This window comes from Sediminihaliea albiluteola (assembly GCF_014077625.1).
Lineage (GTDB): Bacteria > Pseudomonadota > Gammaproteobacteria > Pseudomonadales > Halieaceae > Sediminihaliea > Sediminihaliea albiluteola.
This window is the reverse complement of record NZ_JACFXU010000014.1, coordinates 346,030-807,402: the sequence shown is the minus strand read 5'-3', so window position 1 is coordinate 807,402 and position 461,373 is coordinate 346,030. Positions and strand designations below refer to the sequence as shown.

Here is a 461,373-nt window from a genome sequence, read left to right as displayed (position 1 = left end):
CCGGAAGGAATGTCCCCACGCAGTGCCACCAGGCGCTTCACGCCGAGGGCCTGGTAGCGGTCGAGCAGCTCGGTGATGGCAGCCTCATCGTCGCCGCCAAAGCTCAGGTGAGGGGCGACATCGGCGCCCAGTTCGCGCAGCCCTGCGACAGTGCCAAAGGTGTTGTCCCGGGTGGAGCCGCCAGCGCCATAGGTGACGGAGAAGAAGTCCGGCTCTAATTCGAGCAGTGCCGGAGAGGTCTTTTCAAGCAGCTTGGATTTGCCTTCCGCTGTTTTAGGGGGGAAGTACTCAAAGCTGATTCTCGGTTTTTGCTTAGCCATTGTTTTGACTCTATATGTCTTGTACTAAATATTGGTTGAATGCCTGCTATTGCCACTTTGCTCTAAGAGCGAGCCTCGATATCAATATCTTGCACGCGCCTAAAATCACCAGCGGCAGCCGGATACTAAGAGCCCGAATCGAGCTCGCAGCTTGGCTAGCTCAAGCTGCTAGTGCAGACAGAGCTTGAGCTTCTATAATCTGGAGTGCCTGTTGCCCAGCAGGCTAAAACGCTAGCTGGGAAATCTTGGCTTAATACTTGTAGCTGTCCGGCTTAAACGGCCCTTCAACATCGACGTTGATGTACTCGGCCTGCTCCTTAGTGAGGCGAGTGATCACGCCGCCAAATCCGCGAACCATGTGGGCTGCGACTTCTTCGTCCAGCTTCTTGGGTAGTACTTCCACAGTCAGAGCAGCTTGCTTCAGCTCTGGCTCAAGGTCGGCGAACTTGCGCTCAAAGAGATAAATCTGGGCCAGCACCTGATTGGAGAAGGAGCCATCCATAATCCGACTGGGGTGACCTGTCGCGTTGCCGAGGTTAACCAAGCGACCTTCCGATAGCAGGATCAGGTGATCGTTAGTAGCGCGGTCACGGTAGACCTTGTGTACCTGAGGTTTCACTTCCACCCACTCCCAGCTGCGGCGCATAAAGGCAGTGTCGATTTCATTGTCGAAGTGACCGATGTTGCTCACTACAGCACCATTTTTCAGGGCTGCTAGCATATGCTCGTCACAGACATTGTAGTTACCTGTGGTAGTCACTAGCAGGTCGATCGTGCCGAGCAGTTCAGTATTGATGGAGGCGGCAGTGCCGTCGTTAATGCCATCTTTGTAGGGCGATACCACTTCATAGCCATCCATACAGGCCTGCATGGCACAGATTGGGTCGATCTCGGTGACGCGCACAATCATGCCTTCCTGACGCAGCGACTGGGCGGAACCTTTACCCACGTCACCGTAGCCGATAACCAGCGCTTTTTTACCCGCAAGTAGATGGTCAGTGCCGCGCTTAATAGCGTCGTTCAAGCTGTGACGACAGCCGTATTTGTTGTCGTTTTTAGACTTGGTAATGGAGTCGTTAACGTTCACCGCTGGGACTTTCAGAGTGCCTTTTTTCAGCATTTCCTGAAGGCGCAGTACACCGGTGGTGGTCTCTTCGGTGATGCCGTGAATCTTGTCCAGCACTTCAGGGTATTTGTCGTGCAGCATAGCAGTGAGGTCGCCGCCGTCATCAAGCACCATGTTGGCGTCCCAGGGCTTGCCATCTTTGAGGATGGTTTGCTCAATGCACCACTCATACTCTTCTTCAGTTTCGCCTTTCCAAGCAAACACGGGTACCCCAGCAGCTGCGATGGCGGCTGCAGCGTGGTCCTGGGTGGAGAAGATGTTGCAGGAGGACCAGCGCACTTCAGCGCCCAGTTCCAGCAGAGTTTCGATCAGCACACCGGTCTGGATGGTCATGTGGATACAGCCCAGAATTTTGGCGCCGGCTAGTGGCTTGCTGTCACGGTACTTTTCGCGCATAGCCATCAGGGCTGGCATTTCGCCTTCGGCGATATCGAGTTCTAGGCGGCCCCAGTCGGCCAAACTGATGTCGGCGACTTTGTAATCTTGTTTGCTGTCGAGTTGTTGTGCTGTGCTCATAATTTGCTTTCCTCTTGGGCTTGCAGCCCATAGTCAGTGTTTGTGCTTTTGGCAGCTCAGTTAATGTGAGGCCGCAGGTTTATAAATTTGTGACCCTTTAGTTTGGGTCGCGTATTGTTTGTGTTGTGCACTTCGTTATCTGGCCGGGTCTCATGGTCAGCTGTGCCCTCCTAGGACACGCCGTAAATACATCCTTGTAGGCTCGGGGGCAGCATCCATGCTGCCCACGGTCCTGGACGGCGCAGCTGACCCTGATCCCCTCTGTGCCGAATTTAGCTGCAGAGCTTTTCCCTGGGTTTTGGTTGTGAAGTATTCGTGACTATCAACAACTCAAAGGTCAGGGCTGCTGTTCCCGTGAGGGGCGCAGGGACTGTGTGAGACATGGACGTCGAACACAAGCCCCCATGGATGGGTTCACGGCGTGTCCCGGAGTCCCTCACGGGGATGGCGGCCCGCTGCCACGAAGCTAGAAGTGCTTTTTATAAAGCCGCCTTCAAAGCTTCGGCTTTGTCAGTTCTTTCCCAGCTAAAGTCTGCATCTTCCCGCCCAAAGTGGCCGTAGGCTGCTGTTTTGCGATAAATCGGGCGCTTCAGGTCGAGCATCTCGATCAGGCCTTTGGGGCGCAGATCAAAGTGTTCGCGTACCAGCAGCGCAATGGCCTCGTCCGAGAGCTTGCCAGTGCCAAAAGTGTTGATCGAAATCGAGGTCGGCTCGGCTACGCCGATCGCGTAGGACACCTGAATTTCGCAGCGTGAGGCCAGTCTGGCGGCGACAATATTCTTAGCGACATAGCGGCCCGCGTAAGCTGCTGAACGGTCGACTTTCGAGGGGTCTTTGCCAGAGAAGGCGCCGCCACCGTGACGGGCCATGCCGCCGTAGGTATCGACAATAATCTTGCGGCCGGTCAAGCCGCAGTCGCCCACAGGGCCGCCGATCACAAACTTGCCAGTAGGGTTAATGTGGTACTTAGTATCAGCGTGCAGCCACTGGGCTGGCAGAGTGTCCCTGATCAGTTGTTCCATCACCGCGGCGTGAATATCTTTTTGGCTGATATTTTCATCGTGCTGAGTGGACAGTACCACCGCGTCGATAGCCACAGGCTTGCCGTTTTCATAGCGCAGGGTGACCTGACTTTTAGCGTCGGGACGCAGCCAGGGCAGAGCGCCACTCTTGCGTAGCTGAGCCTGCTTTTCTACTAAGCGGTGGGCGTAGTAGATGGGGGCGGGCATCAGTACTTCGGTTTCGTCAGTGGCGTAGCCAAACATCAGGCCTTGGTCGCCGGCGCCTTGTTCTTTGTTGTCACCCTCGTCCACGCCTTGGGCAATCTCGGGGGATTGCTTGCCAATGGCGTTCAGCACCGCACAGGAGGCGCCGTCGAAGCCAACTTTTGAAGAGTTGTAGCCAATGTCCAGCACTACCTCGCGCACTACGTCTTCGAGGTCGACATAGGTGTCGGTGGTGACTTCGCCGGCAATGACAACCATGCCGGTTTTGACCAGAGTTTCTACGGCGACGCGGGCGTTGGCGTCGTCCTTAAGAATTTCATCCAAAATGGCATCGGAAATTTGGTCAGCCATTTTGTCTGGGTGGCCTTCGGACACCGATTCTGAGGTAAAAATTGCATATTCGCTCATGCTTTGTTCCTTCGCTGTTAAATCAGAGGTGACCGAAGAGGCGCACCTGAATCTGGAAACCGTTGCGTTGTGCCAGAAAAACACTGGCGATGTCGGACAGGCCTGCCGCCTGAGCCCACTGGGTTAAGTCTTCCGGCTCAAAGCCGAGCCATAGGTCGCCGCAATTTTCTCGCGCCCAAGCCTGATCGTGACGGCACAAATCAGTCACTAAGACCACGCCATCAGGGGCGAGGTGCACTGCGGCGTCTTGCAGGATTTGCTTTGGGTTGGGCGTGTGGTGCAGCACCATATTGATGACCACGCAGTCCACTTCAATGTCGGCGAGTTGTTCGCTACTGCTGTCTCCGTGAATGAAGTGGATATTCTTTAGGCCAGCTTGAGCAGCGTTGGCTTGGGCTGTGGCCAACATCGCGGCGGCGTTATCCACGGCGATAACGCGTTCGAAACTAGGGCTTAGTTCGCGTAAAAAAGCGCCGTCGCCGGGGCCGATTTCGAGCGCGCTGCGCCGCTGCTTTAGGGGGGCATCGCGCAGCACTTGAGCCACTGTGTCAGCGTATTGCTTGTAGCTGGCAATAAGATCTTGTTGCTCGCGGAACTTGTGGGCGTTGAGGTGGAAAAAGTTGCGTGAGTTTTCCTCTCGCTGCCGCTGCAGCTCGCTGAGCTTGTCCTGTAATTGTTCTGGCAGATCGATCTGATCCACGCTGTGGAAAACTTGCTGCTGCAAAGCTTCCAGTTCAGGTCGCTGCCCCAGTTCGCTGCGGCGATAAAAAATGGAGTTGCCTTCGCGCCGAGTGGCCACCAGTCCGGCATTGGCCAGTACTTTAAGGTGGTGGCTGAGAGCTGGTTGGCGTAGCTCAAATAGCGAGCACAACTCAGAGACGCCAAACGAGTCATTGCGCAGCACACGCAATACCTGCAGGCGCAATGGGTCAGCGCTGGCTTTACACAGCGCGGCCAGAGCGTCGAATAGCTGCTCTTCGGGTGCTTGGGAAATGGCTTCTGGGGCTAACATGGCGCGGGAGTTTAACAGGCTATGAATCTATATCAAAGTTTTTTGATATAGATTTTCTGCCCTTGATCAGTGGACTTTTGGCAGAGCTCGACAAGCTTTAGGGGGCCTTGGAGAGGAATTACTAAGCACTTAGTGCCGATTTACCCTAAATAATGCCCAATTATTTGCCGTTATCCTCCGCATACGAGAAAATGGCGCCCCATTTTGATTCGGCCCCAAGCCCCCACCATCTGGAGAGTCCCATGTCTTCCCGCACAGACCTAGCCAATGCCATTCGCGCCCTTAGTATGGACGCTGTACAGCGCGCCAATAGTGGACACCCCGGTGCGCCCATGGGTATGGCGGATATCGCCGAAGTACTGTGGAATGACTTTTTGCAGCACAACCCGAACAACCCCGAGTGGCCTAACCGAGACCGCTTTGTGCTGTCCAATGGTCACGGCTCTATGTTGATCTACTCTCTGCTCCATTTAAGTGGTTACGATCTGCCAATGGAGCAGCTGAAGAATTTCCGTCAGATGCACAGTGCCACGCCTGGCCACCCAGAATATGGCTATGCTCCCGGTGTTGAAACGACCACCGGCCCACTGGGTCAGGGCATCACCAATGCGGTAGGCATGGCGCTGGCAGAGAAAGTATTGGCAGCTCAATTTAACCGTCCGGGCCACGAGGTTGTGGACCATTACAGTTATGTCTTCCTCGGTGATGGCTGCTTGATGGAAGGTATCTCGCACGAGGCCTGTTCGCTGGCGGGCACTCTGGGCTTGGGCAAGTTGATCGCCTTCTACGACGATAATGGCATTTCGATTGACGGCCAGGTTGAGGGTTGGTTTACCGACGACACGCCGAAGCGTTTTGAATCTTATGGCTGGCAGGTTATCCCAGCCGTGGATGGTCACGACCCAGAGGCTATTCGAGCGGCGGTCGAAGCCGCCCGTGCTGAGACTGGCAAGCCGACACTGATTTGCTGCAAGACCGTGATTGGTAAAGGCTCGCCTAATAAAGCAGGTAGCGAGTCCTGCCACGGTGCGCCACTGGGTGCTGATGAGATTGCTGCCACTCGCGCAGCGATTGGCTGGCAGCACGAGCCTTTTGTCATTCCAGATGAGATCTATCAGGGCTGGGACGCCAAAGCCGCTGGCGCTGAGCGCGAGCAAGCTTGGGAAGCGAGTATGTCTGCCTATGCTGAGGCACACCCTGAGCTAGCGGCTGAACTGCGCCGCCGTTTGGCTGGTGAATTGCCCGCGGACTTTAGTGCCCAAGCCGATGCTTACATCGCTCGCTGTCAGGCTGAAGGCGAGACAATTGCCTCGCGCAAGGCCTCCCAAAATACCTTGAATGCTTTTGGCCCACTGCTGCCTGAGCTGCTTGGCGGTTCGGCGGATTTGGCGGGCTCTAACTTGACCTTGTGGGAAGGATGCCAAGCGGTAACAGCCGATGACGCCAGTGGTAACTATGTCTATTACGGGGTGCGTGAGTTTGGCATGTCGGCAATCATGAACGGCGTGGCCTTGCATGGTGGCTTAGTACCCTATGGCGCGACCTTCTTAATGTTTATGGAATACGCCCGCAATGCGGTGCGTATGGCAGCGCTGATGAAGCAGCGCAGCTTATTTGTTTACACCCATGACTCCATCGGCCTCGGTGAAGACGGACCGACCCACCAGCCGGTAGAGCAGCTCAATGCGCTGCGTGTGACTCCGAACCTGAATACCTGGCGTCCCTGCGATACTGTGGAATCTGCGGTGTCTTGGAAGCATGCTATCGAGCGTAAGGACGGCCCCAGTGCCTTGATCTTCTCGCGCCAGTCTCTGCCCCACCAGCAGCGCAATGAGCAGCAAGTGGCGGCGATCAGCCGCGGCGCTTATATATTGCGCGACACGCCGGCTCAGCCCGATGCTATTTTGATTGCTACTGGTTCAGAGGTGGGACTAGCTATGGCTGCCGCCGAGCAGCTGGCCGAAAAAGGTAAAGCGGTGCGCGTAGTCTCCATGCCTTGCGCAGAAGTCTTCTGCGCTCAAGATGCTAGCTATCGTGAGTCGGTATTGCCCTCTGACGTGCTGGCGCGAGTGGCCGTGGAAGCGAGCCACATGGACTACTGGTATAAGTTTGTCGGGCTGGATGGGCGCGTGGTCGGCATGAGCACCTTCGGCGAGTCAGCCCCGGCCGCTGATCTCATGCAGCACTTTGGTTTTACCGTTGACAATGTCGTGGCCGCGGTAGAAGAGGTGGTGTTCGAGGCCTGATTGGTGTTGCGCCTAGCAATCAATGGTTATGGCCGTATTGGGCGCTGCGTGTTGCGGGCGCTCTATGAGAGTCCTTTGCGCGAGCAACTGCAGGTGGTGGCGATCAATGAGATCGCCGATGCGCGCACCGTGCTCCACCTGTCTAAATACGATTCGACCCACGGCCGTTTCCCCTTGCCATTAGAGGGCAGCGATAGTGAGTTGCGAGTCGATGGTGATGCCATAACTTTACTGCGTCATCCCGCTATAGAAGATACGCCTTGGGCGGAGCTGGACGTCGATATGGTGCTGGAGTGTACTGGCGCCTTCACTGACCGCTTAACCGCGCAGCAGCATCTGAGCAGTGGGGCCAAACGGGTGTTGTTTTCACAGCCGGCGCAGCCGGATGTAGATGCCACAGTGATCTTTGGTATCAATCACCACTTGCTGCGGGCAGAGCACCAGCTTGTCTCTAACGCGTCCTGCACGACCAATGGCATAGTGCCAGTGATTAAGGCCTTAGATGATGCCTTAGGTATTGAAAGTGGCACCATTACGACTATTCATTCAGCGATGAATGACCAGCCGGTGCTAGATGCTTATCACAATACGGATTTACGTAAGACCCGCGCCGCTGCACAGTCTATTATTCCTGTGGATACAGCTTTGGCACTCGGTGTTGAACGTATTTTGCCGGAGTTGGCGGGGCGCTTCACAGCCCAAGCATTGCGGGTGCCGACCCTGAACGTATCGGCTATGGACCTCACTGTGCTAGTGCGACAAGACAGCGACGAGGAAAGTGTTAATGCGGCGCTGCGAGAGGCCGCCGCGACACGCTTTAATGGCGTACTTGGTTTTACCACAGAGCCACTTGCCTCTTGCGATTTCAACCATGATCCCCGCTCTAGCATCATTGATGCTAACCAGACGCGGGTCAGCGGCAAACGCCTGGTGAAAGTGCTGACCTGGTTTGATAATGAGTGGGCCTATGCCAACCGCATGCTGGATGTGGCAGCCTACTGGGGTCAATTGCAGTAGTACCTTAGTGATTACAGGAAACCTGAAAATGAGTCTACAAGTTACACTGATGAGCGACCTGGACCTGTCCGGCAAGCGCGTTTTGATTCGAGAAGATCTCAACGTACCCATTAAAGACGGCAAAGTGAGCAGCGATGCCCGGATTCGTGCGGCCCTGCCTACTATTCAGCAGGCCGTGGCTGGCGGCGCTAAAGTGTTGCTGATGTCACACTTGGGGCGCCCTACGGAAGGTCAGTTTGAGCAGAGTTTCTCACTGGCACCGGTGGCGGAGCACTTGTCGGATTTGCTGGGCCAGCCAGTACAGTTAGTGAGTGAATGGCGCAAGGGGGTCGATTTAGAAGCTGGCGAAGTGGCCCTGCTGGAAAACGTACGTTTTAACCCCGGTGAAAAAAAGGACGATGAAACGCTGTCGCGGGCCTATGCCGCACTCTGCGATATCTTTGTCATGGATGCCTTTGGCACCGCTCATCGCGCTCAGGCTTCAACCCACGGTGTGGCTAAGTTTGCGCCACAGGTCTGCGCTGGCCCGCTATTGGCGGGCGAATTGCAAGCGCTGGAGCAGGCACTAAAAAACCCGGCGCGGCCGATGGTGGCAATTGTCGGTGGTTCCAAGGTGTCCACGAAACTGACCGTGCTAGAGTCTTTAGCTGATAAGGTTGATCAATTAATTGTGGGTGGTGGTATTGCCAATACTTTCTTGGCAGCCAGTGGCAAAGCCGTGGGCAAATCTCTCTGTGAACACGACTTGATCCCCGCCGCCAAAAAGCTGATGGCAAAGACCGAAATTCCTTTGCCTACAGATGTTGTGACGGGCTTGGAGTTTTCTGAGACGGCCGAGGCGGAATTAAAGAGTGCTGATGATGTACAGCCAGAGGATATGATTTTTGATATCGGCCCAGACTCATCAGCGGCGATTGCTGCCGTCTTAAAATCAGCGGGAACTATTTTATGGAATGGCCCGGTGGGTGTATTTGAATTTGAGCAGTTTGCCGAGGGGACAGCAGCTCTGTCCCAGGCGATTGCCGATAGTGCTGCATTTTCCTTGGCAGGGGGTGGCGATACTTTGGCGGCGATTGACAAATTTGCTATCGCCGATAAGGTTTCTTACATCTCCACTGGCGGCGGTGCTTTCCTAGAGTATGTGGAAGGCAAAACTTTGCCAGCGGTTGCCGTGTTGGAACAGCGGGCACGCGAAGGCTGAAGCTCCTAAACATTTTATTTAAGAGGTATTAAACATGGCACTCATTAGCTTGCGGCAATTGCTGGATCACGCGGCCGAGGTTGGCTACGGCATACCAGCATTTAACGTCAATAACCTAGAGCAGACCCGCGCCATTATGGAAGCGGCCGATGCGACCAACTCCCCCGTTATCATGCAGGCCAGTGCTGGGGCGCGTAAGTACGCTGGTGCACCTTTTTTGCGCCACCTCATTTTGGCGGCGATTGAAGAGTTTCCCCATATTCCGGTGGTGATGCACCAGGATCACGGCGTATCTCCCGCGGTCTGCCAGCGCTCTATCCAACTGGGTTTTAGTTCAGTCATGATGGACGGCTCCCTGGGTACCGATGGCAAGACGCCAATGGATTATGACTACAACGTAGCAGTGACCCGCCAGACCGTTGAAATGGCCCATGCTTGCGGTGTTTCGGTGGAAGGCGAACTGGGCTGCCTGGGCTCGCTAGAAACTGGCCAAGCCGGCGAGGAAGACGGCATTGGTGCTGAGGGCACGCTCACTGCGGAACAGATGTTAACCGACCCAGAAGAAGCAGCTGCCTTTGTTGCGGCCACTGAAGTCGACGCCTTAGCTATCGCCTGCGGAACGAGCCATGGCGCTTATAAGTTCTCGCGTCCACCCACGGGTGATATTTTGGATATAGACCGCATCAAGGCTATCCATGCCCGTATTCCTAACACCCACTTGGTGATGCACGGCTCTTCCTCAGTGCCACAGGAATGGTTGGCAATTATCAATGAATTTGGCGGCGATATACCCGAGACCTATGGTGTCCCAGTCGAGCAGATTCAAGAGGGCATTCGCCACGGGGTGCGCAAGGTGAATATCGATACCGATTTGCGCCTGGCATCTACCGGTGCTATCCGTCGTTTCTTGGCTCAAAACCCGAGTGAGTTCGATCCGCGTAAATACCTTGCGGAGAGCACTAAGGCGATGAAAGAAATCTGTATCGATCGCTTTGTGGCATTTGGCTGCTCTGGCAATGCCAGCAAAATCAAAGTGCGCTCATTGAGCGAAATGCAGGAAGCCTACGAAAACGGAAGCCTAAAGCCCAAGTTCAGTTAGGCTGTACCGAGCTGTTTCTAGGATAGTTCGGGTTCTTAGCTCGGAGGTCGGCAACGGCCTCCTTTAGTGACAGCGCTCGACGAGGAGGCCTTCTGACTCCACAAGCTTTACAGCAACTGCGGCAGAGTTTGCCGCCCTTTGCCACTGCCTTTGACGGCGCTAAGCCGAGCTCTTACTTGGCAGATTATCAGAGCTTCTATGGCCTAGACGCTAGCCGCCGCGATGGGGTGAGTTACCGTATCGGTAGCGTAGATAGTGGACCTTTTAAGCTGGCGGTGCAGCGTTGGTCGCAAGCAGGCGCCAGCCATAATCTACTATTAGTACACGGCTATTTTGACCACGTCGGTTTGTTTGGCAAATTAGTCGACTACGGTCTATCGCGTCATTGTAATGTGCTGGCCTTTGACCTCCCTGGTCACGGGCTGTCCAGTGGCGCAGTGGCAGAGATTGATAGCTTCGATCAGTACAGCGATAGTATCGCTGCTGTGCTTGCGGCAGCAGATTGGCCTGCACTGCCTTGTTGGGTTATGGCGCAGAGTACCGGTGCGGCGGCGCTGATCAATTATGCCCGCCACTATCCTTGGCCTTTCAGAGATACTGTATTGCTGGCGCCCTTGATCCGCCCACAGGGCTGGCGGCAGGTGCAAGTGATGTACCGCTTGTCGCGAGCTTTTGTAAGCAGTGTACCGCGACGCTTTTCACGCAATTCTTCGGATCAGGACTTTCTCGATTTTATCCAGCAGGACCCACTGCAGTCGCGTCGTATACCGCTCTGTTGGATCGGCGCTCTAGGCCAGTGGTTAGCAGAGCTGGAATACAGTGATTTGAGGGTGGGGCCAGCTTTGGTAGTACAGGGTGACGCCGACGGCACCGTGGACTGGCGCTATAACATGCAGCGCATCAGCAGTTTATTCCCTAGCTGTCGCATTGAGTTAATTCCTGGAGCTGGGCATCATCTAGCCAATGAAGCCCAGCCTTTGCGTGAGCGCTATTACCGGGCAGTGGATCGCTATATGGGCTTTAATAGCAGGCCTTAACTTAGTGTTCTATATGTAAAAAGTCCGCCACACCATCGAAGAACATCTGCACTGCAATAATCACCAGAATCATCCCCATCAGGCGCTCCATCGCGATCAGACCGCGATTACCTAGGGCGCGCAATAACAGTGGTGAAGCCATCAGCAGAACCGCTGAAACAGCCCAGGCTGCGATGAGTGCTAGAGACCAATCCAGCATGCGGTTTGGATCGGTGTTTACCATCAGCATGGCGATAGCGAGGGAGGAGGGGCCCGCTACCATGGGGATTGCCAAAGGCACGATAAAGGGCTCGCCCTCTGGCGTGTCACCCATTAAGCCGTAGGGTGAGGGGAAGATCATACGCACAGCGATTAAAAATAGAATAATCGCACCGGCTATACTGATTGATTCCTGCTGCAAGCCCAGTACATCCAGCATGCTGGAGCCGAAGAATAAAAAGATCAGCAGGACCACTAAGGCGATCAGCAGTTCGCGAAAGATAACCCACTGCCTGCGCTTGGGGCTGACATCTTTGAGTACCGCTAGGAAAACCGGCACGTTGCCAATAGGGTCCATGACCAGCACGAGTGTGACAAACGCAGAGATCGTGTCCATTGCTCCTCCTGAGCCTTGTGAGGCCTCCGCTGAGGGCGACCAGCTGTGTATGGTGTCAATGTAATAAGCCGCGCAGCATCAAGTGCTAAGCTCTTAGTTAGGCCATGCCTTAAAGCGCAAGCGAGGCTCGAATGATACAGCGATGCTATAGCCTCGTGATACTCTGTTGTTTGGCAGTATTTTTACTAGGTGCTTGCTCGATGCAGCCACCCAAGGAGCGCAGTGCGCGCTACCAGCCTGCTGAGTTGTTGAACGCTAATAAAAATTTGGCCGCGATTCTCGAAGAGGGCTTAGCGCTAAATTACGATAACTTTAAGACCCTTAAGGCTCAACAAGCTTTCTATACTCGAGTAGGCAACAGCAGGTCTTTTACTAATCTCTTTTGTAGCGCTGGCCCAGGAGGCGGGTGTCAAAGCTCGCTATCAGCATAAGCTGTAGCTTCTAGCATGGCTCTAAGATAGTGCCCGCTGCGCCACTTAAGCGCACTGTGGAATCTTAGCTCCTGCTAAGCTCAAAATCAGAGCGATTTGAATCTAGGCTAGCTAATGTTTTAGCCACCTGAGGGGCCGGGGCCGTGGGTGCTAGTTCGCTGAATAGATTCAATGGCTTCTCTGCTGCTGCGTGCTTCTTGCTCCCATTCTTCGTTGGTCTTACAGATTTTAGAGCGCAGTCTGGTACCTGTTCTGGTAATGGTTTTGCAGCGCTTATCTGACTCTGCTGCAGCCACTGTCTCTGCTTCTGCCTTGCTGGCAGGAGCGCTGCTAGTACAAGCAGATAGAGCGCAGACTAAAGTCGCGAGGATGATTGGGCCTGATAATTTCATCGGCTGTTCCTTTTGGTCGACCGAGCGGTCGGGTGTGGATAGCTTAAGTGCTGTGGCGTTAAGCAGCCATAGTGGACTGTCTTAGACGAAACAGACAGTGATAAAAAACCCGGCATAAGCCGGGTTTAGACACTTCGCTTGCTATGAGTCCTCGCCGTGGCGAGGACTCAGATAGCCTTAGAAGGTCAGCGTAGCACCGATGTACATGTAGCGACCGAGAGCGTCGTACATGCCAGGGAAGGTGTTACCGTTACCATTGTTGGATGGACCAGCGCCATCACCGACAATTGGTGGCTCTTTGTCGAGGACGTTGTTGAAGCCCAAACGGACGGAGGCATTGTCCATGACGTTCCAGATAGCGGAAATATCGAGATAGTCGTAGCTATCGATATCGACGTTACCGTTCATGTCATCACTGCCGCCAATATGACGCCACATCAAGCTGGCAGTCACGTCCCAAGGAGTCAACCAAGTAGCGCGCAGGTTGTTGCGGAAGTCCGGAGTTGGATAGCCGCAAGATGAACCCCACATGCCGTGACAATCAACGGTTGGAGCACCAGCAAACTCTTGCTGATCCCACTTGGTGACCAGAGACATGGTGTTGTTGAAGGACAGGGTGCCCATATCGCCTAGCTGCACTGCGTAGTCGACCACAACGTCCCAACCTTCAACTTCTTCACGTGCCAGGTTGTCTAGCAGTGCTACTACGTGACCGCTAGTGTTGACATCGGAACCAAGCCACAGGTCGCCCAGTGGGCCACGCTTAACTTTCGCACACTGTGCGGCGTTACCGGCCAGACACTCGTCCAGAATAAATTCTGGGTTGGGAGTGGCAATGCCCTGCTTGATTTCGATGTTGTACCAGTCAACGCTCACGCTCAGGTCAGCGATGTCAGCTGGCGACCAAACAAAGCCTACTGAGTAGGTGTCTGACTCTTCCGGCTCTAGAGCAGTGTTACCACCCTGTAGGAAGTTGTACTGACCTGCGAAGGAGTCAACAAAGTTGTTGTACTGATCTGCCGGCAGACCTGAGAGCTGACACTGGGCCGGAGTGGCTGTTGGAGCATCGCCATCGGGGCTAGTGGTGCAGGGGTCCTGAGTCATGTCGAACAGGTTGAAGCCTTGGGGTAGGAACAGTTCGCGAATATTCGCTGCTCGTACCGCACGCTGGTAACTAGCGCGGAACTTGATATCGCTGTTGACTGCCCAGCCAGCACGCACACCGTAGGTATCGGTGGTTACACCAGTGGAGTAGTCAGAGTAGCGATAGCCTAGGTCCATAGTGAGTTCTTCAGCCATGGCAGCCCCTTCAACCAAGGGAATGCTCATTTCGGTGAAGAATTCCTGCACATCGAAGCTACCATTAACTGGGTTGGTAGCACCGCCTTGGCCAGCACCCAAACCGAGGCGGAAGCCTTCGTCAGGATTGAAGTTCAGGCTCTCTTTGCGGTACTCGGCACCGACAACTAGCTCAACACCGCTTTCGGCGGTAGGCATTTTGATGCCGTAATCACCCAAGCTACCAGCCAAATAACCAGAGAAGACTTTCTGGTCGGTGGTGCCGCGAGCGTACAGAGGCAGTTCCATATAGTCTACGGAGCCCTGATCAACAGCGCCTGTTTGCCAGACGTTCCAAGGCAGACAGTTGGGGTCAGAGCCGTCAATGACTGACTGACAGACAATGCTGGATTCACCGGTATCGGGGTCGATAACCTCTACCGCGTCTAGGGCGTTTTTGATCTTGTCATTGGAGAAGTCGTTGTTGTAGGTGTTCTCCATCGATACTTCGGAGTACAGGCCGTAGACATCGTAACGCCAAGTGTCGTTGATGTCGCCGCGCAGACCGAATACGCCACGGAAGGTAGTGTGACGGATGTCTTGGTTACGTGGGCCACCTTCAACGTTGCGGCGCAGCAGTGTAATAGGTGCTGTGCCATCTTCGTTCAGGTCTGCAGCATTGCCAAATAAGATGTTGCGCTGCTGGCTAGACAAGTAAGGGTTGTTTGGGTTCAGGTTAAAGGCCACACCGAAGGCACCAGAGGGCGCAATTTGAGCATTGGTTTGGTTGTCCATGAAGCTCAATTCGGTGTAAGTCTCAACGTGCTCGTTGATTTGGTAGCGGCCAAATACACCACCGGTGTAGCGCTCGTCAGGGCGCTGATAGTGGTTCAGTGGGCCGTAGTTGAATACTTTGTTGCCCGGTACGAATTGGTTACCGTCAACGTAAAACACGCCCGGATTAGTCAGGAAAGTACCTTCGGCGCTAGTACCTGAACCACCGCAGCTATCGATGTTAACGCCAAGGGCACAGGCAGAGTAATCGCGCGCAGCCTGGGTCACCGGGTCAATTTCACGGTAGCCAGCGTAAGCTGTGACGTTACCGCGACCATTGTCGAAGTTGCCACCCATGATCAGCGACCAGTTTTGGATGTCGCCGTCAGTTTTGCTGCCATCTGGGTAGGGGAAGCCTGAATCTTTGATGATGCCTTGGATTCTGCTGTTGTCGTTGTCGTGATTGTATTGGCTGAACTGGTAGTCCAACTCAACGCCTTCGAAGTCTTGCTTCATCATGAAGTTGACAACACCGGCTACCGCGTCAGAACCGTAAGTCGCAGAGGCACCGCCAGTCAGTACTTCGACGCGCTCGATCAGGCCAGCAGGAATTTGGTTGATGTCGGCACCTTGACCGCCAGCAATCGGTGAGCCTGCGGGCAGACGACGACCGTTAACCAGTACCAGTGTACGTGCGTCACCTAGGTTGCGCAGGTTCAGGGTAGCGGTACCGGTAGCGCCGTTAGCGCTGCTGGAGTTCTGGTTGGAGTAGACTTGGGGGAGGTTCTTCATCAAGTCTTCAACGCGGGTGGTACCTTGGAATTTGATTTCTTCGGCATCTACCTGAGTAACCGGGCTAGCGGAAACTAGGTTGGCTCTCTGGATACGAGAACCGGTTACGACGACTTCTTCTACCAGAAGCTCGTCCTGGGCGCTGGCCACAGACGGCAACATTGCCGCTGCACTCATGCCCAAGGCAGCAGAGACTGCCATGGTGAGTCTATTTTTCCTTAACATATCAATACCCCTGTATTTTATGTGAAGCATGTTCTTTCCTGCGGCCTCTGCCACGGGATAGATACATTAAACGAATTTTAGTGGAATTCCCGCAAGGTTCCCGTAAATTTTGTGACATATTCACGGATATGCTCGGGAACTTGCCAAATTACCATTATTTTATCCCTTAGAAAGTGCCTGCAAGCTTATGACGGCGCAGTGATTATTATTTTTTTCGGCTTACGCCAACGGTTTTGCCTGTCGCCACATGAGTGAGCTCGTAAAATCCGAAGAGGTTCTTTTTGATCAGTACTCTGCGGTTTTCACCGCTATAGAAGAAGCGGCCACTGAGGCGTTGCTGCCAAACCTGGCCGTTGTCTAGGGTAAATACTGTTTTGCCGCGCCAGCCTTTGAATGCACCTTTAACCTGGGCCTCAATGCGGATTTTGTCTTCCGCTTGGCGCAGTTCTGCGCTGCTACTGCGCAGGTGCTGAGCATCCTTTACGGTGTAGCTGATTAGCCACTGGTTGAGCGCTTGGCGCTCGCTGGGGCTGAGCTTATCTAGACCGGCGGCGCGATACTCCGCGTCACTCATTAGATTCTCAATGCCTGGGAAGTCTTTTTCTTTTGCCTGTAGCAGACTGCTTGGCAGTAGTAATACTGTCAGTGTGAGGAAGGGTAAAAGTGTGCGGCGCATAGTGCTCTCCGTAATCAGTGCGTGGCTGATTGTATGCTGATCTGTGCCGGCACTAAAAGTGCTGGCACAGAGAGGAGGGCAAGTATTGCCGCGTTAGCTTGTGGCTGCGCAGCCTTTGGCTTGGCAGCCAAGCATATTAAAAGAGTACGCGGGTGCGGATAGTGCCATCCACCGCGGCCAGCTTTTCCAGAGCCAGGTCAGAATATCCGGCATCGAGGTCGATCACCACATAGCCCACCTGTTCGTTAGTCTGCAAGAATTGAGCAGATACGTTGATGTGGTTCTCTGAAAAAATGGTGTTAATAGCACTCATCACGCCGGGTACGTTGTGGTGAATATGCAGTAAGCGGTGACTCTTGCCGTGCTCCGGCAAGGCTACTTCGGGCATATTTACCGCCGATATTGTGGTACCGGTGTCGCTGTAGCGAGCCAGCTTTTCAGCCACTTCCATGCCGATATTTTCCTGTGCTTCGACTGTGCTGCCGCCAATATGTGGCGTCAAAATCGTATTGTCGAATTCTCGCAGGGGCGATACGAACTCATCGTCGTTAGAGCGCGGCTCAACGGGGAATACGTCGATAGCGGCGCCGGCCAGCCTGCCCTCGCGAAGACTCTCTGCCAGAGCGTCAATGTCGACCACAGTGCCGCGTGAGGCGTTGATTAGAATAGCCCCGTTTGGCATCTGAGCGATTTGTTCTGCGCCGATCATATTTTGGGTGGCCTTGGTTTCAGGAACGTGCAGGCTCACTACGTCAGACTGTGCCAGTAGTTGGTTCAAGCTCGGCACTTGGCGTGCGTTGCCCAAGGGCAGTTTGTTGACGACGTCGTAGAACTGCACCTGCATACCAAGGCTTTCAGCGATCACGCCCAGCTGCATACCGATATTACCATAGCCGATAATGCCCAGTTTTTTACCCCGGATTTCAAAGGAGTTAGCGGCAGATTTGCGCCATTGTCCCCGGTGGGCTGCGGCGTTTTTCTCCGCTACGCCGCGCAGTAGCAGAATCGCTTCGGCGATAACCAGTTCAGCAACGCTGCGGGTATTGCTAAAGGGAGCGTTAAAAACCGCGATACCGCGCTTGGTCGCAGCAGCGAGGTCGACCTGATTGGTGCCGATGCAAAAGCAGCCTACGGCGACCAGTTTCTTAGCGGCTTCAAACACTTCTTCAGTGAGCTGGCTGCGTGAGCGAATGCCGACAAAATGAGCGCTGGCAATGGCGCTTTTCAGCTCTTCTGGGGGCAGCGCTTTTTGGTGTAGCTCAACGTTTTCATAGCCCGACTGGCGCAGGGTTTCTACCGCTGAGGGGTGAACTCCTTCAAGGAGCAAAAATTTGATCTTACTTTTTTCCAGCGACTCTCGCGCCATAGGGCTTGGCTCCGTGTTGTTCGTGGATATATCGGGGGTTCCCGGGGGCGCATATGTTATCATATGCCGCCCAAAATTCAGTGCCGCTAGTGGCCTGTCGTGAAAAATACCCGAGGACTTTTTGTGAGTGAGTTGGCAGTGAGTGAGTTGAGCCCGGAATTAGTGGCCTCATTAGAGGCAATTGTTGGTAAAGACCGCGTGCTCAGCGACGCTGATTCAAAGGCTCACTACGGCGGTGATTGGACCCGCGTCTACAGGCCGGCACCCTGTGCTGTAGTGCTTCCAGGGAGCATCGAGCAAGTGCAGGAAGTGGTTCGATTAGCCGCGCGGGAAAACCTAGCAGTGGTGCCCTCAGGTGGCCGCACCGGGCTCAGTGCGGGTGCTGTGGCTTATCGGGGCGAGCTAGTGATTGCGCTGGACCGTTTGAACAGCATAAGCGATTTCAACCCGGTTGAGCGCAGTGTGCGCTGCGGTGCAGGGGTAATTACTGAGCAGCTGCAAAACTTCGCCCAGGAGCAGGGTTTATTTTATCCAGTGGATTTTGCTTCTGCGGGCTCCAGCCAGATTGGCGGCAACATCTCAACCAATGCTGGTGGCATCAAGGTGATTCGCCACGGCATGACGCGCGACTGGGTGGCTGGCTTGAAGCTAGTGACTGGCACTGGCGAATTGCTAGATCTCAACCGCGGTTTGATGAAGAACAACGCCGGTTACGACCTGCGCCAGTTGGTGATTGGGGCGGAGGGTACTTTGGGTATTGTGGTTGAGGCCACCATGCGGCTAGCTCGGCCACCACAAGATCCGGTGGTGTTGGTCTTGGGCACCCCAGATATGGCCTCTGTGATGGAGGTGTTGGAGGTCTATCAAAAGCGTATGGACCTGCAGGCTTTTGAGTTTTTCTCTGAGCTGGCCCTGCAAAAAGTGGTGGAGCACCAGGGCCTACAGCGTCCCTTTGAAAGTCCGACTGAGTTTTATGCGCTATTGGAGTTTGAGCAGCGCAGTGAGGCCGATATGGAGCTGGCCATGGAGCTGTTTGAGCACTGCGTTGAGCAAGGCTGGGTAATTGATGGCGTGATCAGCCAGAGTGTCGCTCAAGCAGAGTCACTGTGGCGCTTGCGGGAGGATATTTCCGAAACCATCGCGCGCTGGACCCCTTACAAAAACGATATATCGACCACTGTGTCGAAAGTCCCAGCTTTTTTGGCTGAGGTTGAGTCAGTGGTTAACGGAGCCTATCCAGATTTTGAGATTGTCTGGTTTGGTCACATTGGCGATGGCAATGTGCACTTAAATGTCTTGAAGCCCGATGCCTTGCCTAAAGCTGAATTCCAGCAGCGTTGTGGAGAAGTTAGCCGCTGGGTCTTTGAAATTGTCCAGCGCTACGGCGGCAGCGTGTCAGCAGAGCATGGCGTGGGCCTACTGAAAAAAGACTATCTACACTACAGCCGCTCTGCCCTAGAAGTCGATCTGATGCGGCAGATCAAGCGGGCTTTTGATCCAGCCGGGATTATGAACCCCGGTAAGATTTTTGATCTATAGTCACGGCTTTACGCTGAGCTCTTACTCAGCGTAAAGCGTCTCTACCCCTGAGGCCGTGCCTAGCAGTAGTACATCTGCCGGCCGATGGGCAAACAGTCCATTGGTGACAACCCCGGTAATACCGTTAATTTTTTCTTCGGTGGCAAAGGGCTGTGGAATGGAAAAGTTGTGCACGTCCAAAATGATATTGCCGTTATCAGTTAGCACACCTTCTCGGTAAACCGGGTCACCGCCTAGCTTAACCAGCTCCCGCGCCACATGGCTGCGGGCCATGGGGATCACTTCTACCGGCAGTGGAAAGCCGCCCAAAGTATGGACCAGCTTGCTGTCATCAGCGATGCAGATAAAGGTTTTGGCCACTGCCGCCACAATTTTTTCCCGAGTCAGTGCTGCGCCGCCGCCTTTGATAAGTTGCAGAGCGCGGTTGGCTTCGTCGGCACCGTCGATGTAGAAATCCACTTGATCAACAAGGTTCAGGTCATAGACCGGAATGCCATGGGCGCGCAGTCGCTCGGCCGATGCTTCGGAGCTGGCGACGGTGGCCTTGATCAGGCCCTTGATGGGGGCCAGTGCATCAATAAATAGGTTAGCGGTGGAGCCGGTGCCAATGCCCAAAACGGTATCGGATTCCAATTTTGGTTTGATGAAAGCCAGTGCGGCATCTGCCACAGCCTGTTTCAGTTCATCTTGGGTCATTGTGTACTCCTGAGGCATGTAAGTGGGGGCGTGCTGGGCGGCTATTATAGGAAAGCCCTCGAAGGTAAGCACGAAAAATACCGATATAGCTACTGTGGGGCTGAAAATAATGCACAGCTCCATTACCATGCGAACTCATTTTTCCACAGGTGCCAGCGATCAGATGCCGCAGACTTATATCAAACGAATCCTCGACGCGCGCGTATACGATGTTGCCCGTGAGTCCCCTCTGCAGGAAGCGGCGCTGTTGACGGCGCGCTTGGCCAATACGGTCTGGCTAAAGCGCGAAGATCTGCAGCCGGTTTTCTCTTTCAAGCTACGCGGTGCCTATAACAAAATGCAGCGCCTGAGTCAGGCGCAGCGCGACGCCGGAGTGGTGGCTGCCTCGGCGGGTAATCACGCTCAGGGCTTGGCGATGGCGGCGCAGCGCTTGAATGTAAAAGCGGTGATTGTGATGCCTCGCACCACTCCCCAAATTAAGGTTGATGCTGTGCGCAATTGGGGCGCTCGGGTGGTGCTGCACGGAGATTCTTTTGAGGAAGCGGCGACCAAGGCGCAGTCTTTTGTGGATGATAAGGGGATGGTCTATGTGCACCCCTTTGATGATCCAGATGTGATTGCCGGACAGGGTACCGTCGCCATGGAAATTGTGCGCCAGCGCCAAGAGCCCCTAGATGCGATCTTTGTGCCGGTGGGTGGAGGCGGTCTGTTGGCCGGTGTTGCAGCTTATATAAGGTATGTTTGGCCCCAGACTAAGATTATCGGTGTAGAGCCTGAAGATGCCGCCTGCCTTAAGTTGGCCTTAGAGCGCGGTCGCCGAGTCACGCTGCCAGAGGTCGGTCTCTTTGCTGAGGGCTGTGCGGTGGCGCAGATTGGCAAAGAGCCTTTCAGGATAATCCGTGACACCGTGGATGAGGTTATTACTGCTAATACCGATGAAATGTGTGCCGCGATTAAAGATATTTTCGAGGACACCCGCAGTATCGCTGAGCCGGCGGGTGCCTTAGCGCTGGCAGGCATGAAGAAATACGTCGCGCGGGACGGCCTAAAGGGGCAGCATTTGTTGGCCATTGTGAGTGGCGCCAATACTAACTTCGATCGGCTGCGCTACATTTCTGAGCGCACCGAAATCGGTGAAAAGCGCGAAGCAGTGATCAGTGTGAGAATTCCCGAAGAACCCGGTAGCTTCCGTCGCTTCTGCAGCGCTTTGGGGCGGCGCAATATCACCGAGTTTAACTACCGTTTCTCGGACCCTCAGCAAGCACTAGTGTTTGTCGGGCTCAGTGTCACCCCAGGTGGTGATGATCTAGAAAAGCTACTGGCTGAGTTGCGTGAGGGAGGCTATGAGTGTGAAGACCTCAGTGACAACGAAATGGCCAAGCTGCATGTGCGCTATATGGTCGGTGGCCGGGCTCCGGCTGAGGTAGATAACGAAGCCGTGTATCGAGTTGAGTTTCCAGAGCGCCCTGGGGCCCTGTTAAAGTTTCTCTCTAGTTTGGGACAGAAGTGGAATATCTCCATGTTCCACTATCGCAACCATGGCTCTGCTTACGGCCGTATCCTGGTTGGGGTGCAGGTAGCGCGGGGTGAGCGCGCTCAGTTTCGGGCGGTGCTTGACGGGGTCGGCTATCCCTATCGGGAAGAGACTGACAACGTGGCTTACAAGCTCTATTTGGGCAAACAATGAGCAATATTTTGAGGTAGACGATCGGGCCTCAGAGGTCAAATCCGCAAGCCCTGCTTAAAAAAATAAAAAATATCCCGTAAAGCTACTGTTTATGCGGCTTTCAGGGTTTTCATTTGCTGGGGGCTGCGTTAAACTCGCGCTCAGTTTGTGAAATATTGCCAAGTTTATTGCGCGTAGATTCAAGAATTGTGAGGCAAATCACGCACTTGGATCGAGTTCTTAAAATAAAAATTATGCGCTGACGAATGTTTGTAGGAAACGCCCCGGCCTAAGGCTCCATAGCAGAGAGTCAAGGTGGATATTATTTAAGACGAGAGTGACCAAGCGTGAAACGTAAACCAGATTTTTTGCTAGTGCTCATGGCGGTGTTTGGCTTTGGTGTGCTGCTGACACTCATGTTGCCGATGGCGGCAAACAATACCGTTGCTGCCCCTGCCTCTGAATTGCAGGCTGGCATTATTAGCCAAGACTAGTTCTGCCTGTTGCGGCAGCGGTGTAGCTCGCTGTCAGTGAGGACGTAGTCCAAGGGAATATCCCAAGCCTCAGAGGGTAGTCCCTCATGTTCTTGTATCGAATGAGCTAGCCCCACCAGCAAAGTTGAGGGAGGGGCCTCTGCCAGTAAGCGATCGTAATAACCACCTCCCATGCCTAGGCGATGCCCGCGTCGATCCCAGCTCACCAGGGGTAAAAACACCAGATCTAAGTCATCACAGGCCAGGCTAGGCTCGCTGAGCGGCGGCTCGGCTATACCGTAGCGATTGCGACTCAGGCTGAGCCCTTCTGCCCATAGGGCAAAACTCATCAAACCTTGTGCCCCGATTCGAGGGAGATAGAGCTGTCGTTTGCTCAAGCGGCAGAGTTGTACAATGGGCGCGGTATCAAGCTCACCATCAGCGGGCAAATACACTGCGATGTGGCGCCGTTGGGGCCAGCCGGGGAGTTGTTCGATGTGTTGGAGAACGCCTTCGGCGGCCGCCGCTTGCTGCGCAGGACTCAGGGCTCGGCGCTGCTGGCGAAAATGTTGGCGAAGTTGTGTTTTGAGCTTGGCGGGGCTAGTCATAAATCTAAATAGGTGGATTCCCAGTGTACCGCTAGCAAAGTTGCCCTTGAACCCGATGGTTCAAGGTGGTGGCGCCTGACTGCTTCAGGCTTTCCGGATTGTACCGGACATGCACAACAGCAGAAGTTGGCAGCCCCCGGTAGTACAATTATCGGCTCGAGGACGTTATGCCTGGCAAATACACCAGGAATCCGAGTCCATTATAACGTAGACAGAGCAGAAGGTCGCGGGTCGATATTGAAGCTTGCAGAAACTAGCCGATTTCCAGTTGGCGCAGGTGCTGTAAAGCGTCCTCAATTTTCTGACTTAAGTGCTCGACATTGTCTGCCGCACTACCGCCAAGTTCGCCGGCCTTAAGTTGCTCTGTAGCGCGCAGTAGCTCATAGCTAATATTGAGTGCTGCCATGACAGCGATGCGCTCAATGCCTATCACTTTTCCGCTGTCGCGAATGGCGCGCATTTTTTGGTCTAGGTAGCGCGCCGACAAAATTAGCTCAGCCTGCTGATCTTCTGGGCTGGCTACTTGGTAGTCTTTGTCTAGAATGCGCACCGATACTGTGTGGGGTTTGCTCACTTGCTTACTCCATGGCGCGCAGGCGATCGATCATGGCTTCGACCTTGTTGCGGGCCAGTTCATTTTTGTCGATCAGTTCCTGTCGCTCACGTTGCCAGCGGGAACTTTCCGCCTTGAGCATCTGGTTTTCTTGATTCAATTGGCTGCACAGAGCAATCAGCTGGTCGATTTTGCTCTCCAGTGCCTTGAGCGGGTTGTCGGCCATAGCGTTATACTAGCGGTGTCTGGTGGGCTCACTATAGGCTCCTGCTGCACTGAGGTCAACGAGACAAAATACAGAGATATCAATAGCCTGCCCCGTATTTTCCAGTATGTGCTGGAGCTTTTCGGTAGGGGCGCAAAGCCTGGGAATCCGCAATATGTTTGAAGACAACCACGCCGCAGGTGGCGTGTTCGATTTTGATGAAATCGCTGACCACCTGATCGAGCAGGGCGAAGATGTATCGCCCTCTGAATTACACGGCTGCTTGACTGGCCTAATTTGTGCCGGAGCTACCGGCGAAGCCGCTGCGGGTTTGGCTGGAGTAAACCAGGCACTGAAGCTTGATTTACACGGTGAGCTGGCCGATCTCATGCTGCGGCTTTACGATGTGACGCAGGCAGCTCTGCAAGATGATGAGTTTGAGTTTCACCCGCTCCTGCCCGATGACGACATAGAGCTGACTTTGCGCGTGGACGCTCTGGCCTTATGGTGCAGAGGCTTTATGTCGGGTTTTGCCCGAGTGACTGCGAGCGCAGGGCGCGGCAGCCAAGGTTTGCCGGGCGACAGTGCAGAAATCCTCAAGGATATTGCGATGATGATTGAGGCTGGAGTAGACGAGGATCTCTCAGAAGATGAGTCCGAAGCTAACTTTATGGAGATAGTGGAATACCTGCGTTTTGCCACGCTGAATGTCTTTATGGATACTCAGGGGCAATTGGAGAGCGGTGAGCTTACACCGCCCTCGGTCCACTGAGCCGTACCGCGACTTTTTATGCCAACAGCGACAGAGTGACATTATTAATGACTATAGGAAAAGCCGAATACGCTCGGCGCCGCAAGCGCCTGATGGCCTTGATGGAGCCCAACAGCATTGCCATTATTCCCTCGGCCAAGGAGCAGGTGCGCAGCCGCGATACCGAATACCCTTTTCGACAAGACAGCGATTTTTATTACTTGTCGGGCTTTGTTGAGCCGCAGTCCGTATTGGTGCTGATTCCTGAGCGAGAGCACGGGGAGTTTGTGATGTTCTGCCGTGAGCGCGAGCCACAGCAGGAGTTGTGGAATGGTCGCCGCTACGGCCCCCAGGGGGTTTGTGAGCACTTTGCTGCGGACGATGCTTTTCCCATCGGTGATATCGATGACATTTTGCCGGGCTTAATCGAGGGCCGCGAGCGGGTCTATTACTCAATGGGCCGCAGCGCCAGTTTTGACCAGCAAGTGATGACTTGGGTTAATCATATTCGGGCCCGGGCATCGACCGGCGCGGTGCCCCCAGGGGAGCTCACAGATCTAGATCATATGCTGCACGACTTGCGCTTGATCAAGAGTGCAGCTGAGCTGCGTGTGATGCGTGAGGCAGCCGAAATCACCGCCCGCGCCCATTGCCGCGCAATGCAGTTTTGCCAGCCGGGGGTGTTTGAGTACCAGCTCGAAGCAGAGATTTTGCATGAGTTTGCCATGGCTGGCGCACGCCACCCAGCCTATACCACTATCGTCGGTGGCGGGGCTAATGGCTGCATCCTGCACTACGTCGAAAACACAGCAAAACTACGGCGCGACGATCTGGTTTTGATTGATGCTGGCTGTGAGTTGGAAGGTTACGCTGCCGATGTCACACGGACTTTCCCGGTCAGTGGCAAATTCAATGACCATCAGCGGGCACTCTATGAGGTGGTCTTGGCGGCCCAAGAGGCGGCTTTTGCTGCCATTCGTCCCGGCAATCACTGGAACCAATCGCATGATGCGACGGTGCAGGTCATCACCGAGGGCTTAGTTGAGCTGGGTTTGTTGCAGGGCGATGTGCAGACCCTCATTGAGGAGGGTGCTTACCGAGATTTTTATATGCATCGCGCCGGTCACTGGCTTGGTTTAGATGTGCACGATGTCGGCGGTTACCGAGTGGATGAAGCCTGGCGGGTCCTGGAGCCGGGTATGGTGATGACTGTAGAGCCTGGTATTTATGTGGCGCCGGACAATACCTCGGTAGCCGAGCACTGGCGCGGTATCGGTATACGCATAGAAGACAACGTGGTGGTGACGAGTACTGGCTGCGAGATAACAACTAGCGCTGTACCTCGTACGGTCGCTGATATCGAGGCGTTGATGTCGGCGTGAGGCAGAGTTGATGGAACAGCGCGATATCGTTATTGCCGGCGGCGGTATGGTCGGCGTTAGTCTGGCTTTGCAGTTAGCTGAGCGCTTGCCTGCGGGCCTGCAGATTACTCTGGTGGAGGGCTTTGCCTTGCCGGGCCCAGGTTCAGCAGCACAGTACCACCCATCATTTGATGCGCGCTCGACCGCACTGAGCTATTCCTCGCAAAAAATTTATCAGGCCATGGGGGTTTGGGACGAGCTCGAACACTGGCTCTGTCCAATTGAAAGAATTCATGTCTCCAGTCGCGGCCGCTTTGGTAGCACTGTGATGCAGGCGAGTGATTACGGCTGGCCTTCTTTGGGCCATGTGGTGGAGAACGCCTGGCTGGGCAATGCCTTATTACAGGCCTTGCATCGACAGGGCCGTGTGGAACTCATCAGCCCAGCTAGGGTGACTGACTTAAAGCCTCTGGCCCAGGGTGTGGAGCTACAGCTTGAAGGTGCTGAGCATGAGTGCTTCACAGCGCAGTTGCTAGTTGTGGCTGACGGTGCTGATTCGAGTCTGCGTGAATCTTTGGGTGTGGCGGTAGATAGCAAGTCTTACGGTCAGAGCGCTGTGGTGTGCAATGTCGCTTTTGCTGAGTCGCATCAAAATTGTGCCTTTGAGCGCTTTACTGCCGATGGCCCCTTGGCGCTTTTGCCCTTGCTATCGGCACGGCAGGGGGAGCATCGCAGCACACTGATCTGGAGCTTGCCACCAGAGCGCGCCGAGCACTTAGCAGCTTGTGATGAAGAGGAGTTTCTCAGTGCTTTGCAAACTACCTTTGGCTATCGCCTAGGTCGCATGCGACAGGTAGGCAAGCGGCACTGTTACCCCTTGGTATTGCTGCAGTCCTGTGAGCAACTGCGCCAGGGAGTGGTGGTCATGGGTAATGCTGCTCACACACTGCACCCAGTGGCCGGGCAGGGTTTTAACCTGGCCTTGCGTGACGTAGCGCAACTGGCTGAGGCGCTGGCCTCTGCGCCGGATAAAGCGCCCCTTGGCGCTTTGAGCGTGCTACAGGCTTATCAGCAGCGACAACAGCAGGATCAGTGGTTGACCATTGGCGCTAGTGATGCGCTGCCAGAGTTGTTTATGCGCAGTGATCCGGTGTTCGGTTTACTGCGTGATTTAGCGCTATCTGGACTCGATGTGCTATCACCGCTTAAGCGAGAATTTGTCCGTTACGCCGCCGGTTTGGCGGCTTTGGGAGGTAGCCGCCTTGAGCGCTAATACAGGGGCTTATGACCTAGCTATCGTGGGCGCCGGCATGGCCGGCTCGGCACTCGCGGCTGCGCTGCGGGGGCAGGGCTTGTCTATTGCCTTGATTGAGGCGCGGCCGGTGACCTTGCCAAGCCTGCCGGAACTGGCCGATTTAGGCAGCTTCGATTCTCGCGTCAGTGCTTTGAATATGCAGTCGATTGCTCTGCTCCAACAGCTTGGTGCCTGGTCTGCGATCAGCGACTACCGGGCCTGTGCTTACCCGCGGATGCATGTTTGGGATGCCGAAGGTACAGGGGCCATTGCCTTTGATGCGGCGGAAGTGGACTGCGAAGCCTTAGGTTATATCGTGGAGAACCGAGTGGTTGTTCACGGCCTACTGCAGCAGGTTTTACCGGCCCCAGATATTAAAATACTCGCGCCGCACAGCTTGCAGTCTATTACTACCCACTCCGAAGGTGTCAGCCTGACGCTGGAAGGGCATCCCGAGGTACAGGCGCGTCTATTGGTAGCTGCCGATGGAGCACTGTCGAGTGTGCGGAGTATGCTGGACTTTAAAACCCGAGAGTGGGATTACGGCCATCACGCCATTGTGGCGACAGTAGCCACCAGTCAAGACCATGAGAATACCGCCTGGCAGCGTTTTCTGCCCACCGGTCCACTGGCCTTTCTGCCCCTATCTAGTCCGCCAGGTCAGCATTTTTGCTCTGTTGTGTGGTCGCTCCAGGATGATCTAGTCGAAGATGTATTAGCTTTGGATGACGAAGCCTTCTGCGCTGAGCTGGGCCGAGCTTTTGAACAGCGCTTAGGCCCAGTGCTGGGCTGTTCGGCGCGTTTTGCCTTCCCACTGCGCCAGCGACACGCAGTGGACTATGTCCGCCCCGGCGTCGCCTTGGTGGGTGATGCCGCCCACACCATTCATCCCCTTGCCGGACAGGGGATTAATATGGGCTTTCAGGATGTGGCAGTTATGGCAGCTGAGATTATCGAGGCTCGGCGCCGGGGCTTGAGCCCAGGTAGCATAGAGGTGCTCAGGCGCTATCAGCGCCAGCGCAAAGGGGAAAATCTGCTGATGATGGGCGCTATGGACGGTTTTAAGTTCTTATTTGAGCAGGACGCACTGCCGCTGCGCTGGTTGCGCAATGTGGGCATGAAGGGCGTGGCGTCCAGTGGCCCACTGAAGCGAGAAATCATGCGCCGAGCTATGGGGTTGGGCAGCTAGTAGCGCTTCAGGGCGCTTTGGTTTTGGCGGGGTGGCAGGTAGAATAAGCGCCGCGATACACGGCGGCCATCGTGCCGACCCAAGCTATTGACCAATGGCAATACTCAAGGAGCCACCATGAGTCAGACCCCTGTAGAATTAAAGTACGCTGCCAGCCACGAGTGGGCGCGGCTCGAAGAAGACGGCACAGTGACCGTTGGTATTACCGATCACGCTCAGGAAGCACTGGGTGATGTAGTCTTTGTGGAGCTGCCAGAGGAAGGCGACAACTTGGCTGCAGGCGATGAAGCAGGTGTAGTGGAGTCGGTGAAGGCCGCTTCAGATATCTACGCGCCAATTGCCGGCGAAGTGATCGCAGTGAATACACTACTGGAAGACGAGCCAGAGACCGTCAATAGCGACCCATACAATGATGGCTGGTTCTATAAAATACAGCCCGATGATGTCAGTGAGCTCGACAATTTGCTCAATGCCAGCGATTATGAGCAGCAATGCGCTGACGACAGCTAAGCCTATTCCGGGTACCGTTGGTGCTCGGAAATCCTATGCCAAAACCCCGAGAACTCTACCTGCGCCGCGGCGCCGAGCGCCGTTTGTGTGCTGGTCATCTGTGGGTCTATTCCAATGAGGTGGACTCTGCGCGCAGTGCCCTGACTGACTTTGCAGTCGGCGATTGGGTTTTAGTGCGCGGTAGTAATGGGCAGCTGCTGGGCAGTGCCTACATGGAGCCACACAATCTCATTTGCGCCCGTGTGTTTGCAGCGGGTCGCGAGGCTAGCTTGGAGGAGTTACTGCCGGGGGCGCTTAGCACGGCACTGGCCGGACGCGAGCTGGCATTTGAGCTACCTTTCTATCGCCTAGTTTACGGTGGCAGCGACAACCTGCCCGGCCTAGTGGTCGATCGTTTTGGCGACTATCTAGTAGTGCAACTCAACAATGCCGGTATTGAGCGCTACGAATCTCAGATCATTTCAGCCTTGGTGGATTTACTGCAGCCAGCGGGTATTTTATTGCGCGCGGACAGCCGCAAGCGCCGTGAGCAGGGCTTGGAAAGCCGGGTTGAGGTGGTTTTTGGCGAGGTGCCAGAGCAAGTTGAGCTACAAGAAAACGGTGTGGTCTTTCAGGCGCCGGTACTAAGTGGCCAAAAAACTGGCTGGTTTTACGATCACCGCATGGCCCGAGCTCGGCTTGCGCCCTATGTGGCTGGCCGCAGCGTGCTAGATGTTTATAGCTACATCGGTGGCTGGGGCGTACAGGCTGCAGCTTTTGGTGCCAGCTCGGTATGCTGCCTAGACAGCTCGGCGCTGGCACTCGATGGCGTAAAGGCCAATGCTCGCCTGAATAATTTGTCGCAAGTCAGTACTTTGCAGGGTAGTGCCGCAGAATCGATGGAGGCGCTGGCCGCGCAAGGCCAGCACTTCGAGCTAGTCATTCTCGATCCCCCAGCCTTTATTCAGCGGCGCAAAGATATCAAGAAAGGCATTAAGGCTTACCGCCGTATTAATGAACTCGGGCTGAAGCTATTGGCCCCAGGTGGTGTACTAGTGTCGGCCTCATGTTCAATGCATCTAACGCGGACTGATTTAATCGCGGCGGTGCAATCTGCTGCGGTGCGAGTTGGAAAAGACCTGCGTCTAATCGAGCAGGGCGCGCAGGGCCCGGATCATCCGATCCATCCAGCAATCCCTGAAACAGAATACCTTAAGGCTTTATTTTTTAGGGCGCTTTGACCGTTGCTACTGTTCGCAGTGGCTGTGCTACGGGCTTTTAGGTGGCGACTGCAAGCGGCAGGGCCACTACGCGACTGCCGCCACTGAATCAGCTTGACCTGTTTCTATAGGGAGTCTTTGGATACTTTGGGGCGCCAGCGAGTGGCAGGATCACTCCGCGCCCCGTCGCAAGTATGTCCTTGTAGGCTCGGGCTCGACGTCCTGTCTCGCACGGTCGCTGCGCGGCCCTGCCACCCGCCGTCTTCAATTCACACTCCGAGTGATCTTGAGGCTTTGTTTTTACATTCCTTTGCCCAATTAAGCCGCCGTATTTGGACATTAAGGTGTGGACGACGGTTTAGGCTGAAGGACCGTTGAGCGCATGGATGCGCGAACCGAGCCCCCATGGATGGGTTCACGGCGTGTCCGTAAGCCTATTCCGTTGGCCGCGCCGCCACCGAATGAGCTTAATCTATGTCCATTGGGCTTCTTGCAGAGGTTGGGGCGCCAACGGGAGGCAGGATCACTCCGTGACCCGCCGCAAGTACATCCATATAGGCTCGGGCTCGACATCCTTGTCTCGCACGGTCGCTGCGTGGCCCAGCCACCCGCTGTCTTCAATTCACACTCCGAGTGATCTTTAAACTTTGTTTTTCCTTGCCCAATAAGGCGGCGGACTTAAATGAGAAGGTGTGGACGACGGCTTAGGCTGAAGGACCGTTGAGCGCATGGATGCGCGAACCGAGCCCCCATGGATGGGTTTACGGCGTGTCCGTAAGCCTATTCCGTTGGCCGCACCGCCACCGAATGAGTTTAATCCGTTTGCATTGGGTTTCTTGCAGAGATTGTGGCGCCAGCAAGTGGCAGGATCACTCCGCGACACGCCGCCACTGAACCGGCTTGCTATGGGGTTTCTTGGCTGGATTGTGGCCCAAATAGACTAGCGGAGCGAAATAACCGGCCAGCCAGCAGCTTCGGCGTGTGCTCGCAAAGTGTCATCTGGATCCACGGCTACAGGGTTATCTACTTGCTCAAGTAGTGGTAGATCATTGTGTGAGTCAGAGTAAAACCAAGAATCTGTTAGTGATTCATTTTCCTGCTCAAGCCAAGCCTGCAGACGAGTGACCTTGCCTTCGCCAAAAGATGGGATGCCAGCGGGTTCACCGGTGTAATAGCCATCTACTTGCTCTGCTTCACAGGCTAGCAGCTCGTCGATACCCAGTGCCTTGGCGATAGGGCGGGTGATGAATTCATTGGTGGCTGTGATAATCAGTAGGCGGTGGCCCTGCTCGCGGTGGTGGCGAATCAGTGCTTCGGCAGCGGGTAGAAAAATCGGCTCGATCACTTCAGCCATGAAATCGCGGTGCCACTGGGCCAGGCGCTCCGGTGGTTGATTTGCTAAGGGGGCTAGAGCAAAGCGCAGATAGGCTTCGATATCCAGCTGTCCGCGTTGATAATCGAGGTAAAACTGCTCGTTTTGACGGCCAAATTCATCGCTGTCGACTAGGCCGCGTTCACATAAAAAACAGCCCCAGAGGTGGTCGCTATCGCCGCCGATGAGGGTGTTATCCAAATCAAAAATTGCCAGTGTCACAGAGAGCCTCCAAATCAAGCGGGCCAGCATAGCTGGACTGGGCTCGCTAGTAAATTTTTCAGCTGAGGCAAAGTGTGGAACAATAGCCAGCTCTAATAAGGTTGGGTAGTGGCTCTCGAGTGATTGATTCTGACGGCTTTCGGCCAAATGTAGGCATCATGCTCGCTAACAGCGAAGGTCGGCTGTTGTGGGCCCGTCGTGTCGGCGGTAGAGATGCTTGGCAATTCCCACAGGGTGGCATCAACCCTGGGGAGACCCCTGAGCAGGCCCTTTATCGGGAGCTGCGGGAAGAGGTTGGCCTAGAGCCCGATGCCGTAGAGCTACTGGGCTCGACGCGTGGCTGGCTGCGCTATCGTCTGCCCAAGCGCTTTGTGCGTCGCGGTCAGAAGCCACTGTGTATCGGCCAGAAGCAGAAATGGTACTTGCTGCGGATGTTGGCCGACGATACCGCAGTGCGCTTTGATCTCAATGACAAACCCGAATTTGATCGCTGGCAGTGGGTCAGTTACTGGTACCCACTGAATCAGGTGGTGCCGTTTAAGCGTGAAGTCTATCGGCGTGCCATGAAAGAAATGGCTCAGGTTCTAGGGCGTCGTATCACGCAGTCATCAGGCCCTTGACTCAGATGCTGGACATATTGCGGCAGATCGTCCAGGAGGTGCATAGCGCCGAGGGCCTTGATCAAGCGCTGCAAATTATCGTCCGGCGGGTGCGGGATGCTGTTGGCACCGAGGCCTGCAGCGTATATATGCGCGAAGCTGACAGCGACCGCTTTGTGTTTCGCGCCACAGAGGGGCTCAATTCTGAGCAAGTGGGCCTCGCTCGCCTTGAGCCGGGTGAAGGCCTAGTGGGGCTGGTGGCAGCCCGCGAAGAACCTATCAATCTTGAACACGCTGAATCGCATCCCAACTATCGTTACCTGAAAGACGTCGGTGAAGAGAATTACCACGCCTTTCTTGGTGTGCCGATTATTCATCAGCGCGAGGTGCTCGGCGTGTTGGTGGTCCAGCAAACGGACCGGCGGCGCTATGACGAGAGTGATGAAGCCTTCCTGATTACTATGTCGGCCCAGTTGGCGGGGGTGATTGCCCATGCTCAAGCCACGGGGGCAGTTGATGGTGAGTCACAGGGGGGTGAAGAGGCCGCTCCCGCTAAGATCATCGGTATTCCCGGTGCGCCAGGGGTGGCCATTGGTACCGCTGTGGTGGTGTCGCCTGGGGCTGATTTATTTGCCGTGCCGCGCAAACAAGTGACGGATCGCCGCGCAGAGCTAGAGGCCTTCCGTGAGGCATTGGCTGCTGTTCAAAATGATATTCGCGCAGTTTCTGACAACCTGCGCGGTGAGATGAACACTGAGGACCACGCCTTATTCGATGTCTATCTCGGCATTTTGGATGATTCCACTATAGGCAAAGAAGTCGCCGCGCTGATCAAGGATGGCCAGTGGGCTCAGGGTGCTTTAAGCCAGGTGATGATTAAGCATATTCGGCATTTCGAGCGGATGGAGCACAGCTACCTGCGCGAGCGTGCGGTGGATGTGAAAGACCTCGGTACCCGAGTACTGGCCTACTTACAGGCGGATGCCGCCAGCCGTGAGCAGAGCTATCCTGATAAAGCCATCCTAGTCGGAGAAGAGCTCAGCGCCTCATCGCTAGGGGAAATTCCCAGAGAAAAATTGGCCGGCCTGATTTCAGTGCGCGGCTCAGGTAACTCCCACGTGGCTATCTTGGCTCGGGCCATGGGTATACCCACAGTGATGGGGGCAGTGGACTTGCCCTATACCCGCTTGCAGGATCGTGAGCTGATAGTTGATGGCTATCATGGTTCGGTGCACCTCAATCCTCAGCCCGAGTTGCGGCGCCGCTTTCAGGCTATGCTCGATCAAGATCTAGCGCAGAGTAAGGATTTAGAGCTGCTGCGTGATAAGCCCTGCGAAACGCTGGATGGCTACCGTTTGCCGCTGTGGGTGAACACCGGTTTGATGATCGATGTCTCCCGTTCACTGGAGCAGGGCGCAGAAGGTGTTGGCCTGTATCGCACAGAGGTGCCTTTTTTACTACGCGATCGCTTTCCCAGCGAAGAGGAGCAGCGCCAGATTTACCGCGAACAGTTGCTGGCTTTTGCGCCCCGCCCTGTAACGATGCGCACTTTGGATATTGGCGGTGATAAAGCCCTGCCTTATTTTCCCATTGAAGAGGATAACCCCTTCCTTGGTTGGCGCGGCATTCGGGTGACATTGGATCACCCAGAAATCTTTGGCGCACAGCTGCGGGCGATGCTCAAAGCCAATGCTGGGCTGGGCAACTTGCGTATTATGCTGCCGATGATTAGCAGCGTACCGGAGTTAGATGAGGCCCTTGCTCTTATCTACCGTTGTCACGCTGAGCTTGTTGAGGAAGGTCTGGAGGGTGAACTGCCCCCTATCGGAGTCATGGTTGAAGTGCCTTCGGCGGTGTATCAGGCTCGAGCGATGGCACAGCGGGTGGATTTCTTGTCGGTTGGCAGCAACGATCTAACCCAGTACCTGCTGGCGGTGGATCGTAATAATTCTCGCGTAGCCGATTTGTATCACTCGTTTCATCCCGCCGTGTTGCAGGCGCTTTCCGCGGTGGTTGCGGCGGGGCGTTTGGAGGGCAAAAGTGTTGGTATCTGTGGCGAGCTGGCAGGGGACCCGCGCGGTGCGGTGTTGCTGCTAGCTATGGGTTACAACGTGCTATCAATGAACGCCACCAGCTTACCTAAAGTCAAACAGGCGCTGCGCAGCATCAGCTATAGCGACGCCTGCGTAGTACTTGATGAAGTGATGCAGATGGAAGATGCCAATCAGATTGTGCTGCAAGTCGAGCGACTGCTGGGCTCCCGCGGCCAGGAGCAGTTTGTGCATGTACCTCTAGCTTAGGGCTGCGCTAGTTCACGCTAGCTGCAAATCCTGCTGGACCACGCCCTGCTTATTGCCTTGGCTGTCGTAAGTGCGCTCACGCCAGCTGAGCTGCCCATCGGCCTGCCATATCAGGGTGGTACTGGATACAGTGCCATAGACTTCGGTGCTAATGAACTGGGCTGATAGGGCTGCATCCATTGTTTCCTGCAGTCCTAAAAGTTCAAGTTCTGCAGGATCTGCACTGCCCTTGTCGTGTACTGTATCGAGTAAACTCTGGTGGTCAATGGGCCCCGATAAGAGCTCAGCTATTCGCGCTTTACCCTTGATCACTTTGGGCCAAGGACTGTTTAGTTTTGCGTTGGACAGACCGTAGATGCCGGGTTCGAGCTTGATTGCTGGGGCTTTATCGGCGTTGCTGTAATACCAGAGTGCGTCGCGATCACCGAGTAATAGGTTAAAGCCGGCATAGTCGCTGTCTTGGCTTTCTAGTTCAGCGAGCAGCTCACTGGCTTGGCGCTCGCTGGTGAGCCACTTTAAGGGCAGCTCGCCTCGAGAGCGCGGCGCGCTCAAGCTGCGGGCGGGATCGCGGAAGTTGGTTACGGCGGCAAAGCGCCCGCTTTGGGTGAGGCCCATCCAAGTGCCGCCCGCCTCTAAGTCACGGCCTGCCAGCAGCGCCGGATGCTCTTTCCAATAGCTCGCTGGAGCCGTGGGGCGCGCGTAAAATTCATCGCGGTTAGCTGCCAGTAGCAGTGGATAATCGGGGTGGACACGGTAAGCGAAAATCATCAGGCACATGGAGGGCTCCTTTAGGACGGCATCGTGACAGGGCTTGAGGCAATTGTGAATCCTGCGCCGCTGTTTGATAATGGAGCGCTATATTTGCAGGCAGTCACAGTGGCTGCTCTGCCCCGCATTGACCAATCCACCCTGACGGCGAGACTTATGCTGCCCTATCCAGAGATAGATCCTGTTGCTTTTTCCATTGGGCCCGCCAGCGTGCACTGGTACGGCTTGGCCTATCTAACTGGGCTGGCTTTTGCCTGGTGGCTGGCCATACGCCGCAGTGCTCGAGCTGACTCGCCGGTGCGCCGCGAACAAGTGGATGACCTGATTTTTTACGGCGCCCTCGGTGTGGTGTTCGGTGGCCGCTTCGGTTATGCCATATTTTACGGCGGCCAACAGCTGGCTGAAGACCCCAGTTGGATACTGCGCGTGTGGCAGGGAGGGATGTCTTTTCACGGCGGCCTGCTCGGTGTCTTGCTGGCGATGTTTATTTACGCCCGGCGCCAGCAGATACCTTTTGGGGCTTTGATGGATTTTGTCGCGCCACTGGTGCCCGTGGGCTTGGGGCTTGGCCGTTTGGGCAACTTTATTGGTCAAGAGCTGTGGGGCCGCGCGACTGATGTCCCTTGGGCGATGGTGTTCCCTAAGGATCCTTTAGCTTTGGCCCGCCACCCCTCGCAGCTCTACCAGTTTGCCCTAGAGGGTATACTACTGTTTGGGCTGCTTTACTGGTTTTCCTCGAAGCCGCGCCCGATGTGGGCGGTGTCGGGAATGTTTTCACTAGGCTATGGTTGTCTGCGTTTCGTGGCTGAGTTCTTTCGCGAGCCAGATGCGCATCTGGGCTTTCAGGCATTTGGTTGGCTCACCCGAGGGCAGCTCTTGTGTGTGCCGATGATTGCCCTGGGCCTCTACCTGCTGTGGTACGCCTATCGCCAGGCCACTTATAGCCCATCTTCTAAGGACGCTAAATCATGAGACAGTATCTAGATTTACTGCAGGACATACTCGACCACGGTCAGCGCAAGGAAGACCGCACAGGCACCGGTACTTACTCGGTATTTGCTCGGCAGTTTCGCCATGATCTGGCCGATGGCTTTCCCCTACTGACCACTAAAAAATTGCACTTTAAAAGTATCGCCAACGAACTCATTTGGTTTTTAAGCGGCGATACCAATACCGCTTGGCTGAAAGAAAATGGGGTGTCGATTTGGGATGAGTGGGCCACCGAAAGTGGTGACCTCGGCCCGATTTACGGTGCCCAGTGGACCGCTTGGCCAACTCGTGATGGCGGCAGCATTAACCAGATAGATTATGTGGTGAACTGCTTGCGCACCAACCCCGACAGTCGCCGAATTCTGTTTCACGGCTGGAACGTGGAGTATTTGCCAGACGAGTCTATGAGCCCACAGGATAACGTGCGCGCTGGGCGCATGGCGCTACCACCTTGTCATTTGTTATATCAGTTTTACGTGGCTGCCGGCCGCTTGTCAGCGCAGTTATTAATTCGCTCCAGTGATTCTTTTTTAGGTTTGCCTTACAACACTGCCAGCTTGGCCTTGCTGACCACTATGCTGGCCCAGCAATGTGACCTGGAGCCGGGTGAGATTATTATCACCACTGGCGACTCACATATTTATAGCAATCACCTAGAGCAGGTGCGCACTCAGCTGCAGCGTGCCCCCCGCGCTCTGCCCAAGCTGGAACTGCTGCGCCATCCCGATAGCATCTATGACTACCGTTTTGAGGATTTTGCTATTCACGGTTATCAGCCTCATCCACATATCGCGGCACCGGTAGCCGTATGATTCAGGGGGCAAATGTTTCACCGGACAAGCCGCTGGTATCGGTAATTTTTGCTGCGGCAGAAAACGGAGTCATTGGTCGCGATAATGCACTCCCTTGGCACCTGCCTGAGGATCTGCGGTATTTCAAGGCGGTCACGCTGGGTAAGCCGGTGGTAATGGGGCGCAAGACTTATCAGTCCATCGGGCGTCCGCTGCCAGGTAGGGCCAATATTGTGATCTCCCGCGATCCGCAGTTTCACGCAGAGGGGCTGATAGTGGTGGACTGTCTAGAGGCGGCCTTATCGCGCGCCCGTGACCTTGCAGGCGGCGATGGAGTGTCCGAAGTGATGGTGATTGGTGGCGCGCAGATTTACGCTGCGGTGCTGCCAGAGGCCGATCGGCTTTATGTGACAGAAGTCCATGCGGCAGTTGACGGCGATGCTTATATTCCCGCCATTGATTGGCAGCAATGGCAGGAAATCGAGCGCGTACGTCATCCGGCATCGGGCGATAACCCCTATGATTATAGTTTTGTTCAGTACAGGCGTTACAATGCAGACAGTATTTGATAGGGCTGGAGTTCTTTAGTTAAAGTGTTACTTTGTGTGCCTGAGCTGCTGAACATGTGTAACCTATGTACACAACAGCTCTAATGTCACAAAGAGGTTTGACGCTTTCATTGAAAAGCCCTAGTCGTTGGGTGTAAATTCCACCCCTCAGTTTACCGACCCTCGCTTTTCCATTATAAAGAAGTAACGGGTTACTTTTATTCAGCTCAGAATCACTCTGTTGGAAATAGGAAGCACAATTCCCATGACTAAGCATCGATTGAAGAATGTATTGATCGCTGCGCTGGTTTCCTCAGGCGCCTTGATCGGCACTGCGGCCACCGTGCAAGCCAGTACACTGGACTCCATCCTCGAGGTGGGCGAAGCCAAAAACAAGGCCGCGCGTCAATCCCAGGTCAAGATAGATCGTCTGGCCGACGAGACACGCGATCTGCTTAACGACTATAAAACAGTCAACAAGCAGATTGACGGACTCAAGGTATACAACGAGCGCCTGCAGAAGCAGATCAACAACCAGTTGGCTCGCATCGAAGACATCGACGAGTCGATCGAGCAAGTCACGGTTATCCAGCGTCAGATGACACCGCTGGTTATCCGGATGATCGATGGTCTGGAAAAGTTTGTTGAGCTTGATGTGCCGTTCCACATGGAAGAGCGCAGCAAGCGTATTGCTTTCCTTCGTGCCAACGTGGATCGTTCGGATCTGAGCGTGGCCGAGAAGTTCCGCCAAGTACTAGAAGCTTACAAAATCGAAAACGAATACGGCCGCAAGCTGGATGCCTATAAAGGCAGCGTTGAAATCGATGGCGTAGAGCGCGATGTCAACTTCTTCCGCGTAGGCCGTGTGGCCCTGTTGTATCAAACAACTGATAGTGAAGTTTCTGGTGCCTGGGACCAAAACAGCCGTTCATGGGTGTCTTTGGATCGCGGTGAGTACCGCAACGCAATTATGAAAGGCCTGCGTATCGCGCGCAAAGAGGCCTCAATTGATCTGATGAACCTGCCCGTAGCATCGCCGGAGGCTAAATAATGAGCATTAAGTTTGTACAAGCCGCAGCGTTTGCCCTCTGTGGCGCGTTGGCCTTTTCTGGCGGCTCAGCCGTCGCTCAGGAGGCTAAGTCACTAGACGAGTTGCTGCGTTTCGTTAAGCAGGGACAGGTCACTGAGGCCAAAGAAAACCGCGCCCGTGAACAGCGTTTCGCGCAAGCCAAATCCGAGCAAGCCAGCTTGGTGAAGAAGGCGGAAGCCGAGCGCGCACGCCAAGAGCAGCTGTCTTCTGAGCTGGAAGCTAAGTTCGAAGAAAACGAACTGGCCGTGATGGATAAGCAGAAAGTACTCAAAGAGCGTCTGGGTACACTGGCTGAACTCTTTGGTCACCTGACTTCAACTTCTGGTGACTTGGCTACTAACTTGGAGTCTTCTCTGGTTAGTGCGCAGTACCCCAATCGCGAGGGCTTTTTGAGCGAGCTGATCAGCAAGATGAGCGGCAGCGACAAATTGCCTAGCGTCGAAGAGATCGAGCGCGTTTGGTATGAGCTGCAGCGCGAAATGATTGAGTCCGGCAAGATCGTGACCTTCACCGCTGAAGTAGCTAAGCCTAACGGCGACAAGGTTGAGCAGAAAGTGACTCGTGTCGGTACCTTTAACGTGGTATCTGAAGACGGTAAATACCTGCAGTACGTTGCCAGTAAAGGCACTTTGGAAGAGTTGGCACGTCAGCCCTCTGGTCCATACCAGGGCTGGGCGAAGAGCCTAGTAGCATCTACTGGCGGCGAAGGCTTTCAGAAGTTTGGTGTTGACCCCACCGGTCCAACAGGCGGCTCCTTCTTGGCGGCATTGATTAACAGCCCCAACCTGGAAGAGCGCTGGCATCAAGGTGGTTACATCGGTTATGCCATTACCGCAGTCGGTGTGTTTGCCTTCCTGCTGGCTATCTGGCGCTTGATCGTGCTGATGGGCGTGAGTGCGAAAGTGAACTCGCAGCTGAAGAGCAGCAAAGCCAACACCAATAACCCACTGGGTCGTGTGCTGAAAGTTCACGAAGACAACCCGAACATGAACACCGAGACTCTGGAGCTGAAACTCTCCGAGCAGGTGATGAAAGAGACACCGAAGCTGGAAAGTGGCCTCACCCTGCTGAAGATCATCTCTGCGGTAGCACCGCTGATGGGTCTGCTGGGTACGGTGACCGGTATGATCATTACCTTCCAGGCTATCACTATCTTTGGTGCAGGTGACCCCAAAGCGATGGCGGGTGGTATCTCCGGTGCTCTGGTAACAACGGTTCTGGGTCTGCTAGTAGCGATTCCGACAGTTCTTCTGCACACCATCGTGAATGGTCGCGCACAGCGCATCATCCACATGCTGAACGAGCAGAGCACTGGCATCATCGCTGAGCACACCGAGGGTAACCAGGGGAAATAATATGTACTGGTTCGATAGTGCTTACGAGGCTGTTTCCCGCTTTATGGACATGGGCGGGAACGTACTCTGGCTGATCGCCATCCTGCTGTTTTTTATGTGGGCGCTGATTTTCGAACGAGTCTGGTACTTCAAGACTGGCTGGAGGTCTGACGCGGCCAAAGCCATTTCAACTTGGGAGGGTCGCTCAGAACGTAAGTCCTGGGCCGCCCACCAGATTCGCGAAAAACTGATTTCGCAGTCGCGGATGCAGATCAACCAGTATCTGCCGATCATTAAAACCATGGTGGCGCTGTGCCCCTTGCTAGGTTTGTTGGGTACAGTGACCGGGATGATCGAAGTGTTTAACATTATGGCGGTCACCGGTGGTGGTGATGCCAAATCGATGGCTGGCGGTGTATCGCGAGCTACGATCCCCACCATGGCGGGCATGGTTGCCGCCCTGTCGGGAGTATTTGCCAACACTTACGTCACTCGGGTTGCACAGCGTGAAAGCGCTTACCTAGAAGACAACCTGACCACCGATCACTAAGAGAGCGAATGTAATGCGCAGGAATAATCAAGCAGCTGCGGAAGATGAAGCCCAGATCGACTTGACGCCCATGCTGGACGTCGTATTCATCATGCTGATCTTCTTCATCGTAACGGCCTCCTTTATTAAAGAAGCGGGTGTTGAGGTCAACCGGCCTGAGGCTTCAACCTCTAACCCGAAAGATAACGTCAACATCCTGGTGGCCATCACTGCGACCAATGAAATCTGGATGGATCAGCGTCGCATCGACGTCCGCGCAGTGCGCGCGAACATCGAGCGTTTGCACGCTGAGAACCCCAAAGGTGCCGTGGTGATACAGGCTGATAACGAATCCAATACCAAGACCGTCACCCAAGTTCTGGATGCCGCGCGTGAGGCGGGTGTCTATGATGTGTCTCTGGCAACCGATGATAAGTAGTCTATTATGAGTCGCAATATAGTCAGACTGTTACTCGGTGCACTACTCGCCATTCCGGTGGCGGGCGGTCTGTTCTTTATCATGCAATATCTGATCGCAAGTGCGGATCCGAAAATTGATGATACGAAACAGCGCAAACTGGCTGACATCCATATGCCGGAACGCGAGATTGAGAGCCAAGTAAAAGAGCCTAAGCCGGATAAAGTAGACGACCCAGAAGAGCCGCCGCCGGATCTCGATACTCCGGACATCGAGATGGACATGAACACTGAGGTGGTTAATACCGCACCGCAGCAGCAAGTGTCACTGGAGATTAACGCGACCGGTATGTCGACCGGTGATGGTGAATACCTACCGATCGTTAAGGTTGCGCCGATCTACCCACGTCGAGCACAGACTCGCGGCATTACTGGATACTGCATTGTGGAATACACAGTGACCACGTCTGGTGCGATCCGCGATCCTCAACCGGTGGATTGTCAGCCTTCTGGTGTGTTTGAGCGTGCCTCGGTTAAAGCCGCAGAGAAGTTCAAGTACAAGCCTCGAGTGATCGATGGTGAGCCTACCGAAGTAGCGGGTGTACAGAACAAATTCACCTACGAGTTGGAACAGTAGAACGGTTGATGTGTTATGACAATGACTAAGCCCCAAACCTGGCTCCGCTCCGTCTTGCTGGCGGTGCCAGTAGTCGCAGCTCAGGTTGCCGTTTCCCAGCTTCAGGCTGAGATGGGTTTTACACCGCTGTCTGCCGCGGTGGCCCAAGAAAGACAAGCAGATACACGTGAGACCCGTAAAACACCCGCATTGCGGAATAAGGTCTACGAAAAGCTGGCGGAAGCTCAGGCTGCTGCAGAAGAAAAGAACCTGACGGCCTCTGCCCGCATTCTCGATGGCATGCTAGCGGGTCGTCGCGATAATGAATTGAACAGCTATGAGTTGGCTAACGTTTACAACTTGTATGCCTTCATTCACTACAGCAATGAAAACTACGACAAGGCCCTGCAGGCCTATGAAAATGTCGTTAAGCAGCCAGACATTCCCTTGGCGATGGAAATTAATACCCGCTACACCATTGCGCAGCTGTACTTTGTGCAGGAGCGTTGGCAGAAAGGTATTGATGCGCTGAATGCTTGGTTCAGAATGACTGATTCACCCAGTGAGAATGCTTATGTATTGCTCGCACAGGGTTACTATCAGCTCAAAGACTATGACAAAGCGCTTAACAGTGTCGAAAAAGCGATTTCAATGTATCGCGAAAAAGGCAAGGTGCCCAAGGAGCAGTGGCTGAACTTGGCGCGCTTCCTCTACTTCGACAAAAATGATGTGAATCGCGCCGTAGCGGTACTGGAAGAGTTGTTGCAGCACTACCCGAAGAAGCAGTACTGGGTACAGCTCTCCCATATGTATGGCGAGCAGAAGAAAGAAGGCCAGCAATTAGCTGCAATGGAAACTGCCTACGTTCAAGATATGTTGGACAAGGGCACCGAGCAGGTGACAATGGCCTACCTCTATCTCAACGCTGAGGTGCCTTACAAGGCAGCCAAAGTGATGGATAAAGGCTTAAAGGCTAAAGCCATTGAGGATACTTCTAAGAACCAAGAGATCCTCGGCAACGCCTATCGCCAAGCCCAGGAAATTGAAAAAGCGATTCCAGCAATGGAGCGCGCCGCGGCAAAATCCAGTGAAGGTGAACTATACGCCCGTTTGGGCAACATTTACCTCGATGGTGAGCAGTACAAGAAAGCCATTGATGCGATCAACAAAGGCTTGCAGCGCGGTGGTGTTAAGCGCGCCGATACGGCTCGCCTAGTACTTGGCATGGCTTATTTTAATGATAAGCAATACGCTAAAGCCCGCCAGGCTTTCCAGGCTGCGGGTCGCGACAAGCGCTCTGAGCAATTTGCTCAGCAGTGGATCAAGTACATGGATTCAGAGCTAGATCGTCAGCGCAAGCTGGAGGAAGGCTAATAGAGAGCGCTTAATACTCTCGTAAAACAAAAAAGGAGCACTAGGTGCTCCTTTTTTTATGTCTGTCGCTCACGCCAGTGGTCGCGGCCACAGTGGAGCCGGATTAAACCGGTACGACGTCTTCGGCCTGGGGGCCTTTTTGTCCATCGGTGACTTTAAATTCAACTTTCTGGCCATCGGCAAGGGTTTTGAAGCCTTCGCCTTTGATTGCACTGAAGTGAACAAACACATCTGGCCCGTTTTCGCGTTCGATGAAGCCAAATCCTTTTGTTTCGTTAAACCACTTTACGGTACCGGTTTCTGTAGACATAAATGTTACCTGTATAGCTTTGGCGTACCCATGGGGTGCCAGTTAAATTAATCATTATTTATGTGCTGCGCAGTGAAGAACCATTGGTAGCTTCTACTGCACGCATAAACACGCTGAATACTCAGCTCTTTGAGTCTATCACCGCTTTTGCCAATAAGGATGGGGTGGCTAGTATTTATTTTGGGAATAATACGTCTTTTTGCAGCACTTAAGGTCGGATTCATCTCAATGCTTAGGCTTTTACAGCGAAACTAAGCTTTAACGGGAGCAATAGTGCGAATTTTACTGGTAGAAGATGATCAGCAGCTGGGTGAGTCCTTAGAGGCCGCCTTGCGCTTGGAAGGCTATGCGGTGGATTGGCTTGACTCGGGTGAAGCGGTGCGGGCTGCGCTAGGCGCCACCCCCTATGATCTATTGCTCTTGGATCTGGGCTTGCCCGGTGTGCCTGGCATGCAAGTGCTGCGGCAACTTCGTGCCGATAAGCACAGCTTGCCAGTTATGATACTGACTGCGCGGCGCACTCTAGGTGATAAGGTCGATGGCTTAGATGCCGGCGCGGATGACTATCTGACCAAGCCATTTGAAATGGATGAGCTATTTGCCCGTTTGCGCTCTCTGTTAAGGCGAGAAGGGAGTCACAAAAGTAAGGAGCTCGAGGCGGCGGGCATCGTCTTAGATCCAGTGCTTCGCACAGTCAGTTTTGGCGGCGAAGCACTGAGCTTGACCGCCCGTGAGTTTGCCATTCTTGAGATTCTCATGCGCAATGCGGGCCGCTTTGTTTCACGGGCGCGCCTCGAAGAAGGTATCTACAGCTGGGGAGAAGAAGTGGGCTCCAATACGATCGAGGTTTATGTGTCCCGGCTGCGTAAATATTTTGGCAGTGATTGCATTGAGACCATGCGCGGCGTGGGCTACAGGATGTTGCGGTGAGCAGGTCGCTAAAGCGGCGTCTGTTGTGGATATTACTGGCGCTGATCCTGTTCTCTTGGCTGGGTTCGGCTGTAGTCACCGGCTTTTATACCAGTCGGGTACTCTTAGCTCAGGTTGATCGCCAATTGGGGCAGTACGCGGATTTAGTCAATTACATTACACAGGTTTTTGAACGCCAGCTCGATCAAGGCTTACAGGTAGGCGAACCTTGGCTAAAAGCAGATATCTTGCAGGATATAGATCGTCCGATGGTGGTCGATAACACCTATGGCAGCGTGGTGTCTCCAGCACTCAATATATGGCTGGATGATAAACTGCTGGCCGTTCTTAAAGACTCCCCTCGTTTTGATCGACCCTTAGAGCCGGGTTTTTCCTTTCGTCAAGATAGCCTAGAACACTCTCATTGGCGCCTTCTCACCCGCTACGATAAGGCTAGCGGCTTGTGGACTGTAGTGGGTATTGATTTGTATCAGGCTCGCTGGTCTCTGCTAGAGAGTCTGGCCAGGGTGCTGTTTCCCTTACTCGTGATACTACCGCTGACCTTGGTTGTACTTTACTTCGGGGTGGAGCGTGGTTTACAGCCCTTAAAGTCTTTAGCTAAACAAATTGGCCAGCGCAATCCGCAGCTGCTTGACCCGATTGTAAGCGATGCAGTGCCCTCAGAGCTCGAGCCGGTAGTAGCAGCCCTCAATGATTTGCTGCAGCGCCTTGCCTTGGCTTTGGAGTCGGAGCAGCGCTTCACGGCCAATGCCGCACACGAGTTAAACACGCCTTTAGCAGCAATCAAGGCAGAGGTGCAGCTTTGCCAGCGCTTACTAACTGAGCCCGATGCCCGCGCCATGTTGGAGCGTATTGCTTCCCGGGTCGACCGAGCTCAGCACAGCGTCGAGCAATTGTTAACCCTAGCCAGAGTAGACCCAGACTCTCAATTAGATTTGGCCCCTCTGGCGATGCACAAGCTGTTGCTTGATGTGGTGGCCGAAACCGCGCATTTAGCAGCGGATCGTGGGCTGGATGTGCAGGTAGACAAGATCCAGCCAGTGCAGATCTTAGGTAGTGAGGAGGCGCTGTCGATCTTGCTGCGTAACTTGCTGGTCAATGCCTTTCGCTATGCGGCAGATGGATCAAAGGTGGATATTTGCCTCAGTAAACGGGCCCAAGAGGTGATTCTGACGGTAGCCAATGACTGTGAGCCCTTAGCTGCGGAAGAGTTTAACAAGCTCACTCAGCGCTTTTATCGGGTGCCCGGCAGTCGTGGTTTGGGAGCGGGTTTGGGGCTGTCAATTGTAACGCGGATCGCAGATCGTCACGCTGCTAGCTTCTATCTTGCTCCACTGCAGAATGGTCGGGGCTTTATCGCGACAGTGGCGTTTGCCGCGGCTTAGGGGAGCATTGGTGCATGTGCCGCGCCGATTAAACCCGGGTATTCTGCGGTAATAGCGTAGATTGCGGTATCGAGTAATTGAGCTTGCATAGCGCCCTTGGCTGCAAAGCGAGCACGGAAGGGGCTTTGCTGCAGGAATGGCAGTATTTTTGGCACAATGCCTCCCGCTAAGTAGAGCCCGTCATAACTGCCCGTGGCCAAAACAAAGTCGCCACAGATAGAGCCCAGTAAAGCGCAGAAGGTGTTCAGGCTTGCCTGACACAGCGGATCCGATGCGGCCATAGCTCGCTGGGAAATCTCTATGGCTGAATCTGCCTCAATGGTCTGCCCTCTAAGCTGGGCTAGCGTGTGATAGAGGCGCTCTAAGCCGGGTCCCGAAAGCAGTAGCTCAGCATATATATTGTCGTGCTTGGTTAAGAGCAGCTTGAATAGCTCGAGTTCTTCTTCATTGGCGGGAGACAGGGCCATGTGACCCGGCTCGCCAGCACAGGCTAGATGCTCGCCGCCTTGGCTCCTCAATATAGCGCCGCCTAAGCCAGTGCCGGGGCCGATAACGGCAAGCTGTAAGCTCTCCCCCTGGGCTGGGCCCTGTCCTGGCTGCAATACCAAGCGTTCACTGTGGCTAAGATGCGGAAGGGCGTAGGCGTTGCTTTGAAAGTCGTTAATCCAGCGGACATGCTGAAAGCCAAAGCTTTGAGTCAGCTCGCGGCATGAGAAGGACCAGTCCATATTGGTCATGCTGATACGGTCGCCACCGGGTGGCGCTGCAATAGCAAAACAGGCGCTATCTGGCGGCGTCTCATCGAGCTGGCTTAGCCACTTAGAGATTAAGTCTTCAAAGTGGCTGAAATCACGGTTGTGATAGCGCGCGACGTGACGCAGGGACTGATCCGAAGGCTCGAATAGCGCCAGACGGGTGTTAGTGCCTCCGACATCCGCCACCAGGCGCCGCCGGAGGCTGTGAGCGCGCTCAGACAACCGGAAGAATTTTAAGAATGTTAGTGGCGCCAGGACTGCCCATGACCACGCCGTGGGTTAGCAAGATGGAGTCACCGGACTGTAAGAAACCTTCAGCCTGTAAAAATTCAATCGCACAGACTTCGATGTCGTCTTGATCGTAGGCGTCGGCATCAAAATAAAGCGGAATTACGCCGCGACAAAGGCAGAGTTTTTGCAGCGTAGCGCTTTGATTGCTGAGGGCAAAAATCGGCAGGCCAGAACTCAGTCGAGACATCAATAAGGGCGTGGTGCCCGACTCAGTGAGACAGGCGATACCGCGCACATTTGAGTAGTGGTTTGCGGCATAAATTGCCGACATAGCGATGGCTTCTTGAGCAGAGGAAAATTGCTTATCAAGACGGTAGCGGGAAGTGCGGGCTACGGGGTGACGCTCCGCGCCAAGCGCCGCTTCTGACATGGCCTTGACCACTTCCTCGGGGAATTTGCCCACCGCGGTTTCGGCCGACAGCATCACTGCATCCGTGCCGTCGAGTACCGCGTTGGCTACATCAAAGACCTCTGCCCGTGTCGGCATCGGACTGTTGATCATCGACTCCATCATCTGGGTGGCGGTGATTACCACGCGATCCCGTTTGCGAGCCCGTGAAATCAAGTCTTTTTGTATGCCGATCAATTGGGCGTCGCCCACTTCTACACCTAGGTCACCCCGGGCCACCATGATGCCAAAGCTCGCCTCAATGATGCTGTCTAAGGTATCTTGATCGGCGACCACTTCGGCGCGCTCAATTTTGGCAATAATGGCGGGTGAGAGTTGGTGCTGTAACAATAAGTCGCGGGTCTGAAAGATATCTGCAGCACTGGATACAAAAGACACTGCGACAAAGTCCGGCTGTACTTGGGACAGGCTATCGATATCGGCAATATCTTTGCTGGTTAAGGCCGGTGCGGCCAGGCCACCGCCCAAGCGGTTGATGCCCTTGCGAGAGCTGAGCTTGCCGCCCACTACCACGGTGCATTCCACCACGCCCTCGCGAACCTCATCGACCGTTAGGCGCAGGCGGCCATCGTCCAGCAGCAGAGTGTCGCCGCTGCTGACGCTGTCACAGAGTTCGGGGTAATCGAGGCCGACAGCCCGAGCATTCCCTTCACCTTCACCAAGGGATAGGTCAAGACTGAAGCGGTCGCCTTGCTGGAGTTCGACATACTCTTCGCGAAAGCTGCTGATACGTATTTTGGGGCCTTGCAGGTCAGCCAAAATGCCGACGTAGCGATCAGCGGCTGCGGCTTGCTTGCGAATGCGTCGCGCAACCTCGGCGTGATGTTCGGCTGAGCCGTGGCTGAAGTTGAGACGAAAAACATTGACGCCGGCAGAGATCAATTTCGCCAGCATAGGCTCCGACTCGCTGCCGGGGCCGATGGTCGCCACAATCTTAGTGCGACGATTTACCTTGAGAGTCACTCGTAGGTCCTTTTAATAGCATGTGGAAAGAGCGGGTGCCACAACGAGCAGCTGCCTTGTTGTCGGTGGCTAATAAGTGTTTTTTACTGCAAAGATAATGCCCTTTTGCGGATCAGACTGCCAGTGCTGCGAATGCTTGACCATGTATTTGTGAAGGCAGGAGCGGCTTTTAAGCTCCCGTGCTTTGCTGGTCAATATAGTGTCTAGCGCTATCGGGGAAGTCAGTAAATATACCGTCTACCCCGAGGGTATCAATAAATAGCGCCAGCAGTTCATTGTAGTCCTCGATGCCCGGCGGCAACTGGTCACTGCGAAAAGTATAGGGGTGGACCAGGAGCTGTTCGGCATGGGCCTGCTCAACTAAGTTACTCAGTATTGGCTGGCCATTGGCATCCTTACCCAGATAAATCTGCATCAGCCAGGGGCCGATGCCGGCAGCATAGCTGGCGATCTCGCGCAGACCAGCTGGACTGCGCAGCCAGTCGTAATCCACAGCGCTGTCTTCGCCCCAAGAGCTATCGGCGATTAACTGGATCAGCGGCAACTCACACTTTAAGTCGCGCTGTAAGTAACGCAGGCTTTGATCGTCGAAGCACTGTAGAAAAACTTGCTCAGGACGCTCAGCGTAGCCCTGCTCTGCGAGCACTGAAAGTACTATTGCAGCGATATCATGCCCGGCCTGCCGATGAAATCGTGGCGCTTTGAGTTCCACATACAGGCCTGTGCGGCGAGCTCTGCTGCGATCGAGACCGGCGATCAGTTCGATCTCTTCAGCCAGCGTAGGAACGCCCATGCTGCCCTCACCCAAAGGGAAGCGCCCGGGGAAAACAGCGAGCTCTCGACCCTCGGCATCCAGCTGAGTGCGCTCGTGGACCCGCAAGCTGCGTATTTCCTGCAGAGTAAAATCTATCGCGTAGTAGCGGCCATCACGGCGTGCGCGCTCGGGAAAGTGGCGCGCCACATCTGTGGTGCTGTCGAGATGGATGTCGTGTAGCACCACCGGGATCCCATCGCGGCTAAGTACGACATCCTGCTCGATAAAGTCCGCTCCCATACCATGGGCCAGGGCTTTGGCAGCCAGCGTGTGCTCTGGCAGATAGCCACTGGCACCGCGGTGGGCGATAACCAATGATGAGTGTTTTCTACGGCTCATCTTGTTGGGGCGTAGCAAATCCTTGGCCCGGATAGCTACTTCTTAATTTGCATGCTGATTGTTTTCTCGGTCGCTTTGCCATAGGGCGGCAGCATGCCACCAAGCTTGGCGATATTGGCGTTGGCCTGATGGTAGATGGATTTGGCATGGCTGAAGGTTTTGAAGCCTTGATGACCGTGATAGGAGCCCATGCCACTGGGGCCGACACCGCCGAAGGGCAGCTCTTCCTGCATGACGTGCATCAGTACGTCGTTGATGCAAACACCGCCCGAAGTCGTGCGCTTGAGCACCGCTTCTTGTTCGCCTTGGTCTTCGCCGAAGTAGTAGGCTCCCAAGGGGCGAGGATTAGCATTGATATAACTAATGGTCTCTTCGAAGTCTCGGTAAGTGCGAATGGGCAGCAGCGGGCCGAAAATCTCTTCCTGCATGACTTTTAGATCATCTGAGGGTTCAGGTATCAGTGTCGGAGGGATTTTGTGGGTGCCGCTTTGCTGGCTGAAATCTTCATTGGCAGGGTTGATCACAATTGCTTTGATTCCGCGTTCTTCCACTTCAGTTAAATAGCCTTGCAGGCGTTCATAGTGGCGCGCATTGACGATAGAGGTGTACTGCTCATTGTCCAGTAGGCTTGGGTACATGTCGCTCACCACCTTTTGCGTAAGCTCTATTACCTCATGCAGTTTTTCTTCTGGCACCATTAGGTAGTCTGGTGCGAGGCAAATTTGGCCGGCGTTGAGGGTCTTGCCCAGCATGATACGAGTGAGTGACTTTTCTAAGTCGGCACTGCGAGAAATTATCACCGGCGACTTGCCGCCCAGTTCAAGAGTAAGCGGAACCAGATTGCGCGAGGCGGCGGCCATAATATGACGTGCCACTGAGGTAGCGCCGGTAAATAGTAGGTGGTCAAAGGCTAGGCCCGAGAAAGCCTGACCGACTTCGGGGCCGCCAGTAAATACTGCAACTTCTTTTTCGTCCCAAGCTTCTTTGGCCATCATAGCCATGACTTCAGAGGTCGCGGGGGTAAACTCAGAAGGCTTGATCATCGCCCGGTTACCGGCGGCAAGAATACCGGCAAGAGGGCCGAAGGTTAGGTTAACTGGGAAGTTCCACGGCGAAATAACACCGACCACTCCCAGTGGCTGGTATTCGATGCGCGAGCGTCCGCCCAAGAGGTTTAAAGGGAACATGGTCGGGCGACGCTCCCCTTTCATCCATTTGCGCAGGTGCTTTTTAGCGTGCTTCATCGGCGTGATGGAGCCGGCCACATCAGTGATTAGACTGACCTGCCTAGGGCGGCAACTGAAGTCACTGTTGAGCGCTTCGACCACCTGGTCTTGATACTTGATCAGCACATCGATGCCGCGGTTTAAGCGGTCGATACGCTGTTCTGCTGTGACAATGCCTTCGGCGAGATAGTCTGCCCGTTGGGCATCCAGTGTGGCGTTCATTTGAAGCTCAATGTCTGAGTGTTCGCTGATCGTCTCGGGTGCGTTCATTATGGCTTTCTCCTCGCTGAGCCCCCGGATAGGAGGCAGATCGCTAATCATTCCAGTATAGTCCGCTGCAACAAGCAAATTAAGCCTATGGAACAGTTATTTGTGGCCAATCAGATTACCAGTGGAAAGTTAATAAGCGCTATTTTTATGCTGCTAATGATGTCGTTGGCAGGCACTTCTGCGTCTTTGGCCAATGAGGCCGCGCCGGATTCCGCGGCTCAGCGGCCCAATATTTTGCTGATCATGGCAGATGACCTGGGTGTAGAAACACTGGGCACTTACGGTGGCGAGTCCTATCAAACCCCAGCCTTAGATGACCTGGCCGCTCAGGGCATGCGCTTTGAACAGGGTCACGCCACACCGCTATGCAGCCCCTCGCGGGTTATGCTACTGACCGGTAAGGACGGCTGGCGCAACTACAGTCATTTTGGCTATTTAGACCCGGCCCAGCCGACCTTTGCTCAAGCGCTGGCAGCGGTTGGCTATCGCACTTTTGCAGCGGGCAAGTGGCAGTTGGTGAGCAACAAGTATCAAGATTTAGAGGGCATGACACCTGCGGCGGCAGGCTTTCAAGATTATGCACTGTGGCAGATAGCGGCCAGAGAAGGCGAGACTGACCGCTACTGGGGGCCGACCATTACCGGACCCCAGGGCCCAGTCCCTCACCGGGAAAGCGAGTATGGTCCCGAGTTATTCTCTGCGGCGCTGGCCAAGTTTATTCGCGAGAGTGCCGCGTCAGGGCAGCCTTTTTTGGCCTACTATCCAATGGTTTTGCCGCACCGACCCTTTAGCGGCACGCCGGGGCAGCGCGATGGTGATCGCCAGCAGCGCTTTAGCGCGATGATAGAAGCAATGGACAGCATTGTCGGACAGTTGCGCGAAGTGCTGGAAGAGAGCGGGGTGGCTGATAACACCCTACTGCTGTTCGTCGGCGACAACGGCACAGATCGTAAAATCACCTCGCGTCGTAATGGTCAGGAGCTGCGAGGAGGCAAGGCGCTAACCTTACAGTCCTCGACCCATGTACCTTTTATCGCCTGGTGGCCGGGGACAATTGCGCCGGGCTCATCCCGTGATGAGCTGGTGTACTTGGCTGACATATTGCCTACGCTGCTTGAGCTTGGCGGAGCAGCCTTGCCCGCCGATATCGATGGCCGCTCGCTGCTGCCGCTGCTGCGCAATGAAGGCAGCGATGAATGGCGGGATAGTTTGTTTATGCACTACGACCCCCGCTGGAGTGACAATGAGCCGGCGCGCTATGTATTTGACGCCCAATGGAAGCTCTATGAGGATGGGCGCTTTTTTAATCTGCAACAGGACCCACTAGAGCAGACCCCCCTTGCGCTAGCTGAGCTCGACGCTAATGGCGCAGCGGCACAAAAGCGCTTGCAGCAGCACTTAGAGCTCGCCGGAGGCAGTTTAAGTGGGGTCCTGTCGCCGCAATCGGAGTATCGCAGGGAGCGGGACCTGCGGCGCAGTTTGATTGCAATTAGCGTGTTATTGGTACTGGGCTTCTGGTATTTTATGCGCCGCTCTCGTCGAGCTTAATCGGATAGCTTGTTAAGCACTGGGCTTGGCAAGACTTTTAACAAGTGCTAAAAGAATTTCATGACTAAGCTTACCCTACAAGCTGATACGCGCACGCCGTCGCCACCCTTTGGTTACTCCCGCGAGTGCCACTATGGGCGCGAGCAACAGATTCATATTGTGGCCGAGTTTCATGCCAACAAAATCCGCCCCAGCCGCATTGCCTATCGTGTGGGTATCGACATTGCTTTTATTGAGGCTCTGATTGCCGGTGAGATTGAGGTTGAGCGTTTCCCGCGCTTGGTCGCTCACTATCGTCGCAAGCGCTATACCACTCGCATGACTCAGGCAAACCGTCGCAGCGGGGTGGCGCGCTACGAGTTACAGCAGCGTATTGAGCAGGAGTTTCAAAGCGAGGTGGAGCTCTAAGGGTGGTATCGCTTTAGTCTTTTCGGGTGATTTTTTCTACCCGCTCAGCCAGCCTTTTAGCTTGTAGTTCCAATACTTCAATGCTCTTTTCTAGTGCCTCGCGTTGCTCATCGCCTGCGGTTTTGAGCTGTGCTTTGTGGTCTTTAACAGCCTGTTGCGCCGCTTCTAACTGCTGCTTGAGCTCCTCAACGCTGGCGGCTTGCTCAGCTTTGTCGAAAATTTTCTCTTCTGGGGCAGTGTCCTGAGTTGCCTTGCTTTGCGGACTTGTCATCACCGGTTGCTCTGGGATAACTGGGCGCTCTGGGTCTAAGGCACGCTGGTTCATAAAGGCCGGTGAAACGATTTCTATGCCGTGGCCATGGAGCTGCTCTAAGACTTTTTTGCGCAGATTAGAGCGCGCGCTCAAGGGGTGTTTCATTTCCGGCAGAAAGCCGCAGATTCGGTACAGCACAGCATGGTCGAGCAGCTCTTGTACCAGCACATAGGGCTCAGTTAAGGCGGCTTCTGTCCCGGCTTGTATGAGCAGCTCTTGCACTCTGGTGTAGGCCACGTCGTAGCCGATGGATACCTCAGCTGAGATGATGGTGCCGTCGCGGTGCATTACCGTTACAGGGTTGTTGACTAGCAGCATGTTCGGCAGCGTGGTGATGTCGCGCCACTCGGTTTGAATTTGGGTGTGGATTAAGGAGCGCTTGGTGACGCGGCCGAACTCCTTATTAACCTGCACATAGTCACCAGGCCTAAAAGGCTGCGTGGCATGCAGCATGATGCCGGCCATCGCATTGGCCACAAAGGTAGTGGATGACAGTGCGATAACAGCAGTTAGCACAAGACCTAGGAGGCTCAGTATTTGTCCCTGGGTTTCGGAGTTGAGCGGCAGCGCGACCACGCCAGCCAAAACCGCCAGAGACACGGTGACCCAGTTCAGCAGTTGATACAGGGCCCCGGCGGTGCCTTGCTGGCTGCGCCGGGCGAGACGGTTAGCGGCCAATAGGATAAGGCTTGTGACTACCACTAAGATAAGAAAAGGCCCAAATTTACTGAGCAGTTCCAGTATCGGCTCCATAGACACAAGCTCCTGAGGCATAAGGTTTAAAAGGGCAGCTTAGCCACTCTTGGCTTTGAGCGCACCCCTGCTTGCCGCGTTTTGCAGCTTTCTCCTGTGGCGTTAAGCAGCTCTATGGTCTGATCGAGGGCATTATTAATATTCTCGACCCAGAACTTGTCGGTGGTGATGGCGGCACTGTAACCCGAATTTTAATGAGCCTCTTGCCAGAGCGGCCATTGATGATTTCCTCGCCCGAATTTAGCTACTGTTGGCCCCCGGTCATTTTAAGTCGCCGAAGTTTAGGTCATTAGCTGCTTTGCTATTGCTGGCTGAGATGTGAAAATGCGCGCCCCATGGGCGCAACTTTCTTGCACAGGGAAGGTCACAGCTTACTGTGCCTGTGCGAAACAGGCTGCAGCTACTAGCAATCAGGAGATCAAAAATGATGCGTTATGACAGTCCTAGTAAAGGTTTGTTACAGCTCTGGCGCCCTCTAGCCTTGGGGCTGTCGATGTTACTGCTTGCTGCTTGTGGACAAGACTCAGCGAGTAATTCAGGCCAGGAGGCTGCGATGACCGATACCATTGAGGGACAGGTTCTGTACCGCGAGCGGATAGCGCTAGCCCCCTCGGCTGAGATTGAAGTGGAATTACAAGATATCTCTCAGCCTGACGCCCCCGCTTCGACTCTGGTGACGCTCACCTTGCCTAACTCATCTGGCCCGCCTTACCCCTTTAGCATGAGCTATAACACAGCGGATATTGAAGCCGGTAAGCGCTATGCAATGCGCGCAAGCATTATTGTTGAAGGGCGAACAATTTTTACCAGCACTGACTACATAGATCCCTTTGCCGAGCAGCCCCTTGAGATCATGGTTTATCAGGTGCCCGAAGCTCCGGAGCAAGCTGGTGCTGCGCAGTCGCCCCTAGATGGCAGCTATTGGCACTTAGTGAGTTTAGCTGGGCAGCCCGCAGGGAAGGGAGAGGGCGGTAAAGCACTCGACCTGCGCTTCACTGCCGCCAGTGCTGAGTCAGAGGCAAGGGTCAGTGGCTTCTCGGGCTGTAATCGCCTAAGCGGCGGCTTCAGCAGTGAGGGCGGCGATGAGCACAGCGGCTCTCTGAGCTTCACCCCCTTAGCCAGCACCATGATGGCCTGTGCTGAAGGGAGTGAGATTGAGAGAAGCTATTTAGCTATGCTCGCCAAGGTCGACAGCTTCCGCTTGAACAATGGCAACTTGAGTCTGCTATCTGAGGGTGAAGAGCTAGCCACCTTCAAGCCGGCTGAGTAGTTCCAAGACCGATGTACAACTTGCCCCCTGCCATGCAGAGCTCGTCGCGCCTAGTAAAGATACTAGTGCTGCTAGCTCTGCTGTGCACGGCGGCTCAGCCAGCCCTAGAGGCTGGACACATTCACCAGATAGAAGAGAGCACTGCGGCTTGTTTGCTCTGCAAAACCCCGGTAGCTCTGCCCCTCGTGAGCATCGTGTCGGGCTTTGCACTGCTAGTGTTTGTAGGCACGGTGCTTCTAGGGCAGCGCCCTGCGGAGCTCAGCTTTCGCTGTCTTTCTCGCCAAACGCGGGGGCCTCCCGCCGACTCCTGAGATCAGTTTTTTCACTCATCACAGGAGTAAATAATGCAACGTATGATAGCGATCACACTGGCGCTTGCCGGTGTGCGGGCATTTGCTGAGCAATTGCCCATGGAGCACGTATTGGTTTCCGTGCCCCTGCACAAACAGACAGCCGAAACGGCTTTGCCCGTCACCGTCTTGAGTGGTGATGCGCTCAGTCGAGCGGCAGCGGCCACCATCGGTGACACTTTAAATAACGCCCCGGGCTTAGCTAACGCCTCTTTTGGCCCCGCAGTCGGGCAGCCAGTGATTCGTGGTCAGCAGGGGCCTCGGGTCACTGTATTACAAAATGGCACGAGCAGCGCTGACGCTTCTAGCTTAAGTGCTGACCATGCGGTGTCTGTAGAAGCTTTGTTAGCCGATAGTATCGAGGTGCTGCGTGGCCCCTCTACGCTGCTCTATGGTGGAGGTGCTATTGGCGGAGTGGTCAATGTGATAGATAACCGTATTCCGACTAAAGCCTTGGCCGGCCCAGAAGGGGGGCTAGAGTATCGCCACAACGCCGCCTCGGATATGGACACCCTGGTGGGCAGGTTGGAGGCGGGTAGCGGCAACTTTGCTTTTCACCTAGATGGTCTTAGCCGCGATTGGAACGACCTGCGGATCCCGGGCTATGCCACAAAAGAGCATGATGAGCATGGCGAAGCACACGATCACGGATCGGAAGAGCAGGCTGCTAAAGGATATATAGATAACAGTGATGGCCGTACTCGCAGTGTTACCGCTGGCGGCAGCTATCATTTTGATCGGGGCTTTGTGGGCCTATCCCTTAATCGCTTGGAGAATAATTACGGCATTCCCGCAGGTGCCCACGAGCATGCGCTCGAGGAGGAGCACGCTGCGGAGCATTCGCTGCACAGTGAGCATTCAGCGGGCGGTGTTCGCATCGATTTAGAGCAGACCCGCTATGACGCGGCGCTCCACTTACACGACCCCTTGCCGGGCTTGGAGGTGGCGCGAACCTTTCTGAGCTACACCGACTACCAACACCGTGAACTGGAGCCTTCCGGCGAGTTGGGCACCCGCTACAATAGTGACAGTTGGGAGGGACGGCTTGAGCTGCTGCATAAGCCTATAGCCAGCCTGCACGGCGTCTTGGGCTTGCAAGCCAGTGCCCGGGAGTTCAGTGCACTGGGTGAGGAGGCCTTTGTACCTGTCACTGACAGCCGCGGCTTTGGGGTTTTTCTGCTCGAGGATTATCACCGCGGCGACTGGACATTTGAAGGTGGCTTGCGACTTGATCGCGATGAGCGCAAGCCCGACTCGGTGACAGCGCCGGATCGTAGCTTTAGTTCTTTCAGTGTCTCTGCCTCGGGTATTTGGGAGTTCAGCGATGCCTGGCACTTAGGCTTGGCTTTGTCCCGCGCCGAACGGGCGCCGGCGATCGAGGAGCTGTACTCTAACGTGGAGGCAGTTGGGCTTGCAGACTATGTGGCTCACGCAGCCACCAATGCTATTGAGCTTGGTAACCCCGACCTTGATACCGAAGTGTCTTACAACGCCGACCTGTCTTTGCGCTGGGACGTGGCTGCGCACTTTGTCAAAGCGACGCTGTTTTACAACGACTTTAGCGATTACATCAGTCTTGAAAATACCGGACTCGAATATCACAGCATGCCTGTGCTCAGTTACCAGCAGGCCGATGCCAGCTTCAAGGGTTTGGAATTAGAATCCGAGTTTAGCTTGGCTGTTGTGGCCGGCGGTACAGTGCTGTTGAGTCTGTTTGGCGATGTGATTCGCGGTGAGTTAGATAGCGGCGCAGATGTGCCGCGTTTGCCACCGAGGCGCCTTGGTGGGCGCTTGTCGTGGCAGGGTGAGGCTTTGGAATTGTGGGCTCGCGGCGTCGATGTGGCAGAGCAAAAGCGAGCTGGCTTTAATGAGGCTGACACTGCTGCTTATAGACGCTGGGATCTCGGTGCCGACTACCGCCTCGCCGTCGCCGCTGGTGAACTGACGCTGTTTGTTACGCTACAGAATCTCCAAGATGAAGAAATTCGCTTGAGCACTTCATTTTTGCGGGATGTGGCGCCTGAGGCAGGACGCAGTATTGAGGCGGGGCTGCGCTATCGTTTTTAAGCTTGCCAAGCATAGAGTAGAACCGGCTTATCGCTCGAGGCGAGTTGAATCTCGCTTTCATAACGCAAGCCGAGTTTTTCTAGCAGTTTAATGGAGGGCGCGTTAGTTGGGGCGACAATAGCGACAAGTCGCGTCAGCCCCAACTCACTAGTGGCGTAATCATAAACGCCTTGTGCTGCTTCGAGTGCTAGGCCCTGGCCTCTAGCGGCGGGCAGCAAGCCGTAGCCGATGTCGACATCCTTGAGTTCCGCTCGTTTAAATAAGCCGCACACACCGATGCTTTCTCTGGTACTGCGCTTGCGCAGTATATACATGCCAAAACCCAGCTCACGATAGCTGCGCAGGGGGCCATCCGCTATGTACTGCCGCGCCTGCTCTAGGCTGCGGATACCGCGGTCAGCCACGTTGGCAACAAAATCGGGGTCGTTGAGCATGCTTAAAATAAAATCTGCATCAGCGAGGGTCAGGCTCTCAATGAGCAGGCGCGGGGTTTTGATTCCAGGCATGACGGGTTTCTCTGAGCTTTTCGGCATGGTACCTCAACACTGCTCTGGATAGGCAAGCCTGAGTGTTACAAGCCTGAGGGGCGGTGAATTTCAGGCGCTGTGCTGCTACAGTGCATAGATCATTTTTTTGACAGGCAGGGCCATGACACAGCGTTTGATAGTCGGTATCAGTGGCGCCTCAGGCATTATTTATGGGGTGCGTGCCCTGCAGCTTCTGCGCAGCAGTGGGGTCGAAACTCATCTCGTCATAACGCCCTCGGCACAACTTACCCTGCACCACGAGATGGACATGAGCCTAGACGAGCTGAAGGGGCTGGCCACAGAGGTGCATGCTTATAAAAATATTGGCGCTTCAATTGCCAGTGGCTCTTTTAACACCGGAGGCATGCTGATTGCGCCCTGCTCGGTGCGCAGCATGTCAGAAGTGGCAACGGGCGTTACCTCCTCGCTGCTGACCCGCGCAGCGGACGTGGTGCTGAAGGAGCGCCGCCGGCTAGTAATGATGCTGCGTGAAACCCCCCTTCATAGCGGTCACCTGCGCAGCATGACCCAGTTGTCAGAAATGGGGGCAGTGATTGCGCCGCCAGTGCCTGCTTTTTACACTCGCCCAAAAAGTATCGATGACATGGTCACCCAGAGTGTCGGCCGAGTGCTGGATTTGTTTGGGCTAAACCTGCCTGAAGTGGAGCGCTGGCAGGGTGCATAAGTTGTATTCTAGCTCCCGCCCACAGGGGGTCTGAAGCCCTATGCCAGTGTTGTTTGGTGTTGTATTACTAGACCTTATTGGCTTTGGCATTGTCATTCCGATTCTGCCTTTTCTGTCGCCGCAGCTCGGTGCAAGCAAGATCGATATCGCCCTGATTATTGTGGTGTATGCCGTGGGCTCGGGTTTGTGCGGCAGCTTTTGGGGCCGGCTATCGGATCGCATTGGCCGCAAGCGCGTGATTATGATCTGTCTCGCTGGAGCCGCTTTGTCTTACGTCATGCTCGGCCTATCGACAGAGTTGTGGATGGTTTATGTTGCCCGGGCCTTTGCCGGGGTTATGGCGGGCAATATCGGTGTTGCTACTGCCATGATGGCCGATATTACTCGGCCAGAAAATCGCGCCCGGGGTATGGGTATTATCGGTGCAGCCTTTGGCTTAGGTTTTATGCTGGGCCCTTTTCTCGGTGGGGTGCTGGCGGGCGATAGTGGTGACTTTATGTTGCCCTGTATCGTCGCTGGCCTTATGTCGCTATTGGCTATTTTGGCCGCGGCATTATTCTTGCCTGAGTCACTCAGTGCTGAGCATCGAGCGAGAAATCGTGCGTACTATCAAAGTGGCAAGCAGAGCTCGACTTGGCGTTTCTTGCGGGACAGTGGCCAGCGTCTGCTAATACTGCAATATACCTTGCACAACAGTGTCTCCAGCTCGTTTATGTACTTGGTGCCGCTGTGGCTGGGAGATGTCTTAGGCTGGACAGCTAAGGACGTAGGCCTAGTATTCGGCGTTCAGGGCGGCATTATGGTGGTTCTGCAAGCTGGTGTGCTGGGGCCTGTGAACCGCTGGCTAGGTGAGTGGCGCTTTCTGCGCATCATGCTGTTAATTTTCTGGAGTGGCGTTTTACTTGCGGTATTTGCCGGTTCTAAGACGACAATTTTAACTGCGGTATTTATTGCGATGTCAGGCATGACTTTGTGTATGCCCTTGCTGAACAGCATCACTTCGCAGCGCACAGAGCCAAAGTTTCGAGGCCGTATTATGGGGGCAAGTAGCGCTGCTTCATCTTGGGGGCGCGTCTTTGGACCACTGTTGGCAGGGGCTAACTTAGCGCTCTTTGGATACGCTGGCGCCTGGCTTGCTTGTTTAGTGGTGCTATCGGCCTACCTTTTTTGGGCGTTCTGGGAGGGCCCCAAAGGCGGTATCTTCACCGCCACTGGGACTGAGCCCAAGGCCTCAGTTACTACGACGGGAGAACGCTAAGTGCGCATTATTTATTTGGCTTTATTAGTGAGTATCGGGCTGCTTTTACCCTTGTCGTTGGCAGCGCAAGTTGAACCACCGGCGGCCGATACAGGTGAGTTGGCAAGTTTGTCCCTACAGCATGATGCTGAGGCAGACGAGCGGATTAAAAGCCGTATAGAGAGTATTTTCGCAGAGATAAGCAGCCTAGAGGCGATTCAAGTAGAGGTCAAAGAGGGGGTGGTGACCCTAAGTGGTGAGGCTGCCAACGAAGCCGATGCAGAGAAAGCGCAGCGCTTATCGGGCCGCCTTGAGGGGGTGGTCGAGGTGGAAGATGACATCACCCGGACGCTTGATTTGCGTCAGAACGTGGCACCATTGATCACTAGCTTTACGCAACATTTAGCTACCTTTATTAAGGCCTTGCCCTTGTTGTTGGTGGCGCTGTTGCTGGTAGTGGCTTTTAGTGTTGCCGGCGCTTATTTAAGTCGGCGTAAAACACTGCTGAATAAAATTACCCCCAACGCATTTTTGTCTGAGCTCTTGGCACAGGCTTTTCGTGTGCTGGGCTTTTTACTCGGTCTCATTGCCGCGCTCAATTTGCTCGGTGCCGGCAAGGTGGTGGCAACTCTGCTTGGTGGTGCGGGGGTAGTTGGTCTGGCGATTGGTTTTGCGGTGCGCGATACCATTGAAAACTATATTGCCAGTATCATGCTTAGCTTGCGTCAGCCATTTCGCGCTAAGGATCACGTGGTGATCAATGATCACGAAGGTATTGTGGTGCGATTGACCTCGCGGGCCACTATTTTGATGACACTCGATGGCAACCACTTGCGGATTCCCAATGCCAATGTGTTTAAGGGCATTATCTTAAATTACAGCACTAACCCCGAGCGCAAATTTAGCTTTGAACTAGGGGTCGATGCAGCAGATGATCCGGTCGCGGCAATGCAAACTGGGCTCAAGGCAATAAGCGCCCTGGACTTTGTGTTAGCAGAACCAGCGCCAGGAGCGGTGATTGCTACCGTAGGAGACTCCAATATCGTACTCCGTTTCAGTGCTTGGGTAGATCAGCGTGATACTAATTTTGGTAAAGCCCGTAGTTTAGCTATCCGAGCGGTCATGCAGGTCTTGGAGCGACGGGGCTTTACTCTGCCAGAGCCCATTTACCGGCTGCGTTTTGACTCGAATATAGATGAGCAAATACAGGAGCGCGTGAGCAAGCCAGATCTGCGGCAGCAAGAAGATACTGAGGTGGCTAGCACTAGCTTGCCGACAGAGTTAGCAGAGGTGGCAGAAGCCGCCTTGGATGTTTCCCCAGATACCCACCTCAGTGAAAAGGTGGACCAAGAGTTAATGCGCAAGGGTGAAGACGACTTACTCGATGACGGACGCCCAAGCGAATGAATACTAAGTTGTGGGTGTTAAGCCTGGTTTAATACGACGCGGCAGTGAGCGCTTGTATTGGGCAGTTATCGTCTGCTCATGGAGCACAGAGTTGTAAGATGCATGGCGACAGTCGAAGTAGCCGACTGCTTGCTTTCAGTTAAAGCGTAGTGAGGAAGTATTTATGGCAACAGAACTATTTGATCTCACAGGCAAAATCGCGCTGATTAGCGGCGCCAGTCGCGGTATTGGCGAAGCGGTCGCAATGTTGCTGGCTGAGCAGGGGGCACATGTAATTGTCTCGAGTCGCAAGCTTGAAGATTGCCGTCGCGTGGCCGAGGCTATTGAAGAGGCCGGAGGTAGCGCCGAAGCTGTTGCCTGTCATGTAGGCAATATGGAGGATATCGCGGCAGTCTTTGCTCATATTCGCCAGCAACACGGTCGACTTGATATCTGTGTGAACAATGCTGCGGCCAATCCTTATTTCGGCCATATTCTCGACACTGATTTAGCCGCTTTCAATAAGACCGTAGAAGTGAATATTCGCGGTTACTTTTTTATGTCGGTGGAGGCCGGCAAGTTGATGCGGGATAGCGGTGGTGGTGCGATCGTTAATACTGCCTCGGTCAATGCGCTGCAGCCTGGTCCTATGCAGGGCATTTACTCCATCACCAAAGCCGCTGTAGTCAACATGACTAAAGCTTTTGCTAAGGAGTGTGCGAGCTTGGGTATTCGCTGCAATGCTTTGCTACCGGGGTTAACTAAAACGAAGTTTGCCGGTGCCCTATTCGACAACCAAGAGATTTACCAAGCGGTGACTGAGCGTATTCCGATGCAGCGCCACGCGGAAGCGCGGGAAATGGCTGGCACAGTGCTATATTTGGTCTCTGATGCCAGCAGCTACACTAATGGCGAATGCATCGTGGTCGATGGCGGCATGACTCTCTAAAAGAGCTGAGCAGGCTGTGCTGCAGCGGCATATTATTCTGCCGCTGCCTCGGCGCTGACGGTGTCGAGGGCCTCGCGCAAGTAGCTAAAACCGCCTTCTTTGATGTAAACCTCGCAGTAGTCATCACTGATTGGGTTAAGCAAACCTCCGGCTGGAATACGCAGCCAGCTGTGCGTGCCGTAGTGGCCGTTTTCATCTGAGAAACTACCCTTTATTACCAGCACTTCTGCGCCTTGTGGGAAGTTGATCTGGCCCATCTCATCGGGAGAGTCCCAAGCTTCAAGGCGCATAAAATCGGTGTAGGGATCTTGAGCGTAAAGTTTTTGCCACTGCACACTGCGGCGCACAGATGATTGCCAAGCCTGGTCTCTGGTCTGAATGGCGACACGCTCGCGGTCGTGTCCGGGAAACTGCCGGAGTTTCACAAATAGGGTGCAGCCCGTTTCAGACCAAGGGGCGTGGCAAAAGCCTTCGGGGTTGAGCAGATAGCTGCCCGCAGGCCAGTCGCCCTGCTCATCAGAGAATACGCCCTCGAGCACTAAAATTTCTTCGCCTTCCGGGTGGTCGTGCTTGTGGAAGCGGGCGCCTGGCTCGTAGCGCACAATGGATGTTACTTGGCCGGACTCGCCTGGCCCCACCTGATGTAGGCGCTTGCGCCACACTTTGTTAGCGGGGCTGGGGCTCCAAGACATGGCCTGCGTATCCACTACTACGCGTTTACTCAAATCACCATGAATGGCTTGATATTTGTTGTTCATATAAAAATAAACCTGTTCATTTAGAGGTGTCACTGTAACAGTTGTTGTTACTTGCTTGGACTCCTATTGTCTGGGCTCGTTCCAGTCGGGCAATAGCTAGAGGCTACTGCAGTGGCCGAAAGAAGCAACTTTTTGCCCGCAAGACTATTGTCGCCAGAATACTTTGCGGTATGCTCCAAGCATGATCAAGAGAGTATTTGTAAGCCACCAAATGCCCGGCGCTCGAATCCATGAGTTAGCTGAGCTTTGCGATTTGAATGTGTGGATGGGGCCGGGCTTGTTGCCAGCGGAAACTCTGCGCGAAGAGCTGAGCACTTGTCATGGACTACTGTGCATGCTGACAGATCGCCTAGACAAGTCACTGATCGCTGGTATGGCTAAGCTGGAGTTTGTCTCGAGTATGTCTGTTGGCTTCGATCATATCGACGTGCAGGCGCTTAGCGAGCGGGGAATCCCTTTAGGTAATACACCTGGAGTATTGGTGGAAACCACTGCCGATGCAGCATTTTCGCTCCTGCTCGCAGCAGCGCGCAGGATTAGTGAGGCCGACCGTTTTGTGCGGGAGGGGCACTGGCGCAGTGAGAATGCCTGGTCACCAGAGTTCTTTACTGGCAAAGATGTCAGCGGTGCCACGCTAGGTATTATCGGCTTGGGTGCGATAGGCCAAGCCGTGGCCCGGCGCGCAGCAGGTTTTGGCATGAAGGTGCTAGCTTGGTCGCGCCGCGAAAAAAATATTGCTGGAGTTGAACAGGTGGGCCTGGATGAGTTGCTGTTACGCAGTGACTTTGTCAGCGTGCATACTGCGCTAACTGAGGCCACTCGGAACCTGTTAAATGCCGATCGTATTGCAACCATGAAGCCTGGGGCGGTTCTGGTTAATACCGCGCGCGGTGGCATTGTTGATGAGCTGGCGCTCTCTGAAGCACTGCGCAGTGGCGCTCTTTATGCTGCCGGTATCGATGTCTTCGAGCAGGAGCCTGTGCCGGCCGACAACCCCTTGCTGACCTTACCCAACGTTGTGCTGGCACCCCACATTGCTAGCGCAACTACTCTGACTCGAGCGCGGATGGCTGATTTGGCCGTGGACAATTTAATTGCAGCTCTCAAGGGCGAGCTGATGCCGAACTGCGTTAATCCGGAAGTGTATTAGCGCCGAGCTCGCCAGTGCCGGCGCTGCTCTGATCAGTTAGCGCGCCTCAGGCAGAGAGCTCAGGCCATGGTGAATGGCTGGGCGCAGGGTCTTGGCCAGCGCTTCGCCTTCAGTGTTGTGGACCCGCTCTAGAATCTTCGTAACAGTGACCCGCCAGATCAGCTCGCGTTGCTTGATGTCATGAAACTGTAAAGCGATATTACTTGTTTCCTTCACTCCGCCCAGTGCGATAGCGTTATCAATCTGAGCCTGGTCCATATTGCGATTGGGGATCACACCAGGGTGGTGAGAGATATTACTAGCCTCACGGCTGGTCTCTCCCATGCGTAAACCCGTGGCGTAAATATAGTCGATAGTAAATTCTGCCCGCGCTGGGTCAAGTACATAGCCTTTGGCACTGAGTTCCTCGTTTACCGCTTGACGCAGTAGTGGGTCGACACGGTACAGCGGGTCAGTGGACTTGCTTTGGTTAGTTAGCGGCTCATTGCGCCATGTGTAGTAATGGTAGTTGGCGGCCTCAAAAGCTCGAGTGTCATCGGGATGAGTTTCAACGCCACTGCAGGCGGCAAGTATCATTAGCAGCGTTGTGCTAGCTAGGGCTTTAATCAAGGACATAGTGAGTCTCATTATTGGTCGCGGTGCTGAGTGGCAAATCTTAACAGTCGGCCAGCGTATCAGCTAGCAATGCCACTAGGCGCGCTAAACGCTGGGCAGGCGGGCATTATTTGCGCACAGAATGACGGTAGGCTCGTGGTGAGAGTCCCATGACCTTGCGAAATAGTCGAGAGAAATACAGCGGGTCATCGTAGCCGATGGTGGCGGCAATAGATTTGACACTGAGCTCCGAACTGTCGAGCAATTGGCAGGCATATTCTATTTTCATATGGAGGAAATGTTTGATCGGCGAATAGCCGGTCAGCGCGCGATAGCGTTTGGAGAAGTGGTACTTGGACAGGTGGGCGACAGCCGCCAAGTCATCCAGCTCTAAGCTGTGGTGGATGTTTTCTTGCATATAAGCGCGCAGAGTCTCTAGGTCCAGTCCCGCGGGCTGGGCTGCCTGCTCATGTTTGGCGGCCAGGGCAAATTGGGTGAATAAGTGGCGCAGCTGATTGGCGGCATTAATAAAGGCGCTGCTGGAATAGCCGGTCTGTCCTACTGATAACAAACTGTGAAAATTCATCGCCAGAGTCGGTGCCAAGCCGACATGAAGTACTGGCTTTTTTTCAGCATAGCCCAGATATTCGCTAAAAATACGAGAGCTCACGCCCTGGAAGTGAACCCAGTAGATAGTCCAGGGTTGGCTTGTGGCCGCGTTGTAGCTGTGCGCTAATCCTTGCGGCAGTAACACCAGATCCCCAGCGCCAACTGAATAAGAGGCCTCGCCCAGTCGCAAGCGGCCAAATCCGTCAACGCAGTACATTAGTAAATTGTCATCGTGCCGCGCGCGGCGCATGCGGTGGCTGTGAGCCCGAGGATAGTAGCCCATTGCCGTCGGATAGCAGTCTCGGGTTAAGGGGTGGCGGTGTAGCTGCTGGAGCAGGAAAGCGGGGGTCAAAAAACGCATCCCCTGAGGTGGTAGCGGCCACTGTGATGGTGTGCTCATTCGAATGAATATCCCTAATTAACCCCAAATAGGGCAGTATAGGCAGCAATATAGTCCATGAAGATCGCAACTTCGTCAATGTGCGCTGTTCTGAAGGAGTGCTACTGTTGCTAGTAACTTAATTTAATAACACGACAATTTCGCAGGTAAATCCCATGGCACTTCAGGTCCCCCTGTTCATCAACGGTGAATTCGTTCAAAGCGGCAGCAGCAACAAGTTGCCGGTAATTAATCCGGCCAACCAGCAACTCTTGGCTGAAGTACCACTAGCGACCCAGGATGAGGTGGATGCCGCAGTGGCCAGTGCTAAACAGGCTTTCGCCACTTGGCGCAATGTGCCGGTCTCTGAGCGTGCCCGTCTGATGATGCGCTATTGCGCCTTACTCAAGGAGCATCACGATGAACTAGCTGAAATTCTCTCTCAAGATACTGGTAAAACTTTCGAGGATGCCAAGGGGGATGTGTGGCGCGGTATCGAAGTGGTGGAGCAGGCATCTAATGTCGGTTCTAATCTAATGGGGGAGACCCTAGAGAATGTGGCCAGTGGCATCGATAGCTACAGTTACAGCCAGCCCCTTGGGGTCTGCGTGGGCATTACTCCTTTTAATTTTCCGGCGATGATTCCGCTGTGGATGTACCCCTTAGCTATCGCCTGCGGCAATACCTTTGTGCTCAAGCCCTCCGAGCAAGACCCTTTAACGCCGCTGCGATTGGTCGAGCTCTTTGTTGAAGCCGGAGCCCCCAAGGGCGTATTGAATATGGTGCATGGTGGTGCTGATCAGGTGAACCAGCTCTTACAGCACCCGGATACCCAGGCGATCTCATTCGTCGGCTCCTCTAAGGTAGGTGATCATATTTACCGTGCCGGGACCGATGCGGGTAAACGTGTCCAGTGCATGATGGGCGCCAAAAACCACATGGTGATCATGCCCGATGCTGATAAAAACGCTACGCTTAATGCTTTGGTTGGTGCATCAGTTGGCGCTGCCGGCCAGCGCTGTATGGCTATCTCAGTAGCGGTGTTTGTCGGCGATTCTAAGCTCTGGCTTGAAGAGCTTAAGGAGCGAATGAGTCAGGCGCGACCCGGAGCATGGGATGATGCCGGCGCTAGTTATGGCCCGATTATTTCTAAGCCTGCCTATGACAAGGTGTTGCGCTTAATCGCTCAGGGCAAAGCCGAGGGCGCCAGCTGTCTGCTTGATGGCAGTGACTACCAAGTACCGGCTTTGCCGGATGGCAACTGGGTGGGCCCGACATTGTTTAGCGATGTCAGCACCGATATGGCAATCTACCAGGAAGAGATTTTTGGCCCTGTATTGTGCTGTATCAATGTCGACACCCTCGATGAGGCCATCGCTCTAGTCAATGACTGCCCCTATGGAAATGGCACCTCAATTTTCACAGCTTCCGGTGGCGCTGCGCGCAAATACCAGCACGAAATCCAGGTCGGCCAAGTGGGTATTAACATCCCCATTCCAGTGCCCCTGCCATTTTTCTCTTTTACGGGCTGGCGCGCTTCATTCCGTGGTGACCTACATGCCTATGGTAAGCAAGCTGTGCGCTTTTACACAGAAACTAAAACGATTACAGCCAAGTGGACCCATACCGAAAGTAGTACTAAGCAGCCTAATATGAGTATTAATTTGCGCTAGCTGAGTATGGGATGCTTATTAGTTATTAGCTCAGCTGTAGTGAGCGAAGGATAAAGGGAGTAAGTATTTTTGGACTTTTCTCTGAGTGAAGACCAGCAGGCCTTTGTAGATAGTGCCCGTGCATTTAGCGAGAAGATGCTCGCTCCCAATGCGGCCCTATGGGATGCCGAGGGTATTTTCCCTAAGGAGGTGCTGGCCCAAGCGGGTGATTTGGGTTTTATGGGCATGTATAGCCCTGAGCGGGCCGGCGGTTTGGGCATGGGCCGTCTGGATGCGAGCTTGATTGTCGAAGAGCTGGCCAAAGGCTGTACCACGACCGCTGCTTTTATCACTATCCATAATATGGCCACGAGCATGATCGGCAATTATGCTCAGCAGGCTTTGATAGATGCTTGGTGCCCCGAACTGGTGGCGGGTAATAAATTGGCATCTTACTGTCTCACAGAGCCTGCTGCGGGCTCCGACGCCGCCGCTTTGCAAACCAGCGCGACTAAAGATGGCAGTGATTACCTGGTGAATGGCAGTAAGGTATTTATTTCCGGTGCCGGAGAGACCGACGCCTTAGTGGTGATGCTGCGCACTGGGGAGGCGGGCCCCAAGGGCATTACGGCTCTACTGATACCGGCAGATGCCGAGGGCATTAGCTACGGTAAGAAAGAACAAAAAATGGGCTGGAATGCACAGCCCACACGTACCATCAGTTTTGATAATGTCCGGGTGCCCCAGGCAAACCGCTTAGGTGAAGAGGGGCAGGGTTTTGCCATTGCTATGAAGGGCTTGGATGGCGGTCGCATTAATATCGCAACTTGCAGTATAGGCACTGCCCAGCAGGCATTAGAAGAAGCCACGGCTTATGTGCAGGAGCGGCAGCAGTTTGGTGAGCCGATTGCAGACTTTCAAGCGACCCGTTTTAAGCTGGCCGATATGCTCACCGAATTAGTGGCGGCGCGGCAGATGGTGCGCTTGGCGGCTTACAAGCTCGATAGCGATGATAGCCAAGCTACGGTTTATTGTGCCATGGCCAAGCGCTTTGCAACGGATGTCGGCTTTGCTGTTTGCAACGAGGCGCTACAGCTCTTTGGCGGTTATGGCTATATCCGTGAATACCCGATGGAACGACATTTTCGCGATACTCGCGTACACCAAATTCTAGAGGGCACTAATGAGATTATGCGCGTCATTATCGCGCGTAGATTATTAATGGAAGGCGCACTGGAGGTCATTAAATGAGCCTGAGTACATCCGATAAAATTAAAGTGGAGTTGCGTGACCATACGGCAGTGGTGACGATCGATAACCCCGCTGCCAATACTTGGGATACTGAAAGCTTAGCGGCGCTAAAGGCACTCGTAGAAAAACTCAACACCGAGGACCAAATTTATGCCGTGGTGTTGACTGGTGCGGGAGAAAAGTTTTTCTCTGCCGGTGCTGATCTCAAGTTATTTGCCGATGGCGATCCGAAAACTGCGGCTGAGATGGCAGATTATTTCGGCGAGGCATTTGAAGCTTTAGCGGATTTTCGTGGCGTATCGATTGCAGCAATCAATGGCTTTGCCATGGGAGGAGGTCTAGAGGTTGCCTTAGCCTGCGACATTCGTATTGCTGAGGCAGGTGCGCAGATGGCCTTGCCAGAAGCCAAAGTGGGTTTGTTGCCCTGTGCCGGAGGCACTCAGCGCTTGTCTTGGTTGGTCGGTGAAGGTTGGGCCAAGCGGATGATTCTCTGTGGTGAGCGTATTGCAGCTGAGCAGGCTGAGCGCATTGGCTTGGTAGAAGAAGTCGTGCCTAAGGGGGAGGCCTTAGATAGGGCCCTCGCTCTAGCCGAACAGGTCGGACAACAGAGCCCCTCGTCGATCGGTCGCTGCAAGCGTTTGATTCATTCGGCCCGTAATAAAGTGATGGCCGATGGCTTGGCGGCTGAGAGGGAGCTCTTTGTAGAGTTATTCTCAACTGAAGATCAGCGTGAAGGTGTCAATGCTTTCTTGGAGAAGCGCAGCCCTCAATGGAAAAACCGTTAGGAGCCGGCATGACTAATCCTACAGTGCAATTTGATGAGTTAGTTGCTGCTAGCGGCCGCATTGGTCGCGTGACCTTGAACGCTCCCGCTACTCTGAACTCCCTTACGCTGCAGATGGTAGACCTGTTACAGGCCAAGCTCGACCAGTGGCGCCATGACGACGATATTGCGGCAATTTTTATTGATGCTGCGGGCGATAAGGCCTTTTGTGCCGGTGGTGATGTGCAGGCGCTGTATCGCTCGGCCGTAGAGAATCCGGGTGGTCCCTGTGACTACGCAGAAAATTTCTTCGCCCGTGAATATCGCATGAACTACAGCTTACACACTTATGAAAAGCCGATCCTGTGTTGGGGGCACGGCATTGTGATGGGCGGTGGTTTAGGCGTGATGGCGGGCTGCGCTCATCGCGTGGTGACAGAGACTACGCGGATCGCTATGCCGGAGGTGACAATTGCGCTATTTCCAGATGTCGGTGGCAGCTGGTTTTTGAATCGCATGCCGGGTAAGGCGGGCCTGTTTCTGGCTTTGACTGGCGCCTCTATCAATGCTGCTGATGCGCTCTACACTGGCTTGGCGGATCGCTTTATTAGCAGTGAGCACAAGGCAGCGGTGCTTGATAGCTTACAGCAACAAGCTTGGACAATGAGTGCTGCAGATAACCACGGCATGATGCACCACTGCTTGCGCCCCTTTGCCGAACGCAGTCTGAGCACTCTGCCGGCGGGCCAGGTGGAACCTCATATGGCCACCATCAACCGCCTTTGTGACGGCGATGATGTGCATCAGGTGATTGATAATATAGTGGCACAGCAAACGGAGGATCCGTGGCTGTCCCGGGCGCGGGACGGTCTTGCCCACGGTTCTAAGCTGGCGGCCTTATGGATACACCGGCAGCTCTGGGAGACTCGCCACGCCTCGCTAAAAGAGGTGTTTCAGTCAGAGCTCCAGTTGGCCACTAATATTGTGCGCTTTCCCGAGTTTGCCGAGGGCGTGCGAGCCTTGTTGATTGATAAAGACCGTCAGCCAGCCTGGCAATTTAACAGTTCAAGGGAAGTGCAGGGAGCGCTACTCGATGCCTTTTTTCATGCGCCTTGGGAGCAAAACCCGCTGGCCAATTTATAAGGTCTTTTATTGAATAAAAACAAAGCAGGGACGGAGACATGGCAACAGTAGCATTTATTGGTCTAGGTAATATGGGCGGCCCTATGGCTAGCAACTTGCTGCGGGCCGGGCATAAGGTGATCGTGTTTGACCTCGTGGCAGCGGCTTGTGAGGCTTTGGCGCAAGCTGGTGCAGAGGTCGCTGAATCCGCGCTACAAGCTGCAAGTGCCGTAGATTATGTGATCAGTATGTTGCCGGCGGGTAAGCACGTGGCGGGCCTCTACTTGGGCGAGCAAGGCTTACTGCAACACTTGTCTAAGGGCAGCACGGTTTTAGATTGCAGCACTATCGATGCCGCGACAGCTCGAGAAGTTGGGGCGGCAGCTGCAGCCTTGGGCATTGGTTTTATGGATGCGCCAGTGTCTGGCGGTGTGGCGGCGGCAGCTGCCGGTACCCTTGCTTTTATGTGTGGGGGTGAGGCTGAGGTCTTTCCAAAAGCTCAAGCGATTCTGGCCGATATGGGAAAAAATATATTCCATGCCGGCTCTGCTGGTGCCGGCCAGGTGGCTAAAGCTTGCAACAATATGCTGCTGGCAATTCATATGTTGGGCACTTGTGAGGCATTAGAAATGGGCTCTCGCAATGGTTTAGACCCCAAAGTTTTATCTGAAATTATGCAGGCTAGTTCGGGCCGCAACTGGTCACTAGAACTCTACAACCCCTATCCAGGGGTGATGGAAACGGCCCCTGCGAGTAACAATTACAAGCCTGGCTTTATGGTCGACCTGATGGTTAAGGATCTCGGTTTGGCACAGGAAGTTGCCGAGCAGGGAAAGTTTAATAACCGCTTAGGTAAGCTTGCGGAGGAATTATTTCGCGAGCACCAGGCCGCCGGCAATGGGCAGCTGGACTTCTCCAGTATCTTACAAAAGCTTAAGGCTTAAGTGCTCGCGGATGGTTCATGCTTTGTCAGCAGCTAGCTGCATCAGACGTTGGTACTGCAGCGCCCCTATACGGAAGTAGGGGCGGTAGCGGCTATCGTGAATATAGAATTTTCGGCCCTGCTGGAACAGCTTTAGCGTGCTGAGCTTTCCGTCCTGAGCCACTTGCATGATGCGCTTGGGCTGGCCAGATTCTGCTAGGCTGCGCTGTGTAGCCTCAGTGGCTATAGCGCTAATACTCAGCTCGCCGAGCGCGCTCAAAATGGTGCTTAACAGCGCGGGCTCTACTGTTCTATTGTCACGCTCAGTCCACAGGTCATGGGCTCCACGCCGAATACTCCAGCCATCTATGCTAACTGCAGTCACATCGCTATAGCGCAGCAGCTGCAGATCTAGCCAAGCCTCTGCAGTCGCGGGAACATCGTGATGATTGTAGCTCAGGCGGTAGATCGAATCGCTGATATCGTTGCGGGCGTAGACTTTGCGAAAAGCAGGGGAGCGACCTAAATACACAGTACCTAGTAGTTCATCTTGCCCGACAAAGCTCAGACGCTGGTGATACTGATAGGAGGCCACCCAGAAACGCTGTCGTGCAGCGCTACTGTCGGCCACTGGAAAACCATGGCGATGATTACTCAGTGTGTCGATTAGCTGCTCGACGCGTTTTTGATTAGCGGGTAGGTCCTGCAGGGCTGGTAGCAACCATCGACCGCGGCGTTTTTGCAGTCGAAGACTCATGCCCATTTGATCTTCGATTTCGATCTGATCTAGATGCTTAAGTTTATCTGCAGCTAGAAGTGCTTCGCTCTTTACGCTCTCGCCTGATTCTAAGAACTGCAGTATGCCGAGCAGGAGACACTGCGCTATCAGTAGAAATACTAAACTGGCAATGGTTCGCTTCATAGTGCTAGAAGCCTTCGGTAGCGCCGCATGCGCCAGCGTTTGAGCAGCCATTGTGCCAAGGCCAGCAGCAGAAAATAAAGCGCGGCAAAGCCGTAATTAATATATTCGATCAGCGCCTGAGCGCGTTCGTCGATTGCCGGCAAGCTGCGATTAAAGTATGCGCGCGGGCGGATCTGCAGTAGCGAATCATCCTGTAGTGACCAGCTGATACTATTGCGAATTAATTCCAGCGCCGTGTGGTGGCTGCTGTTGGTCGCTGCTTTGCGAGCATTGAGCAGGTGGTCGCTGAGAAAATCATTGGAGGCAAAGAGGATGATTCTAGCCGACTGGGGCGAGTATTCGATCGGCGGCGCTAAGTCTGCGAAGGCTTGGCCATCACTATCTTTGGCGCCAGTCGCTGGCAGCGGGTGCTGAGCAAACCAAGAGCGAAAACGGCCTTGCAGAGCAAGGCCCAGAATTTCAGCTTGCCGTTTTACTTGACTGTCTAATGCAGCCTTGCGCTGCTGCGCCAAATGGGGGGCAATATCCTCATCGGCATTCGACAGCCAAGACTCCTCAGAGCTCTGCAATAAGATGCTTAGTTCTTGCTGCTGCGTTGGACGGGCTTCAATAGGCGAGGCCCAAGCCATGGTGACTTCGGCCAAATCGGCGGTGATTGGGTGTTCCGGATTGAGCTGCGGTGGCCGTACATCGATGAAGTAGGGGTAGTCGATTAGCTCCACATCGCGGAACTCGTGGCCGCCAATTTGACGAATGATCGTTGTTGGCAGCGCTGAACTTTGGGAGTCCATCACCAGACTATTACTAATCTGCAAACCGTGGTGGGCTAGCCACTCTTGTAATCCGCTCGGCCAAGTTTTCAGGCGCAGATCCACAGCTGACTGGTCGCTGCTATAGGGTGATGTGGCCAAGATCACAGTGCCACCGCGCATCAAAAACTGATCGATGGCATAGAGTGCTCGGGAGTCGAGTTGCTGCGGGGCAATCACCGCCAGAATGTCGGCCTGTGGGTCTACGCTGCCGTCACTGAGATCTTCTCTGCGCAGGCTATAGTCCTGGGCAATACTTCGCTCTAAGTGATGAAAGCTTGGTGTGGCGCTGTGTTGTTGTGCCGCTCGTTCGTGATCGTGAGGTAAGGCCAAGGCCACGCTGCGGGTAAGGCTATTGGCAAAGCGCCGTAAGCCAGCTTCGAGGGTGGCGCGGAATTCGTCGGGGTCGAAACTGCCAGTGGGTAGCTGCACGACCTGCTGCTCATCTTCAAGTGTTAGATAAAAGTACAGTTCGGCGCCATTGCCAATAGCTGTCACAAGGGGCTGTATATCCAACTCTTGCTGTAGGCGCTGGGCAGTGGCTCCGCCATCCGCGCCGGGGTCAACTAAGCGAACGCTGAACTTGCCCTCGGATTGCTTTACTAAGGTATCAAGCTGAGCGGTGATAGCTTGCTGGTAGTTTTGTAGTAGCGGTGGCAGTTGTGCCTGATCGGATAGGTAGGCTACCAGCTCGACCGCTTGATCGATGTCGGCGAATAGATCGCCACCTAGCTGATGGTGGTAGAGCGCGTCTCGAATAGCGCGGCTCAGTTGGTATTCTGGTTTGCGCAGCTGCAGTTCTGTCAGCGCAGAGCTAGTGCTGCGCACTTCAATCAAATCACTAATCTTCAGCACTTCGTGCTCGCTGCCGTAGCTTAGTAGGATGTGGAAATAATCGTTCATCCAAGATGATTGCTGCCCTCCATAAGACTGCGGTGACGCGGAGTGCAGTCCCAGTTCATCAATGGCTTGCTGCTCGAGGCTTTGTTGTTTGTCAGGCTCGATAAACTCAAGCTGCAGCTTACCTTTACTATGCGCCGCATATTCCTGCAGTAGGTCCTTGAGCTGTGGCACAAGGGGCGCTAGTTGAGGGTGGGGCTGGCTACTAAAGTAAGCCCGCAGCAATAGCCTTTGATCTAGGCTATCGAGGAGTTGTTGAGTGGTCGGCGACAGGGAGTAAAGCTGCCCTTGGCTGAGGTCAAAACGCAGTTCTGGTAAGCGCGCGAGCCAGACATTAGCTAGCAGCAGGTTGACGATTAACAAGCTAGTCATGCTGCGCCAGTAGCGGTGTCGGTTGCTGCGAGCTTTGGACCAGCGCCCCCGCTCTAAGACGTAGACATTCAAGGATAGAAAAATACCGCAGAGGCAGAGGTAGTAATATAAGTCGCGCAGATCTACCACGCCGCGGCTAAAGCTTTCAAAGCGTGAGGCAGTGCTGAAGGCTTGCAGCCAAGCGGCTGTGTCGCTATCAAACAAAGCGCCTAGTAGCGGGTGGCCCAGTAAATAGAGCAGCGCACAAAGAGCAGTCGATCCAATAAAGCTCAGCACAGCTCTATTAGTGCAGGATGAAACAAACAAGCCGATACAAAGGTAGGCGCTGCCCATTAGTAGTGCAGCAAAATAAGCTGTGGCCACAGGCCCCCAGTCGAGCTCGGCAATGAGGCTAAGCGTTATTGCTGGGGGGAGTGTCGATAATAAGGCCAGAACAAGCAGTTTTAGGCAGGCGCGGAACTTGCCAAAAACAAAGCGGCTGATACCCACCGGTTGAGTCAGCAGATATTCTACTGTGCCGCGCTCGCGCTCATCGCTCCACATCGACATGCTTAAGGCTGAACATAAGAATATCAGCAGCAAGGGCAGCCATTGAAACAGTGGTCTTAAATCCGCGATATTTCTGGCGAAGAAGGACTCCAGCGAAAAGACGATAAACAGCGCTGAGGCAGAGAAGCTAGTCAATAGCAGCCACACTAGAGGCGAGGCAAGCAGCAGTCGGCTTTCCTTTTGCGCGACTCGTCGGGCGACGGCATGGCTCATCTGCTTATGGCTCCATGGGTCGCTTCATGGAACACGCTTTCAAGGTCTCGCTGTTGCGGCTGTAAAGTGCAGAGCGACGCCCCGCTGTGCGCCACGCATTTAGCAATCGCTGCCGATGCGACATCGGGCTTGACCTTATCCCTCAAGCGCAGTGTATAGCTATTATCATCTGCTAGGCCTTCAACACTGGCAACTTCCTGCAGAGCGGCGAGTGCTTGATGGAGTGACTCTGAGCTCTGCAGCACGCGCAGTTGCAAAGTGTTGCTGCTACGCAAATCGGCCAGCGAAGCATCTAGGGCCAAGCGACCTTGGTGAAGAATCAGTACTCGGTCACACAGCGCGTCTACTTCTGCCATGATATGGCTTGATAGCACCACAGTAGCACGGCGTGCCAGGCGTTTGATCAGTGCCCGCATATTCTGGCTTTGCTCTGGATCGAGGCCGCGAGTTGGCTCATCGAGAATGAGCAGGCGAGGGCTGCCTAGAATAGCTTGGGCCACGCCGAGCCGCTGGCGCAGGCAGGTTGATAGTCGGTGGATGGGCCACAGCATCTGCTCGCTAATATCAGTAGCTAGCATCACTTCACGCAAGGCCCGCGAGCGCTCCTGGCGGGCGATGCCTTTGCAGGCAGCGCTAAAGTCGAGATAATCCGCCACTATCATCTCTGGGTAGAGCGGCAAGGCCTCCGGTAGGTAGCCCAGCATTTTCTGTACTGCTCTGCAGCCCTGAGCGTAATTGTTGCCCGCCACTACAAGGCTGCCTGCAGAGGGCTCTAGATAGCCACTCAGCATTTTCATCAGCGTGCTTTTGCCCGCGCCATTGTGTCCGAGCAGACCGACGATGGTATTTTGCTCGATCTGGAATGTCACCCCATCTACAGCGCTTAGCTTGCCGTAATGTCGGGTGAGAGATTGCGCGTCAATCATCAATGCCTAGTCTCCGCGCCACTCCTCACGCATGGTGACGAACTCTTCCGCTGCCGTCGGATGGATACCAATAGTGGTATCGAATAGGGCCTTGGTGGCACCAGCGCGCAGAGCAATGGCAATACCTTGAATGATCTCACCGGCGTCGGGACCCAGCATGTGAACGCCTACTACGCGATCGCTTTGATCATCGACAATGAGCTTCATAAAAGTCTTTTCTTGGCGGCCGCTCAGGGTGTGTTTCATAGGGCGGAAGTTGGCCTTGTAGAGTCGCAACTTACCGAAGCGTTGGCGGGCTTCTTCTTCACTAAAGCCGACGGTGCCAATATTGGGCTGGCTAAATACAGCAGTAGGGATAAAGTCGTAGTCTACTTGCTGATCTAATTGGCCAAATTGGCGCCGCGCAAAAGACATGCCCTCGGCTAGGGCCACCGGCGTCAGTTCCATACCGCCGGTGACGTCGCCCAATGCAAAGATGCTGGGCTCAGTGCTGCGAAAGTGCTCGTCTACGACAATCTGCTCATTATCGTTCAGTTCTATGTTGACGTTTTCCAGACCCAGATCCTGCAGGTGTGCTTTGCGACCGGTGGCATAGAGTACGCAGTCAGCTTCGAGTGTGCTGCCATCATTGAGGCTTAGCTTGAGACCTTCAGAATCTTTAGTGATGCGCTCGACGTTGATATTAAAGCGCAGATCGATGCCAGAAGCGGCGAACTCTTGTGCTGCATGATGGCGAATGTCTTGGTCGAAACCGCGCAGGAACAGTGGGCCACGGTATAGCTGGGTAACCTGTGAGCCGAGGCCGTTAAAAATGCCGGCAAATTCCACGGCAATATAACCGCCGCCGACCACTACCAAGCGCTTGGGAAAGTGCTCGAGATCAAAAATTTCGTTGGAAGTGATGGCGTGTTCGCTCCCGGGGAACTCTGGCACATAGGGCCAACCGCCGGTAGCGATCAATATCTTCTCGGCGCTGAATTGCTGCTCGCCAACAGCTACGGTATGGGCGTCGACAATTCGAGCCCTGCCTTGAAGTACCGTTGCATCAACCCCTTCTAACAGTCGTTCGTAAATCGCGTTGAGACGGCTGATTTCAGTTTTTTTGTTGTCGCGCAGAGTGCTCCAGTCAAAATCAGGGATCTCGCTGTCCCAGCCAAAGCCGCGAGCATCTTCAAATGATTTGCTGAACTCCGAGGCGTATACATAGAGCTTTTTGGGCACACAGCCCACGTTGACGCAGGTGCCACCCATGTAGCGGTCTTCGGCAATGGCTACGCGCGCGCCCATGCCTGCAGCCATTCGCGCTGCGCGCACGCCGCCAGAACCTGCGCCAATGACAAAGAGATCGTAGTCTTTGCTTGCGTCTTGGGTCGTGCTGGTCATTTCAATTCTCCGTCTGGCTAATGGTGGCTGAGTTTAACAGTGTTGTGGCAGCGGGGCATGGGTATCATGGAGAGCATAAAATCAAGGGAGTAAAACTATGCTGCGTAAAATGATCTTGCTGCTCGTGGTAGGGCTGCTGCCGCTAGGCTATTTCTTATTGTTGCGTCCGGTACTGGAAATCGCAACTGGCTATACCGCCAAGCAATACTGTTCTGGCCTGCAAATCTCGGCAATGCCACAAGAGTTTATATGGCAGTACGATATAGCGCCGCGTATGGCAGCACTCGGTCCCTTGCGCAGATGGCTTAAAGCGGGTGTTGAGATTGCCCCCAATAGTGTGAGTAGTCGTCTCCTGGGGGTGCAGAGCAAAGCTGTCTACCGCCCCGCTTTAGGCTGCACCTTAAACATCGCTGAAGCAGAACACACAGCAGCAGGCTTGGAGCTTGCCCCGCATAGCCCTGCGCCGGCCCCTGCCTTGCTAGTAGAGCCCGCTTCGAGTGCCTTAGAGCAAGTCTTGGCGCAAGCTTTTGCTGAGCCAGCTGAAGGTGGTCGCAATACTCTAGCAGTGCTGGTAGCTCAGCGCGGTCAGCTACTTGCCGAGCGCTATCGCGCACCAGTCACTGCGGCCACCCCGTTACAGGGTTGGTCGATGAATAAGAGCTTATTGGCCACTTGGGTGGGCATGCAGCATGATCGTGGGCACTTGAGTTTAGAGACGCCAGTGGCGCCAGTGCTAGCGCAGCAGGGCGGTGAGCATTTAGCCTCGAACTTGGCAGCGGAGTTGAATCTTGGGCACTTGTTGCACATGGAGAGCGGCCTGGATTTTCAAGAAAGTTACCGTCCAGGTGATGATGCCACCCAGATGCTGTATCGCAGTCGCGCTGCCTGGGCCGTAGCGCCAGCGAAGGGGCAAGCAGCGGCACCCGGCGAGCTATTCAATTACTCCAGTGGCGATAGCAATGTGGCGGCTCTGCTGTGGCAGCAGTCACTCGGGGAGCGGCCCTATCAGGATTGGCTGCGAGAAGAGTTTCAGCAAGTCCTAGGTTTAGCTGTGCTGGTGGCAGAGCCGGATGCATCTGCTGTGGAAGTGGCCTCATCCTATACCTATATGCTCGCCCGTGACTGGCTGCGCGTGGGGCAGTTGTGGCTGGATGCATGGCATGGTCGCAGCGATTTGCTCAGCCAGGATTGGCAGCGATCGGCAGTGCAGCCGCGCAGGGCCTCTAGTGATGGCAGCTACGGTCGGAGCTTTTGGCTAAATACCCAGGGCGTCACCTTCCCCAACTTGCCAGCGACTGTGTTTTACGCCTCAGGTAATGCCGGGCAAGCTTTGGTGGTAATGCCGGAACAAGAGATCGTGGTTCTGCGCCTTGGTTTGAGTGCATCGGCTGCAGATACGGGCTTGAGTCAGTTGCTGGAAGGCGTAGTCGAGGCCTTGGGCAACTCAGCTGCTTCCCCGGCGCCGCGCTGAGTTGTTTTATCGGGTGAAATAGTTGGGCTGATTGAGTCTTTTGATCCGCAGTGACTTTGGTTAAGGTGGCGCCACTTTAAAGTTGAGCTGCCCGCCATTTCAGGCAGGCCGATCTCAGACCAGAAAAACCCACTAAGGAACTCACTATGCTAGGTAAAGCATCCCGGCTCGGACAAGTGTTCGCGGCCTCTTTGTTAGCGTGTCATGTGGCTGTGGCGAATGCCGAGAACAGCGCTACTGCGCCTGATGAAATCGTTTTAAAGAATGGCTCGCGCTTGATCGGAACGGTCACGGGTAGCCGTGATGGCGTGGTGACGATGGAGACTGAATTTGCTGGTACTTTGAGCATTGCACAGGATCAGATCGATCAGATGCGTACCAATGAAGTCTTTGTACTGAAGCTGGAAGACGGCACCGTAGTAGAAGACCAGCCCATAGTCGTGCAGGACAACGAACTGCTGTTGCCAGCGAGTGTCAATGGCGATGGCGCCTACTCCCTGACGCAGTTGCAGCTAGTTAACCCCGAGCCCTGGGAGCTAGGACAAGGTTATAAATGGAGTGGGTTGGTCAGTGCCGCACTGACTTTACAGGATGGTAATACCGATAGCGAAGAGTTTGATTACCGTTTGGAGAGTGTCTGGCGTAGTCTGCGGGATCGCTACACACTGAAACTTCAAGGTGAAATTGATGAAGCCAATGACGTTAAAAGTGCTGAGAACTGGAAGGCACTAGCCAAGTACGATTACTTTATAGACGGCCCATGGTACTGGGGTATGAATGCCGGTGCAGAGCAAGATAAGTTTGCCGATCTCGATCTGCGCTACTACATCGGTCCCTATATGGGTCGCCAATTTTATGAGGCGCCTGAACTGACGGTGTCGGCGGAAGGCGGTTTGGTCTATGTGAATGAGGACTTTGTTGTTGCCGACGACAAGGAATACCCCGGTGCTAATTGGACCGTGCATGCCAGCAGCAATTACCTCGGCGGTGATTCACGCTTGTACTTGGATCACCACGGTATCCTGAACTTAGACGATGCCCAGGATCTGATCCTTAACACCACTTTGGGTTTAGCTTTTCCCTTAATGTTTAATGTCGAAGCTGCCGCTGAGCTGCTAGTTGAATACGACAGCGGCGCTCCCTCTGCAGTGGATAAAGTGGATCAGACCTACCGCTTCCGCATCGGTTACAGCTGGTAAACTCAGCTGTTTTGCTAGCGGCTTAATCTGAGCCGCTAGCGTGCGCGGCGCACACTCGCAGCGAGCGTTTCAAGTAGAGGGTGGGTGTCGCTCAATGACAGGCAGGCATCGGTGATGCTCTGGCCATAGTTCAGGGCATCCCGCGGCGCCATCGCTTGACTGCCACCGACGAGGTGACTTTCTAACATAACTCCGCGCAAGGCAGTTTGCCCCTGATCTATTTGGTCGCAGAGATTGGCCACAACTTGCGCCTGCTGTTCCGGCTTTTTGCCGCTGTTGCCGTGACTGCAATCGACTATCAGAGATGCGGTTAAGCCCTGTTCGGCTAGCGCTTGGGCGGCACTTTGCACAGCTTGTGGATGATAGTTTGGGCCGCTGTCTTTACCGCCGCGTAATATCAGATAGCAGTGAGGGTTGCCGCTGGATTGCAGCACCGCGGGGGTGCCCTCCTTGGTCAGTGAGGGGAACCAGTGGCTATGGCTGGCGCTGCGGATAGCGTCAATGGCGACATCCACTTGACCATTGGTGGCGTTTTTGAAGCCGACGGGCATCGATAGTCCTGAGGCCAGCTCGCGGTGAATTTGACTTTCAACCGTGCGCGCACCAATGGCACCAAAGCTCACCAAGTCGGCGTAGTACTGACCAAAGGTGTTGTCTAGAAATTCGCTGGCTGCGGGTAAGCCAAGCTCGGCGACATCGAGTAGAACTTTGCGTGCCAGATGAAGCCCGCGATTAATACGAAAGCTGTTGTCTAGCTCGGGGTCGTTGATTAAGCCCTTCCAGCCAATCACTGTGCGGGGCTTTTCAAAATACACTCGCAGTACGGGATAGATTGCATCCTGCAGCGGCTCGCAGAGGGCCTTGAGTTGCCGGGCATAGTCGAGCAGAGCGTCTGGGTCGTGAACTGAGCAGGGTCCGACAATCACCAGCAGGCGCGGGTCATCGCCGGCTAGAATCGCCTCGATGTTGCGGCGAGCTGTGGCAATATCTTCGGCCTGAGTATCAGCCAAGGGCAGCTCCTCTTGCAGGATCCAAGGCGTGATCAGGGGTTGGGCTCGGCTGATTCGAAGATCATCGGTGCGTTGGCTCATGCCGCTGTCCTAGTGGAGATAAAGGTCGGGCATTGTCGCGCAGCGGCAAACAGCAGGCAAGCGAGCATCCTTGGCTTAAGTGCTGACAGATTTGCGCTGCCTGAGTGCGGCCTGGATCTCTCTGACCTTAGCCTCACTCATAGAAATTCGACAGGCTAAGGCGAGCGCGATCAGCAGTGGTGGAATTACGCCCAGCCCCAGTGCATAAACTAGTCCATCGAGTGTTTCCTGAGGTACAGAGCCGGGGCGCATGTCGACATTTAAACCGATTATATCCAATGCGATACCACCATACAGAGGGCCTACTACGGTAGCGGCTTTGTTAGTGAAATTGATCATTGAGAAAAAACCAGCCTCTTGGCGCAGCCCCTGATCCAGCTCATGTTCATCAGTAATATCTGCTACCAATGACTGGGTGTTAATACCGCGCAGTAAAAAGCAGTACATAAAAATCATCATAAAAATGAAATTTAGGATGAAGGCTAAGCTGCTGCTTTCATTGTCGGGCAGTAGACCGGCCAGCTTTGGCGGATACAGCCACAGGCAATCAACTATCATGCCGATCAGTGCAAATTGCATCAGGCGGTGCTTGGGGAAAGCTTGACTCAGGGGCTTGAGTGTCAGCAGGACTAATACAATACCCAATATGCTTGGCAGCGACAAAATAATGGAAATTTCTTGGGCGGAAAACTCCCAGAAGTAAGTCCAAGCCAACATGTTGAGGCTGGCGATCGCGCCATAGGATGACATGGCAGCAAATTCATAAACAATCACCAACCTAAAGCTGCGGTTGCGCAGCGTGCACATAAGGTCGTTTTTTAAGCCTACTAGGCTGCTACTGTCTTTGCGGGGTACCGGGGCCTCTCGGGATGAGTGGATATGCTGCCTCGTGCCAGCACTGCTAATGGTGGCGGCGACCCAAACTACCGCGCATGACAGAGCTCCATAAAGAGGATAATTAGCGGCGACGAAGCGACCATCAACACCCTCGTTAGCGGGAAAGATAAGCAGTAGTGCTGTGGCCGGCAGCAATACAGAAAATAAAAACACAAAAGCCATGCGCGCTCCCAGCACCTGGCTGCGGTCGTGATAGTCGCTAGTGATTTCTGCTGATAGGGCGAGATGGGGGATGGAAAAGGTGGTGACAAAGGTTCGCAGCCAAAGTGACCAGAACAGTAACCAAGTAGCCAGCGCAGTACTGTTTTCAAGCACTGCTTGGGGGGGGCTGAACAGGCCGATAAAGCCCAAGCCCAAGGGCACAATACTTAGCACCATGAAGGGGTGGCGACGCCCCCAGCGGCTGCGCAAGCGGTCTGATAGCAAGCCAACAAGCGGATCAGAAATACCGTCCCACACTAGGCTTAGCGCGATCACCAAGCCGGTGACGGTGCCGGAAAGACCCAGCACTTGCGTATAAAACAACAGCACAAACATGGTGTAAGCGGCTTCTTTGGCAGCGTAAACCGCGCCGCCGCTGCCGTACATTAGACGGGTCTTAGTACTGATCATAATGGCCCACTTCTCTGTTATTGTTATGCCTCCGAGCAGCTGCTCAGTCGAACCTATTATGCACATATAGTCCAGCGAGGTGGTGATTCAGCTAGGATTCAGACTGGGTGTTATTATGGTTTGCTGAGTTGGTAGGATAGAGACTATAAGAAATGAAGGAGCGCGGCATGCGATGGCATAGCTTATTACTAGGGCTGCCCCTAGGGCTGATGTGGCTGTTATCAAGCCCTGTCTGGGCTGGGGTGGATATCGCACGGGGAGAGTCTCTGTATGCAACTTGTGCTACCTGTCACGGAGCCTCTGCAGAGGGGCAGCAGGCCCTGTCGGCACCTCGGCTCAATCATTTGCGAGAGGTTTATATTGTCGCTCAGCTGGAAAAGTTTCGGGCCGGCATTCGCGGGGGCGAAGGCGCTAGTGTAAGCGCTAAGCAGATGGCGCCGATGGCGACCGTATTGCCAGACGAACAGGCCCTGTTAGATGTAGCAGCGTATATTGTTAGCCTCAGCAGCCCGGTATCGCCAGTCACAGTGGCAGGCGATGAGCGTTTGGGTGCAGATTATTACAACCAGTTTTGCGGGGCCTGCCACGGTGCTAAAGCCGCGGGTAATGTAGCGCTGAATTCCCCAGTGTTGGCGGGTTCTGACGATTGGTATCTGGTGGCTCAACTGGCCGCCTTTAGGTCCGGCGAGCGCGGTGCTCATGCCAAGGACAGAACGGGTCGTCAGATGCGGGCAATGGCTATGGTGTTGCCATCTGAGCAGGCCTTGTCCGATGTCACGGCATTCATTCGCTCTCTGGCAGATGGAGCGGATTAATGAGCGTGTTGCGCGGCCTGTTGAGGCTAGGCCTTGCTTTGGCCCTATCCATGGGGCAAGGGGCAGTGGCTGAAGAGGAGTTTCAACTGAGTGCAGACTGTCCGCCGGGCTTTGAGTTGCTCGCAGGGCAATGCAAGTTGCGCAGCCTATACCAGCGTTATGCCTCTTTGCAGGATGCCGGTGTGGGCGGTTTAAAGACGGGCCTGCCCACTTACCGCGATGGTTTTAGTCCCGAGCAAATTGATCTTGGTCGCTACCTGTTTTTTGATCCGATTCTGTCGGCTGATGGAAGTTTGTCTTGTGCCAGTTGCCACCAGCCAGATAAAGGTTTTGCCGATGGCCTAGGGCGCAGTATCGGTCACCGCGGGCAGTTGATGAACCGCTCGGCGCCCTCCTTGTGGAATGTTGCTTTTCTGGACAGTTTTTTCTGGGATGCTCGGGCTAAGACGCTAGAGGAGCAGATGGAAGGGCCGCTTTATAGTGATATTGAGATGGCCAATAATCCACAGCAGATGCTGGCTAGTTTGAATGGCATCGATAACTACCGCCGCTTATTTGCTGTAGCTTATCCGCAGCTCTACGATGCAGAGCAGGGTATCACTCTCGATCAGGTGTATCGGGCTATCGCAGCTTTTGAATCCTCATTAATATCTCTCAATAGCCGTTACGATCACTACGCCCATGGTTATGCTGATGCATTGAGTGCAGAGGAAAAAGAGGGGCTCAATATCTTTCGTTCTTTTGTGGCGCGTTGTGCCGAGTGTCACACGCCGCCTCTGTTCACCAACCAGCAGATAGCGGTCTTAGGTACCCCTGAGCCCGAGGGTATGCCCTTTGATCCCGGGGCGAGTGAAACACTGGGTGAGCCGACGCTGCGGGGCGGCTTTAAGATTCCTTCGCTGCGCAATATTGAACTCACAGCGCCCTATATGCACTCGGGACGCTTTGCCAGCTTGCGGGAAGCAGCAGAGTTTTATACTAAGGGTCGCGGTCACGCCGTGCCTGAAGGTGAGGAGTTGAAAGTCCACTGGCATATCTGGGAGCCGCAATTGAGTGATACAGAGCTCGACCGCTTGGTGGATTTTATGAAGACCCTTACTGACCAACAGTTTAAACCTCGAGAGCCCGAGCGACTACCTTCCGGCTTGCCTCTCGTACATCGAAGTCCAGCTCGCGGAGGCGAGCTAGCAAGTGGAGAGCATAACAATGAATAAACTGCTAGTGATCATTGCTGCCCTAGTATTAGCCGGCGGTGGCTTTTACTTGGGACAGTCGCAAAAAGCCGAGCCCACCATTATTAAAATTGACTCTGAACCCAAGGCCGCTTTTAGTTCTCCTGGAACTGAAGAAATAGCCGCCGCTGGAGCCACTGATTCCTCTCGCTTGCGCTCGCTTAGAACGCCCACTAGCGGCGAGCTGATAGTGGTTAAAAATGGTGAGTCTATTCAGGATGCTGTGGTCAAAGCACAGCCTGGTGCGGTCATTAAAGTCATGCCCGGCATCTACAAAGAAACGGTCTACATCGACAAGGACAATATTACTTTGTCCGGAGTGATTGAAGAGGGTGAGTACCCGATACTAGAGGGCGAGGGGCTTCGCAACGACGCGATTCTTTACTCTGGCAACGGGGTGACCATCGAAAACTTCTACATAACCCATTACAAAGGTAATGGAGTGATGGGGCAGGCCGGTAACAACTTTATTATCCGCAATAATATCGTGGTTGATACCGGGGTCTACGGTATTTTCCCGCAGCTGGGTAAAAACGGCATTGTGTCGCACAATATTCTTTCTGGCATTGAAGATGCGGCGATCTATGTGGGTATGTCAGATAACGTGGACGTGGTTCACAACGAGGTCTTTGCCAGTGTCGCGGGTATCGAAATTGAGAATAGCCGCAAGTCGCTGGTTGAAAATAACTACGTTCACAACAACACTGGCGGGATCCTAGCTTTCATCACCCCGGGCTTGCCGATCAAAACCTGTAGTGATGTGTTGATTCGCAATAACTTTGTAGTCAATAACAACCATGAAAACTTCGCTATACCAGGCTCGCTAGTGTCCAATATTCCAGAGGGTACCGGTGTACTGGTAATGGCCTGTGATGACGTAGTAATTGAAGGCAATATTATTTCAGGCAATGACTCGATGGGTATTACTCTCACCGATTTCTCTATGGCCTCCAATGCCGCTACAGATCCAGACTCTGATCCGAGCCCTAATCGGGCGAAAATACTCAATAACATTATGTATGACAACGGCAATAAGCCGGCGCCGATCGTCCGGGCACTTTTAGCCACAATGATGAAAACCCGCGGGCCCGATATCATCGATACGGTGGGCATGGATGATGGATGTATTCTCAACCCAGAGCGATTCCGTACGATTGGTTTAGGGGACTACGGTGAATGTGAGTTTGATACCACAATGAATGTGGCGAGCTACACTTTGCCTGAGCCGGTGCCAGCTCGTGATAAAGAGCACATGGAGACGGGTAAGCTGGTTTACTACGGTGTGTGTGCCGGTTGTCACGCTTACAGCTCTCGTTTGATTGGCCCGCCAACGCAGATTATTCAGGCCCTTTATATGGATAATCCTGAGGGTATTGCTGCCTATGCCACAGAGCCGGTGAAAAAGCGTGATGACTATCCGGATATGCCGCCTCAGTCGCACCTTGATGAGGAGAGCCTGATGGCCGCGGCAGAGTTCATGCTAGGTCTTGAAAAGTAAGTTAAAGCCTAGGCACCGACTGCCAATCAGTCGGTGCCTTAATTCACTTTCTCGATCATTTGGCTAAGAGTTTACTTGTCTGCTGCCGGCCTCACCCGAATTAATGCGCCCTGTTCACTGTCAGTTAACAAGTACAAGTAGCCATCAGGGGCACTGTATACATCTCTGATCCGTGCTTTTAACTCCGAAAATAAGGCCTGCTCTGCGGTGACTAGGCCATCTTTAATTTTAAGCTGACGCACCTCTTTGTTCACTAATGCACCAATGAAGAGGTCACCCTGCCATTGTGGAAAACGATGGCCCTTATACCAGGCCATGCCAGATGGCGCGATGCTGGGAACCCAATAGTGCAGTGGAGCTTGCATGCCTGGCAGCGATTTAAAAGGCGAAACATAGGCGCCGTTGTAGTCTACGCCGTATGTCACAGCGGGCCAGCCATAGTTGGCGCCAGCTTGTAAAAGGTTGAGCTCATCGCCTCCCTTTGGTCCGTGTTCATGTAAGTAGATATCTCCGCTGTCGGCGTCTAGTGCCAATCCCTGGGCATTGCGATGACCATAGCTGAAAATGCGAGGGCGGGCAGAGTCGACAAAGGGGTTATCACTAGGCACGCTACCATCGTCATTGATGCGCAATACTTTGCCCAATTCGCTGTCGAGATTTTGTGCTTGCTCGCGATAGTCGAAACCATCACCCGTAGTGACTAAGAGCGTAGTGTCTGGCAAAAATAATAGCCGCGCTGCATAGTGTTGGGGGGTATCTTTTGGGTCTTTCACCACCAGAATCTGCTCAACATTCTCTAGACCAGAGGCGCTCAATTGGCCGCGAATTACCGCTGTAGCATTCTCTTTTGCGTTGCCCTTGGCGTAAGACAAGTACACTGTGCGGTTGTGCTCGAACTGCGGGTGCAGTGCCAGATCAAATAAGCCGCCTTGTCCAGCGACATAGGGCTCAGGTATGCCCTGCAGTGCTCGGCTAGAACTGCCGTCGGCTGGAATATGTAGCACTCTGCCGCCGCGCTCGCTGACCAAAAAGCTGTGATCGGGAAGTTGTACGACAGACCAGGGGTGCTGCAAATCATTGCGCAGTGTTTCAAGCTGATATTCCGTTGCCCAGCTGAGTGGGCAGAATAGACAGAGAGCGAGTACAGTTGCTCTGAGTGGGCCAAGCTTAATGAGTGCTGTTTTGGGTCTAAACTTAGACATGGCTTTCCCCGCGATGAGTATGGGGTCATTATAGGCATAGCTGCACAAGGGAGTGTAATGATGTTGCGAGTATTGAAAGCCTTTTTCCCAGCGGTACTGGCTACTTATGTCGTCGCCAGCATACTGGCAACCTGGTCAGTGATGGCTAGCTTGCGAGAGATGGGCGTTGCGGTGGATACCTTGACCCAATTGCAGGCCACCTGGCATGACATCTTGGGTATGAGTTCCAGTTATTTGTTGTTGATTGTGCTGGCCTTGATGCTGGCTTTTCCAGTGGCCAGTTTTCTGTATCGCTATATTGGCAGGGCCCGGCTGTTACTCTTTGTCGCGGCGGGTGTTGCTGCTTTATTGTGTTTGCACTGGCTACTTGGGCTCAGCTTTAAAATTACTCTCTTAGCTGCTGCCCGTGAGCCGGTCGGTTTGTTAGGGCAATGCCTAGCGGGTGCTTTGGGCGGTTGGCTTTATCATTTGCTCAGCCGTAATAAACGCTCAGCCCAGAGCAGTTTTTGATGAGTTTGATTACTGCTCTGTGTTTCGAGTGGCTGGCGCTTGCCCTGAGGGACTATGATCGCTAGCTATTAACACTTTGATTTCTTATATCGACAAGGGGAGTCATAAACTATGTTCAAGCTTGTTCAGCAAGCCTCAAAGAGCAGCCAGCTAGTGGCCAAGGCTAAGTTCAGCAAAGGGTTTGGCAAATGAGCGCTGCACTACGTGAAGATCGCCGCAAACTAGCGGTGTTAATCGATGCCGATAATGTCAGCCCCAAACTCTGTGAAGCATTGATCCAAGAAATCGCTAATTATGGCGTAGCCAGCGTGAAGCGCGCATATGGCGATTGGACCACACCTCAACTAAGCTCATGGAAAGATATTTTGCATGAGTATGCAATTGGCCCGATGCAGCAGTTCAGCTACACCACGGGTAAAAACTCGACTGACTCGTCGATGATTATCGATGCCATGGACCTACTTTATACCGATAAGTTTGACGGTTTCTGTCTGGTGACTAGTGATTCAGACTTTACCAAGCTGGCAACTCGGATTCGTGAATTTGGCTTGGTGGTTTATGGTTTTGGAGAGAAAAAAACACCGACTTCACTGCAAGCGGCATGCGATAAATTTGTCTTCCTCGAAGCCCTAGATGTGCCGCAAGATGAAGCTAAAAAAGGTGACAGTAAAACTAGCTCTCCCCGAAGTAAAAAGTTCACGAAGCAGAAGCTTAACCAAGATGCGAAGCTGATCAATATGCTACGCGGCGCAGTAGACGCCACCAGCGATGAGGCTGGCTGGGCCAATATTTCTTTTGTGGGGCAGCATATCGCGAACCAGAGCTCCTTCGATTCGCGAAATTACGGCTACCGCAAGCTCAGTGAGTTGATTGAGGTCACTGAGTTGTTTGATACTGACAAGCGCAATGTCCGAGATGACGGCTCTTACACCCTGTATATTCGAGACAAGCGTTTTAAAAACTAATTTCGGGCCAGAGTGCTCACACAGTAGAGGTATTGAGAATGATTGGATATGTAACCATTGGCGTCAAGGATATGGACAGAGCGAAGGCTTTTTATACTGAGCTACTGGCCGATCTTGGCGCAACGCTGCTGATCGATATGGATCGCATAGCTTTTATCGGCAAAGATATGGCTTCACCTATGCTGGCAGTATGCCGGCCTTTTAACGAGGGCGATCCCGCACCGGGTAATGGCAACATGGTGGCCATAGACCCGGGTAGTAAGGAGAAGGTAGATCAGCTCTACAATAAGGCCATAGAGCTGGGAGCTAGCTGTGAGGGTAAGCCTGGTCAGCGTATTCCCGATATGTTTTATGGCGCTTATATTCGAGACCTCGATGGCAACAAGCTGGCTTTTTACCAACTCGCCTGATAGCAGCAAATAATCCCGTGGCAGCTCTGAGAAAGTGTAGCGGCTTGGCCGGAGAATAAGGCGCACGCGCTAAAGAAAACTGACTTATACTCGAATAGGAAGGCTTTGGTGTCAGCACGGGCTGCTGGACGCTCCGGCTTGAATAATAATGACTTTAATTACTAGGGATTTTTACTATGTTCGACGAATTTAAAAAGTTTGCGATGCGAGGCAATGTTGTCGATATGGCAGTCGGCATTATCATTGGTGGTGCTTTTGGCACTATTGTCAAAAGCTTGGTTTCAGATGTCATCATGCCGCCTATAGGCTTGCTGCTCGGTGGCGTGGATTTTTCCGATTTGTTCATCACGCTTAAAGAGGGTGCAACAGCGGGTCCATACACCACTTTGGCTATGGCGCAGGAAGCTGGGGCCGTCACGATCAGCTACGGCTTATTTGTTAACGCAGTGATTAGCTTTTTGATTGTGGCTTTTGCGGTCTTTTTATTGATCCGAGGTATTAACCGTCTGCAGGCAAAAGAGGAAGAGCCAGCGGCTGAGCCTACCACAAAAGACTGCCCTTACTGCTTGAGCTCTATCGCTATCAAGGCAACACGCTGTCCTAACTGCACCTCCGAAATTAGTACTAGCTAAGTTTTTCTTAAGTCAGCTCAGCCGCTATTTGGCTGCTGAGCTGACAGATTTTGTGCTATGGCTTAAGAGAGCTCAACGCTGACAGGGCAATGGTCTGAGCCATAAATATCATTCCAAATCTCGGCTTTCTTTAGCCGCTCCTCGACGAGCTTTTCGCTGCCTAAGAAGTAATCAATCCGCCAACCGACGTTCTTGCCACGGGCTCCAGCGCGGTAGCTCCACCAGCTATATTTAATCGTGTCAGGGTGAAGGTGGCGGAAAGTGTCTACAAAGCCAGCATCAATAAGTCGGTCCAGGCCATCAATTTCTTTCTGCGTGTAGCCAGCACTTTTGTTGTAGTTTGGCTTGGGGCGAGCTAGGTCGATATCTTTGTGCGCGACGTTGAGGTCGCCGCAGATTAGCACCGCTTTGTTTTTCTCAAGCGTTTTAACAAACTCGAGAAAAGCTTGGTCCCAGGTTTCGCGGTAGGGCAGTCGCAGCAGTTCGCTGCCAGAGTTTGGTGTGTAGACGGTGACCAGATAAAAGTCCTCATACTCCGCGGTCAGCACGCGCCCCTCTTGGTCGTGAAGCTCTATGCCAATATCAGGGCGGACAGTGATTGGCTCCTCTCGCGACAAAATAGCCACGCCGGAGTAGCCCTTCCTGACCGCCGAGTTAGTATAGATGTGGTAGCCCTCTAAGGGTTCTAGTGCGGCGGCCACTTGATCATCTTGAGCTTTGGTTTCTTGTAGGCAGAGTACGTCGACTTGCATGCTTTCTAGTGACTCGAAAAAATCCTTTTTAATAGCAGCCCGCAGGCCGTTGACGTTCCAAGAGGCGATTTTCATAGTACGAGAATTCCGCTGTGAATATGTTGGGGCGGCTAATTCTAACGCAAATACCTCAAGGCGGCCCGCGCCGCCAGTCAGTACAACAACTCAGGCCACGGCGGCCTCCTCTAGCGAATGGGCTAGCTGGAAACGATTCAATTGCTAGACTGCCGGATTGGCCCCGCTAGTTGCATCAATGGCCATAACGATAACTTGGCAGTGCTCTGCCTATTATTGCTTAGCCCTCTGCTACAGGCAGCGGATAAGCGCGATATATTAATTATCATCGACAATTTAGTGAATCACATGCAGTAAATACTGCGTGTCCAACAGCGCGGAGCCGTGCCATACGCTGCGCATAGGTCTTAGTGGTAAAAGGAGAAAAAGCGTGGAGAAAGAAGCAATCTTTATTGATGACCTGGCGAAGCCGCAGCTCAATGAGGTACAGCGCGGGGCGCTGGAGTGGGCTTCGACTCAGACTGTGGAGCTGTGCCCAGATAGTATTCAGCGCGAAGCAGAGCAAAAAACTGGACTGAGTAACTGGGGCGACCCCGGCTTTCGCCAGCGCCTAGAGCTATTGTGTGATGAGTGGGATAGCGACAGCGGCCTAAGCAACTTGGGCCGTATATCACTGCGCAATAAATTATTGCAGCATTCCACCAGTCGTCTGTTGATCCACGAGCAGTGGCGCTTGCATCCAGAAATCCTCGATATTCAAATTGAGCGCCCCATCATCGTGGCTGGCTTACCACGCTCAGGTACCACACATTTGCTGAATTTGATGGCTGCGGACCGCCGCTTGCGCTCTCTACCGCTGTGGGAGTCCTATGAGCCGGTGCCGCTGCCAGGCGAAGTGGCTACTGGCGATGCCAATGATCCGCGCTTCCAGCGCTGTCAGCAGGCCTGGGAAGGCATGCAGCAAATGACACCACATCTTGCTGCGATGCATCCGATGAACCCTGAGCATATTCATGAGGAATTAGAGCTGATGGGGCCAAATATGGGCTCCTACAATTACGAGTGGCTCAGTCATTCGCCGCGCTGGCGTGATCATTATTATGCAGAAGACCAAACCTACCAGTACGAGTACATGCGCGATGTGCTGAAGCTGTTGGTTTGGCAGCAAAGAGACAGTGAACGCGCGCGTCGCTGGGTACTAAAGTGTCCGCAGCACCTAGAGCAGCTGCCAGTCCTGATGCGGGTTTTTCCCGATGCGACCGTGGCGATCACCCACCGCGATCCAGTGGCGGTTATTCAATCGGCAGTGACGATGCAGGCTTATGGTCAGCGTTTGAACCGCAAGGAAGTATTGATGGAGCAGCTATTGGAGTACTGGGTGGAGCGGGTTGAGCATCTCTTGCAAGCCTGTGTGCGCGATCGCGCCTGCGTGCCGGAAGCGCAGAGCATCGATGTGCCCTTCCAAAAACTGATTAAAGATGACGTGCACTGGGTTAAGCGGATTTACGATAAAGCTGAGCTGTCTAGCACTCCCGCGGCCTTGGCTGAACTACAGGATTTCTCCCGAGCTCACAGTGAAAGCTATGGCAAAGTGAAATACGACCTCGAAGGCCAGTTTGGTGTTTCACCCGAGGCTTTGCGAGAGCGTTTTGGCTTTTATTTCGAGGCTTTCCCCGAGGTGTTTTCGCCGGCTTAAGCCGGCGCTGTGCTACTCAATCTTTACAAACTACGGTGCCGAACATTTCGCGAGCCTCTTCGAGTTTGTCAAAGATTGGGTAGCTCGGGTCGATGGCCCAGAGCACAGTGAGAGTGTTCAGGATGCCCACTATCATGGAAGCCAGAATTTCGGCGGAAAAGGTGTCGTGGACATCACCGGCTTCTTGGCCCGCTTTGATTAGCATAGTGAAGCTTTGAATGGCTTGGGTGCTAATTTCGCGCTGTTCTTCTGGATTGTTAGTAAAGCGAGCTGGCGCTGCCAAGATAAGCTGGCGATCAATAGCTTCATAACTCGAATAGTTCTGTTCGATATAGTCGACCATCGCTTGCAAGCGCTCGCGAGTGGTCGGATAGCGTTCTATTAGTGCTTTTAGTAGAGGGGTGGATTGGCTGTATAAGCGCGATACACCGAGCCCCCCTAGTAGGGCGTGTTTGTTGGGAAAATAACTATAAAAAGTGCGGCGGGCTACATCCGCCTCTTTGCAAATTAAGGCTATGCTGGTGTCATCAATGCCATGCTTTTTAAACAACAGGTAAGCGGCGTTTTCAATCCGCGCACGAGTTTCCAGCTTGCGCTTTTCTCGTCGGTCTAGGGTTGTTGCGGTTTCATTCATAATGCTCTTACCTAGTTTGTTTGGTAGTTCACTTTCGCTGCATGAAATTTTCATAAGACGGTTGCATTAGTTCAGCCATTAAACTAATTTGTATACATATGTGCAAGTTTGCGCATTTGATAAGCTTAGCAATATTACATTAAGAGAGTGTGCTGTCATGTCTGAACGTTTGATTGTGGTGTCCTCGGATTGCCATGCAGGCCTACGAATTGCCGATTATAAACCATACGTGGAAACGAAGTACCACGAGATCATGGATCAATCTGTGCCGTTGCAGATGGAAATGACGGAGAAAGCCGAAGAAAGCTTTCTGATGAAAGAGATCAATGATGAGTGGCGAGCGCCTATTGAGCAGGAGCTAAAAGGTGCTTGGGACTACAAGGAGCGTCTTAAAATGCTATCTAACGATGGCATTGCTGCTGAAGTCATTTTTCCCGACGGCATTACCGAAATGAATACACCGCCCTTTGGTGCTGGCCTTGGCTTGTCGCCACGGGCTGCTGTACCTGAGTTGCAGTGGGCTGGTGCAATGGCCCACAACCGCTGGTTAGCTGAGTTTTGTGCCAATGATTTGAGCCGTCACATCGGTGTCGCCTCTATTCCTTTGTTGTGGGATGTGCAGCAGGCGGTCGATGCGGTGCGCTGGTGTGTTGATAATGGCCTCAGCTCCGTGATGATTCCCACTATGTGGGATGAGCACGCGCCCTATCACGACCGCAAGTACGATCCTTTCTGGGAGGTTTGTGAAGACCTAGGAGTGATCATCCACTTCCACTCAGGCCCTGCGCCTCAGCCGGAGTACTTTGGTACCAACTGGCCGATGGAAGATCGCTCTGATGATCTACCTGGGGCAATGGGTGTTTATGTATCGGAAGTGATGTGGTGGTTGTATCGCCCACTGACATTTATGATCTGGGGCGGTGTTTTTGAGCGCTACCCAAAACTTAAGGTTGTTATGACCGAAGGTGGTACGGCATTTATGCTGCCGCCATGGCTGCGTTTGCTGGATCACAACTACACTGATATTCAGTTCTCCGCCAAGCTCGGGGACTTCCGCAGTCACCTCTCCATGGCGCCGACAGAGTACTTCGCCCGCAACATTGCCATAGGCGCCTCCTGTGTGCCGAGACAGGATATCGAGCTGCACTCAGTGCTTGGTGAAGATAAGTTGATGTGGGGCAGTGACTACCCTCACCCTGAGGGCACTTGGCCCAATACCGCGCAGTACTTTAAAGACACCTTCTCAGGTCTGTCCGAGACCGTTGGTCGCAAGATATTGGGTGAGAATGCTGTCGAGTGGTATGGGCTGGATCGCGCAAGGCTGCAAGAAGTGGCGGACGAGATTGGTCCCGATCTGTCCATTTTCAAGTGATAAAAACCCTGTCACTGGACTAAGAGGCATAGCGATATGACGCAGATTGTTGAAGCCTGCGAAATGAAAACTAACACCACGCCGGATTTTCCGATGGGTTGGTATTCGGTATCTCGTAGTCACGAGTTATTGGTTGGGGAGGTCAAGCGCGTATACGCCTTCGACCGTGAGTTGGCGCTGTATCGCACTCGCTCTGGAGTGGCGGTGCTACAAGACGCCTTCTGTCCACATCTCGGCGCCCACTTGGGCGTCGAGGGTCGGGTGGTGGGGGAGTCGCTACGCTGCCCTTTTCATGGCTGGCGCTTTGATACCAGCGGCAAATGCGTAGAAATTCCCTACTGCTCCGAAATCCCCGATCGCGCACAAATCCGTATGTGGCCGACTCAGGAGAAAAACGGCGAGATTTATATCTGGTTTCATCCTGAGAACAGCGCAGCTCAGTATGACTTACCCGACTTGCTGGAGTTAGAGAACGAGCAGTGGACTGCGCCGCGCTATGCGGAGTTTGAAGTGCCGGCACACATTCAGGATATCGCTGAAAACTCCTGTGACCCGGTACATTTCAAATATGTTCACAAAACGCCTGACACGCCACCATCAACGGTGACGATTGATGACGATGGTCGCATTTTGCACCTGCGCTCCGACGCTAGCCAAAGTCCCCATCCACACCAATTGCACGCCACGGTTTTTCAGCCTGGCTTAGCATTGGTGCGGACCAGCTACGCGCCCGAGGCCGAAATGGTGGTATACAACAGTGCGCTACCGATCGACAGGAACACCACTTTGTTGCGTTGGACTTTATGCGTGCGGCGCGAGATTGAGGATATCGTTGGCGATGATGTGATGAACGGCATCATTGAGGGGATTAAGCAGGATTATCCAATCTGGGCTAACAAAGTGCACAAGCAGCGCCCAGTTTTCTGTCGAGAAGATAAAACACTGGTGATGTTCCGCAAGTGGGTACGCCAATTTTATATAGAAGCTAAAGAACAAGTATAAGGGAGAACAGTCAATGCAGGATTTTACAGATAAGGTTGCCGTTATCACGGGTGGTGCTAGCGGTGTGGGACGCTCACTGGCCTTTGCACTGGGTCGCCGCGGCGCCCAAATAGTGATTGGTGATGTCGATAGCGCTGCGATGGAGCAAGTCAGTGCGGACTTGGAAGCTGAGGGGATTCGCGCAGTGGTGGCCCACTGTGATGTGACTCAGCTGGAAAGTCTTAACAGCTTAGCGGATGAGGCTGAGAAGGCCTTTGGCGCGATTCATTTGATGTTCGCCAATGCTGGCATTGGCGCTGGAGAGTCCGGCGCGATGTGGGATTACTCAGACAAAGATTGGCAGTGGTGTTTGAATGTTAACTTGTGGGGCGTGATCAACTCGATTAAAGCCTTTATGCCGCGTCTCGTCGCTCTGGATGAGCCGACCCATTTTGTGATCACAGGCTCAGGTAACGGCGCTTTATTAGTCTATCCAGATCAGCCGATTTATACCGCGACTAAGGCAGCCGTTCACACGATTACGGAAAACCTCCATTACCAAGTTCAGGCTGGTAACTTAAAGGTTAAGGTCAGTGCGCTATTCCCAGGGCCACACATTGTTGATACCGGTCTCTTTAACTCTGGGCGAGTACGGCCGGAGGCCCTGCAAAAAGACAGCAAAGGAAACGAGTCAGGTATTAACTCGGTCGATGACATGAAGCGTATGGCTGCGGAATATGGCATAGAATTGCAGACTACCCACCCGGATGAAGTGGCGGAAATGGCAGTTGAGGGCTTGATGCAAGATGCTTTTTGGCTGCTGAAGACCACAGCGGAAACCGATGCCAAGATTCGCGCGCGCACCGAGATGATTATGAATCGTACAACGCCAGTGCCTGATCAGGTCGGCGGCTAATAGGCTGCCGACTAATGAGCGGTGATGGCCCACAATATAGTGCGAAATCAATGATAAAAAATAGAGGTTAATCGCATGAGCAAAGAATCGACTAGTCCACAGGGCAATACCGGTGACATCGTCAATTGGCCGATGTTAAAAATTGTCTACCGTACGGACCCAGAAAAAATTGCTGAGCTATTACCGCCGGGTATTGAGCCTGGTGCGCAGCCCAATGTGAATTTGACGATTTATAACTTCCCGGTGCCTGATGAGCCAGAATATGGCATCGTGACAACGGTGGATGCTGATTATCAGGGCATTGCCGGTGAGTACACCCTTGGTTACGGTATCGACCAAGAGTCGGCTATTTTTATCAGTCAAGAAACTAACGGCCAGCCTAAGTATCCTTGCAGGACGCACTTTTATCGCATGGGTTCCCAGGTTAGTGCTCGCTGTACGCACCAAGGCTATACCTTTGTAGAATTCCAAGGGGAGTCTAGTGGCGTCAACCTGCCAAAAGACGATTGGGAGCAACACGAGTGGTGGATCAAAGTCTCTCGTGCCGTGGGTGTTATGCCAGACCCTAGCGCGGGCTACGATTTTCCGCCCCATGTGGTACACGTGCGCAGTAAATACGGCACCGCTTGGCGTGAAGAAGTGAAAGGTGAGTTGTTGCTGCGGGATAGCCCTTGGGATCCACTGGCTAGTCGCTTGCCGATCCGTGAGCAGTTATCGGCGCATCTGTGGTGGCCGATCTTCCTCGACCGCGAAATTAAGTTAGCGGGCAAGTTAGACCCAGACGCCTTTATGCCCTTTGCCGATACTATTTCAGGCTCTCGCTGGCCGGGCTTTAACGGCGGTCCGAAGCGCTAATTAGCTACTTTAACTGCTGCCTTAGTTGGGCTTACAGGACAGGCGATGGCTTGTCCTGCATTGAGCTGGGCTGCATAGCTTATGTGGCCTAGCACGCAATTATGTAGCTTTCTGATTGAAGCTCTGCGCCTACTGAGTAATGATGCAGCTTAATACTCTAACAAGCGGAGCAGGTAGCGCTATGGCGTCTATGACTCCTTATTTACTGTCTTTGCTATTAGTGATAGCGCTAGTCATCGCCGGAGCTTGTTTTATGGCTTGGCACTTGTTTGATCGGCCAAGGCATGCCCTGTTTTGGTCTTTATCCTTTGCTCTGTCTGGCTTTTATTATGGAATGGCCCTCTTTCAGGGTCTATTTTCCTCAGAGGCTTGGTTTTGGTTGAGCTCTCACCTACTGGCTTTTCTTGCGGTGTTCTTCGCCGCATGGGGGCATCGCGCTCGCCTGGGGTTGCCCATTCATAAATCCCTGATGCTGATCGCGTTACTGCTAATGTGCTCAGTATCGCTCATCATTAACTTTTTCTATCCCGAGCCCGGACTGCGTGAAGCGCTGGCCCCAGCTTGTGCGTTGTTTGTCATTATGCATGTATCGTTGATACTGTTAGTGCATGTACAAGGCCCACGTTTAGCGCAGTATGTCGCGGGTGCTATTCATTTTTTATTCGTGCTGAGCCAAGGACTAATCGTCGTGCTGGCATTGAACTTGGGGCGAGCTTTATCATTGGAGGCGATGTACGAGCTTTATGCACTAGTAAGTTATGGCTTAGTGCCTGCCTTGTATATTGCTATGGGCATTTCAATCATCTTTCTGCTGGCCACGGATCTTGCCCAGCGGCTAAATATCATGGCACTACAAGACCACTTAACGGGCTTGCATAACCGCCGAGGCTATTTAGCGGTGACTGAGGCACTGTTAAAACACTGTCAGCAGCAAGAAAAATCTATGGCTGTTGTGCTGGCAGACATCGATCACTTTAAGCAAATCAATGATCGCTATGGTCATTACGTCGGAGACCTCGCGCTACAATACTTTACTCAAATTTTTCGTGAGTGCACCCGTGAACGTGATGCCCTCGGTCGAATCGGCGGTGAAGAAGTTGCAGTTACAATGGCGAATATGGACAGTGCAGGTGCCGCTTCAGTAGTCGCCAGAATTCGCCAGAAACTCAAAGAAAAACCGATGCACTACGACGGTGGTAAGCTGACAATTAGTGCCAGTTTTGGGGTTGCTCAGTTGCAAGAAGACGATAGCGTTGCCACGCTAATAAATCGTGCTGATATGGCGATGTATGAAGCCAAAGCCGCTGGACGAGATGCAGTGATTGTCTCCGAAGGGAGTGAGCTGATGGATATGGATATGCTAAGCAAAGCTTGATTTGAGCCAGCTTAGAAGCGCTTGTTGTAATATTATTATAAGTCATATAACTAGGAGTAAGTGAATGTCGTCTTTTGTCCGGAAGCTAAAACACAAATTATATATTGGCCTGATGAAGGTCATTGTCATCTTGGCGCCCGGGGCCAATTATATGGCCTTCACCGGAAAAGGTAGCTCACAGCAGTTATGTCGCCATATTGCCCGGATCGGATTGCGCAAGGTGTTGGTAGTGACCGATAAACCGCTACGCGACCTCGGCCTAGTTGATCAGGCGGTCGCGGGGCTAGTCGAGGCCGGTCTGGATCTTGAGTTTTTTGATGGGGTGCAGCCTGACCCCACCTACGACCAGGTCGCGGCTGGTCTCAAGGTTCTCAAGGCCCATGGCAGTGAAGCTATTTTGGCAGTGGGCGGCGGCTCATCTATTGATGCGGCAAAAATTATTGCGGCTCGAGCGACCAGCGATGAAGACCCAAAAAACTGGGTCGGGATGGGCAAGGTGCGCCACGATGCGCTGCCACTTTTTGCCATTCCAACCACTTCCGGCACCGGCTCAGAGGCGACTATGGGAGCGGTGATTTCCGATAGCATTAGCCACGAAAAAGGCATTATTTCCGGCGCCAGTTTGGGGCCGACCGCCGTTGCTCTGGATCCAGAGCTCTTAGCAGGTTTGCCCAAGCCGATCACTGCCGCTACTGGCATGGATGCGTTGACCCACGGTATTGAAGCCTATATTAGTGTATGGAATCGGGGTACTAGTCTGGAGCACTCACAGGCTGCAATTAAATTGATTTTTGAGCACCTGCAGCGGGCCTGCGAAGATGGTTCGGACTTGGAGGCTAGAGAAGCTATGTCAATAGCCGCCTACTATGCCGGTATTGCTATTAACCAGGTTAACGTCGGTAATGTGCACGCCATCGCCCACCAGTTGGGTGGTAAGTATGGTATTCCCCACGGTCTGGCAAACTCCCTAGTGCTGCCCCAGGTACTGGAATTTTGTATTGAAGAAGCCCAGCCACGGCTGGCTGAGCTGGCCCTCTTAGTTGGAGCGGGTCAGGCCGGAGAGAGTGAAGCGCAGCTGGCTCGAAGCTTTATCCAAGCGGTCCGCGATTTGCGTCAGGCAGTTGGTTTGCCTGAAACTTCAGACAAAGTTAAGGCAGAAGATTACGACTACCTCTGCGATTTGGCTATGAAGGAGTGTGAAGGCTACGCCGTTCCGCGACTCTTAGAGCGCGATAGCACCATGAAGATACTGGCCAGTATTACGGAGTAATCATCCGGCGCGGCGGCTGTCCCAGAGAGCTCAGCCGCAGCGCCTTAGTCATAGAGCTATGATTTGAATACCGTGGCGCCTTGCTCTGCGGCGCTCACAGCATCGCGCATAAAAGCAAATAGCTCTCGGCCACTGCCGTAATCGCTGTGATGCTCTGGCCTAGTGGCAGGGATTCGCAGATGCCACTCATCGGCGGGTACCAGGGCATCTAGCGTGCCGCTGCGGGCATCTAAGCGAATCATGTCACCGTCGCGAACCTTGCTAATTGCGCCGCCACCAAGGGCCTCTGGACTGAGGTGAATAGCGGCGGGCACTTTACCCGAAGCGCCAGACATGCGGCCATCAGTCACTAGTGCAACTTTGAAGCCTCTGTCCTGCAAAATGCCGAGATAGGGTGTCAGCTTGTGCAATTCTGGCATGCCGTTTGCCTTGGGGCCCTGGAAGCGCACAACAACGACGACATCGCGGTCGAGTTCGCCGGCTTCAAAAGCAAGTCGCAGCGCATCCTGTTCGGTAAAAATGCGGGCCGGAGCTTCTACGCTGCAGTGTTTATCGGCCACCGCCGATACTTTGATCACGGCCCTGCCAAGGTTGCCCTGTAGCAAGCGCAGGCCACCTTCTTGCGCAAATGCATCATCGGCGGGGCGCAGTACAGAAGTATCGGCGCTGTCACGCAGCCCCTCGACATAGGACAAGCGGCCCTCTGATAGCCGAGCTTCCTGAGTATAGTGCCGCAGCCCCTGCCCCCAAACCGTTGTGACATCTTCGTGCAGCAGTCCCTGATCCAGCAAAGTGCGAATCACAAAGGCGCTGCCGCCTGCGGCATGGAAGTGATTCACGTCGGCATTGCCATTGGGATAGACCCGCGCCACTAAGGGCGTTAGCGCTGAGAGCTCACTGAAGTCCTGCCAGTCGATAATGATGCCGGCGGCTCTGGCTACGGCTATCCAGTGAATGGCGTGGTTAGTCGAGCCGCCGGTTGCCAGCAGGGCGACGATGGCATTGACAATGGATTTCTCATCGACCACTGAGGCCATCGGCGTGTAGTGAGCGCCTAGGGCGGTGATTTTGCAGACCCGCTCTGTGGCGGCGGTAGTTAAGGCCTCGCGTAAAGGCGTGCCGGGATTTTCAAAAGCTGCCCCGGGGATGTGTAAGCCCATTGCCTCTAGCAGCATCTGGTTGCTGTTGGCGGTGCCGTAAAAAGTACAAGTGCCGGGGCCATGGTAGGCCTGGGATTCTGCTTCGAGCAGGGCCTGGCGGCTAATTTTACCTTCGGCGAATTGCTGCCGTATGGCCGACTTTTCTGAGTTATCCAAGCCCGAAGTCATCGGCCCTGCGGGTACGAAAATCACCGGCAGGTGGCCGAAGCTCAGCGCGCCGATTAATAGGCCGGGCACAATTTTATCGCAGACACCGAGACACAGAACGCCATCGAACATGTTGTGCGATAGGGCTATTGCGGTGGCGCCGGCAATGATATCGCGGCTGAATAAACTTAGTTCCATCCCAGCAGTGCCCTGAGTGACACCATCGCACATCGCCGGCACGCCGCCGGCGAACTGAGCAGTACAGCCGACGCCGTGAGCAGCGCGTTTTATCAGGTCGGGGAAATTGGCCAGCGGCTGATGAGCTGAGAGCATATCGTTGTAGGCTGACACTATGCCGATGTTGGCGGCTTCACTGAGCTTTAAGCGCTGCTTATCCTCGGTATTACAGGCGGCAAAGCCATGCGCTAAGTTGCTACAGGACAGGCTGCCGCGCAGGGGGCCATTGCGGCGCATCTCATCGATGCGTTTTAGATAGCTCGCTCTGGCACCACTACTGCGTTCGCGGATGTTTTGGGTAATTGCTTGCAGTTTGGGATTAATCATTGGGAGCCCACCAAATACTGACAGGGGTTTGGCGCTGCTGTAGTACAGCAGCGATTGGGTAGTTTTTGCTAATCGCTTCTTCGAGCACAGCTTTTTTTTCTGTGCCAGTGATGTGAATGATAATTTGTTGGCTGGCTAAAACCGCGCTCAAGCTTAGTGTCATCCTAGCGTGGGGAGCTTTAGGTGGCTGAGTCGCTGCGACAAGTTCGCTTCGATTGGGGTCTAGCAGCTGCGCTAGATTTTCTGCACCAGGGAACCACGAAGCACAGTGGCCATCACTGCCCATGCCCAGTACTACCGCAGTAAAGGGGCGCGCTATCTGAGCGATGCGGGAAGCAGCTTCCTCGACCCCCTCAGCGGCCTGAGCATGGGCTGTTTTTAAGCCAATAAAGTGCGCATCGCTAGCCGCGTTTTGAAGCAAATTAGAGCGCAGCATGGCCTCATTTGAATCTGCATGTTCCCGGGGCACCCAGCGCTCATCGACCAGTGTTAAGCTGACTCGCTGCCACGGCAGTGCTTGCTGAGACAGCAAGTGAAACATGCCTTTGGGGGTGCCGCCGCCGGATAGGGCTAGGCAGGCCGCATCGCGCCGCTCGAGATCTCGACGCAGCTCTTGAGCAAGCTGGGTTGCCAGTGCTTGATCCAGCTCAGCTGTATCAGAGAATTTTTGCCAGCTGAAATCTGTCGCTAATTTATTCATACCAGCTCCTGTTATCGCGTGCGGTCAGTGCTGTGGCAGCGCTGGGCCCCATAGTGCCGGAGTTATATGGGGTGATTGGCATTGCCGTTTCTTCCCAGGCCGCAATAATGCTGTCAATCCAGCGCCAAGCAGTTTCAACTTCATCGCGGCGCATAAACAGCGTTTGATCGCCATTGATGGCGTCCAGTAGCAAGCGCTCATAGGCATCATAGCTTTGGCTCTCGCTGTTGGGGTCGTCGGTCAGGTGCAGTTCTACCGGCTGCAGGCGCAGGCTGCGAGTTAGGCCGGGTTTTTTGTTGAGCGTGTGTAAGCTGATGGTTTCGTCGGGCTGTAGGCGAATAACCAGCTTGTTAGTCAGCTCATTGGGGTCGTTGGCAAATAGTGAAAAGGGCTGTTTTTTGAATTCCAGCACAATTTCTGAGTAGCGACGGCTCAGGCGTTTGCCGGTGCGCAAGTAAAATGGCACACCGGCCCAGCGCCAGTTATTGATCGTGGCCTTGAGTGCTACAAAGGTCTCGGTCGCCTTGGCATCTTTATACTCAGCCTCTTCCAGAAAGCCCTTTACTGCTTGGCCACCAACTGCGCCGGCGTCATAGCGACCGCGAACTGTCCGAGCTTTGACGTTGCTGGCATCGATGGTCTCGAGGCAGCGCAGCACTTTCATTTTTTCATCGCGGATATCGGCTGGGTTGAGACTGGCCGGTGGCTCCATCGCAACGATAGACAGCACCTGCAGCAGGTGGTTTTGCACCATATCACGCAGTGCGCCAGTTTGGGCATAGTAGCTCCCGCGGCCTTCAACACCGATGTCCTCGGCTACCGTGATTTGAACATTGTCGATGAAGCTGTTTTTCCACACCGGGTGCAACAGTGGATTACCAAAGCGCACGGCGAATAGGTTTTGTACGGTCTCCTTGCCCAGATAATGATCGATCCGGAAAGTCGAGTCCTCGTTAAATACTGCGGCGACTTGTTCGTTGATACTGCGGCAGGATGCCAGATCGTGGCCCAGTGGTTTTTCTAGTACTACACGGCTGCTCTTGCTCACGGCAGCAGCGCGCTGCAGATGCTGGCAAATACTGCCATAGAGAGAGGGCAGGGTGGCTAGATAAAACAGCCGCACGGGGGCTTGAGCTTGATCTAGCAGCGCTTTTAGCTGCTGATAGTCTGTTTCATTACTGGCTTCGAGCTTTACATAGTAGAGGCAGTCCTGAAAGCCTTGCCAAATGGACTCGTCCCACTGGCTCGGGTCTAAGACCTGTCTGAGGCTTGTTTTTGCTGCCTCACGAAAGGCATCAGAACTCATTTCGCTGCGGCCGGTGGCGATGATACGTTGCAGCTGCGCCGCTAGACCATGGCGATGGAGCTGATAAAGTGCGGGCAGTAGTTTGCGGGTGGAGAGATCCCCGGTGCCGCCAAAAATAACCAAGTCGACCATTTGATTCATATATCTCAGTCCTCAACAGGGCCAGCTTACAATGAGTCAGCCAACAGCCCTGAATAGAGCAATAGTCAGCTCATAAAGACAGCTTTTATTGTAGTCTTTTATGCTGCGGCCTTTGCTAGAGCACAGCTGCGCTGCACCGGCTCTATGACAAGGCATGCACTAAGGGACTGTAGCAGAAAAGTGAGCTCAACAGTGGATGCAGCTGGCCCGCTTAGCGGCGCTAAGAGCCTAGAGTTTCTAGCTTAGTCAACGAAGGCGGCGCTATCCGGTAGTCGTAGATACCAATTGACACCCTGTTCGTCCTGGCTAGATGTGACTTGACGGCGACCCTTCAGACAATTGAGGTGAGCTAGCGTTTCACCTGTGGCTAAGCCAAGGTTGTGACCTTCTAGTTTGCGGGTAAACAGTGCGGGGAAGCAGTCCACTGCCCGGCGCGGCTGATCAAGAAATTTATAGAGTGCTGCGAGATCGTGTTGGTGTGACTCAATAATCTGTGTCAGCCGAGTGTGCAGGCCATAAAATGGCGCTTCGTGGGCCGGCAGTACTAGGAGGTCATCGGGTAGAATAGCGCGAATACGGGTGCAGGAGCTCAGCCACTCACTCAGTGGATCGCCGTGTGGCTCGGTGGGAAATACACTGACATTGGGGGTTATTTTAGGCAAGACCTGGTCGCCAGAGATCAATATTTTCAGTGCTGGGCAGTACAGGCAAGCATGTTCGGGTGAGTGGCCACTGCCGACGATAACCTGCCAGTAGCGATTGCCGATGGTCAGAGTTTCGCGGTCCACAATGCGTCGAAAGCTACTTGGCAGCGGCGATATCGCTTTGCCAAAGCTGCCAAATTTCTCACGGTAGTTCTGCAGCTGCTCCTCGGTGTAGCCAGCGGCATGATAAAAGTTTATCGCCACCTCTGGCACATCCTGCCCGGTATCGCTGACCATAGCGCGACACATGAGAAACTCTTCGCGGGTCATCCACAGCTCACAGCCAAAGCGCTCTACTAACCAGCCAGCTAAACCGACGTGATCGGGGTGCATGTGGGTACAGATTACGCGGGTGATCGGCTTGCCCTGCATAAAGCCGCTAAACAGCTGTTCCCAGATGCGGCGACTGTCATCCATTGCCAGGCAAGTGTCGACCACGGTCCAGCCATCGCCATCTTCTAACAACCAGATATTGATATGATCCAGCGACATGGGCATAGGGAAGCGCGCCCAGTATACCCCCGGTGCAACTTCTTCTGGCTGGCCCGGTTTTGGGTCCACTGAGCGCGTCCAGGGGTAGGTGAGGCCACGGAAAATTTCAGGGTTGTCGCTGAGCATGTAGGCAGTCCGCTATTTGCTAAGGGGGCTTATGGTCTGTGTTGGGTGGCGTAAAGTCCAGCCGCAAGGGCTGCTAGCTCAGCTAACCCCCCGTTCACTATCTTGCCAGTATTGAGCGCGCAGAGCTTTTTTGTCGGGTTTTCCCACTGGGGTCAGAGGAATAGAGGCTAGGTAATCGACTGACTTTGGCGCCTGTACTGAGCCTTTGGCATCTTTGACCAGCTGCTGCAGTTCACTGGTGAGGGTCGTAGTGGCTTCATGTCCAGGGCGCAGCACGACAAGCGCCTTAACAGCTTCACCCCAGCGTTCATCGGGCACGCCGATTACAGCGACTTGACTGACCGCATCATGAGTAGAGAGCACGTCTTCCACTTCCCGGGGGAAGACATTAAAGCCTCCAGTGACGATCATATCTTTGGTGCGATCGACAATATAGAGAAAGCCGTCTTTATCCAAGCGGCCTACGTCACCAGTATGTAACCAGTCGCCGGCAAAGGCTTCGGCGGTTTGTTCCGGCATATCTTTGTAGCCAGACATTAGCATGGGACCGCGCACGCAGATTTCACCCGCTTCACCGGCGGCTACTTCCTTGCCCTCTTCGTCTAGCAGAGCTACGTGCAGCCAAGGGGAGGGGCGGCCACAGGCGGCCAGACGCTCAGGCTTATTGGGGTCATGCTCCTTGCGGCGCATATTGGCAATGACCATAGGTGCTTCCGACTGGCCAAAAAATTGATAGAAAATTTGCCCCCATTTTGCCAGCCCTTCTAGCAGGCGAGTGGGGTTCATTGGCGATGCGCCATAAAAGATTGTTTCCATGCTCGACATATCAGCACTGTCTGCGCGCGGCGAGTCCAGTAGGAAGTAGAGCATGACCGGCACTAGCATCGTGGTGGTGATGCGATGCTGCTCGACCATGTCATAAAATTCATCGGGGCTGAAACTCTGCATCACATAGAAGGCGCCGCCTTTTTGTAAGACCGGGATCAAGAAGGCAGCTGCGGCATGGGAGAGTGGCGTTGTGATGAGTACCCGTAAATCTTCGGGAAATTCCCACTCCATCATTTGGATCTGGGTCATATAAGCGGTGGCGCGATAGCTACACATAACCCCCTTAGGTTTGCCGGTAGTGCCACCGGTAAAGTTGATCGACGATATATCGAGGGGATCGATAGGGGGTGCAACGAGAGCTTTCGGGCTGAATTTGGCCGCTAGCGCTAAGTAGTCTTCACCGACATCTGATGGCCCAAAGGATAGCAGCGTGAGTCCAGGCATGCGCTGCTTAAGCTCGGCTGCCCGCTGTTCAAAGGCCGATGGATCAAATACTAAGGCGTCGATCTCAGCGGCTTCTAAAACATAGGCGTGATCTTCCAGCGAGCCCATGGGGTGCAGTGGTGTGCCAATGCAGCCGGCCAGTTGCATGGCAGCAATATTGGATAGTACCTCTGGGCGGTTAGCCGAGATGACCGCCACTCGGCTGCCACAGCCCAGAGCTTTTGACTGCAAGGCTTGTACTAACTGACTGGTTTGCTCGCGCATCTCGCGATAGCTTGCCACTTTATCGCCTAGAAACAGGCAGGGCTCATCTTCGTAACGGTTGAGGCCTTCAATTATGAGGTGAGGCATCAGTGGCGGATTGAAAAGTGCGTCGCTATTCATCTTGATCCCATTAGGCTGATTAATTATTTGTGGCTGCTCAGTCGCTGCTATTGCTCTACTCGCAGGCCGCGGCCTAAGACAGCTAGGGTGTCGGCTGCTTCGCGTTGAGAAATGGCGACATGGCTAAATGCGCTGGAGCCGTGAAAGGTGCCGGGGTAGCTGTGGATTTCAGTAGAAATTCCGGCTTCTAGGAGACGACAGGCGTAGTTGATACCCTCATCGCGGAGCGGGTCGAACTCCATGGTGGAGACGTATGCTGGAGGCAGGCCACTGAGGTCTGTGGCCCGAGCAGGTGCGGCATAGGCCGGTACCTCAGGGTCCCCTGCTTTATATTGCTCGCCGAGATAGTAGGCCCAGCTCTGTTCAGATTTTTGACGGTCCCAGATCGGCGTGTCAGTAAATTTACGCATGCTGTTACTGTCCATGCGATCGTCGAGCACAGGCATACCCAAATACTGAAAGCAGATAGCAGGGCCCTGTCGATCGCGACTTAACAAAGCCAGCGCCGCCGCTAGACAGCCGCCAGCACTCTGGCCGAAGACAGCGATACGTGCGGGGTCAACCTGCAGTTCCGCGGCACTGTTGGCAAGCCACTCTAGAGCGGCATAGCAATCATGTAGGGCTCCCGGGTAGGCCGTTTCTGGAGAGAGGCGATAGTCCACGGAAACTACCACGATGCCGAGGCTGCGACATATGGTGATGCAGCTGGCGTGTTCACTATCGAGGTTGCCCAGGACAAAGCCGCCACCGTGCATGAATAGCAGGCCTGGCACAGCTTTGTTTAAGCCCTCGGGGCTGTAACAGCGAATGGCTACATCTGGGGCGCCCTCTGGGCCAGGGATATGACGGTCTGCAATCACTACGCCGCTGGTATCAAGCTCGGCGTTCATTTGCTTACTCATCTCAGAAAATGCTGCCCGGGCAGTGGCCGGGTCATCCATACTCACAGGAGGTAAAAACTCTAAGAGGGGAGTGAGCTCAGGGTCGAATGCGTAGTTCATGCTGTCAGCCTGTCATTATATTTGCAGTTTAAAACACATAGCATATCCACTGTGGCGCTGATATGCAGTGTTGCAGGTACAAGTATCGATACTTTAGTCGCGAAGCTATGCCTTAAATCCATCGCGCTGCTGAAAGTTCAGCTAGACGGCTTGCGCAAAGCAGAGCATTGCTGTGATCGCATCGACAAATAGCGAGGGCTGTACTATCGTGCCGCAGGCACTTTGCCAAGCTCCAGATGATTTTGTGTGCACCATAGTGGAGCTTGAAGAGTACGCTTTATCTCATTGGAGCCAAGTATGACCACCAGTCTTCGCAGTACCAATATTAGCAAATTGCGCGATCAAGTTTTTGATGTGCTAATTGTGGGCGGAGGTATTAACGGCGCTGTCTCGGCGGCAGCACTGGCTGGTCGAGGCCTTAAAGTGGCGCTGATTGATCGGGGCGACTTTGCTTCGGGCGTCAGCTCCAACTCATCCAACCTCGCGTGGGGTGGCATTAAATACTTGGAGAGCCACGAGTATTTGCTGGTTAATAAACTGTGCAAGTCGCGCAATGAGTTAATGCGGGCCTATCCATCGACGGTTAAAGAGATCCGTTTTTTCACCACTATTCAGAAAGGCTTTCGCTTTGGCTCCTTTTTTGTCTACTTAGGCAGTGTGTTGTATTGGTTGATCGGGCGCTGTGCCACCCAGCCACCACGCTATCTGAGTGCGCGTTACATAGAGGAGCAGGAGCCAGAAATTAATACCAGCAATGCCGCTGGTGGTCTGGAATACTCTGATTGTTATCTCTACGACAACGACGCACGTTTTGTCTTTAAGTTTATCCGCAAAAGCCTCAATTATGGCTGTATCGCGGCCAACTATATGGAGTCGCAGGAATCCGTTTTTGAGCAGGGTCAGTGGCGCAGCCAGGTCCGTGATGTGCTCAGTGGTGATACCTTTGAGCTTCGCTCACGTTCACTGATCAATGCCTGTGGCCCTTGGGTCGATAGCCTCAACCGCGAGACCGGCATCGCTACTAATTATCATCACGTCTTTTCCAAAGGCATCCACTTAATTGTCGATCAGATTACCGATAACCGCCGTGTGCTGACTTTCTTCGCCAGTGACGGTCGCTTGTTCTTCCTCATCCCTATGGGTCCTAAGACATGTATAGGCACTACCGACACCCAGGTCTCTAGCCCTACGGTCAGTGTGACAGATGAAGATCGTGATTTTGTGCTCAGTAATGCCAACGCCCTGCTGGACCTTGAGCAGCCGTTAACTCGAGAGGACATTATTGCCGAGCGGGTGGGGGTGCGGCCGCTGGCAATTGCTGGAGAAGGCGGTACCGCCGACTGGGTGCAGCTGTCGCGCAAGCACGTGATTGAAGTGGATGAGCCGCGCCGTCATCTGAGTATATTTGGCGGTAAACTGACCGATTGTTTGAATGTGGGTGAAGAAGTCACCGATTGGATGGCCAAGCTGGGTCTGCCGGTGCCGCAGCCGAAAAATCGCTGGTACGGTGAGCCAGGGGAAGAGTTGCGCACAGAGTTTATGTTGCAGGCCAAACTGATGGGGCTAGATGATCTAACTGACCCCTCATCTTCCGAGCCCTTATCAGAGCGCTTTTGGCGACGTTACGGCGAGGCAGCTTTTGGTTTGCTGGAGCGTATTCGTGAGGATACTAGCTGTGCCAAGCTGCTCATTAAAAAAGCGGAATACACCCGCTGTGAGATTGAATTGGCAGCGCGGCGCGAAATGGTGGTGAAATTAGAAGACTTTATGCGCCGCCGCTCCAAGATTGAACAGGTCCTGCGCCGCGAAGAGATTGCTGCAGCGCCAGGCTTACGTGAAGCCTGTGAGATCCTGTTTGGCAGCGAAGCGGAGCAGAAGCTCAAAGAGTATTTAGCGCAGCAGTAAGCGCGCTTCAGTCCGAGGTGATATTCGTTGATTGCTGAACTACAATGCTCGACAGCGACAGCAAATTTGCTGGGCGCCAATATATAAAAAGGAGCAAAATATGAATGTCTTTTATCTTATTGGGGTTATCGTAGTTATTGTTGTAGTACTGCGCTTTTTGGGCGTGTACTAGCAGTTTACCCAAGCTGTTATTGCCTAGCTGACAGCGGCCAGTGATGGGCTGGCCGCTGAGTTATCTGCTTTGCTGAAGCAGCGCTGCCATAAAGTGCGGCAGTGCTCGCTACTATCAACCCTTAGCTTTTGCTCGGTGCTTGGCCGTGTACGCCAAGGTAGTGTGATGCGGGGCTGGGGTTCTTTTCTAGCAGCGTATTGATTTCATAGAGGCGCTCATAGCGAGTCTCGCGAATCAGCCACTTACCATCAACCTTCTCATAGCGATCCCAATACAGAGCCGTGCCAGTGGTATGTGCTTGGTGGCCCATCATCCACATGTGGTCGGCGAGGTACCATATACCCGTCGCTTCAGTTTCGCTGAGAACTTGTATTTCTGGGTGATGGCCGTTGTGATGGCCGATCGACTGATTGTTGAAAGACTCTCGAATATTGTCGACATAATCTTGTCGGCCATTCACTTTCCACTCGTAAGTGCCGCCGAGAAAATGCACCAGAACATCTTCGTGGAATAACTCGGCCAGTTCTTCTAAGTTAGCAGTATCAATGCAGCGAAAGTAGGCGTATTTGAGCTGTTTGATCGCTTCGATATCCATCAAGTGTTGGATGTTCTTGCGCAGCTCGTCCACACCTCCAGCACTAGCCTGCAGTGGCAGGCCTTCAGTAATGCCCATATATTCTTTATTAAGTTTTGGTCGCTGTTGACTCATAAGTAGATCCTCCTGTGATCATCACAGAACAGTGTACGTAGCAAGGCCAAGGCTCGTCACCCCTCTGGAGTCACTGTCGGGCTAGATAGTTAAGCTGGAGCAGAGAGTATCAGCGGATCTGGTAGTGGACTGCTGTTTCATCGAGCGCAATAGCCAGCTTTTCAATCAGGATGTCGATTTCTTCCCTATTGCATATCAATGGCGGTGCCATAATCATAGCGTCGCCGGTCTGCCTTACCATCAAGCCATTTTTGTTGGCGCGGTCGCGACAATAGATAGCGCCGGCACTGTCTGGGGCCAGACGCTTGCGTGAGGACTTGTCCGCTACCAATTCGAGGGCGGCAAACATACCTTGGCCGCGAACTTGTGCAACTAGCGGGTGTTGCTCAAATTCCCGTAAGCGCCCTTGAAAGTAGGGCGCAATATGCTCAGCGGCATGCTCGATGATGTTCGTGCTGCGCAAAATATCCAGTGTGGCAAGGGCGGCAGCGCAGCTTGCAGGATGTCCAGAGTAGGTCAGGCCATGGGTGAACTCGCCGCCGCCGGCCAGCAGCACCTTGGCTACTTGGTCTCCGACCATGACGCCACCGAGGGGCATATAGCCATTGGTAACCGCTTTGGCGAAGGTCATTAGCTGCGGTTTGATGCCGTAGGTTTCGCTGCCAAACCATTTGCCCGTGCGGCCAAAACCACAGATCACCTCGTCGGCGATCAGTAGAATGTCATAGGCATCACAAATACGTTGTATTTCAGGCCAGTAGCTATCGGGAGGGATAATCACTCCGCCGGCGCCCTGCACTGGTTCGGCAATGAAGGCCGCCACCTTGTCTTCACCCAATTGCTGAATTTTGGCTTCAAGCTCGCCAGCTACCTGTAGCCCGTATTCATCGGGGCTGAGCTCGCCACCGTTGGCGAACCAATGGGGTTGATTGATATGGTGCACATAGTCTAGGCCGCGGGTCTGCTTGTGCATGCCGTCCATGCCGCCGAGGGAGGAGGAGGCAATAGTTGAGCCGTGGTAGGCATTTTTACGACTGATGAAGAGTTTTTTCTCAGGCTTGCCGAGTAGATCAAAGTAGCGGTGGACCAGGCGGATATTGGTGTCGTTGGCCTCTGAGCCGGAGTTGGTAAAAAAGACATGATTGAATTGCGCTGGCGTCACCTCAACCAGGGCGCGGGCTAGCTCAACAGCGGGTTGGTTGGCGCACTTAAAGAAGTTGTTGTAGTAGGGCAGCTCCTGCAGTTGTCGGTACACGGCCTCGGCAATTTGCGGCTGACTGTAGCCGAGGTTGCAACACCACAGGCCTGACATGCCGTCGAGCATGCGCTGTCCATCGGTATCGTAGATGTAGATATGTTCCGCGCGATTGACAATCCGACCACCCTGTTCGGCGTGGTTTTGCAAGTCAGTAAAGGGATGTAGGTGATGCGAGCGGTCTAGTGCTTGTAGTGCTGCGCTGTCTTTTTTGTGGCTCATTGGACGTCCTCTGTTGCGTGCTGCACTTAAGGGCGGCTGCGGCGTTTTACCCAGAAGTGTTATAGCCGAGCTGGGTATAAAGTTGTTAAATACGATCTACACTAGTCTGTCATAGTGCCTAGGCTTCGCCATTACCCAAAAGTGGTGTTTTGACCGCCTTAGCGCTCGCTATTTAATTCGGATAACTGACATCATGGTCGATACTGTACAGCGCTTGCAGGCCTTTCTCGACGCCAATCCCGAGGTGGATATATTTGAGGTTATTCTGCCTGATATTGCCGGCGGCATGCGTGGCAAGTGGGTCACCCGGGACAAAATCCACTCAGTGTTTAAGGGTGAACTGAAGCTACCGGTAAGCTCTTTGGCCTTCGATGTTTGGGGGCGCGATGTAGCAGCTTGGATCTTCGATTCCGGTGACGGCGACGGCTACTGTGAGGCCGATATTGATACTCTTGTACTAGTGCCCTGGGCGAGTCGGCCTACGGCACAGGTTTTGTTGTCAATGCGCGAGGCTGATGGCAAGCCCAGTCCACTGGACAGCCGTTTTTTACTGCAGTCGCTAGTCGACCGGTTCGCCGCCTTAGGTTTGACTCCGGTGATGGCTACTGAAATGGAGTTCTACCTGCTAGAAGATAAGCAGGACGAGTTGGGCCGCCCTGTGCACACTCAAACCGACAGGGTTGGGGGGGCTTTGGGTTCAGGCCAAACCTACTGCATGGATACTATGGCAGAAATGAGCGAATTGATGCATGCCATTCGCGATGCCAGTGTGGTGCAGAACCTGCCCGTGGATACGCTTATTAAAGAAGCCGCACCCTCCCAGTACGAGATCAACCTCTATCACAGTGACAATGCATTACAGGCTGCAGATCAAGCAGTGATGTTGCAGCATGCGATCAAAGGGGTTACACGGCAGCAGGGTATGCGTGCGACCTTTATGGCTAAACCCTTCGGTGATTTGGCGGGTAACGGCATGCATGTGCATTGCAGCTTGCTCGATCAGAACGGTCTCAATGTCTTTGATGATGGCAGCGCCATGGGCACAGCACTATTGCGACAGGCCATAGCCGGCTGTATGGCAAGTATGGCCGACAGCATGCTGCTGTTTGCCCCCAATATGAATTCCTATCGCCGTTTTCAGCGAGGCTCCCACGCGCCCTTGGCGCCCTGTTGGGGTTATGAGAATCGCACGGTTGCGCTGCGTGTGCCGGCCGATGCACCGGCGGCGACACGCATCGAGCACCGCTTGGCTGGTGCAGATGCGCATCCCCACCTTGTGCTGACAGCGATTCTTGCTGGCATGCTGCAAGGTATCGAGCAGCAGATGGAGCCCCCTGCGCCCCTAGATGGGAATGCCTACGAGCAAGTGCCGGCCAGTTTACCGCGTTATTGGCCCGATGCTTTGGAGCGCTTCTCCAGCTCGGACTTTATTCGCGACACTTTTGGTGCTGAATTTCAACGCGTTTATAGCCTGCTGAAACAGCAAGAGCTCGATGAGTTCGATCGACAGGTGACGCCGATGGAATATGACGCGAGCTTTTAAATACAACACTTTTGAATAGCGTTAGCGCCCTGCGGGGTAGGAGTAAAGAATGATGCAACACACAGCGGGGTCTGTGCCACTCGACAACGATTCAATGTACGCCCATATTTTCAGTTTTCTCGGGCTGCCACTGAGTCGCGATTTGCAAGACCCAAGTGTCGGGGCGGTGGTAATGGGCGTGCCTTATGACTTGGGCACTTCTGGGCGGCCAGGTGCCCGATCTGGCCCCGCCGCTATGCGCCAGGCCAGTGCTAATTTGCGCTGGGAGGAGATGCGCTGGCCCTGGGGCTTCGCCTTGAGAGAGCGCCTAAAAGCGATAGATTTCGGGGATGTTGTGTATGCCAACGGTGACAGTGACAGCATGCTGCAGGAGGTTGAGCAACACGCCGCGATGGTTGCCGCTGCCGGTAAAACATTGATCAGTCTTGGCGGTGACCACTTTGCGACCTTGCCGCTATTGCGCGGTGTCGCCCAGCACCATGGACAGCTGGCCTTAATTCATTTTGATGCCCACACCGATACCTATGACGAAGGTGAGAAATACAACCACGGTTGTATGTTCTACCGCGCGCCACAGGAGGGTATCGTTGACCCCTCCCGTTCCATTCAGCTGGGTATTCGCACAGAGTATGAGCGCAGCGACCATCAATACGCAGTGATTGATGCCCATCAAGCCAATGAGCAGTCGGTGGCAGACAGCGTCGCTGCGATTCGCCAGCGGGTAGGCGATGGCCCGGCCTACCTAACCTTTGACATCGATTGCCTGGACCCTGCCTATGCGCCCGGTACGGGTACACCGGTGGTCGGAGGACTGAGCTCCTCTCGCGCCCTGCAAATATTACAGGGCATTGCCGACCTAAACATTGTGGCCTTTGATGTGATGGAGGTCTCCCCGGCCTATGATCACGCCCAGATTACCAGCCTCGCAGGCGCCACACTGGCCCTGCAGTTTTTGTATATGCGGGCTAGTAGGCTGTAATTAGAGGCTGCGTCTGCAGTTTAGCTGCCTCGCCGCTCAGTGTCGGGGCGGCTGTAGATAGGCGATTAGAGTGTCGCCGCCATCGTAGTTCTTGGCGCTCATTAGCGAGTCGAGAAACAGGTAAAACAGTTCGGCCTGGGAGCTGACTTCGAGCTTTGCGTAAGCATGTTTGCGGTGCAGCTTCACAGTTTCGATGGATATGGATAGTTTATCTGCCACGGTTTTCGTGCTGTGTCCGTGCAATACGAGATTGATCACCTGAGCCTCGCGTTCGGTGAGAAGACTTCTGCCAAAATGTTTGAGTGCCTGGTGTAATTGCTGACGCAGATCGATGGCGTCGGGAGCGGCATCGGTGTCGAGCTCCCAGTGCTTGCGACAGAGGGTGTCGATGACCGCTGCAATACTACGTAATCGCTCCACTTGGCTATCGCTAAAGTGGCTGTTTGGCTTGGTTTTGCCCAGTGCGATGTTGATAAAGGCATCGTCACTTAACCGCAGGATGTATCCGCATTCATCCTGATAGCCGCAGTTGCGATACCAGTTTTTATAGTACTCGCTATCTTTGAAGCCCTCAGGGGAGAGTTCTTGCAGACGAAACACACCAAAGTGCTGCTCAGTACCGGCAATATAGAAGGGGTCTAATACGAAGGCCGCACGAATAAAGTGGTCTAGGGTCGAATGGCCCAGCTCTTCTGGTTCTTCAAAGTACTCCAGCAGCGGAAAACCGCGCGCTGGATACAGGATCACCGTGGCGTCATCAATGGGCACTAAGCTACGCAAAGTGTCGATCAGTCGCGCGCTAAAGTCCGCCGTTTGAATCGATTCAATGAGTAGGGCCAAGCGTTGGCTGTAATCTTTGAGCTCAGGCATGAGTGCCGCTTTTGGTTTGCAGTCTTAGCATCATAACGTGATTGCGAGCCAAGCCCCAAAGGACTGCCAGGCCATTTATTGCTGAAAGGTTGTGTACAGCGACAAGAACAGGCTTATCTTGGTTTTATCCGCTACCCTGTTACATTGAGGGAAAAGCAGCGATTAAAGGATAACAGCGCATGGCACAGCCCAAACAATGGCAAAAACTCAACTGGCAAGATCCTTTCTTATTAGAGCAGCAGCTCAGTGATGAGCAGCGTATGGTGCGTGATAGTGCCGCACACTATGCCCAGAGTCGACTACAGCCAAGGGTGCAGCAGGCTTTTCGCAAGGAACACACTGACCCTGAAATTTTTCGTGAAATGGGTAAGGTCGGCCTGCTCGGATCGACCATTAAAGGCTATGGCTGTCCGGGGGTGGATTATATTTCTTACGGTTTGATTGCTCGGGAAGTGGAGCGGGTTGATTCAGGTTATCGCTCCATGATGAGTGTGCAGTCTTCCTTGGTGATGTACCCGATCTATGCCTATGGCAGTGATGCGCAGCGCGATAAATATTTGCCGCGTTTAGCGAGCGGTGAGTGGATTGGTTGTTTTGGCTTAACCGAGCCAGACCACGGCTCCGACCCCGGTGGAATGATGACCCGGGCTAGATCAGTGGCGGGTGGCTACAGCATTAGTGGCAGTAAAATGTGGATCACTAATAGCCCGATTGCGGATGTCTTTGTGGTGTGGGCTAAAACAGATGACGACAAGATTCGAGGCTTTGTGCTCGAGCGGGGTATGGAGGGGCTGAGCACCCCGAAGATTGAAGGCAAATTAGCTCTGCGCACTTCAATTACTGGCGAGATTGTCATGGATGAAGTATTCGTTAGTGATAAGCACTTGCTGCCTAATGTCGAGGGTCTTAAAGGGCCTTTTGGCTGTCTCAATAATGCCCGCTATGGCATTGCCTGGGGGGCACTCGGTGCTGCTGAGGCTTGCTGGTTTGCCGCGCGCAACTACACGATGGAGCGCCAGCAGTTCAATCGACCACTGGCGGCTACCCAGCTGATTCAACTAAAGCTGGCTGATATGCAAACTGAGATCAGTCTGGCTTTACAGGGCTCACTGCGCGCAGGCCAACTCATGGAAGCTGGTCAAATTGCCCCTGAGCTGATCTCCCTGATCAAGCGTAACTCCTGCGGGAAATCGCTGCATATTGCCCGCCAGGCTCGGGATATGCTCGGCGGCAACGGCATCTCTGATGAATACCCGGTAATGCGTCACATGGTTAACTTAGAGGTAGTGAATACTTACGAAGGTACCCACGATGTACACGCCTTGATTCTCGGTCGCAGCCAGACCGATATCCCAGCTTTTTGATTGTGGGAGCTCTCTCAAATCTGCGGGTACTGGACTTGTCTCGAATTTTGGCCGGACCTTGGGCCAGCCAAATTCTGGCAGACCTCGGCGCCGAGGTGATTAAGATAGAGCGTCCCGGCAGTGGCGATGATACCCGTAGCTGGGGGCCGCCTTATATGAAAGATAGCAGTGGCAATGAGACAGCGGAGTCGGCCTACTTTCTCTGTACTAATCGCGGTAAACAGTCGGTCTGCATCGATATGAAAAGCGCTGAAGGACAGGCCACCTTGCGCGAATTGGTCAGGCACTGCGACGTGTTGATTGAAAACTTCAAAGTCGGCGATATGGCGCGCTATGGTCTAGATTACGAGACACTTGCGGCACTCAATCCACGCTTGGTGTACTGCTCAATCACCGGTTTTGGTCAGACAGGCCCACTCTCAAAGCGTCCGGGCTACGATTTTTTAGTGCAGGCTATGGGCGGCTTGATGAGTGTCACTGGGGCTCCCGACAGTGAGCCTGGCGGTGGGCCGCAGAAGGTCGGTGTGGCCTTAACTGATATCATGACAGGACTTTATTCGACCATCGGTATTCTTGCAGCGCTGGCGGAGCGTGAGCACTCAGGTATGGGACAGAGGGTTGATCTGGCACTACTGGATGTAACAGCTGCAGCGCTGGCCAATCAGGCTAGCAATTACTTAGTCGGTGGCTTGAATCCGGAGCGCTTAGGCAATGCCCACCCCAATATAGTGCCCTATCAGAGCTTTGTGGCACGCGATGGTCACTTGATTGTAGCGGTAGGTAATGACGAGCAATTTCGACGCTTTACACTTGCCCTACAGCGCCCAGAATTGGCAGAGGATGCTCGCTTTGTTAGCAATAGCGAACGGGTGCGGCACAGAGAGCAGTTGATTCCCCTCTTGCAAGCGGCAATGCTGGAGCGAGACAAGGCTGAGTGGTTGGAAATATTGGAGCAGGCTCAGGTGCCTGCAGGGCCAATCAATACAGTGGCAGAGCTGTTTGAATCTCCGCAGATACTGTCTCGTCAAATGCGAGTTAATGTAGCGCATCCCGATAATGCTGAGCTGGAGTTAGTTGGCAATCCAATTAAATTGTCGCGCACACCGGTTAAATATCAGCGGCCACCGCCAACTCTAGGCCAGCACAGCGAGTCGGTGCTGGAAGCACTGCTAAAAAAATAAACCAAAGAGCGCCCCAGAGAGCACACTTTTGGTCCGCCAATTAGGGCTGTAAAAAATGAATGCCCCAGCGGGGTTAGAATAGGACAAGCTATGAAATTATTAAAAAGAATTGCCTTAGTGCTGCTGTTAGTGATTGCGGTGATTATCGCAGCACTGACCTTTGCTTGGCAGCCAGAGCCTTTCGCCGAGGGCAGTGTTAGCGCCCAGCGTTTACAAGCCGGCCCCTTGAAGGTTGCATCTTATAACTTGGTTCTGGAAGACAAGTCCAGAGCCGCAGCGGCGTATAACGACTACAGTGGCAGTGCTAGCCGTCAGCTCAAAAGCACAATTTGGCATCCTGCCAGCCGCGCCGAGGGCCCTTATCCACTGCTAGTCTACAGCCATGGATTTTCTTCAACCCGCGATGAGGGCGCCTATCTTGCCAAGCACATGGCCAGTCTGGGCTATGTGGTGTTGGCCATGGACTATCCACTTACTAATGTGCGTGCCCCGGGTGGGCCCTTTGCGCGTGATGTGGTCAATCAGCCTGCCGATATTAGCTTTGCCATAGACCATGTCTTGGCGCTATCTGCAAGCCAAGGAGAGGCGCTGGAGGGCATGGTGGATGAATCGCGTATCGGTGCGTTTGGCTTGTCACTGGGTGGTATGACCACTGAATTGCTGAGTTTCCATCCCGAGATGCGCGATTCGCGCATTGGCGCGGCACTGTCGATTGCTGGCCCTACTTTCCTGTTTACATCAGCGTTTTTCGCCCATGCACCGGAGTTGCCCTTTTTAATGCTCGCTGGGGATATTGATGCGCTGGTGCCTTATGCCGCCAATGCTGCGCCGGTCCCAGATAAAATGCCGGGCGCCGAACTGGTGACACTAGCAGGTGGTTCACATACGGGCTTTTCTGGTCCCGCTGTGATGATGCGTTGGATGGATAACCCTGATGCACTGGGCTGCTACCTAGTAGCGAAACGTATCACCCAAGCGATGGAGTCGCCCTGGTACGATCTATTGGGCGGCGAGCAGGAGGGTATTGATGATACACAGGATAGCCAGCTCTGCGCGATGGATCCTCTGCCAGTAGCAATGAATGTTAAGCGTCAGAATATGATCACTCAGGTAGTGGTGGCTGCTTTTTTCCAGCGCGAATTCTCACTTTCAGCTGATGAGCGGCAGGCAGCAGATCGCTACCTGCGCGAAGAGCTAGAGAAGGAGCTTGCGGAAGTGCGCTATGAGACTAGTGAGCCTTAACGCACAATAGTGACCGGGTGCACGGCAGAGCGTTTGCCTGTGGGGTTGAGTTTGCGCATTTTACTGGTCATCGATGCCAGCGCCGCTTGTCGGTTAGACGGAGAGGGGTGAGTGCTGAGAAACTCTGCCGGGCGTTTACCACCGCCCAGTGCGCCCATCTTTTGCCACAGGCTAACGGCAGCGTCTGGGTCGTAGCCGGCGCGGGTAGCAAGCTCTAGACCGATCTGGTCTGCCTCGGACTCGGCGGTACGGCTATTAGGCAGTTCCAAGGCTACTTGGGCGGCCAGCGCCGCGCCACCTAAGGCAAGGGCGGAATTATCAGAGGCTGCACTGACAGCGACAATGCCTAAGTTGGTGGCAAGGGCGCGGGACATGCGCTCCGCTGTATGGTTAGCAAGGGCGTGGGCTACTTCGTGGCCCATGATTTGCGCGAACTCATCGTCAGTGAGATTGAGCTGCTTGAATAGCCCGGTATATACCGCCATGCGGCCACCAGCCATACACCAAGCGTTGACGGTCTCGTCATTGTTGACAATGGCTACGCTCCATTCCCAGTTGGCTGCTCTGGGATACAGCGCTACGGCTTCTGTGACTAGGCGACCAGTAATCGTAGCGACTCGCTGCGCCAATACTGGATCGTTGACTAGCAGGTCTTTTTTGTCAAAATCGCTGACAGTGCTCAAATAAGCTTTTTTGGACTCCACAATAGCGGACTCCGGTGATATCAACATTAATTGCGTGCGACCGGTGGGGCTGGTGGCGCAGGCAGTGAGCAGGCTGAGAGCCAAGATGCTGAACAGGGCTTTTTTCATGAAAGACCTCTAATGGTTTTGGGTGACGAGCGAACACGCTTAGTGTAAACGACTTATGGTCAGAAACTTAGAGGGAAAAAGTAACAGAGGGTTCCGCTACTGGCGATAGAGCTCACCAGTAGCGGGGGGTGCTAGGACAGAGTGATCTTAGATCGGAAGCCCTTGGTCGATATCGTGACCGCGGTCTTCTGGCTTGTCCATGCCGTTGGTGTACATTTTACCGTTGAGGCTTTGCTGAGTTTTTTTCGCCTCCTCAGGGCTCTGGTAAAACTGTCCGTACCACTGGCGTACGTGCTTGAAGGGCCCATCGTTTTTCAGCTGCATAACCTTCACGGCTGGACGCTTATTCTTCCAGATATTGAAGTCTGCGCTGAAAGCGACCAGAGCGTTTGCCTGGGCCTGCTTAGCCGCAGCGCGGTCAGCATTGTTGGCCGGTGATGCGTTGCCGCGGTAGAGACAGGCATGCCAGCATTTAACTCTGCCATCGTCTACCGGGGTGTTGGCGATCAGCTCAAAGATTTCGTTGTCACCAAAGACCTGTTTGGACAGCAGTATGCCAGGGCCTGTGTACCAAGTGGTGGTATACAGATAGGTGTTGTAGAGCTGCATCTGGCCGCCTTGGCGCTGGACTACAATGTGGTCCTTGAACTCATTCTCAAAGTACTCACAAGGGGCGCCGTGGGTGGGGCCTAAGTGCCGAGCATCGGCCATGTTGTCGAGAATTTCTTGCGGGTGAATGTCCAGTTCACCTAGGTGGTCGAGTTCCCAGCGGACCCACTGCGGGTCATCCCACTGCTCGAGGAAAGGCGGCTCAAAATCAGGCTCGCGACCATCTGGATCGAACCAAGCCATCACAATACCCATGTTATCCACGACCGGATAGGAGCGGATAGAGGCTGATTTCGGGCAGGGACCGTCGTGGTAAGGGATGTCATCTACATCGCCATCTGAGTTGTAGCGCCAGCCGTGGTAAGGGCAGCGAATCGAGTCACCTTCGATCTGCATGCCGTTTTTAACGATCATGGCGGAGTCACTATTGGTGAGATGAGTGCCCATGTGCGCACAGTACGCATCGAGCAACACCGGCTTGCCACTCTCGCCGCGGTAAAGCGCCAAGTCTTGGCCCCAGAAACGCACGGCCATTGGCCCTTGGTCCAGTTCCTTGCTTTCAGCCACAATAAACCAACCCCTTGGGAAGGTGTTAGGGCCTAAACCATATTCTGCTGCGGTTGCCATAGCTGCTGTTACCTCCATATGTGCAATGATTCACCAGTATAGCCAAATGTCCGCAATAAAAGCACTGCGGGGGTATTTTGCAAAAACTATTCAGTAAATGGACTAAATAGTTAACTTTGGTGAGGAGCTATTTCCTCCAATGGTACTCATTCTCTCTCAGATTGTCGCCTAGGCCATTATTTGAGCTGTCTGAGTTTGAGTTACGGAATAATAAGGTGAGACGAGTTTGAGACTGGCTAGTTACTAGTGCTCAGCCTTTCGCTAAGAGCCAGCGCCGCAAGCGGTTGGAGTCGCCAAAGGGGGTCAGTTTGCCAAAGGAGTTAAGCAGTACGATGGAGAGTTCTTCGCCTTCGATTTTGGCCTTCATAACGAGGCAGCGCCCCGCTTCGTTGATATAACCAGTTTTGCTGAGGTCGATATCCCAGTTATCATTTTTTAGCAGACGGTTGGTGTTGTGGTAGGTCAGTGTGCCGCGCTTGGAGAAGGGTTTGACCACCATGCTGCGAGTTGTGCTGGCCTCTGTGATCAGCGGATAGTCATCAGCAGCAGCGATCATTCGCGCCAGATCTGAAGCAGTGGAGAGGTTGTCAGAGCGCAGGCCTGCGGGGTCGGCAAATTGACTGTTAGTCATGCCCAGTGCGACTGCTTTGTTATTCATCGCCTCAACAAAAGCCGACATGCCGCCGGGGTAGCTGCGCCCCAAGGCATTGGCGGCTCGGTTTTCTGAGGACATGATGGCCAGTAAAACTAATTCGCGGCGACTCAAGCTCGCGCCATAGGCCAGTCGTGAACCGGTGAGGCGAACGAGATCCTGGTCTTCGCGAGTGATGGTCACAGCTTCGGAGAGATCTAGATTGGCGTCCAGAGTGACCATGGCGGTCATCAGTTTGGTGATTGAAGCTATGGGGCGAACAGTATCGGCATTTTTGCCGTAAATCACATTGCCCTTAGCATCGAGAATTAATGCCGAGGCCGAGTGTAGCTCTGGGGCGCCTTTAATATCGATAAAACGAGAGTTGGCTGCATGCGAGCTGGCGGCAAGTAGCATGCTCAGTGCCAGCACTTTCAGTACTTGCATGGTGTCGATCCTGATGGTCTGCTGTTATGGCTGTAATACGCTGTCTAATTTTATTTATGCAAGCAGCTTAAGTAACTGTGCGGGACTGCTCCACACTGTGTAAGTATTTTGCCCCAAGCCTTTGGGGGATACCAGTTTAGCCAGGCTCAGATTCTGCTCCGGCGTCCACCCTAAGTAAGCCGCGGAAGGCTCGCAGGGCCGAGGATTCGCCAGTGATCACCTTGTACACGTCCTCTGCGATGGGCATTTCGACCTGGTACTCTCGCGCTAAGGCCATGACCGCTGGCGCACTTTTGGCACCTTCAGCAACCATAAACATTTCCGCACTGATCTCTTCCATGGAGCGGCCTTTGCCCAGTTCTATTCCCACGTGCCGGTTGCGGCTCTGGGGGCTAGTACAGGTTGCAATCATATCGCCCATGCCGGCAAGTCCAGCGAAGGTTTCAGGTCGCCCACCCATGGCCACGCCTAGCCGAGTAATCTCTGCTAAGCCGCGGGTGATTAAAGCGGCTCGAGTATTATCGCCAGCTCCCTGACCGTCGCCCATGCCCACCGCTATAGCGATGATGTTTTTCAGCACACCGGCGATTTCACAGCCCAGTACATCATCGTTGGTGTATACCCGAAACAGGCCACTTTTAAATATTTTCTGTAGCTCACTCAAGATCACTTTATCAGCCATGGCCAAGACACTGGCGGCGGCCTGCCCGTCCATAATCTCGCGGGCTAAATTGGGCCCGGTGAGCACACCGACCGGATGCCCAGGTAATACTTGATTGATGATTTCTGTCATTCGCATGCGGGTGTCGAGTTCTAAGCCTTTGGTGAGGCTAATAATTGGCACCCAGGGGCGCAGGTGCTTTTTCACTTCCTTGAGCACGGCGCGAAAGTTTTGCGAGGGAATGGCCATCACCAGTACGTCGGCGTCGGCTACAGTCTCGTGAATATCATGGCTGGCGCGCAGTTTTGGAGGTAGCTGGGCATCCCCTAGGTATTTACTGTTGCGCTGATTCTCATTGATATCTCTGACGGTGTCCGGATTGCGGGCCCACAAAGTGATTGGTGCATTGCGCGCCACTAGTGAGGCAACGGTAGTGCCCCATGAACCGCCGCCGAGCAGTCCTACTTTCAGCTTGGTCATAATTTTCTCCTTGCGCGGTTTAGCTTTCCTGTCTCAAGGCTGGTATCGCCTCAATATCTGTAGGCACTTGCTCCTGGTTCAGCGGGGCGTGCTCAATAGCGGCGCGGTTAGCCAAGCTAATCGCACGGATGACTTCCAGTCTGCGCAAAATCTCGCGCAGCTCTTTAGATAGCGCTACACGTTTCTCGCGAAGCGCAGCATGATCCTCGCCCTCAATGAGCTGGCGGTGCTGGAGCAGCTGGTAGCCGTTTTTGAACAAGAGTTTTCCGATAGAGGACTCACTGCTGATACGGCGCTGCATATAGGCTTGCCGACCTAGCTTTAAGGCGCGGTTGACGCAGTCTTGTTGCTCTAATATTTCGCCGGGCTCTAGTCGTGAGGCGAGATCGGCAACTACTGAGTAGGCCTCGGCATAGGTCAGCAAGGCCATGTGGCCAACCAGAGGACGCATGCCCGTGAGCAGGGCGGTAATACCGCGTCGACCAGATTGGAGTTTTTGCTCCCACTCGGCGTCGTAGCGCTCTAGTTCTTGGCAAATTTGCTGGTGGAACTCAGCCTTAGGTGAATAGAAAAATTCAAATTTAAATAGGTCACGCAAGTTGTCCACTTCATTCCAGAAGCGTTCTGCTGGGATATCACGGGGATCTTCACTAGTCTTTAACAAGGCCAGTTCAATAATCGCTTTATTGATAAAGAAATGAATGATGGTATTGCGGTAATAGCTCGCTACAGGCTGTTGCTCAGGTGCAATACCGTAGACGGTCTCTGGGCCTCCATCGTAGCGTGTAATAATACCTTCGTTGATCATGATGCCCAACAGACCATCCATATGATCCGCATAGGCTCGGTCGAAGTCCGCTGAGATGCGCAGCTGCCGCTCCTCCGCCCACTGTAGGAGTCGGTCGAGGTCATCGCTCACCTCGGCCTCGGTTAAGGCCCGAGGGGCGGCGCCGAGAAGACTCATCGCAACCAGTGCCGGGAAGGTAACTGGAGTGACGCGGTTGGCTTCGACAGCCACTTGGAAAGCAATTTTAGATAGCGCCAGACTGTCGTCTGGAGCGGGCGCTCGAGCTAGCACCACGGGCTGGCCAATGTCCATGTAGACTTTGCCCATCGGGCGGGCCAGGCTGCGAATGTAGCCGATAAACCAGCGCAATGATTCAGCGCCTTTACCGCGGCCAGTTTGCTCAGTGGCGTATTCTTCTACGTCTCGAATCAGGTCGTAGCTAATGGTCACAGGGATAATATGTATGTCCCTGGCGTCGTTGCTATAGCAGGCTTCCAGAACGTACTTGAGTAAGCCGTAACGAGGAGGCATCAATTTGCCCATCCGCGACCGGGTACCCTCGAAGGACCAGTTCATCGGAAAACGTTTTTCCATCAGGTACGCGATGTAGTGACGCAGGGTGAGCTTGTAGAGCTCGTTGTCTTTAAAACTGCGTTTGATAAAGATGCCGCCGGCGCGATGAATAAGAAAACCAATACCTGCAAAGTTGATGTTGGCACCGCCAAACATGTGCGGCATTGGGAAGTCGTTGTCGTAGAGAACTTTTGGTACCACCATGCCATCGAGGTAGGTTTTATGGGTCCACAGTAGCAGGGAGGGGTAGTCGCGCACGGTATTGCGCATTTGTTCTACGGCTTGCTGGTCGTAAACGATGCGATCCTCATAGCCCAGTCCGAGGCAAAAGTTATTGAAGCGAGCGTAGACATCCAGCCAGAATTTACTGGGCGTAGATATCATCTCCTTCATGTACTCGGAGGCTTCTTTCATCAGCTCGGACTTTGTTTTGCCTTGTTCTTGTGCGAGCTTTTCGACTGCCTCATTAAAGCTGCGGTTGGTGCGCAAACTTTCGGCGACGTAGCGGGGTACTTTGTAGCGGCTGCCCTGTAAGCGACGCTCCGCGATATCCAGCACAATCGCTGCTTGGCGAGCCACGAATATGCCAAAGGAGCTGCGATTGTCAGCAAGGTTTCGCTGATATTTGCGCTGATATCGCTCGCGCAGATTGGTCAGAGTATCGGGCTCGCCGGCAATTAGATGCATGCGCTCTGGTTCATTGGCCATGATCCGACGCGCGCGGCGCGCGTTGGGCTGCCGCGGATCACCGAGTAATAAATTGCGCAGACGCGGCCTTGAGCGTCGTTTGTCTTCGCTGGCTGTCCAGGCAACCCGCAGGGGCGCAATGACAGTCGAGCCATCCATGTCGAGGTGCTCCAGCAGTTGCTGGGCATTAATAGTCTTGCGGTCATCAGCCAGGGTCATCTCGACCTGAATGCTTTCGCCACTGGTGCTGGCGTGATCACTGACCCATTGGCGGAGCAGTTCAAGCTCTACTTTGCTGCGAGCATCAAAGATAAAAACAACCTGGCCTTGAGGGTCCTTAGGCCAAGGACTGCTGCTGTTAAGTTTGTCGATCAGTTTAGCGTTGCTCATTTCCCACCACTCACTGCATTTTTAGGCTTGGCTTTTGATCGTGCTGCTGGCTTGGCTGCTTTTGGGCTGGCACTAGATTTAGGCGCAGCGCCTTTAGTTGTGGTTTTTGATTTGGCCTTAGCCTTAGCCTTAGCCTTGGTTTTGGTTTTGGTTTTGGTTTTGGTTTTGGTTTTGGTTTTGGCAGCAGGCTTTGCCTTAGTTTTTGCTTGAGTTTTCTTGTTTGTCGCTGTTGCTTCGGGCTCCAGTGCTTGTCCGAGCGCTTTTAAGAATAGATTTCGTACGCTGCGCACATGATCATCCAAATCTTCGACTTTCCAGTCCTCAGTGGAGATGGGTTCGAGTACTTCGACATCGACGCTCGCAGGGCGAAATACAAATTCACCTTTTGGCGCCACATCGCCGGCATTGTGAATAACGATAGGTACTATCGGCACTCCTGCCTGCATGGCTAAATGGAAGGCACCTTTCTTGAAAGGCAGTAGCTTTGCTGAGGTGCTGCGTGTGCCCTCTGGCGCTAGAGCCACAGATTTACCTTCCTCACGCATCGCATCAACGAGTGGAGTCATAGCTTCGATAGCATTTTTTGAGTTGCTGCGATCGATAAAGACTACCCCGCCAAGCTCGAGTACTTTGCCAATAATCGGTAGTTTTTTAATTTCTTGCTTGCCTACACTAGCGATATCGCGGCGCAAAAGGCTGGCTATTATGACTACATCAGCTTTACTTTGATGATTGAAAATAAACACTGCGGGGCGCTGGTCCCAAAGGTTTTTCTGCCCTTTAATGTTCAGGTGTAGGCCGATTAGTGCGCTGGCGGTATCGGCAAACAAAGAAAATGAGAAGTTCAGAGAATCTCGGCGTGACCCAGTTAGCGCATAAATTGGCAGCCCCGCAGCATAGGCTGAGACTACGCTGGCAGTGGCCGCTACAGAGCGTAACCACTGGGACATGGTGGCTCGACCGCGGCTGCCAAAGCGTGCGCTGGGCCAATTACGGTCGTTAGCAATGCCGGCCAGGCGAGCATTGGGGTTTAAGGCCCGGGGCAAGCCTACCCGTTCGAGTAACAACAAGTCATCGCTGCTGTCGCTGTAAAAAAAGCTGGCATCGAGCTCGGCCCCCGTTGCTTTAGCTAACATCTCGGCGGCATCTACCTTACCTTGACCAAAACAGGTCGGCGACAAGACTGAGCCAGTAAAGCGGCCTTTTTTGACTTCTAGCTCAGTGCACAGCACGTGTTCGATGCCTAAATCTTCGGCGGCATATTTAACTTGGTAGGGGGTGGCTGAGGAAATGACCGCGACGCTGTGACCTTTGCGCTGGTGCGCTTCAATCAGCGCTCGCGACTCTGGATAAATCATCCTTGCTATCTGTTTGTCGTAGAGTCGCGCACCTATTTCTTCGTAGGTCGCCTCTTCAACGCCGCGCATAAACTGAGCGGTGACCGCCATCATGGCAGAAAAGCCCATTCTACCCATGCCAAAACCGGTCATGGCGGCGGATAGTTCCACCAGTTGTCTGGGCGAAATATCACCGCGTCGAAGCTGTTCGCGAATAAAGACTGTGGCTGAGTAGCCGGCAATGATGGTGCCATCGAAATCAAAGATTGCAGCTATGGAGGGGCCATCGGGGGCGTCGTTAATGTCCTTCAAGAGCTGGTCTATTGTCGTCATGTGTTCTGCGCCTGCTGTTATCTTTTTGTCGGTCCATGCAAGACCCTAAGCAGAAGCATAACGCATTAATAGTGGTGAAGGGCAAGGGCAGCCGCGGTTAAAAGGGGCTTTTTGTGACTCGCTCCCTATTTACCGCGGGCTAATTTGTTCAGTTGAAGGCCTGAGGCTAGGTTTAGGAGCTTAAAGGCCGTGCATTGCCCTGTTCGTCAAACTCCATCATGGCGTTGCGTGGATCATCTGTTTCCCAGTAGCCGCGCAGCGCGAGCAACTTGCCTTCGTCGTTGACTTCGTAGGTGAAAACTCCGTGAATATTTTGCTGTATTTTCTTACCCTCACCGCTGTCAACAGTCACTGTGAGTAGTACATGGTTAGCGACTTCTTTGCCTGCGGCATAGGACTCTAAGATCTCAATATTGATATTGGCAGGGGCGATGAAATTGTCCCAGAAGGCTTCTCGGGCTGCAGGTCCACGGTGCCCATCACCCACAGGGTCAATGTGAGAGACGCCAATTGGATCTTCAATAATAGCATCTTCGGCGTATAAGCTTAGCCAGCCTTCGCGGTTCTTTTCGTGCACATACTGCCGTGACAAGAGAGCGGCGCGACGAGCGGGGTGTTCATTGTCAAACATAAGTCGTCTCCAGTGGTGAGTTTGTGTCAGAGGGTTACCCGATCCACCTCCAGTGTAGCCTGTTGCGAGCTAAGCAATGGCCGTCACGGTTTAAGCAGTCGGGATATAGGCAAAAATAACAGCCCTATGCTGGGTCTTATTGCAGCATTTATCAACACTCTAGCTGGACAGCTGTCACCACCGAAGGTTGTCGCTAATGCTTCAGAGTGATGCAGGCGCTATGATGACTTGTCAATAAATGGGCTGATGGATCGCTTTTTGGACGCTGGGTCATGGATAAAACTTTAGCCAAAATACTGTCACTGTGCCTGGTGCTGGCTACGCTGCAGCCGCTGCAGGCTGCGACATTAATATATAACGTCAATGGCTATAGCCTAAATCAGGGCGAGCTGCAGCGCTTTGTCGCCTTGGAGTTTGAGCAGGACAAGGTGACACGCCTCTACGCCAGCGCTCTTAATGCAGAGCGCAGTAGCGCCGAAACACGTATTGATGCTGGAGGTGCCACACTGCTGCCGGGCTTGATTGATGCACACGGTCATGTGAGCGGCCATGGCCGGGCACTGTCCTCAGTGGATTTGGTGGGGGTGACTAGTGAGCAGCAAGCTGTACAGCGGGTGGCGAGCTACTTGGCGCAGCATCCGGCCAGTGAGTGGGTGCAGGGGCGAGGCTGGAATCAGGTCTTGTGGCCTGAGAAAACTTTCCCTAACAAGGCAAGTTTAGATGCTATTAGCGCCGACAGCGCGGTGGTTTTAACCCGAGTCGATGGTCACGCCTTGTGGGCCAACTCAAACGCTTTGGCTTTGGCGGGAATTAGCGCCAGCACCCCCGACCCTGAAGGCGGTCAGATAGTGCGTGATAGCAAGGGGCAGCCCACTGGGGTGTTAATTGATAACGCTATGACCCTAGTGCACAGAGTGATGCCTCAAGCGAGTGTTGAGCAGTTAGCGCAGTGGCAGTACAGGGCCTTAGAAGATCTGGCCAGCTACGGTATTACCTCAGTGCATGATGCCGGTGTATCTGCGCTGGAAGTGCAGGCCTACCGCGTCTTACAGCGGGCCGGTCGCCTACCCATTCGGGTCTATGCGATGCTCGATCTGCGCGATCCAGGCAACGATGTTTACCTAGAGGCTGGCCCCTCAGTGGATCAAGCACACAGGCTGGATGTTCGCAGTGTTAAGATCTGGGTCGATGGCGCCTTGGGCTCTCGAGGTGCGGCTTTATTTGAGGATTACAGTGACGCGCCCGGTGAGCGCGGTTTGCTGTTGCAGAGTGCTGAGGCCCTCGAGCAGCATATGAACCGCGCGGTGGCGGCAGGTTATCAGGTCAGTGCCCATGCTATTGGTGATCGAGCCAATGCTCGAGTGCTGGACTTATACGAGCGTCTTAACAGCGACCCCAAAAGTGCAGCTTTAAGGCACCGAGTCGAACATGCGCAGGTTTTGCGCAGGCAAGATATTGCGCGTTTTCCAGCGCTGAACGTGATTGCATCGATCCAGCCTTTACATGCAGTTAGCGATAAAAATATGGCTGGCGCACGCCTAGGGAAGGAGCGACTACAAGGAGCCTACGCCTGGCAGTCGCTGCTAGCGAGTGCTTCGCATATGGCCGCTGGTTCCGACTTTCCCGTCGAGTCGCCTAATCCCTTTTTAGGGCTCCATGCAGCGGTGAGTCGTCAGGATCAAAGTGGGGAGCCAAATACTGCTTGGATGCCCGAACAGAAAATAAGCCGCTTAGATGCTCTGGCGCTATTTACGGAAGGTGCGGCCTACGCAGCGCATCAAGAAGCGGCCATAGGTCGCCTTCAGCCGGGTTATTTTGCCGACTTTATTCTCATCGACAAAGATTATTTTGAGGTGCCAGAGGCTGAACTGGGGCAGTTGCAGGTGAAGGCGGTGTACGTTGCCGGTAAGCAAGTTTATCAAGCGCCTCGATTCCGCTGATAATGCGGCCATGGCGAAATAGCATAGGCAGGCCCCATAAAGGCTAAAAAAACACGAAATACAAAATCGCAGTTGAGCAATCTGAGCTGCAGCCGTATAATGCGCCTCCTTAATAGGACTATAGCTCAGTTGGTTAGAGCGCTACCTTGACATGGTAGAGGTCCCCAGTTCGAATCTGGGTAGTCCTACCAAATATCTCAGCGGCAGCGACCGCTAAAAAAGGCCCTCACGCAGGGCCTTTTTTGTTGCTTTCGATCAGCAGGCCTTTGCTAGGCTCTCAGACCCGCCAGGGGGACGATAACTTTAGCACTGCTTGATCTCACCATCGTCCAGCGCCCCATGCTAACTAACTGTTAAAACAAGCACTGATTTGCGGCTAAATTCGCTTGCCTCAAATAGCACGTTGTCGTCTTATATCGCTAATTGCGTGAATCAAAAACACCCCGGTCATTGCTAAAAGCACTGTTACATTTGTTGGTGCAAGAGCTAGCGCTGCAAGGCTAAGTACCAAGGTAATCACAGCGTTGCGCAGCAGGGGAGCCCGCTCAGCTTTGGGGTGGTAAATTTGCAGTAGCAGTTGTAGCGCAATGAGAAAGACTGCCGTACTGAGACCAACGAGCAGCTTGTAATCGGCCACTGCCAGTACTGGATCGATGGCGAAACCGATCATAGTTGCAATGCCACCTAGGCCGATAAATAGCGCGAGATGCAGATAGATGACTGCCTGGCCGGTACCCAACTCCTGGCCGTAGATCCGCCTTTCCAGATTGTCGTAGTAGACCCACCAAATAGCAGCAAGGAGCAAGAAGCCGGCCACTGCTGCCACGACAGTTTGTAGGGATACCGCGACGCTTTCAAAGGACGATACTAGGTTTGCCACTGATTCGCCGAGTAAGATAATGATCAAAAGCGCGTAGCGCTCCGGCACGTGATGGCTCTCGACCGGGGCGCGTGCCAGATAGCGCCGTCCGAGCAGTGGAAAAATAATATCGACGATAATGCCGAGATAGAGCACCACATATTTCCATGGCCCGGTAAAGAGTAGTGACGACAGACTAATTAATAGCCCCACGGTGAAGCCCAGGCCGAGAAACTTAGCTACATCCCGACAGGCCCCTTCAGCGAGCATGGCAGCTCGTCCATACATCAGTACGAGGAGGCCGCGAAGGGCGACATAGGACAGCAGAAAACCGAGATAGTTAGGATCAAAATCCGGATCAATAAATACTGATAAGGAGGCGGCGACGGCCATTTGCCCGAGGGTCATGAGACGCTGAAAGAGGTCATCATTATCAAAGCGATTGGCGAACAGAGTATGGCCAGTCCATGCCCACCACAGTGGGATCATAATCAGTATGTACTTGAAGTATGACTCGAACTCGATCTGTCCCTGATTGGCATGGCCCAGGGTATCGACAGCCTTGGCAATTGCTACCACGAAAATCAGATCGTAAAACAGCTCAAGCCAGGTTGCTTTGCGGATTGTCTCATTCATTAATAAGCCTTAACTCCATGCTCAAGGTGGCGTTGTTGTGAGATTTTTTCAGAACTACAGCCCGACAGGCAATGTTAATGTGGGCACATTTTGTGCGCCACCGGCTTCTAGTTCCAGTCGGAGCAAGGAGATCAGTGCTCCCAGACTACGCCGGGAGGCTAGGTCCTCAGCCTGAATATAAAACCAACGCCCTCGGTGTGGCACCGCGATGTAGGCGCTGTCAGGCTTTTCCTCCGCGGTTTTGATGCGAAACAGAGTGCTCATAGGTGCGTCGATTGAAGCTGCATCCTGAGCATGGCTGTCCTTGGCTGGCAAAGTCACGCCTTGGGCCAAATAAGCCATGATGCCCAGGGGGGAGCGCGTCGCGATGTACAGCGTATCCAGCGGCCGTCCTAGTTCCTGCCCGTCTTTGTCTGCTAAATCAATGGCATAGCTCTGCCGGCCGGCCTCGATACCTAAGCTGCGGGCCACATGCTGCCACTCGAGCGTTGGCCTCAATGAACTATCAACCTTAAGTGTCAGGCGGTATACCTTTTGGGCTAGGACATAGCCCTTATCTCGAGCGAGCATGCGATAGCCACTTTTGGCGGCTTCCACTATGTCAGCAGCGCTGACCATTGTGGCCGGTACCAGAGCTGAGATATCTTCAAACTCATCGCTTAGGCTCAATGTGACAAGACCCTCACGCTGCCATTTAGCGAGGGTCGAAATGATCTTGAGTAGTTCCGCTGATGATGGGGATTCAGATGTCTCTCGCGCCACACCAATCGGCGTGCCGACAGAGTTAATCTGGCGAACAGTCAGCTCAAAAATCCGATCTAGTCCCCAGCCGTATTCGATTAAGCGGTACAGCGTTTCTGGCCCCACTGGAGCGGTTAGCTGACGTGTGAATTCTTGTCCTTGCTGCGGAGTGAAGGTAATAGTCGGGCGCTCTGCGAAACCAAGCTCAGCCTGTGGCTGAATCGATCTGGCATCGCCATCGCCGTCAAATTCACTACTGACTCCGACAGTCGTAGTGAGCTCAAATTGTGAGGATATACTGTTGATGGCAAGAAACTCAGGCGTTTCGTGATAACGCAAGCGGACGATATTGAGTAGTAGTTCGCGCTGCTCGGTGATTTGAACCGCCTCGTTGTATGCCATGCGACTGCTGGCGAGCCGTTCTGGGCCTATGCTACAGGCGTTAAGTAGTACTGTGCCTACGATCGCGAGCTGCCACCGTGGGCTTAGCAGGGTTGGCGAAAGGTTGAGGCAGTGCCGCTTGTGAGTTACAGCAATCATTAGCGTGCGTAAAAAATTGAGCATAATTGTCATGTTATAGAGCCTCAATTTTCGGGTTTCGCGCGCTGCACTAGGTCGCGCTCGTCGAAGGTATCTCGACAGACAATGAAAGTGGCCGCTCTAAGGAGCGGCCACTTTAGTCAAAGGGCTAGCCTGTTTTTCAGGTGTTGGCTAAGGCCTTATTTCGCTGCTTCTTGGGCGCGAGTGTAGCTTTCGGTCACGGCGCGGTATTCCGGTACGAGTTCGGAGTACAGCGAGCCCCACTTAGCGGCATCAGGACGATTCCAAGTGCGGTGTGTCTCACTCAGCATGGTGTTGGTGGTGACTGGAATAATACCTGCTGCAGTCATTCGGGCTAAGGCCGCGTCAGAGGCCATCTTGCTGACGTCACCTGAGGCATCCATTACGGTGAATACCTTGTAGCCTTCAGCATGGGCCTGCAGGGCAGGGAAGGCGACACAGACGCTGGTCCAGACGCCAGCCATCACCAAGGTTTTTCTGCCAGTCGCTTTCACGGCTTTAACAAAATCCGCATTATCCCAAGAGCTCACTTCGCCCTTACGAGCAACATATTGGGCACTAGGCATTGCAGCGGGGAGCTCTTCCATGATTGGGCCATTGGGGCCATTGGGCTCAGAGGCGGTGTAGATAATTGGAATACCTGCCTGTTCCGCGATCTTTGCCAGCGCCACGGTATTGGCTCTCAACTCGCTTACGGAGATGTCGTTGACGGTCTGGAATAGACCGGTCTGGTGGTCAAGCAATAACAATACTGCGTCATTTGGATCAAACAGAGCCTCATTCGCAGCTTTGCTCGGCTTGTGCGATAGACCTTTAAGGTGCAGTTGGCTTGCTTCCTGCGCCTGAGCCACGCTGGAGAACATTATCGGCTGCATGAGTAGCGAAGCACATGCGGCAAACGCGAGAAGAGCTTTTCCAAGTCGTTTTGTGCGTTTCATAATCGTATCCTGAGGTGATTAAAGTATTGTGTCGCGACCTTTTCAATTTGCGGCCGTCGAGTCGAAAGTGTAGTTCAGCATTTTAAAAGTTGTTTAAATCTATAAAACCATAGGCTTACCTCCACAATTGCTTTGTTCAAGAAAGCTGAAGTGATGGCCCCCGGATTTCAGTCACTTTGAGGGCCAGCAAGAGCTCAGTTCTGGCTTCAGTTAGCGGCTTTGTAACCATTGAAGCGCGCCACCGGCGACCACTCTGGCTGAATCGGAGGTAATTGTGGCGCCAACTCAGCATATTCAGCTGCGCCATAAACAACTTTGCCTCCCACCACAGTCAGAACGGATTCAATGTCCCGGATTTGCTCATCTGGCACTGTAAAGTAGTCTGCGTTTAGCACAGCCAAGTCTGCGTATTGGCCAGGCTCAATACGGCCCTTCTGGCCTTGTTCACCTGAAAACCAAGCGCTACCTTCGGTGTGTAAGCGCAGGGCTTGAGCGCGGGATAGGCGATTTTCACTTGGATAGACTTGTGTGCCACCCACCGTCTTGCCGGTGACCGCCCAGTACAAGGTTATCCAGGGGTTGTAAGTAGCCACGCGGGTGCCATCACTGCCCAAGCCGACAGGGAGGCCGCTCTCGGCGAGTTTACGCAATGGCGGCGAAGTGGCGGCAAGGTCCTTGCCATAGCGCTCGATGAATTGTTCGCCGGCATAGGCCATTCGGCTTTGTAGCGCTATGCCGCAGCCCAGTGCCTTGACGCGTTCGATATTGCTGTCAGTGATCGTCTCCACATGATCCAGAGTGCAGCGCAGCTCATCGAAGGGGTGCTCGGCATCCACTTTTTCCCAGATATCTAAAATTTTGCTCACGCTCTCGTCATAGGTAGCGTGAATGCGGATCGGCCACTTGTTCTCGGCCAGATACTTGGTGACCTCGTAGAGTTCTTGTCGCATGTAGGGCTTGCTCAGGATCTCGGGTCTTGCTGCGGTAAAGTTCTCGAAATCACCAGCGTTCCAGGTGAGGAACTCGCCGCCGCCTTCAAGCACGTAGCCATTGGCGAGGTCAGCTTGGTTTTTACCCTGCTCGAAATTGTTCACCCAGTAGCGGAAGGTGCTCAGCTCCTTTTCCGGGCTTTGGGGGAACAGGTAGTAGGACACGCGCAGTGGCATTTCGCCCTGCTCCGACAGCTTGCGAGTGCCTTCATAGTCATCCGGGAAGATGTGCCCGCCGCCGCCAGCATCAATTACACTGGTCAGTCCGAAACGGTTAAGTTCACGGTAAAAGTGCTTGGTTGAATTGACCTGCTTCTCTTCTGAGAGACCGGGCAGCGTGCCGATGGTCTGATACAGGATGGTGGGATTGGGTTCGGCGTAGAGGATAGCACCGCCGTCCTTGGTCATCTCGTAGCGCCCGCCCTTTGGCGCCTGGGTGTTTTCAGTAATGCCCAGCTTTTCCACCGCAGCAGCGTTTAAGAAGCCCCGACTATAAAGGAATAAGACAAACACCGGTGTGTCAGGTGCAGCTCGGGTCAACTCGGCCGGGGTGGGCATGCGCTGTTCTTCGAACTGGTAGGGCGACCAGCCGCCGATCACCCGCACCCACTCACCTTGCGGCGTACGCTTGGCTTGTTCGCCGACCATGCTCAATGCCTCTTTTAGGCTGTCGACGCCGTCCCAGCGCAGTTCCAAATTGTAGAATCGCCCGCCACGCACAACGTGGCTGTGGGAGTCGTTCAAGCCTGGGATTACGGTGCGGCCTTGTAAATCAATGGCTCGAGCCGTCTCTCCAGCCTTCGCCAATAACTCTTGGCTGCCACCCACCGCCGCAATATGACCGTCGCTGATCGCTACAGCCTCGGCGAAGCGGTAAGCGCCATCGTCTGTGGATACAGCGACCTTGCCGTTATGCAGGATCAAATTAGCGGCTGACAATGCTTTGTCTGTGCTGGGCACCTCTGCGGCCCCTGCCCCAGCTGTAAGACCCGCGCTGGCAATCAAACTTAAAGCGATACGAACTGTTAGTTTCTTAGCCATCGTATTTCTCCTATAGCTGCCTTATTCAGGCAGTGGGATGTATTCCTCTTCGTCCCCGGTGACCTTGGGGAAGGTTTGGGCTTTCCACTCGTCTTTTGCCTGCTCTATGCGCTCGCGGCGACTGGACACAAAGTTCCACTCCATATAGCGCTTGCCTAGGTTCTGGCCGCCAACGATGGCGATGCGTGAATCGCGAGTAGCCGTTAACTCGATACCTGGGGCGCTCGATAACACAGCCATGGCGTGCTCTGGCACTAGGGTGTCGTTTGCTTTTACTTCGCCCTCTGCGACATAGACAGCACGCTCTTCGGCATCGGGCACGATGATCTGTTGCCCCGCCTTGAGGTGTGCTTCAAGGTAAAGTGTGTCCGCAAATACCTTGACGGGTGATGTGGCACCAAAGGCACTACCCATAATCACTCGGACTGGGACACCTTTAAGATCAAGTCGTGGAATATCGGCGTCTGGATAGTGGTAAAAGGCCGGATCAATCTCCTCATCGGCTTCTGGTAAAGCCAGCCAGAGTTGCAGCCCGTGGAGGCTGTGGGCTGTTGCAGTGACTTCGGGCCTCTCCCGCTCGGAATGGGTGATGCCCTTGCCGGCGACCATGAGATTGACATCCCCAGGGCGGATAGGCTGGTAACTGCCGAGGGAGTCTCGGTGTAATATCTCTCCCTCGAACAAATAGGTCACTGTCGCTAGGTTGATATGTGGGTGAGGGCGCACATTGATACCTTCGCCGGCGGGGAAATCGGCGGGCCCCATGTGGTCGAAGAAAATCCACGGTCCAACCATCCGGCGTTGGCGAGTCGGCAGCACGCGTCGGACTGAGAATCCGCCAAGGTCCTTGTCACGCGGCTGAATCAACAGCTCCACGGTTTTGCATCCGCTAGGCTCGACACAGTTCTGGTCAAAATCTTCAGTGGGTTTTAGTGTTTGCGTACTCATTATTTATCTCCTGCCTGAAATTGTTTTCCAGCCTGTAAAAGTCGCGTCCATTTACCTAAGGCCACAACCATTTTATTGATATGCGCTTTAGTATCCTCATCGGTGAGCCTGCCTTGCTCATCGAAGCGCTCATGGGCAGAGGCGATCATCACTTCGGGCTTGTTAAGGCAGTGCACATCTAAAAACACCATGGAGCGACGCAAGTCGTACTGTGCACGCACTCCACCTAATAAACTCATACTGCTGCTCATGATAGCTGCTGGCTTACCGGCAAAGGGCTGCGGCTGTTCACGGGATACCCAGTCAATAGCATTCTTCAGTACAGCAGGCATTGAATAGTTGTACTCAGGTGTAGAAAACAGCAGGGCATCAGCGGCAATGATTTGTTCCACAAGCTTAGTCACAGCAGCCGGCACTTTCTCATCTCGCAGGTCCTGGTTATACAAAGGAATCTCTGAGAGGTCGGCAAATTCAATGTTCATGTCACTCGGAGCGTTATCCCGGGCTACGCGTAGTGCAGCGGTATTGTAAGAGTCACGCCGCAGGCTACCGGAAATGCCGAGCACATTAAGTGTCTTGCTTGAGTCAGTCATAAAATCTCCTATTAAAAATTGAGGATTCAGGGTGTTGAGAAGAAACGATTTTTAATAATCAACTTCATGTTCCTGCTCTGCACCCGAACGACATTATTAAGTTTCTAAGTGACCCAGTTGAAGTGCCTAACACCCCACAGGCTTCTGGGATGTGCTCTAGATTATAGACTTCGAAAAAGAATAAAATTGATTTATTCTGGCCCTATCATTCTATAAATTAGAATATCAGTGACTTGGCTTTGCCAAGTTCTAACAGAGGGCTGCCTGGCGAGGCAGCCTCTTATCTCGAGCACTGCTCAAAGCGCTCTAAAGCAGTATTTTTAGTAGAAGTAATGTGCCTGTGATGCCAAGCAATATGCGACAGCACAGGGTGAAGACCGCTTCATTTAAGTGAGCCTGTATTTTGTGGCCGAGATAGACACCGGCGATAGCCAGAGGCAACAAGATCAAATCAAGCACAAAAAACTCTAAGCGCCACACATTGTTCATGCTGTAGGGTATGAGCTTGACGACATTCATCAGGGCAAAAAAGACCGCTGCCTGCGCCAGCCATACTTTCTTACTGGTCCCTTTAGACAAAAAATAAATACTAATAGGCGGGCCACCAGCATGTAACAGGGTGCTACTGATACCCGATAAGGTTCCCCAGATAAATGCAGCGCCAGGTAACTTTCCCAGTAGCGGTGTTAGTTGCTGCCAGCTAGCAAAAACAATACAAAACAGCGCCAGAATCCATTGCAGGCTTGTCGATGACAGTGAGGCCATCGCCGTTCCTGCAAGCGCAATACCCAGCAAAGCGGCAAGGCCTATGTCCCTAACCTCTCGCAGATTAACCGTAGACCAATAAAGGCGAACGGTTTTCATATCCATAATTAAGAGCAAGGGCAGCATGAGTGCTGCAGCTTGCTGGACGGGCATGACCAGTGACAGCAAGGGAACTGCCACTACGCCAGCACCGCCAGCAAAGCCTGATTTGGAAATGCCGGTTAATAAAACCCCTGTAATGGCTAGTAGCCAGAACAGGGGACTATCTGGAGCAGCCACTTCAGCTCGCCTTGATGGCAGGTAAGTCAAACCATAGCGCCGTTAGATCAGTCTGAGCGCTAATGTTTAAGCTCTCCTGATAGGCTCCGAGCGCATCACCTGCTGCCAGCGGATGGCCGTTGGCCTCTAGCTGACCCTCAATGACATGCAGGTAGCCGGGGCGCTGTTGTGTGTCGAGCTGAAACTCATCCCCCTGCTTCAGTTGCAAGCGATAAAGGCTGGCATCTTGATGCATAGACAGTGAGCCCTCACGGCCATCAGCTGTAACCAGTGGGGTTAGCGGTCCCCGCTGTTCAACAGATTTTTGCTCGTAACTTGGCGCAACCCCTTTTTTGTTGGGTTGAATCCAAATTTGCAAAAAGCGCAGAGGCTTATTTTGGGAGTGGTTGAACTCCGAATGGGTGACGCCTGTGCCAGCGCTCATACGCTGAATATCACCGGCAGGCACAATATACTGCTGACCCATACTGTCTTTGTGCTCGATAGAGCCTTCTAAAACATAGGAGATAATTTCCATGTCTCGATGGCCGTGCGTGTCAAAGCCAGCGCCGCCTTGAACGGTGTCATCATTGATGACCCGCAGTGCTGAGAAACCCATGTGCTTGGGGTCAAAGTAATTTCCAAAAGAGAAAGAATGCTTACTCTTGAGCCAGCCAAAGTCTGCTCGGCCACGTTCGTTGCCATATCGTAGGTAATACATAGTGTTCCCCTCAGTTGTGATGGGGGCAATCTTAGCGAATCGAAGACATCATAAGAATTTCATATTTTGATGCCTTTTATTCTAGATACTAGAACGTAGAGCGGAATGCTGGGCTTACTATGTCTCTGAGTTTGACATATCCATCGTTGATAAGCGCAGTTCTCCCATAAATTCTCGCGCTGCAGGGCCGACGCGGTCTTTATCGAAGTAGTTTAGGTAAAAACTCACCCTCCGGCTGCCGCCATCTTTAAGCTGGAGGCGCTTAAGAGTGCCCTCGCTTAAGGCATCCTTGATTGCGGGCAAAGGTAGCCAAGCGTAACCCATATTGTTTTCGACCAGTTTTATCGAGGTATGTAAATGGCTGACAGACCATCGTTGTTTTGCTCCCAGCCAGCCAGCATCAGTTTTATTCTGGATGGCGGAATCGTGGACGATAACCTGTCGAAACGATCTTAAATTCTCCACACTCAGCTCATGGCCTAGCTGGTGCAGGGCATGATTTTTATGCGCAACAGCCACAAACTCTATGCAGCATAGCTCATCATTCAGGCCGTTATTCATGGGTAGAGGAGATAAGGCAATATCGACGTTGCCCTCCGCTAATAGCTCATTAGCACCTGATAGTATGGTATCAATAAGGTCTATATTAATTTGCGGGAACAGCGCAGAGACTTTTTCTAATGCTTGGAAAACCGTGTCTTGGGGAAAGGCGGCATCAACGGCGATGCGCAGCTCTGTCTCAACGCCAGAGCTTAGAAAGTCAGCCACTGCTTCAATGCGGCTAACTTCTTCAAGTAAGTACTGAGCCCGGTGCAAGAGCACTTGGCCGATATCTGTCAGTGAGGTTTTGCGGCCCTTTACCACCAATAACTTAACGCCAAGCGTATCTTCTAATTTGCTAACAGCATGATGAATGCTTGATGTGCTTTTGTGGATTTTACTGGCTGCTTGATTAAAACCGCCTTCATCGACGACAGCTTTAAACATCCGCCACTGCTCCAGCGTAGTTTTGTGCAATGCGGATTCCCCCTGAGCAAATGAACTATCTATTTTTTATAGAGTGTACCTTTTTCTAGCTTATAGGAAATCCACGTTTCACTAGAACTGTAAACAGAGCTGCTCTTTAGTCTTTACCCAAAACAATTAACTAAAGACCTGTCATCGGCAGCAACTAGCGGCTTAAGTAACGCAGTAGAAAAAAGCCGCTCAAGCCCGCCACTAAGGAGGCTAGTAAGATGCCGGTTTTAGCCATCAGTAAATCGTGGGCCTGCCCAGCAAAGCCTAAATCAGCGATAAAAATTGACATGGTAAAGCCGATGCCGCTGAGCAAACCGACACCGATAATGTGACTAAAGTTAATCCCCTTGGGCAAGTCTGCCCAGCCTAGCTTCACTGCCAGCCAAGAAAAGCCGGCAATGCCGAGCGGCTTACCGAGGACCAAACCGCATAACACCCCCAAAGTGATGCTGTTGCCTAAGTAGTCACTAAAGTTAGCGAAGTCCACTGGGATACCCGCATTGGCCAGTGCAAAAATAGGAATCACCAGGTAGGCAACTGGTAAATGGAGGGCCCGTTCAGCACGCTGCGCTGGAGCTTGCACCAGTTTTACGCCCTTGCCCAGCGCGGTCACTTTTGCGCGAAAGGGCTCATTGTGAATGATGTCTGGTTGTTCCCGAACAACGCGGCGCATGTTTCTCGAGGCAACTTCGACTCGGTCGATAAAGGTATCCGCTTCAAACTTAGGCCGGATTGGGATGCTAAAGGCAATAATCACCCCGGCGATTGTGGCGTGAATGCCACAGGCCAGCATTGCCACCCATAGCAGTGAACCGACAATGGCGTAGGGCAGGGAGGCGCGAATGCCAGCGATATTAAGAAATACCATTAGGCCACTGCAGGCTAAGGTGTAGAGTAAGGCGTTGATGTTTAAGGAATCGGTATAGAACAGGGCAATAACGGCGACGGCACCGAGGTCATCGACAATCGCCAGTGCGATCAAAAACGTCACTAAGGCTTTTGGAATACGTGATCCGAGTAAGCTCAAAGCGCCGATAGCGAAGGCAATATCGGTGGCCATGGGGATCCCCCAGCCGTCGACGCCCGGCCCGGAAGTATTGAACACCCAGTAGCCTAGGGCGGGAATGAGCATGCCGCCGAGTGCCGCAGCAATGGGCAGGAAGGCCTGTCGCGGTGAAGACAGCTCTCCTACTAGCAGTTCGCGCTTAAGCTCTAGCCCCATCACTAAAAAGAAGAAGGTCATCAGCAATTCGTTAATCCAATGATGCACGGTAAACGAAAAGCTGTGCTCGCCAATCCCCAGTGTTATGGCTGTCTGTAAAAAGTCTTCATAGACGTCGTGCCAGGGACTGTTGGCAATCACTAAGGCAATTACTGCACAGGCCATCAGCAGGATGCCGCTGGTGGTTTGGCGATGGATAAACTCTTCCAGCGGCGTCATCAGCCGGTCGAAAGCTTTTTCCCAGGGAGCGTGGTAAATACCTCGTGACATAGGACAGTCTTTTTTAAAGAGTGAGAAGAGTGCTGACTATGCCGCGCTGTGACTGCGCGGCATAGTTATTGTAGATGATTAGTTGCCTAAGCCGAGGAAGGGGCCGTCAACACAAGATCGGCGCCCATCTGGCAGGGCGCAGGCCCCGCAGATGCCCACTCCGCACTTAGTCAGGTAATCAATGGCATTGAAAATTTGCTCGGGGCGACAGAACTCGCGCTGCACAGCTTCCGCGGCATGCACCATGGGGGCTGGGCCACAGTTGTAAAACACCAGTTTGTCGAGCTCATCGGCCGACAGTTTCTCCAGTGCTTGCCGAAGCAATTCGGTCACCACCCCGTGGAAGCCGACACTGCCATCGTCGGTCGCAACATGCACGTCGGCAATTTGCCGGCATTCCTCTAAGAAATACAGTCGCTCAGCAGTTCTTGCGCCGGTGAAGATATGCGCGTTGCCGAAGTCGCGAGCAATTTGGTACACCGCAGCCAGCCCGGTGCCACCGGCGACCGCCATAATAGTGGCGTCTTCTGGGGGGGATACGGGGATGCCGTGGGGGCCGCGGACATAGGCCTGAGTGCCTTCGGGCAAATCCATCAGCGCGTGAGTAAACTCACCGACATCGATCACTGCCAGAGAGAATGGGTCGTCTGTCATTGCCGAGAAGGGTTTTTCGCCCAGGCCGGGGATCCACAGGAAGACGAATTCACCTGCCTGTATGTTGATCTTGCGGTCAAAAGTGAGAACCGTGATGTCGTGGCAGACGCGCTTGTTTTCCACCAGAGTCACGGGATTAAAGCGCATATCGATATCGTAGCGGATATGGCTTTCAGCGCGGTTGCCGTCAGTGGCTAAGTCGCTGCTTAGTTGCTGGAAGTAAGCGGCCATTTCCTCAGTGGTCATGCCCACTAGTGCAGAGCCGACCCCGACTACAGTGGCGCCAGCATCAAAGTAGGCCCGCACGTCATCGGCACTGCTGACACCGCCACAGCCAATGACGGGTAGGCCAGTGACCTGCGCAACTTCCCGAACACATTTGAGGCCAATAGGCAGCACGCCTTTACCTGACATCCCGCCGGCGCCGTTGCTTAATATGGGCTCGCCATGGGCGGAGGTGTAACCGGGGCCGACCGTGTTGATCGCACAGATGCCATCTGCGCCACCGGCTACTGCTGCTTGGGCAATGACGCCGATATTGGGTGCATTGGGGGTCAGTTTGGGGATCACCGGGATATCCACTACGGCTTTGACCGCAGCAGTGATCTCTCGAACCAGCTCGGGGTCTTGGCCCATAGCCATGCCATAGCCTTTAGCATGAGGGCAGGATAGGTTGAGCTCCAAACCATCCGAGACGGGGGCCATAATTTTTGCCACTTCGACAAACTCTTCTACACTGCCCCCGAAAATCGAAGTGAGCAGGAAGCGGTCTTCTGGCACTTTGAGCTGCGCCATCAATTCAGCGGATTTATGCGCCCCAGGGTTGGTCAGTCCCACGGCATTAACAAAGCAGCCCGGTGCGTATTGGCTTAACACCGGTTCTCGATTACCTAGGCGTGGCTCTAGACCGATACTTTTAGTGGTCAACACACCCACTTCTGGCATGTGGTCGAAGATGTACTGAATAATGGGGACCGCCGTGCTCACGATGCCGGAGGGCACTGTGAAGGGGCCGGACAGGGTCTTGCCAAAGAATTCGATAGTCAATGCGCTGCTCGAAGTTTAGTTAAGTGATTCAGGGCTCGACCCAAAGGCCGGATGAGCGGCAATTATACTGTCTCGACCGGTGTGAGTCTAAGCACGATCAAGGGGCGATTTCGCTCTTAAGTACCACAAAAAGTGCGCTGCACAACTTCATTTGCTGCCGGTGGCAGGGCATAGCGTGAGTCCTGTGGCTCAAACTCAAAGGGCTTAGCTAGGCGCTCTACCAGTCGGTGAAATGGTTTAAAGTCATTGTCGAAGGTGGCGCTGTTGATTAGTTCTTCTACCAGATGGTTGCGCGGAATATAGACCGGGTTGGCTCGGTACATGCTCTGCTGGCGCTCAGCTGCCCCACACTTGTCCAGCTCGCAGCGCGCCTGCCAGCGCTGTAGCCAGGGCAAAAAGCTGGCGGGTAGGGTGAATAGCTCTGACACCTTAGAGGATGTGCTTTGCGGGGCTGCGAGATCCGCCAGGTGGCGGAAGAATAGGGTGAAATCTACGCCATGCTTGCTCATCAGCTCAAACAAATCTGCCACCAGCTGTTGGTCTTCGGGGCGGGTTTCACTGAGCCCCAGCTTTTTTTGGAGTCCGGCAAGGTGGGCTGCTTGGAAGTGCTCGGGAAAGGTGTCGACAGCGGCCTGTGCCAACTCGACCGCTTGATCCTGATTGTCGTGCAGCAGTGGTAGCAGGCACTGTGCCAGTACGGCTAGGTTCCAGTGGGCGATGGCGGGCTGCTGGTGATAAGCATAGCGGCCATGATGATCAATGGAGCTAAACACAGTTTCTGGGTTAAAGCTGTCCATAAACGCGCAGGGTCCATAATCGATGGTCTCCCCGCAGAGCAGCATGTTATCGGTATTCATCACGCCGTGAATAAAGCCCAGTAACTGCCAGCTCGAGATCAGTCTCGCCTGTCGCTCAATCACGCCTTCTAAGAGTGCCAGTGCCGGATTGTCGCTGTGCAGGCGATCGGGATAGTGCCGCTCGAGCGTATAGCGGGTCAGGGTTTCCAATGCCTGATAATCCTTGCGGGCGGCAAAATATTCAAAGCTGCCGATGCGGATGTGGCTACTGGCCACTCGGGTCAGAATGGCGCCAGGCAGGGGGCTGTCACGCATTACTGTGTCGCCACTGGCCACAGCTGCCAGTGCCCGACTCGTGGGCACGCCCAGAGTGTGCATGGCCTCGCTGATCAAATACTCCCGCAACACTGGGCCCAGCGGTGAGCGGCCGTCGCCACCTCGGGAGTAGGGGGTGGGGCCAGAGCCCTTGAGTTGGATGTCGAAGCGCCGCCCTTCGCTGCTGAGCATTTCTCCCAGTAGGATGGCGCGACCGTCGCCCAGTTGTGGATTGAAGTGACCAAATTGGTGGCCGGCATAGACCGCCGCTATGGGCTCTGCTCCCTCGGGTACTCGGTTTCCCGCTAGTATCGCTAGCGCCTCATCTGAGGCCAGCCAGTTCGGATCAATACCCAGTTCTGTGGCCAGCGCCTCGTTAACTCGAATTAACGAAGGCTTAGTGACTGCTGTTGGGGACAGTGAGCTAAAAAATACATTGGGCAGGTGAGCGTAACTGTTATTAAAAACTAGTTTTGAGCTTAAGCTGGTGCTGGGCATGAGAACTCGCCTCGGGCAGGACCCGACAATATCAAGGGTTGGATTGAGTCGCACTGTAGCATCCGGCAAAGCCCCATAACAGCAGAGCGACTCATGGCCGCCTTCTAAGTGGCCTACTAATAGCTCGTTAGCTGTTCTGGTCATGCCTAGCTGCTTGTTCTAGACTCGGAGACAAATAATAGTTTAGTGAGGGCCTAAGATGACTACGGCTACATGGGATGTACTGATCACCGGTGCTTTGGTGTTTGATGGCAGCGGCGAGGCGCCACGGAAGGAAGATATAGCCATTGCTGAGGGCAAGATTGCGGCCCGGGGCTTGGACTTGCCGCAGGCTGCGGCCAAAGAGGTGATTGACGGCAGCGGCCAGTGGCTGATGCCGGGTCTCTTAGATATCCATACTCACTTAGATCTGGAAGTCGATTTAGATCCGCGTTTACCTGAAGTGGTACGCCACGGTACCACCACAGTGCTGTTTGGCAACTGCAGTCTGGGCACCTGTTTTGGGCGGCAAATAGAGGGCGAGCAAAATCCTATTGTCGACTGTTTCACCCGCGTAGAGAACATTCCCAAAGCCGTGCTAGAAAAATGTGTCGATGCCATTGATTGGGATAACACGGCCGATTATATGAAGCACTTTGACAAGCTAGCCCTGGGGCCAAACGTGGCTAGTTTTGTACCTCATTCGATGCTGCGGATTGAGGCCATGGGCTTGCAGGATAGTATCTCTCGAGAGCCAACTGAAGCAGAGCTCTCGCATATGGAGTCGCTACTGGAAAGTGCTATGCAGCAGGGTTATTTGGGGCTGTCGACTGACGGCCTGCCATTCCACTATTTAGCCAACGCGCCTAATACGGATAAGCGCATTCCTACACAGTTTGCGACATTTTCTGAGATGAAGCGCTTGCTTGCTGTGGTGCGCCGCCACGACCGAGTTTGGCAAACCACGCCGATTTTGGACAACCGCTTGAAAGCCTTGGGCTACTTTATGCTGTCTAGCGGCCGCTTATTTGGCAAGCGCTTGAAAACTTCGGCCCTGTCGGTCATGGAGTTTGCCCTAGCGCCTAGGGTCCCCCATGCCTTCCTGCGCTTTGCGTCCTTGCTGAATAGTCGTTTATTTAATGGCCAGATACATTTTCAAGCGCTGGGCACCAATTTTCGGGTGTGGTCAGATGGCATTGTAAGTCCTTTATTTGAAGAGCTAGACAGCGCCTGTCGGGTGATTGCCAAAGAGTACGATGATGTTGAGGGGCGCTTGGCTCTGCTCAATGACCCCCAGTTTGTCGAGGACTTCCGCCGTGACTGGCACCACGGGCGCCGGGGGCGCAATCTGGCCCACCTAATGGCTCGCATCGGTATGCCAGATAACTTAGTGGTGCGTGACCTCGCCCTGATGATTTTTGATGGTGCGCCGGTAGCTGAGTGGGAGGGCGAAAGTTTGCAGCAGGTCTTCGAGCGATTGCTGCGATTCCAGCGCGGCAAGGCTGGCGAGGCTCGCTCAGAGCAGGAGCGTATCGCTTTTGAAGGCTTTAGCGCCCCGATAACAGATGACGCTGATTTTATGCTGGGCTTACTGCGCCAATATGACAAGAAGTTCCGCTTCTGGGTGGATGTCAGTAATGTCGGCAACCGCGCGACCTTGGGGTTTCTCATGCATCCCCACGCATTGCCCGGCTTTAATGACTCCGGCGCACACATTACTAACATGGCCTTTTTCGATGCCAACTTGATGTCACTCAAGCTGGCTCAGCAACAAGACATGGCCACCGTGAGCAAGATGGTCAAGCGCCTAACCCGTGAACCTGCTGCTTTCTTTGGTTTGGACGTGGGCAGTATTGAGCTCGGTGCCCAGGCAGATATCACGATGATAGATCCGCAAGCCCTTGCGGCTTGGGATAGCAATGACCATCGCAAGCTCGAGTACCGTGAGCTATTTGAGCACGATCAGATGGTGAACCGCTCCGACGGTGTGGTGACTCAAGTTCTGATTCGCGGTGAGTTAGTTTGGGATGGCAGTGACTTTACTGCCGCTTTGGGATCCCGACCACTAGGCAGAGCCTTACATGCGGCTTGAGTGTTTTGATAGTGCCTTATATCAAGGCGCTTGCACGTAGCCGAGCAAGAGCTTTAGCAGCTCTTTACGAAAGCTGGCAGAGCTTAACAACTCGGGCCGATCGCGCAGGGTAATATGTAGATTGCCCTGCAGACTTTGCCTTAGGAGTAATCCGCGAAGCTCGGCCTGCTCGCTCGGTGGGCAGCTCCTTTGCAGGAGTTGATCTAGCCATTCCTCCCAGGAGGGGTTGCTCTGGCTTTGGGTGAGCTCGTTCACGCGCTGGTGGATATCAAAACTGTGCTGATACTTCAGAAAAAAGTTCGGGTCTAAGCTCTGCAGCGCTAACAGCTGTTCACACTCTAAGTCGATGATAGCAGTGAGAGTGGCTTCGAGTGATTCCTCCGCCAGTGCCTGTATTTCCAAGAAACGCTGTGCCGCACGATCGGCCATCTCCGTTAGCAGCTCTTCGTAGACATCGCTCAGGATGGCCTCTTTGTTTGGAAAGTACTGATACACCGAGGCGATGTTCACCCCCGCGACATCGGCGATTCTCTCGGTGGTCAGTTTGTCCGCACCTTCGCTGTTCAGGATATTTAGGCAGGCTTGTTGGATGGCTTGTACGGCCATAACTGAGCGGCTTTGCTTGGGGCGCTTGCGCGCTCTAGGGGGTTGATGTTTTGGCATTCTTGGACTGCTTTAAAATGTAAGGTCTTAGAGTGATACTTTATAAATCATATAAAAATCAAAGGCTTGCCTACTTGTTTTGGGTGGCTAAATGCCAGTTGCGGGCCCGCGCCTAGCACCCTAGGCTGATGGTCTGTGTTATTAGCTAGGAGTGCAAGCGGTGTATTTTGATTGGGTTTATTATGGGCGGGTATTGCGCCATGTTTGGTCTTTGCGCGATTGGCCTGGCCGCCCTCGTATGTTGTTTCGCTTGCTATTGCTAGTGCCTCTGGCAACCCTATTTCACAGCCTGTGTTTTTTATTGGACTATGTCCTGTTTCCCAGTCTGTGGCGGCAAAAAGTGCAGCGCCCAGTATTTATTATTGGCCATGCACGCAGTGGTACCACGCTGGCGCACCGTTTGCTGGCCGCCGATGGCGATACTTTCAGTTATTTCTTGTATTGGGAGCTACTGTTTCCCTCCCTGCTACAAAAAAAGGTCATTCGTGGGCTTGGGTACTTTGATGCGCGCTGCTTGGGCGGAGCAATTAAACAGCGCCTGCGGGAGTGGGACGATAAAACCTTCGGCAAGTTCCGCCATATTCACGATATGAGTTTGTGGAACGCTGAAGAAGATCAGTTTGTGATGCGCGCTGCCTTTGTGACTCAGCAGTGGGCTTTGGACGTGCCAATGATGGATAAGATCGATTTGTTTCATGTCGATCAAATGTCAGCTAAAAAGCGTCGCCGTTGGTTACACCACTATCGTGAGTGTGTGAAACGTCAATTGCTGCTAAATGGCGGCGATCGTATTCATTTGAGTAAGAATCCGCTGATGTGTGGCTGGGTTAGCGCCTTGATTGAAACCTTCCCCGACGCTCGCTTTGTGGTGCTGATGCGCGATCCGCATCAGTGTATTCCGAGCACACTGCGACTGCTCGAAATCACCTGGAAGGGACGCGGCTGGAAGCCCGAGCAATATGCCGCTTCTTTGCGGGTGATGACGGATATTTCCTTTGAGTCTTTCCGCCATCCCGCTGCGGTGCTGGCGGCCCATCCCAACACAGCGCAAATTTTTGTCGACTACCGCGACATCACTACGCAGCCACGAGCAACGCTGCAAAAGGTTTACCAAGAGTTGTCGCTGCCTATGACCGACGAATTTGACCACTGGCTCAAGCAGCAGGAAGAGCGCGAGCGTGGCCACAAAACAAGCTTTGAGTATACGATTGATGATTACGAGTTATCACCGGAGCGAATCGAAGCCGAGTTGCCTGAGCTGTTTGATCAATACGGCTGGCCGCGACGCACTCAATCTATAAGCGACAACGAGCAAGGAGATAAGAAATGAAACAATTGCAGGGTAAATCGGCACTGATTACTGGCGCTAGTCGCGGCATTGGGCTAGCCATTGCGAAGCGCTTTGTCGCCGAAGGCGCGAACGTGGCCCTGTGTGCGTCGCGTCTCGGGGCGCATGGCAAACTGCCAGGGACGCTGGAAGGCGCGGTAGAGGAGTTGAGCGCCGGTGGCGCCAAGGTTGTCGCACTGGTCTGTGACCTCAGTGATCCAGAGGCCCGCGCCGATTTAGTAGCGCGCGCTGAGCAAGCCCTGGGGCCTTTATCAATACTGGTTAACAACGCTGCCGGCGCCAAGATGGGTTTACCCAGTAAGGTGACAGCAGCGCAGCGTACTTGGATGTACGAATTAAACTTGAATGCGCCGATCGATCTGGCTCAGCAAGCTCTAGCGGGCATGCGCGCCAGAGGAGAGGGTTGGATTCTTAACATTAGCTCTTCTACCTGTGAACAACCACAGGTGCCTTATCGCGATTCGGCGATGGCGGCGCATGCTATCGCGGCTTATGGTGCGACTAAAGCGGCTTTAAATCGCTATACCCTCGGCTTGGCTCACGAAGTGGCGGGGGAGGGGGTCTATGTGAATACCCTCGCGCCAGAGAGCATCGTATTAACGCCAGGGGCAGCCCATGTGCGAGATATTGCCGAGCGCAATCCTGACATGGCGGAACCATTAGAAGTTATGGCAGAGGCCGCACTGCAACTGTGCTCGGGGCAACTCTTAGGCCAAGTGGCTTACAGTCGCCGCTTGTTGCACTCCCTTGGCGCCAAGGTTTACAGCCTCGATGGACAGCGTGTCTTAGGTGATGCTTTTTTAGCAGCGCAACTTGATGAGCAGACGGGGGGTGAGTAAGGATGAATGATGCGCAGCAGAGCAAGGAGCTTTTACGACAGGCTTGGGATGACTTGATCAGTGAGTTACAGGCTGCCCGAGATGCTATTGATCACCCAGAGTTCTTTCCACCGCAAGCAGAGGACCGCACGCTGGCCGAAGGTTATCGCTATCTGGCTGGTTTTATCCATCATGCGGTAGAGCGCAGCTTTCATGAGGACCCCGACTTTCCGGCCTTTCGCAATGCCTTGTCGGTTTACAATAAATCGACCATCGACAATTCAGATGCGATTTACTTTTATGCTCCCATCGATGGCCGTAAGTACTACCGAGTGCACGCCACCCTGCCCGATACTCGCCACTGGCGCGGCGAAGCGCGAGTGGAGTCGGGCCCTCTCGCGCCGCAGTATGTGATTTTTGAAACTCAGAGCGGACAGCTTGCCGGGGACTCGGGTGACCTGCGTGAGCTGACGCCGGGTACTCGGACCGGTTTTGGAACCCTGGATTCATCACAAATTCTGGTCGCTGATGATGGCGCTTTTGAGTTGCTGCTTGGGCCGGAAAAGCCAGAGGGTTACGAGGGCAACTTTATCTGCACCCGCAAGCCACCACCTCGGGCTAAGCCTGATGGTGAGGAGCGTTTCGCTACTTATATCAGCGGCCGTCAATTGTTTTACGACTGGCAACGCGAGCAGGCAATTCAGTTCAATATCACAGCGCTGGACACCGAGGGCAGCCAGCCACAGCCCTTAAGTAGCGCGCGCACTGCCGAACAGTTGCGTCGGCTCGGTGGCATTGTGCGGGGGCAAATGCACTTTTGGCTGGCCTTCTATGACCGCGTGCTGAACTGTAATGGCAGCCATGGCGGGCCCGAGGATGGGCGTTATTTCATGCCGGTAAACGGCTATAACAAACCCAATGGGGCTTCTGGTGATACCGGCGGCGGTATGAGTACTAATATTTACGCCGGCGGCATCTTTGATCTTGAACAAGATGAGGCGCTTTACATCGAGGCGACATACAGCGGTGAGCCGGTCTATACCAGTTTGCACTTGGGCAATCTGTGGGGCGAGTCACCCGACTATGCTAATCACCAGAGCAGTCTGAATGGCTTTCAAATGCACATGGCAGCAGATGGGGTGCAGCGCTGGGTGGTAGCTCACCGCGATCCTGGAGTGCCTAACTGGATTGATACTACCGGGCTTAAAAAAGGCTACTTGTCCAATCGCTGGGCTTATTCTGTACTGCCGCCAGAACAGGATTGGCCGACAATTTCGGCGCGTAAAGTGAGCTTTGCTGAAATTAGGGATTGTTTCCCAGCCGATACGCCTGTGGTCACTGCCGAGCAGCGGAGCCGCGACATTGCACTGCGCCAGCAGCATGTACAGCGCCGCTACCGTGTCTTTTAAGGGGCTTTGCTCACATTAATGCAGATCAGCACTGGCAGTCCACTTGGCCGGTGCTGAAACGGCGAAGTGCTGAGCTTGTGCTAGCATCAATACAGATTGCAAGGAAGTCTCACCCCAAGCCCGCAGAGTTCTGCAGGAGGCAAAAGTGACCAAAGCATCTGATCTACTTGTTAGGGCCCTAGAACAAGAAGGCGTGAACTATGTCTTTGGTATACCCGGGGAGGAAAACTTAGATTTTTTAGACTCCTTGTCGCGCTCCCAAAAGATTCAGTTAATACTGACCCGCCATGAGCAGGCCGCGGGCTTTATGGCGGCGACTTATGGCCGCCTGACGGGTAAGGCCGGGGTTTGTATGGCGACCTTGGGGCCGGGGGCGACGAACTTAACCACTGCTGCGGCCTACGCTCAACTTGGCGGCATGCCGATGCTGATGATCACCGGTCAGAAGCCGATCAAGAGCTCTAAGCAGGGGCGCTTTCAGATTCTCGACGTTGTGGAGATGATGCGCCCGATCACCAAGTATGCTCAGCAGATAGTCTCTGGTGACAATATTCCCAGCCGCGTGCGCGAGGCCCTGCGTTTGGCAGAAGAAGAGAAGCCCGGCGCCGTGCATTTGGAGCTGCCAGAGGATATCGCCGCCGAGGAGACCCAGCAGTATCCAGTTCAGCCCTCGATGGTGCGGCGAGCGGTGGCAGAAGAGAAAGCTGTGCGGATTGCTGTAGAGCGTATCGCCACTGCGCGCTCACCGATCTTAGTCATTGGTGCTGGCGCCAATCGCAAACTCACCAGCAAGGTGCTCACTCAGTTAGTGGATGATTTTGCTATCCCCTTTGCGACTACGCAGCTTGGTAAAGGCGTGATCGATGAGCGCCACCCTCTGTTTATGGGGTGCACTGCTTTGTCGGCGGGTGACTTTGTTCATCGGGCAATTGAAGCGGCAGACCTGATTATTAATGTAGGGCACGATGTCATCGAGAAACCGCCTTTCTTTATGCGTCACGGGCAGAGGGAGGATGCCAGTGAAGATGATCCCAACAACCCAGTGGAGGTCCCCGAAGGTACGCAGGTGATTCATATTTCCTTTCGCAGCGCCGAAGTGGATCCGGTGTACTTCCCTCAACTGGAAGTGATCGGCGATATCGCCAACGCTATCTGGCAGATTAAAAGCGGTTTGGCCGAGGGGCCGCGTCCCAATTGGGACTTTGCCCGCATGAAAGCAGTGAAGAAGCATCACGATGCCAATATTGCCAAGGGCGAGGACGACCAACGATTTCCTATATACCCTCAATATTTAGTCGCCCAAGTACGGCGGGTAATGCCTGATGACGGTATTATTTGCCTCGATAATGGGATCTACAAAATCTGGTTTGCACGTAATTACAGTGCTCACAGCTCTAACACTGTGCTGCTGGATAATGCTTTGGCCAGTATGGGGGCTGGCTTGCCCTCAGCGATGGCTGCGCACTTGGTTTATCCCGAGCGCAAAGTGATGGCTATTTGTGGGGATGGTGGCTTTATGATGAATAGTCAGGAGCTGGAAACCGCAGTGCGACTCAAGATGAACCTGAGCTGCCTAATCCTCAATGACTCTTCCTATGGCATGATTCGCTGGAAACAGGCCAACATGGGTTTTGCTGACTGGGGTTTACAATACGGCAACCCAGACTTTGTTAAATATGCCGAGTCCTATGGTGCTCAGGGGCACCGTATCACAAGTAGCGCTCAGCTCGGGCCTTTACTAGAACAGTGCCTGAACAGCGAGGGCGTGCATTTAATCGATTGTCCGGTGGATTACTCGGAGAACGATCAGATACTCAATTACAGTATCAAGCAGCTGAGCGCAGCGATTTAAGCGGCGCTCAGAGTCAGTCTAGAGAGATAAGCCAGTCGTTTAATCCTGTTTGCGGAGCCTGTCGAGCAGGCGACCAGCTTCTTGGCCTAACTTACGTTTGACTTCATTTTTGGCCAGCTCCTCCAGTATTTCGCCACTGTCAACGGAGCACCACTTACTCGGCTTTCCACCGAGTTCTCCTTCACACTCCAGCGGCCAGTCGATGGCTGTGTAGCGTTGATGGATACGGCAGGCAGGATCCAGCTCTGAAAGACCTTCAGCGATACGCGCCTTGAACTTAGCGTCAAATTTGAGGCTCTTTAGGTCGAGATCGCCGGTACCGTTGAGTGCAAGGTGTTGTAGCTCCCCACGTAAGGGAGCGAGGCGAGCTTTGCCCTCCTCAACCTTAATATCTACAGTCAGTGCTTCAAAAGCGCTGTCAGTGGCTAGTTCGCTGCTGAGTGACTCGCGGTTGGCCAGAGCCACGGTTTCACAGAGCATTTTTTCAATGCCTATATCTTTCAGCACTAAGTCGCTGGTGTGCATACTAAGGGGGCCATTGAGCTTATCGCGCAGGGCATTGCTGGTGGTACCGGCGCTGGCAAACTGCCAGTTCATTGAGACTTTGCCCGTGGCAAGAGGCTCAGCCTCTAGAGCCTGCAATAATTGCGCAATATCGACCCCAGTGATGCTGCCCTGGGTATTGAGTTTGGCCCTGTTATGCTTGGCATTGAAAGTGGCCTCTAATGCCAGCTCGCCGCCGTAAAGCTGGCCGCTGAGCCGATTGATTTTGACTACGCCCTCAGAGACTCGCAGCTGGCTGTTTAAATTGTCAATTTCGTAGCCATCGATAATAGCTTTATCGATGCGCAGCTGGGCGCGGCTATCGATTGAGCGCAGGCCCGCTAGCGGCAGGGGGGCATCGCCATCTCGGGCGTCTTTGTCACTTTGTTTTGGATCTTTGCTGTTTGGGCCTGCTAGGGCAAACAGGGAGGGATTAAGCTGGTTGAAGTGCAGGTTGGCATCAATCTGAGGGCTGCTAAAGCTAGCGTAGCGTAAAGTACCACTGCCATGAGCTTGACCAATATCCACTTGCATGGCTAAGTCGGCGGTCATTTGCTCAAGACTCGCATCACCCGTCGCGCTGAGCCTGATCGGCTCTGCGCTAGCTCCGCTAATGACAGCTGAGAGTGAGCTCAGTGCCAACTGCTGGCCTTCGCTATCTACAGTAAAGCTACTTTCAAGCTCCACTTTAACAGGCTCGCTGTCACCCGCACCGAGGATTGATAGTGACAGGCTGAGCGGAACTTCCTCGCCATCGAGATTCAGATGCTTGGCCTTGAGGGCCTTAATGTCGATTACCGTGGGTGCTGCAGGGCCCTTGGCAAGTAACACCACTCGCGAGTTAGTGATAGAGAGACGGTCTACTTCAAGTGCCATGGGCAAAGCCAGAGCTGCACTCGCACCGCGCTTAGTGCCAGCTTCGCTGAGTGCTTTGCGACGGGCGGCGTAGAACATGTCTAACTCCGCGTCACTCATGTCACTGGTGTCGATTTCTGGCCGCTTAGGTGCCGGCGGCACATTCACTAATAAGCCCTTGATGGCTAAGCCTTCAATTTCAACACTGCCAGAGAATAGGGGCATCAGTTGTACGGCAATATCGAGTGAGCGTGCGCTGAGGTCTGGCTGACCTTCGCCGGCTAAGCTCAGCTCGGCCTCGTTTAGCTGCATAGCTATCCGCGGAAACAGACTGAGTTTGGCTTCGCCACCGACGGTGAGTGTGGCCCCTGTTTGCTTTTCTAGGGCCTCTGCTGCAATGGCCAGTAGTTTGTCTTCGTCCAAAAACAAAGGAATGATAAATGCTGCAGCAAGGATCAGCAGGATGGGGGTGATGATCAAGTACAGCAACACGCGCAGCATAAAAACTCCTCGGCTAGGGCTTGTTAATAGGGCTATCTTAACAGACTATTTTTCGCGAAAACGCTTGCCGACAATTACTCTTGGTAGGCTCGAGCAACTTCCGCTGCAATAAGCTCTACTCCCAGTTTAACGCGCTCGGCATCTTGGGCGTAAGAAACCCGGATGCACTCGTGTTTATGCTGCCAGTCATCGCCGAGACCGACGAAAAAATTATGCCCAGGCACCACTAATACGCCGCGTTGCTTAAGTCGCTCGTAGAGCTCCTGGCTGCTAATGGGTAAGTCTTTGAACCACAGCCAGAGGAAAATAGCGCCCTCGGGCTTGTGGATGCGGTAGGGCAAATCACCCATGGCGGCCCGGAACCACTCGAGTGTTTGCTGTGCCCGGTCGCGGTAAAAAGGCATGATGTGATTGCGCGACAAGCTCAGCAGTTCACCGCTGCTACACAGTGCTCCCGCCAAGGCCGGGCCCATGGTGCCACTGGCTAGGCTGAGCACTGTATTGGCGTTAGTAAAGGCGTGGATAAACTCTTCGCTAGCTACCACAATGCCAGTGCGAGCTCCGGGCAAGCCGAGCTTGGAGAGGCTCAATACAAGCACGGTATTCTCATTCCAGTGTGGGCTGGCGGGTTCGAATAAAATACTGGGGAAGGGCAGGCCGTAGGCACCATCGATAATCAATGGGATATCGCGCTGACGCGCGATTTGGTCGAGGTGGCTGATTTCCTCGTCGGTCAGTACATTGCCGGTTGGGTTGCTGGGACGGGAGACGCATAGCGCTGCCGTGCTGTCGGAGAGTGACAGCCCCGAAAAATCCACGCGGTATTTGAATAGCTGATCATCGAGCAGTTCGATATCGGGCTGGGTCGCGGTAAACAAAGGCTCACTAAGGCCGGTATCAGCGTAGCCTATGTACTCAGGTGCGAGTGGCAGATGGATACAGCGCTGGCTACCGTCTGACATTTGACCAGCTAACATATTGAACAGCACAAAAAATGCGGACTGACTGCCATTGCTGACTGCGATATTGGCGCCAGTCACCGCCCAGCCTAGCTCTTTGTTGAGTAAAGCAGCTAGTTGCTCACGAAATGCCCGCTCCCCTTGGGGCGACTGATAGATGCCAAACAGGCTGTGACGTTGCTGTGGGTCAGCCATAATGATTTCCAGGCGCTGCTGGAAGACGGCCTCAACTTCAGGCAGGCGGCCAGGATTGCCACCGCCCATGAAAATCATGTCGGGGTTGTCGCTCAATGCACTACTCAAATCGTCCATTAACTGAACGACACCTGAGTCGCCGGCGAACTTTTCGCCAAATGCTGACAACTTCACAGAAAACACCTCATCCCGTCTTAAGAAAATAAGCGCCTATTATAAGACAGAGCTGGCTGCAGGTGTTGCGCTGTGGGGGTCTGGGAGCAGATTAAGTGCAAAGAAACTTAATTACCCCCAGTGGCGAGGCTAGAGCTGGCTGCCTGATAGTGGATAGGGCCCTAGCCGGGGCGTCCGTCGGCGCGTGGGCTCCATAGCACAGGGGCGTAAGCGATGCAGAACAGCGCAAAAGCCACTATCCAGGCGCCTGCAGAGAGTAGTAGGCCACTTTGATAGTCAATAGTATTGAGTGCTACCAAAACCCGTAATAGGGCGGCCACAATAATGGCTATATAAATCACTAGCCCACCTGGTCGCAAGGCGAGTGGGCGACCAGTGTGACCCATACTCACTCGGGTCATGACGCCCAGCACCAGAATGCCCATCGCGCCTGCTCCAATGAGATGCTGCCACAGTGAGGGGGCCTGCAGAATATCGAGCAAGACTAAGCCTCGCGCGAGCAAGGCTGCAACGATAAAGCCGTAGGCAAGATGCAAAATCCACAGCAGCGGCTCACGGCGAATGCGCCAGCCAGCCCAGCGGTAAAGACGCAGTGCGTTGAGTAAGCCCGCGGTGATGGCAATCAGGCCTGTCACTAGCGCAGCTGCGCCAGCCAAACTACAGAGTGCCATGAGGGCAACACTGCCAATGGCAGCCTGATCCAGACGCGGCGTGGCTACAGTGTTAATCGTTTCGCCGCGAGCACGCAGCCAGTTGGCGCTAAAGGCAGGGGTAATACGGCCCGCTACGATGGTCATTAACACGGTAATGAGGTCTAGGGCGAGGTTTCTACCCAGTAGAATGAGTTCTGCTGAGCGCTGTATCCAGCCGGCATGCATCAGAGCGTTGCCGGCAACTAAAGTCAGCAGCACCAGGACTAGAGGCGCATTGCGACGATTCTTTGTGCGCCACAAAATGAGGGCGACGTAGAGCGCCAGTGCCAGAAGAAAGCTCAGGTCGAGCAGCGCAACCACTGCAGGGGCTAGTGTTGCATTGAAAGCCATAGCGATGCGGCCCGCGAACCACAGCAGCAGTAGTAGCGCCAGTTTTGTTCCCGCCAGGGGCGCTGAACCGGTCCAGTTAGTGATGGCAGTGAGTAGAAAGCCGGCAATCGCTGCGCCGACAAAACCATAGACTAATTCGTGGGCGTGCCAGTCAGGCGTCAAGGTGGCGGGTAACAGCACTGGGCCACCGAGGATGGCACTGATCCACACCGCCATAGCCGCAGCGGCGTAGAACGCGGAGAGTAAAAAAAATGGACGGAAGGCATAAGCCAGCAGAATAGGTGGCTGATTATTAGGCATCACTGACAATCCTGTGCAGATCCTACGATCTTCATCATAAGCGTTTAAGTCACTGTCGAGCAAACCCCCTTTATTTAAGGCTTCAGAGCGCTAGCACCTGCTATAGCCCTGCGAGTGACTTGAGCCTCTTAAGTGAGTCTTGCCTCGTGCATTTTAAGTCTTATTCAACTAGTCTGGAGTTACGAGTGTTTGTTCGTAACGTAGAGCCAATGGAGGTTCAACATGTCAGAGCACAGGAACGCCGATAAGCGAAAAAATGAAGAGTTTGCTGCCAGTAAGGAAGCGGCCTTAGAGGCTTACGACAAGCTGCAGGAAGCGCGTTTGCATTTTCAGCAGGCGGCTCAAGCTGCCGGAATGGATTTAAAAGGCGAAGCCATAGAGCAAATTCACAAAGGTCGTGACAAGGTAGATGAGCTGGGCGCAGAAGCCAGTGCTTTTGTCCGCGACAAGCCATTGGCGACTCTGGGCATCGCTTTTCTGGTGGGCTATGTGCTGGCGCAGGTGACCAGTCGACGATGAGTGAAGATCGTCCTAGCCCACAGTCGGAAGAATCGGCACAAGGCAGCGAGCAGGAGTGGTTGCGCCTAGCGCAACTCGCCGCAGAAACAGGCTCGGACGTAGCGCAACTTATGGCGCTCGAGCTGCGTTTAGCGATGGCTAACTTGGGCCGGATGGTTGTTCTGGCAGTGGCTTTTTTACCCTTACTTATACTGCTGTGGCTGGGCTTTTCGGTCTTAGCCTCCTGGGTTTTGTACCAGAGTAGTGACTCGGTAACGTGGGCCATAGTGCTTTTTTTGACTATTCAAGGTTTGGCCTTATGGGGCGTCTACAGCTCATGGATGCGCTATCGACGTACGCTGAGCCTGCCCCAGACACGTAAGCACTTGCAGTATTTGGTCGGAGCACAGAGCGATGAGTCGAAAGTCTCTAATTCGTGAAATTCAAGTCATAGACCAACGCTTGAGCCAGCGGCAGGCTGTTTTGTCCCTGCATCGGAAACGCTTAAAGCGTCGCATCAAGGAACTGTCGCCACTCTATTGGCTTGGGGCTGCTTTTGTCTCAGGCGCCGTGCTTGGCAGCCAAGGAGCGCGGGGCAGCGTGCGTTTGGCTCGTCGAGGTCTCAGCCTATTTTCTTTTTTGCGCATGATCCCAGGGCTCAATGCCGCTGAGCTGCTTGAGCTATGAGTAAAGCCAAAACGGGCATGCCTTTGAATTCTAGCAGCGCGGATGACCTGGATGATAAGCCCAAGGCAGGCCAGCGTTCAGCGTCTCAGGTGGTGCTTTACTGCCTCTTAGCTCTGGCTACGCTCTACACCTTGTACTTTGCCAAAACACTGCTGATGCCAATTGTTGTTGCACTGCTGTTTGCTCTCTTGTTGAGTCCTTTGGTAGCCCTTTTAAAGCGCTTTTATATTCCTCGCAGTGTTTCTGCCATTTTATTGCTGGCTTGTATTGGTGGCCCGATTGCTGCGTTGGGGATTGGACTTGCCGAGCCTGCAGAAAAGTGGCTCCAGCGCTTGCCAGAGCTCAGTAAGGAACTTACCCAAGAAATCGATGAATTTACCGGTGCGTTGGCGCCAAAAGCTGAGATCCAAAAAAAGTCCGGCTTTTGGGGCTTTTGGAAGCGCGAGGAAGTCCTAGCGGAGTCAGATGAATCCTCTGGACAAGGGGCAGTTAGCGAAAAGCTAATGCAAAGCAGTATGGAGCTGGTGGTCTCTATGTTGGGGGCCGCGCCAATGATGGCGGTGCAACTGCTGACCTTCGTCATTTTGGTGTTGTTCCAGCTGATTTTTGGTCAGCGCCTATATCTCAGCGCTATCGAGATTTTTCCGCGAGTACGCGACAAACAGCGGGCGAGCTTGCTGATAGCGCGGATGCAGAAAGAGTTGTCGCGCTACATTCTGACAGTCAGTCTGATTAATCTGGGGCTTGGCGTAGCTACGGCTATCGTGCTGTGGTTACTGCGGGTGGAAGATGCGCTGTTGTGGGGGGCACTGGTTGGCGTGCTGAACTTTGCTCCTTACGTAGGGCCATTAGTAGCGATATGCGTGCTCAGTGTGGCGGGACTGGTGCAATATGGCCTGGTGTTGGCGGCGCTAGTACCCGCTGCCAGCTATTTTGCTATCAATATGTTGGAGGCCCAGTTTATTACACCCTTGGTGCTGGGCCATCACATGCGTTTGAATCCATTAGTTTTAGTTTTGTGGTTGATTATTTGGGGCTGGCTCTGGGGCGCGGTGGGAGTATTGCTGGCGGTGCCTTTGCTGGTTTGTCTCAAGCTCGCGGCCCAGCAGCTTAATGTACTGGAGTACTGGACACGCTTGATCGAAACTCGTGCCTGATTCAGCCTGTGGCATTGGCTTCAGCTTTGGGGTTTGACAGCAATAGCACCAGCGGCATCGCGGCCAGATTAATCAGCATCAGCAAGTGGAAGTTGTTAACGAAGGCGATCTCAGCTGCCTGTCGGTTCACCTCCTGAATCAGTCCGCCGGACATTGCTAACAGCTCGTTTCCGTTTTGAACTTTCGCTAGCAGATCAGGTGAGAGCTGTATGCGTGAGCTTAAGTCCTGCTGGTTAATCCACAGACTTCGCGACAGTACCGCCATAACGATCGATACACCGATACTGCTACCCAGGTTTCTCGATAGGCTAAATAGGGCTGTGGCCTCATCGCGCAAGCTAGGGGCTAAGGTGACATAGGCCAGAATGGAGACAGGTACCATAACGAGCCCTAGGCCGAGCCCCTGTATAACGCCAGTCACTATCAGCTCGCGCTGCCCGACATCCATGGTGAATCCCGACATTTGCTGCAGTGAGATAGATACCAGTGCCATGCCGCTTAAGATCACCACGCGAGCATCGACAACCTTGAGAATATGGCTCACTGCCAACATCGAGACCATGGTGCCAATGCCGCGTGGCATCAGCACCAGTCCGGTGGTGACTGCCGGGTAGCCTTTCCACTGTTGCAGGAAGGGTGGCAGCAGCGCCATAGTGGCCAGTAGCACAATCCCGACAATAAAAATAAATACCGTGCCAGACATGAAGTTCCGGTCTTTAAATAGTGCGGGAGAGAAGAACTTATTATCTGTGGTGCTGGTGTGCACCGCGAATAAATATAAGCCAAGTAGTGAGAGCACGGCGTAAAACTGAATTTCAAAAGATTCAAACCAGTCTGCGTGTTCACCGCGATCTAGTAACAACTGCAGGGTGGCTACGGCCAGCGCGATAAAGGCAAATCCCCAGCGATCAAAGCGCTGCTTGCGCAGTGGCGTATCGGGTAAGTACAGGTAGATGCCAATCAGCGACAAAATCCCCAGTGGCACGTTGATATAGAACACCCAGCGCCAAGAATAGGTGTCGGTAAGCCAGCCGCCGAGGCTGGGGCCGAGGATGGGGCCGAGCATCACTCCCATACTCCAAATGCTCATGGCCGAAGCCAGCCTTTCTCGCGGAAATGTGTCGAGCATCGTGGCCTGAGAAAGTGGTACCAGAGAAGCGCCGAACAGGCCCTGCAACATGCGCCAAATAACCATCTCGGTCAGTGAGCTGGCTTGACCGCAGAGCATCGACGAAACAGTGAAGCCGGCGACTGACCAGAGAAAGACATTGCGGCGACCAAAGCGCTGGGCCAAATAGCCGACCGGCAAAGTCATGATGGCGGTGGCGACAATATAAGAGGTCAACACCCAAGTGATCTGATCGCCACCGGCGCCGAGGCTACCTTGCATGTGCGGCAAGGCGACGTTGGCAATAGTGGTATCTAAGACCTGAATAATAGTCGCCAGCATAGTGCTGGCCGTGACTAGCAGTACATTGCCACGCCGGGAGGTGTCAAAGCGAGGGAGCTTCACTACTTAGCGGGAAACACAGTGGCTAGTTTGGCTGTTGGCATCTCCTGCTGTGAGCCGCGGACATCAATGCGCACGGCGGCGCTCATCCCAGCGCGCAATACGGGGCCGTCATCTGGGCCCTGCTTATTGAGCAGTTGTAGGCGAACGGGGACACGCTGAACCACTTTGACCCAGTTGCCACTGGCATTTTGCGCGGGTATCAGAGCGAATTCTGAGCCGCTGGCAGGGCTGAGGCTTTCCACTATCGCTGTCCACTCAACACCGGGGTAGGCGTCAATCACTACCGTTGCCGCTTGCCCGGCTTGCACCTCGGCGAGCTGTGTTTCTTTGAGGTTGGCTTCTACCCAAGTATCTGTACTACTGATCATGCTGATTAGGGTCAGGCCAGCGGGCACCATCTCGCCAACTTGTGGGGTTTCATTGGCGATGACGCCATCGATGGGGGCATAAATCTCGGTGCGAGATAATTGATAAAGCGCTTTGTCGAGCTGGGCTTGAGCAACCTGCAGGTCGGCCTGCTGCTCCAAAGGCGTGGTGTTATCGCCACCGAGTGCCGCCGCTAAACTGGATAGTTTTTGTTGATTAATAGCAATCTGCGCTCGGGCTCGGCTCAGAGCTTGCTTGGCCTCGTCGAGCTGTACCTCGGAAATGGCTAGGGGGCCCATTTTTTCATTGCGCTGTAACTGGCGCTGGTAGAAGGCAGCATCCCGACGAGCTTGCTCTAATGCTGCTTCGGCCTCGGCGTAGTCCGCGCGTCGTGAAAGAAGTTGGTTTTTAACCTGGTTGAGGTGAGCTTCTGCCTCATCCACGGCGAGCTGAAAAGGCGTGTTATCCAAACGCAGCAGCAACTGACCGCTTTTCACCGACTGGTTGGCGCGCACCGTCACTTCGGCAATGACGCCGCCGACTTCTGTCGCTAGCGATACCTTGCTGGCTTTGATGTAAGCATTGTCGGTGTGCACGCTGCCCCGCCCACCCAGTAGCAGCCAAGCAGTAACGGCGGCGGAAACAATGATGCCAGCAGCAAAGCTCAACTGACGAGTGCTTACTGAGAATGATTTACTCACGCTTTAATCTCTCTCGTTGGCCAGGTTCTGACGCACCCGGTCCAGTAGTGTATGTAGCTGCTCAATATCCTGTTCCGATAGCCCCGCCAGTGCTTGGTGGCGGGTTTCGAGTGCTAATTTGCGCAGTACAACCAAGGCCGGTTGTGCTGCATCGGTCAGCCAAATGCGGAAACAGCGGCGATCCTGCTCATCGCGGTGGCGCTTAACTAGGCCTTCCTGCTCTAAGTTATCGATCTGGCGAGCTAGGCTGATCGGTGCCACATCCATGCGCTCGGCTAACTCGGCTTGCTTGAGGCCCTCTTGTTGTGACAGGTGCCAGAGCACCTGCCAGCGAGAGCGGCTCAAGCCGTGCTCTTTAGCACGGCGATCAAAGTTGCGCCGTAACAAGCGGGCGGAACTGTGCAGCTCAAAACTCAGTTGGGCTGCGAGGTCTTTGCGAGTCATTGTGGGGCCTTTCTATCTGCGCCCGAAGCGCTGCATGACAAATGGTGGCGTAACAGAGCTAAGACGGTCCGACGCTAATAGCGGTCTAAGCTAAGCGCAGTTATTATAAGGATGCTTACTAATTCTTCAATAGTGGAGGGCATTTTTTTGAGAAGCGCACAATGGGGTATTGATGCCCAAGCAGTCGAAAGGCCGGAGCGCGCTGAGAAACTGCCTGATATGAGTGTCCGACAGCTAAACAGGGTGCTGTTTATCGTGGAAATGGATGTAAGGCCTGAAGGATTAAGGGCTTCTCGGTCTTCAAAACATCGCAAGTATTTTGCCTATGCCGACGTATCTGCTCGCGAAGCTTGTGAGAATTGGGGGCTGATGTCGCCTATGGCTGTTCTAAGTCATAGCTGTATGCATAGACAGAAATATGGCGGGGCCGGATGACAAAGGGCTTTTTAACAAGAACAGATTAGAAAGGGGCTTGGCTTTGAGCTAAGTAATTGTATTTATTGCATAAAACATAAACTGTGGTGGACGGATTTGATTTCTTGCTAACTTCCGGATGGCCCGACTAATGGGCAGCTTTGGTAAAGAAACAATGCTATGTGATTGATTTTGTGAGGAGTATCACAGTCGAAGCTGTTGGCTGTGCTGGAGTTAGCGCGAGAGCTGTTATACGGTTTGGTCCTGCTAATTAGCTGTTAGGTGCCATAAAATATGAGTATGACTATTTACACAGATCGTTTGCTTTCAACCATATTAATATTGTTTATTTTTCAATAAGTATCGGCTCTGCTAATGCAGAAAATCGAATCCCTGGTTATTCAAGCTATATTGAATTCAAAAACGGTGAAGTTATTTGCGGTGAGGAGTATGGAAGCTGGCATCAGAGCAGTACAGGAGAAGTCGCCTGTGGTGGCGAGTACGGAAGCTGGCACGAAAGCAGTACTGGAAAAATATGCTTTGGTGGACGGTACACACCCAAAAATAGTTCTTAGCCCCTAACAAGGCACTGCACTCGGATAAATTACTCGCTACGTTCATAATTTACCGGTGAGCGCGGCATTATGAGCCTAGAACGGAGGCATAGATGGAAGAAGCAGAAAGAGAGCGAATAATTGAAGAAGGTCGCTTAGAACAAGAAGAGCGTGATCGTTCCCGTGAAAAAATATTATCTATTGGCAACTTCTTTCTTTATGCCATTCCCGTACTATTTTGCATTTCTGGCCGAGGGGTTTTTGCTACCCAAGTATTTGGCTATTTATATAATGGTGTTTGGAAATCAATTTCGCTTGCAAACTTCATCGGTGGGTTCTATATGCCCTGGGCATATAGTGAGCCAAAGACATGGATTGGGCTTTGGAATATTATAAATATTATACCCTTGTCTTTTGCTTTAATAGTTTTCGGGCTTTGGGTTTTTACGCGCAATAGTGCTAATCGTGGCGGCTCAAAACAAGGTAAGCCAGCTGACACAAAAAAGCTTCGCTTTTTCGGTCCGCTGATTTTGGCGTTATGCGACACCGTGTTCAAGCAACGGCAGAACAATGCTCGACCCCGATTCAATCATGTTATATAAACAAATGACTAAGACGACAGGAGTATTCGTGAAAATACGCCATCTCATCCCCGCCCTCACCCTGATCCTATGCGGTAGCATCCAAGCTCAAACCTGCGGTGACTACGTTAAACAAGGCGCGAATACCGCCAACGCCAGAATGTCCAAGGGCCAGATCGACCTAATAAGAACCAATTTTGCTCTGCGCGCCAGCCGGATCGCCGCAGCTAAATATACCGACCGGGCCAAAGCCCTCAAGATCGCCATGGCCAACCAAGAGATACTAGGCGGGCTCACCAGCCTCACGTCCTCAGATGTACGCGAAACCTGCTACAGCAATCACTCACTAGACTTCTACGACACCGTCGCAGGCAGCATGAACGAAACACTCGATCTGTTTGCTCAAGAATGGAAGGCTAGTGGCCTGATGTGAACCCCAAGGGCTGCGATTGCTTAGCTTGCGTCGAAGAGGTCTAGGCGTATATAAAGACGCTTCTCATGATACGGAAAATGCACTGGAATGTCTCTCCATGCCGACCTCGTCAATTATAAAGTGGCGCGCATAGCAGCTCGGTCTTTTTATAATAGCCGGTGTCATATATGTTCAGTGTGCCCGTAGTAAGCGCATAACAAGGTGTTGTTTTCGCAGCGCAAAAAGGACGTGTTTTGGGACGCCTCCGCTGACGCTCCGGCACCCCAAAACACGGCGTTAGCCGCACAATATAATCAGGAGTAGTAATCAAAATGGAGTTATCAATAATGAATAATAAAATTGTTCCACTATTAGTCTTTCCATTTATTATTTCAGGCTGCATGAAAGAATCAAAAGACATTACAATAGAACAAGTTGGGAATACAACCTACCTAATTGATCAAGCTAAAAAAGAGGCATTTGTTATATCAAAAGACAAGTTGGTTCAATTAAAAAAGTCCAACCCAACCGCATTAACTATTGGTGAGGTTATAAAACATAAAGAAAATATTTCAGAGAACAGAATTGAAATTGAAACATCGATAAAATTTCTCGAAAGAAAGGCTCTGTATATAGTTAAAATTTCGCCTGTTGAAATTAAAACAACGAATGAAGATGGAACTATTAAAACAGATCGAGCTAACTTTGAATGGTATAAAAAAGAGATCAAAGATTTTGATTCATACAATAAAGTGACAATTCGATTAATGGATAAAGATAATTTCAATCTTTTTGAGAAAGATATTAGAATCTCAAGAGACTATATTAGGTGGCTAGGTTATAGTGGTGAAGTAGATACTTATGTCTATGAGGGTACATTAGATATAGATGCGGACACTTCTAAATACGTTACAAAAATCGACTACGTTTGGAATTTTTAGTTGTGTCTAACAAGTTGCTTAAACGGACAAATAACAGTTTGCTGCGTTTCGCGCATTGTAGCAAACCATTATTTGTTCCTTAGCAAAGCGTTAGTGCTTAAAAGGAAATTAACACCGATGAATGAAATTGTTAACACAGTTATTTTTTCATGTTTACCGCTTCTTTTGACTACGCGGCAAATCAGGAGGGTGAATATACTGTTCTTTCAGAAGGAGCTGCAAGTTGCGGAAGATATATAGAGGCTGTTGAAAAGGCCGGCAGAGGAGGAAGCAAAACAACAATGGGTTACTACCATGCTTACCTCGATAGCTATTTTACAGGAGTCAATAGATATCTCTCTGATACAAAAAATATCAAGGGAAATACTGATAGCGCGGGTGTAAGAGCTTACGTTCAGAAATATTGTAGAGAGAACCCTCTTAAAGATTATATGGATGCAATAATCGCAGTCGTAAATGAGCTTTACCCAAATCGAACCAAATAGCACTAACAAACACATCAACAATCGCCCTTCGGACTAGATGTCGCTGATGCTCCGCCTGTTATGTGGGCGTTATGCTCAAAGTAATTCAGTCAAACTGAGGTGGTATGGCTAAAATATTCCCAAGCCTTGAAGTCATCAAGAAAAGCAAGCAGAAGCCGACTGAGGGTGAGTTATTTCTTCTAAATGAGCTGTCGCAGAATTTTGATGCGGAAGTGGAGATATACTTTCAGCCATTTTTTAACGGTGAAAGACCTGACATTATAATTATTCACCAGATAATGGGTGTGATCATAATCGAAGTAAAAGACTGGGACTTGTCATTTTATAATTTGGATGAAAACAACAAGTGGCATGTAAATAACAATGGGTCGGTAATACGATCACCGTTCGCCCAAGTTTTTGGCTACAAGAAGAATATGTTTGATCTTCATATTAATGGGCTTTTAGAAAAAAACTTAAATAATAAGAATTTTTACAAGGCGATATCTTGTTACGTTTATTTCCATAGCGAGAATAAAGAGTCTATTCAAAGATTTTTTTCTCCCAGAATAGACGAATTCAAGGGTATGCTCAAAGAGCATAATAATGCATATGCTGAAAACCCAATAGACTATGACAAATATGAGCGAAAGAGAGAATGGCTGAACTCAAAAATAAAAAGGTTTGAAAGGGATCTGTATCGGCATTCAGTTACCAAAGATCAGTTAATAAAAATCAAATTTCCACTTTCCAAGAAGAGTGAAATATACCCTATATCAATTCATGATGCTTTCTTAAGATATTTGCAGCCTCCTTATCATTATCTCAATGAAGGGAAAGAAATTGAATACACCAAGGTGCAAGAAAGGCTCGTAACCAGCGAGCAGGGCAAGCGAGAAAAAATTAAAGGGGTTGCAGGTTCAGGAAAAACTACCGTACTGGCGAAAAGGGCGGTAAATGCACATTCGAGACATCGCGGTAACGTTCTTATACTCACGTTTAATCTTACTCTTAGGATGTACATTAAAGACAAATTAAATGAAGTGAGAAGTGATTTTTCCTGGGGAGCTTTTGGCATCATTAATTACCATAGGTTTATGAGTGCAGCACTCAGTCAATATGGGATAGATGTAAGTGTTCCTGAAGAAATAAAAAATGATAAGAAAAAGGTCAGTGCCTACCTGGATTCGAAATATTACTCAAATGAAAGTGTTTTTGAAAGTTGCGAAATTGAAGAAAAGTTCGACACAATATTAATCGATGAGATTCAAGACTATAAGCCTGAGTGGATAAAGATAATACGTAAATACTTTTTATCTGATCAAGGCGAAATGGTTCTTTTTGGGGACGAGAAGCAGAATATTTATGAAAGGGAAATTGATGAAGAAAATTCAACAAAGGTAATTCAAGGTTTTGGTCGTTGGAATAAGCTGTCTAAATCTTTTCGTTATAAAGAAGATTCGCACATATTAGATGTTGCAAAAAGGTTTCAGGAAGCATTTTTTAGTGATCGGTACGAACTCGATTTTTCTGAGGCGATGCAACCTGCGTTGACAGGGGTTGGAGTAAATGAATGTGTATTGATTGACGGAAGCGATATAGATTCAATCGTTAGTTATGTATTTTCTGTTGCAAAACGTGAGTCTATTCACCCAAATGACATGGTTATTATTTCATCAAGCATTTCTCAAATGCGGGAAATCGATTTTTTGATAAGAAAAAATGCAAACTTTAACGAAAAAACTTTGACAACATTTGAAACAAAAGAAGCTTATTGTTCTTCACGTATAGATCGTAGTGAAACTGAAAAAATAAGAAGTAATAAAAAATATGGATTCAACCTGAATAGTGGTGTTTTAAAAATATCGACAATACATAGTTTTAAAGGTTATGAGTCACCAACTGTTTTTTTGATTGTTAATGAGCTAGATAGCGCTGAGTTGGTTTATGTTGGTCTCACAAGAGCAAAGTTCAACTTGGTTGTTTTTCTCGAAAAAAACTCTAAGTATTCCGACTTTTTTAAAGGCTCTCTTGAGGTAATTGAGTTATCAGACGCTATAGAAAACGATATGGAAAGAGTATAACAAAGTGCTGCTGTCGGACAATTTTTCCGCTGTGCTCCAAAATTGCCGCAGAGGACGGCGTTAGATATTTGGAGGCATCATGAGAACAACTTTGATGATTATTTGCGCTACTTATCTGTGTGGTTGCTTGGGTATGCCTGAATCGGTAAAACCCCTATCTGGGCTCGAGTTGAATAGTTATTTGGGTAAATGGTATGAAGTCGCTCGGCTTGATCATTCATTCGAAAGTGGGTTAAGTCAGGTTACTGCGGAATATAGCGTTCGAAATGATGGTGGTGTTTCGGTTCTTAATCGTGGTTCTTTCGAAGAAAAAAAGGAGTGGAAAGAAGCTGAAGGAAAAGCTTATTTTGTAAATAGTCCGTCGGAAGGTTATCTGAAAGTTTCATTTTTTGGTCCATTTAATGGCTCTTACGTCGTGTTTGAGTTAGACCGTGAAAACTATAGTTATGCCTTTGTTTCTGGCCCGAATACGGATTATCTATGGCTGCTTTCACGAACACCCTCAGTCGCTCCAGAAGTCCTAGAAAAATTCCTTCAAATATCGAAAGAGCGAGGCTTCGATACAAATCAGCTCATTTATGTTCAGCAGCAATAAATACCTAACAAACGCTTCAAGAAGGACAGCTAACCCGAGGCATTTTTACTATGTGTTGGTTTTTGTGATTACTTTCTTATGCGGAAGCTTGGTAGTAGCGCTGTCTGCCCCTTAAGCGGGCGTTAAACGTAAGAACGAGGAGAGAGCATGCAGCTACTTATAGGTGTAATTTTGGGTGGCTTTGTTTCATGGTTAATTTCTCGTTGGTACTACAAAGCATCTGGCGAGAATTTGAGGCGAGAGCTTGCAAAGCAAACACGAGAGCTGAACTCTCCGGCCACACTCACAACATTTGAACAAAAGTTATCCTCGAGCAATTGGAGCAAAGAATATATTGGTCAGGTTGAATGCTGGATCTGTGAGTCAGATCAATCATACCAGCTAAAGATTGGAGGTGATGACAGACCTTTCAAAGAACCTTGGACATCGTTTTTCCCTGATCCTTTCACAACAATGTTCCATATTCACCTCCAAGTTAATGGTGTAACTATTAAATCAATGCCATTCATTTCTGCTGATAGAGGTAGATATACTCTGCCACTCCCTGAACAAAGGGTTTCGGGAAACGATCGATTCTTTACGTGGTCACCTGACGGTATTGATTACAAGATTGCAGAGGTCATTGGTTCATTTTATCGAGAGAGTAGCTTGAAAGGTGTTGCTAGACTATTGGATATTGATATTGCAAATGTGCGACATCGCAATTAACAAGGTGGTGTTAATCGCCGCTGCGCGGCTGGGCCGGCTTACGCTGCGCTCCAGCCGCCCCAAACCACAGCGTTAGCTGCACAAGAATAAAGACATGGACATAACAATACCCACAGCACTTAAAGCTATTTCTTCTGGTGGCTCCGCTGCGAAGTCGATTACTTCATGGTGAGTAAATCAAAAGGTGATTCATGCGCACTAGTTGGGGAGCTCAAAGATAACCTATCGTATCTCGATATGGTCGCCTCTGATGGTGTATCGCTAGGCGATGTTGCAGAGAAACTATCAGTGACTGAATACAAGCGCCTAGCTAATGAAGGTTTCAACTTTAACAAGCTCAAGAAATCTAAAATAACGAAATATCCGTCCCTTGAAGGGACGGACTTGGAGAAATGGGGTGGGAAAGAAACCGAAGAATTGGTTGTTTCTATTTACGACAAGATAAACGAAATAAAAACACGTTTCCCTCATGTCGGTAATAGTAAGAATTATCGTTGGGGAGTGAGGGTAATCAATATCAGTAAAAGAATATGGCTGCTGTTGAAGCATGTCAGCAAATAACAAGGCGCTGCTGTCGGACAAATTTTCCGCTGCGCTCCAAATTTTCCACAGAGCGCGGCTTAAGCTGGATAGTAACATGGCGATTGACTACATAGGCACTTTCTTTACTGACAAAGGTTTCGACTTCACAGGCCTACTAAATTTGGATTTTTTGAGCCAATTCGTATTCTTTCAGAGCGGAGTATTATGTTTCAGCCAACAAGCTTCTGTTGGTTGCAATCGATTCGGTCGGTTACATTGAATTCGGTTAAGAAGAACGTAATCCATTCGTTGCTTAGATATACTGTTACGCGAACCTCGGACCTATCGGCGTTAAGCCCGAAGAACTATGGGAGCAGAGAAATTCCTTGCTTCATATGAGTAATCTAGGCTCAAGAAAGGTGAGAAATGGAGAGGCCAGGCGGCTAGTTGCTTATGTCGACGGGTTACCAGAGCATGCTCCACGTAGTAGCGATACGATGGGGTATTTTAGTCTACTGCATCTGATCATAGAGTTTGGGCACGCCTGTGGTAGGTGGTGCGAAACATATGATAAAGAGCGGGAAAAGATTTATGAGTTCGTGAAAAGAAACGATCTAATTGCATCGGATGCGCGAATGATAAAGGTCAGAGTATGAACTCCACATCTAACAAGGCCAAGCACAGCGGCGGCTTTTCCGTTGCGGCTTTGCCTCCACTACAAAGCCGCGCATACTGGCGGCGTTAGGTACACAAAGGAGATTCGGTTTTGTTAGAGAAGTTTCAGCGCAGATCAGCTACTAATAGATTGCTCGAAGAGAAACTTTATGAGCAAGTTGTTCAGGAATTAGTAAGCGGTCAAAGACGAGATGGACTTTGGGCAAAGGCATTGGCAAACAGCGACGGACTAGAAGGCAAAGCAAAGGCGTTGTATGTACGGTATAGAGTGCAATCAATTAAGGATGAAATAGAAGTCAATGAGTCGATCAATGAAGAGGCAATTAAAGCTCGCGCCGCACAACTTTCCGATCCCGTTAATAGAGCAAGAAACTGCGGATTATCCGAGGATCAAATTGCTTACCTTGGTACACCAATTGAAGCAGTACGATATGTCAAAAAATACAGAAATAGCGAGAAAAAACTTTCAAAGGCTATAAGTCAAGGCAGAATTCGAGGCGTAATATTTCGTGGGGTTCTTTGGGTACAAGATAGAAAGTATACCTAACAATCACATGCACGCGGACAGCAAAAAGCGCCGCTTCTTCGTCGCTCTGCTTTCTGCTGCCGGTGATGCGAAGCGCTACCATAAGGAATCAAGTAAATGCACTTTTTCTACCTAGATGAGAGTGGAGACTCAGGAGCGAATCTTAATGATGAACAACAACCAATTTTCGTCTTAGGTGGCTTGAGCGTTGCTGACAAGAAATGGAATAACACAAAAGAACGACTTGATGCAGTAATCAGTGGGTACTTCGATGGTAACGTACCTGCAGGGTTTGAGGTTCATTCACACGAATTACTGTCGCCAAATGGTGAGGGGTTCTTTGCAGGTCACCTCATTGAAAACAGGTTATCTCTTGTGCGTTCACTACTTGGTTTAATTGAGGAGCTTGGTCATCAAGTACACTTTTTCGCGATTGAAAAGTCATGCCTCATAGAGTCTGAATGCGAGTATCAGACCGTTTTTGAGTCAAAGCACCCATATTTATTATCATTCGATTACTTAATTACCTACATGAACTGGCATGTGAAAAACAATCTCGGTCAGTCCGCTAGAGGCATGATCGTGCTCGATGAAAAGGAAGAGCACCATGAGAGCGTGGAGACTATTATTCAAAATCGTCGTTTTGAGGTACCAAACAACCAGAAGGTAAAGTGGATAGTCGAATTTAGTCACCCAATAGACTCTCGCAAAAACCCAATGATACAACTTTCAGACTTAGTGGTTCTTTGTGTTAGAAGGTTCTTGGAAATTGAGAAAGGATATAAACCAAATACTCCTGATGAAGTTAAGAGTTTTTACGCAGAATGCTTCAATCTAATTGATAAGAGAGTAAAGAGCCGGAATATTGCTGAGCGTAATGGTAGGAACTTAAATCATTTAAACGACCACCTTGCAAGATGTCAGTGCAAACCTAGAACACAATGGCGGCGTGCGTATGGCGTACAACGCAACTAACAAGCGCATGTTGTCGGACTGGTTTTCCGCTGCGCTCCAAATTTACCGCAAAGCGCGGCGTTAAATGCCCGTGAAAGCGAGATCGAGAGCTACAACAATCTGATTTCTGAAATGTGAAAGGGAACCGATCGGGTTCTTGAGCTAGTTTCAGGCACTGAAGAAATTTGTGGTGTTAGCAACAGCAATTCCTGGTCGGCAAAAGTGACTACCGGAGTGAGGCCTTGCATAGCTTGACCGCTAAAAGCCGCGTGCCTGCCTAGTGGGATAACAATACGAGTTGTGAGATCTGTCAGGAGAGAACTTTGAACATCCAGCAAGTAAGGGTAGTGTGACTTACTAATTTTGCTGGGGTTTGGTTAAACGTCGAACTGAGACATCAAAACTCCCGAAATTCATCCCCGAAACAGCCATGCTGTTCGACGAACTCGTTGTAGCTTCTGATTGCTGTCCGGTTTTCCTCTATCCATTGGGCAGGCTTGTGCTTTGCTAATTCTTCTTTCAGTGCTCGTTCAAGGGTCGCGGACAGGTTAATGTTCAGAGCGCGGGTCTTTTTCAGCAAGTCGCTGTTAGCCGATAAATTTGCGGCTTTTTTTTGGTGCGCTTATGTCGTATAGATCGGCCATTGTAGGCTCCAATTGTAGTAACACGCTTAGTAATAGGGTATGCGGATGTAAACTTCACTTCGATGATGCAGTGCGATGGCTTAGGGAGACACAACCTAGTCCTGTTAGCCAGACAGCGCCTAATCGCTGGCGCTAGGTGTCACGTTCTGATTCGGTGAGCGGCTGTGGGTTGCGGATACGATGGCGGCGAAAAAACTTTCTATTCTCCGCTTGCTCCGCCTGTTTAAGCGCTGACTCGGCCACGGATGCAGGGGAGGCCAGACCGAGTTCCTGCAACGCAGTTTCCGCCTGCGCTGCCCGTGCCTCGAAGGAGCGTAAACCAGCTAAGGTTTCCTCATCAAGACGCCCCTTAGACTCGAAGTATTTCAGTCGCGGGTAGCGTCCTGCCAACGCGACCCCCCAGTTAAGTGCGGGATCCCACCATGAGTTAACTTCGCGACCCTTGCCGCTCAGATGCTGCTTCAGCACGTCATCGAGTGCTCCATTCAACAGCTTCAGGTCGAAGTCTGCGCCGGGCACCGAGTTGTCGGACGCAGCACCATAGGCGTCAATACCCGTTCGCGAGGGCCCAGTACGAGTATCGCGATAACGGGCAAGTGTCATCATATCGCTGGCCAGCACCGGCTCATTGACCGGCAGACGGACAGCCTCGGGATCACCCATCAACTGACCCCAGGACATACGAATGAAGGTGTGTTGGTCTTCCATACCGGGATGAGTGCAGCGAAGCCCGATGGCATAAGCTTCCAAGGGCTCCTGCATAAACTGAAAGCCGGTGTAGCGGGCCCAGCGAACCACGATAAACTCATGGGCAGCGGCGCCGGGCAAGTGGAAATTAACCTCTTGCAGGTAGTCCAGCACAATCTGCACTTGTTCGTCCGATAGCTCGATGTCCTCATGCAGAGGGTACATACCTTCAAAAGTATTGCGCACCGGTCTGGGGCGCGCGGCAATGTAGGCATCGAGCTCGGCTTGGGTGCGTGGGCGTGTTTTTTTCAGCGTCATGAAACTGCTTCCTTTTTCTTCTCGCGGACAGTCAGATCAACTGGTTGCGGTCGAAGAAGTCCGTGTCCTCGAAGTAGCCCCCACGGCCCTCAAGGATAATATCGTAGCGGTTGACCACCTCAATACGTTCCAGCCACTTCAGACTGCGAAAGCCGGTCGAGCTTTCCAGGCGCAGCCGAACCGGCCCCCCATTTTTGGCCGGGATCTCGCCTTCGTCGTTAAGCTCAAAGGCAATTAACGTCTGGGGCATTCGAGCCTCAACCATGGGTGTGGACACATAGTAGGTTCCCCCCTCGTACAGGGCGTCATCACGGCCCATGTTCTGGAAGCTGGTGTACACCACGTCAGTCGCGCCGGGCAAGGGCCCAGCCAGATCCAGGAGGTCTGACACAGTAATGCCGCGCCACCGCCCAATCGAGGTGAAGCCCTGTACACAGTGGTGAAGCGTTGTCTGGGAGTGGCCTGCGGCAAGCTCGCGAAGTTCCGCAATGGTCAGTGTCATAGGCCGCTCCACGTAGCCACCGATCTCCAGCACGTAGTCGTCCTCGTAGCAGTTGGCCATAAGAGCAAGGTACTCGGCGGTTTCTGGTGGCCGCCCGCTGCCACGGAAATTATGGGTGGTGTTATCAAGACCTACATCCTTACCGGTGATATTCGAGCGATCGTAGTGCATGCGCGCGGGCAGTTTGTAGAGCAGGTTCGACCATGGCCGCACAATCACGTTATGCAGTCTCTCAACGGCACGGCCGTCTGCCAGGGTCCAGCGCGTAGCAAGCACGTGCAGGACGATGACGAGGATGAGGCCAAAGGTGAAAATGGCGCCACCCAAAACAGGGTTGTTGGAGTGCCCCAATACCATCTTGGATGTCTCGTGCAGGTAGCCGTGAAGAAAGACCAGCGGCACGTGTATTACGAAGAATGCGACGTAGCCAACAAGGCAAAGAAAGTGGATGCTACGGATCACCTGGCGGCCACCGAGTGCACGGGTAATGCGCGAAAAATGGTTGGCAATGGCCGGCGACTGAAATGCACCCGTAATGATGACCAAAGGTGTCAGTACCAGTATCACAAAACCATAGGACAGTTGCTGCAGGGCATTAAACACCATGCCATCGACGGGCTGGGGCATGGTGAAGGCAAGATAGGCCAGCAGATCCTGACCCGCCTGAGAAAAAGTGTCCCAACTGGTGGGCACGTAGCGCCGCCACTGACCGGTAACCAGCAGTAAGACGAAATAGATTATCCAGCAGGTTACAAAACCCGTAACGGCGATGAAATGCCAGTAGCGCCCGAGACCCAGCAGGCCGCGTCCGGGGAGGGAAATGCGAGGGGAGTAGTCGCTGTACTCGCCGCCCACCGTGTAGTATTTATGCTTCGCTTCTTCCTGAACCGTAAACTGAGCCCAGGATGTGCCAGGGACTGTATGCTGCGAGCGGTAAAGCTTGGGGTATGTAGCCAGAATCTCGAGGCCCGAGCGAACGAGGAACGAGATGAAAATGATGTTGAGGAAATGCTCTACACGAAGCCACCACGGAAACCCGAGATCCATTGATAAACCCTTATCAGTCCAGAAAATTTTGCTTGTCGGGAGCGGCGACGATCATGCCGTAGCGCAGTGCCCAAAAAAGAACGATGTAGGCTATGGAAGCAAACAGTGTCAGATTCCAAATCGCGGCGGAAGCGACACTGGCCCCATTCCAGACATAGGGCGCATTGCCCAGCAGGCCGCCTATGTAGACCAGCAGGGATGACAGCGCGATGATCAACCCCCATGTCCAGATGCGGGCAGAGCTCATCAAGCCCACGGTGACGAACACCATGGCAGCCCCGCAGATACCCCACAGAAGCGGGGTCGCGAATAGGAATGGTTCGTGGTCCGATAGCGCAACTGCTGCCGAAGCGGCACCAATCACGGCGATCACAGCGACTAGTAGCAGCCGGGTGGTCTGCGGCAGATTGATACGGATGTAGCGCAACAGCGGTGCGCGTTTTTTGCCTGGCCTGATGTGCTCAAGGACTGGCTGAGTCGCGTTTTGGGTGCCACGAAAATCCACACCAACACGCAGAGCAGGAGAATTTTCGTCTTCCATTGCTATGTACTGTCTCCATCGAAGGTCATTAATCGCCGGCCGGTATCAGCAGCGCTATCAAGGCTACAATATGAAGGTCATCTTCAACAAACCGCCCTTCACCGTTAGTTCTGTTCCTGCCTGTCCAAATGCTGTGCTAGGGAGCCATTTCAGTAAAGTGAGACGAACCCCAAGCAAGCATTGGCCCGCTGTCGTCACGTATAGGGAGGGTCGTATTCGTCTGATGTCAGTCAGAGGTTCCCGCAAGAAGGAGGTTGAGCTCTATGAAGGCTAAAGACTTCGATAAAAAATTCAACGAAGGCCAGGAAGATATTGTTGAAGCTCTTGATCTGTCCACGGCCCGTCGCCACAATCTGGAACAAAAGCGAATCAACGTGGACTTTCCCGCATAGGTCGAAGAGTCGTTGGATCGTGAGGCCGCGCGTATTGGCGTTACCCGCCAATCAATCATCAAGGTGTGGCTGGTTGAGCGCCTTCAAGCAGAAGCTGCTAACAAGCCGCTCAATGGTGACGCCGCAAGCGGCGCACATTAGCGGAGCGTTAGCTGTATATCACCTTCAGACGAAAGATGAGTGAGAGTCTATGGTTGAAGTTTGGAACGTCCTGTTTCCCATCCTAATTGTGGATGTAATAAACCCCGTGTTACTTGCTTTTATGGTGTATGCGGCAGGCACAAAATACCCAGTATCAAATAGTAGTGCGGTCCTTATTGGTCATACTGTAGCTTACTTCGGTGCAGGCTTTATCTTAGCGCTTGGGCTTGAACAAATTAGTGACCGTTTGGTAAACCCACAATTTATTGATTACATTATTAGCTTCCTAATCGGCATTATTCTAATATGGATTTTACTTCGCCCCCAAAATAAAAAAGAAGGGAATCAATCTAATCTGGACGAGAGTTTTACTCCGATAAAGGCATTCTGCTTAGGTGCAACTGTCAACTTTATAGGCATTCCCTTTGCATTGCCGTATTTTGCGGCACTTAATCAAATTCTGAAGGCCAACTTAACGGTTTTTGATTCGGTAATTACCTTATTTGTTTACAACCTGTTTTATGCTTTGCCCTTCGTGATTGTTCCTGCTCTTGTGGTGACCAGTGGTGAGCGCAGTCAATCTTTATTGAAGCGTATAAATAAAATTGTGGAACGTGGTAGCTCGTATATTATGCCGGCTTTACTTGCAATTACTGGATTCGCGCTAGTTGGCGATGCAGTCAAGTATTTTCTTACTGGAAATGGGCTTTTTTGATCAACAAGTATTAAGAGTAATGGTGGAGTGAGTTTGAGGCTGTTGCTGAAAACTGAGTCACCTATTATTTAGGAAACCCAGCTAACAAGGCAATGGTTCGGAATTTTAAAAGCTCAGGCCAAAAGCGGCCTCTACTTTAAAAATCCGCATATTTCGGCGTTACATGACTCCAAGGAATTAAGTTGAGCGGTAAATTCGAAGTTACAGGACTCTTTTACGAGTCCAATGGATACAAGTTGCGAAAGTATCTCGACATCAAGCGAGTTGGCGTAGGATTTAATGAACCTGATCTAATGGTTGTAATGATGAACCCTGGTTCTTCTTACCCATTGGACGGTATCGATAATAACTCCGCACCATCAGAGGCGGAGCCAGACACTACGCAACAACAAATTATGAAAGTCATGAATGCAGCGGAGTTTAACTACGCGAGGATTCTAAATTTGTCTGATCTGCGTACACCGGATTCAAGTGAGTTATATCGTTTCTTGAGATCCGAAGAGAGCAGTGCAGTAGAGCACTCTATTTTTTCGCAAAACCGTAGATCTGAGCTAGAGCATTTATTCGTTAGTGGTATTCCGGTTATTTTTGCCTGGGGCGTAAACCGAGCTTTAATTCCTTTAGCTAAACAGGCCATAGAAACCTTGTGTGTTAGAAACCCTCTTGGAATTTTAAAACCAAACACAAGATACTCGTACTATCACCCATTACCGAGAATTTATGCAAAGCAACTTGAGTGGGTTCAGCATGTAACAAGTCAAATCAGTCGGACAGCTAACGCCGCCGCTGTTTGAGGCGTTAGTCTTCCATGAGGAGGATCGATGAAAATATCACAAGAAGATCAATCTCGACTGAACGAATTGATCGAAGTATGTAAAAAGACCCAAGGTGAATATTTGGAAGCACACCATGGCTCTGGAAGCTGGGCAACTACATACTCAAACGAATTCATTCGCGCGGCGGCTGAAATGTACATAATTTTTGATAGGTCGGGTTCTTACTGGCCTATTTCAAATTTGTCGAGCGCGCTACAGGAGGCAGGCGTAAGGTCCTGTAGAGGCAGCAGGATGGGAATAGATAGGACTGAATATCTATTTAAAACTCATCTTAAAAGGAAAATCGAGCAAATTGAAAAGGGCTACAGATAACAAGTCAATCAATGTCGCCCCTTCGGGGCTGGACCTCCAAACCGCTGTGCGGTTTTCCGGCCCATTATTGAGGCGTTATGTGTGTCTATGAATCGGTATTTATTTCTACTTATAATATTATTAACTAGCTCCTGTTATGAGTTTCAGGCTGCACCTAAACGTATGTTTAATGTTTCTCAGGAGTTTATTGATTTATCGATGGAAGTCGATGGTGATTGGGATCGAATATGTATCATAACTCCATATTCAAATAACGCTATTGTCCAAGAAACGATAGGTTTTAAATATGACATTGAGTCCAAAAGTAGTATCGACGTATTAGACGGAATTACTTTGTTAGTCGCAACTAATCAAAATAAAGTGGTTCAATACTTTGAGGTACCACGAAATAATATAGACTTTTCATCTTTAGGTTTAGGCTGTTATGCAAGTGGTAACGCCAAGTTTAAAGTTATTAAAGATCAAAATGGTTGGTTTAGCGTTAAGCACTCATAACAAGAAAATTAAGCGGGAACTGCTAAGCTCCTCTTAGCATTTTAGCCAACTATTTATCAGCCCCTTATTTGGGCGTCATGTCTAGCTGCCAAGGGGTAGATTCTTTTGCCTGAGTTGAAAACCGTAGGCCTTTTCCTCGTGACCGCATTGGCGGAAATTGTCGGCTGCTATTTGCCTTACCTCTGGCTTCGTGAGGGCAAAACTATCTGGCTTCTGGTGCCGGGTGTGTTGAGCCTTGCAGTATTTGCTTGGCTGCTGACTTTGCATCCAACAGCCGCTGGCAGGGTCTATGCTGCGTATGGGGGCGTTTATATTTTTATGGCAATTCTATGGCTGTGGGCGGTAGATGGCATCCGTCCAAGTACCTGGGATTTGCTAGGCTCAGCCGTTGCATTGATCGGTATGGCAATCATTATGTTTGGACCGCGTAGCACATAACAAGTCGCGTCATTCGGCTGCACTTATGTGCGTCGCTGTGCTCAGGTGCTGGACGGCATGCCGCGATTAGTAGGTTGCCCAAGCCAAGCAGTAAGTTATAAAGGGACTAGGCATTATGAAACGAGGTACAGGCCTGGTCATCGCCTTATCGCTGTTCATGTTGGGGTTGCCATGTCATGCCTGTAGCTCCGAGCCCAGCCAGAACGACAAGCTTTGAGTTTATTCGACAGCAAATAGTTGTATCGGTATTTGTAAATGATGCAGGTCCCTTCAACATGCTGTTGGATAGTGGTACGGATCCGTCCGCGATTGATCTTCACTTGGCCCAATCTCTTGGAACTCCACTTGCTGCCCAGAGCGCCGAAGGCACCGGTGCAGGTGAGGGCAAGGTTGAAGTCATACCCACGTATTTGAGGTGGAAATCGACCACCCACAGCGCTTAAAGCTCTTTCTTCTGATGGCTCCGCTGCGAAGTCGATTGCTACATGGTGAAATAAATCAAAAGGTGATTCACGCGCATTAACCGGGGAACTCAAGATGAGCTATTGTATCTATAATATGGCTGCTTCTAATGATGTAACGCTAGGTGATGTTGTAGAAAAGTAATCAGTGTTTGAATACAAGCAAAGTAATGGTAGGGATTGAAGAATGAGAAAAATGATTTGGGTGCTCATGCTGACACTAGCAGCTGCTTCAGTACATGCTGATGAGGCGTTTCTTATAGATTCAAAAATATTCGATGAAGGGAATCTTATTAGCTCACCCGCTATGGCTGTGATAGCTAATAGCGAGGCATCGATTTCGGAAGGGGAGAAATACATGCTAAAGCTCACCCTCAGTCCGGTCGATGAGCATACGGCCCAAGTAAACGCCAACCTAGTTGTGGATGGGAAGCAATTCACTCCGTCACTTCTGCTTGAATACGATGAAGAGGCCAGCATAAGCTCCGGCGGCACAACACTATTGATGACGGTTAGGCGAATAGACAGCTAACAAAGCAGTTCACAGGATGAGCACGTGATTGCGAAGATAGGCATCCTAAACCCACCTCAACATATAAGGTAAATATATGATCATGGTAAGGCAGAAGGCTATTGCACTAGTCATCGCTGCGGTTTTGGGATTGGGAGCTTGTAGCTCACCAGGCCCGAGCCCTGAGACAGTTGAGAGTGGCGCCCAACTCTCTGGGGCGTCATTGAGCTTTGGCAAGAACGCATCCTTTACCCTGGACGGTACGTTGATAGAACTAGTCAACGGTGTTTCGAGCGAGCCAATAGCAAACTCATCATCCAGGACAACAACACGCTACCTCGGCGGGGAGGCAGTGGGGGATTTGAATGGGGACGGCCTGGAGGACTTCTCGTTCTGGGTTGCGCAGAATGCTGGCGGAAGCGGTACGTTCTACTATGTGGTTGTCGCGCTGAAAAGGCCTTCTGGATATACCACAACCAACGCATTCTTTGTTGGCGACCGAATTGTCCCCGAGACCATGCAGATCAGCAGGGGCAGTCAAGAACTTCAGGTTAATTTCAACGAGCGCGCGCGCGGTGAGCCGATGTCGACTCTGCCATCGAAGCCCGCGACACTACTCCTAAAGGTTACACCCGATGGAGTACTTGAAGGGCTGATGAAATGATAATTGGATGCCGGATGGTGGCGTAAGGACTGCCGACGGCGCTCAGATTTACTGGGGGCGAACGGGCAACAAAGAGGGGGCCAAGGCGATCTACATGGGGCGACTGTCCCCAATTATTGTGTTGCTGTGGTATGTCATCGCTAGCGTCTCGTAGTTATGGCTTTTCCTTTGAGCTCCTGCCGTTGACGGCTAAAAATTGCAGCAGGACGCATATCGCTGCCGACCCTGAACGTGGGCCTTAGATGTCTTGGAGAGTAGTCTGATATCAATAATCGTTGCCGGTCAACTAATGTTGAAGTCCGGCTTACGTGATGAGTATATTGAAAAATCGCGTGATGCAATTTTGCAAGCAAGGGGTTAGAAGCTTGCGAGGATTTTACGGTGTCACCAGACCCAATCGATCAGAATAGAGTAAATATCTTTGAAAAATGGAATTCGCGTAGGGCGCTAGATGATTTTAGAAAGTCCGGCCCAGATAGCGATTATTTTTCGTTAATTCAGTCATTTGATGTCAATGACTATGAAGTCAACACATAGTAAGCGCATGTTGTCTGACTGGTTTTCCGTTGTGCTACAAACCAGCCGCAAATGCGGTGTTAGGCATTCAGTGCTAGATTAAAACGAAGCCCTATCTCATGATTGGAATCGCGGAAAAGAAAACACCCTCCGGTAGCCCTGCAGAGGTTTTCTCGACGTTCTTAAAGCTTGGCCTTACCTCTTTCGGTGGGCCAATCGCGCATTTGGGTTATTTCAGGATTGAGATTGTCGAGCGTCGTCGCTGGCTGAGTGATGAGCAGTTCGGGCAATTGCTGGCAATCTGCCAGTTTCTGCCGGGCCCAGCCAGTAGCCAACTGGGCTTCACTCTCGGCTTGCTTCGTGCAGGTTGGCTCGGTGCGCTTGCAGCCTTTGTCGCTTTCACCTTGCCGTCGGCGCTTATGCTGCTCGCTTTCGCAGCTGCTTTGCCCTTGCTCTCTGGTGCTATAGGAGAGGCTGCAGTACATGGTTTAAAACTTGTAGCTTGCGCCGTGGTTGCCGATGCCGTTTTAGGCATGTCTAAGAAATTGTGTCCTGACGCACTAAGAAGAACTATTGCTGTGTTGTCTGCGGCAGCGTTACTGGTCGCCTCTTCCGCGGTGGCCCAGCTTACCGTAGTGATAGTGGCTGCTGTTATTGGCGCTTACTTTATTCGTGAGATAGCGGCAGCAGAGAATGATAGCGGCTTCCAAATTTACTACGGCCCGCGTATTGGCGCGGCTCTGCTTGTCATTTTCGGAGGCTTATTGCTTGGTCTGCCACTTATTGCAACGGGCAGGCCAGATTTCGCGTCTGTTGCGGAGGCGTTTTATCGAGCGGGTGCATTGGTATTCGGCGGAGGTCATGTCGTCCTACCCTTACTCCAAGATTCGGTCGTTGCCACGGCCTGGGTCACAGCAGAGCAATTTCTGTCTGGCTACGGTGCATCTCAGGCAATTCCTGGGCCAATGTTTGCTTTCTCAGCCTACCTTGGCGCGGTATTGTCGCCTTTGGAAAATACCTACCTAATGGCAGCTACGGCCTTGGTCTTTATGTTTTTGCCGGGCTTCCTTTTGGTCGCTGGCGTTCTTCCTTTCTGGGGTGCAGTTTCACGCTACCCGACCGCGGGCCGAGCTATTGCCGGTGTTAATGCTGCAGTGGTTGGCCTGCTGGCTGCCGCCCTTTATGACCCCATTTTCATCTCTGGCGTAAGCAGCCCGACAGACCTGGCCGTTGCGGTGGTCGCGTTCGCTCTACTTGCTGTGTGGCGAGTGTCCCCACTCATTGTGGTGCTATGGTGTGTCATCGCCAGCGTCTCCCAGTTATGGCTTTTCCCTTGAGGCTCTGCGGTTGACGGCTAAAAATTGCAGCAGCTTAATCAGGTTTTAGCTGTATTAGGGCTCTTGTTTCTAACATCGCTATCAGGCTTGGGAGTAGCGGTTTTTATTGCAAATAAGCAGCGAAATTCAACTTAACTTCCTTTGTGCTGCCCAGACTCAGCTAGGAGTGCAAGAACTGTGGAGTTCTCTGCGCACTCGTAGCTGAGCTGGTGCATGGTCTTTAGCCTGAGATGGTATAGCCACCATCTACGGCTAAAGTTTGTCCGGTGATCCATGAGGCGCCGGCGCTGCTTAAAAATAGTACTGGTGCGGCAATATCTGTCGGCTCGCCCAGTCGTCCAGCAGGGGTACGTGCCAGGGTGGGGGCAGACCACTCTGCATTGGCGACTGTGGCTGCAGTCATGCGACTGGCGGTGAGGCCGGCGGCGACCGCATTAACTCGGATGTTGTGCTTGCCCCAAGCCACAGCCAAAGCGCGGGTCATGCCAACGAGGCCGGTTTTTGCCGAGCCATAACCCGGCACGATCTCCATGCCGAAGAACGAGCTCATAGAGGCTATGCCGATGACGGAGGCGCCGCCAGGTAATGCGCTTTTGGCAAGCTTGTCTTTGCAGCGCTCGGCCATGCGGTGGGCGCTTACTAGGTGCATTTGTACAGCGCGCTGGAAAACGTCCGGATCAGATTCGTCCAGACCCAAGCTGGGCAGCGCAACGCCGCCGTTATTTACCAGGATATCCAGTCGTGGCAAGGCATTTGCTACGCTATCGATGCTTTCTGTGTTTTCTACATCAAGCTGAAGGTATTGATATTTCGACAAGTCCAGCTCGTAGTCACTGGCAGTGCTACGGGTGCCGGTGATAGTGACCTCAGCGCCAGACGCTTGAAATGCTTCGGCAATTGCCGCGCCGATACCGCTGGTGCCGCCTGTGACGAGCACTGCAGCGCCGCTGTAATCATAGTGAATGTTAGAGGGAGTAATATCAGTGGTCATGGTTTTTCTCATTAACTGTTTATGTTTAGGGTTTGTGAGAGCCTGGTCAGCTCTGGGTTATTAAATTTTTTCAGCAAAAGACGGTTTGTATTAGACACAGGGTGTTTGTGTTGACGGCTCTAGGTGGCCTACTCAAGTGTTTATTGTCTCGGACAACATCTAAGTTTGCTATAAGCCGAACTAAACCAATCGCGAATTATTGCGCCGATTCAGTGGCTGGCATGGCTCAGACTTAAGATAGAGCGATAAAGCTTTCCCAGCTTATCCTTTGAGTAGCGACACACTTCGCTAGGAAGAAAATGCTAAAATAGCAAGCTTCTGAATGCCAACGGACCTTTTGTATGGAAAAGCTGCCACACGCTCTGATTCACCCTGTGAAGTCCCTTAACCTCCTGTCTCGCGCTGAAATTGAAGGTCTTACTTCGAGCCGGCGCGATCTCTATGAGGTATTTCGCAATTGTGCTCTAGCGATTCTCCATACCGACAGTGATAAAGATGATGCGGCAGAAATATATGCTCATTACTCTGATTTTGAAATACACCTCTTGCAGCAACCTCGTGGTGTTCGCTTAGAGTTGATCAATGCGCCAGCTCAGGCTTTTGTTGACGGTCGGATGATCTACGGTATTCAAGAGCACTTGTTTTCTGCGCTGCGCGATATTGTGTTCACCGATTATAAAATTACCGGTGGTCAAGAGCCGCCGCTGAGCTCAGAGCAGGCGACCAATACGGTGTTTCGTATTCTGCGTAATGCGGGTGTTGTGCGGCCAGACCTGCAGCCACAGCTGGTAGTCTGTTGGGGTGGCCATGCGATTCCGCGCCAGGAATATGATTACGCTAAGCAAGTGGGTTATGAGCTCGGTTTGCGCGGGCTCGATATTGTCACCGGCTGCGGCATCGGGGCGATGAAAGGTCCGATGAAAGGTGCTGCGGTTGGTCATGCGAAACAGCAAATTAAAAATGGCCGTTACATAGGTATTAGTGAGCCGGGTATTATTGCCTCAGAGTCGCCCAATGCGATCGTTAACGAGCTGGTGATCATGCCGGATATCGAGAAGCGCTTGGAAGCTTTTGTTCGCTTGGCGCACACCATTATCGTCTTCCCCGGTGGTGTTGGTACGGTGGAGGAGGTGCTTTATCTCTTGAGCATCCTGATGTACCCCGGTAATGAAAATGCAGTGCCTCTAGTCTTTGCTGGTATGGATGAGTGCAGCGAGTATTTTGCGCAACTGGAGGAGTTTTTAGTTGTTAGCCTAGGGCCTGAGGTACGTAACTACTATCAAGTGATTACTGGTCAACCCGATGAGGTCGGTCGCATGGTGCGTCAAGCGGTAACTGGCGTGCATGATCAGCGGCGCAAAACGCACCAAGCTTACTATTACAACTGGGACTTGAAGATCGACAGCTCCCTGCAAGAGCCTTTTGTGCCTACACACGAGAATATGGCCGGCCTCAATTTATCACGAGACTTACCTGGGCATGAGCTGGCCAGCCAGCTGCGCAAAGCGTTTTCAGGTTTGGTAGCGGGTAACGTAAAAGCCTTCGGTATTGAACAGGTCAAGCGCCACGGTCCATATCAGTTGCGTGGTGATCCGGAGTTGCTGCATGCCATGGATAAACTACTGCAGATGTTGGTGGAAGAGGGGCGGATGAAGCTGGGCGAAAACCAAGCCAACTATAAGCCCTGTTATCAGCTCCAGTAGTCATCAGCTGTAATACCCAGATGGCGAAGGCAGGATTATTTAATTAAATAGTGACATGGGGATATCCCCCCCTGCCTCGGTCTCCTTAAGGAGTACGCGTTTTACTGCTGGTCTAGCGAGGACCCGCTGGCGGTGGGCTGAAATAGCTTCAAAGCGTTTCAGATCACCGCGGTCGCCAATCTTCAAATAGCTAGCAAATGCATAAAGGTAGATATCGGAGGCAGAGAACTTGTCGCCGTGTACCCAGGGACCGCCAGCCTTTAATTGATCCTCGATAAATTGAAAATAATGATTGGACATCGAGGGAACCCTCGCCTTAAGCGAGGCTTGGGCGCTTTCGTCAGCAACAAATTCATGGGGCATAGATATCTGTCGAAACAGTATATGAATTGTCGTTGCGATAAACATATGAAAGGACTGCATCTTGGCGAATTGCCAAGGGGAGCTGGACTCTATTAGTCCACTGTCGGGGTAGCGTAGTGCGAGGTAGCTTAGGATTGCTGGAGTTTGTGTAATAGTGCCTTCATCGCAAGCTAGTGCTGGCACCTGTAATAAAGGGTTGATTGCTCGGTATTCAGCGGATAGTTGCTCACCGGCGTTAAAATCAACCATGACTGCGGAGTAGGGCGCATCAAGCTCCTCCAGTGCAATATGAGGAATGATTGAGCAAGCACCGGGATAATAAAATAGTTTCATAGGACGCTATCAGCTGGCTTGAGCCGCTTCCGCGGCAATGCTTTGAATGCGAGCTACCATGGCGCGCAAACCATTGCCGCGGGTAGGCGATAAATGGCTCAGTAATTCCAGTTTGCCGAAGTAGTCGTCTACGTCAAAGGCCAGCACTTGGGCAGGGGTTTTGTTGTTGTAGGCGGCCAGCACGACCCCCAATAAGCCTTTAACGATAAAGGCATCACTGTCTACATCCATCTCCAAGCGTCCCTGCTCTAAGCGGGTGTTAATCCATACTTGGCTTTGGCAGCCGCGAATCTTGCGCTCTTCTGTGCGAAGCTCCTCGGGCATGGCGGGCAACTCTTTACCCAGATCGATGATGTATTTGTAGCGGTCTTCCCAGTCATCGAAGAATGATAGGGTTTCTACAATGTCGTCGTCAGTGATGCTGTGGCCGAAGGGGTTCGTGCCTTGTGTCATGCGGGGTGTTTCCTTAGTAAAACATGCCTGTTTCAAGTTTGGCTTCTTCTGACATCATGTCGCGGTTCCAAGGCGGGTCAAAGACCAGGTCAACCGCTACACTCTTGACGTAGGGCACTTGGGCAACCCGGTATTTGACATCACCGACCAGTACCGGCCCCATGCCACAGCCCGGAGCGGTGAGAGTCATTTGAACCTCGACTCGGCCCATTTCTTGATCGATGGTCAGTTTGTAGATCAAGCCGAGATTGACAAGGTCGACCGGAACTTCGGGGTCGAAAACCGTGTGTAGGGCCTCCCACACTTGCTCTTCACTGATTTGCTTGTCGGCCGGAGGCTCAAATTCTAGCTGGAGTCGCTCAAGACCAAGAGCGTCTGCGTCAGTGCCGTCAACGCGCACCATGTTGCCGTTGTAAATGACGGTGTAGTTGCCACCTAGCGCTTGCGTAAGAGTGACGAAAGTGTTGGCTGGTATAACGACCTCGTCACCCACGGGCACCAGACGCCCTGGGCAGTCGCGCTGAGTAGTCAGCAGAGTTCTTTCTGAGCTCATTGCAGGGCCTTAATTGATGCTGAAGCTTTCGCCGCAGCCGCAAGCGTCTGTGACATTAGGGTTATGGAACTTGATAGTTCGATTAATGCCTTCTTTTTCGTAGGCGATTTCGGTGCCTTGCAGGACTGGTAGGGAAGCTTTATCGATGTATAGCTCCAGACCATTGGCTAGAGTCACCGTCAAGTCGTTCTCTTCGCTGTGCTCGACTTCATCCATCACGTAGCTAAAGCCAGTGCAGCCGTTTTCCTTGACGCTCAGGCGCACAGCCTTGCGGCCGCGAAGCTCAAGTTGTTTCTTTAAGTAAGTGGCAGCAGCGTCCGAAACGACCACTGCGTCACGGTTCACATCAAAGGTTTCTACAGACATACAGCTATCCTCTGAAAATATTAGCCAAATAATCGTTTGGCTTTATGAATACCTTGGAACAAGCGTTCTACATCCTGCGCCGTATTGTACATGGCGTAGGAGGCTCGCACGGTGCCGGGTACCTGATAGTAATCCATCAGTGGTTGAGTGCAGTGGTGACCGGTGCGAACAGCAATACCTTGCTGATCCAGTAGCATACCTAAGTCTGAAGGATGTACGCCCTCTAAGACAAAACTAAAGATACCTACTGATTGGGCCGGATTGCCGATACGGCGCAGTCCACTAACATCCTTTGCGAGCTCCAGTGACTGCTCCAATAAGCTGAGTTCGTGCTCTGCGGCAGCGTTCATGTCGATGCCGGCTAAATAGTCGATAGCCGCGGCTAAGCCGATAGCTCCAGCAATATTGGGGGTGCCCGCTTCAAATTTAAAGGGCAGGCTATTGAATGTGGTGCCAGCAAAACTGACGGTCTCAATCATTTCGCCGCCGCCGAGGAAGGGCGGCATCGCCTCGAGCAGGCTTTCGCGGCCCCACAGGGCACCAATACCAGTAGGACCAAACAGCTTGTGACCAGAAAAAGCGTAGAAATCGCAGTCCAGAGCTACTACATCCACAGGGAAGTGGGCAGTGGCCTGGGCGCCGTCCAGCATGACTTTCGCACCCACCGCGTGGGCTTTGCGGGTGATTTCTGCAACCGGATTAACCGTGCCCAAAGCGTTAGACACATGGTTAACCGAGACCATTTTGACCCGCTCATCAAGCAGTGCATCAAATGCAGCCAGGTCGATATCACCATCCACGGTAATAGGGATGGGCTCTACTGTGGCGCCAGTGGCAGCAGCAACCAATTGCCAAGGCACGATGTTGGAGTGATGCTCAAGGTAGGATACCAAGACGCGGTCGCCGGCCTTCAGTTGCTGCCGGCCCCAGCTTTGGGCCACGAGATTGATCGCTTCGGTCGTGCCGCGCACCCAGATCAATTGACTGGCTTTGGGGCTGCCAATGAACTGGGCGACCCGCTCCCGGGCCTGCTCAAAAGCTACGGTGGCGCGATCCGATAGTGCATGGGCACCGCGGTGCACGTTGGCATTGTCACAACGGTAGTAGTGGCTGATCGCCTCGATGACTGCCTCTGGCTTCTGGGTCGTGGCTGCATTATCCAGATATACCAGCGGGTGGCCGTTCACCTCCTGCTGGAGGATAGGAAAGTCGGCGCGTATAGCTTCTGCGTCAAAGTGGCTTCGAGTCATGCTTGCGGTGCTGCTCATAGTGTTTTCACAAATTGCGGTATCACAGGATATGTCGAGTTAGCTTCGGGTTGTGTGAAAAACGCCGTGCCAGCAAGGGCTTAAGATAATCGCGTATGGCTTCGCAGCGAATCGCCTCGACCAGCTCGTTAATAAAACCGAAGCTCAACATCACCTCTGCCTCAGCTTTGGAAATCCCGCGGGCGCGCAGATAGTGCAGCGTGGCAGGGTCCATTTGCGCCACCGTAGCACCGTGGGCGCACTGTACATCATCGGCGTAGATCTCTAGCTCAGGCTTAGTGTTGACCTCAGCTTGGTTGCTGGTCAGCAAGTTTTTATTGCTCAGCTCGGCACGGGTTTTCTGGGCGTCCGGATGAATATGGATACGGCCATTAAACACAGCGCTGGCTTGATCAGCGATAATGCCGCGGAAGGTCTCGCTGCTGGTGCAGTTAGGTACCGCGTGCTCCATGCAGGTGTGATAATCAACCTGCTCTTCACCCCGAGGTAGGTAAATGCCATTGACCTCGCAGTGGGCACCCTGGCCGCGATGCTCTACTACGATGTCGATACGCTTGAGAGTGCTGCCCAGAGCTAAGTGAAAGCTGTTTAAAGTGGAGCTGGCATTGAGCGTGGCGTGTACGCCGCCGATATGCACAGCTTCTGCTTGCTCGAGGTGCAAGCGATAGTGATCCAAGATCGCTCCGTCACCGAGCTGTAGCTCGCTAATGCCATTGGTAAAGGCGGTGCCACCAGTAGCCGTGTTGGCGAAGCTTTCGACTACGGTGGCCTTACTATTGGCGCCGAGCTCTACCAGCAGGCGTTGGTTGACGCTCAGGGCGTCGACTTGACCACTGCTTAGCCAGACCAAGTGTATGCTCTGGTCAACAACGGTGTTGGCATCGACCTCTAAAAATACGCCATCAGCTAAAGTGGCGTCGTTGAGTGCGGCAAACAGATGCTGTTTGGAAACAATAGCTTGGCCTAAGCGTGCCCGAATAGCTTCGGCCTGCTTGCTGTCAGCCTCAGCGAAGCGCAGCAGTCGTGCGCCCTCAGGTAAGTCGATTTTAGACAGCTCTTCGCGATAGAAGCCATCGACAAACACCAGCGTGCTGCCGCCGAGCTGCGGGTAGTTAATACCTGAGACTTCAGGCGTGTTACTTTTGTCTGGTGCTTGAAAGCGCTGCTGCAAAGGAAGCAAGTTAGTGTATTTCCAGGCTTCCGTTTTGCGCGTTGGCATTGGGGTATTTTGCCATACGGCTTTACCGCGGGCATGAATATCCGCCAGCCAGGTCGGTGCGAGGCTGGCAGCAGCATCCAGAGGCTGTTGCATAAAGTCGCTCATTAAGCTGCGCCCTCCAGCCAAGCGTAGCCCTTCTCTTCTAACTCTAGGGCCAGTGACTTGTCACCGGTCTTGATAATGCGTCCCTCGGACAGCACGTGGACAAAATCTGGCTCGATATAGTCCAGCAGGCGCTGGTAGTGAGTGACTAGTACAAATGAACGCTCGCTATTGCGCATGGCGTTGACACCATTGGCAACCACTTGCAGGGCGTCGATGTCGAGGCCGCTATCGGTCTCATCCATCACGCAGAGCTTGGGCTCAAGCATCATCATTTGCATTAATTCGTTGCGCTTTTTCTCACCGCCGGAGAAGCCTTCGTTCACGCCGCGCTTGAGGAAGCTCAGATCGAGGTCGACTTCCTTACAAATGGCGCGCGCTTTCTTCATGAAGTCCACGCTGCTAATGCTTTCTTGCCCGCGTGATTCGCGTACTGTATCTACCGCCGCTTTGAGGAACTCCATGTTGCTTACGCCGGGGATTTCTACCGGATACTGGAAGGCTAAAAACAAGCCGAGGTGGGCGCGCTCTTCGGTTTCCATGTCGAGCAGGTTCTGGCCCAGCAGTGTGGCGGTACCAGCAGTCACATGGTAGCCGGGACGACCTGCCAGTACGTGGCCGAGGGTGCTCTTACCGGAACCGTTGGGGCCCATAATGGCATGGACTTCACCGGGCTTTACGCTCAGGTTTAGGCCCTTAAGAATGTCTTTGTCTTCCACTTTGGCGTGGAGGTTGTCGATCTTTAGCATGTGTAATTCTCTCTCCGCTGCCCCGGCATCTTGGCCTGGGCTATCAATCTTTGTTGGTTAACCCACTGAGCCTTCAAGGCTGACTTCCAGCAACTTGCCAGCTTCCATGGCGAACTCCATCGGCAGCTCTTTGAACACTTCCTTACAGAAGCCGTTAACAATCATAGAGACGGCTTTTTCGGCATCTAAACCGCGTTGCTGACAGAGGTAGAGCTGATCTTCGCTGACCTTGGATGTGGTGGCTTCGTGTTCCACTACGGCGCTGGCGTTGCGGCTTTCGATATAGGGGAAAGTATGCGCGGCACACTTGTCGCCAATAAGTAGCGAGTCGCACTGAGTGTAGTTGCGGGCGCCCTCGGCACGGGGGCTCATGCGCACCAAGCCGCGGTAGCTGTTGGAGCTTTTCCCGGCAGAAATCCCCTTGGAGATAATGGTCGAGCGGGTGTTTTTGCCCAAGTGAATCATCTTGGTGCCGGTGTCTGCCTGCTGCGCGTGGTGGGTCAGCGCCACAGAGTAGAACTCGCCCACGGAGTTATCGCCGCGCAAAATACAGCTAGGGTATTTCCATGTGATGGCCGAGCCGGTTTCTACTTGGGTCCAAGAGATTTTGGCGTTGCGATGGGCGACACCGCGCTTGGTGACAAAGTTGTAGATACCGCCTACGCCATCGGCATCGCCGGGGTACCAGTTTTGAACCGTGGAGTACTTGATCTCCGAGTCATCGAGAGCGACCAGCTCTACCACAGCTGCGTGGAGCTGGTTTTCGTCGCGCATGGGTGCGGTACAGCCTTCTAGGTAGCTCACGTGGCTGCCTTCCTCGGCGATAATCAGGGTGCGCTCGAACTGGCCGGTATTTTGCTCGTTAATGCGGAAGTAGGTGGACAGTTCCATCGGGCAGCGCACGCCCTTGGGAATATAAACAAAGGAGCCGTCACTGAATACGGCACTATTGAGAGCCGCGTAGTAGTTGTCTTTGCGAGGTACCACAGTGCCTAAATACTTGCGCACCAGCTCTGGGTACTCTTGCACGGCTTCTGAGATAGGGCAGAAGATAACCCCAGCTTCAGCGAGCTTCTCGCGGAAGGTGGTAGCTACCGACACCGAGTCAAATACGACGTCCATTGCCACGCCGGCCAGGATCGCCTGCTCATGAAGCGGGATGCCGAGCTTGTTGTAGGTTTCGATCAGTTTTGGATCGACTTCGTCCAAGCTCTGGGGACCGTCTTTATGGTCCTTAGGTGATGAGTAGTAGGAAATTTCATCGAACTTGACCGGAGGGTAGTTGACATGGGCCCAAGTCGGCTCGGTCATTTCCAACCAGCCACGATAGGCCTCTAAACGCCATTCCAGTAGCCACTCGGGCTCATTTTTGCGTTTGGAAATGAAGCGGATGACATCCTCGTCAAGTCCAGGTGGGAGTGTGTCCGATTCGATATCGGTAACAAAACCCGCTGAATACTCTCTGTTGATAGCACGGTCTATCTGTTGCTGCGACATAATATGTGGCCCTGTAGTTCGGATAGCCCTCGTGATGGGGCTAGGCCTGTTCCAAATCGTCGATAAGGTTCAGGTGATTTGAATCTGATGCTGATTCGCGCCCTTGCTGTTGTAGCGCGATCTCCCTGATATCCTGACTTTGCACTAGGTCAGACAGGGAGATTCCTTCAAGAAACTCATGAATTTGCTCGCTGAGACTCATCCATAAGTGATGAGTGAGGCAGGTGCTGCCCTTTTGACAGTCTCCCTTACCCTTACAGCGCGTGGCATCGGTGCTTTCGTTGACGGCTTCAATGACCTCGGCCACGCTGATCTGCTGCACTTCCTTGGCTAGGTGGTAACCACCCCCTGGGCCGCGCACGCTGCGAACTAGTCCACCGCGACGCAGCTGGGAAAACAACTGCTCTAAGTAGGACAGGGAAATATCCTGTCGGGCAGAGATTCCAGCCAGCGGAATGGGCCCTTGCCCTTGGTGCAGGGCTAGGTCGAGCATAGACGTGACGGCATAGCGTCCGCGAGTTGTCAGGCGCATGATGAGGGCGCATTAATTTGCGCTGAATGAAGGCTGTCGTTTGTCATACCTGAGTATTTTAGTCGAGTATATAACCCCTTGCAACACTCGGGTATTCCAAGCCGAGGCTTTGGCGCCAATTATTCTTCGTCAGCCTCTAAGCTTTCCTCTCTAGGGTCACCCCCTTGGCTGTCTTCGGACTCTGGGCTGTCGCTGTGCTTTTGTGTTGCTAGCAGCGCTGCGTCCTCTGCTGTTTTTGTTGCGGCATTATGCTGGGGCTTTTCTTGAGCAGAGTTGGCCGGCGCTATGTCGACATCCTGCGGTTTGCTGAACTGATCCCCCGAGGCTTCAATGCCGATATGGTGGGTAGCGAAGCCTGGCTGCACCACTTGGTTTAAGGCCATGCCGAGCACCCGGCCGTTGTAGCTTGAGCGAATCTTGGTTCGCACGTTGGTAATGGGGTTGGTTACCGTGGCTAAGGTGTCGCCTTTGCGAACAACTTGGCCCAGGCTGACTTTGCTAAATACGATGCCGCCCTGTGGCGCACGCTGCCATGTCGAGTTGTAGTAAACCGGTTCTGGGTCGCCCCAGAGTCGAAATTTACTCACCATGCCCAGGTGGTTGAGCAGGGTTCGAATGCCTTTAACGCTGTGGCTTACGCTCTCTTCATCGAGCACCATTGGTGCCCCCGCTTCTAGGGTAACGGCCGGAATGCCCGCGTCGACGGCGGCGCGGCGCAAGGTTCCCGAAGTGCCTTCGCTATGGAGGACAACCGTTGAGCCAAAGCTCTGGGTTAGCTTGAGCACCTGCGGATTGAGTAAGTCGCCACGCAGTTGGGGCAGGTTGGTGCGGTAGAACGAACCGGTGTGTAGATCAACCACGGCGCTGCAGTGCTTTATGAGCTCGTGAAAAAACGAATATGCAATGCGCGAAGCAGAGCTACCCTGGGGGTCACCGGGGAAGTAGCGGTTGAGGTCACGCCGGTCACTGAGGTAGCGAGAGCTGCGATGAAAACCCTGTAAGTTGACAATAGGGACGCCAATCACAGTGCCTTTTAGGGTGTTGGCGTCGAGGTTGTAAAGCACGCGGCGGACGGTTTCCACGCCATTGAGCTCATCACCGTGGACTGCTGCGGTTAAGCAGAGTGTAGGGCCGGGCTTGGCGCCATTGACTACTAGCACCGGGGTGGCGCTGTAGATGCCTTCGAAAGACTGACTGGGAGCCCAAGATAAGCGGGTTGAGGTGGCGGGTGGAACCTCGGTACCAAGTAGTACTAGATGCGGCTCCTCGGGCTTTGCTTCCTGCACGCTGTCAGCGAGGGGGCCGTCAGTCTGAGCTGCTTCACTTGCCTGGTTTGCAGCTTTCGACTTGGCCTGAGTTGTGGCCGCTGCTGCTGTTTTTGCATCAGGTGTATCAGCTTCAGTTGTTGCTGGCTCTGCAGGAGGCTCATCGATAGGCTGATCGAGCGCTACGTTTTGCGCCTTGGGCAAGTGCTTCTCTGCACTGCCCTCGCTGATCTTAGTGGATGAGTCGCTAGCGACTGCGGTATCTGGGCTTATGCTGGCGCTTGCAGGCCCGTCCAGAGGGCTCGGGTCGGCGGCATGGCTGAGGCCAGAGTAATGGCCAAGGTAGGCTGTCATGCTAAGGCCTAGAGCCAGCGCCTTTAGGCGATATGAAGTCATGGTGAGTACGGGTTACTCCTTGCCCGACAGGCCCATAGCTGTCGTCGCACTAGTCAGTATTTTGGTCAATGGCATAGTGTACAGCTTATTAACTTTTGGTTTGAGAAAAACCTGCACTCAGATGAAATGTGCAGTGTTCTGCTACTGCTGTCATTAGAAATCAAAGCTGTATTGTTTGGCTTGCGGCGCGCTGACCGCCTGAGATGCAGCCTGACCTGAGTTGCTGAGCTCATGCTCTAAGGAGGACAAGGTCAGGCCCAACAAACGAACGCTTAGCGGCACAGGCAGTAATTCGCTTAAGAGCTGTCTACCAAGCTCAGCAAAGCACTGCCGGTTGGGAATGTAGCTGTCGAGCGATCTTGCGCGAGTGATTTGCTGAAAGTTGCTGTATTTCACTTTGAGCGTAATGGTTCGGCCCCGAGCGCGGTTTTTTTCGATACGTTGCCAGACAATGTCAACAATTTGATCAAGTGCTTGGCACAACTCTGCTTCGCTGCTCAGGTCTTGGCTATAGGTGCGCTCAGCACCGACCGACTTGCGAATCCGGTTGGCTTTGACCGGACGGTGGTCGACACCTCGGCTGGCGTGATACAGGTATTCCGCTGACTTGCCAAAGTGCTGGCGCAGGAAAACGAGATCCTGTTGGCGCAGATCTGCCCCCGTATGAATTCCTAGGTGGGCCATCTTTTCGGCGGTTTTAGGGCCGACCCCGTAGAAACGACGCGCCGGCAGTGTCGCAACAAATTCTGCGCCTTGCTGGGGTAATACCACGCAGATACCATCGGGTTTGTTCTGGTCCGAAGCGATTTTGGCTAAGAACTTGTTGTAGCTAACACCAGCACTTGCCGTCAGTCCAGTTTCATGGCGGATCGCTTGCCGAATCAATTCGGCGATGCGTATTGCGCTGCCAATACCCTGCTTGTCTTTGGTGACGTCTAGATAGGCTTCGTCTAGTGATAAGGGCTCGATCAAGTCGGTATAGCGCCGGAAAATTTCGCGTATTTGGGACGAGACTTCGCGGTAGACTTCAAAGCGGTGCGGCACAAAAATCAGCTCAGGGCAGTGTCGCTTAGCGGTCACTGAGGGCATTGCCGAGCGCACACCAAAGACGCGGGCCTCATAGCTGGCCGCTGCTACCACACCGCGCAGGGCACTGCCGCCCACGGCGATAGGCTTGCCTCGAAGCTCGGGGTGGTCACGCTGCTCAACGCTGGCAAAAAAAGCATCCATATCGATATGGAGGATCTTTCGGAGCTGCTGTGGGTTGTCGGGCTGGCGGATATCGCTCATAGGTCAATAGTAGTCAGCGCGCTCTAGGGCGACAAGCCTTGCCCCGTGGCCTAGCTCAAGCGGCGCGGCGCCTCATCTAAATAGTAGGCTGCTTATAGTCGAGCCATCGCTGCGGCCGATATATTTAGCTGTTCAGCCGAATACCGTTACTTTCCAAGCTGATCCTGCGCTGCTTGTAGAGGGTACCGACGGCCTGTTTAAAGACTTTTTTGCTGACCCCGAAAGCGGCATAAATTTCTGGCGGCGGGCTTTTGTCGTTGAGTGCTAGAAAGCCTTGGTTTTGTTCTAGCGCTGCGAGGATAGCACCGGCCACTCCGTCCATCTTCTCTTGGCTAAAGCCAGGTTGATCTAGGCTGAGATCAACCTTGCCGTCTTCGCGGATGCGTTTGACGTAGCCATCGATCACTTGTCCCTTCTTGATTCGGCGGTATAGCTCATTGCCGTAGAGCAGGCCCCAGCTCTGATGATTAATCACCGCTTTAAAACCCAGTTCCGTTTTGTCGGCGATGATTAAGCTGACTTTTTCTCGTGGTTTTAGACCACTCGGCTCATCTTTAATCCAGTGGTCAATGCGTGTTGAACCAGTAATGCGGCCTTGTTTGTCCAGATAAATCTTAACCAAGCTGTGACGCCCTTTGCTTAGCGGGTGTTGCTGCTCGGCAAAGGGAATAAATAAATCTTTAGCTAGACCCCAGTCAGCGAAGGCCCCTAAATGATTGACCTCAACAATTTCTAGCCATGCCACCTGACCGAGTTGGGCCGCAGCCCGGCGAGTCGTCGGTACCGGGTCACCTTCACTATCGAGATAAATGAAAACTTCTAGCTCGTCGCCGGGGGCAAGGTCTTGGGGGCATTGCAGTAGAGAGAGCAATAGTCTGCCATGCTCGCCGCCATCGAGGATGGCGCCGTGGCTGCCGGTTTCAAGTACGGAGAGGGTGTTGTATTGGCCAATTTTGAGCATGCAAGAAGTACCGGAAAAATAGAGCGGCAGCTATTGTAAGCTAATTGCCGCCCTTAGGTGCTGTTAGAGGTTTAAGGGCTAGGAGCGCGTTTTGCCAGTGCTGAGAGTGTGCTTGGGTTCGGGTAACCGTCAGCTATAAGCTGGTTGGCCAGTTGGAAGTCGCGCAGTGCAGCTCGGGTACCAGAGCCCAGTACACCGTCGACCGCACCAGCATCGTAACCCAAGTGATTAAGGCTGCGCTGTGTGAATAGGATGTCTTCTGTGCGCAGGCGGTTTTCGCTATTGGTATTGCCCAGCAGTGCACCAGCACCGGCAATGCGGTCAGCCAGGTGGCCAACGGCGATGGCATACAGTTCAGAGCGGTTCCAGCGCATAATCACTTTGAAGTTGTCGTAGACCAGAAAAGCCGGCCCTTGGTAACCAGCCGGTAGCAGCAGGGCAGCATCGACATCGGCCATAGGTAGGGCCGCGCCATCATTGCGTTTTAAGCCCTTCGCGGCCCACTCCGCTAGCGGCCTGGGAGAGTTTCGCCCAGCGAGCTCATAAGGGAAGTTCGCCCCTGCAGAGACTTCTCGGCCCCAGCGTAAGCCGTTCTGCCAGCCCAGAGTTTGTAGGTAGTTGGCGCCAGAGGCCAGTGCGTCGCGCTCGCTGTCCCAGAGGTTGATGCGTCCGTCGCCATCACCATCAACGGCGTAGCTCAGATAAGAAGAGGGCATAAACTGGGTGTGACCAACAGCACCTGCCCAAGAGCCTTTCATATCATCTGGGCTAAGAGATTCACGCTGCATGAGCTGTAAAGCGGCGATGAACTCCTTAGAGAAGAATTCGCTGCGCCGCTGATCGCAGGCCATTGTGGCCAGTGAATCTAAGGTTGGCATCTTGCCCATATAGCCGCCAAAGTTGGTCTCTAAGCCCCAAAAAGCCAGTAGATAATGAGGCGGGACACCGTAGCGGGCCTGTAGATCGAGCAAGAAAGACCGATGCTGCTCTAGTAGTTGGCGACCCCGAGCGATGCGCTGTGGCGTGACCCTAGCATTAAGGTAGTCCTGAAAAGTTTGTACAAATTCAGGTTGTTGGCGGTCTTGCTTCAAAGCGCGTTTTTGCTGCTGCATGCTTGGAATGACTTGCTCAACAATTTGCTCGTCAACACCGGCGCCACGGGCGCGCTCTTGCAGTGCGACAAGACAGCTGGGGAAGTCGTCGTTTGCCTGAACTTGGAGTGAGATGCTGAGAAGTGCCAGAATGGCTAGTGCGTATTTCAATTGACAGACTCGTTATCTAAGCGTGTGACTGCCTAAGATACCAAGCTTGCGCAGGGAAGAAAGCGCTTTTGCCTTGATGCCTGTAAATTGCTTGGCTCAGGCGCTGTTTAGCGCGGGTTGAGAGCGAAACTGAGCTAGCTCAGTGCTTTAAACAGCTGTCGTAGAAGTGTCGGGCTCGCTGTAATGCTTGCAGCGATTCCGGCATGCCCATTGCAGCAAAGCCATGAAAACCGTGCGGCATATGAGTGCTGAGCTCTAGGCTGACAGCCTGCTTTGCAGCCTTTGCCTTGGCCAGCAGTGCTTCAGCATGCTTTCTGGTTGGGTCGCTTTCGCCAACTTGAAGCAACAGGGGCGGAAGCTTGTCGAGTTCGCCGTAGAGTGGCGAAATATAGGCCTGTGTTAAGTCGGCATCACCAGCGTAGTCCAGACCGCGGCGGTGGGTGTAGCCTTGATCGTAGAGTGGGTCTTTGTCTGGTGAGTCGCTTGCCAAGTCTAGCCAGCCGCAAAGGCTTAGCCCACAGCTGGGCAGGTCGGCACCCTCATCGCGCAACTTAAATAAACTACTTAGTACCAAACCCCCGCCACAGGAGTCACCAATAAAGCCAATAGACTTGGCGGGAACGCCTTGCTCAAGCAGGGCCTGATAAACCCTACAGCAATCATTTAAGGCGGCGGGGAAACGGTGCTCAGGAGCTAAGCGATAATCGACTAAGGCCACGGTGGCATTAAAGTGCTCCGATAGCATTTCAGCGTAAAACAGAAAGCCCTCACCATCACCGGCGATAAAGGCGCCGCCGTGTATATAGAGCAGATAACGATGGGGCTCAGTGAGCGAGGCTGAGCTGACAATGGCGTAACTACTGCCCTTGAAGTCCCGCCACTCAACAGTAGTGCCCGCTGCCAGTGGACGGTAGTGTAGGGCGTTCATTTTGTTTCGGGCGGTAGTTAGATCGTCGCTTGGCAGTGTGAGTTGACCATCTAGTGATGCTGCTATTGATTGGTATATGTCGCTTGGCATAGGGATAAGTTCCGACAGTTGTTGTAGCTTGCGCAGTGAAAACTTGAGAAATGCAAACTCGCTTTTGGCAGTGTAATCAACAGCCATTACTAAGCACTACAGTGCTAATTAGTGCCCAGCGGTAAACAGATGTTTCACAAATAGGGGGCAAAGTATTGTGGCGCGCATGACACAATGGCAGACAGATAATAATTAAGCCATTAAGAAAAGCGAGAGGGAGCGCGGCTATGTCTTTGCACTCGTCTAATCATAATTCAGGCGGTCCCTGGGCCTTAGTAACAGGTAGCACGGCAGGGATTGGGCGAGCTTTCTGCGATCACTTCGCTGCCAGCGCTTATAACCTTTTTTTGCTGTCCCGCACGGAGGCAGATTTAAAACAGCTGGGACAAGAGCTCACAGATAAGTGGGGAATAAAGACCCGCTATCTTGCCTGTGACTTGGCGCAGCCTGAACTGTTGACACTTGTCGATGCTGCCACGACAGATCTAGATATTAGCTTTTTGGTGAGCAATGCGGGATCGCCGAGTTATCACGGCCGCTTTTTTGAGCGAACAGCCCAGGATTTTGAGGAAAGTTTGCGTGTAAACACGCTGGTGCAGGCTCAATTAATTAGACATTTTGGCGAGCGAATGAAGGCTCGAGGCAAGGGAGCAATCATACAAGTGAGCTCTATTACCGGCCACGTCACTATGCCCTTTATGGCGGAATATAGCTCATGCAAAGCATTTCAATTAAGTCTCGGCGAGGCTCTTTACTACGAGTTTAAAGATTACGGCATCGATTTTTTGGTGCTGTCCCCAGGCGCCACCAAGTCCCGTCGTATCAACTTTGGTATGGAAGCTAGCGAGGTTGTCGCTGCGGCCTTCAAGGCCTTGGGGCGTCAGCCCAGCGTTATACCGGGCTGGCGGAGCTGCTGGAGTGCCTTTAAGAACCGCCATTTACGCTCGCGGCGTCGGGCTATAGACAAGATGGGCCAGTTTCAGCGCGGGCAGCTGCAAGCGCGGGAGCTGCAAAAGATTGATTAGGCACCCATTGAGAACAATCAAGTCACATTAAGCTACTTATTCATCATGACGTTGGCGGCTACGCTAAACAAAAATCAAGAGGAGTTCTACGACATGGATCGCTATCTTATTGTATCAACCGATGGTCACGCTGGCCTGCCTATGGAAGGCTATCGCGATTACCTAGAGTCAAAGTATTTTAAAGCATTTGATGAGATGCTGCCCATACAGCGGGAAATGACGCGCAAGTCTGAAGAGTTGTTTCTTATCTCAGATTTCAATGACAAATGGCGCCAAGGTATCGAAGAAGAGCTCACCGGTGCTTGGGATGGCGCGATGCGCAATAAAATCATCGATGCCGATGGCGTAGCTGCTGAAGTCTTATTTCCCGACGGTATTACCGAAATGAATGCGCCACCATTTGGTGCTGGCTTGGGTTTGCGCCCATGGGGTGTTGACCCCGAATTGCAGTGGGCGGGTGCTCGCGCTCACAACCGTTGGATAGCTGAGTTCTGCAAAGAAGATCCAGTGCGCCGTATTGGTTTGGCCATTGTGTTGATGCTCTACGACGTAGACGAGGCCCTCAAAGAAGTTAAATGGGCTTATGACAATGGCCTGCGCGGTATTTTGATTCCCGCCTTAATGGGCGATTACGACGCTTACAACCACCCCAAATATTATCCGATCTGGGAGTTCTGTCAGGAACATAAAATGGTGGTACACACCCATTCTGGTCCATCTCCAGACTATGATTTTAATTTGCCAGGTGCCGTGGGTGTCTACCTGACTGAATTTGCTTGGTGGGCTGGACGGCCGCTGTGGTACCTCATATTTGGTGGTGTGTTTGAGAAATTTCCCAACCTGAAGTTTGTACTCACAGAAGTCAGTGAGTTTTGGATTCCGCATTTGCTGGAAATGATGGATGTCCGCGCATCGGTGAAGCATACCAGTGGCAAGCTCGGCGACTTCCGCAGCAATTTAACGATGGCACCGAGTGAGTACTTCAAGAGGAACTGCTGGGTTGGTGCATCAGCTCTGTTTGATGAAGGCTCTACAGCAGTGCGCCATGAAATTGGCATCAAAAATGTCATGTGGGGAACGGACTATCCACACCCAGAAGGCTCTTGGCCTAAAACGAGAGAAAAGTTGGTGACCTATTTCAAAGGTATGCCCGATACAGAAATCACTCAGATTCTGGGCTCCAATGCAGTGGATTGTTACGACTTGGATTACCGAGAACTCAATCCTATTGCTGAGCGTATTGGGCCGGCTAAAGCTGACTTTGTAGCTAACTAGAGGGGGGGCCGAATATGAACACTCGAATTCCATTACCTATGCCAATCGGCTGGTACTGCGTTGCTTTTAGTGACGAGTTAGCGGTAGGTGAAGTGAAGAATGTTCGCTATTTTGCCCGCGACATGGTGATGTTCCGTACCGAAAGTGGTGATGTGGGTCTATCCGATCCGATATGCCCACACTTGGGTGCCCACTTAGGTCATGGTGGTGAGGTGGTTGGCGAGTCAATTCGCTGCCCATTTCACCACTGGCAATACAACACTCAGGGGGTGATTACCGACATACCCTATGCCAAACGCATCCCACCCAAGGTGGATGGCAAACCCTGTCTGAAAACTTACCCGGTATGTGAGCGCAATAATGTGATCTGGGCCTGGTATCACCCCGATGATGTTGCACCAGATTACGAAGTGCTGGAAATACCGGAGTGCTCGGATCCAGCTTGGAGTAGTGAGCAGCGCTTTAGTTGGCGCTTCGACTCCCATCCGCAAGAAATTGCTGAAAACGGTGTGGACGTAGCGCACTTCCGTTTTGTCCACCAAATGGATGCAGTGCCTTTGGGTGAAACGAAGTACGAGGGCCACATACGCCGCAGTCTGGTGAAGGGACCGCGGACAGTGATCAATGAGGCCGGCGAAAAAGAAGTGCTGGAGTACTCTGTTGAGGTGGTGCAAAACGGTGCAGGTCAAAAGTGGACGCGTATGTCCGGATTGGTGAGCTACCTCTTGCAGGTGCTAGTCACGCCGATTGATAGAGACCAGGTAGATGTGCGTTTTGCCTATATCCATGAGCGTTTTCCAGAGGGCTCATTCAAGGCTAAAGCGATGCAGGAGGCTATTGCCAACACCAACGGGCAGCGCGGCCTAGAAGGCGATATTCCTATTTGGCACAACAAGCACCATTTGCGCTCGCCAATCCTCTGTGACGGCGATGGCCCGATTATGCAGTTCAGAAAGTATTTCTCACAGTTTTACCCCGATGGCAATTCCTACCCAGAATTACAGGTCTTAGCCTCTACACAACAGTCTTAAGGCCGCTAACAATAAATACTAGGAGATAAATTATGTCGAAATTACGCTATGTCAGAGACCCGAACAAAACCCTGCCGCCACGCAAGGGTCTTGACTGCACAGTAGAATCGCTTCGCGTAGTGTATGAAACAGATCCCGCTATTCACGCTGCACTGCTGCCTAAGCCGCTACAGCCGCATAGCCGCCCAGAAATTTTTATCCAGCACGCTAATGTGTCAATGCATGTCAGTGAGACGAAGACAGTGACTATTGGCGCAGCTACCGTAGGGGTGCGCTGTAGCTTCGAAGGCACCGAAGGCTGCTATGTATTGGCCATGCCCATGGAAGGTGAATTCGTGGTGATTAGCGGCCGTGAGCGCTTTGGCGAGCCGAAGAAAATCGCTGAAGTGGCAACAATGGAGCGTGATGGCAACAACATTAAGACGACTATTGGCCGTCACGGCATCAACTTCCTAGAAATGTCAGGCACCGTTCAAGCTGAGTCAGTGAAACCTGATCCTTTCACTGAGTACTTCTTCTGTCATAAAGCGCTGCCACGTATCGATGGCCAAGATGGCTTCGACGGCCCAGTGTTTTTGACCCGACTCAACTGGGAGCGCAACTACACTGCATTGCACGATGTCGATAATCCACAAGTGATACTGCGTGAAAGCCCCTTTGATCCTTTGATCGATGTGCCTGTTGAGAAAATTGTGCGTATGCAGTTCGCTGTGGGAGCAACCAACACCAGCGGTCAGATACTGACTGAAATTCCGCCCGAGTATTTGGTAGACCATATCCATCAGCGCTATGACGATGGCTTAGATATCGGTATTCGTTTGGATGGGGCTGGCTCAAAGGCTGCTGCCAATGGATGATTTTAAAGGAAAAACTGCGGTAGTAACTGGTGGCGCTTCTGGTGTCGGTCGCTGTCTCTGTGAGGTGTTCGCCAAAGCGGGGATGAATGTCGTCATGGCCGATATTGAGCAATCTGCACTGGAGGCCGCCGCGGCAGAAATGCGTGAAGCGGGCCTTAGTGTTACTGGTGTTCAGGCCGATGTGACTGATCCGGACTCGATGGCTGCATTAGCGCTGCGTAGCAAGGAGCTCTACGGTAATGTGCACATCCTGTGTAATAACGCCGGTGTTGGGATCAAAGAAGCCCAGCGCCGAATCTGGGATCTGACGCCCAATGATTGGTCTTGGGGTTACAGCGTCAATGTCATGGGAATTGCCAATGGCATTCGAGCCTTTGTGCCGATGATGTTAGAACACGGTGAGGCTGGTCACATTGTGAATACCTCATCAGGCAATGGCGGTTTGACCTCTATGCCAACCACGCCAATCTATGCCTCTACCAAGGCGGCGGTGACCAGTATCACAGAGGTATTGAATTACCAGCTGCAAATGGAAGGCGCTAAGTTGCAGGCGCATATTCTGTTCCCTGGTCCCCACGTGGTGAATACCAATATCCTTAACTCCATGCGCAATCGCCCAGCGGAGCTTAGCGATGGCGAAGAAGTGGGGGCTTACACCAGCATGGCCGATCTGGTCAAAGCCTCGGGAATCAAGGATATGCAATTGACTGAGCCAGAAGAGGTTGCAGAAGACTGCCTTCAAGGCATTAAAAATAAGCAATTCTGGATCCTTCCTGCGAGTGAAAAAAATGACAAAAAAGTGCGCGATCGCACAGAGAGCATTTTAAGTCGCAGCAACCCTATGCTGGGGGATCTGTAGAATGGGCGTTCGCTTAGGGCAGTACTGCATAAGGGTCACAGACTTACAGCGCTCAGAGAAGTTCTATGCCGATGTCCTTGGCTTGAGCGTGCAGCAGCGTATCGAGATTGATGAGGCCAGTGAAGTTGTTCTGGGCTCAGAAGGTTCTGATGCGAGCATTCAGCTGGCACAGCGCAAAGATCAAGTGGGTCCTATCGATCACGGCGGCGCATTGTGGAAGCACTACCTCTACACCGACAACCTTGAGGAAACATATCGCAAGGCTATCGACTTTGGCTGTGAATCGGTGATGGAGCCTAAGGCTTTGGAGGAGTGGCCGGTAACGATCGCTTTTATTAAAGATCCAGATGGCTATCTGATAGAGCTGATCGAGCGCCAGCAGTAAGCACTCTTGAGCAGTCCCATTGCCGAGGCTTTGGGACTGTTCACTCAACCCCCAAAACTTCATCGCGCGGCTTGTTCTTGGCTCGGCGTCCTTCACTAGCGCGTGTAAAGTTTGTAACTTGTCCTATTTCTACAGTACGCGCGGAGAGTATTGATGTCTAAATCGCAATTGAAAATTGGCCTTGCATCGCCAATTGTTATCCTATTACCCCATAAAAAGGATACTTGGGAGGCAGATGCGGGTGTAGATGAGTTGCGCCAAGTAACATTAGCGGCAGAAAAGCTGGGCTACTACAGTCTGACCTGTTCGGAGCATGTGGGTATACCCACAGAAATAGCCGCGGTGCGTGGTGGGCGTTATTACGACCCAGTGGCAACTTTCTCCTATATGGCAGCGATCACCGAAAACATTCGTTTTTTAACCTACATATCGGTACTGCCCTACCATCATCCTTTAGCCGTTGCTAAGCGTTTTGGCACCATGGACAAACTATCCAAGGGGCGCCTGATTATGGGTGTTGGGGTCGGTTCCTTGAAAGAAGAGTTTGAGCTGCTCAACGCAGAATTTGAGGAGCGCGGCGCACGTTATTCAGATGCTATGAAGGCGGTGAAAGCATCTTTTGGCCGCCGTTTGCCCAAGTATCATGGCGAGCATTATCATTTCGATGACTTTATTATCGACCCCTGTGCAGATCAGCAGGACTTGCCTTTGTGGCTAGGCGGGCGAACGCTGCGCTCACTGCGACGAGCAGTAGAAGACGGCGATGGTTGGGCGCCCTTTGCCCTGAGTCTGGAGCAAGTTAGCGAGATGCTGCAAAAAACTCAGCAGACCGAGCTGTGGCAGCAGCGACAGAAACCATTCGAGGTATCGTTGAGCCTAGAAGTGACTGAAGATCTTACTAAGGGCGAAGGTATTGATGCTGTTAAAGGACGTATTGAGGCTTCACTTAAGGCCGGCGCAAGCCATCTAAGTGTCTCTGCAGCATCGCATTCTCTGCAGCACTATGTGGATCAAATTACTGAGTTTAAAGAAAAAGTCATGCCGGAGTTTATTAGCGCTTAGCAACTTTGTCTTAATTAAAGCCGCTTCGCCTAGCGGAGCGGCTCGATAAAAACATCACGACGGTGACTAAAGTTATCGTTGATATAGCCCGCAATAAAGTCCATAAAAAAGCGTACCTTGGCTGATAAGTGTCGGCTGTTTGGATACACCGCCCAGGTCTCTCGTTCGTAGTGGCTCCAGGGCTGGTCGCTGAGCTTTATTAACTCTCCCCGCTTAACCGCAGATTGAATATAAAAATCAGGTAGCTGTGCCATGCCGATGCCGGCTTTGGCCGCTGCTAAAATCGTCGCGCCATCTTCACTGAGCCAATTGCCGGCGATTTTCACCCGTAAAGTGTCTCTGCCCGAGGGGGTATTAAAGTTCCAGTGCCGATCTGAAGTGGAGAGGCAGTTGTGGTGCTGCAAGTCAGCTATCGAGTTTGGGTAACCATAAGTTTCCCAGTAAGAGGGCGCGGCACAGAGGCTAAGAGAATAGGAGCCTAGCTTGCGTGCAATTAAACTGGAGTCTTCCAACTTGCCATAGCGAATGGCGAGATCGTAGCCATCGGCGATGATATCGACCTCAAGAAAGCTCGAATGCACTTCAACTGAGAGCTCGGGGTACTGCCTTGAAAAGGCCGCGACGATGCCGGCCATATGCTCTACGCCGTAGCGGCTATTGATAGCGAGCTTGAGCGTTCCCTTGGGTTGCTGCTGCAACTCAGACAAGGCCGACTCTGCCAAATCATATTGCTCTGACATGATTTGGCACTGTCGAAAAAATATTTCGCCAATTTCAGTGAGAGTAAGGCGCCGGGTGGTGCGTTGTAGGAGGCGGACTTGTAAGCGATCTTCAAGTCGGCTCACCTGCTTACTAATGTAGGATTTGGAGACGCCCATTGCTTCAGCGGCAGCGGTGAAGCTGCCGAGCTCCACCACCTCCAAAAACTCATCAATACCGTCCCAGCGCCCCATGCTTTTGCCTGTACTTGAATTACTATTCATACAGGCTAATGCACTTGCTCTTGTTGTTGCAATAGATCGGGTCCGCGCATCAGAACTGATACGCGAACTCAATACCGTAGCTACGAGGGTCCGCCCACTGGTTGACCGTAAATACGGTCAAGTTAAGTGCGGAGGTCCAGTACTCCTCATCGGTGAGGTTGCGGCCCCAAGCTGATATACGCAGCTCTCCATCGCCAGCAGGAATGGCACTTAAGTCAATCCTAGCGTTGAGTAGGCCATAGGAATCGACGTTAGTAGTGGGGTCATCCTCTATTAAAACGTAATAATCGTCAGTCCAGGCGTAATCGGCGCGCATTGACAAGGTACCGAAGCTGAATGGATCAAAGGTGTACTTCAGCGAAGCAAAGACAGTGTTCTCTGGTGCATAGGCCAGATAACGCTCGCTGGATACGTCCGTTCCATCATCGCCGATGAACTTGTCATAGGAGCTGTCGAGGTAGGAGTAGTTAAGGATTAGGTCCAAATTAGGTGTGGCCCGTGCCGTTAGCTCGATCTCGACACCCTGCATGTTAGCAGTACCTGCGTTAACGATAGCAATACCTAGGACTTCCTCGACAAAGCGGTTGGCCTGGAAGTCTTCGTAGTCGTTATAGAAGGCCGACATGTTCAGTTGCACGCGCTGATCCAGCAGACGTGATTTCAGACCGATCTCGTAAGTGGTCATGGTTTCTGGATCAAAAGGCGTGAGGAAGGAAGCGTTAGTTGCCGCTACGCCATTAAAGCCGCCACTTTTGAAGCCGGTGGCGATCTTAGCGTAACCATTAATGTCGTCAGTAAAGCGCCAAGCAACCGTGGCCATCGGAGTGAACTCACTCCAAGTGTCGTCAGTTTTTATTGGGATCAAGTTGCCCCTGGGGTCGAAGATGGGGCTTCCGCCTGGATTGCGGACATAGACACCACCGCTGGCATCAGCCGGGTTCTCATTATAGACATCCCTATTGACAGCAAGGTTATAGGCGTCTTTCTTTTCCTCGGTCCAGCGCGCACCGACAGTAATTTCCATGCGGTCGTTGAGCATGTTGGGAGTCCAGCTCATCTGACCAAAGGCCGCTACTGAAGTATCCTTGGCGCCGCGCTGGCTAACGTTGAAGCTGTCGCCGCCAAACTGGAACTGCCAGCGAGGGTTGTCGGTGTACCACTCATCTTCATAGTAAAACAGACCCAGTACATACTCAGTGCGCTCGGTAGAGCCAAGTAACTGGAACTCTTGGGTCCACTGATCGAAATCATTTTCGATTGTGAAACGGAATAAGTCCAAAGCTGTGCCATCAAAATCACTCATGCTAAGGGTATGCAGGTCTCTGTACCCAGTGATTGATTTTAAAGTCAGGTCACCTAGCCTAGTGTCGGGTAGGTCATAGCTAAGAGTCAGCGTATGGCCTTCAACTTCAACCTCACTGGTTATGGCGTTGTCGTTGGCAATTGAGCTCGGGCGGCCTTTGCGTGTCGCTGCGTCAACCAGGGGATACAGCGGGGGAATCACATAGGCAAAGGTATCCGAGTTGGTAAGCGCAAGCATCGGTGGGCGCTGGTCAGCTTCGAAACGGTCGTAGCCGTATTGAATATTGAATTGATCACTGATGCGCCAGTCAGCGTCAATACGCAGGCCCCACTGGTCGCGGTTGTCAAAATCTTCACCCGAAGGGTGTGTGTTCTTGTAGAAGCCGTCGCGCTCGCGGTAGAAACCTGATGCTCGAGCGCTAAACTCGCCCAGTCCTTCATCCATTGAGCCAAAGGTGGGAGTGTCGATTGAGCCCCGTGTTTCGACTAGGCTGGCATTACCCAAGCCCACGCTTAGCTTGCCGCCAAATTCGCCAGCGGGCTTTTTGGTGACTAAGTTGATCGCACCGCCAATGGTGTTTTTGCCATACAGCGTACCTTGGGGGCCACGCAGTACTTCCACTCGCTCTAAATCGACGGCGTCAAAAATAGCACCAGAGGTTTTAGAAATGGGCACGCCATTTAAGTACATGCCCACAGCATTATCACGGCTCAGGTTATTACTGTTGTTAACGGCACCGCGGATGGCGATACCGGCGTTGACTGAGCCACCAATGGTCGGAGTAACTAGGAGCCCTGGAGTGAAGTCAGACACGCCACTGACGTCGGTGGCACCGAGTTCAAGCAGTGCGTCGCCGCGAAGTGCGGTGACCGAGATGGGGGTGTCTTGCAAACTTTGCTCGCGCATTTGAGCGGTTACTACAATCTCTTCTAGTGCCGATGATTGCGCGAGAGCAGGAATAGCAAAAAGTGGCGCCATGAGAGTGCCACCAATTGCTACGCTTATAGCTTGATAGAGCTTTTGTCGTTGCATGATTTTCTCCTTATCACACGTCATTAAATTTATTAGTTAACTGCTGCCGGGATTGCGGTCCAGGTGCGCGCTTCTTCGGCGCACGACCGGTAGTGACGCAGGCCTCGCCACAGAATAATTACGATAGTCGGGGCGATAATTGCTGAAGCTAATGAGATGGAGTAGCGCAATGCATCGTCGTAGCCGAAGACAAAGTCAGTCAGTGCTGCGATTACCGAGGCGCCAAGGGCCAAGCCAAGAATATTGACCATGAACAGCATGATAGAAAGTAGTTGCGCGCGCATTTCATTGGGGGTGATTTCAATCAGTGCCGCGGTGGTAACGCCGACGGACACCTGGCCGAGATAAGTGGCTATCGACATGCACAGTAGAGCCAAAAAAGCTGTGGGCATAAGCGGGCCGATAATTAGGGGGATTGTTTTAAGCGCCGCGGCGATCAACATGACGCGCATATTGGCATCGACATGGCCCTTGCGCGCAAAACGCCCACTCAGCCAGCCCCCAGACAGGATACCGGCGACGCCGCAGATACCCATGACCAGCCCATAGGAATAGCCCGCATTACTGGCGGAGAAGCCGTAGGTGCGCATTAAGAAGGTCGGGTACCAGATGGCGGTTCCCATTGCCAGCATGCCGAGAAAAGCGACGGCTGAAAGATGTGCCCCATAGGCTTGCCAGCGCTCGCGGACATGCATCCATATCACGCGCAGAGGTACGCTCTGGTTGGCGGCGGAGTGAATGCGTTGCTGCCTGGGAGGTTCGCGGAAGGTGAACATCAAGCCGGCGATTAATAAGCCTGGCAGGCCGACAATAATAAAGGCGAGTTGCCAAGAGCGGAAATCGCCGAGTATGCCGAGGTTCACATGGTCAATGCCATCGAGCATTTGCAGAACTAAGCCGCCAATAATTAGAGCCAAGCCACCACCAATAGGGTAACCCAAGTGATAGACGCTGAAGGCCATAGCTCTTTTTTCGGGTGAGAAGCTGTCTGAGATCAGCGAGGCGGCGGCGGGGCTTAGGGAGGCTTCACCTACACCAACGCCCATTCTAGCGAGAAATAATTGAAAGAAGTTTTTAGACAGACCGCAGGCTGCGGTCATTAGGCACCAAAAGCTGATGCCACAAGCAATGATGACTCTTCGATTGCGCACATCGGATAGTCGGGCTATGGGGATCCCTACAAAAGCGAAGAGGAGCGAAAATGCTAAGCCTTGCAGGAGACTGATTTCAAAGTCGGAAAGGCCGAGGTCTGCCCGGACTGGACCAACGAGTAGGGTCAGTATTTGACGATCAATCGCTGAAAAGGTGTTAGCGAGCAATAAGATGCCCACAACATACCATGCTGTCGATGAAGGTGGATAAGGCTGGCCTGAAGACATCACTTCCCTTACTAACAGTTAATTATTTTTCATTAATAGGGAGGAATCTACCGGCAAGCAAAGTAGTGATATATACCTTGTTGGAACTTGATTGTTTCCCGCGGAGTCTCAATGCTGCTTTGGCTTTCATTTAGCATGGAGTAGGGCAAGGGATTGCTTATCCAAGCCGGCTAATGAAACGAAGCAGTAAAGCCTATTTAAATCATAATTATTAGTGCTGAGTACAGCACAGGGGGGAAGATAGTTGGAATTAGTTGAAAAGCTTGCCGCGATAGAAGAAATTAAAATGCTGTCGTCGCGGCGTGTGCGCTACATGGACCTTAAGCAATGGGAGCATTATGGCAGTGTACACACTGAAGATGCCTACTCCGAATCTTACGGAGATGCACCTCCAGATCAGCAGCCGGTCACGGATGGCCATAGGAATCGGGTAGTTGGACCAGAGGCGCTCACCGAAGCCATCAAAAATATCATGGAGGGACCGGCGCCAATGACCTCCTGCCATCATCTTCATCAGCCCGAAATTGAGTTCAGTTCAGCTGAAACTGCTAGCGCGATCTGGCCTATGGAGGATCATTTATGGTGGCAAAACGGTGAAACTCGTGAGTACCTACATGGTTACGGCCACTATCACGAAAGATACCGGAAGGTGAATGGCACTTGGCTTATCTGCTACCGCAAGTTAACTAGGATTAATGTCGAGATGTCGGAAGGCTTTCTCTTAAGGCCTAAGTGAGTAGATTTAGGTCCCAGGCTAGCCTTTCGAACAGTAATCAATAGCTAGTCATATAAAGAGAGCTAAAGGACGCTAGTAGGTATATAGTCTATTGCCAGCTGCAACATGGGTGGCGTTAAACATAACGCCCCTTTCTATTCCTCAGCCGCTGTTTCATTCACCTCAAATATTACAGTCAAAAGCATCGAGGGGGCATTCAGTCTTCTGTTGAGCTGCATTTCATTATGCTCCTATGAACTGTGACTACAGTCTTGGCACTTAAGCCATTTTACCGCGCTTTATTTACAGCGACTCTGAGCTCCTTGCTGCAGATTAGGCATCAAACGCGTATGCATCACCGGCACTGGTTCGTCGGTGATGCACTCATTCGCATGAACTTTTCTGACAATTAAGGAAGCAATATGAATAAATTTTTAATCGGTGTCATTGGAACTTCAAGAAAGCAAGATGAACGGCGCTTTCCTATCCACCCTGAGCACTTGCTTCGTATACCTGAAGCCACTCGCCGGCAACTCATATTTGAAGAGGGCTACGGAGCAGCCTTTAATATCACAGACGAAGAGATTGCGGAACAAACTGGCGGCATTGCGACGCGTCACGAATTACTGACAGAGCTGGGGACGGTGATCATTTGCAAGCCAGTGCTGGCTGATCTGCAGGAACTTAAAGAAGGTGGGACACTCTGGGGTTATGTCCATTGTGTACAACAAAGGGATCTTACCCAAGTTGCACTGGATCGTAAGCAGACCTTAATAGCCTTTGAAGATATGTTTGTGTGGGGCCCGAGTGGCCACATAGGGCGGCATACCTTTTATAAAAACAATGAGATGGCGGGCTATTGTGCAGTGCTGCATGCTCTGCAGCTTGTTGGTATAGATGGGCATTACGGCAATCAGCGCAAGACAATCATTTTTAGTTTTGGTGCTGTAAGTCGTGGTGCTATATACGCTCTCAAAGCCCACGGCTTTAGAGATATCACTATCTGTATTCAGCGTCCCGATCATGAAGTTCGCGAGGAGGTACTCGATTGTCACTACGTCAAGGTTCGACCCGGTGCAGACGGGGAGGCTCGTATGGTGGTAGTGGAGCACGACGGCAGTGTCCGCCCTTTAACTGAGTTAATTAGCGAATCGGACATTATCGTGAATGGAACCTTTCAAGAAACAGATGCGCCAATTGATTTCGTGACGAAAGCGGAAAGCGAGTTTCTAAAGCCGAATAGCTTAATTATTGATGTAAGTTGCGACGAAGGTATGGGTTTCTTTTTTGCCAAACCAACTACCTTTGAAGCGCCTATGTTTAAATATAAAAGCATTAATTATTATGCCGTGGATCATACGCCCAGTTATCTTTGGGAAAGCGCCACCCGCTCAATCTCCGCTGCACTCATTATGTATTTGCCCGCTGTACTAGCTGGTCGTGATGCCTGGCAGCAAAATGAAACTATACGAAAAGCCATTAACATTGATCGTGGCGTGATTCAAAACCAAGCGATATTGTCGTTTCAAAAACGACAAGTGCATTATCCCCATCACTCTCTTAATCTAGCTAACACCTCTGCATCGAGTTTGGTACCTGCCTGATATCTGTTGTTCATACAGAGTTAACTGGCGTTCCCAGAGATTATTAATGCTGCGACTTGCGATGGAAAGATTTGCGTATCGATCTAGCTTATTATGATGTTTTAGAATTGACGCTATATAGCAGATGTAAGGAACTACCATGAAAGGAGCAAGAGTCGCCATCGTTACTGGCGGGGGGACGGGTATCGGTCAGGCCACTAGCAAACGTCTCGCGGATGAGTACGCTGTTGTCGTTGTTTATTCGCGTTCGGCTGACGGCGCTAACAACACGGTTAAAGCCATTGTTGATCGCGGTGGAAAGGCCTGCGCTATGCAAGCAGACATCTCTGTGGAATCAGAAGTGATCAAGCTGTTTGAAGTAGTAAAAGAGCAATACGGCCGCGTAGATGTTGTTGTCAATAACGCCGGTATTGGTCACCTAAAGCCCTTTCAGGATATTTCCATGGAGGAATACGATTATATTTTTAATATTAATACCCGCGGCACCTTCATGATGTGCCGGGAAGCCGCTCGTGTTATGGAGGACTCTGGCCGCATTATTAATGTGTCCACTGGTGCCACCAAGTCAAATGCTTCAGGTCAGGCTTTGTATACCGCGAGTAAAATTGCTGTTGAGGGCTTTACTAAGGTATTGGCTCGCGAACTGGGGCCCCGAGGTATAGCGGTGAATGTGGTGTCTCCTGGTATGACGGATACGCCTATGTTGGAAGGTGGTAACCCGGAAAAGCTCCGACAGTACGGTGCTAAGGCAGCAGCAATGCAGCGATGCGGAGAGCCAGAAGATATTGCCGATGCCATTGCAGCACTCGTCTCGGATGACTGTCGTTGGATTACCGGTGAAAACATCTCTGTGAGTGGTGGTACGAGTATTGTTTGAGCTCTAGGGCCTGCAACCTTGCTGGCCGCTGCTGCTTTAATGTCACATGACTGATTATTGAGCTTTGTTGCGGGTGGGGCTCGGACATATAGGCAAACTATTAATAGGCTCTGCTATGAAGATTGATACTTCCTTGATGTTCGACCCAGTAAAGATTGCTGAAATAGCCCCTGAGTTGGAAAAAGCAGGTTTTGATGGGGCTTATGCTTTTGAAGGGCAGAGCGACCCTTTTATTGGGATCTCAGTTGCTGCGATGAAAAGTCAGCGCATGGACTTAATGACCTCGATTGCTGTGGCATTCGCCCGTAATCCGATGAGCCTAGCTTATCTAGCGAATGATCTACAGCAGTTATCTCAAGGGCGATTTATTCTCGGCCTAGGTTCGCAAGTTAAAGCCCACATTGAGCGTCGCTACAGCATGCCTTGGTCAAAACCTGCGGCGCGTATGCGCGAGATGGTGCAGGCAATTAGGGCTATTTGGCATAGCTGGGATAGTGGTGAGCGTTTGAACTTTAAGGGTGAGTTTTATCAACACAGTTTGATGTCGCCCACTTTTAGTCCAGCTGCCAGTGAGCTTCCCAGGCCCAAAATATTTGTTGCCGGAGTGGGGCCGAGAATGACCGAGGTGGCGGCCGAGGTGGCTGATGGCTATTTTATCCACCCCTTCCATAGCACGACCTCCATTGATGCGATTTCTATGCCGGCCTTACAGCGCGGGTTGGACAAAGCAGACAAGAGCATGGCGGATTTAGAGCTTTCTGCTCAAGTGATCACTGCTACTGGATTAAGCGATGAGGCTTTGCAGGCTGCCATTTTCTCAGCGCGGAGTCAGATAGCTTTCTACGCGTCCACACCAGCCTACCTGCCAGTGTTAGAGGCGCATGGTTGGGAGGGCTTGCAGCCGGAGATGACAGCACTGTCAAAAGCCGGCAAGTGGGCGGAGATGGCAGCCAAAATTAACGATGAGGTGCTGACGACCTTTGCAGTAGTGGGCAAACCCGATGAGGTGGCAGCCCAGTTAGTGCAGCGTTGTCACGGTCTGTTCGACCGGATTAGCCCGGTTGTTTATGCGCCGGATACCGAATTGCTGATAGCTTTGCTGAGCTCGATCAAGTCGACTCTAGCTAAAGCCTAAAAAAGCTGTGCGAGCAAAGTGCCAGTGCTAGAGTCTGGCACTTGGCACGGTGATTACAGAAAGTCAGGCCAGCGCTGATTGATCTCAGAGCTCCATCTGGGGGCGCGCTTATCCATCCACGCTGTACTGCCTTCGACAGCATCGCTGAGCTGCATGCTGTGGCGGAGGGCCTGAGTTTCAAGCTCAACGAAGTTCTTTAGTGACATATCTAGGCCACGCCACAATAAGCGCTTGTGCATAGCCATGACAGTGGGTGAGCAATTTGTCACCATGTCCTGAGCGATTTCCATCGCGCCGCTTAAAACCTCATCGGCTGGGAGCGAGCGACTCGCTAAGCCCCACTCGACAGCCTCCTCACCATTGAGGCGATTGCCGCGCACGAGGAGTTCAAAGGCTCGCTCAAAGCCCACTAAGCGCGGCAGTAAGTACTCCACTGCATTATCGGCGACAACGCCTAAGCGAGTTTGCTGTAAGGCATATTTACCTTGCTTGGCAAAAATGCGTAAGTCACATTGCAGTGCCAGTGTAAGCCCAACTCCTATCGCATGGCCGTTACAGGCAGCAATCACCGGTTTGCGAATTTCCCAAGGCTGCATACTGCTAGGGCAGGAGGAAAAGTTATCATGTGCTTTGGCGTCAAATGCTTTGCTGTCAGCACTCAAGTCCGCGCCAGCACAAAAAGCTTTGCCCTTTCCTGTTAGAATGACAACGCGCACCTCATCGCTTTCGTCGCAGTGTCGATAGAGGCTGCTAAGTTCTGCCAACATGTCAGCGCTGAAAGTATTGAGCTGTTCGGGACGATTCAATGTGATCACCGCAATCCCTTGCATGATGTCAAAATTAATATTTTTATATCCCATATAATGTTCCCTTAAGAGTGTTTATTGTTGAGGAATATTGGCAGAGGATAATACCAACAAAAACAAAGTAGAAATGTGCTGCCGTAGTTCAGTTAGCATTGAGAGTTAATCGGCCGCCTATACACTAGTGAGCTGTTTTGCGGTCTATTCATTGAGTAGTCTGTTATTGGGGAGCAAACCCCAATGAGGACATCACTTACTTCGAGCTTGGCAGCGTAGAGTTGTGTTCGCTGCATAGTCTCCGAGATAATAAGGAGTCTTGTATGGCTGGGGGCTTTACTAAAGATGGCGCAGTGCAAGAGCAGATCGATGCTAGTCTGGAAGATGAGATCAATCGCGCGCGCAGTCAATTACCACGCGGTGAGAGTGCTCTGCTCTGCGATGAGTGCGAAGCTGCTATTCCCGAAGCGCGCCGAAAGGCTGTGCCCGGAGTGCGCTTCTGTGTGAGTTGTCAGGAGGCGGTTGATCGCGAGTATAGGGCTTATGCAGGCTACAACCGCCGAGCGAGTAAGGACAGTCAGCTTAGATAGAGAGTGCGGGCGCTGTTATTCAAAGGCTGCCCGCCATCCCCGCGCTTCAAAGTCCGCCTTACTGCAATGGGCGACCTGGGGCAGGAAGGGTTCTAGTTCAGGGTCTTCTGACTCTCCCATAGCCAAAGTCTTGAGCCGCAGTAGCAAGGGGTTGGTGCGCAACAGCATGCGGAAGGTCAGTTGGCCATCCAAATAGGGCCCCCAATCCATCCAGTTAACATGTTCTTGCTCCGTGGCATTATGCGGACGATTTTGTGCCGTTGATACCACCACCGTGTAGTAGCCTTCGGAATCGAGGGCTAGCTCTCTGTCCACCACTGCGTCGTTGCAAATGCCCGCCCAAAAATTGTAATTGGTGATCGTGAAGCCGCGAATTTGTGCCGTCTCAGTAAAGACTGGCTCCTGAGGAAACTTAGGTGTTCTCAAGGGCTTTGCTCTAACCACGAGTAACTCTCCTAGCCGAGTACTGTAGGGCGTACTCAAGTAGAGGATGTCATCGCTGGCTAGAATGTCGTATGGCAAACCCCAGTTGGATCGGGTGCTAAATTTTCCAGCGGCTACTTGGGCGCGATAATCCGGTATGGGCAAGGATGCAAATTGGGTGGTTTCAATAGGGTAGTCATCATTGGCATAGGGCAGGCAGCTTTCGTGATGCTCTACTTCGCTACCTTGTGCATCAAATATCGTGACCGAGGGCAAGGGGACACCGGTACTGTTTGGTGGGTTGGCGCCCAATACTGAATCGGTGGTGCGCAGCAGCAAGAACAGGGCCGGATTAGGCCCGCCGTTGCGCTTTTCTCCGACATACATGGTGTTTGCTGCGGGCTTTTCCGGCGGCGCTTCAAATAGGATGGTCACAGTAAAGTACTGTTCATCCTGCTCTGTGCAGTTGTCGCGGAAAGGGTTGCAGCTACCGGGATCCGGTTCGATATCCTTATCGACCAGTGTTGGTAGTGTATTGGTGTCGAAGTCGTTGGGGTGGAAACCAAAGTAGCGGCAGCGTAAGTATTGGCCACGTATTACCACCCGGCCGCCCTCAGGCACAGCAAAGAAGCCTTCAGGGGCTCCAGCACCGTGCCAAAAGCGGTTGCTAAAGTAGTTAGAAGCCGAGGTGTCTAAGAGGTAGGGGAAGCGATTATTAGTCAGCGGGCTACCGGCGCCGGGCCAGCCAGTTGATAGTGGTTCACCAGTGAGCTCCCCCGCGACGTACTTGCCGTCGTCCAGGCGCATGCCGCAATGTTCAGCAATAAAATCAGAGATGCGACCTTCAATCAGCGCCAGCTCTGGGTCACAGAGCTTTGGAAAGATTCCCAATACAGCCATGCCCTGGGCATCACGTGCTTCAGCGAGCAGTTCGTAAAGTGCTTGTAGATCTGCTTTTACTGGCTCAGGGGCAACTTCTAATAACTGCCGAACAGTGTCAGCGTGACCGATAAACTCGTTGTGGCCGTGCTCGATTTCTAGCTCTCCCGCCAACAAGCGCTGCCATGTGTCTTTGAAAGCTTCGATTGTCATTATGCTGTCTCCTGCTTGGTTGTTATTGTTGAGGGCTGCTCTGGCTGGGAGGGGCTTAGTTTTTCATAGCCGAAGGCATCAAAGGCAAAACTCCAGTGCTCGTTAACAGTGCGAATTAATTCGTCGGGGAAGTCGAAAGTGTTTTTGCTATAGCTCGCCAAACTATCTAGGTAAGACTGCAGCTTAGGGGCTACTTGCTTAAAGTCGCCCAGGTCCAGTCGCTGGTAGATATTTTCCATGATCTCCATGGGTTTCTTTTCGAGTTCTTCAAATCGAATTTCTACTAAGTCTTCTGGGGCAATGATCGAGCGTTGTTCGAGGTATTTGCTCAACAGTTCGCGGTAGGCATGCAGTATCCAATTATCAATAGCTTGCCAATCCAAGTCTTGGAAGGTCTGGCCGGGTAGGATCAAGCGATACATATTGCGCATCGACTGATAGACCGCGTAAGGGTTGCGCACGATAAACACGTATTTGGCGCCGGGGAACATCTTATTTAATAAAGCGACTCGGCCTGTGTGGGTGGGGGTTTTCAGTACCAGCCGCTTGCCATCATTTAGCAAGGTGGCTTTCTTTAATACCTCCATATAAGCCTTCTGCCACTCGGCAAGTTCTTGCTCGTTGCCGCCTAATTCTGTTACGTAGCGGTCGTAACACTCAGGCAGGGAGCGGGGGAAACTGGCAAAGTGAAAAGCGGCATGTTCGGTTAGCGTCACCATGGCCAGCTCTTCTTCTTGGGGAGCATCTAAGGTGATTGCTACATTGTCCATCGGTCGAGTGTCGGGCATAGACGAGGCGATGCGCTGTTTGAGCCAGCCCCGGCCAATCATGGCGACAGGGTGCATGCTCGCTTGATAGTTGCTGACAAAGCCAAACTGCGGATCTTGCCAAAACAGGTAGTGAAGGTGTGTCGTGCCACTGCGGCCCATGCCCAGCAAGAAAACCGGTGGTGCCGAGAGCTCGGTGGCCTCGATTGTTTTACCCCAGCGCAGTTTTTCATAGAGCCGGAAGGGCTCTAGAATCAAGCTGAAGAGTAGGCGCCCGGCGGCATAGAGCCGGTAGCCAGACTCGACTTTGCCCCGTTTTAATAAGCGCAGGAGGGCCGGCAGTTGGATAAACTGCGACATGGCTGACTTACGTTCTTGTTCGCTCATAGCTTACTCCGGTAGCTCTGTGAACCAGGGCACGCCATTGATATGGCCGCCGCCGTCTGCGTGAATGGTGTTGCCGGTAATAAAGCCGCCGGCATCAGAGCCTAAAAAGACCGCTAAGGGGCCGATGTCATGTTCGCTATCGCCCATTCTTTGCATTGGAATTTGTTGCAAAATACTGCGTGCAGACTCTGGGTCCCACTGGGTATAGGCTTCCCAGGTCTCGGTGACTGCAGCGGGGCAGATGATGTTGCAGGTGATGTTATGACGGCCCCATTCGGCCGCTGCTGTGCGAGTGAGTGCGCGCAGGGCCTCTTTGGAGCTGTTGTAGCCGACAGAGAAGCGATGGGCATTAATGCCATTGAGTGAAGCCATGCTGATCACCCGGCCCCAGCCCTTCGCTTTCATACTCGGAAAGACTTTCTGCATAGCCCACAGGGGCGCGTGGTAGTTCACCTGAATCAGCTTATTGATGTTTTGCTCGCTGGTGTCCTCCAAGTGAGCTGGCTGACCATCACCGGCCGTGGCGTTGTTAATCAGGATGTCGATGTCGCCGATATCCGCTGCGACCTGTTCTAGGTTCTGCTCGAGTTGTTGTTTATTGGTGATATCAGTTTCTAGAAACACTGCGCGACCTTGTGGGTAGTCGCGGTTGATCTGCTGCTCTGCCTGTTTGCCGACCTCGACACTGCGTGCTGCCAAAATCACCGTGGCGCCTTCCTTGGCGTAGGCTCGGGCTACGCCCAAACCCACTCCGCGACTAGCGCCCGTAATAAATGCCACTTTTCCTTGAAGCTGTGCCAAATTTGAACTCCTTGTTATGGTTTATTTTGTGGGCTAGTTAATCATTCATTAGATAAGTAGACAAGTGTGCAATTACTTCCGTGGCCAGGAATTGGCTTCCTAGGCTGACTTGGCAGGAGCAGAGCCCGCCTTTGTGGCCCGATTCTTTAGTTGATTCTCTGTTAATTCGGCCTATGCTTGCATGCTAGGTATGTAAGGACTTCTATCATGAATGATATTGGGCTCAGCCCCTGGCACCTGTGGATTATTCTCAGTGTTTTGCTTATCACTGCAGAAATTTTTGTATCGGGCTTTGTCTTAGCGGGCTTAGGTTTTGCTGCCCTTTGTGCGGCGCTAGGACATTACTTTGGTGCTGAACTGGGCTGGGCTTTACTGGCCTATGTGATTGGCGCATTGCTATTTTTTGTGGGTATTCGGCCCTTTGCCTTGCGGACATTTATGCATCGTGAACCATCACCTTTTGGCGTACATGGCATGGTGGGCAAGCAGGTGACAGTGATCGATGGCCCGGATATTGGCGGTAAGTTTTATACGGTTTTCCGCGACTCGCGTTGGACTTTGGAAAGTGAAGACGATCTGTTGGAAGGTGATAGCGCCGAGATCGTTGCAGTGAAAACATCAACTTTAGTTGTCAAACGCATAGCGCGTTAAGGAGAGCTTATGACAATGGCCGCAATGGTAGTTCTGGGCTTTATCGCCTTTTTCGTCGTCACCCTCTTGGTCAAGGGGATTCGCATTGTGCCGGAGCAGTCGGTGATGATGATCGAGCGCCTCGGGCGATACCATAAAACCCTGACTGCAGGGCTCAATATAATTATTCCCGTAGTCGATCAGCCGCGGCTAATTCCTTGGCGCAGAACGGTTAAAGAGCAGGGCCAGAAATTTTTTGTGGTGACCACTATCACCAACCTCGACCTGCGGGAGCAGGTTTATGACTTTCCCTCACAGTCAGTGATTACCCGTGACAACGTGGGCATTCAGGTGGATGCCGTGGTCTACTTCCAAATTACTGTGCCCCGCGACGCAGTTTATGAAATAGAAAACCTGCCGATAGCCTTAGAGACATTGACTCAGACTACGCTGCGTAATGTCATTGGCGAGATGGACCTTGATGACACCTTAACGTCGCGTGAAAAAATCAACGCGAGTCTAGTCGATACTATCGGTTCCGCCGCCCAGTCTTGGGGGATTAAGGTCAACCGAGTGGAAGTGCAGGACATTATTCCTCCGACCGATGTGTTGACTGCGATGGAGCAGCAGATGAAAGCCGAACGCGAGCGCCGCGCTCGAGTGACTGAGGCTGAAGGCTTTAAGCGCGCCGAAGTGTTGCGAGCAGAAGGTGAGCGCGATGCTCGTATTGCCACTGCTGAAGGTGAGCGGCAAGCCTACATGCTAGAGGCCGAGGGTGAAGCTGGTGCTATTGAGCGCCTCGCCCAAGCTGAGCAGCGCAAGCTACAATTGGTAAAAGAGGTGCTGCAGGAAGATTTTGCCGACTACCTAGTGGGCATACGCTATATGCAGACCCTAGAAGAAATGGCCAAAAACCAAAATGTGGTGTGGATGCCTCACAGTGCTACGGATCTGGCTTCGTTTATCGGTGGCTATAAGCATCTCTTAGGATCTCAAGCTCTGGCAGCTGAGAGAGCTGAATCAACTTCTGGTGAACGGCCTTAATGTCCAAGAAGCCAATTCACCCAGGGGAGCTTATCGAGCCACTCATTTTGATCCCCTGTGGCTGCTCCCAGTCGCAATTGGCCCGTCAGTTGGGCTTTAAGCAGCCGCAGCCGGTTAACGAATTAATCAGAGGCCGGCGCAGTATCACAGCTAAAATGGCGCTGCTATTCGAGCGTCTTACCCAAAGTCGCTATCCCGCGGAGTTTTGGTTGCTGGCCCAGCTGCGCTGGGATTTAAGCATGGCGCGAGATCATTTGCCGCCTGCTAGGGCGAGTTTGGTGCAGCCAGTGGAGTTGCCGGCCACAACAGACCGCCAGTCTGCAGATACAGCAGCCCTGTTACACTTGGCCACAGAGCTGAGTCAGACTTTAGCAAGCTCTTAAGTACTCGCTTGGATCCCATGTGACATGCTTTCGCATGTGTACTCTTTAGTTTGGCATCGGGGCCTGTGTAGAGTACTGCGCACTAGGATGTTAGTCTGCACAGCCCCTTACTTGTAGATAGCCCACACTATTAAGGAGCCCTTATGCGCTTCAATTACCGTCATTTTGCTGCGCTATTGTCTATTACTCTAGCGACACTTTTCTTATCGCCAACGACCCAATCTGCGGTTGGCGAGCAGGCGAAGGATGAGGCCTTGGCCTTATTAAAGGACTTGATTCCCTACCGCAGTGCCAAAGGTTACGGGCAAATACCGGGGATGATCGATCACTTGGTAGGCAAGCTGAAGGCGGCAGGATTTAGCGATGAGGATATTGTACGAGTCCCGCTGGATATTGACGGCGAAGCGGTCAGTGGCTTGATTGTGCGCTATGCCGCACAGGGTGTTAGTCAGCAGCGACCGGTAGCATTTTTAGCACACATGGATGTCGTGGATGCCTTAGCGGAAAACTGGGAGACTAAGCCTTTTGAGCCGCATATTAAAGAGGGTTATCTCTACGGGCGTGGCACGCAAGACAATAAGTTTGCGGTGGCCTTGCTAGTAACTACTTTCGCTAAGCTAAAGGCTGAAGGTTATCAGCCGGATCGTGATTTGATACTGGCTTTTTCCGGCGATGAAGAAAGCGGTATGCGCACTACGCGAAAAATCATTCAGCACCCCTATGTACGCAATGCAGAATACGCGCTGAACTCCGATGCCGGGGGTGGAAGTATGACTCGCGAGGGCAAGCCTCTGGCCTTCTCGATGCAGGCTGCAGAGAAAGTTTATGCCTCTTTTATCCTGTCTACCCATAATTCAGGTGGACACAGCTCCGCACCGCGAGCTGAAAATGCGATCTATGATCTGGCTCGTGCCTTGTTGCGTATCGAGGAGCTGCAGTTTCCAGTGCAGTTTAATGAGATTACCCGCTCTATGGCGAGCTCCTTAGCCGAGCGCGAGGGCGGTGCGGTGGCTGAGGCGCTCCATACTTTGTTAGAAAACCCCAGTGATGAGCAAGCCATTGCGCTTATGAAAGACTATCCACAGTACTCCAATATGCTGTGGACCACCTGTGTCGCTACTATGTTAACAGCAGGCCATGCCGAAAATGCTTTGCCACAAGATGCTAAAGCTACGGTCAATTGCCGCATCCTCCCTGATACTGGTGGAGTAGAGCATGTGCACTCAGTGCTCAGCAAAGCAGTAAACAGTAATCAGGTGACGATTGAGCAGCGCGGCCAGCCGGTAGAGAGCCCCGCCTCGCCTATTCGAGAGGATGTGCTGGCTATCTTGCAGGCGGGGGTGGCGGTGAATTACCCCGGTATTACGCTGCAGCCAACAATGTCTTCAGGGGGTACTGAGGGGCGCGAATATCGCCGTGCAGGTATCCCGACTTATGGTGCGGGCAGTCTCGCCTTGGTACGGCCTGACGACAGTCGCGCACACGGTTCCAATGAGCGCATCCCGCTGCAGTCTTTTTATAATGAGATGGATTACTGGGACTATGTCATTCGCCGTGTAGGCGGGGGGCAATAGCCTTGAGTTTATCGGCCGCAACAGAGCCTACTTGGGTATTTGGTTATGGCTCGCTGATCTACAAAGTGGACTTTCCCTACCTGCGCCGAGAACCGGCTAGTATTAGAGGTTGGCAGCGCCGTTTCTGGCAGGGCTCACACGATCATCGGGGCACCCCAGAGCACCCGGGGCGAGTGGTGACGCTGGTGCCTGCTGAGCAAGCGCTGTGCAAAGGGCTTGCTTACCTGGTTGAGAACGAGGTCTTTGAGCACTTAGATCACCGAGAGAAAAACGGCTACCAGCGCTTTGAGATTGATATCACTCTGACGCAGGTGGAGCAGAGAGTCGCGGGCGTGTTGTATGTGGCAGATGAGCATAACCCGGCCTACCTCGGGGCGGCGCCGGCGCAAGAAATAGCCGAGCATATTGCCGGATCGCATGGCCCTAGCGGCAGTAACCGCGATTATGTTTTGCAATTGGCCGAGGCCTTGCGAGACCTCGGGGACCGGGACCCACATGTGTTCGAATTAGAGTCTTTACTGCGCTCAATCAATACCTGAGGTCCCGGATTTTTCGAGCTTAGCCTTTTTCTCGCTGATTATTGCTGTAGTCACAGACGCCTTCGGGGAAGATTGCCTCCAGCAGGGCGCGCTCTGCTTGGTCTGGGACCCAGTCGCCATACAGTCCTTGCTCAAGGGCAGCGTCGATAGGCTGCAGCGCACACTGGAAGACCTCACCGGTGATCGGTCCGCCGGCTACGATGCGAGAGGTACTGTAGATGGGGAATTTCTGGGTGCAGGCGCCGGGCGCTTTATCATCCAGAATACCGTTCCAGACATCTTCGCCGCTGGCGATTAGGCCGCCCTCCTTATCGAAGCAGCTATCCACTGCCGCTGTGGGACGGTTTTCACCGACTGAGCGCTCTGGATTGGCTTTAATATTAGCCATCCACTCATCGATAACAGCAAAGGCCTGCATGGAGTTGTCATAATTGCCTTGGTCGCCGCCGGGTGCCACAAACCAGATGACTTGATTGCTGGCATCACCGTCGTGATTTAGAAGACGCTGGCGCGAAGCAAAAGATTGCAGCGTATTGTGCATGTCCAACTCATCTTCAAGGTAATGCCGAACATCAATGAGGGGGATTTCCACTGCGCCGGTGTTGACCATGCCCGAGCTGATGGCCGCTTCAATGGCGCCTTCATCAGCGCGGCGGCGGGGTGCTGGCTTGTCACCTTCAGCGACGAGGATGTTGCGCCAACTCCAGGGGTCGATTTGATCGGGGTACAGCGGCTTTTCAAAGTCCAAAGCGAAGCACTGATCGATTAAGAAGGGACAGCCCTCCTGGATCATATCCGGCTCGTTTTTCCAGCTCCCGATATTAAAGTTGAGGTCGAGAAACTCTGCCGGCGAGATATTGCCATCGCGCAGGGCTTGCAGGCCGTACTGTACACCGACGTTGTCCCAAGTGGTGCGGGCAAAGCCGTCATCAGCTCTGCCGTAGATGTTGATCAAATCGGCAAAGTGAGACCATTCAACCTCGGCTTGCTGCTCGGCAGTAATACCAGGAGCATCACCAAAGTGTGGGTTCAGAGCCAGTGGCGACAGACCACGCCAGGAGGCGCTGCACTCACTGGAGCCCGGCGGAACCCAGGGTGTTAGCCCAAAGTTCACTACATCATTGGGGACTTCATTGTTGGCATTGAGGCCAATTAACCAGCTGCGGTTGTTCCAGTCGGCCCATTTGGAGCTGGGGTCGCTTTGGAGTTGCAGATCAATCCAGCGTTCGATCAGCTCACAATCGCCGATATGGATGGTCTGGGTCACCATGTCCGGGTAGGAGTACTGGGGAATCCCTGCATCGATCAGTCCGGGGTGGTTTTGTGCATAAATATACTGCTGAATTCCGCCCCCAGAACCGCCGATGCCCACTGTGTATTCTGGTGCGGCGTAAGCCGATACAAAGCGGTCTTTGACCATGATGGCGGTCTCGCCACCTAGCTGCAGGTTGTAGTGAGTGCCGGTTTTGGTGCCAGTGGAGTAGGCCACGGCATAGCCGGCGCTAAGGCCGTCCAGATACAGTGCGCGGCTTGTGCTGGGCCCACCTTGGTAGTGACCGATAGCTACACCACCCTGGAAGTAGTAAATCAGGCGCTTGTTCCAAGCACTGAGGTCGGGCTCATCAAGGCTGTCATCAGCGGTGGAGAGTAGCGCGATGGAATAGAGGAAGCGGTTTAAGCTACCGCGCTCCCAGCGCACAATAAAGTCGACTTCAGAGCCGTCAATGGTTGTGGTGGTGGCCATATCGGCGGGGCGTTCTTGGCCGGGCTGGTAATCTGACCAAGTACCCGCTGTGCTGCGGTATTTATAGCTGACTACCGTCTCAACACTGCACTGCTCATCGATCACTGGTCCCAGCTCAAGATCAGCTAAATGATTGTCCGTAGCACAAAAAAATGGTGATTGTTGTGGGCCAGAAAAAATCGGGCCGCTGGCGGGGTGGTTCCTTAGGGTCAGGCCGGTTTCGGGTACATTGCCCTCGCTGCTACTGACTTGAATCGTATTGTCACCCTCGGCGAGGCCTTCAATGCGGCCCTCTAGGCCATGGCCATCGGCCATCGCATGGAAGGCGCTCGATACATCTCGGCCATCTACGGCAACTTGCACCTGAGCTAAAGGTAGCGCCTCGGGTACCTCAATCGCTAATCTTGCCTCGTCGTTACTCACTGCATCAGCGGGGCTAGATAATACTGTCAGGGTGAATTCGCCCAGCGGCGGCGCTGGGGCTGGCGTATCTCTCGACTTACTGTCACTGCTGTCACTGCAGCCGTTTAGTGCTAGCACTAGCGCAATTAAAAGGAATTTTAGCCTAGTGCTAAAACGGGCAAAGTACTGGGATATCTGCATTTCTTATACTCCTTATTATAGATTTACCGCAGCACCCCAAGCATAGGCCGAAAAATGCTTTTTTTCACATCTATGATTTATGGCGCAAATTGCTAACAACTTGTGCCGTGCTGATAGGGCTAAGAGGAGCTTGCTTAGCTCGCCATCCAGTGGGGGAAGGGTAGTTTGTGGCGCATCAGAAACTCAGGGTTAAAGAGTTTGCTGTGATAGCGGCTACCAGAGTCGCAGAGTAGGGTGACGATGGTATGGCCTGGCCCCAGCTCTTCTGCCATAGCTACGGCACCGGCGATATTGATGCCAGATGAACCACCCACAGACATGCCTTCGTTTTTAAGCAGATTGTATATGTAGGGCAGCGCTTCATCGTCCTCTATTTGATAGCTGAAGTCGGGCGTGATGCCCTCTAGGTTGCCAGGAATGAAGGAGATACCTACGCCTTCTACGATGGAACCAGAGCTCGAGGCTGAAGGGCTGTGACCCAGCAGGCGGTGAAGGGCTGAGCCCATTGGGTCGGCTAGGCCAATTTTGATTGCGGGGTTGCGTTCTTTTAGTGCAGTTGCAACGCCTGCGAGGGTGCCACCCGTGCCTACTGAGCAAATGAAGCCGTCTATTTTGCCGTCACATTGCCGCCAGATTTCAGGGCCGGTGCTGTCGTAATGCACTTGGCGATTGGCGGGATTGTCGAACTGTCTTGCCCAAGTGGCACCATTGGGTTCGCAGTGAGCTCGGCCGCTGGCAACGCGCTTAGCGGTGTGAATGTAGTGGTCGGGGCTGTCGTAACTGGCCGCGGGAACTAAAAGAAGATCTGCGCCAAGCATTTCCAGCTGATCGATTTTCTCTTGGCTGGCAGTTTGTGGCATAACAATCACTGATTGGTAACCGAGGGCGTTAGCTACCAGGGTTAATCCAATACCGGTGTTGCCTACCGTTCCTTCAACGATAACGCCACCAGCTTGCAATTCACCGGCCTTTTCAGCAGCCCGAATAATGCCCAGTGCAGTGCGATCCTTTACTGATCCACCGGGGTTCATAAACTCTGCTTTGCCATAGATATGGCAGCCGGTCTGCTCTGATACTTCTCGCAGGTAGAGGAGTGGGGTGTTGCCGATTAGGTCGAGAATCGATGCTTTATCAGGCATGTGTAGTTCCTTTTTTTATCTGTTATACCTCTAGCCATTATTGCCCTCAAGCGGAAGACTGCCAATGCTTTAGTGAGAGTGGCGGACAAACTTTGACCTCGGGCGCGGTTCTGCTAGTCTCGTTGGGTTTGAATGGCCTCCTTTTTTAACCACATTCGATATACACAAGGAAAATGTCCCGATGAAACCTGCAACTATTGCGCTGCATGCTGGCTACGATGGCGATCCCGCTACCAATGCGGCAACGGCCCCAATCTACCAGACAACCTCTTTTACTTTCGATAGCACCCAGCACGGTGCCGATCTGTTTAACCTGAAGGTACCAGGTAATATTTACAGTCGTATCACTAACCCAACTAACGCGGTACTTGAAGAGCGTTTGGCGCAACTCGAAGGGGGCATTGGGGCCCTGGCAGTGGCTTCCGGCATGGCGGCTATCCGCTATGCGATTGAAGCGATTGCCGATGTTGGCAGCAATATTGTCAGTACCTCACAGATTTATGGTGGCACTTACAACCTCTTTGCGCACACTTTTCCACGCCAAGGTATTGAAACGCGCTTTGTCGATGCCAATGATTTTGATGGCATTGCTAAGCTTATCGACGAGAACACCAAGGCACTGTTCTGTGAGTCGATCGGCAACCCAGCTGGTAATGTGGTGGATATTGCGCGCTGGGCCGAAGTGGCCAATGCCGCTGGTGTCCCCTTAATTGTCGATAATACCGTGGCCAGCCCAATTTTATGCCGTCCTTTTGATCACGGCGCTCACATCGTAGTGCACTCTTTGACCAAGTATATCGGCGGTCATGGCACCACAATTGGCGGAGCAATTGTAGACTCGGGCAAATTTGATTGGGCAGCGCACGCTGATCGCTTCCCCATTATGAATACCCCTGACCCCTCTTACCACGGCGTGGTCTACACTGAAGCGATGGGGCCGGCAGCGTTTATCGCACGATGCCGAGTCGTGCCACTGCGCAATACCGGCGCTGTACTGTCAGCGAGCAGCTCCTTCCAACTGATGCAGGGCTTAGAGACACTGGCGCTGCGTATGGAGCGGCACTGTGAGAATGCCCAGAAAGTGGCGGAGTATCTGCAATCTCACCCCGCAGTGGCTTGGGTCAATTATGCCGGCCTGAGTGATAGTCCATATCGCGCTACCTGTGAGAAAATCTGCGGCGGACAGGCTTCAGGCATCCTCAGCTTTGGCATCGTTGGCGGCGCTGAGGCGGGCGGTAAATTTATCGATGCCCTCAAGTTAATCCTGCGTCTGGTTAACATCGGTGATGCCAAATCCTTGGCCTGTCACCCAGCAAGTACAACACACCGACAGCTGAACCCTGAAGAGCTTAAGTCTGCAGGTGTTAGTGAAGAGCTGGTGCGCATATCCGTAGGTATCGAGCACATTGATGATATCCTCGCAGATATTGAGCAGGCTCTTGCCGCAGCGGTTTAAGGGCTCTGTTCTGGGCTAGCTCCACCCCGGAGTGGCGTGGGGCTAGCGCGGAGGTTAAGCATAAGCTTCTGAGCAGGCGGCACGGCAAGCCTGCTCTTTAGCTGCTTTTGATGTGTTTGTTAATCTTGTAGTTGATTGAGATATACCACGCCACCTTTCATCACAAACTGCGGCTGCTCTAACAAGCTGATATCGGCAATGGGGTCCCCTGCGACCGCAATGAGATCGGCGTAACGTCCAGCGCGCAGCGAGCCGATCTGCTCACTCATCTTTAACAACTTTGCGCCCTCGATAGTGGCTGCTTGCAGTGCTTCCATGGGGCTCATGCCAAAAGTGACCATTCGTGACAGCTGTTTGGCGTTATCGCCGTGCGGGTACACTGCAGCGTCAGTGCCCATGACCATTTTGATGCCGGCTTGCCATGACCTGCTGAAACTATCTCGCTGGCGCTGGCCAGTGATTTTCTCTTTTTCGATACTCTCGGGCAGCATGCCCGATTTAATGCCTTCCGATAGAATGTATTCGGTATCGTAGATATCCATGGACAGGTAGGTGCCGTGCTTTTTAGCCAAGTTGATGGCTTCGTCATCCATGAAACTAGCGTGTTCGATAGAGTCTACACCGGCTCGAATAGCACTTTTGATCCCCTCTGTGCCATGGGCATGGGCGGCGACGATTAAGCCGCGGCGGTGTGCTTCATCGACAATGGCAGCCATCTCTTCCTCGGTGTATTGCTGTACGCCGACTTTGGTGCCCTTGGATAGAACACCGCCAGTAGCGCAGAGTTTAATGGTGTCAGCGCCGTATTTAATGTTTTCCCGTACTTTTTGGCGCACTGCCCAAGGGCCATCAGCAACACCCTCGGCAACAGCGCGGTAGCGCGGAGGCAATAGGTTGCTATCGCAGTGACCGCCGGTAATTCCCAACGAAGGGCCAGAGACAATCATGCGTGGCCCAATGACATCGCCAGCTGCAATTGCGTCGCGTAATGCGACATCGCTAAAACCAGCAGCACCCAAATTGCGAACCGTGGTGACACCAGCCAGCAGAGTGGTCCGAGCATTTTTCACCCCGGTAATCGCTTGCCGTGCTGTTGAAACACCCAGTGCTTGATAGCCGTGCTCGGTGGCTTTGCTGGTCAAGTGGGTGTGCATATCAATCAGTCCGGGCAGCAGCGTGCTATTGCCTAGATCAATAGTGCTAGCTCCGGCGGGTACGCCTAGTGCTGGCCACTGACCGACCTCGATAATGCGCTCGTCCTCGATAATCAATGCCGGCTGTTCAACTGTGCGCCCCGACACCACGTCCACCATCTGTGCGGCGCGGATATAGAGTGTCTCGGCATAGGCTGCGGGAATTAGTGTGGCGCTGAGCGCCAGGCCACTTAGAAACTGTTTCAACATGATGCCTTGGGTCTCCTTTAAATGAGGGCTAATAGTTAGGACAGGCTGGCAATTGGGGGCCTACTAAAACTCTGGGCCCACAGTAATATAAATTTGGAATGAATCCTTGGCGTCATCTAAGGGAAAGCCAACATCAATGCGCGCCAAGCCGACTGGCGAGCGCCAACGAAGTCCAAAGCCGACGCCGATTTTCTCATCTATTTGGTCGAACTCATTGAAGGCATTGCCACCGTCGACAAACAGTGAGGCGCCCCAGTTGGGAATAATTTCGTGTTCATATTCAATGCTGCCGACCAGCAGATGTTTGCCACCGGTAATGCCATCGCTGGGAAAGAGGCTTTCAAAGCCATAGCCGCGAATACTGCGCGCACCACCGCTGCGAAACTCATAATACTCGGGCATCTGGTTAAAGGTGACACCTAGTGCCTCGCGGCTCTCGACATCGGTATAGCCTAAAGCAGAGCGCAGTAACAAGCGGCCGCTATCGCCCACAGGGAAAATATTCCAGGTATTGAGTCTGGCTTGTAGGAAGCTGGTATTTGAGCCCAAGGACTCATCCGCACCTAAAAGTTCCAAGTTGTAATACTCACCACGGCGTATGTAGAGCGGGTCATCGCTGCGCCGCAGAGTAAAGCGTAGGTTGGGTACTACAGCGCTGAAGTCGGGCGCTAGGGTGTTGTAAGCATCGCGACCGATGGTGCCAATAATGGCACTTTGAGCTGAGCTGGGAAGGTTGCCAAACAGTACCTCAAAGACATCATAGCTTTCGCTGACCAGGCTCAGTCCGGCGCGCTGTTGGAGTTCGTAGGCGCCGTGCTGCTTGCTTGGAAAGTGTAGAGTTGCCGAGGCCAGATTGGTGGCGATACGGGTCTCGCCGCCCTCGTCTAAATCGACGTCTTCATAGGTGAGATCTTTACTTTCGTGACGGGCACCGAGCTCGAGCCGTTTGCCCTCCAGTGGATCGAGCGGAATCAGGTAGCGGAATTCACCGGCTAAGCGGCGGCGTTCTTCAACCACTGCGCCGCCGAGATTGAAGCTGTGGCCACGCTGTCCGATATAACGTCGCGTCCAGTCAGTCTGTAAGCCAAAACCTGTATCGGTACCCCAGCCGATCCGGCCGCGGTAGCGATTGGCGAGGTAGGGCTTAAGTTCAATACTGATTGGCTGCACCACCACTTTGTCACTGCTGTTGCTAGCTTCAGTGGCTTGGCCAGATTCAATAGTGACCGCCTGAAAGTGACCACTTTTACTCAGCGCTCTGCGCTGCTGTGAGAGCTCGCTTTGACTAAAAGGGTCGCCGGGCTGTAGTAGTAGATATTGTTCTAGGTAGTCGGTGGCGAAAGGGTGGCCGAGTTGCTCAAAGCTGATCGGCCCGTAGATATAAAGCGGCCCGGTGTTGATGTGTAGTGACACTTTAGCGCTGTAGCGCTCTAGGTCTACCTCGACACGGGCCCGTTGGTAGCTTGCGTTTAGGTAGCCTGCGGCCACGACTTGTGACAGCAAGTCGCGCTTTATTTCTTCATAGCGCATGTGATTGAGTACGGCGGGATTACCAAAGTCCAGAACCTCACTGGACCGCCATTGACTTAAAGCAGCGCTATCGGCACCGGCGCCGCTAAATTGCAGGTCAATGTCAGCAATGGGAATTTGCTCTCCCTGTTTGATTTCATAGTGGGCCCGCCAGGGCTGTTGGGCTTCCTCGGGTGCTTCGAGTGTGGCCTGAATCGTAGGCTGGTAGTAACCGAAAGGTTGAAGCGCGACCTTGATATCCTGTTCGGCTTGATTGTGCAGCTGCTGTATGCGCGCTCGGTCCAGTGTCTCCTCGTGTTGCTGCTGGATAATAGCCAGTGCAGCGCGTACGTTGGCCAGTGTTTCTCCTCGCAAACCAGTAACAGACACCTTAAGCCCCTCTGCGGCATGTAAGGGTAGTGCCGTGAGTAAAGCAGTACTCAGCAGCAGCCAAGCCCCGAGCTTGTTGCGCATGATGCTAGTTCTCATGGGTAAAAGTGAGGTTAATATTGTTGTCAGCCTCGCCCACATCAATGCCCACCCCATAGCGAGGTGTAATCGTAAACAGACTGTTGAACTCGCCGGTATCTTGGATCAGGTTGTAACCATAACCCACATACACTCGCGGATGGAGGTAAGTGCCGTAGCTGAGTACCGTGTCGCGGTTGGCAGCAGAACGGCCTGTGAGCAAGTAGGACTGGATCTCAGTGGGCTCCAATTGTGGTCGGGAAAACAGTTCTAATTTCGGTTCAGTGACCTTGCCGGTGACCAGCACTCCGGCTGCGGTGACTTGAGGGTCGTTATTGATCCAGCGTACCGCCCGCAGGTTGAGCTCCGGTGACGTGGCGGCTACGTTGGCAAAAATAAGTTGCCCAGTTTGGATCTCGAGGTCCTGTCCGAAGGCGCGAAAGGTGCCATCTTCGAGTGACAGCAGGCCATTGGCACGGGGTATTAAACTGCGCTGCTTGGGGCTGTTGGTAAAGCTGACAGAGCCGCTAATACGACTGATAAAGCCCAGTGCACTGACGCTCACCCGGTCGCCCAGGGTGACGCGCACCTGGCTGTCGATACGAAAAGGAGCTCTTACACTTCTAAGCTGGCCACCGGTCTCGAGCGGAGCATTGATGATGACCACATCGGAGGAGGGGGCAATGACATGGGCCGTCATCTCCGCAGCCTGTTGTTCTGCGGGCATAGTACTCGGGCGCAAGTCCAGTTTTGGTGTGATATCGGCGCGCGGTATATCTAGCGTGCCGCGCAGCTTAAGGGTCTGCTCAGCCCAGGCGATGCTCAGATCCGGTGACAGCAGTACGCGGGCATCGCGGCTATTAAATACCAGCAGCCTGTCGCCTTTGAGCGCCAGTGCTAGTTCCTGATCGCTCAGCTTCGCTGTGCCGACGATATCCAAGCGGCCATCACCCGATACTAGGCCACCACTGATATCCACTTGTTCGGGCTGCTCGGGGTCGTTGATGGCACGCAAATCAATTTGGCGCAGCTTAAGTCCCGCTGCTGGGATATCTGCGCTGGCTTCTGCCAGCTCAAGTTCGCCCTTAATTTGTGGCTGTTGCAGCATGCCAGACAGGTCGATTTGCGCATTCAGGCGTCCACTGGCTGCAGAGAGAGCTGGAACCCAAGCGGCTATGCCGCTGAGGTCGGGTAGGGCAGCCTGCAGCTGCCCACTCAAGGGCTGGTCTTGCTTTAAGGGCAACGACTTGAGTTGCGGTAAGCTCAGACTGGCGTTGAGGCTGCCTTGTTGTGGTGCAGCAAAACTGGCTTGTGCCCTGAGTCCTGCGTCGTCGATACGCATGTCCACTTGGGCGCCGCCATGGGTGAGCGGCTCAAGTCCTTCGGGAAGTTCGACCAGTACCTGACCTTCTGACAGTGTTATTGCCGCATTGGCTCTGAGCAGGCCATTGGCCGCTAGGCTCCCTGTGAGGTGGCCGCTTAAATCACCACTGAGGGCGGGGCTTAGCAAGGCGATTGACAGATCCCGCCACTGGGCATGCAGTTGGCTGCCTGTAAGCTGCGACCAGGCGGCTTCGCTACAGAATTTCGCCGGGCCAGCGAGCTGTTGTAAGCAGCTGTTGCCAAGGCTCACTTGCTCGGCACTCAGCGACAGGGGGCTGGCTTCTTCGAGTTGCCAGTCGCCGTAAGTTTCCGTATGTAGCGATAGCTCAGTGAGCATACCCTGCCAGTGGCTGAAGTCTGCCTCCGGCTTGCCTTGCAGCGCCACAGTGACTTGCTCTGCATCGCGGTCTAGGGCCAGAGTTAAGTGCTGTTGCGATGTGCTGCCGCTTATATTGAGCTGCAGTGATTGGAGTAGGCTTTGGTCGCCGTCCAGCACTGGGCCGGTGAGCAGTGTGAGGTTTAGGGGGGCATCCTTGCCTAAGCTCGCCTGCAAGTCTGCATTTAGACTAGCTAATCTTAGGCTCTCGAAGCCGAGCTCTTGAGCGGCTAGTTGAGCTTTGAGGCGCGGCGTCTCGAGGCTGCCCTTGACTATCCCAGAGGCCTGCAACTTGCCGGCGGCGCCTGCCAGTAAGGCGCCGGGCTTGGGCGCGTCCACTTGCCAGTGCAGGTCGAGCTCTGCGGCAGAAACTAGGCCAGAGGCGCTAACTGTGTTGCCCTCGCTGGCCAAATTCAGTTGGCTTAATTGCGCTACCTCACCCTCTATCGAGAGGGCTGCACTGGCATCAAATGTTCGCCCTTGTAGTGTCCCTTTGAGCGACTGAAGCTGGAGCTCTGCATGCAGCGGCTGCTCGCTTGCCATCTGCCCCTGGCTCTGTAGAGTAAGTGCTAATTGCCCGTCGAGATCTTGTTGCAGCTGTGCTGGATTCAAATCACTAGCCGTCACCTGCAACTGCCAGCGTGGAAAGGGCAGCCACTCCAGCCAGCCCTGGGCCTCGAGTTGCCCTCCTAGCAATTCGCCCTTGAGTGCATTGAGCTCTAGGTGATTGAGGTCGCCTTTGCCATCAATCCACCACTGACTTGGGGGAATGTCCGCGCCGCTCAGGCCAGTAGTGAGCTGCAACAGGTAGGAGTCTGTATCTCCAGAGATCGCGAGATTGCCAGTGGCACTGCTGAGCTGGGGGCTGTCGCCAATTAAGGGCCATTGCAGACCTAGCCACTGCAATTGCAAATCAAAGCCCGGTGGGGCATCGGCGGCGAGCACTAGGTCGCCCTTCAGGTTTAGCGTCAGCGCGGTCTCTGCCAATGCTAAGCTAGCTTGTTCAAGTGCTAGGCGCTCATTCCCCCAGTGACCCGCTATCTCGCCTTGTAACTTGAGCTGGGCGGGAAGGTCGGGAGAGAGCTGCTGGACTTCGTTGACCAACAAGCCATAGGCGATATTGAAGCCAATAGCCTCATGCCAAGCAATAGTACCCTCTAGGCTTAGCTCGCCATTCATTGGCGTGTTGTCGGCCAGCTCAGATTCTAGTAACCAGCCCCAATTGACCTTCAGCTGTAGCGGCATCTGGTCCCGCAGAGCTGTTTGCCCTGTCGCCTTGATGCCACCTTGGGGTAGGCGCAGTGCGAGTTGGTGCAGCTGGAGCCTGTCGCCGACGAGTGTGGCATCAAGTTCAATGGCATCAATGATCAGCGGCGCTTGATCGGCTTGAACAATTTCTAGATTGCGCAGTTTTATACCGTGTAGAGCGATGTCCAGTGGCGGCTTTATTGCGGCGGGGCTAAAGGCTTCACCCGGGGGGCTGGCTTCGTTGGGGGACAGGGTGATGCGTAAGCCCTCCACCTCAAGTTGAGTCAGTTTGACTCGACCATTGAACAAATCGCTAGCTTGCCAGTCGAAGTAAATAGCCTCTGCATTGGCTTCCAGCCCTGGCTGTGAGAAATGTAGGCCATGTAGCTGAAGTGGTCCTAGCAGCGAGCCTGAGAGTTCGCGCCATTGTAAGGAGTCAGGGAATGCGCGTTGAGCTTGCTGCGCGAGGAACTGAGTGCCTGGCTGGGTTGCCAACAAAGCGGCGACAATTGCGGTCAGCAACAGTAATGTAAGGCAGAGGATGAGGGCTATTTTAGCTGCGAGGCGCACAGTTACAGTCGTCCAGAGTAGCTTGGGCTGGGCTTGTTAGTCTAGCCAGTAGCAGTTAGCTTATAACATCAATTGACCATAGTAGTGAAAGGAAGAGAGCAATGAAACCAGCATACATGTTAATCGCTTTGCTAGTAGCAACAGCGGCGCCTGCCGTAAATGCAGTGAGCTTTAACAAGGAGGCTCTCAAAGCGATGCAGCAAGAGGGCCACAAAATAGTCGAACAAGCTGAAAGTAAGCGGCTGTATCGCGCCGGCGCTGGCTTGTGCTTAGACAGTACCGGTCCCAGAGCAGTGCTTAAGGCCTGTAACGATAAGGAGGCTAAGCAAAACTGGACAAGTAATGAACAGCAGCAGTTAGTGGCCAGTGATGGGCGCTGTCTTGGTATTGCTAATGGCGCCGCTGTACTGCAAAAGTGCAGTGCGGCAAAAAACCAGCAGTGGCAACACGATGACAAAAAGCGTTTAGTGAATAACTTGCAGCAGTGTCTGCAATTCCAAGGTAATTTAGTAGCCGGCGCTAATGTCATTCCTGCACAGTGCAACGACGCACCGCGCCAGGTCTGGAACTAATAGGCCGAGCGGAAAGTTTGGCGGCCTCATTGGGGCCGCCATTCTTTTTTCTAAAGTATGACCAAGCCATAGCACTTGCCCTGAGCAAGAGCTAATAAGGTGGTTTTAGCTGAATAGTATCCGCGGTAATAGAGAGCTAGCATGGCCCATACGCGGCTAATTATCATCGCGCTTTGTGCTATTGCAGCGATGTCTTCGGCCCCGGTCTTGATTAAGGCCACTACTGCTAACGAAGTGACGGTTGCCTTCTCACGGCTCGGTATTGCGCTATTAGCTTTCAGTCCCTTGGCAATTTGGCAAGGCAAGTTATGGCGCCTCAGTTTGACTCAGTGGCTGCAATTGTTGCTGATCGGCTTGGTGTTTGCCGTACACTGGCTGAGCTATTTCATCAGCATTAAAGTATCGACCTCCTCAGTGGCCGCTCTAGCCATCACGACCTACGGCGTGCAGTACATGTTGCTGGCCTGGTTGTTTAATGGTGAGCGGATTAGCAAGATCGATTGCTTGGCCGTTGCCTGCTGTTTTGCCGGCTGTCTCATCGTGTCACCAAGTTTGTCTTTTGACGACGACAGTAGTCGTGGTATGGCCGTAGGCTTGTTCAGTGCGCTGTTGTATGCAGTGTTGCCACTGCTGCATCAAAGGGCTAGTAGTATCCCGACTTTAGAGCGGACTTGGGGGCAATTTTTCTTCGCGCTGTTATTCTTTTTGCCCCTGTGGCCTCGGTCAGACTGGAACCTCACGCAAGCCGATGTATACCAGCTGCTCATGCTGGGACTTTTGTGTACCGTGATAGCGCATGGCTTGTGGGTCAAAACCAGTACCGAGTTACCCGCTCTGTATTCGAGCATGATCTACTACCTGTACTTGCCGCTCGCTATGATCGGCAGTCTTGTGTTTCTCGGTGAGGAAATTACGCTACAAAAGCTATTCGGTGCGGCACTTGTGGTGGGCTCCAGTATCGCTCTGTCGATCTATCGCTTTCATCGATACAGAAAGACTTAATCAGTGACTTAAGTGTGTTGTTGGCTGGCAGCTCACTGAGCCGTGATCTCATCGCCCGCCCCGTCATTGTTTCCCCGATGACTCGCTACCTTAAAAAGCGTGCGCAGTATTCTTTACTGCGCCACTGGCGTCTGTATTCAGACCTTTAGGCTGATAGACTCGTTTTAGAAAAGTCTTACCTTTCTAAGCACCTTAAAAGATAAGTGACAGGTAAATCTTTGTTGCTTGTTTCGTGCGGCTGCGCTTGGCAGTAGCAGCAGTGCCATTATTGATTAATAAGCCTCAAGCCTTGGCTGTGACGTCCGCCTTGGATAGTTAAGCATCTGCCGCAGGCTGATTGAATTAAAGGAGTTTCACAAGTGACACAATTTGCAGACAAGGTAGCCCTAGTGACCGGTGCTGCTAACGGCATAGGGCGTTCGGTCGCCATGATGTTAGCTGAGCGCGGGGCTCGGGTGGTGGTAGCAGATATGGCGCCAGCAGGTGAGCAAACCGCAGCAGATATACGCGCGGCCGGCGGCCAGGCAGAGTTTGTGCGCTGCGATGTCAGTGATGGCGCCTCGGTAGCTGCTATGGTGAAAGCAGCAGTGACTTCATTTGGGCGTTTAGATATCGCCGTCAACAATGCCGGTATCGACCCAGAGGTGGCTCCCACGGCTACTTGGGAAGAGCGAACCATAGACAGCATATTAGCCGTGAATGTGAAGGGGGTTTTCCTTTGCCTTAAATATGAAATTGAGGAAATGTTGCGCACAGGCGGTGGTGCTATTGTCAATATGGGCTCGGCAGCTGGCCTTGTAGGGGTTGCTAATAAGCCAGCCTATACAGCTAGTAAGCACGCAGTAGTGGGCCTGACCAAGGCGAGCGCCTTGCAGTATGCCAGTCAGGGCATTGCTATCAACGCGGTGTGCCCCGGTGCTGTGGATACACAAATGTTGGCGGATAACCTCGGGGATCCAGGGTTGAAAGATATGGTGGCAGCCAACCATCCGATTGGTCGAGTGGCTTCAGCCAATGATATCGCTGAAGCGGTGATATGGTTGTGCAGCGCACAGGCTTCCTATGTCACAGGTCACGCCCTAGCTGTGGATGGTGGACTAGTTATCCAGTAAGGGGGCTAGTTGATGGTAAATACAGGGAAGAACTATGACGATCCATTTAGAAGCAAGCGTTGAGCCGATTGTTGAGGGTGAGCAAGAGATAGCTGCAATGCTCAAGGAGCTCAACCCTCCTGCCTTAATTATGTCGATTGTCCATATGAGCGGCGATGCCTCTGTGTTAACACGCTGGCCATCTCCCAAGATCATTGATGTGGTTGAGGCCAGTAGCCAGTCTGTCGAACTATTAGAGGGTGGCTATACCAAGGAGCAAGGTGAGTCCATCTGTGAGTATGCGCTGGAAGTGATCCGCGACTATCGTGCCAATGATTGTAAGCTGCCTCAGCTCAATGACGAGGTGATGGACCAGTTGCTGGACTTTATGTGTGGTCATCATTTGGATGATGAGTACCGTGCATTTATCCGCGAAGAAATTGCTTTGGATGGCATCGATCAGCGCGGCTTGCGCTTTGATAGTGAGGCCGGTCGGCAGCGTGCCACGCAGTTTCCCGTGGTGATTATCGGCGCCGGTATGGGCGGTGTGTTGGCGGCGATTCGCTTACGGCAGGCCGGTGTGCCCTTTATCGTGATTGAGAAAAACTCTGCTGTCGGTGGCACTTGGTTTGAAAACCACTACCCAGGATGCCGAGTGGATGTGCCGGGGCACAGCTACAGCTATTCCTTCGAGCCCAATCACGACTGGGAGTGCTACTACCCATTGGCCGAGGATATCCGGGCCTACTTCGATAGCTGTGCGGATCGCTACGGCGTTAAATCCCATATCCGCTTCAACAGCGAAGTGGTCCAGGCGAGTTTTGATGACAATAGTCAGCGCTGGCAGGTTCAGGTTAAAAATTCAGATGGTCAGCTTGAGACCTTAGAGGCTTGCGCAGTGATCTCTGCGGTCGGCCAATTAAACCGACCCAAGCTACCGGATATCCCCGGGCGTGATAGTTTTGCCGGTCCACTGTTTCACTCTGCGGCGTGGCCTGATGGAGTGAGTCTTGAAGGCAAGCGTGTTGCGGTCATCGGCTCCGGCGCCAGTGCTTTTCAGATTATTCCCGAGCTTGCCAAAACGGCCGCTTCGCTCAAGCTGTTTCAGCGTTCTCCGGTATGGATGTTCCCCAACCCTGTGTATCACGACAAAGTCAGCACTGCTCAGCGCTGGGCGCTGAAAAAGCTACCTTATTACTCTAAGTGGTATCGCTTCTGGCTGTTTTACGTGTCCATCGAGGGCGTTTACGACAAGACCTTAGTGGATGAAAACTGGCACAGTGAAAACTCAGTCAGTCAGTCTAACGACGATATGCGCAAGCTATTAAGCGCTTGGATTGAGTCGCAGCTTAGCGACCCAGCGCTACTTGAAAAAGTGCTTCCGGATTATCCGCCCTTTGGTAAGCGTATCTTGCAAGACAACGGCACTTACTTAGCGGCCTTGCAGCGAGATAACGTGGAGTTGCTCACTGAGGGTATTGAGCGAATTGATGCACGAGGTCTGGTGACGACAGATGGTAGCTTGCATGAAGTCGACGTGATTGTATGCGCCACTGGTTTTCATGCCGATCGTTTTTTGTTTCCGATGCGAGTGACAGGACGTCAGGGTATCGAGTTGAGCGATCAGTGGGGGGAGAACAACGGCCGTGCCTTTTTGGGTATGACCGTACCCAATTTTCCTAACCTATTTTGTATCTATGGCCCCAATACGAACTTGGTGGTAGCGGGCAGTATTGCCCATAACGCCGAGTCGCAGGTTAACTATATTCTGCGTTGTATTAAGCTCTTGCTAGAAAATAATTATGCCGCAATGGACTGCCGCCAAGCGGTTCACGACCAGTACAACCAGCGTGTGGATGAGATTAACGCCGGCACAGCTTGGGGCTCACCTGCGGTGAGTAACTGGTACAAAAACGACCAGGGTCGAGTCACCGCTAATCTGCCGTTTCGTATTATTGATTACTGGCGTATGACCAAAGAACCGAATCCAGAAGACTACCACTTCAACTAAAAGCGCCCATGATAAGGATCACAGTCGCTCTTTCGTTTTTAATAGGACGTTTGTCTTGAATAAAGGAGGGTGACTGTTCAAACTGTGAAAAACTGTCCTGAGTAAATGTTGTTTTGCCAAAGCTAGTTGATCATGCAGAGCGCCGTGCGGCCATCGCCCTTGCCGCTGCTGGTGCTATTGCGGAGCTGGGCCTGATGGGCACCACAGTCCGCGAAATTGCGCGGCGCTCGGGCTTCTCTAAAGGGATTGTTGAACATTATTTTAGTGGCAAAGAGGACGTGATAGCGGCTGCGCTAGAGCAGATGAATAAGCGCTATTTAGTCCGGGAGGAAAAGCAAACAAGTGGCCGCTTGGGGCTCGATGCCTTGCGGGCGCGAATGTATTGCGTGCTGCCCCTAGATAAAGAGACCCGCCAGGAGTGGAAGATTCGACTGAGCTTTTGGAGTTTGGCCGCGATAGATAGCGCTGCGAGAAAAGAACAGCGCCAGCGGCTTAAGCTGACCCGTGAGCGCTTTCAGATCGATATCGAGCAGGCTGTAGAGGCCGGTGAGATCAGCGTGGCAGTCGACCCAGCACATGCAGCTATGCAGCTGAGCTCTTTCATGGCCGGAGTATCTTGTTGTGCCTTGATGGACTCGCACTATTACAGCAAGACAATGCTTAGTGAATTAATTGATAACACCCTTAATAAATTGGTAACGGGAGTATGCCTATGACCACTGAAGATGCTCAGCAGCGCGAGCTACTTAAACAGGGCTGGGATCGTTTCTGCGATCAGCTCAAGGCCGCTGGAGATATCCCCCTGGGGGCCAAAATACCCAGTGGAGATCTGACTCAGGTTGCAGGTTTTCGTAGCCTCGCGCAGAACATTAGTCTGGGCTTGCAGTTCTTTATGGAGAACAACAATCCATTACACCCAGAGCTGTTGCACTACTTCGATCCGCTGCGTAAGCAGGGCGGGGATAACCCTGACGCAGTTTACGTAGGTGCGCCGATTAACGGCAGCGATACCTATCGCATCAGTGGTGATCGCGGCACGGCGCGCTACTTCGCGGTGACCGCAGTTGAAGATGGCGACACCCCTTGGGGCGGAGCAGTGGCTCACACCTTGTTTGGCAAAGATTTACAGGTCGAGCCAGACGGCAGTTTTGAACTAATCTGTAGCCCTGAGCCGCAACCGGGTAACTGGTTAAAGACCACGCCAAAAACCTTTCGTGTGACTTTTCGCCAATTTTTTGCCGACTGGGAAAACGAGCGCCCTATGCAGGCTCGTATCGACCGTCTCAGTGACGAGCCGGTAGCAGTTAATCACGTCACGGCTGAGCGCTTAGTAACTGGACTGGATGTGACATCCCGCTGGGTAAGCGACTCGCTCACCTACTGGGCAGATATGATCGAAAAGTGGAAAGCCCAACCGAATACCTTTCTTTCCTATCGCCAGTTAGATGGTAACGCTTTAGATGTCACGCCTGGTGGCGAACCGCTGATCGCTTATTGGCAGCTGCCAGCAGACGAGGCATTGATTTTGCGCGTGACCCCGCCAGAGGCAGAGTACTGGGCTGTGGAATTTGGCAACTACTGGTGGTGCTCCATGGATTACCGCAGTGTGCTGAGTAATACCAACTGCCACTACGCGGAATTAGAAGACAATGGCGAACTGATTATCGTTGTTGCCCATGCCGACCCGGGTTACCCCAACTGGCTGGATCCAGCCGGGTTTAATGAGGGCTACGTGACTTTCCGCTGGATGCAAGCTGAGCACTACCCAGCGCCAACAGCGACACAGGTCAAGCTTGCGGACCTGCAGGCAAGCCTTCCCGCCGACGTTAAAACGATTAGCGCCACTGAGCGCTCAGCGCAAATAGCGGCTCGTCGCAATGGCGTTATACAGCGCTTTGGCGTTTGAACCACAATAAACATGCAGCCCGCTAAGCGGAGCGTTGGAGGGGTACTATGGATCTTGGATTAACAGGTAAAACAGCATTTATTACTGGCGGTAGTGGTGGCATTGGTCGCGGCTTAGTGTTGGAGTTTGCCCGTGAGGGGGTCAATGTGATCAGCGCATCTCGCGATAAAGCCACTGGTCAAGCGCTGGCTGAGGAGGCGCTTAAACAGGGTTTGCCCGGTCGTATCTTGGCGGTCTCGACTGACGTCACCGATCGAGCCAGTGTTGACGCGGCGGTGGCCCTAGGCCACGAAGAGTTCGGTTTAATTGATGTGCTAGTGAACAACGCCGGTGGCGTCGCACACCCCTCTGCCTTTGAAAGCTTTGATGAAGAAGGTCGACGCTGGGAGATCGCGCTCAACGTGGATGGTGTCGTGAACTGCTGCCAAGCCGTGGCAGAGGATATGTTGTCGCGCAACACCGGTAGCATTATCAACATTTCCTCAAACTCGTCGCTGCTCGGTGAGGCTGCTGCTAACGTGGTCCACTATGGCGGCGTGAAGGGTTTCGTCAACAGCTTTAGCAAAGGCCTAGCTTGGGAGTGGGCGCGCAAAGGGGTGCGTGTTAACAATATCTGCCCCGGTTGGATTGTGCCTCACAATGCCGATGAAGTGGGCAGTGGCAGTTTCTGGAATCGCTTTGGCTTTGACACTATGGGCAAACCCGAGGATATGCAGAAAGCTATGGAAGACGGCACGCTCTACAACATGAGCAGCCTGCCCATGCCTCGCCTAGGGCGGCCAGAAGATATCGCTTGGCTCAGTTTGTTCTTGGCTTCTGAGCGCTCGGGTTATATCACTGGCCAGATGATTTCCGTCAGTGGCGGCGCTTACATGCCTTGATAGAAGGAGAAGGACTTTGAGTAATTGGACTCCGCCGGAGCGCCCTGCCTGGGTTCGTCAGATCATCGATGAAGGGCGGCACATGGATATCCGCAGCTTGGTGCCGCTGGAAGCCTCAGAGCTGATGGCTGCCGCCTGTCAGAACACAGGCTTCGACGATTTTGGCAGTGATGAGTGGTTAGAAGGCTTTCATGTTTTTCTGAAAGCGCTGGATGAAGAGGCAGACCTGCACTTACTGGGTCGGCTGATGACACGCTCTGATATTTTGCGCTGGTTGGAGGCGCGCTTAGGCATTGAGGCCGCTTATGCTCAGAATCCAGAGATTGAAGACGAGGTGATCGATAGCCCGGTGATAGTTACTGGCTTACCGCGCTCTGGCACCTCTATTCTCTTTGAGCTGCTGGCACAAGATAGTCAGTTCGGCTCGCCGCGTAATTGGGAGATTATGTTTCCCTATCCGCCGCCGCAGACAAGCACTTACGAGAGCGACCCGCGGATAGAGCGTTGTGAGCATTTAGTGACCCAGTGGAATAGGGTGGTTCCCACTTATGCATCTATGCATGAAATGGGTGCCAATATACCCAACGAATGCATCGTTGCTATGAGCTGCACCTTCCTCAGTGAGAACCTGCCAGGTCAGTACCAGATACCCAGCTATAACGAGTGGTACTATCAGCAGAACTTAGACTACGCCTACGCGTACTACAAGCGCATGCTCAAAATGCTGCAATGGAAAAACCCGCGTCAGCATTGGCTGCTTAAAGCGCCCAGCCATTTAGGTAACCTACCGGTGCTGTACCGTAACTTCCCTGATGCACAGGTGGTGATTTCCCATCGCGACCCCTTGGTGGCGCAGGCCTCAGTGACTAATCTACTGGGCACTTTGTACTGGATGCGCAGCAGTCAGGGCTTCGACGCAAGCGCCTTCGAGAGCCTGATGGCGCCAGAGGCTGGCGCAGCCAGATTAGATGCCGTGGTGGATCTACTCGAATCTGGCGAGGTAGGACAGGATAGTGTCAGTCATGTGCTCTATGCACAACTAGTGCAACAGCCGCTGGATACGCTGCAAAAACTCTACAGTGATATGGGACTGCCTTTCAGCGACAGCAGCCGGCAGGCGATGCAAGGCTATCTCGATGAAAAGCCTCAGGGCAAGTTTGGCAAGCATCGCTATCAAGTGGGCGAGGAACAGGAGAATAAGCGCAAACGCGCGTTGTTCCAGCGCTACCAGCAATACTTTGCGGTGCCCGATGAAGTATAGGGATAGTTGTTTTAGTAGCAGTTAATTTGCATCAACAATAAGGAGATCGACATGGCTTTTGTCATGGTGAAGTATGAGTGCCGGGCTCCCTCGGAGCTCACAGATTTATCAATGGCCGATATGTATGATTTGGCCTTGGAGCAAATTGCTTGGATTGATAAGCAGGGTTTTCCCGTTACCATCAATTTTTGCGAGCACCATGGCAGTGATGACGGTTATCTACCCAGCCCGATTGTCATGGCGGCAGCCGCGGCGCGTGTTACCAGCAACGTTCGCCTGCAAGCCAACCTAGTGATGCCATTTAGCGACCCCCTGCGTGTTGCAGAAGATATCGCTGTACTGGATAACCTTAGCCGTGGTCGTGCTGAAGTGGTCTTGCTAGGCGGCTATGTCGATTCTGAAATGAAGATGTTTGGCGTTGATCCGAAGCAGCGCGGTCAGTTGATGGAAGAGGGTGTTAAGACACTCAAGCAGGCCTGGACTGGCGAGGCATTTGAGTTTCGTGGGCGGCCAGCACGCATCACGCCACGGCCGATGCAGCAGCCACACCCTCCTATTTTCATGGGCGGCAGTTCGGCGCCAGCAGCCCGTCGTGCGGCGCGAGAGGGTGATGGTTTCATCGCTGGCATGCCACACTTAAACCCCATTTATGAAGCGGAGTGTCAGCGTTTGGGTAAAAAGCCCCGCTTCCAAGGCGAGATGGCCTTCTCTTACCTCTATGTTTCAGAAGATCCCGATCGCGACTGGGAGCGCTTAGCGCCCTATGGTCTCTATGAGACAAACTGTTATGCACGCTGGCAGAGCAGCACGGACCTAGACATGATGTACAGCAGCGCTCTCGACGCTGAGGCACTCAGAGCTACGGGAACCTACCAAGTGGTCACTGCTGAAGAGGTATTGGCGAAAGCCCCCGAGCTTGCCGCTAATGATGCTTTTGTACTGCATCCGATGGTCAGTGGCTTAGAGGCGGACTTGAGCTGGAGTACGGTCAAAAACTTCTTCGAGAAAGTCGCCCCAAAGATCGAGCTGCATTCCCAGTGAGCTAAGTTATACCCTTCTGCTAGCCAGTATTGTTGTTAAGCAGAAGGGGCATGTCTTTGGCGAGCTAACCATCGAATAGCTTTAAATCACTTCGCTCTTGCAAAGAGCTGTAAGAGCGAAGTCTAAGCTTCGTTGAGCGCTTCGCTAATAGTGTTGATTTAAGATTTCTCTGGTAGCACCTGAGGCAATTCAAGAAGCTTTGCTAAGGGTACTGGTTTGGAGAAATAGTAGCCTTGTAGCTTGTCACAGCGGCGTTGAATAAGATCTTTATGTTGCTCAGGGCTTTCAACGCCCTCTGCTACCACTTCCAAGCCCAAGTGATGGGCCATAGTGATAATCCCTTCCACAATCGCCGTATTCATTCGATTGCTTGTGATATCTTGGATAAAGCTCCGGTCGATCTTTACTGTGTTGATCGGCAATTGGCGCAGATAACTCAGGCTGGAAAAGCCTGTGCCAAAGTCATCAATGGCCACTCTAACGCCTAGATTGCGGATATTCTGCAGCAGTTCAATGGATTTTTCCGAGCCGGCCATCATCAGCCCTTCAGTAACTTCCAGCTCTAGTCGCTCTGGTTTGAGTCCGCTCTCCTCAAGGGCTTGTTTTACCTCATCAAAAAAACCGTTTCGCCGAAAGTGCACTGGGGAGATATTGACGGCAACGCTTAGGGCTTCTCTGCGGCCAGTGTTGATGATGTTCAGGTCTTTACAGGCTCGCCATAAGACCCAGTGGTCCAGGTCAATGATCTGGCCAGTGCGCTCAGCCAGAGATATAAAGTTTCCTGGCAGCAGCAAGCCCCGTGTCGGATGTTGCCAGCGCACAAGCGCTTCCAGTGCTTTCATTTTGCCACTGCGCGCGTCCACCAGAGGCTGGTAGTAAAGCAGCAGCTGATCATGCTCTAGTGCTTCTTGCAGCTCTCGCCGGAGTTCGATCTGTTCACGAGTTGTGGGGTCGGACTCACCGGCATACCACTCCCAGGTATTGCGGCCTTGGTCTTTGGCTTGGCGCATCGCAATATGAGCGTGCTTAATAAGCAGATCAGGGTCGCGCAAGGACTTTTGTCCGAAGGCTACGCCAATACTGGCGCTGACATGCAGCACATGCTCATCAATAACAAATGGGCGCGCAATTAGGCTTAATAAGCGCTCTACCAGCGGCAGCGCCTGCTCGACCCGAGTTTTGTCCGTCAACAATACGCCAAAATCGTCCCCGGCAAATCGAGCAATAAAATCACCAGGCTCCAGCTCTTCAACTAACCTATCTGCCACCGCCTGTAACAGGTGGTCGCCTGTGACGTGACCCAATGCATCGTTGATAGAAGTGAAGTCATCAAGGTTGATCAACAGAACAGCTAAATGCCCCTTGGCCAAAGGAAGATCTTCGGCGAGTCGGGCTTCAAATCCGGCGCGGTTGGGCAGTCCGGTAAGAAGATCGTGGGTGCGCTGAAAATGAAACTTTAGTTCGCTTTCTCTTTGCAGAGTTATATCTTTTGCAATGCCGTAGACGCCTACCACTTCATTATTTACGATGATTGGCAAGCTGGTGACTTCGATTAAAAACTCTTCTTCACTGGCGTTATAAGCGACTACCTCGAAATTTTGAGGAATGCCTTTGCTAGCTTGTGTGAACATGTGGTGAGACGTGTCATGGTATTCGTCTTTTACGACTTGTTTGTAACTTAGTCCAATAAGCTGTTCTTCGGGAATACCGGTGATAGTTTCACAGCTACGATTGGCCGCTATAAAACATCCATTTAAGTCGAGCTCAAAGACTGCATCCGGGTGGTAAGTAAACAGTGATTCATAACGCTGCAACTGAATGTGTAGAGCGCGCTGATCTTGCTGTCTGGCGAAAGAAATAGCCAGCAGTCCGGCTGCTCTAAGGATCAACGAGAGTTGCGCGCCACTAGGTCGGCAGGGCTCAGGGTGGTAGGTGGCAAAGGTGCCTAAAAGTTTATTATCCGCCGTAATTACAGGAATAGACCAGCATGATCTCAGGTTTTCTTTCAGAGCACTGTCTCGGTAAATTGCCCAATTAGGGTCTTTTTTGATGTCCTGGGTAATAACGACTTTTCGTATGGATGCAGCCTTTCCACATGTGGCCACTTCTGGGCCAATTTTCACCCGCTGAAGGGCCGATCTATAGTCCTCTGATAAGCCTTCCCCTAGCACCAAACAAAGCGTGTCATCGGAGGCGTCATACAGCATAAAGGTAACGGTGGCGCCTGGCATTTTTCGCGCTACCATGTGTGTGACTTCCGCCAAGATATCCTGAAAAGGTGCATGGCTGGCAATCATGTCTTGAATTTTTTGCTGATCCGCCAATTCGGCAAGGGTCTGCTGCATGCTCATGCCTTAACTAGACGCATTATGGTTAGAAATTGCCATTCAATAGTAGAAGCTTATCAGCTAATTAGCGCTTCGCCTAAACTTGACAAGATTCTGCCTGCAGGCTATCTCCGCAGGCTTGAAACTAAGGCTTGAGTTAGGTCCAGCTTGATTAGAATGGCCTTGGGCCAGAGCTATCTCGGCCACCGGTAGTGCTAGGTATAAGCTGCTTTAGGGCAGAGAGTGTTATGGACTATTGCCAGTGGCTTTCGTAGCATTGCTCTGGCTGGCTCATTGGGAGCAAGCACCCTGCATTAGCCAGTTTATGCCATGTACTGCTCGGAGTGATCGTCTGCCCCGTCGTTAGTTAATTGCGCTCATAGCTGCGCTTGCTGGTGAATAACAACAAGGACAAAAAAATGATTATCAGCAAATCTCGCCTCGCTTTGGGCTTGGCCTGCGTTTTCTTTGCGGCTCAGGCAGCAGCACTTGATCGAATTGTCATAATCACTAACACCACGGATCAACATGTTGAAGAGCTCTATGGCTCCAACGATGGCACTACATCGTGGCAGGAGGATTTACTTGGTGACTATACCCTGGCTCCAGGTGAGTCGATCGAAGTGGATTTTGATGATGGCACTAACTATTGCATATTTGATTTTTTAGTGGTGATGCGTTCCGGTGAGCAGTTTAAACGCGAAGATGTGAACGTCTGTAAGGTGGGCGAGTTAGAAATAGAATAGCCTTGAGGTGCTCCACTTGTTGCAGCTGTTTTTGCTCAAGTGGGGCGCACCCTAGAGCAGTGAAGTAAATAAGATAATGACCTATTTGTATCTAGTCATAGCAATTATTGCTGAAGTTGTGGCCACCAGCGCCTTAAAAGCTTCAGAAGAATTTAGCAAACTCATTCCAAGCCTCATTGTGGTGATTGGCTATGGCATTGCATTTTACTTTATGACCCTTGTGCTGCGAGTTATACCGATAGGGGTCACTTATGCGATCTGGTCGGGCCTTGGCATTGTATTGGTGGCTATAGTGAGCTATTTCTTATACCAGCAGAGCTTGGATATGCCAGCTATTATTGGAATGGCTTTGATAGTTGCCGGGGTCATCGTCATTAATGTCTTTTCCAAAACCCTAGGCCACTAACTTTTTTAGTTCATAGACTGCTCAGTCTGAAGTACTGTGCTGGATAGAAAATAAGCGATACAGCTAAGTGAATGTCTCCCAGCGATCTCTGCGCAGATGAGTATAGAAGATGCTTAGCGTCGACATAAAAGCGCTATGGAAGCAGCCTAAATTATAATACTTAATAAAAGTCAGGTGATATGAAGTTAACACCCAAATTACTCAAGCTAATTCTTAACTTTTACCCACCCTATATTGGGGCTGGGGTAAAGATCTCGCATATCAGTGAAGATTGGAGCGAGCTTCATGTGTCCATGGCGCTGCGCTGGTATAACAAAAATGCCCTCGGTACACATTTTGGTGGCAGCCTTTATTCCATGGTAGATCCACACTTAGTGCTGCTACTGATGCAGCTCTTAGGTAAGGACTATTTGGTCTGGGATAAGTCAGCCGATATTGATTTCATTAAACCAGGCAAAAATAAAGTCTCCGCTGTGTTAAAGATTTCAAAAGAGACTTTAGAGGAAATAAAAACAAAGACCGCAGAGGGAGATAAGTATTTCCCGGAGTTTTTAGTCAATATCCATGACGAAAACAATGAGTTGGTGGCAAGGGTAAATAAAACGCTTTACGTTAAGAAAAAAAGCCCTAAATAAGTTGCCCAAGAGGCAATGACTATTACAAGCCACTGTTATTAATAAATTGTTTGCCCCTATTGTTAGAATAGCGTGCAGCGGTTTGGCAACACGCCACTAAAAAAATATAACCACCGCTGCAAAGTGCGATTTATCTCGGTGCCCTCACTCTAACCTAGCACTTCGGCATGCACTGCGCCGTTCTGTTTAAATCCAGCCAGCACTGTTTTTACCGAAAATTAACAAAATTACGCAGCCGCCTAGCAATCATTGGCCCTCTACTGCATATTTTCCTTGGCATAGGGGCGCAGTTATTGCAATGTGTGCTCGCCAGCTGGGCAGTCGTTAGCTATCTACTGTAAATTTTTAATGCTGGTGTCAGCGACAGGTGGCAGCCTGTCACTGTATTCAAAGCCAGCTATTGAGAAGAAACACAAAGCTGAAGGAGTTGAGCCATGCAACCCTACCAAACAAGTAAAGTACCACAAGCCGACAATTCCGGCGCAAAAGCTATTCTGGCCCAGAGATTGTGGCTCGTTAAAGCTAACGCTGGCCGGCCCAAGGCTGCTGAACAGCCTGAGAGCCCCATCAAAAAAGACCTCAATGCCTTTTCCGCACCGGTCAAAGGAGCGCAACATGCGTAAAACCACTAAAGTACAGATTCTAGGCGATATAGCCGATATCCGCTCTGGATTTACCTTTCGCGAGAGAGTTGATGAACTCAACAGCGGTGGCAACGCCCATGTGGCGCAAATTAAAGATGTACGCAGTGCGTGGGAGCACACTAATACAGCCATGCTGCATGCTCATCAACTGCCCATGATTAACTGGGAAGGCAGAGACAGGGCCTTCGTTAGTCCAGGTTCAATACTATTACCTTCACGCGGCAGTAAAGGCGGCTATTTTCGAGCCTCTTGCCTAGTCTCAAGTCCGTCGTCTGAACTGCCCGTTGTTGTCAGCAGCCAATTTCTAGTGATCACACCTAAACAAGGCGTATTACCAGAGTTTCTCTGCTGGTCGCTCAACCGCCCCGAAACACAGCACTGGATAGCCGAAGGCGCTGGAAGCCAAGGCACAAGCTTGGTCATGCTGAACGCCACCACGGTCAAGCAATTACCACTGGATATTCCTGCCCTGTCCATTCAGCAAAAAATTGTGCATTTAAATGAGCTGTGGGAAAAAGAACAACAGCTGACACAAGCCTTACTGAATAACCGTGAAACGATGCTGCAAGGCATGTTTCAGCACCTACTTATGGAGAAAAACTCATGAACAACAAAGTTAATCAAGACAGCATCAACAAAGCCCTATGGGCTGTTTGTGACACCTTCCGCGGCACCATCAGCGCCGACACCTATAAAGACTATATTCTGACCATGCTGTTTCTGAAGTACATTTCAGACGTGTGGCAAGACCACTACGAGAGCTACCAAGCCGAGTATGGCGACGAACCTGAACTGATCGATGAGATGATGAAAAACGAGCGCTTTGTCCTGCCCAAGGCAGCCAGTTTTTATGCTTTGTATGAGCGTCGTCACGAGCCTGGTAACGGTGAGCGCATCGACCAAGCACTACACGCCATTGAAGAAGCCAACGGCACTAAGCTCAAAGATGCCGGTAAAAGCGTGTTCCAAGACATCAGCTTTAATACCGATAGATTAGGGGAAGAAAAGCAAAAGAATGACATCCTTCGCCATGTATTGGAGGATTTTGCTAAGCCAGAGTTAAACCTGAAACCGAGCCGTGTAGGTTCATTAGACGTCATTGGCAACGCCTACGAATATTTGATTAAAAACTTTGCGGCCAGCGGTGGCCAGAAAGCCGGTGAGTTTTATACCCCGCCAGAAGTATCTGAACTCATGGCGACACTACTAGACCCGCAACCGGGCGACAGCATCTGCGACCCTGCGTGTGGTTCTGCCTCGTTGTTAATGAAGTGTGCGCGTAAAGTTGTTGAAAACCACGACAGCAAAAACTACGCCCTGTATGGTCAAGAAGCCATTGGCTCTACGTGGTCACTGGCAAAAATGAACATGTTCCTGCATGGCGAAGACAACCACAAAATCGAGTGGGGCGACACCATTCGCAACCCCAAGCTATTGGACCAAAACGGCGACTTAATGCTGTTTGACATAGTAACCGCCAACCCGCCTTTTTCTTTAGACAAGTGGGGCCATGAAGACGCAGAAAACGACAAGTTCGGCCGCTTTCGCCGTGGCGTACCGCCGAAAACCAGAGGCGACTTCGCCTTTGTGTTGCACATGATCGAAACCCTAAAGCCAAAAACAGGCCGTATGGGTGTCGTGGTGCCGCATGGCGTGTTATTCCGCGGCGCTGCAGAAGGACGCATTCGTAAGCAGCTCATTGATGAGAACTTACTGGACGCGGTCATCGGCCTGCCGGAAAAACTGTTTTACGGCACCGGCATTCCAGCCGCCATCCTGATGTTCAAAAAAGAAAAAACCGATAGCAATGTGCTCTTTATCGACGCCAGCCGCGAGTTTAAATCAGGTAAAAACCAAAACCTACTCAGCGATGACAACATCCAGAAAATCGTTGAGACGTTCAACGCACGCGAATCTGTTGATAAATACGCTTATCTAGCCAACTTAGAAGAAATTCAAGAGAACGATTACAACCTTAATATTCCGCGCTATGTGGATACCTTTGAAGAAGAGGAAGAAATCGACTTAATGGCTGTGCGTAAAGAGCGCCTGCAACTAAAAGAGCAGTTGGTCGCATTAGAGCAGCAAATGGATAGCTACTTAAAGGAGCTCGGTTATGAGTAATAAGCAGTTTAGCCAGCTGGATGCGCTAAAAGGCAAGCTAGACGAGTATCGTCCTCTGGCAGCTGAAATAGTCAGCAACCTACATGAAAGCTTAGTCTTGCAGTGGACCTACCACAGCAATGCGATTGAAGGTAACACGCTAACGCTTAAAGAAACCAAGGTGGCAATGGAAGGTATTACCATTGGCGGTAAAACCCTGCGCGAGCACTTTGAAGCCATTAACCACCGTGATGCCATTCTGTTCGTTGAAGACTTAGTCACCAAACAGCAGCCTTTAGATGAGTACACCATTAAATCTCTGCATCAATTGGTACTGAAAAACATCGATGCCGACAACGCTGGCCGTTATCGCCAAGTAAACGTGCTGATTTCAGGTGCTAACCATAAGCCACCGCAAGCCGTACAAGTACCTGAACAGATGGAAGCCTTTATAGAATGGTACACATCCGACGCCCAAGCCTTACACCCTGTTGAACGTGCTGCCCGAGTGCATGGCGAGTTTGTAAAGATACATCCCTTTACCGATGGTAATGGCCGCACCTCACGCTTACTGATGAACTTAGTACTCATGCAGTCTGGCTTTCCCGCCACCGTTATTGAAGTAGAGCAACGCTTAGCCTATTACGAAGCGCTCGACACCGCTCATTGCACCGGCGATTACAGCAGTTTTATTGCACTAGTCGCAGATAGCGTTAAACGCAGCTTTGAACCTTATTGGTGGGCGTTGGGGATAGAGGCTGAAATGGAGAGTTATTTAAAGGAGATGGGATATGGTTCCTAATTCATGGGCGTCTTGCCACCTTGGCGATTTTATGGAGTTCAAGAATGGGCTTAATGCTGATAAAAGCCAATATGGGTACGGGCTAAAATTCGTCAATGTTATGGATGTTTTTGGTAACGATATCCTTACTGAAGACAAGATTATAGGGCGAGTTAATGTCGCTGAAAGTCAGTTAGAAGGTAACTTGCTTAAGTTTGGAGACGTGTTATTTAATCGTACCTCCGAGACATTTGATGAAATAGCCATGTCAGCAGTTTATCTAGACGATAAACCTGCTGTTTTTGGTGGCTTTGTAATTCGCGCTAGACCAAGTAATGGAGTTCTAGCTCCTGCGTACTCTGTGTATTTGTTTCAATCATCCAGGTTTAGAAATCAAGTAATAAAACTTGGACAGGGAGCTGTCCGAGCTAATATAGGGCAAAAGGATTTGGCAAAAGTTAAGGTTTCAATCCCGCCATTCCCTGAGCAGAAGAAAATCGCCCAAATCCTATCTACATGGGATAAAGCCATTACCACCACCGAACAGCTACTCGTCAACAGCCAGCAGCAGAAAAAAGCCCTAATGCAACAGCTGCTCACCGGCAAAAAACGTTTGCTGGATGATAATGGAGTTAGGTTTAGTGGGGAGTGGGAGAAGGTTATAGTTAAAGACTTTGGAAAGGTTGTTACTGGCTCCACACCTCCAAAAAATGATAAAAGTAACTATGGAAGCAGCATTTCGTGGGCAACAGCAGAAGATTTTAAAAGAAAGTACATATCAAACACTAAAGTAAAGCTTACAAAAGAAGGCGCCTCTAAAGCCAGGGTGGTTCCCAAAGGAAGTGTTTTAGTTACATGCATCGCTTCTATAGGAAAAAATGCAATCGCAGGTGAAGCGTTGGCAACAAATCAGCAAATAAATGCTGTAGTGGTCAACCAACAAAATTGTAATGAGTTTTTCTACTACTTAATTGAATATTATAAGCACAAGCTTATAGCTTGGGCTGGCACAACTGCAATTCCAATTTTAAATAAAACAAGTTTTGAAAAAATAAGCTTTTTAACTCCCTTATTAGAAGAACAACAAAAAATCGCTGCGGTGCTTACCTCTGTCGATCAAGAAATAGATAACTTGGAACAAAAAATAGAAGCCTTGAAGCAAGAGAAAAAAGCACTTATGCAGCAGATGTTGACGGGTAAGCGTCGAGTTTTGGTGAGCTAAGGAGGTTGCACGTGGAGCTAACAAAGGACGTTGCATATCAAGCTATTGCTGAGTTTTTTACAGACAAGCCGTTTGTACTGTTTGGTACAGGAACATCATGTGCACTTGATCTGAATTTTGGGATGCCAGCTCTTGAGCGCCACCTTCGAGCTGAACTAGCCCTTGGTATGACCGAAGCACAAGCACAGCAATGGCAACAAGTTGTCTCTGCTCTTAATGCCGGTAGTCATGATTTTGAATCCGCAATGGACTTCATCAAAGATGAGGTTTTGACCAATCGAATAGTCGAACTTACTGCCAGCTTTGTTGCGTACCACGATAACGCTTACGCTCATTCAATCATGTCTGGCTCATGCGAATGGCCCGCTGGCTCGCTACTGAAAAAGCTGGTTGCAGCTTTACCGCAGGCCGATAAACAACTTCATGTCGCTACGCCAAATTACGATTTACTAGCTGAATACGCCTTAGTTCGGTACAAGATTCCCTACATTACTGGGTTTCACGGTGGATTCCTTCGGTACTATGACTGGAGTGAAGCACAAAAGTCAGTTCAAACTATTCAGAAAGGTTTTGGTAGACCGAGGCAGCCACCAAGAGTCGTCGAATGTAAGCATGTTCGCCTACACAAGCCGCATGGTTCGTTAAATACATTTGAGTGGGAAGCTCAACTTATTGAATGTGACAACTGGATTCTCAACAAACCTGAAGGCGTTACGCGAGCCATGATCACTCCCGGTACGGCCAAATATCAACGGCTGCACAAAGATAGAGCGCAGCTGGCTGAATATGATAAGGCCGTCGTCAATCATACTAGTTTTTTATTTTTAGGATTCGGCTTTAATGATTCTCAGCTCGTTAACAACACCTTTAGGCAAAAGCTTGAACAAGACCAATGTCGGGCGTTGGTAATTACTCGGGATTCGAATCCAAGAATTGAGGAATGGTTAAAAAACTGCCCAAATATGTGGATTATCTGCAAACAGACAGAGTCAGATAAAAGCAGAATCTACAACTCAAAATTTAAGAGCTGGCTGCAGATAGATGACAAGGAATTATGGCGTTTTGACGCCTTCACCAACGAGTTTTTAGGAGGGTAACATGGCTCTTTTCACTTTCAATGATGACAGCTACACGCTCGGTAACATTCGTGAAGTTGACACTAGAAAAGTAACCGTTCTGGTAAATAGTGATAAAGACCTGCGTAAGGCTAGAGTTGGACAGCTTGTAACCGTGCAACTCAGCGGTGCGACTGAATGTTGGCTCATTGGCATGATTGATAAAGTCATCAAGGCTGTGGTCGCTCAGCCCATCGCGCTGGAAGTGCAAGAAGATGACACTGACGAGATTGATGTTTTTGAAGATAGTGTAGTCAACACAGTCAAAATCACCTTAATGGGTGCAGCTCGATGGGATGCAATTGATCAAAAATATAAGTTTTCAAGGTCTCTAGATCACGTTCCTGAAATCGAATCAACCTGTTATGTGCTTAAAGACGCCCACTTGGAAGAATTCATGCATGTGATTTCTGAATGTGGCGATGGAAAGCACTCACTGGAACTTGGCTCTTATAAGCTCAATGAGAATGCTCGCGCTTATGTTGATGGAAATAAGTTATTTCAACGACATGCTGCTTTACTAGGTAGTACGGGTTCTGGTAAATCATGGACAGTTGCTTCAATTTTGGAAAGAAGCTCGCAACTACCATCTTCAAACCTCGTAGTATTTGATTTACACGGCGAATACAAAGAGCTTTCCTATGCAAAACAACTGAGAATACCGGGGCCAGATGAGGCTGATGTAGATAATGAACCCATACTCTATCTGCCCTATTGGCTGCTCAACTCGGAAGAGATTCAGTCGTTATTCGTTGACCGAAGTGAGTTCAGTGCGCATAACCAAGTGGTGGTCGTGCAAGATGCAATTACAGAGCAAAAGAAAGCTTTCCTACAAGCCAGTGAGCGCACCGATCTGTTGCAGTCTTTTACACTCGACAGTCCAATTCCATACTCTCTGGACGAGGTCATTGGAAAGCTTAAATATTTAAATGAAGAAAAGGTTCAAGGTTCAAGAGGCCTTAAAAACGGTCCATTTAACGGTGAGTTCTCTAGACTGTTAGTTCGTATGGCCAGCCGTTTAAACGATAGGCGTTATGGCTTTCTTTTTAATAGTCCAGAAAAATACAACCAATATGATTCATTGAGCATGATTGCTGAAAAGCTGATGGGCTTTGGCAATCAAAAGCAAAGTATTAAAGTAATTGATTTCTCAGAGGTTCCAGCTGACATATTGCCGGTAATCATTGGGCTGGTTGCTCGCATTATCTACCAAGTTCAATTCTGGACTGATCCCGATAGCCGCAGACCAATTGCCTTTGTCTGTGATGAAGCGCACCTTTATCTACCAAGAAAAGAAGGCAACCCTGTTGAGCGTAGAGCCGTTGAAGCATTTGAGAAGATAGCTAAAGAAGGCCGGAAATATGGCGTTGCTTTGATGATTGTAAGCCAAAGACCTTCGGACGTAAGTACCACCATTCTCAGCCAGTGTAACAACATCATTTCACTGCGCTTAACGAATGCGGATGACCAAGCAACTGTGCGCAAATTACTACCCGAAAGTTTGGAAAGTCTCTTAGAAGCATTACCCATCATGGATGTTGGTGAAGCCATGATTGTGGGCGACTCTGTGCTTCTACCAAGTAGAATTAAAATTGATCCGCCAACAGAAGAACCGCTGAGTGCGACAATAGATTTTTGGTCTCGCTGGCAGGAAGACGTTACCAATGCAGACTTTTCATTGTCTGTAGAAAATATGCGCCGACAAAGTAGAAAAAAGGCATAGCCTGAAACTACACCTCGGATATTAGGGCTTGAAGAGAGAGCAAATGACATACTACACCCCAAAATTTCAGGAAGAATACAGCGCCAAGCTACCGGCACTGGCGTTATTGACTAACTTAGGGTGGTCGTTTCTCTCGCCTGAGCAAGCGTTAGCTGCCCGTGATGGGAAAACTGACGAGGTGGTGTTGCATCAGGTGCTGCGTAGTGAACTGCAAAAACGTACCTTTACCTTTGCTGGCCAAGACTATCCGCTATCTGAAAACTCCATCGATAACCTGATCGCCGAGGTGTGCAGCCCGGCGCTCAATGAAGGTCTGCTAACCGCCAATGAACGGCTGTACAACCACCTGCTGTACGGTATTTCCGTGACTGAGTTTGTCGATGGTAGAAAAGCCAATCCCACCGTTGCCTTGATTGATTGGGAAAACCTAAGCAATAACAGCTTTGTCTTTACCGAAGAATTTACCGTAACCCGCTCTGGCGGCGTAGAGAACCGCCGGCCTGATATTGTGTGTTTTGTGAACGGTATACCGCTGGTGGTGATTGAAGCTAAACGCCCCGATGGCAACAGCCAAAAAGGTCCGACTATCAATGAAGGTATTTCACAGTGTTTGCGCAATCAACGCCACGACGAGATATCGCGATTATTCGCCTACAGCCAGCTACTGCTGTCGATCAACGGCAATGAAGGGCGTTATGGCACCTGTGGTACGCCAGCGAAGTTCTGGGCCGTTTGGCGTGAAGAAGATATGACTGACGCCCAAATGCACGCCGTTAAAAACCAGCAACTGTCTGCCACACAAGTAACAAAACTATTTAGCCACCGGCCAACTGCAGACTTACATTGGTATCAAAATCTTATCGCTGGCGGTGAGCTTGCTGTAACGGGACAAGACCAGCTTTTAATCAGCTTGTTAAGCCCGACCCGCTTAATGGAAATGACGCGCTACTTTATTTTGTTTGATAAGAGGGTCGGCAAGGTCGTTGCTCGCTATCAGCAAGTATTCGGTATTAAGCGCTTGATAGAGCGCATTAACACCAAGAACCCTAGGGGCGGCCGTGAAGGTGGGGTGATCTGGCATACCACGGGTTCTGGTAAGTCATTCACCATGGTGTTTTTAAGTAAAGCCATGATTCTGCACGATAGCCTCAAGCAATGCCGCATTGTGGTGGTTACCGACCGAGTTGACTTGGAAAACCAGCTGAGTAATACCTTTGCCTCTGGCGGTGAACTGGCTGGTAGAAAAGATAAGGCAGCGGCCATGGCCGCCTCGGGTACACGCTTGGCCGAGCAGATTGGCAAAGGGAATGAGCGGATTATTTTCTCGCTTATTCAGAAGTTCAACACGGCAACCAAGCTGCCGGAATGCGTGAACACCAGCGCCGATATTATTGTGCTCATTGATGAAGGCCACCGTAGCCAAGGCGGTGAAAACCATATTCGTATGAAGCAGGCACTACCCAATGCAGCCTTTGTGGCTTTTACCGGCACGCCACTGCTAAAAGACGATAAGACCACCAATAAGTTTGGCCCCATTGTGCATGCCTACACTATGCAACGTGCCGTGGAAGACCAAGCGGTAACGCCCCTGCTGTATGAAGAACGCATTCCAGATTTAGATGTTAACGAGCGGGCCATTGATAGCTGGTTTGAGCGCATCACCGAAGGGCTTTCAGAGGAACAGAAAGCAGACCTGAAACGTAAGTTCGCTAGAAAAGGTCAAGTCTATGCAGCCGATGACCGTATTCGTTTAATTGCTTTAGATATTGCCAACCATTTCACCAAAAATATCGATGAGGGTTTAAAAGGCCAATTAGCCTGTGATAGCAAAGCCTCGGCCATTAAATACAAACAGTATTTAGATGAAGCCGGTTTATTTGAGTCTGCCGTGGTAATGAGCCCGCCGGACAGCCGTGAAGGTAATACCGCCGTGGATGAGTCCACTACCCCTGAAGTCACCCAGTGGTGGAAAGACAATGTTGGCAGCCAAGATGAACAGACTTATACCAAGAACCTTATTGAACGTTTTGATAACGACGATTCACTCAAAATTTTGATTGTAGTGGACAAGCTACTGACGGGGTTTGATGAGCCCAAAAACACGGTTCTATACATTGATAAGCCCCTGAAAGAACACAACCTTATTCAAGCCATTGCCCGAGTAAATCGGCTGCATCCGAAGAAAAAGTTCGGTTTACTGATTGATTATCGCGGCATTTTAAGCGAGCTCGATACCACTATTCAGAAATACCAAGACCTGGCTTCACGCACCCAGGGCGGCTACGACATCAATGATATTGCTGGCCTTTATAGCCAGATGAGCACCGAATACAAACGCCTGCCGCAACTCTACAAGCAGCTCTGGGCGATATTCGCTCATGTAAAAAATAAAAACGATATCGAACAGTTACGCCAAGTGCTGGTGCCTAAAATCGAAGAAAGGGATGGTGAGCTGGTTGATGTGAACTTAAAGGTGCGTGAAGACTTCTACGAAGCCCTGACCGCCTTCGCCAGCTGCTTAAAAGTGGCACTGCAGTCGGCCACTTTCTTTGAAGATAAGAGTTTCAGCGACCAAGACCGTCTCCATTACAAAGAAACCGTTAAGCAGCTGTCTAGTCTACGGCAAATGGTGCAACAGGATGCGGGCGAAAAAATTGATTATGACCAATATGCCGAGCAAGTAAAAAAGCTACTGGATAAGCATGTAGTGGGTGTGGAAGTAAAAGATCCTGACGGTGTGTATGAAGTCGGCAAAATGGGTCAGCAGCAGATGGAGGACTGGAGCGAAGATAAAACTCGCAACGAGACCGATATCATCAAAACCCGCGTTACACGTATGATTGAACAGGAGTTGCGCGATGACCCCTATGCGCAAGAAGCGTTTTCGAAATTATTACGCCAGGCCATTGAAGAAGCCGAAAAGCTGTTCGAGCATCCGCTGAAACAATATCTGCTGTTTCATGAGTTTGAAGAGCAGGTGCAAGAGCGCCGCTTGGATGATATTCCTGATGCTTTCTCCGGCAATCGTCATGCTCAAGCGTACTTTGGTGTATTTAAAAAGTTGCTGCCGGAAGTGTTTGTAGCAACTGATCAGCAAACGCAGGACAAATGGATCAAGTTGGCGTTTAAAGTGGATCAAGTGGTTGATGTTGCGGTGGCTGAAAACTCTATCAACCCACAGAATATTGAGGCCGAAATCCGTAAACAACTATTACCGCTAATGTTTAAAGAGTGCAAAGCCATTGGTGGCGGCATGGACCAAGCTAGGAAAATTGTCGAAATGGTCGTGCAAATTACCCGTGTTGGTTTGAGTGCGGTGTAACGTTATGAGTGTTTTGATTAAACCAGACAGCCAGCCAATGAGCTTTAGGTACGGTGACGAGCGCATCACCTTTGAGCGTGTGTTGCGCCCGCAAGCCACTGGCAAGGTGTTAATCAAGGTGCATCCAGACTGCCGTGTGGTGGTGTCAGCCCCAGAGGATGCTACCAGCGTGGCGGTTTTGTACGCTGTCAAACAACGCGGACGTTGGATTTACGAGCAACTGCGTGAGTTTCGTCAGCAGCTTGAGCACGTTACCTTACGTCAGTACATCAGCGGTGAAAGCCATTACTACTTAGGCAAGCAATACCTGTTGAAAGTCCACGTCGAGCCAGATCAAGTTCAAGGTGTAAAACTGCTTCGCGGTAAGCTGGAAGTGTCGGTACGTGCCAGCGATGCGACTAGAGTGAAAAACCTGCTTATCGACTGGTATAAGACACGCGCCAGAGAGGTGTTTGCCAGGCGGTTGGATGTGCTTTTAGAGCAAGCACTGTGGGTGCAAGGGCGCCCCCCTATTCGTATTCTAACCATGCAGACCCAATGGGGCAGTTGTTCGCCTAATGGCCGAATTACGTTAAACCCACACTTGGTTAAGGCTCCCCGCGATTGCATTGATTACGTCATCCTGCATGAGCTGTGTCATATCGCCGAGCACAATCATAGCGAACGGTTTTATCGGCTGTTAAGCCAGGTGATGCCCGATTGGGAAAAGACGAAAGAACGGTTAGATGGATTGGCTAGTAGAATACTAGCCTTATAAGGTTTAGGAGCATGCCGAACGAGAGACAATCATCTAGCGCGCCGCGCCGTCGGTAAAAGGACAGTGAGCTAATTTAGGCGCACGACGTTTGTTGGTCTTTATCAGTCTCTGGGGCAGCAGTCATTTTTCGTGTTGCATTTTTTGAGAAAAAACAGGCTGGTCTCAACTTGGCCTCAATCGTAAAAACAGCTTTTTTTGAGACCGTGGAGGGCGAAAGTCATGACATCCGTCCTAGGGACCAAGAAAAATGACCTCTGCTTTTTAGAGGCCTGAGAATGGGCTTATAACAGGAAAGATCAGCGGTTTTAACATGCTGATTTTAAAGGAAAATGGCCCGCCCGGCAGAATTCGAATCTGCGACCTCTGCCTCCGGAGGGCAGCGCTCTATCCAGCTGAGCTACGGGCGGTTAGTGCAAGATATCGCGGCCATGCCGCAATCGCGGGTGGCCAAGGGGGTCGAGCCACCGCGGGGCGCGATAATACCGACTCACTTTGTTGCCGTCCACATTAAGCTCAGCTAAACAGCAGCTTTGACGTGGTTGCTCCCAAGGTATATGTAGTATTGATTGCTAAACCATGAGAGGCTCTTGTTGCTTTGTGTAACGATTTCAACAGGTGCTCTGCGTAGACTAAAAGCCACTAACTCATTCGCTATAACAATAAAGTTAAGAGGTTGGTTTTATGGCGCAGTTCAACAAGCGTGTTTGGGGTGGGGCAGCCCTTGGTGTGGTTTCCGCTCCCGCACTCTGTACAGCCGGTATTTTGCTGGCTTTCAATTCCACGGCTCAGGCTCAAGTACTGGAAGAAGTGGTGGTGACGGCTCGTAAGCGGCAGGAGGCGATACAGGATGTACCGGTTTCTATCTCGGCTTTTACGGGTCATCAATTGCGTGATGCCGGTATCGTCAACTTAAAGGACCTAGGCTACCAGATACCTGGGGTGCAGATTGATCAGGCCAGTGCAGCTCAAATCTGGATCCGTGGTATTGGTCAGCGCGATGACGGTTCCCGGGTGGACGCCCCGGTTGGTGTGTACGTAGATGGCTACTACATTCCGCGTAAAGACGGCCAGCTGCTCGATTTAATTGACGTCCAGAGTGTTCAGGTACTGCGGGGCCCCCAGGGTACCCTGTTTGGCAAGAACACCACAGCCGGCGCGGTGGTGGTGACAACTCAGGGCCCTGGAGAAGAGTTCAGCGGCTTTGCTGAAGCGCGCTTTGGTAACTTTGATCGGCGCGATATTAAAGCATCTCTAAATGTGCCATTGATCGAAGATACCTTGCTGTCCAAGGTGACACTGGGCTCGGTGAAGCGCGATGGCTATCAGCACAATATTGTGACCGGGCAGTACGGTGGCTCAGAAGATCGTAAGTCGGCAGCTCTGCAGTTGCGCTGGCTGCCGAGTGACTCTCTGAGTGTCGATACCTTAGTCTATTACGGCAAAACAGATGAGGTGCAGCCTACCACCAACTGTCGTTGGCTCGAGGGGACCAGTTACAATGGTGAGGACTCCCTTTTTGGCAACCGTATCTTGCCGGGTGAAAAATACCCAGTCGACGCCTTTAACGATAACGATAACCCCGTGCGAGAGGGCTTTATTGCCCAGAGCCAGGTCTATGAAGAGGCATGTAGGCGCTCTGAGGCCCTAGAAGGTGACTACCGCACCACGACTGATTTCCCGATTAATTATAAACTCGACAACCTGATGCTCGGTCTCACTCTAGAGTGGGAGCTGAGTGACTCAATGAGCCTGAAAAGCATCAGCAGTTACGGTGACCAAGAGAAGTCGGGTAACTTTGGTAACCCCGATAACGACAACAGTGAATTACCCCTTTCGTCCCGCTACCGCCCTAACGGTAGCCCCAGTGACAGGCAGCATTTCTCCCAAGAGCTGCAGCTAACTGGCACAGCATTTAACGACCGACTGGACTACACCTTCGGCCTCTTTGCGATGCAAGAGGACATCGACGACGGTACGGATCTGCGTTCAGGCCTGCCTACCGGGACATTACTTTTTGAACCTACCACCATCATGGTGATGAATAGCCCTTCAGTAGAGCGCGCCACCTTTGAATTGGAGAACACTACTTATGCGGCGTTTTTCCAAGGTAGCTACCATCTGACAGACAACCTCGAGTTCACCGCGGGTCTGCGTTGGACCAGTGAGCGCCGTCAGCAAACTGTGGACTTAGACTTGCTGGATGAGGCGGCTTATCGCAAGCGGGCATTTGCGGCGATTGCCGGTACCCCAGGTTTGATTCCTCTTGAGGCTGCTGGTGTTGGGATTGTGACGGATCTGGATGCAGTGATGCAGGCCGACATCTTCTCCAAGATGAGTGCCGTGTTCCCGCTGGATGCTTATGGGCAGCCAGTTTATGACATGATTTCGGTAGATGAGTTAGTGCCGGGGCTCAGTAAAAAAGCTGATGAGACTTGGGAAGAATTGACCCCAATGCTCAGCTTAGCCTATCAGTTGCCGGACTCAGTTCTGGATGCAATGAATATTGATACGGGCATGGTTTATGCCAGTTACGCAGAGGGCTTTAAATCGGGCACCTTTGAGCCTGTGGGTGTCGATGGGCAGGCTACAGTGGAGCCGGAGATAGTCACTAACTACGAGCTGGGCTTTAAGCTCGACTTTATGGAATCGCGCATGCGTCTAAACGGCGCTATTTTCCGCACTGATTTCGATGATATGCAGTTGCGCTCAGTGGTCTTCGATAGCGGTGATACGCCTCGTGTAGTATTGACCAACGCTTCAAGTACCCGCATTACTGGCGGCGAGCTGGAGTGGTCTTGGCTGGCAACGGATGAGCTATTGCTCTTAGCTACCGCAAGCTATAACGATTACGACTACCTGGACTTTAAGGAGCCCCAGTTTAGTTCTCGCGCGCTGTTTACCCAAAGCCCGCTGCCGGTGGTGGATCGCTCCAGTGAGCCATTTGCAGAAGTGCCTAAGCTCACTTGGAGCCTAGGTGTTCAATATACTCTTGATACCCGCTTTGGCACCTTCATTCCGCGGCTGGACTACAGTTACGTCGATGAGATCTTTATGGGCCTCGATGCCGGCGCGGGACAGAACAGAGATCAGTCAACCTTTGATGATTATGGTCTGTTGAATGCACGCGTGGGCTGGGTTGGTCCGAACGGCAGGTTTGAGGGCGCGCTGTATGCCACTAACCTCACTGATGAATTGTACTTCTTTGGTGCCGCGACCGTGGGCGATTCCACTGGGGTCTTCTCAACCACCAGTGCGCCGCCACGGATGTACGGACTGGAGTTCCGCGTTAATTTCTAAGCTTCACAAGGAGAAGTGGCCGGGAGACCGGCCACTTTTTTCTAAACCACTGTTCTGTTTTACGCTTTGGCTTAGGCCGCGCTTGGCTACCACATGAGGTCGTCAGGTATCTCGTAATCTTTATACCACTCTTGCTCTTCTTCGGTGAGCGCCTCGGCGTTGTTGTCGGTGCAGATAATCACGCGCGAGCTGTCGCGTTGAGCGATTTTCTCTGCCACTGCAATGGGCAGTAACTCATAGAGATCGGCTTGCTTGATGATGGCGAGTTTGCCAACAGCCAAGTGCTTTTGCTGCATCTGGGTGACGTAGATCTTTTTGACCGTAGTTTTGTCAGTAAAGTGAAAGCTAATCTCGCCGCCTTGACGACTGATCTTATGGCTTTCAACTAGGTCGCGGATCTGAGCTTCGATGGCTTTACGCTCGGCTTGCTCATTGCGCTGCCGATTGAGCTCACGGTCCCGCTCTATTTTCTCGGCTTTGGCTTTGCGGGCTGCCTCGCTAGCCTCGTTTTCAAGGTCTACGCCACTGCGTCTGGCAACCTTAGCGGCCTTGCGCTTCTCCTTGTCGTATTGCTTGGCTTTTTTGGCATCAGCTAAGCCGGCTTGAAGTAATTGTTCTTTCAGTGAGATGGCCATAAGTTTAACTTTTACCCCGCTGCTAAGCGGGGCTTAATCAATGTGGTTAAAGGAAAGTGTTTATTGATCTATTGCGGTAGATCCGGGTGGGAAGGCCGCAAAAATACTCAGCGCGGCGGCATTGTAACTCTCTTGGTCTTTAAGCTGCGAATCCTTAAGGCGCGATTGAATAGTGCCGCGCCAGACCGATTTGCGCAGCTCTGGGTCGATCATATCGACGATAAATGTGCCTTCAGTGTAATTGCTTGATACCACTTCGCTGCCACCAAAATGGCCTCCCATGCAGCTCCAACAGTTGTACATGGCATAGCGGTTATAGCCGTACATCCCGGGGGTGCTATAGGACTGCACATCGGTTTTAAATTGAGTGACCAAGTGCCAGCTCAGGAGCATGTCGGCCTCACTCGCATCGCTTACTAGCTCAAAGCCTTTTTGCTGTAGCGCCTGGGTTAGAGCTGTGTTGATGCGGTCTTTTTGTATGTCACTTAACTGCATTTTATTGTCGCCGCTGACCTGGCCAGACTTGGCGTAGAAGCCCACTTTCTTTACCTGACTAAAGTTGTAATCCTGTTTGAAATCCACATCAGGCCGCAGTGGGCCGCCGGCGCAAGCAGCCAGTAGTAGGCAAGTAGTAAGTGCCACAGCGACACGGTAGTGCTGTTGGATTGCACTGATCATCTGAGTATCTCCTGAAAACCAATAAAGGCGCTGCTAAGAGCGGCCAGTGTATCAGACCTTAAAACTCTGCAGCGGTTCAGTTTGCAGCACTTTGGCCAATGCCGCCACAGGGCTCGAGGAGTCTTTGTAGCGCCATGACGTGACGCTTGGGAGCAGCGGCCCAGTAAGCGCTGAGTTGCATCCTCTCGCGCTGCCACTGTTGATAGACCTCGGGTAGGGCCGCAGAGAGCGCTTGCTCCAATTGCTGCAGCGCGGTGAATAGCTCAAAGCGGCGCTGTTCGAGTGCTGCGGACCAAGGCTGAATACCCTGAACAAAGTGCTTTTGCACCACGCGTGGCAAAATGTCAGCTGTAGCGGGGCGCAGCATATTGCTGCACAGTGGGCCATTGTCGATCGCTGTGTTAAGCATGCGGTCAGCAGCTTCAAGGCTGCCAGACTGCAGGGCCAGTGCCTCTAAGAGGCTGCCACCATCGCCTTTGTTAATGTCGCTTAGCTGCAACTCGAAGTGCTGATTATCAGCCCGGTAGTCGCCAGCAAGCCAGCGCTGCACATCGAGAGTGATGGCATTTAAGGTTGAAATCACTTGGCTGCTGGTTTGCTGAGGATAATCCTTTAACTGGGCTGGTTTGCGCCAAAACTGTCGGAACTCTGGTCCGACAAGGGTGGCCTCAAAGATGCGAGTTGCGAGCTGGCTCTGCTTGAGTTCATAGGCATCGCGGAGAATCTTCGCTAGTTCGGTTTTACCAGCCCCCTGCATGTGCTCGATACATTCCGGGGCCAACTCTAGGTACTCTAGCTCCAGCAGTAAACGCTGTGAGGCACTAGCCATACGGCCCAAGCTGCTGTTGCGCTTGCCGATGGTGATTTGCACTTTGCAGCCGCTCAGTGCCAGAAAGTCTAAAGTATCCAAGCGTGTTGATGGCAACTCGGAGCGCAGTTCGCTGCGCGAGGGCAGGCGGGGGCTGTTTGGGATGACTATGGCAGGCCGTTCTTGCTCCAGTGGCCTGGCTAGGCGGGTGAGATAAGTGTCGAAAGGCGCCCGAGGGTCCTGGCTGTCACAGGCACTCAGCGTCAAGCAGCTCGCCAGAACAGCGAGCAGCCGAATAATAAAAGGGGTGGTTTGGTTCATAGGGCAGTTATAGCGCAGTTGCACCTTGCTTGCCCCGAGTGGCATTAATCATTTGTGTTATTGCAGCATGACTTTATGAGCAAGGCAATTACAGGTCAGAGCCTAGCCTTCACAATTACTCAGCGGGGCGTACACTTGGACAAGGACATGTAGTTTTAATTGCAGCGATCACGGAGACGCTTATGTTGTCATCTTTTAAGACTGCCGCTGCGGCTTTGGCCCGCGCAGCCGCAGTTTGCATATTGTTATTGCCTGCCTTGAACACTCAGGCGATGGACCTGCGTCAAGCGGCGCTCGCGGTCAATGAGCAGGTGCTGCGCTGGCGCCACGATATTCACCAGCACCCTGAACTGGGTAATCGTGAGACTCGTACTGCTGCCATCGTGGCGGATCACTTGCGAGCACTGGGTTTTGATGAGGTGCAAACCGGCGTCGCCCACACCGGTGTGGTAGGAACACTCAAAGGCGCTAAGCCTGGCCCAGTAGTGGCTCTGCGTGCAGATATGGACGCCTTGCCAGTCACTGAGGCTACGGGCTTGCCTTATGCCTCGACGGTGACTACTGAATATCGCGGTCAGCAGGTGGGGGTGATGCACGCCTGTGGTCACGATGCCCACACCGCTATTTTGATGGGGGTTGCACAGGTCTTAGCAGAGATGCGCGATGAGCTGCCAGGCACAGTGAAGTTTATTTTCCAGCCGGCGGAAGAGGGCGCGCCTGAAGGCGAGGAAGGCGGTGCTAAGTTGATGTTAAAGGAAGGTGTTTTTACCAGCGGTGCCAAGCCTGAAGCCATCTATGGTTTGCATGTTGCGCCCTTTCCCGCCGGGATGATTGGCTATCGAGCGAAAGGTGCAATGGCGGCCTCCGACAGTTTTGAGATCGTGGTTAAGGGCAAGCAGACCCATGGCTCTATGCCCTGGACGGGCGTTGATCCGGTGGTAGTTGCGGGGCAAATTGCTAGTGCTCTGCAGCTGATTCCTGCGCGACAGTTAGATATTACTAATGCGCCAGCAGTTATTTCGGTGGGGGCGATCAATGGCGGTATTCGCCATAACATTATCCCCTCTGAAGTCACTTTGATTGGCACCATCCGCACTTTTGATTCAGCCATGCAGGACGATCTGCACCAGCGCTTACGCAATACCGCTGAGCATCTCGCTAGTGCTTCGGGAGCCACGGCGGAAGTGCTGATTAATCGTGGTTATCCTGTGACTTACAACGACCCGGCTTTAACGGCTAAGGCAGTGCCAGTCCTGAAGTCGCTAGTGGCCAGTGAACAGGCAGTGGTGGAGATGCCTCCGGCGATGGGGGCGGAAGACTTTTCCTATTACCAAAAGGAAATCCCTGGGCTGATGTTTATGCTGGGGGTGAATCCGGAGGGAGTGCCAATGGGAGCAGCGGCACCAAACCATTCGCCTCATTTTATGGTCAATGACGATGCACTCAAGCTGGGTGTGGAGGCACTGGCTGCTCTGGCAGTGAATTACTTAAAAACTAATCAGTAAGCAGCCTTAATGCTACTTGCGCTCCACCATCACAATTGCGGTGGTGGAGCGCACCATTAAGTATCTTTGTACAGTGTTAGCACTTTTTCTGATTCCAGCGAGTAAATCGCATCGCGGGTGCCAAGAGTTTATTTTTTAAGTAGCGCTTGTTGCGCTCGGGGCAGCCAGTCATGAATATGACGACACCTTTCCGGTACGGACTCTTTTACCCAGCCGGCAAACTCGGTGACCACGAGTAAGTCGATGTCCGCTAGGCTGGGCTGGTCACCGGCTAGATAAGGGGATTGCGCTAGGGCTTCATCGACGCTGTCCCAAGCAGCTCCTAGGCGCAGTCGTCCGCGCTCCACCAGTTCGGGGATTTGGGGAATATTGAGCGGCCCCGGAAGGGCGCGATCAGCAAAAGCAGGCTTACCGTTGCGGAGAATTTCAGCAATAGCCGTAAAACAGGTATTAAAGAGTTGGTGATCCCAGCTAATGACTTGTGCCCGCTCCAATGCTGAGCGTCCCAATAGTGGCTTATCGGGGAAGAGCTCCTCTAGGTAGACGCAGGCACCAATCACCTCACTGAGCACGCTGCCGTCGTCCAGGACCAGTGCAGGTACGGTGCAGGCGGGGTTTATGGCGCGAAACTCGGGCTCCAGTTGGGCCTTGGCCATCATATCTACTTGAAGGGTCTCGAGCTCGATACCCTTGTAGTCGATGAATATCTGTAAACGCCTAGGGTTTGGCGCTGGATCGTAGGTGTAAAGTTTCATGGCAGACCTTATTGTTAGGTTTATAATGATAGATCTCTGCTCTAGCATAATAGAGCCTGTAGTGGCGGCCTGTCACTAGTAGCTACAGCTTTGTAGATGATGAGTTTTCCCGCAGAGCATAAGTAGCTATAATGCGCGCCTACTTGCCAAAGGACCGACTAATCATGATTCGTATAGTAATGACCGCAATTGCTCTGGTGGCTGCTATGACAGCTTCAGCTATCGAGCTTAATGATAGTCAGCGCGCTGCTATTGAAGAGCGTATCGCCCCTGTGGGCGAGGTGTGTTTGCAGGGCGATAGCAGCTGTGGCGGTGCCGCAGTGGCCGTGAGCTCTGGTCCGCGCTCTGGTAAAGAGGTTTTTGATGCAGCTTGTATGGCTTGTCACAGCACCGGTGCAGGTGGCGCGCCAAAGCTCGGTGATGTAGCGGCTTGGGCCGATCGCATTGCTAAGGGCAGCGATGCGCTGCATCAGTCGGGCCTCCAAGGGGTGCCTGGTACTAGCATGATGGCTAAGGGCGGCTGCATGAACTGCTCGGATGAAGAAGTGATTGCCGCGGTGGATTACATGGTGGAAGGTAGCCAGTAATTAGCTCCCGAGTTAATCGGCATTAAACTAAAGCCGCGGGGCCGAGAGGTACCGCGGCTTTTTTTGTTTCTAGTATCGCATTGCAGCATGCCCCATGCTTGTTGCAGTCGACGCAAGCAATTGAAGGAGAGAGTAGGGTGAGTTTTCCAAGGTTGACGATAATCGCTGTCTTGTTGCTCATTGCCAGCTGTAGTCAGGAAGCGCCCCCACCACCGATGGTTGAGGTGGTGGTAGATCAAGTGGTCAGCGAGCCTTACCAGCCGCGCTCGTCCTACGTGGGCCGCCTGGAAGCGCAGGATGATGTCACAATTCGTGCCAAGGTGACGGGCTATCTCGCTAAGCGAGCGTTTCGCGAAGGGGAGCTGGTGCAGGCGGGCTCTGTGCTCTACACCCTTGAAGATTCAGAGTACAAGGCCGCCTTAGCGCGCGCCAAGGCCGAGTATGCAGCGGCAAAAGCCACTCAGTCCAATGCCGAGCGCAATTATCGCCGGGGCAAAGAACTGCTTCCTAAGGGGGCTATATCCCAGTCGGAAATGGACAACCTCACGGCTAAAAAACTGGATGCCGATGCGCACATCGAATCCGCCTTGGCCCAAATTCATAGCGCTGAGGTAAATCTCAGTTACACCGTGATCAAAGCGCCCATTTCCGGACGTATTGGTCGCAGTATGGTGAGCCCTGGCGATCTTGTCGGCCCCACATCTGGCGACTTGACCAATCTAGTGAGCATTAACCCGATCGAGGCCCTGTTTCAAGTGAGTGAAGCGACCTATGTGGCGACCGTGGGGCAGCACCTAGGGGCTGAGCTCGACCCCGAGTTACTGCGCAGTGTTGAGGTCACGCTGGAACTAACCAATGGCTTGACCTATCCCGAGGTCGGCAAGATCGATTACTTTTCCAACCGCATTGATACCGCTACTGGGACCATGGAGGCGAGAGCGCTGATTCCAAATCCGCACTCCATTTTGGTGCCGGGGCAGTATGTGCGAGTGATTCTGAAAGATACTAATTTGCTGGAGGGCTTATTCTTGCCACAGGCGGCAGTTCAGGCAGACCAACAAGGTAGCTTTGTGCTGTTGGTTAATAGCGGCGGCGTGGTCGAGCGCCGCAACGTGCAGCTCGGCGAGCGTTTTGATCAGCAAGTGATGGTGCACCAGGGGGTGGATGAGGGTGATCAAGTGATAGTGCGTGGACTGCAACAGGTGCGTCCGGGCATGCCGGTAAAGGTTAAGCCCCTAGTTGCCTCAGACATAGAAGCCGACGAAGCAGCTAACAACTCGTAAGGGGTCGACATGTTCAGTGCCTTTTTTATTCACCGGCCTAAGTTTGCGCTGGTTATTGCGATTGTTATGACGCTAGCCGGTGGGCTGGCTATTTCGGCCCTGCCAATCACCGAATATCCGGCGGTTTCGCCACCCAATATTGTGGTATCCGCGCGCTACCCCGGCGCCTCGGCTGAAGTGGTTGAGGCGACGGTTGGTACGCCGATAGAAAATGCGGTTAATGGCGTGGAAGGCATGATTTATATGTCTTCTAAGAGCGCTAATGACGGTAGCTATTCACTCACCGTTACCTTTGAGGTGGGCGCCGACTCAGATATGGCGCTGGTGCGAGTACAGAACCGAGTTAAGTTGGCTGAGCCTGCACTGCCGCAAGAGGTCACCGCCGGCGGTATTAATATCGATGAGCGTTCGCCTGATATTCTGAAAATCATCAGTTTCAACTCGCCTGATGAGTCGCTGGATTACAAGTTTATTTCCAACTACGTCAAGATCAACGTACAAGCGGCGCTATCGCGCTTAGACGGTATTTCAGCCGCTAACATCTTGGGGGAAGCCGACTACTCCATGCGGCTGTGGCTGGACCCAGACAAGATGGCCAATTTGGGTTTGTCGGTGAGCGATATCGCTAGGTCCCTGCGCGAGCAGAACGTGCAGGTAGCTGCGGGCAAAATAGGAGCCCCACCTTTTGATGGTCAGTTGCAGACGGAATACACCTTGCAGACCAAAGGCCGCTTGGAGGATGTAGAGGAGTTTGAGCAGGTTGTTCTTCGCGCCCGCCCTGATGGTTCAGCTATTTACTTGCGCGATGTGGCCCGAGTAGAGCTGGGGCAGTCTGGCTATAACTTCACCGGTGAGGTGGACGGCTCTCCAGCCGTGAGCGTGGCGCTCTATCAAACGGCCGACGCCAGTGCGCTGGCTGCAGGGCGCGCGGTCGATGAGCTGGTAGAGGAGTTGTCACAGAGCTTCCCCGATGGGCTAACTTACACTATTGGCTACGATCCCACGCGCTATGTGGCTAAGGCGGTGACACAGGTAATCGGCTCGCTGTTTGCGGCAGTGGCTCTGGTAGTGTTAGTGACATTTATCTTCCTAGGTAGTTGGCGTGCCACCTTGATTCCCACGCTGGCGATTCCGGTGTCGCTGATAGCGAGTTTCGCTGTGATGCTAGCGCTGGGTATGTCGATTAATACGGTGACCTTATTCGGACTGATTTTAGCGATTGGTATTGTGGTGGACGATGCGATATTGGTGGTTGAAAACTGCGATCGCCACTTGCGGGCAGACGCCAATTTAACACCCGCAGATGCCGCCTTGATCACCATGCGGGAAGTATCTGGTCCAATTATTGCGACGACCTTGGTGTTGTTGGCGGTATTTGTGCCGGTGGCGATGCTGCCCGGGATCACCGGAGTCATGTACCAGCAATTTGCTGTGACGATCTGTGTCGCAGTGCTGTTTTCATCGCTTAATGCGCTCACTCTGAGCCCGGCCCTCTGTGGTCTTTTACTGAGGCCGGGGCAGCCCAAAGAAGCCCGTTGGTACCAGGCCTTCTTAAGAGGTTTTGGTCGGCTTACCGCGAATTACGATCGCGGCGTACAGTGGATTTTACGGCGTCTGACGGTCGTGTTCGTGATATTTATCGCTTGGATGGCCTGCTTAGCCTTGGGGGTGTTTAACACCCCAACCGCTTTTGTTCCTAATGAAGATAAAGGGGCGATGCTGGTTAACGTGCAGTTGCCCGACGCTTCATCATTGAACCGGACTCAGCAAGTAATGGATAAGGTTGGTGCTCTGCTAAAAGAGGATCCAGCGGTGCAGTCGGTCACAGCCATCACAGGTTTTTCGATATTGAGCGGGGCTCTATCTAGTAACGGCGGTACCTTGTTTGTGGTGCTTAAGCCTTGGGATGAGCGCGAGGATGAAGAGAACAGTGTGTTCAATGTGGCTAAGCGCATTAACGCGCTTGGCTTTGCACATGTTCCTGAAGCGCAAATCGTCGCCATTACGCCACCCGCTGTGCCTGGCATGGGGGCAGTCGGTGGCTTTGAGTTGATGCTGCAGGATACCTTGGCTCGGCCACCGGAGCAGTTGGCAGCGGTACTCAATAACTTTATTGTAGATAGCAATCAGCATCCCGCTTTGCAGGGCGTGTTCAGTACCTACCGCGCTAACGTGCCGCAGTACTTTATCGATGTGGACCGTATTAAAGCCAAGAGTTTAGGCGTGCCTCTGAGTGAAATATTCACTACCTTGCAGGCCCAAATGGGTTCGCTCTATGTCAATGATTTCAACAAGTTTGGCCAGACCTACCGCGTGATTATGCAGGCCGAGGCGCCTTACCGCAGCAATCTTTCCGACTTAGACCACTTCTATATGAAGTCAGAGTTTGGCAACGAGATGGTACCGCTATCTACTCTTGTGACTACTCGCCCGATTCTTGGACCGGATGTGGCGCCGCGCTATAACATGTTCCGCGCGGCATCGCTGCGTGGCAATGCAGCTCCCGGCTATAGCAGCGGTGAGGCCATGGACGCGATGGAGTCACTAGCACAGCAGATACTGCCATCGGGTTATAAAATTGAGTGGACCGGCATGGCTTATCAGCAGCGTGAGGCAGGGCAGACCGCGATCTTGGCCTTCATCATGGCTTTGATTTTTGTCTACCTTTTCCTAGTGGCGCAGTATGAAAGCTGGTCTATTCCTATCGCCATTATACTGGTAGTACCGATGGCTATCGGCGGCGCGATAGCGGCATTGCTGATCACCAACCATGCCCTCAACCTCTACGCTCAGATAGGTTTGGTGCTGCTGTTGGGTATGGCGGCTAAAAACGCCATCTTGATTGTCGAGTTTGCCCAACATCGGCGTGAGCAACTAGGTGAAAGTATTTTGCAGGCTGCGCGAGAAGCGGGCCGCTTGCGTTTTCGAGCCGTCTGTATGACCGCAATTTCTTTCATCTTGGGAATCTTGCCGCTGGTGTTTGCCACTGGCGCCGGTTCTGCTGGTCAGCAGTCACTGGGTATTACCGTACTGGGGGGCATGTTGGCGGCTCTGTTGATTGGGACCTTTTTCACCCCGGGCTTTTACGCCATCGTGCAGGGTGCCAGAGAGCGAGTTAAAGCTAAGTTGGGGATAGTCCCTCGAGGCAAGGGCAAGGCGGCTCAATAGCCTTGCTCAGGGATAAAAGCTTGATTGGTAGACTGTACTAGGCGGCGAGTTTTAGCTCGCCGCCTGCTGCTTTACTACAGGGAGTTTGAGACCAACCTGCAGCAACTTACCTTTGGCCATTTGTTTTACCACTAGCTCGATATCGCCCACATTGACTCGGTCACCTACTACGGGCTTGCCGTGGTAGTGCTTGTTGATCAATTCGCTCAGCGATTGGCGGCGCAGATCATCGGACAAGCTAACCCCGTAAGCCTTGCATAAATCGTCCAGCAGAACCTCGGGGCGCAAGGTGAATTGGCCAAAAAATGCTGTGCCGAGCAAGTGGGCTGGTGTGGGCAATGCCATGAACAGCGCGACGAGATCTGGTGAGTGGTGCGACTGCGCCATTAGCACTAAGTAATCATCAGGCTGTAATAGCCGATCTGGTTCAGGCGGCAGCACTGTGTCGCCACGGATCACCCCGAGCAGTTTTACTCCAGAGGGTATCGGCAGGCGCCGTAGCAGGTAGGAGTCTGCTGGGCTGCCGGCGTGGATGCGATACGCCAAGAGCTCCCGTCCTATCTGGCCGGGTAGAGTGACGCCGAGATGGTCTATGTCTTCAGGTTTAGGAGGTACCTCTAGGCCCAGGCTGCGCGCCAATGGCGCAATGGTCCAGCCCTGTAGGCAGAGGGACAGCAGGACGACGAAGAAGGTAATTTCAAAATAGGTGTCTTTGTGCTCCATACCGTAGAGGTAGGGAAACAGCGCCAGAATAATCGGTACCGCTCCTTTTAAGCCTACCCAACTAATAAAAAATTGCTCGCGAGCTGGGAAGCGGAAAGGTAGCAGACAAATGAACACCGCCAGAGGGCGGGCAAAAAACATCAGTGTTAGAGATACCGCCAGAGCAGGTATGGCGACTTTAGGGTCGAGCAGGCCGGAGGGCGATACTAAGAGCCCCAGTAACAGGAACATGCCGATTTGGCTCAGCCAGGCCAGACCATCGTGCAGCCAGCGCACTTCATGGATATGGTTCATGGGGCGGTTGGCCACCACTAAACCAATCAGGTAAATAGCGAGAAAACCGCTGCCCTGCCACAAGTTGGTCAGGCTGAATATTGTGAGTCCACCGGACATTACCAGCAGCGGGTAGAGCACATGGGGTAGGATGATGCGGTTAAGTATCTGTTGCAGGAGCCAGCCGCCACCGATGCCCATGAGTGCGCCGAGGCCCATCTGGCGGAAGAAGTCGCCGAGAATGTGCAGGTCGACGCTGCCATCGCCAGAAGTTAGCAGGGTCACTAAGGCGATGGTGAGAAAGATCGCCATTGGGTCGTTGGTGCCGGACTCGATCTCTAGTGTGGCGCTGCTGCGCTGCTTCAATTGCAAGCCGGCGGCATTGAGTAGGGCAAATACTGCGGCAGCATCGGTACTGCCAATAATAGCGCCCAGTAAGAGGCCGTCTTGTAGCGGCCAGCCGAGTACCCAGGCGGCAGCTGCGCCCACGGTGCCGCTGGTGATAATCACCCCTAAGGTGGCCAGTGTTAGAGCGGGCTTGAGGCCTACTCTAAAGCTGCTGATATGGGTGCGCAGGCCGCCGTCGAGAAGAATGACAGCCAGGGCGATGTTGCCGACTAAAAAAGCAGTTTCAACGTCACTGAACTGCAAGCCCCCTAAGCCATCTTCCCCGGCCAGCATGCCGACCAGTAAAAACAGTAATAGTGAGGGCGCGCCTAAACGGCGTGAGAGGCCTAGCAGAGCGATACTCACTAGTCCTAGGAAAGCGCTGACAAGGATAAGTTGGTAGCTTTCGTCGATCACAAATAGGGCCTCAGGCGAATAGTGATTTCAAGCTGCTGAGCGTTTCGGCGGCACGTTCCTTATTGGCTTCGACCGACTTCTCATCGCTGCCACCTTGCCATACTAGATCATCGGCAGGCAGTTCGGCGATAAAGCGGCTGGGCTCACAGGGGATGGTGTCGCCAAATTGGCGGCGTTTTTCTGCTAGGGTCATGGTCAAGGTTTGCTGGGCGCGGGTGATGCCCACGTAAGCTAGCCGGCGCTCTTCGGCAATATTGTCTTCTTCAATACTAACTCGGTGCGGCAGAAGGTTTTCTTCCATACCGATAATGTAGACATGGGGGAATTCCAGCCCCTTGGAAGCATGGAGTGTCATCAATTGGACGCAATCATGCCCCGCTTCATCTTCGTCTTGCTGCTCGAGCAAGTCGCGTAAGATCAAGCGGTTGATTGCCTCATCCAGTCCGATGCCTTCATCGCGAGTCAGCTTATCCAAGCTGTCGATCAGGAAGTGGACATTGCTCATGCGGCGCTCGGCCACATCTTCGCTGGAACTCAGTTGCAGCAGCCAGTCTTCGTAGTCAATGTCTCTGATCAGCTGCCGGATACCCGCCACACCTGCTTCGCTATCACTTAAACGGCGCATACTGCCCAGCCAGTAGTGGAACTCCTTGAGGCGCTTCAGGCTGGCTTCGGGTAATACTCCTTCGCCGGCTCGCTCACAGGCCTCGCTCAGGCTACATTGCTGTTCATTGGCAAAGGCGCCGAGCGCTTCTAAGGTGCTGGTACCTAGTTTGCGGCGCGGCACGTTGGCAATACGCAAAAAGGCGTTGTCGTCATCTGCATTCACCAGCAGACGCAAGTAGGCCATGATGTCTTTGACTTCGTTGCGGGAGAAAAAAGAGGTACCACCGCTCAGGTGATAAGGCACTTGATCTTGCTGCAGGGCAATTTCTAGCAAACGCGACTGGTGGTTGCCGCGATACAAAATAGCGTAGTCACCATAAGCCTTGCGCTTGCGCAGACGGTGATCTTGAATCTCGGCGACTACTTGATCGGCTTCGTGGCGCTCGTCGCTGCAGCGTATAATGCGCAGTGGCTCACCGTAGCCCAGCTCGCTCCACAGCTGCTTTTCAAAAACATGGCTGTTATTAGCGATTAGGGTGTTGGCGGCCTTGAGGATGCGCGAGGTGGAGCGGTAGTTTTGCTCCAGCTTAATGACTTTTAGGCCCGGAAAGTCCTCTTGCAGTAACTCGAGGTTTTCTGGTCTGGCGCCACGCCAAGCGTAGATCGACTGATCGTCATCGCCAACCACAGTCAGGCCGCCGCGCAGCCCGACGAGCTGTTTGACCAGTAAATATTGGCTGGTGTTGGTGTCCTGGTACTCATCTACCAGTAAGTAGTGCAACTGGCTCTGCCACTTTTCTAAGATCTCACTCTGCTGTTCAAAAAGGATGGTAGGCAGCAGAATCAGGTCATCAAAATCCAGCGCATTGTAGGCGCGCAGCGCGCGCTGATAACGCAGGTAAGCTTGGGCACAGAGTATGTCTGCAGGTGAGGTGGCGCGAGCCACAGCCTGCTCGGGCAGCACTCGATCATTTTTCCAACTGGAGATGCGCTGGGCAATGGTGCCAGCTTGGTCGCCTTCGGCGCCGTGCTCTTGAATTAGCAGGTCGCGTATCAGGTTGCGGCTATCTTCGCCGTCAAAAATAGAAAAGCCCGACTTGAGGCCCAAATGCTTGCGCTCGCTGCGAATTATCTTCAGGCCTAGCTGGTGGAAAGTGCAAACTGTCAGCCCTTTGGCAGTGCTGCCGCCGATCAGCTTTGAGACCCGCTCTTTCATCTCGCGGGCAGCTTTGTTGGTGAAGGTAACCGCAGCGATTCGCTTGGCACTGATGTCGCACTGCTCGACTAGGTAGGCAATTTTGCGAGTTATTACGCTAGTTTTACCGCTACCGGCGCCGGCCAGTACCAGTAAAGGGCCGTCAATATAGCGGACAGCCTCGCGTTGGCGGGGGTTCAGTTGGGTCACAGGGTACGTCGAAGTGATCAGCAATGGGCTCGAAGTGTAGCATATTTCAACTAGCCCTCCGCGGTCTTTGCCAGCCTTGGGCAGCTAGGGCTAGTTCCCAGCGCAGTTTAATTGACCAGACAGTGCCCCGATTATTGTTTGGCAAAGCTTGAGCTAGACTCAGGCTGCGGTATGTTATCGGGTTACACATGTGCATTTTTAGCCGCGCCAACTTAAATCGCAAGAGGATTCCATGACTCAGGACGCATTCATTTACGACGCCATCCGTACCCCTCGGGGTAAAGGCAAACCCGGCGGTGGTCTTTACGAAGTTAAACCCATTGATTTAGTAGCAACGCTGCTAGATGCGATGCAAGAGCGCAATCAATTTGACCAGGCAGCGGTTGAAGACCTGTTGCTTGCCACCGGTGAGCCGGTCAAAGAGCAGGGTCAAAATATTGCCAAGTCGGCGCTGGTTTATCGCGGTTGGTCAGATCAGACAGTAGGTGCCCAGTTGCATCGCTACTGCGCCGGCGGCCTGGATGCCGTTAATACCGTAGCGATGAAAATCATGTCAGGCATGGAGTCCATGGGCATGGCAGGTGGCGTCGAGAGTATGTCTCGGCTCGGTATTGGCGCTAGCGGCGCGGCTGCCGGTGACCCTTGGGTGGCAATGCAGAGCTTTGGGATTTCCCAGGGCTTGGCAGCGGATCTAATGGCTCAGCTCGATGGTTTCACCCGTGAAGATGTGGATCGCTACGCCTGTGAATCACAGCGCCGCGCTGCTGCTGCCAGAGATGCGGGGCATTTTGATCGCAGTGTGGTGCCGGTGCGCGACCTTAATGGCGTCACCGTGCTCGATAAGGACGAACTGATTCGCCCCACCACGATGGATGATCTGGCGGGTCTTAAGCCTTCGTTCACTATGTTTGAGCAGTATGGTCACGGTGAGTTTCTGAAGTTTAAGTATCCCGAAGTAGAAAAGGTGACTTGTATTCACACCCCAGGTAATAGCTCTGGGGTTGTCGATGGCGCCTCGCTGGTGTTGTTGGGCAACCGCCAAGCGGGTGAAGCGCAGGGCCTCAAGCCCCGCGCTCGAATTCGCGCCTGTGCCCTGACCGGTACTGAGCCCACGCTGATGTTGGGTGGTCCGGCGCCGGCTTCCCGCAAAGCGCTAGCGCTGGCGAGCATGGACGTTGCCGATATCGATTTGTTCGAGCTCAACGAAGCTTTTGCTTCGGTGGTGCTGCGTTACCAGCGTTTGATGGACATTCCCGATGATCGTTTGAACGTCAATGGTGGGGCCATTGCCATGGGCCACCCGATTGGAGCTACAGGGGCGATGATTCTGGGTAGCGCTTTGGATGAACTAGAGCGACGTGACCTCAACACCGCATTGGTAACCTTGTGCGCAGGCGGCGGCATTGGTATCGCCACGATCATCGAGCGGGTTTAAGCCCACCTCAGTAGGACAGAGCGAGCAGACAGATTATGAGTTATATAACGATTAAGCAGGATGCCGATGGCATCGTGGAATTTATCTTCGACCAGAAAGGTAAGTCGGTCAACGTGATGGGCGATGAATACGCCGAGGCGATGCCTAAGGCCTTGGACGATCTAGAGTCGCGTCGAGACTCCATCACGGGTATTTACATTCGCAGTGGCAAGCCCGGCCAGTTTTTTGCCGGCGGTGACATCACCCAAATGCTGGAGATGGATCTCAACCCAGCGCCGAAAGAGCGGCAGGAGATGTTTGAGTCTCTGTTGCAAAGCAAGGAGCCCCTGCGCCGACTGGAAGCCCTGGGTGTGCCAATCGTGGTCGGCATCAATGGCGCGGCACTGGGTGGCGGCTATGAGATTGCGTTGGCCTGTCACTACCGCATCGCCTTGGATAGCGACAAGGTACAAATTGGTTTGCCCGAGGCCATGCTAGGCCTTATGCCAGGGGCCGGTGGTGTAGTGCGATTGGTGCGCCTGCTGGGCATGGAAAAGGCCCTGCCACTGATTGCTCAGGGCAAGCGCTTGCGTGCTGCACGAGCTTTGGAAGCCGGGCTCATTCACGAGCTGGCTGCCGATGAAGAAGCTATGGCGCGCCGCGCTAAAGAGTGGATTAAGGCCAATCCGGATGCGCGCCAGCCCTGGGAAGAAGAGGGCTACACTTTGCCCGGCGGTGGTCCCGATGATCCATCGGCGCAAGGCTTGACCTATTTTGGTCCAGTCAACGTGATGAACCAGACTCGCGGCAATATGCCAGCGCAGCAGGTGATTTTTGCTGCGGTCGTAGACACCGCGAGAGTGGATTACGACACCGCACACATAATTGAAGCGCGTTATTTCCAGCGGCTGTTGTTGGATCAAGTATCGCGCAACATGATGACGGCCTTCTTTGTGCAAATGAACGAACTGGATGCTGGTGCCTCGCGCCCCGCCGGTATTGAGAAGAAGAAAATTAAGCGCTTGGGCATCCTTGGTGCCGGGGTAATGGGCGCTGGTATTGCCTTTAATGCCGCTAAAGTGGGCATCGAAGTGGTGCTTAAAGATCTCGATCAAGAGCGAGCAGAGAAGGGTAAAGCCTACGCAGTTAAAGCTTGTGAGCGCGATCGTCGCATTGATGAAAAAGCGGCAGAGAGTATCTTAGCTAGGATTCATCCCACCGGAGACGTCAATGACTTGGCCGACTGCGAGCTAGTGATTGAGGCGGTCTTTGAAGATCGCGGCGTTAAAGCGGCGGTTACCAAAGAAACCGAAGCGGCACTGAAAGACACTGCGATCTTTGCCAGTAATACCTCGGCCTTGCCGATCACCGAGTTGGCTGAGGCCTCAGTGCGGCCACAGAACTTTATCGGTATGCACTTTTTCTCGCCGGCCGAGCGCATGCCGCTGGTCGAGATTATCACCGGCGCCAAAACCTCAGACGAGGCTTTGGCCCTGGCCTTTGACCTGAGTCAACAGCTGGGCAAAAAGCCCATTGTGGTAAAAGATGCACCGGGCTTTTTCACCACGCGTGTGATCGGTCAAACCATCACCCAGGGGCAGCGTATGTTGGCCGAGGGCGTGAATCCTTCGCTGATAGAAAATGCCGCAGCATTTAATGGCTCTCCGATGGGCCCGCTGGAAACACTTGATAGCATTTCTATTGAAACTGCCTACCATGCCATGAATCAAACGCGCGCAGATATTGAGGCGCGTGGCGAAACCTACAGCATGGCCGCAGAGTCAGAGGTCATCCGAGTGATGGTTGAAGACCACAAGCGAATCGGGCAGCAAAGTGGTGCCGGTTTCTACGACTACAATGAGAAAGGCAAAAAAACCACCACTTGGCCGGGGCTCAAAGAGGCCTTTGCGCCACAGGGTTACACTGATATTCCTTTCCAGGATGTGCGCGACCGACTGTTGTTTGCGCCGGTGTTGGAGGCCATCCGCATCAAGGAGGAAGGTATTATCGGTAGCGTAGCCGATGGCAATATTGGTTCCATCATGGGTATTGGCTTCCCACCTCATACAGGTGGTGTCTATCAGTGCGTTAACGCCTATGGCCTGCAGGCCTTTGCTGAGCGCGCTGCAGAACTGGCCGAGCGCTATGGTGAGGCTTTTGAACCGCCGCAGCTGCTATTGGATATGGCGCAAAGCGGCGAGACCTTTAAATAAGCACTGCTGTTGCTTTAGTGTGATAGCAACAAGGCGGCCCACTCGGCCGCCTTGTTGTTTTAGCCTGCGCATTTAATCTTGCTAAGCGTTTGAGCTTGGCCTCAGTCGAGCCGCTCAATCAAGAGCGCACTGCCGCTGCCGGCAGCACCCGCTGCGGAAACTATTCCGCGCTGTAAATTACGGCGCTCGAGTTCATCTAGTAAGCTGCCAAGCATCATTGCCCCAGTAGCACCCATTGGGTGCCCTAGTGCAATAACACCACCGTTGACGTTGAGCTTGTCTTCACTGATATGCAGTTCCTGCATGGCCATCACAGAGGTGGCGGCGAAGGCCTCGTGAATTTCAAACAGGTCGATATCCGCTGCTTGTAGCTTTTCTCTTGCCAGTAGTGCTCGCACCGCTTCGACGCAGCCACTTAGTACTTGAGTTGGATCGGCGGCTACGGTGTTACTCGCTACAATTTTAGCCCGGGCTTTGCGGCCCGTAGCTTGAGCAAAGCGCTGCCCAGCGACGAGCACGACCGCGGCCCCATCTGCCATGGCCGGGGAGTTACCCGCGGTGTGGATGTGGCTAATTTCTTTAAGCCTTGGATGAGCAGCGAGTTGGTAGGCATCGACGCCGGCGGCACCCGCTGAGGCAAAGACTGGCGCCATAGCGGCTAAGTCTTGTTCAGTGGTGGCGGGGCGAATGCACTCGTCTTGCTCACAGACTGTGCCATCGCTTAGGGTGATGGGAATGATAGAGCTGAAATAACCGGCCTCTCTGGCTTGTGCGGCGCGTCGCTGGCTAGCTATGGCGATCGCATCTGCTTGTTCGCGACTAACACCCTGCAGACTGGCAATTAAATCTGCTCCATTGCCCATCATGAGCATTTGGCAGCGGGCAGCAAAAGCGGGGTCTTTAAATGCTCGAGCATCATCTGACAGCATGGGCACCCGAGACATCATTTCCACCCCGCCAGCAATGACAGCGCTGGCGCCAGCTTGCACTTTGAGGCCGGCCAATGCCACTGCATCGATGCCCGAGGAGCAATAGCGGTTAATGGTCATACCCGGCACCCACTGCGGCCAGCCAGCATAGAGGGTAGAGCTCTTGGCAATATTGCCGGCCTGCTCGCCGTGCTGGGTGGCGCAACCCAATATCACATCATCGATTTGTTTGGGGCTGTAGCCACTGCGCTCAGCAAGTGCTGCATAGAGCTGTGACAGCAGTTCTTGCGGGGTTAAATTGTGTAAGCCGCCACTGTCTTTAGCGCGACCCCGTGGGCTGCGGATAGCGTCGTAAATTAGCGCCTCATTCATGCTCCCACTCCAATGATCAAACTGGCGCAAGTGGTGGCGCTGCCACCGAGGTTAAAGGTGGCCATATTGCGCGCCTTGGCGAGTTGGTAGCCCTGGGCGCGACCGCTCACTTGTCGAGCACAATCCAGCGCCATGCGGACTCCCGTGGCACCCACTGGGTGGCCCAGACCGATGAGTCCGCCACTGGGATTGATCGGGAAGTCGCCATCGGTAGTGATGCGACCTTCTTCGATGGCCTTCCAGCTTTCGCCGGGAGCGGTTAATCCACTGTGATCTATGGCCATGTATTCAGTGACCGAAAAGCAGTCGTGGGTTTCGAGCCCGTCTAGGTCAGTGACTGCCTTGAATTTGGCACGCTGCAAAGCGTCCTGCAGTGTGTCGTGGACATGGGGGAAAATCAGCGGTTGACCTTGGCTGAGCTGCAGCTTGTGCTCTAGCAAAATCGGTGCTGAGCGGTGCCCCCAGCCTTTGATGCGGGGTATATCTGCAAGCTTTAAGCCATTGCGGGTGGCATGTTGAGCGGCGACAGTTTCTGAGGCGAGTATTACACAGGCCGCGCCATCGGTGATCTGGCCACAATCCATTTTCCGTACCCGGCCTTCAATCACTGGGTTTAATTGATCGTCTTCACTGAAGCAGCCCGGGGGGAACTGCCAGTTACGGCTTTGCGCCAGGCTATTATTTTTGGCATTGGCGAAATTGATTTCCGCGATCCGCGCTAGGTGTTCACTGCGTAGGCCATAGCGTTGGTCATACTCCTCAGTGATGCGATCAAAGAGGTGGGGCCAAGGGAAGTCGCAGTCGGTGGCTTCGTGGCCTTGCCATGCAGCAGCACCGAGGTATTCGGCGCCCGTTTTACCATCGACATTGCGCATCATCTCCAAACCCACCACGGCAGCGCAGTGGTAGTGTCCAGCTTCGATGTCACGCATCGCTGCCAGCATAGCCATGGAGCCAGAGGCGCAGGCTGCCTCATGCCTTGAGCTAGCTATGCCATTCAGTTCAGGGTATACCTCGGCAAAGAATCCCCCGATCAAGCCTTGGCGGCTAAATAGGTCGCCAACAAAATTACCTACGTGGCCAACATCAATTTGTTCGGGCTCGATATTGGCGTCGGCCACTCCTGCTTGCAGCACCTCGGCGAACATGTCGTAAATTTCGAGGCCTTCGCGGGCCCAGTTGCGGGCGAAATCAGTTTGGGCGCCGCCCAGTATGTAGACAGTACTCACGAGTTTTCTCCTGGGGCCATCACCACAGCTTGTAATTGTCCTCGAACGACTTTGCCCACCGGATTGCGGGGCAGGGCATCAAGTACTTCCAGTCGTTCAGGTAGTTTGAATTTGGCTATGCCACGTTCTAGCAGCCATGCGCATAAAGCCTCTAGATCGGGCGCCTCGCGACCGGCTGCCGGCACAATGCAGGCGCAGACCCTTTCCTCCAGCACCGGGTCGGGGTAAGCGCAGACCGCGGCCTCGGCTAGGTCGGGGTGGCCCTCCAGTAATGTGTCGATCTCGCTCGGTGAAATTTTCATACCGCCGCGATTGATGATGTCTTTACAGCGCCCGACGATGCGGTAGTAGTTCGGCGGTTCACCGCATATCTCCACTAGGTCACCAGTGCGAAATAATCCCTCGGGTGTAAACACCCCTGCGCCGTTATGGTTTAGGTAGCCATCAAATACAGCCGGTCCTGCGATGCAAAGTTCGCCGGGAACTCCTGCAGTGGTAATTTCTTGGCCACTTTCAGGGTCGATCACCCGGGTGGTAGTAGCTGTGTGGGCGCGGTCCTGCCAAGGCATGCCAGCCACCCCCAATCTTGGGAACATGGTGGCGCGATACTCGGGGCTAGGGGCGGTAGCTGGCGTAGAAAAGAGGCTGATACCCTCATTAGAACCATAAAAGTTAATGATGGCTTTGCCGTATTGCCCTTCGATTTTTTCAATCATGGATGGCGACAAAGGAACCGAGCCTGAACCGAAGGCACGCAGTGAGCTAAAGTCACACTGCTCCCAGAGCTGTGTTTGCTGTGCTAGTTGATTGAGCAGTGCTGGTGGTGCGATGGTAAATGTGACCGCCTCTTCTTGTAGCTGGCGTAGGTAGAGCGGCGGGTCCATCGGGTGATGCAAAATTAAGGAGCAGCCGAGTAAGGCTGAGGGAAATAAAAATCCACCGATAGCAGCCATGTTGATCAGTGGAAAAGGAGCTAGCAGTATTTCGCCTTCTCGGTAGTCACCGGCGGCCATGGTGTACTCAGCGATAGATAGCCACATGTTATGTGAGCGCGGTACCCCTTTGGGGCTGCCGGTGGTGCCAGAAGTCCAGCAGATGGTTACGATATCGTTAGCGTCAGAGCGCTGCTGTTGTAAGTGTTTGGCCAGTGGCTCGGGGTCAAATACATGGCCCGGACCTGCCGCAGCAAAGTCTTCGCCAAGTGCCCACACGGGGTAGTTAGGCAGCGCTTCACGGGCTTGAGCTGCTAGGTCTTGGCCGCGGAAGTCGCTGAGTGTAATGACGGCGGCAGGCTGTAGTTCGTCAGCAAACTGTTTTAGCTCATGAGCGCCGTACTGGACTGGAATTGGTGAAATAATGGCGCCGATTTTGCTGCAAGCATAGTAGCAGGCCACTAGCTCGCTGATATTGGGCAGCTGCACAAGTAGGCGGTCATCTGCGCCGATACCCTGTTGCAGTAATTCTGTAGCCAGCTGATCGCTAAACTGTTGCAGCTCGGCAAAGCTGAGTCGCTGGGCGGGCAGGCCGCAGAGTTCGGCTTTGTTAGGCTGGTCCGCAAGCGCTAAGCGTTCTGGCGCTTTCTTTACCCAAGAGGCGAGCAGGCTATGCAGCGTGTCACTGCCCCAAAAGCCTTGCTCGGTCAGGTCGCGAATACGTTCTGCTGAGCTGGTTTGCATGTTATGGGCCCTCGCAGGCGGCTTGATATTCACGGCTAAGTTGCTCGACCAGATCAGCAATGGGCATTAAAGCATCGATAGCGCCAACTCCTTGTCCGGCGGCCCATACGTCGCGCCAGCGTTTGGCATCGCTGGCAGAGCGGGTGATGTCTATGGCGCCGGGGTCGGGCATGTTGCTGGGGTCATAGCCAGCTTGCAGCAGACTGTTGCGCAGCCAGTTGGCCTTGACGCCGGTGAGGGCGTCGGAGCAAATAATATCTTCAGCACTGGCCTCAATGACCATTTGTTTATAGTCATCTACCGCCATACTTTCTTGGCTGGCGATAAAGCGAGTGCCTAAATAAGCGTAATTAGCTCCGAGTACTTCGGCGGCGCGAATAGCACGGCCCGAGGAAATGCCGCCCCCGAGAACGATGGGGCCACTCCAAAAACGGCGCACTTCTTCGACGAAGGCAAAGGCCGATAGTTGGCCAGTGTGGCCGCCAGCGCCTGCGGCGACAAGTACTAAGCCGTCAACACCAGCGGCAATAGCTTTTTGGGCAAAGCTGACATTGATGACGTCGGCATAGATCTTACCACCGTAGCTGTGCACGCTTTTTACGGCATCTTTGGGGCTTCCCAAGGCGGAAATGACGATCGGCGCTTGGTACTTGCGTGCTAGAGCTAAATCGTCGTCGCGTCGTATATTGGAGCGATGCATCATCACGTTTATCGCCCAGGGTGCATCGCTGGGAGTAAGGGCGGAGGTGATTTGTTTCAGCCAGGACTCCAAATCAGCACTGCTGCGCGCATTCATAGAGGGGAAGCTGCCTACGATACCCGCCTTGCAACTGGCAATTACCATCTCTGGTCCAGACAGCAGGAACATCGGCGCTTGAAAGGCGGGAATGCGAAGCTTCGCAAGCCGTTCTGGCATAGCCTGAACACCTATTACTTTTATTAAAAGACCAAAATGGTAGCCCAGCGTTTTTCCGATGGCAAGGCGCTTAGTTGCTTTTGAATGGTCGAGTTCCTGCTGGGTCTTGCTGTGCTTCACCGAGTTGTGTTGGGGTGCAGTGAAGCGCGCGCAAAAGAACTTGTCACTTTTGTAAACAGACTATAAGCTGCTTAGCAGTCGTGCAAGTTTTATCCCTGGGAAAGACTTGTGCCTGCATTGCTTGCGTAATAAAACTAAGTCTGCGAGAAAGCAGTGATAGACGGGAGATGTCCATGCAATCGCTTCGCAACATCACAGAGTTTCCCTCGGTAGAGCTATGCATTGGCGGGGTCACTGAGTTTGCTGATACCCAGCCCTGGATCTATGGTTTAGACAATCCTTATCTGCACGGCGTGTATGCGCCGACAGTTAATGAGCTAGATGTCAGTGGCTTGGCAGTGGAAGGTGAGTTGCCGAAGGATCTCAGTGGCGCCTACTTTCGCAATGGCCCCAACCCAATCCATCAACCGAAGAACCGGTATCACCCCTTCGATGGCGATGGCATGATTCACGGCGTTTATTTTCGCGATGGCACTGCGACTTACCGCAATCGCTATGTCGATACATTGGCCTTGCGCAAGGAGCTGGCTGATGGTTTCTCCGTATCGCCCGGGGTCATGGGCCCCTTTGATTACAACTTGTCTCCCTTTGGCATTAAAGACACCTCCAATACCGATGTGTTCTTTTACAACGGCGATTTAATGAGCCTGTGGTACAACGCCGGAGATCCCTATCGAGTGGACGCAGGGGATCTCTCTACCAAAGGCTACTTCGATTTGTCTGCTAGGCCGCAGCGGCGTATGTCTGCGCACTCCAAAGTAGATATGAACAGCGGTGAGCTACTGTTTTTTGATTACGGCGATCAGCCGCCTTATATGACTTACGGAGTGGCCAATGCCCGCGGTGAGCTGCAGCACGAGGTGGAAATTGAACTGCCTGGGCCGCGACTACCCCACGATATTGGGGTCAGCCGCAATTACACGATTCTGCATGACCTACCGTTTTTCCACGATGTCAATGTGCTGCGCCAGCACGGCTACCGCGTACTCACTTTTCACCGAGATATCCCGACCCGCTTTGGCATCATCCCACGCCACGGTACAGGTCAAGAAGTGCGCTGGTTTGAGTGTGAGCCCTGTTACATCTTGCACACTAGCAACTGCTGGGAAGAGGGTGATTGGTTGATTATGGACGGCTGTCGCTCGACTAATCCGATGCCACAAGCACAGCCCGGTGAAGGTGAGTTAGCCAGTATGTTGGCTTACATGCGCCTCGAGGCGAATAACTATCGCTGGCGCTTCAACTTGCGCACTGGCGAGGTCCGCGAGGGTGATATCGATGACCTCAATACCGAGTTCAATAAAACCAATCCCTTATATATGGGTATTAAGAGCCGTTACGCCTATCACCAGCGCATCCCTCTGCACCACGAAGGTGGCTACACCTTGCGTTTTACTGGCTTAGTTAAATATGACAATGAAAGTGGTCGGCGCTGGCAGTGGGATTATGGCAAGGGCGTATTTGGTAACGAAGCGGTATATGCACCCCGTATAGGTGCGACCAGCGATTCTGCTGAAGACGACGGCTATGTCATTACGCTGACCACAGACAGCAATACTTGGCAGTCATACTGTTTGGTATTTGATGCTGCAGATATAGAGGCCGGCCCCGTAGCGAAAGTGAAATTACCACATCGTGTGCCCTTTGGTTTTCACGCGGCCTGGGCCCCTGGAGAAGATTTGTACGCAATAAGTTGAATGAGCTTGGCAGCTTGCTTTGACGCTGGATTACTAGCCTAAAAATTAATTACACATAATAGATAGTGAGGCTTCTATGACCCACCCTAAACATCTGGCAGTTATTCCTGCCTTTGCGTTATTACCTTTAGCGCTGGCATTTCAATCCACTGCAGTAGCGGCACCGCAACTTGAGGAGGTGGTGGTCACCGCAGAAAAGCGTGCCCAAAGCATTCAAGAGGTGCCCCTTTCGGTAGTGGCTCTAGCGGGTAGTGATATTGAAGTGGGCAAAATCGAAGGCTTGAATGACATCGCTTTTCGCACACCGGGCGTGAGCTTTAGTCAGTTCAACGTGGGTGAACCTCGTATTTATATCCGCGGTATTGGCAACAGCTCTGATTCGGCGGCCTCTGACCCTGCAGTGGGCATGTTCCTCGATGAAGTGTATATCGGGCGCACTGGCGGAGTGGGTTTTGACTTGTTCGACTTAGAGCGGATTGAAATACTGCGCGGCCCTCAGGGCACACTCTATGGTAAGAACACCAATGGTGGCGCCATTAACATGGTCACCTCAAGGCCTTCTGAAGAAAAAGAATTGCGTTTGCGTGGCTCCATTGGCAGCAACAGCTTATTGCACTTGCAGGGTTTGGCGAGTGGTCCCCTGAGCGATAGCGCCGCGGGCAAGTTAGTGTTCTCTTGGCGCGAGCGCGACGGTTTTGACAAAAACGTGATCACTCCTGGGGAGGTGGCCACTGCCGGCGATTTATCAAACAGTAGAATTATTAAGCGCACGATCGGTGCTGCTAATGGCGGAGACTCGATAGGTGACATAGAAAACTGGAGTCTGCGTGGCCAGTTACTATTTGATATTGGCGATGACGCTGAGTTACTGCTTGGCGCTGACCATTCCAGCGATAAGAGCAACGGTGCCTGCCGCCACTTGGCCAACCTCGACAAAGCCATAGCGGGACTAGCGCCTTTTTGGGAAGGGGCTATGTCAAAGCGTTACCGGGCCGATGAGCGTAACTGCGCCTCTCAGTTTGACTTGAGTCAGAAGCGCGAAGTGAGTGGCTTAATGGCGCGCCTTGAGTACGACATGGGCTGGTCATCATTAACTTCAATTACTGCCTGGCGCGCCAGTGAGTACAAAGCTATTGATGATTTAACGGGCTTGCCCCTGATTGACCTCGACGCCCCTTCGCCCCCTGGGGTACCACTACCACCAGGTTCCTTTACCGGCCCTGAAAACGTCATCGATGCAGCCGAAGAAGATGCTTCGCAGTGGTCTCAAGAGATTCGTCTGGCCGGTTCGAATGAGCGCTTTAACTGGCTAGCTGGTGTGTTTTACATGGAAGAAAAGGTAGAGCGGGAGGAAGAGTTCTATACCCAGTACAGTTCGCTGCTTCAGGGCCTAGGTTTAGCGGCCATTGGTGATGTGTTATTTACCCAGGATAATAAGACCAAGAGTATCGCGACCTACGGCCAAGTGGATTGGATTATCAACGATCAATTCACTTTGACCTATGGTTTGCGCTGGGCCGAAGACAAAAAAGACATCACCCAGAATGCGATCGATTTGCTTGGCACCACACCGGCTGGTGTGCCTTTGATACTGCCGAGCTTCCCAGCACCAGTGTCGGCAGATGACTCTTGGTCTAAAGTGACTCAAAAGCTGTCATTAGCCTATCAGCCCACTAATGACTTGATGCTCTACGCCACCTATTCAGAAGGTTATAAAAGTGGTGCGTTTCAATCCCAGACTAACTTGCCTTCAGTCGCTGCCCAGCCAGTAGACCCTGAATTTGTGACCAACATTGAAGTCGGTTTGAAGTCCAGCTGGTGGAATAACCGCATGCAGTTCAACCTGTCCTATTACGATATGGACTACGAAGACCTGCAGGTCTTTGAGTTGAATAGCCGCTACCTTCTTGTCTTGCTGAACGCGCAAGCGAAGTCTAAGGGTGTCGAAGCATCATTCGATATTGTGCCAACGCAAAATTTGACACTCAGTGCTAGCTACAGCTGGAACGACGCTAGCTACGATAAGTTTATCAATGCCAATGGTCTCGATTTATCGGGCAATGACTTAGCCTTCGCACCCGAGCAGGCCTATACCCTTAGCGGAAATTATAATTGGCCGCTAAGTAATGGCTCGGAGCTGGATTTTTCTCTGACCTATAGCTGGAAAGATGATTACTTTATGGGGCCGCAGAACCGCAAACGCGAGACTCAAGAATCACTGGGCTTGTTAGATGCAGGGCTTAGCTGGGTCAGTCCAGATAGTAGCTTTACGGTTGATCTATGGGGCAAGAACCTGACTGACGAACTGCTGCTGTCGAACCAAATTGTCGACCCTACTGGAGTCACTTCTGAGTACTACATGCCCCCGCGCACTTATGGTGTGACACTCACTAAAAGCTTCTAAGTTGAACGGCGCCCCTGCTTTAGAGCGGGGCGCCGTCTTAGTTGATGAGTTTGCTGAATTTTTGTTTGGCTATGTGCACAATGAGGGCTTTTCTCAGGTGGACCACATATGTCGCAATTGACTACCAGAGCCAGCTCCATCAACCGGGCCTTAGATCAGATCGGTGATAAGTGGTGTCTGCTGATCTTGCAGGAAGTGTTTTGGGGTATCACAAGTTTTAGCGCTATTTTGCGCGAGACCGGTATGTCTCGAGGGGTCTTATCGAATCGCCTAAACTGGCTACAAGAGCAGGACTGTCTGCGAAAACGCACTCTGGGTGGTGCGCGACATGCCACTTATCACCTGATTCGCAAGTCGGTGGACCTGTATCACAATGCCTTGATGGCTGTGGTCTGGGAAGATCGCTATTTCAATACCCCTGATATCCAAGCTGTTCGCCTGTTGCATCGCAGTTGCGGGCAGCATTTCACGCCGCGCATGGAGTGTGCGCATTGTCATGCGGATGTTGATGGCAAAGAAGTGCTGTACTACCCCGGGCCTGGCGCGACCTGTGATCTGCGCGATAAAAAAGTTCGTCGGCGTTCCTCGCTGTCGGTCGATGATGTGCCCAGCTCACGCAGTGTATACCGTAACCTAGTGAACTTAATTGGCGATCGCTGGACAGCCAATGTGATTGCATTGGCTTTTCATGGCTTGCATCGCTTTGATGAGTTTCACCGTGAGTTGCCAGTTGCCACCAATATTCTCGCTGACCGCATGCGCTTTCTAGTAGAGCAAGGGGTTTTTGAAACCCGTCCCTACCAGTACCGTCCGCTGCGCCATGATTATCACCTGACTGACAAAGGCTGGGATCTGTTTCCTTGGTTTCTCACGTTGCTGCAGTGGGGTGATAAATGGTGTGACCCCAGTGGTGCAGGCCGGCCGATGCGGCTAGAGCACAGTCGTTGTGCTGAGAACCTGCATGGCCGAGTGGTCTGTGACCACTGTGGTGAAGAGGTCCATGCTCACCAAGTGGCCTTTACTATTCAAGCGCTGGCGCTAGCGGATTAAGGTCTCGGGCGCTGCTTAAGTTTTATTCATTGCATAAACAGACCATGCTGTGGCATCGTTAGGCCCCTTGAAGATCACAAGCTGGGGCTATGCCATGACAGACTGGTTTGAGCAGCATAATGACTTACTCACTAAAGCGCTCGATGCATGTGCTCGACGTTATTCTTGGAGCGGCTGGCCAGAGAGCCCCAGCACAAGGATTCATGGGCCAGATAAGCCCGCTGCAGGTAAAGCTCGCTTTGAGTCGCTGCTCAATAGGGACTTTCCACTAGAGCAGCCGGGGGAAGTCGCACGAGTGGGTGAGGAAGTGTCGCCCTATACCGGGGAGGCATTGGGTATTCGCTACCCGCAAATGGACCCAGCCCCATTGTTTGAAGCTATTGCCCGGGCTCGACCGGCCTGGGCCTTGGCAACACCTCGGCAGCGTGTCGGCGTGTGCCTAGAAATTTTGCAGCGTTGTGGGGACCAGTTGTTTGAAAATGCCCATGCAACGATGCACACCTCTGGTCAGTCCTATGTGATGGCCTTTGCCGGCAGTGGTGCCAACGCCCTAGACCGCGGCTTGGAAGCGTTGGCTTATGCGCATAAGGCTATGGCTGATGTGCCGGCCACCGCGCACTGGGAGCGGCAGTTTGGTGCTGATGGGGCAGCCTCGCTGGACAAGCGTTATCGTCTAGTGCCTCGCGGCGTGGGCGTCATTATCTGCTGTGCGACCTTTCCACTGTGGAATACCTATCCAGCTCTGTGTGCCTCTTTGGCTACCGGTAATCCCGTGGTACTCAAAGCCCATCCAGCGGCTACTTTGCCGGTGGCGATGGTAGTGCAAGTCTGCCGAGAGGTTTTGGCTGAGGCCGGTTTTGATCCTAACTTGGTCAGTCTAGCAGCGGATACTCGCGAGCAACCGGCTACGTTGTCGCTGGTTCAGCACCCCGATACGGCGATTATTGACTTCACCGGCAGTCCAAGTTTTGGTACTTGGTTAGAGCGCAACTGCCCTGGCAAACAGGTCTATACTGAAACGGCAGGATGCAATTCGGTGGTCTTAGAGTCCTGCCAGGACCTACAGCTAACGGCGCGGGCGATTGCACAGTCTCTGTGTCAGGCCTCCGCTCAAATGTGTACCAGCGTGCAAAATATCCATCTGCCAGCCCAGGGAATTAAAGTGGCCGGTAAACAAGTGCCGCTTGAACAAGTTCAGCAGGCACTGTGCGAAGCGGTGGACTTTTGGCTTGAGGATGGGCGGCGTGCGGCCACCCTCTGTGGCACCCTGTTCGATCCACAGGTGCAAGCCAATATCGATCGTTACCGCGAGCTCGCGCAAGGTCGCTTGTTGCGGGATTCCGCGCCTTATCAACATCCCGAATACCCTGCTGCGCGAACGGCTACGCCATTGATCATTGCGGCCACCCGAGCGTATAGGGACTGGTACCGCCAGGAGGTGTTTGGGCCGGTGTCTTTTGTGATCAGCAATGACTCACCGCAGGATTGTTTGGATGATGCGACCGGCAATGCGCGTGATTGCGGTGCCATTACTGCCCATGTCTACTCAGTGGATGATGACTTTGTTGAGCGTGCCGTTGAGGCTTACCACCAGGCAGGAGCCTCGGTGGCAGTGAACCTCAGTGCTATGCCAATTAACTTTGCGGCAGCCTACTCTGATTACCATGTCACTGGCTTAAATCCGGCCGGCAATGCCTGTCTGACCGACTTGGCTTTTGTGGCTTCACGCTTTCGCATTGTGCAAAGTAAATTCATGCGTAGCTAAGCCCGACGGCAGGCTCGCGATAAGCCAGCGCTTCGGCGATATGCGAGCGCTGCACTTGCGCCTCAGCAGACATATCTGCCAGCGTGCGCGCCACCCGCAGGGAGCGATGCAAAGCGCGAACGGATAGCTGCAGGCGGTCGGCGGCGCGTTCTAGATCTTTCATTTCAGTGGCGCCAAGCTGGCAGTGCTGCAGCAAGGCCTCAGCTGCCAGTTCACTGTTGCTGCAGCCTTGTCGCTGCATTTGCCGGTCGCGACACTCAGCCACCCGCTGCTTTACGAGCGCTGAGTGTTCGCCGCGCTGCTCTTGGCGCAACACGCTGCCGGCTGGAACCCGCTGCATACTGACCTGTAAATCGATGCGGTCTAGCAGTGGGCCGGAGATGCGCTGATGATAGCGCTGTACTTGTTCGGGAGTGCAGCGGCAAGCTTTGTCGCGGTCGCCTAAATAGCCGCAGGGACAGGGGTTCATGGCTGCTACCAGCTGAAAGCGCGCTGGGAAGGTGAACTTATACTCGGCCCGAGAAAGGGTGATTTCCCCCGCTTCTAGTGGCTCCCGGAGCACTTCGAGTACATGGCGATTAAATTCCGGTAATTCATCTAGGAACAAGACGCCACAGTGGGCTAGGGAGATCTCTCCGGGCTGCGGCTTTCGACCACCGCCTACCAGAGCGGCGGCACTGGCACTGTGGTGGGGCTGGCGAAAGGGGCGTTGATATAAGTGTTCAATATGCTGGCGCTGCAAACTGTGGATCGTTGCACAGCTCAAGGCTTCTTGGGGACTTAGGTCGGGCAGCAGCCCAGGCAGACGACTCGCCAGAAGCGTTTTGCCGGTTCCCGGAGGTCCGCAGAGCAAGAGGTTGTGGCCGCCACTGGCGGCCAGTTCTAGAGCGCGGCAGGCCTGTGCTTGACCGTATACCTCGGCAAGGTCCGGGTAGTTTATCTCTTGGGTTTCTGCTGCCGGGCTTGCTATGGGCTCTAAAGGCGCTTGGCCATTTAAGTGAGCGCAGAGCCGCAAGAGCTCACTTGGGGCAATAATTTGGCTGTTCGGTACATGGGCGGCTAGTGTTGCAACCTCCTTTGCGCAGACCAGCCTGCGCTGTGCTTCGGTGCAAGCTTGTGCCGCGGGGATAACGGCGGGAGATGCTCTAAGCGAGCCATCTAGGGCCAGCTCTGCCAGAAACTCATAATGTGACAGTGACTCATCAGCTATTTGTTTGGATGCGGCCAGTATGCCTAGGGCAATAGCTAAGTCGAAGCGGCCGCCTTCTTTGGGTAATTCAGCAGGGGCGAGGTTGACGGTAATGCGCCGGTCTGGAAATTGGAAGTGTGAATTGAGAATGGCGCAGCGTACCCGATCTTTACTTTCGCGCACCGCAGTTTCTGGTAAGCCGACAATATTAAAAGCGGGCAGGCCGTTGGCCAGGTGGGTTTCCACTTGCACCAGTGGTGCCTCGATACCTGCTGAGGCACGGCTGTAGATAAGGGACAGTTCCATAGCTCTTCCATGAGCGGGTAGCGGAGCTGTGAGTGGCGCCGCTATTGCGCTTTTTCTAGGGCCTCAAGCTCGGCAGTCAGTGTCGCGAGCTCTACTTCCAATGCTTTCACTTTGGCTCGAGTGCGCTGCAGGATCGCGGCCTGGGCATCAAACTCTTCTCGGCTGACAAGATCCAGCCGAGATAGCGCTGCCTGAGCTAAGCTGCGCGCACCCTTATCCATTTCGCCTTTGATACCGCTATTGCCTACTAGCTGATTCATTTGCTGAATAACTTCGCCGATAGGGGGTGGTTTCAGTGCCATGTTTTACCTTCCAGTTACAGTGTTTCACTTGCGCCTTGCAGTCTAGATGAATTCTTTGCAGCAGCACAGGTCATTTCAGTGCAGAGCACAGTTGTGCTGCACTGAAATGGGGCAAAAGCTTGTTGGGGGTGGCTTTTCTGATCTCAAGATTACTCGCTATTCCATCTTAAGCTATTGATTTTAAGAATATAAAAATTACTTGGCACAGCCTATGCATTTTCAGGCCTGCAGAGATAGCTCTGCGCCGCCACTAGCCAGCACTGAGGGCTAGCGGCGGAATAAGCAGATTAGGAGTCCTGAAATATGTTGAACAAGCAGAAACTGCTGCCCTTAACACTTGCCGCAGCATTGCTGAACGGCATCCCATTAGCGATGGCTGAGCCACAAGTCAGTGCCAACATTTCCTTGACCAGTGATTACAGGTTTCGCGGGATTTCACAGTCAAACAAGAGCAGTGCACTACAAGGGGGCTTCGATGTGGTCTTTGAGCCGGGCTTCTATGTGGGCATTTGGGGATCTACTGTCGATTTTGACAGTAATGAAGGCTTTGATGGTTCCTTAGAACTGGATTATTACGCGGGCTGGAGCATGGAGACAGCTAGCGCTGTGGGTCTAGATCTAGGCTATATCTACTATGACTATCCCGGTGATGAAGGTGCTGAGGGCGACTATCAGGAGCTCTATGCCAAGGTCTCATATAAGGACGTCACCCTCGGCATCAATTACTCCGACGACTACTACGCCAGTAGCGATGAGCTGCTCTATTACTACGCGGACTACAGCCTGAGCTTGAATGAAATTTGGTCGCTGGATATTCACCTTGGCTATAGCGAGCTACAGCGAGGTGGCGGCTTTTTAGCCACAACAGAAGATAGCTACATGGATTATTCACTTGCTGTGACAGCGTCCCTGATGGAGGTCGACTGGACACTGGCTTATGTCGGTAGCGATTTAGAGCAAGAGGAGGTCTTCGATACAGACTGGGGAGACGACTCTCTGGTGTTTAGCGTGTCAAAAAGTTTTTAAACGCGCGGGAAGTCTGGCTGCGCCAAGGCGGACTGAAGCTGAGCGCAGGAAGTAAGGAGGATGCATGAAGTTAATCACGGCGATAATTAAGCCTTTTAAGTTAGATGATGTGCGTGAAGCACTATCTGAAATTGGGGTTCAAGGGATTACGGTTAGCGAGGTAAAAGGCTTCGGTCGTCAGAAGGGACATACCGAACTTTATCGGGGCGCAGAGTATGTCGTCGATTTTCTACCCAAAGTAAAAGTTGAGCTGGCGATAAAAGATAGCCTGATCAATGAAACCATTGGGGCCATTAGCAAGGCAGCCAATACCGGCAAGATTGGTGACGGCAAGATCTTCGTGACCGCACTTGAGCAGGTCATTCGTATTCGAACCGGGGAGACCGGCGAAGACGCGGTGTAAACCTTAGCAGATCCAACAATAGAGAGTTGAGCCTCATGGAAAACAATATTTACGAGTTACAGTATGCTATCGATACCTTTTACTTCTTAGTCTGCGGCGCGCTGGTGATGTGGATGGCCGCTGGTTTTGCCATGCTCGAAGCAGGCTTAGTACGAGCTAAAAACACCACCGAAATTTTAACTAAAAACGTGGCATTGTTTGCCATAGCAAGTACCGCCTATCTCGTCTGTGGCTATCAGTTTATGTACGATGGCGGCTGGTTTTTGTCGGGTGTCACCACGGTGGCGCAAATGGATGAAGCGGCCGTAAGCCAGGTCTTAGCAGATTCAGCTGCAGCTGGTTTCGGCGGCGATTCTGTGTACTCCGGCGCTTCAGATTTTTTCTTTCAAGTGGTGTTTGTCGCCACCGCGATGTCAATTGTTTCAGGCGCGGTCGCTGAGCGTATGAAGTTGTGGGCATTTCTCGCCTTTGCCATTGTAATGACCGGTTTTATCTACCCCATTGAGGGGGGCTGGACTTGGGGTGGCAAGCTTGTGCCGCTGCTGAACAAGTCGCTCAGTGGTGAGGGTGGTTTCGGTTATTCTGATTACGCTGGATCTGGGGTTGTGCACTTAGCGGGCGCTGCTGCGGCTCTTTCTGGAGTGTTATTTGTAGGTGCTCGCAACGGCAAGTACCGCAGTGACGGTTCAATCAATGCGATACCCGGTGCCAATATGCCACTGGCGACCCTCGGTACCTTCATTTTATGGATGGGCTGGTTCGGCTTTAATGGCGGCTCTACCTTAAAACTAGGCGGCATCTCAGTGGCTAACGAGGTGGCGAACGTATTCTTAAACACCAATGCCGCTGCTGCCGGTGGCTTGATTGGCGCCTTACTGCTTGGGCGACTGGTGTTTGGTAAAGCCGACTTAACCATGGCGCTCAACGGTGCACTGGCAGGGTTAGTGTCAATTACTGCTGAGCCTGCTGACCCGACGCCTCTCTTAGCGACTTTGATCGGTGCTGCCGGAGGGGTGATCGTGGTGGCGAGCATCTTGCTGCTGGATAAAATGAAGATCGATGATCCAGTAGGGGCCATTTCAGTACACGGTGTCGCCGGCCTGTGGGGGATCTTTGCAGTCTTGCTGTCAGACAGTGACGCAACCTTTATGGGGCAGCTGCTAGGCGCCTTGGTGATCTTCAGCTGGGTCTTTGTGGCTAGTTCTGTGGTGTGGTTTGTACTGAAAAAAGTGATGGGCTTGCGGGTCTCTGCGGAGGAGGAATACGAGGGCGCCGATATTTCGGAGTGTGGCTTAGAAGCCTATCCCGAGTTTGTTAACTTCAAATAGAGCATGCGACGCTAAGTCGCTTATACACTTGGGCCCTCGGGCCCCTTTTTTAATTAGACTTGCCATCAAGCTTCCGAGCTCCATAATAGGCACACATCCATTTGCTAGAGAGACTCTGCATGAAACTGGTTACCGCTATTATTAAACCCTTTAAAATGGACGACGTGCGCTCTTCCCTGTCTGAAATTGGCGTGCAGGGTATTACGGTGACTGAAGTCAAAGGCTTTGGCCGTCAGCGCGGTCACACTGAACTGTATCGGGGCGCTGAGTACGTGGTGGATTTCCTGCCCAAATTAAAGCTAGAGATCGCGGTTGGCGAAGGACAGCTTGATGCCACCATTGAAGCCATTATTAATTCTGCTAACACCGGTAAGATTGGTGACGGCAAAATTTTTGTGTCTGATTTAGAGCAGGTGATTCGGATCCGTACGGGTGAAACCGGCGAAAATGCTATTTAGCCCCTCAGCGGCTTATTCCTAAGCCGCATAAGACGACAGCTCCTGTCCTTGCGCCATTCAATCACAGCAGCCACTAGATAGCCGTTTAGCACACAGTACAGTGGCTGCGCTGGGCTTTAGCTTGCGGCGATACTGGCTATGGCCTCGGGTAATTCGCGCAGATTAGTAATGACTCGGTGAGGGCTTTCTCCTCCCGGCCATGCTTGTTGAGCTGGGTTCATCCAAACTGTGTACATGCCGACTGCCTGAGCACCTTGAATATCGTGTTCAGGGCTGTCGCCGATATGAATAGTATTGTTAGCCTTTAGGTCACAATGCTTGAGTGCGGCTAAGAACATGTCAGGCGCCGGTTTACTGGCGCCCACATCTTCAGCTAAAAACGCAAAGTCAAAAAACCGAGCAGCTTCAGTTTTATAGATATCGGCATTGCCGTTGGTGAGGGCGCCGAGGCGATAACGGCTGGCGAGGACTGCCAAAACCTCGAGTGCTTCAGGGTAGAGCTCTACAGCTTGCCGCTGCTCTAGAAAAACTTTAAAGGCTTGCTCAGCCCCCCGCTGGGCCTCTTCTTCGCTGTAACCTGCTACTCGTTGCAGCTCGTAGAGGGTTTGGATGCGCAGCTGGCTGACATGGTGACTCAGTTGAGGATGGCGCTTCCACAGGTCTTTTTTAAACTCCCACAGAGAGCTCTGGTCGTGGTGTTCAATCGTGCCTGGTCGATGTTGCAGCAGCCATTCACGTTGCGCCTGATCCGCTCTAATCAGGGCTGGCTCAGAGTCCCAAAGCGTATTGTCCAGGTCGAAAGTGATAAGGCTTATGGTCAACTTAGTCTTCCTTGGGTTTGCGGCGACGAGCGCGCGGGTGGGCCTCGTCATAGACTTTGGCCAGGTGCTGAAAATCCAGATGAGTATAGATTTGGGTGGTGGAGATATTAGCGTGGCCTAAGAGTTCTTGCACTGCGCGCAGATCGCCACTGGACTCCAAGATGTGGCTGGCAAAAGAGTGGCGCAGCATGTGGGGGTGAACATCTTGGGGCATGCCACTGCGGCGGCCGCGCAATTTGAGTCGGGCCTGAACATTGCGCACACTGATGCGCTGCCCGCGGCTGCTGGTAAATAGTGCCGCGGCAGCGTCTTCATTCGCCGCGGTGTGTGGGCGCACGCTGAGCCAGCGCTGGATGGCTTGGGCGGCGACTGAGCCCACTGGTACGCTCCGGGTTTTATTGCCCTTGCCGGTGACGGTGATTAAGCCAGAGGATAGGTCGATGTCCTGTAAATTGATCGCCACCAGCTCGGCCAGGCGCAGCCCCGAAGAGTAAAACAGTTCTGCCATGGCCAGATCCCTAAGTGCCACTGGGTCCTGGTCTTCGCTACTCATGAACTGCTCAATTTGGTCAACATCCAGAGTGCGAGGCAAGCGGCGCGCAGAGCGCGGTGCCTGAATGCCAATGGCTGGGTTGCGTTCGGCGCCATGAAAGCGGCCCAAGTAGTCAAAATACGAGCGGGTGGCTGATAGCGCGCGCTGAATGCTACTACCGGAGAGCCCTTTGCGGTGCAGGCTGCCAATCCAGCTGCGAATATCGGCCTCTAGTAGCGCTTGCGGACCTTCGATATTCCGGCCATCACACCACTGCTGCAAAGAGTTGAGGTCGCGGCGATAGTTTTTGAGCGTGTGTGGGGAGAGTTGCCGGACATCCCGTAAATAGGCGATAAACTCACTGGCGCTGGGTTCCAGGCAGTTGGTGCTCACAGTTATCTCAAGCGCTATTAGCCGTGGGTAAGTGTGCCATCAGGCGTACTAGGACATCGGCAATATACAGTAAAAATAATGTTCCCATGCCGCTGTGATAGCGACTGGCATCGCTGCTGCCAATGGCGATGACGCCGACATGATTGCCGTCAGCGTCACTCAGTGGCATGACTGCGGCTGAGCCAAGCTCCCCGGCAGTGGGGAATAGGAAGCCGAACTCTGTTTCTCGCAGCACGCCACACAGCGGCTTGCGACTATTCAGCAGGCCGCCAATTTCTAGCTTGACTGTTTCAGGTGCTTCAAAGCGTATCTGAGCAGAGGATTCAGCGGGGTCGCCAAATAGAATCATGCTGGCGTGTTCAACTTCAAAGCTATCGCGCATGTGACTGGCGAAGGTGTCGCAGAGGCTGCTAAGCGTTTTGCTTTCCAGCAGCTTTAATACCAGGTGCCGAGTGCGATCGTAGAGCTTGTCGTTGTCGTGAGCGGTAGCGGTCAGGGCATTGAGGCGGTGCCGCAGTTCTGTGTTGCGCTCACGCAGTACACTAATCTGTTTTTCCACTAGCGAAACGGCGCTGCCTGAGGCGTGGGAAACCTGCAGAGAGTCCAGCATGTCTGGGTGGCGCTGGAAGAAATCACTGTTGCTTTTAAGGTGCTCTCGCACCTGTTCATCATTCAGTGCCGAGTCGTTGTTTTTATCGTTATTGCGTGCCGCTGCATCGTTGCTGGCTGGCATGGATCGTTCTCCCTGATCAGGCTGTTAGCCGCTGCTTGTGTCAACGGCTGAAGGTCAGACTTTAATCGAGCCCTCAAACACTACTGCAGTGGGGCCGGTCATGATGACACTGTGTCCCGGGCCGCGCCATGTGATGGAGAGCATACCGCCGGGAAGCTGAACTGTCACGGTGTCGCTTAGCCAGCCTCGCAGCTTGCCGTAAACTACCGCTGCGCAGGCGCCCGTGCCACAGGCTAGAGTCTCGCCGACACCGCGTTCGAATACCCGCAGTCGAATCTCTTGTTCAGAGATCACCTGCATAAAGCCAGCATTCACTCGCTGCGGGAAATCACTGTGTGATTCGATTGCCGGCCCCAGTCCGGCGACATCAGCAGTCTCGATATCTGTGACCCGCACAATGGCGTGGGGATTGCCCATCGACAGGGCTCCGATTTCCAAGTGCTGCCCGGGTAGTTGCAAGTGGTAGCTGTCGGCGCGAGCCGCTGCCGCAAAAGGAATGAGCTCAGGTTCCAGTTCCGGTTGGCCCATATCCACCTCGACACGCTGCTGTTCCAAGCACTGTAAAGTGATGACTCCGGCGGGTGTCTCAGCTGTAATACGGCGCTTAGTGGTCAGCTTGCTGTCGTGCACAAAACGGGCAAAGCAGCGCGCGCCATTGCCGCACTGTTCCACCTCTGTACCATCGGCGTTATAAATGCGGTAGCGAAAATCCACGTCCGGATTGCTCGGCGGCTCGACCACAAGAACTTGGTCACAGCCGATACCAAAGCGCCGGTCAGCGAACTTGCGAATATCGTGGGAGCGCAATTTATAGCGCTGGCTGATCAGGTCAATGACCACGAAGTCGTTGCCAGCGCCGTGCATTTTGGTGAACTTAAGCTGCATATTCGTTATCAGCTATCGGCGGGTAGGCGATGCTCAAGGCGCAGCAGTTCTTCGATTGTCTCGCGTTCGCGCGCTAGGTGGGCTCGCTCGCCATCGACTAAAACTTCAGCGGCACGGCCACGGGTATTGTAGTTTGAGCTCATGACGAAACCGTAAGCCCCTGCACCAAATACACTCAGTAGCTCCCCAGCTTCAATGTTTAAAGGCCGCTCTTTACCGAGAAAGTCCGCCGTTTCACAGACCGGTCCGACCAGATCCCAGTCCAACACCTCGCCTTCACTGCGCTGACTAACGGTCTTGATGTCGAGCCATGCTTGGTAAAGCGCTGGGCGAATCATGTCATTCATGGCGGCATCGATTAGGGCAAAGTTGCGCTCTGGAGTCTGCTTAGTGTATTCCACCCGGGTGAGCAAAATGCCAGCGTTAGCGGCAATAGAGCGGCCGGGCTCCAATACTAATTGCAGTGGTCGGTCGCCAATTGCTGTGCGGACGGCTTCGATGTAGCTGGCGATAGAGGGCGGGGTTTCATCGCGATAGCGAACCCCCAAGCCTCCGCCGATATCTAAGTGGTGAATAGTTATGCCCTGGCTCTGTAGTTGATCGACAAGGCTCAGCTGGCGCTCAATAGCATCGATAAAGGGGCTTAACTCAGTGAGCTGTGAGCCGATGTGGCAATCGAGCCCCTGGATGTCGATATTGGGCAGTTCGGCGCCGCGTTGATACATGCGCAGCGCCTCATCCATAGTGACACCAAACTTGTTTTCTTTCAGGCCGGTGGAAATATAGGGGTGGGTGCGGGCATCCACATCGGGGTTAACCCGTACCGAGATTGGCGCGACCTTGTCCATCTCAGTTGCGACCTGATTCAATACTTCCAACTCTGCGGCGGACTCCAAGTTAAAGCAGTGAATGCCGACCTCTAGGGCCCGGGCCATCTCACTCGCTTTTTTAGCAACACCGGAAAACACCACCTTAGCTGGGTCGCCACCGGCAGCTAGCACCCGCTCAAGTTCGCCCACAGAGACGATGTCAAAGCCTGCGCCCTGGCGGGCCAAAACTTCTAGCACGGCTAGATTGGAGTTGGCTTTGACGGCGTAGCACACTAGGTGTGGTATGCCTTCTAAGGCCTGTTGGTATTCATTTAAAGCGCCCTCTAGGGCGGCGCGTGAGTAAACGTAGCAGGGGGTGTCAAACTCAGCGGCGAGCGCGCGGGCTGATAGGCCTTCGACATAGAGCTCGCCGTCGCGGTAATTAAAGCTTTGCATCATCTGTTCTCAGTCGGCGGTGGTAGCAGTAGGAGCTAGGCTGCCCACTACCTTGGCGGGTTCATCGGGCATGTAGAGTGGTCCGGTCTGGCCGCAAGCCTGCAGCAGAGTGGCTGAGCAGAGTACGGTGAGGGCGACAAGTAGCTCGCGCATGGAATCCAATCCTTGATCAAAGCCTAGATTATACCTGTCGCTAGATAGCGGTGCGAGCAGGCCGTATCATCGACCTTGTTTTGCAGCGGGTGCACAGCATGATGACACGTATTACGGCAGTATTTCTGGCCTTGCTAAGCCCAACTTGGGTGGCAGCCGGAGAGCCCCTTTATGTTAAAAACCTCAGCCCTATAGCCAGTTTGTTTGGCTTGCCCGCCCAGCAATCAGCAGCAATCGCTGCTGCAGGTACTTGGCAGTGGGATTTTCATAGCGCGCTGGCGAGTCATTATATCGAAGAGCGCAGGGCTTCAGAGGCGCTCAGTTTCGACGGCGAGACTCAGCGCCTGGTGCTCGCTGCGCGCTATGCACTGAGCGATCAATGGCAGCTGCAATTGGAGCTGCCCTATAGCAAACAGAGTGCCGGTTTTTTAGATACTGGGATCGACCGCTGGCACAATTTATGGGGCCTGCCTGACAATGGTCGCAGCGACGTGCCGCGGGATCAATTGAACTACCGCTATGCCGATTCGGAGCAGCGTTTCGATCTGTACAGTAGACGCGCGGGCTTGGGCGATATCTCGCTTGCAGTGCAGCGCAGCCTTTACCGTGCAGGTGGTTTAGCGCTGGCCGGCACTGTGGGCTACAAATTTGGCACAGGCGACTTTGCTGATTTTAGCGGGAGTGGCGAGGCTGACAGTTATGCTGTATTGCGACTGTCCTCGGACAGCTTGGCTGCAGCTCCACTTAGCTGGCACGCTCAGTTGGGTTATCTGCGCGCCGCTAAAGTGTCAGCCCTAGCGGGGCGGCAACAGCGAGACTTGTGGTTTGCTGGTGCGAGTGCGCAGTGGCAGTTTAGCCCCAGCTGGTCTTTGCTAGGGCAGCTCGACGCCCACAAGGCGCCCTTAGCTAGCGCCATTGATGCGCTGGCTAAGGATTCAGTGATGCTCAGTGCCGGCCTGCGCTGGCAATTAAGCCAGCGCTGGGGGCTAGATTTTTCTATTGTTGAAGATATTGCGGTAGAGACAGCGCCGGATGTCATGTTCCAGGCGAGTTTGCGTTATCTCGGCCCTTAGCTAGCCGGGCGAGCGTTGACCCGCTGTTTGGCTCGCTCTGCTGCCGCTAGCACTTGGGCTGGTGCAGTGCCGCCGAGGTGATCGCGTGCAGCGATAGAGCCTTCCAGGGTCAGTACATCGAATACATCGGCTTGAATCTGCTTGGAAAAGCCCTGCAAAGTGGCTAAGTCCATTTCTGCTAGGTCAATCCCATTGGCTACGCCGTGGGCCACTGCTTTACCAACCACTTCGTGCGCATCACGAAAGGGCATGCCTCCCCTTACCAAGTAGTCGGCTAGATCAGTAGCTGTGGAGAAACCGCGCCGCGCCGCTTCGCGCATCGCCTCTTTGTTGGGGCGGATAGCGGGCACCATGTCGGCAAAAGCGCGCAGGCAGTCAAGGACAGTATCGATAGTATCGAAGAGGGGTTCTTTGTCTTCTTGGTTGTCCTTGTTGTAAGCCAGCGGCTGACTTTTCATCAGGGTCAGTAGCGCAATCAGGTGGCCGTTAACGCGGCCGACTTTGCCTCGAACCAGCTCTGGTACATCGGGGTTTTTCTTCTGCGGCATAATGGAAGAGCCGGTGCAGAAGCGGTCGGGCAGCTCAATAAAATTAAATTGTGCAGAAGTCCACAGCACGAGCTCTTCTGACATACGTGACAGGTGGGTCAGTAAGAGCGCGGCAAAAGCACAAAACTCAATGGCAAAGTCACGATCTGAGACCGAGTCCAGGGAGTTTTCAGTGGCTTTATCAAAGCCCAGTGCAGTGGCGGTGAGCTGGCGGTCGATGGGATAGGTGGTGCCCGCTAGTGCTGCTGCACCCAACGGCGATTGGTTCATCCGCTCTCGGCAGTCCATTAGCCTGCCGTAGTCGCGCTCCAGCATTTCGTTCCAGGCCAGTAGGTGGTGGCCAAAAGAAACCGGTTGTGCTGTTTGCAGGTGAGTAAAACCGGGCATTACCGTGTCGCTGTTATCCGCCGCCAAGCCAATAGTGCCCAGTTGCAGGCGGCTCAGCTCGCTAGCGATATGGTCGATGGCGTTGCGCAGATGGAGGCGGATATCGGTGGCTACTTGGTCGTTGCGAGAACGGCCGGTGTGCAGTTTTTTACCCGTGATACCAATCAACTCTGTGAGGCGAGCTTCGATGTTCATGTGCACATCTTCGAGCTCAATTGACCAGCTGAAGCTGCCCTCGGCGATTTCTTGACGTATTTGGGCCAGCCCCTGCTGAATCTCAGCCAGTTCACTGTCGCTCAGTACGCCAACCTTGCACAACATGGCGGCGTGGGCGAGGGAGCCGGCGATGTCCTCTTCTGCCATGCGCTGATCGAAGCCTACCGAGGCAGTGAAACGCTGCACAAAACTGTCAGTGGCTTCAGTGAAGCGGCCGCCCCACAGTTTGCTGGTATCTTGTTGTTCACTCATGCTGGTTTTAGATCCTGGTTGTGACGGGCGCCGCCGCGGCGACGCGAGATAATAGCTTGCACTAGTCAGTGCTTATAAGAGAGCTAAGTATATCAGCTAACAGCCGCTGAGCGCGCGCCTACAGCCTTTAGAAATACAGCTTGATAGCGTCGACCATGAGGGAGCTGCACAGCTTGAAATGTGGCGCTTTGAGCAACAGTGCTTCTATACACTGTTTGCGATAAGGATGCCTTAGCTGAGCTTTGCCATCAGGCTATTGCGCAGCTGCTCAAGCCGCTACTGCGTGAGCAGCGCTTAGCTAAAGCGCTCAAGGAATCATTGCCGAGTCGATGAAGTGGCCTGTGGCTGATATCATGCCCAGCCAAATTTTATGAAAGTTATTCGCTATGTCCCGTCCTCTAATCATCGCTACCCGTGAAAGCCCCCTGGCCATGTGGCAGGCTGAATTTGTTCGCGACGCCCTCTGTAAAGCCCATCCAGGTTTACAAGTCGAGCTCTTAGGTATGACTTCCCGCGGCGACCAGCTGCTTGATGTGCCGCTGTCCAAAGTTGGCGGTAAGGGGCTGTTCGTCAAAGAACTGGAGACGGCACTGCTTGATGGCAGTGCGGACATTGCTGTGCACTCAATGAAAGACGTGCCGATGGAGTTCCCTGAGGGCCTTAGTCTGGGAGTGATCTGCGAGCGGGAGGACCCCAGTGACGCCTTCGTCAGCAATCACTTTGATAGCTTGGAGGCATTGCCGGCCGGTAGTGTAGTGGGTACCTCCAGTTTGCGGCGGGAGTGTCAGCTGCGGGCACAGCGCCCCGACTTGTCGGTGAAGTTTTTACGAGGCAACGTGCAAACGCGTCTGCGCAAGCTCGATGAGGGGCAGTACGATGCCATTATCTTGGCTACAGCTGGCCTACTGCGTTTAGAGATGGCATCGCGTATCCGCCAGCGGATCCCGGTGGGGGTGTCCTTGCCCGCCGGTGGACAAGGTGCCGTGGGTATTGAGCTGCGCAGTGACGACAGCAGCACGCTAGAGCGGCTACAGGTATTGCATCACCTTGCCACGGCACAAAGGGTAACGGCCGAACGCGCCTTAAACCGTCGTTTAGAGGGTGGTTGCCAGGTGCCGATTGCCTGTTATGCGGAATTTAACCAAGCCGGTGATTTGTGGCTGCGGGGCCTGGTGGGGCAGCCCGATGGCAGTCGTTTGCTGCGCGCCGAAGCGACCGCGCCAGCGAGCGATGCAGAAGCGCTGGGTATCTCTGTAGCAGAAGACTTACTGGCGCAGGGTGCCGGTGAGATTTTGGCGGAAGTCTATGGTCGCTAAGGCAGTATTAATCACTCGCCCAGAAGGGCAGGGAGCAGCTCTGGGCAAGGCTGTTGAAGCGCTTGGTCTGGAGGCTGTGTATCAGCCTGTGATCGAGCTGGAGCCCTATGCAGAACTGCCGGCTGAGCAGCACAGCCTGATTCAGGATTTAGACTATTATCAGCACATTATCTTTGTCAGCAGCAATGCGGTGCGCTTTGCTATGCCTTGGCTGGAGAACCAGTGGCCGCAGTGGCCTGTTGGCATAAACTGGTATGCCGTGGGCAGTGGTACAGCACGCGAACTCAAGCGTTATGGGCTCGAGCCCCTGACCCCCGGCATAGAAATGACCAGTGAAGGCTTGCTGAAACTGGCGCCCTTAAGCGAGCCGCAGGGCGATCGAGTGCTGATTGTTAAGGGCGATGGCGGCCGTGAATTTTTACGTGAAACCTTAGAGCAGCGCGGTGCTCAGGTGGATCGCTTTTTTTGCTATCGGCGCAAAGCGGTGCAGTTGCCGCCGCAAGGCTTGGCAAATTTGCTCGACAGAGCCCAAGTTGGCGTGGTCCTGATTAGCAGTGGTGAGGGTTTGGGCAACTTTTTGGCGTTGCTTAGCCCGGCAGAAACCACTAAGTTATGGGCTGTAACCTTAGTGCTGCCGTCGCAGCGTGTTGCAGCAGTGGCACAGGAAGCCGGTTTTAAGCACTTAATAGTGGCTGATAATGCCTCTGATGAGGCCATGCTCCGCGCTCTGAAGCAATGGCAGAACACCCAGGAGACTTTTGAGTGAGCGACCAAGAGAACAGTACTACCCCGCCCGAAAAGCCATCTGGAGAAGGCGCAGCCGAAACCCAGGACGGCAGCACCGCAAAGTTGAGTGCGAAAGCGACTGAAGCGGATAACAACAATTTTGAGCAGCAACTCTCCAGCCCTTCTCAGCGCAGAGGTTTTCCGCTGCTGGCAACACTGGCTTTGCTGCTGGTCATTGCGCTGGCAGCAGCGCTGTGGTGGGTGCTCAAGGAGGCCCAGCACCGAGAGACTGCTCTGCTAAACCGTATGGAGTTGCTGGAGGCCGTCACTGAGCGTGAAGTGCTGGATGCGACTGAGCAGCAGGCAGCTTTGCGCTCGATGGGCGCGAACTTAGAAAAAAATATTCAGGCTGACTTAGAGCGGGGGCTGTCATCTTTAGCGCCGCGCATTGAGCAGCAGTCCACTCGACTGCAGGGCTTAGCCACCAGCTTGCAAACGCTCGAGCAAAAGGTAGCAGGCCACGGTGAAGAGCTGTCACGCTTTAGCACTAGCGACCGCGAAGGCTGGCAGGTGGCAGAGGTTGAGTACCTGCTGCGCCTCGCCAATCAGCGCTTGATTATGACTGGCGATGCGGTATCCGCCCAAGCCTTGATGCGCAGTGCCGATACTATTTTGCGCCAATTAGAAGATACCACTTTCTATCCAGTGCGCCGGGCCATTGCCTCTGACCTGAGCGCCCTGCGCGGCGTGCCTCGCATTGATACTGAAGGTTTGTATCTGCGTCTCTCGGCCTTAAGTGAAGCGGCCCTGGAACTGTCAATTTTTGAATTGCCAGAAGCAGAGCAGCGGCTGCAGCCGGCAGCGGCGGAGAACTGGCGTGATCGTTTGCATCAAGGCTATGAGGCGGCGCTAGAAAAAATTTCTGACTACGTGATTATTCGTCGGCGCGAGACTCCTATGGAGGTGTTGATGGATCCACAGTGGGAAGGCCTAGTGCGGCAGAACTTGCGAATGCTACTTGAGCAGGCTCAGGTGGCCTTATTGTCGAGTAACTCGCGCCTGTACCGCGAAAGCTTAGAGCGCTCGCGGCACTGGGTGTCGCAGTTCTCCGAGTCCGACGCTCAAGCTGCCAAAGCGATGGATGAGGAGCTGCTAAGCTTAGCTGCAGAGACCATAGAGGTATCGCTGCCGGATATCTCCCGTTCATTAAATGCCCTGTCGCAGGCCGTGGATGTCCGCGCGCAGCGAGCTCAAGAGAAAGGCGAATAAGCCATGCGTAAAGTCTTTGGCTTGATTTTGATCGCCCTCTTATTGGGGGTGGCAGTGGTCACGTTAATTGAAACCGACCCTGGATACATCTTATTAGCCTATGGCCACTACACACTGGAGACCAGTTTGTGGGTGGGCTTGCTGCTGTTGCTGATAGTTACACTCTTGCTCTATGGCGTCATACGTTTATTGCGCAAACTGTTTGCCGGTCAGGTGACAGTGCTCAATTGGTTCAGCAATCGCAAGAGCCAAAAGTCGGCGCAGTTGACCAATCGAGGCTTAATTAACTTTATTGAGGGTAATTGGGAGAGATCTCGACGCCAGTTGCTGCGCGGTTCGCGGCACAGTGACACGCCTTTGCTTAACTACTTGGTTGCTGCTCGAGCGAGTTATCAACTCGGCGACCAAGATGCCGTGCGTAAATACCTGAGTGAAGCGGAGCGTACTGATGCGCAAGCAGGGGTTGCAGTAGAGTTGACCCAAGCTGAAATGAGGCTGCAAGCCGGGCAATATGAACAGGCTGTTATTACCCTAGAGCGAGCCAAGCGCAACGCCAACCGCCACCCACATGTGCTGCGTTTGTTGCAGCAAGCATATCTTGGTCTAGAAGACTGGGATAATTTGGTTGCTTTATTGCCAGAGCTACAGCGCCATGGGGTGTTGCCAGCTGAAGAGCTGCAGTCTTTAAGTCGCAAGGTCTATATGCGTCAGTTACAGCACAGTGTAGAGCGCGAAGATAACGCTGCCAAAGCTTTAAACGAATGCTGGCAGACGCTGCCTTCAACCTGGAAGCGCGATCCAGACTTACTGCGTGCCTATGTGGCACTGCTGATCACCCGGGACGATCATCAAACGGCAGAAAAAGTTTGCATAAGCACTTTGAAACGGCAGTGGGACAGTGAGTTGGTGCGCTTGTTTGCCTTTGTGCACAGCGATAGCCAGAGTAAGCAGTTAGCTCAAGCTGAAACTTGGCTCGGGGATCACCCCCAAGATGCGCAGCTTTTGCTTTGCTTGGGCCGCCTGTCGGCTCGCAATCAGCTCTGGGGCAAGGCGCGAGACTACTTCGAAAGCTGCTATCAGTTGCAGCAGACGCCGGAGGTGTGTGCTGAATTGGGGCGTCTGTTGGGGGCGCTGGGTGAGCCTAAAGTTAGCGCGCGCTACTATGAAGAGGGCTTGCTGCGCGATGTGAAGCTGCCGGAGCTGCCAATGCCGCAGCCCAGTACTTATAGTCATCAGTTGGAATTGAGCTGAGGCAATCTCAGCTCGCGGCTACTTTGGCTGCTGTTTTAGCAGCCAAAGTGTCTCAGCCACTCAGTGCTTAGTGCCTGTTGAGTCTTTGAGTTTAGGCTTAACTCAGCCCTAGCTCTTCCCACATTTGGTCTACTCGCTCTTTCACTGCGGCATCCATCACAATGGGCTCGCCCCACTCGCGAGTAGTTTCTCCGGGCCACTTGTTAGTAGCATCCATGCCAAGCTTTGAGCCGAGGCCGGAAACCGGGGAGGCGAAGTCGAGATAGTCGATCGGCGAGTCGTCGATAAAGGTACAGTCACGGCGCGGGTCCATGCGAGTAGTGATGGCCCAGATCACATCATTCCAGTCTCGGGCATTGACATCGTCGTCAGTCACAACCACAAATTTGGTGTACATAAACTGGCGCAGGAATGACCAGACTCCCAGCATGACTCGCTTTGCGTGCCCTGGGTATTCCTTGCGCATAGTGACAATTGCCATGCGATAAGAGCAGCCTTCGGCGGGTAGGTAAAAGTCGCTAATCTCTGGAAATTGCTTGCGCAGAATAGGCACGAAGACTTCGTTTAGTGCCAGCCCCAATATCGCGGGCTCATCGGGTGGCCGACCAGTATAGGTGCTGTGATAGATCGGATCTTCCCGGTGGGTGATCGCCTCGACGGTGAACACTGGGAAGCGGTCTACTTCATTGTAGTAGCCAGTATGATCCCCAAAGGGCCCCTCATCAGCCATTTCGCCCGGCTCGAGATAGCCTTCAAGAATATATTCGGCAGTGGCTGGTACCTGTAGTCCGTGCTCGCGGCACAGGGGGGTATAACACTCCGCTAACTCTGTCTTACTGCCGCGTAGCAAGCCGGCAAAGGCGTACTCAGACAGGCTATCGGGCACTGGTGTCACAGCTCCCAAAGTCGTAGCCGGGTCTGCACCGAGAGCCACGGCGACAGGGTAGCGTTTACCGGGGTTTTTGAGTTGCCAGTCGCGAAAATCCAGTGCACCACCGCGATGGGACAGCCAGCGCATAATGAGCTTGTTGCGGCCCAGTAACTGCATGCGATAGATGCCGAGGTTTTGTCGCTCTTTATTTGGCCCGCGGGTAATCACTAGGGGCCAGGTGATCAGCGGCGCGGCATCACCGGGCCAGCAGGTTTGAATAGGCAGTTGGTGGAGGTCGACATCGGCGCCTTCTTTGACGTGATATTGGCAAGGAGGGTTGCGCAGCACCTTGGTGCCCATGTTCATAACTTGCTTGAGCAGCGGGGCTTTGTCCCAGGCATCTTTCATGCCCTTGGGCGGATCGGGTTGGCGCAGATAGGCGAGAACTTCACCAATTTCGCGCAATGACTCGCTGCTTTCGGCGCCCATGCCCAAGGCTACACGCCGCTCAGTGCCAAAGAGATTGGCTAGCACTGGAGTGCTGTAGCCCTTGGGGTTTTCAAACAGCAGCGCAGGGCCACCAGCACGTAAAGTGCGGTCGGCAATTTCGGTCATTTCAAGGTGGGGGTCCACCTCTGCCTGGATGCGCTTAAGTTCGCCACGCTCTTCCAGCATAGCGATGAAACTGCGTAAATCAGAGTATTTCAATGGGAGCCAGCCTGTAGCTTAAGGGTGATTGCGACAGTAACTGTTGTGGCAAGCGGGTGCAACGCCACAAGACGCTGCACAAAGGTTCTTTACTTGCGCTTCATCGACATGAAGAACTCATCGTTGGTCTTCGTGTCTTTCAGTTTATCCAAGAGGAACTCAATAGCGGGAGAGTCTTCCATGCCGTGCAGTAGCTTGCGCAAAATCCACATTCTTGCCAGCTCTTCTTCGCCGGTGAGAAGCTCTTCGCGACGGGTACCGGAGCGGCGGATATTGATAGCGGGGTAGACTCGCTTCTCGGCAATCTTGCGGTCCAGGTGCAATTCCATGTTACCGGTGCCCTTGAACTCTTCGTAGATCACCTCGTCCATTTTGGAGCCGGTATCAATTAGAGCGGTGGCAATGATGGACAGGCTGCCGCCTTCTTCAATATTACGGGCGGCGCCAAAGAAGCGCTTGGGGCGCTCCAGTGCGTGGGCGTCTACACCACCGGTTAGTACCTTGCCGGAGCTCGGAACCACTGTGTTAAAGGCGCGGGCTAGGCGAGTGATGGAGTCGAGTAGAATAATCACGTCGCGCTTGTGCTCTACAAGTCGCTTAGCTTTCTCGATCACCATGTCAGCCACTTGGACGTGGCGCGAGGGCGGCTCATCAAAGGTTGAGGCGACAACTTCGGCGCCGCGAGCACCCACTGAGCGCTGCATTTCTGTCACTTCTTCAGGGCGCTCGTCGATCAGCAATACGATGATATAGCACTCGGGATTGTTACTGATAATGGCTTGCGCGATGTTCTGCATCATGATGGTTTTACCGGCCTTGGGCGGTGCTACCAGGAGGCCGCGCTGGCCCTTGCCGATTGGCGCGACAAGGTCGATGACGCGGCCCGTCAAATCCTCAGAGCTACCGTTGCCTTTCTCTAGCGTCAGGCGCTCGTCAGGGAACAGTGGGGTGAGGTTTTCGAAGAGGATTTTGTTTTTTGAGTTTTCCGGCTTGTTGAAGTTAACTTCGCCAACTTTGAGCAGGGCGAAATAACGCTCACTGTCTTTGGGCGGGCGAATTTTGCCGGAAATACTATCGCCTGTGCGCAGGTTAAAGCGTCTAATTTGACTGGGTGAAACGTAAATGTCGTCCGGGCCCGCTAAGTAAGAGCTGTCAGCGGAGCGCAGAAAGCCGAAACCATCCTGCAAAATCTCCAGCACCCCATCGCCATAAATGTCCTCGCCGCTTTTGGCGTGACGTTTGAGAATCGCGAAAATAATATCTTGTTTGCGCGACCGGGCCATGTTGTCTAGGCCGATCTCTTTGGCAATATCGATGAGTTCTTGAGTAGATTTGGTCTTAAGGTCAGTAAGATTCATAGAGTGTAGGAGTGATTTTCAGAAAAGGGAGTCAGTAAGCCGCTGCGCACCGATACAACGGTAGGCCCAGCCCGTGTGGACAGATATCTAAGCGGTATTTAATAGAACAGCGGGTTTATTATTGCGGCACGGAAATGTGCAGCGGAATCGAATGTAGCACGGCCCACGGTACTCGTCTATAAGTTTTTGGTAGGAAAGAACTGAGGTAATACAGTGGGGGCAGGCAGACCGGCCCCCACTTTGTTACCACTGGCAGCTTTCTTAGAGGGCTTCTTGTACGAATTCGGTCAGCTGTGACTTGGACAGTGCGCCCACTTTTGTCGCTTCAGCATTGCCGCCCTTGAATACGATCAGGGTTGGGATACCGCGGATGCCAAACTTGGGTGGCACGTCGGGGTTAGCATCAACGTCTACTTTGCAGACTTTCAGCTTGCCCTGATACTCAGTGGCGAGTTCATCCAGAACCGGTGCAATCATTTTGCATGGGCCACACCACTCTGCCCAGAAATCTACCAGTACGGGTAGATCAGATTGTAATACTTCTTCGTCAAACGTTGCGTCGGTGACGTTTACGATATGCTCGCTCATAGTGCTCTCCAATCGTTGGGTGGAGCCTACAGGCCCCAACAGTTAAGGGCTGCTATCATACCACCGGAGCAAGGGGGAACAACCTGCCCGTGTGTTTTTCGTGATGCGAAGCGCGCGCAGAGCCCGATTAATTGTATTAAAAACTCAGTAGCATCGAAGTTTAGGAGTCTAGTCTGCAGCACAAAGCCACAGAGATCTTAAGCCTAGCAGCGGCAATTGATCGCCCCTGCTTTGCTGCGTCGCGAGTTAAGTTTATGGGGCGTAGGCCGGCATGAGTGGGCAGTGGTGGGTTTACGTGCTGGAGTGTGCCGATGGCAGTCTTTATACCGGCGTGGCGCGAGACATAGAGCGACGCTTAGCGCAGCACAATGGCCTGATTGCTGGTGGGCCAAAATATACTCGTGGCCGACGCCCGGTTGTGTTGCGCTGGCAGGAGGCGGCGCCGGATCGCAGCAGTGCTCAGCAGCGTGAAGCGCAGATCAAAAGCTTCAGCAGGCAGCAGAAACTAAGTTTGCTTGGCGCCTGAGTGAAATCAAGCACCAGCAAGAGCTTCTAGGGCTTCCTGCTGTTCCAGCCACTCTGTTTCAAGCTCTTCTACTTGTCTGCTCAGCTCGCCCTCTCGCTGCGTCAGGCTGGCTACCTTGGCTTTGTTGTCAGCACTGTATAGCTCGGGGTCGGCCAGTTGCTCGCGCAGCTCTTCCAGTTCGCTATGGAGTTTGGCCATGCTCTGCTCAATAGCCTTGATGCGTTGAGTGATGGGCTTAAGTTGTGCTCTAGCAGCGGCGGCTTGCTGCCGTTTTTCTTTCTTGCTGGCGGCACTCTCCTTGGCTTTTGCTGTTTGAGTGGCTTTGTCGGCCTCGTCTATGTTGTAGCTCGATAGAACCCAACGCTCATAAGCGCGCAAATCGTCGTCGTATTCATCAACTTTGCCGTCGTGCACCAGCAGTAGCTCGTCGCAGGTGTTGCGCAGCATGTGTCGATCGTGGCTGACCAAGATCAAAGCGCCTTCATAGGCCTGTAGTGCAACTTCCATAGCGTTGCGCATATCGAGGTCTAAGTGGTTGGTTGGCTCGTCTAGCACCAGTAAGTTGGGGCGTTGCCACACTACTAAGGCGAGGGCTAGACGCGCTTTTTCACCGCCAGAGAAGGGCTTGATTGAGCCCGTAGCCTGGTCGCCGCGAAAGTTAAAGCCGCCCAGAAAGTTGAGAATATCCTGCTGCCGTGCCTCGGGTTTTAGGCGCTGTAAATGCAGTGCGGCACTGGCTTCGAGGTCCAGTGCCTCTAGGGTCTGCTGGTCAAAATACCCTATGTAGCAATGTTCGCCGCGCTGGTACTCGCCGCCGAGCAGGGGCAGCTCGCCAACCAAACTCTTCAGCAGGGTGGATTTACCGGCCCCGTTTTTACCGAGTAAGCCGTAGCGACTGCCGGGCCGTAATTGCAAGTCGACCTCGCTCAATATCTTGTTGCTGCCATAGCCAAGATCTGCCTTATCGAGGCGCAGCAGCGGATCGGAGCTCTTATCTGGGGCCGGAAAAGAGAAGCTGAACAGGGAGTCGACATGCGCCGGGGCCACCTTCTGCATGCGCTCCAATTCTTTGATACGGCTCTGGGCTTGTTTGGCCTTAGTGGCTTTGTAACGAAAGCGGCGCACAAAATCTTCAATGTGGGCAATGCGTTCTTGCTGCTTTTCGTAAGTAGCCTGCTGATTGGACAGGCGCTCTGCACGCTGCTGCTCGAAGTCGGAATAGTTGCCTTTGTAGGCATTTAGTCCGCTGTGCTCAATATGCAAAATGCGCTCACAAGTGGCGTCGATAAAATCCCGGTCATGGGAGATCATCAGCAGTGTGCCGGGGTAGTGCTGTAGCCACTCTTGTAACCACAGGGTGGCATCTAGGTCGAGGTGGTTAGTGGGCTCGTCGAGTAATAACAGATCAGACGGCGCCATCAGTGCTCGGGCGAGGTTTAGGCGGATTCGCCAGCCGCCAGAAAAGTCACTCACCGGGCGCTGGTAAGCACCTTCGGCAAAGCCTAGGCCCTGCAATAGGCGGATGACACGGCGCTCGGCGCTGTAGCCATCGAGATCGTCTAGGGCTGTATGCACTGCCGCGGCGGCGGCGTAGTCTTCAGCGGCTTCTAGGGCCTTGAGCTCAGCGCGTAGGCGCGCGACCTCATGGTCGCCGCGCAACACGTACTCGCCAGCACTCAGCCCGCTAGCGGAGACCTCCTGTGCCATATGAGCCAGGCGCAGATTGTTCATTCCTTGAATGTCGCCAGCATCGGCTCCCAGTTCACCCAGCAGAAAGCTGAATAGACTGGATTTGCCACTGCCGTTAGCTCCGATCAGCGCCAGGCGTTGACCGGGCTGTATCGTCACCGAGGCCTTTTCGATCAGCACGCGGGTACCGCGTCGCAATGTAATATCACGTAGAATAATCATATGGTCGCGAATTCTACGCCTTGCATCACGGGCGAGCTAGCAGGAAGCCCCCGACAATTACTATGAAAAATCCTTTTTGGAACTATTCACTCGCTCTTTACTCCAAACCCGCGGTGGCCGAGCTGTGCCTACTGGCTCAGGATCGCTACGGGGTGGAGGTCAACTTTCTGCTTTATGCCGCCTGGTTAAGCAGCCGTGGACAGAGCTTAAAGGCCTCTCAGCTCAAGCGCTTGCTCAGCGCTACCGAGCAGTGGCGGCAGGAGGTTATCGGCCCCTTGCGCAGCCTGCGCAGGCAGTGGCGGACCTTGCCAGAAGCCGCTCAACTGCACACTCAGCTGCAGGGCCTAGAGCTGGAGGCCGAGCGCTACCTGCAGGATTTGTTATGGCTCGACTATCAAGCTGCCCCGCCGGCCTTGGGTGCTGATTTGCGCGCTAATTTGCAGCAGGTTTTAGCTTGTCACATGGCCCAGGGAGCGGACTTGGAGCAGCTTCTGGAACAGTTGCTAGGCGTATTGGCGTCCTAATATATGGGGGCTGGCCGAAGCGGTGCTGCTGGTAGTATGATTTGTCTCTGCTGTATTGATCCTGCCTGTGTTTTCCTTTAGATGAGGAGCTCGGCACTGTGTTAGCCGAGCGTGGCTCGGGCTTGTCCCGGGTGGGGCAGCAGGCTACGAAAAGATTCATTCACTGATAAATGGAATAACTTTATGAAGAAATACGCATTGCCGCTGGCTCTGGTCACCGCTGTGACTCTGACGGCCTGTAATGAGGAAGCATCTACTCAGGAAGTCGCAGAGGCCTCTACAAGTGTTGCTCTGGAAAACTCGGGGCAGCGTTTGAGCTATGGCATCGCCTACGGCTTGGGTCAGCGTATGGTCGCCGATGGTGTGCCAATGGACGTCAATGCCTTTGCTGCTGGCTTGCGCGATGCGGTAGATGGCGCTGAACCGCGCCTGACGCAGGAAGAAATCCAAGCTGAAATGATGGCCTATCAGGAAAAGGCTCAGGCTGAAGCTCAGGCGGCACAGGCTGCTGCTGCAGAGGCTAATCAGGCCGCTTCCGAGGCTTTCCTCAGTGAAAACGCTGCCCGCGAAGGCGTCGTGGTGACTGACTCAGGTCTGCAGTATGAGATCCTTGAACAAGGTGAAGGTGTTAAGCCACAAGCTGACGATGTTGTTGAAGTGAACTATCGCGGTACGCTAGTCGATGGCACAGAGTTCGACTCGTCCTATAAGCGTGGTGAGAGTGTGAAGTTTGGTGTGGGTCAGGTGATTCCAGGCTGGACTGAAGCACTGCAGCTGATGCCTGCCGGTTCTAAGTGGAAATTATTCATCCCTTCAGACTTGGCCTACGGTGCTGGCGGTGCCGGTGGTGCAATCGGCCCCAACGCAGCGCTAGTGTTTGAAGTTGAACTGATCTCTGTGCTTGAGAAGGACGCTGAAGAAGGCTCAGAAGGCTAATCACTTAGCAGCAGTTAAAGAGTACCGGCGCCGCGATTAGGCGCCGGACTTGTTTATGGCTTAGCAAAAACCGTTTTGCTGGCTAATTTAGACAGTCTTTGTGGGGTGTTTAAGTGCGGCTCTGTCTATGAGCAAAGCGATTAGCTCCAGCCTCACAGCGCGCCCGCGATTAGCCTCGGGGCGAGCTACGCAGTAACTGCCATAGGCTCAGGGCTAGAATCACGATAAATAAGCCCAGAGTTTGCTCGGGAATACTTAGCCCCATAAAGGTCCAGACCGTCTCGGCGCAATTGCCGTCTCCCATTAATACCAAGCTGATAGTTTCTGAGAAGGGCAGTGTTTCTAGCATGTAGGACAGGCTGGGACCGCAGGCTGGTACTTGATCTTCTGGCAGGTGTTGTAGCCAGACGTGGCGCCCGGCGATGGCGCTGCCAAAGCCTGCGGCAATCACGCAGCCCAAGGCATACACACGGCGGCCCCAGTGGATAGGGTTGTGAATGGCAGCCAGTAGAGCGATGAGGCCTCCAGCCACTACCGCAACCCGCTGGGTCATACACAGAGGGCAAGGTGGCAAGCCCAGGTGCAGTTGCAGGTAGTAGTAGGCGAACAGCATGGCCAGCAGGGCTAGCAGCGCTAGACCGAAGAAAACCAAGCGGGGTGATGGGAGCTGCGACATGGGATGGAATCCTCGAATGTATGGCTAATCAGTTAGGCTGCGTAACTTAGGTGCTTTTAGCCTGTGAAGCAATCTTCAGCGCATCATACTTGATTGAGTTGCTGACGTTGCTCAGCGCTAAAGGCCGCCAATTCAGGGTAGAAGTCCAAGAAGGTAAGTTCTAGTGTGTGGCGTAGAGCTTCTAAGTCCTCTGCAATGCCTTCCAGCGGGTTCCCTCGGCGCAGGCGCGTGCCAATTTGGGCGGCACTACCGGTCACGGCGTCCCAGCGGTGATAGCAGTTCAAAATGTCGTAATCTAAGAGCCGAGTCAGCATGCGGCTGGCGCCGGGGCTTAGTTCTGCCTCACGCGCTTGCAGTAGCTGGTAGGTTGAGCGATTAAAACTGCTCAGCGTGAGCTCGCTATAGCGCTGCCAATGGTGTGTTAAAAAATAATCAAAACTGAGGTCGATCAGAATCCCAGCATAGCGCCGCAGATGACTGGGAAACTGCCTGCGCAACTCGCAGATCAGAGGGTGGTGGTCAGTATATGCATCAATACGCCGGTGCAGGCGAATACCCGCTTCTAGGTCGCTACTGAGCTCGCCCCGCAACAGGCCTTTGCGGTACTCGCCATCCAGGGCGCCCGCCACCAGTCCCGGATCGGGCCAGGCGAGTTGGAAGTGGGCGAGGAAGTTCATCGTAGCAGTGACCTGTGGGCAGCGAAGATCCTAGAGCGCCTCATATTGGGCGTAAAACTGCTGCAAGTATTCATCGAAGCTGATGCTGTCGCCACTTTCGGTAGCCGCGTGCGCTTGCAGAGACTTGGCTTTCTGCTGCTCAAAGCGAGCCAGAGCTGCCGCATCTAAGGGCTGGCTGCGGAAGTGCTCGGCCCAGTGCTCACTATAAGCCATTGCGAGTCGGAAAAAAGGGAGTTCGCGCTCGCGCATTTCCCGCAGCACTCGCGCCGAGGGGGTCAGTTCGGCGTCCTCGATTTTACCGCGCTCTGCGGCCACTGATTCGCTGTATAGTTCGCAGCCGTGAGCCTGGTCGAGTAGTTTAGCTACTTCGCTAATACCCTCGAACAGCTCATTTCCCCAGTCGCGCAGGCTTTTTTCGCCGCTAGGAGTCTGCAAACGCAGCCCAGGTTCCCGGCCTCGGTTGACGACCGTTTTGAGGTTGCTATCGAGGCGTTGCTGTTCAGCATTATCGCAGCGCGGACTATCTTGTATGAGGCAGAACAGCAAGAAGGTGTCGAGAAAGCGTGCTTGCGCGGCATCAATGCCCACTGCGGTGAAGGGCGATACGTCGATACAGCGCACTTCAATATATTCAATGCCGCCGCGGCGCAGGGCGCGCAGCGGAGGCTCACCAGAGCGGGCTACTCGCTTGGGCCGGATCGTGCTGTAGAACTCATTTTCAATCTGCAGCAAGCTGTCGTTTAACTGCTGGTACTGACCATTTTGGCCACTGGCAAATTGCGCGTAGTCCGGATGCGGCTGCATGATGGCAGAGCGCAGCGTATCAATATAGTTATCCAAAGAGTTGTAGCACACACTCAAGCCGCGCTGTGCGGCGCTGTTGTAACCTAAGTCGCCCATGCGCAGTGAGGTCGCATGAGGCAGATAGAGGGTTTTGCTTTGCTCATCAAAGGCCTGTAAACCATGCTCATCACGCCCTTTTAAGAAACTAGAGCAGAGGGCTGGCGAAGCGCCGAACAAATAGATTAGCAACCAAGAGTAGCGGTGGAAATTGCGGATCAGCCCTAGGTAACGTTCTGTAATCCAGTCTTTTAAGCTGCCAGGCGCAGCGGCTGAACGCCATTCCTGCTCCCAATACTGTTCTGGCATTGAAAAGTTGTAATGGATACCGGCAATCGTCTGCATTGGCCGGCCATAGCGATGGCCGAGTCCGTAGCGATAGACAGTTTTCATGCGCGCTACGTTTGAGCTGCCGTACTTAGCCACTGGAATGCTGTCATCGCCGGAGACAATGCAGGGCATGGAAGTGCTCCACAGTATCTCATCATCTAGCTGCTGGTAGACGTAGCGGTGAATATCTTCCAGTGTTTTCAGTGTGTTTTCTACACTGCTATCAACAGGAGTAATGAATTCAAGCAGTGCTTCTGAATAGTCGGTGGTAATCGATGGGTGGGTAAGGGGCGCGCCCAAGGCTGCCGGATGCGGTGTCAGCGCCAGTTTACCTGCGGGGTTAATGCGCAGGCTCTCTTTCTCAATGCCGCGATTGATACGGCGCAGCAAATCTTGCATTGCCGGGCTAGAGAGGGATGTTAAATGTTGTTGTAGCTGAGGTGACACGGAACACTCCTTATGTTGAGAGGTGCGCCGAAACGGCAATGCACCCCAGTATGACCGGACGCAGCCAAACCGGGAGCAAGTTTATCGCCCCCATTACGCTGAGTACAGCGACGACTTTTTAGCTGGCAAAGTGCCCAGTAATTATCACCAATGGGATATTGTGCGCATGGCGCAGTAGGGCTATCGTTAGAAGCATGCTGAACTACTCTAAAGTAAGTGCGTCAAGCACCAGTTCCCCTCAGGCTTCAACCCCCTCGCGAAGCATGTTTTGCTTGGCTGTTGTGCTGACTTTGTTTTACCTCGCTAGCCCTTTGAGCGTTAATGCTGAAGAGGCCTGTGTCGAGGTGCCAGAGCAAGCTGCTTCAGAGAGTTTTCGTTTTCAGCCCTCGCCTGAGCACGATGCGCTGGAGAAGCGTTTGCCGCAAGGCCTGATCGTGCGCAGTATTCGCTACCAGCGCTTTTCAGTGTTTGACCGTGACGACCCGCTTGAAAATAACTGGATCTACAATTGGGCCAATGACTTTCATTCGGTTACCCGTGAGTGGGTGCTGAATGATCATTTGCTACTAGAGGAAGGCTCTGTATTTGAACAGCATCGCGCAGAGGAGTCTGAGCGAATTCTGCGCAATCTGAAGTTTATCTACGATGCGACAGTGCGGCCATGGCGCTGGTGCGGTAACGAGGTGGATATTGAGGTCATAACGCGTGACATCTGGACTTTTACGCCGTCGATCTCCTTTGGGCGCAGTGGTGGCGAAAACTCCTCAGCGCTAGGCTTTAGAGACAGTAACTTCCTCGGCACTGGTAAGCAGGTCTTGCTTGAGTATGACAAGGATGGCGACCGATCCGGTTACACCCTGGGTTATAGCGACCCTTCGATACTTGGTTCTCGCTGGGAGGGCCGCCTGCGTTTCACCGATAATGATGATGGTTATGATCACAGTTTGCGCCTTGAGCGGCCGTTTTTTTCGGTCTACGAAAAGTGGGCAGCTGGTGGGCAGGTTGAACAGCAAAAGCAGGAGGAAAAACTTTGGTTTCGCGGTGATAAAGTTGCTGAATTTCAACATGAGCGCGAAGACTATCGCATCTACGGCGGCATTGCCGCCCACACTGAAGTTGATAAGCGCGTTGATCGCTGGCTATTTGGTTACCAATATCAAAACCATGAGTTTAGCTACAGTGACTCTCGAAGGCCGCCCGATGCTTTACCCGAAGACCGAGTTTATAGTTATCCTTTCATAGGCTATCAGTCGGTTGAGGACGAGTTTATTGAGCTGCATAACTTTCAGTACCTAGGGCGCACCGAGGACGTTTTTGTCGGTGAGCGCTACCGCTGGAGTTTGGGTTGGTCGGGCGAGAGCTTTGGCGCGACACGGGACCAGCTAGTCATTGATGCTCGCTATCTCAATACGCTGACAGCGACCTCCAAGTACCTGTGGGTTTTTGAAACGCAATTGTCGGGCTTTTGGACGCTCGATGATGAGTCATTTGAGAATCTATGGTGGCAGCTAGAGACCCGCTATCACTTTAAGCAGAGCCGTAATTGGTTACTTTATAGTGGCCTGCGTGTGGACTACAGCGATGGCCTGACGGCAGAAAAGCAGGTGACTTTAGGCGGAGAAAATGGTCTGCGCGGCTACGATCGCAACTACCAGGTCGGCGACCGGTCGGTGGTGTGGACGCTGGAGCAGCGCTATTACTCTGATTGGCATCCTTTCCGCCTATTCCGAGTTGGTCTGGCGGCATTTATCGATGTCGGGCGCGCCTGGTATCAGAGCGAGGATAATGGCTCCAATGGTGATGTACTGGCAGATGCAGGTATTGGCCTGCGCTTGAACTCTAGTCGAGCAGAAAAAAGTGCTGTGATACACATTGATTTAGCATTTCCTTTTATGAGGGACGACGATGTTGATGATGTGCAGCTGCTGCTCACAGTAAAAGACCGCTTCTAAGCAAGGCAAAGCACTATTTGCTGCAGTTCACAATGCGCTGTGGTAGCGTTTCTTGCTGCGATCGCCAAACTGGGACAGCAGAACTAGCAGCCTCCCTGCGATTAAGGTGACAGATAATAATTATTAATCTTGCTTGTGCAGGGGACAGATAGCGTGCAGCGATTAACAGAGTGGTTAAAATTTCTTGCGACTAACGATGGCTCGGATCTGTATTTGAGCACCGGAGCGCCACCTAGTGCGAAATTTGACGGCAGCTTACGGCCTATTGAAGATGCGATTCTGCAGCCCGGCGAAATTAAGCAGATCGCCTATGAGCTGATGGATGACGCTCAGCGCAAGGAGTTTGAGCAGGAGCTGGAGATGAATCTAGCCACTTCAATTCCTGGCTATGGTCGTTTACGAGTGAATATCTTTGTGCAGCGTAACGAGGTCAGTATTGTTGCGCGGAATATTGTGTCGCTAATCCCTAGCTGGGAAAGCTTGGGCCTGCCAGCTATTTTGCCTGAAGTCATGATGCGCAAACGCGGCCTAGTCTTACTTATTGGCGCGACAGGTTCGGGCAAGTCGACTTCTCTAGCTGCCTTGCTCGATTATCGCAACAGCAATAGCAGTGGCCATATTGTCACCATTGAAGACCCTGTGGAATACGTTCACGAGCATAAAAAGTGCATTGTTAGCCAGCGCGAGGTGGGCGTGGATACGCGCAGTTGGTACAACGCACTTAAAAATACTCTGCGACAGGCACCGGATGTCATCTTGATTGGTGAAATACGCGACCGTGAAACAATGGAGCACGCGCTCGCTTTTGCTGAAACGGGTCATTTGTGTCTGTCGACGCTACATGCCAATAACGCTAACCAAGCACTAGATCGTATCGTTAATTTCTTTCCAGAGGAGCGTCGGCCACAGCTGCTAATGGATCTGTCGCTAAACCTTCAGGCTTTTGTGTCACAGCGCCTAGTTCCAAGCGTAGACGGTAAGCGTGTTGCCGCTATTGAGGTTTTGCTGGGGACACCAATGGTGGCAGATCTCATTGTTAAAGGAGATATTGATGGCATTAAAGATGTCATGGCAAAGTCTGAAAATGCTGGCATGAAAACCTTTGATACGGCCCTATTTGAGCTTTATTGCGAGGGGCGGATTAACGAAGAAGAGGCCTTGCGCAACGCGGATTCACCTAACAACTTGCGATTAAAAATTAAGCTGGCTAAAGAAAGCGGTATTAATCAGAGCAAAGCAGCTATGGAACTGAGCTTGGAGTCTCTCGATGATGAAGATGATGGGGCTTCGTTTCCACCCAAGGTCTTTTGAACTGTAAAGTCTGCGGCTTGGTTAGCGCTAGAGATATCTATATCTGTTAAACGGGCTTTATTGTTTGATGAATTTCCAGCCTATAAGAGCGATAAACACTAGCCAAGTCAGAATCAAAATAGCCACGCGATATTTGCCAGCGAGAGGAGTGGCGGGCGCTGGCGTCGCGCTTCCTTCTAATACCCTATTAAAGGAGCCGCAAGCGGGGCATGCGCCGTTTTGGGCGGTTTTTGTACCGCGATAACTACAATCTTTACAAAGATAAGCCACGGCATCAGTTCTGCTTGAGAAGTTGGTCTACGATGCGTTCAAGTTGTTGTAGATTATTGCATTCTGCCACTAAATGACAGGCGCTCTGGTAGCGCAGCATTTCGGAGTCGCCACTGCCCCAAGCGCGACGCGATTCAGGGTTGAGCCAAATGACTCGCCGGCTGCGTTGATAGATACTTTGCATAATATCGAGCCGCGGGTCGCCGCCATTGTTTCTTGCATCGCCGAGGATGATGACAGTTGTGCTGTGGTTGATGTCATCTAGGGCTAGCCTGGCAAAATCTACCAGGCTGGCGCCGTAATCCGTGGCGCCGCCATAGCGCCAGTTGGCTAGCTCTATTGCCCGCTCTACTGAGTGTTCACGAAATAATTGGCTGACTTCAGCTAAGTGGCTGGAAAACGCGAAGCTGCGTACTTTGGGCAGGACATCCTGCAAGCTGTAGAGAAATAGCAGCAAGAATTTTGCATAGGCGGCGACAGAGCCCGACACATCGCAAATGGCGAGAATCTGGCTTTTGTCTTTGCGCTTGCGGCGCCAGTAGGTGTCAAACATGAGACCGTCGTTGGCAATGCTGCCGCGCAGTGTGCGCGCCATATCCAGTCGACCTCTTGTTCCTTGGCGTGGCTTATGGGAATACTTGTCGGCGAGTTTTTTCGCCATCTTGCGCAGTAATTCTTGCACTCGTTGTAAATAACGGTTTTCCAAATGACTCAAGCGAGTGCGGCTTAACAGCTGATCACTTAGCTGCCTGTTGCGGCCTTCCGATAACAGTAAGTATTCGCGTTCGACGTGCTCGCTAGCCTGCTGGCGCAGCTTGTCGCGGTAGCTGCCTAAAGTCTCGAGCAGCGGACTGTCCGCTTGCTCTAGCGACAGACTAGCCTTGCGCAAGGCCTCTTCACCTAAGGCGTCGAGGATACGTCGGGTGTATTGGCCTTTCTGGGTAAACAGCTGGATATTATTGAGGCCGACTTCTGCTGCAGCTTGGCCTATGGCTAAGGAGAGTTCGGCGCGTTTGTTATCGAGTAAGTGCTGCATTAACTCAGACTGCAGTAGCTCCTCTAATGCGGGGTCATGTTGCGCAGCTTGCTCCAATTCCTGTCGCTCGCTGCTAGCCGAGTTTGGGGCTAGCTCGGAGAGTTCACTTGCACTTTGCTCCGGGTTCTGTGCAGAGCTGAAGTCTGCTCCGAGTGCAGTATCTCGGGTTTTAAAGTCAGCCATTTGCCGCTCGAAATATAAGTCGAAACAGCGCAGTACTACGGCTTCTTCCCGAGCTGTTTTGGCTAGGCTCATGGCCAGCCCATCGCGCAGTTGCTGCCGCTTAGCGTAACCCAGCGCTGCCACCACAGCCATTGCATCAAGGGTTTCTGCCGGAGAGACGCGCACATCGTGGCTACGCAGAACTTGGATGAAAGCGCTGAGCCTCGATTGCATAGTGGGCTGCCCTAGCTCGCGACTTTGCTTTGTCGCAGTAATGCCGGCAGATCTGACTCTGCGTTCTGAATGTCCTCTTCAAACTTCAGTAGGACGTTTAAGGTGCTGCGCACTAAGCTTTCATCTAGTTGTGTTGCATGCAGCAATAAGAGGCTGCGCGCCCAATCGATAGTTTCGGAAACGGCTGGGGCTTTTTTTAAGTCTAAATCGCGCAGACGATGTACAAAATCAACCAGTTGCTGGCGCAATTTCTGGTCGATATTTGGCACGCGGCTCAATACGATGCGCTGCTCTAGCTCGACACTGGGGAAGGGGATGTGTAAGTGCAAGCAGCGACGCTTTAAGGCGTCGGATAAATCGCGGCCATTGTTACTCGTTAAAAATACCATCGGCGCTACCTCGGCTTTGATGGTGCCGATCTCTGGCACTGAGACTTGGTAGTCGGAGAGGGTTTCTAGCAACAGTGACTCAAACTCGTAATCAGATTTATCTACTTCATCGATCAGCAGCACGGCCCCGCGTTCCTGCTGCATGGCTTTAAGCAGGGGGCGCGGCTCAAGAAATTTTTCTGAATAAAAGATATCGCTAAATTGGTGTAAGCGCTCGACAGACTCAGCTAAACCCTGAGCTCCCTGCAGTAGGTCTCCGAGCTTTTCCTTCAGTACCTGGGTGTACAGCAGTTGCTTGCCGTACTTCCACTCATAGAGCGCTTTGGCTTCGTCTAAGCCCTCGTAACACTGTAAACGAATCAACGGCAGCGCTAATAATTCGGCGCAGGTTTTGGCCAGTTCGGTTTTACCTACTCCAGGTGGGCCTTCCACGAGAATCGGTTTGCGTAACTGAAAGGCCAAAAAGATAGCGGTGGCGATTTTGGGACTGCAAATATAGCCCAAGGCTTCAAAGCCTTGCTCAATACGCTCGATGGAATCCAGTTGGGGAAAGTGCTGCTGTTGCAATTGAGCTCCTTGAATCGCTGTTGCCGCGTCTTTTAACCGCCAGTCATATTCATGAAGCGGACAATTTCAGTAGCCTCTGGCTCATTGAAATGATGCTGCAGGGGTTTGATTTGCATGGCTTTGATAATGGCTTCTTTTAGCATACTTGAGTGATAGTCGGGCCGTCGCAGTACCTCGCGTAAATCCACTGAATGCTCATTGCCCAAGCAGAGTAACAGTCGCCCCGATGCAGTCAGTCGTACACGATTGCAGAGGTGGCAAAAATTGTTGCTGTGGGGGGAGATAAAGCCAACTCGAGTGGGGTGCTTACCCATGCGATAGTAGCGCGCTGGCCCGCTGCTGCCGCCGGGCTCGCCCTCAGGGCTCAGAGGGAACTCCTGGTTGATTATTTGCTGAAGTTCGTCACTGGAGCACAGGCTCAGCGCGCGATCGTGCTCCACTATCTGCCCGAGGGGCATTTCTTCGATAAATGCTATATCGATAGCCAGTGAGCGAGCATAGCGCAATAAGTCCAAGGCTTCGTCTGCATTGCGTCCTTTGAGCATGACAGCGTTGAGTTTAATGCGTTTAAAACCGGCCTTAATGGCGGACTCAATGCCCGCTAAGACTTGCTTGAGCTCACCAGTGCGGGTGAGGCTCTTGAAGCGTGCGGGCTGTAGGCTATCGAGGCTGATATTAATGCTAGTGACGCCAGCCTGTTGTAAAGGGGCGGCCATGCGCTGCAATTGCGAACCATTAGTGGTGAGGGCTAGCTGCTTCAAGTCGGGAAGCTGGCCTAGCTTTTCTATCAGCTTGAGGACATCGCGCCGCACTAGGGGCTCGCCCCCGGTGAGGCGGATCTTACTGACCCCTAAAGTGCTGAAAACCTTGGCGACTTCGTAAAGCTCTTCTAAGCTTAGTACTTCGCTGCGCGGTAAAAAGTTCATATCTTCGGCCATGCAATAAACACAGCGGAAGTCACAGCGATCGGTGACCGATAGGCGCAGATAGTTAATGCGTCGCTGAAAACGGTCAAGCAAAATATTATTAGAATGGCTCATAGCAGGTCAGTGTAATGCTTCCTGTGGTCTGCCACCAGCGCTCCGCTAAGCCTTTACAGCCCCGAGGCGCTGGCACAGTATGAAAGCTTAAGCCAAAAGGAATACCCGATGATAAATAGCGAAGTACGCGCTTGGCCTAGCCTAGTTATAAGTCTTGTATTGGCAGTACTGTGCACCGTAGCTGCTGCCAGTAATTCAGCAACAGCCTCTTGTGAGCCACAGCGAGGTATCAGCTCAATTTGTGGGCTGCATGCACCGGAGGACATGGTGCTAACGCCAGATGGCGAAGGCATTGTATTTGGTCAAATGGCCGGGCCTGGCGGCCTGTTTGTACTGGACCCCAGGAATGATCAGGTCCAGCCATTATTTGAGGCTGCAGTCAGTGAGCCGAGCGAATTGTGGGGGGAGGCTTCTTGTACTAAGCCACCTGCGTCCCTGTTGGTCCATGGTATTGATGTGCAGCAGCGCGCCGGTGGCCAGTGGCAGTTGCTGGCGGTTAATCACGCTGAGCGGGAATCGGTAGAGTTTTTTCATTTGGATCAGGCTGCAAATAGCTGGCGAGCCACTTGGCGCGGTTGTGCAGTAGCGCCGGACGACGCCAGTTTTAATGATGTAACAGCACTGCCGGGTGAGGGCTTTTTAGTGACTAACATGGCGAGCCGCAAACGCCCTATGTGGTCAGCCTTTCTGGCGCTCTTAGGTTTCGATACGGGGCTGGTATATCGTTGGCGTCAGCAGGATGGTTTTGTTGAGTTGCCCAGTACCAAAGGGCGTTTCCCCAACGGCATTATTATGTCACCTGATGGCAACAGTTTCTTCGTCAATATGTATTTTGGCAACAAGGTGAAGAAATACACTTACCCCGACATTGAGTTGCTCGGCGAAGTATCGCTTTCTAAGCCCGATAACGCCAGTTGGAATGAGTCAGGTAATTTACTGGTGGCGAGTCAGCACGCCAGTTTCTTGAAGCTGGCCCAGAGCTTGAAGCCGGAGCAGTTGGCGCCGAGCCTGTTGCCTTACTCTATTGTGGAGATAGATCCTGAGAGTTTGCAGCAGCGTCAGCTGCTGTTCCACGAGGGGCCACCCATGGGGGCGGGAACGGTGGCAATACAGCGAGGCAAGGTCCTGTATGTCGGCTCTTATACCGGTGATCGGATAGTGCGAGTGCCCCTGAGTGATCGCTAGTGAGCTTGCCGGGCGGGCCAGTTTGCTGTGAATGGCAGTCTAGGGTGGCTTATTAAACCCTTGGCCCCCTAGTTAGGCCTAGGTCTTGCTCAAAGTTGTTGCCATGGCGGGCGCTGCCCTATGATTGTATTGTTAGGGCCAGTGATTCCCTCCTTTGGGAAGGTAATTAGCTAAATCTTTGATTATCTATAAGAAATAAGGTGAATTTATATGACTAAGCGTTATCCAATGCCAATCCCACATGGTTGGTATGCGGTTTGTTATTCTGATGAATTAGCGGTAGGTGAGTCCCGCGCAGTCAAGTATTTCGGTAAAGAGCTAGTATTGTTTCGAACCGAATCTGGCAATCCCTGTTTGCTCGACGCCTACTGTCCCCACTTGGGTGCTCACTTAGGGCATGGTATCCATGAAAACAAAGGCAAGGGTGGCCGGGTAGAAGGCGAATCCATTGTCTGCCCCTTCCATGCTTGGAAGTTTAATGGTGACGGGGTCTGCACCGACGTGCCTTACGCTCGCAATATGCCTCCTAAAGTTAAAGGTCAGCAGTGCCTGAATCATTACCCCACGGCGGAAACTAACCAGGTGGTGTGGGCTTGGTACCATCCAGATGGCGTTGCACCGCTGTGGGAAGTTATTGAGCACGAACAAGCAAATAGTGATGACTGGGCACCGCTCAAGCGCTATGAATGGCACCTTGCGACTCACCCGCAGGAAATGGCGGAAAACGCAGCCGACCCGGCACACTTCCTCTATGTGCATCGTACTGCGGATATGCCGGAGTGGGAAACCACTTATGAAGGGCCCGATTCGCGCGGTATTCAGCGGGCTAAAATGCCTACCCCAAGAGGTGAGGTCGACGGTGCTATTCATACTGGTGCACGGGGACCAGGCCAAGGCTTTACTCGTTTTGAGGGTATTGCCGACACATTTTTGATGGGGCTCACGACGCCAATCGATGAGGAAAATGTTGTTTTGCGTTTTGCTTTTACGCAGCCTAAAGTGAATGGCGAAGTCGTTAGTAGTGGTGTCAACGACGCTATTATTGCAAATATCGTTGGCCAGCTCGAAGAAGATAAGCCAATTTGGGAAAACAAGGTTTACCGCCCCTTGCCGGTCTTATGTGATGGCGACGGCCCGATCAATAAGTTCCGTAAGTGGTACTCCCAGTTCTACAGCAACTTCGAGCCATCCAAGATGTAATTCAGGCCATTTGGCGATGAGCCGCCGCCGACTTTTCGGTATCATGACCCATATTATCTGGAGATACTATGACAAGTCGGCGCGGCCTCTTGGCCCTTTTCTTGATGCTTATCGCCATCGCCTTTCTCTATCCCGGTGTTACTCAGCCGGTGCTGACTCTAAGCGGTACCATCGAAAAGTCTGACCTGGCAAAGCTAGGAGTCAACTTAATTGGTGGTGAGTCTGTCGATGGGCAAAGCAATCCAATGCTGGCAATGTTCTCCCGCTTTCTTGGTTTAGACCAGATTGAGGGGCAGGTGCTGGTCTACCAGACTACGCGTTCGATCTGGCAAACGGTCAATGAATTGAGTCGCAGCGGCAACTTGCTGGTGGGCTTATTGATTGTTTTTTTCAGCGTTGTTATCCCCGTGTTTAAGTTGTTGTTGCAGGCGCTATGCCTGCTGCCTTTTAGTGAGCAGTGGCGTCAGACCTTGCTGGCAGTGAATATGGCGCTGAGCAAGTGGTCTATGGCAGACGTTTTTGTCGTCGCTTTATTGGTGGCTTATATGGCTGGAGCAGCCTCTGGGCAAATGGGTGATTTGCTGTTGATGGATGCACAGCTTGAGCGCGGCTTTTATTTCTTTCTGGCCTACTGTTTATTTTCAATTGCTGCGGCCGCGTTGCTGCGCGATGTGCTTGGCGCAGCCACTGATCACAAGGAGAGTACTAAGCAACATGACTAGCTTCCTTAGAGCCGGGCTTTGGGGCCTGGGTTTGTGGTGTCTTGCTGTCGCATCGCAGGCGGCCGAGCCCATTCAGGTGAGCGTCAGGACTGAGGTGGCGGTGTCTCCTCTGCACGCATGGCAGAGAATGCAAGACTTTAGCGCCGCAGACCGCTATGTGCCGAAGCTCAAGCGCACCGAGATTATTACGCCACAGCAAAATGGCCTTGGTGCTTCACGGCGTGTGTACAGCGATGATGGCGATTACCTTGAAGAGACCATTATTGGCTGGGATGAAGGGCAGGGTTTTACTTTGCGCCTACATCGGGGTGATAAGCCTATGGCACCCTTAAAACGCTCAGAGTTCCGCTATGAAATGGCGCCTATGAGCAATGGCAACACGCAGATCAAGCTGAGTATCTTGTTACTCATGCCGATGGGCAGTCTTGGGGAATGGCTAGGGAATTGGCTGGTTCGCCCGTCGATGGAACAGGAGTTAACTCGGATCGCAGCAGGTCTAAAACACTATTATGAAACTGGCCAGAGGGTTACCGAGGCTGATTGGGAGCGGCTGGCGGTAGCGGTGGAAGTGCTACCAGCCAGCACTGACTAGGTTTACTTTTTTGATTTAGAGCAGCTTCATCATAGTTTCGGCTGAGCTTTCACTGATGCCTGGACCGGGTTCTACATTGAGGTGGGTAATAGTGCCGTCCTTAACTAGCATGGCAAAGCGTTGGCTGCGCATACCCAAGCCGAAACCGCGGCCATCCAGCTCGAGACCTAAGGCTTTGGTGAAATCGCCGTTGCCATCGCCGAGCATCATCAGTTCTTCGGCATTTTGGGATTTGCCCCAAGCGTCCATGACAAAGGCATCATTAACCGCCATGCAGGCAATAGTATCGACACCTTTCGCTTTGATTTTATCGGCATTCACTACGTATCCGGGTAAGTGGGTCACGCTACAGCCGGGTGTAAAGGCGCCAGGCACGGCGAACAGAAGAACGGTTTTACCGCTAAAAATAGCCTCGGTAGTGATGTCTTCTGGGCCTTCGCTGCCCATGATTTTTAGTGTGGCTGCGGGAATTTTATCGCCAGCTTTAATACTCATCTAGTGTTTCTCCTTGGTGGTTTTCCCTAGCGGGGTAGGGCATAGCAGAATGAAAAATCTATCTTGTGCAGGCAAGCATAGCAGATGACGAGCTTAGTGCACTGCCCTCTTTGTGAGCGGCCAGATACTTTGCCTTATCATCGCGACCGACGCCGCAGTTACCTGCAATGTACAAACTGTGCACTGGTGTTTGTGCCGCCGGTATATTACTTAGACGCAGAGCGAGAGCGAGCGGAATATGACCTGCACGATAACCGCATTGATGACCCGGGTTACCGCAAGTTCTTATCTCGTTTGTTTGTGCCACTGAGTCAACTGTTGCCAGTTGCTGCACGGGGGCTCGATTTTGGCTGTGGTCCGGGGCCTGCGCTAGCGGCAATGTGCCGTGAGCAGGGTTTTGATATGGCGCTCTATGATCACTTTTACTACCCCGATCGCTCTGTGCTAGAGCAGCGCTATGACTTCATCACCGCCACTGAGGTGGTGGAGCACTTACATCGGCCAGGCCTTGAGTTGGCCATGCTGTGGCACTGCCTGAAACCGGGCGGACATTTAGGGGTTATGACTAAATTGCTGCGCGATCGCGCCGCCTTTAGCACTTGGCATTATAAAAATGACCCCACTCATGTGTGTTTTTTCAGTGTGGCAACTTGGCGCTGGTGGGCAAAGCAGGTGGCTGCGGATTTGAGCTTCGAGGGCGCGGATGTCATCTTGTTACACAAGCCCAACAGTTAAAAGGCGGGATGATTGTTATCGGCTAGCCGAAGATTTAGGGGCTATTCACTGCTTTCGACTTGCTCCAGCATGCTGGCGTAAATGCTCTGGCAATCGCTGTAGAAAGCCAGGGCCTCATCTCCTAGGTAGGGCGCCATCATGGTCATTAATTGCAGCACCCCTTGGTGGATAGTAATTTGCGGTGGCCGTTCACCGTGTAGCAGCTGGTCGTAGTTAAGCCAAAAGTTCAGACTCAAGGCCATGTTGTCGACCAGGCCAGCAAGTTGCTCCTCGTGAGAGATGATGAATGACTGCTCCAGCAGCGAGTGGCAGATGACAAATAAGGCGGTGCGTTTCAATTGTAGTAAGCGTTTGAAACGCCGTTTGATGTCCGGATAGCGCTGCAGCAGGTTATCTAAATTGTGGTACAGGAAACGGTACTGATACATCTCCTCTATCACAACGTATAGAAAGTACCAGTTGGCCTCTACATCGTCTTGGTCGGCTGATAATGGCTTTTCGATCGGAGCGAGTAAGGTTGAGCCCAGAGCTAATTCATATTGCTGAAACAGTTCTTCGATGATCTGATCTTTGCCCTTGAAGTGGTAGTAGAGATTACCGGGGCTGATATTTAGCTCGTTGGCAATGTCGATAGTCGTCGTGTTGGCCTCGCCCTCTTCATTAAATAGGGCGAGAGTGGTGACTAGAATGCGATCGCGAGTTTTCACCAGCTAGCCCTGTTAGCTGCGTTGAGAGCCACTAGAACTCTTTTTTGCCGTAGCTTTTTTGCGAGTTGCGCTTTTCTTTTTGGCTGCAGCTTTCTTGCGCGGTGCTGCTTTTTTCTTCGCTGTAGCGCCACCGCTTTCTGCTATCGCTTGGCTTAGTTGTTCCACCTTGTCGGTGAGACGATCGATTTTCTCGTGTAGCGCTTGCAGCTCATCGCTGCGACTCAGTCGCTGTAGGTTGAAGTTTTCCCGCACCCGAGCAATGCGTTCTTCCACTGAGTTGCGCGCTCCCTGTCCAACCGAGAAAGCATTGCGTGCCTCCTCTTCTAGTGTGGCGCCGGCTTTGACTAGATCGCGAAATAGTTTGGGGGTTTCTACTCCGGCTTTTTCAAGCCGTGCTTGTGCTTCATCAGCCGCTCGTCCGTAGGCCCCAACACCAGCTAGCCAGATGTTTTTGGCGAGCTCACTCGCCTTGTCACCGACCTTGCTATTATCATCACTCATCGGTTTCTCCTGTTGCTCTTGGGCGGGCTTAGGTATATGCCAAGTGACCATTAAACCAGAACAGCGGACAAAAAAAAGGGGCCACCTAGTGACCCCCAAAACTCAGACCTGATTACTCAGGGATAAGTGAACTCGATTTACGCCGCTTTCTTGCTCATTGAGTCTTTCATTTCAGCAAAGCGTGCACGAGCTTTCTCAAGCTTAGCTTCCAGTGCTTTGCGGTCAGTTAGGCTAGACAGATCGATATCATCAATGGCGTTTTTAGCCTTTGACTCAACCTTCTCACCACGCTTGACCAGGTCAGCGTACATAATAAAGGCTTTTTTGCGGCGCTCTTCCATGCGATCCTGAATGGCGTCCAGACGCTCTTGCGCTTGGTCGTAAGCTTTGCCGTAGAAGCCTAGGCTAGCCAGCAGTGCATTGTGAGCAACTTCACCAGCGCGATCGGCGAACTTAGAAGCGCTCTTTTCAGCGGCATCAATTTTCTTCTCTGCTTTGCGAGCGGTTTTGCGTACTTTGCGCTCGTAAGCAGCAGCCTTGTTTTCTACGCTGCGAACGCTAGAACGCACAGTAGACTTCTTGGCTGTAGTTTTGCGCTTGGCAGGTGCCTTGCGAGCTGTAGTCTTTGGCTTAGCAGTAGCCTTAGTTTCAGTTTTAGCTTCGGTTTTTGCTTCAACTTTGGTTTCAGCAGCAGTTACTTGTGTTTCTTCGGCCATGATATAGCTCCTTTTGACGAATTGTGGATGTCTGTTTCATCCAATTGACGCCAGATTACGCAATAAGATTAGAATAAACATACTAAAATGCTGCCCACTATCCACTAATTGCTCTGCAGTTGTTCAGACAAGCTTCAGTTGCTCAATAGATTATGTGTATTCATTAAACAGCCCAAAGGAAGACAAGCATGAGTCGAGCCATGCGGCGACAAGCATTTTTTACCCTAGTGCTACTGATTCTAGGGTTAGGGCTGGCTTACCTCTTATTGGTAGCTAAACCCGGCCCCCAGCCGCAGCCAGCACCAGAGCTGGCCGCCCCGCGAGTGCAAGTTGTGGTAGTCGAGCCCCAGGCGCGCAGTATTGCCGTAGTGACACAGGGGACTGTAGGGCCGCTGCAACAGGTCACACTAATTAGCCGTGTTGCCGGACAGGTTGAGGCGGTGGCTAGTAGTTTTGCTGAGGGTGGTTTCTTTCAGGCGGGTGAGGAGTTAATCAAAGTAGAGGATGTCGACTATCGCTTTGCTATCGTTCGCGCCGAATCCCAAGTAGCTGCTGTGCAACAGCGTGTGGCCGAGGAGCGGGGACGCGCCCTGCAAGCCAAGCGAGAGTGGCGCGACCTCGGTAGCAAAGATGCCAATGCGCTCTTCTTACGTCAGCCGCAGTTGGCCGCCGCGGAAGCAGCACTAGCAGCGGCAAAAGCAGATCTGGAGGCGGCACAGCTGGACTTAAAACGGACCAGTATCAGCTTGCCCTTTAATGGCAGGATTAGCACTAAGCGTGTCGATGTAGGGCAGTATATTAGCCCCGGTGCGGTACTCGCTGAGGCCTATGCGACTGAGGCGGTTCAGCTGCGCCTGCCACTGACCGACCGTCAAGTAGCGCTACTTGATTTGCCCTTAACCTACCAGGCTCAAGAGAGCGCACTGACTGAGGCAATACCAGTCACTCTAGAGGCCCGCTTTGGTAATCGGCAGTGGCACTGGCAAGCCAGTATTGTGCGAACTGACGCCAGCATTGATGTGGATAGCCGAGTGCTTTATGCAGTGGCGGAAGTGCGTGATCCCTTTGCTCGTGAGGCGGGCAGTGAGCGCCCTCCGCTGGCGCCTGGCTTGTTTGTCAGCGCCACAATAGAGGGCCGTGATTTACCCGATGTTGTGGTGCTACCTCGCTCGGCCTTGCGCAGTGACGATAGCCTTATGTTGGTCGATGCTGAAAACCGCACACAGGCTCGTGCGGTGCAGGTATTGCAGGGTGATGCGCAACAAGTCTGGGTACAGGGTTTAGAGCCTGGTGATCGGGTAATCGTCAGTGAATCTGACTTGCTGGACGCGGGTATGAAAGTAACAGCAGAGGAGACCAGTGCCCCTACTGGTGTCAATCACTGATGCAGCGCGGAGTAGTCAGCTGGTTTATACGCAACCCCATCGCCGCCAACCTGCTGATGGTTTTTCTCATTATCGGCGGGCTGTGGAGTGTACCCGCCTTGGACAAGCAGTTCTTCCCCGAGTTCGAGCTCAACCAAGTCAGTGTCACGCTAGCTTATCCGGGCGCGGGGCCCCAAGAGGTGGAAGAGCAAATCTGTTTGCGGATCGAGGAGGCAGTCCACGATATCACTGGTGTTAAAGAGATTCGCTCAGTCGCTCGCGAAGGTTTAGGCACGGTGCTGGTAAAGGCTGAGGTGGGCTACGATATGCAGCGCCTAACAGCTGAAATCAAAACGCGGATCGATGCCATTAACACCTTCCCCGTGGATGCTGAGCGCCCAGTAGTCACGGAGTTAGCTTTTCGGCATCACATGGCCACAGTGACCCTGTCAGGTGATATCGGCGAGCGCAATCTTAAGACCTTAGGTGAACGACTGCGGGACGACTTAGCCTCGGAGCCCAACGTGTCGGTGGTCGAACTAGATACCCCTCGAGCCTACGAGGTCTCGGTCGAAATATCCGAGTATAACCTGCGCCGCTTTGGCTTGAGTTTCCAAGATGTGACAGCAGCGATTCGCGCTTCCTCACTTAATTTACCCGCAGGGGCGATAAAAGATGCTGGCGGCGATATTCGCCTGCAGACCCGAGGTCAGGCCTACACTCGTGCTGATTTTGCTCGGATCCCCTTATTGACCACACGCGAAGGTACAGTCGTTCTACTGGGTGATGTAGCAACTATTATCGATGGCTTTCAGGACAGCGATATTCGTAACCGCTTTAACAATAAGCCCTCACTCAATTTACATGTATACGTAACAGCAAACCCCGACACGCTATCGACTAGTGAGACCGTGAAGGCCTGGTTGGATGAGATGCGCCCCAGCTTGCCGGCCGGAGTTGAGTTAGCGATGTGGCGCGACTCTGCGGAGCCATTTAAAGGCCGAGTAGACACCTTGCTGAGCAACGGGCTGAGTGGCTTGGCTTTGGTGTTTTTGGTCTTAGTGCTGTTCTTGCGCCCGATGCTCGCCCTGTGGGTGTCCATTGGCATTCTGGTGGCGTTTACGGGGACGCTATTTATTTTGCAGTACACCGGCACAAGCTTGAATATGATTTCCCTGTTTGCCTTTTTGCTAGTGCTAGGCATCGTCGTGGACGATGCCATTATTGTGGGCGAGTCGATCTATTCGCGGCAGATGGCCGGCGAGGGCGGGACACCGGGTGCCTTATCTGGTGCTCAGGGCGTAATCAAGCCGGTGATGTTCGCGGTGATCAGCACCATGATCTTTTTTGTGCCGATGTTTTTTATGCCGGGTGATATGGCCCAGGTAGCCTTTGCTATTCCGGTGGTGGTGATTATTGCGCTCGCTCTGTCATTGTTGGAGTGCCTGCTGATTCTGCCCTCGCATCTCGCCCATATGCGCCCTATACGGCCGAGTCGCTTCGCAGTACTGCGTAAACTAGAGCGTCTTCGTTTGGCCTGTGCCGATGGTATGACGCGCTTTTCCAGTGAGCGTTATCGACCACTCTTGGCCCGCTGCTTGAATAATAATGTCTTGGTGAGCGCCGGCTTTTTTTGCCTGCTAATGATCAGTTTGGCGATTTATGGCGGCGGCTGGGTGCGCGCTGGTTTCTTTCCCTCAGTGAATTCTGACCATGTGGTAGCGGAAGTGACTATGCCCGAGGGCAGTGCATTCAGTGTCACTTTGGCCGCATTAGAGCAGGTGGAATCCGCAGCGCTTAAAGTCAAAGAAGAGTACAACAATGATCCGGCTTTTGCTGCTGGCAGCGTAGCCATAGGCCACATTGATTCGCGAGCAAAAGACAATAAATTGCGAGTTGTGCTGGAAACCGTATCAGATGACGTCGATACCGCTGATGTAGCCCTCAGGTGGCGTAAGGCCATTGGAGATCTCGGGCCGGTAGAAGATTTTAAATTGGATTACACCATTAATGAGGTGGGTAAACCTATTCGTCTCGTGCTGGCTGCTGCTGAGTTACAAGCACTCACAACGGTGTCCGCCGAGCTGCGACAGCTGCTGGAAAACTACCCTGGAGTCTACAACATCAATGACAGCTTGCAGGCGCCGCGGCAGGAAATCGTATTGGCCTTAAAGCCTGCGGCTGAAAACCTATCAGTGACTTTGGCCGATCTGGCGCGGCAGGTACGGGAGGCTTTTTACGGTGCTGAGGTGCAGCGTATTCCGCGGGCTAAGGAAGATGTGCGAGTCATGGTTCGCTACCCTGAAGAAGAGCGGATCTCGGTGGCTAACTTGGAGGACATGCGGGTGCGTACCCCGGGCGGCGCGGAAGTACCTTTTGCTACCGTCGCTGAAATTCGTTACCAACCTAGTTATATGACTATCGAGCGGCTGAATCGAAAACGCACGCTAGAAGTCAGCGCCGATGTGCTGCCTGGGACCAGCGCCCCGCGGGCGGTGGTCAATGATATTATCAGAGTTCATCTTCCCCAGTGGCAGCAGCGCTACCCTACGCTGAGCCTGGCGCTCGATGGTGAACTACAGGAAGAGAGTGCTTTTCTAAGTGCTATGATCAAGTATTTGGCTTTGGCCCTGTTGGTTATTTATGCCCTGATGGCGATTCCGTTTCGCTCTTACTTTCAGCCATTATTGGTGCTGACTGCAGTGCCCTTTGGCATCATGGGGGCGATCTTTGGGCATCTGCTGCTGAATTGGCAGGTCAGCATGTTCTCGCTGCTGGGGGTGATTGCTTGTGCTGGCGTGGTGGTCAATGACAATCTGGTATTGATTGATCGTATTAACCAGCTGCGCGATACCGGAAGTAGCACCTTGGAAGCTTTACTACAGGGGGGGGAAGATCGCTTCAGGCCGATCATTTTGACTTCCCTGACTACCTTTGTTGGTTTGCTGCCGATCATGTCTGAAACCAGCGTGCAGGCACAGTTTTTGATTCCTATGGTGACCTCACTGGCTTTTGGGGTGCTATTTGCGACGGGAGTTACCCTCCTGCTGGTGCCCTGTTTGTACCTGATGGGTGAGCAGCTAGCGCAGTTATTGGCGCGCTGGCGCCTTGCTTTGCTGGGCCCTGCTTAAGTGGGGCAGTGCGCATCGCTATTTCAGCGGGGCATCAACCAAGCAAAAAAAAGGCCCGCTAAAGCGGGCCTTAATAGTTTAAGCGCTAGGCTAAAGCCCTATTAGGGCTTGGGGCCTGCAGCAACAATGGCGCTGGAAACATCAAAGTTAGCGAAGTTTTCTACAAACAACGTCGCTAGTTTGCGCGCTTGTTCATCGTAAGCTTCTACATCGCCCCAGCTGTTGCGCGGGTTGACGTACTTGGGGTCAACACCAGGAATAGCTGTTGGGAAGCTCAGGTTCAAGATGTCCAGATGCTCGGTCGGGGCGTTGAGCAGCGCGCCACTTTGGGCTGCGGCAACGATCGCCCGTGTTACTGGAATGGGGAAGCGTGATCCTGTGCCACCGGGTGCACCTGAGCCACCGGTCCAGCCGGTGTTGATCAGGTAGACCTGGCTGCCGAAATCTTCAATACGCTTCATCAGTAGCTCGGCGTAATCGCCAGCAGGGCGAGGCATAAAGGGGGCGCCAAAACAGGTCGAGAAGGTCGGGTGAATTCCCGCTTCTGCGCCAAGTTCGGTGGAGCCCACGCGTGCAGTATAGCCGCTGAGGAAGTGATAGGCCGCGGCCTCTTTGCTCAAAATCGAAACTGGAGGCAGCACACCAGAGACATCGCAGGTCAGGAAGATCACGCATTTGGGTTCACCGCCGGCATTGGACTCGGTACGTTTCTCAACGTGCTCCAAGGGGTAGCAGCAGCGACCGTTTTCAGTCAGGCTGGTGTCGCTGTAGTCGGCGTGACGGTTTTCGTCGAGCACCACGTTTTCAATAATGCTGCCGAAACGGATGGCGTCCCAGATAACAGGCTCGTTCTTTTGACTAAGATCAATAGTCTTGGCGTAGCAGCCACCCTCAATATTGAACACCGAGCCCTTGGCCCAGCCGTGCTCGTCGTCGCCGATTAAGTAGCGCTCGGGATCGGCGGAGAGGGTGGTTTTACCAGTGCCTGACAAGCCGAAGAACAAGGTGGTGTCACCGTCTTCGCCCACGTTGGCAGAGCAGTGCATTGACATGACGTCTTTTTCTGGCAGTAGGAAGTTCTGCACAGAGAACATCGCTTTCTTCATCTCACCCGCGTAACGCATGCCAGCAAGCAGAACTTTGCGCTGTACGAAGTTGAGAATTACCACCCCTTCAGAGTTGGTGCCGTCGCGCTCAGGGACACATTCAAAGCCCGGTGCGTTGATAATGGTCCACTCAGGCTTGCGTCCGACATTGTACTGCTCCGGACGGATGAACATATTGCGTCCAAACAGAGCCTGCCAAGCTGTTTCGGTGATAACTTTGACCGGCAGGTAGTGATCGTTGTGCTCACCAACGTGCAGGTGAGAGACAAAGCGATCGCGCTCTGAGATATAAGACTCCACGCGATCCCACAAGGCATCGAACTTATCAGTCTCAAAGGGGCGGTTAACGGGCCCCCAAGCGATGCTGTCTTCAGTGCTGGGCTCGCGCACGATAAAGCGATCGGCGGGTGAGCGGCCGGTGCGCTTGCCAGTGGTGACCAGCAGTGCGCCGGTATCAGCGAGCTTACCTTCGCCGCGAATAAGTGCTTCTTCAATTAACTGGGATGTGCCCAGATCCGTCAGCTCCTGGGTTTTCTGCATGTCAACGGTCATTATGCGTCCTGTCGTCGGTGTGGCGCCGGCCTCCGTAGGGCCTGCACTGCCTCTTGTGGCTCTTTGGGGTGCGCAATTATGTCAGAAATGCAAAATTTTGCGAGTCAGATTGGTGATAATGCCATCTATCGTGTGGGCAGCCCATAGTTCGCACTATTTTTAAGTCTCCCTAGTGCAGAGTGTGGTCCTTAGGGGGCTCAAGAATCTCGCTGAGGTCTTCACGAAAAAACTCATAGCGAGCAGTACAGAACTCACAGTCCATGTTCACGCTACCTTGCTCTTGCAGTATGTCTTCCACTTCCACGGCGCCGAGTGACATCAGCGCGGCAAGACAGCGCTCCCGCGAGCAGCTGCAGCGGCAGCGTACTGGGCGGGGCTCAAACAATCGCAAAGAGTCTTCGTGGTACAGGCGGTGCAGTAATTGCGCTGGGTAGAGTTGCAGTAACTCTTCGTCGCTGACTGTGCTGGCCAGTGCGTAGACATGCTCCCACTGCGCGCTGCGCTGTTCGGGGTCTTTGACCAGTTGAGCGGGTAGCTGCTGGGTGAGCATACCGGCGGCGCGCTGGCCGTCGCAGCTTAACCACAGGCGAGTTTGAAGCTGTTCAGACTGTTGAAAGTAGCTGTCTAGGCAGGTGGCCAGTGAGTCGCCTTCCAGTGTCACTACGCCCTGATAGCGCTGACCGCGCTGAGGATCAATAGTAATGGCCAGCTGGCCATCCGCTAGCAGTTGGCCAAAGTCCACTGCGGTCGCCTGCTCCGCGCCACGCGCAATGCCGCGAATGTCGAGCTCGCTGCTGCACTCAACCATCAGCAGGGGTAGCTGCCCTTGACTGCGGGCTTGTAGCACCAGTTTACCTTCAAACTTCAGAGTGGTGCTGAGCAAGACTGCTGCCGCCAAAAACTCGCCTAGCAAGCGGCGCACGCCCGGTGCGTACTGATGTGGAGCTAATACCTCTGTGAAGGCGCGGTCTAACTGCACGATTTCACCGCGAATATCGGCCTCCTCGAAGAGGAAGCGAAGACTGCTGTCGGCACGGTTGCTTGTGGAAGTTTGCTCGGTCATGGTGGTATCGTCATCCTAGTCGGCGATTGGAAGTGGCCGCTGTGTGCTTTGCTCAGTTACAAGAGCCTATCAGACTCGGCAGAGGTTCAGTATGTGAGGCCAAAGAGCTAAAAGTTCAAGCCTTTGTTGGGCTAGTGAGCAAGGGCAGGCTAGAGTGTAGTAGATAGAGTTAATCAGGTTGCCTTGATCGGCCCTATTTTATCCCAAAAATAAAGGAGTTTAGTATGCGGTTCAGTTACCAAGTGGGTATGTGTGACGCAGATCATTACGCGCCTCTAGCGCAAGCAGCAGAAGCGGCGGGATTTTCTGGGCTAACCATCCCAGATAGCATCTGTTATCCCAAGGAGGCCAGCTCAAAATACCCCTATAACAAAGACGGTAGCCGCGAGTTTCTTGAAAGTGTGCCGTTCATGGAGAGCTTGATTGCCGTGGCTTATATGTCTGCGGTGACAGAAAAGATTCGTTTTGCCACTTTTGTTTACAAGCTGGCGGTGCGCCAAGCGGCCGTGGTCGCTAAACAGGTACAGAGTATTCAGTGTTTGTCGGGCAATCGTTTTGACTTCGGTATTGGTATTAGCCCTTGGGAAGAAGACTTTGCGGTCTGTGATGTGCCCTGGGAGAAGCGCGGCTTACGTTTTGACGAGCAGATCGATATCTTGCGCGGCCTAGAGAGCGGTGAGTTCTTTGGTTACGAGGGCAAAATACATTCGATGCCCGCTAACAAAATGTGCCCAGCGCCCACTGAATCAACTCCATTGTTGATTGGCGGCCATTCCGAGCCCGCGCTAAAACGAGCGGCAAAGGTAGGTGATGGCTGGATGTGCGCGGGGGCCGATATGGCTGGTTTGACTGCTTACATCAAGCGCCTCAATGAGCTGCGCGACGAGTACGGCACTGCTGACCGTCCCTTCAAAATCTTCACCACGGGTCAAGATGCTTTCACCAAAGAGGGTATTGAGCAGCTAGAAGATATTGGCGTCACTGATGTGGTCATTGGTTTCCGCGATGTCTATGCCATGGAGGAAGATAAGCCTCTGGAAGAAAAGATAGCGATGCTGCAGTGGTACGCGGGTGAGTTTATTAAGCAGTCCTAATTGTTGGTAGCTCGTCTCGCTTTAGTAAAGTGGTCGCTAGCTTTTGACTGTGGCTGAGCTTGTAGCACCTCTATAGCTACTGGCTGTGAGCTGGCTTCCAGTAAGCCACTTATCAAATCCCAGCGCGGCGCAGTTCCCGCGCTGGGATGACCTACTTCTTCCGAGCTGTGCATAGTGCCAACCATTCCAATCAGAGCTGGCTGTTTAGGGCTTGTTGCTCAAGCTTTAAATGCTTGCTTGCGCGTTTTGTCGCAGCATGGCATATACTGCAATAAAGTATCAAAAGAGATATGCAATGGCCGGATTCCGACTTAAAAAAGCCTATACCATGCCCAAGGAAGAGCTCCGCGTAGCTGCTGAGGGTCTCGCCTCGCGGCTTGAGGAAAAGCACGGCGTGCGCTCTCAGTGGCGCGGTGATGACGAAGTGCACATCAAGGGCTCGGGGGTGGAGGGAGTGCTGACTATCGAGGACGGCGAGGTGGGTGTCTCTGTGCGCTTAGGTTTACTGGCCTCCGCTTTTCAGGGAGTGCTTAAAGCCGAAGTACAACGTTACCTCGATGAGCATGTGACCTAGGCCTACCCTTCTCTGGGCCTGGTCTGCCGCCAGCTTGTTGTACTTTGCTGGCGCGTCGCTGTTTTTATTCCCCTTTGCGCACCGCGCGTGGAGTTTGGCCGCTCCATTTCTGGTAGGCACGTCGAAAATTAGATGCATCGCTGAAGCCGACTAAGTAGGCAATAGTGGACAGGGGTAGGCGGGTATTTTTCAAATAGTGGGTGGCGTGCTCAGCGCGTACCTGATCTAAGAGCTGTTGGTATGAGTAATTTTCCTGCTCCAATCGGCGGCGGTAGGTGCGCGGGCTGTAGTTCAGCATCTGGGCTATAGTTGGCATTTGCGGATACTGCCCTTCCAATTTGCGCAGTAAGCGCAGCGTGCGTTCAGCCACCGAGTCTTCTTCTTCGAGGTCTGCGAGTAGGCGGGCGCACTCCTGCTCGTAAAGTTTTCGCAGGGCAGGGTTGGAGGAGGGCAGTGCGGTATCGAGCAATGACTGTGGGAAGATAAAGCGGCCGCGCAGGCAGTCAAAATGTACGTCTTGCCCAAACACCTTGAAATACTCGCTGGCGTGTTCTGGAGCCGGATAGGGTAATTCGACTCGCACCTTGAGCTCTGGCAGGTTTAGTAGCCCGCGCAGGGTATTGAGCATGGCCGCATACATCAGTTCGTAAGAAAAATAGATCGGATTATCTTGGGGTCTAGTGACCGTGGTGAGCAGGCATTGTTGCTGCTTGATTTCGAATTCCAGTTGCAGAGTTGGCGAGAGCAGGTGGTAGTACTTGAGGAGCAGTTCCATCACCTGTTCGAGGTTATCGCAGGTCATAAAGGCCTGCCCCAGTACGGCGTGTGCTGATAGGTTTAGACGCTGGCCTAGATGCAGGCCCAGCGCTTTGTTACCAGTAAGTTCGAAGGCCTTGCTGACCAAGCGGGTGAAATCGTCCTCACTGACCCGGGCGCCGATACCTTGGATGCCGCTGTGCGCCAGGCTAGTGCCACTGAGCAAAAGCTCGCGGCTATAGCCTAGCTGCTCCACCATATCGATCAGGATAAGAATGTATTGGGCGGGTGCACTAGTTTTGAGCATAAGCATGATTTGGCCACAAATGACCGCAGATTGACAAGACTTCACCTTGTTGACAGGCTCAGCTTAACCCATATTGATGGTAAGGCTATAAAAACTATAGGAGTAGAGCCATGCACGTTGAGTGGAAAGAGCAAGCCCCCCGCAAAATTCAGAAGTTTGCCGGTGCCGATTATCCTAGCCCAAACCCTGATTTGGAGGAGCTGCTGACTGAAGGCGATGCCAACTATATTGCAGAGCTCTTCAATACCCCCCTGAGCGGCTCCTATAACTGGGATTACAAAATCCAGGACGACCGCATTAAGAAACTCTATGATCTGGGTAAGCAGTTAGCTTGGGACCCTGAGATGGATATCGATTGGGATCGTCCTTGGCCCGATGAAGAGGGCATGCCCGAGCTGATGAACCTGCACACCTATCAGCCCTACCTCGATTTAAGTGAAGAGCGGCGCAAAGAGTTCTGGCTGCATATGAACTCTTGGAGTCTGTCGCAGTTTCTGCACGGTGAACAGGGCGCGCTGCTAGTTGCTTCCCAGCTGTGTTCCTGTGCACCCACCCTGAATGCGAAACTCTATGCTGCCTCGCAGACCTTCGATGAAGCGCGACACGTTGAAGTGTTCAATAAGTATCTGCAAAAGCGCATTGGCTTGATGTACCCGATCAATACACACCTAAAAAGCATCATCGACAAAATACTGACTGATGCTCGCTGGGATATGAAGTTTATCGGAATGCAGATCGTCATCGAGGGCTTGGCTTTGTCGGCCTTCAATACAACACGTGAGACCACGCCCGACCCCGTACTGAAAGATGTGGTCTATCTCGTGGTGCGCGATGAGGCCCGTCACGTGACTTTTGGCGTGAACTACTTAGAAGAGTTTGTGAAAACACTCAGTCAGGAAGAGCGTGAAGAGCGTGCGCAGTTCGCTTATGAGGCCTGTGTGATCAGCCGAGAGCGATTGGTGGCCACCGATGTGTTCCGGCATTTTGGCTGGGATGTGGAGGAAGCCCGCAAGCAGGTGCTAGAAGGCTTTGTAATGTCGACCTTCCGTAATCTGCTGTTTCAGCGAGTGATTCCTAATCTCAAGCGCATTGGCCTGTTGACCGATAGAATTCGCCCTAAATTTGAAGAGCTAGGTATATTGGAGTTTGAGAACCTGGCGACTGATGGCGATATCAATTGGGCCGAGCTAGAGCGGCCGCTCGATACCACGGAAGCTCAAGAGCATGAGCAAACCATGCTAGATGATTTCCACAAGCTTCAGGAGGCCCAGGTATAGGCTTAACTCTGCTGTTGTCTCGCGAGAGTGAGAGGGGGATAAAAAAAGCCGGCTTTAAGCCGGCTTTTTTGATTAGAAGCGCTGCGCTTACGCGGCCAGGGCTTTCACCTTGGCATTCAAGCGGCTCTTGTGACGAGCAGCTTTGTTTTTGTGGATGATGCCTTTGTCGGCCATACGGTCAATGACCGGTACAGCATTGGCGTAAGCTGTTTTGGCTTGCTCTGCATCACCAGTGGCGATTGCAGCAATAACTTTTTTAATTTGGGTGCGAACCAGCGAGCGCAGGCTTGCGTTGTGGTTGCGACGCTTAACGGCCTGGCGGGCGCGCTTCTTTGCTTGTGGAGAGTTGGCCACTATTCAGTCCTCTAGGGGTCAAGAATTCAAGAGGCGCGATTATTCACATTTGGGGGCCACTTGTCAACTCTAAGGCCGGGCTGTCTGAGGCGCTGCTTCCAAGCATTTTGTCACAGCAGCCACTTTCGCTGCCAAAGCTGCTTGTATATGGTAGCGCTGGTAGTTTAGTGGGCTGCAATGGCTTGCGACCCTAAAAATTGATTTGAGGCTTAATGGGCCCGCAGTTTTACTGCTGACTTGCCCAGTAGGCTGCCAGGAAGATTTATGTTGATAAGTGATGCAGTGCATATTTGGCGAGTCCCGGAAGGCGATTACCATGTTGAGTGGCAGACCAGTAGCAAGGATACAGAGGTGTCTGTAGAGGCGCTGGCTGAAGGCGGGCCGGTCAGCACCGAGTATCGGGCGCCTGAGGGCGAGCACGCTGCGTATCGCGCTACGGTCAGTGGTCTGCCCTTAGGTCGGCGACATTTTTTCCGCCTGCGTGACCAGCACGGTAACGAGGTGCTGGCTGCGGAGCGTCGTTTGGGGCTGCAAGGTTCACCAAACTTTCGTGATTTTGGTGGCTATCGCAACACAGAAGGTCAACAAGTGAAGTGGGGCTATCTCTTTCGCTCAGGGCATTTAGCAAAGCTCAGCGATGAGGATATTGCCCTGTTGGCGAGCCTAGAGTTGGATTTGGTGTTTGATTTTCGGCAGCAGAGTGAGCAGCTCAGTGAGCCATCTCGCCTGCCGAGTGAGCGCCCGCCATTGATTTGCAGTCTGCCTATTGCGCCGGGCAATAATTCGGGCTTTTTGCAGAGTATCGATGGAGTCGTGCCCAGTTCCGAAGCGATGTTCGAGTTTATGGTGACTGTGAACCGTGAGCTCGCGCTGGAAGAGGCGGGGGTGTATCGCCGTATGTTCGAGGAGATTTTGGCGCAGGATAGTGCCCGCTATTTGGTGCACTGTGCTGCTGGCAAAGATCGAACTGGCTTTGCTAGTGCTTTGATGTTGTTGGCGCTGGGTGTGCCCGAAAGTCTGGTGTTGCGGGATTATTTACTGAGTGCACGTTTCTTTAAGCCCGAAGTGGAATTGGAAAAAGTGCGAGCTAAGTATCGCTTAAGTGACTCGGATCGCGAAGCTATTATGCCAATGCTGCAAGTCGATGAAGCGTATTTGCGGGCGGCGCTAGAGGGGATTCATAGCAACTTCCCGAGTATTGAAGCCTATCTGAGTGAAATGGTGGGGCTGGGAAGGTCGGAAATAGCTGAGTTGCGAGGGCGTTATTTGCAGGCTTGAAAGGGCTGGATCCCGCCCTGCTCCACAGCGGAGTAGGGCGGGTTCAGGATTAGACTGCGTCGCAGGCAGCTTTAGCAGCTTTGATCTGCTTCTTTTCGCAGTCGGCTGCGCTGGCTTCGCCTACACACCACTTACGGCGCTTGTCCCAAGCAGTTAGAGGAACTTTCTTACCATTGGAGCACTTTACTTCGTATTGTGAGTAAGGCGTGCCATCGGTGGTTTCGCTGTTGCTCTTGAATACAATGCTAGTGGGTTTGGCGGCAAGACTGCCGACGGAGAAGCTTAACAGCGCAGTTGCGGCAGCCAGTTTGATCAGGTTCATGCTTGTACCTCTGTGAGTGTGTAATGACTACAGGCGCCCCGAGCAAGCGGGCATCCAATTTGTGGCGCCTAGTGTAGGGTAATTGCGCAAAGCTTTGTGTTACGAATTTGTAAGAAAAGTGGGCAGAAAGGTAACGTCGCCCCACTTGCTTTTTGCTCGAGTGTAAGTTATTGATTAATAATAAGCTTTGGTGTCACTCGAGGATTACCCCAGTAACATTAAATATAATTAAGGTTGGGCCGGTAACAGTGCCGGCCCAGAAAGGCTTAGGCGAGAGCGATCAAAATTAAGCCTAAGAGCGCGGTGAGTACTGCCTGGCCGGCCTTGTCGAGGCGGAATAGGGCAACTAGATAGGCGAAAGGTGGCAGGAGTGTGGCGCACAGGCCCCAAGCGTAGTCTTCCTTCCAAGATGTGATCAACAGCAGCACCCAGCTCACCAGTAGGCAAGCTAAACCAAAAGTTGTGAGTATGGCAGCACTAGCGTCCATGTGACCTCCAAGAATGAATTGATCGAGCAAGCTCCTAGAGATTAGCAGAAAGCGCTCATTTGGGGCACTAGGGCTGGTGACTCGAAGGGTGAATTTGGGTATCGTGTGGCGCTTTCCGACCCGAGGAAGATCCGCTTGAACGACCCTTTTTCCGATATACGTCCCTACCGTGATGACGAGGTGACGGCCGTGCTAGCACGGCTGCTGCAGGACCCTGAGTTACTTGGGGCACTGGCCAGCCTGAGGCTCGGACGTTTGGCGCGAGTGGCGCCGGCGCTGAGTCGCGCATTGGTGCGCATTTACCTATCGCGGCAGTTGCGCGATGTGCATGATGTGCAGGCTATGCAGATGGTAGTTAAAGCCTATGTTGAGCAGATGATTGAAGACAGTACCGCTGGCTTCACAGTATCGGGCTTAGAGCAGCTCGATGCTACTCGGCCCTATTTATTCATGAGTAATCATCGCGATATCGCCATGGACCCAGCATTTACTAACTATGCTCTGCATGTCGGTGGGCACAACACCGTGCGTATTGCCATTGGCGACAACTTGCTGACCAAGCCCTGGGTCTCAGACCTGATGCGCTTGAATAAGAGCTTTATTGTTAAGCGCTCTGTCAGCGGCCCCAGAGAGTTATTAACGGCCTCTAAAACCCTGTCTAACTATATTCGTCATAGTTTGCTGGAAGAGAATGCGCCGATTTGGATTGCTCAGCGTGAAGGGCGAGCCAAAAACGGTATTGATCGCACGGAGCCTGCGGTCATTAAAATGTTGAGTATGAGTCGCGATAAGGAAACAGAAAGCTTTGCCGAGCATATTCGTAAACTGGGTATTGTGCCGGTATCTATTTCTTATGAGCTCGATCCCTGTGATGAGTTCAAGGCCAAAGAGTTATATCAAGTAGAAAGCACTGGCGAGTATAAGAAAGCTGAGCAGGAAGACATTGCCTCTATTGGGCGGGGTATATCCGGCGCTAAAGGCCGCGTGCACGTGGCTTTTGGTTCGCCGCTAGATGCTGATTACGAGAGCGCGAGTGATGTTGCGCGGGCGGTAGATGAGCAAATTATCTCGCTCTACTGCCTGCACCCTACTAACCTCTATGCTTATCAGATGCTGCACGGCGAAGCAGCAGCGCTGCCGCAGCAGCTCGATTTGGCTTCTGGTAGCTGTAGCCAAGAGCAGTTTCGTGCTCGCATTGCAGCCTTGCCTGAAGCGCACCAGCCCTATGCCTTGGCCACCTATGCCAATGCGGTGGTGGCTAAGTTAGCGCAGGCTCAAAATGGCGATAGCCTTGCTGAGTGAGGAGCTAAAAGACCGCATCCGTGCGGCCTATGCGGCAGTGATTGAAAAAAAGTCCCTGACTCCGCGCTGGGGTCAGCGACAAATGATTGCCGAGATTGCCAATACCCTAGCGCGAATTCCGCTGCCCGGTGAGACGCCAGCAGAGCGGAGCAATGCCGAGCCTGCAGTCTGTGTGATTGAGGCCGGCACCGGCACTGGTAAGACAATCGCCTATTCGGTAACTGCCATTCCCATGGCACAAGCCCTCGGTAAAAGGCTAGTGGTGGCAACCGCTACCGTGGCCTTGCAGGAACAGTTCGTACATAAAGATCTGCCGGACATAAAGCGTCATAGCGAGCTGGACTTCAGCTATGCCTTAGCCAAAGGACGGCGGCGCTATGTGTGCTTGTCCAAGCTCGACCGTTTGCTGGCCGATGGGCAGGGCGATAACAGTGTTCTGCCCCTGTATCCCGATGAGTTCGAGCTGCCTCAGGCGGCTGAGGCGATGCCGATCTATCACAGCATGATCGATGCCCTAGGGCGCGGTGAATGGGATGGCGATCGTGACAATTGGCCGGCGACTGTGCCTGAGCAAGTGTGGCTTGGCGCCACCACTGACCACAGTCAATGTAGTGGTCGTCGCTGCCCCAATATTTCCCAGTGCAGTTTCTATAAAGCCCGGGAAGAATTGACCCACGCCGATGTGATTGTTGCCAATCACGACCTGACATTATCCGATCTGGCACTCGGTGGTGGCGCGATCTTACCTGAGCCAGAAGACTGCATTTATGTCTTCGATGAAGGGCATCACTTGCCCGACAAGGCGCTGTCGCATTTTGCTAGCTTTTGTCGAATTCACACGACTGTGGCTTGGTTGCAAGACAGTGGCAAAATACTCGCTCAGGGCGCGGCAACACTGGCCCCACTTAGCGGCATTGCCCATTACCTTAAACAGTTGCCAGAACAGCTAGAGAACGCTGCCGATAGCCTTAAAGTGGCTGAGCAGGCGGTGGCAAGCCTGTTTGACGATGCCGAGCCCAATCGCCGCGATGAAACGCAGCTACGCTTTGAGCATGGCCTGGTACCTGAGTCACTCATACCGCTAGCAGCTACCTTGGCCGGGCAATTCCAATCATTGGTTAACAATCTGTCGCGCATTGAAAAATCACTTGAAGATTCGCTTGAGGATGAATTTGCAGGAGTCGACAAAGGGGATTTAGAAACCTGGCACTTGAATATCGGTGGCATGCTTGGGCGAGCAGAGGCGACCTTGGCGCTGTGGCAGGCCTATGCTGTGACCGGCAAAGGTGAGCAGCCACCGATGGCCCGCTGGATTACTTTGCTAGACAGCAATGGGCAGCATGGTTTTGAGCTGCGCTGCAGTCCAATATTGGCTGCGGATATCTTGCAGGAATACCTCTGGCCGCGGGCCGCGGGAGTGATTATTACTTCGGCCACCATCACTGCACTAAATTCCTTCGAGCGCTTTATTTTGCACTCAGGTGTCTCGCGTGAAGCGCGTTTTAAAATAGTTGCCAGCCCCTTTGACTACAGCCGCGCGGTATTTTCTGTGCCGGCCATGGACTGCGAGCCCGGAGATGCTGAAGCCCACAGCGCGGCTATGATTGAGCAGCTGCCAAATTTGCTCAATAGGGAGGAGGCCAGTTTAGTGCTGTTCTCCTCTAGGCGGCAGATGCTGGAGGTTTACCAGGGGCTTCCGGCACAGTGGCGTGAGGAAATTCTGATGCAGGGTGATGGCAGTAAACAAGAAATTCTGCGGCTGCATCGCGAGCGAGTCGATGGCGGTGACGGCAGCGTCATCTTTGGTCTGGCTAGTTTTGCCGAAGGTGTCGATTTACCAGGAAAGTATTGCCGCCATGTCGTTATTGCTAAGATACCCTTTGCCGTGCCCGATAGCCCCATTGAGGCGTCCTTAGCCGAATGGATCGAGGCAAGGGGTGGCAACCCCTTCATGGAGATTAGCGTGCCTGACGCTGCCCTACGATTGGTGCAGGCCAGTGGCAGGCTGTTGCGTACCGAGCAAGATACTGGGCGGGTTACTCTGATGGATCGCCGCATCATTACTCGCCGCTACGGGCGCGCGATACTGGATTCACTGCCGCCTTTTAAGCGCGAATTACACTAAGTTTAAACTATGCGCAGTAAGATCGCCGAAAGTTTAATTGATGTCGAAGCTCAGCTGCGACAGCTCGGTCTGTGGCAGATGAAGCCTCCACCGAGTGAGGCGCTTGCTAGTACTGAGCCCTTTTGTGTCGATACCTTGAGCTTGCCCCAGTGGTTGCAGTTTGTCTTTTTACCCACTCTGTATCAGCTTTTGGAGCAGCAACTGCCCTTGCCTGAGCGCTGTGCTGTAACGCCCATGGCGGAAGAGTATTTTCGAGCTAGTCATTTGGCGACAGAGGAGTTGCTAATGGTTTTAGCAAAGCTCGATGTATTGATTAGCGAGACCCCATAAGCCTTTAACAAGCTCGCGCCTTTACAGGCCCTCGGGCATTGGGTACTTTCAAGGGCATAGACTAATAACTCCAATAATCAGGAAAGCCCTATGTCTGCCTTTATTCGCTTGTTTCTCTTAGTGCTTATGTCCGCAGTTTTATGGGGCTGCTCCGATAGTAGCGATAAGCACAGCCCCCCATTACCGCCGCCTGAGCCGGAGCCTCTAGTCCCCTCGGCGCTAGTGTCGGGCCCCATTACTAACGGCAGCCGCGGCTTTCCCGCTACGCCAGCGATTGTCGACCTCGATGGGGCCGGCTACGTAGAAGAAGAGTTTTTTGTTGAGGGCGAGGCTCGGGCATTTGACCCCGATGGGGAGTGGGGCATCGACGGTATTTGGCCAGTAACTGAGGCCAGTACGGCAGATTACAAAACACGCATACTGGTGCGTCGACCGAGTGATCCGGCGCAGTTTAGTGGCGTGGTGGTAGTGGAGTGGTTCAACGTCACTTCAGCTGTGGATCTAGATGTCGATTTTAATTTTCTCAATGGTGAAATACTGCGCTCTGGTCATGCCTGGGTTGGGGTGACGGCACAAGCGATTTCGATTGAGAGCATTGGCGATGGCCCACTGGGTCCTGATGTGCTGGGGCTCATGGCTTGGGACTCAGCGCGCTATGAGTCTCTATTTCACCCCGGTGATGCCTACTCTTACGACATATACTCCCAGGTGGGCGCGACCCTCAAAGCCCCTAAAGGAGATGATCCCCTGGGCGGCCTTAAGGCAGAAGTGCTGATAGCGGATGGCGAGTCCCAGAGTGCTTTTCGGATGCTGACCTATGTGAATGCCATACACAGTGAATCCTTGGTTTATGACGGTTTCCTGATCCACAGCAGAAACGGTAGTGGCGCGCCGCTTAATGAAACGGTAGATGTGCCAGCTCCTGCGCAGCTGCGCGATGATCTTAAAGCCCCCGTACTACAGTTTGTTACTGAGACTGATCTATTTGGAATAGGGGAGGGTGACTTCTCCTTCCCCAGAGCACGTCAACCTGATTCAGACAGTGTGCGCACTTGGGAGGTGGCGGGTACATCCCACTCCGATGCCAGCTCACTGGCTGCCTTGAGTGAGCAGGGCGCGCGGCAATACGACTCGTTTTACGATCTGTCACCGGTACTAGGCTTGGTCAACAGTGCACCCCAGTATATGGCCATGCATGCGGCCCTGAATGCCTTGGTAAGCTGGGTTAGAGATGGCCAGGCGCCAAGCACTGCGCCGCCGATTGAAACGAGGGACGAGGAAATAGTCGTCGATCGCTATGGCAATGCCTTGGGTGGGGTTCGTTTGCCTCACAGTGAAGCGCCAATTGCTACCTTATCTGGCGATGGCCCAATATTGTACGCTGGGCTTACCACGCCCTTTGATCAGGCCACTCTGGACGCCCTCTACCCCAGTGCAGCAGATTACATTGAGGCGGTAGAAACATCGGCTCAAGCGGCGGTTGAGGCGGGCTTCCTGCTACAGCTTGATGCTGACATTTTGATTGCTGAGGCCAAAGCAAACCCGCCGGTACAGTAGGGGGGCGGCGTTGCTGGCTGGCTAGGTGTCATTCAAGTGGCGCTGTGTTCACTCCGGCGCCAGCCGCGGTAGAGTTCGGCGCTAAACAGCCAAGCTAGGCTGCCAAAGCAAAGTGCCCACGTTGTCGCAGCCAGCCATAGCAGTGGCAGCGGGTCGCCTAGTGAGGGGAAAGTTGCTGCCACTCGGGCCAGCGTAGCGATAGCGATAGTACTCAGCATCCAGACTACCAGTACCGTCGGCGGAGGGCTGCGGCGCAGACGCTGATAGTGGGTGCGGCTCATAATACTACTGCTTAGCGTTCCCAGTGCCCCAATGGTAATGACATGTAAGGCAGCGGTGAGCTGCCCCCGGGCCACTATGGTGCTACCTAGCAATACTAGGCCAAGGCCCAAGCACAGATAGCCGGCACAGAGCCCCAGTAAATCGGGGCGTGAACGACAGTGCCATAGTTGCCAGCGCAGTAGGCGCAGCACGATTAAAAGCCCTGCGATAATAGCCATCGCGCCGGCAAGGCTTACTGTGCTAGGAAGCACTAGGGCTGGCGCGGCGATGATTAGTAAGAGAATGAAGGCCCCTTCGATACGGGGTTGCACTCGGGCTTCTAAATTGCGTTCCTGCTTGTGCAGTTCACCGGCAACCGCCGGTGCAATAACCCGGCCTCCCATAAAGGCCATCAGCAAGGCCAGAAACAAGATGCCTTCGTGCAAAACTAGCCGAGAGCCCTGGCCGTAGGCCAGTTGTTGAGTGAGTAAATAAGCTGTTGGCAGTAAACACAGGCCGCCCAATAAGGGCATGAGTAAACGGTTGCGCCATTTCTTTGCGGCGATAAAGCGCGGCACAATACGCCAGGCTAAGGCGAGGCCAAAAGCCGCAGAGATTAGCAGTGAGGCTAGGCTGAAGGGCGCGATAAACTGTGCCACACGGGCGGCAAGCCAAAGCACAAAGAGGCCTGTGAGTAGGCGTGGGTCGCTCGGTCCGAGGGTGTAGCCGGCAATCACTGCCAGCGCAAAGCCAAATACCATTTCAAAGGCGTGGCCCAAGCCTAAGAGTGCTGGAGGCCAGCCCCAGCCGCTGTACATTGCAAAGACTGATAAAGGCACCGCGATGGCGCCATAGAGACAGGCCGCTGGAAAAAATACCCGGTGTGCCCAGACCGTTTTAGCACGTGGTATTTTCTCCATGGCAGCGCTTCTACTAGCAGTGATCTTTGTTGGCAGATTGTTGGCAGTTTGCCATTTGCTCGGCCTCTTTTAGGCCGCCGGCATTGACTACCTGTGTGTAGCCTTGTTTCACAAGCGCCCGGCGAGCTTTTTCAGCGCGCGCGCCGACCGCGCAGTAGAGGTAAATTGGCCTGTCTTTGTCCAGGCGCATTTCAGTAACCCCTTTCTCGATGGCATCAAAAGGAATTAAGGCGGCGCCTTCGAGGTGACCCTGCCGATACTCCGCTGGGCTACGCACATCAATCCACAGCGGCTCAGTAGCGCTTTGTGCCATAGCACTGGAGCTGTTTAAGGTCATAGCGAATAGCGCAGCAGCCATGGCGGCAGTGCGTCGGAGAGCTTTGAGGTTTAAGATCATAGGAAATATAGCCTTGGGGTGGGTGCCAGTTCTGCTCAGCACAAGAGCGCTAGCCAGTATTGAACTGGCCAGCGCTTTTTGCATATTACACGCGCTCAATCACGGTTGTAATACCCTGACCAAGGCCGATACACATCGTGGAAATGCCGAGAGTCAGATCGCGGTCTTGCATCACAGTCAGCAGAGAGCCGGTGATACGGGTACCGGAGCAGCCAAAGGGGTGACCTAGGGCGATAGCACCGCCGTGAACGTTCACCTTATCTTCCATGTCGTCCAGTAGCTCCAAGTCCTTCAGCACAGGTAGCGCCTGAGCGGCAAAGGCCTCATTCAGCTCAACCATCTCGATGTCTTTGATGCTTAAGCCCAGCTTCTTCAGTGCTTTCTGGGTAGAGGGTACGGGACCGTAACCCATGATAGAAGGATCGACTCCAGCCAGCGCCATACCCTTCACTCGTGCGATAGGTGTAAGGCCTAGGGCTTGAGCTTTCTCGGCTGACATCATCAGCATGGCTGAGGCGCCATCGGAGATTTGCGAGGAGGTGCCAGCGGTCACAGTGCCACCCTTGGGGTTAAATGAAGGTGTCAGTGACGCCAGAGCTTCTAAAGTGGTGTCGGGACGAATAGTTTCGTCATGCTCTACTAGGGTGAGCGCGCCGTTCTCATCATGGCCTTCGACGCCAATGATTTCGCGGGCGAACTTGCCTTCTACTGTAGCTTTATGGGCCAGTTGGTGGGAGCGCAGGCCGAGCTTATCTTGGTCTTCACGGCCGATGCCGTGCATCAGAGCAAGGTACTCGGCGGTCATGCCCATCATGCCAGCGGCTTTGGCCACATTCAGGCCGAGGCGTGGGTTGACGTCTACGTCACCCATCATTGGCACGTGTCCCATGTGCTCAACGCCGCCCACTAAGTAGACATCGCCTAGGCCAGCTTGGATGTTGGCGGCGGCGGTCTGCAGTGCGCTCATGGATGAGCCGCAGAGGCGGTTGACGGTCTGAGCTGGGATAGTAAATGGCAGGTTGGCGCGCAGTACCAGCAGGCGGGCCAGGTTCATGCCTTGCTCGCCGCGCTGTAGTACGCAGCCCCAAATTAGATCGTCGATCTCTGCTGGGTCCAGTTTGTCATTGCGTGCCAGCAGGCCTTTGATGACGGCAACTGACAGGTCGTCTGCACGCACATTGCGGAAGCAGCCATTTTTGGAACGGCCCATGGGACTGCGGGCGTAGTCTACGATAACAGCGTCTCTTGGATTCAGACTCACGGTAATTCTCCTCTAGGTGCGAAGGGCTCATTGTTGGCCGCTTCGTCATTCTCGCCGCGGCGGTAATCCGCCTTTGCGAGAGCCAGTGTCTTGTTGAGCATCCCGCAGCGCCTGCTCTATTCGGAGCGGCGCTGCAGTTACCATCGCTTAGTAGTAGCTTTCGCCAGCGGCTAATTTGGCCTTCATGCCATCGGTCATTTCGTACACCTTGCCCAGGTGTGCGAACTTTTCCGAAGCCTTGGCGATATATTCCAGCCCTACTGTATCCATCCAGCGGAAAATACCACCGCGGAAGGGAGGGAAGCCGAGCCCGAACAGCAGAGCGAGATCAGCTTCAGCAGCGCTGCCAACAATGCCCTCTTCAAGGCAGCGAGCCATTTCAGTGGCCATTGGCAGCATCATGCGATCGACGATATCTTCGGGGCTGAACTCAGTGCGCTCTGCAACAATTGGCGCGAGTAGTTCGTAGGTACTTTCAGTGACGGTTTTCTTGGGCTTGCCACGCTTGTCTTTCACATATTCGTAAAAGCCAATGTTGTTTTTCTGACCAAAGCGCTGGTTCTCAAACATCACTTCTGGTGCTGCTTTAAAATCTAGCTTCATGCGGTCAGGGAAACCTTCCGCCATGACTTCGCCAGCGTGTACACCGGTATCGATGCCGACCACGTCCATCAGGTAGGCAGGGCCCATAGGCCATCCCCAGCGCTCCATGACTTTGTCGACTGCTTGGAAGTCAGCACCATCGCGCAATAATTTGGAGAAACCGTCAAAGTAAGGGAACAGCACACGGTTGACCAAAAACCCAGGGCAGTCTTTTACCACGACAGCTTTTTTGCCCATTTTATTGGCGTAGGCCACGGTGCGGGCCACAGCTTTGTCGGAGGTCTTCTCACCGCGAATCACTTCTACCAGTGGCATAGCGTGTACTGGGTTGAAAAAGTGCATGCCGCAAAAGTTTTCAGGGCGCTTAAGTGCTTTGGCCAAATGGCTAATGGAGATGGTCGAGGTGTTGGAGGCGAGGATGGCATCTTCGCCGATCTTCTGCTCGGTTTCGGCCAACACAGCTTGTTTCACTTTGGGGTTCTCAACCACCGCTTCAACTACGATATCGACATCTTCAAAACCGTCGTAGCTCAAAGTGGCGTCGATGCTGTTCAGTACCTCCCCCATTTTGGCCGGAGTCATGCGGCCGCGCTCTACGCGCTTGGCAAGCAGCTTACTAGCTTCTGATAGGCCCAAATCCAAGCCATCTTGGTTGATGTCCTTCATCTTGATTGGCACGCCTTTGTAAGCGCTCTGGTAGGCGATGCCGCCACCCATAATGCCAGCGCCTAATACTGCAGCACGCTCGATGGCCTTGTCGGATTTTTTCTCCCAGCTCTTGGCTTTCTTGCCCAGTAGCTGGTCGTTTAAGAATACGCCGACCAGTGATGCGGCAACGTCGGTAACTGCCAGCTCAGCAAAGCCCGCGGCTTCAACGTCGAGTGCCTCTTCAAGGCCCATGCCTCGCGCCTGCTCGATCACCTCCACTGCTTTTACTGGTGCCGGGTAGTTGCGGCCGGCCTGCTGCGCCACCATCTGCTTCATGGTGAAGAATGCCATCATAGCTTCGGTGTCGTTGAGCGGCAGTGGGCTGCTCTTAGCGCTGCGACGGCTGGCGTAATCCAGCTTGCCAGCAATAGCATTGCGCAGCGTGGTCAGTGCCACATCGCGCAGTTGCTCGGGAGCGGCTACCGCGTCCACCGCGCCGGCCTTCAAAGCGGCCTCAGCGCGCTGCTCGGCTGCACCGGCAATCCAAGTGGCGGCCTCATCAACACCGATGATGCGCGGTAGGCGCACGGTGCCGCCCCAGCCGGGTAGAATGCCCAGTTTGGTCTCGGGTAGGCCGACTTTGGCGGCGCTGCTCATTACGCGGAAATCACAGGCCAAGCAAATCTCAAAACCGCCACCCAAAGCGAAGCCATTGATGGCGACACAGCTCGGGAAGGGTAAGTTCTGCAGGCGGTTAAAGTTGGTATTGTTGGTGGCGGTAAAACCTTTGATGTCATCCGCGCTGGAACCAAATATAGAGGTGAATTCGGTGATATCTGCACCGACAATAAATACCGGCTTAGCGCTGGTGACCAGTAGGCCTTTGAGGCCATCCTGGGCTTCAATAGCATCTAATGCGGCGGTGAGGTGGTTGACGGTATTTTGGTCGAACTTGTTGACCGATTCGCCCTGCAGGTCGAAGCGGAGTTCGGCAATATCGCCTTCCTGTCGCTCGACGGTGAGAGCATCACTCTGATAAATCATGTCGCTGTCCTGTTTGGGGGTGTTTGGGATAACTTTTGCTATCAATCGCCCCATGTCCTGGTTGGTGGGCGAGTTGTCGTTATTGTAGCTGTCTGAGGCGAGCGCGTGAACCATTAATGTTGACAGTGATCACAAAAGTTTTATCGCGTGCTGAGTAATTGCTGCCGGGGCTAGGTTTTGCGCCAGCTTGCTTACTCAGTGGCATAGCAACTTAGCAGTGCTTAACTCTACTTTGCGTCCCTTTCATTATGGGGCAAGGGACGCAGTCAGAGACTGTTTATTTTTTGATTTGGGAATCTAGCATTTTTGCCAGTTTTTCACCGTAAGGGGGCAGCGTTCCAGCGAGTTTTGCTATGTTGAGCCAGCCATCTTTGTACACTGCTCGGGTATGGCTAAAGGTGCGGAAGCCATCTCGACCTCGGTAGTTGCCCATGCCTGACTTGCCGATACCGCCAAAGGGTAAATCGTCACAGCCTACATGCATACCTACGCTGTTGATTGAAACGCCGCCCGATGATGTGCGATTTAATACTTCATCCTGCTCTTCTTTGTCGTCGCCGAAGTAATACAGGGCCAGCGGCTTTTCCCGGTCGTTGATGAAGTTTATGACCTGCTCAATGTCGCGATAGGTTTTGATGCACATCAAGGGGCCAAAAATCTCTTCCTGCATACAGGCCAAGTCATCAGAGGGGTTGACCACTAGGTGTAGGGCTATCTTGTGTGCCTCCGCTGACGAGCGCTCTTCACCCGCTGGGCTCAGGGCTACAATACGGGTGCCTGCCGCTTCAGCTTCATCGAGATAGCTGGCGATGCGCTGATAGTGTCGCTCATTGATACAAGACACAAAGTCTGGGTTGTCCTGGATGCTGGGAAACTGTTCCGCGATAACACTTTGGCAGTGGCGAATAAAGGCTTCTAGGTGCCCCTCGGGAATAAAGCAGTAATCGGGGCTGATGCAAAGCTGTCCACCATTCATCGCCTTGCTGCTGATCAGTGTTTCCGCAACTTTATAAATATCGCATTGCTCAGAAATAACCACCGGTGACTTGCCGCCCAGCTCCAGTGTCACGGGTACTAGGTTTTCTGCAGCGGCGCGCAAAATGTGCTTTCCAATACTTGTCGCACCAGTGAAAATCAGGTGATCAAAAGGCAGTGCACTGAAGGCAGCGCCCACTTCCGGACCGCCGGTAATAACAGTGACCTCAGAGGGCTCGAAGTAGCGCGCGAACAGCTCTTTCATGCACTCCGAGGTGCGGGGGGTAAATTCAGAGGGCTTAATCATGGCGCGGTTGCCGGCTCCCAAGACATCTGCAAGGGGACTGAACATCATATTCACTGGGACGTTCCAAGGCGTCATGATGCCGACTACGCCTTTGGGCTGAAAGTGCACAGTGGCTGAAGCGCCGAGGAAGTTCATCGGCAGCATGGCCTTGCGCCGCTCCGGCTTCATCCATTTCTTCAGATTCTTTTTGACAAACTTGAGGCTACCGATGGAGTTGGTGATGTCCATCATCTTGGTTGAGAAGGCTGAGCGGCAGCCAAAGTCTTCATTAACTGCTTGGCAAATGGCTTCGTGGTTGTCTACCAGTAGTGCAATGCAGCGATCGATACGGTCTATACGGCTTGCAAGCTCGACTTCACCCTCTGCTCTAAAGGCACTGCGCTGATTGTTGAGAATAGCGTTGAGACGCTCACTGAGCGCCTTGTCACCGGCGGCTGTTGTCATTATCTATTCCTTGTTCTGTGTTGTTATGACTTGTGCTAGCTGTCAAATATAGCGCCGGTGGCAATGCCGACGTCTTCAAGCAGCATATCCGAGCACTTTTCTGCAATCATAATGCTGGCTGCATTGGTGTTGCCGGAAATCAGCTCGGGCATAATGGAGGCATCAGCAACGCGTAAACCAGCAATGCCCCGGACTCGCAGGCGCTCATCAACCACAGAATCTGGGTCCGAGCCCATGCGGCAAGTACCGACAGGGTGATATACCGACTCCGCATTTTCGCGAATATAACGCATAAGATCAGCGTCACTTTGGCACTGCGGCCCCGGTAAAAACTCCTTGCCGCGGTTAGCATCTAGCGCAGGGGCAGCAAATATTTCCCGCACCCGCTTAATGGCGGCGAGCATGGTCTGAGCATCTTCTTCTGCTGCTAGATAGTTGGCGTGAATCGCTGGGGCAGCACCTGGGTCAGTGCTGCGGATATGGATACTGCCGCGGCTAGCTGGACGTAAATGACACACAGTTGCAGTAGTGCCGGGGCGGGATTTCAAATTGCCCCGGCCATCGTCTTCACTGGCTGCGGGAGAGAAATGTATTTGCGCATCGGGCCGAGTCACCTTGTCGCTGCTGCGAAAAAATACGCCAGCTTGGGCTGCAGGGTGGGCTAGTAAACCAGTGCCAAATGCGCTGTAACGGGCGATGTTAGCCAGCAGTGCCAGCGGTCGGCTCTGTTCATAAAAGGTCGGGATGCCATGCAAACCCTGGATGACATTGATGGTTAGGTGATCCTGCAGGTTCTCACCTACAGCGGGTAGGTCTTTTTCGACTTTGATATTCAGGGCCGATAGCTGCTCAGCGTTGCCAATCCCAGACAGCTCTAATAATTGTGCAGAGTTGATTACGCCGCCGCAGAGAATGACCTCGCCCTTAGCGTAAACGCGGCTGGGGGCAGTGCCTTGTTGTTTCGAGCTGCGGTACTCCACCCCTATGGCTCGGCCATCTTCAATCAGTACTTTACTGACCATGGCTCCGGTTAATACGCTGAGGTTAGGGCGCTTGCGGTAGGCTTTGAGGTAGCTGCGATAACTGCTTTGGCGCCGTCCGCGGCGGATGTTTTTTTGGTAGTAGCCGGCGCCTTCTTGTTGTGCACCGTTAAAGTCAGGGTTGAAGGGCAAGCCAGTTTCCATCGCCGCCTGGATAAAGCGGTCGGCCAGGGCAAGGCGCTCCTTGGGTTGGCACTCTTCAACCCACAAGGGGCCTCCGTAGCCATGATAGTCGTTGGCGCCTTCGGCCTTGTGCTCAGAGCGCTTGAAATAGGGCAGCACGCTATCGTAATCCCAGCCATGGCAGCCTAGCTCAGCCCAGTGGTCGTAATCTTCGGCCTGGCCGCGGATATAGACCATACCGTTGATCGCGCTGGTGCCACCCAGCACTTTGCCGCGGGGCCATTTGATCCGTCGATTAGCCAGCTGAGCTTCGGGCTCGGTCTGGTAGCACCAGTTCAGCGTCTTGTGGTTCATTAAAAAGGCAAAGCCCAAAGGGATATGGATCATGGGGTTGCGGTCTTCCCCACCAGCCTCAAGCAGCAGTACCTTACGACTGGCTTCGCGTGTTAGGCGGTTGGCTAGAGCGCAGCCGGCGGAACCTGCGCCGACAATAATGTAATCGTAGTTATTGCTATTGTTTGGCATGAGCTATTTGACTACTCCGTGGAGCTTTCGGGATAAAAGACTGGGCAAATTACTGATAAAAATCGCAATCCATGCTAATTCGCTGCTAGGCCTTGCTGAACAAAGCGTATTCGCCCGGGCAAGCCTGACGACATGCGGAGACAAGCTGGCAGCTACACATGACTTGATTCCTAGTTTTTCTTATTACTTTTAAAGGCGCTTCGGTTTTGCCATGGCCGCTCGTTCAGCAATGGCGACACAATATCCTGCCCCAAGGCTGCGCGTTTGTATAGTTGTTGAATAAAAGAACTGAGCTATTGAGCTGGCAGCTTTATATCGAGTACTTGGCTTCACTTGCTCTAGTAGAGCCTCAATAGCTAAACAGACTCTGTGATTGTTAGCTGTTCGCTCTCACTATCGTTTTGTCTGAGGGGCTGTGCTATCTTTTGAATGTTACATTTCTACATTGCTGTAACACAATATCATTTATCAACAGCCAGTCTTTTAAGGGTATTTCGATGGAAAGGGTTATTAGGGTTGCGCAGTGGGGTACCGGCGGTGTTGGTCAGTCCGCTTTGAAAGCTATTTTGACTAGCAAGCACTTAGAGCTTGTGGGCTGCCGAGTCTATGATGATGCGAAAGTGGGCGTCGACGTGGGGAGCTTAATAGGCTGGCCTGATACCGGTGTAACCAGCACCAATGACTCACAAAAGATTCTCGATTTAAAGCCAGATGTGGTGAGCTACAACGCACTCTGGGCTAACGTCGATGACTTTTGTATGATTCTTGAGGCCGGTATTTCCATTGTGACGACATCCTCCTTTGTCACTGGCCATAATTTGGGAACAGAGAGTAGAGATCGTATTGAAGCTGCAGCACAAGCGGGGCGTGCAGCGATATTTGGCAGCGGGATTCACCCGGGCTTTTCAAGCTATATCAGTCTAGTTGCTGCGGGTTTGAGCCGAGATATCGAGGTGATACGTTTTACTGAATCAGTAGATTGCTCCGGCTATGCCTCTGCTGAGACCTGGCGAAGTTGTGGCTTTGGATTACCACTCGATACGCCAAATCTTAAAAGTCTCGCTGAGTCTGGGATGCGTGTTTTCTCGGATGGGATTTACTTGGCCGGCCAAGCCCTAGGCCTGGAGTTTGACACAGTGCGCTTCGATGCCGATTTTTCGGTGACAGAGCAGCCCTTAGATCTAGGCTTTATGAAAATAGACGCGGGTTGTGTTGCTGGTTTAATCGGCCATTGGCGGGGCATTATCGGCGGTAGGTCGGTGGTGGAGTTGAACCAAGGCTGGAAGATGGGGCCAAGTGTCACGCCCGAAATTGAACTCTCCGGTGGCTACGTGGTTGAGGTGGTTGGCAATCCAAACATTTCATTTACCTTAAAACACAGCCCGCCCAGCGACTTCAAAGGCAGCACGCCAGTGGAATTGATGGAGATGAATTTAATTACCACTGCGATGCCTGCGATCAACGCTATTCCACATCTACTAAAAGCTGAGCCGGGCATTCGGACCTATGTAGACTTCCCTCTGATAACTAGCCGCGGATTTTTGTTGGATTAAGTCAATTTGACTGCCCCTTGGCGCTCGTTAAGGGGCAGCCTCTAGCTACTTTGTATTAATTGATTGGGCAGTCGGTCTCTGCTGGCTTCTGCTGTAGGGCAGCTTGGACTTCTTCGGCGGTCTTATGCAGTGTGGCGCTCATGAGCGCTGTGCTGTTTTCGTATTCAAGTGCGGCGTTTAGCGTCAGCTCTGCTTGGTAAGGGCAGCCGGCTTCGAGTAAGAGGTCGGCGTAGTTGTTGTGCGCAGCTAAATGATCGGGTTGCTGCTTGATGAGCTGGCGGTAGAGAGCTGCAGCATCAGCAATTAAGCCCCTTCGACGCCGCGCATTGGCCGTAGCAAACTGCAGATCAGCTTCCTCTGGCCAGCGTAACAGAGCGGCTTCCCAAGCTCGCTGGGCTTGCTGTGCTGAGAGCATAGACTCGACATCTGCCAGTGCCTGCAGTGCAGCTCTGGGTTCTACCGTAGCCGCTAGCTCGCCAGCTGGCTTGGTGACCAGAGCCCAGTTCCCTGCCTTGCTCCAGCGGCGCCAGAAGCTGGCTGCGGATTCGATACTGCGCTGCTTGGTCCCGGAGCGTAACACCCAAGAATTGTGCTCGGCCTGATAACCGACAACAACGGCGTAATGCCAGCGTGGCAGCACATCGATACCGAGGTTTTGCATTATCAGTACTGGATTACCTGCCAGCAGTTCTTGCTGTAGGGCGTCTAGTGTTCCTGGAATTCGATAGGGGATGCGTTCATGGCGGCGACTGGCGGCGAGCAGTTCGGCTTGTAAGCTGCCCTCGCGTTTTGGCAGATAGACCGCAGATTCTAGGGTCTCACTGTCGACATCTAGGCCGCTGAAGTTAAGCACGGTAGCCAGTGCAGCAGGACCACACTGGTACTTGGCTTGAGGAAAGAAAGGTACCTCGCTCAGTTCAATACTGCGGGGCTGTGAAGGTGAGGCTGGCGCTAGCCAAGGAGCGCAAGCGACCAGCGCAGTACAGCAGAGAACTAAGCTAAGGCGATGCAGCCAACGATGCACCCTTGAGACCAGCTCTCTTGGCTTCAGATAGAGTTAAATACGTTGGTAACGCCGACCAGCTCTAAAACTAGCAGTACCACAAATACCGCACCGATCAGTCCCAGTACGCCACTACCGGCAGGCATTTCTTGCGCACGCTGACTCAGTAGCTGCAGCTCAGAAGGGCTAAGTGCAGCGACTCGTGCTAAGGCTTCTTCGGGGGACACGCCCATGGCTACTAGCTGTTGTTGAACGTCATCTCGTGCCAAGAGGCGCTCAACATTGCTTAAGTGGCTGCTTTGCGTTTCGTTGACGATATACTCCGAGGTGGAGATGACCGCTGCTTGGGCTGTACTGAAGGTCGTGGCACAAATCAATATGAGTGCTTTGAACAACATGATAGCGCGCGCTGTGTACATAGTAGTGCTCCTAATAAGGGCGGTAGTTGTTGTTGCATAGATCATACGAGAATTGCTGACATAATTGAATAATAGAAACTACTAAAGCTTGAGCTGGCACGCGATGACATGGCTCGCAATCGCCCTTATGGCTTAGTAGTCTATTTTAGGGTCGCCTACTTTTAGCGAGGACACATCCCCTGTTTTTAAGAAGCCCATTATCATGGCGATGCGGCGATCCATGGGGGCTTTTTGACGAAGTTCAGCGTCATTCATACAGCTAGTACAAAGCCCAATAACGGTCATCAGTAACAGCTCTGAGGTTTCAATTACGGGTATTTTGGCACAGATCTCACCGGCTTCATGGGCCTGCTGAAGGTCCGCTAGGAGCGCAGAGTAGACCGCATAGAAAGACTGGTTGTTACTTTGCTCAACTAGGGGGAGGGTGATGCCTTGGTGCCAGAACGCCACCCTGACCTTCCATTCATCGTGGATAGTGCTGTTATAGGGCAGCAGATTTCGCAGTCTAATCTCTAGTGCAGTCAGTCCTGTCAGGGATCCTACCGCTGCTTGGACTCGCTCTAAATAAACTCTATTGGCCCAGTCGTTAGATGCGACTAGCAATGTGGTTTTATTACGAAAATAGTGTTCCACCAGCCCGCGAGAGCAGCCGGCTTCAGTGGCTACTGAGCGGACTGAGAGGGCGGCTAAGCCCTGCTCCGCAATGACACGAGTGGCTGCTTGAATAATATATTCCCGTCTTTGTTGGGTTGACTCGCTTACTTTGGGGAAACTGCTTTTTTGCATATTGAATCCGTTATCTGCCTGGCATGGTCTGACATTGCTCAGCTGTGTCACGCGCCATTATAGGGGCGAAAGCGCGGCGCTTCCTAAGGCTTAAATAAAACCGCCTTAGTCTTTGCCTCGAGCAATGGTGGCCTGATGGCATGGCTGCTCTGTTTAGCTTGGGTCGAGCGATGTTGCTGTGTTGGTCCGAGCAGGTCATTATGCTTTACAGCAAGACAGTCGTCTTGTATAACTTGCGCTGATAAGTCTAAAGCCTTGAAACTCTTGAGCTGACAGTGACTGGCTTTGAAGGGTGTTTTTGTCAGGATGTGAGTAATGAATAAATTTAATAATGATCGTTTTCAATCCAATACTGGCCTGCCGCTGTTAGTTTTAGTGCTGCTTCTAGCGTGCTTTGCTATCGGGGCTAGCGCACAGGAAGCGCCCCTGATGGATGGCATGGGCAACATCAATAGCGATGTGCTAAACGCGGATTCTCCAGCAGCTAGTTTATATAAAAGTCGCTGTGCGCAATGTCATGATAATGCCAATGGCCGTATACCTCCCCGGGCATCCCTGCGTTATCAGCCCCCTGAAAATGCTTATGCAGCGCTAGTGAGTGGCAGCATGTCACCAATGGCTGAAGGGTTATCGGAGGAACAAATCATTTCCTTGGTTAAACTGCTGACCGGTAGAGAGCCCTCGCCAATTCCTGACCCCAATACTCAGCTCTGTGCCAAGCAGAGCAGTGCTGTGCAGCTTGCTGAGGGCGACTGGTCGAACACCCACGGTGATTTTCGCGGCCTCCGCTATCGCCAACACCGCAGTTTAAATGCTGAATCTTTAGATCGTCTGCACTTGAGTTGGGCTTACGCTTATCCGGGCGGAGCCGCCGGCCCAGTGACTGTTGGCGGTGATGCGCTGTTCTTGGCGGGCACAGGCTATGTGCTTGCACTCAATGCAGAGCATGGCTGTGTGAACTGGGCTTATCCAACACAGTCTCGAATTGTGCGCTCAGTGACTGTTGCCACTATGCCAAATGCTGAGTATCAGGCAGGGGGACTTCCAGCGAGCGTCGCTGTCTTTGGTGACGATAGCGGCAGCGTGTATGCACTGGATGCCAGTAGCGGAAAAGAGCTGTGGAAAACGCAGGTTGCGGATCATCTCTTGGTGCGCATCACTGCTGCGCCGACAGTGTACGATGGCGTGGTTTATGTCGCTATTTCATCGATGGAAGATCCGCTGACTCACGACCAGGATTACTTTTGTTGTAGTGCTAGAGGCGGCGTTGCCGCTGTGGCTCTAGAGTCCGGGCGCTTACTGTGGAAGCAGGATCATATTCAGGCACCTTTAGCCGCGCTGCCAGCGCTACAAGATAAGGACAAACAAAGTGATCTAGGGCCAGAATATGGCGCTGGGCAATTTAAACAGGGCCCGGCAGGCGGATCGACCTATACCCCGCTGAACATCGATACTAAGCGCGGTTTGGTGTATGCCAGTACAGCAGAAGAATATGGCTTTACTGGTGCCAGTGGCCCCTATTCAGTGATTGCCTACGATCTTAAAAGCGGTGAGCGGGCTTGGCAGCGCTCCTTAATGCCAGCTATGAAAGAGCGCGAGGCGCTGTGTGCTAGCCGCGAAACCGACTGTAGAAACTTTTTCTCTAGTGGCACTTCGGCCATGTTGTATGCCTTATCTGAGGATAAAGACCTCGTGGTAGTGGGGCAAAAATCCGGTTATGTGCACGCCCTAGACCCAGATCAGGGTGGGCGATTGCTGTGGTCAACAAAAGTGTCGGAAGGGGGCGATTTGGGTGGTGTGATGTACAGCCTCGCAGCGGACGCTGACAAAATTTATGTGCCCATATCGGATATCGACTCACCTGAGGGGAAGTTTACCGGCACCCTAGTCGCACTGCAGCCCGCTACGGGCGAGATTGTCTGGCGCACGGCAGCACCTGAGCCGGCTTGTAACTGGGGCAGTGACTACTGCATTGCCGGCCAAGTCGCGGCAGTGACAGTGGTTTCCGACATGGTCTTTGCCAGTTTTTGGGATGGTTATGTGCGGGTTTATGCCAGCAGTGATGGCCGCTTATTGCGCGAGATTGACACTGCGCTAGAGCACCCGGCGGTTAACGGAGTAGCTCGCGGTGGGCAGGTCAGTGGCTACCCGGTCGTGGTCGGCCAAGACGCGCTGTATATTACTTCTGGCGCCAGCTCGATTATGAAGGCGGGCAACGCCTTGCTAGTTTACCGCCTGAACGACAAATGATCTGACTAAAATGACTAGTACAGAGGCAGGCTCAACAATGGGCAAGATAAGTAGGCGGGATGTACTTAAACAAGGCAGTGCACTGTTGGTAGCGGGCAGTTTGACAGCCTGTGCGGAGGGAGATAGCTCTGCTTCTGCTAAAGTCGGCGCCAGCAAGGCGGAGTTCAGTGACGCTAGTCATCAGGCATACGACAGCGGCACGGTGCCGCTTGCCAGTAGTGGCTGGACTAAAACCTTAGGTGAGGGCCCCGATTACCCTAGCTTGAGCGAGGATCTGAGCTGTGATGTGCTGATTGTCGGGGCTGGTTTAGCCGGCTGCTCCTTGGCGCTCCACCTAGCTGAGCTAGGGGTGGATACAGTCGTTGTTGAAGCGCGACAGCCCGGTTGGGGGGCATCTGGCAGGAATGCTGGGCATGTGCTTCCGCTGCTGAGAGATGTCAAGCTGTTCGAGCAGTTTCCTGATAAAGGCGAAGCATTTTTTAAGCTGTTTCAAGAGCACCACACGATTCCCTTCGATATTGCTGCTAAATACAACATCGACTGTGATGCGACCCAAAGTGGCTATCTCAACGCGATGAGCTCCCAGAAAGCCTTTGACAAGTTTGCCCGCTCAGCGGCCCGGCCTGCAGAGCGCTTAGGTCAAAGCATCAAACACCTCGACGCCGCGCAGATGCGCGATATGACGGGCTCAGATTATTACCCCTACGGCGTGTTATATGAGTCTGGTGGGCGCGTTAACCCCTATCTTTTAAGTTCGGGTATGGCCGCTGCAGCGCAGGGTCTAGGAGCGCGCATCTTTGGTGATAGCGCCGCCAAAAAGCTGTCGCCTGAAGGTTCTGGCTGGAAAGTTCAAGTCGAACAGGGCGCTACAGTGCGCTGCGATAAGGTCATTTTCTGCACCAATGCTTACGCCACAGATATCGTCCCCGCATTTAAACAAAGCTGTTATCCGATGACGGCTTACGCGCTGTGCACAGAGCCATTACCGGATGAGCTCTACGATATTATTATGCCGAGCCGCGCCACCTTGGCCCAGGTGCCGATAGATCTCAACCCCTTAGTCGTCGACGCGCATAAACGAATAGTGACGGCATCAATGCCCAGTCGCCGCCGACCGGCGGATGCGCAGTGGCACTTTGAACATCATTTGAAATGGATTCAGCGGACCTGGCCAGAAGCGCAAGATTTCCCGATAAAGCTCGAGTCCTATTGGACCGGTCGCGTGGCAATGCGCGACCAAGAGTTCCCCGGCATGTATCAACATGCCGAGGGTGTTTACGGGCTGATGCACTTTAATGCCTGGGGCAATGTCATGGCGCCGATGATGGGCATGGCTCTGGCCCAAGCGCTGGCTGCTGATCGCCTTGATCAACTTCCCTTTCCCCTTGTGTCGGCCCAGCCGGTGGCAAACCCGGGTAAACAGGAGTTTATTATTCGCAGCCTAATGATCCCTGCGGCGCGTATAGCCCAGGACTTTGGGGTTATTTAAAGGGGCAGCTAGTTATTGCTGGCAGTCAACCAGAACCTTGATCGCCTCATTTTGTTTGCTGGCTTGGGCAAAGGCCGCGTCAAACTCAGAGAGTGCAAACTGGTGAGTGATAAGCGGTTTTGGGTCAATCGCTCCCGACTCGAGCAGCGCGCAGACCCGGGCAAAAGTGTCGTTACTGTAAGCCATTGAGGAGCTGATCGTTAGCTGCCGCATCAGGAAGTTCAGCATATCGAGCTGCACCGGTGCAAAGTGTACGCCGATCACCACGATGCGGGCATTCTTTCTGGCGGTATTGAGGATAGTTTGGAAGACATCGCCTACCCCAGTCGCTTCAATATAAATATCCGTTGCCGGCTGTTCACCCAAGCGGGGATCTAAGCTACGACTGCCGTGCTGTTCTTTGAGAAAGTCACTGATGCTGCCTGAGCTAGCCAGAAAAGGCTTCAAGCCTAGCTCTTTGGCAACGGCTAGACGTTTTTCTGACAAATCGACAACCACCACATCGGCGGCCTGAAAGTGTTTTGCCAGTAGTGCGCACCCTAGGCCGACCGGGCCGGCGCCAAACACCACGACTTTTTCGCCAGCTTGTAGCGCCGAGCGATCGATGCCATTTAAGCCAACCGCGAGGGGCTCGATAAGGGCCGCTAGTTTGAAGTCGAGTGTGTCGGGGAGCTTGATCACTAAGCCCGGGTCGCTGCTTACATTTTCAATGAGCACATAGGGTGAAAACGCGCCGTGCTTGCTGCCACCACCAATGGCATTGTTGGCTCCCTCTGGATTAATTGCCACGCGATCGCCGATGCTAAAGCCTGAGACATGACTCCCTGCTGCAGCAATTTCGCCAGAAAATTCGTGCCCGATGGGCATTGGGCTAGTGGCCCCTGGGATACCGCCGAGCTTCAAATAGCTCAGGTCAGAGCCGCAAATACCGCAGACTTGCACCTTAACAAGGAGGTCATTTGGCCCGGGTTTGGGCATCTCAACACGGTCGAGTCGAATATCATTGGGCGCGTGAATCCTCGCCAGAGAGATTGTGCTCATGTCTAGCCTGCTCTAAATAAAATTATAGGGGGAGTATAGAGGGTGAGTGGGAGGAGAGCTAAGAGCGAGTGCCGTTTGGCTGCGGCACTCATATAGGAATATTAAACTGCGCTAAGGTGAGTCTGAGTTAGCCTTGTACTAGTGCAGCACACGGTCAGGACGCAGGTCCTCTTGTAAATCGTGCTGCTGACCATTGCTAGCAACTTCTTGCTCGACAAAGGTGCGCAGTTTGCCTACCACGCTAGTCATCACTTCGATGGTTTGACTGATCTGATCCAGCGCCATCAGTATGGTTTCGGTATCCTCGGACCTTTCATCGTGGTCATCCATAGCGGGTTTCCCGTCGTTGTTTAAAGAGGTTTTAGAGCGGAGATGCCCGGCTGCAGAGCAACCGGGCACTCTGATTTAATCCCAGCTCAGCGCGCCGCCGGTCTGATATTCAATCACACGGGTTTCAAAGAAGTTTTTCTCTTTGCGCAGGTCCATGATTTCACTCATCCAGGGGAAGGGGTTGGCCGCTCCCGGGAATTGCTCAGGTAGGCCGAGCTGTGACAGGCGACGGTTGGCGATAAACTGCAAGTACTCTTCCATCATCGCGGCGTTCATACCCAGTACACCTCGGGGCATGCTGTCTCTGGCGTATTCGATTTCCAGCTGGGTGCCCTCAAGAATCATCTGGATGACTTCCTTCTGGAACTCTTCGGTCCACAGGTGTGGGTTTTCCAGCTTGATCTGGTTGATCACGTCGATGCCGAAGTTCAAGTGCATGGATTCATCGCGCAGAATGTACTGGAACTGTTCTGCCACGCCAGTCATTTTATTGCGGCGACCCATGGACAAAATCTGGGTGAAGCCACAGTAGAAGAAGATGCCTTCGGTGACGGCGTAGAAGCCAATTAAATTGCGCAGCAGTGTCTGATCGTTCTCTACAGTACCGGTTTTGAAGTTGGGATCCGACAGGTTGTGCGTTTGCTCCAAGCTCCAAGTGGCCTTTTTAGCAACTGAGGGGATCTCGCGATACATGTTGAATACTTCGCCCTCATCCATGCCCAGTGACTCGATGCAGTACTGATAGGCGTGGGTGTGAATGGCCTCTTCAAAGGCCTGGCGCAGTAAGTACTGGCGGCACTCAGGGTTGGTGATTAGGCGATAGATACCCAGCACCAAGTTGTTTGCAACCAGTGAGTCGGCAGTGGAGAAGTAACCCAGGCTGCGTTTGACGATACGGCGCTCATCTTCGGTCAAGCCATCGGCGCTTTTCCAAGTGGCGACGTCGGCTGTCATGTTGATTTCTTGCGGCATCCAGTGGTTGGCGCAACCATCGAGATACTTTTGCCAAGCCCAGTCGTACTTAAAAGGTACCAGTTGGTTGAGGTCGGCGCGGCAGTTGATCATCGCTTTTTCGTCGACCGATACACGGGCGGCGCCCATCTCTAACTCTTCTAGGCCTGGTGCAACATCGATGTTCTCTACGGCACGGGCAGCGGCAGCGATATTACTGGCGGCATCTTTTGGCACATCCGTGGTGGCTGCTGTGCTCGCCGGCGCAGCGGGGCTGGCCGCTGCTGCTGGTGCCGCTGCTGGCTGTGCTTCGGCAACTGGCGCTTGAGCAGCTGCAGCCGCTTTGGCTGGCTTAGCAGTGCTGCTCTCTTCTTCGTGGTAATCATCCCAATTCAACATATCGTATAGTCCTCTACGGCTGTTGTGTGTTCGTGTATAGCTGCTTGCGCTGCTGTCTTGCCCAGCACGGGCCCGCCTATTGGCAGGCCTCGCAGTCTGGGTCGTCCAGTGAGCAGGCATCGGGTACCGGAGCAGGGCCGCCCATCTGTTCGCCGGATGACACAGCGTTCAGGTTGCCGGTGCTAATAGTGGACTTCTCGGTACCTGTTGCTGCTAGTGAGCGCAGGTAGTAAGTCGTTTTCAGGCCGCTGTACCAGGCCATGCGGTAAGTGATATCGAGCTTCTTGCCGCTGGCGTTGTTGATGTACAGGTTCAGCGACTGAGCCTGATCTATCCACTTCTGACGGCGGCTGGCGGCATCGACCAACCAGCGCGGCTCGACTTCGAAAGCGGTTGAGTAAATGGCTTTCAAGTCTTCCGGCACACGGTCAATTTGCTGCACGCTACCATCGTAGTATTTGAGGTCGTTGACCATGACCCCATCCCACAAGCCGCGGGCCTTAAGGTCTTTCACTAGGTAGGGGTTGACCACGGTGAATTCGCCAGACAGATTCGATTTCACATACAGGTTTTGGTAAGTCGGCTCAATCGACTGTGACACACCAGTGATATTGGCGATGGTTGCTGTCGGTGCAATCGCCATCACATTGGAGTTGCGCATACCGCGAGCTTTCACCAGTTCACGCAGCGCTGGCCAGTCTAGGGTCTGGCTCTTGTCCACCTTAATGTAGTCGGCGCCGCGCTCTTGCTCTAGTAGGTCCAGCGAGTCGATTGGGAAGATACCTTGGCTCCACAGCGAACCTTCATAGCTGGAGTAGGCACCACGCTCTGCGGCCAGCTGGCTGGAGGCGTCGATAGCGTAGTAGCTGATGGCTTCCATCGAGCGGTCGGCAAAGTTCACGGCTTCCTCTGAACCATAAGCGATGTGCTGCTTATACAGGGCGTCTTGGAAGCCCATCAGACCGAGCCCCACTGGGCGATGCTTGAAGTTGGAGTTTTGCGCGGTCTCAACGGAGTAGTAGTTGATGTCGATCACGTTGTCCAACATGCGTACTGCGGTGCTCACGGTTTGCTGCAGCTTGTCCAGGTTCAGACCGTTTTCATCGATGTGCTGGGGCAGGTTGATCGAGCCCAAGTTACACACCGCGATTTCATCTTGGCTGGTGTTCAGCGTGATCTCTGTGCACAGGTTTGAAGAGTGCACCACGCCGACGTGCTGCTGTGGTGAGCGCAGGTTGCAGGGGTCTTTAAAGGTCATCCAGGGATGGCCAGTTTCGAACAGCATGCCGAGCATTTTGCGCCACAGGTTTTGGGCGCGCATGGTCTTGTGCAGCTTTATTTTGCCGGCGCGAGCCTGCTCTTCGTAATAGGTGTAGCGCTCTTCAAAGGCTTTGCCGTAGAGATCGTGCAGATCGGGCACATCGTGAGGTGAAAACAGGGTCCACTCGCCATCGTCAAATACCCGCTTCATAAATAGATCGGGAATCCAGTTGGCGGTGTTCATGTCGTGGGTACGGCGGCGGTCGTCACCAGTGTTTTTGCGCAGCTCGACAAACTCTTCGATATCGAGGTGCCACGTTTCGAGGTAGGCGCAGACCGCTCCTTTGCGTTTGCCACCTTGGTTGACCGCTACAGCGGTGTCGTTGACCACCTTAAGGAAGGGCACGACACCCTGTGATTTGCCGTTAGTACCTTTAATGTAGGCACCGAGGGCGCGTACTGGCGTCCAGTCGTTACCCAGGCCGCCGGCAAATTTGCTCAGCATGGCGTTGTCCTGAATAGCGCCGTAAATGCCGTGCAAGTCGTCGGGAACCGTAGTCAGGTAGCAAGATGACAGCTGTGGTCGCAGGGTACCGGCGTTGAACAGAGTCGGGGTGGAGCTCATGTAATCAAAGGACGACAGCAGTTGGTAGAACTCGATTGCGCGGGCGTTTTTGTCGTCTTCTTCGATTGCTAGGCCCATGGCGACACGCATAAAGAAGATTTGCGGCAGCTCAATGCGAACTTCATTGCTGTGAATGAAGTAGCGGTCGTAGAGCGTTTGCAGGCCGAGGTAGGTGAACTGCAGGTCGCGTTCGGGTAACAGAGCTTCACCTAGTCGTGCTAGATCGAAGCTTTGCAGCTCAGGGGAGAGCAGTTCCAGTTCGACACCGCGAGCGATGTAAGCAGGTAAGGCTTGGGCGTAGAGATGGTGCATGTCCGCTTGGGTGGGCTTGTCGGCCACCTTTAAAAAGCCCAGTGCTTCAGCACGCAGGTTGTCACAGAGTAGACGGGCTGCGACGTAGCTGTAGTTGGGCTCTTTTTCGATCAGGGTGCGAGCGGTGATTACCAGTGAGGTCGAGAGCTCCGCCAGAGTTACGCCGTCGTAGAGGTTGCGCAGTGCTTCGTCGAGGATCAGCGTTTCGCTGACGTCGTCGAGGTCGGAGCAGGCTTCCGAGACGATGGTGTGAAGTCGCTCAATGTCTAGCGCTGCGCGGCTGCCATCGGGCTGTACTACGGTGATGGCTTCGGCAGCTTGCGCCGTAGCGGGTGATAGCGCCTGCTTGTCGGCACGTTTGCGCGCTTGCTCTTCGCGGTAGATCACATAATCGCGGGCGATTTTGTGCTCGCCAGAGCGCATCAGTGACAGCTCTACCTGGTCCTGAATGTCTTCGATGTGAATGGTGCCACCGGAGGGCATGCGGCGCTTAAAGGTCGAGCTGACCTGTTCGGTCAGTTTAGCCACGGTTTCGTGGATGCGGCTAGAAGCTGCTGCATTGCCGCCTTCAACAGCGAGGAAGGCCTTGGTGATGGCGACGGTGATCTTGCTGGCTTCAAAGGGCACCACGGTGCCGTTGCGTTTGATGACGCGCAGCTGTCCCGGAGCGGTGGCGGCAATATTGGCGCTGACGCCACTGGCTTGTGCTGAGCTAAGCGGCGCTTCGCTCTGGCTACCTGACTGTTTGGTTTCTGTATGCATGATTACTCCGATGTCGGTGGTGCCGGGCTTGGTATCTCCCAGCTAGTACACTTTTATGGGGCGTCTGTACGCCCTTTGCTCTTGATGCCGAGCCTTCACAGGCTGTGGCGAATTAGGTGTTTGCTGTTACTGCTTTAGCTCGTCGGTGGTGATAGTGGCGGGGTAGTGCCGCGGGTCATTTATGCTGTTTTGCCCCGGCTGAGCCGCTGCTTTATCTCTTACTTAGACGCGCTTAAATTATCCTTTTTGGCTTGACTTTACGCTCAGGTCGATTGACAGCTGTAGTAGCGTTTATCCCATATATTGGGGTGCTTGGCCAATTTGGATACAAGATAAAGCGTCCGAGAGCGCAAAGCAAGGGCATGAGGCTGGGTTTATGCTGTGGATAAGTTGTGGAGAATAGCTCGGTCGGCAGGCGCTAACCTTGTAAGCCGCGACATACTTGATGTGGCAGAATTGAGCCCGCAAAAAAGCGGGCTGCTTGGGCATATATTTATTTGCTGTTAAAAAAGATTTTGTGCAACAGCCTGCTTATTTGCTGTGCATTTTATGGCTTTAGCGATTGGCTTTAAGCAAAAACTCCATCAGGGCTTTTTGGGCGTGAAGGCGGTTTTCTGCTTCTTCCCATATAACCGTATCTGCTGCGTCCATAAGTTCGGCGCTGATTTCCTCTCCGCGGTGGGCTGGGAGGCAGTGCATATAGAGGGCGTCGGGGGCGGCTAGCTGCATCAACTCGCGGTTGATTTGATAGCCGGTAAATTGCCGAGCGCGCTCCCTTTGCTCGTCTTCTTGACCCATGGATGCCCAGACGTCAGTGACCAGCAAGTCCGCGCCACTGGCGGCTTCGCGGGGATCGTGTATGACCGTCACCCGCTCGCTATTTGCGCTCAGTAGATGGCTGGCCGGCTCAAAGCCAGGGGGGCAGGCAATGCGCAGCTGGAAGTCGAACTGAGCGGCGGCGTTAATATAGGACTGACACATATTATTGCCATCGCCAACCCAGCACACGGTTTTGCCGGCAATGCTGCCGCGGTGCTCTTGCCAAGTCTGCATGTCCGCCAGCAATTGGCAGGGGTGGAAGTCATCAGTCAAGGCATTGATCACCGGTACTGTGGAGTGGCTGGCAAAGCGCTCCACGATGTCGTGACCAAAAGTGCGAATCATGACGATGTCGACCATAGAGGAAATGACGCGGGCGCTGTCCTCAATCGGCTCGCCACGGCCCAATTGGGTGTCTTGCGGTGATAGAAACATGGCGTGGCCACCAAGTTGCGCTATACCTGCTTCGAAGGACACGCGAGTGCGGGTGGAGGACTTGGCAAAGATCATAGCTAGCACAGCGCCTGGGAACTGACGCTGGTCAAGGCCTTCTTGGCGCTCGCGCTTCATCTCTGTGGCGCGAGCCAAGACGGATTGTAACTCTGCCGGACTGAGGTCTTGCAGGGTGAGAAAGTGACGTGTTTGGCCCATGGTTATGGTCTCTAAGCGTTCTGTTCGTCGGTGCAGGCGCTGCTTCAGTCCAGGGACTGGATCAGTTTAACGACTGCCTTAGCGAGTTCGTCCGTCTGTGCTTCGCTAATAATTAGCGGTGGCAACAGGCGAATAGTATTTGCCGCAGTAACGTTGATTAATAGCCCTTGATCTAATGCGCGTGCAACCAGTGCACTACAATCGCTGCTCAGCTCAATTCCGATCATTAAACCTCGACCACGAATATCGACCACTCGCTTATCACCGGCTAGCTCCTTGGCCAGGGTCTCGCGCAACTGCTCACCGCGGCTGATGGCCTGCGCACAGAGCTCGTCTTTAATGATCGTCTCAAGTACAGCAGAGCCTACGCGGCAGGCCAGTGGGTTGCCGCCATAGGTTGAGCCGTGGTGGCCCGTCGAGAAGACCTTGGCAGCCGCGCCGCGTGCTAGGCAGGCAGCGATGGGCAGCCCATTTCCTAGTCCCTTGGCCGTGGTAACGACATCGGGCATAAAGCCCAATTGCTGGTAGGCAAAGTAGCTGCCGGTGCGGCCATTACCTGTCTGCACTTCATCGAGCATGAGGAGCCATTGGCGCTGCTGGCACAGCTCACTGAGAGCCTGTAAATAGGCCGTGTCGGCGATGCGCACGCCGCCCTCGCCTTGAATTGGCTCCACCAGCACCGCCACTACGCTGGGATTGTTGTTAGCAATTTGCTCAATCGCCGTGAGGTCGTTGAGCGGGGCGCGTACAAAACCGCTAACTAAGGGGTCAAAGCCGGCTTGAATTTTACGGTTGCCAGTGGCGCTCAGTGTCGCCAGAGTACGCCCGTGGAATGAGCGCTCCATCACTACGATAGCGGGCTTGCTGATGCCGCGCTGGTGGCCATAGAGGCGAGCTAGTTTTAGGGCTGCCTCATTGGCCTCGGCGCCAGAGTTGCCAAAGAAGCAGGTTTCCATGCCCGCAACTTCACAGAGCGCGGAGGCCAGTTGCTCTTGCTCGGCGATCTGGTACAAGTTGGAAGTATGAATCAAGCGACCAGCTTGCTCGTTAATGGCGGCAGTGATTGCTGGGTGGGCGTGCCCTAAGCCGTTAACGCCAATGCCTGAAATGCCGTCGAGATAGCGCCGACCTTGGCTGTCAAAGAGATAGACGCCTTCCCCGTGGCTGAAGGTGACTGGCAGTCGAGCGTAAGTTGGCATGACGGCAGAAGCCGCTTTGGCGTTGGGCGAGTTTTCGGGCAGGGCCACTTTCGGTTCCTCTTTGAACGAAAAAAGGCAGCGCAGGGCTGCCTGGAAGGGGATTTACTATAGCCACAAAGCGGCTTTCAGGCAATCGTCAAGCACTGTCTGTAGCTGCTCTTGGTGGAACTCCGCTCGGAAATGCAGATCAAATTAAGGTAAACTGCGCGCCGTTAAACCGTTTTCATCACCCTTAATAGCGGGCCCGCCCCGATAGGATAAGTGACCTCTATGGATATTATTGACACGATTAAAGAACAGATCGAGAACAACAGCATTTTGCTGTACATGAAAGGCTCTCCAAACCAGCCGCAGTGTGGGTTTTCTGCTCAGACTGTCCAGGCAGTGATGGCCTGTGGTGAGCGTTTTGCCTATGTCGACGTACTGAGCAACCCCGATGTGCGCGCTAACCTGCCAAAGTATGCTAACTGGCCTACCTTCCCTCAGTTGTGGGTTGAAGGTGAGTTGATTGGCGGCTGTGACATAGTGATGGAGATGTCTGAAAGTGGTGAGCTGCAAACCTTAATTAAAGAAGCTGCAGCTGCTTCTGCTGCTAAACAGCAGGCCTAAAGTCGCCGCTTCGCTGCCGCCCGCCCATCGATAGAGTTGTGCGGGCAGCAGAGCTTTACTATTCAGCTTTGATGCTCTGCATGGCGCTTTGCAGGTAGTTTGGCAGCCCAAGCTTATCGATCAGGCTGAGTTGAGTTTCCAGCCAGTCGATATGTTCTTCCTCTGACTCCATAATGCTTACGAACAATTCGCGCGATACAAAGTCGCTCACTGACTCACAGTAGCTAATGGCTTCTTTTAGGTCCTGGTGAGCTCGCTGCTCCAGTTTAAGGTCGCAGGCTAGCATTTCTTGGGTGTTTTCACCGATCATCAGCTTACCCAGATCTTGCAGGTTGGGTAGACCCTCTAGAAAAAGAATGCGCTCGATCAGCTGGTCGGCGTGCTTCATTTCATCGATCGACTCGTGGTACTCGTGGTCGGCCAGCTCTTTGAGGCCCCAGTCCTTGTACATGCGGGCATGCAGAAAATACTGGTTGATCGCCACCAGTTCGTTGCCGAGCACCTTGTTCAAGTGCTCTATAACCTTTGCGTCACCTTTCATCGCGGAGTTCTCTGCTCAGTGTAGGTGTTTAAAGAGTCGTCCATGCCGGCTTGTCTGTCAAACCAGCATTTGGCTCTGTTGATGAGCTACAAGCGGGGTAGGAGTGGGGTTGCGGTACGCCTTGTGGCTGCTTGCTATGAGTCCTTAGCTGATGGCGTAAAACAGTTCTTGCTCATTACTAGTCAAACTGTTTAGTGATTCGCGAACAATCTCGCGCGCCATGATGCCGCATTTACCGCACTGGCTGGCAACTCCTAGGTTGTTGCGTATATCGCGAATGCTGCTGGCGCCCTCTTGCACGGCAGCGCGGATCTGAGTATCGGTGATTCCCTTGCAAATACAGACGTACATAGTGTGCGCTGCCATCCTCTGTGCTGTTCAGAGCTGGCAAGTTAAGCTGAATGAGAATCATTGTCAATAGCGTTTGGCGGCAATTTACGCTATGATAAGGCCTGTGATTTTCAGGCGCGCTTCGAGCCTTTGCTGATTACTGTGCTTAAAAACTTCTCTCAGCAACACTAATTGAAATGGCCCCCAGCGCTCGGCCTGTGTAATATGTTGATCTAGTCTATCCGATGTTGATCGGGTGTTTTTTTACCCTCTACTTAATGGAGATTAAACATGGGTGTATTAGTAGGAAAGCCGGCCCCAGATTTTGATGTGGCTGCAGTAATGGGCAATGGTGAGATTGTTGATTCTTACAAGCGTTCTGAGCAGATGGCTGGTAAATACGGCCTGATCTTTTTCTACCCACTGGACTTTACTTTTGTCTGCCCTTCGGAGCTGATTGCTCTGGAGCACCGCATGGACAAATTCCGCGAGTTGGGCGTTGAAGTCGTTGCCGTGTCGATTGACTCGCAGTTCACTCACAACGCCTGGCGCAACACGCCGATCAACAAAGGCGGTATTGGTGAAGTATCTTATGTAATGGCAGCTGACGTACGTCACGACATCGCACGAGCTTACGATGTGCAGAGCGACGGCGGTGTAGCTTTCCGCGGCGCTTTCTTGATCGACAAAGAAGGTGTAGTCCGCTCGCAGCTGGTTAACGACCTGCCGCTGGGCCGTAACATCGACGAGCTGATTCGTCTGGTTGAGGCGCTGCAGTTCCATGAAGAGCACGGCGAAGTTTGCCCTGCAGGCTGGAACAAAGGCGATAAAGGTATGAACGCATCACCAGACGGTGTTGCTGCCTACCTGTCAGAGAATGCTGACGCGCTGTAATTTCGCGCACTTTAGTTGTTAGCAAAACGCGGGCTTCGGCCCGCGTTTTTTTTGCTTGTGTAGCCAGTGTTTACAGGGCTGGAGATGCGCAAAATCAGCCGCTTATACTCGCCGCTTGCTCAGTGACTTGGCGCCGCCTGCAGGCTGAGGCTCTTGCGCTATTTGCCATAAAGCGTTGACATCTATGTCTCGCGACTGTCGCTGCGCTATCAGGTATAATGCCACGCACTTTTAGGTACTTAGATATATAGCAATGGATGTAGAGCAGTACATGAAAACTGTCGGGCGCGCAGCGCGCCAGGCAGCAACGCAGGTAGCCGCTTCTTCAACGGCGCAGCGCAACAAGGCTTTGCTGGCCGCCCGGGATGCTTTAGATGCTGCCCGCGAGGCGCTTGCCGAGGCCAATGCCAGGGATTTACAGCGCGGTCGAGATAATGGTTTAGATGCACCCTTGCTCGATCGTCTTGAGCTGACCCCAGCCACTATCGATACCATGCTCGAGGGGCTCAGCCAAGTGGCAGCACTGCCGGATCCCGTCGGTAGCATCACTAATATGAACACCATGCCCAGTGGGATTCAGGTGGGCAAAATGCGTGTGCCACTGGGGGTGGTTGGCATCATTTACGAATCCCGTCCCAATGTCACAGTCGAGGCCGCAAGTTTGTGCCTTAAATCCGGTAACGCGACTATCCTGCGCGGCGGCTCTGAGGCCTTAGCTTCCAACTGTGCCATCGCTGCTTGCCTAGCTGAAGGCTTGCGCGCTGCTGGCTTGCCTGAAACCGCGGTGCAGGTTATTGAAACCGCCGATCGCGCGGCAGTGGGGCAGCTGATTACCATGCCAGACTATGTGGATGTGATTGTGCCCCGTGGTGGTAAGAGCCTGATTGAGCGTATTAGTCGCGAGGCGCTCGTGCCGGTGATCAAGCACCTCGATGGCGTATGCCATGTATACATCGATGAGGGTGCCGACCTCGGTATGGCCAGTGCCATTGCCATGAATGCTAAGACTCATCGCTACGGTACCTGCAATACCATGGAAACGCTGTTGGTGGCGCTCAGCGAAGCTCCTGAAGTGCTGCCGCGTTTGGCTGAGGCCTACGCCGCCGCCGGCGTTGAGCTGCGAGGCTGCGAACAGGCTCAGGCTATCGTGCCGCAAATTGCCGCAGCCAGCGAGCAAGATTGGTACGAGGAGTATTTGGCTCCTGTATTAGCCCTAAAGGTTGTGGCCGGTTTGGATGAGGCCATAGCCCATATCAATCGCTATGGCTCTCAGCATACTGATAGCATTGTCACGCGAGATCATGGCCGGGCGATGCGTTTCCTGCGGGAAGTTGACTCAGCCTCGGTTATGATCAATGCCTCCACGCGCTTTGCTGATGGCTTTGAGTATGGTCTCGGTGCGGAAATTGGTATTTCCACTGACAAGCTGCACGCCCGTGGCCCAGTGGGATTAGAAGGCCTGACCTCGCAGAAATATGTGGTATTTGGCGAGGGGCAGGTCCGCTCTTGATGCCCTCGGCTGCACCCGGCCCTGTAGGTGTATTAGGCGGAACCTTTAACCCGGTACATCTAGGCCATCTGCGTTCGGCAGTAGAAGTGCTGGAGCGTTTGCAGCTGGCGAGCTTGCGGCTCATGCCCTGCGCTGTTCCGCCGCATCGCGAAGCACCTGAGTGCAGTGCACAAGACCGTGCGGCGATGGTCGACTTGGCGTTGCGCGACGAACCCCGATTACAATGCGATCGCCGCGAATTAGAGCGTAGTGGGCCCTCTTATACCGTGGATTCGCTAGCTGAAATACGCGGCGAGCTGGGGCCGCAGCGCAGTCTTTGCCTAATTTTAGGCTTTGATGCCTTACTGCACTTAGATAGCTGGCACCGCTGGCAAGATTTACTGGGCTTGGCCCACATAGTTGTTATCGCTCGGCCTGGCTGGGAGCTACCGCAGCAGGGAGTGATTGCCGATTGGCTCAAGCAGCACCGCAGCACTGATCGCGCCTCACTACGGAGTGCTCCGAATGGCTGCGTATTGGTAGAAGAATTGCGTCCGCTGGATATCTCCTCGACAGAAATCCGGGCGCTATTAGCGGCGGGGCGCTCGGTGCGCTACCTGCTGCCGGAGCCGGTACTGAGCTATATTGAACACCATCAACTTTATCAACGCGTGGGCGCTCAAAGTGAGCCCGCCGAACAACCCCCTGGAAGCCTGAATGGAAGCTGATCAACTTAAAGCCATTATCGAAAACGCACTGGATGACCTGAAGGCCGTTAACACGGTGGTGATGGACGTCAGTGAGCTGACCGATGTCATGGATTATCTGGTAATTACCAGTGGTACATCCAACCGCCATGTGAAATCACTGGCCAATAACGTCTGCATGGAAGCCAAAAAGGAAGGTGCGCGGCCGATTGGGGTGGAAGGTGATGATGTTGGCGAGTGGGTGCTGGTCGACTTTGGTGACATAGTGGTTCATGTCATGCTGCCGGCAACGCGTGAACTTTACGACTTGGAGCGCCTCTGGGCCAAGCCCGCGACGCGAGATTAATGCGCCTTACTATTGTTGCCGTCGGCGGGCGAATGCCCGCTTGGGTGGAAGAGGGTGTTAGCGAATACAGCAAGCGCCTGCCCCGCGAGCTGCGCCTGCAATGGCGTGAAGTTCCGCTAGCCCGCAGAGGCAAGGATGCCAAAGCGGAGCAATTATGCCAGGCCGAGGGGGAGCAAATTCTCAAGGCTGTGCCGCAGGGCGATCGGGTGATCGCTTTGGATGTCAAAGGCAGGAGTTGGACGACGCCAGAGTTGGCGCAGCAACTCAGCAGTTGGCAGATGTCGGGTGATAATTACAGCCTGTTGATTGGCGGCCCTGACGGCTTGTCTGCGGAGTGTTTGGCGCGGGCCGAGCGTCGATGGTCGTTGAGCGCTTTGACTCTGCCGCACCCTCTGGTGCGTATTGTGTTAGCCGAGCAGCTGTATCGAGCTTGGACAATTACCGTCAACCACCCGTATCATCGCGAATAGTTTTCACTCTACCCTCGCTCGCTGCACTATTCAGGCGCCCCAGCTAATGCCACCACCGATAGCCCTAAAAGATCCGCACCGAGAAGCTCGGATCTACTCTGCGCGTACTATTGCTGCGGTGCTGATAGTGACTGGCTTGTTAGCCCTGATCCTGGTTCGTTACTACAGCCTGCAGATTACTGAATACGAAACTTACCGCACCCAATCTGAACGCAATCGCGTGCAATTGCAGCCTTTGCCACCTAAGCGCGGGCTAATCTATGACCGCAATGGCGTGCTGCTGGCAGACAACCGCCCCAGTCATTTGTTGTCTATTGTGGTGGAACAGGTGCCAGACCTAGATGCCACTTTGGCGGAGTTACAGAAATTACTGCCCATATCAGAGGCTGACCTGGAGAGCTTTTATAAGAAAAAAGCTCGCCGCCGTCCCTATGAAGCTGTGCCACTGCGTTTTCGTCTCACCGAGGAAGAGCGCGCTAGGCTTGCGGTGAATCGCTACGCTTTGCCCGGCGTGACCGTTGAAGCGCAGTTGCAGCGTTACTATACCCACGGCGAACTCTTCGCCCACGCTATCGGCTACGTTGGCAGGATTAACGAACGCGAAGCCTTTGAGCTCGATAGCAGTGACTATCGCGGTACCTTCCATATTGGCAAAATCGGCGTGGAAAGGTACTACGAAGATATTTTGCACGGTGAAGTGGGCTACCAAAACGTCGAGACCAACGCCCATGGTCGCGTACTGAGGGTGTTAGAGCGCTTTGACCCCAGGCCGGGGGCCGACTTGACCTTGCACTTAGATATTGAGTTGCAGCGCACCGCCTATGAGGCGCTTGGCGAGCAGCGTGGCGCGGTAGTGGCTTTGGATACCGCCACCGGTGGGGTGCTGGCCTTGGTGTCCACCCCTGGCTTTGACAGCAACTTGTTTGTTAATGGTATTAGCAGCGCCGACTACAGTGCCCTGCGCGATTCACCCGATGTGCCACTGTTCAATCGAGCGGTACAGGGCCAGTATCCGCCGGGGTCAACGGTCAAGCCAATGATGGCACTGGCTGGCCTAAAGTCGGGCTTAGTGACGCCAGAATATACCGTGGCCGACCCCGGTTGGTATCGTTTGCCGGGTGACTCGCGCCGTTACCGTGACTGGATCTTAAAAATTCGTGGTACCGGTCACGCACCTCGTGTAGCGATGGAGATGGCCATCGCTGAATCCTGTGATGTGTACTTTTATGACTTGGCGCGCCGTCTGACGATCGATGGTATGTATGAGTACCTGCAGCCCTTTGGCTTAGGTGAGCGCTCGGGCATCGACACTACCAATGAGCGCAGTGGCGTACTGCCTTCAACTCGCTGGAAGCGCGATCACATGAACCAGCCCTGGTATCCCGGTGAAACCTTAAGTGCCGGCATTGGTCAGGGTTATATGTTGACCACCCCTTTGCAGTTGGCGGTGTCCACGGCGGTGTTGGCGACCAAGGGCCGGCACTGGTCACCCCGCTTGGTGCGCAGCATAGATGGCCAGCCCCTAGTGGCACCAGAGTTGCCGCCAGTGGAGGCCAGCCCCGAGCACTGGCAGGCGGTACAGGAGGGTATGCACGCGGTAGTGCACAGCGCGCGGGGCTCGGCGCGAAGTATTGCCAAGGGCTTGCAGTATGAAATAGCCGGCAAGACGGGTACCGCGCAGGTCATTGGTATTGCCCAAAATGAGATATATCGCGAGGAAAATGTGGCCGAGCGGCACCGCAATCACGGCTTATTTATCGCTTTTGCACCCTATGAGGCGCCCACAATTGCGGTGGCGGTTATTGTTGAGAACGGTGGCGGCAGTAGCGCTGCCTACCCCATAGCGCGCAAGGTGATTGATACCTGGCTGCTCAATGAGTCAGGCACTGAGCTGGCGGCAGCAGGGGAGAGTGGCGGATGAGTGATTATGTGCGTCAACTGCCCGACAGTGCCAGCGGTTCTGGTCTCTCGCGCCCACCAAGTGTCTGGCAGCGCTTTCATCTAGATCTACCGCTGCTCATTTTGCTACTAATCGTAACGGCTTTAGGCTTGCTGGTGTTGTACAGCGCCTCAGGTCAAGATATGGGCGCGGTACTGCGGCAGGGACGCTTTTTTCTCGTTGGTTATGTGGTGATGCTACTCGCCGCGCAGATTCGACTGCAGCGTTTTCAGCGCTGGGGGCCATGGTTTTACCTCTTTGGTATTGGCTTGTTGATAGCGGTGGATATCGTCGGTGTCGGGGCCAAGGGCGCTCAGCGTTGGCTGTCCCTAGGTGGTTTTCGCTTTCAGCCCTCAGAGGTGATGAAGTTGGTGGTGCCGATGACCGTGGCTTGGTATCTTGCCGAGCGCACCCTGCCACCGCGTTTTAAGTATTTGCTGGCCTGTTTGGCGATTATTGCTTTGCCCGCGGCTTTAATTTTGATCCAACCCGATTTAGGTACTGCACTATTGATTGCGGCCAGTGGTCTGTTTGTGGTGTTCATGGCGGGCATTGGCTGGTCTTACATCTTTGGTGCGCTAGTGCTGGCCGTTCTGTCAGCATGGCCGGTGTGGGTCTACGGCCTCAAGGAGTACCAGCAGCAGCGTATTCTGACTATGCTCAACCCGGAGAGCGATAAGCTGGGTGCGGGCTGGAATATTATTCAGTCAAAAACGGCAATCGGCTCCGGGGGCTGGGATGGCAAAGGCTGGCTTAAGGGCACCCAGTCACAGCTCGATTTTTTGCCGGAAAGTCATACCGACTTCATTATTGCGGTGCTTGGAGAAGAGTTTGGTCTGCGTGGTGTAATTATTTTAATGGGCTTGTATTTGCTCTTATTGCTGCGCGGCTTTTGGATTGGTTTGCAGGCCCGCAGTAGTTACGGGCGGATGATGGCCGGCAGCTTAACGTTAACGTTTTTCGTTTACATCTTTGTTAATATGGGCATGGTCGCAGGCCTGCTGCCGGTGGTGGGGGTGCCCCTGCCTTTGGTCAGTGCGGGTGGTACCTCCGTAGTCACTTTGATGGCTGGCTTTGGTTTGCTGATGGCAATCAGTGCCGAGCAGCGTACGGTGTCCCACTAATTGCCGTGTAAGCGGCGTACAAGGCCCTTTCGGAGAGGTTTTTTTATGTTAAGAAAGCTGAGGCTGGCTCTTGCTGCAGCACTATTGTCACCCGCTGTTGCTATGGCAGCTACTAATTACGCTGCGCATCCAGAGGCCCTCGCGCTGATTGATGAGTTAGTGACGGAGCAGGGTTATGACCGGGCGCAGTTGCAGGCAGTATTTGCTAATGCTGAGCGCCAAGAGAAAATTCTTGAGGCGATTTCAAGGCCGGCAGAAAAGGTCAAGCCCTGGTACGAGTACCGACAGATATTCCTCACTGAGAAGCGCGAGCAACAGGGCCGTGAGTTCTTAGCCCTGCACCGTGAAACCTTAGATCGGGCTGAGCGTGAAACTGGCGTGCCGGCGGAAATTATTGTCGCCATTATAGGAGTAGAGACCTATTACGGCCGTATCACCGGTAACTACCGCGTGATTGATGCTTTATCTACCCTGGCTTTTGACTACCCCCGGCGCTCGACATTCTTCCGTAAAGAGCTCAAAAATTATCTGCAGTTAACCCATGAGCAGGGTTTTGACCCGCTGAGCATGACCGGCTCCTATGCCGGTGCCATGGGCTACGGCCAATTTATGCCCAGCAGTTACTGCGCCTATGCTGTTGATTTTGATCAGGATGGTCAGACCGATATATGGAATAACCCAGTCGATGCCATTGGCAGTGTGGCCAACTACTTCAAGCGCCATGGCTGGCGCGCTGGAGAGTCTGTGGTGAGTGCTGCTCGCTCAAATGGTAAAGTGCCGGCGGACTGGTTTAACGATGGTCTAAAACCCGAGCGCAAGGTGGCTGATTATGTGGCTGCGGGTTTAACGCCTGTGATGGCGCTTGATCCCGAGGCCCAAGCCACTGCAATGCAGTTCGACAGCGGTGATGGTTTTGAGTATTGGTTAGGGCTACATAATTTTTATGTGATCACGCGCTATAACCACAGCGCCATGTATGCCATGAGCGTTTATCAATTGAGCCAGCGTCTGGCGATGGAGCCAAAGTCTTGAATATGCTGCGCCTACACGCCCTGCTAGTGATATTTGCCCTTATAGTGGTGGGCTGCACCACTATGCCTCGCGACTCCGAGCCGGACAGTAGCATTACCTCGATAAAGCCCGCACCGCTGAGCCCTGATATTTCAGATGGTGCACCGCTGCGCAGTATTTTGCCGGAAGATGTGGCCGACGCAGTGCCGCGGCCGGACCCCATTTTGAGCTTGGGCAACAAAAGCCCTTACACAGTGCTGGGTAAAACCTATGAAATAATGGACGACCACAGCGGCTACCGTGAGCGCGGCCTAGCTTCTTGGTACGGTACCAAATTCAACGGTAGGCACACCTCCAATGGTGAGGTGTTTGATTTATATGCGGCGACCGCTGCGCATAAAACCTTGCCAATACCCTCTTACGTGCGGGTCACGAATCTGAGCAACGGCCGCAGCATCGTTGTGCGGGTTAATGATCGCGGTCCCTTTCATTCAGATCGTTTGATTGACCTTTCTTACGGCGCCGCGGTCAAACTGGGCTATATGGAGCAGGGCACAGCAGAGGTTGAAGTGGAAGTGCTCACTTTGGCCGGGGTGGATGACCGGCGAGGTACGCCCCTTGGCAGCTACCGCTTCTTGCAGCTCGGCGCCTTTGGCAGTGAAGCATCAGCCCAGCGACTGCAGCAGGAGCTAGAGTCGCAAGTGCAGGCGCCAGTATTTGTCAGTCCAGTAGAGGCTGGCGGTAATATGCTGTACCGGGTGCGTATCGGCCCGCTGGACAGCAACGAGGACCTACTGGCATTACAAGATGAGTTGCAGGCTAGCGGTTATAGCGGCGCACAATTACTGCCTTGACAGGACTTGGGCAGTCCTCTTTTTTGGAGGCGCCCGTATTCATTTAAATTCACGCTCATACCAAGGTTTTTGCACATGATGCGCATTGTTATTTTTTTAATGACCCTTTTCACCATTTCTGTACAGGCGGCGTCCATCGTACCCTCACCGCCTCAGGTGGCCGCTGAAGCTTATATTTTGATGGACGCAAACAGCGGCACGGTATTGGTTGAACACAATGCCGATGTGCTACTGCCTCCGGCGAGTCTCACTAAAATGATGACCGCCTACGTGCTGGCCGGAGAGATCGAAGCTGGCCGCGTGAAAAAAGACGATATGGTAGTGATTAGCGAAAATGCTTGGTCGCAAAACCCGCTCTTTCAAGGCTCGTCTTTGATGTGGATTGAGCCTGGGAAAGATGTGTCGATAGAAGACCTCGAGCGCGGCATTATTATCTCATCAGGTAACGATGCCACGGTCGCGGTGGCCGAGCATGTCGCTGGCAGTGAGTCGGGCTTTGCTGACATGATGAACAGTCATGCTAAAGCGCTGGGCATGAAAGATTCTTACTTTGTTAATTCACATGGTTTGCCAGATGCCAACCATGTGGTGACAGCTCGCGACTTGGCAATTTTAGCAAGGGCTATGATTAGGGATTTTCCCGAGCATTATGCCCTCTACAAAGAGCGTGAGTTTAGCTACAACGGCATCCGTCAATACAACCGCAATACTTTGCTGGCGGAAGATCCGAGCGTCGATGGGCTTAAAACAGGCTACACCAAAGAGGCCGGCTATGGTCTAGTGGCTTCTGCCAAGCGCGGTGATATGCGTTTGGTGTCTGTGGTGATGGGCACCAGCAGCGCCAACTCGCGTAAGAATGAAACCCGGGGCCTGCTCAACTATGGTTTCCGTTTCTTTGAAACAGTAGATCTATTTAGTGCTGGCCAAGAGTTGGAGAAAGCGCGTATTTGGAAGGGTACTGAAGACTATATTTCGGTCGGTTTACTGGAGGCTGCCAGCGCCACTTTGCCGCGTGGTAAGAGTGATCAACTCAGCACAAAAGTTGAGCTAGATCAGACATTGGTAGCGCCGATTGAGCGCGGTCAGCAGGTGGGTACGGTGTCATTGAGCGCCGATGGCGAGACGGTGTTTACTGCGCCTGTGCTGGCACTTCAAACGATTGAGTCCGGTGGCTTTTTTGCCCGTCTGTGGGACTCCGTGCTGATGTGGGTATCATCCTTGTTCAGCGCCGACTAGTAGAGGAGTCGCCAGATGACAGATCAAGAAGCACCTAAAATTGAATTTCCCTGTGAGTATCCAATTAAAGTGTTGGGGCGTGAGCATGACAACTTTCGCCCCGCGGTACTGGCGGTATTCGAGCGTCACGCGCCGGGCTTTGACAGTAAAACTATTGTGGCCAAGGGCTCTAGTAAGGGCACCTTTGTATCACTCACCATCACCATTACGGCCACCGGTCCGGAGCAGCTTAAATGCCTGCATGAGGATCTGATTGCAACGGGCCATGTGCAGATGGTGATTTGAGTCCCGATGCCTGAGTTAATCTGCAAGTCGCTGGGGGAGTTAGATTATTCCACGGCTTTTAGCGCGATGAAGCAGCTGACCGATAAGCGCGATGCAGACACTCCCGATGAGCTGTGGTTGCTCCAGCACCCGCGAGTTTTTACCCAAGGCGTAGCAGGGAAAGCCGAGCATGTCCTAGCTCCAGGTGATATCCCTGTGGTACAGGTTGACCGTGGCGGGCAGGTGACCTATCACGGCCCAGGTCAGTGGGTGCTCTATTTGATGGTGGATATTCGCCGCCGTGGTCTAGGTGTTCGCGTACTGGTCGACTTGATTGAACAGAGCATTGTGAACTTGCTTAACGACTACGGCATTGAGGCTGCAGCTCGTCCCGACGCGCCGGGGGTGTACGTGGGCAAAGATAAAATTGCTTCACTAGGCCTGCGCATTCGCCGTGGTGCTAGCTATCACGGCTTAGCACTTAATGTAGATATGGATTTGGAACCCTTCCAGCGTATTAACCCCTGTGGCTATGAGGGACTTCAAGTCACCTCGATGGCGCAGTGTTTGCCTGCCCAAACCTTAGACATGGAGGAGGTTGGTGCGCGCCTGCTGCGCTGTGTGGCAGCGGAGCTCGAGCGGGTCAGCAGCCTTAAGCGAGCCTAAGCTAATCATGTGGACCTGTCCCCACTGTAAGCAGCCACTGAGTTTGGAAGCTAATGTTTGGCGCTGCGATGCAGGGCACAGCTACGATAGGGCCAAGGAAGGCTATGTCAATTTACTGCCGACCAATCGCAAAGGCAGCCGGCTTCCCGGTGACAATGCCGATATGATCAATGCTAGGCGGCGCGTACACCAGGCGCAGATTTATCAGCCTCTGGCACAGGCCCTGCAGGAGCAGGTTTTGAGTCTAGGGCCACTGGAGCGTTTGCTCGATTTGGGTTGCGGTGAAGGCTATTACAGCAAAAGCTTAGTAGCGGTGGCGCCCCAGGCTACAGTGCAGGCCGTGGATATTTCGCGGCCGGCGGTGCGTTTAGGAGCAAAGCGCTGCCCCGAAGCTCACTTTGCGGTGGCTAGTGCCACACAACTGCCATTAGCGGATTCAAGCATCGACTTGGTCACTAGCATATTTGCTCCTGTTGAAGTGCAAGAGCTGCTGCGAGTCCTACAGCCTGCTGCCTACTATCTCAAGGTCACTCCCGGGCCACGGCATTTGTGGGCTTTGCGTGAAGCGCTCTACGCTCAGCCACGCCCTCATGCCGCTGCCGATGTTCCGCTTACTGGCTTTGAATTACTGCGATCCCAAGCATTGGACTATGAGCGTCACTTGGCGGGCAGTCAGCTCGCCGACCTGATCGCAATGACCCCTTTTGCCTATCGCGGTAATCCTGAGCGACGCCAGAAGCTGTGTGGCTCAGAGGGTTTAGATCTGAATATGTCTTTTTCTATCGCCTTGTATCGCCAGGCGGCCTGAGCTCATAGCAAGCACAGCCTCGCGCTGCAAAGCGAGTGCAGCCAGCTTAGGTATTAAGCAGTGCTTGTGGCATAGCGGTTTAAAATCTTTGCCCAATTGCTGCATATTGCAACAATGTCTATCATATATTTTCAATATGATTCTTTAACGAATAGTATTTCCCGCAAATTCAATGCTGTGCTGCTTGATCCCCTTATGGCTTCAGTCAGCTAAACAATTGAGGAGAAGCGGTGAGCGCATGTTTTAAAGGGCGAGTGGCACTAGTTAGCGGTGCGGCATCGGGCATTGGCCGGGCGACCGCACAGATCTTGTCTCGCCGCGGCGCGGCGGTGTGCGTGGCCGATCTGGATGCCGATGGCGCTCAGCGTGTGGCGGCAGAACTTGTCGAAGCGGGCGGCAGCGCTCTTGCAGTGGCAATGGACGTCAGTACTGAGGCCGGCAATGTTGATGTCGTTGAGCAAGTGATGCAAAAGTTTGGGCGCCTCGATGTGGTGCACCTCAATGCCGGCATTCTAAGTGTGGGAAGCTTACTCGAGACAGATTTAGCAACTTGGCAGCGTGTGCTAGATGTCAATTTGACGGCTGTGTTTCTCGGCATTAAACACACTGCGCCCCTATTGGCTGTGCAGGGTGGGTCGATTGTCGTCACTGCCTCTTTCGCCGGGCGCGAGGGGAGTTACGGCATGTCGTCTTATGTGGCCAGTAAGCACGGAGTGACGGGCTTAGTGAAAGCCGCGGCCAGCGAGTTAGGCCCCATGGGGGTGCGCGTGAATGCTGTCTGCCCCGGCCCGATTTATACCGACATGATGATTACCGCCGGCAGCTTAGACGAGGTGAATGCTTCTCCAGTGGCGCGGACAACGATGTTAGAGCGAGTCGGTGAAGCTCGGGAAGTTGCTGAGCTGGTCTGCTTCCTCGCCAGTGATGCCGCATCATTTATCACGGGAGCAATACACGCAGTTGATGGCGGTATGCCGGTTATCGGTAAGCCGCCAGCAGCGGACCGGCAATAACAACTTTTAATCTGTTTCTGGGGAGAGAAATTATGACTATTAAAAAGAATGGCTCGATCGCAGCTCTCGTTATGGCGCTGGGAGTCCCTGCCGGGATGTATCCGGCCTTTAGCAGTGCAGCCGTGCTGGAAGAGGTGGTAGTGACCGCCCGTAAGCGCGAAGAGAGCATGCAGCAAACGCCGATTTCTATCACTGCATTGACCAGTGAGAGTATGGAGCGTGCGGGTATCAATGAGCTGACCGCGATCGACCGGCAAACACCAAACTTGACCTTTACCGTGGGCACCGGTGGCGGTAGTTCAACAGTCAATGCTTTTATCCGCGGCGTCGGCGAAAACGATTTTATTATCACCACTGACCCCACGGTTGGTTTGTACTTGGATGGGGTCTATTTGGCGCGAGTATTTGGCGCCAATATGGAGCTGAAAGACGTCGAGCGTATCGAAGTACTGCGTGGCCCTCAGGGGACGCTGTTTGGTAAAAACAGCATCGGTGGTGCGATCAGCGTATCGACCCGCAAGCCCGACGGTTCGACAGAAGGCGAGCTTAACCTGACGGCCGGTTCACGCAATCTGCGCGGACTATCGCTCTATGGTCAAACGGCCTTGACTGATACCTTGAGCGCGAGTGTCTCTTACCTGCAAAAAGATGCGGACGGCTGGCAGTCGCGCCCAGGTGGAGATGCAGGAGATACCGATTTAGCCACCGCTCGAGTGATTCTGAATTGGGCGCCGAGTGATGACTTTGAGTCGAGCTTCTCTGCTGATTGGAACAAGCAGGATCAAAACGGCTACCCCAATGTCATGCTGTCCTATCGGGACGGTTCGGTATTTGGCGATTTGTGGAATTTGCTCAACCCAGATTCCCCTTGCTGTACACCTAATAGCGATATCGATCGCTCCGGTGCCCAAGGGCCGCTGGCCAATGATGACGTGGAAGGCTTTGGCTTTAACTGGACTAATACCTGGCAGCTGTCATCGATGGAGTTGAAGTCGATTACTGCCTATCGTGAGATGGATGCCCTGTTCGGCCGTGATGGCGACAACAGCGCCTATAACTATACCGGTGACTCCCACGATCTCGAGCACCGTCAGTTCAGCCAAGAGCTACAGCTGACAGGCGATATTGGTCGCTTGGACTGGGTTGCTGGCCTGTATTACTTTGAAGAAAAGAGTATCAACACCACCGACCTTGTGGTGATCGAAGGTATTGGGGTGTCGGTGAGTTACGATAACGTGCAGGAAACGTCTAGTTATGCTGCTTACGCTCAGCTGAATTATGCCCTGACTGATCGTTTGGATGTCTATGGTGGAATCCGCTATACCCTTGAAGAAAAGGATTTTCAGCAGCAGGTGAACTCCTTGGACTTTGGTACACCCTACGTATTCCAGATTCCGGGTCTGCCCGTCAACAGCTGTGACTACGATGTTGCCAACAGCTATTTTGATTGTAGTCAGGACTGGAGCAACACCTCACCGAAGTTGGGCCTTAGCTATCAGTTGAGCGATGACATCATGTCTTACGCTCATGTGAGCCGCGGTTTCCGCAGTGGTGGTTACAATGGTCGGGCATTTGGCAGTGCCGCAGATTTGCAAGAATATGAACCTGAAATCCTGACCAGCTATGAGGCTGGCATCAAAGCCGAGCTCTTAGATCGCAGCCTGAGAGTCAATGGCTCGGTGTTCTACAACGATTACGAAGATATCCAAGTGCTGATTACCCGGGCCGGTTCAGTTGCCGTTGAAAACGCTTCCTCTGCCAGCATTTCTGGCTTTGAGTTGGAGACCACATGGTTGCCCGGCAGCAACTGGCAGATACAGGCGGGCCTTGGCTATCTCAAGGACGACTCGGATGGCTGGGTTGATGTCACCGGTGACTACAGCGATACCGAGTTGAAGCAAACGCCCAAGTGGACTTTTAACCTAGCGGCGGACTACCACTTCAGCTTAGGTGATATGGGCACATTGATGCTGCGCGGCGATATGAAGTACAGCTCGGATTACTATCTCAATGCGGTTAACACCGAGGAGCTGCGTACCCCAAGCCACACCTTTTATAACGCGAGTATGGTCTACACGGCACCTAGTGAGCGTTGGGAGCTGGCACTGCAGGGCTACAACCTGAGTGATAAGCGGGTGCTGAATGCGGGCTTTGATGGCGCAGCTTTCTTCGGTTTTGTTGAGGGCAGCTACAACCCACCACGCAGCTACAGCCTGAACTTCAAGTACCGCATGTAAAACTGGGTTTTGGGCGGTGCATAAACAGCGGCGCTGAGGAGATGCTTCGGCTGTGAACGACAAAGAGCATGATGAGCCCCTCTTGGCGGCGCTGGAGGGCAATGTTCGCCGCCCGACTAATGAGATCGCCCAGTTACTGGGCGTTTCTCTGCCGACCGCTAAGCGGCGCATTGACCGTTTAGTTCAATCTGGCCAGCATCATCTTGGCCCATTGGTCGATTTACATGCGGCAGGTTTTGAATACCTGCTAGTAATTGGTATCGATGTGGAAATTGAGTCGCCCTTGGCTGTGGCGCTCAAAATTGCTGAGCTAGAGCAGGCGCTTACTGTCAATGTGGTGCTTGGTCACTGTGATATTGAGGTTGTCGCTGCGCTGCGTACCCGCGCAGAAGTCAGTGAGTTTATTTCCGTACAGTTGGGCTCAATTACTGGCGTGGCAGCGGCTTCTCCCGCGTTGGCTTTGGATGTTTGGAAGTTTCAACAAGGCCGGCAATTACAGCGCGCTATTGGGGAGCAGCCAGCTAAAAAACGACTGGAGGCGGAAGAGCTCGATATTATTGCCTGTTTGCAGCGCAACGTGCGAATGAGTAATCGAGCGATCGCTGCGGAGCTGGCCCTTTCAGAGTCGCTGGTTAGGTCGCGTATTAAACGGATGCAGGCAGCTAAGCAAGTATGTCTGTCGCGACCTTTTACCTTGCCCCCAGGTACAGTCAATGATGCTTTTGTGGGCGTGCGCATACATAGCGGTAAAACCGCAGAGGTTTGTGAGTCGCTGGCGGCGCTCGATGAGGTGAGCTTCGTCTGTACGACCTTGGGGCGGCACGACCTGATCTGCTGTATTCATGTGACAGAATTAAAAGCTCTATCCCAAGTGCTGCATGAGAAAATTGTCAGCTTACCCGGGGTGCGTAGCACCTTTCCTTCGCACTGCATTCGCCAAGTTAAGCATCAATCGCTGCTCGGCCTGGTGCTCTAGCTTAATCGCATAAGGGCTAAGCGAAGTCATGCCAGGGGCAAACTCTCGAGTGTGATTATTCAGCTATCGAGCAAGCCTGCGCCGAGCGTCTAAAGCGCGTATAATTTGCGCTTTTTCACCCTCGGTTTAATTCATGCCCGATCTTAAAAAAGACATTTCTGCGCGTCGAACCTTCGCCATTATCTCTCACCCCGATGCGGGTAAGACCACTATTACCGAAAAGCTCTTGTTACTGGGGCAGGCTATTCAGGTCGCTGGTACGGTAAAAGGAAAAAAAGGCCCCCATGCGACTTCTGACTGGATGACCATGGAGCAGGAGCGGGGTATTTCTGTGACCTCATCAGTCATGCAGTTCCCCTATCATGGCCGCACCGTGAACTTGCTGGATACGCCAGGGCATGAAGACTTCTCGGAAGATACTTATCGCACGCTAACAGCTGTTGACTCAGCCCTGATGGTGATCGATGGCGCTAAGGGTGTCGAGGAGCGCACCATCAAGTTGATGAATGTGACTCGTCTGCGCGATACCCCTATTTTCAGTTTCGTTAACAAAATGGATCGCGATATTCGCGACCCCATTGAGCTGCTCGACGAAATTGAAGAGGTACTGGATATCGAGGGCGCGCCGATTAATTGGCCTATTGGTATGGGGGCTTTGTTTAAGGGCGTGTACAACTTGTACAGCGATGTCATTCACCAGTACACACCGGGTAAAGGCAGCATGCTGCCTGACGAGCGCATCATTGAGGGCCTGGACTCCCCTGAAGCTCGGGAACTCCTCGGTGAAGACTACGATGATTTTGTTGACGAGATTGAGCTGGTACGCGGCGCGAGTCACAGCTTTGAGCTCGAACCCTTTTTGGCGGGCAAATTAAGTCCGGTGTTTTTTGGTACTGCGCTGGGTAATTTTGGTGTTCGTGAAATGCTGGACGACTTCGTGAAATGGGCGCCAGCGCCGCTTGATCGGGATGCCACTACCCGTACGGTACAAGCTACTGAAGAGAGCTTTAGCGGTTTTGTCTTCAAAATTCAGGCCAATATGGATCCCCGCCATAGAGATCGAATTGCGTTTTTGAGGGTTTGCTCGGGGCGTTATACCAAGGGCATGAAAATGCGTCACACCCGGATCGGCAAGGATATAAAAATTGCCGATGCGGTGACCTTTAAGGCCGGTGATCGGGTGCTGGTAGAGGAGGCTGTGTCGGGCGATATTATCGGTTTGCATAATCACGGCACTATCCAAATTGGTGATACCTTTACCGAAGGTGAAGACCTGCAGTTCACTGGCATACCGCATTTTGCCCCAGAACTGTTTCGCCGGATTCGCCTGCGCGATCCAATGAAATCAAAGCAGCTACAAAAAGGCTTACAGCAACTATCTGAAGAGGGCTCGACACAAGTTTTTGTACCGATTAGTTCCACTGATATTATTGTTGGTGCCGTAGGGCAGTTGCAGTTTGATGTGGTGTCTTATCGCCTGCAGGATGAATATAAGGTGGAGGCTATCTATGAGCCCGTCAGCGTCTATACGGCACGATGGGTAACATGCGATGATGCTAGAAAGCTGGATGAGTTTCGTAAAAAAGCGGCAGATCAGTTATCGATTGATGGCGGTGGCCACCTAACCTACTTAGCCCCAACCCGCGTAAACTTAGCCTTAATGGAGGAGCGCTGGCCGGATATAGAGTTCCGTGCAACACGCGAACATTAAGGCTATTGGCCGGGGGCTGTGAAAGAGGTACTGTAACAGTGTTAAGCCTAACCAAGCACCCCGGCATTAACAAAACCGATATACGCTATCGCCAAGTGTCGATGTTGTACGCCACACTAATTATTATGGCGTGCTACTTTGCGGTGCTAGCTCTGTCTAACCTGCTGTATTTCAAGCACTTTCCTATAGCGGCTCTGGATATCTTCGGCTGTGTTAGTGCCTCGCTAGTCTATTACTACGCTCGTGTCACAGGCCAGTTCCACCGTGCCAGTTGGATTATTATCACGGTGCTGATGTTGGTGTTAGGGGGCTTCCTAGTCCTGACGCAGGCGGCGGCCTATGCGCTGATGTGGCTCACATTGTTACCACCAATCGCTTTTTTTCTGCTGGGTTTGCGCCAGGGCTCCTATGTTACGGGCTTCTATGCTGTGGCAGTGCTGCTGTATCTCTGGCGCGGCGTAGACGAGTGGGAATTGGGCAAGCTGACAGTGGGGGCAGTATTAAACATCGGTGAAGTTATTCTTATCCAGTGGTTTATCTTTCGCCACTATGAAAAGTCTCGCACCGAAGCCTTTCAATTACTGCGGGACAGTGCGTCAACGGATCGCTTGACCCGACTGTGGAACCGGGTGCGTTTGGATGAGTTTCTGCAGGACACGCTAGCCCAAGCAGGTCGAGCAGAGCTGTTCACGGCAGTGATCTTACTGGATATCGATAACTTTAAAGCGATCAATGATGAGCGTGGGCATCTGTATGGCGATACGGTATTAGTGAGTTTGGCCAAGGAGCTACGCGCTTGTGTCCGCCAGACGGATCGCGTTGGCCGCTGGGGGGGAGAAGAGTTTTTAATCATTTGCCCAGCCACAGATATTGACGGCGCTCGAGTGCTCGCCGAAAAGATTCGCCTGTCAGTGGCTGAGGCCATAATGCGTGATACGCAACTAGCAGTTACGGTCAGTTTAGGTCTTGCTGTGGCCCGCGGAGAGGTCTCTCCAAACGCTTTGCTACAGGCCGCAGATGAGCAGTTATATCGCGCTAAAGATCAGGGCCGTAATTGGGTCAGTGTTGCTACGCAGTATGTAGAACCCGCTCAGCGTTTAAGCCTTGTAAACTCAGCTCAATAAAGCTTCGATATCATCGGCTATGTCTTCAGGTTTAGTCAGCGGAGCGTAGCGCTTCTTGACCTGCCCTGAGCCATCGATCAGAAACTTGGTGAAGTTCCACTTAATGCGCTCTGAGCCTAAGGCGCCCGGCGCGGCCTTTTTTAGGTGCGCGAACAGTGGGTCCGCAGTGCTGCCGTTGACATCAATTTTGCCAAACATCGGGAAGCTCACACCGTAATTCAATTGGCAAAACTCCATGATCTCGTCGTTGCTGCCAGGGTCCTGCTGACCAAACTGATTGCAAGGAAAGCCAAGGATTTCCAAGCCTCGTTCATGGTACTTCTTATACAGCGCTTCCAGTCCGGCAAGTTGTGGCGTAAAGCCGCACTTTGACGCAGTATTGACCACCAGCAGCACTTTTCCTTGATAGTCTCTCAGGGCTTTCTTATCACCGTTTGGTGACTGGCAGACAAAGTCGTAGACGGAATCAGACATGGTAGTCCCTTGTTTAGCGAGTTTGCAGCTGTGCTTGTTGCATCAGCAGAGATAGGCGCTTGCGCTGCATTTTCATGGAGTACTCAAGTTCTTTGAGCTTGCTGCGTAGGGCCGCTTGCTCCCATTTCAAACGCAGTGCAGTTTTGCGTTCTTCGATAGCGTCTTCTAAGTCTGCTACGGTGCGCTCATAGCGCTCGCTTTGCAACTCTCGCCATTGATTAATGGACTCGGTAAACAGCAGGTATTCACGCTCCAAAGTGTCCATCCAAGTGTCACGATCTTCGGCCTGTTCAAGCTTCTGGCGTGCACGCTGAAATTGAGTGTCTAATAGAGCTCGCTGAACCTTAAAGTTAGGTACCCGTGTCAAGTTGTGAGCCAGCCCGACCCGAGCGCAGAGATTAATCATCCACTTGGTGGGATCCCATTGCCACCAGCGAATGCCATTGCGGTAGTCAGTTTGAAAGATATGGTGGTAGTTGTGGTAGCCCTCGCCATAAGTCAAAAAGGCCAGCAAGCCGTTGTCGCGGGCACTATTGCTTTCAGTGTAAGGGCGGCTGCCCCAGAAGTGAGCCAGTGAATTAATAAAAAAGGTGAAGTGATGGTTGATCACTAGGCGCAGCAGGCCAACTAAGAGCAGCGTACCAATAATGTCGCCATGCCAAACGCCTAGTAAAATAGGCAGCCCTAAGTTCATCAGCAGTGTTAGTGCCACATAGTGTTTGTGCTGCCACATCACTACAGGATCGCGCTGTAAGTCTTTGGCATTGCTAAAGTCAGGTACGCCGCTCTCGTATTCACGCAGCATCCAGCCCATGTGGCTGAACCAAAGGCCGCGGCTGGCGGCGTATGGGTCATGTTCAGCATCATCGACGTGACGGTGATGACGGCGGTGATCTGAGGCCCATATTAGAATACTGTTTTGCAGTGCTCCGGCGCCCCAAAAAGCAAAGAACCATTTCAGGGCCGGGTGTGCTTGATAGGCTTTGTGCGCCCATAGGCGATGGTAACCGCCGGTGATGGACATGCCATTGAGGTACAAAAAGGCAATGGCCCACAGCCATTGGAAACTGTCGAAGCCGTGCTGCAGCCCCCAGTAGGGCACGAGTATCAGTGCGGCTAGCGGCAGGCCAATAAATATAACCGCATTGATCTTAATCAGTGGTGGTTTGGTGGTGCTCTTGCTCATCGTCAATGCGAATCTCTTTAAATAGAACTTGGATAGTAACTTTTTTGACTACAAATGTCTTTGTGGAGGAATTTATCAAGTTTGCAGCTTGTGCTATCGCGCCGAGCCTTGGCTTGCGCAAGAGCCCCTATCAGCGCTGCTAATGCAGTATCATGCGCACTGCCTTTGACAGCGTTTATCAGTCTACTTCATCCATGGCTTAGGGACTTCGATGACTCAAGCAGTATTCACTCGCGGCTCCACCTTGCGCCATGTGCTGGCCATGACTGGGGCCTCGGCCACGGGCTTGATCGCCATGTTCGGTGTCGACCTCGTGGATATGTATTTTCTGACTCTACTTGACGACCACTCATTAGTCGCAGCCGTTGGTTATGCCGGCACTTTAATTTACTTTTTGGTCTCCGTCAGTATCGGGCTGCAGATTGCCTTAGGCGCACTAGTGGCACGGGCCGAGGGCGCCCATCAGAGAGATCTTGCGGGGCGCTACTGCAGTAACGGCTTGGTGTTTAACTTCGCAGTATCTGCGCTGATTAGTTTAGTTGCTTGGTTTTTTCTACGTGATTTGTTGATGGTGCTGGGCGCCTCTGGACCAGCACTGGAATACGCCTATAGCTACGGCAGTATCATGTTACCTAATATCCCCATCATGGTGCTGGGGATGAGCGCCGCGACAGGGGTGCGAGCGATTGGTGATGCACGGCGTTCTATGTGGGCGACACTGATCGGCTCCGGGGTCAATGCGGTGTTGGACCCGCTATTTATTTTAACCTTTGGCTGGGGCTTGGAGGGCGCCGCTGCGGCTTCGGTATTGGCTCGCTGGGCTGTGCTAATAGTTGCATGGCGGGCGCTTTATAACATACACCGTCTCCCGCGCCGCAGTTCCTTTAAAGAGTTTCGGGCCGATCTCAGGCCTTTGTTAATGATCGCGGGGCCGGCAGTGCTGACCAATTTAGCCACACCGATTGGCAACAGTTTTGTGCTGCGCAGTATGTCGCAGTTTGGCGATGCTGCGGTGTCAGGTGCAGCCATACAGGGGCGGATAAGTCCGGTGGCCTTCGCGGCGGTATTTGCCTTGTCCGGTGCGGTGGGGCCAATTATTGCGCAAAATGCTGGTGCCGGTCTCTATAACAGAGTGCGGCAAACGCTGCGCAGTGCGCTGGTGTTTAATGCCACTTACGTATTGTTGGTATGGGGGCTGTTATGGCTGAGCAGCGCTTGGATTGTGAGGGCTTTTTCAGCTGAGCCAATGGCTGCTGACTTGATTCTGTTTTACTGTCATTGGCTGGTGTGGACCTTCTTTTTTTCCGGTTGTTTGTTCATTGCTAATGCCAGCTTTAATAACTTGCATTATCCGCATTGGGCAACAGCATTTAATTTTGCCAAGGTGCTGCTGGGTGTTGTGCCAGCGGTGTACTTTGCTGCCCAATGGTATGGCGCACGCGGAGTGCTGGCGGGTGAGGCCTTGAGTACGGTGTTGTTCGGTGTGCTCGGGGTGGTCGCAGCCTTTGCTCTGAGTGCGCGCCTTGAGCGTGATTACAGCCCCCTGCCGGAAGCCTTTGTGGCGCCGCAGAATTAGTCCTCAGACAAGGCTTTTGGGAGAGGCGCCATGTAGACGCTCAGGGGGTCATCCCCAGCGGCTTGACCGAGACAGCTCATGGCATTTATGAATAGGGAAAAAAGGTCGGATTGAGAGTTAACGTCCAGTTTGCGGTAAATACTTTTGCGATGGCGGCGCAGAGTTTCTACAGCGATTTGCAACTTCTCGGCAGAGCGCTCAGTGCTATAGCCGCGCAGCATCATTTCTAATACGGATTTTTCTCGCGGTGACAGTAGGGATGAGCCAAATGTTTTGAAGGCCAGGTCAATTTGATGATTGATACCAGGCTGGATCAGTTTGTTAATGGCAAAATCATTGTGCTTGCTATGCGCTTTAAGTAATTCAGAAACAGGTTCAGCCTGAAGGTAGAGCGTTTCATAGTCAGCGTCGCTGAAGGCGCCGCTGTCGACGCGGCGGGCTATGCTGAGCACAATGACGTTATCGCCCTGAAGCTTGGCCAGAAAGGCCACTTCGTCCACAGCGCCAGTATCGGCATAGTACTCTTGGTGGTAGGGCGATTTGTGGAGCTTGTTGTGGGTAATGCGCGACAAACGATAGATCTTTGAGCGCGGCTGATTGATAGCGGTGAGGTAAAAAGGGTCTTGGCGATAGTATTCGTTGGTGTATTGATGCAGCTGCGCACGCTGCGCTCTAGCGCTAAGTTCATGGTAGAGCAGGCGGGGTGGCAGGTCGCGATGAAAGAGCCAGACTTTGGGGAAATCGATACGCACTTGGCCGCGAATTGCCGCTACAAGGCTGGGGAAAAAATCTTCAGTACCAAGCGTGCCAATAGCCCGGGACAGGTCGCGGTTCCACCGGTTCAGCTGCTTGATGTCGTTCATTTGCTTTTATTGTTGACCCGCTCGGCTTTAAGGCTTCATCTTGATCAGCGCTCTGAATGATGTCAAACGCAGCTGTGGCACAGGCGGGCTAAGCAAACCGTCCTATCGCCATAATGCAATTGGGCAACTAGCTTTAAGGTGCCCAATTGAGTGCTGCAGTGCGCCAGTGTTTTTGCCAAGCGGCTTGTACTTTGTTGCTGTAGCGCCGACTGCCACTACTGCCATTGTAGGCGGCTAATGCACGGTGCAAATGACCTTTTTCACGCTCTAGATAAAACTGCAAAATACGACAACCGTATTCGAGATTGGTGAGGTTGAGGGTTAGGTTGTCATCGGGGCGGCCAATTTCATTTTTCCAAAAGGGCATCACTTGCATCATGCCCTGTGCGCCAGCGGAGGAGACAGCGAAGCGGTCGAAGTGGCTCTCTACCTCGATGACCGCAAGCACCAACTCCGGTGCTAAGTCAGCGCGTGAGGCCGCTGCGTGTACCTGTCTTAAAATTTCCAGCCGCTGGGCTGGGTCTTTGACGAAAGGGCTCAGCCTAGCGGACATGTCCACTAGCCAAACTTCGGCATCGTAGCGATCTTGGAAGCTATCAGCGCTGTTGATAGTGCGGTCGAGGAAGGCGCGCAATTGGGCGCGCTCCTCTGAATCCGCATGCTGTGCCGACGCTGATGGAGCAAGCACTGCAAACAGTAATACTAGACTGTTAAGAAGCTGTGTTGCTCTCCAGCGCCTCGCTGTCACTGCGCTTAGTGCCCTAGCTTTTGCAGAATGTTATCGACAGCCTCTGAGCGATCCAAAAGCACCGAGTCGGCATCTTGGCGGCCCTTATACTCTACTTGATTATCAGCTAGTGCGCGGTCGCCAATGACCAAGCGGTGTGGAATTCCAATCAGTTCCATGTCGGCAAACTTAACCCCGGGGCGTTCGTTGCGATCGTCCAGCAGCACGTCCACACCAGCTTGGCGGAAGGCCTCGTAGAGCTCGAGAGCACACTGTGCAACTGCTTCGGATTTCTGCATATTCAAAGGCACAATAACCAGTTCAAAAGGCGCCATCGCTATGGGCCAAGTGATGCCGTGTTGGTCGTGGTTTTGCTCGATAGCTGAGGCCACTATGCGGCTAACGCCAATGCCATAACAGCCCATAATCATGGTAATACTCTTGCCATTTTCATCGAGTATATTGGCGTTCATGGCTTCGCTGTATTTAGTACCGAGTTGGAATATATGTCCCACCTCGATGCCGCGCTTGATTAATAGCTTGCCCTTGCCATCTGGGCTGGGGTCACCTTCGACCACATTGCGCAGATCTTCGACCCGCGACAGGGGGCAGTCTCGCTCCCAGTTAACCGATTTGAGGTGGAAGCCATCTTTATTCGCGCCGCAAATGAAGTCTGCTAAATGAGCCGCGCTGCGATCTACGATGACTGGCACTTCCAAGCCGACCGGTCCCAGTGAGCCAAAGCCCGCACCAGCGACTTTGCGCACGGCGGCTTCATCGGCCATTTGCAGGGGATTGGCGATCCCTTCGAGCTTCTCAGCTTTGATGTCATTTAGCTGGTGATCACCGCGCAGCACTAAGGCCACTAATTCGCCTTCGTTCTCACCGGCTACCATCAAGGTTTTAACGGTTTGTGCTGGCGCCACATTGAGATAGTTAGCGACTTCGTCAATTGTTTTAAGGTCGGGGGTGGCAACTTCACTCATTGCTGCGCCGGGCGCGGGGCGCTCACCTGCGGGTGCTATGGCCTCGGCCATTTCAACGTTGGCGGCGTAATCACTGCTGTCGCTGAAAGCGATGTCATCTTCACCGGAGTTTGCCAGTACGTGGAACTCATGTGAGGCGCTGCCACCAATGCTGCCGGTATCGGCGATCACGGGTCTAAAGTCTAAGCCGAGGCGAGTAAATATGTTGCTGTAGGCGCGGTGCATGGCTTGGTAGGTTTCAGCCAAGGAGTCCTGGTTGGCGTGGAAAGAGTAGGCATCTTTCATGATGAACTCGCGGGAGCGCATAATGCCAAAGCGCGGACGAATTTCGTCGCGGACTTTGGTTTGTATCTGGTACATATTCAGTGGTAGCTGCTTATAACTTTTTACTTCATTGCGCAGCAGGTCGGTAATCACTTCTTCGTGGGTCGGGCCGAGACAGAATTCCCGTTGGTGGCGATCCAGAAGGCGCACTAGTTCAGGGCCGTACTGCTCCCAGCGGCCAGATTCCTGCCATAGCTCGGCAGGTTGCATCACGGGCATGCTCACTTCTATAGCCCCGGAGTTGTTCATTTCTTCGCGCACTATCTGCTCGACTTTGCGCAAAACTTTGAGTCCTAGGGGCAGCCAAGTGTAGAGGCCTGCGGCCAGTTTGCGGATCAGGCCAGCGCGCAGCATCAGTTGGTGGCTGATGACTTCGGCGTCTGCAGGTGTCTCCTTTTGGGTGGCAATAAAATATTGACTGGTACGCATCGGTGTTTCCAGAGTTGAGTAATTTGCGGGCCCCGTAGTTTACGTGCGAACGACAATTCGGTACAGCGTGGCGCAGCTTTGCTAGCTTGGCAGAGTGCAAAGTAGCGCTAAGAACTAAAAAAACAGTGCTTATTTGCAGGAAGCCAGCTGAAAGCCCTTGTATTACAGCGTTTCATCATTTATACATTCTTTCGAGCTTGGCGTCGGCACTGATTTCCGCGGTATTGGGGGCGGACAGTCAAGATTTTTTGCATGTCCAATTCATGATGAAGGAAGGTTGAATAAAAACATGGCTACCAAAAAAGCAGCAGCGAAGAAGAAGGCTCCAGCCAAAAAGGCTGCAGAGAAAAAAGCACCGGCTAAGAAGGTAACAGCCTTAAAGGAGAAAATGACCAAAAGCCAAATTCTCAGCACTATTGCCGAGAACACCGGTTTGAGTAAAAAGCAGGTGGGCGAGGTCTTTGGCGAACTGGAAACATTGATTGAGCGCAGCATCAAGAAACGCTCTGTTGGTGAGTTTACCTTGCCTGGCTTGATGAAAATTACCACTGTGAAGAAGCCCGCCCGTAAGGCGCGCAAAGGCATCAACCCCTTCACTGGTGAAGAGACTACCTTTAAAGCCAAGCCAGCTAGCGTGGCAGTGAAGGTGCGCCCACTGAAGAAGATGAAAGAGTTTGCTGACTCATAAGGGCTTTGTTACTACAGTCGCGCCCATGAACTAGGTCGCGCAATAGCCTCCTCAACTTCCGCGCCGCTAAGGCGCGGAAGTTCGCTTTCCTCGAAATTTTCGTATCTTCTGGGTGCCTTGGCCTGTGCTCGCGCATGGGGTAAAATCCGCGCCGCGAATTCTGTCTAAAACCCCTGTTTAACTGGCGAGACCCTCTCATGCCCATTTATGAGTACCAGTGCCAGGCCTGTGGCGAAATGCTAGAGGCTCTGCAGAAGATCAGTGATGCTCCGCTTGTGGACTGTAAAGCTTGCGGGAAGCCCGAGTTGAAGAAAAAGGTATCTGCCGCCGCGTTTCGCCTCAAAGGTAGTGGCTGGTACGAGACTGATTTCAAGACCGGCAATAAACGAAACCTGGCCAGCAGCTCAGAGAGCGGCAATGGCACTGCCAATAAGGCAGATAGTAATAGTAGCTCAGGCGGCAGCAGCACACCTGCCTGACACCTGCCCGCTGATGCGGGCTCCACCCGATAAGTAACGGAATTGAATTATGCGCAGTCATTATTGTGGCGCCCTTGGAACTAACAATATCGACGAAACAGTCACTCTGTGTGGCTGGGTAGATCGTCGCCGCGATCACGGGGGCGTTATCTTTCTTGATCTGCGCGATCGGGATGGCATTGTTCAGGTGGTGTTCGACCCCGACACAGAGGAACACTTTCAGCGCGCAGATCGCGTGCGCCCTGAATATGTGCTTAAAGTCACTGGCCGAGTGAGAGCCCGCAGTGAAGCGACGGTTAACTCAGCTATGGCCACTGGCGAGATTGAGGTCTTGGGTAAGGAGCTGGAGATATTAAACAGCGCCGCTACACCGCCTTTTCAGCTTGATGCGCATACCACTGTCGGTGAGGACGTGCGCCTTAAATACCGCTATATGGATTTGCGGCGCCCAGAGATGCAGAACCGTCTGATACTGCGAGCCCAAATTACTTCGGCCATTCGCAGCTTTTTAGATGGCGCCGGCTTCTTGGATATCGAGACGCCAATTTTGACCCGTGCGACACCAGAGGGTGCCCGAGATTACTTGGTGCCCAGTCGCACTCACCCCGGAAGTTTCTTTGCCCTGCCGCAGTCGCCCCAGCTGTTCAAGCAGCTACTGATGGTCTCGGGTTTTGACCGCTACTATCAGGTGGCCAAATGCTTCCGCGATGAGGATTTGCGCGCCGATCGGCAGCCGGAGTTTACCCAGATCGATATCGAAACCGCGTTTCTCGATGAAGATGAAATCATGAGCATTACCGAGCGCATGATTCGCGAGTTGTTCCAGTCGGTGCTGAGCGTAGAGCTAGGTGACTTCCCGCGGATGAGCTACGCAGAGGCGATGGAGCGCTATGGCTCGGATAAGCCCGATCTGCGTATTCCGCTGGAGCTGGTCTCAGTCGACGATTTGATGCAGCAGGTGGACTTCAAAGTGTTCCGCGGCCCAGCGGATGACCCCGATGGCCGCGTGGCTGCGCTGAAGGTGCCTGGTGGCGCCAAAATTAGCCGCAAAGAAATAGATGACTACACCAAGTACGTCTCTATCTATGGCGCACGTGGTCTCGCCTGGATCAAGGTCAATGACTTGGCCGCTGGGGTTGAAGGACTGCAGTCACCGATTCTCAAGTTTATGCCAGAAGCAGTCGTGATTGAGATGATGACGCGCCTGCAAGCTCAAGATGGCGATATCATCTTCTTCGGCGCCGATAAAAGCGCTGTGGTGAATGAGTCTTTGGGTGCTCTGCGTCTGAAAGTCGCGGAATCTATGGGCTTAGTGGCCGAAGGTTGGGCCCCGCTTTGGGTGGTCGACTTCCCCATGTTTGAAGATGACGGCAGCGGCGGCTGGACACCTTTGCACCATCCATTTACCGCGCCTGCATGCTCCCCTGAGGAGTTACAAGCCAACCCGGGCACTGCCCTGTCACGGGCTTATGATATGGTGCTCAACGGTACCGAGCTCGGCGGCGGCAGTGTGCGTATTCACCAGCACGAGATGCAGGAGACAGTATTCCGTATCCTCGGTATTAGCGACGAAGAAGCCCAGGAGAAGTTTGGCTTCTTACTCGATGCCTTGCAGTACGGTGCGCCGCCCCACGGTGGTTTGGCCTTCGGTCTCGACCGATTGGTTATGCTGATGACCGGCTCCCAGTCGATTCGCGATGTGATTGCCTTCCCCAAAACGCAGAGCGCTGCCTGTGTGATGACCGATGCGCCGGGTGAGGTGAGTGCTCAGCAACTGCGTGAGCTGAACATCCGTTTGCGTCAAGCCAAGCAGGAAGCTGCGGCCGCCGCTCAGGACGAGTAAGTCAGTATTGTGACATGTTAAATAACTAAGGGAGATTAAGATGGCGGGCCATAGTAAGTGGGCCAATATCAAGCACCGCAAAGCGGCTCAGGATGCTAAGCGGGGTAAAATCTTCACCAAGCTGATTCGTGAGCTGGTGGTAGCTGCGAAGCAGGGTGGTCCGGCTCCAGAGGACAACCCTCGCTTGCGTGCGGCGGTCGATAAAGCATTGGGTGCCAACATGACCCGTGACACCATCGATCGCGCTATCGCTCGTGGCGCTGGTAACGCCGAAAGCGATAACATGGATGAGTTGACCTACGAGGGCTATGCCCCTGGTGGTGTGGCGGTTTTAGTCGAGGTTATGACTGACAATCGCAACCGCACCGTGGGTGAAGTTCGCCATGCATTCTCTAAGCGTGGCGGCAACCTCGGCACCGACGGTTCGGTGGCCTATTTATTTAGCAAAAAGGGCCAAATTAGCTTTGCGCCCGGTGCCGATGAAGAAGCGGTTATGGAAGTGGCACTGGAAGCTGGCGCGGAAGATCTCGAAGTTCATGATGATGGCTCGATTGATGTCACCACGCCCTGGGAAGACTTTGCCGCAGTCAAAGAAGCGCTGGAGAAGGCGGAGTTAATACCTGAACTTGGTGAGGTGGCTATGGTTCCCTCCACTTTGGTGCCGCTGGATGTTGAGGGCGCGACTGAGGTGCTGGGCTTAGTGGATGCTCTCGAAGATCTCGACGACGTGCAAAACGTCTACACTAACGCCGATATACCGGAAGAGGTTTACGCCGCGCTCTAATCCGGCTTTTTGCTGCACTCAAGTAGTGCAGCAAAGCATCTAATGCTGTATATATGTACAGATCAATAGCAAGGGCGGCGGACGGCTCACACTATGGCGGTCATTCTGGGAATCGACCCCGGTTCAGTAAAAACAGGCTTCGGCATTATTCACTACCATGCTGGCCGCAGTGAATACATCACTAGTGGTGTTATTCGTCTGCCCAGGGCGGAATTGCCAGAGCGCTTGGGCATTATTCATGCCAGCATCACAGAATTGATCGCCCTGCATAGTCCGCAACAGCTGTCGATAGAACAGGTCTTTATGGCTAAGAATGCCGGCTCAGCGCTCAAGCTGGGCCAGGCACGCGGCGCGGCCATTGTGGCCTGTGTGGCGCAGTCTTTGGCTGTGTCAGAATACTCCGCGCGTCAAATAAAACAGTCAGTGGTGGGTACCGGCGCAGCGGATAAAGCGCAGGTGCAGCACATGGTGAAGGTGCTGTTAAAGCTTCCTGCTCAGCCCCAAGAGGACGCTGCCGATGCACTGGCAGCGGCGCTATGTCATGCCCACACACAACAAAGTATGATCAGGCTCTCAGGAGCCAGCGCAGTGCGCCGGCGGCGCTTGCGTTAACCGGAACAAAACAATGATTGGCAGAATTCGCGGCACATTAGTGCACAAGCAACCACCGGATATATTAGTTGAGGTTGGTGGCGTGGGTTATGAGTTACAGGTTCCCATGACAACCTTATTCCAGTTGCCGGCGGTCGGTTCAGAGGTGTCACTGGTGACGCACTTTGTGGTGCGTGAAGATGCCCAGTTGCTCTATGGTTTTTTTGACGAGCGTGATCGCGCGCTGTTTCGGCAGTTGATTAAAGTTACTGGGGTCGGCCCCAAGCTTGGTCTGACCATTCTCTCTGGTATGGATGCGAGCAGCTTTGCGCGCTGCGTGCAGGCTGGGGATATCGCATCGCTAACGACGCTGCCTGGAGTGGGCAAGAAGACCGCTGAGCGTTTGCTGGTTGAGATGCGGGATAAGCTCAAAGGCTGGCTCGAAGAGATGGATACGGCACAAGCGCAACTTACAGGTGAGCCGCAGCCGCGCCCAGTGGACTGCGTGGCAGATGCCGAGGGCGCATTGATCGCCTTGGGTTATAAGCCTGCAGAAGCCAGCCGCATGGTGGCTGCAGTCAATGACGAGAGTATCGATAACAGCGAAGAGTTGATTCGGCGCGCACTAAAATCCATGGTCAAGGCTTAAGCGAAGTGTGGCTGCTACAGCGGGAAGTGAAGCATGATTGAAACCGATCGCCTGATTGCCCCGGAGCCGCGTGGTGAGCGCGAAGAGCAGTTTGATCGGGCTATTCGCCCCAAAACGCTCGCCGAGTATGTTGGTCAGCCCACGGTGCGTGATCAGATGTCAATATTTCTGCAGGCGGCCCGTGGTCGTGGCGAGCCTTTGGATCACACCCTGATTTTTGGGCCACCGGGTTTGGGTAAAACCACCTTGGCCAGCATTATTGCCAATGAGATGGGCGTGTCTCTCAAGACAACTTCAGGCCCGATATTAGAAAAAGCCGGCGATATCGCTGCGCTGATGACTAACCTAGAGCCCAATGATGTGCTGTTTATTGATGAGATCCATCGCCTGAGTCCCTTCGTTGAAGAGGTGCTCTACCCGGCGATGGAGGATTACCAGCTCGACATCATGATCGGGGAGGGGCCCGCGGCGCGCTCTATAAAGCTCGACTTGCCGCCCTTTACTCTGGTGGGGGCGACTACTCGTGCAGGTTTGTTAACCTCGCCGCTGCGGGATCGCTTCGGTATTGTGCAGCGCCTAGAGTTTTATCAAGTGGCCGATTTGGCGCATATCGTCGAGCGCTCGGCGCATATACTTTCGATCAACATCGATCAAGCAGGGGCTAAGGAAATTGCTCGGCGAGCACGAGGCACGCCGCGGATTGCCAACCGTTTGCTGCGCCGAGTGCGAGATTACGCCGAGGTTCGCGCTGATGGAGTGATTAGTGCCGAGGTCGCTGATCGGGCGCTAGATATGCTGAGCGTTGACCATTGTGGCTTTGATCACCAAGACCGGCGCTTATTGCTGGCGATGATTGAAAAGTTTGATGGCGGTCCGGTGGGAGTAGATAGCCTGGCGGCGGCAATTTCCGAAGAGCGCGGCACGATTGAGGATGTCTTGGAGCCCTATTTAATTCAGCAGGGCTATATGCTGCGCACCCCGAGGGGGCGGATGGTCACTCGCAATGCTTACCTGCATTTTGGCTTGCCGCCTAAAGATGGGCCGGAGCCGTGAGCGGAGCGGAATTTTCCTTTAATTTGCGAGTCTATATCGAGGATACCGATGCCGGTGGCATTGTGTATTACGTCAACTACTTGAAGTATATGGAGCGGGCCCGCACAGAGTTGATGCGCTCCTTGGGTTTTGGCAAAGATTATATTTTTAATCACGACTTAATGTTCGTGGTGCGCGATGTGGCAGTGAGTTATCGTCTGCCGGCACAATTAGATGATGAGTTGCAGGCAACAGCTCGAATTGTGGAATTAAAGGGCGCCACCATGCGTCTACAACAGAGTATTCAGCGCGCTGGACAATTATTGGCAGAGGGCGAGGTCACAATCGCCTGCGTCGATCGTAGCAGTGTGAAGCCGCGGCGCTTGCCGCAGGATATGTTGCAGCGACTGCGAGAACAGCAGGCTGCTGGGAGTGAAGGGGAAGCCTAAGTGGAAGAACAACTCAGTCTAATTGACCTGGTGATACACGCCAGCTTTACCGTGCAGCTGGTTATGGCCATTCTGCTTCTCGCCTCTATGGTGTCTTGGTACATGATCGTGCAGCGAGTGATCTATTTTCGCAACTCACATGATGACATGATTCGCTTCGAGGAGCGGTTCTGGTCGGGTATCGATCTATCGCAGCTGTACCGCGAAGGCAATGAGCGTGCCGCCGACGGCCAGGTTATCGTGGGTGTTGAGAGTATTTTTCGCGCCGGCTTTAAGGAGTTCTCGCGTCTGGCTCAGCAGCCGGGTATGGACTCAGAGGCGGTATTGGAAGGCTCTCGTCGCACCATGCGGGTAGCGATGCTGCGTGAAGAGGAGCGCCTTGAGCGCCACCTGCCGTTTTTAGCCTCGGTTGGCTCCACCAGCCCATACATTGGTCTGTTTGGTACGGTGTGGGGCATCATGCATTCATTCCGTGGCCTAGCCAATGCCACCCAGGCCACGCTTGCTACTGTTGCGCCAGGTATCTCAGAAGCTTTGATCGCGACCGCAATGGGTCTATTTGCCGCGATTCCGGCGGTGATGGCTTATAACCGCTTTGCCTCGCGGGTGGATATGTTCACCAATCGCTACGACACCTTTGTCGACGAGTTTTCTAGTATTCTTTACCGACAGGTTTATGCTTTGCGCAGCCGCGACAGCAAAAAAGCGGGCTAGGAGCGAATCGTGGCCAGAGCGGGTAAAAAAAATAGGCCAATGGCCGAAATTAACGTGGTGCCTTACATCGATGTGATGTTGGTGCTGTTAATTATCTTTATGGTCACTGCGCCGATGTTAATGCAGGGAGTTAAGGTGGACTTGCCGGAGGCAAATGCTGCACCGGTGGATAACCAAGACAGTGAGCCATTGATTGTGTCGATCGACGCTCAGGGCCAGCTATTTTTGAACCTTGGCGATGAGAAGCAAGTGCTTAGCTTGGCTACTATCCGCGATCGTGTGGGGGTGGTGATGCGTCGCAGCCCAGAGAAGCCAGTATTAGTGTGGGGTGATCGTGCAGTGGCTTATGGTGAGGTTGTGACTCTTATGGCCGCTCTTCAGGAGGCCGGGGCCCCCAGCGTTGGTTTGGTCACCGAGAACCCAGAGTGAGTACATCGATCTACGCCAGGCCTGTTGTGCCACGTATCATCGTCAGGCCCGCGCTGGTGACGGTATTCCTCCATGCGCTGCTAATCTATATGCTGACTGCAAACTGGGGTTCCTTTGAACAAAAAGTCATTACCCCAAAGGTGATTCCCAAAGCAATTGATGCTCGCTTGGTCGACGCCAGTGAACTAAAGCCCAAACCGGCACCAAAGCCAGCAGCTAAACCAGCCCCTAAGCCAAAGGTTGAGCCAAAGCCAAAGCCTAAGCCGCAGCCAAAACCGACACCTAAGCCAAAGCCCAAGGCAGAGCCAAAACCGGCACCTAAGGTGGTGGAGAAAAAGCCGGCGCCAAAAGTAGAGCCAAAGCCCGATCCAGGGCCTAGTGCCGAAGAGTTGGCGCGTCGGCAGCAGCAGGATTTAGCGCGAGCTATGGCGCAGGAAGAAGCCGCACAGGCGGCAGCCACAGCGGATGAAATGGCCGCCAGCTTTGCTGCTTTGATTCAGCGCACCGTGATTAATTACTGGAGTCGGCCACCCAGTGCCCGCAATGGCATGGAGGTGCTGCTGCAGTTGCAACTCATACCGACCGGTGAGATTGTCAGTGTTACTATCCTGCAGAGCAGCGGCAATACTGCCTTTGACCGCTCGGCAGTGAATGCGGTAGAAAAAGCGGGCAGCTTTCCAGAGCTAAAAAATCTGCCACCGAACAAATTTGAGCAAACATTCAGGCGCTTCCGCCTGCTGTTCAGACCAGAGGACCTACGTTACTAATGATACGGATAAGCGCTGCACTGTTGAGTATGGTTTTGCTGCTGGGTGCTATGACAGCCCGGGCTCAGTTAACCATTGAGATTACCCAAGGGGTAGATAACCCGACGGCGATTGCTATAGCGCCCTTTGCTTGGCAGGGGGCGGCTGCGGTCACCGAAGATGTAGCCGATGTGATTCAGGGTGACTTGGCCCGAAGCGGGCAGTTTGATCCAGTTGATCGCAACGACATGTTAGGCCGCCCAAGTACCGAGCAAGAGGTGTTCTATCGTGACTGGCGTGCCATTAGTGCGGAGTATTTGCTTATTGGTCGTGTGTCGGGAAGCGAGCAGCTGCGTATTGAGTTTGAGCTGTTTGATGTCAACCGTCAGGCCAAGGTGTTTGCGGCGGTAGAAAGCGGGCCGGCTTCAGAAGTGCGGATGCTAGCTCACCGAGTCAGTGATCAAGTGTATGAAAAGCTCACTGGGATTCGAGGTGCCTTCGCTACCCGCTTGCTCTACGTTTCTGTCACTCGCAATCCCAGCGGTAAAGACTACTATCGCTTGACCTTGGCCGACTCCGATGGGGCTCGCCCAATCGTGTTGCTAGAGTCCCGTGAGCCGATTCTGGCGCCGAACTGGTCACCCGATGGCAAGCAAATTGCCTATGTGTCTTTTGAGACTAATCGTCCAGCTATTTTTCGCCAAGACTTGAACACTGGTCAACGCGAGCAGCTGACTAATTTTAAGGGCCTCAATGGCTCCCCGGCGTGGTCGCCAGATGGTAATAGTATGGCGATGGTGCTGTCTAAGGATGGCAGTCCGGATATCTACATTATGGATCTGGCCAGCAAGCGACTGAGCCGCATTACGCAGCACTATGCAATCGATACTGAGCCGGTCTGGATGCCCGATGGAAACTCGTTACTTTTCACATCTGATCGTGGTGGACGGCCGCAAATTTATCGCTATGATTTGCGCAGCGGATCGACTGAGCGCGTGACCTACGAAGGCGTCTACAATGCCCGAGCAAGGGTCGCTCAGGATGGCCGCAATATGGTGGTGGTGCACCAGAGTAACGGGCGCTACCACATAGCACTTCACGACTTGTTGACCAACCGAATGCAGGTGCTAACGTCTACAGATCTGGACGAAAGCCCGAGTATCGCGCCCAATGGCTCTATGGTATTGTACGCAACTAAGTCAGGTGATCGCGGCATTTTAGCGGCGGTTTCTGTAGACGGTGGCGTAAAGTTCAGCCTGCCAGCCCGTGAAGGGGATGTGCGCGAACCAGCTTGGTCACCCTATCTGAGCCGCTAAGCAATTAACAACACCAATAGTAGTGATAACACTTGAAAGGAAGGGATTATGAAACAACTACCAGTAGTCGGTAAGGCACTTACTCTGCTTTTTACGGCGGCCTTTTTGGTTGCTTGTAGCGGCAGCGACACTAAAGAAAGTGAAGATGCAGCCGCCGCTGCAGCCGCTGCAGCCGCAGCAGCACAACAAGAAGCGGAGCGTAGTGCCGCGCAGCAAGCTGCTGACGCCCAGCGTCGTTTGGCTGATGCAGCGATGGAAGCGGGCACAATTTTCTACTTTGATTACGACAGCTCTAGCTTGAAGCCCCAGGCCCAAGCGGCACTGGATGCTCACATTGCATTGCTTAAAACCAATGACCGTTCGGTTCGTCTAGAAGGTCACACTGATGAGCGCGGCACCCGTGAGTACAACATGGCTCTGGGCGAGCGTCGTGCTAACTCAGTACGCGACTACATGGTTGTAAATGGCATTGCTAGTTACCGCATTGAAACCGTTAGCTACGGTGAAGAGCAGCCAATAGCATATGGTTCTGGCGAGTCTAACTGGTCTCAGAACCGTCGTGTGGAATTGAAATAAAGAGTGAATCGCATGCGTTGTAGCTTAAGCAAAGCGCTTGCAGCGAGCGGGTTGGCCCTAGTGGTCAGCCCGTTCTGCTTTGTGGCGCAAGCTCAGGATTATATTGATGTAGAGGCCGAGCGTCGTGCTGCACAAGAGCAGCGTCTTAACACGCAGCGACAAGCACCAGCTCAGCAGACCTCCCAGGACCCTTTTGGTGTGCAGCCAGCGCAGTCTTACCCCGCTACCAGTTACGGAGTAAATAACGCTCCTGCTGCCAGTGGCTTTGGTCAGCAAGCTACAGCAGCTGGCAGCCAGCAAGCCTCAAATAGCGGTAGCGCCGCTCAGCTCTTACTTCAGTTGCAGCAGTTGCAGCAGGAAGTGATGCGCTTGAATGGACAGGTGGAAGAGCAGGCCCATGAACTGCGCATCCTCAAAGAGCAAAGCCTTGAGCGCTATGTTGATTTGGATCGCCGAGTAAGTACCCTGACTAGCGGTGGTGTGGCAGCGGCGGGTGTAGCCAGCGAGTCAGCAGCTATGGCTAGCGCCACGGCAGCTAATACTACGCCAACGACCAGTACTGGTGCGGCCAATGTCAGTGAACAACCCGGTGAGGCCAATGCCTATCGCGCAGCTTATGCTTTGGTTCGTTCACAGCAGTTTGATCAAGCAGTTAGCGCCTTTAAACAGTTCTTGCGCCAATACCCCTCAGGCCGCTACGCGCCTAACGCGCATTACTGGTTGGGTGAATTGTACTTAGTAATTAAGACCCCGGATTTAGAGTCGTCCCGGCAAGCCTTCACCTTGCTGATTGATCAGTACCCCGATAACGCTAAAGTCCCAGATGCGCTATACAAACTGGGCCAAGTGCACTTTCGTAAGGGCAACCGAGAAAAGGCCCGTGGCTACTTTGATCGCGTGATTAAAGAGTATGGTGGCAGTAACAATACCGCCGCTAAATTGTCGCAAGACTTTATTAACGAGAACTACTGATATCTCGGTAGCCCCCCTATGAGCAGTATTCCGCTGGCTGACAGCGATGCCTCTTCGCCCCCGTCGATAACGACAGGGGGTGAAGGCTTGCGCATCACCGAAATCTTTTATTCATTGCAAGGTGAGGCCCGTACTGTGGGCCTGCCGACGGTATTTGTGCGCCTCACAGGCTGTCCTTTGCGCTGTGTCTACTGCGATACAGCCTATGCTTTTAGCGGCGGACAGATGATGAGTCTGGGGCAAATTCTTAATGAGGTGGCCAGCCATCGGCCACGCTACGTTACGGTCACTGGCGGTGAGCCCTTAGCTCAGCCGAACTGTCTGCCTTTGCTAGAGCAGCTCTGTGATGCCGGCTATGAGGTGTCACTTGAGACCAGCGGAGCTTTGCCTGTGGCCGCTGTAGATAAGCGCGTGGTAAAAGTGTTGGACTTGAAAACACCGGCCTCAGAAGAGGTGCAGCGCAATGATTACGACAATATCGCCCATTTGAACGCCCACGATCAGGTTAAGTTTGTTATTTGTGATCGCGCAGATTATGAGTGGGCGCGTTTTAAGCTGGATCAATACCAGCTAGCTGACAAAGTCACTGATGTGCTGTTTTCCCCTAGTCACGGTCAATTGCTAGGCCGTGAGCTAGCTGGCTGGATTCTCGAAGATAATCTGCCCGTGCGTATGCAGCTACAACTGCATAAATACCTCTGGGATGATGCACCGGGACATTGATCTATGAGTGAGAGTAAGCGCGCTGTTGTCCTCGTCTCGGGAGGGCTCGATTCTACAACGGTACTGGCCATGGCGCGTGCTAAAGGTTTTGAGTGTTACACCCTGAGCTTTGATTATGGTCAACGCCATCGCGCAGAACTCTTTGCTGCAGAGCGCGTTTCCAGTGTCCTGCCTGATGTTGCACACAAGGTAGTTAAGCTCAATTTAGATAGTATCGGTGGCTCGGCTTTAACCGATAGTCGTATTGCTGTGCCGGAAGAGGAAAGTGAAGGCATTCCAATTACTTATGTGCCAGCCCGGAACACAGTCTTTCTATCGATTGCCTTGGGTTGGGCTGAGGTATTGGGCTCCAATGACATCTTTATCGGTGTTAACGCAGTGGACTACTCAGGCTACCCAGACTGCCGTCCAGAGTACATTAAAGCCTTTGAGGTGATGGCAAACCTGGCTACTCGAGCGGCCATTGAAGGGCATAAGCTGAATATTCATGCGCCGTTGATGGATATGACTAAGGGTGAAATTATTAGCACAGGCTTAAAGCTCGGTGTTGACTACTCCTTAACAGTGTCTTGTTATCAGGCAACAGAGGAAGGTTTAGCCTGCGGTAAGTGTGATAGTTGCCGCTTGCGACGCCAGGGTTTTGTGGATGCCGGTGTCGCTGACCCTACGCGTTACATTTCCTAAGTAAAAAACTACCAATTTCCTTATAAAGTGGCTTGTTTTTTATCTTCAAATCCGTAGTATACGCACCTCGTTACAGCGAAGCCGTCTAACGCGTCCTGTAACATGCCCAGTTTACGGGCCGTTAGCTCAGTCGGTAGAGCAGTTGGCTTTTAACCAATTGGTCGCTGGTTCGAATCCAGCACGGCCCACCAAAAAAACCTTGTTAAATCAAGTGCTTAGAAGCCTCCGCAGTGGAGGCTTTTTTGTTTTTGTCTGATTAAGCCCGTTGGCTCTAAGCAACTAAGGGGGCTAGCACTCATTAAACCTTGTTAATCACCCCATCCAATCCGCAGTAGGTCAGTACTCTCACGCGATATTTATAAAAGTTCCTAAACCATAAGCCCTTCAGGAAATAAATGCCGTTTTGTTTATAGAAGCTCGGCTCTTGATCTTTAAGCGCTCTTACCCGTCCCCCAGTGGTGGGCTTGTTAAAGTTTTTAATAGCGGGTTGGTTGGAATGATGCCCAGCATGGTGGCTTCTGTGAGTGCAGCGGATAAGACTTCTGCCGCTTGTTTGGCTACCTAAGCAGAGTCACCGTCGGCCATTATTTTCCGGATCATGGTATAGCCATGGTGTATCTGTCTCAAGCCCGCCGAAGATAAGGCTCTTGCTGCCTGATAGCTATAAAAAGGCATGAATTGGCCTTTGTCCAACCACTGTCCTAGACTGGTCTCGGTTTCAGTTGCGCAGCAGGAGTGTTTATGGATGTAAAAAAATAATAAAAGCTGCTGATTCTGTTAGTGGCCGGAAAGGAGGGGGCTCTCCTCCTAAGGCTCTATCTATGGTTAATAGTTTTAAAAAAACACAGGAAGATTCATGAAATTAAAAACCTTTGTTGGTCCTCTTGTCATCGGGCTGAGCATGGGTATGAACACGGCTTGGGCAGGTGGTAATTTATTGATGGATCCGCCAGGCAATCTGCTAACTAACCCATCCTTCGATAATAATGAGGCCTTAAGTGGCTGGACTATTCTGCAAAGTGCCGTTGACAACGATCGGGTCGAGTGGGATGAAGAGGACGAAGAAGACTTACTCAGTTCAGGTTCGCTGAAACTGACAAACGAGAATAGTTTTACAGGAACACAGCTCATTATGCATCAGTGCATAACAGTTGAGCCAAATAAAGACTATCTTTTCGGCGCATCGCACTTGGTGCCTGCTGGGCAGAAACCCAGTGTTGGTCGAGGAGTGGTGCAAGTAGAAACCTTTTCGACCTCCAACTGTAGTGGAAGCCGTGAGGAGCGACATGACTCGTATATATCGCCCTCGGATGTTGAGCCTGGTGAGTGGCAACTCAGCCAAGCATCCTTTACTAGCGGCGAGAATGTGCAAAGTGTAAAGGTAGTACTCGCAGTTGAAAGGCTTGTCGCCGGGGAAGATGAGCTGATAGTGCAGCTAGATAACGTATTTCTGGGGCTAAAAAAGGCCGTAGATAACGGTGATACCGGAGATACCGGCGATACCGGTGATACCGGAGATACCGGAGATACCGGCGATAACGGTGATACCGGAGATAACGGCGATACCGGAGATAACGGCGATACCGGAGATAACGGTGATACCGGTGATACCGGTGATACCGGTGATACCGGTGATACCGGCGATACCGGCGATACCGGCGATACCGGCGATACCGGCGATACCGGCGATACCGGCGATACCGGAGATACCGGAGATACCGGAGATACCGGAGATACCGGCGATACCGGAGGCAGCTCTGTAACGGCACAAGCCGTTCCCACGCTCACCGTCTGGTCGCTAATATTGTCAAGCTTGATAATCTGTGGTTTTGGTGCAGTGCGCTTAGCTCGCAATGACTCTCGCGAGACAATAATAAAGTTTTAATACTCTCGTTACTGCTGACCCCCGGCCGAGTCTTTTTTCGCTTAGGTTTTTATACTTTAGCCTGTAGCAAAGCAGAAAAGTCTGAGCCGAGATGGCCGGTGTTCAGTGTGTGAGCGTAGAGGGAATACTGATTTAAATAGCAAAAAAGGAAGGGTAAAAATGAATTGGATAGTAGCCAAGCTAAGAAAAAGGGTGTTTATAGCGCCACTTTTGAGTGCGGCTCTATTAGGTATCTTAAGTATCACCACAGCCTGCAGTGATACTTCGGGCGGTGGTGTTACAGCAAGCGCTAAACAGTTGGACGCCATGTTTGGTGGTATAGATGAAGGTGAGTCACGCGTGATTGCCTCCGGTGCGGCAACCGCGACAGGTGAATACACAGCGTATGGACCAGGACGTTATTCAGGTCCTACTCAGGACTTTTATCAGCCTGCGCGTGGTTCAGGTAGAAAACATTATCGACGTGGCAGCAATGCTGAAGGGCCTTATACGTTCACAGTTTTCACGGATGCTGCTTATCAAGACAAGTCAGATGAGGTGGTTAGGGCTGCGCTCACTTTTACTCTTCCAAAAGGCGCAGAAACAGGGTCCTACGCAATTGCCGCTGCCCGTGATGCAGCAGACGATGAAGTGCAGGCCGATTTTTTTGTGATGGCTGGTTCTGGCAGGCGCTTTGACCGCGCTATTGAGGGCCAGTTACATCTTGTTGAACTCGGCAAGCAGCTGACCGCCGCGTGGGAATTCACCGCCAAAACTCGAGGGGGTCAGCAGGTTGAGGTGTCCGGTGGCGTGAAAGGGCTGCAATTCACTCCGCAAGCGGAAACTCGCTATACGTTAATAGTCAATGGTGAGACGCAAGAGCGTTCTGGCCGAATGGCCACTCATAGTAAAAATAATGAAATCACTCTCTTGCCTGGTTCAAGCATCTATCTGGAGATGCCAATAAACATCGGTGAGGGGACTCATCCGCTGAGAAAATCACGTCAGGCGGCTACAGATGTTGTGCTGAATTTACCGAATTACAGTTTTGATGTTGCTGATGGCGAACTTATTTTGCAAGACGATGGCGATTTCTACAGTGGAAGCTTTAGCGTTACTGCCACAGGTAAAGACACCATCAAGCTTGAAGGCAGCTTTGACCATGTTTCTCTCGAGGAGCACAGGGCACGATAACAGTCAGCATTTTTATGGTGGACTGTGGACTTAAATATGTAAAGACAGCTTCTTTTTGGCCTTGCTGAGATTTTCGCATATTAAGCTAGAGTAAAGTCTTAGCTGAGATGGCCGATGCTCAGTATGTGAGAACAGATGAGATATAGGCTTAGATGGCAAAGAAGGGATGGCTTTACAGCGGGTAATAAACAGATGGATATTTTGTTTGTTGGTATAGCTGGAGCTGAAACTCGCGTAAATTCCTCCGCTGCGGCAAGCGCTAGCGGTGAATGCAGGACAAAGGCCACACCAATGGAGTGGCCTTTTAGCCTTGCGCCAATCAAGCAGAACTTAGAGTGACTCCGCTGGCGTGTTCCAGTTAGCGTCCAGCGAAGGCTTGGCCGCGATCAACGCGACGGCCGCTGCGAGCCAAGTGCATATCGTCCAGCCCTAAGTGGCCTATTTTTGCTATGGCACCGTCCATAGCTCTGTTTAGGCAGCGTTGTTGATCACGGTATAGTGCGATGTTACGGCCATCCTCTCGCGGCCCACAGACTTGTATAGTGGCTGATTCAAGACGCTGATAGAGCACTTCCAGTCCCGCGTTGTGATTCAGATTAAGGTCGGCATAACCCACAGCAATACTGTGCTGTACACGTCGATTGTCCTCCTGGGCCGGCAATTGATAGCTTAAGGGAGTCTCTTCTTCGACTACCTTCGTTTCTTCTATACCAGAGCCTGCCTGAGCATTGAGGCCGAGTGTGGCCAGCATGCTCAATGAAAGTGCAGCAATGGGTATCATAGGTTTACTGTTCATGATCTTGTCCTCGTTTGTGCTAAGGCCCGTGGGGGAGTTCCTACTGGCCTTGGCGCAAGTGAAGCAAAATCCTCGCGAGTTGGCAGAGTGAAGCTGTGATTTGATTGTGATGTTTATGTGATGATCAGTTAAATCAGTCACTTAGGGCGAAATCGAGTATCGAAAAAATGACTAAAGGCTGCTTGCGTAATGGTGCTGAGCTGCTAGTCTTTTTTTATGACCACTCATTGGTACTTTGCAACTTGGTCGTTTGATGCGCAGTCCCACGTACTTGAAACCGATCAATTTTCTGCCACTTTGGAGCCCAAAGTGGCCCGCTTACTACAGTTTTTATTGGAACATAACGGCTCGGTATTGAGTCGTGATGAGCTGGTGGCGGCGGTGTGGGACGGACGGGCAATTTCAGATGAGGCTGTGCGTCGAGCGGTCTGTCAGTTGCGCCAAGTGCTGGCCCATGATGGCAGTGAGCGCTACCTGAAGACCGTGCGCAAACAGGGTTATCTGCCGCAGTTTCCTATCGCCTCATCTGCGGCGCCCGCCCCTAGGCGCCGTTGGCTGCTCATTGTGGGCTTATGCGCTAGTTTTGCACTGGCTCTCTTATTCGCTATTGTCTGGTTGTTTAGCCACTATCGTGCTGAGAGTTTCTGGTAGTTTTTTACCGTCAGCAGTTATGAAGCTAGTGAACACCCTACTCCAAGTATCCGCTCTGGATTTTTAAATGGCACACAAAATGAACCCAGATCATGAGAAAAAAGTACTGGGTGGTCGAGTATTTGCTCTTCGCTGGTATCGAGCGGTGTATTCTGCGGAGGCATCGTGAACGATGCCATTGCCCGCTCCCTCTGGGCTGCCACCTTTATTCCGGTAGATGTAAAACACTTCTGTCAGCTTATCGAAGCTCAGCAATCTAAAGCAGCCATAGGATAAGGCTCATGTAACTCAGTCGATCACGGCAAAGAGGGTGGCACTTTATGCATCATGAATTGTTATCGTGAGCTAAGCTAAGAGCACACTGATCTTGCGAGGGGTTTTGTGGTGATTGCAGCTACTGCGAATAGAGGTACTTGGACCAACAGGAACAACGATTATTTGGTCGAGACAGCCATCACCCCTAGATAATTGTAGGTGACATTTAATAATACCTTAGCTGCTTCGATTGGGAGGGTCCTCCTAAGGAGATCGACCGCATATGCAGCTACTTCAAATACCGGTGATATTGTTTGCTCTGCTTTCTATCCTCACTCAATCAAGTTGTGCACTTCAGTCTGACGAACACGGCATCGACTCCATGAGCCCCCGTGACGGGACAGGCCGGTCAGGTTCGCATCATACGAATGCGGTCATCAAAGACATTTCTGATCAAGCTGACGCTAAATCAATGGCTATGGCTCAGACGGTACCCTATTTAGATGTACTGAGTAAGGTACCTATTTATCGGGACAATTACGTTGAGTTGTTGATTGATGGCCCCGCGACCCTCACCAGCATGATGCGTGCCATTCAGGCAGCGGAGCACTACATCTACCTAGAAACCTATATCTTTGAAAGCAGTGAAGAGGGTCGGCTTTTTGCCGAAGCTCTGGCGGAAAAAAGCCGACAGGGGATTGTGGTCAATGTGATCTACGACAGTGTTGGCAGTATGGCCAGCGACGTGAAGATGTTCGAGATGATGGACGCCAGTGGCGTGTCGCTGATTGAATACCACCCTGTTGACCCTACTGAAGGTGGCAACCCACTTGATATCAACAACCGCAACCATCGCAAATTGCTAGTGGTGGACGGCCTTATTGGATTCACCGGCGGTGTCAACTTGTCCAGCGCCTACGGTAGCGGCTCTAAACCAGGGCGCCGTCGGGACCCGATCCGTGAGGGTTGGCGTGACACCCATATCGCTGTCAAAGGGCCGGTGGTACAGGGCTTCGAGCAGGAGTTTTTGAATCATTGGCGCAGTCAGGGTGGCCAAGTAGCTGCGCCTCAAGAACCGGTTTCGAGCCCGGCAGTCGGTGATGCTGTTGTAGCGATAGTGTCATCGAAGGGAGGGGATGACCAGGGCTCAGAGATCTTCGCTGCGTATCAAGATGCCATGCGCAGGGCCAAGCACAGTATCTGGATCACCCAGGCTTACTTCGCACCTAGTGACGATTTTTTGACATTGCTAGAGCAAGCCGTGAAACGGGGCGTGGACGTCCGACTACTACTGCCCGGCGTATCGGACTCAAAGCTGGTACTGAACGCCTCGCGCTCACGATACACCCGCCTACTGCGCGCGGGTGTGCGAATCTATGAGAACCAGCAAGCCGTGTTGCATGCAAAAACTGCAGTGATCGATGGCATATGGTCGACGGTTGGTTCCAGCAACCTGGATTATCGGAGTTTTCTGCACAATGATGAAATAAACGCTATCATTTTGGGGCTCGACTTTGCCAAAGTCATGGAGGCCCAGTTCCGGAAAGACTTATCCAGTGCCCCAGAGATCACTCTGCGAGATTGGAAGAGGCGCCCCCTTTGGCAACGTATCACCGAGCGCCTCAGTTGGGTGATCGAGTATTGGTTATAAATACATCAGCTTAATACTGACCATCGACCCTAGGTTACAAAGCCAGGCTGCGTAATCTGGAGATCGTCATAATCTGTGTAGTAGGCTGCCAGATTCATACGGAGGCGGCGATCGAGAAGCTCAGATTTCAGGCCAACTTCCTAGACTAATGCCTCCTCAGCTTCGTAGGCGGGAGCGTTGCAACCGCGGGGCGAGAAACCGCCTGACCGATAACCCGTTCCAACCCGGCCATAGATGGACACATCATCTCTTAGCCAGCGGCGATAATGTTGGGATCTTTGACCTCTTGCTCCGAAGTCTCTCGGTTGCGAATAGTGTCTGCGATGCGAAACATGGGTGTTTTTAGCATTTGCTTTAATTCGTCGCTGGCGCCGGTTCGCTCCAGGGCAATATCCATGCAAAGCAGCCATTGGTCGCGCTCTTCTGGGCCAATCGCATAGGGCTTGTGTGGCTCAGTCAGGCAAACGGTGCCAGTTTTTTCCTGGTAGCGTGGCGGGCCGCCCATCCAGCCGGTGAGGTAGTCGGTGAGCTTCTGTTTGATTTCATCTTTATTAACAGCATGCATCTTCCGGACTTTTTCAACTTGTGGTAATTCGTCCATGACATCGTAGAAGGTGTGAGCGAGCTTGCGGATACCTTCTTCACCAAGAATTTGATAGGGGCTTTGTTGTGACATAAGTGAGTTCCTAGCTAATGCGGCTAAAGCTGTGCTTGCTGTAGCGCTGGGTAGCGCAGCATAAAATGAGCCGTCTTTATCACGGTTTTGTTAAAAGGCTGAGGGCTGCGTGCCACTTCATGAGTAACGCTTTGTTGAGCCCAAGACACTAATTGCAAGGATACTCGAACTCGCTGTGAAACTCAGCATCGCCAGCTAGCAATAATATGTTGGCGCATTTTACGTTTTGGCACTTGCTCAGCAGGAATTGCATAATCACTGATTGTCATACCCTTTTTACGCATCCGTTTCTCGCTACCGGTAAGTAGGGGATGCCAAGAGGGTAGCCCCTTGCCTTGATAAACACGCCGATAGCTACAGGTATCGGGCAACCAGTGGTACTGCGCTACGTTTTCTGCCGTTAGTTTATGGCAGTCAGCTACTTTGTGCAGTCTGTTTTGATAGTCCTTACAACGACTTTTTTCGATATCGAGTAACTTGCAGGCCAGGCTGTAGACGGTGACTTCATTGTCATCTACTTCGCGGATTAGGCAGCATTGACCACAGCCATCACAAAGCGCCTCCCATTCTTTACGATTTAACTCCCCTAGCGAATACCGCTGCCAAAAAAGTTCACGCAATTTTTTCTTACCCTCCCGATTAATATGAAGCGCGAGATTAGACGACATTCGGCGAATATAGTCCAGTTTTGCGTTTTTTAGTGATATTTAGGGGGAGATAGGCGAAGTTGTTGCTTTTTTGAGCTGTTGCTTGGTTTTTGCTAGCCCTGCTTGCTGAGTGTCAGCAAAGCAAGCAAGCTGGATGTATTGGCAGCGAAAATATTCTACTGTGAAGATAAAAATAGTGAGAGGGCATGCTTATGCACTTTGATAGCGCCGCTAGTTTAGCTCGAAGGATTAGAGAAAAGGAGCTCAGTGCTGAACAGCTCAGCCAGTATTATTTAGCGCGTATTGAGCAGCATAACCCTAGTATCAATGCCTATGTCGAGGTGTTTAAAGAGGAGGCCTTGTCGATAGCGCGAGCTTGCGACAAGGCTCTATCACAAGCCGAGCCATTAGGGCTTTTGCATGGTGTACCTATTAGCATCAAAGAGAGTTTCAAGATGCTCGGGACGCCCAGTCGACTCAATTTTCCTTTAATGAAAAATTATCAGGCGGATAGCAACTCGATACTAGTGCAGCGCTTAATCGATGCTGGCGCAGTAATCTTGGGCAAAACCAATGTGCCGACTTTGCTTGCTGATATACAAACCTTTGGACCACTTTATCCCACTTGTAATAACCCCTATGACTTAGGGCGCACAGCCGGTGGCAGCACTGGTGGTGGTGCAGCAGCTTTGGCAGCGGGTTTGAGTACCTTGGAGCTTGGCAGTGATATTGGCGGCTCTATCCGTAACCCTTCTAGTTTTTGTGGTTTGTTTGGCCTCAAGCCGACAGAAAATGGCTACGCCAATGACGGCCATATTCCACCTCTTCCGCAGTCTATTTCAGGTCGAAGTATCGGCGTGAGTGTGTTGAACAATACTGGCCCCTTAGCCCGAAGTGCTGAGGATTTGGAGCTTGCCTACCAGATTCTTTTCCGGCCAGATTGGGACAACTTGCGTTACTTACCTATAGTGCGAGAACAGAAGCTGAGTCCAGAGCTGAAAGACTACCGCTTTGCCTATTTCGATAGTTTGCAAGGTATAAGCCCTAGCCAAGAGCTTCGTCAGGGCCTAGAAAAGATGCTGACTAAGATACAGGAGCAGGGTGCTAGCGTGGAGCGTATCCAGATTCCCGCGAACTTAAGTGAGCGCATATTCAAAGTGTGGGCGACACTATTTGGTACTATGATAGGACAAAATTTAACATGGCCAATTAAGAAGTTGTTTTATTGGCGTTTTTTGAAGTCTATTAATCAATCTACTCTGCCGGTAAAGCGCGAGCTCAAGCAGGGACTGTCATTGAGTTATTTACACTTCAGTCGAGCGATGGCAGAGCGCGCCGAGTTAATTAGCGAAATAAACCACTTGTTTGCGCCCTATGATGCCGTGTTAAGCCCTACTGCAATGGGGGCAGCCTTCGAACACAATCCAAAACACGAAACAATGCTCGTTGATGGTCAGGCTGTAGCGTATTTAGATTACTGCCTGCCTTTTGTCGCTTTTTATAATCTAAGCGCGCAGCCCGTTATTACTTTGCCTGCAGGCTTAAGCGACAGGGCTTTGCCGCTGGGTATGTCTATGGCAGCTAAGCATCACTGTGAGGCAACACTCTTACAAATCGCTAAAAATATTGAAGCGCTAGGCTTCGGCTTTGTGCCGCCGAGGGCTTACTGAAGCGAGTTATAAGCAATTTTATGCTTGAATAATTTTAACAACTTCTTCGACATTCTGCTGGGCATGGCTGGTACTGCCTGGCGACGCGCTCTCAAAGATATTGGCTTTGATTTTACCGATCACATGCATTTCGCAAGCTTTGCAATCAAACTTTAGTCTTAACACTTCATCGTCATGTACTAACTGCATATCGCTGACTTTGTTGCGAACGCCGGTAAAGCCTTTGGCCTGTTTAGGGCATAAGTTGAAAGAAAAGCGCAGGCAGTGCTTAGTGATCATTAGTGATACATCGCCCTTTTCTTCATGTGCCTCGTAAGCTGCGTCGATCAGTTGCACACCGTGGCGATAGTAAAAATCGCGGGCTTTCTGGTTATAGACGTTAGCTAAAAAAGAAAGCTGTGTTTCAGGGTAGGTGGGTGCTGGCTTACTGGGCGCTTTGCGTGCTCCGCGCGGCACGCTTGCTAAGCGCGCTTGATCCATAGCGTCTATCGCTTCACGACGCAAAGCTTTGACCTGTGATTGAGGGATGAAATAGGCCTGCTCAGAGTCCAGTGTGCAACTGCTAATGTAGTAAAGGGTGTTGCCGACTTGGCTGAGTGTGTCCTGCAGTTGCTGCAGGGCTCTGTCGGCTTGCTTGGCGAGCTCAAAAGGTCCTGAGATGGCTTTAGTAACTGTTATGCCTTCTTCACTGCTTAGAGTGATCTGTAGCGCGCTGGCACTTGACTCTATTGCCAGCTTGATGGCGACCTTTCTTTCAGCTGACCTCTTTAGCAAAGCTTGTTGCCAGTTGTGATCTAAGTTGCGGTTTAATGGCTGCGGTAAAGAGATGGCTCGCAATGCATCAGGCATAGCATTGAGTTCTAGATGGTACTGCCAGTATTGTTGGCCGTCTTGCTCAAAGTGACTGAGTTGCTTGGCCGTGTTGAGTCTAAAGCCAAGTACTTCACGCTTATGCAAAATATTCAAGCCATCGCCATTATTGAGCACTGTGGTGGTCTGTACCTGTAGGCTGGATTTACCAACGGAAAGAATTTCGCCGACCGGCAGGCCGACAAATTTTGGTGAGTCAAAAGCGCCAATGTCGATTTGTCGATCAACAACAAAATAATCAGTGCTGCTGCGGTGGAAAGTTTTATCGGGATTGGGCACAAAGAAGTGCTCAGTTCTGCCGCTCGAGGCAGGCGCAAGTTCTGGCTTGTCCTGTAGCACTTTGTCGAGTAGTTGGCGGTAATGAGCGGTAATGTTTTTAACATAGCTTAGATCTTTGTAGCGCCCTTCAATTTTAAAAGAGCGTACACCCGCTTCAACCAAGGCATCGATATTATTACTTTGGTTGTTGTCTTTCATCGAGAGCAAATGCTTATCGTAGGCTACCACTGCACCGTTTTTGTCTTTTAAGGTATAGGGCAGGCGGCAAGCTTGTGAGCAGTCGCCGCGGTTGGCGCTGCGCCCAGTCTGGGCATGAGAAATATTGCATTGCCCTGAAAAGGCCACGCATAGGGCGCCGTGAACAAAAAACTCTACCGCGGCATCGACGCTATCGCTAATGGCTTTAATTTCTTGCAAATTTAGCTCGCGAGCTAAAACGATCTGCGAGAAGCCCGCCTGTGACAAGAACTGTGCTTTTTCAACACTGCGGATGTCGCATTGAGTGCTTGCATGGAGTTCTATGGGCGGAATATCCATTTCTAGTACGCCCATATCTTGCACAATAAGCGCATCGACACCGGCATCGTATAAGTCAAAGATTTGGCGCCGTGCGGCTTCTAATTCATTATCGTGCAGGATGGTGTTTAGGGTGACGAATACTTTGGCATGGTATTGATGAGCAAATTCCACCACATTGGCAATATCACTTATTGAGTTAGCTGCGTTGTGTCTTGCGCCAAAGCCTGGGCCGCCGATGTACACAGCATCCGCGCCATGCAAAATAGCCTCTTTGGCAATATCAGCATTACGTGCGGGGCTTAATAATTCTAATTGATGTGCTAATAGTGACATGCTGAACAATGGCTGCGGTAAAAGGTAGGCTATGGTAAGCGCAGTCTGCTATTTGGGCAATCTTATAACGAGCAGCAGGGCTCAGTGAGAGCTAAGTGAGCAACTGTTCTGCTGACATTAGAAAATTGTCGATTGTTCAGTTAGGGTGTTACTGAAGAGCCTTGGCACAGCTAAGTCCTGCTCGTTGAGCGCTAGCTTTTAGCTTTAAGTAATCATCGAAATAAAGAGAATAACTATGACTTTAAAGGCCTTTCTTGCTGCAACAATAATCTTAAGCGCTACAACTTTTGCCCTGCCCAGTCAGAGTGAAGAAACTGTTAAGGGTTACTCATACATGCTGCACACGACTAGGCCAGAGGTAGAGGACCTAGGTCAATTTCCGCCGCACTATGAAAAGTCGGTGCTTGAGTACGTAATGCAGGGGCCCAAACACAGCTTAATCTGGAGTGACAGGCTAAGCGAGCGCAATGTAGACAATGCCTCATTTGCACTTGGCGAGCGGCATATGGGTTTATTCATCCCACACTGGCCAGAAGATAAATCCCCTTTGGAGAGTAGTGGCTGGGAAGAGTACGGTGACAGATACAGTTATAGCGATTTCAGTGTCAAAGTTGAGCGCGCTGAGGGTGAGCGTGAGATCGCTGGCGCTATGGCGCAGCATTATGTGCTCAGCGCTGACTATACCCGCCAGCTAGAGAATGACTTATCCGGCCAGCGCTATCAAATGCATGCGGATTTGTGGATCTGGAGCGACAAGCCTTTTTCCTTTGCACCATTTCGTAGGTCGGGGGCCTACAGTGACCCGCGTTTTGGGGCGGCACTAGTGGCTCGGCTCAGCGAGTTGGGCATGGTTGCGCGCAGCGACGCGCGCCACACGAGTGTGATCATTGATGAGGACGGCCAAGAGAGCGATTACAAGCAGGAAGGTACCTGGACGACATGGATAAGTGAGCTTGAGGCCGCTGATGTACCGGTAGTGAATATGCCTAAAGGTGAGCGAGAAACTCTAGAGCTTTTACAGAGCGAATTCCGCAAGCAAGCACAGGATACTTGCAAAGGGCTGATGGCTGGAAAAACACCGGACTTCATCATAGAGAACTTACATCCTGACCAACAGGCAGCTGTAGCCGAAGATCTGCGAACATCATGCAAGCGTCAGGCCACGCGTGTATTTACTCGCAACATGCAAAAGAACCCACAGTCAGTATGTGGCGATATCCTAGCTACCAAGGTGCCCGAGCCCATTAATCAGCTGCTGAGTGAAGAAGAGCAAGCTAGCTTTATGCAGGCTGCTGTAGCATTTTGTGAAAAGCAGTCTTTACAGCAGCAGAACTAAAATTTCTTCAGTGGTCAGCCTTTAAATTCTATTAAAAACAATGGCTTAAGCTTATTTCTAAGTTATTCACATCTCGGCTTTGGCCCTGCGTAGGCTAGGGTTAAAGCTGGCAATTTTTTGTCACAGGTCCATATGGCATAGTGCTTAGGCTTGTTTTTGCGCTACCTACAATTTGTTAGCTTGGCAAGCTGAGGAAGACTGCTAGTATCAAAGTAGACAAGCTATTTGAAACGCTACTATGCGATTACTGCTTTACAGCTTTGTGTTCCTGATCAGCTACGGCTCGCTCTATCCATTTTCCTTTGAATCGACCTCACTCAATGAGGCACTTCAGTCACCGCTCTTTAACTTTCGTCTTGGCAATAGTGGGCGAGGTGACATGATCGCGAATATTTTGCTCTTTGTTCCTTTTGGTTTTCTGGCGCTGCATAGTTATCCAAGTAACAAGGCGCTGCTGAGAACAATTCAAATCCTGCTTGTGGCTTTTATTTTGGCCTACTTGCTGCAGGTGCTGCAGCTGTTTGTGCCCAGAAGAACGCCAAGTGGAAGCGATGCAATTTGGAACCTGCTGGGTTGCCTAATGGGCTGCGCGCTCGCTCGCTTACCTTTACAGAAATATCAGCGGATCCTTAGCGGGCCGGATGATTTACCTCAGATTGCTTTGCTATTGGGCCTGTTGTTATTGCTTTACAATTGGGCGCCATTCGTACCCTCATTAGATTTACAATTATTAAAAAACAACCTCAAATCAATACTTTTATTTGATATTCAGCCATGGTGGCTGTTGCATAAGGTATTGATTTGGTTAGTCATTTTTCATTTCTTGAGTGAGGGTCGGGGCCCTCTTGCTAGACAGCGTTACTTTCCTCTAATTGTCCTAGTAACGCTCTTTGGAAGCCTTTTTATTGTCGGACACCCAACGAGTACCGAGCATGTAGTGGGCGCTGTGGTGTCGATTCCACTCTGGCATTTAATACGTCAGCGGGAGCGACCCTTGGCACTAGCTCTTGCATTAGGATTAGTCATTCTGGCCACAACCTTTGTGCCCTTTGAATTGCGGGACCAGGCTCGCTCGTTTCAATGGGTACCCTTTGGTGGGGCTCTGGGGGGGAATCTGCTGCTCAATGTGATGTCGATCTTCAATAAAATTATTGTTTATGGCAGCTTGATTTGGCTGCTATTTGAGGCGGGCTTTAGATTGCGAACAGCCACTGTGCTTATCGCTGTAATACTTTTGATAAGTGAGCTGTTGCAAGTGTTCTTTTTCGGGCCCACAGCAGAAATCACAGATCCACTCTTGGCATTAGCCATTGGTTTGGCTTTTCACTGCTATGGGCAATATAGACAAGCACATATACAGCAAGGAGGACAAGCTGGAGGTTTGCCGCCGGTGGTGAGTTGAAAAAGTGGTAAATGGGCCTCTATAAGCGGCAGTAAATCCTGTATATCAGAGCAAAGCACCATCTGTTATTCTCGTCAAAATCGCCAAGTTTAAGTTCTGAGCCCTTTTTTGGATTAAGTGTTGGGGCGTGATATTTCGACAGCCTAAGAGGTCGCTAGATTAGTGATATGTTAAATCGCCCGCCAGCTACTAGGGACTCTGTCCATCAACTCTTTGATACCGTCGATGCTATTTCTGTCCAAGGATACGATCAGCAGCGAAGGGTTATATATTGGAACCGAGGTAGCGAAATTCTTTATGGCTATAGCGCAGAAGAGGCCCTAGGTAAGACCTTAGAGCAACTCATAATCCCTGATGATCTGCGCGATGATGTGATAGCGGCTCACAGAGAGTGGCTGGAAAACGACGTCGAAATTCCCGCAGCAGAACTTACCTTGCGCGATAAGTATGGCCAGGACGTTAACGTTTTCTCAAGCCATGCCATGTTTGTTAACGAGCTCAATGAGTACGAAATGTATTGCATTGATATTAGCTTGGCCGATGTTAAGCAAGCAGAAGCACAGGCAATGCTGAAAGAAAGCTTACTGACATCAGTTTTTGAGGCGACTCCCGATCTGTTTTTCTTGTTGGAAGAAGATGGAACAATTATTAACTATCACTCTGGCAGTGAAAAAGACCTTTATACCTCGCCGGCAAAGTTTCTCGGAAAAAATATAGCAGAGCTGTTTCCAGCTAAGGTCCTTACAAGAGTTCAAACTTACATTGCTAAAGCGATAGGGCGAAAGGGAATAATAAGTTTTGAATACGAACTAGAAATGCCTAAAGGCAAAAGCTTTTATGAGGCTCGAGTTAGGCATATTAAAGAACACAGGCAGATGGTGGTGATGGTTCGAGACATCACCGAGAAACACCTGGCCTCTGAATTAATTCGGAAGCAGGCTTATTATGATGCATTGACCTCTTTGCCCAACCGCTTTTTATCACTAGATCGTTTGTCGCAGGTGATTAAGGATGCCGAAAGATATGGTGGCAAAGCCGCCGTACTGTTTTTAGATATAGACGACTTTAAGAAAGTGAATGATTCGCTGGGGCACGAAGTAGGCGATAAGTTACTTGTTGAAGCAGCAAAAAGACTCTCTAGAGTAGTGCGAGAGACCGATACTGTAGGACGCTTAGGTGGCGATGAATTTATTGTTTTGCTGCGTTCTTTAGGTGATTACTACGACCTAGTAGATGTTGTTAAGAGCATTCTAAGGGAGTTTAGAGAGCCTTTTTTAATTGATGCTAGAGAGCTGGTTCTTACAACGAGCATTGGTGTCGCTGTCTATCCCGAAAATGGCGATAGTGCAACAGAACTGTTGCGCAATGCCGATACCGCAATGTATCAAGCCAAAGCCTCGGGACGTAATACCTATTCTTTTTTTACATACAAAATGAACGACATGATTCTTCGTCGGTTAGAGATCGAAGGGCAGCTCCGCGGGGCGCTAGAGCGTCACGAGTTTGAAGTTTATTACCAACCTAAGTTAGACCTAAAAACAGGAAGTGTCACTGGCGCAGAAGCACTGCTGCGCTGGCACAATCCCGCCTTGGGACAGGTGGGGCCAGATGAGTTTATCCCTGTCGCTGAGCATATCGGCATTATTATTCCTATTGGGAAGTATGTGCTTGAGCAGGCTCTTAGTTTTTTACTTGAGTGGAGAAAAGCTCATCAGCAGCAGTATGCGATTGCGGTTAACTTATCTCCTCTTCAATTCAGAGATAGAGCTTTTGCTAGCTTTGTTGAAGAGTCTCTTGTTAACGCTAATGTCAGGCCTGAGTGTTTGGAGTTTGAAATTACTGAAGGCGTATTGATGATCGGTAAGTCATATGTCGAAGAGGCCTTAAGCAAGCTCCATAAGCTAGGAGTGAAGCTCTCAATGGATGACTTTGGCACTGGGTATTCATCATTGAGCTATTTGCGACAGTATGCATTTGACCTGCTGAAGATTGATCGCAGCTTTATCAGTGGTATCTGCGAAAAAAAGGAAGACCGTGACCTAGTAACCGCCGCCATTGCAATGGCTCACAGTTTAGATTTGCGCGTTATTGCTGAGGGGGTTGAGACCCAAGAGCAACTTAGCTTATTGGCTGACTTAGGCTGTGATATAGCTCAGGGCTACTATTTCAGTAAACCCATGCCGGCCAATGAAATGATGAAATTTCGTTATGACAAAATCAGCGAGTAAGGTCTCTTAACACTGAGCCTTTTTAAGACAGCTAGCTATGGCGTTTTGCTTGGCACTGTGGGTTGTGCTTGCAGAAAGTCATCCTTGATAGCGCTCCGCGAGCACCTCAGGCCTCGTCTCATGTACTTCTGTCAGCACGGAAACTTCCAGTTTTACCCCCTCGGGGGCCGCGGGCAGTTGAACTGCTTCAGCTTCAGTGCCTAGCCACAAACTTAGAATAGCGGCATAGGGGAAAGTAGCGTAAGTGCTAATTTGCTGCATTGCTATGTCTAGGCTAATACGCTCAACGCCCTGCAGGCCCATCAGTGCAGCGCCCCACTGATCTAGATTGGCGCGAGAGAGCTGCGCACTAGAATTTGAGTTTAGTAGCAGCATAAGTCGCCGGGTCCCCGCTTGGGCAATGCTGTTTTCTGCTCCTTTAATAATATGCTCATTGGCAGATGTGGAGCGGATCATCTCAGGCTTCATAAATTTGCGCTCATCGACATCCATAATGGCGCGTATTTCTCCGCTGTTAATAGTGGCAATGTCAGTTCCTGCAGGGAAATAACTCTCCATAATCACATCGAAGTTAATGTCTTTAGAGGCATCAATAACGTGGTTGCGCAGATATTTGCAAAACGGAAAATAGCGCATACCAAGTGGGGCATGCTGCTTTTCGTAGTAATCTCGAAACGTCTCTCGCGTAGTGCCCTCGCGCCGCGTTATAAGGCTTATACCTTTCATCTAAGATGCTCCTGCATGCAATAAGCTAACTTGCTTCGCCCCCTTTATTATTCGCCCCTAGGTTCAGGAGTAAGCAAGTCTTATTTTTAAGTTTACTATCTCATGCCTAGCCTGCGATGATCCACAGATACTTTATGTGGGCAAGTTTTATCGCCTAGCTTGACCCTTGGGCGAGTTTTTTTTGCCTATAAGGCGACATTGAAAGAGCATCTGTGGATTACTCTTTCAACACAGTTTTTAAAGCCTATCAACACTAAGAATTTTTAGGAGTAAAGCAATGACCATTGGCATTGACGTGATTTTGGCAGAGCGAGCTATTTATCGAAATTTAGTCGCTTTTGCGCGGGCCATGGACGAGCGAGATTGGTCGGCCTTTGCTGAGTTCACCACTGAAGATATGACAGCTGAACTAGGTGCTGGAGAACTTGAGGGGCGTGATGTTATCGTCTCATTCATGCGTTCCTTTTTAGATAATTGTGGCCCTACTCAGCATTTACTTGGCAACGTTATGATCGATGTGGATGGTGACAGTGCTACAAGCAGTGCATATGTTAGCGATATGCATCTAGGCAATGAGGATAAGGCCGATATGAGCTTTTTTACACTCGGCCGCTATTACGACGAGTGGAGAAAGGTGGACGATTGCTGGCGCATGGTGCGTCGAGTCAAGAAAAACCAGGGCTATGTTGGATCTTTAGAGATATTTAATCATTAAAATGCGCCAGCAGTTTGTGTGCCGCTCTGTAGTGCTATCACGCTCATATTGCCCCTAGCGGCTAATTGCTATTCAGGACTGCTTTCAGTGGAGTGGCGACAGTGAGAGTTTAGTTGGCACTGGGATTTAGTTATATCAAGCGGCAGCCTAAGCAGAGTATTCAAATAGGGTTTGGAAATAATTATGCTAAAAATGCGCCATCTTTACTTAATCGCTTGCCTCTTTTCTTCGGCCGGCTGGGGCAGTGCAACAGTCGTGGATAATAATCTCCTTGCGAGTGATCCTGAAGGTGCTAACTGGGCAGGTTACGGCCGTACCTTCGATGAGCAGCGCTATAGCCCGCTAGATCAGATCAACGCGGATAATGTGAAAAATTTGAGCTTGGCTTCCTATCTGGATTTAGCCGATATGCATAGCGTCACAACGGTGCCCCTAGCGGTAGACGGTATTGTGTATTTCGCCGCCGGATACAGCGTGATTCACGCGGTGGACGGCAAGACGGGTAAGTTGCTGTGGCGCTATGACCCAGAGCTTTGGAAAACGCATCCCGATATGCTGCGCAGGGCATGGGGAAGTCGCGGTTTGGCCTTCTGGAAGGGCCATATTTATGTGGGCACCATGGATGGGCGTTTACTCGCCGTAGATGCCGGCACGGGTGAGCTGGTCTGGAGTGCCACTACCACTGAAGAAGGCGACAGCCGCTATATCACCGGTGCCCCGCGTGTATTCAACGATAAAGTAATTATTGGGCACGGTGGTGCTGAGTACGGTGCAGTTCGGGGTTATGTCACGGCCTATGATGCGATGACGGGCAAGCAGGCTTGGCGCTTCTATATCACTCCGGGTAATCCGGCCGATGGCTTCGAGAATGAGGCCATGGCTATGGCAGCAAAAACCTGGACTGGTGAATGGTGGAAGTTCGGGGGCGGTGGCACCGTATGGAACGCCATGACTTATGACCCCGAGTACAATCGTATTTACCTAGGTACCGGTAATGGCGCGCCGTGGAACCGCAAGATCCGCAGCCCCGGCGGCGGTGATAATTTGTTTCTCTGTTCCGTGCTCGCACTCGATGCGGATACCGGAGAGTATGTCTGGCACTACCAGACTAACCCAGGTGAGACTTGGGATTACAACTCATCTATGGACATGGTCCTAGCGACCATGGAGCTAGAGGGGAAGCAGCGCAAGGTGTTGATGCACGCCCCTAAAAATGGCTTCTTCTATGTGCTTGATCGCGAAGATGGCCAACTGATCTCTGCAGAAAAGTTTGCCAAGGTGACCTGGGCCGAAAAAATTGATCTGAGCACTGGTCGTCCAGTAGAGAGCCCTAACGCCCGCTATGAAGACGGACCGGTGCTGATCTGGCCGGGCGATACGGGGGCTCACAGCTGGCACCCTATGGCCTTCAACCCGCAGACAGGCTTAGCTTATATCCCAGCTCGAGAGGTGTTTGGCTATTACAGTGATGAGGGGGTCGACATAGAAAACTGGGCCTATGAACCAGGCTTTCAGTTTGCTAACGGCTTAAGCACCAAAGTTAGATCAGAAGAGGTGCCGACAGATCTGGCCACCAGCGCTCTGTTAGCTTGGAATCCCGTGACGCAGCAGGAAGCCTGGCGCATTCCAACGCCAGGGGCCTTTGGTGGAGGCATCATGACTAGCGCCGGTAATCTGGTGATGCAAGCTGATCCGGAAGGTAAGCTAAATGCCTATCGTGCCGACAATGGCGAGTTACTGTGGTCCTATGATCTCGGCGTAGGCAGCTTGTCGCCGCCCATTACTTACCTGGTTGGCGATACGCAGTATGTGTCTATCTTGGCGGGTTGGGCCGGTTCGGTGCAGGCTTTTGGCGCCCTTACTGCTAAGGAAGGTTGGGTGGGACGTCAACAACCACGGCGTCTGATGACCTTTGCTCTAAACGGTAAAGCAGAGTTACCCAAGTCCCAGCCGCAACAACCGCTGTCACCAATAGTTGACGCTGGTTTTAAGATAGATGCACAGAAGGCCGCGCGGGGTCAGGCCGTCTACGCGGCTAAAAACTGCATTATTTGCCATGGTGTGGGCGCCGTTGCTGGTGGGTATGCACCCGATCTGCGGGCCTCGCCTATCCCTTTGTCGGTGGCAGGTTTCACCGCTGTGGTGAGAGAGGGGGCATTGTTGCAGCGAGGGATGCCGAGCTTTAGCGAGCTTAGAGATGATGAGCTTGAAGCGATGCGGCATTACATCCGTAGACGCGCCCATGAAACTGCAGCAGCTTCAGTGGACTAATTGACTGAGCGCTCGATCTACATCCTCAGCTTAAAGCGCGATATGCTTGGCTTAGCGCTAATCAAGAGCAGGGAGTCAGTCAATTGTGGAGTAAGTGCTAAGCGGATGGCTTGTAATCTTGGCGCACCAAGGAGGCCCATGTGTCAGAAATACCTGTAGCCCACCCTCTGAGTCAGGTGATTTATGAGGGAGTGTTGGAAAAGCCTCCTTGGAAGACACTGCTGCACTATCTCGAAAGTTTTATGAATGTGTCCAGCGCTACTCTGGTGCTGCGCCGTCCGCGCCTATCCGATCCAGGACATACCGTGTACCTCTATTCAGACTCGGGGGCCTTGCAGGACTTTCAAACCAGAGCCCACCTCGACTCGCCTTTAGCTGAGCTACCCGAGAAAAAGGTATTCACCCTCGATGATAGGGTGACTCGCTCCGAGCTCAAGTCTTTGGAGTTTTATCAATATCTAAAAGACTATGATGTCTCCGATCTGATTGGCTTTGACGTCTTTGATAAACCTAGCCACATCCGCCTGAGGTTACGTTTGGCCAGAATAGGTGATGCCCCGGCATTCTCTGACTCCGATCGGGCTCGCTTAGAAAGTGTTGTTCCTCTAATGGATAAGGCCTTAAAGCTATATGGTGCTTATACCCATAACAGCTTTATTGAGGAGTTTTACGAGGACCTTCTAGGCTCTATGGATATCGCCTCTTTGATTGTTAACGCTAAGCTGGAGGTGCTGTCGGCCAATTCACAAGCAAAACAGATCCTTAAGTCTAAGGACGGCGTGTTTCTGCAGCAGGATTCACTGCGCTGTCACCAGAGCAGCGATCAGAAAAAGCTAGAGGATGCATGCAATGAGCTACTGCGAGAAGGCAGTGATAAGACAGCTACTGCGCAGACCTCCAGTATCGTGATCAACCGTATTAGCACTGAAACCAAGTGGGATGTGCACATTCGCAGAGTGTCATCGCAGAATGTGGTATTTGACGAGGGCGGGCCGGAGTTACTGTTGTTGTTGCAGGGCCAGGTCCGCGATTTTGCCCCTAGTCAGTCACGTTTGATTGAGATGTTTGGGGTAACCCCGGCTGAGGCAAAGCTGGTTGCACATCTTGTCGATGGGTTAACGCTGACCGCAGCAGCAGAGGCACTGGGGGTGTCGCGGAACACCGCGCGGGCACAGCTTTCATCTGTTTTTACTAAGACAGGGGTCAATCGTCAGAATCAGCTTGTTAAATTAGTGTCAGAGGCCTTCGCTAGCCGTTGGCAGTAGGGGGCTTGCAGCATTAAGCGGATACTCGATACTCTCTGAGCTTGTCTGTTTCATGTGGCGAAGGCTGAGCCTTTAGTACAGTTGTACGATGATGCCCTGACAAAGGGGCTGATAGTATCTATGCTATCAGCTATACCTAATTTATAAGTACTTAATACGTGTGGATCATATGACGACTTACGCAACCATTGAAGATATTGAAAACTGCATGGAGAACGGCTGGACCGATGGCCTTCCAGTCATTCCGCCCTATGGCAGTCTTGTTGATGAGATGTTGGATGCGATGGGTTGGCAGGGCCAAGACATTATTGGCGAGATTCCGAGCCAAAATATCGTCGTGAGGGCTGAAAAAGCGGCAGCAACTGCTGTTATGGCTGGCTGTAAGCTAGAGTATGGTCGTCTTCTAAGAGCGGTGACGGAGGGTCTTTTAGACCCGCTGTTGAATATCAGCGGGGCGGAAGTGACCACTGGTGGCGCATCTATTTTAGTCATTGTCAGTGGCCCAGCTGTTGAGGAACTCGGCTTTGAGCATTCGACCAACGCTTTGGGTGCTAATTGTAGAGCAAATGCTACTGTTGGCCGCTTTGCACAAATGATGCGCTACTTCTGTGGTCGAGGGGGTGGTGTTTTGGAGTCCCACGGCACCATCGGTCACCCAGGTCGTATCAGCTTTTGCATTGCTGAACACCCAGAAACAGCCTGGGGGCCCTATCACACCCAGTTTGGTTTGCCCGAAGATGCATCGGCCATCACTCTGATGTCCACTGAAGGCCCCAACTCAATTAACAACCACTACGCTGAAACCGGTGCCCTGATACTAGACACTATTGGCGACGCTATGTGTCACTATGGTCAAACTGCCTGGTATTACCGATCGGGTGGCTTTGTGGTGGTGATTCCGCCAGACCACATGGACCTTGTGTCTAAAGAATTCAGCCGTGAGCAGGCCTTGGACTACATTTACAAAAATGCACGGCGCCAAACTGATGACTTAATTGCAATGGGTCGTATTGCTAAGTCTCCGATTGAGTTCGCGCAGGTTGTTCCGGGTGAAATGCGCTCGCCGCTAAAGAGCCCAGAACAACTGACTTTCATAGAGTGCGGGGCCGACGGTGGTCGCTTCTCTGCGCTTATTCCACGGTGGGCCGGCAGCACGCACACCGTCTGTAAACAAATAGTATAAAACGCTTAATAAAAGGAGCTTGTCATGACACAAACATCCAACACTGGGCCGGGGAGGAATAGTAGTACCCCGCCGGCGCAGCAGTTGACCAGTTGCGGTGATGTCAGCTGTGAGCTGCTGGTGGATCCAATCCCCAGACCAACGCCCGATCCGATAAAGATCACTCTCAAACCCAAAGTGCCTACTGTGACCTTCTTGGATCACAATAAGCCAAACTCCAAGCTCATCATGACTTATGCGCAAGAGATCTTGCGTGAGCGCGGCGTTGAGGTGAAAGACCAAATCCTGGTAAAGGCTGACGCCAGCGTGCGGATGCCAGAAGCTATGCTGCAATCGCTCTCCCAGGAGGGAGGGCTGGTTCTCTGCGGTATATCCGATTGAGGCAGTTGTTCGTCGGGCAGTTCGCTTGACTCAATAGCTTTACAGCGAAACGGCGTGGCCGGTTTCGCAATTTTGACGCAGCCTTTCGAAGATCAAATCGATCGCTGTATGACCTATCAGCCATCTGATAGACCACTGCCAGCGATTATCGTTGGCCACCCGACGCAAATGGTTGGAGACGACGTTTTGCGTCAACGTGCTGAGCAGATTGCTGATGCAGTTCAGCGCTTATTGAATGATGAGGAACCGGAGAGTCCATCGAAATGAAGAATGAGTTATCGATACTCGGCACTGGAGTGTATCTACCTCCCGCGCGGCCGGTGAAGGAAGTTGTCGCTGAGGCAGGTCAAGATCCCAGCGGATATCAGGGCTGGGACAATTGCTGTCACGCCCTTGAGGATGACCACCCTAGCACCATGGGGGTCGCGGCCTTACGCAAAGCCATGGAAGATGCCAAGGTAGACCCTTCCGAACTGAAGCTGGTTATATTCGCGGGCATGTCCCGCGATTACCTGCCTTCATGGTCGGTAGCGACTGAAATCATGAAAGCCTGCGGTACTGAAGCACACTGCATGGGCTTGGATATGACAGTGGGTTGCCTCGGGGCGCTGTCTGCGCTGGATATGGCTCAGGGTTGGCTGGCAGCTCACGGCGGTGGAGTGGCGGCAATTGTTGCTGCAGAACGCTGGACCTACACTGTCGATTACACCTCTATTGAGAACATGGGGCTGTGGGGGCACAGTGATGGCGCCGCAGCGACTGTGGTTGGTCACAAGACCTCGCATGAGTCAAAAGGGACATTCTGCGGAGCAGAATTTATCACTCAGAGCGACCTCAATGGCACGGTACTCGTAGAGTATGGCGGCACCCGCAATCCTGTCGCGCCTGCCGGTGTAAAACCCTTTGAGCGCAAGCTGATGGGTTTGAGCCGACATGATTTGCGCCAGCGTTATTCCGATGGTTACGCCGGTAGCTTACAAGCACTCAAGGCGCGCTTTGACTGCAATGCTGAGCGAGTGATCATCAACCAGACCGCTAACCTGTTCCTGCAGTTGATTGCAGCAGTTATCGAGATACCGACAGATAACTTTGTCATGACTGGTCATGAAACAGGTCATGTGGGCTCTGCCGATATTTTGATTGGTTTAGATCGCCTGTTAAAGACGGATGGCTTGGATCAGCCTTATTTGATGTTGGGCTCTACGCCCTATGCATTTGGCTCTGGCTTGTTGATGCCTGCATAGCTTTGTTAAGCATAAGACTGCTAGCTTGCGATGAGGGGTGTGTTGTGACAACACACCCCTTTTTACTTATGACTTTCTAATTCGAACACCCTTGTGACAGCCTAGTTCTAGGCTTTGTAAGCCCAGCCCTCATATCTGAAGTGAGTATCAAATTGTCCCGACAGCTCAATAATTGCGTCAATATAGAAGACTTATATCGTTTAGCTAAACGGCGTTTACCCGCTCCTATGTTTGAATACTTACGTGGTGGGGCCGAGGATGAGCTAGCTTTGCAGAATAATCGCAATGCCTATTCAGGGCTTCAATTGATCCCCAATTACCTACGTGATGTGAGCAGTGTCGATACCTCGAGTCGTGTATTGGGCTGTGATGTCGCTATGCCTATAGTGCTGGCCCCTGTTGGTTTTACTGGCCTGTTTCATCACCACAAGGAAGTAGCTGCGGCTGCTGCTGCGGAAAAATATCAAGTGCCTTACTCCCTTGCTACTTGGGGTTCCTCCACGCCAGAGGAAATCAGTGCTGCTTCTAGCGCAGCTAAAATGATGCAGCTTTACATACCCTCAGACCGAGAGAGGGCCTATGTCTTGGCAGAGCGAGCTAAAGCAGCAGGCTTTAGTGCGCTGTGCGTGACCGTAGACACACCCGTACATGGCAATCGCGAAAAGGCCTGGCGTATGGGAATGCCGCCGCCGGCAAAAATGCCGATCAGCTCGATATTAAGTATTCTTAGCCATCCCCGCTGGCTATACAATTTCATCAAAAATAAGCCTACAGCTGGAGTCAGTTTGTTTGACCAAGCGCCGAGCCCACAGGAAATGCTCGCTGCGGGGCCCACTGCTGATCTAGTCTTTGAGGATATTTCTCGCTTGAGGGAGCGCTGGGATGGCCCCCTAGCGATTAAAGGTGTGCTGTCAGTAGAAGATGCCAGTCTAGCGGTAGAGCACGGCGCGAGCGCTATTATTCTCTCGAACCATGGCGGCCGGCAGTTTGATGCAGCCCCAGCCCCTCTCGATTTGCTGCCAGCTATTGTGGATGCGGTAGGTGACCGAGCTGAGATCATTGTCGATGGCGGAATTCGCCGTGGCGTTGATGTGTTAAAGGCGATTGCCCTAGGCGCAACTGCCTGCATGATTGGCCGACCTTATATCTATGGCCTGGCAGCTGGAGGCCAATTGGGGGTGGAGCGCGCGCTGCAAATATTTAAAGAGGAACTGCAGCGCAATATGATGCTGATGGGCGTCACTCGTATTGACGATGTCGATAGCCGCTTTGTTCACGCGCAGGTAGGTACAGCTAATCAGAGTGCTCTATATTAAGTCAGCTAGTGAGCAGCTTTGCGCTGGCGCGTTGGCATGATCATGCTAGCTATGGTTTGGATCTCAGCTATACCTTTTAACTAGCGAAGCCCCTGTGATTCACTCTTATGCTGGGTGGATGACAGGGTATAACTCTAGCACTGTAGTGAATATCAGGAGCAAAGATGTCAATAAAACTGAAAGTTTTCTTCGGGCTGCTGCTCGTTATTTTACTCGCGGTGAGTTGGAGCAGTTTCAGAATTTACCAGGAAATCGATAAGCGCTGGAACGAGGATCCGCTGGTTTGGGAAGATGATATTGCAGCCTTGGAAGCAAAGACGAAAGCGGGTGCCGTGCCGGAAAATGCCATCGTTTTTGTCGGCAGCTCAAGCATTCGTCTATGGGATAGTCTCGTTAAAGATATGTCTCCGATTCCCGTTATTCAGCAGGGTTTTGGCGGTGCCAAACTGAATGATCTTGTGCACTATGCCGAGCGTTTAGTAAATGTTTACAAGCCTGCTGGAGTAGTGGTATTTGCCGGTTCTAATGACATTACCCCAGGGGATGTTAAGCCGCCTGAGCAGCTTCTTAACAGCTATCAACAGTTTGTCGATAAAGTACGTGCCGACCAGCCAGAGCTGCCCATTTATTACATCGCTATTACCCCCTCACCAAGGCGCTGGGAGATCTGGCCCAGCGCCCAGGCTGTCAACGCCTTGATCGAGGATTACAGTGAGCGGACACCGGGGCTTTTTTACATTGATACTGGGCCAGCCTTTTTGGACGCTCAGGGAAAGCCTGATAACGACTACTATATGTTCGATAAGCTTCATCTTAGTGATGAAGGCTACAGGCTATGGACTTCTATTATTCGTCCCCAGCTGCTTAAGGACTACTCGCAAAATCACTGAATCTGGGCTATTTAGCCAAGGTAAACAGCGCAGGGGGAGGCCATGGCCATTAACAGAAAAGTAAAGCTTGCTTGCAGTTACTCAAGCTTTGTTGACCTTAAATGTCAATACAAGCGAACAATTTCACCATAACACCTGCGCTTTAGCTAAAGTAAAATACTAATTGCTTTAGCAAAAAAGCTAATTGAGCACCCGACACTAGTGTGCGGTGCGTTTATAGATAAAAAATAGGAATATTTGCATATGGCTAATACCACTGGCAGCTTACTAAATGGCAGCAAAGGGCCTGTAAGTGCTTTAAGCGTCCTAGCGATCTCCGTTGCGGCGGCGGCATTGCCTAGCAGCGTACAGGCACAGGCACTTGAAGAAATCGTCGTTACCGCGCAAAAGCGTGAAGAAAGTAACCAAGAAGTACCGATTTCTATCACCGCGCTTAGCACTGAGTCTCTCGAGCGTCGCGGCATTCAAAATACTGAAGATTTATTGGGCCAAGTCCCTGGCGTGGGCGGCTTCTCAGCCTCCGGTAGCCGGGGCAGTATTGGCCTTGCCATTCGTGGTGTGGCTGGCGGCTCTCCCTCAAACCTGTCGCTCGACCCCGCTGTGGCGACCTATATGGACGGCGTCTTTATAGGCAAGATGGCTGGTAGCTCCATTGATGTGGCAGAGCTGGAGCGTGTTGAGATTCTCCGCGGTCCACAGGGCACTCTCTATGGCCGTAACGCTACCGGTGGTGCGGTTAACTACATTACCCGTAAACCTTTGGGTGAATTTGGCTTTCGGGCAGTTGGTACGCTGGGCAACCACGATTTGTACGGACTCAAACTTAACCTAGATACGCCGACTATTGGCGATGCTGAGGATGGTCTGGGCAGCTTTGCCGCCAGTGTTGGTGTACAAGGTCGTGATCGAAGCGGCTTTTACGATAACAAATCCGGTGGTGGCGACTTTAATGATCTAGATCGGCAGGCCTGGCGTCTAGCTGTAAACTGGAATTTCCGTAACTCACTGTTTGCCGATTACGCATACGATGGCAACCAGCTGGATGAGGTCAACGACCTGGATGTCGTGGTGGGATTCAACCCCCTTGATGCGGCTGGCAATGTCTCACGTGTCGCTGCCCTGCAAGGTACTTTGGCGGAGGCCAGAAAGTGGGCCGCAGCACCTGGTAGCGATCCGCGTATTGCCTCGCGTTGGATTCCTTCGCTAGAGCGTACGATTGAGGTTTACGATGAAACGCTTAAGCGAGGTGAAGGCAGACGCAGCAGCGGTAATGTGGACTTTACGCCACGATCTGAAGTCGATGCCTCTGGTCACTCCCTGACCTTAGCTTGGGAAGCTAGCGATGTTACTTTTAAGTCGATAAGCGCCTATCGCGAAGTCTCGGTGTCAGCCCTTGGCGACATTGATGCGATCGACAGCTCTATAGACGCCAATGGCATCGGTGCCTATAACGACACCCTGCATTTGACACTGGGACAGCTCTACGGCGCGACCGGTGGCTATGATCCTAAAATTCCGCAGCTGCCTTTTGATGCTATCTGGGGTGCAATCGATGCCCAGGGCAATGCCTTGCATTTCTCACAAGATAGTAGCTCTGATTACGACCAGTTCTCCCAGGAGTTTCAGATCCTAGGTGGAAGCGATCGTCTGGAGTGGGTCGCTGGTGTGTATTACTTCGAAGATAAAGCAGAGTACGAGCGCACCTCACTGGCTCTAGTACCACTGGCGCCAATTGGTAATACACATTACAAACTTGAGACCAAAGCACTGGCCGCTTTCGGTCAGTCTACTTGGACGCCAGGTTTACTTGATGACCGTCTTGCTATCACCGGTGGTTTGCGCTGGACCAAGGAAGAAAAAGACGTCGAATGGAATAACGCGGCACAGGTTGGTGTGTTTGGCGGTAGCCCTGCCGTTTCCGACAAGGACGACAAAAACTTCTATAACGTCAGCGGCAACCTGACCCTTGCTTTCCAAGCCACCGAAGATCTCAATACTTACATCCGCTACGCCACAGGCTATCGCAGCGGTAGCTTCAACGGCGAAGCTTTCGGCAGCGATTATTTCGATGAAGAGACCATGGAAACCTGGGAAATCGGTCTGAAGAGCGATTGGTGGGATGGTCGTATGCGTGTCAACGCTGCACTCTATACATACGAGTGGGATGATCTACAGGTTAGCCAGGTCGTCATCGTGGATAGTGCCCCAAGTTCACTCATTACTAACGCCGGTAATGCCAAGCGTTGGGGTGGTGAGATTGAGGTGCTGGTTGCACCGATTGATGATCTTGTCATCGGTATGAGCTATGCATACCTCGATGGTGACTTCGATGAGTTTCCTGATCTGTGTGGTACCAATGAGCCTCAGCAGTGCCTGAAGGGCAAGGATTTTGCCAAGCGTAACGCTTCACCTGATAACCAGCTAAATGTGTTCGCGGACTACCTCTTCGCGCGTACAGACTTTGGTGAGATTACTGGTTTCTTGAGTGTTAACTGGCAGGATGAGTGGTACACCACCGCCGCTTCTACAGCGATTATTGGTGGCGACCCTGTGGTCTTTGACCCTCAGGTAATGGATGAGCGCACAGTGGTTGATGCTCGACTCAATCTCGAAAACATTGATGTTGGCAATGGCAGCCTGCGCGTAAGCCTCTGGGCTAAAAACCTGTTTGATGAAGACTACCCGAGCTACGGCATCAACTTCGGTGCAGACCTTGGTCTGAAGGTGGAAAAGTACGGCGATCCACGCACCTACGGTGTTGAAGTCGCTTACGAGTTTTAATGCACTGTAAGTGATTACTCTCTAACCCGGGCTTGTCCCGGGTTTTTTTTGCTTGTAGGAAAGCTAAAGCTGATCGGCTTTAAAGCAGGCCAAGATTGCTAGTGCTAAGTGGCGGAAGAGGTAGGAGTCGAACCTACCAGGCGCGTTACTGCGCGCCTCACTGGTTTTGAAGACCAGGTACCCCACCGGGGATATCGCTCTTCCGTTATGGCTTAGGTCGTAGTTAGTCTTGCTGCCCTATGGGCGCCGCATTGGGGTCTAGAATTGATCGCGAGTTAGCGCTTCTTTTTGTATATCCAATTTGATCGAAGAATTCCAGTATTTCAATCGTCAAGTTTCTACCCAGTCCGAATACTTGCTTAGCTTCGATAACAGATACCTCTCCTGACTTATCGATGAACTGCTGCAACAAGCCGGCCAACTCTCGAAGAGTCGAGGGTAGGGCTAAACGTTTTTCACCAATTTCAAACAAGTCGCCCGCTTTAATCGCAGGGCGGGCTAAGGCTTCCAGTTGTTTCGCGTCGAAGCCAGTATCCTTTTGCAGCTCAGAGCGCAGCGGGATGTTCAAAGCTCGTGCTTTCATACATGTCTCGAGCACTTGCCAATCTCGCTGAATTTGAGGTGACAGCGTGGGCCTGTGCCCGAAAGCGCGAATTAATTGGCCTTCTTGAACGACCTTTCCTGCACGAATACGCTCATCGAGCACGGCTTTAAATAAACGTTTGGGGATCTGCCTATGCACTAGCTTTTGTAAGACTTCGGGTCCTATGCCTGGTTCCATAGGGCGAGCGCTGTGCCGCTCGGCTAAGTGTTCATCGAAAGATTGAATATAACTCTCCCAGAGCCTTCGGGATAGGATAAGTTCATCCTCATCATCGCGGACTCTGGCGAACTCGCCTCTATTGAGCGAAGCAGGGCTCAGTAGGCTCTCAAGCTCCTCTTGGGACAGGTTCCAGATGCGCCGATATTGACGCAGACTGACTATCTCGCCGTGAGTGAATAACAATTGTTCAAGAGCTTCTCTAGGCTGACCGCTTTCGAGTGCCTCGAGTTGCTTAAGACGATTTTTACGGGACTTGCCCCACTTGGGAGCATCGGGGTCGATGACGATACCGCCACCTAAGGTGGCGTTCTCATTGTCATCTCGCAGTACAAATCTGTCACCGGCAAATGCCAGTACATCCTTGTCTAAGATTAGCTGAATGCGCTGTCCTGCAGCCGGGCTCTCGCCGCGATCGAGGAAATAGGTTTTGGCACTCATGCGCCGGGTGCCAATATAGACCTTCACTCTAGCTAAGTGCTTCAGGGCGCGCTTGCTGTCCCCGGCGGTCCAGCAGCGTGTATCTAAGCGGCGGCTGGGTGTGGCGCTGCTGTGCGCACACAAAAAGCCTCCCCTTTGGGCTTGCTCTAGTGATAGCTTGCCGGCTAAGTTCAGCGCACATCGCTGTCCGGCATGACCACTGGCTGCCGACTCACCTTGGCTATGAATTTTGCGTACTCGAACCTTGATAGCCTGGTTTTTTTGCCCCTCAACAGGGTGTAAATACAGCTCATCACCGGCCGCAATAGTCCCTGAGAGACAGGTGCCGGTGACCACAATACCTTCACCTTTTTTAATAAACGCACGGTCAATATACAGGCGAAATAAGGATTCGCTGGCGCGCTGAGGGCAGTTCTGCAATTGAGTTTCTAATAAGGACTTAAGCTGCTCTATGCCTTCAGCGCTGCGATTGGACACTGCACATAAAGGGGCGCCGGGAATGAGCGCGCTCACTTGCTCTGTGACTTGATCCAAGCGTTCTTTGTCGACCAGGTCGATCTTGGTGATGACGCTGATGTAGCGCTCAACACCGAGCAAACGCAATAGCTGTAGGTGTTCAAGCGTTTGCGGCATCGGCCCATCATTTGCTGCAACAACTAACATACCGAGGTCGATACCACTGATGCCAGATATCATGGTATTGATGAAGCGGTGATGGCCTGGAACGTCGATAAAAGCAATGCGTTCCTTGGCGGTCGCTGCTGCGAAGGCATAGCCGAGCTCTATAGTCAGGCCGCGCTGCTTTTCTTCTGTCAGTCGATCAGTGTTGGTACCGGTCAGTGCTTGGACTAAGCTGGTTTTGCCATGATCGACATGACCCGCAGTGGCCACTAGCATGATAGGGCATCCCTGAGCTGGGGCAGCTGTTCAACAAAGAGAGTTTCACAATCTAGGCAGCGCAAATCTAGCAGTAATTTGCCTTGGTGGATTCTGCCAATGACAGGGCGTGGCAGCTGACGCAATACTTTTGCTAGGCGCCTTAGCTCACTATCGCCATTGAGTGCTTCGATGGCGATAGCGAAGCTGGGAAGCGTTTCGACCGGTAGCGCGCCGCTACCGATTTGACTGAGGCAGGGCGCTGTCGCGGTTCGAAATGCGGGCGCTAAGTAAGTGGCGAGCTCAGCACTGAGCCGCGAGGCCTGGGCTTCGATCTCGCTAGCCGGGCGGGTCAGCTGCTTGAGCGTGGGTAGGGTGTCGCTCAGGCTATCTGGGTCTTGATACAGCTTTAGCACTTCAGAGAGGGCCGCAAGGGTCATGCTGTCGACTCGCAGAGCGCGTTTGAGCGGGTTTTTACAGATACGCTCAAGCAGTGATTTCTTGCCGGCGATAATGCCGCACTGGGGGCCCCCGAGTAGTTTGTCACCACTGAATGTGATCAGGTCGATGCCATTGGCGATGTAATCAGAGGCTTTTGGTTCTGCTGGTAGACCAAGGGCGCTAAAGTCAGCTAGGCAGCCGCTACCGAGATCCACAATGCAGGGCAGACCGTGTTCATGGGCCAGTTCAGCAAGCGTTTTCTCGTCCACTGACTGGGTAAAGCCTTCTAGGCGATAATTGCTGGTGTGCACTTTCATTAGCAGTGCTGTTTGCGCAGAAATAGCTGAGCGGTAGTCCTTTAGGTGGGTGCGGTTGGTGGCGCCCACTTCTACTAGGGTGCAGCCCGAAGATGCCATGACCTCTGGTACACGAAAAGAGCCGCCAATTTCGACCAGCTCGCCCCGTGATACAGGTACTTCCAGCCCCTTAGCCAAGGTGCTCAGTACCAGCACCACAGCGGCAGCATTGTTGTTCACCACAGTGGCTGCTTCACTGCCAGTGAGTTCGCAGATTAGAGATTCCACGTGCACATCGCGGTTGCCCCGTTTCCCTGTCTCCAGGTCGTACTCAAGGTTGTTGGGGTACATTGCAGCTTGGTAGGCCGCTTCAGCGGCGGCGGCTGGCAGGCAGGCTCGGCCAAGGTTAGTATGCAGAACCACTCCGGATAGATTGATTACCGGGCGGATACTTTGCGCGTCACTGGCAGCCAGCGCTGTGCTGATTGCCGAGTGAATGGCTAAGATACTCAGGTCGGGCTTTTGCTTTGCATCGATACTCTGGCGAATACTGTCCAAGTGTTTGCGGATAGCTTTGCTCACGCGCAGGTGGCCCCAGCGCGCAACGAGATCCTGCGAGTTCTGCAGGACACGATCCACTGATGGTAATGCTCTTCTTATGTCGCGCTCGCCAGTCATGGCAAATTCTCTTAGCTAGTAACCTGCAGCAGTATCAACGATGCCTTGTAGTGTTTGGCCTTTGGAGAAGGCCACAACATTCTCGAAAAAAGGCCTCACGATCCGCTCAATCATATTAGGCCCACTCCACGAGATATGCGGGCTCAAAAAAACTTGCGGGTGCTGATATATCCAGTGACCGGCTGGCAAAGGTTCGGGCTCCACAACATCCAGTGAGGCGCGGCTTATTTGGCCATTATCGAGGTATTCGCGAAGCGCCTCCTGATCGATAAGGTTGGCGCGGGATACGTTAACCAAGTGTACGCCGGGTTTCATTGCTGCCATCGCTTGTGCCCCTATCAATCCCTCACTTTCGGGTGTGGAGGGCAGTGCGAGAGCCACGTGATCAGCTACTGATAGCAAGTCGTTTAGCTCTGCGACGAGTTCGACGCCGGGAGTTGGACTGCTGCGGTGGCTGCGAACTTTGGCAACTACCTTCATATCAAAGGCCAGCGCGCGCTTGGCAATAGCTTGGCCGATAGCTCCAAAGCCGATAATGCCCAGAGTTTTATTTTCTAAACAGCCGAGGTCGGCCATATGCCAAGTTTCCGGTGGCTCTGTAATCCAGCGCTTAGGCAATTGTTTTTCGTGGGCAAGTAGCATGGCCAGAACCCACTCGGAGATGGGGCTTGCGGTGGCGCCACGGGAGCAGGTGACCAGTTTGTCTTGGACTAAATGAAGCGGGAACTTATCCACGCCCGTACCTAATATATGGATCCAGCGCAGTCCTTCCATGCGCTCGATGAGGGCCGGCAGCTCGCTCCCACCGACAGCGGTGCCCAGCAGGGCATCAGCCACTATCGCTTCATTTGATTGTTCCGCCTTGGGCAGCAAAAAGGCCTCAACACCAGGTACTAGGGAATGAAGTTGATCGACCAGCTGGGGGAAATCTGGCTGTATGGCTATTCGCATGATTAAGTTCCGATAAACAGGAGTAAATTCAAGTTGCTTCTCTTAACCCTCAGAGTATAAGTGAGCGAAACAGCGGAGGTATCGTACGACTGTACTATGCTATGAGCTGCCTTTGTAGTGGACTGAGTCTTATTCGCTGGCACGCTCAGCAATGCTTAATTGTAGTTTTCGCCCTCGTACATGTGTACTAAGCATGCACTTGCCTTGATTAATATACTTACTGCAAGTAATCAACAGAGTTGAGCAGCTCTCGACCCAGAGAGTTCTGCAGATTTGTTTGTCCCTGTATGGAGTTAGCTGGAAAACCATGGCAGGGAAAACTCAAGATCAAGTTCAGCTATCGTGAGCTGCCTGCATTGAGCTCGAAAAGGCTTCTGAAAGTATCCCGCACGCTCGCCTCAACTAGGCTTTAGCCTTCATTTTTTTAAAGGAAAACTAACTATGTCAGCACATCATCGCCTTATTATCTTGGGCTCGGGGCCAGCGGGTTACACCGCAGCGGTATACGCGGCTCGGGCCAACCTTAAGCCTGTTGTCATCACCGGTATGCAACAAGGTGGGCAGCTGACCACTACCACCGAGGTGGAGAATTGGCCGGGCGGTCATGCAGAACTGCAGGGCCCTGAGTTGATGCAGAATATGCAGGAGCATGTGGAGCGATTTGGCACTGAGGTTATTTTTGACCATATCGAAGAGGTCGACCTCGATGCTCGGCCTATGCTGCTTAAAGGCAGTGCTAGCTATAGCTGTGATGCCCTGATCATTGCCACGGGCGCTTCCGCTCAGTACCTGGGCTTGCCTAGTGAGCAAGCTTTTATGGGTAAAGGCGTTAGCGCTTGCGCTACTTGTGACGGCTTTTTCTATCGCGACAAAAAAGTGGCGGTCATTGGCGGGGGTAACACGGCGGTAGAGGAAGCGCTGTATTTGGCAAACATTGCCTCTGAGGTCGTGCTGGTCCATCGTCGTGATAGCCTGCGCTCTGAAAAAGTACTGCAGGACAGGCTATTTGCCCGCGAACAAGAGGGCAAAGTTTCCATACACTGGGATAGTACTCTAGATGAGGTCCTTGGTGATGATAGCGGGGTGACTGGTGTGCGACTGAAATCGGTTAAAGATGGCTCTAGCACAGATATTGAGCTCGCCGGGGTATTTGTCGCCATTGGCCATAAGCCCAATACTGATATCTTCGCCGGCCAGTTGGAGATGCAGGACGGCTACATCAAGATAAATAGCGGCACCACAGGTAACGCGACTGCAACCAGTGTGGCTGGGGTTTTCGCTGCCGGTGACGTGGGTGACCATATCTATCGTCAGGCAGTCACCTCAGCAGGTTTTGGCTGTATGGCGGCGCTCGATGCTGAAAAGTATCTTGATGATTTAAGCAGCGGCCAAGAGTGACGGCTTAGGCTAGCTTGGGGTAGTCTTGGGCTTTTACTTTAAGCTCTAGACTGCTCTTGGTGGTCGGCGATGTATCAATAACTCTATTTAACTAAGGATTGAGCAGTGATAAAGAATAATATAAGTCGCGGTGCGATCGCTTTGCTGGTTCTCTCTGCAGCACTAGTAGGCTGTACTCGGATTGACGGCTCGGCAGCGCCGCATACGCAATTAGCGGCAGATCAGATTTTTAGTGGTGGCCCTATTGTCACTATGGACACAGCGCAAGCTAGTGCAGAGGCGGTTGCTGTTCGCGATGGTAAAATTATCGCAGTGGGTTCAGCAGCGAAAATAAACCAATTGAAAAGTGCTCAGACCGAGATGGTTGATCTGGCCGGGAACACTCTAGTACCTGGCTTTATCGATGGGCATAGTCACTTCTCTATGGCCACCACTTCAGCGAGCTGGGCCAATCTATCTGGCGCGCCGGTAGGGAAGGTAAGCAATATCGCCGAGGTGATTGCAGAGCTGCAGGCCCAAGCTAAGCGCAACGGGCATGTGGCGGGCGACTGGATTGTAGGTTTTGGCTACGATGCAGATACGCTTGCCGATGGTCGCCATATAAACCGCGATGATTTAGATGCAGTTTTTCCTGATAACCCTGTCATCGTTGTACATGTATCCTTCCATGGCGCGGTATTGAATAGTCGTGCATTTGAGGCGATCGGCTATGATGCAACAACGCCAACGCCTGAGGGCGGTGTTATCGTTCGACGAGAGGGCAGCAATGAACCACTGGGTTTGGTAATGGAAACTGCATGGTTTCCCGCTGCCCGCGCCTTACCCCTGCCACAGGGGGAAGTTCGCTTTGAAAATATTAAACTGGCGCAGGAGTTTTACGCCAGTAATGGTGTGACAACAATCCAAGATGGCTTAACAAATCTAGACAGCTTTGAGCTGTATAAAGAGGCGGCGGAGCGTGGCGACCTATACCTTGATCTGGTGGCCTTGGGTGGCTCCGAAGATCTCGATGCCTTTGCCGCAGATAAGGAGCAATACGCCGATTACCATAAGCGGCTAAAGTTGGCTGGCATAAAGCTTATCGTTGACGGCTCGCCGCAGGGCAAGACAGCTTACTTTACGGAGCCTTACCTGACAGGTAGCCCCAGTGGTGAAGCTGATTGGCGCGGGGAGCCAGTTGCCCCGGCAGAGGAAGTAGAGTCGCTTATCGGAGCAGTTTACGAAAAGGGTATGCGCGCATTTGTTCATGCCAATGCCGACGCTGCAGTGGATATTCTGTTGGATGCACACAAAAAGCATCTTGATAAAGCGGGCGATGACCCGCGCACAGTGATTATTCACTCCCAGTTTATTCGACAGGATCAATTGGAAGACTATGCTCGCTTTGGCATGGTGCCTGCCTTCTTTAGTAACCACGCCTTTTTTTGGGGAGATGTTCACCTAAACAACTTGGGGCCTGAGCGCGCTAACTTCCTGAGCCCGATGAAGTCGGCTGCGGATTTAGGTATCCACTTTACTAATCACAATGACTATATTGTCACACCTATGGATCAGTTATTGACGGTCTGGTCGGCGGTAAACCGAGTATCTCGCTCCGGTCAAGTGATCGGCGCACAGGAGCGTATTAGCACTGAGCAAGCTCTGCGGGCGATTACTCTCGATGGTGCATGGCAGTATAAAGAAGAGCAGCGCAAGGGCTCGATTAGCGTGGGTAAGTTGGCAGACTTAGTTGTGCTGGATGCCAATCCACTGACAGTGGACCCCATGACTATCAAAGATATTCAGGTTCTTGCAACCTATAAAGAGGGGCTGAAAGTTTACCCTCAATAAGCTCCAGCACCGCCAGCATGACTTAGATCCAGCACAAGCGATGGCTTTGTTAAATCTGGAATAGTTGGAGAGCGAAAATTAATACCGATGCTCGCTACATTGTCTGGCTTTTAGATCAGTTATCCAGCCTCGGCTTAGATGCCGAGGCTTTGGCGGCTAACAACGGCATTTCGCCCAGCCAACTCGAAGGCCCAGACCAAGTGGTGACCGCGGAGCAGCACCAAGGTTTACTCAGGGCGGCATTGGCGGCTAGTAAGAACCCTGGCTTGGGCTTGGAGCTAGGTCTGCGGCGCTCTCTCGTGACCCTCGACCAATTTGCCTACCTGATGATGAGTAGTGCTAATTTACGAGCGGCCACAGAAGCTGGTCTGCGCTATCAAAATTATACTGGGCGCTTTTCTGGTGGGCAGATAATTATTTCCTTTAGCGAAGCAGCTAATGAGGGCTGCTATCAGATTTACGCTAATCCCAGTTTAGGCGACTTACGTTTACTGGCGATTGAAGATGTTCTGACAAACATTCTTACCACCTGTCGCTGGATTTTGGGCAAGGACTTACCGCTCAGCCGTTTGAACTGTGATTACCCATCGCCACCGCATGCTGAGCGCTACAGCGAAATCTTTGACTGCCCCCTGCAATTTGACGCACCTCACACAGAATTGTTTTTTGAGGCATCAATCCTCGATGAGCCTCTACCTCACTCGAGCCCACATAGCGCAAAGCTTTACGAAAAACTTTGTGAAGAAAAAAGCATTGAGCGCAATCGGGGCGATGTGGCCTGGCGGCTGTGGCAGATGGTTGTGCGAGACCCGAGCCAGCCGCCGACATTGGAAGCTGCAGCATCCGAGCTGCACTACAGTGCTCGCACTTTGAGCAGAAAGCTGCAGGCTCAGGGTTGGCAGTACCAGGAACTGGTTGATCGAGTGCGAGAAATACAAGCCCGTCGTTTTTTGAGTGACCCTCGGCTATCTTTAAGCGAGGTTGCCCAGAAAGTTGGCTATGCTGATAGCTCGGGGTTCAATCGCGCTTTCAAAAAGTGGACTGGGCACACCCCTAAAGCCTATCGAGACGCTTTGTTTGCCCGCTAGCTTTTGGCTGGATCGGGTAATAATTTGTCTAGATTGGCGGCAACTTGCTTAGTGCCGATTAACTATACTGTGCCAAGAGCATCAAACTTTCGACTATTTACCACAATTTATAATAGGCTGGTTTTTTATGAGCAAGTACATGGGATTAGATCAAGCAATGATGGAGCGCTACGCTCCTCGACCGGGGCGCAAAGCGCTACTGCCTGAGCTAAGTGAGCAGGCTAAAGTTGCCTTAATGTGTCGTATGCTCTTCCGAGAAGGTTGGAATGAGCATATCGCTGGCCATATCACCTATCGCTTAGCCAACGGTAATATTTTGACCAACCCCTGGGAGTTGGCTTGGGATGAACTGACCGCAAGTGACATTGTTACACTGGATCATCAGGGTAATGTGATTGAAGGCGAGTGGAACGTCACCCCGGCAATAGGCCTACATATCCAGTTACACGCTCTGCGGCCGGACACTAATGTGGTCATCCATAATCATGCTCATTGGAGTGGTATTTGGGCCAATATGCAGCGTGTGCCGCCAGTTTATGACCAGACGGGCGCGCACTGTGGCGTTGACTTACCTTTGTATGATGAGTACGCCGGTACTTTTGAGAACGAAGCCACAAGCTTGTCTGCGGCCGAAGCCCTAGGTGACTCCAAATGGGCTCTGCTCGCAAACCACGGTGCCTTGGTTGTGGGCAAAGACTTACGCCAGGCGCATTTGCGGGTTATAACACTGGAGTGGCGTTGTAAGCGCGCCTACGAGGTGGAGCTAGCCGGTGGCGGTGTTCCGCTTGACGATGCCGTGGTAGAGAAAATCGGCATCACCGATGCAAATGGCTTTCCCTTTTGCTGGGAGGCTATGGCCAGACGTGAATTGCGGGCTGACCCTTCTATTATCGAATAATTGCCCGAACCTCGAAGCAGGAATAAGGAGTTTATAATGTCGTTACAGGTAACCCCGTTAAATAATATTGGCGCCGAGATTTCGGGCTTTAATATCAATGATCCTATGACTGATGCTTTGAAAGCAGAGCTTAAAGCGCTGTGGTATGAGCACGGTCTTCTGTTGTTCCGCGGTCAAGATATCACTCCGGAAAAGCAGATCGAATTCAGCCGTATTTTTGGAACCTTGGAGTTGCATCCACTGAAGGCAGAGACTTCAGAGGAGTACCCAGAGCTTTTTGTACTGGAAAATGGCGGTGACAAAGACAAGTTTTTCACTGCAAGCTACAAGGGTGAAGAAATCGTGGGTCGCTTAGATTGGCACATGGACCTGCACTACACCGGTCGCCCTAATCACGGTGCCTTGCTGCGCGCGGTGGTCGTACCTTCAGATGATGGGCTCACTGGCTTTGGAGACCTAGCTAAGGCCTATGACGCGCTAGATAAAGAGACTCAAGAGCTACTGAAAAAGATTGAGGTGGCTTACGCTTTCTGCATGCAGCGCAAGCACATGCGCTATGTCGATTTAGAAGGCTATGAACCTGGCCCTCACAGTCCGCGCAAACCCAGTGATATGAAATACCCGGATTTCCCCGATTCGGTATACCCAGCAGTGGTCACGCACCCAGTGACTAAACGTCCCGTATTAGGCATCGTGGAGCAGTTTCTCGATCGAGTCATTACCCCGCAACAGGCCGGCCTGTCTAATGACGAGGCAATTGAGTTACTGCAGTATTTAGTCGATCACACACGCAAGCCTGAATTTCATTATTTTCACCAGTGGCGTGAAGGCGACATGGTTCTTTGGGATAACTGGCGCTTGATGCACTGCGCCACCGGCACGCGCCCTGGCGTTAAGCGGGTTATTAACCGCACAACCATTGAGGGTGATGTGCAACTCGGTCGTGTGTTAAGTGGTGAGTGATAGACCATACTATCGCGGTGTTTAGACATTCCGCCTAGCCTCCTACCTTTTCGCTAGCGTATCCTGTATTCATATGAATACAGGATACGGGCGGATAGCTTTATGTTGAAAGGTCGATTTGCAAGCATGCGCGTTACTTGCGTTTTATTGCTAGGCCTATCTCTTAGTTCTCTTTTCGTAGCCTGCAACCGCCAAGCCTGACTGCTGCGCTTTAGATGGGTCACTGTGCAGCGTGAGTAGGGCAGGGTGGTATAGCTGCTTAGTACTTTGTGGCACTGCATACTTAGGCGCTAAGTTCTATACTGTTATATGAGAATTAAACCTCACAAGGAAAAGAATAGCTTATGGATAAGTTACTGATCATTGCCGACCTAGAAGATACTTGTCACGCCATACCCAGAGGGCTGGCTTTGGCCGCTGCCTTGGGGCAGGCGCCAGAGGTAGTGGCGTTCACCTATGCGCCTTTGAAGCGGCTTAAAGTTGATGCCACTCAGCAGACGGCTATGCGTAAGCGCTTAATGCAAGAGCGGGAAAACAATGTTCAGGCACTTATCGATAAACATCGCCATCAAGACCAAAAAGTTAAGTTGAAAGTGGTGTGGTCAAAGGACCTCGCTGGCTGGATTAATAAACGCTGTAGTGAAGGCGGCTACGCAGCGGTAATTAAGACCGCTCACCGCAGTGAATCACTGCTGCATAAACCAACTGATTGGCGCTTATTACGCGAGTGTCCGGTGCCGGTTATGCTAGTAGCTGAAAAGAACTGGAGCAAAACTAAGCCGGTCTTGGCGACGCTTGACCTGTCGACGACAGTGGCCAGCAAGCGTCGCTTAAACCATAAAGTATTGGGTAATGCTCTGCGCCTGTCGCAGGCCTTGGGCGCTGAATTGCAGATAATCTCAGCTATTGAGGTGCCCACTGTACTGGCCGACCTCGGTCTGATTGAAAGCGTTGACTACGTGCGCAGTGCAGAGGCGGAAATGGCGCAACAAATTAGTAAATTAGCGGCATCATTCGATCTGCCGGAGAGCATTTTCACCTGTAAGCCGGGTCCGGTAGAAAAAGTTGTAAGCAAACACGCTGATAAGATAAAGGCTCAGATTGTGGTGATGGGTACTGTTGGACGCAGCGGAGTACGGGCCGCATTAATGGGTAATAGCGCAGAGCGTATTCTACAAATTCTGCAAACAGACGTGTGGGCATTGAAACCTTAATTGCTGCATTCTGAGCTGGTCTTAGGGGCGCTGTTAGCAATAGTTATGAGTGAAGGAGAAGGCTTACCGCTATGCCTCTGAACAGAGATCAAGATATAGCACAACTGCTGCAAAGCACCCGCACTATTGCTCTTGTCGGTGCCAGTCATAAACCGACACGGCCTAGCAACGAAGTGATGCGCTTTTTGTTGCGTCACGGCTACCAGGTGTTTCCGGTCAACCCCGGTCTTGCGGGGCAGACGCTACTGGGCTGCCCCGTTTATGCTCGCCTAGCAGATATTGAACAGCCAATTGATATGGTCGATGTGTTTCGGCAGTCACAGTATTTGCCGGGTATTGTTGAAGAGTGCATAGCACTTGGCGTAACAGCACTTTGGACCCAGCTCGGTGTCATCGACCTAGAGGCGGCAACTAGCGCTGAGGAGGCCGGCATACAAGTCGTGATGGACAGGTGTCCGGCCATTGAGCTACCTCGTTTGCAAGCTGCGGGCTTGATTAGTGCTCTTGCTTAAATAGCTGACAAGCTTAAGAGTCACCCTGACACAGCTGTGTGTCAGGGTGGTTGATCTCCGAGTTTGTGCAGTAGCTAGAAATAGTTGCTGCGGCTGTGGAGTTTGCGCAGCTCTGCTTCGCCCTCGCTGAGTTTGCGAATGAGTTCGTCGCGTTCTTGCAGCAAACTACCTTGGCGCTCATTAAGAAGGGATATGTCTTGATAAATCTTTCGGCGCTGTCGCTCAGTTTTGTCTGAGTCAAATAACTCCGCTTCTTTTTCCTTAATTTCAGTCTTAATCCGCTCTTGTTCTTGCTCAAGACTATTTTGGCGACTTTCGAGTCGCTCAACCTCAGTCCTAACTAAATAAATTTCTCGGCCTGCCTTATAGCCCTCAAGGAAATCAGCTTCTAGCGCTTGGGGGCAGATGCCCTGGTACTGATAACCACTCTGTGCTCGGTTGTAGCCACTACTGCCTGTACAAAAGACCACTAGCCCTTCTTCATGGCCCCGTTTGTACTTGCGTATCTCAGGGGTGATACCGTGCTTGGCGCAGGCTTCGCGGTGCGCAGTCATGCGAGTACTGGCTTCACCTCTAGCAGCATCTTCATAGCCAATGCTGTGCCAGTCAGCGGTCAAGCACTCCTCCTTGCTCAGCGTTGAGCAGCCCGCTAGCGTAGCCAAACAGATCACTGTGAGTCCCTTCAATGCTTGCATAGGTATCGCTTTTAACTCCTTGTTATGGCTTGTGCCCATTGTCGGGCAGGCAAGCTTTTTATTAATTTGCTCAGCCTACCGAATAATCCAGTTTTCGGGAAGTTGTCTGGCCTCAAAATGACTTTGGACCAAAGTGTTAGGCTGTGAACAGCCCCGATACTGCGAACAGGGCCGCCATCAATCGCATAGGGCCTCATGGTGTCACTGACTCATTGGAGTGCTGTTGTTGTACCTGCCACAGGGTGGCGTAATGCCCCTGTTGGCTGAGCAGTTCGTCGTGGCTACCCTGTTCGACCACGCGGCCCTGGTGTAATACTAAAATTTTATCGGCATCGATCACGGTGGAAAGACGGTGGGCAATGACCAGACTGGTATGCTCTCGGGCAATTTCTCGCAGGGCTTGAAGAATGGCTTGTTCTGATTTGCTGTCGAGAGAGGAAGTCGCCTCATCAAAGACCAGAATGGGCGCAGCCTTAAGAATCGTCCGGGCGATTGAGACGCGCTGCTTTTCGCCGCCAGATAGCTTCAGTCCGCGCTCTCCCACCATGGTGTGATGCCCCTCAGGCAACTGAGCCACTAGCGCTTCAAGGTGGGCCAATCGGATTGCTTCAGTGACTTCTTCGTCACTAGCATCGACCCGTCCATAGCGTACATTTTCTAGCAGACTATCGTTAAACAGCACGGTGTCTTGAGGAACAATACCGATCTGTTTGCGCAGCGAAGCTTGGTCAACATCGCGTATATCTTCTGAGCCCACTAAGATCTGACCGGAGTCGCAGTCGTAGAAACGAAACAGCAATTTGACTAAGGTCGATTTACCAGCACCACTGGCACCAACTACTGCTAGCTTTTGACCTGGTTCAATACTGAAGCTGACGTTGTGCAAAATAGTCCGCTGGGCTTGGTAACTGAAGCTAACGTTGCGAAACTCGACCTTGCTATTGCGCAGCTGTAGAGCCGGTGCTCCTGGTGGGCTGAGGACCTTGGGTTGCTGCGCTAAGAGCTCGAACATCTTTTCTATGTTGGCCATAGAGCCTTTAATTTCGCGATAGACAAAACCCAAAAAGCCTAGTGGCATAAACAGCTGAATCATAAATTGGTTGATTAGTACAAAGTCACCTAAGCCAATTTGGCCCTGTTTTACCTGCCATGCAGCGAGGCCAATCATGGTGGTTTGTGCGATGGCGATAATCAGTGCCTGGCCGGCATTTAGAGTGAATAGGGATAAGCGGTTCTTGCGCCGAGC

General features: G+C 52.8%; 411 protein-coding genes, 4 tRNA genes and 1 other RNA gene (2 of these 416 cut by a window edge). 240 read left to right on the top strand and 176 right to left on the bottom strand.

Annotated elements, in window-relative coordinates:
* The 4 genes from metF to H2508_RS10545 form a co-directional block, all read right to left on the bottom strand.
* Nucleotides 1–320, bottom strand: the start of a protein-coding gene (metF, locus tag H2508_RS10560) for a methylenetetrahydrofolate reductase [NAD(P)H] (RefSeq protein WP_182172974.1). The gene continues 520 nt to the left of window position 1, outside the view; the window shows 320 of its 840 coding nt (coding positions 1–320); it begins with the start codon at nt 318–320; the stop codon falls past the left edge of the window.
* 250 nt (nt 321–570) lie between these two features.
* On the bottom strand, nt 571–1,962 hold the full coding sequence (gene ahcY / locus H2508_RS10555) for an adenosylhomocysteinase (protein ID WP_182172971.1): 1,392 nt from the start codon (nt 1,960–1,962) through the stop codon (nt 571–573).
* 479 nt (nt 1,963–2,441) lie between these two features.
* Complete coding sequence (gene metK, locus H2508_RS10550) at nt 2,442–3,596, bottom strand: methionine adenosyltransferase (protein WP_182172968.1); 1,155 nt, start codon at nt 3,594–3,596, stop codon at nt 2,442–2,444.
* 22 nt (nt 3,597–3,618) lie between these two features.
* Complete coding sequence (locus H2508_RS10545) at nt 3,619–4,608, bottom strand: ArsR/SmtB family transcription factor (RefSeq protein ID WP_182172965.1); 990 nt, start codon at nt 4,606–4,608, stop codon at nt 3,619–3,621.
* A gap of 242 nt (nt 4,609–4,850) precedes the next feature.
* Here H2508_RS10545 and tkt point away from each other — a divergent pair, with 242 nt between their 5' ends.
* From tkt to H2508_RS10520, 5 genes are all read left to right on the top strand, one after another.
* Entirely contained in the window at nt 4,851–6,854 is a 2,004-nt protein-coding gene (gene tkt / locus H2508_RS10540) for a transketolase (protein ID WP_182172962.1), read from the top strand.
* Between the two features lie 3 nt (nt 6,855–6,857).
* Nucleotides 6,858–7,871 carry a type I glyceraldehyde-3-phosphate dehydrogenase gene (locus H2508_RS10535; RefSeq protein ID WP_182172959.1) on the top strand — a complete coding sequence of 338 codons (1,014 nt, stop codon included), beginning with the start codon at nt 6,858–6,860 and terminating at the stop codon, nt 7,869–7,871.
* Nucleotides 7,872–7,899: 28 nt separating this feature from the next.
* A complete protein-coding gene (locus tag H2508_RS10530; protein WP_182172955.1) occupies nt 7,900–9,072 on the top strand; it encodes a phosphoglycerate kinase in 1,173 nt (390 codons plus the stop codon).
* Nucleotides 9,073–9,106: 34 nt separating this feature from the next.
* On the top strand, nt 9,107–10,171 hold the full coding sequence (fba, locus tag H2508_RS10525) for a class II fructose-bisphosphate aldolase (RefSeq protein ID WP_182172952.1): 1,065 nt from the start codon (nt 9,107–9,109) through the stop codon (nt 10,169–10,171).
* A gap of 176 nt (nt 10,172–10,347) precedes the next feature.
* Entirely contained in the window at nt 10,348–11,208 is an 861-nt protein-coding gene (locus tag H2508_RS10520) for an alpha/beta hydrolase (protein ID WP_182172949.1), read from the top strand.
* Nucleotide 11,209: 1 nt separating this feature from the next.
* On the opposite strand, the gene H2508_RS10515 is transcribed toward H2508_RS10520, so the two are convergent.
* The 5 genes from H2508_RS10515 to serA all read right to left on the bottom strand — a co-directional run bounded on the left by H2508_RS10515 (nt 11,210) and on the right by serA (nt 17,737).
* Complete coding sequence (locus H2508_RS10515; protein WP_182172946.1) at nt 11,210–11,803, bottom strand: YhgN family NAAT transporter; 594 nt, start codon at nt 11,801–11,803, stop codon at nt 11,210–11,212.
* 550 nt (nt 11,804–12,353) lie between these two features.
* A complete protein-coding gene (locus H2508_RS10510; RefSeq protein WP_182172943.1) occupies nt 12,354–12,626 on the bottom strand; it encodes a hypothetical protein in 273 nt (90 codons plus the stop codon).
* A gap of 177 nt (nt 12,627–12,803) precedes the next feature.
* The gene (locus tag H2508_RS10505) at nt 12,804–15,695 is read right to left on the bottom strand and encodes a TonB-dependent receptor plug domain-containing protein (RefSeq protein ID WP_235965187.1); all 2,892 of its coding nucleotides are present in this window, start codon (nt 15,693–15,695) and stop codon (nt 12,804–12,806) included.
* A 205-nt stretch (nt 15,696–15,900) separates the two neighbouring features.
* Entirely contained in the window at nt 15,901–16,371 is a 471-nt protein-coding gene (locus H2508_RS10500) for a hypothetical protein (RefSeq protein ID WP_182172940.1), read from the bottom strand.
* Between the two features lie 136 nt (nt 16,372–16,507).
* On the bottom strand, nt 16,508–17,737 hold the full coding sequence (serA, locus tag H2508_RS10495; RefSeq protein ID WP_182172937.1) for a phosphoglycerate dehydrogenase: 1,230 nt from the start codon (nt 17,735–17,737) through the stop codon (nt 16,508–16,510).
* 132 nt (nt 17,738–17,869) lie between these two features.
* On the opposite strand from serA, the gene H2508_RS10490 reads away from it, so the two are divergent.
* Nucleotides 17,870–19,276 carry an FAD-binding oxidoreductase gene (locus H2508_RS10490; RefSeq protein WP_220463741.1) on the top strand — a complete coding sequence of 469 codons (1,407 nt, stop codon included), beginning with the start codon at nt 17,870–17,872 and terminating at the stop codon, nt 19,274–19,276.
* A gap of 21 nt (nt 19,277–19,297) precedes the next feature.
* Here H2508_RS10490 and rpiA read toward each other — a convergent pair whose 3' ends face one another.
* A complete protein-coding gene (gene rpiA, locus H2508_RS10485) occupies nt 19,298–19,972 on the bottom strand; it encodes a ribose-5-phosphate isomerase RpiA (protein ID WP_182172934.1) in 675 nt (224 codons plus the stop codon).
* Nucleotides 19,973–20,099: 127 nt separating this feature from the next.
* Here rpiA and ilvA point away from each other — a divergent pair, with 127 nt between their 5' ends.
* Both ilvA and H2508_RS10475 read left to right on the top strand, forming a co-directional pair.
* Complete coding sequence (gene ilvA / locus H2508_RS10480; protein ID WP_182172931.1) at nt 20,100–21,659, top strand: threonine ammonia-lyase, biosynthetic; 1,560 nt, start codon at nt 20,100–20,102, stop codon at nt 21,657–21,659.
* A 326-nt stretch (nt 21,660–21,985) separates the two neighbouring features.
* Nucleotides 21,986–22,132, top strand: a complete 147-nt coding sequence (locus H2508_RS10475) for a hypothetical protein (protein ID WP_182172928.1) — start codon at nt 21,986–21,988, stop codon at nt 22,130–22,132.
* Here H2508_RS10475 and H2508_RS10470 read toward each other — a convergent pair.
* The 4 genes from H2508_RS10470 to H2508_RS10455 all read right to left on the bottom strand — a co-directional run bounded on the left by H2508_RS10470 (nt 22,129) and on the right by H2508_RS10455 (nt 23,498).
* Nucleotides 22,129–22,719, bottom strand: coding sequence for a 5-formyltetrahydrofolate cyclo-ligase (locus tag H2508_RS10470; RefSeq protein ID WP_182172925.1), 591 nt, complete (start codon nt 22,717–22,719; stop codon nt 22,129–22,131). The two genes, H2508_RS10475 and H2508_RS10470, sit on opposite strands and share 4 nt — an antisense overlap.
* A gap of 13 nt (nt 22,720–22,732) precedes the next feature.
* Nucleotides 22,733–22,912, bottom strand: a non-coding RNA gene (gene ssrS / locus H2508_RS10465) — 6S RNA.
* Between the two features lie 60 nt (nt 22,913–22,972).
* Nucleotides 22,973–23,293: a cell division protein ZapA gene (locus H2508_RS10460; protein WP_182172923.1), complete on the bottom strand. Its 321-nt coding sequence runs from the start codon at nt 23,291–23,293 to the stop codon at nt 22,973–22,975.
* 4 nt (nt 23,294–23,297) lie between these two features.
* Nucleotides 23,298–23,498 (bottom strand): TIGR02449 family protein, encoded by a 201-nt coding sequence (locus H2508_RS10455; RefSeq protein WP_182172920.1) that lies wholly within the window; start codon nt 23,496–23,498, stop codon nt 23,298–23,300.
* 154 nt (nt 23,499–23,652) lie between these two features.
* Between H2508_RS10455 and H2508_RS10450 the strand changes: the two genes are divergently transcribed.
* From H2508_RS10450 to H2508_RS10425, 6 genes are all read left to right on the top strand, one after another.
* Nucleotides 23,653–24,249, top strand: coding sequence for a UPF0149 family protein (locus H2508_RS10450; protein WP_182172917.1), 597 nt, complete (start codon nt 23,653–23,655; stop codon nt 24,247–24,249).
* A gap of 47 nt (nt 24,250–24,296) precedes the next feature.
* Nucleotides 24,297–25,610, top strand: a complete 1,314-nt coding sequence (gene pepP / locus H2508_RS10445; RefSeq protein WP_182172914.1) for a Xaa-Pro aminopeptidase — start codon at nt 24,297–24,299, stop codon at nt 25,608–25,610.
* Nucleotides 25,611–25,620: 10 nt separating this feature from the next.
* Nucleotides 25,621–26,862, top strand: a complete 1,242-nt coding sequence (ubiH, locus tag H2508_RS10440; protein WP_182172911.1) for a 2-octaprenyl-6-methoxyphenyl hydroxylase — start codon at nt 25,621–25,623, stop codon at nt 26,860–26,862.
* Complete coding sequence (locus H2508_RS10435; RefSeq protein WP_235965183.1) at nt 26,852–28,072, top strand: UbiH/UbiF/VisC/COQ6 family ubiquinone biosynthesis hydroxylase; 1,221 nt, start codon at nt 26,852–26,854, stop codon at nt 28,070–28,072. Before ubiH ends, H2508_RS10435 begins: the two co-directional genes overlap by 11 nt.
* Before the next feature lie 117 nt (nt 28,073–28,189).
* Nucleotides 28,190–28,582 carry a glycine cleavage system protein GcvH gene (gene gcvH / locus H2508_RS10430; protein WP_182172905.1) on the top strand — a complete coding sequence of 131 codons (393 nt, stop codon included), beginning with the start codon at nt 28,190–28,192 and terminating at the stop codon, nt 28,580–28,582.
* A 35-nt stretch (nt 28,583–28,617) separates the two neighbouring features.
* Nucleotides 28,618–29,802 (top strand): class I SAM-dependent rRNA methyltransferase, encoded by a 1,185-nt coding sequence (locus H2508_RS10425; protein ID WP_182172902.1) that lies wholly within the window; start codon nt 28,618–28,620, stop codon nt 29,800–29,802.
* Between the two features lie 919 nt (nt 29,803–30,721).
* Here H2508_RS10425 and H2508_RS10420 read toward each other — a convergent pair.
* Nucleotides 30,722–31,375, bottom strand: a complete 654-nt coding sequence (locus H2508_RS10420; protein WP_182172899.1) for a histidinol-phosphatase — start codon at nt 31,373–31,375, stop codon at nt 30,722–30,724.
* A 119-nt stretch (nt 31,376–31,494) separates the two neighbouring features.
* Here H2508_RS10420 and H2508_RS10415 point away from each other — a divergent pair, with 119 nt between their 5' ends.
* Nucleotides 31,495–31,995, top strand: coding sequence for an RNA pyrophosphohydrolase (locus tag H2508_RS10415; RefSeq protein ID WP_182172896.1), 501 nt, complete (start codon nt 31,495–31,497; stop codon nt 31,993–31,995).
* Nucleotides 31,996–32,000: 5 nt separating this feature from the next.
* On the top strand, nt 32,001–34,274 hold the full coding sequence (gene ptsP, locus H2508_RS10410) for a phosphoenolpyruvate--protein phosphotransferase (protein ID WP_182172893.1): 2,274 nt from the start codon (nt 32,001–32,003) through the stop codon (nt 34,272–34,274).
* A 12-nt stretch (nt 34,275–34,286) separates the two neighbouring features.
* On the opposite strand, the gene H2508_RS10405 is transcribed toward ptsP, so the two are convergent.
* Nucleotides 34,287–35,051, bottom strand: coding sequence for an NRDE family protein (locus H2508_RS10405; protein WP_182172890.1), 765 nt, complete (start codon nt 35,049–35,051; stop codon nt 34,287–34,289).
* A gap of 147 nt (nt 35,052–35,198) precedes the next feature.
* On the opposite strand from H2508_RS10405, the gene lgt reads away from it, so the two are divergent.
* The 9 genes from lgt (at nt 35,199) to H2508_RS10360 (ending at nt 42,731) form a co-directional block, all read left to right on the top strand.
* Entirely contained in the window at nt 35,199–36,014 is an 816-nt protein-coding gene (gene lgt, locus H2508_RS10400; protein WP_182173454.1) for a prolipoprotein diacylglyceryl transferase, read from the top strand.
* Nucleotides 36,011–36,844, top strand: a complete 834-nt coding sequence (locus H2508_RS10395) for a thymidylate synthase (protein ID WP_182172886.1) — start codon at nt 36,011–36,013, stop codon at nt 36,842–36,844. The genes lgt and H2508_RS10395 overlap by 4 nt, the downstream gene beginning before the upstream one ends.
* On the top strand, nt 36,841–37,392 hold the full coding sequence (locus H2508_RS10390; RefSeq protein WP_182172883.1) for a dihydrofolate reductase: 552 nt from the start codon (nt 36,841–36,843) through the stop codon (nt 37,390–37,392). Before H2508_RS10395 ends, H2508_RS10390 begins: the two co-directional genes overlap by 4 nt.
* 244 nt (nt 37,393–37,636) lie before the next feature.
* Nucleotides 37,637–38,422, top strand: a complete 786-nt coding sequence (locus tag H2508_RS10385; protein WP_182172880.1) for a DUF3450 domain-containing protein — start codon at nt 37,637–37,639, stop codon at nt 38,420–38,422.
* Entirely contained in the window at nt 38,422–39,816 is a 1,395-nt protein-coding gene (locus tag H2508_RS10380; protein ID WP_182172877.1) for a MotA/TolQ/ExbB proton channel family protein, read from the top strand. The genes H2508_RS10385 and H2508_RS10380 overlap by 1 nt, the downstream gene beginning before the upstream one ends.
* A 1-nt stretch (nt 39,817) precedes the next feature.
* On the top strand, nt 39,818–40,345 hold the full coding sequence (locus H2508_RS10375; RefSeq protein WP_182172874.1) for a MotA/TolQ/ExbB proton channel family protein: 528 nt from the start codon (nt 39,818–39,820) through the stop codon (nt 40,343–40,345).
* Between the two features lie 13 nt (nt 40,346–40,358).
* Nucleotides 40,359–40,763, top strand: a complete 405-nt coding sequence (locus tag H2508_RS10370) for an ExbD/TolR family protein (protein WP_182172871.1) — start codon at nt 40,359–40,361, stop codon at nt 40,761–40,763.
* A 6-nt stretch (nt 40,764–40,769) separates the two neighbouring features.
* A complete protein-coding gene (locus tag H2508_RS10365; protein WP_182172867.1) occupies nt 40,770–41,378 on the top strand; it encodes an energy transducer TonB in 609 nt (202 codons plus the stop codon).
* A 21-nt stretch (nt 41,379–41,399) separates the two neighbouring features.
* Nucleotides 41,400–42,731, top strand: coding sequence for a tetratricopeptide repeat protein (locus H2508_RS10360; RefSeq protein WP_235965181.1), 1,332 nt, complete (start codon nt 41,400–41,402; stop codon nt 42,729–42,731).
* A 103-nt stretch (nt 42,732–42,834) separates the two neighbouring features.
* Here the strand turns inward: H2508_RS10360 and H2508_RS10355 are convergent, their stop codons facing one another.
* The gene (locus H2508_RS10355) at nt 42,835–43,041 is read right to left on the bottom strand and encodes a cold-shock protein (protein WP_182172861.1); all 207 of its coding nucleotides are present in this window, start codon (nt 43,039–43,041) and stop codon (nt 42,835–42,837) included.
* A 273-nt stretch (nt 43,042–43,314) separates the two neighbouring features.
* Between H2508_RS10355 and H2508_RS10350 the strand changes: the two genes are divergently transcribed.
* Entirely contained in the window at nt 43,315–43,971 is a 657-nt protein-coding gene (locus tag H2508_RS10350) for a response regulator (RefSeq protein WP_182172858.1), read from the top strand.
* On the top strand, nt 43,968–45,356 hold the full coding sequence (locus tag H2508_RS10345) for a histidine kinase dimerization/phospho-acceptor domain-containing protein (RefSeq protein WP_182172855.1): 1,389 nt from the start codon (nt 43,968–43,970) through the stop codon (nt 45,354–45,356). The genes H2508_RS10350 and H2508_RS10345 overlap by 4 nt, the downstream gene beginning before the upstream one ends.
* Here H2508_RS10345 and glk read toward each other — a convergent pair.
* The 4 genes from glk to H2508_RS10325 form a co-directional block, all read right to left on the bottom strand.
* A complete protein-coding gene (gene glk, locus H2508_RS10340; RefSeq protein ID WP_182172852.1) occupies nt 45,353–46,297 on the bottom strand; it encodes a glucokinase in 945 nt (314 codons plus the stop codon). The genes H2508_RS10345 and glk overlap by 4 nt on opposite strands.
* Before the next feature lie 28 nt (nt 46,298–46,325).
* A complete protein-coding gene (gene pyk, locus H2508_RS10335) occupies nt 46,326–47,774 on the bottom strand; it encodes a pyruvate kinase (protein WP_182172849.1) in 1,449 nt (482 codons plus the stop codon).
* A gap of 169 nt (nt 47,775–47,943) precedes the next feature.
* Nucleotides 47,944–48,927 (bottom strand): glycerophosphodiester phosphodiesterase, encoded by a 984-nt coding sequence (glpQ, locus tag H2508_RS10330; RefSeq protein WP_182172846.1) that lies wholly within the window; start codon nt 48,925–48,927, stop codon nt 47,944–47,946.
* 35 nt (nt 48,928–48,962) lie between these two features.
* Nucleotides 48,963–50,423: a coniferyl aldehyde dehydrogenase gene (locus H2508_RS10325; protein ID WP_182172843.1), complete on the bottom strand. Its 1,461-nt coding sequence runs from the start codon at nt 50,421–50,423 to the stop codon at nt 48,963–48,965.
* 87 nt (nt 50,424–50,510) lie between these two features.
* Between H2508_RS10325 and H2508_RS10320 the strand changes: the two genes are divergently transcribed.
* Both H2508_RS10320 and H2508_RS10315 read left to right on the top strand, forming a co-directional pair.
* On the top strand, nt 50,511–51,971 hold the full coding sequence (locus tag H2508_RS10320) for a sulfatase-like hydrolase/transferase (RefSeq protein ID WP_182172840.1): 1,461 nt from the start codon (nt 50,511–50,513) through the stop codon (nt 51,969–51,971).
* A 60-nt stretch (nt 51,972–52,031) separates the two neighbouring features.
* Nucleotides 52,032–52,379 (top strand): hypothetical protein, encoded by a 348-nt coding sequence (locus H2508_RS10315; protein ID WP_182172837.1) that lies wholly within the window; start codon nt 52,032–52,034, stop codon nt 52,377–52,379.
* A gap of 13 nt (nt 52,380–52,392) precedes the next feature.
* Here H2508_RS10315 and H2508_RS10310 read toward each other — a convergent pair whose 3' ends face one another.
* Nucleotides 52,393–53,445: a mechanosensitive ion channel family protein gene (locus H2508_RS10310; RefSeq protein ID WP_182172834.1), complete on the bottom strand. Its 1,053-nt coding sequence runs from the start codon at nt 53,443–53,445 to the stop codon at nt 52,393–52,395.
* A 71-nt stretch (nt 53,446–53,516) separates the two neighbouring features.
* Here H2508_RS10310 and H2508_RS10305 point away from each other — a divergent pair, with 71 nt between their 5' ends.
* The 3 genes from H2508_RS10305 to H2508_RS10295 all read left to right on the top strand — a co-directional run bounded on the left by H2508_RS10305 (nt 53,517) and on the right by H2508_RS10295 (nt 57,132).
* Nucleotides 53,517–53,738 (top strand): hypothetical protein, encoded by a 222-nt coding sequence (locus H2508_RS10305; protein WP_182172831.1) that lies wholly within the window; start codon nt 53,517–53,519, stop codon nt 53,736–53,738.
* Between the two features lie 131 nt (nt 53,739–53,869).
* Nucleotides 53,870–54,715: a YbaY family lipoprotein gene (locus H2508_RS10300; RefSeq protein WP_182172828.1), complete on the top strand. Its 846-nt coding sequence runs from the start codon at nt 53,870–53,872 to the stop codon at nt 54,713–54,715.
* A gap of 344 nt (nt 54,716–55,059) precedes the next feature.
* Nucleotides 55,060–57,132: a TonB-dependent receptor gene (locus tag H2508_RS10295; RefSeq protein ID WP_182172825.1), complete on the top strand. Its 2,073-nt coding sequence runs from the start codon at nt 55,060–55,062 to the stop codon at nt 57,130–57,132.
* On the opposite strand, the gene H2508_RS10290 is transcribed toward H2508_RS10295, so the two are convergent.
* Nucleotides 57,129–57,638: a GNAT family N-acetyltransferase gene (locus H2508_RS10290; protein WP_182172822.1), complete on the bottom strand. Its 510-nt coding sequence runs from the start codon at nt 57,636–57,638 to the stop codon at nt 57,129–57,131. The genes H2508_RS10295 and H2508_RS10290 overlap by 4 nt on opposite strands.
* A gap of 142 nt (nt 57,639–57,780) precedes the next feature.
* Here H2508_RS10290 and H2508_RS10285 point away from each other — a divergent pair, with 142 nt between their 5' ends.
* From H2508_RS10285 to H2508_RS10270, 4 genes are all read left to right on the top strand, one after another.
* The gene (locus tag H2508_RS10285; protein ID WP_182172819.1) at nt 57,781–58,344 is read left to right on the top strand and encodes a UbiX family flavin prenyltransferase; all 564 of its coding nucleotides are present in this window, start codon (nt 57,781–57,783) and stop codon (nt 58,342–58,344) included.
* A 40-nt stretch (nt 58,345–58,384) separates the two neighbouring features.
* Complete coding sequence (locus H2508_RS10280; RefSeq protein WP_182172817.1) at nt 58,385–59,602, top strand: MFS transporter; 1,218 nt, start codon at nt 58,385–58,387, stop codon at nt 59,600–59,602.
* Nucleotides 59,603–60,988 carry a mechanosensitive ion channel domain-containing protein gene (locus H2508_RS10275; protein WP_220463686.1) on the top strand — a complete coding sequence of 462 codons (1,386 nt, stop codon included), beginning with the start codon at nt 59,603–59,605 and terminating at the stop codon, nt 60,986–60,988.
* 163 nt (nt 60,989–61,151) lie between these two features.
* Nucleotides 61,152–61,916, top strand: a complete 765-nt coding sequence (locus tag H2508_RS10270) for an SDR family oxidoreductase (RefSeq protein WP_182172814.1) — start codon at nt 61,152–61,154, stop codon at nt 61,914–61,916.
* Between the two features lie 32 nt (nt 61,917–61,948).
* On the opposite strand, the gene H2508_RS10265 is transcribed toward H2508_RS10270, so the two are convergent.
* Entirely contained in the window at nt 61,949–62,674 is a 726-nt protein-coding gene (locus H2508_RS10265) for a cupin domain-containing protein (RefSeq protein ID WP_182172811.1), read from the bottom strand.
* A gap of 181 nt (nt 62,675–62,855) precedes the next feature.
* Here H2508_RS10265 and H2508_RS10260 point away from each other — a divergent pair, with 181 nt between their 5' ends.
* Nucleotides 62,856–63,824: a 2-hydroxyacid dehydrogenase gene (locus H2508_RS10260; RefSeq protein WP_182172808.1), complete on the top strand. Its 969-nt coding sequence runs from the start codon at nt 62,856–62,858 to the stop codon at nt 63,822–63,824.
* Nucleotides 63,825–63,860: 36 nt separating this feature from the next.
* On the opposite strand, the gene H2508_RS10255 is transcribed toward H2508_RS10260, so the two are convergent.
* A complete protein-coding gene (locus H2508_RS10255; RefSeq protein ID WP_182172805.1) occupies nt 63,861–64,439 on the bottom strand; it encodes a DUF4136 domain-containing protein in 579 nt (192 codons plus the stop codon).
* Between the two features lie 106 nt (nt 64,440–64,545).
* On the bottom strand, nt 64,546–65,427 hold the full coding sequence (locus tag H2508_RS10250) for an AraC family transcriptional regulator (protein WP_182172802.1): 882 nt from the start codon (nt 65,425–65,427) through the stop codon (nt 64,546–64,548).
* Nucleotides 65,428–65,582: 155 nt separating this feature from the next.
* Between H2508_RS10250 and H2508_RS10245 the strand changes: the two genes are divergently transcribed.
* The 5 genes from H2508_RS10245 (at nt 65,583) to mmsB (ending at nt 71,138) form a co-directional block, all read left to right on the top strand.
* Nucleotides 65,583–67,079, top strand: coding sequence for a CoA-acylating methylmalonate-semialdehyde dehydrogenase (locus tag H2508_RS10245; RefSeq protein WP_182172799.1), 1,497 nt, complete (start codon nt 65,583–65,585; stop codon nt 67,077–67,079).
* Between the two features lie 69 nt (nt 67,080–67,148).
* The gene (locus tag H2508_RS10240) at nt 67,149–68,309 is read left to right on the top strand and encodes an acyl-CoA dehydrogenase family protein (protein ID WP_182172796.1); all 1,161 of its coding nucleotides are present in this window, start codon (nt 67,149–67,151) and stop codon (nt 68,307–68,309) included.
* Entirely contained in the window at nt 68,306–69,094 is a 789-nt protein-coding gene (locus tag H2508_RS10235) for an enoyl-CoA hydratase (RefSeq protein ID WP_182172793.1), read from the top strand. The genes H2508_RS10240 and H2508_RS10235 overlap by 4 nt, the downstream gene beginning before the upstream one ends.
* A gap of 8 nt (nt 69,095–69,102) precedes the next feature.
* Nucleotides 69,103–70,215 carry an enoyl-CoA hydratase/isomerase family protein gene (locus H2508_RS10230; protein ID WP_235965177.1) on the top strand — a complete coding sequence of 371 codons (1,113 nt, stop codon included), beginning with the start codon at nt 69,103–69,105 and terminating at the stop codon, nt 70,213–70,215.
* Nucleotides 70,216–70,253: 38 nt separating this feature from the next.
* A complete protein-coding gene (gene mmsB / locus H2508_RS10225) occupies nt 70,254–71,138 on the top strand; it encodes a 3-hydroxyisobutyrate dehydrogenase (RefSeq protein WP_182172788.1) in 885 nt (294 codons plus the stop codon).
* A gap of 15 nt (nt 71,139–71,153) precedes the next feature.
* Here the strand turns inward: mmsB and H2508_RS10220 are convergent, their stop codons facing one another.
* Genes H2508_RS10220 through gorA form a run of 4 tightly spaced genes read right to left on the bottom strand, consistent with a single transcriptional unit; the run spans nt 71,154 to nt 77,190 of the window.
* Entirely contained in the window at nt 71,154–72,038 is an 885-nt protein-coding gene (locus H2508_RS10220; protein ID WP_182172785.1) for a DUF4340 domain-containing protein, read from the bottom strand.
* Nucleotides 72,035–74,881, bottom strand: a complete 2,847-nt coding sequence (locus H2508_RS10215) for a Gldg family protein (RefSeq protein WP_182172782.1) — start codon at nt 74,879–74,881, stop codon at nt 72,035–72,037. Before H2508_RS10215 ends, H2508_RS10220 begins: the two co-directional genes overlap by 4 nt.
* The gene (locus H2508_RS10210; protein ID WP_182172779.1) at nt 74,878–75,807 is read right to left on the bottom strand and encodes an ABC transporter ATP-binding protein; all 930 of its coding nucleotides are present in this window, start codon (nt 75,805–75,807) and stop codon (nt 74,878–74,880) included. The genes H2508_RS10215 and H2508_RS10210 overlap by 4 nt, the downstream gene beginning before the upstream one ends.
* A 6-nt stretch (nt 75,808–75,813) precedes the next feature.
* Nucleotides 75,814–77,190 (bottom strand): glutathione-disulfide reductase, encoded by a 1,377-nt coding sequence (gorA, locus tag H2508_RS10205; protein WP_182172776.1) that lies wholly within the window; start codon nt 77,188–77,190, stop codon nt 75,814–75,816.
* Nucleotides 77,191–77,287: 97 nt separating this feature from the next.
* On the opposite strand from gorA, the gene H2508_RS10200 reads away from it, so the two are divergent.
* Nucleotides 77,288–78,661: a serine hydrolase domain-containing protein gene (locus tag H2508_RS10200; protein WP_182172773.1), complete on the top strand. Its 1,374-nt coding sequence runs from the start codon at nt 77,288–77,290 to the stop codon at nt 78,659–78,661.
* A 146-nt stretch (nt 78,662–78,807) separates the two neighbouring features.
* Nucleotides 78,808–79,860, top strand: a complete 1,053-nt coding sequence (locus H2508_RS10195; protein ID WP_182172770.1) for a DUF481 domain-containing protein — start codon at nt 78,808–78,810, stop codon at nt 79,858–79,860.
* A gap of 35 nt (nt 79,861–79,895) precedes the next feature.
* Here H2508_RS10195 and H2508_RS10190 read toward each other — a convergent pair whose 3' ends face one another.
* The gene (locus H2508_RS10190; RefSeq protein ID WP_182172767.1) at nt 79,896–80,951 is read right to left on the bottom strand and encodes a 3-deoxy-7-phosphoheptulonate synthase; all 1,056 of its coding nucleotides are present in this window, start codon (nt 80,949–80,951) and stop codon (nt 79,896–79,898) included.
* A gap of 75 nt (nt 80,952–81,026) precedes the next feature.
* Complete coding sequence (locus H2508_RS10185; RefSeq protein WP_182172764.1) at nt 81,027–82,460, bottom strand: MFS transporter; 1,434 nt, start codon at nt 82,458–82,460, stop codon at nt 81,027–81,029.
* A gap of 167 nt (nt 82,461–82,627) precedes the next feature.
* Between H2508_RS10185 and H2508_RS10180 the strand changes: the two genes are divergently transcribed.
* From H2508_RS10180 to H2508_RS10170, 3 genes are read left to right on the top strand one after another with little or no spacing between them, the layout of a single operon-like run.
* On the top strand, nt 82,628–83,275 hold the full coding sequence (locus H2508_RS10180; protein ID WP_182172761.1) for a c-type cytochrome: 648 nt from the start codon (nt 82,628–82,630) through the stop codon (nt 83,273–83,275).
* Nucleotides 83,275–84,489: a cytochrome-c peroxidase gene (locus H2508_RS10175; RefSeq protein ID WP_182172758.1), complete on the top strand. Its 1,215-nt coding sequence runs from the start codon at nt 83,275–83,277 to the stop codon at nt 84,487–84,489. Before H2508_RS10180 ends, H2508_RS10175 begins: the two co-directional genes overlap by 1 nt.
* Nucleotides 84,482–86,005 carry a parallel beta-helix domain-containing protein gene (locus tag H2508_RS10170; RefSeq protein WP_182172755.1) on the top strand — a complete coding sequence of 508 codons (1,524 nt, stop codon included), beginning with the start codon at nt 84,482–84,484 and terminating at the stop codon, nt 86,003–86,005. Before H2508_RS10175 ends, H2508_RS10170 begins: the two co-directional genes overlap by 8 nt.
* A 71-nt stretch (nt 86,006–86,076) precedes the next feature.
* Here the strand turns inward: H2508_RS10170 and H2508_RS10165 are convergent, their stop codons facing one another.
* Nucleotides 86,077–87,207 carry a PQQ-dependent sugar dehydrogenase gene (locus tag H2508_RS10165; protein WP_182172752.1) on the bottom strand — a complete coding sequence of 377 codons (1,131 nt, stop codon included), beginning with the start codon at nt 87,205–87,207 and terminating at the stop codon, nt 86,077–86,079.
* Between the two features lie 57 nt (nt 87,208–87,264).
* Here H2508_RS10165 and H2508_RS10160 point away from each other — a divergent pair, with 57 nt between their 5' ends.
* The 4 genes from H2508_RS10160 to mscL all read left to right on the top strand — a co-directional run bounded on the left by H2508_RS10160 (nt 87,265) and on the right by mscL (nt 89,724).
* Nucleotides 87,265–87,717 (top strand): hypothetical protein, encoded by a 453-nt coding sequence (locus H2508_RS10160; RefSeq protein WP_182172749.1) that lies wholly within the window; start codon nt 87,265–87,267, stop codon nt 87,715–87,717.
* Between the two features lie 188 nt (nt 87,718–87,905).
* Nucleotides 87,906–88,682, top strand: coding sequence for an NYN domain-containing protein (locus tag H2508_RS10155; protein ID WP_182172746.1), 777 nt, complete (start codon nt 87,906–87,908; stop codon nt 88,680–88,682).
* Nucleotides 88,683–88,720: 38 nt separating this feature from the next.
* Complete coding sequence (locus H2508_RS10150) at nt 88,721–89,092, top strand: VOC family protein (protein ID WP_182172743.1); 372 nt, start codon at nt 88,721–88,723, stop codon at nt 89,090–89,092.
* Nucleotides 89,093–89,268: 176 nt separating this feature from the next.
* Nucleotides 89,269–89,724 carry a large conductance mechanosensitive channel protein MscL gene (mscL, locus tag H2508_RS10145; protein WP_182172740.1) on the top strand — a complete coding sequence of 152 codons (456 nt, stop codon included), beginning with the start codon at nt 89,269–89,271 and terminating at the stop codon, nt 89,722–89,724.
* 62 nt (nt 89,725–89,786) lie between these two features.
* Here the strand turns inward: mscL and H2508_RS10140 are convergent, their stop codons facing one another.
* A complete protein-coding gene (locus H2508_RS10140; protein WP_182172737.1) occupies nt 89,787–90,551 on the bottom strand; it encodes an exodeoxyribonuclease III in 765 nt (254 codons plus the stop codon).
* Between the two features lie 370 nt (nt 90,552–90,921).
* On the opposite strand from H2508_RS10140, the gene H2508_RS10135 reads away from it, so the two are divergent.
* On the top strand, nt 90,922–92,187 hold the full coding sequence (locus H2508_RS10135) for a sulfotransferase family protein (RefSeq protein ID WP_182172734.1): 1,266 nt from the start codon (nt 90,922–90,924) through the stop codon (nt 92,185–92,187).
* A 16-nt stretch (nt 92,188–92,203) separates the two neighbouring features.
* Here the strand turns inward: H2508_RS10135 and H2508_RS10130 are convergent, their stop codons facing one another.
* A complete protein-coding gene (locus H2508_RS10130) occupies nt 92,204–92,821 on the bottom strand; it encodes a TetR/AcrR family transcriptional regulator (RefSeq protein ID WP_182172731.1) in 618 nt (205 codons plus the stop codon).
* A gap of 157 nt (nt 92,822–92,978) precedes the next feature.
* Between H2508_RS10130 and H2508_RS10125 the strand changes: the two genes are divergently transcribed.
* The 6 genes from H2508_RS10125 to H2508_RS10100 all read left to right on the top strand — a co-directional run bounded on the left by H2508_RS10125 (nt 92,979) and on the right by H2508_RS10100 (nt 99,590).
* Nucleotides 92,979–94,193: an amidohydrolase family protein gene (locus H2508_RS10125; RefSeq protein WP_182172728.1), complete on the top strand. Its 1,215-nt coding sequence runs from the start codon at nt 92,979–92,981 to the stop codon at nt 94,191–94,193.
* A gap of 36 nt (nt 94,194–94,229) precedes the next feature.
* On the top strand, nt 94,230–95,195 hold the full coding sequence (locus H2508_RS10120; RefSeq protein WP_182172725.1) for a Rieske 2Fe-2S domain-containing protein: 966 nt from the start codon (nt 94,230–94,232) through the stop codon (nt 95,193–95,195).
* Nucleotides 95,196–95,208: 13 nt separating this feature from the next.
* The gene (locus H2508_RS10115; RefSeq protein ID WP_182172722.1) at nt 95,209–96,090 is read left to right on the top strand and encodes an SDR family NAD(P)-dependent oxidoreductase; all 882 of its coding nucleotides are present in this window, start codon (nt 95,209–95,211) and stop codon (nt 96,088–96,090) included.
* A gap of 75 nt (nt 96,091–96,165) precedes the next feature.
* Entirely contained in the window at nt 96,166–96,945 is a 780-nt protein-coding gene (locus tag H2508_RS10110) for an acetoacetate decarboxylase family protein (protein ID WP_182172719.1), read from the top strand.
* Between the two features lie 181 nt (nt 96,946–97,126).
* On the top strand, nt 97,127–98,320 hold the full coding sequence (locus H2508_RS10105; protein WP_182172716.1) for a GGDEF domain-containing protein: 1,194 nt from the start codon (nt 97,127–97,129) through the stop codon (nt 98,318–98,320).
* Nucleotides 98,321–98,384: 64 nt separating this feature from the next.
* Entirely contained in the window at nt 98,385–99,590 is a 1,206-nt protein-coding gene (locus H2508_RS10100; protein WP_182172713.1) for an iron-containing alcohol dehydrogenase, read from the top strand.
* 56 nt (nt 99,591–99,646) lie between these two features.
* Here H2508_RS10100 and edd read toward each other — a convergent pair whose 3' ends face one another.
* The 6 genes from edd to H2508_RS10070 form a co-directional block, all read right to left on the bottom strand.
* Nucleotides 99,647–101,461, bottom strand: a complete 1,815-nt coding sequence (gene edd, locus H2508_RS10095; protein ID WP_182172710.1) for a phosphogluconate dehydratase — start codon at nt 101,459–101,461, stop codon at nt 99,647–99,649.
* A complete protein-coding gene (pgl, locus tag H2508_RS10090; protein ID WP_182172707.1) occupies nt 101,454–102,161 on the bottom strand; it encodes a 6-phosphogluconolactonase in 708 nt (235 codons plus the stop codon). Before pgl ends, edd begins: the two co-directional genes overlap by 8 nt.
* Nucleotides 102,154–103,608, bottom strand: a complete 1,455-nt coding sequence (zwf, locus tag H2508_RS10085) for a glucose-6-phosphate dehydrogenase (protein ID WP_182172704.1) — start codon at nt 103,606–103,608, stop codon at nt 102,154–102,156. The genes pgl and zwf overlap by 8 nt, the downstream gene beginning before the upstream one ends.
* A 242-nt stretch (nt 103,609–103,850) precedes the next feature.
* Nucleotides 103,851–104,930 (bottom strand): MBL fold metallo-hydrolase, encoded by a 1,080-nt coding sequence (locus H2508_RS10080; RefSeq protein ID WP_182172701.1) that lies wholly within the window; start codon nt 104,928–104,930, stop codon nt 103,851–103,853.
* A 78-nt stretch (nt 104,931–105,008) separates the two neighbouring features.
* Entirely contained in the window at nt 105,009–106,586 is a 1,578-nt protein-coding gene (locus H2508_RS10075; protein ID WP_182172698.1) for an AMP-binding protein, read from the bottom strand.
* 47 nt (nt 106,587–106,633) lie between these two features.
* Complete coding sequence (locus H2508_RS10070) at nt 106,634–107,587, bottom strand: alpha/beta hydrolase (protein WP_182172695.1); 954 nt, start codon at nt 107,585–107,587, stop codon at nt 106,634–106,636.
* Between the two features lie 297 nt (nt 107,588–107,884).
* Between H2508_RS10070 and H2508_RS10065 the strand changes: the two genes are divergently transcribed.
* Complete coding sequence (locus H2508_RS10065) at nt 107,885–109,492, top strand: glycerol-3-phosphate dehydrogenase/oxidase (protein ID WP_182172692.1); 1,608 nt, start codon at nt 107,885–107,887, stop codon at nt 109,490–109,492.
* Between the two features lie 293 nt (nt 109,493–109,785).
* Here H2508_RS10065 and H2508_RS10060 read toward each other — a convergent pair whose 3' ends face one another.
* Together H2508_RS10060 and H2508_RS10055 are read right to left on the bottom strand one after the other, a co-directional pair.
* A complete protein-coding gene (locus H2508_RS10060; protein ID WP_182172689.1) occupies nt 109,786–110,373 on the bottom strand; it encodes a nuclear transport factor 2 family protein in 588 nt (195 codons plus the stop codon).
* 109 nt (nt 110,374–110,482) lie between these two features.
* Nucleotides 110,483–111,850, bottom strand: a complete 1,368-nt coding sequence (locus H2508_RS10055; RefSeq protein ID WP_182172686.1) for an aspartate aminotransferase family protein — start codon at nt 111,848–111,850, stop codon at nt 110,483–110,485.
* Between the two features lie 193 nt (nt 111,851–112,043).
* Here H2508_RS10055 and H2508_RS10050 point away from each other — a divergent pair, with 193 nt between their 5' ends.
* Entirely contained in the window at nt 112,044–113,393 is a 1,350-nt protein-coding gene (locus H2508_RS10050; RefSeq protein WP_182172683.1) for a glutamine synthetase family protein, read from the top strand.
* Nucleotides 113,394–113,442: 49 nt separating this feature from the next.
* A complete protein-coding gene (gene speB, locus H2508_RS10045; protein ID WP_235965175.1) occupies nt 113,443–114,372 on the top strand; it encodes an agmatinase in 930 nt (309 codons plus the stop codon).
* Between the two features lie 36 nt (nt 114,373–114,408).
* Here the strand turns inward: speB and H2508_RS10040 are convergent, their stop codons facing one another.
* Nucleotides 114,409–115,242 (bottom strand): helix-turn-helix transcriptional regulator, encoded by an 834-nt coding sequence (locus H2508_RS10040; RefSeq protein ID WP_182172680.1) that lies wholly within the window; start codon nt 115,240–115,242, stop codon nt 114,409–114,411.
* 179 nt (nt 115,243–115,421) lie between these two features.
* On the opposite strand from H2508_RS10040, the gene H2508_RS10035 reads away from it, so the two are divergent.
* The 3 genes from H2508_RS10035 (at nt 115,422) to H2508_RS10025 (ending at nt 119,029) form a co-directional block, all read left to right on the top strand.
* Entirely contained in the window at nt 115,422–116,606 is a 1,185-nt protein-coding gene (locus tag H2508_RS10035) for an acyl-CoA dehydrogenase (protein ID WP_182172677.1), read from the top strand.
* A gap of 2 nt (nt 116,607–116,608) precedes the next feature.
* Entirely contained in the window at nt 116,609–117,787 is a 1,179-nt protein-coding gene (locus H2508_RS10030; RefSeq protein WP_182172674.1) for a CaiB/BaiF CoA transferase family protein, read from the top strand.
* 90 nt (nt 117,788–117,877) lie between these two features.
* Nucleotides 117,878–119,029 (top strand): alpha/beta hydrolase family protein, encoded by a 1,152-nt coding sequence (locus H2508_RS10025; RefSeq protein ID WP_182172671.1) that lies wholly within the window; start codon nt 117,878–117,880, stop codon nt 119,027–119,029.
* Here H2508_RS10025 and H2508_RS10020 read toward each other — a convergent pair.
* The 7 genes from H2508_RS10020 to H2508_RS09990 form a co-directional block, all read right to left on the bottom strand.
* Nucleotides 119,026–119,841 (bottom strand): M48 family metallopeptidase, encoded by an 816-nt coding sequence (locus tag H2508_RS10020; RefSeq protein WP_182172668.1) that lies wholly within the window; start codon nt 119,839–119,841, stop codon nt 119,026–119,028. The two genes, H2508_RS10025 and H2508_RS10020, sit on opposite strands and share 4 nt — an antisense overlap.
* A 147-nt stretch (nt 119,842–119,988) precedes the next feature.
* Nucleotides 119,989–121,077 (bottom strand): Rieske 2Fe-2S domain-containing protein, encoded by a 1,089-nt coding sequence (locus H2508_RS10015; RefSeq protein WP_182172665.1) that lies wholly within the window; start codon nt 121,075–121,077, stop codon nt 119,989–119,991.
* A 250-nt stretch (nt 121,078–121,327) separates the two neighbouring features.
* Nucleotides 121,328–122,155, bottom strand: a complete 828-nt coding sequence (gene pbpG / locus H2508_RS10010; protein ID WP_182172662.1) for a D-alanyl-D-alanine endopeptidase — start codon at nt 122,153–122,155, stop codon at nt 121,328–121,330.
* Between the two features lie 136 nt (nt 122,156–122,291).
* A complete protein-coding gene (locus H2508_RS10005) occupies nt 122,292–123,296 on the bottom strand; it encodes an NAD(P)H-dependent glycerol-3-phosphate dehydrogenase (protein ID WP_182172659.1) in 1,005 nt (334 codons plus the stop codon).
* A 19-nt stretch (nt 123,297–123,315) separates the two neighbouring features.
* Nucleotides 123,316–125,733: a glycerol-3-phosphate 1-O-acyltransferase gene (locus tag H2508_RS10000; protein ID WP_182172656.1), complete on the bottom strand. Its 2,418-nt coding sequence runs from the start codon at nt 125,731–125,733 to the stop codon at nt 123,316–123,318.
* Nucleotides 125,730–127,403, bottom strand: coding sequence for an HAD-IB family hydrolase (locus tag H2508_RS09995; RefSeq protein ID WP_182172653.1), 1,674 nt, complete (start codon nt 127,401–127,403; stop codon nt 125,730–125,732). Before H2508_RS09995 ends, H2508_RS10000 begins: the two co-directional genes overlap by 4 nt.
* A gap of 172 nt (nt 127,404–127,575) precedes the next feature.
* Nucleotides 127,576–128,034 carry a nuclear transport factor 2 family protein gene (locus H2508_RS09990; protein WP_182172650.1) on the bottom strand — a complete coding sequence of 153 codons (459 nt, stop codon included), beginning with the start codon at nt 128,032–128,034 and terminating at the stop codon, nt 127,576–127,578.
* Between the two features lie 272 nt (nt 128,035–128,306).
* Here H2508_RS09990 and H2508_RS09985 point away from each other — a divergent pair, with 272 nt between their 5' ends.
* The gene (locus H2508_RS09985) at nt 128,307–129,974 is read left to right on the top strand and encodes an amidohydrolase (protein WP_182172647.1); all 1,668 of its coding nucleotides are present in this window, start codon (nt 128,307–128,309) and stop codon (nt 129,972–129,974) included.
* A 114-nt stretch (nt 129,975–130,088) separates the two neighbouring features.
* Nucleotides 130,089–130,165: transfer RNA gene (locus H2508_RS09980), tRNA-Val, on the top strand.
* A gap of 200 nt (nt 130,166–130,365) precedes the next feature.
* Here the strand turns inward: H2508_RS09980 and H2508_RS09975 are convergent.
* The 12 genes from H2508_RS09975 to H2508_RS09920 all read right to left on the bottom strand — a co-directional run bounded on the left by H2508_RS09975 (nt 130,366) and on the right by H2508_RS09920 (nt 144,988).
* Nucleotides 130,366–131,469 (bottom strand): low temperature requirement protein A, encoded by a 1,104-nt coding sequence (locus H2508_RS09975; RefSeq protein WP_182172644.1) that lies wholly within the window; start codon nt 131,467–131,469, stop codon nt 130,366–130,368.
* A 54-nt stretch (nt 131,470–131,523) separates the two neighbouring features.
* Complete coding sequence (locus H2508_RS09970) at nt 131,524–132,612, bottom strand: hypothetical protein (RefSeq protein WP_182172641.1); 1,089 nt, start codon at nt 132,610–132,612, stop codon at nt 131,524–131,526.
* A gap of 317 nt (nt 132,613–132,929) precedes the next feature.
* Nucleotides 132,930–133,709 carry an isochorismatase family protein gene (locus H2508_RS09965; RefSeq protein ID WP_220463684.1) on the bottom strand — a complete coding sequence of 260 codons (780 nt, stop codon included), beginning with the start codon at nt 133,707–133,709 and terminating at the stop codon, nt 132,930–132,932.
* A gap of 206 nt (nt 133,710–133,915) precedes the next feature.
* On the bottom strand, nt 133,916–135,739 hold the full coding sequence (locus tag H2508_RS09960; RefSeq protein ID WP_182172638.1) for an amidohydrolase: 1,824 nt from the start codon (nt 135,737–135,739) through the stop codon (nt 133,916–133,918).
* Between the two features lie 21 nt (nt 135,740–135,760).
* Nucleotides 135,761–136,687, bottom strand: a complete 927-nt coding sequence (locus H2508_RS09955; protein WP_182172635.1) for a pirin family protein — start codon at nt 136,685–136,687, stop codon at nt 135,761–135,763.
* The gene (locus tag H2508_RS09950; protein WP_182172632.1) at nt 136,687–137,280 is read right to left on the bottom strand and encodes an NADPH-dependent FMN reductase; all 594 of its coding nucleotides are present in this window, start codon (nt 137,278–137,280) and stop codon (nt 136,687–136,689) included. Before H2508_RS09950 ends, H2508_RS09955 begins: the two co-directional genes overlap by 1 nt.
* Before the next feature lie 306 nt (nt 137,281–137,586).
* Entirely contained in the window at nt 137,587–138,324 is a 738-nt protein-coding gene (locus H2508_RS09945) for a sulfite exporter TauE/SafE family protein (protein ID WP_182172629.1), read from the bottom strand.
* 1 nt (nt 138,325) lies between these two features.
* Nucleotides 138,326–139,024: a pirin family protein gene (locus H2508_RS09940; RefSeq protein WP_182172626.1), complete on the bottom strand. Its 699-nt coding sequence runs from the start codon at nt 139,022–139,024 to the stop codon at nt 138,326–138,328.
* A 117-nt stretch (nt 139,025–139,141) separates the two neighbouring features.
* A complete protein-coding gene (locus H2508_RS09935; protein WP_182172623.1) occupies nt 139,142–140,041 on the bottom strand; it encodes a LysR family transcriptional regulator in 900 nt (299 codons plus the stop codon).
* A gap of 154 nt (nt 140,042–140,195) precedes the next feature.
* Nucleotides 140,196–141,533: a Na+/H+ antiporter NhaA gene (nhaA, locus tag H2508_RS09930; protein WP_182172620.1), complete on the bottom strand. Its 1,338-nt coding sequence runs from the start codon at nt 141,531–141,533 to the stop codon at nt 140,196–140,198.
* A gap of 78 nt (nt 141,534–141,611) precedes the next feature.
* A complete protein-coding gene (locus tag H2508_RS09925) occupies nt 141,612–143,234 on the bottom strand; it encodes a tRNA-dihydrouridine synthase (protein ID WP_182172617.1) in 1,623 nt (540 codons plus the stop codon).
* A gap of 116 nt (nt 143,235–143,350) precedes the next feature.
* Nucleotides 143,351–144,988 carry a protein adenylyltransferase SelO gene (locus tag H2508_RS09920; protein WP_235965169.1) on the bottom strand — a complete coding sequence of 546 codons (1,638 nt, stop codon included), beginning with the start codon at nt 144,986–144,988 and terminating at the stop codon, nt 143,351–143,353.
* A gap of 55 nt (nt 144,989–145,043) precedes the next feature.
* On the opposite strand from H2508_RS09920, the gene H2508_RS09915 reads away from it, so the two are divergent.
* The gene (locus tag H2508_RS09915) at nt 145,044–146,915 is read left to right on the top strand and encodes an N-acyl-D-amino-acid deacylase family protein (protein ID WP_182172614.1); all 1,872 of its coding nucleotides are present in this window, start codon (nt 145,044–145,046) and stop codon (nt 146,913–146,915) included.
* A 21-nt stretch (nt 146,916–146,936) separates the two neighbouring features.
* Here the strand turns inward: H2508_RS09915 and H2508_RS09910 are convergent, their stop codons facing one another.
* Nucleotides 146,937–147,578: a TetR/AcrR family transcriptional regulator gene (locus H2508_RS09910; protein ID WP_182172611.1), complete on the bottom strand. Its 642-nt coding sequence runs from the start codon at nt 147,576–147,578 to the stop codon at nt 146,937–146,939.
* A 160-nt stretch (nt 147,579–147,738) separates the two neighbouring features.
* On the opposite strand from H2508_RS09910, the gene H2508_RS09905 reads away from it, so the two are divergent.
* The 4 genes from H2508_RS09905 to H2508_RS09890 all read left to right on the top strand — a co-directional run bounded on the left by H2508_RS09905 (nt 147,739) and on the right by H2508_RS09890 (nt 153,005).
* Nucleotides 147,739–148,908: a sulfotransferase family protein gene (locus H2508_RS09905; RefSeq protein WP_182172608.1), complete on the top strand. Its 1,170-nt coding sequence runs from the start codon at nt 147,739–147,741 to the stop codon at nt 148,906–148,908.
* On the top strand, nt 148,905–149,765 hold the full coding sequence (locus H2508_RS09900; protein ID WP_182172605.1) for an SDR family NAD(P)-dependent oxidoreductase: 861 nt from the start codon (nt 148,905–148,907) through the stop codon (nt 149,763–149,765). The genes H2508_RS09905 and H2508_RS09900 overlap by 4 nt, the downstream gene beginning before the upstream one ends.
* 2 nt (nt 149,766–149,767) lie before the next feature.
* Nucleotides 149,768–151,153 (top strand): hypothetical protein, encoded by a 1,386-nt coding sequence (locus H2508_RS09895; protein ID WP_182172602.1) that lies wholly within the window; start codon nt 149,768–149,770, stop codon nt 151,151–151,153.
* A 145-nt stretch (nt 151,154–151,298) separates the two neighbouring features.
* A complete protein-coding gene (locus tag H2508_RS09890; RefSeq protein WP_182172599.1) occupies nt 151,299–153,005 on the top strand; it encodes an acetolactate synthase large subunit in 1,707 nt (568 codons plus the stop codon).
* Nucleotides 153,006–153,044: 39 nt separating this feature from the next.
* Here the strand turns inward: H2508_RS09890 and H2508_RS09885 are convergent, their stop codons facing one another.
* From H2508_RS09885 to H2508_RS09875, 3 genes are all read right to left on the bottom strand, one after another.
* The gene (locus tag H2508_RS09885) at nt 153,045–154,904 is read right to left on the bottom strand and encodes an AsmA family protein (protein WP_182172596.1); all 1,860 of its coding nucleotides are present in this window, start codon (nt 154,902–154,904) and stop codon (nt 153,045–153,047) included.
* 74 nt (nt 154,905–154,978) lie between these two features.
* The gene (locus H2508_RS09880; protein ID WP_182172593.1) at nt 154,979–156,232 is read right to left on the bottom strand and encodes a valine--pyruvate transaminase; all 1,254 of its coding nucleotides are present in this window, start codon (nt 156,230–156,232) and stop codon (nt 154,979–154,981) included.
* Between the two features lie 161 nt (nt 156,233–156,393).
* A complete protein-coding gene (locus tag H2508_RS09875; RefSeq protein WP_182172591.1) occupies nt 156,394–157,575 on the bottom strand; it encodes an NnrS family protein in 1,182 nt (393 codons plus the stop codon).
* A gap of 222 nt (nt 157,576–157,797) precedes the next feature.
* Here H2508_RS09875 and H2508_RS09870 point away from each other — a divergent pair, with 222 nt between their 5' ends.
* The 4 genes from H2508_RS09870 to H2508_RS09855 are packed head-to-tail and all read left to right on the top strand — an operon-like array spanning nt 157,798 to nt 159,917.
* On the top strand, nt 157,798–158,094 hold the full coding sequence (locus H2508_RS09870) for a hypothetical protein (protein ID WP_182172588.1): 297 nt from the start codon (nt 157,798–157,800) through the stop codon (nt 158,092–158,094).
* Nucleotides 158,091–158,513 (top strand): hypothetical protein, encoded by a 423-nt coding sequence (locus tag H2508_RS09865; protein WP_182172584.1) that lies wholly within the window; start codon nt 158,091–158,093, stop codon nt 158,511–158,513. The genes H2508_RS09870 and H2508_RS09865 overlap by 4 nt, the downstream gene beginning before the upstream one ends.
* Nucleotides 158,488–158,760, top strand: a complete 273-nt coding sequence (locus tag H2508_RS09860; protein WP_182172581.1) for a hypothetical protein — start codon at nt 158,488–158,490, stop codon at nt 158,758–158,760. Before H2508_RS09865 ends, H2508_RS09860 begins: the two co-directional genes overlap by 26 nt.
* Nucleotides 158,757–159,917, top strand: coding sequence for an AI-2E family transporter (locus H2508_RS09855; protein WP_235965167.1), 1,161 nt, complete (start codon nt 158,757–158,759; stop codon nt 159,915–159,917). The genes H2508_RS09860 and H2508_RS09855 overlap by 4 nt, the downstream gene beginning before the upstream one ends.
* A gap of 1 nt (nt 159,918) precedes the next feature.
* On the opposite strand, the gene H2508_RS09850 is transcribed toward H2508_RS09855, so the two are convergent.
* The 3 genes from H2508_RS09850 to H2508_RS09840 are packed head-to-tail and all read right to left on the bottom strand — an operon-like array spanning nt 159,919 to nt 162,941.
* Nucleotides 159,919–161,430, bottom strand: coding sequence for a DHA2 family efflux MFS transporter permease subunit (locus H2508_RS09850; RefSeq protein WP_328799349.1), 1,512 nt, complete (start codon nt 161,428–161,430; stop codon nt 159,919–159,921).
* A complete protein-coding gene (locus tag H2508_RS09845) occupies nt 161,430–162,497 on the bottom strand; it encodes an HlyD family secretion protein (RefSeq protein ID WP_182172576.1) in 1,068 nt (355 codons plus the stop codon). The genes H2508_RS09850 and H2508_RS09845 overlap by 1 nt, the downstream gene beginning before the upstream one ends.
* Nucleotides 162,498–162,500: 3 nt before the next feature.
* On the bottom strand, nt 162,501–162,941 hold the full coding sequence (locus H2508_RS09840; RefSeq protein WP_182172574.1) for a MarR family winged helix-turn-helix transcriptional regulator: 441 nt from the start codon (nt 162,939–162,941) through the stop codon (nt 162,501–162,503).
* Between the two features lie 789 nt (nt 162,942–163,730).
* Here H2508_RS09840 and H2508_RS09835 point away from each other — a divergent pair.
* The 11 genes from H2508_RS09835 (at nt 163,731) to H2508_RS09785 (ending at nt 172,392) form a co-directional block, all read left to right on the top strand.
* Nucleotides 163,731–163,937, top strand: coding sequence for a hypothetical protein (locus H2508_RS09835; protein ID WP_182172572.1), 207 nt, complete (start codon nt 163,731–163,733; stop codon nt 163,935–163,937).
* Nucleotides 163,938–164,022: 85 nt separating this feature from the next.
* Nucleotides 164,023–164,511, top strand: a complete 489-nt coding sequence (locus H2508_RS09830; RefSeq protein ID WP_182172570.1) for a hypothetical protein — start codon at nt 164,023–164,025, stop codon at nt 164,509–164,511.
* 28 nt (nt 164,512–164,539) lie between these two features.
* Entirely contained in the window at nt 164,540–164,923 is a 384-nt protein-coding gene (locus H2508_RS09825; protein WP_182172568.1) for a hypothetical protein, read from the top strand.
* A 326-nt stretch (nt 164,924–165,249) separates the two neighbouring features.
* A complete protein-coding gene (locus H2508_RS09820; RefSeq protein WP_182172565.1) occupies nt 165,250–165,843 on the top strand; it encodes a hypothetical protein in 594 nt (197 codons plus the stop codon).
* Between the two features lie 149 nt (nt 165,844–165,992).
* Entirely contained in the window at nt 165,993–166,328 is a 336-nt protein-coding gene (locus H2508_RS09815; protein WP_182172562.1) for a hypothetical protein, read from the top strand.
* Nucleotides 166,329–166,432: 104 nt separating this feature from the next.
* Complete coding sequence (locus tag H2508_RS09810) at nt 166,433–168,391, top strand: nuclease-related domain-containing DEAD/DEAH box helicase (RefSeq protein WP_182172559.1); 1,959 nt, start codon at nt 166,433–166,435, stop codon at nt 168,389–168,391.
* Nucleotides 168,392–168,470: 79 nt separating this feature from the next.
* Nucleotides 168,471–168,986: a lipocalin family protein gene (locus H2508_RS09805; protein WP_182172556.1), complete on the top strand. Its 516-nt coding sequence runs from the start codon at nt 168,471–168,473 to the stop codon at nt 168,984–168,986.
* Between the two features lie 147 nt (nt 168,987–169,133).
* Complete coding sequence (locus H2508_RS09800; protein WP_182172553.1) at nt 169,134–169,694, top strand: LapA family protein; 561 nt, start codon at nt 169,134–169,136, stop codon at nt 169,692–169,694.
* A gap of 165 nt (nt 169,695–169,859) precedes the next feature.
* Nucleotides 169,860–170,255 (top strand): hypothetical protein, encoded by a 396-nt coding sequence (locus H2508_RS09795; protein ID WP_182172550.1) that lies wholly within the window; start codon nt 169,860–169,862, stop codon nt 170,253–170,255.
* 727 nt (nt 170,256–170,982) lie between these two features.
* Nucleotides 170,983–171,438, top strand: a complete 456-nt coding sequence (locus H2508_RS09790) for a hypothetical protein (protein WP_182172547.1) — start codon at nt 170,983–170,985, stop codon at nt 171,436–171,438.
* Nucleotides 171,439–171,534: 96 nt separating this feature from the next.
* A complete protein-coding gene (locus H2508_RS09785; protein ID WP_182172544.1) occupies nt 171,535–172,392 on the top strand; it encodes a DUF3800 domain-containing protein in 858 nt (285 codons plus the stop codon).
* Between the two features lie 89 nt (nt 172,393–172,481).
* On the opposite strand, the gene H2508_RS09780 is transcribed toward H2508_RS09785, so the two are convergent.
* The 5 genes from H2508_RS09780 to H2508_RS09760 form a co-directional block, all read right to left on the bottom strand.
* On the bottom strand, nt 172,482–172,709 hold the full coding sequence (locus H2508_RS09780) for a CcdB family protein (protein WP_235965165.1): 228 nt from the start codon (nt 172,707–172,709) through the stop codon (nt 172,482–172,484).
* Nucleotides 172,710–172,768: 59 nt separating this feature from the next.
* Entirely contained in the window at nt 172,769–172,951 is a 183-nt protein-coding gene (locus H2508_RS09775) for a type II toxin-antitoxin system CcdA family antitoxin (RefSeq protein ID WP_235965163.1), read from the bottom strand.
* A gap of 196 nt (nt 172,952–173,147) precedes the next feature.
* A complete protein-coding gene (locus H2508_RS09770; protein WP_182172541.1) occupies nt 173,148–174,020 on the bottom strand; it encodes a hypothetical protein in 873 nt (290 codons plus the stop codon).
* A gap of 31 nt (nt 174,021–174,051) precedes the next feature.
* Nucleotides 174,052–175,569: a molybdopterin-dependent oxidoreductase gene (locus tag H2508_RS09765; protein ID WP_182172538.1), complete on the bottom strand. Its 1,518-nt coding sequence runs from the start codon at nt 175,567–175,569 to the stop codon at nt 174,052–174,054.
* Nucleotides 175,570–175,582: 13 nt separating this feature from the next.
* Nucleotides 175,583–176,110, bottom strand: coding sequence for a hypothetical protein (locus H2508_RS09760; RefSeq protein WP_182172536.1), 528 nt, complete (start codon nt 176,108–176,110; stop codon nt 175,583–175,585).
* A 263-nt stretch (nt 176,111–176,373) separates the two neighbouring features.
* On the opposite strand from H2508_RS09760, the gene H2508_RS15150 reads away from it, so the two are divergent.
* The 10 genes from H2508_RS15150 to chrA all read left to right on the top strand — a co-directional run bounded on the left by H2508_RS15150 (nt 176,374) and on the right by chrA (nt 182,928).
* Entirely contained in the window at nt 176,374–176,502 is a 129-nt protein-coding gene (locus tag H2508_RS15150) for a hypothetical protein (RefSeq protein WP_268920730.1), read from the top strand.
* A gap of 12 nt (nt 176,503–176,514) precedes the next feature.
* Nucleotides 176,515–176,643, top strand: a complete 129-nt coding sequence (locus H2508_RS15145) for a hypothetical protein (RefSeq protein ID WP_268920729.1) — start codon at nt 176,515–176,517, stop codon at nt 176,641–176,643.
* Between the two features lie 49 nt (nt 176,644–176,692).
* Nucleotides 176,693–177,358: a GAP family protein gene (locus tag H2508_RS09750; RefSeq protein WP_182172533.1), complete on the top strand. Its 666-nt coding sequence runs from the start codon at nt 176,693–176,695 to the stop codon at nt 177,356–177,358.
* 182 nt (nt 177,359–177,540) lie between these two features.
* Nucleotides 177,541–178,152, top strand: a complete 612-nt coding sequence (locus H2508_RS09745; RefSeq protein WP_182172530.1) for a DUF1643 domain-containing protein — start codon at nt 177,541–177,543, stop codon at nt 178,150–178,152.
* 435 nt (nt 178,153–178,587) lie between these two features.
* On the top strand, nt 178,588–179,001 hold the full coding sequence (locus H2508_RS09740) for a hypothetical protein (protein ID WP_182172527.1): 414 nt from the start codon (nt 178,588–178,590) through the stop codon (nt 178,999–179,001).
* Between the two features lie 105 nt (nt 179,002–179,106).
* Nucleotides 179,107–179,439: a YnfA family protein gene (locus H2508_RS09735; protein WP_182172524.1), complete on the top strand. Its 333-nt coding sequence runs from the start codon at nt 179,107–179,109 to the stop codon at nt 179,437–179,439.
* 176 nt (nt 179,440–179,615) lie between these two features.
* Nucleotides 179,616–179,882, top strand: a complete 267-nt coding sequence (locus tag H2508_RS15320; RefSeq protein WP_220463683.1) for an aspartyl protease family protein — start codon at nt 179,616–179,618, stop codon at nt 179,880–179,882.
* Nucleotides 179,883–180,087: 205 nt separating this feature from the next.
* Nucleotides 180,088–180,432, top strand: a complete 345-nt coding sequence (locus H2508_RS09730) for a hypothetical protein (RefSeq protein WP_182172521.1) — start codon at nt 180,088–180,090, stop codon at nt 180,430–180,432.
* 76 nt (nt 180,433–180,508) lie between these two features.
* A complete protein-coding gene (locus tag H2508_RS09725; protein ID WP_182172518.1) occupies nt 180,509–181,075 on the top strand; it encodes a hypothetical protein in 567 nt (188 codons plus the stop codon).
* A gap of 635 nt (nt 181,076–181,710) precedes the next feature.
* Nucleotides 181,711–182,928 carry a chromate efflux transporter gene (gene chrA / locus H2508_RS09720; protein ID WP_182172515.1) on the top strand — a complete coding sequence of 406 codons (1,218 nt, stop codon included), beginning with the start codon at nt 181,711–181,713 and terminating at the stop codon, nt 182,926–182,928.
* Between the two features lie 220 nt (nt 182,929–183,148).
* Here the strand turns inward: chrA and H2508_RS09715 are convergent, their stop codons facing one another.
* Nucleotides 183,149–183,919: an SDR family NAD(P)-dependent oxidoreductase gene (locus H2508_RS09715; RefSeq protein ID WP_182172512.1), complete on the bottom strand. Its 771-nt coding sequence runs from the start codon at nt 183,917–183,919 to the stop codon at nt 183,149–183,151.
* A gap of 341 nt (nt 183,920–184,260) precedes the next feature.
* Between H2508_RS09715 and ppnN the strand changes: the two genes are divergently transcribed.
* A complete protein-coding gene (gene ppnN / locus H2508_RS09710) occupies nt 184,261–185,622 on the top strand; it encodes a nucleotide 5'-monophosphate nucleosidase PpnN (protein WP_182172509.1) in 1,362 nt (453 codons plus the stop codon).
* Between the two features lie 39 nt (nt 185,623–185,661).
* Here the strand turns inward: ppnN and H2508_RS09705 are convergent, their stop codons facing one another.
* The 14 genes from H2508_RS09705 to H2508_RS09640 form a co-directional block, all read right to left on the bottom strand.
* Nucleotides 185,662–186,318, bottom strand: coding sequence for a glutathione S-transferase family protein (locus H2508_RS09705; RefSeq protein WP_182172505.1), 657 nt, complete (start codon nt 186,316–186,318; stop codon nt 185,662–185,664).
* 9 nt (nt 186,319–186,327) lie between these two features.
* The gene (locus H2508_RS09700) at nt 186,328–186,771 is read right to left on the bottom strand and encodes a SufE family protein (protein WP_182172502.1); all 444 of its coding nucleotides are present in this window, start codon (nt 186,769–186,771) and stop codon (nt 186,328–186,330) included.
* 13 nt (nt 186,772–186,784) lie between these two features.
* Nucleotides 186,785–187,324 carry a putative Fe-S cluster assembly protein SufT gene (sufT, locus tag H2508_RS09695; protein WP_182172499.1) on the bottom strand — a complete coding sequence of 180 codons (540 nt, stop codon included), beginning with the start codon at nt 187,322–187,324 and terminating at the stop codon, nt 186,785–186,787.
* 9 nt (nt 187,325–187,333) lie between these two features.
* Nucleotides 187,334–187,690, bottom strand: a complete 357-nt coding sequence (locus tag H2508_RS09690; protein WP_182172496.1) for a HesB/IscA family protein — start codon at nt 187,688–187,690, stop codon at nt 187,334–187,336.
* A 20-nt stretch (nt 187,691–187,710) separates the two neighbouring features.
* A complete protein-coding gene (locus H2508_RS09685; protein ID WP_220463682.1) occupies nt 187,711–188,958 on the bottom strand; it encodes a SufS family cysteine desulfurase in 1,248 nt (415 codons plus the stop codon).
* Nucleotides 188,959–188,980: 22 nt separating this feature from the next.
* On the bottom strand, nt 188,981–190,282 hold the full coding sequence (gene sufD, locus H2508_RS09680; RefSeq protein ID WP_182172493.1) for a Fe-S cluster assembly protein SufD: 1,302 nt from the start codon (nt 190,280–190,282) through the stop codon (nt 188,981–188,983).
* On the bottom strand, nt 190,282–191,028 hold the full coding sequence (gene sufC / locus H2508_RS09675; RefSeq protein ID WP_182172490.1) for a Fe-S cluster assembly ATPase SufC: 747 nt from the start codon (nt 191,026–191,028) through the stop codon (nt 190,282–190,284). Before sufC ends, sufD begins: the two co-directional genes overlap by 1 nt.
* Before the next feature lie 57 nt (nt 191,029–191,085).
* The gene (sufB, locus tag H2508_RS09670; RefSeq protein WP_182172488.1) at nt 191,086–192,525 is read right to left on the bottom strand and encodes a Fe-S cluster assembly protein SufB; all 1,440 of its coding nucleotides are present in this window, start codon (nt 192,523–192,525) and stop codon (nt 191,086–191,088) included.
* A gap of 40 nt (nt 192,526–192,565) precedes the next feature.
* Nucleotides 192,566–193,057, bottom strand: a complete 492-nt coding sequence (iscR, locus tag H2508_RS09665) for a Fe-S cluster assembly transcriptional regulator IscR (protein WP_182172485.1) — start codon at nt 193,055–193,057, stop codon at nt 192,566–192,568.
* 119 nt (nt 193,058–193,176) lie between these two features.
* Nucleotides 193,177–194,676, bottom strand: a complete 1,500-nt coding sequence (locus H2508_RS09660; RefSeq protein ID WP_235965161.1) for a succinylglutamate desuccinylase/aspartoacylase family protein — start codon at nt 194,674–194,676, stop codon at nt 193,177–193,179.
* 195 nt (nt 194,677–194,871) lie between these two features.
* Nucleotides 194,872–196,008, bottom strand: a complete 1,137-nt coding sequence (gene dinB / locus H2508_RS09655) for a DNA polymerase IV (protein ID WP_182172479.1) — start codon at nt 196,006–196,008, stop codon at nt 194,872–194,874.
* A gap of 124 nt (nt 196,009–196,132) precedes the next feature.
* Nucleotides 196,133–196,969, bottom strand: coding sequence for a CvfB family protein (locus H2508_RS09650; protein WP_182172464.1), 837 nt, complete (start codon nt 196,967–196,969; stop codon nt 196,133–196,135).
* A gap of 71 nt (nt 196,970–197,040) precedes the next feature.
* Entirely contained in the window at nt 197,041–198,231 is a 1,191-nt protein-coding gene (locus H2508_RS09645) for a lytic murein transglycosylase (protein ID WP_182172461.1), read from the bottom strand.
* Nucleotides 198,232–198,370: 139 nt separating this feature from the next.
* A complete protein-coding gene (locus H2508_RS09640) occupies nt 198,371–199,249 on the bottom strand; it encodes an alpha/beta hydrolase (protein WP_182172458.1) in 879 nt (292 codons plus the stop codon).
* A 227-nt stretch (nt 199,250–199,476) separates the two neighbouring features.
* Here H2508_RS09640 and H2508_RS09635 point away from each other — a divergent pair, with 227 nt between their 5' ends.
* From H2508_RS09635 to H2508_RS09605, 7 genes are all read left to right on the top strand, one after another.
* Entirely contained in the window at nt 199,477–200,274 is a 798-nt protein-coding gene (locus H2508_RS09635) for an SDR family NAD(P)-dependent oxidoreductase (protein ID WP_182172455.1), read from the top strand.
* 93 nt (nt 200,275–200,367) lie between these two features.
* Entirely contained in the window at nt 200,368–201,549 is a 1,182-nt protein-coding gene (locus tag H2508_RS09630; protein WP_182172452.1) for an amidohydrolase family protein, read from the top strand.
* A 14-nt stretch (nt 201,550–201,563) separates the two neighbouring features.
* A complete protein-coding gene (locus tag H2508_RS09625) occupies nt 201,564–202,580 on the top strand; it encodes a Rieske 2Fe-2S domain-containing protein (RefSeq protein ID WP_182172449.1) in 1,017 nt (338 codons plus the stop codon).
* A 32-nt stretch (nt 202,581–202,612) separates the two neighbouring features.
* Nucleotides 202,613–203,437: an acetoacetate decarboxylase family protein gene (locus H2508_RS09620; RefSeq protein ID WP_182172446.1), complete on the top strand. Its 825-nt coding sequence runs from the start codon at nt 202,613–202,615 to the stop codon at nt 203,435–203,437.
* On the top strand, nt 203,430–204,296 hold the full coding sequence (locus tag H2508_RS09615; RefSeq protein WP_182172443.1) for an SDR family NAD(P)-dependent oxidoreductase: 867 nt from the start codon (nt 203,430–203,432) through the stop codon (nt 204,294–204,296). Before H2508_RS09620 ends, H2508_RS09615 begins: the two co-directional genes overlap by 8 nt.
* Nucleotide 204,297: 1 nt before the next feature.
* Nucleotides 204,298–204,681: a VOC family protein gene (locus tag H2508_RS09610; RefSeq protein WP_182172441.1), complete on the top strand. Its 384-nt coding sequence runs from the start codon at nt 204,298–204,300 to the stop codon at nt 204,679–204,681.
* 153 nt (nt 204,682–204,834) lie between these two features.
* Complete coding sequence (locus tag H2508_RS09605) at nt 204,835–205,743, top strand: TIGR03619 family F420-dependent LLM class oxidoreductase (RefSeq protein WP_182172438.1); 909 nt, start codon at nt 204,835–204,837, stop codon at nt 205,741–205,743.
* A 29-nt stretch (nt 205,744–205,772) separates the two neighbouring features.
* Here the strand turns inward: H2508_RS09605 and H2508_RS09600 are convergent, their stop codons facing one another.
* The 3 genes from H2508_RS09600 to H2508_RS09590 are packed head-to-tail and all read right to left on the bottom strand — an operon-like array spanning nt 205,773 to nt 210,440.
* Nucleotides 205,773–206,726 carry a LysR family transcriptional regulator gene (locus H2508_RS09600; RefSeq protein ID WP_182172435.1) on the bottom strand — a complete coding sequence of 318 codons (954 nt, stop codon included), beginning with the start codon at nt 206,724–206,726 and terminating at the stop codon, nt 205,773–205,775.
* A gap of 49 nt (nt 206,727–206,775) precedes the next feature.
* On the bottom strand, nt 206,776–209,061 hold the full coding sequence (locus H2508_RS09595) for a TonB-dependent receptor (RefSeq protein WP_182172432.1): 2,286 nt from the start codon (nt 209,059–209,061) through the stop codon (nt 206,776–206,778).
* 32 nt (nt 209,062–209,093) lie between these two features.
* A complete protein-coding gene (locus H2508_RS09590) occupies nt 209,094–210,440 on the bottom strand; it encodes a spinster family MFS transporter (RefSeq protein WP_182172428.1) in 1,347 nt (448 codons plus the stop codon).
* A gap of 244 nt (nt 210,441–210,684) precedes the next feature.
* Between H2508_RS09590 and H2508_RS09585 the strand changes: the two genes are divergently transcribed.
* From H2508_RS09585 to H2508_RS09570, 4 genes are all read left to right on the top strand, one after another.
* Nucleotides 210,685–211,176 (top strand): nuclear transport factor 2 family protein, encoded by a 492-nt coding sequence (locus tag H2508_RS09585; RefSeq protein WP_182172425.1) that lies wholly within the window; start codon nt 210,685–210,687, stop codon nt 211,174–211,176.
* 401 nt (nt 211,177–211,577) lie between these two features.
* Nucleotides 211,578–212,759 (top strand): N(5)-(carboxyethyl)ornithine synthase, encoded by a 1,182-nt coding sequence (locus H2508_RS09580; RefSeq protein ID WP_182172422.1) that lies wholly within the window; start codon nt 211,578–211,580, stop codon nt 212,757–212,759.
* 139 nt (nt 212,760–212,898) lie between these two features.
* Nucleotides 212,899–213,636: an SDR family oxidoreductase gene (locus H2508_RS09575; protein WP_182172419.1), complete on the top strand. Its 738-nt coding sequence runs from the start codon at nt 212,899–212,901 to the stop codon at nt 213,634–213,636.
* 115 nt (nt 213,637–213,751) lie between these two features.
* Nucleotides 213,752–214,771, top strand: a complete 1,020-nt coding sequence (locus tag H2508_RS09570; RefSeq protein ID WP_182172416.1) for a TIGR03617 family F420-dependent LLM class oxidoreductase — start codon at nt 213,752–213,754, stop codon at nt 214,769–214,771.
* 53 nt (nt 214,772–214,824) lie between these two features.
* Here the strand turns inward: H2508_RS09570 and H2508_RS09565 are convergent, their stop codons facing one another.
* The gene (locus tag H2508_RS09565; protein WP_182172413.1) at nt 214,825–215,631 is read right to left on the bottom strand and encodes an enoyl-CoA hydratase/isomerase family protein; all 807 of its coding nucleotides are present in this window, start codon (nt 215,629–215,631) and stop codon (nt 214,825–214,827) included.
* A gap of 263 nt (nt 215,632–215,894) precedes the next feature.
* On the opposite strand from H2508_RS09565, the gene H2508_RS09560 reads away from it, so the two are divergent.
* Complete coding sequence (locus H2508_RS09560; RefSeq protein WP_182172410.1) at nt 215,895–216,161, top strand: DksA/TraR family C4-type zinc finger protein; 267 nt, start codon at nt 215,895–215,897, stop codon at nt 216,159–216,161.
* Between the two features lie 15 nt (nt 216,162–216,176).
* On the opposite strand, the gene H2508_RS09555 is transcribed toward H2508_RS09560, so the two are convergent.
* From H2508_RS09555 to H2508_RS09545, 3 genes are read right to left on the bottom strand one after another with little or no spacing between them, the layout of a single operon-like run.
* The gene (locus H2508_RS09555) at nt 216,177–217,676 is read right to left on the bottom strand and encodes a hypothetical protein (protein ID WP_182172407.1); all 1,500 of its coding nucleotides are present in this window, start codon (nt 217,674–217,676) and stop codon (nt 216,177–216,179) included.
* Nucleotides 217,676–218,830 (bottom strand): sulfotransferase family protein, encoded by a 1,155-nt coding sequence (locus H2508_RS09550; RefSeq protein WP_182172403.1) that lies wholly within the window; start codon nt 218,828–218,830, stop codon nt 217,676–217,678. Before H2508_RS09550 ends, H2508_RS09555 begins: the two co-directional genes overlap by 1 nt.
* A gap of 3 nt (nt 218,831–218,833) precedes the next feature.
* A complete protein-coding gene (locus tag H2508_RS09545) occupies nt 218,834–219,631 on the bottom strand; it encodes an SDR family NAD(P)-dependent oxidoreductase (RefSeq protein ID WP_182172401.1) in 798 nt (265 codons plus the stop codon).
* Between the two features lie 207 nt (nt 219,632–219,838).
* On the opposite strand from H2508_RS09545, the gene H2508_RS09540 reads away from it, so the two are divergent.
* The 5 genes from H2508_RS09540 to H2508_RS09520 all read left to right on the top strand — a co-directional run bounded on the left by H2508_RS09540 (nt 219,839) and on the right by H2508_RS09520 (nt 223,801).
* A complete protein-coding gene (locus tag H2508_RS09540) occupies nt 219,839–220,282 on the top strand; it encodes an NfeD family protein (RefSeq protein WP_182172399.1) in 444 nt (147 codons plus the stop codon).
* A gap of 9 nt (nt 220,283–220,291) precedes the next feature.
* On the top strand, nt 220,292–221,305 hold the full coding sequence (locus tag H2508_RS09535; RefSeq protein WP_182172397.1) for an SPFH domain-containing protein: 1,014 nt from the start codon (nt 220,292–220,294) through the stop codon (nt 221,303–221,305).
* Nucleotides 221,305–221,688: a HigA family addiction module antitoxin gene (locus H2508_RS09530; RefSeq protein ID WP_182172395.1), complete on the top strand. Its 384-nt coding sequence runs from the start codon at nt 221,305–221,307 to the stop codon at nt 221,686–221,688. The genes H2508_RS09535 and H2508_RS09530 overlap by 1 nt, the downstream gene beginning before the upstream one ends.
* Nucleotides 221,689–221,831: 143 nt before the next feature.
* Nucleotides 221,832–223,262, top strand: a complete 1,431-nt coding sequence (locus H2508_RS09525) for a M20/M25/M40 family metallo-hydrolase (protein ID WP_182172393.1) — start codon at nt 221,832–221,834, stop codon at nt 223,260–223,262.
* Between the two features lie 2 nt (nt 223,263–223,264).
* Nucleotides 223,265–223,801 (top strand): gamma-glutamylcyclotransferase, encoded by a 537-nt coding sequence (locus tag H2508_RS09520; RefSeq protein ID WP_220463681.1) that lies wholly within the window; start codon nt 223,265–223,267, stop codon nt 223,799–223,801.
* Nucleotides 223,802–223,820: 19 nt separating this feature from the next.
* On the opposite strand, the gene H2508_RS09515 is transcribed toward H2508_RS09520, so the two are convergent.
* Both H2508_RS09515 and H2508_RS09510 read right to left on the bottom strand, forming a co-directional pair.
* A complete protein-coding gene (locus tag H2508_RS09515; RefSeq protein ID WP_182172391.1) occupies nt 223,821–226,148 on the bottom strand; it encodes a DUF6351 family protein in 2,328 nt (775 codons plus the stop codon).
* A 134-nt stretch (nt 226,149–226,282) separates the two neighbouring features.
* Nucleotides 226,283–227,287, bottom strand: a complete 1,005-nt coding sequence (locus H2508_RS09510; RefSeq protein ID WP_182172389.1) for a cysteine synthase A — start codon at nt 227,285–227,287, stop codon at nt 226,283–226,285.
* Between the two features lie 181 nt (nt 227,288–227,468).
* Between H2508_RS09510 and H2508_RS09505 the strand changes: the two genes are divergently transcribed.
* Nucleotides 227,469–228,743, top strand: a complete 1,275-nt coding sequence (locus H2508_RS09505; RefSeq protein ID WP_182172387.1) for an O-acetylhomoserine aminocarboxypropyltransferase/cysteine synthase family protein — start codon at nt 227,469–227,471, stop codon at nt 228,741–228,743.
* 119 nt (nt 228,744–228,862) lie between these two features.
* Here H2508_RS09505 and H2508_RS09500 read toward each other — a convergent pair whose 3' ends face one another.
* The 3 genes from H2508_RS09500 to H2508_RS15250 form a co-directional block, all read right to left on the bottom strand.
* The gene (locus H2508_RS09500; protein WP_182172385.1) at nt 228,863–230,146 is read right to left on the bottom strand and encodes a Xaa-Pro dipeptidase; all 1,284 of its coding nucleotides are present in this window, start codon (nt 230,144–230,146) and stop codon (nt 228,863–228,865) included.
* Between the two features lie 63 nt (nt 230,147–230,209).
* Nucleotides 230,210–232,129, bottom strand: a complete 1,920-nt coding sequence (locus tag H2508_RS09495) for an autotransporter assembly complex protein TamA (RefSeq protein ID WP_182172383.1) — start codon at nt 232,127–232,129, stop codon at nt 230,210–230,212.
* Nucleotides 232,130–232,133: 4 nt separating this feature from the next.
* Nucleotides 232,134–235,700 carry a translocation/assembly module TamB domain-containing protein gene (locus H2508_RS15250; protein ID WP_182172381.1) on the bottom strand — a complete coding sequence of 1,189 codons (3,567 nt, stop codon included), beginning with the start codon at nt 235,698–235,700 and terminating at the stop codon, nt 232,134–232,136.
* 101 nt (nt 235,701–235,801) lie between these two features.
* Between H2508_RS15250 and H2508_RS09485 the strand changes: the two genes are divergently transcribed.
* The 9 genes from H2508_RS09485 to H2508_RS09445 all read left to right on the top strand — a co-directional run bounded on the left by H2508_RS09485 (nt 235,802) and on the right by H2508_RS09445 (nt 245,465).
* Nucleotides 235,802–236,272 carry a ricin-type beta-trefoil lectin domain protein gene (locus H2508_RS09485; protein ID WP_182172378.1) on the top strand — a complete coding sequence of 157 codons (471 nt, stop codon included), beginning with the start codon at nt 235,802–235,804 and terminating at the stop codon, nt 236,270–236,272.
* A gap of 141 nt (nt 236,273–236,413) precedes the next feature.
* Nucleotides 236,414–237,274 (top strand): DMT family transporter, encoded by an 861-nt coding sequence (locus H2508_RS09480; protein WP_182172376.1) that lies wholly within the window; start codon nt 236,414–236,416, stop codon nt 237,272–237,274.
* A gap of 359 nt (nt 237,275–237,633) precedes the next feature.
* Complete coding sequence (locus H2508_RS09475) at nt 237,634–238,386, top strand: glucose 1-dehydrogenase (RefSeq protein ID WP_182172374.1); 753 nt, start codon at nt 237,634–237,636, stop codon at nt 238,384–238,386.
* A gap of 34 nt (nt 238,387–238,420) precedes the next feature.
* Nucleotides 238,421–240,376: a flavin-containing monooxygenase gene (locus tag H2508_RS09470; protein WP_182172371.1), complete on the top strand. Its 1,956-nt coding sequence runs from the start codon at nt 238,421–238,423 to the stop codon at nt 240,374–240,376.
* 113 nt (nt 240,377–240,489) lie between these two features.
* Entirely contained in the window at nt 240,490–241,092 is a 603-nt protein-coding gene (locus H2508_RS09465; protein ID WP_182172368.1) for a TetR/AcrR family transcriptional regulator, read from the top strand.
* Nucleotides 241,089–242,282: a DUF1214 domain-containing protein gene (locus H2508_RS09460; RefSeq protein ID WP_182172365.1), complete on the top strand. Its 1,194-nt coding sequence runs from the start codon at nt 241,089–241,091 to the stop codon at nt 242,280–242,282. The genes H2508_RS09465 and H2508_RS09460 overlap by 4 nt, the downstream gene beginning before the upstream one ends.
* Before the next feature lie 47 nt (nt 242,283–242,329).
* Nucleotides 242,330–243,163 carry an SDR family NAD(P)-dependent oxidoreductase gene (locus tag H2508_RS09455; RefSeq protein ID WP_182172362.1) on the top strand — a complete coding sequence of 278 codons (834 nt, stop codon included), beginning with the start codon at nt 242,330–242,332 and terminating at the stop codon, nt 243,161–243,163.
* Nucleotides 243,164–243,179: 16 nt separating this feature from the next.
* A complete protein-coding gene (locus tag H2508_RS09450; protein WP_182172359.1) occupies nt 243,180–244,424 on the top strand; it encodes a sulfotransferase family protein in 1,245 nt (414 codons plus the stop codon).
* 51 nt (nt 244,425–244,475) lie between these two features.
* Nucleotides 244,476–245,465 carry an LLM class flavin-dependent oxidoreductase gene (locus H2508_RS09445; protein WP_182172355.1) on the top strand — a complete coding sequence of 330 codons (990 nt, stop codon included), beginning with the start codon at nt 244,476–244,478 and terminating at the stop codon, nt 245,463–245,465.
* Between the two features lie 158 nt (nt 245,466–245,623).
* On the opposite strand, the gene H2508_RS09440 is transcribed toward H2508_RS09445, so the two are convergent.
* Entirely contained in the window at nt 245,624–247,810 is a 2,187-nt protein-coding gene (locus H2508_RS09440; protein WP_182172352.1) for an EAL domain-containing protein, read from the bottom strand.
* A 401-nt stretch (nt 247,811–248,211) separates the two neighbouring features.
* Here H2508_RS09440 and H2508_RS09435 point away from each other — a divergent pair, with 401 nt between their 5' ends.
* The 12 genes from H2508_RS09435 to H2508_RS09380 all read left to right on the top strand — a co-directional run bounded on the left by H2508_RS09435 (nt 248,212) and on the right by H2508_RS09380 (nt 261,246).
* Nucleotides 248,212–248,538: a hypothetical protein gene (locus H2508_RS09435; RefSeq protein WP_182172349.1), complete on the top strand. Its 327-nt coding sequence runs from the start codon at nt 248,212–248,214 to the stop codon at nt 248,536–248,538.
* 73 nt (nt 248,539–248,611) lie between these two features.
* Entirely contained in the window at nt 248,612–248,944 is a 333-nt protein-coding gene (locus tag H2508_RS09430) for a DMT family transporter (protein ID WP_182173431.1), read from the top strand.
* Nucleotides 248,945–249,123: 179 nt separating this feature from the next.
* Nucleotides 249,124–249,579 (top strand): DUF4442 domain-containing protein, encoded by a 456-nt coding sequence (locus H2508_RS09425; RefSeq protein WP_182172346.1) that lies wholly within the window; start codon nt 249,124–249,126, stop codon nt 249,577–249,579.
* 434 nt (nt 249,580–250,013) lie between these two features.
* Nucleotides 250,014–250,202: a hypothetical protein gene (locus H2508_RS09420; RefSeq protein WP_182172343.1), complete on the top strand. Its 189-nt coding sequence runs from the start codon at nt 250,014–250,016 to the stop codon at nt 250,200–250,202.
* Entirely contained in the window at nt 250,195–250,830 is a 636-nt protein-coding gene (locus H2508_RS09415; protein ID WP_182172340.1) for a restriction endonuclease subunit S, read from the top strand. Before H2508_RS09420 ends, H2508_RS09415 begins: the two co-directional genes overlap by 8 nt.
* Nucleotides 250,827–252,347, top strand: a complete 1,521-nt coding sequence (locus H2508_RS09410) for a type I restriction-modification system subunit M (protein WP_182172337.1) — start codon at nt 250,827–250,829, stop codon at nt 252,345–252,347. Before H2508_RS09415 ends, H2508_RS09410 begins: the two co-directional genes overlap by 4 nt.
* A complete protein-coding gene (locus H2508_RS09405; RefSeq protein ID WP_182172334.1) occupies nt 252,340–253,128 on the top strand; it encodes a Fic family protein in 789 nt (262 codons plus the stop codon). The genes H2508_RS09410 and H2508_RS09405 overlap by 8 nt, the downstream gene beginning before the upstream one ends.
* A complete protein-coding gene (locus tag H2508_RS09400) occupies nt 253,118–254,329 on the top strand; it encodes a restriction endonuclease subunit S (protein WP_182172331.1) in 1,212 nt (403 codons plus the stop codon). Before H2508_RS09405 ends, H2508_RS09400 begins: the two co-directional genes overlap by 11 nt.
* Nucleotides 254,330–254,340: 11 nt before the next feature.
* Entirely contained in the window at nt 254,341–255,426 is a 1,086-nt protein-coding gene (locus H2508_RS09395) for an SIR2 family protein (protein WP_182172328.1), read from the top strand.
* A 1-nt stretch (nt 255,427) separates the two neighbouring features.
* Nucleotides 255,428–257,167 carry an ATP-binding protein gene (locus H2508_RS09390; protein ID WP_182172325.1) on the top strand — a complete coding sequence of 580 codons (1,740 nt, stop codon included), beginning with the start codon at nt 255,428–255,430 and terminating at the stop codon, nt 257,165–257,167.
* A 43-nt stretch (nt 257,168–257,210) separates the two neighbouring features.
* Entirely contained in the window at nt 257,211–260,489 is a 3,279-nt protein-coding gene (locus tag H2508_RS09385; RefSeq protein WP_182172322.1) for a type I restriction endonuclease subunit R, read from the top strand.
* Between the two features lie 4 nt (nt 260,490–260,493).
* Entirely contained in the window at nt 260,494–261,246 is a 753-nt protein-coding gene (locus tag H2508_RS09380; protein WP_182172319.1) for a M48 family metallopeptidase, read from the top strand.
* Between the two features lie 330 nt (nt 261,247–261,576).
* On the opposite strand, the gene H2508_RS09375 is transcribed toward H2508_RS09380, so the two are convergent.
* Nucleotides 261,577–261,653: transfer RNA gene (locus H2508_RS09375), tRNA-Arg, on the bottom strand.
* 274 nt (nt 261,654–261,927) lie between these two features.
* Here H2508_RS09375 and H2508_RS09370 point away from each other — a divergent pair.
* Entirely contained in the window at nt 261,928–264,543 is a 2,616-nt protein-coding gene (locus H2508_RS09370; protein WP_182172316.1) for a TonB-dependent receptor, read from the top strand.
* Between the two features lie 86 nt (nt 264,544–264,629).
* Here the strand turns inward: H2508_RS09370 and H2508_RS09365 are convergent, their stop codons facing one another.
* From H2508_RS09365 to H2508_RS09355, 3 genes are all read right to left on the bottom strand, one after another.
* Entirely contained in the window at nt 264,630–265,178 is a 549-nt protein-coding gene (locus H2508_RS09365) for a DUF2058 domain-containing protein (protein WP_182172313.1), read from the bottom strand.
* A 60-nt stretch (nt 265,179–265,238) separates the two neighbouring features.
* Nucleotides 265,239–265,856: a DUF4136 domain-containing protein gene (locus tag H2508_RS09360; RefSeq protein ID WP_182172310.1), complete on the bottom strand. Its 618-nt coding sequence runs from the start codon at nt 265,854–265,856 to the stop codon at nt 265,239–265,241.
* Nucleotides 265,857–265,932: 76 nt separating this feature from the next.
* Nucleotides 265,933–266,985: a DUF3080 family protein gene (locus H2508_RS09355; protein ID WP_182172307.1), complete on the bottom strand. Its 1,053-nt coding sequence runs from the start codon at nt 266,983–266,985 to the stop codon at nt 265,933–265,935.
* Between the two features lie 182 nt (nt 266,986–267,167).
* Between H2508_RS09355 and H2508_RS09350 the strand changes: the two genes are divergently transcribed.
* Complete coding sequence (locus tag H2508_RS09350; RefSeq protein ID WP_182172304.1) at nt 267,168–268,490, top strand: amidohydrolase; 1,323 nt, start codon at nt 267,168–267,170, stop codon at nt 268,488–268,490.
* 128 nt (nt 268,491–268,618) lie between these two features.
* On the opposite strand, the gene H2508_RS09345 is transcribed toward H2508_RS09350, so the two are convergent.
* Nucleotides 268,619–269,245, bottom strand: coding sequence for a glutathione S-transferase family protein (locus H2508_RS09345; protein WP_182172301.1), 627 nt, complete (start codon nt 269,243–269,245; stop codon nt 268,619–268,621).
* 164 nt (nt 269,246–269,409) lie between these two features.
* On the opposite strand from H2508_RS09345, the gene H2508_RS09340 reads away from it, so the two are divergent.
* From H2508_RS09340 to H2508_RS09330, 3 genes are all read left to right on the top strand, one after another.
* The gene (locus tag H2508_RS09340) at nt 269,410–269,832 is read left to right on the top strand and encodes a c-type cytochrome (protein ID WP_235965159.1); all 423 of its coding nucleotides are present in this window, start codon (nt 269,410–269,412) and stop codon (nt 269,830–269,832) included.
* A gap of 137 nt (nt 269,833–269,969) precedes the next feature.
* The gene (locus H2508_RS09335) at nt 269,970–271,115 is read left to right on the top strand and encodes an efflux RND transporter periplasmic adaptor subunit (RefSeq protein ID WP_182172296.1); all 1,146 of its coding nucleotides are present in this window, start codon (nt 269,970–269,972) and stop codon (nt 271,113–271,115) included.
* Between the two features lie 9 nt (nt 271,116–271,124).
* Nucleotides 271,125–274,283 (top strand): efflux RND transporter permease subunit, encoded by a 3,159-nt coding sequence (locus H2508_RS09330; RefSeq protein ID WP_182172293.1) that lies wholly within the window; start codon nt 271,125–271,127, stop codon nt 274,281–274,283.
* 51 nt (nt 274,284–274,334) lie between these two features.
* Here H2508_RS09330 and H2508_RS09325 read toward each other — a convergent pair whose 3' ends face one another.
* Together H2508_RS09325 and rep are read right to left on the bottom strand one after the other, a co-directional pair.
* The gene (locus H2508_RS09325; RefSeq protein ID WP_220463679.1) at nt 274,335–276,083 is read right to left on the bottom strand and encodes a potassium/proton antiporter; all 1,749 of its coding nucleotides are present in this window, start codon (nt 276,081–276,083) and stop codon (nt 274,335–274,337) included.
* A 10-nt stretch (nt 276,084–276,093) separates the two neighbouring features.
* Nucleotides 276,094–278,094 (bottom strand): DNA helicase Rep, encoded by a 2,001-nt coding sequence (gene rep, locus H2508_RS09320; RefSeq protein ID WP_182172290.1) that lies wholly within the window; start codon nt 278,092–278,094, stop codon nt 276,094–276,096.
* A gap of 232 nt (nt 278,095–278,326) precedes the next feature.
* Here rep and H2508_RS09315 point away from each other — a divergent pair, with 232 nt between their 5' ends.
* Both H2508_RS09315 and H2508_RS09310 read left to right on the top strand, forming a co-directional pair.
* A complete protein-coding gene (locus H2508_RS09315; RefSeq protein ID WP_182172287.1) occupies nt 278,327–279,529 on the top strand; it encodes an acetyl-CoA C-acetyltransferase in 1,203 nt (400 codons plus the stop codon).
* A 35-nt stretch (nt 279,530–279,564) separates the two neighbouring features.
* Complete coding sequence (locus H2508_RS09310) at nt 279,565–281,721, top strand: 3-hydroxyacyl-CoA dehydrogenase NAD-binding domain-containing protein (protein WP_182172284.1); 2,157 nt, start codon at nt 279,565–279,567, stop codon at nt 281,719–281,721.
* Nucleotides 281,722–281,822: 101 nt separating this feature from the next.
* Here H2508_RS09310 and H2508_RS09305 read toward each other — a convergent pair whose 3' ends face one another.
* Genes H2508_RS09305 through H2508_RS09290 form a run of 4 tightly spaced genes read right to left on the bottom strand, consistent with a single transcriptional unit; the run spans nt 281,823 to nt 286,843 of the window.
* Nucleotides 281,823–283,022, bottom strand: a complete 1,200-nt coding sequence (locus tag H2508_RS09305; protein ID WP_182172281.1) for an acetyl-CoA C-acyltransferase — start codon at nt 283,020–283,022, stop codon at nt 281,823–281,825.
* Nucleotides 283,019–284,251 (bottom strand): acetyl-CoA acetyltransferase, encoded by a 1,233-nt coding sequence (locus tag H2508_RS09300; RefSeq protein ID WP_182172278.1) that lies wholly within the window; start codon nt 284,249–284,251, stop codon nt 283,019–283,021. The genes H2508_RS09305 and H2508_RS09300 overlap by 4 nt, the downstream gene beginning before the upstream one ends.
* The gene (locus H2508_RS09295) at nt 284,248–285,927 is read right to left on the bottom strand and encodes a class I adenylate-forming enzyme family protein (protein ID WP_182172275.1); all 1,680 of its coding nucleotides are present in this window, start codon (nt 285,925–285,927) and stop codon (nt 284,248–284,250) included. Before H2508_RS09295 ends, H2508_RS09300 begins: the two co-directional genes overlap by 4 nt.
* Before the next feature lies 1 nt (nt 285,928).
* The gene (locus tag H2508_RS09290; RefSeq protein WP_182172272.1) at nt 285,929–286,843 is read right to left on the bottom strand and encodes an NAD(P)H-dependent flavin oxidoreductase; all 915 of its coding nucleotides are present in this window, start codon (nt 286,841–286,843) and stop codon (nt 285,929–285,931) included.
* A gap of 293 nt (nt 286,844–287,136) precedes the next feature.
* Between H2508_RS09290 and H2508_RS09285 the strand changes: the two genes are divergently transcribed.
* From H2508_RS09285 to paaN, 4 genes are all read left to right on the top strand, one after another.
* Complete coding sequence (locus H2508_RS09285) at nt 287,137–288,660, top strand: carotenoid oxygenase family protein (protein ID WP_182172269.1); 1,524 nt, start codon at nt 287,137–287,139, stop codon at nt 288,658–288,660.
* A gap of 76 nt (nt 288,661–288,736) precedes the next feature.
* Nucleotides 288,737–291,064 carry a TonB-dependent receptor gene (locus H2508_RS09280; protein WP_182172266.1) on the top strand — a complete coding sequence of 776 codons (2,328 nt, stop codon included), beginning with the start codon at nt 288,737–288,739 and terminating at the stop codon, nt 291,062–291,064.
* A 108-nt stretch (nt 291,065–291,172) separates the two neighbouring features.
* A complete protein-coding gene (locus H2508_RS09275; RefSeq protein WP_182172263.1) occupies nt 291,173–292,114 on the top strand; it encodes a winged helix-turn-helix transcriptional regulator in 942 nt (313 codons plus the stop codon).
* 94 nt (nt 292,115–292,208) lie between these two features.
* Nucleotides 292,209–293,879 (top strand): phenylacetic acid degradation protein PaaN, encoded by a 1,671-nt coding sequence (paaN, locus tag H2508_RS09270; RefSeq protein WP_182172260.1) that lies wholly within the window; start codon nt 292,209–292,211, stop codon nt 293,877–293,879.
* Here paaN and H2508_RS09265 read toward each other — a convergent pair.
* Nucleotides 293,866–295,374 carry a YifB family Mg chelatase-like AAA ATPase gene (locus tag H2508_RS09265; RefSeq protein WP_182172257.1) on the bottom strand — a complete coding sequence of 503 codons (1,509 nt, stop codon included), beginning with the start codon at nt 295,372–295,374 and terminating at the stop codon, nt 293,866–293,868. The two genes, paaN and H2508_RS09265, sit on opposite strands and share 14 nt — an antisense overlap.
* A gap of 41 nt (nt 295,375–295,415) precedes the next feature.
* Nucleotides 295,416–295,676: an accessory factor UbiK family protein gene (locus H2508_RS09260; protein WP_182172254.1), complete on the bottom strand. Its 261-nt coding sequence runs from the start codon at nt 295,674–295,676 to the stop codon at nt 295,416–295,418.
* A 303-nt stretch (nt 295,677–295,979) separates the two neighbouring features.
* Between H2508_RS09260 and H2508_RS09255 the strand changes: the two genes are divergently transcribed.
* The 4 genes from H2508_RS09255 (at nt 295,980) to H2508_RS09240 (ending at nt 298,891) form a co-directional block, all read left to right on the top strand.
* Nucleotides 295,980–296,702: a TorF family putative porin gene (locus H2508_RS09255; RefSeq protein WP_182172251.1), complete on the top strand. Its 723-nt coding sequence runs from the start codon at nt 295,980–295,982 to the stop codon at nt 296,700–296,702.
* Between the two features lie 64 nt (nt 296,703–296,766).
* A complete protein-coding gene (glnK, locus tag H2508_RS09250; RefSeq protein WP_182172248.1) occupies nt 296,767–297,105 on the top strand; it encodes a P-II family nitrogen regulator in 339 nt (112 codons plus the stop codon).
* Nucleotides 297,106–297,140: 35 nt separating this feature from the next.
* The gene (locus H2508_RS09245) at nt 297,141–298,433 is read left to right on the top strand and encodes an ammonium transporter (protein WP_182172245.1); all 1,293 of its coding nucleotides are present in this window, start codon (nt 297,141–297,143) and stop codon (nt 298,431–298,433) included.
* A gap of 119 nt (nt 298,434–298,552) precedes the next feature.
* Nucleotides 298,553–298,891 carry a P-II family nitrogen regulator gene (locus tag H2508_RS09240; RefSeq protein WP_182172242.1) on the top strand — a complete coding sequence of 113 codons (339 nt, stop codon included), beginning with the start codon at nt 298,553–298,555 and terminating at the stop codon, nt 298,889–298,891.
* A gap of 116 nt (nt 298,892–299,007) precedes the next feature.
* Here H2508_RS09240 and H2508_RS09235 read toward each other — a convergent pair whose 3' ends face one another.
* The 6 genes from H2508_RS09235 to lptM are packed head-to-tail and all read right to left on the bottom strand — an operon-like array spanning nt 299,008 to nt 303,673.
* On the bottom strand, nt 299,008–299,712 hold the full coding sequence (locus H2508_RS09235) for an HAD family hydrolase (RefSeq protein WP_182172239.1): 705 nt from the start codon (nt 299,710–299,712) through the stop codon (nt 299,008–299,010).
* Nucleotide 299,713: 1 nt separating this feature from the next.
* On the bottom strand, nt 299,714–300,637 hold the full coding sequence (xerC, locus tag H2508_RS09230; protein WP_182172236.1) for a tyrosine recombinase XerC: 924 nt from the start codon (nt 300,635–300,637) through the stop codon (nt 299,714–299,716).
* A 7-nt stretch (nt 300,638–300,644) separates the two neighbouring features.
* Nucleotides 300,645–301,370 (bottom strand): DUF484 family protein, encoded by a 726-nt coding sequence (locus tag H2508_RS09225; RefSeq protein WP_182172233.1) that lies wholly within the window; start codon nt 301,368–301,370, stop codon nt 300,645–300,647.
* 54 nt (nt 301,371–301,424) lie between these two features.
* Nucleotides 301,425–302,255, bottom strand: a complete 831-nt coding sequence (dapF, locus tag H2508_RS09220) for a diaminopimelate epimerase (protein WP_182172230.1) — start codon at nt 302,253–302,255, stop codon at nt 301,425–301,427.
* Between the two features lie 8 nt (nt 302,256–302,263).
* Nucleotides 302,264–303,520, bottom strand: a complete 1,257-nt coding sequence (lysA, locus tag H2508_RS09215) for a diaminopimelate decarboxylase (protein ID WP_182173425.1) — start codon at nt 303,518–303,520, stop codon at nt 302,264–302,266.
* Nucleotides 303,521–303,529: 9 nt separating this feature from the next.
* Nucleotides 303,530–303,673 (bottom strand): LPS translocon maturation chaperone LptM, encoded by a 144-nt coding sequence (lptM, locus tag H2508_RS09210; RefSeq protein WP_182172227.1) that lies wholly within the window; start codon nt 303,671–303,673, stop codon nt 303,530–303,532.
* Between the two features lie 98 nt (nt 303,674–303,771).
* Between lptM and H2508_RS09205 the strand changes: the two genes are divergently transcribed.
* Nucleotides 303,772–304,746 carry a DUF3187 family protein gene (locus tag H2508_RS09205; RefSeq protein ID WP_182172224.1) on the top strand — a complete coding sequence of 325 codons (975 nt, stop codon included), beginning with the start codon at nt 303,772–303,774 and terminating at the stop codon, nt 304,744–304,746.
* On the opposite strand, the gene argH is transcribed toward H2508_RS09205, so the two are convergent.
* A complete protein-coding gene (gene argH, locus H2508_RS09200; protein ID WP_182172221.1) occupies nt 304,743–306,149 on the bottom strand; it encodes an argininosuccinate lyase in 1,407 nt (468 codons plus the stop codon). The genes H2508_RS09205 and argH overlap by 4 nt on opposite strands.
* 386 nt (nt 306,150–306,535) lie before the next feature.
* On the opposite strand from argH, the gene hemC reads away from it, so the two are divergent.
* From hemC to H2508_RS09180, 4 genes are read left to right on the top strand one after another with little or no spacing between them, the layout of a single operon-like run.
* Nucleotides 306,536–307,465 carry a hydroxymethylbilane synthase gene (gene hemC, locus H2508_RS09195; protein WP_182172218.1) on the top strand — a complete coding sequence of 310 codons (930 nt, stop codon included), beginning with the start codon at nt 306,536–306,538 and terminating at the stop codon, nt 307,463–307,465.
* Nucleotides 307,455–308,231, top strand: coding sequence for a uroporphyrinogen-III synthase (locus H2508_RS09190; RefSeq protein ID WP_182172215.1), 777 nt, complete (start codon nt 307,455–307,457; stop codon nt 308,229–308,231). The genes hemC and H2508_RS09190 overlap by 11 nt, the downstream gene beginning before the upstream one ends.
* Entirely contained in the window at nt 308,228–309,460 is a 1,233-nt protein-coding gene (locus tag H2508_RS09185) for a uroporphyrinogen-III C-methyltransferase (protein WP_182172212.1), read from the top strand. Before H2508_RS09190 ends, H2508_RS09185 begins: the two co-directional genes overlap by 4 nt.
* Before the next feature lie 3 nt (nt 309,461–309,463).
* Nucleotides 309,464–310,711: a heme biosynthesis HemY N-terminal domain-containing protein gene (locus H2508_RS09180; protein ID WP_182172209.1), complete on the top strand. Its 1,248-nt coding sequence runs from the start codon at nt 309,464–309,466 to the stop codon at nt 310,709–310,711.
* Nucleotides 310,712–310,808: 97 nt separating this feature from the next.
* Here H2508_RS09180 and ubiD read toward each other — a convergent pair whose 3' ends face one another.
* From ubiD to trxA, 3 genes are all read right to left on the bottom strand, one after another.
* Nucleotides 310,809–312,290, bottom strand: coding sequence for a 4-hydroxy-3-polyprenylbenzoate decarboxylase (gene ubiD, locus H2508_RS09175; RefSeq protein ID WP_182172207.1), 1,482 nt, complete (start codon nt 312,288–312,290; stop codon nt 310,809–310,811).
* Nucleotides 312,291–312,379: 89 nt separating this feature from the next.
* The gene (gene rho, locus H2508_RS09170) at nt 312,380–313,648 is read right to left on the bottom strand and encodes a transcription termination factor Rho (protein WP_182172204.1); all 1,269 of its coding nucleotides are present in this window, start codon (nt 313,646–313,648) and stop codon (nt 312,380–312,382) included.
* Between the two features lie 261 nt (nt 313,649–313,909).
* On the bottom strand, nt 313,910–314,236 hold the full coding sequence (gene trxA, locus H2508_RS09165) for a thioredoxin TrxA (protein ID WP_182172201.1): 327 nt from the start codon (nt 314,234–314,236) through the stop codon (nt 313,910–313,912).
* A gap of 271 nt (nt 314,237–314,507) precedes the next feature.
* Between trxA and H2508_RS09160 the strand changes: the two genes are divergently transcribed.
* Entirely contained in the window at nt 314,508–314,762 is a 255-nt protein-coding gene (locus tag H2508_RS09160; protein ID WP_182172199.1) for a GIY-YIG nuclease family protein, read from the top strand.
* A gap of 6 nt (nt 314,763–314,768) precedes the next feature.
* Here H2508_RS09160 and H2508_RS09155 read toward each other — a convergent pair whose 3' ends face one another.
* Nucleotides 314,769–316,673, bottom strand: a complete 1,905-nt coding sequence (locus H2508_RS09155; protein ID WP_182172197.1) for an ATP-binding cassette domain-containing protein — start codon at nt 316,671–316,673, stop codon at nt 314,769–314,771.
* 62 nt (nt 316,674–316,735) lie between these two features.
* Here H2508_RS09155 and H2508_RS09150 point away from each other — a divergent pair, with 62 nt between their 5' ends.
* Nucleotides 316,736–317,197: a TIGR02444 family protein gene (locus H2508_RS09150; RefSeq protein WP_182172195.1), complete on the top strand. Its 462-nt coding sequence runs from the start codon at nt 316,736–316,738 to the stop codon at nt 317,195–317,197.
* Nucleotides 317,198–317,380: 183 nt separating this feature from the next.
* Complete coding sequence (locus H2508_RS09145) at nt 317,381–318,133, top strand: FKBP-type peptidyl-prolyl cis-trans isomerase (protein WP_182172193.1); 753 nt, start codon at nt 317,381–317,383, stop codon at nt 318,131–318,133.
* Between the two features lie 169 nt (nt 318,134–318,302).
* Here H2508_RS09145 and H2508_RS09140 read toward each other — a convergent pair whose 3' ends face one another.
* The 3 genes from H2508_RS09140 to gshA form a co-directional block, all read right to left on the bottom strand.
* On the bottom strand, nt 318,303–318,809 hold the full coding sequence (locus tag H2508_RS09140; protein WP_182172191.1) for a disulfide bond formation protein B: 507 nt from the start codon (nt 318,807–318,809) through the stop codon (nt 318,303–318,305).
* Nucleotides 318,810–318,892: 83 nt separating this feature from the next.
* A complete protein-coding gene (locus H2508_RS09135; protein ID WP_182172189.1) occupies nt 318,893–319,486 on the bottom strand; it encodes an acyl carrier protein phosphodiesterase in 594 nt (197 codons plus the stop codon).
* Nucleotides 319,487–319,516: 30 nt separating this feature from the next.
* Nucleotides 319,517–321,103: a glutamate--cysteine ligase gene (gene gshA / locus H2508_RS09130; protein WP_328799348.1), complete on the bottom strand. Its 1,587-nt coding sequence runs from the start codon at nt 321,101–321,103 to the stop codon at nt 319,517–319,519.
* Between the two features lie 281 nt (nt 321,104–321,384).
* Here gshA and H2508_RS09125 point away from each other — a divergent pair, with 281 nt between their 5' ends.
* Nucleotides 321,385–323,055 (top strand): BamA/TamA family outer membrane protein, encoded by a 1,671-nt coding sequence (locus tag H2508_RS09125; protein WP_328799360.1) that lies wholly within the window; start codon nt 321,385–321,387, stop codon nt 323,053–323,055.
* A gap of 153 nt (nt 323,056–323,208) precedes the next feature.
* Entirely contained in the window at nt 323,209–324,366 is a 1,158-nt protein-coding gene (locus H2508_RS09120; RefSeq protein ID WP_182172185.1) for a PilT/PilU family type 4a pilus ATPase, read from the top strand.
* A gap of 274 nt (nt 324,367–324,640) precedes the next feature.
* On the opposite strand, the gene H2508_RS09115 is transcribed toward H2508_RS09120, so the two are convergent.
* The 3 genes from H2508_RS09115 to moaA are packed head-to-tail and all read right to left on the bottom strand — an operon-like array spanning nt 324,641 to nt 328,064.
* Nucleotides 324,641–326,068 carry a VWA domain-containing protein gene (locus H2508_RS09115; protein WP_182172183.1) on the bottom strand — a complete coding sequence of 476 codons (1,428 nt, stop codon included), beginning with the start codon at nt 326,066–326,068 and terminating at the stop codon, nt 324,641–324,643.
* 11 nt (nt 326,069–326,079) lie between these two features.
* Nucleotides 326,080–327,024, bottom strand: a complete 945-nt coding sequence (locus H2508_RS09110; RefSeq protein WP_182172181.1) for an AAA family ATPase — start codon at nt 327,022–327,024, stop codon at nt 326,080–326,082.
* Between the two features lie 32 nt (nt 327,025–327,056).
* The gene (moaA, locus tag H2508_RS09105) at nt 327,057–328,064 is read right to left on the bottom strand and encodes a GTP 3',8-cyclase MoaA (RefSeq protein ID WP_182172179.1); all 1,008 of its coding nucleotides are present in this window, start codon (nt 328,062–328,064) and stop codon (nt 327,057–327,059) included.
* Nucleotides 328,065–328,172: 108 nt separating this feature from the next.
* On the opposite strand from moaA, the gene H2508_RS09100 reads away from it, so the two are divergent.
* The 4 genes from H2508_RS09100 to H2508_RS09085 all read left to right on the top strand — a co-directional run bounded on the left by H2508_RS09100 (nt 328,173) and on the right by H2508_RS09085 (nt 331,763).
* On the top strand, nt 328,173–329,249 hold the full coding sequence (locus H2508_RS09100) for an SMP-30/gluconolactonase/LRE family protein (protein WP_182172176.1): 1,077 nt from the start codon (nt 328,173–328,175) through the stop codon (nt 329,247–329,249).
* A gap of 210 nt (nt 329,250–329,459) precedes the next feature.
* Nucleotides 329,460–330,449: an aromatic ring-hydroxylating oxygenase subunit alpha gene (locus H2508_RS09095; RefSeq protein ID WP_182172173.1), complete on the top strand. Its 990-nt coding sequence runs from the start codon at nt 329,460–329,462 to the stop codon at nt 330,447–330,449.
* 68 nt (nt 330,450–330,517) lie between these two features.
* Complete coding sequence (locus tag H2508_RS09090; protein WP_182172170.1) at nt 330,518–331,171, top strand: paraquat-inducible protein A; 654 nt, start codon at nt 330,518–330,520, stop codon at nt 331,169–331,171.
* Entirely contained in the window at nt 331,164–331,763 is a 600-nt protein-coding gene (locus tag H2508_RS09085; RefSeq protein ID WP_182172167.1) for an SRPBCC family protein, read from the top strand. The genes H2508_RS09090 and H2508_RS09085 overlap by 8 nt, the downstream gene beginning before the upstream one ends.
* A 15-nt stretch (nt 331,764–331,778) precedes the next feature.
* Here H2508_RS09085 and H2508_RS09080 read toward each other — a convergent pair whose 3' ends face one another.
* Nucleotides 331,779–332,258: a peroxiredoxin gene (locus H2508_RS09080; protein WP_182172164.1), complete on the bottom strand. Its 480-nt coding sequence runs from the start codon at nt 332,256–332,258 to the stop codon at nt 331,779–331,781.
* 84 nt (nt 332,259–332,342) lie between these two features.
* On the opposite strand from H2508_RS09080, the gene H2508_RS09075 reads away from it, so the two are divergent.
* The gene (locus H2508_RS09075) at nt 332,343–332,993 is read left to right on the top strand and encodes a class I SAM-dependent methyltransferase (protein ID WP_182172161.1); all 651 of its coding nucleotides are present in this window, start codon (nt 332,343–332,345) and stop codon (nt 332,991–332,993) included.
* A 41-nt stretch (nt 332,994–333,034) separates the two neighbouring features.
* Here the strand turns inward: H2508_RS09075 and H2508_RS09070 are convergent, their stop codons facing one another.
* From H2508_RS09070 to H2508_RS09060, 3 genes are all read right to left on the bottom strand, one after another.
* Nucleotides 333,035–333,700 carry a TetR/AcrR family transcriptional regulator gene (locus tag H2508_RS09070; RefSeq protein ID WP_182172158.1) on the bottom strand — a complete coding sequence of 222 codons (666 nt, stop codon included), beginning with the start codon at nt 333,698–333,700 and terminating at the stop codon, nt 333,035–333,037.
* A 12-nt stretch (nt 333,701–333,712) separates the two neighbouring features.
* Nucleotides 333,713–334,201 carry a phasin family protein gene (locus H2508_RS09065; RefSeq protein ID WP_182172155.1) on the bottom strand — a complete coding sequence of 163 codons (489 nt, stop codon included), beginning with the start codon at nt 334,199–334,201 and terminating at the stop codon, nt 333,713–333,715.
* A 137-nt stretch (nt 334,202–334,338) separates the two neighbouring features.
* Nucleotides 334,339–334,917: a hypothetical protein gene (locus tag H2508_RS09060; protein ID WP_220463677.1), complete on the bottom strand. Its 579-nt coding sequence runs from the start codon at nt 334,915–334,917 to the stop codon at nt 334,339–334,341.
* Nucleotides 334,918–335,105: 188 nt separating this feature from the next.
* Between H2508_RS09060 and H2508_RS09055 the strand changes: the two genes are divergently transcribed.
* Both H2508_RS09055 and H2508_RS09050 read left to right on the top strand, forming a co-directional pair.
* Nucleotides 335,106–336,302: an efflux RND transporter periplasmic adaptor subunit gene (locus tag H2508_RS09055; protein ID WP_182172152.1), complete on the top strand. Its 1,197-nt coding sequence runs from the start codon at nt 335,106–335,108 to the stop codon at nt 336,300–336,302.
* A complete protein-coding gene (locus tag H2508_RS09050) occupies nt 336,302–339,412 on the top strand; it encodes an efflux RND transporter permease subunit (protein WP_182172149.1) in 3,111 nt (1,036 codons plus the stop codon). The genes H2508_RS09055 and H2508_RS09050 overlap by 1 nt, the downstream gene beginning before the upstream one ends.
* 101 nt (nt 339,413–339,513) lie before the next feature.
* Here H2508_RS09050 and H2508_RS09045 read toward each other — a convergent pair whose 3' ends face one another.
* On the bottom strand, nt 339,514–341,070 hold the full coding sequence (locus H2508_RS09045; protein WP_182172146.1) for a phosphoenolpyruvate carboxykinase: 1,557 nt from the start codon (nt 341,068–341,070) through the stop codon (nt 339,514–339,516).
* A gap of 169 nt (nt 341,071–341,239) precedes the next feature.
* The gene (hslO, locus tag H2508_RS09040; RefSeq protein ID WP_182172144.1) at nt 341,240–342,133 is read right to left on the bottom strand and encodes an Hsp33 family molecular chaperone HslO; all 894 of its coding nucleotides are present in this window, start codon (nt 342,131–342,133) and stop codon (nt 341,240–341,242) included.
* A 224-nt stretch (nt 342,134–342,357) separates the two neighbouring features.
* Between hslO and H2508_RS09035 the strand changes: the two genes are divergently transcribed.
* Complete coding sequence (locus H2508_RS09035; protein ID WP_182172141.1) at nt 342,358–343,227, top strand: TIGR03619 family F420-dependent LLM class oxidoreductase; 870 nt, start codon at nt 342,358–342,360, stop codon at nt 343,225–343,227.
* Nucleotides 343,228–343,522: 295 nt separating this feature from the next.
* Complete coding sequence (locus H2508_RS09030) at nt 343,523–343,801, top strand: polyhydroxyalkanoic acid system family protein (RefSeq protein WP_182172138.1); 279 nt, start codon at nt 343,523–343,525, stop codon at nt 343,799–343,801.
* A 64-nt stretch (nt 343,802–343,865) separates the two neighbouring features.
* Here the strand turns inward: H2508_RS09030 and H2508_RS09025 are convergent, their stop codons facing one another.
* On the bottom strand, nt 343,866–344,864 hold the full coding sequence (locus tag H2508_RS09025; RefSeq protein WP_182172135.1) for an AraC family transcriptional regulator: 999 nt from the start codon (nt 344,862–344,864) through the stop codon (nt 343,866–343,868).
* A 110-nt stretch (nt 344,865–344,974) separates the two neighbouring features.
* On the opposite strand from H2508_RS09025, the gene H2508_RS09020 reads away from it, so the two are divergent.
* Complete coding sequence (locus H2508_RS09020) at nt 344,975–346,141, top strand: ferritin-like domain-containing protein (RefSeq protein WP_182172132.1); 1,167 nt, start codon at nt 344,975–344,977, stop codon at nt 346,139–346,141.
* An 87-nt stretch (nt 346,142–346,228) separates the two neighbouring features.
* Here the strand turns inward: H2508_RS09020 and rpsT are convergent, their stop codons facing one another.
* Nucleotides 346,229–346,495 (bottom strand): 30S ribosomal protein S20, encoded by a 267-nt coding sequence (gene rpsT / locus H2508_RS09015; RefSeq protein WP_182172129.1) that lies wholly within the window; start codon nt 346,493–346,495, stop codon nt 346,229–346,231.
* Between the two features lie 264 nt (nt 346,496–346,759).
* Between rpsT and H2508_RS09010 the strand changes: the two genes are divergently transcribed.
* Nucleotides 346,760–347,773 (top strand): tyrosine-protein phosphatase, encoded by a 1,014-nt coding sequence (locus H2508_RS09010; RefSeq protein ID WP_182172126.1) that lies wholly within the window; start codon nt 346,760–346,762, stop codon nt 347,771–347,773.
* Between the two features lie 49 nt (nt 347,774–347,822).
* On the opposite strand, the gene H2508_RS09005 is transcribed toward H2508_RS09010, so the two are convergent.
* Nucleotides 347,823–348,095: a hypothetical protein gene (locus H2508_RS09005; protein ID WP_182172122.1), complete on the bottom strand. Its 273-nt coding sequence runs from the start codon at nt 348,093–348,095 to the stop codon at nt 347,823–347,825.
* Between the two features lie 266 nt (nt 348,096–348,361).
* Nucleotides 348,362–348,583: a hypothetical protein gene (locus H2508_RS09000; RefSeq protein ID WP_182172119.1), complete on the bottom strand. Its 222-nt coding sequence runs from the start codon at nt 348,581–348,583 to the stop codon at nt 348,362–348,364.
* Nucleotides 348,584–348,718: 135 nt separating this feature from the next.
* Here H2508_RS09000 and H2508_RS08995 point away from each other — a divergent pair, with 135 nt between their 5' ends.
* The 4 genes from H2508_RS08995 to H2508_RS08980 all read left to right on the top strand — a co-directional run bounded on the left by H2508_RS08995 (nt 348,719) and on the right by H2508_RS08980 (nt 353,897).
* Complete coding sequence (locus H2508_RS08995) at nt 348,719–349,885, top strand: 1-acyl-sn-glycerol-3-phosphate acyltransferase (RefSeq protein ID WP_182172116.1); 1,167 nt, start codon at nt 348,719–348,721, stop codon at nt 349,883–349,885.
* Nucleotides 349,863–352,010, top strand: coding sequence for an ATP-dependent DNA helicase DinG (gene dinG, locus H2508_RS08990; protein WP_235965158.1), 2,148 nt, complete (start codon nt 349,863–349,865; stop codon nt 352,008–352,010). Before H2508_RS08995 ends, dinG begins: the two co-directional genes overlap by 23 nt.
* 9 nt (nt 352,011–352,019) lie before the next feature.
* Nucleotides 352,020–352,340, top strand: a complete 321-nt coding sequence (locus H2508_RS08985) for a YqcC family protein (RefSeq protein WP_182172113.1) — start codon at nt 352,020–352,022, stop codon at nt 352,338–352,340.
* 90 nt (nt 352,341–352,430) lie between these two features.
* Nucleotides 352,431–353,897, top strand: a complete 1,467-nt coding sequence (locus H2508_RS08980; RefSeq protein WP_182172110.1) for an alpha/beta hydrolase domain-containing protein — start codon at nt 352,431–352,433, stop codon at nt 353,895–353,897.
* A gap of 32 nt (nt 353,898–353,929) precedes the next feature.
* On the opposite strand, the gene H2508_RS08975 is transcribed toward H2508_RS08980, so the two are convergent.
* From H2508_RS08975 to H2508_RS08950, 6 genes are all read right to left on the bottom strand, one after another.
* Nucleotides 353,930–355,078: an NnrS family protein gene (locus tag H2508_RS08975; protein ID WP_182172107.1), complete on the bottom strand. Its 1,149-nt coding sequence runs from the start codon at nt 355,076–355,078 to the stop codon at nt 353,930–353,932.
* A gap of 13 nt (nt 355,079–355,091) precedes the next feature.
* Nucleotides 355,092–355,559 (bottom strand): rhodanese-like domain-containing protein, encoded by a 468-nt coding sequence (locus tag H2508_RS08970; protein WP_220463676.1) that lies wholly within the window; start codon nt 355,557–355,559, stop codon nt 355,092–355,094.
* 1 nt (nt 355,560) lies between these two features.
* Nucleotides 355,561–356,736, bottom strand: coding sequence for an acetyl-CoA C-acyltransferase FadA (fadA, locus tag H2508_RS08965; RefSeq protein ID WP_182172104.1), 1,176 nt, complete (start codon nt 356,734–356,736; stop codon nt 355,561–355,563).
* Between the two features lie 147 nt (nt 356,737–356,883).
* Nucleotides 356,884–359,031, bottom strand: coding sequence for a fatty acid oxidation complex subunit alpha FadB (gene fadB / locus H2508_RS08960; protein ID WP_182173409.1), 2,148 nt, complete (start codon nt 359,029–359,031; stop codon nt 356,884–356,886).
* A 277-nt stretch (nt 359,032–359,308) separates the two neighbouring features.
* Nucleotides 359,309–360,757, bottom strand: a complete 1,449-nt coding sequence (locus H2508_RS08955; RefSeq protein WP_182172101.1) for a coniferyl aldehyde dehydrogenase — start codon at nt 360,755–360,757, stop codon at nt 359,309–359,311.
* Between the two features lie 35 nt (nt 360,758–360,792).
* Nucleotides 360,793–362,445 (bottom strand): GMC family oxidoreductase, encoded by a 1,653-nt coding sequence (locus H2508_RS08950; RefSeq protein ID WP_182172098.1) that lies wholly within the window; start codon nt 362,443–362,445, stop codon nt 360,793–360,795.
* A 497-nt stretch (nt 362,446–362,942) separates the two neighbouring features.
* Here H2508_RS08950 and H2508_RS08945 point away from each other — a divergent pair, with 497 nt between their 5' ends.
* Nucleotides 362,943–363,998: an NAD(P)H-dependent amine dehydrogenase family protein gene (locus H2508_RS08945; protein ID WP_182172095.1), complete on the top strand. Its 1,056-nt coding sequence runs from the start codon at nt 362,943–362,945 to the stop codon at nt 363,996–363,998.
* Between the two features lie 55 nt (nt 363,999–364,053).
* Here H2508_RS08945 and H2508_RS08940 read toward each other — a convergent pair whose 3' ends face one another.
* The 3 genes from H2508_RS08940 to H2508_RS08930 form a co-directional block, all read right to left on the bottom strand.
* Nucleotides 364,054–365,022, bottom strand: coding sequence for a PA2778 family cysteine peptidase (locus tag H2508_RS08940; RefSeq protein ID WP_182172092.1), 969 nt, complete (start codon nt 365,020–365,022; stop codon nt 364,054–364,056).
* A 23-nt stretch (nt 365,023–365,045) separates the two neighbouring features.
* Complete coding sequence (locus H2508_RS08935) at nt 365,046–365,420, bottom strand: PA2779 family protein (RefSeq protein ID WP_182172089.1); 375 nt, start codon at nt 365,418–365,420, stop codon at nt 365,046–365,048.
* A gap of 132 nt (nt 365,421–365,552) precedes the next feature.
* Nucleotides 365,553–366,206 carry a TetR/AcrR family transcriptional regulator gene (locus H2508_RS08930; protein ID WP_182172086.1) on the bottom strand — a complete coding sequence of 218 codons (654 nt, stop codon included), beginning with the start codon at nt 366,204–366,206 and terminating at the stop codon, nt 365,553–365,555.
* Nucleotides 366,207–366,521: 315 nt separating this feature from the next.
* Here H2508_RS08930 and H2508_RS08925 point away from each other — a divergent pair, with 315 nt between their 5' ends.
* Nucleotides 366,522–368,456, top strand: a complete 1,935-nt coding sequence (locus tag H2508_RS08925) for an outer membrane protein assembly factor BamB family protein (RefSeq protein ID WP_182172082.1) — start codon at nt 366,522–366,524, stop codon at nt 368,454–368,456.
* Between the two features lie 37 nt (nt 368,457–368,493).
* Nucleotides 368,494–369,945 carry an NAD(P)/FAD-dependent oxidoreductase gene (locus H2508_RS08920; protein WP_235965157.1) on the top strand — a complete coding sequence of 484 codons (1,452 nt, stop codon included), beginning with the start codon at nt 368,494–368,496 and terminating at the stop codon, nt 369,943–369,945.
* A 12-nt stretch (nt 369,946–369,957) separates the two neighbouring features.
* Here H2508_RS08920 and H2508_RS08915 read toward each other — a convergent pair whose 3' ends face one another.
* From H2508_RS08915 to H2508_RS08890, 6 genes are all read right to left on the bottom strand, one after another.
* Complete coding sequence (locus H2508_RS08915; protein ID WP_182172076.1) at nt 369,958–370,986, bottom strand: zinc-dependent alcohol dehydrogenase; 1,029 nt, start codon at nt 370,984–370,986, stop codon at nt 369,958–369,960.
* A 138-nt stretch (nt 370,987–371,124) separates the two neighbouring features.
* The gene (locus H2508_RS08910; protein WP_182172073.1) at nt 371,125–371,316 is read right to left on the bottom strand and encodes a hypothetical protein; all 192 of its coding nucleotides are present in this window, start codon (nt 371,314–371,316) and stop codon (nt 371,125–371,127) included.
* 75 nt (nt 371,317–371,391) lie between these two features.
* The gene (locus H2508_RS08905) at nt 371,392–372,666 is read right to left on the bottom strand and encodes a ribonucleotide-diphosphate reductase subunit beta (RefSeq protein ID WP_182172070.1); all 1,275 of its coding nucleotides are present in this window, start codon (nt 372,664–372,666) and stop codon (nt 371,392–371,394) included.
* 76 nt (nt 372,667–372,742) lie between these two features.
* Complete coding sequence (locus H2508_RS08900) at nt 372,743–375,625, bottom strand: ribonucleoside-diphosphate reductase subunit alpha (protein WP_182172067.1); 2,883 nt, start codon at nt 375,623–375,625, stop codon at nt 372,743–372,745.
* A 555-nt stretch (nt 375,626–376,180) separates the two neighbouring features.
* The gene (argF, locus tag H2508_RS08895; protein ID WP_182172064.1) at nt 376,181–377,095 is read right to left on the bottom strand and encodes an ornithine carbamoyltransferase; all 915 of its coding nucleotides are present in this window, start codon (nt 377,093–377,095) and stop codon (nt 376,181–376,183) included.
* A gap of 44 nt (nt 377,096–377,139) precedes the next feature.
* Nucleotides 377,140–378,294 carry an aspartate aminotransferase family protein gene (locus H2508_RS08890; RefSeq protein ID WP_182173406.1) on the bottom strand — a complete coding sequence of 385 codons (1,155 nt, stop codon included), beginning with the start codon at nt 378,292–378,294 and terminating at the stop codon, nt 377,140–377,142.
* Between the two features lie 270 nt (nt 378,295–378,564).
* On the opposite strand from H2508_RS08890, the gene grxD reads away from it, so the two are divergent.
* Entirely contained in the window at nt 378,565–378,903 is a 339-nt protein-coding gene (gene grxD / locus H2508_RS08885; RefSeq protein WP_182172061.1) for a Grx4 family monothiol glutaredoxin, read from the top strand.
* A gap of 58 nt (nt 378,904–378,961) precedes the next feature.
* Here grxD and bfr read toward each other — a convergent pair whose 3' ends face one another.
* Nucleotides 378,962–379,444 (bottom strand): bacterioferritin, encoded by a 483-nt coding sequence (bfr, locus tag H2508_RS08880; RefSeq protein WP_182172058.1) that lies wholly within the window; start codon nt 379,442–379,444, stop codon nt 378,962–378,964.
* Between the two features lie 144 nt (nt 379,445–379,588).
* Nucleotides 379,589–379,795, bottom strand: coding sequence for a bacterioferritin-associated ferredoxin (locus H2508_RS08875; RefSeq protein WP_182172055.1), 207 nt, complete (start codon nt 379,793–379,795; stop codon nt 379,589–379,591).
* A 270-nt stretch (nt 379,796–380,065) separates the two neighbouring features.
* On the opposite strand from H2508_RS08875, the gene H2508_RS08870 reads away from it, so the two are divergent.
* The 18 genes from H2508_RS08870 to H2508_RS08785 all read left to right on the top strand — a co-directional run bounded on the left by H2508_RS08870 (nt 380,066) and on the right by H2508_RS08785 (nt 398,643).
* A complete protein-coding gene (locus tag H2508_RS08870) occupies nt 380,066–380,668 on the top strand; it encodes a peroxiredoxin (RefSeq protein ID WP_182172052.1) in 603 nt (200 codons plus the stop codon).
* Between the two features lie 253 nt (nt 380,669–380,921).
* Nucleotides 380,922–382,178, top strand: a complete 1,257-nt coding sequence (locus H2508_RS08865) for a glutamate-5-semialdehyde dehydrogenase (protein WP_182172049.1) — start codon at nt 380,922–380,924, stop codon at nt 382,176–382,178.
* Nucleotides 382,178–382,885: a nicotinate-nucleotide adenylyltransferase gene (gene nadD / locus H2508_RS08860; RefSeq protein ID WP_182172046.1), complete on the top strand. Its 708-nt coding sequence runs from the start codon at nt 382,178–382,180 to the stop codon at nt 382,883–382,885. The genes H2508_RS08865 and nadD overlap by 1 nt, the downstream gene beginning before the upstream one ends.
* Nucleotides 382,875–383,210, top strand: coding sequence for a ribosome silencing factor (gene rsfS / locus H2508_RS08855; protein WP_182172044.1), 336 nt, complete (start codon nt 382,875–382,877; stop codon nt 383,208–383,210). Before nadD ends, rsfS begins: the two co-directional genes overlap by 11 nt.
* On the top strand, nt 383,210–383,680 hold the full coding sequence (rlmH, locus tag H2508_RS08850; protein WP_182172041.1) for a 23S rRNA (pseudouridine(1915)-N(3))-methyltransferase RlmH: 471 nt from the start codon (nt 383,210–383,212) through the stop codon (nt 383,678–383,680). Before rsfS ends, rlmH begins: the two co-directional genes overlap by 1 nt.
* A 46-nt stretch (nt 383,681–383,726) precedes the next feature.
* Nucleotides 383,727–385,601 (top strand): penicillin-binding protein 2, encoded by a 1,875-nt coding sequence (gene mrdA, locus H2508_RS08845; RefSeq protein WP_182172038.1) that lies wholly within the window; start codon nt 383,727–383,729, stop codon nt 385,599–385,601.
* Nucleotides 385,598–386,743 carry a rod shape-determining protein RodA gene (rodA, locus tag H2508_RS08840; RefSeq protein WP_182172035.1) on the top strand — a complete coding sequence of 382 codons (1,146 nt, stop codon included), beginning with the start codon at nt 385,598–385,600 and terminating at the stop codon, nt 386,741–386,743. The genes mrdA and rodA overlap by 4 nt, the downstream gene beginning before the upstream one ends.
* 45 nt (nt 386,744–386,788) lie before the next feature.
* Nucleotides 386,789–387,775 carry a lytic murein transglycosylase B gene (gene mltB / locus H2508_RS08835; protein ID WP_182172032.1) on the top strand — a complete coding sequence of 329 codons (987 nt, stop codon included), beginning with the start codon at nt 386,789–386,791 and terminating at the stop codon, nt 387,773–387,775.
* A gap of 2 nt (nt 387,776–387,777) precedes the next feature.
* Nucleotides 387,778–388,608 carry a septal ring lytic transglycosylase RlpA family protein gene (locus H2508_RS08830; RefSeq protein ID WP_182173403.1) on the top strand — a complete coding sequence of 277 codons (831 nt, stop codon included), beginning with the start codon at nt 387,778–387,780 and terminating at the stop codon, nt 388,606–388,608.
* A 75-nt stretch (nt 388,609–388,683) separates the two neighbouring features.
* On the top strand, nt 388,684–389,844 hold the full coding sequence (locus H2508_RS08825; RefSeq protein WP_182172029.1) for a D-alanyl-D-alanine carboxypeptidase family protein: 1,161 nt from the start codon (nt 388,684–388,686) through the stop codon (nt 389,842–389,844).
* A 15-nt stretch (nt 389,845–389,859) separates the two neighbouring features.
* Nucleotides 389,860–390,129: a YbeD family protein gene (locus H2508_RS08820; protein ID WP_182172026.1), complete on the top strand. Its 270-nt coding sequence runs from the start codon at nt 389,860–389,862 to the stop codon at nt 390,127–390,129.
* 6 nt (nt 390,130–390,135) lie between these two features.
* Nucleotides 390,136–390,774, top strand: coding sequence for a lipoyl(octanoyl) transferase LipB (gene lipB, locus H2508_RS08815; protein ID WP_182172023.1), 639 nt, complete (start codon nt 390,136–390,138; stop codon nt 390,772–390,774).
* Nucleotides 390,775–390,781: 7 nt separating this feature from the next.
* Nucleotides 390,782–391,582, top strand: a complete 801-nt coding sequence (locus tag H2508_RS08810) for a putative RNA methyltransferase (protein ID WP_328799347.1) — start codon at nt 390,782–390,784, stop codon at nt 391,580–391,582.
* 230 nt (nt 391,583–391,812) lie between these two features.
* Nucleotides 391,813–392,595: an SDR family NAD(P)-dependent oxidoreductase gene (locus H2508_RS08805; RefSeq protein ID WP_182172017.1), complete on the top strand. Its 783-nt coding sequence runs from the start codon at nt 391,813–391,815 to the stop codon at nt 392,593–392,595.
* Nucleotides 392,596–392,627: 32 nt separating this feature from the next.
* Nucleotides 392,628–394,832, top strand: coding sequence for a TonB-dependent receptor (locus H2508_RS08800; RefSeq protein WP_182172014.1), 2,205 nt, complete (start codon nt 392,628–392,630; stop codon nt 394,830–394,832).
* Nucleotides 394,833–394,884: 52 nt separating this feature from the next.
* Nucleotides 394,885–395,808: an Lrp/AsnC family transcriptional regulator gene (locus tag H2508_RS08795; protein ID WP_182172012.1), complete on the top strand. Its 924-nt coding sequence runs from the start codon at nt 394,885–394,887 to the stop codon at nt 395,806–395,808.
* Between the two features lie 133 nt (nt 395,809–395,941).
* Nucleotides 395,942–397,519, top strand: a complete 1,578-nt coding sequence (locus H2508_RS08790; RefSeq protein ID WP_182172009.1) for a peptide chain release factor 3 — start codon at nt 395,942–395,944, stop codon at nt 397,517–397,519.
* A 38-nt stretch (nt 397,520–397,557) separates the two neighbouring features.
* Nucleotides 397,558–398,643: a GGDEF domain-containing protein gene (locus tag H2508_RS08785; RefSeq protein WP_182172006.1), complete on the top strand. Its 1,086-nt coding sequence runs from the start codon at nt 397,558–397,560 to the stop codon at nt 398,641–398,643.
* On the opposite strand, the gene H2508_RS08780 is transcribed toward H2508_RS08785, so the two are convergent.
* Both H2508_RS08780 and H2508_RS08775 read right to left on the bottom strand, forming a co-directional pair.
* Nucleotides 398,632–399,117 (bottom strand): glutathione peroxidase, encoded by a 486-nt coding sequence (locus H2508_RS08780; RefSeq protein ID WP_182172003.1) that lies wholly within the window; start codon nt 399,115–399,117, stop codon nt 398,632–398,634. The two genes, H2508_RS08785 and H2508_RS08780, sit on opposite strands and share 12 nt — an antisense overlap.
* Nucleotides 399,118–399,130: 13 nt before the next feature.
* Nucleotides 399,131–400,303 (bottom strand): fatty acid desaturase, encoded by a 1,173-nt coding sequence (locus H2508_RS08775; protein ID WP_182172000.1) that lies wholly within the window; start codon nt 400,301–400,303, stop codon nt 399,131–399,133.
* A gap of 211 nt (nt 400,304–400,514) precedes the next feature.
* Between H2508_RS08775 and H2508_RS08770 the strand changes: the two genes are divergently transcribed.
* Nucleotides 400,515–401,879 carry an MATE family efflux transporter gene (locus H2508_RS08770; protein WP_182171997.1) on the top strand — a complete coding sequence of 455 codons (1,365 nt, stop codon included), beginning with the start codon at nt 400,515–400,517 and terminating at the stop codon, nt 401,877–401,879.
* Here H2508_RS08770 and H2508_RS08765 read toward each other — a convergent pair.
* The 3 genes from H2508_RS08765 to H2508_RS08755 form a co-directional block, all read right to left on the bottom strand.
* The gene (locus H2508_RS08765) at nt 401,876–402,742 is read right to left on the bottom strand and encodes a helix-turn-helix transcriptional regulator (protein WP_182171994.1); all 867 of its coding nucleotides are present in this window, start codon (nt 402,740–402,742) and stop codon (nt 401,876–401,878) included. The two genes, H2508_RS08770 and H2508_RS08765, sit on opposite strands and share 4 nt — an antisense overlap.
* A gap of 133 nt (nt 402,743–402,875) precedes the next feature.
* On the bottom strand, nt 402,876–403,376 hold the full coding sequence (locus H2508_RS08760) for a lytic transglycosylase domain-containing protein (protein ID WP_182171991.1): 501 nt from the start codon (nt 403,374–403,376) through the stop codon (nt 402,876–402,878).
* 119 nt (nt 403,377–403,495) lie between these two features.
* A complete protein-coding gene (locus tag H2508_RS08755; RefSeq protein WP_182171988.1) occupies nt 403,496–405,208 on the bottom strand; it encodes a proline--tRNA ligase in 1,713 nt (570 codons plus the stop codon).
* A 289-nt stretch (nt 405,209–405,497) separates the two neighbouring features.
* On the opposite strand from H2508_RS08755, the gene H2508_RS08750 reads away from it, so the two are divergent.
* The 19 genes from H2508_RS08750 to H2508_RS08660 all read left to right on the top strand — a co-directional run bounded on the left by H2508_RS08750 (nt 405,498) and on the right by H2508_RS08660 (nt 420,941).
* Nucleotides 405,498–405,896 (top strand): HU family DNA-binding protein, encoded by a 399-nt coding sequence (locus H2508_RS08750; protein WP_182173400.1) that lies wholly within the window; start codon nt 405,498–405,500, stop codon nt 405,894–405,896.
* Between the two features lie 197 nt (nt 405,897–406,093).
* Complete coding sequence (locus H2508_RS08745) at nt 406,094–406,375, top strand: FmdB family zinc ribbon protein (protein WP_182171986.1); 282 nt, start codon at nt 406,094–406,096, stop codon at nt 406,373–406,375.
* Between the two features lie 49 nt (nt 406,376–406,424).
* Entirely contained in the window at nt 406,425–408,218 is a 1,794-nt protein-coding gene (aspS, locus tag H2508_RS08740) for an aspartate--tRNA ligase (RefSeq protein WP_182171983.1), read from the top strand.
* 40 nt (nt 408,219–408,258) lie between these two features.
* The gene (locus H2508_RS08735; RefSeq protein WP_182171980.1) at nt 408,259–409,002 is read left to right on the top strand and encodes a YebC/PmpR family DNA-binding transcriptional regulator; all 744 of its coding nucleotides are present in this window, start codon (nt 408,259–408,261) and stop codon (nt 409,000–409,002) included.
* A 93-nt stretch (nt 409,003–409,095) separates the two neighbouring features.
* A complete protein-coding gene (gene ruvC / locus H2508_RS08730; RefSeq protein WP_182171977.1) occupies nt 409,096–409,614 on the top strand; it encodes a crossover junction endodeoxyribonuclease RuvC in 519 nt (172 codons plus the stop codon).
* Between the two features lie 13 nt (nt 409,615–409,627).
* Nucleotides 409,628–410,242 carry a Holliday junction branch migration protein RuvA gene (gene ruvA, locus H2508_RS08725; protein ID WP_182171974.1) on the top strand — a complete coding sequence of 205 codons (615 nt, stop codon included), beginning with the start codon at nt 409,628–409,630 and terminating at the stop codon, nt 410,240–410,242.
* Between the two features lie 33 nt (nt 410,243–410,275).
* Complete coding sequence (gene ruvB, locus H2508_RS08720) at nt 410,276–411,295, top strand: Holliday junction branch migration DNA helicase RuvB (RefSeq protein ID WP_182171971.1); 1,020 nt, start codon at nt 410,276–410,278, stop codon at nt 411,293–411,295.
* The gene (ybgC, locus tag H2508_RS08715; protein WP_182171968.1) at nt 411,292–411,723 is read left to right on the top strand and encodes a tol-pal system-associated acyl-CoA thioesterase; all 432 of its coding nucleotides are present in this window, start codon (nt 411,292–411,294) and stop codon (nt 411,721–411,723) included. Before ruvB ends, ybgC begins: the two co-directional genes overlap by 4 nt.
* Nucleotides 411,724–412,437, top strand: coding sequence for a protein TolQ (gene tolQ, locus H2508_RS08710; protein WP_182171965.1), 714 nt, complete (start codon nt 411,724–411,726; stop codon nt 412,435–412,437).
* Nucleotides 412,438–412,476: 39 nt separating this feature from the next.
* Nucleotides 412,477–412,866, top strand: coding sequence for a protein TolR (gene tolR, locus H2508_RS08705; RefSeq protein WP_182173397.1), 390 nt, complete (start codon nt 412,477–412,479; stop codon nt 412,864–412,866).
* Complete coding sequence (locus tag H2508_RS08700; RefSeq protein ID WP_328799346.1) at nt 412,863–413,633, top strand: energy transducer TonB; 771 nt, start codon at nt 412,863–412,865, stop codon at nt 413,631–413,633. Before tolR ends, H2508_RS08700 begins: the two co-directional genes overlap by 4 nt.
* Nucleotides 413,633–414,928 (top strand): Tol-Pal system beta propeller repeat protein TolB, encoded by a 1,296-nt coding sequence (gene tolB / locus H2508_RS08695; protein WP_182171962.1) that lies wholly within the window; start codon nt 413,633–413,635, stop codon nt 414,926–414,928. Before H2508_RS08700 ends, tolB begins: the two co-directional genes overlap by 1 nt.
* 48 nt (nt 414,929–414,976) lie before the next feature.
* Nucleotides 414,977–415,504 carry a peptidoglycan-associated lipoprotein Pal gene (gene pal / locus H2508_RS08690; protein WP_182171960.1) on the top strand — a complete coding sequence of 176 codons (528 nt, stop codon included), beginning with the start codon at nt 414,977–414,979 and terminating at the stop codon, nt 415,502–415,504.
* 12 nt (nt 415,505–415,516) lie between these two features.
* Nucleotides 415,517–416,476, top strand: coding sequence for a tol-pal system protein YbgF (gene ybgF, locus H2508_RS08685; RefSeq protein ID WP_182171957.1), 960 nt, complete (start codon nt 415,517–415,519; stop codon nt 416,474–416,476).
* A gap of 18 nt (nt 416,477–416,494) precedes the next feature.
* Nucleotides 416,495–417,199 carry a 7-carboxy-7-deazaguanine synthase QueE gene (gene queE / locus H2508_RS08680; protein ID WP_182171954.1) on the top strand — a complete coding sequence of 235 codons (705 nt, stop codon included), beginning with the start codon at nt 416,495–416,497 and terminating at the stop codon, nt 417,197–417,199.
* Between the two features lie 3 nt (nt 417,200–417,202).
* Complete coding sequence (gene queC, locus H2508_RS08675) at nt 417,203–417,883, top strand: 7-cyano-7-deazaguanine synthase QueC (RefSeq protein ID WP_182171951.1); 681 nt, start codon at nt 417,203–417,205, stop codon at nt 417,881–417,883.
* Nucleotides 417,884–417,998: 115 nt separating this feature from the next.
* Nucleotides 417,999–418,074: transfer RNA gene (locus H2508_RS08670), tRNA-Lys, on the top strand.
* Between the two features lie 665 nt (nt 418,075–418,739).
* Nucleotides 418,740–419,768 (top strand): hypothetical protein, encoded by a 1,029-nt coding sequence (locus tag H2508_RS08665; RefSeq protein ID WP_182171948.1) that lies wholly within the window; start codon nt 418,740–418,742, stop codon nt 419,766–419,768.
* Between the two features lie 159 nt (nt 419,769–419,927).
* A complete protein-coding gene (locus tag H2508_RS08660; RefSeq protein WP_182171945.1) occupies nt 419,928–420,941 on the top strand; it encodes a hypothetical protein in 1,014 nt (337 codons plus the stop codon).
* A gap of 358 nt (nt 420,942–421,299) precedes the next feature.
* Here the strand turns inward: H2508_RS08660 and H2508_RS08655 are convergent, their stop codons facing one another.
* The gene (locus tag H2508_RS08655) at nt 421,300–421,737 is read right to left on the bottom strand and encodes a UrcA family protein (protein ID WP_182171942.1); all 438 of its coding nucleotides are present in this window, start codon (nt 421,735–421,737) and stop codon (nt 421,300–421,302) included.
* Nucleotides 421,738–421,953: 216 nt separating this feature from the next.
* Here H2508_RS08655 and H2508_RS08650 point away from each other — a divergent pair, with 216 nt between their 5' ends.
* Together H2508_RS08650 and H2508_RS08645 are read left to right on the top strand one after the other, a co-directional pair.
* Entirely contained in the window at nt 421,954–422,388 is a 435-nt protein-coding gene (locus tag H2508_RS08650) for a winged helix-turn-helix domain-containing protein (RefSeq protein ID WP_182171939.1), read from the top strand.
* 538 nt (nt 422,389–422,926) lie between these two features.
* Nucleotides 422,927–424,294 (top strand): phospholipase D-like domain-containing protein, encoded by a 1,368-nt coding sequence (locus tag H2508_RS08645; protein WP_182171936.1) that lies wholly within the window; start codon nt 422,927–422,929, stop codon nt 424,292–424,294.
* 250 nt (nt 424,295–424,544) lie between these two features.
* Here H2508_RS08645 and H2508_RS08640 read toward each other — a convergent pair whose 3' ends face one another.
* Nucleotides 424,545–424,970, bottom strand: coding sequence for a group II truncated hemoglobin (locus H2508_RS08640; protein WP_182171933.1), 426 nt, complete (start codon nt 424,968–424,970; stop codon nt 424,545–424,547).
* Nucleotides 424,971–425,152: 182 nt separating this feature from the next.
* Entirely contained in the window at nt 425,153–425,638 is a 486-nt protein-coding gene (locus H2508_RS08635) for a YcgN family cysteine cluster protein (protein ID WP_220463675.1), read from the bottom strand.
* A 191-nt stretch (nt 425,639–425,829) separates the two neighbouring features.
* Between H2508_RS08635 and H2508_RS08630 the strand changes: the two genes are divergently transcribed.
* Entirely contained in the window at nt 425,830–427,287 is a 1,458-nt protein-coding gene (locus H2508_RS08630; RefSeq protein WP_182171930.1) for an amidase, read from the top strand.
* 18 nt (nt 427,288–427,305) lie between these two features.
* Here H2508_RS08630 and H2508_RS08625 read toward each other — a convergent pair whose 3' ends face one another.
* On the bottom strand, nt 427,306–429,288 hold the full coding sequence (locus H2508_RS08625; protein ID WP_182171927.1) for a peptidase U32 family protein: 1,983 nt from the start codon (nt 429,286–429,288) through the stop codon (nt 427,306–427,308).
* Between the two features lie 235 nt (nt 429,289–429,523).
* Here H2508_RS08625 and H2508_RS08620 point away from each other — a divergent pair, with 235 nt between their 5' ends.
* From H2508_RS08620 to H2508_RS08610, 3 genes are all read left to right on the top strand, one after another.
* A complete protein-coding gene (locus tag H2508_RS08620) occupies nt 429,524–430,624 on the top strand; it encodes a hypothetical protein (RefSeq protein ID WP_182171924.1) in 1,101 nt (366 codons plus the stop codon).
* 238 nt (nt 430,625–430,862) lie between these two features.
* The gene (locus tag H2508_RS08615) at nt 430,863–432,026 is read left to right on the top strand and encodes a VanZ family protein (protein WP_182171921.1); all 1,164 of its coding nucleotides are present in this window, start codon (nt 430,863–430,865) and stop codon (nt 432,024–432,026) included.
* A gap of 167 nt (nt 432,027–432,193) precedes the next feature.
* A complete protein-coding gene (locus H2508_RS08610; protein WP_182171918.1) occupies nt 432,194–434,254 on the top strand; it encodes a putative bifunctional diguanylate cyclase/phosphodiesterase in 2,061 nt (686 codons plus the stop codon).
* 78 nt (nt 434,255–434,332) lie between these two features.
* Here H2508_RS08610 and H2508_RS08605 read toward each other — a convergent pair whose 3' ends face one another.
* A complete protein-coding gene (locus tag H2508_RS08605; protein WP_182171915.1) occupies nt 434,333–434,980 on the bottom strand; it encodes an EthD domain-containing protein in 648 nt (215 codons plus the stop codon).
* Between the two features lie 277 nt (nt 434,981–435,257).
* Here H2508_RS08605 and H2508_RS08600 point away from each other — a divergent pair, with 277 nt between their 5' ends.
* The 9 genes from H2508_RS08600 to H2508_RS08555 all read left to right on the top strand — a co-directional run bounded on the left by H2508_RS08600 (nt 435,258) and on the right by H2508_RS08555 (nt 447,026).
* Entirely contained in the window at nt 435,258–435,695 is a 438-nt protein-coding gene (locus H2508_RS08600; protein ID WP_182171912.1) for a nuclear transport factor 2 family protein, read from the top strand.
* Nucleotides 435,696–435,950: 255 nt separating this feature from the next.
* Nucleotides 435,951–437,966: a PQQ-dependent dehydrogenase, methanol/ethanol family gene (locus H2508_RS08595; protein ID WP_220463674.1), complete on the top strand. Its 2,016-nt coding sequence runs from the start codon at nt 435,951–435,953 to the stop codon at nt 437,964–437,966.
* Nucleotides 437,967–438,106: 140 nt separating this feature from the next.
* Nucleotides 438,107–439,231, top strand: coding sequence for a helix-turn-helix transcriptional regulator (locus H2508_RS08590; protein WP_182171906.1), 1,125 nt, complete (start codon nt 438,107–438,109; stop codon nt 439,229–439,231).
* Nucleotides 439,232–439,400: 169 nt separating this feature from the next.
* Nucleotides 439,401–440,414 carry a hypothetical protein gene (locus H2508_RS08585; RefSeq protein ID WP_182171903.1) on the top strand — a complete coding sequence of 338 codons (1,014 nt, stop codon included), beginning with the start codon at nt 439,401–439,403 and terminating at the stop codon, nt 440,412–440,414.
* A gap of 24 nt (nt 440,415–440,438) precedes the next feature.
* The gene (locus H2508_RS15245; protein ID WP_328799345.1) at nt 440,439–441,062 is read left to right on the top strand and encodes a UGSC family (seleno)protein; all 624 of its coding nucleotides are present in this window, start codon (nt 440,439–440,441) and stop codon (nt 441,060–441,062) included.
* Nucleotides 441,059–442,039 carry a 3-oxoacyl-ACP synthase III family protein gene (locus H2508_RS08570; RefSeq protein ID WP_182171894.1) on the top strand — a complete coding sequence of 327 codons (981 nt, stop codon included), beginning with the start codon at nt 441,059–441,061 and terminating at the stop codon, nt 442,037–442,039. The genes H2508_RS15245 and H2508_RS08570 overlap by 4 nt, the downstream gene beginning before the upstream one ends.
* A gap of 152 nt (nt 442,040–442,191) precedes the next feature.
* On the top strand, nt 442,192–443,355 hold the full coding sequence (locus H2508_RS08565; RefSeq protein WP_182171891.1) for an alpha-hydroxy acid oxidase: 1,164 nt from the start codon (nt 442,192–442,194) through the stop codon (nt 443,353–443,355).
* A 164-nt stretch (nt 443,356–443,519) separates the two neighbouring features.
* A complete protein-coding gene (locus H2508_RS08560; protein WP_182171889.1) occupies nt 443,520–444,245 on the top strand; it encodes a GDSL-type esterase/lipase family protein in 726 nt (241 codons plus the stop codon).
* 243 nt (nt 444,246–444,488) lie between these two features.
* Complete coding sequence (locus tag H2508_RS08555; protein ID WP_182171887.1) at nt 444,489–447,026, top strand: TonB-dependent receptor; 2,538 nt, start codon at nt 444,489–444,491, stop codon at nt 447,024–447,026.
* 109 nt (nt 447,027–447,135) lie between these two features.
* Here the strand turns inward: H2508_RS08555 and H2508_RS08550 are convergent.
* From H2508_RS08550 to H2508_RS08535, 4 genes are all read right to left on the bottom strand, one after another.
* Nucleotides 447,136–447,230 (bottom strand) — tRNA-Sec (locus tag H2508_RS08550).
* Nucleotides 447,231–447,249: 19 nt separating this feature from the next.
* Entirely contained in the window at nt 447,250–449,184 is a 1,935-nt protein-coding gene (gene selB, locus H2508_RS08545) for a selenocysteine-specific translation elongation factor (RefSeq protein WP_182171885.1), read from the bottom strand.
* Nucleotides 449,178–450,578, bottom strand: coding sequence for an L-seryl-tRNA(Sec) selenium transferase (gene selA, locus H2508_RS08540; RefSeq protein ID WP_182171883.1), 1,401 nt, complete (start codon nt 450,576–450,578; stop codon nt 449,178–449,180). The genes selB and selA overlap by 7 nt, the downstream gene beginning before the upstream one ends.
* Nucleotides 450,579–450,593: 15 nt before the next feature.
* Nucleotides 450,594–451,529 (bottom strand): NAD(P)-dependent oxidoreductase, encoded by a 936-nt coding sequence (locus H2508_RS08535; protein ID WP_182171878.1) that lies wholly within the window; start codon nt 451,527–451,529, stop codon nt 450,594–450,596.
* A 441-nt stretch (nt 451,530–451,970) separates the two neighbouring features.
* Here H2508_RS08535 and trxB point away from each other — a divergent pair, with 441 nt between their 5' ends.
* The 7 genes from trxB (at nt 451,971) to H2508_RS08500 (ending at nt 459,432) form a co-directional block, all read left to right on the top strand.
* Nucleotides 451,971–452,927, top strand: a complete 957-nt coding sequence (gene trxB, locus H2508_RS08530; RefSeq protein ID WP_182171875.1) for a thioredoxin-disulfide reductase — start codon at nt 451,971–451,973, stop codon at nt 452,925–452,927.
* A 105-nt stretch (nt 452,928–453,032) separates the two neighbouring features.
* A complete protein-coding gene (locus tag H2508_RS08525; protein WP_182171872.1) occupies nt 453,033–454,757 on the top strand; it encodes an amidohydrolase in 1,725 nt (574 codons plus the stop codon).
* Between the two features lie 53 nt (nt 454,758–454,810).
* A complete protein-coding gene (locus H2508_RS15240; protein ID WP_328799359.1) occupies nt 454,811–455,845 on the top strand; it encodes an AraC family transcriptional regulator in 1,035 nt (344 codons plus the stop codon).
* Between the two features lie 127 nt (nt 455,846–455,972).
* Nucleotides 455,973–456,743, top strand: coding sequence for a class II aldolase/adducin family protein (locus H2508_RS08515; protein WP_182171869.1), 771 nt, complete (start codon nt 455,973–455,975; stop codon nt 456,741–456,743).
* Nucleotides 456,744–456,779: 36 nt separating this feature from the next.
* Nucleotides 456,780–457,706 carry a TauD/TfdA dioxygenase family protein gene (locus tag H2508_RS08510; RefSeq protein ID WP_182171866.1) on the top strand — a complete coding sequence of 309 codons (927 nt, stop codon included), beginning with the start codon at nt 456,780–456,782 and terminating at the stop codon, nt 457,704–457,706.
* A gap of 344 nt (nt 457,707–458,050) precedes the next feature.
* Nucleotides 458,051–458,920, top strand: a complete 870-nt coding sequence (locus H2508_RS08505; RefSeq protein ID WP_182171863.1) for a universal stress protein — start codon at nt 458,051–458,053, stop codon at nt 458,918–458,920.
* A 71-nt stretch (nt 458,921–458,991) separates the two neighbouring features.
* A complete protein-coding gene (locus H2508_RS08500) occupies nt 458,992–459,432 on the top strand; it encodes a CoA-binding protein (RefSeq protein WP_182171859.1) in 441 nt (146 codons plus the stop codon).
* Between the two features lie 74 nt (nt 459,433–459,506).
* Here the strand turns inward: H2508_RS08500 and H2508_RS08495 are convergent, their stop codons facing one another.
* The gene (locus H2508_RS08495) at nt 459,507–460,049 is read right to left on the bottom strand and encodes a DUF2799 domain-containing protein (RefSeq protein WP_182171856.1); all 543 of its coding nucleotides are present in this window, start codon (nt 460,047–460,049) and stop codon (nt 459,507–459,509) included.
* A 271-nt stretch (nt 460,050–460,320) separates the two neighbouring features.
* Nucleotides 460,321–461,373: the 3' portion of an ABCB family ABC transporter ATP-binding protein/permease gene (locus tag H2508_RS08490; protein WP_182171853.1), read on the bottom strand. The gene runs 750 nt beyond the window's last position; only the last 1,053 of its 1,803 coding nucleotides appear in the window; its start codon lies beyond the right edge, outside the window; it ends in the stop codon at nt 460,321–460,323.

What these genes read in the sequence shown, in the direction of transcription:
- H2508_RS08630 (WP_182171930.1), top strand. Translation starts at nt 425,830, where the DNA reads ATGCACTTTGATAGCGCCGCTAGTTTAGCTCGAAGGATTAGAGAAAAG.
- H2508_RS09910 (WP_182172611.1), bottom strand. Translation starts at nt 147,578, where the DNA reads ATGCCAAAACATCAACCCCCTAGAGCGCGCAAGCGCCCCAAGCAAAGC.
- glpQ (WP_182172846.1), bottom strand. Translation starts at nt 48,927, where the DNA reads ATGAGCCGTAGAAAACACTCATCATTGGTTATCGCCCACCGCGGTGCC.
- H2508_RS08915 (WP_182172076.1), bottom strand. Translation starts at nt 370,986, where the DNA reads ATGAGCACAATCTCTCTGGCGAGGATTCACGCGCCCAATGATATTCGA.
- H2508_RS09625 (WP_182172449.1), top strand. Translation starts at nt 201,564, where the DNA reads ATGAACACTCGAATTCCATTACCTATGCCAATCGGCTGGTACTGCGTT.
- H2508_RS09600 (WP_182172435.1), bottom strand. Translation starts at nt 206,726, where the DNA reads ATGAATAGTAATTCAAGTACAGGCAAAAGCATGGGGCGCTGGGACGGT.
- H2508_RS08510 (WP_182171866.1), top strand. Translation starts at nt 456,780, where the DNA reads ATGTCGTTACAGGTAACCCCGTTAAATAATATTGGCGCCGAGATTTCG.
- H2508_RS09400 (WP_182172331.1), top strand. Translation starts at nt 253,118, where the DNA reads ATGGTTCCTAATTCATGGGCGTCTTGCCACCTTGGCGATTTTATGGAG.
- mltB (WP_182172032.1), top strand. Translation starts at nt 386,789, where the DNA reads ATGTTAAGAAAGCTGAGGCTGGCTCTTGCTGCAGCACTATTGTCACCC.
- H2508_RS09525 (WP_182172393.1), top strand. Translation starts at nt 221,832, where the DNA reads ATGCGCTTCAATTACCGTCATTTTGCTGCGCTATTGTCTATTACTCTA.
- H2508_RS09160 (WP_182172199.1), top strand. Translation starts at nt 314,508, where the DNA reads ATGAGTGGGCAGTGGTGGGTTTACGTGCTGGAGTGTGCCGATGGCAGT.
- mmsB (WP_182172788.1), top strand. Translation starts at nt 70,254, where the DNA reads ATGGCAACAGTAGCATTTATTGGTCTAGGTAATATGGGCGGCCCTATG.
- H2508_RS09640 (WP_182172458.1), bottom strand. Translation starts at nt 199,249, where the DNA reads ATGCCAAGCGACATATACCAATCAATAGCAGCATCACTAGATGGTCAA.
- H2508_RS08570 (WP_182171894.1), top strand. Translation starts at nt 441,059, where the DNA reads ATGAAGAATGAGTTATCGATACTCGGCACTGGAGTGTATCTACCTCCC.
- H2508_RS09090 (WP_182172170.1), top strand. Translation starts at nt 330,518, where the DNA reads ATGACAAGTCGGCGCGGCCTCTTGGCCCTTTTCTTGATGCTTATCGCC.
- rpiA (WP_182172934.1), bottom strand. Translation starts at nt 19,972, where the DNA reads ATGACCCAAGATGAACTGAAACAGGCTGTGGCAGATGCCGCACTGGCT.
- H2508_RS08775 (WP_182172000.1), bottom strand. Translation starts at nt 400,303, where the DNA reads ATGAGCAAGAGCACCACCAAACCACCACTGATTAAGATCAATGCGGTT.
- serA (WP_182172937.1), bottom strand. Translation starts at nt 17,737, where the DNA reads ATGGCGCGAGAGTCGCTGGAAAAAAGTAAGATCAAATTTTTGCTCCTT.
- H2508_RS09730 (WP_182172521.1), top strand. Translation starts at nt 180,088, where the DNA reads ATGAGAAAAATGATTTGGGTGCTCATGCTGACACTAGCAGCTGCTTCA.
- H2508_RS09995 (WP_182172653.1), bottom strand. Translation starts at nt 127,403, where the DNA reads ATGACGACAATAGACCAGCTCTTGAAGGACATTAACGACGCCCCCGAT.
- H2508_RS09345 (WP_182172301.1), bottom strand. Translation starts at nt 269,245, where the DNA reads ATGAAACTTTACACCTACGATCCAGCGCCAAACCCTAGGCGTTTACAG.
- H2508_RS10165 (WP_182172752.1), bottom strand. Translation starts at nt 87,207, where the DNA reads ATGTCTAAGTTTAGACCCAAAACAGCACTCATTAAGCTTGGCCCACTC.
- chrA (WP_182172515.1), top strand. Translation starts at nt 181,711, where the DNA reads ATGATTGGAATCGCGGAAAAGAAAACACCCTCCGGTAGCCCTGCAGAG.
- H2508_RS09580 (WP_182172422.1), top strand. Translation starts at nt 211,578, where the DNA reads ATGAATAAATTTTTAATCGGTGTCATTGGAACTTCAAGAAAGCAAGAT.
- H2508_RS08535 (WP_182171878.1), bottom strand. Translation starts at nt 451,529, where the DNA reads ATGCGAATAGCCATACAGCCAGATTTCCCCCAGCTGGTCGATCAACTT.
- H2508_RS10390 (WP_182172883.1), top strand. Translation starts at nt 36,841, where the DNA reads ATGATTCAGGGGGCAAATGTTTCACCGGACAAGCCGCTGGTATCGGTA.
- H2508_RS10185 (WP_182172764.1), bottom strand. Translation starts at nt 82,460, where the DNA reads ATGATCAGTACTAAGACCCGTCTAATGTACGGCAGCGGCGGCGCGGTT.
- H2508_RS09610 (WP_182172441.1), top strand. Translation starts at nt 204,298, where the DNA reads ATGGGCGTTCGCTTAGGGCAGTACTGCATAAGGGTCACAGACTTACAG.
- H2508_RS09255 (WP_182172251.1), top strand. Translation starts at nt 295,980, where the DNA reads ATGTTGAACAAGCAGAAACTGCTGCCCTTAACACTTGCCGCAGCATTG.
- H2508_RS10005 (WP_182172659.1), bottom strand. Translation starts at nt 123,296, where the DNA reads ATGACCAAGCTGAAAGTAGGACTGCTCGGCGGCGGTTCATGGGGCACT.
- H2508_RS09975 (WP_182172644.1), bottom strand. Translation starts at nt 131,469, where the DNA reads ATGAATGAGACAATCCGCAAAGCAACCTGGCTTGAGCTGTTTTACGAT.
- bfr (WP_182172058.1), bottom strand. Translation starts at nt 379,444, where the DNA reads ATGAAAGGTGACGCAAAGGTTATAGAGCACTTGAACAAGGTGCTCGGC.
- H2508_RS09785 (WP_182172544.1), top strand. Translation starts at nt 171,535, where the DNA reads ATGCACTTTTTCTACCTAGATGAGAGTGGAGACTCAGGAGCGAATCTT.
- H2508_RS09415 (WP_182172340.1), top strand. Translation starts at nt 250,195, where the DNA reads ATGCGTAAAACCACTAAAGTACAGATTCTAGGCGATATAGCCGATATC.
- H2508_RS09140 (WP_182172191.1), bottom strand. Translation starts at nt 318,809, where the DNA reads ATGTCGCAGCTCCCATCACCCCGCTTGGTTTTCTTCGGTCTAGCGCTG.
- ybgF (WP_182171957.1), top strand. Translation starts at nt 415,517, where the DNA reads ATGCGTTGTAGCTTAAGCAAAGCGCTTGCAGCGAGCGGGTTGGCCCTA.
- H2508_RS09385 (WP_182172322.1), top strand. Translation starts at nt 257,211, where the DNA reads ATGACATACTACACCCCAAAATTTCAGGAAGAATACAGCGCCAAGCTA.
- H2508_RS09535 (WP_182172397.1), top strand. Translation starts at nt 220,292, where the DNA reads ATGACAATGGCCGCAATGGTAGTTCTGGGCTTTATCGCCTTTTTCGTC.
- aspS (WP_182171983.1), top strand. Translation starts at nt 406,425, where the DNA reads ATGCGCAGTCATTATTGTGGCGCCCTTGGAACTAACAATATCGACGAA.
- mscL (WP_182172740.1), top strand. Translation starts at nt 89,269, where the DNA reads ATGTTCGACGAATTTAAAAAGTTTGCGATGCGAGGCAATGTTGTCGAT.
- H2508_RS10380 (WP_182172877.1), top strand. Translation starts at nt 38,422, where the DNA reads ATGAGCATTAAGTTTGTACAAGCCGCAGCGTTTGCCCTCTGTGGCGCG.
- H2508_RS08985 (WP_182172113.1), top strand. Translation starts at nt 352,020, where the DNA reads ATGCGCAGTAAGATCGCCGAAAGTTTAATTGATGTCGAAGCTCAGCTG.
- H2508_RS10215 (WP_182172782.1), bottom strand. Translation starts at nt 74,881, where the DNA reads ATGAGCCATGCCGTCGCCCGACGAGTCGCGCAAAAGGAAAGCCGACTG.
- H2508_RS15320 (WP_220463683.1), top strand. Translation starts at nt 179,616, where the DNA reads ATGCCTGTAGCTCCGAGCCCAGCCAGAACGACAAGCTTTGAGTTTATT.
- H2508_RS08625 (WP_182171927.1), bottom strand. Translation starts at nt 429,288, where the DNA reads ATGTCACTATTAGCACATCAATTAGAATTATTAAGCCCCGCACGTAAT.
- H2508_RS10210 (WP_182172779.1), bottom strand. Translation starts at nt 75,807, where the DNA reads ATGATTGACGCGCAATCTCTCACCCGACATTACGGCAAGCTAAGCGCT.
- H2508_RS10230 (WP_235965177.1), top strand. Translation starts at nt 69,103, where the DNA reads ATGACTAATCCTACAGTGCAATTTGATGAGTTAGTTGCTGCTAGCGGC.
- H2508_RS09485 (WP_182172378.1), top strand. Translation starts at nt 235,802, where the DNA reads ATGAAACCAGCATACATGTTAATCGCTTTGCTAGTAGCAACAGCGGCG.
- H2508_RS09155 (WP_182172197.1), bottom strand. Translation starts at nt 316,673, where the DNA reads ATGATTATTCTACGTGATATTACATTGCGACGCGGTACCCGCGTGCTG.
- H2508_RS10040 (WP_182172680.1), bottom strand. Translation starts at nt 115,242, where the DNA reads ATGCCTGAGCTCAAAGATTACAGCCAACGCTTGGCCCTACTCATTGAA.
- H2508_RS09205 (WP_182172224.1), top strand. Translation starts at nt 303,772, where the DNA reads ATGATGACACGTATTACGGCAGTATTTCTGGCCTTGCTAAGCCCAACT.
- H2508_RS10505 (WP_235965187.1), bottom strand. Translation starts at nt 15,695, where the DNA reads ATGTTAAGGAAAAATAGACTCACCATGGCAGTCTCTGCTGCCTTGGGC.
- H2508_RS09615 (WP_182172443.1), top strand. Translation starts at nt 203,430, where the DNA reads ATGGATGATTTTAAAGGAAAAACTGCGGTAGTAACTGGTGGCGCTTCT.
- H2508_RS08820 (WP_182172026.1), top strand. Translation starts at nt 389,860, where the DNA reads ATGACAGATCAAGAAGCACCTAAAATTGAATTTCCCTGTGAGTATCCA.
- fadB (WP_182173409.1), bottom strand. Translation starts at nt 359,031, where the DNA reads ATGATTTATCAGAGTGATGCTCTCACCGTCGAGCGACAGGAAGGCGAT.
- H2508_RS10065 (WP_182172692.1), top strand. Translation starts at nt 107,885, where the DNA reads ATGACCACCAGTCTTCGCAGTACCAATATTAGCAAATTGCGCGATCAA.
- H2508_RS09855 (WP_235965167.1), top strand. Translation starts at nt 158,757, where the DNA reads ATGAGTAAAGCCAAAACGGGCATGCCTTTGAATTCTAGCAGCGCGGAT.
- H2508_RS10060 (WP_182172689.1), bottom strand. Translation starts at nt 110,373, where the DNA reads ATGAGTCAACAGCGACCAAAACTTAATAAAGAATATATGGGCATTACT.
- H2508_RS08560 (WP_182171889.1), top strand. Translation starts at nt 443,520, where the DNA reads ATGTCAATAAAACTGAAAGTTTTCTTCGGGCTGCTGCTCGTTATTTTA.
- H2508_RS09340 (WP_235965159.1), top strand. Translation starts at nt 269,410, where the DNA reads ATGATTCGTATAGTAATGACCGCAATTGCTCTGGTGGCTGCTATGACA.
- H2508_RS09690 (WP_182172496.1), bottom strand. Translation starts at nt 187,690, where the DNA reads ATGTCTGTAGAAACCTTTGATGTGAACCGTGACGCAGTGGTCGTTTCG.
- H2508_RS09805 (WP_182172556.1), top strand. Translation starts at nt 168,471, where the DNA reads ATGAGAACAACTTTGATGATTATTTGCGCTACTTATCTGTGTGGTTGC.
- H2508_RS09635 (WP_182172455.1), top strand. Translation starts at nt 199,477, where the DNA reads ATGTCTTTGCACTCGTCTAATCATAATTCAGGCGGTCCCTGGGCCTTA.
- H2508_RS09865 (WP_182172584.1), top strand. Translation starts at nt 158,091, where the DNA reads ATGAGTGAAGATCGTCCTAGCCCACAGTCGGAAGAATCGGCACAAGGC.
- H2508_RS09035 (WP_182172141.1), top strand. Translation starts at nt 342,358, where the DNA reads ATGCGGTTCAGTTACCAAGTGGGTATGTGTGACGCAGATCATTACGCG.
- H2508_RS09365 (WP_182172313.1), bottom strand. Translation starts at nt 265,178, where the DNA reads ATGGCCATCTCACTGAAAGAACAATTACTTCAAGCCGGCTTAGCTGAT.
- H2508_RS09050 (WP_182172149.1), top strand. Translation starts at nt 336,302, where the DNA reads ATGCAGCGCGGAGTAGTCAGCTGGTTTATACGCAACCCCATCGCCGCC.
- iscR (WP_182172485.1), bottom strand. Translation starts at nt 193,057, where the DNA reads ATGCGCCTGACAACTCGCGGACGCTATGCCGTCACGTCTATGCTCGAC.
- sufC (WP_182172490.1), bottom strand. Translation starts at nt 191,028, where the DNA reads ATGCTAAAGATCGACAACCTCCACGCCAAAGTGGAAGACAAAGACATT.
- trxA (WP_182172201.1), bottom strand. Translation starts at nt 314,236, where the DNA reads ATGAGCGAGCATATCGTAAACGTCACCGACGCAACGTTTGACGAAGAA.
- H2508_RS09405 (WP_182172334.1), top strand. Translation starts at nt 252,340, where the DNA reads ATGAGTAATAAGCAGTTTAGCCAGCTGGATGCGCTAAAAGGCAAGCTA.
- H2508_RS09150 (WP_182172195.1), top strand. Translation starts at nt 316,736, where the DNA reads ATGAAAAATCCTTTTTGGAACTATTCACTCGCTCTTTACTCCAAACCC.
- H2508_RS10255 (WP_182172805.1), bottom strand. Translation starts at nt 64,439, where the DNA reads ATGTCCTTGATTAAAGCCCTAGCTAGCACAACGCTGCTAATGATACTT.
- H2508_RS09005 (WP_182172122.1), bottom strand. Translation starts at nt 348,095, where the DNA reads ATGAACCTGATCAAACTGGCTGCCGCAACTGCGCTGTTAAGCTTCTCC.
- H2508_RS09840 (WP_182172574.1), bottom strand. Translation starts at nt 162,941, where the DNA reads ATGACTCGCAAAGACCTCGCAGCCCAACTGAGTTTTGAGCTGCACAGT.
- H2508_RS09515 (WP_182172391.1), bottom strand. Translation starts at nt 226,148, where the DNA reads ATGCAGATATCCCAGTACTTTGCCCGTTTTAGCACTAGGCTAAAATTC.
- H2508_RS09870 (WP_182172588.1), top strand. Translation starts at nt 157,798, where the DNA reads ATGTCAGAGCACAGGAACGCCGATAAGCGAAAAAATGAAGAGTTTGCT.
- H2508_RS09800 (WP_182172553.1), top strand. Translation starts at nt 169,134, where the DNA reads ATGCAGCTACTTATAGGTGTAATTTTGGGTGGCTTTGTTTCATGGTTA.
- H2508_RS10105 (WP_182172716.1), top strand. Translation starts at nt 97,127, where the DNA reads ATGGCGTCTATGACTCCTTATTTACTGTCTTTGCTATTAGTGATAGCG.
- H2508_RS09420 (WP_182172343.1), top strand. Translation starts at nt 250,014, where the DNA reads ATGCAACCCTACCAAACAAGTAAAGTACCACAAGCCGACAATTCCGGC.
- H2508_RS10200 (WP_182172773.1), top strand. Translation starts at nt 77,288, where the DNA reads ATGCTGCGTAAAATGATCTTGCTGCTCGTGGTAGGGCTGCTGCCGCTA.
- H2508_RS10320 (WP_182172840.1), top strand. Translation starts at nt 50,511, where the DNA reads ATGGAACAGTTATTTGTGGCCAATCAGATTACCAGTGGAAAGTTAATA.
- H2508_RS09715 (WP_182172512.1), bottom strand. Translation starts at nt 183,919, where the DNA reads ATGACCACTGATATTACTCCCTCTAACATTCACTATGATTACAGCGGC.
- H2508_RS10405 (WP_182172890.1), bottom strand. Translation starts at nt 35,051, where the DNA reads ATGTGCCTGATGATTTTCGCTTACCGTGTCCACCCCGATTATCCACTG.
- H2508_RS10055 (WP_182172686.1), bottom strand. Translation starts at nt 111,850, where the DNA reads ATGAGCCACAAAAAAGACAGCGCAGCACTACAAGCACTAGACCGCTCG.
- H2508_RS09505 (WP_182172387.1), top strand. Translation starts at nt 227,469, where the DNA reads ATGAAACCTGCAACTATTGCGCTGCATGCTGGCTACGATGGCGATCCC.
- H2508_RS10125 (WP_182172728.1), top strand. Translation starts at nt 92,979, where the DNA reads ATGTCTGAACGTTTGATTGTGGTGTCCTCGGATTGCCATGCAGGCCTA.
- H2508_RS08585 (WP_182171903.1), top strand. Translation starts at nt 439,401, where the DNA reads ATGACGACTTACGCAACCATTGAAGATATTGAAAACTGCATGGAGAAC.
- H2508_RS09135 (WP_182172189.1), bottom strand. Translation starts at nt 319,486, where the DNA reads ATGAACTTCCTCGCCCACTTCCAACTCGCCTGGCCCGATCCGGGACTG.
- H2508_RS09570 (WP_182172416.1), top strand. Translation starts at nt 213,752, where the DNA reads ATGAAGATTGATACTTCCTTGATGTTCGACCCAGTAAAGATTGCTGAA.
- H2508_RS08750 (WP_182173400.1), top strand. Translation starts at nt 405,498, where the DNA reads ATGGCTACCAAAAAAGCAGCAGCGAAGAAGAAGGCTCCAGCCAAAAAG.
- H2508_RS08655 (WP_182171942.1), bottom strand. Translation starts at nt 421,737, where the DNA reads ATGAACAGTAAACCTATGATACCCATTGCTGCACTTTCATTGAGCATG.
- lgt (WP_182173454.1), top strand. Translation starts at nt 35,199, where the DNA reads ATGCTGCCCTATCCAGAGATAGATCCTGTTGCTTTTTCCATTGGGCCC.
- H2508_RS09030 (WP_182172138.1), top strand. Translation starts at nt 343,523, where the DNA reads ATGGCCGGATTCCGACTTAAAAAAGCCTATACCATGCCCAAGGAAGAG.
- H2508_RS10080 (WP_182172701.1), bottom strand. Translation starts at nt 104,930, where the DNA reads ATGCTCAGCGACAACCCTGAAATTTTCCGTGGCCTCACCTACCCCTGG.
- H2508_RS08770 (WP_182171997.1), top strand. Translation starts at nt 400,515, where the DNA reads ATGACTCAAGCAGTATTCACTCGCGGCTCCACCTTGCGCCATGTGCTG.
- ubiH (WP_182172911.1), top strand. Translation starts at nt 25,621, where the DNA reads ATGGAACAGCGCGATATCGTTATTGCCGGCGGCGGTATGGTCGGCGTT.
- H2508_RS09285 (WP_182172269.1), top strand. Translation starts at nt 287,137, where the DNA reads ATGCAATCGCTTCGCAACATCACAGAGTTTCCCTCGGTAGAGCTATGC.
- H2508_RS09700 (WP_182172502.1), bottom strand. Translation starts at nt 186,771, where the DNA reads ATGACACAAGGCACGAACCCCTTCGGCCACAGCATCACTGACGACGAC.
- H2508_RS09085 (WP_182172167.1), top strand. Translation starts at nt 331,164, where the DNA reads ATGACTAGCTTCCTTAGAGCCGGGCTTTGGGGCCTGGGTTTGTGGTGT.
- H2508_RS09955 (WP_182172635.1), bottom strand. Translation starts at nt 136,687, where the DNA reads ATGAGTACGCAAACACTAAAACCCACTGAAGATTTTGACCAGAACTGT.
- H2508_RS10530 (WP_182172955.1), top strand. Translation starts at nt 7,900, where the DNA reads ATGAGTCTACAAGTTACACTGATGAGCGACCTGGACCTGTCCGGCAAG.
- H2508_RS09725 (WP_182172518.1), top strand. Translation starts at nt 180,509, where the DNA reads ATGATCATGGTAAGGCAGAAGGCTATTGCACTAGTCATCGCTGCGGTT.
- H2508_RS10300 (WP_182172828.1), top strand. Translation starts at nt 53,870, where the DNA reads ATGATGCGTTATGACAGTCCTAGTAAAGGTTTGTTACAGCTCTGGCGC.
- dinG (WP_235965158.1), top strand. Translation starts at nt 349,863, where the DNA reads ATGGCGATAGCCTTGCTGAGTGAGGAGCTAAAAGACCGCATCCGTGCG.
- H2508_RS08935 (WP_182172089.1), bottom strand. Translation starts at nt 365,420, where the DNA reads ATGTACACAGCGCGCGCTATCATGTTGTTCAAAGCACTCATATTGATT.
- H2508_RS09650 (WP_182172464.1), bottom strand. Translation starts at nt 196,969, where the DNA reads ATGCTCAAAATTGGCCAATACAACACCCTCTCCGTACTTGAAACCGGC.
- H2508_RS08825 (WP_182172029.1), top strand. Translation starts at nt 388,684, where the DNA reads ATGATGCGCATTGTTATTTTTTTAATGACCCTTTTCACCATTTCTGTA.
- H2508_RS10075 (WP_182172698.1), bottom strand. Translation starts at nt 106,586, where the DNA reads ATGAATAGCGACGCACTTTTCAATCCGCCACTGATGCCTCACCTCATA.
- H2508_RS08745 (WP_182171986.1), top strand. Translation starts at nt 406,094, where the DNA reads ATGCCCATTTATGAGTACCAGTGCCAGGCCTGTGGCGAAATGCTAGAG.
- H2508_RS08645 (WP_182171936.1), top strand. Translation starts at nt 422,927, where the DNA reads ATGCAGCTACTTCAAATACCGGTGATATTGTTTGCTCTGCTTTCTATC.
- H2508_RS09510 (WP_182172389.1), bottom strand. Translation starts at nt 227,287, where the DNA reads ATGCCTGATAAAGCATCGATTCTCGACCTAATCGGCAACACCCCACTC.
- H2508_RS10425 (WP_182172902.1), top strand. Translation starts at nt 28,618, where the DNA reads ATGCCAAAACCCCGAGAACTCTACCTGCGCCGCGGCGCCGAGCGCCGT.
- speB (WP_235965175.1), top strand. Translation starts at nt 113,443, where the DNA reads ATGATGCAACACACAGCGGGGTCTGTGCCACTCGACAACGATTCAATG.
- H2508_RS09435 (WP_182172349.1), top strand. Translation starts at nt 248,212, where the DNA reads ATGATTATCAGCAAATCTCGCCTCGCTTTGGGCTTGGCCTGCGTTTTC.
- H2508_RS09000 (WP_182172119.1), bottom strand. Translation starts at nt 348,583, where the DNA reads ATGGACGCTAGTGCTGCCATACTCACAACTTTTGGTTTAGCTTGCCTA.
- H2508_RS08920 (WP_235965157.1), top strand. Translation starts at nt 368,494, where the DNA reads ATGGGCAAGATAAGTAGGCGGGATGTACTTAAACAAGGCAGTGCACTG.
- H2508_RS09760 (WP_182172536.1), bottom strand. Translation starts at nt 176,110, where the DNA reads ATGGAAGACGAAAATTCTCCTGCTCTGCGTGTTGGTGTGGATTTTCGT.
- H2508_RS08905 (WP_182172070.1), bottom strand. Translation starts at nt 372,666, where the DNA reads ATGTTGAATTGGGATGATTACCACGAAGAAGAGAGCAGCACTGCTAAG.
- H2508_RS09660 (WP_235965161.1), bottom strand. Translation starts at nt 194,676, where the DNA reads ATGACAGCCTACCTTGGCCATTACTCTGGCCTCAGCCATGCCGCCGAC.
- H2508_RS08925 (WP_182172082.1), top strand. Translation starts at nt 366,522, where the DNA reads ATGAATAAATTTAATAATGATCGTTTTCAATCCAATACTGGCCTGCCG.
- H2508_RS09565 (WP_182172413.1), bottom strand. Translation starts at nt 215,631, where the DNA reads ATGGGATATAAAAATATTAATTTTGACATCATGCAAGGGATTGCGGTG.
- H2508_RS08735 (WP_182171980.1), top strand. Translation starts at nt 408,259, where the DNA reads ATGGCGGGCCATAGTAAGTGGGCCAATATCAAGCACCGCAAAGCGGCT.
- queC (WP_182171951.1), top strand. Translation starts at nt 417,203, where the DNA reads ATGAGTGAGAGTAAGCGCGCTGTTGTCCTCGTCTCGGGAGGGCTCGAT.
- H2508_RS09045 (WP_182172146.1), bottom strand. Translation starts at nt 341,070, where the DNA reads ATGACCGTTGACATGCAGAAAACCCAGGAGCTGACGGATCTGGGCACA.
- H2508_RS10385 (WP_182172880.1), top strand. Translation starts at nt 37,637, where the DNA reads ATGACTAAGCATCGATTGAAGAATGTATTGATCGCTGCGCTGGTTTCC.
- H2508_RS10325 (WP_182172843.1), bottom strand. Translation starts at nt 50,423, where the DNA reads ATGAACGCACCCGAGACGATCAGCGAACACTCAGACATTGAGCTTCAA.
- H2508_RS10365 (WP_182172867.1), top strand. Translation starts at nt 40,770, where the DNA reads ATGAGTCGCAATATAGTCAGACTGTTACTCGGTGCACTACTCGCCATT.
- H2508_RS10155 (WP_182172746.1), top strand. Translation starts at nt 87,906, where the DNA reads ATGAGCGCTGCACTACGTGAAGATCGCCGCAAACTAGCGGTGTTAATC.
- H2508_RS09100 (WP_182172176.1), top strand. Translation starts at nt 328,173, where the DNA reads ATGATAAATAGCGAAGTACGCGCTTGGCCTAGCCTAGTTATAAGTCTT.
- lysA (WP_182173425.1), bottom strand. Translation starts at nt 303,520, where the DNA reads ATGCAAAGCTTTAATTACCGCGACGGCGAGCTCTATGTCGAAGGCCTA.
- H2508_RS09810 (WP_182172559.1), top strand. Translation starts at nt 166,433, where the DNA reads ATGGCTAAAATATTCCCAAGCCTTGAAGTCATCAAGAAAAGCAAGCAG.
- H2508_RS09180 (WP_182172209.1), top strand. Translation starts at nt 309,464, where the DNA reads ATGCGTAAAGTCTTTGGCTTGATTTTGATCGCCCTCTTATTGGGGGTG.
- pbpG (WP_182172662.1), bottom strand. Translation starts at nt 122,155, where the DNA reads ATGCAAGTACTGAAAGTGCTGGCACTGAGCATGCTACTTGCCGCCAGC.
- H2508_RS10315 (WP_182172837.1), top strand. Translation starts at nt 52,032, where the DNA reads ATGACTAAGCTTACCCTACAAGCTGATACGCGCACGCCGTCGCCACCC.
- pepP (WP_182172914.1), top strand. Translation starts at nt 24,297, where the DNA reads ATGACTATAGGAAAAGCCGAATACGCTCGGCGCCGCAAGCGCCTGATG.
- H2508_RS09860 (WP_182172581.1), top strand. Translation starts at nt 158,488, where the DNA reads ATGAGTCGAAAGTCTCTAATTCGTGAAATTCAAGTCATAGACCAACGC.
- H2508_RS08635 (WP_220463675.1), bottom strand. Translation starts at nt 425,638, where the DNA reads ATGTCGTCTAATCTCGCGCTTCATATTAATCGGGAGGGTAAGAAAAAA.
- H2508_RS10115 (WP_182172722.1), top strand. Translation starts at nt 95,209, where the DNA reads ATGCAGGATTTTACAGATAAGGTTGCCGTTATCACGGGTGGTGCTAGC.
- trxB (WP_182171875.1), top strand. Translation starts at nt 451,971, where the DNA reads ATGTCAGCACATCATCGCCTTATTATCTTGGGCTCGGGGCCAGCGGGT.
- H2508_RS10000 (WP_182172656.1), bottom strand. Translation starts at nt 125,733, where the DNA reads ATGAGCAACGCTAAACTGATCGACAAACTTAACAGCAGCAGTCCTTGG.
- H2508_RS10175 (WP_182172758.1), top strand. Translation starts at nt 83,275, where the DNA reads ATGAGCGTGTTGCGCGGCCTGTTGAGGCTAGGCCTTGCTTTGGCCCTA.
- rho (WP_182172204.1), bottom strand. Translation starts at nt 313,648, where the DNA reads ATGAATCTTACTGACCTTAAGACCAAATCTACTCAAGAACTCATCGAT.
- selA (WP_182171883.1), bottom strand. Translation starts at nt 450,578, where the DNA reads ATGACTGGCGAGCGCGACATAAGAAGAGCATTACCATCAGTGGATCGT.
- H2508_RS09750 (WP_182172533.1), top strand. Translation starts at nt 176,693, where the DNA reads ATGGTTGAAGTTTGGAACGTCCTGTTTCCCATCCTAATTGTGGATGTA.
- H2508_RS09290 (WP_182172272.1), bottom strand. Translation starts at nt 286,843, where the DNA reads ATGCCAGAACGGCTTGCGAAGCTTCGCATTCCCGCCTTTCAAGCGCCG.
- H2508_RS09310 (WP_182172284.1), top strand. Translation starts at nt 279,565, where the DNA reads ATGAGTTATATAACGATTAAGCAGGATGCCGATGGCATCGTGGAATTT.
- H2508_RS08950 (WP_182172098.1), bottom strand. Translation starts at nt 362,445, where the DNA reads ATGCCAAACAATAGCAATAACTACGATTACATTATTGTCGGCGCAGGT.
- H2508_RS09280 (WP_182172266.1), top strand. Translation starts at nt 288,737, where the DNA reads ATGACCCACCCTAAACATCTGGCAGTTATTCCTGCCTTTGCGTTATTA.
- H2508_RS15150 (WP_268920730.1), top strand. Translation starts at nt 176,374, where the DNA reads ATGAAGGCTAAAGACTTCGATAAAAAATTCAACGAAGGCCAGGAAGAT.
- H2508_RS09560 (WP_182172410.1), top strand. Translation starts at nt 215,895, where the DNA reads ATGGCTGGGGGCTTTACTAAAGATGGCGCAGTGCAAGAGCAGATCGAT.
- H2508_RS10295 (WP_182172825.1), top strand. Translation starts at nt 55,060, where the DNA reads ATGCAACGTATGATAGCGATCACACTGGCGCTTGCCGGTGTGCGGGCA.
- tolB (WP_182171962.1), top strand. Translation starts at nt 413,633, where the DNA reads ATGATACGGATAAGCGCTGCACTGTTGAGTATGGTTTTGCTGCTGGGT.
- H2508_RS09055 (WP_182172152.1), top strand. Translation starts at nt 335,106, where the DNA reads ATGAGTCGAGCCATGCGGCGACAAGCATTTTTTACCCTAGTGCTACTG.
- H2508_RS10510 (WP_182172943.1), bottom strand. Translation starts at nt 12,626, where the DNA reads ATGAAATTATCAGGCCCAATCATCCTCGCGACTTTAGTCTGCGCTCTA.
- sufT (WP_182172499.1), bottom strand. Translation starts at nt 187,324, where the DNA reads ATGAGCTCAGAAAGAACTCTGCTGACTACTCAGCGCGACTGCCCAGGG.
- H2508_RS10395 (WP_182172886.1), top strand. Translation starts at nt 36,011, where the DNA reads ATGAGACAGTATCTAGATTTACTGCAGGACATACTCGACCACGGTCAG.
- H2508_RS09500 (WP_182172385.1), bottom strand. Translation starts at nt 230,146, where the DNA reads ATGTTGAAACAGTTTCTAAGTGGCCTGGCGCTCAGCGCCACACTAATT.
- H2508_RS09770 (WP_182172541.1), bottom strand. Translation starts at nt 174,020, where the DNA reads ATGACGCTGAAAAAAACACGCCCACGCACCCAAGCCGAGCTCGATGCC.
- H2508_RS09065 (WP_182172155.1), bottom strand. Translation starts at nt 334,201, where the DNA reads ATGAGTGATGATAATAGCAAGGTCGGTGACAAGGCGAGTGAGCTCGCC.
- H2508_RS08910 (WP_182172073.1), bottom strand. Translation starts at nt 371,316, where the DNA reads ATGGATGACCACGATGAAAGGTCCGAGGATACCGAAACCATACTGATG.
- H2508_RS09480 (WP_182172376.1), top strand. Translation starts at nt 236,414, where the DNA reads ATGGCCCATACGCGGCTAATTATCATCGCGCTTTGTGCTATTGCAGCG.
- H2508_RS09820 (WP_182172565.1), top strand. Translation starts at nt 165,250, where the DNA reads ATGAATAATAAAATTGTTCCACTATTAGTCTTTCCATTTATTATTTCA.
- H2508_RS09265 (WP_182172257.1), bottom strand. Translation starts at nt 295,374, where the DNA reads ATGGAACTGTCCCTTATCTACAGCCGTGCCTCAGCAGGTATCGAGGCA.
- H2508_RS10160 (WP_182172749.1), top strand. Translation starts at nt 87,265, where the DNA reads ATGATGTTGCGAGTATTGAAAGCCTTTTTCCCAGCGGTACTGGCTACT.
- nadD (WP_182172046.1), top strand. Translation starts at nt 382,178, where the DNA reads ATGCCCTCGGCTGCACCCGGCCCTGTAGGTGTATTAGGCGGAACCTTT.
- H2508_RS09795 (WP_182172550.1), top strand. Translation starts at nt 169,860, where the DNA reads ATGGTGAGTAAATCAAAAGGTGATTCATGCGCACTAGTTGGGGAGCTC.
- lptM (WP_182172227.1), bottom strand. Translation starts at nt 303,673, where the DNA reads ATGCGCGAGCTACTTGTCGCCCTCACCGTACTCTGCTCAGCCACTCTG.
- H2508_RS08650 (WP_182171939.1), top strand. Translation starts at nt 421,954, where the DNA reads ATGACCACTCATTGGTACTTTGCAACTTGGTCGTTTGATGCGCAGTCC.
- H2508_RS08620 (WP_182171924.1), top strand. Translation starts at nt 429,524, where the DNA reads ATGACTTTAAAGGCCTTTCTTGCTGCAACAATAATCTTAAGCGCTACA.
- H2508_RS09380 (WP_182172319.1), top strand. Translation starts at nt 260,494, where the DNA reads ATGAGTGTTTTGATTAAACCAGACAGCCAGCCAATGAGCTTTAGGTAC.
- sufB (WP_182172488.1), bottom strand. Translation starts at nt 192,525, where the DNA reads ATGTCGCAGCAACAGATAGACCGTGCTATCAACAGAGAGTATTCAGCG.
- H2508_RS09765 (WP_182172538.1), bottom strand. Translation starts at nt 175,569, where the DNA reads ATGGATCTCGGGTTTCCGTGGTGGCTTCGTGTAGAGCATTTCCTCAAC.
- H2508_RS09470 (WP_182172371.1), top strand. Translation starts at nt 238,421, where the DNA reads ATGACGATCCATTTAGAAGCAAGCGTTGAGCCGATTGTTGAGGGTGAG.
- ruvC (WP_182171977.1), top strand. Translation starts at nt 409,096, where the DNA reads ATGGCGGTCATTCTGGGAATCGACCCCGGTTCAGTAAAAACAGGCTTC.
- H2508_RS09705 (WP_182172505.1), bottom strand. Translation starts at nt 186,318, where the DNA reads ATGAAACTATTTTATTATCCCGGTGCTTGCTCAATCATTCCTCATATT.
- H2508_RS09830 (WP_182172570.1), top strand. Translation starts at nt 164,023, where the DNA reads ATGGAAGAAGCAGAAAGAGAGCGAATAATTGAAGAAGGTCGCTTAGAA.
- zwf (WP_182172704.1), bottom strand. Translation starts at nt 103,608, where the DNA reads ATGAATCAAATGGTCGACTTGGTTATTTTTGGCGGCACCGGGGATCTC.
- ilvA (WP_182172931.1), top strand. Translation starts at nt 20,100, where the DNA reads ATGCGAACTCATTTTTCCACAGGTGCCAGCGATCAGATGCCGCAGACT.
- H2508_RS09950 (WP_182172632.1), bottom strand. Translation starts at nt 137,280, where the DNA reads ATGACTGACTCAAGCAAGACACTTAATGTGCTCGGCATTTCCGGTAGC.
- H2508_RS08930 (WP_182172086.1), bottom strand. Translation starts at nt 366,206, where the DNA reads ATGCAAAAAAGCAGTTTCCCCAAAGTAAGCGAGTCAACCCAACAAAGA.
- H2508_RS08515 (WP_182171869.1), top strand. Translation starts at nt 455,973, where the DNA reads ATGAGCAAGTACATGGGATTAGATCAAGCAATGATGGAGCGCTACGCT.
- H2508_RS08500 (WP_182171859.1), top strand. Translation starts at nt 458,992, where the DNA reads ATGCCTCTGAACAGAGATCAAGATATAGCACAACTGCTGCAAAGCACC.
- H2508_RS10250 (WP_182172802.1), bottom strand. Translation starts at nt 65,427, where the DNA reads ATGAGCACACCATCACAGTGGCCGCTACCACCTCAGGGGATGCGTTTT.
- H2508_RS09080 (WP_182172164.1), bottom strand. Translation starts at nt 332,258, where the DNA reads ATGAGTATTAAAGCTGGCGATAAAATTCCCGCAGCCACACTAAAAATC.
- H2508_RS10120 (WP_182172725.1), top strand. Translation starts at nt 94,230, where the DNA reads ATGACGCAGATTGTTGAAGCCTGCGAAATGAAAACTAACACCACGCCG.
- H2508_RS10190 (WP_182172767.1), bottom strand. Translation starts at nt 80,951, where the DNA reads ATGAGCCAACGCACCGATGATCTTCGAATCAGCCGAGCCCAACCCCTG.
- H2508_RS09095 (WP_182172173.1), top strand. Translation starts at nt 329,460, where the DNA reads ATGACTAAGCGTTATCCAATGCCAATCCCACATGGTTGGTATGCGGTT.
- H2508_RS08505 (WP_182171863.1), top strand. Translation starts at nt 458,051, where the DNA reads ATGGATAAGTTACTGATCATTGCCGACCTAGAAGATACTTGTCACGCC.
- H2508_RS10025 (WP_182172671.1), top strand. Translation starts at nt 117,878, where the DNA reads ATGAAATTATTAAAAAGAATTGCCTTAGTGCTGCTGTTAGTGATTGCG.
- H2508_RS10285 (WP_182172819.1), top strand. Translation starts at nt 57,781, where the DNA reads ATGACACAGCGTTTGATAGTCGGTATCAGTGGCGCCTCAGGCATTATT.
- mrdA (WP_182172038.1), top strand. Translation starts at nt 383,727, where the DNA reads ATGCCACCACCGATAGCCCTAAAAGATCCGCACCGAGAAGCTCGGATC.
- H2508_RS08875 (WP_182172055.1), bottom strand. Translation starts at nt 379,795, where the DNA reads ATGTACGTCTGTATTTGCAAGGGAATCACCGATACTCAGATCCGCGCT.
- H2508_RS09495 (WP_182172383.1), bottom strand. Translation starts at nt 232,129, where the DNA reads ATGCGCAACAAGCTCGGGGCTTGGCTGCTGCTGAGTACTGCTTTACTC.
- tolR (WP_182173397.1), top strand. Translation starts at nt 412,477, where the DNA reads ATGGCCGAAATTAACGTGGTGCCTTACATCGATGTGATGTTGGTGCTG.
- H2508_RS10235 (WP_182172793.1), top strand. Translation starts at nt 68,306, where the DNA reads ATGAGCCTGAGTACATCCGATAAAATTAAAGTGGAGTTGCGTGACCAT.
- H2508_RS10375 (WP_182172874.1), top strand. Translation starts at nt 39,818, where the DNA reads ATGTACTGGTTCGATAGTGCTTACGAGGCTGTTTCCCGCTTTATGGAC.
- H2508_RS09590 (WP_182172428.1), bottom strand. Translation starts at nt 210,440, where the DNA reads ATGTCTTCAGGCCAGCCTTATCCACCTTCATCGACAGCATGGTATGTT.
- pal (WP_182171960.1), top strand. Translation starts at nt 414,977, where the DNA reads ATGAAACAACTACCAGTAGTCGGTAAGGCACTTACTCTGCTTTTTACG.
- H2508_RS10370 (WP_182172871.1), top strand. Translation starts at nt 40,359, where the DNA reads ATGCGCAGGAATAATCAAGCAGCTGCGGAAGATGAAGCCCAGATCGAC.
- ruvA (WP_182171974.1), top strand. Translation starts at nt 409,628, where the DNA reads ATGATTGGCAGAATTCGCGGCACATTAGTGCACAAGCAACCACCGGAT.
- H2508_RS10070 (WP_182172695.1), bottom strand. Translation starts at nt 107,587, where the DNA reads ATGAACTACGCATTCGACCCTGAGCTCACTCCCCTCTTAGAGTTTTTA.
- H2508_RS10245 (WP_182172799.1), top strand. Translation starts at nt 65,583, where the DNA reads ATGGCACTTCAGGTCCCCCTGTTCATCAACGGTGAATTCGTTCAAAGC.
- H2508_RS10140 (WP_182172737.1), bottom strand. Translation starts at nt 90,551, where the DNA reads ATGAAAATCGCCTCTTGGAACGTCAACGGCCTGCGGGCTGCTATTAAA.
- H2508_RS08610 (WP_182171918.1), top strand. Translation starts at nt 432,194, where the DNA reads ATGTTAAATCGCCCGCCAGCTACTAGGGACTCTGTCCATCAACTCTTT.
- H2508_RS10310 (WP_182172834.1), bottom strand. Translation starts at nt 53,445, where the DNA reads ATGGAGCCGATACTGGAACTGCTCAGTAAATTTGGGCCTTTTCTTATC.
- H2508_RS10015 (WP_182172665.1), bottom strand. Translation starts at nt 121,077, where the DNA reads ATGGCAACCGCAGCAGAATATGGTTTAGGCCCTAACACCTTCCCAAGG.
- H2508_RS08800 (WP_182172014.1), top strand. Translation starts at nt 392,628, where the DNA reads ATGACTATTAAAAAGAATGGCTCGATCGCAGCTCTCGTTATGGCGCTG.
- selB (WP_182171885.1), bottom strand. Translation starts at nt 449,184, where the DNA reads ATGCTAGTGGCCACTGCGGGTCATGTCGATCATGGCAAAACCAGCTTA.
- H2508_RS09460 (WP_182172365.1), top strand. Translation starts at nt 241,089, where the DNA reads ATGACCACTGAAGATGCTCAGCAGCGCGAGCTACTTAAACAGGGCTGG.
- H2508_RS09985 (WP_182172647.1), top strand. Translation starts at nt 128,307, where the DNA reads ATGGATAAAACTTTAGCCAAAATACTGTCACTGTGCCTGGTGCTGGCT.
- H2508_RS09190 (WP_182172215.1), top strand. Translation starts at nt 307,455, where the DNA reads ATGGTCGCTAAGGCAGTATTAATCACTCGCCCAGAAGGGCAGGGAGCA.
- queE (WP_182171954.1), top strand. Translation starts at nt 416,495, where the DNA reads ATGAGCAGTATTCCGCTGGCTGACAGCGATGCCTCTTCGCCCCCGTCG.
- H2508_RS09940 (WP_182172626.1), bottom strand. Translation starts at nt 139,024, where the DNA reads ATGTATTACCTACGATATGGCAACGAACGTGGCCGAGCAGACTTTGGC.
- H2508_RS09025 (WP_182172135.1), bottom strand. Translation starts at nt 344,864, where the DNA reads ATGCTCAAAACTAGTGCACCCGCCCAATACATTCTTATCCTGATCGAT.
- H2508_RS10130 (WP_182172731.1), bottom strand. Translation starts at nt 92,821, where the DNA reads ATGAATGAAACCGCAACAACCCTAGACCGACGAGAAAAGCGCAAGCTG.
- H2508_RS09355 (WP_182172307.1), bottom strand. Translation starts at nt 266,985, where the DNA reads ATGAACCAAACCACCCCTTTTATTATTCGGCTGCTCGCTGTTCTGGCG.
- H2508_RS09225 (WP_182172233.1), bottom strand. Translation starts at nt 301,370, where the DNA reads ATGCCAGCCAGCAACGATGCAGCGGCACGCAATAACGATAAAAACAAC.
- H2508_RS08830 (WP_182173403.1), top strand. Translation starts at nt 387,778, where the DNA reads ATGCTGCGCCTACACGCCCTGCTAGTGATATTTGCCCTTATAGTGGTG.
- H2508_RS10100 (WP_182172713.1), top strand. Translation starts at nt 98,385, where the DNA reads ATGTCGTCTTTTGTCCGGAAGCTAAAACACAAATTATATATTGGCCTG.
- H2508_RS10260 (WP_182172808.1), top strand. Translation starts at nt 62,856, where the DNA reads ATGATCAAGAGAGTATTTGTAAGCCACCAAATGCCCGGCGCTCGAATC.
- H2508_RS10265 (WP_182172811.1), bottom strand. Translation starts at nt 62,674, where the DNA reads ATGAACAACAAATATCAAGCCATTCATGGTGATTTGAGTAAACGCGTA.
- H2508_RS09360 (WP_182172310.1), bottom strand. Translation starts at nt 265,856, where the DNA reads ATGATCAGTGCAATCCAACAGCACTACCGTGTCGCTGTGGCACTTACT.
- H2508_RS09275 (WP_182172263.1), top strand. Translation starts at nt 291,173, where the DNA reads ATGTCGCAATTGACTACCAGAGCCAGCTCCATCAACCGGGCCTTAGAT.
- H2508_RS09455 (WP_182172362.1), top strand. Translation starts at nt 242,330, where the DNA reads ATGGATCTTGGATTAACAGGTAAAACAGCATTTATTACTGGCGGTAGT.
- argH (WP_182172221.1), bottom strand. Translation starts at nt 306,149, where the DNA reads ATGAGTGAACAACAAGATACCAGCAAACTGTGGGGCGGCCGCTTCACT.
- H2508_RS10050 (WP_182172683.1), top strand. Translation starts at nt 112,044, where the DNA reads ATGGTCGATACTGTACAGCGCTTGCAGGCCTTTCTCGACGCCAATCCC.
- H2508_RS08780 (WP_182172003.1), bottom strand. Translation starts at nt 399,117, where the DNA reads ATGTCTGATTCCGTCTACGACTTTGTCTGCCAGTCACCAAACGGTGAT.
- H2508_RS09295 (WP_182172275.1), bottom strand. Translation starts at nt 285,927, where the DNA reads ATGCAAACCAGCTCAGCAGAACGTATTCGCGACCTGACCGAGCAAGGC.
- H2508_RS09370 (WP_182172316.1), top strand. Translation starts at nt 261,928, where the DNA reads ATGGCGCAGTTCAACAAGCGTGTTTGGGGTGGGGCAGCCCTTGGTGTG.
- ppnN (WP_182172509.1), top strand. Translation starts at nt 184,261, where the DNA reads ATGGAAAAGCTGCCACACGCTCTGATTCACCCTGTGAAGTCCCTTAAC.
- H2508_RS10110 (WP_182172719.1), top strand. Translation starts at nt 96,166, where the DNA reads ATGAGCAAAGAATCGACTAGTCCACAGGGCAATACCGGTGACATCGTC.
- H2508_RS09835 (WP_182172572.1), top strand. Translation starts at nt 163,731, where the DNA reads ATGCAGAAAATCGAATCCCTGGTTATTCAAGCTATATTGAATTCAAAA.
- H2508_RS09145 (WP_182172193.1), top strand. Translation starts at nt 317,381, where the DNA reads ATGAAGAAATACGCATTGCCGCTGGCTCTGGTCACCGCTGTGACTCTG.
- H2508_RS09970 (WP_182172641.1), bottom strand. Translation starts at nt 132,612, where the DNA reads ATGGCATACAACGAGGCGGTTCAAATCACCGAGCAGCGCGAACTACTA.
- H2508_RS09020 (WP_182172132.1), top strand. Translation starts at nt 344,975, where the DNA reads ATGCACGTTGAGTGGAAAGAGCAAGCCCCCCGCAAAATTCAGAAGTTT.
- H2508_RS10180 (WP_182172761.1), top strand. Translation starts at nt 82,628, where the DNA reads ATGCGATGGCATAGCTTATTACTAGGGCTGCCCCTAGGGCTGATGTGG.
- hemC (WP_182172218.1), top strand. Translation starts at nt 306,536, where the DNA reads ATGTCCCGTCCTCTAATCATCGCTACCCGTGAAAGCCCCCTGGCCATG.
- H2508_RS09115 (WP_182172183.1), bottom strand. Translation starts at nt 326,068, where the DNA reads ATGCAATCGAGGCTCAGCGCTTTCATCCAAGTTCTGCGTAGCCACGAT.
- H2508_RS08615 (WP_182171921.1), top strand. Translation starts at nt 430,863, where the DNA reads ATGCGATTACTGCTTTACAGCTTTGTGTTCCTGATCAGCTACGGCTCG.
- rsfS (WP_182172044.1), top strand. Translation starts at nt 382,875, where the DNA reads ATGGAAGCTGATCAACTTAAAGCCATTATCGAAAACGCACTGGATGAC.
- H2508_RS09595 (WP_182172432.1), bottom strand. Translation starts at nt 209,061, where the DNA reads ATGCAACGACAAAAGCTCTATCAAGCTATAAGCGTAGCAATTGGTGGC.
- H2508_RS08870 (WP_182172052.1), top strand. Translation starts at nt 380,066, where the DNA reads ATGGGTGTATTAGTAGGAAAGCCGGCCCCAGATTTTGATGTGGCTGCA.
- glnK (WP_182172248.1), top strand. Translation starts at nt 296,767, where the DNA reads ATGAAGTTAATCACGGCGATAATTAAGCCTTTTAAGTTAGATGATGTG.
- H2508_RS08765 (WP_182171994.1), bottom strand. Translation starts at nt 402,742, where the DNA reads ATGAACGACATCAAGCAGCTGAACCGGTGGAACCGCGACCTGTCCCGG.
- H2508_RS10360 (WP_235965181.1), top strand. Translation starts at nt 41,400, where the DNA reads ATGACTAAGCCCCAAACCTGGCTCCGCTCCGTCTTGCTGGCGGTGCCA.
- H2508_RS09530 (WP_182172395.1), top strand. Translation starts at nt 221,305, where the DNA reads ATGTCCAAGAAGCCAATTCACCCAGGGGAGCTTATCGAGCCACTCATT.
- H2508_RS09895 (WP_182172602.1), top strand. Translation starts at nt 149,768, where the DNA reads ATGAATGATGCGCAGCAGAGCAAGGAGCTTTTACGACAGGCTTGGGAT.
- H2508_RS10170 (WP_182172755.1), top strand. Translation starts at nt 84,482, where the DNA reads ATGAATAAACTGCTAGTGATCATTGCTGCCCTAGTATTAGCCGGCGGT.
- moaA (WP_182172179.1), bottom strand. Translation starts at nt 328,064, where the DNA reads ATGAGCCATTCTAATAATATTTTGCTTGACCGTTTTCAGCGACGCATT.
- H2508_RS09685 (WP_220463682.1), bottom strand. Translation starts at nt 188,958, where the DNA reads ATGAGCAGCACCGCAAGCATGACTCGAAGCCACTTTGACGCAGAAGCT.
- H2508_RS09875 (WP_182172591.1), bottom strand. Translation starts at nt 157,575, where the DNA reads ATGCCTAATAATCAGCCACCTATTCTGCTGGCTTATGCCTTCCGTCCA.
- H2508_RS09620 (WP_182172446.1), top strand. Translation starts at nt 202,613, where the DNA reads ATGTCGAAATTACGCTATGTCAGAGACCCGAACAAAACCCTGCCGCCA.
- H2508_RS10545 (WP_182172965.1), bottom strand. Translation starts at nt 4,608, where the DNA reads ATGTTAGCCCCAGAAGCCATTTCCCAAGCACCCGAAGAGCAGCTATTC.
- H2508_RS08755 (WP_182171988.1), bottom strand. Translation starts at nt 405,208, where the DNA reads ATGCGTACCAGTCAATATTTTATTGCCACCCAAAAGGAGACACCTGCA.
- H2508_RS09305 (WP_182172281.1), bottom strand. Translation starts at nt 283,022, where the DNA reads ATGAATGAGGCGCTAATTTACGACGCTATCCGCAGCCCACGGGGTCGC.
- H2508_RS08865 (WP_182172049.1), top strand. Translation starts at nt 380,922, where the DNA reads ATGGATGTAGAGCAGTACATGAAAACTGTCGGGCGCGCAGCGCGCCAG.
- H2508_RS08640 (WP_182171933.1), bottom strand. Translation starts at nt 424,970, where the DNA reads ATGTCACAACAAAGCCCCTATCAAATTCTTGGTGAAGAAGGTATCCGC.
- H2508_RS09440 (WP_182172352.1), bottom strand. Translation starts at nt 247,810, where the DNA reads ATGCAGCAGACCCTTGCCGAATTGGCGGATCAGCAAAAAATTCAAGAC.
- H2508_RS10035 (WP_182172677.1), top strand. Translation starts at nt 115,422, where the DNA reads ATGGCACAGCCCAAACAATGGCAAAAACTCAACTGGCAAGATCCTTTC.
- H2508_RS09550 (WP_182172403.1), bottom strand. Translation starts at nt 218,830, where the DNA reads ATGAGCGAACAAGAACGTAAGTCAGCCATGTCGCAGTTTATCCAACTG.
- H2508_RS08660 (WP_182171945.1), top strand. Translation starts at nt 419,928, where the DNA reads ATGAATTGGATAGTAGCCAAGCTAAGAAAAAGGGTGTTTATAGCGCCA.
- H2508_RS08790 (WP_182172009.1), top strand. Translation starts at nt 395,942, where the DNA reads ATGCCCGATCTTAAAAAAGACATTTCTGCGCGTCGAACCTTCGCCATT.
- dinB (WP_182172479.1), bottom strand. Translation starts at nt 196,008, where the DNA reads ATGAGCGATATCCGCCAGCCCGACAACCCACAGCAGCTCCGAAAGATC.
- H2508_RS08555 (WP_182171887.1), top strand. Translation starts at nt 444,489, where the DNA reads ATGGCTAATACCACTGGCAGCTTACTAAATGGCAGCAAAGGGCCTGTA.
- ahcY (WP_182172971.1), bottom strand. Translation starts at nt 1,962, where the DNA reads ATGAGCACAGCACAACAACTCGACAGCAAACAAGATTACAAAGTCGCC.
- H2508_RS08600 (WP_182171912.1), top strand. Translation starts at nt 435,258, where the DNA reads ATGACCATTGGCATTGACGTGATTTTGGCAGAGCGAGCTATTTATCGA.
- H2508_RS08890 (WP_182173406.1), bottom strand. Translation starts at nt 378,294, where the DNA reads ATGCCAACTTACGCTCGACTGCCAGTCACCTTCAGCCACGGGGAAGGC.
- H2508_RS09410 (WP_182172337.1), top strand. Translation starts at nt 250,827, where the DNA reads ATGAACAACAAAGTTAATCAAGACAGCATCAACAAAGCCCTATGGGCT.
- H2508_RS09965 (WP_220463684.1), bottom strand. Translation starts at nt 133,709, where the DNA reads ATGAAACGCACAAAACGACTTGGAAAAGCTCTTCTCGCGTTTGCCGCA.
- H2508_RS09315 (WP_182172287.1), top strand. Translation starts at nt 278,327, where the DNA reads ATGACTCAGGACGCATTCATTTACGACGCCATCCGTACCCCTCGGGGT.
- H2508_RS10270 (WP_182172814.1), top strand. Translation starts at nt 61,152, where the DNA reads ATGGCAACAGAACTATTTGATCTCACAGGCAAAATCGCGCTGATTAGC.
- H2508_RS10470 (WP_182172925.1), bottom strand. Translation starts at nt 22,719, where the DNA reads ATGACTAGCCCCGCCAAGCTCAAAACACAACTTCGCCAACATTTTCGC.
- H2508_RS09240 (WP_182172242.1), top strand. Translation starts at nt 298,553, where the DNA reads ATGAAACTGGTTACCGCTATTATTAAACCCTTTAAAATGGACGACGTG.
- H2508_RS10195 (WP_182172770.1), top strand. Translation starts at nt 78,808, where the DNA reads ATGCTAGGTAAAGCATCCCGGCTCGGACAAGTGTTCGCGGCCTCTTTG.
- H2508_RS09260 (WP_182172254.1), bottom strand. Translation starts at nt 295,676, where the DNA reads ATGGCACTGAAACCACCCCCTATCGGCGAAGTTATTCAGCAAATGAAT.
- H2508_RS09010 (WP_182172126.1), top strand. Translation starts at nt 346,760, where the DNA reads ATGTTGATAAGTGATGCAGTGCATATTTGGCGAGTCCCGGAAGGCGAT.
- H2508_RS10500 (WP_182172940.1), bottom strand. Translation starts at nt 16,371, where the DNA reads ATGCGCCGCACACTTTTACCCTTCCTCACACTGACAGTATTACTACTG.
- H2508_RS09540 (WP_182172399.1), top strand. Translation starts at nt 219,839, where the DNA reads ATGAATGATATTGGGCTCAGCCCCTGGCACCTGTGGATTATTCTCAGT.
- lipB (WP_182172023.1), top strand. Translation starts at nt 390,136, where the DNA reads ATGCCTGAGTTAATCTGCAAGTCGCTGGGGGAGTTAGATTATTCCACG.
- pgl (WP_182172707.1), bottom strand. Translation starts at nt 102,161, where the DNA reads ATGAATAAATTAGCGACAGATTTCAGCTGGCAAAAATTCTCTGATACA.
- nhaA (WP_182172620.1), bottom strand. Translation starts at nt 141,533, where the DNA reads ATGTCACGAGGTATTTACCACGCTCCCTGGGAAAAAGCTTTCGACCGG.
- H2508_RS09425 (WP_182172346.1), top strand. Translation starts at nt 249,124, where the DNA reads ATGAAGTTAACACCCAAATTACTCAAGCTAATTCTTAACTTTTACCCA.
- H2508_RS09630 (WP_182172452.1), top strand. Translation starts at nt 200,368, where the DNA reads ATGGATCGCTATCTTATTGTATCAACCGATGGTCACGCTGGCCTGCCT.
- ptsP (WP_182172893.1), top strand. Translation starts at nt 32,001, where the DNA reads ATGCTGGACATATTGCGGCAGATCGTCCAGGAGGTGCATAGCGCCGAG.
- H2508_RS08810 (WP_328799347.1), top strand. Translation starts at nt 390,782, where the DNA reads ATGTGGACCTGTCCCCACTGTAAGCAGCCACTGAGTTTGGAAGCTAAT.
- argF (WP_182172064.1), bottom strand. Translation starts at nt 377,095, where the DNA reads ATGGGCCAAACACGTCACTTTCTCACCCTGCAAGACCTCAGTCCGGCA.
- H2508_RS09390 (WP_182172325.1), top strand. Translation starts at nt 255,428, where the DNA reads ATGGCTCTTTTCACTTTCAATGATGACAGCTACACGCTCGGTAACATT.
- H2508_RS09960 (WP_182172638.1), bottom strand. Translation starts at nt 135,739, where the DNA reads ATGGCTAAGAAACTAACAGTTCGTATCGCTTTAAGTTTGATTGCCAGC.
- H2508_RS10290 (WP_182172822.1), bottom strand. Translation starts at nt 57,638, where the DNA reads ATGCCTGGAATCAAAACCCCGCGCCTGCTCATTGAGAGCCTGACCCTC.
- H2508_RS09920 (WP_235965169.1), bottom strand. Translation starts at nt 144,988, where the DNA reads ATGACCAGAACAGCTAACGAGCTATTAGTAGGCCACTTAGAAGGCGGC.
- H2508_RS09330 (WP_182172293.1), top strand. Translation starts at nt 271,125, where the DNA reads ATGTTCAGTGCCTTTTTTATTCACCGGCCTAAGTTTGCGCTGGTTATT.
- edd (WP_182172710.1), bottom strand. Translation starts at nt 101,461, where the DNA reads ATGATTAATCCCAAACTGCAAGCAATTACCCAAAACATCCGCGAACGC.
- H2508_RS10150 (WP_182172743.1), top strand. Translation starts at nt 88,721, where the DNA reads ATGATTGGATATGTAACCATTGGCGTCAAGGATATGGACAGAGCGAAG.
- grxD (WP_182172061.1), top strand. Translation starts at nt 378,565, where the DNA reads ATGGATATTATTGACACGATTAAAGAACAGATCGAGAACAACAGCATT.
- H2508_RS08945 (WP_182172095.1), top strand. Translation starts at nt 362,943, where the DNA reads ATGGAAAGGGTTATTAGGGTTGCGCAGTGGGGTACCGGCGGTGTTGGT.
- H2508_RS10355 (WP_182172861.1), bottom strand. Translation starts at nt 43,041, where the DNA reads ATGTCTACAGAAACCGGTACCGTAAAGTGGTTTAACGAAACAAAAGGA.
- H2508_RS10220 (WP_182172785.1), bottom strand. Translation starts at nt 72,038, where the DNA reads ATGAAGCGAACCATTGCCAGTTTAGTATTTCTACTGATAGCGCAGTGT.
- H2508_RS09245 (WP_182172245.1), top strand. Translation starts at nt 297,141, where the DNA reads ATGGAAAACAATATTTACGAGTTACAGTATGCTATCGATACCTTTTAC.
- H2508_RS08955 (WP_182172101.1), bottom strand. Translation starts at nt 360,757, where the DNA reads ATGACAACAGCCGCCGGTGACAAGGCGCTCAGTGAGCGTCTCAACGCT.
- rodA (WP_182172035.1), top strand. Translation starts at nt 385,598, where the DNA reads ATGAGTGATTATGTGCGTCAACTGCCCGACAGTGCCAGCGGTTCTGGT.
- sufD (WP_182172493.1), bottom strand. Translation starts at nt 190,282, where the DNA reads ATGAGCGACTTTATGCAACAGCCTCTGGATGCTGCTGCCAGCCTCGCA.
- paaN (WP_182172260.1), top strand. Translation starts at nt 292,209, where the DNA reads ATGACAGACTGGTTTGAGCAGCATAATGACTTACTCACTAAAGCGCTC.
- H2508_RS08665 (WP_182171948.1), top strand. Translation starts at nt 418,740, where the DNA reads ATGAAATTAAAAACCTTTGTTGGTCCTCTTGTCATCGGGCTGAGCATG.
- fba (WP_182172952.1), top strand. Translation starts at nt 9,107, where the DNA reads ATGGCACTCATTAGCTTGCGGCAATTGCTGGATCACGCGGCCGAGGTT.
- H2508_RS08605 (WP_182171915.1), bottom strand. Translation starts at nt 434,980, where the DNA reads ATGAAAGGTATAAGCCTTATAACGCGGCGCGAGGGCACTACGCGAGAG.
- H2508_RS09900 (WP_182172605.1), top strand. Translation starts at nt 148,905, where the DNA reads ATGAAACAATTGCAGGGTAAATCGGCACTGATTACTGGCGCTAGTCGC.
- H2508_RS08975 (WP_182172107.1), bottom strand. Translation starts at nt 355,078, where the DNA reads ATGGAGAAAATACCACGTGCTAAAACGGTCTGGGCACACCGGGTATTT.
- gorA (WP_182172776.1), bottom strand. Translation starts at nt 77,190, where the DNA reads ATGACCAGCACGACCCAAGACGCAAGCAAAGACTACGATCTCTTTGTC.
- H2508_RS09075 (WP_182172161.1), top strand. Translation starts at nt 332,343, where the DNA reads ATGACGAGCTTAGTGCACTGCCCTCTTTGTGAGCGGCCAGATACTTTG.
- H2508_RS09060 (WP_220463677.1), bottom strand. Translation starts at nt 334,917, where the DNA reads ATGGCCGAAGAAACACAAGTAACTGCTGCTGAAACCAAAGTTGAAGCA.
- H2508_RS09605 (WP_182172438.1), top strand. Translation starts at nt 204,835, where the DNA reads ATGTCTAAATCGCAATTGAAAATTGGCCTTGCATCGCCAATTGTTATC.
- H2508_RS09915 (WP_182172614.1), top strand. Translation starts at nt 145,044, where the DNA reads ATGACTACGGCTACATGGGATGTACTGATCACCGGTGCTTTGGTGTTT.
- gcvH (WP_182172905.1), top strand. Translation starts at nt 28,190, where the DNA reads ATGAGTCAGACCCCTGTAGAATTAAAGTACGCTGCCAGCCACGAGTGG.
- rlmH (WP_182172041.1), top strand. Translation starts at nt 383,210, where the DNA reads ATGCGCCTTACTATTGTTGCCGTCGGCGGGCGAATGCCCGCTTGGGTG.
- H2508_RS09885 (WP_182172596.1), bottom strand. Translation starts at nt 154,904, where the DNA reads ATGCTGCGCGTGTTGCTGTACTTGATCATCACCCCCATCCTGCTGATC.
- H2508_RS09990 (WP_182172650.1), bottom strand. Translation starts at nt 128,034, where the DNA reads ATGTTTGACAATGAACACCCCGCTCGTCGCGCCGCTCTCTTGTCACGG.
- H2508_RS09350 (WP_182172304.1), top strand. Translation starts at nt 267,168, where the DNA reads ATGTTGTCATCTTTTAAGACTGCCGCTGCGGCTTTGGCCCGCGCAGCC.
- H2508_RS09815 (WP_182172562.1), top strand. Translation starts at nt 165,993, where the DNA reads ATGTTTACCGCTTCTTTTGACTACGCGGCAAATCAGGAGGGTGAATAT.
- H2508_RS09555 (WP_182172407.1), bottom strand. Translation starts at nt 217,676, where the DNA reads ATGACAATCGAAGCTTTCAAAGACACATGGCAGCGCTTGTTGGCGGGA.
- H2508_RS10280 (WP_182172817.1), top strand. Translation starts at nt 58,385, where the DNA reads ATGCCAGTGTTGTTTGGTGTTGTATTACTAGACCTTATTGGCTTTGGC.
- H2508_RS09575 (WP_182172419.1), top strand. Translation starts at nt 212,899, where the DNA reads ATGAAAGGAGCAAGAGTCGCCATCGTTACTGGCGGGGGGACGGGTATC.
- H2508_RS10515 (WP_182172946.1), bottom strand. Translation starts at nt 11,803, where the DNA reads ATGGACACGATCTCTGCGTTTGTCACACTCGTGCTGGTCATGGACCCT.
- H2508_RS08970 (WP_220463676.1), bottom strand. Translation starts at nt 355,559, where the DNA reads ATGCAAAAAGCGCTGGCCAGTTCAATACTGGCTAGCGCTCTTGTGCTG.
- dapF (WP_182172230.1), bottom strand. Translation starts at nt 302,255, where the DNA reads ATGCAGCTTAAGTTCACCAAAATGCACGGCGCTGGCAACGACTTCGTG.
- H2508_RS10455 (WP_182172920.1), bottom strand. Translation starts at nt 23,498, where the DNA reads ATGGCCGACAACCCGCTCAAGGCACTGGAGAGCAAAATCGACCAGCTG.
- hslO (WP_182172144.1), bottom strand. Translation starts at nt 342,133, where the DNA reads ATGACCGAGCAAACTTCCACAAGCAACCGTGCCGACAGCAGTCTTCGC.
- ruvB (WP_182171971.1), top strand. Translation starts at nt 410,276, where the DNA reads ATGATTGAAACCGATCGCCTGATTGCCCCGGAGCCGCGTGGTGAGCGC.
- metK (WP_182172968.1), bottom strand. Translation starts at nt 3,596, where the DNA reads ATGAGCGAATATGCAATTTTTACCTCAGAATCGGTGTCCGAAGGCCAC.
- H2508_RS09445 (WP_182172355.1), top strand. Translation starts at nt 244,476, where the DNA reads ATGGCTTTTGTCATGGTGAAGTATGAGTGCCGGGCTCCCTCGGAGCTC.
- tkt (WP_182172962.1), top strand. Translation starts at nt 4,851, where the DNA reads ATGTCTTCCCGCACAGACCTAGCCAATGCCATTCGCGCCCTTAGTATG.
- H2508_RS08980 (WP_182172110.1), top strand. Translation starts at nt 352,431, where the DNA reads ATGTCTGCCTTTATTCGCTTGTTTCTCTTAGTGCTTATGTCCGCAGTT.
- H2508_RS10020 (WP_182172668.1), bottom strand. Translation starts at nt 119,841, where the DNA reads ATGAAAAAAGCCCTGTTCAGCATCTTGGCTCTCAGCCTGCTCACTGCC.
- H2508_RS10450 (WP_182172917.1), top strand. Translation starts at nt 23,653, where the DNA reads ATGTTTGAAGACAACCACGCCGCAGGTGGCGTGTTCGATTTTGATGAA.
- H2508_RS08900 (WP_182172067.1), bottom strand. Translation starts at nt 375,625, where the DNA reads ATGCATACAGAAACCAAACAGTCAGGTAGCCAGAGCGAAGCGCCGCTT.